Annotated in this window: 448 protein-coding genes, 14 tRNA genes, 1 other RNA gene and 2 pseudogenes (1 of these 465 cut by a window edge); 243 read left to right on the forward strand and 222 right to left on the reverse strand. The window is 59.1% G+C overall.

Features of this window, described 5'->3' with window-relative positions:
- The first annotated feature begins 302 nt into the window (after nt 1-302).
- Both ACXWTF_RS00005 and ACXWTF_RS00010 read left to right on the forward strand, forming a co-directional pair.
- Nucleotides 303-1,004 carry a Bax inhibitor-1/YccA family protein gene (locus tag ACXWTF_RS00005; RefSeq protein WP_461712999.1) on the forward strand — a complete coding sequence of 234 codons (702 nt, stop codon included), beginning with the start codon at nt 303-305 and terminating at the stop codon, nt 1,002-1,004.
- Nucleotides 988-1,404: a thiamine-phosphate pyrophosphorylase gene (locus ACXWTF_RS00010; protein WP_461713000.1), complete on the forward strand. Its 417-nt coding sequence runs from the start codon at nt 988-990 to the stop codon at nt 1,402-1,404. Before ACXWTF_RS00005 ends, ACXWTF_RS00010 begins: the two co-directional genes overlap by 17 nt.
- Here the strand turns inward: ACXWTF_RS00010 and ACXWTF_RS00015 are convergent.
- Genes ACXWTF_RS00015 through ACXWTF_RS00030 form a run of 4 tightly spaced genes read right to left on the reverse strand, consistent with a single transcriptional unit; the run spans nt 1,391 to nt 4,562 of the window.
- Nucleotides 1,391-2,074, reverse strand: a complete 684-nt coding sequence (locus ACXWTF_RS00015; RefSeq protein WP_461713001.1) for a methyltransferase domain-containing protein — start codon at nt 2,072-2,074, stop codon at nt 1,391-1,393. The two genes, ACXWTF_RS00010 and ACXWTF_RS00015, sit on opposite strands and share 14 nt — an antisense overlap.
- Nucleotides 2,071-2,868, reverse strand: coding sequence for a metal ABC transporter permease (locus tag ACXWTF_RS00020; protein ID WP_461713002.1), 798 nt, complete (start codon nt 2,866-2,868; stop codon nt 2,071-2,073). Before ACXWTF_RS00020 ends, ACXWTF_RS00015 begins: the two co-directional genes overlap by 4 nt.
- Before the next feature lie 12 nt (nt 2,869-2,880).
- The gene (locus ACXWTF_RS00025) at nt 2,881-3,642 is read right to left on the reverse strand and encodes a metal ABC transporter ATP-binding protein (protein ID WP_461713003.1); all 762 of its coding nucleotides are present in this window, start codon (nt 3,640-3,642) and stop codon (nt 2,881-2,883) included.
- Nucleotides 3,639-4,562, reverse strand: a complete 924-nt coding sequence (locus ACXWTF_RS00030; RefSeq protein ID WP_461713004.1) for a metal ABC transporter substrate-binding protein — start codon at nt 4,560-4,562, stop codon at nt 3,639-3,641. Before ACXWTF_RS00030 ends, ACXWTF_RS00025 begins: the two co-directional genes overlap by 4 nt.
- 113 nt (nt 4,563-4,675) lie before the next feature.
- On the opposite strand from ACXWTF_RS00030, the gene secG reads away from it, so the two are divergent.
- From secG to pyrE, 4 genes are read left to right on the forward strand one after another with little or no spacing between them, the layout of a single operon-like run.
- Nucleotides 4,676-5,017 (forward strand): preprotein translocase subunit SecG, encoded by a 342-nt coding sequence (gene secG / locus ACXWTF_RS00035; RefSeq protein WP_416768637.1) that lies wholly within the window; start codon nt 4,676-4,678, stop codon nt 5,015-5,017.
- A 6-nt stretch (nt 5,018-5,023) separates the two neighbouring features.
- Complete coding sequence (locus ACXWTF_RS00040; RefSeq protein ID WP_461713005.1) at nt 5,024-5,965, forward strand: polysaccharide deacetylase family protein; 942 nt, start codon at nt 5,024-5,026, stop codon at nt 5,963-5,965.
- Nucleotides 5,966-5,967: 2 nt separating this feature from the next.
- Entirely contained in the window at nt 5,968-6,525 is a 558-nt protein-coding gene (gene frr / locus ACXWTF_RS00045) for a ribosome recycling factor (protein WP_461713006.1), read from the forward strand.
- Nucleotides 6,526-6,529: 4 nt separating this feature from the next.
- Nucleotides 6,530-7,138 (forward strand): orotate phosphoribosyltransferase, encoded by a 609-nt coding sequence (gene pyrE / locus ACXWTF_RS00050; RefSeq protein ID WP_461713007.1) that lies wholly within the window; start codon nt 6,530-6,532, stop codon nt 7,136-7,138.
- 669 nt (nt 7,139-7,807) lie between these two features.
- On the opposite strand, the gene ACXWTF_RS00055 is transcribed toward pyrE, so the two are convergent.
- The 9 genes from ACXWTF_RS00055 to hypB all read right to left on the reverse strand — a co-directional run bounded on the left by ACXWTF_RS00055 (nt 7,808) and on the right by hypB (nt 16,652).
- A complete protein-coding gene (locus ACXWTF_RS00055) occupies nt 7,808-9,871 on the reverse strand; it encodes a ribonuclease J (protein ID WP_461713008.1) in 2,064 nt (687 codons plus the stop codon).
- Between the two features lie 36 nt (nt 9,872-9,907).
- Nucleotides 9,908-10,684 (reverse strand): 16S rRNA (adenine(1518)-N(6)/adenine(1519)-N(6))-dimethyltransferase RsmA, encoded by a 777-nt coding sequence (gene rsmA / locus ACXWTF_RS00060; protein ID WP_461713009.1) that lies wholly within the window; start codon nt 10,682-10,684, stop codon nt 9,908-9,910.
- Between the two features lie 53 nt (nt 10,685-10,737).
- Nucleotides 10,738-12,165: an NAD(P)/FAD-dependent oxidoreductase gene (locus ACXWTF_RS00065; RefSeq protein ID WP_461713010.1), complete on the reverse strand. Its 1,428-nt coding sequence runs from the start codon at nt 12,163-12,165 to the stop codon at nt 10,738-10,740.
- 56 nt (nt 12,166-12,221) lie between these two features.
- Nucleotides 12,222-12,971, reverse strand: coding sequence for a DUF695 domain-containing protein (locus ACXWTF_RS00070; RefSeq protein WP_461713011.1), 750 nt, complete (start codon nt 12,969-12,971; stop codon nt 12,222-12,224).
- Between the two features lie 3 nt (nt 12,972-12,974).
- Nucleotides 12,975-13,316 carry a hydrogenase maturation nickel metallochaperone HypA gene (gene hypA / locus ACXWTF_RS00075; protein WP_416768641.1) on the reverse strand — a complete coding sequence of 114 codons (342 nt, stop codon included), beginning with the start codon at nt 13,314-13,316 and terminating at the stop codon, nt 12,975-12,977.
- Between the two features lie 118 nt (nt 13,317-13,434).
- On the reverse strand, nt 13,435-14,433 hold the full coding sequence (gene hypE, locus ACXWTF_RS00080; RefSeq protein WP_461713012.1) for a hydrogenase expression/formation protein HypE: 999 nt from the start codon (nt 14,431-14,433) through the stop codon (nt 13,435-13,437).
- A complete protein-coding gene (gene hypD / locus ACXWTF_RS00085; RefSeq protein ID WP_461713013.1) occupies nt 14,430-15,557 on the reverse strand; it encodes a hydrogenase formation protein HypD in 1,128 nt (375 codons plus the stop codon). Before hypD ends, hypE begins: the two co-directional genes overlap by 4 nt.
- Nucleotides 15,554-15,847 carry a HypC/HybG/HupF family hydrogenase formation chaperone gene (locus ACXWTF_RS00090; RefSeq protein WP_461713014.1) on the reverse strand — a complete coding sequence of 98 codons (294 nt, stop codon included), beginning with the start codon at nt 15,845-15,847 and terminating at the stop codon, nt 15,554-15,556. Before ACXWTF_RS00090 ends, hypD begins: the two co-directional genes overlap by 4 nt.
- Before the next feature lies 1 nt (nt 15,848).
- Entirely contained in the window at nt 15,849-16,652 is an 804-nt protein-coding gene (hypB, locus tag ACXWTF_RS00095; protein ID WP_461713015.1) for a hydrogenase nickel incorporation protein HypB, read from the reverse strand.
- A 309-nt stretch (nt 16,653-16,961) separates the two neighbouring features.
- Here hypB and ACXWTF_RS00100 point away from each other — a divergent pair, with 309 nt between their 5' ends.
- Nucleotides 16,962-17,645, forward strand: coding sequence for a hypothetical protein (locus ACXWTF_RS00100; RefSeq protein WP_461713016.1), 684 nt, complete (start codon nt 16,962-16,964; stop codon nt 17,643-17,645).
- Nucleotides 17,642-18,184: a hydrogenase maturation protease gene (locus ACXWTF_RS00105; protein WP_461713017.1), complete on the forward strand. Its 543-nt coding sequence runs from the start codon at nt 17,642-17,644 to the stop codon at nt 18,182-18,184. The genes ACXWTF_RS00100 and ACXWTF_RS00105 overlap by 4 nt, the downstream gene beginning before the upstream one ends.
- Here the strand turns inward: ACXWTF_RS00105 and ACXWTF_RS00110 are convergent.
- From ACXWTF_RS00110 to ACXWTF_RS00195, 18 genes are all read right to left on the reverse strand, one after another.
- Nucleotides 18,181-18,738, reverse strand: coding sequence for a hydrogenase maturation protease (locus ACXWTF_RS00110; RefSeq protein WP_461713018.1), 558 nt, complete (start codon nt 18,736-18,738; stop codon nt 18,181-18,183). The genes ACXWTF_RS00105 and ACXWTF_RS00110 overlap by 4 nt on opposite strands.
- Nucleotides 18,735-21,041 (reverse strand): carbamoyltransferase HypF, encoded by a 2,307-nt coding sequence (gene hypF, locus ACXWTF_RS00115; RefSeq protein ID WP_461713019.1) that lies wholly within the window; start codon nt 21,039-21,041, stop codon nt 18,735-18,737. Before hypF ends, ACXWTF_RS00110 begins: the two co-directional genes overlap by 4 nt.
- Entirely contained in the window at nt 21,019-22,944 is a 1,926-nt protein-coding gene (locus ACXWTF_RS00120) for a hypothetical protein (protein WP_461713020.1), read from the reverse strand. Before ACXWTF_RS00120 ends, hypF begins: the two co-directional genes overlap by 23 nt.
- Nucleotides 22,945-23,064: 120 nt before the next feature.
- The gene (locus ACXWTF_RS00125) at nt 23,065-23,772 is read right to left on the reverse strand and encodes a cytochrome b/b6 domain-containing protein (RefSeq protein ID WP_461713021.1); all 708 of its coding nucleotides are present in this window, start codon (nt 23,770-23,772) and stop codon (nt 23,065-23,067) included.
- A 9-nt stretch (nt 23,773-23,781) separates the two neighbouring features.
- A complete protein-coding gene (locus ACXWTF_RS00130) occupies nt 23,782-25,560 on the reverse strand; it encodes a nickel-dependent hydrogenase large subunit (protein ID WP_461713022.1) in 1,779 nt (592 codons plus the stop codon).
- A complete protein-coding gene (locus tag ACXWTF_RS00135) occupies nt 25,560-26,792 on the reverse strand; it encodes a hydrogenase small subunit (RefSeq protein WP_461713023.1) in 1,233 nt (410 codons plus the stop codon). The genes ACXWTF_RS00130 and ACXWTF_RS00135 overlap by 1 nt, the downstream gene beginning before the upstream one ends.
- 172 nt (nt 26,793-26,964) lie before the next feature.
- The gene (gene cobA / locus ACXWTF_RS00140) at nt 26,965-28,272 is read right to left on the reverse strand and encodes a uroporphyrinogen-III C-methyltransferase (RefSeq protein ID WP_461713024.1); all 1,308 of its coding nucleotides are present in this window, start codon (nt 28,270-28,272) and stop codon (nt 26,965-26,967) included.
- Nucleotides 28,241-29,587 (reverse strand): aminotransferase class V-fold PLP-dependent enzyme, encoded by a 1,347-nt coding sequence (locus ACXWTF_RS00145; RefSeq protein WP_461713025.1) that lies wholly within the window; start codon nt 29,585-29,587, stop codon nt 28,241-28,243. The genes cobA and ACXWTF_RS00145 overlap by 32 nt, the downstream gene beginning before the upstream one ends.
- Nucleotides 29,556-31,139 carry a nitrite/sulfite reductase gene (locus tag ACXWTF_RS00150; RefSeq protein ID WP_461713026.1) on the reverse strand — a complete coding sequence of 528 codons (1,584 nt, stop codon included), beginning with the start codon at nt 31,137-31,139 and terminating at the stop codon, nt 29,556-29,558. The genes ACXWTF_RS00145 and ACXWTF_RS00150 overlap by 32 nt, the downstream gene beginning before the upstream one ends.
- A gap of 10 nt (nt 31,140-31,149) precedes the next feature.
- Nucleotides 31,150-32,556, reverse strand: coding sequence for a sulfate adenylyltransferase subunit CysN (cysN, locus tag ACXWTF_RS00155; RefSeq protein ID WP_461713027.1), 1,407 nt, complete (start codon nt 32,554-32,556; stop codon nt 31,150-31,152).
- Nucleotides 32,556-33,467 (reverse strand): sulfate adenylyltransferase subunit CysD, encoded by a 912-nt coding sequence (gene cysD / locus ACXWTF_RS00160; protein ID WP_461713028.1) that lies wholly within the window; start codon nt 33,465-33,467, stop codon nt 32,556-32,558. Before cysD ends, cysN begins: the two co-directional genes overlap by 1 nt.
- 3 nt (nt 33,468-33,470) lie before the next feature.
- Nucleotides 33,471-34,175, reverse strand: a complete 705-nt coding sequence (locus ACXWTF_RS00165; protein WP_461713029.1) for a phosphoadenylyl-sulfate reductase — start codon at nt 34,173-34,175, stop codon at nt 33,471-33,473.
- An 8-nt stretch (nt 34,176-34,183) separates the two neighbouring features.
- On the reverse strand, nt 34,184-34,414 hold the full coding sequence (locus tag ACXWTF_RS00170; protein ID WP_416768649.1) for a DUF2061 domain-containing protein: 231 nt from the start codon (nt 34,412-34,414) through the stop codon (nt 34,184-34,186).
- A gap of 58 nt (nt 34,415-34,472) precedes the next feature.
- Nucleotides 34,473-35,408, reverse strand: coding sequence for a cysteine synthase A (gene cysK, locus ACXWTF_RS00175; protein ID WP_461713030.1), 936 nt, complete (start codon nt 35,406-35,408; stop codon nt 34,473-34,475).
- Between the two features lie 49 nt (nt 35,409-35,457).
- Complete coding sequence (locus tag ACXWTF_RS00180; RefSeq protein ID WP_461713031.1) at nt 35,458-35,901, reverse strand: DUF4395 family protein; 444 nt, start codon at nt 35,899-35,901, stop codon at nt 35,458-35,460.
- 363 nt (nt 35,902-36,264) lie between these two features.
- On the reverse strand, nt 36,265-37,566 hold the full coding sequence (locus ACXWTF_RS00185; protein WP_461713032.1) for a nickel-dependent hydrogenase large subunit: 1,302 nt from the start codon (nt 37,564-37,566) through the stop codon (nt 36,265-36,267).
- Complete coding sequence (locus ACXWTF_RS00190; RefSeq protein ID WP_461713033.1) at nt 37,556-38,449, reverse strand: NADH-quinone oxidoreductase subunit B family protein; 894 nt, start codon at nt 38,447-38,449, stop codon at nt 37,556-37,558. Before ACXWTF_RS00190 ends, ACXWTF_RS00185 begins: the two co-directional genes overlap by 11 nt.
- Nucleotides 38,430-39,014 (reverse strand): TetR/AcrR family transcriptional regulator, encoded by a 585-nt coding sequence (locus ACXWTF_RS00195; protein WP_461713034.1) that lies wholly within the window; start codon nt 39,012-39,014, stop codon nt 38,430-38,432. The genes ACXWTF_RS00190 and ACXWTF_RS00195 overlap by 20 nt, the downstream gene beginning before the upstream one ends.
- A 123-nt stretch (nt 39,015-39,137) precedes the next feature.
- Between ACXWTF_RS00195 and hisF the strand changes: the two genes are divergently transcribed.
- The 8 genes from hisF to rlmN all read left to right on the forward strand — a co-directional run bounded on the left by hisF (nt 39,138) and on the right by rlmN (nt 44,528).
- Nucleotides 39,138-39,896 (forward strand): imidazole glycerol phosphate synthase subunit HisF, encoded by a 759-nt coding sequence (gene hisF, locus ACXWTF_RS00200; RefSeq protein WP_461713035.1) that lies wholly within the window; start codon nt 39,138-39,140, stop codon nt 39,894-39,896.
- A 361-nt stretch (nt 39,897-40,257) separates the two neighbouring features.
- Nucleotides 40,258-40,596 (forward strand): hypothetical protein, encoded by a 339-nt coding sequence (locus tag ACXWTF_RS00205; protein ID WP_461713036.1) that lies wholly within the window; start codon nt 40,258-40,260, stop codon nt 40,594-40,596.
- Nucleotides 40,593-41,114 carry a hypothetical protein gene (locus tag ACXWTF_RS00210; RefSeq protein WP_461713037.1) on the forward strand — a complete coding sequence of 174 codons (522 nt, stop codon included), beginning with the start codon at nt 40,593-40,595 and terminating at the stop codon, nt 41,112-41,114. The genes ACXWTF_RS00205 and ACXWTF_RS00210 overlap by 4 nt, the downstream gene beginning before the upstream one ends.
- 147 nt (nt 41,115-41,261) lie before the next feature.
- A complete protein-coding gene (locus ACXWTF_RS00215; protein WP_461713038.1) occupies nt 41,262-41,783 on the forward strand; it encodes a hypothetical protein in 522 nt (173 codons plus the stop codon).
- Nucleotides 41,776-42,036 (forward strand): hypothetical protein, encoded by a 261-nt coding sequence (locus ACXWTF_RS00220; RefSeq protein ID WP_461713039.1) that lies wholly within the window; start codon nt 41,776-41,778, stop codon nt 42,034-42,036. Before ACXWTF_RS00215 ends, ACXWTF_RS00220 begins: the two co-directional genes overlap by 8 nt.
- Nucleotides 42,037-42,048: 12 nt before the next feature.
- A complete protein-coding gene (locus ACXWTF_RS00225) occupies nt 42,049-42,669 on the forward strand; it encodes a hypothetical protein (protein WP_461713040.1) in 621 nt (206 codons plus the stop codon).
- A 237-nt stretch (nt 42,670-42,906) separates the two neighbouring features.
- Nucleotides 42,907-43,446, forward strand: a complete 540-nt coding sequence (locus ACXWTF_RS00230) for a phosphorylase family protein (RefSeq protein ID WP_461713041.1) — start codon at nt 42,907-42,909, stop codon at nt 43,444-43,446.
- Nucleotides 43,443-44,528, forward strand: coding sequence for a dual-specificity RNA methyltransferase RlmN (gene rlmN, locus ACXWTF_RS00235; RefSeq protein WP_461713042.1), 1,086 nt, complete (start codon nt 43,443-43,445; stop codon nt 44,526-44,528). Before ACXWTF_RS00230 ends, rlmN begins: the two co-directional genes overlap by 4 nt.
- A gap of 105 nt (nt 44,529-44,633) precedes the next feature.
- On the opposite strand, the gene ACXWTF_RS00240 is transcribed toward rlmN, so the two are convergent.
- Entirely contained in the window at nt 44,634-45,014 is a 381-nt protein-coding gene (locus ACXWTF_RS00240) for a hypothetical protein (RefSeq protein ID WP_461713043.1), read from the reverse strand.
- Nucleotides 45,015-45,370: 356 nt separating this feature from the next.
- Between ACXWTF_RS00240 and ACXWTF_RS00245 the strand changes: the two genes are divergently transcribed.
- Nucleotides 45,371-45,559, forward strand: a complete 189-nt coding sequence (locus ACXWTF_RS00245; protein WP_345988437.1) for a hypothetical protein — start codon at nt 45,371-45,373, stop codon at nt 45,557-45,559.
- Between the two features lie 292 nt (nt 45,560-45,851).
- The gene (gene olsF / locus ACXWTF_RS00250; protein ID WP_461713044.1) at nt 45,852-47,573 is read left to right on the forward strand and encodes a bifunctional ornithine lipid synthase OlsF; all 1,722 of its coding nucleotides are present in this window, start codon (nt 45,852-45,854) and stop codon (nt 47,571-47,573) included.
- Nucleotides 47,574-47,595: 22 nt separating this feature from the next.
- On the opposite strand, the gene ACXWTF_RS00255 is transcribed toward olsF, so the two are convergent.
- Nucleotides 47,596-48,504: an RluA family pseudouridine synthase gene (locus ACXWTF_RS00255; protein ID WP_461713045.1), complete on the reverse strand. Its 909-nt coding sequence runs from the start codon at nt 48,502-48,504 to the stop codon at nt 47,596-47,598.
- A gap of 126 nt (nt 48,505-48,630) precedes the next feature.
- Between ACXWTF_RS00255 and purB the strand changes: the two genes are divergently transcribed.
- The 3 genes from purB (at nt 48,631) to ACXWTF_RS00270 (ending at nt 52,848) form a co-directional block, all read left to right on the forward strand.
- Nucleotides 48,631-49,962: an adenylosuccinate lyase gene (purB, locus tag ACXWTF_RS00260; protein ID WP_461713046.1), complete on the forward strand. Its 1,332-nt coding sequence runs from the start codon at nt 48,631-48,633 to the stop codon at nt 49,960-49,962.
- Between the two features lie 148 nt (nt 49,963-50,110).
- A complete protein-coding gene (locus ACXWTF_RS00265) occupies nt 50,111-52,477 on the forward strand; it encodes a ribonucleoside-diphosphate reductase subunit alpha (RefSeq protein WP_461713047.1) in 2,367 nt (788 codons plus the stop codon).
- Nucleotides 52,474-52,848 carry a hypothetical protein gene (locus ACXWTF_RS00270; protein ID WP_461713048.1) on the forward strand — a complete coding sequence of 125 codons (375 nt, stop codon included), beginning with the start codon at nt 52,474-52,476 and terminating at the stop codon, nt 52,846-52,848. The genes ACXWTF_RS00265 and ACXWTF_RS00270 overlap by 4 nt, the downstream gene beginning before the upstream one ends.
- Here the strand turns inward: ACXWTF_RS00270 and ACXWTF_RS00275 are convergent, their stop codons facing one another.
- The 12 genes from ACXWTF_RS00275 to ruvC form a co-directional block, all read right to left on the reverse strand.
- Nucleotides 52,849-53,007 carry a hypothetical protein gene (locus ACXWTF_RS00275; RefSeq protein ID WP_461713049.1) on the reverse strand — a complete coding sequence of 53 codons (159 nt, stop codon included), beginning with the start codon at nt 53,005-53,007 and terminating at the stop codon, nt 52,849-52,851.
- A gap of 228 nt (nt 53,008-53,235) precedes the next feature.
- A complete protein-coding gene (locus ACXWTF_RS00280) occupies nt 53,236-53,688 on the reverse strand; it encodes a low molecular weight protein-tyrosine-phosphatase (protein WP_461713050.1) in 453 nt (150 codons plus the stop codon).
- A 2-nt stretch (nt 53,689-53,690) separates the two neighbouring features.
- Nucleotides 53,691-55,982, reverse strand: a complete 2,292-nt coding sequence (locus ACXWTF_RS00285) for an AMP-binding protein (RefSeq protein WP_461713051.1) — start codon at nt 55,980-55,982, stop codon at nt 53,691-53,693.
- Nucleotides 55,979-56,617 carry a protein-L-isoaspartate(D-aspartate) O-methyltransferase gene (locus tag ACXWTF_RS00290; RefSeq protein ID WP_461714559.1) on the reverse strand — a complete coding sequence of 213 codons (639 nt, stop codon included), beginning with the start codon at nt 56,615-56,617 and terminating at the stop codon, nt 55,979-55,981. The genes ACXWTF_RS00285 and ACXWTF_RS00290 overlap by 4 nt, the downstream gene beginning before the upstream one ends.
- Complete coding sequence (locus ACXWTF_RS00295; protein WP_461713052.1) at nt 56,617-57,354, reverse strand: carbon-nitrogen hydrolase family protein; 738 nt, start codon at nt 57,352-57,354, stop codon at nt 56,617-56,619. The genes ACXWTF_RS00290 and ACXWTF_RS00295 overlap by 1 nt, the downstream gene beginning before the upstream one ends.
- Nucleotides 57,341-58,360 carry a ribonucleotide-diphosphate reductase subunit beta gene (locus ACXWTF_RS00300; RefSeq protein WP_461713053.1) on the reverse strand — a complete coding sequence of 340 codons (1,020 nt, stop codon included), beginning with the start codon at nt 58,358-58,360 and terminating at the stop codon, nt 57,341-57,343. Before ACXWTF_RS00300 ends, ACXWTF_RS00295 begins: the two co-directional genes overlap by 14 nt.
- A 141-nt stretch (nt 58,361-58,501) precedes the next feature.
- Nucleotides 58,502-60,310 carry a translational GTPase TypA gene (gene typA / locus ACXWTF_RS00305; RefSeq protein ID WP_461713054.1) on the reverse strand — a complete coding sequence of 603 codons (1,809 nt, stop codon included), beginning with the start codon at nt 60,308-60,310 and terminating at the stop codon, nt 58,502-58,504.
- 83 nt (nt 60,311-60,393) lie between these two features.
- Nucleotides 60,394-61,485, reverse strand: coding sequence for a deoxyguanosinetriphosphate triphosphohydrolase family protein (locus ACXWTF_RS00310; RefSeq protein ID WP_461713055.1), 1,092 nt, complete (start codon nt 61,483-61,485; stop codon nt 60,394-60,396).
- Nucleotides 61,482-61,730, reverse strand: coding sequence for a hypothetical protein (locus ACXWTF_RS00315; protein WP_461713056.1), 249 nt, complete (start codon nt 61,728-61,730; stop codon nt 61,482-61,484). Before ACXWTF_RS00315 ends, ACXWTF_RS00310 begins: the two co-directional genes overlap by 4 nt.
- Complete coding sequence (locus ACXWTF_RS00320; protein ID WP_461713057.1) at nt 61,730-63,082, reverse strand: FAD-dependent thymidylate synthase; 1,353 nt, start codon at nt 63,080-63,082, stop codon at nt 61,730-61,732. Before ACXWTF_RS00320 ends, ACXWTF_RS00315 begins: the two co-directional genes overlap by 1 nt.
- A gap of 99 nt (nt 63,083-63,181) precedes the next feature.
- Nucleotides 63,182-63,307 (reverse strand): hypothetical protein, encoded by a 126-nt coding sequence (locus ACXWTF_RS00325; RefSeq protein ID WP_461713058.1) that lies wholly within the window; start codon nt 63,305-63,307, stop codon nt 63,182-63,184.
- Nucleotides 63,304-63,792 (reverse strand): crossover junction endodeoxyribonuclease RuvC, encoded by a 489-nt coding sequence (gene ruvC / locus ACXWTF_RS00330; protein WP_461713059.1) that lies wholly within the window; start codon nt 63,790-63,792, stop codon nt 63,304-63,306. Before ruvC ends, ACXWTF_RS00325 begins: the two co-directional genes overlap by 4 nt.
- Before the next feature lie 152 nt (nt 63,793-63,944).
- Here ruvC and dnaA point away from each other — a divergent pair, with 152 nt between their 5' ends.
- The 7 genes from dnaA to ACXWTF_RS00365 all read left to right on the forward strand — a co-directional run bounded on the left by dnaA (nt 63,945) and on the right by ACXWTF_RS00365 (nt 71,692).
- Nucleotides 63,945-65,279, forward strand: coding sequence for a chromosomal replication initiator protein DnaA (dnaA, locus tag ACXWTF_RS00335; RefSeq protein WP_461713060.1), 1,335 nt, complete (start codon nt 63,945-63,947; stop codon nt 65,277-65,279).
- A 194-nt stretch (nt 65,280-65,473) separates the two neighbouring features.
- Complete coding sequence (dnaN, locus tag ACXWTF_RS00340) at nt 65,474-66,544, forward strand: DNA polymerase III subunit beta (RefSeq protein ID WP_461713061.1); 1,071 nt, start codon at nt 65,474-65,476, stop codon at nt 66,542-66,544.
- 117 nt (nt 66,545-66,661) lie between these two features.
- A complete protein-coding gene (gyrB, locus tag ACXWTF_RS00345; protein WP_461713062.1) occupies nt 66,662-68,974 on the forward strand; it encodes a DNA topoisomerase (ATP-hydrolyzing) subunit B in 2,313 nt (770 codons plus the stop codon).
- Between the two features lie 3 nt (nt 68,975-68,977).
- Nucleotides 68,978-70,384, forward strand: a complete 1,407-nt coding sequence (locus ACXWTF_RS00350; RefSeq protein ID WP_461713063.1) for an EAL domain-containing protein — start codon at nt 68,978-68,980, stop codon at nt 70,382-70,384.
- Nucleotides 70,385-70,387: 3 nt separating this feature from the next.
- Nucleotides 70,388-70,771 (forward strand): preQ(1) synthase, encoded by a 384-nt coding sequence (gene queF / locus ACXWTF_RS00355; RefSeq protein ID WP_461713064.1) that lies wholly within the window; start codon nt 70,388-70,390, stop codon nt 70,769-70,771.
- A gap of 94 nt (nt 70,772-70,865) precedes the next feature.
- A complete protein-coding gene (locus ACXWTF_RS00360) occupies nt 70,866-71,207 on the forward strand; it encodes a hypothetical protein (protein ID WP_461713065.1) in 342 nt (113 codons plus the stop codon).
- On the forward strand, nt 71,207-71,692 hold the full coding sequence (locus ACXWTF_RS00365; RefSeq protein WP_461713066.1) for a SixA phosphatase family protein: 486 nt from the start codon (nt 71,207-71,209) through the stop codon (nt 71,690-71,692). Before ACXWTF_RS00360 ends, ACXWTF_RS00365 begins: the two co-directional genes overlap by 1 nt.
- Here the strand turns inward: ACXWTF_RS00365 and ACXWTF_RS00370 are convergent.
- Nucleotides 71,671-72,957: a CCA tRNA nucleotidyltransferase gene (locus ACXWTF_RS00370; protein ID WP_461713067.1), complete on the reverse strand. Its 1,287-nt coding sequence runs from the start codon at nt 72,955-72,957 to the stop codon at nt 71,671-71,673. The two genes, ACXWTF_RS00365 and ACXWTF_RS00370, sit on opposite strands and share 22 nt — an antisense overlap.
- A gap of 72 nt (nt 72,958-73,029) precedes the next feature.
- Here ACXWTF_RS00370 and ACXWTF_RS00375 point away from each other — a divergent pair, with 72 nt between their 5' ends.
- The 9 genes from ACXWTF_RS00375 (at nt 73,030) to ACXWTF_RS00415 (ending at nt 81,410) form a co-directional block, all read left to right on the forward strand.
- Nucleotides 73,030-73,740, forward strand: coding sequence for a YebC/PmpR family DNA-binding transcriptional regulator (locus tag ACXWTF_RS00375; protein WP_461713068.1), 711 nt, complete (start codon nt 73,030-73,032; stop codon nt 73,738-73,740).
- Between the two features lie 176 nt (nt 73,741-73,916).
- Nucleotides 73,917-75,407 carry a pyruvate kinase gene (pyk, locus tag ACXWTF_RS00380; RefSeq protein ID WP_461713069.1) on the forward strand — a complete coding sequence of 497 codons (1,491 nt, stop codon included), beginning with the start codon at nt 73,917-73,919 and terminating at the stop codon, nt 75,405-75,407.
- Nucleotides 75,408-75,422: 15 nt separating this feature from the next.
- Nucleotides 75,423-76,889, forward strand: a complete 1,467-nt coding sequence (gene zwf / locus ACXWTF_RS00385; RefSeq protein ID WP_461713070.1) for a glucose-6-phosphate dehydrogenase — start codon at nt 75,423-75,425, stop codon at nt 76,887-76,889.
- On the forward strand, nt 76,876-77,571 hold the full coding sequence (gene pgl / locus ACXWTF_RS00390) for a 6-phosphogluconolactonase (RefSeq protein ID WP_461713071.1): 696 nt from the start codon (nt 76,876-76,878) through the stop codon (nt 77,569-77,571). The genes zwf and pgl overlap by 14 nt, the downstream gene beginning before the upstream one ends.
- Before the next feature lie 9 nt (nt 77,572-77,580).
- On the forward strand, nt 77,581-79,413 hold the full coding sequence (edd, locus tag ACXWTF_RS00395) for a phosphogluconate dehydratase (protein ID WP_461713072.1): 1,833 nt from the start codon (nt 77,581-77,583) through the stop codon (nt 79,411-79,413).
- Entirely contained in the window at nt 79,410-80,045 is a 636-nt protein-coding gene (gene eda, locus ACXWTF_RS00400) for a bifunctional 4-hydroxy-2-oxoglutarate aldolase/2-dehydro-3-deoxy-phosphogluconate aldolase (RefSeq protein WP_461713073.1), read from the forward strand. Before edd ends, eda begins: the two co-directional genes overlap by 4 nt.
- Before the next feature lie 338 nt (nt 80,046-80,383).
- Nucleotides 80,384-80,650 (forward strand): hypothetical protein, encoded by a 267-nt coding sequence (locus ACXWTF_RS00405; RefSeq protein WP_461713074.1) that lies wholly within the window; start codon nt 80,384-80,386, stop codon nt 80,648-80,650.
- Nucleotides 80,651-80,692: 42 nt separating this feature from the next.
- Nucleotides 80,693-81,172 carry an MOSC domain-containing protein gene (locus ACXWTF_RS00410; protein ID WP_461713075.1) on the forward strand — a complete coding sequence of 160 codons (480 nt, stop codon included), beginning with the start codon at nt 80,693-80,695 and terminating at the stop codon, nt 81,170-81,172.
- Entirely contained in the window at nt 81,159-81,410 is a 252-nt protein-coding gene (locus ACXWTF_RS00415) for a hypothetical protein (RefSeq protein ID WP_461713076.1), read from the forward strand. The genes ACXWTF_RS00410 and ACXWTF_RS00415 overlap by 14 nt, the downstream gene beginning before the upstream one ends.
- A 32-nt stretch (nt 81,411-81,442) precedes the next feature.
- Here ACXWTF_RS00415 and ACXWTF_RS00420 read toward each other — a convergent pair whose 3' ends face one another.
- Nucleotides 81,443-82,639 carry an OmpP1/FadL family transporter gene (locus ACXWTF_RS00420; RefSeq protein ID WP_461713077.1) on the reverse strand — a complete coding sequence of 399 codons (1,197 nt, stop codon included), beginning with the start codon at nt 82,637-82,639 and terminating at the stop codon, nt 81,443-81,445.
- A gap of 305 nt (nt 82,640-82,944) precedes the next feature.
- Nucleotides 82,945-83,961 carry a flavin monoamine oxidase family protein gene (locus ACXWTF_RS00425; RefSeq protein ID WP_461713078.1) on the reverse strand — a complete coding sequence of 339 codons (1,017 nt, stop codon included), beginning with the start codon at nt 83,959-83,961 and terminating at the stop codon, nt 82,945-82,947.
- Nucleotides 83,962-84,287: 326 nt separating this feature from the next.
- Here ACXWTF_RS00425 and ACXWTF_RS00430 point away from each other — a divergent pair, with 326 nt between their 5' ends.
- The 3 genes from ACXWTF_RS00430 (at nt 84,288) to proB (ending at nt 87,362) form a co-directional block, all read left to right on the forward strand.
- Nucleotides 84,288-84,626 (forward strand): ferredoxin-thioredoxin reductase catalytic domain-containing protein, encoded by a 339-nt coding sequence (locus ACXWTF_RS00430; RefSeq protein ID WP_461713079.1) that lies wholly within the window; start codon nt 84,288-84,290, stop codon nt 84,624-84,626.
- Between the two features lie 87 nt (nt 84,627-84,713).
- Complete coding sequence (gene recQ, locus ACXWTF_RS00435) at nt 84,714-86,507, forward strand: DNA helicase RecQ (protein WP_461713080.1); 1,794 nt, start codon at nt 84,714-84,716, stop codon at nt 86,505-86,507.
- 93 nt (nt 86,508-86,600) lie between these two features.
- Nucleotides 86,601-87,362, forward strand: coding sequence for a glutamate 5-kinase (proB, locus tag ACXWTF_RS00440; RefSeq protein WP_461713081.1), 762 nt, complete (start codon nt 86,601-86,603; stop codon nt 87,360-87,362).
- Here proB and ACXWTF_RS00445 read toward each other — a convergent pair.
- From ACXWTF_RS00445 to selD, 4 genes are read right to left on the reverse strand one after another with little or no spacing between them, the layout of a single operon-like run.
- A complete protein-coding gene (locus tag ACXWTF_RS00445) occupies nt 87,349-88,059 on the reverse strand; it encodes a DUF429 domain-containing protein (RefSeq protein ID WP_461713082.1) in 711 nt (236 codons plus the stop codon). The two genes, proB and ACXWTF_RS00445, sit on opposite strands and share 14 nt — an antisense overlap.
- Nucleotides 88,050-88,697, reverse strand: a complete 648-nt coding sequence (locus ACXWTF_RS00450) for a uracil-DNA glycosylase (RefSeq protein ID WP_461713083.1) — start codon at nt 88,695-88,697, stop codon at nt 88,050-88,052. The genes ACXWTF_RS00445 and ACXWTF_RS00450 overlap by 10 nt, the downstream gene beginning before the upstream one ends.
- Nucleotides 88,669-89,820 carry a tRNA 2-selenouridine(34) synthase MnmH gene (gene mnmH / locus ACXWTF_RS00455; protein ID WP_461713084.1) on the reverse strand — a complete coding sequence of 384 codons (1,152 nt, stop codon included), beginning with the start codon at nt 89,818-89,820 and terminating at the stop codon, nt 88,669-88,671. The genes ACXWTF_RS00450 and mnmH overlap by 29 nt, the downstream gene beginning before the upstream one ends.
- The gene (gene selD, locus ACXWTF_RS00460; protein ID WP_461713085.1) at nt 89,810-90,841 is read right to left on the reverse strand and encodes a selenide, water dikinase SelD; all 1,032 of its coding nucleotides are present in this window, start codon (nt 90,839-90,841) and stop codon (nt 89,810-89,812) included. The genes mnmH and selD overlap by 11 nt, the downstream gene beginning before the upstream one ends.
- A gap of 93 nt (nt 90,842-90,934) precedes the next feature.
- On the opposite strand from selD, the gene ACXWTF_RS00465 reads away from it, so the two are divergent.
- Nucleotides 90,935-91,414, forward strand: coding sequence for an HAD family hydrolase (locus tag ACXWTF_RS00465; protein ID WP_461713086.1), 480 nt, complete (start codon nt 90,935-90,937; stop codon nt 91,412-91,414).
- A gap of 4 nt (nt 91,415-91,418) precedes the next feature.
- Here ACXWTF_RS00465 and ACXWTF_RS00470 read toward each other — a convergent pair whose 3' ends face one another.
- The 6 genes from ACXWTF_RS00470 to ACXWTF_RS00495 are packed head-to-tail and all read right to left on the reverse strand — an operon-like array spanning nt 91,419 to nt 98,793.
- On the reverse strand, nt 91,419-93,242 hold the full coding sequence (locus tag ACXWTF_RS00470; protein ID WP_461713087.1) for a mechanosensitive ion channel domain-containing protein: 1,824 nt from the start codon (nt 93,240-93,242) through the stop codon (nt 91,419-91,421).
- A 13-nt stretch (nt 93,243-93,255) separates the two neighbouring features.
- Complete coding sequence (locus ACXWTF_RS00475; protein ID WP_461713088.1) at nt 93,256-94,056, reverse strand: CorA family divalent cation transporter; 801 nt, start codon at nt 94,054-94,056, stop codon at nt 93,256-93,258.
- 45 nt (nt 94,057-94,101) lie between these two features.
- A complete protein-coding gene (locus ACXWTF_RS00480; protein WP_461713089.1) occupies nt 94,102-94,893 on the reverse strand; it encodes an inositol monophosphatase family protein in 792 nt (263 codons plus the stop codon).
- Complete coding sequence (gene pgm / locus ACXWTF_RS00485) at nt 94,894-96,579, reverse strand: phosphoglucomutase (alpha-D-glucose-1,6-bisphosphate-dependent) (protein WP_461713090.1); 1,686 nt, start codon at nt 96,577-96,579, stop codon at nt 94,894-94,896.
- Nucleotides 96,580-96,636: 57 nt separating this feature from the next.
- Entirely contained in the window at nt 96,637-98,523 is a 1,887-nt protein-coding gene (locus tag ACXWTF_RS00490) for a mechanosensitive ion channel family protein (protein WP_461713091.1), read from the reverse strand.
- A gap of 60 nt (nt 98,524-98,583) precedes the next feature.
- A complete protein-coding gene (locus tag ACXWTF_RS00495) occupies nt 98,584-98,793 on the reverse strand; it encodes a hypothetical protein (protein ID WP_345970209.1) in 210 nt (69 codons plus the stop codon).
- 252 nt (nt 98,794-99,045) lie between these two features.
- Between ACXWTF_RS00495 and ACXWTF_RS00500 the strand changes: the two genes are divergently transcribed.
- Both ACXWTF_RS00500 and ACXWTF_RS00505 read left to right on the forward strand, forming a co-directional pair.
- On the forward strand, nt 99,046-101,142 hold the full coding sequence (locus tag ACXWTF_RS00500; protein WP_461713092.1) for a TonB-dependent receptor: 2,097 nt from the start codon (nt 99,046-99,048) through the stop codon (nt 101,140-101,142).
- A 12-nt stretch (nt 101,143-101,154) separates the two neighbouring features.
- Entirely contained in the window at nt 101,155-102,525 is a 1,371-nt protein-coding gene (locus tag ACXWTF_RS00505) for a 4Fe-4S binding protein (protein ID WP_461713093.1), read from the forward strand.
- Between the two features lie 15 nt (nt 102,526-102,540).
- On the opposite strand, the gene ACXWTF_RS00510 is transcribed toward ACXWTF_RS00505, so the two are convergent.
- Nucleotides 102,541-103,233: a MerR family transcriptional regulator gene (locus ACXWTF_RS00510; RefSeq protein WP_461713094.1), complete on the reverse strand. Its 693-nt coding sequence runs from the start codon at nt 103,231-103,233 to the stop codon at nt 102,541-102,543.
- A 91-nt stretch (nt 103,234-103,324) separates the two neighbouring features.
- Here ACXWTF_RS00510 and ACXWTF_RS00515 point away from each other — a divergent pair, with 91 nt between their 5' ends.
- The 5 genes from ACXWTF_RS00515 to ACXWTF_RS00535 all read left to right on the forward strand — a co-directional run bounded on the left by ACXWTF_RS00515 (nt 103,325) and on the right by ACXWTF_RS00535 (nt 105,999).
- The gene (locus tag ACXWTF_RS00515; protein ID WP_461713095.1) at nt 103,325-103,837 is read left to right on the forward strand and encodes a YeeE/YedE thiosulfate transporter family protein; all 513 of its coding nucleotides are present in this window, start codon (nt 103,325-103,327) and stop codon (nt 103,835-103,837) included.
- On the forward strand, nt 103,834-104,424 hold the full coding sequence (locus ACXWTF_RS00520; RefSeq protein ID WP_461713096.1) for a YeeE/YedE thiosulfate transporter family protein: 591 nt from the start codon (nt 103,834-103,836) through the stop codon (nt 104,422-104,424). Before ACXWTF_RS00515 ends, ACXWTF_RS00520 begins: the two co-directional genes overlap by 4 nt.
- A gap of 57 nt (nt 104,425-104,481) precedes the next feature.
- The gene (locus ACXWTF_RS00525) at nt 104,482-105,012 is read left to right on the forward strand and encodes a carboxymuconolactone decarboxylase family protein (protein WP_461713097.1); all 531 of its coding nucleotides are present in this window, start codon (nt 104,482-104,484) and stop codon (nt 105,010-105,012) included.
- Nucleotides 105,009-105,455 (forward strand): DsrE family protein, encoded by a 447-nt coding sequence (locus tag ACXWTF_RS00530; RefSeq protein ID WP_461713098.1) that lies wholly within the window; start codon nt 105,009-105,011, stop codon nt 105,453-105,455. Before ACXWTF_RS00525 ends, ACXWTF_RS00530 begins: the two co-directional genes overlap by 4 nt.
- Nucleotides 105,456-105,588: 133 nt before the next feature.
- Nucleotides 105,589-105,999, forward strand: coding sequence for an Lcl C-terminal domain-containing protein (locus tag ACXWTF_RS00535; protein WP_461713099.1), 411 nt, complete (start codon nt 105,589-105,591; stop codon nt 105,997-105,999).
- Nucleotides 106,000-106,005: 6 nt separating this feature from the next.
- On the opposite strand, the gene ACXWTF_RS00540 is transcribed toward ACXWTF_RS00535, so the two are convergent.
- The 32 genes from ACXWTF_RS00540 to ACXWTF_RS00695 all read right to left on the reverse strand — a co-directional run bounded on the left by ACXWTF_RS00540 (nt 106,006) and on the right by ACXWTF_RS00695 (nt 140,824).
- Nucleotides 106,006-106,668 carry an EF-hand domain-containing protein gene (locus tag ACXWTF_RS00540; RefSeq protein WP_461713100.1) on the reverse strand — a complete coding sequence of 221 codons (663 nt, stop codon included), beginning with the start codon at nt 106,666-106,668 and terminating at the stop codon, nt 106,006-106,008.
- A 67-nt stretch (nt 106,669-106,735) separates the two neighbouring features.
- Complete coding sequence (locus ACXWTF_RS00545) at nt 106,736-107,524, reverse strand: pirin family protein (RefSeq protein ID WP_461713101.1); 789 nt, start codon at nt 107,522-107,524, stop codon at nt 106,736-106,738.
- Between the two features lie 45 nt (nt 107,525-107,569).
- On the reverse strand, nt 107,570-108,019 hold the full coding sequence (locus tag ACXWTF_RS00550) for a MarR family winged helix-turn-helix transcriptional regulator (RefSeq protein WP_461713102.1): 450 nt from the start codon (nt 108,017-108,019) through the stop codon (nt 107,570-107,572).
- Between the two features lie 104 nt (nt 108,020-108,123).
- Nucleotides 108,124-108,945, reverse strand: coding sequence for a DUF4405 domain-containing protein (locus tag ACXWTF_RS00555; protein WP_461713103.1), 822 nt, complete (start codon nt 108,943-108,945; stop codon nt 108,124-108,126).
- 57 nt (nt 108,946-109,002) lie between these two features.
- Nucleotides 109,003-109,149: a hypothetical protein gene (locus ACXWTF_RS00560; RefSeq protein WP_461713104.1), complete on the reverse strand. Its 147-nt coding sequence runs from the start codon at nt 109,147-109,149 to the stop codon at nt 109,003-109,005.
- 12 nt (nt 109,150-109,161) lie between these two features.
- A complete protein-coding gene (locus tag ACXWTF_RS00565; RefSeq protein WP_461713105.1) occupies nt 109,162-112,233 on the reverse strand; it encodes an efflux RND transporter permease subunit in 3,072 nt (1,023 codons plus the stop codon).
- A complete protein-coding gene (locus ACXWTF_RS00570; RefSeq protein WP_461713106.1) occupies nt 112,230-113,276 on the reverse strand; it encodes an efflux RND transporter periplasmic adaptor subunit in 1,047 nt (348 codons plus the stop codon). Before ACXWTF_RS00570 ends, ACXWTF_RS00565 begins: the two co-directional genes overlap by 4 nt.
- Nucleotides 113,273-114,460, reverse strand: coding sequence for a TolC family protein (locus ACXWTF_RS00575; RefSeq protein ID WP_461713107.1), 1,188 nt, complete (start codon nt 114,458-114,460; stop codon nt 113,273-113,275). Before ACXWTF_RS00575 ends, ACXWTF_RS00570 begins: the two co-directional genes overlap by 4 nt.
- Before the next feature lie 76 nt (nt 114,461-114,536).
- Nucleotides 114,537-114,842, reverse strand: a complete 306-nt coding sequence (locus ACXWTF_RS00580) for a hypothetical protein (RefSeq protein ID WP_461713108.1) — start codon at nt 114,840-114,842, stop codon at nt 114,537-114,539.
- A gap of 62 nt (nt 114,843-114,904) precedes the next feature.
- Entirely contained in the window at nt 114,905-116,170 is a 1,266-nt protein-coding gene (locus ACXWTF_RS00585) for a DUF2202 domain-containing protein (RefSeq protein WP_461713109.1), read from the reverse strand.
- A 72-nt stretch (nt 116,171-116,242) separates the two neighbouring features.
- Nucleotides 116,243-117,037, reverse strand: a complete 795-nt coding sequence (locus tag ACXWTF_RS00590; protein WP_461713110.1) for a class I SAM-dependent methyltransferase — start codon at nt 117,035-117,037, stop codon at nt 116,243-116,245.
- Nucleotides 117,018-117,854 (reverse strand): substrate-binding domain-containing protein, encoded by an 837-nt coding sequence (locus ACXWTF_RS00595; protein ID WP_461713111.1) that lies wholly within the window; start codon nt 117,852-117,854, stop codon nt 117,018-117,020. Before ACXWTF_RS00595 ends, ACXWTF_RS00590 begins: the two co-directional genes overlap by 20 nt.
- Nucleotides 117,854-119,824: a TonB-dependent receptor plug domain-containing protein gene (locus tag ACXWTF_RS00600; RefSeq protein WP_461713112.1), complete on the reverse strand. Its 1,971-nt coding sequence runs from the start codon at nt 119,822-119,824 to the stop codon at nt 117,854-117,856. The genes ACXWTF_RS00595 and ACXWTF_RS00600 overlap by 1 nt, the downstream gene beginning before the upstream one ends.
- A 95-nt stretch (nt 119,825-119,919) precedes the next feature.
- On the reverse strand, nt 119,920-121,860 hold the full coding sequence (locus ACXWTF_RS00605) for a TonB-dependent receptor (protein ID WP_461713113.1): 1,941 nt from the start codon (nt 121,858-121,860) through the stop codon (nt 119,920-119,922).
- Nucleotides 121,833-122,879 (reverse strand): LLM class flavin-dependent oxidoreductase, encoded by a 1,047-nt coding sequence (locus tag ACXWTF_RS00610; protein ID WP_461713114.1) that lies wholly within the window; start codon nt 122,877-122,879, stop codon nt 121,833-121,835. Before ACXWTF_RS00610 ends, ACXWTF_RS00605 begins: the two co-directional genes overlap by 28 nt.
- Nucleotides 122,880-122,889: 10 nt before the next feature.
- A complete protein-coding gene (locus ACXWTF_RS00615) occupies nt 122,890-123,531 on the reverse strand; it encodes a class I SAM-dependent methyltransferase (protein WP_461713115.1) in 642 nt (213 codons plus the stop codon).
- Between the two features lie 72 nt (nt 123,532-123,603).
- Entirely contained in the window at nt 123,604-124,593 is a 990-nt protein-coding gene (locus tag ACXWTF_RS00620) for an ABC transporter substrate-binding protein (RefSeq protein WP_461713116.1), read from the reverse strand.
- Nucleotides 124,590-125,378, reverse strand: coding sequence for an ABC transporter ATP-binding protein (locus tag ACXWTF_RS00625; RefSeq protein ID WP_461713117.1), 789 nt, complete (start codon nt 125,376-125,378; stop codon nt 124,590-124,592). Before ACXWTF_RS00625 ends, ACXWTF_RS00620 begins: the two co-directional genes overlap by 4 nt.
- A complete protein-coding gene (locus ACXWTF_RS00630) occupies nt 125,369-126,385 on the reverse strand; it encodes a FecCD family ABC transporter permease (protein ID WP_461713118.1) in 1,017 nt (338 codons plus the stop codon). The genes ACXWTF_RS00625 and ACXWTF_RS00630 overlap by 10 nt, the downstream gene beginning before the upstream one ends.
- A complete protein-coding gene (locus ACXWTF_RS00635; RefSeq protein ID WP_461713119.1) occupies nt 126,385-128,622 on the reverse strand; it encodes a TonB-dependent receptor in 2,238 nt (745 codons plus the stop codon). The genes ACXWTF_RS00630 and ACXWTF_RS00635 overlap by 1 nt, the downstream gene beginning before the upstream one ends.
- On the reverse strand, nt 128,619-129,623 hold the full coding sequence (locus tag ACXWTF_RS00640; protein ID WP_461713120.1) for an ABC transporter substrate-binding protein: 1,005 nt from the start codon (nt 129,621-129,623) through the stop codon (nt 128,619-128,621). Before ACXWTF_RS00640 ends, ACXWTF_RS00635 begins: the two co-directional genes overlap by 4 nt.
- 9 nt (nt 129,624-129,632) lie before the next feature.
- Nucleotides 129,633-130,406 carry an energy transducer TonB gene (locus ACXWTF_RS00645; protein WP_461713121.1) on the reverse strand — a complete coding sequence of 258 codons (774 nt, stop codon included), beginning with the start codon at nt 130,404-130,406 and terminating at the stop codon, nt 129,633-129,635.
- Nucleotides 130,407-130,442: 36 nt separating this feature from the next.
- Nucleotides 130,443-131,015 carry a globin domain-containing protein gene (locus ACXWTF_RS00650; protein WP_461713122.1) on the reverse strand — a complete coding sequence of 191 codons (573 nt, stop codon included), beginning with the start codon at nt 131,013-131,015 and terminating at the stop codon, nt 130,443-130,445.
- Between the two features lie 282 nt (nt 131,016-131,297).
- Nucleotides 131,298-132,488 carry a hypothetical protein gene (locus tag ACXWTF_RS00655; RefSeq protein WP_461713123.1) on the reverse strand — a complete coding sequence of 397 codons (1,191 nt, stop codon included), beginning with the start codon at nt 132,486-132,488 and terminating at the stop codon, nt 131,298-131,300.
- 10 nt (nt 132,489-132,498) lie between these two features.
- On the reverse strand, nt 132,499-133,833 hold the full coding sequence (locus ACXWTF_RS00660; RefSeq protein ID WP_461713124.1) for a cytochrome c: 1,335 nt from the start codon (nt 133,831-133,833) through the stop codon (nt 132,499-132,501).
- A 360-nt stretch (nt 133,834-134,193) separates the two neighbouring features.
- Nucleotides 134,194-134,970: a TOBE domain-containing protein gene (locus ACXWTF_RS00665; RefSeq protein WP_416768666.1), complete on the reverse strand. Its 777-nt coding sequence runs from the start codon at nt 134,968-134,970 to the stop codon at nt 134,194-134,196.
- 88 nt (nt 134,971-135,058) lie between these two features.
- The gene (locus ACXWTF_RS00670) at nt 135,059-136,105 is read right to left on the reverse strand and encodes a sensor histidine kinase (protein ID WP_461713125.1); all 1,047 of its coding nucleotides are present in this window, start codon (nt 136,103-136,105) and stop codon (nt 135,059-135,061) included.
- Nucleotides 136,092-136,727, reverse strand: a complete 636-nt coding sequence (locus ACXWTF_RS00675; RefSeq protein ID WP_461713126.1) for a response regulator transcription factor — start codon at nt 136,725-136,727, stop codon at nt 136,092-136,094. Before ACXWTF_RS00675 ends, ACXWTF_RS00670 begins: the two co-directional genes overlap by 14 nt.
- An 8-nt stretch (nt 136,728-136,735) precedes the next feature.
- Complete coding sequence (locus ACXWTF_RS00680) at nt 136,736-137,557, reverse strand: hypothetical protein (RefSeq protein ID WP_461713127.1); 822 nt, start codon at nt 137,555-137,557, stop codon at nt 136,736-136,738.
- Nucleotides 137,554-137,910: a hypothetical protein gene (locus ACXWTF_RS00685; protein ID WP_461713128.1), complete on the reverse strand. Its 357-nt coding sequence runs from the start codon at nt 137,908-137,910 to the stop codon at nt 137,554-137,556. The genes ACXWTF_RS00680 and ACXWTF_RS00685 overlap by 4 nt, the downstream gene beginning before the upstream one ends.
- Before the next feature lie 58 nt (nt 137,911-137,968).
- Nucleotides 137,969-138,862, reverse strand: coding sequence for a cation diffusion facilitator family transporter (locus ACXWTF_RS00690; protein ID WP_461713129.1), 894 nt, complete (start codon nt 138,860-138,862; stop codon nt 137,969-137,971).
- Nucleotides 138,863-138,868: 6 nt separating this feature from the next.
- Entirely contained in the window at nt 138,869-140,824 is a 1,956-nt protein-coding gene (locus ACXWTF_RS00695) for an LTA synthase family protein (protein WP_461713130.1), read from the reverse strand.
- 175 nt (nt 140,825-140,999) lie between these two features.
- Between ACXWTF_RS00695 and ACXWTF_RS00700 the strand changes: the two genes are divergently transcribed.
- Nucleotides 141,000-142,169 (forward strand): MFS transporter, encoded by a 1,170-nt coding sequence (locus ACXWTF_RS00700; protein ID WP_461713131.1) that lies wholly within the window; start codon nt 141,000-141,002, stop codon nt 142,167-142,169.
- Between the two features lie 42 nt (nt 142,170-142,211).
- Here ACXWTF_RS00700 and ACXWTF_RS00705 read toward each other — a convergent pair whose 3' ends face one another.
- Nucleotides 142,212-142,394: a YgaP family membrane protein gene (locus ACXWTF_RS00705; protein WP_416768669.1), complete on the reverse strand. Its 183-nt coding sequence runs from the start codon at nt 142,392-142,394 to the stop codon at nt 142,212-142,214.
- A gap of 143 nt (nt 142,395-142,537) precedes the next feature.
- On the opposite strand from ACXWTF_RS00705, the gene ACXWTF_RS00710 reads away from it, so the two are divergent.
- The 4 genes from ACXWTF_RS00710 to ACXWTF_RS00725 all read left to right on the forward strand — a co-directional run bounded on the left by ACXWTF_RS00710 (nt 142,538) and on the right by ACXWTF_RS00725 (nt 147,059).
- A complete protein-coding gene (locus ACXWTF_RS00710; protein WP_461713132.1) occupies nt 142,538-144,340 on the forward strand; it encodes a menaquinone biosynthesis decarboxylase in 1,803 nt (600 codons plus the stop codon).
- Nucleotides 144,337-145,071 (forward strand): phytanoyl-CoA dioxygenase family protein, encoded by a 735-nt coding sequence (locus ACXWTF_RS00715; protein ID WP_461713133.1) that lies wholly within the window; start codon nt 144,337-144,339, stop codon nt 145,069-145,071. Before ACXWTF_RS00710 ends, ACXWTF_RS00715 begins: the two co-directional genes overlap by 4 nt.
- 261 nt (nt 145,072-145,332) lie before the next feature.
- Complete coding sequence (locus ACXWTF_RS00720; RefSeq protein ID WP_461713134.1) at nt 145,333-146,601, forward strand: Lcl domain-containing protein; 1,269 nt, start codon at nt 145,333-145,335, stop codon at nt 146,599-146,601.
- A gap of 35 nt (nt 146,602-146,636) precedes the next feature.
- Nucleotides 146,637-147,059, forward strand: coding sequence for an Lcl C-terminal domain-containing protein (locus tag ACXWTF_RS00725; RefSeq protein WP_461713135.1), 423 nt, complete (start codon nt 146,637-146,639; stop codon nt 147,057-147,059).
- Nucleotides 147,060-147,253: 194 nt separating this feature from the next.
- Here ACXWTF_RS00725 and ACXWTF_RS00730 read toward each other — a convergent pair whose 3' ends face one another.
- The 8 genes from ACXWTF_RS00730 to ACXWTF_RS00765 all read right to left on the reverse strand — a co-directional run bounded on the left by ACXWTF_RS00730 (nt 147,254) and on the right by ACXWTF_RS00765 (nt 152,563).
- Entirely contained in the window at nt 147,254-147,892 is a 639-nt protein-coding gene (locus tag ACXWTF_RS00730) for a hypothetical protein (RefSeq protein ID WP_461713136.1), read from the reverse strand.
- A gap of 282 nt (nt 147,893-148,174) precedes the next feature.
- A complete protein-coding gene (locus ACXWTF_RS00735; protein ID WP_461713137.1) occupies nt 148,175-148,795 on the reverse strand; it encodes a hypothetical protein in 621 nt (206 codons plus the stop codon).
- Nucleotides 148,796-149,193: 398 nt separating this feature from the next.
- Complete coding sequence (locus ACXWTF_RS00740; protein WP_345988620.1) at nt 149,194-149,424, reverse strand: thioredoxin family protein; 231 nt, start codon at nt 149,422-149,424, stop codon at nt 149,194-149,196.
- Between the two features lie 12 nt (nt 149,425-149,436).
- The gene (locus tag ACXWTF_RS00745) at nt 149,437-150,420 is read right to left on the reverse strand and encodes a twin-arginine translocation signal domain-containing protein (RefSeq protein WP_461713138.1); all 984 of its coding nucleotides are present in this window, start codon (nt 150,418-150,420) and stop codon (nt 149,437-149,439) included.
- Between the two features lie 9 nt (nt 150,421-150,429).
- Nucleotides 150,430-151,374, reverse strand: coding sequence for a permease (locus ACXWTF_RS00750; protein WP_461713139.1), 945 nt, complete (start codon nt 151,372-151,374; stop codon nt 150,430-150,432).
- Entirely contained in the window at nt 151,375-151,782 is a 408-nt protein-coding gene (locus ACXWTF_RS00755; RefSeq protein WP_461713140.1) for an arsenate reductase ArsC, read from the reverse strand.
- Nucleotides 151,779-152,105 carry an ArsR/SmtB family transcription factor gene (locus ACXWTF_RS00760; RefSeq protein WP_461714560.1) on the reverse strand — a complete coding sequence of 109 codons (327 nt, stop codon included), beginning with the start codon at nt 152,103-152,105 and terminating at the stop codon, nt 151,779-151,781. Before ACXWTF_RS00760 ends, ACXWTF_RS00755 begins: the two co-directional genes overlap by 4 nt.
- A gap of 2 nt (nt 152,106-152,107) precedes the next feature.
- A complete protein-coding gene (locus tag ACXWTF_RS00765) occupies nt 152,108-152,563 on the reverse strand; it encodes an ArsI/CadI family heavy metal resistance metalloenzyme (RefSeq protein ID WP_461713141.1) in 456 nt (151 codons plus the stop codon).
- Nucleotides 152,564-152,741: 178 nt separating this feature from the next.
- Here ACXWTF_RS00765 and ACXWTF_RS00770 point away from each other — a divergent pair, with 178 nt between their 5' ends.
- From ACXWTF_RS00770 to ACXWTF_RS00785, 4 genes are all read left to right on the forward strand, one after another.
- On the forward strand, nt 152,742-153,470 hold the full coding sequence (locus ACXWTF_RS00770) for a DUF4395 domain-containing protein (RefSeq protein WP_461714561.1): 729 nt from the start codon (nt 152,742-152,744) through the stop codon (nt 153,468-153,470).
- Nucleotides 153,471-153,646: 176 nt separating this feature from the next.
- Nucleotides 153,647-154,099 carry a rhodanese-like domain-containing protein gene (locus tag ACXWTF_RS00775; RefSeq protein WP_461713142.1) on the forward strand — a complete coding sequence of 151 codons (453 nt, stop codon included), beginning with the start codon at nt 153,647-153,649 and terminating at the stop codon, nt 154,097-154,099.
- Nucleotides 154,096-154,803 (forward strand): cytochrome c biogenesis CcdA family protein, encoded by a 708-nt coding sequence (locus ACXWTF_RS00780; RefSeq protein ID WP_461713143.1) that lies wholly within the window; start codon nt 154,096-154,098, stop codon nt 154,801-154,803. The genes ACXWTF_RS00775 and ACXWTF_RS00780 overlap by 4 nt, the downstream gene beginning before the upstream one ends.
- Nucleotides 154,804-154,813: 10 nt before the next feature.
- Complete coding sequence (locus ACXWTF_RS00785; protein ID WP_461713144.1) at nt 154,814-155,212, forward strand: thioredoxin family protein; 399 nt, start codon at nt 154,814-154,816, stop codon at nt 155,210-155,212.
- Nucleotides 155,213-155,215: 3 nt separating this feature from the next.
- Here the strand turns inward: ACXWTF_RS00785 and ACXWTF_RS00790 are convergent, their stop codons facing one another.
- The gene (locus ACXWTF_RS00790) at nt 155,216-155,779 is read right to left on the reverse strand and encodes an NUDIX domain-containing protein (protein ID WP_461713145.1); all 564 of its coding nucleotides are present in this window, start codon (nt 155,777-155,779) and stop codon (nt 155,216-155,218) included.
- A 107-nt stretch (nt 155,780-155,886) separates the two neighbouring features.
- Between ACXWTF_RS00790 and ACXWTF_RS00795 the strand changes: the two genes are divergently transcribed.
- Nucleotides 155,887-156,678 carry a GTP cyclohydrolase I gene (locus ACXWTF_RS00795; RefSeq protein ID WP_461713146.1) on the forward strand — a complete coding sequence of 264 codons (792 nt, stop codon included), beginning with the start codon at nt 155,887-155,889 and terminating at the stop codon, nt 156,676-156,678.
- A gap of 10 nt (nt 156,679-156,688) precedes the next feature.
- Nucleotides 156,689-157,240: a 6-carboxytetrahydropterin synthase gene (locus tag ACXWTF_RS00800; protein ID WP_461713147.1), complete on the forward strand. Its 552-nt coding sequence runs from the start codon at nt 156,689-156,691 to the stop codon at nt 157,238-157,240.
- A 261-nt stretch (nt 157,241-157,501) separates the two neighbouring features.
- Here the strand turns inward: ACXWTF_RS00800 and ACXWTF_RS00805 are convergent, their stop codons facing one another.
- Entirely contained in the window at nt 157,502-157,900 is a 399-nt protein-coding gene (locus ACXWTF_RS00805; protein ID WP_461713148.1) for a NifB/NifX family molybdenum-iron cluster-binding protein, read from the reverse strand.
- Nucleotides 157,901-157,988: 88 nt separating this feature from the next.
- On the opposite strand from ACXWTF_RS00805, the gene ACXWTF_RS00810 reads away from it, so the two are divergent.
- Together ACXWTF_RS00810 and ACXWTF_RS00815 are read left to right on the forward strand one after the other, a co-directional pair.
- Complete coding sequence (locus tag ACXWTF_RS00810; protein ID WP_461713149.1) at nt 157,989-161,111, forward strand: efflux RND transporter permease subunit; 3,123 nt, start codon at nt 157,989-157,991, stop codon at nt 161,109-161,111.
- Nucleotides 161,112-161,123: 12 nt separating this feature from the next.
- Nucleotides 161,124-161,831: an efflux RND transporter periplasmic adaptor subunit gene (locus ACXWTF_RS00815; protein ID WP_461713150.1), complete on the forward strand. Its 708-nt coding sequence runs from the start codon at nt 161,124-161,126 to the stop codon at nt 161,829-161,831.
- A 10-nt stretch (nt 161,832-161,841) separates the two neighbouring features.
- Here the strand turns inward: ACXWTF_RS00815 and ACXWTF_RS00820 are convergent, their stop codons facing one another.
- Genes ACXWTF_RS00820 through ACXWTF_RS00835 form a run of 4 tightly spaced genes read right to left on the reverse strand, consistent with a single transcriptional unit; the run spans nt 161,842 to nt 167,018 of the window.
- Nucleotides 161,842-163,797, reverse strand: coding sequence for an EAL domain-containing protein (locus ACXWTF_RS00820; RefSeq protein ID WP_461713151.1), 1,956 nt, complete (start codon nt 163,795-163,797; stop codon nt 161,842-161,844).
- On the reverse strand, nt 163,763-164,323 hold the full coding sequence (locus ACXWTF_RS00825; RefSeq protein WP_461713152.1) for a hypothetical protein: 561 nt from the start codon (nt 164,321-164,323) through the stop codon (nt 163,763-163,765). Before ACXWTF_RS00825 ends, ACXWTF_RS00820 begins: the two co-directional genes overlap by 35 nt.
- Nucleotides 164,323-166,443 carry a TonB-dependent receptor gene (locus ACXWTF_RS00830; protein ID WP_461713153.1) on the reverse strand — a complete coding sequence of 707 codons (2,121 nt, stop codon included), beginning with the start codon at nt 166,441-166,443 and terminating at the stop codon, nt 164,323-164,325. Before ACXWTF_RS00830 ends, ACXWTF_RS00825 begins: the two co-directional genes overlap by 1 nt.
- A complete protein-coding gene (locus ACXWTF_RS00835) occupies nt 166,443-167,018 on the reverse strand; it encodes a GNAT family N-acyltransferase (protein ID WP_461713154.1) in 576 nt (191 codons plus the stop codon). Before ACXWTF_RS00835 ends, ACXWTF_RS00830 begins: the two co-directional genes overlap by 1 nt.
- Before the next feature lie 287 nt (nt 167,019-167,305).
- On the opposite strand from ACXWTF_RS00835, the gene ACXWTF_RS00840 reads away from it, so the two are divergent.
- Nucleotides 167,306-167,794 (forward strand): GNAT family N-acetyltransferase, encoded by a 489-nt coding sequence (locus ACXWTF_RS00840; RefSeq protein ID WP_461713155.1) that lies wholly within the window; start codon nt 167,306-167,308, stop codon nt 167,792-167,794.
- A gap of 75 nt (nt 167,795-167,869) precedes the next feature.
- On the forward strand, nt 167,870-168,322 hold the full coding sequence (locus ACXWTF_RS00845) for a hypothetical protein (RefSeq protein WP_461713156.1): 453 nt from the start codon (nt 167,870-167,872) through the stop codon (nt 168,320-168,322).
- A gap of 7 nt (nt 168,323-168,329) precedes the next feature.
- Here ACXWTF_RS00845 and ACXWTF_RS00850 read toward each other — a convergent pair whose 3' ends face one another.
- On the reverse strand, nt 168,330-168,455 hold the full coding sequence (locus ACXWTF_RS00850; RefSeq protein WP_461713157.1) for a hypothetical protein: 126 nt from the start codon (nt 168,453-168,455) through the stop codon (nt 168,330-168,332).
- 130 nt (nt 168,456-168,585) lie between these two features.
- Between ACXWTF_RS00850 and ACXWTF_RS00855 the strand changes: the two genes are divergently transcribed.
- Nucleotides 168,586-169,806: a diguanylate phosphodiesterase gene (locus ACXWTF_RS00855; protein ID WP_461713158.1), complete on the forward strand. Its 1,221-nt coding sequence runs from the start codon at nt 168,586-168,588 to the stop codon at nt 169,804-169,806.
- Nucleotides 169,807-169,885: 79 nt separating this feature from the next.
- On the opposite strand, the gene ACXWTF_RS00860 is transcribed toward ACXWTF_RS00855, so the two are convergent.
- The 3 genes from ACXWTF_RS00860 to dnaG all read right to left on the reverse strand — a co-directional run bounded on the left by ACXWTF_RS00860 (nt 169,886) and on the right by dnaG (nt 172,714).
- A tRNA-Ala gene (locus ACXWTF_RS00860) sits at nt 169,886-169,961 on the reverse strand.
- 66 nt (nt 169,962-170,027) lie between these two features.
- Nucleotides 170,028-171,017: an argininosuccinate synthase domain-containing protein gene (locus ACXWTF_RS00865; protein WP_461713159.1), complete on the reverse strand. Its 990-nt coding sequence runs from the start codon at nt 171,015-171,017 to the stop codon at nt 170,028-170,030.
- Between the two features lie 38 nt (nt 171,018-171,055).
- Nucleotides 171,056-172,714, reverse strand: a complete 1,659-nt coding sequence (dnaG, locus tag ACXWTF_RS00870; protein WP_461713160.1) for a DNA primase — start codon at nt 172,712-172,714, stop codon at nt 171,056-171,058.
- A gap of 208 nt (nt 172,715-172,922) precedes the next feature.
- On the opposite strand from dnaG, the gene ACXWTF_RS00875 reads away from it, so the two are divergent.
- The 7 genes from ACXWTF_RS00875 to ACXWTF_RS00905 all read left to right on the forward strand — a co-directional run bounded on the left by ACXWTF_RS00875 (nt 172,923) and on the right by ACXWTF_RS00905 (nt 177,714).
- On the forward strand, nt 172,923-173,570 hold the full coding sequence (locus ACXWTF_RS00875) for a ferritin family protein (RefSeq protein WP_461713161.1): 648 nt from the start codon (nt 172,923-172,925) through the stop codon (nt 173,568-173,570).
- Between the two features lie 11 nt (nt 173,571-173,581).
- Nucleotides 173,582-174,457, forward strand: a complete 876-nt coding sequence (locus ACXWTF_RS00880; RefSeq protein ID WP_461713162.1) for a sulfurtransferase — start codon at nt 173,582-173,584, stop codon at nt 174,455-174,457.
- Nucleotides 174,458-174,528: 71 nt separating this feature from the next.
- A complete protein-coding gene (gene rpsU / locus ACXWTF_RS00885; RefSeq protein ID WP_345970281.1) occupies nt 174,529-174,741 on the forward strand; it encodes a 30S ribosomal protein S21 in 213 nt (70 codons plus the stop codon).
- Between the two features lie 36 nt (nt 174,742-174,777).
- Complete coding sequence (locus ACXWTF_RS00890) at nt 174,778-175,161, forward strand: response regulator (RefSeq protein ID WP_461713163.1); 384 nt, start codon at nt 174,778-174,780, stop codon at nt 175,159-175,161.
- Between the two features lie 51 nt (nt 175,162-175,212).
- Nucleotides 175,213-176,376, forward strand: coding sequence for a formate-dependent phosphoribosylglycinamide formyltransferase (gene purT, locus ACXWTF_RS00895; RefSeq protein ID WP_461713164.1), 1,164 nt, complete (start codon nt 175,213-175,215; stop codon nt 176,374-176,376).
- Complete coding sequence (locus ACXWTF_RS00900; protein WP_461713165.1) at nt 176,376-177,305, forward strand: D-2-hydroxyacid dehydrogenase; 930 nt, start codon at nt 176,376-176,378, stop codon at nt 177,303-177,305. The genes purT and ACXWTF_RS00900 overlap by 1 nt, the downstream gene beginning before the upstream one ends.
- On the forward strand, nt 177,298-177,714 hold the full coding sequence (locus ACXWTF_RS00905) for a YqaA family protein (protein WP_461713166.1): 417 nt from the start codon (nt 177,298-177,300) through the stop codon (nt 177,712-177,714). The genes ACXWTF_RS00900 and ACXWTF_RS00905 overlap by 8 nt, the downstream gene beginning before the upstream one ends.
- Here the strand turns inward: ACXWTF_RS00905 and ACXWTF_RS00910 are convergent.
- A complete protein-coding gene (locus tag ACXWTF_RS00910; RefSeq protein ID WP_461713167.1) occupies nt 177,711-178,274 on the reverse strand; it encodes a CDP-alcohol phosphatidyltransferase family protein in 564 nt (187 codons plus the stop codon). The genes ACXWTF_RS00905 and ACXWTF_RS00910 overlap by 4 nt on opposite strands.
- Before the next feature lie 63 nt (nt 178,275-178,337).
- Here ACXWTF_RS00910 and ACXWTF_RS00915 point away from each other — a divergent pair, with 63 nt between their 5' ends.
- Complete coding sequence (locus ACXWTF_RS00915; protein ID WP_461713168.1) at nt 178,338-178,685, forward strand: hypothetical protein; 348 nt, start codon at nt 178,338-178,340, stop codon at nt 178,683-178,685.
- 1 nt (nt 178,686) lies between these two features.
- Here the strand turns inward: ACXWTF_RS00915 and ACXWTF_RS00920 are convergent, their stop codons facing one another.
- On the reverse strand, nt 178,687-179,040 hold the full coding sequence (locus tag ACXWTF_RS00920) for a thioredoxin family protein (protein ID WP_461713169.1): 354 nt from the start codon (nt 179,038-179,040) through the stop codon (nt 178,687-178,689).
- Between the two features lie 17 nt (nt 179,041-179,057).
- Nucleotides 179,058-179,972, reverse strand: a complete 915-nt coding sequence (locus tag ACXWTF_RS00925; protein WP_461713170.1) for an AEC family transporter — start codon at nt 179,970-179,972, stop codon at nt 179,058-179,060.
- 25 nt (nt 179,973-179,997) lie between these two features.
- Between ACXWTF_RS00925 and ACXWTF_RS00930 the strand changes: the two genes are divergently transcribed.
- The 6 genes from ACXWTF_RS00930 to ACXWTF_RS00955 all read left to right on the forward strand — a co-directional run bounded on the left by ACXWTF_RS00930 (nt 179,998) and on the right by ACXWTF_RS00955 (nt 184,614).
- Entirely contained in the window at nt 179,998-180,813 is an 816-nt protein-coding gene (locus tag ACXWTF_RS00930) for a DUF3108 domain-containing protein (protein WP_461713171.1), read from the forward strand.
- A gap of 79 nt (nt 180,814-180,892) precedes the next feature.
- A complete protein-coding gene (locus tag ACXWTF_RS00935; protein ID WP_461713172.1) occupies nt 180,893-182,479 on the forward strand; it encodes an FAD-dependent oxidoreductase in 1,587 nt (528 codons plus the stop codon).
- Nucleotides 182,461-182,604 carry a hypothetical protein gene (locus tag ACXWTF_RS00940; RefSeq protein WP_461713173.1) on the forward strand — a complete coding sequence of 48 codons (144 nt, stop codon included), beginning with the start codon at nt 182,461-182,463 and terminating at the stop codon, nt 182,602-182,604. The genes ACXWTF_RS00935 and ACXWTF_RS00940 overlap by 19 nt, the downstream gene beginning before the upstream one ends.
- Complete coding sequence (locus ACXWTF_RS00945; RefSeq protein WP_461713174.1) at nt 182,604-183,302, forward strand: succinate dehydrogenase/fumarate reductase iron-sulfur subunit; 699 nt, start codon at nt 182,604-182,606, stop codon at nt 183,300-183,302. The genes ACXWTF_RS00940 and ACXWTF_RS00945 overlap by 1 nt, the downstream gene beginning before the upstream one ends.
- 88 nt (nt 183,303-183,390) lie before the next feature.
- Nucleotides 183,391-183,891, forward strand: coding sequence for a YajQ family cyclic di-GMP-binding protein (locus tag ACXWTF_RS00950; protein WP_461713175.1), 501 nt, complete (start codon nt 183,391-183,393; stop codon nt 183,889-183,891).
- Between the two features lie 12 nt (nt 183,892-183,903).
- Nucleotides 183,904-184,614, forward strand: coding sequence for a DNA-binding protein (locus ACXWTF_RS00955; RefSeq protein ID WP_461713176.1), 711 nt, complete (start codon nt 183,904-183,906; stop codon nt 184,612-184,614).
- A 28-nt stretch (nt 184,615-184,642) separates the two neighbouring features.
- On the opposite strand, the gene ACXWTF_RS00960 is transcribed toward ACXWTF_RS00955, so the two are convergent.
- Both ACXWTF_RS00960 and ACXWTF_RS00965 read right to left on the reverse strand, forming a co-directional pair.
- Nucleotides 184,643-185,353: an SIMPL domain-containing protein gene (locus ACXWTF_RS00960; RefSeq protein ID WP_461713177.1), complete on the reverse strand. Its 711-nt coding sequence runs from the start codon at nt 185,351-185,353 to the stop codon at nt 184,643-184,645.
- 21 nt (nt 185,354-185,374) lie between these two features.
- A complete protein-coding gene (locus ACXWTF_RS00965) occupies nt 185,375-188,182 on the reverse strand; it encodes a helicase-related protein (RefSeq protein ID WP_461713178.1) in 2,808 nt (935 codons plus the stop codon).
- Nucleotides 188,183-188,254: 72 nt separating this feature from the next.
- Between ACXWTF_RS00965 and ACXWTF_RS00970 the strand changes: the two genes are divergently transcribed.
- The 7 genes from ACXWTF_RS00970 (at nt 188,255) to ACXWTF_RS01000 (ending at nt 192,699) form a co-directional block, all read left to right on the forward strand.
- Nucleotides 188,255-188,473 carry a hypothetical protein gene (locus ACXWTF_RS00970; protein ID WP_461713179.1) on the forward strand — a complete coding sequence of 73 codons (219 nt, stop codon included), beginning with the start codon at nt 188,255-188,257 and terminating at the stop codon, nt 188,471-188,473.
- 92 nt (nt 188,474-188,565) lie between these two features.
- On the forward strand, nt 188,566-188,889 hold the full coding sequence (locus ACXWTF_RS00975) for a hypothetical protein (RefSeq protein ID WP_461713180.1): 324 nt from the start codon (nt 188,566-188,568) through the stop codon (nt 188,887-188,889).
- Nucleotides 188,876-189,193 carry a DUF309 domain-containing protein gene (locus ACXWTF_RS00980; protein ID WP_461713181.1) on the forward strand — a complete coding sequence of 106 codons (318 nt, stop codon included), beginning with the start codon at nt 188,876-188,878 and terminating at the stop codon, nt 189,191-189,193. Before ACXWTF_RS00975 ends, ACXWTF_RS00980 begins: the two co-directional genes overlap by 14 nt.
- Nucleotides 189,186-189,803, forward strand: a complete 618-nt coding sequence (locus ACXWTF_RS00985) for an NAD(P)H-dependent oxidoreductase (protein WP_461713182.1) — start codon at nt 189,186-189,188, stop codon at nt 189,801-189,803. The genes ACXWTF_RS00980 and ACXWTF_RS00985 overlap by 8 nt, the downstream gene beginning before the upstream one ends.
- Before the next feature lie 65 nt (nt 189,804-189,868).
- The gene (locus tag ACXWTF_RS00990) at nt 189,869-191,260 is read left to right on the forward strand and encodes an NAD(P)H-hydrate dehydratase (protein WP_461713183.1); all 1,392 of its coding nucleotides are present in this window, start codon (nt 189,869-189,871) and stop codon (nt 191,258-191,260) included.
- Complete coding sequence (gene purN / locus ACXWTF_RS00995) at nt 191,257-191,850, forward strand: phosphoribosylglycinamide formyltransferase (protein ID WP_461713184.1); 594 nt, start codon at nt 191,257-191,259, stop codon at nt 191,848-191,850. The genes ACXWTF_RS00990 and purN overlap by 4 nt, the downstream gene beginning before the upstream one ends.
- Nucleotides 191,851-191,919: 69 nt before the next feature.
- On the forward strand, nt 191,920-192,699 hold the full coding sequence (locus tag ACXWTF_RS01000) for a thiazole synthase (RefSeq protein ID WP_345972787.1): 780 nt from the start codon (nt 191,920-191,922) through the stop codon (nt 192,697-192,699).
- A gap of 255 nt (nt 192,700-192,954) precedes the next feature.
- Here ACXWTF_RS01000 and ACXWTF_RS01005 read toward each other — a convergent pair whose 3' ends face one another.
- Nucleotides 192,955-194,148 (reverse strand): acetate/propionate family kinase, encoded by a 1,194-nt coding sequence (locus ACXWTF_RS01005; protein WP_461713185.1) that lies wholly within the window; start codon nt 194,146-194,148, stop codon nt 192,955-192,957.
- Complete coding sequence (pta, locus tag ACXWTF_RS01010) at nt 194,145-196,250, reverse strand: phosphate acetyltransferase (protein WP_461713186.1); 2,106 nt, start codon at nt 196,248-196,250, stop codon at nt 194,145-194,147. The genes ACXWTF_RS01005 and pta overlap by 4 nt, the downstream gene beginning before the upstream one ends.
- Before the next feature lie 80 nt (nt 196,251-196,330).
- On the opposite strand from pta, the gene ACXWTF_RS01015 reads away from it, so the two are divergent.
- The 4 genes from ACXWTF_RS01015 to ACXWTF_RS01030 are packed head-to-tail and all read left to right on the forward strand — an operon-like array spanning nt 196,331 to nt 202,365.
- On the forward strand, nt 196,331-199,915 hold the full coding sequence (locus tag ACXWTF_RS01015) for a DUF748 domain-containing protein (RefSeq protein ID WP_461713187.1): 3,585 nt from the start codon (nt 196,331-196,333) through the stop codon (nt 199,913-199,915).
- 19 nt (nt 199,916-199,934) lie between these two features.
- Nucleotides 199,935-201,107 carry a type IV pilus twitching motility protein PilT gene (locus ACXWTF_RS01020; RefSeq protein ID WP_461713188.1) on the forward strand — a complete coding sequence of 391 codons (1,173 nt, stop codon included), beginning with the start codon at nt 199,935-199,937 and terminating at the stop codon, nt 201,105-201,107.
- A 2-nt stretch (nt 201,108-201,109) separates the two neighbouring features.
- Complete coding sequence (locus ACXWTF_RS01025) at nt 201,110-201,601, forward strand: class I SAM-dependent methyltransferase (protein ID WP_461713189.1); 492 nt, start codon at nt 201,110-201,112, stop codon at nt 201,599-201,601.
- Complete coding sequence (locus ACXWTF_RS01030) at nt 201,601-202,365, forward strand: tRNA (5-methylaminomethyl-2-thiouridine)(34)-methyltransferase MnmD (RefSeq protein ID WP_461713190.1); 765 nt, start codon at nt 201,601-201,603, stop codon at nt 202,363-202,365. The genes ACXWTF_RS01025 and ACXWTF_RS01030 overlap by 1 nt, the downstream gene beginning before the upstream one ends.
- Nucleotides 202,366-202,413: 48 nt before the next feature.
- Here ACXWTF_RS01030 and ACXWTF_RS01035 read toward each other — a convergent pair.
- Nucleotides 202,414-202,500 (reverse strand) — tRNA-Leu (locus ACXWTF_RS01035).
- A 168-nt stretch (nt 202,501-202,668) separates the two neighbouring features.
- On the opposite strand from ACXWTF_RS01035, the gene ACXWTF_RS01040 reads away from it, so the two are divergent.
- Both ACXWTF_RS01040 and ACXWTF_RS01045 read left to right on the forward strand, forming a co-directional pair.
- Nucleotides 202,669-203,142 carry a thioredoxin domain-containing protein gene (locus ACXWTF_RS01040; protein ID WP_461713191.1) on the forward strand — a complete coding sequence of 158 codons (474 nt, stop codon included), beginning with the start codon at nt 202,669-202,671 and terminating at the stop codon, nt 203,140-203,142.
- Nucleotides 203,143-203,172: 30 nt separating this feature from the next.
- Nucleotides 203,173-205,227 (forward strand): MMPL family transporter, encoded by a 2,055-nt coding sequence (locus tag ACXWTF_RS01045; RefSeq protein ID WP_461713192.1) that lies wholly within the window; start codon nt 203,173-203,175, stop codon nt 205,225-205,227.
- 10 nt (nt 205,228-205,237) lie between these two features.
- On the opposite strand, the gene ACXWTF_RS01050 is transcribed toward ACXWTF_RS01045, so the two are convergent.
- The 6 genes from ACXWTF_RS01050 to ACXWTF_RS01075 form a co-directional block, all read right to left on the reverse strand.
- Nucleotides 205,238-205,498: a hypothetical protein gene (locus ACXWTF_RS01050; RefSeq protein WP_461713193.1), complete on the reverse strand. Its 261-nt coding sequence runs from the start codon at nt 205,496-205,498 to the stop codon at nt 205,238-205,240.
- Between the two features lie 120 nt (nt 205,499-205,618).
- A tRNA-Leu gene (locus ACXWTF_RS01055) sits at nt 205,619-205,704 on the reverse strand.
- 155 nt (nt 205,705-205,859) lie between these two features.
- A tRNA-Arg gene (locus ACXWTF_RS01060) sits at nt 205,860-205,936 on the reverse strand.
- Nucleotides 205,937-205,959: 23 nt separating this feature from the next.
- A tRNA-Arg gene (locus ACXWTF_RS01065) sits at nt 205,960-206,036 on the reverse strand.
- A 64-nt stretch (nt 206,037-206,100) separates the two neighbouring features.
- Nucleotides 206,101-206,177, reverse strand: a tRNA-His gene (locus ACXWTF_RS01070).
- Nucleotides 206,178-206,197: 20 nt separating this feature from the next.
- Nucleotides 206,198-206,275 (reverse strand) — tRNA-Pro (locus ACXWTF_RS01075).
- Between the two features lie 121 nt (nt 206,276-206,396).
- On the opposite strand from ACXWTF_RS01075, the gene ACXWTF_RS01080 reads away from it, so the two are divergent.
- Nucleotides 206,397-207,740 carry a sodium-dependent transporter gene (locus ACXWTF_RS01080; RefSeq protein ID WP_461713194.1) on the forward strand — a complete coding sequence of 448 codons (1,344 nt, stop codon included), beginning with the start codon at nt 206,397-206,399 and terminating at the stop codon, nt 207,738-207,740.
- Nucleotides 207,741-207,856: 116 nt separating this feature from the next.
- Here ACXWTF_RS01080 and ribE read toward each other — a convergent pair whose 3' ends face one another.
- The 3 genes from ribE to ACXWTF_RS01095 all read right to left on the reverse strand — a co-directional run bounded on the left by ribE (nt 207,857) and on the right by ACXWTF_RS01095 (nt 209,512).
- Nucleotides 207,857-208,468, reverse strand: coding sequence for a riboflavin synthase (gene ribE / locus ACXWTF_RS01085; protein ID WP_461713195.1), 612 nt, complete (start codon nt 208,466-208,468; stop codon nt 207,857-207,859).
- A 91-nt stretch (nt 208,469-208,559) separates the two neighbouring features.
- The gene (locus tag ACXWTF_RS01090; RefSeq protein WP_461713196.1) at nt 208,560-209,246 is read right to left on the reverse strand and encodes a tetratricopeptide repeat protein; all 687 of its coding nucleotides are present in this window, start codon (nt 209,244-209,246) and stop codon (nt 208,560-208,562) included.
- A gap of 68 nt (nt 209,247-209,314) precedes the next feature.
- Entirely contained in the window at nt 209,315-209,512 is a 198-nt protein-coding gene (locus ACXWTF_RS01095; protein ID WP_461713197.1) for a hypothetical protein, read from the reverse strand.
- A 146-nt stretch (nt 209,513-209,658) separates the two neighbouring features.
- Between ACXWTF_RS01095 and ACXWTF_RS01100 the strand changes: the two genes are divergently transcribed.
- The gene (locus ACXWTF_RS01100) at nt 209,659-210,108 is read left to right on the forward strand and encodes an outer membrane lipoprotein (RefSeq protein WP_461713198.1); all 450 of its coding nucleotides are present in this window, start codon (nt 209,659-209,661) and stop codon (nt 210,106-210,108) included.
- On the opposite strand, the gene ACXWTF_RS01105 is transcribed toward ACXWTF_RS01100, so the two are convergent.
- Genes ACXWTF_RS01105 through ACXWTF_RS01125 form a run of 5 tightly spaced genes read right to left on the reverse strand, consistent with a single transcriptional unit; the run spans nt 210,102 to nt 214,211 of the window.
- Complete coding sequence (locus tag ACXWTF_RS01105; protein ID WP_461713199.1) at nt 210,102-210,533, reverse strand: hypothetical protein; 432 nt, start codon at nt 210,531-210,533, stop codon at nt 210,102-210,104. The genes ACXWTF_RS01100 and ACXWTF_RS01105 overlap by 7 nt on opposite strands.
- Nucleotides 210,530-211,117, reverse strand: coding sequence for a hypothetical protein (locus tag ACXWTF_RS01110; RefSeq protein WP_461713200.1), 588 nt, complete (start codon nt 211,115-211,117; stop codon nt 210,530-210,532). The genes ACXWTF_RS01105 and ACXWTF_RS01110 overlap by 4 nt, the downstream gene beginning before the upstream one ends.
- 3 nt (nt 211,118-211,120) lie before the next feature.
- Entirely contained in the window at nt 211,121-211,876 is a 756-nt protein-coding gene (locus tag ACXWTF_RS01115; RefSeq protein WP_461713201.1) for a nicotinate-nucleotide--dimethylbenzimidazole phosphoribosyltransferase family protein, read from the reverse strand.
- A gap of 2 nt (nt 211,877-211,878) precedes the next feature.
- A complete protein-coding gene (locus tag ACXWTF_RS01120; protein ID WP_461713202.1) occupies nt 211,879-213,837 on the reverse strand; it encodes a TonB-dependent receptor in 1,959 nt (652 codons plus the stop codon).
- Entirely contained in the window at nt 213,834-214,211 is a 378-nt protein-coding gene (locus tag ACXWTF_RS01125) for a hypothetical protein (RefSeq protein ID WP_461713203.1), read from the reverse strand. The genes ACXWTF_RS01120 and ACXWTF_RS01125 overlap by 4 nt, the downstream gene beginning before the upstream one ends.
- A 90-nt stretch (nt 214,212-214,301) precedes the next feature.
- Here ACXWTF_RS01125 and ACXWTF_RS01130 point away from each other — a divergent pair, with 90 nt between their 5' ends.
- From ACXWTF_RS01130 to ACXWTF_RS01180, 11 genes are all read left to right on the forward strand, one after another.
- Nucleotides 214,302-215,633: a MotA/TolQ/ExbB proton channel family protein gene (locus ACXWTF_RS01130; protein ID WP_461713204.1), complete on the forward strand. Its 1,332-nt coding sequence runs from the start codon at nt 214,302-214,304 to the stop codon at nt 215,631-215,633.
- A gap of 2 nt (nt 215,634-215,635) precedes the next feature.
- Complete coding sequence (locus ACXWTF_RS01135; RefSeq protein WP_461713205.1) at nt 215,636-216,790, forward strand: OmpA family protein; 1,155 nt, start codon at nt 215,636-215,638, stop codon at nt 216,788-216,790.
- Entirely contained in the window at nt 216,783-216,929 is a 147-nt protein-coding gene (locus tag ACXWTF_RS01140) for a hypothetical protein (RefSeq protein ID WP_461713206.1), read from the forward strand. Before ACXWTF_RS01135 ends, ACXWTF_RS01140 begins: the two co-directional genes overlap by 8 nt.
- A gap of 25 nt (nt 216,930-216,954) precedes the next feature.
- Complete coding sequence (locus ACXWTF_RS01145) at nt 216,955-218,301, forward strand: NFACT RNA binding domain-containing protein (RefSeq protein WP_461713207.1); 1,347 nt, start codon at nt 216,955-216,957, stop codon at nt 218,299-218,301.
- 42 nt (nt 218,302-218,343) lie between these two features.
- Entirely contained in the window at nt 218,344-219,102 is a 759-nt protein-coding gene (locus ACXWTF_RS01150; protein WP_461713208.1) for a phosphatidate cytidylyltransferase, read from the forward strand.
- 1 nt (nt 219,103) lies between these two features.
- Complete coding sequence (dxr, locus tag ACXWTF_RS01155; RefSeq protein ID WP_461713209.1) at nt 219,104-220,177, forward strand: 1-deoxy-D-xylulose-5-phosphate reductoisomerase; 1,074 nt, start codon at nt 219,104-219,106, stop codon at nt 220,175-220,177.
- Entirely contained in the window at nt 220,174-220,713 is a 540-nt protein-coding gene (locus ACXWTF_RS01160; RefSeq protein ID WP_461713210.1) for an RBBP9/YdeN family alpha/beta hydrolase, read from the forward strand. The genes dxr and ACXWTF_RS01160 overlap by 4 nt, the downstream gene beginning before the upstream one ends.
- A gap of 121 nt (nt 220,714-220,834) precedes the next feature.
- The gene (tsaD, locus tag ACXWTF_RS01165; protein ID WP_461713211.1) at nt 220,835-221,812 is read left to right on the forward strand and encodes a tRNA (adenosine(37)-N6)-threonylcarbamoyltransferase complex transferase subunit TsaD; all 978 of its coding nucleotides are present in this window, start codon (nt 220,835-220,837) and stop codon (nt 221,810-221,812) included.
- 96 nt (nt 221,813-221,908) lie between these two features.
- A complete protein-coding gene (tpx, locus tag ACXWTF_RS01170; RefSeq protein WP_461713212.1) occupies nt 221,909-222,412 on the forward strand; it encodes a thiol peroxidase in 504 nt (167 codons plus the stop codon).
- A gap of 113 nt (nt 222,413-222,525) precedes the next feature.
- A complete protein-coding gene (locus tag ACXWTF_RS01175) occupies nt 222,526-223,287 on the forward strand; it encodes a TIGR04219 family outer membrane beta-barrel protein (protein ID WP_461713213.1) in 762 nt (253 codons plus the stop codon).
- A 38-nt stretch (nt 223,288-223,325) separates the two neighbouring features.
- On the forward strand, nt 223,326-224,012 hold the full coding sequence (locus ACXWTF_RS01180; RefSeq protein WP_461713214.1) for a TIGR04219 family outer membrane beta-barrel protein: 687 nt from the start codon (nt 223,326-223,328) through the stop codon (nt 224,010-224,012).
- Here the strand turns inward: ACXWTF_RS01180 and ACXWTF_RS01185 are convergent.
- Nucleotides 224,009-224,797, reverse strand: coding sequence for a UDP-N-acetylmuramate dehydrogenase (locus ACXWTF_RS01185; protein WP_461713215.1), 789 nt, complete (start codon nt 224,795-224,797; stop codon nt 224,009-224,011). The two genes, ACXWTF_RS01180 and ACXWTF_RS01185, sit on opposite strands and share 4 nt — an antisense overlap.
- A 1-nt stretch (nt 224,798) precedes the next feature.
- Nucleotides 224,799-225,662, reverse strand: coding sequence for a menaquinone biosynthesis family protein (locus ACXWTF_RS01190; RefSeq protein ID WP_461713216.1), 864 nt, complete (start codon nt 225,660-225,662; stop codon nt 224,799-224,801).
- 156 nt (nt 225,663-225,818) lie between these two features.
- On the opposite strand from ACXWTF_RS01190, the gene recA reads away from it, so the two are divergent.
- From recA to ACXWTF_RS01210, 4 genes are all read left to right on the forward strand, one after another.
- Nucleotides 225,819-226,856, forward strand: coding sequence for a recombinase RecA (recA, locus tag ACXWTF_RS01195; protein ID WP_461713217.1), 1,038 nt, complete (start codon nt 225,819-225,821; stop codon nt 226,854-226,856).
- Complete coding sequence (gene eno, locus ACXWTF_RS01200; protein ID WP_461713218.1) at nt 226,853-228,121, forward strand: phosphopyruvate hydratase; 1,269 nt, start codon at nt 226,853-226,855, stop codon at nt 228,119-228,121. The genes recA and eno overlap by 4 nt, the downstream gene beginning before the upstream one ends.
- Before the next feature lie 33 nt (nt 228,122-228,154).
- On the forward strand, nt 228,155-228,448 hold the full coding sequence (locus ACXWTF_RS01205) for a hypothetical protein (RefSeq protein ID WP_416768682.1): 294 nt from the start codon (nt 228,155-228,157) through the stop codon (nt 228,446-228,448).
- A 175-nt stretch (nt 228,449-228,623) separates the two neighbouring features.
- Nucleotides 228,624-228,926, forward strand: a complete 303-nt coding sequence (locus tag ACXWTF_RS01210) for an AMIN domain-containing protein (protein ID WP_461713219.1) — start codon at nt 228,624-228,626, stop codon at nt 228,924-228,926.
- Between the two features lie 36 nt (nt 228,927-228,962).
- On the opposite strand, the gene metH is transcribed toward ACXWTF_RS01210, so the two are convergent.
- Nucleotides 228,963-232,454, reverse strand: coding sequence for a methionine synthase (gene metH, locus ACXWTF_RS01215; RefSeq protein WP_461713220.1), 3,492 nt, complete (start codon nt 232,452-232,454; stop codon nt 228,963-228,965).
- Nucleotides 232,455-232,618: 164 nt separating this feature from the next.
- Between metH and ACXWTF_RS01220 the strand changes: the two genes are divergently transcribed.
- From ACXWTF_RS01220 to ACXWTF_RS01345, 26 genes are all read left to right on the forward strand, one after another.
- Nucleotides 232,619-235,207, forward strand: a complete 2,589-nt coding sequence (locus ACXWTF_RS01220) for an ABC transporter substrate-binding protein (protein WP_461713221.1) — start codon at nt 232,619-232,621, stop codon at nt 235,205-235,207.
- 290 nt (nt 235,208-235,497) lie between these two features.
- On the forward strand, nt 235,498-236,049 hold the full coding sequence (locus ACXWTF_RS01225; RefSeq protein ID WP_461713222.1) for a DUF507 family protein: 552 nt from the start codon (nt 235,498-235,500) through the stop codon (nt 236,047-236,049).
- Entirely contained in the window at nt 236,046-237,173 is a 1,128-nt protein-coding gene (gene carA, locus ACXWTF_RS01230) for a glutamine-hydrolyzing carbamoyl-phosphate synthase small subunit (protein ID WP_461713223.1), read from the forward strand. Before ACXWTF_RS01225 ends, carA begins: the two co-directional genes overlap by 4 nt.
- A gap of 56 nt (nt 237,174-237,229) precedes the next feature.
- The gene (locus ACXWTF_RS01235; RefSeq protein ID WP_461713224.1) at nt 237,230-237,958 is read left to right on the forward strand and encodes a sulfite exporter TauE/SafE family protein; all 729 of its coding nucleotides are present in this window, start codon (nt 237,230-237,232) and stop codon (nt 237,956-237,958) included.
- Between the two features lie 268 nt (nt 237,959-238,226).
- Nucleotides 238,227-239,705 carry a cytochrome-c oxidase, cbb3-type subunit I gene (gene ccoN / locus ACXWTF_RS01240; RefSeq protein WP_461713225.1) on the forward strand — a complete coding sequence of 493 codons (1,479 nt, stop codon included), beginning with the start codon at nt 238,227-238,229 and terminating at the stop codon, nt 239,703-239,705.
- Between the two features lie 18 nt (nt 239,706-239,723).
- Nucleotides 239,724-240,416, forward strand: a complete 693-nt coding sequence (ccoO, locus tag ACXWTF_RS01245; protein ID WP_461713226.1) for a cytochrome-c oxidase, cbb3-type subunit II — start codon at nt 239,724-239,726, stop codon at nt 240,414-240,416.
- A gap of 11 nt (nt 240,417-240,427) precedes the next feature.
- Nucleotides 240,428-240,643 carry a cytochrome c oxidase, cbb3-type, CcoQ subunit gene (locus ACXWTF_RS01250; protein WP_231019724.1) on the forward strand — a complete coding sequence of 72 codons (216 nt, stop codon included), beginning with the start codon at nt 240,428-240,430 and terminating at the stop codon, nt 240,641-240,643.
- Nucleotides 240,644-241,561, forward strand: a complete 918-nt coding sequence (locus tag ACXWTF_RS01255) for a c-type cytochrome (RefSeq protein ID WP_461713227.1) — start codon at nt 240,644-240,646, stop codon at nt 241,559-241,561.
- A 10-nt stretch (nt 241,562-241,571) separates the two neighbouring features.
- A complete protein-coding gene (locus ACXWTF_RS01260; RefSeq protein ID WP_461713228.1) occupies nt 241,572-241,784 on the forward strand; it encodes a DUF4006 family protein in 213 nt (70 codons plus the stop codon).
- Between the two features lie 124 nt (nt 241,785-241,908).
- Nucleotides 241,909-242,610 (forward strand): 3-dehydroquinate dehydratase, encoded by a 702-nt coding sequence (locus tag ACXWTF_RS01265; RefSeq protein ID WP_461713229.1) that lies wholly within the window; start codon nt 241,909-241,911, stop codon nt 242,608-242,610.
- Nucleotides 242,600-243,106, forward strand: a complete 507-nt coding sequence (locus tag ACXWTF_RS01270; RefSeq protein WP_461713230.1) for a FixH family protein — start codon at nt 242,600-242,602, stop codon at nt 243,104-243,106. Before ACXWTF_RS01265 ends, ACXWTF_RS01270 begins: the two co-directional genes overlap by 11 nt.
- A 66-nt stretch (nt 243,107-243,172) precedes the next feature.
- Entirely contained in the window at nt 243,173-245,509 is a 2,337-nt protein-coding gene (locus ACXWTF_RS01275; protein WP_461713231.1) for a PD-(D/E)XK nuclease family protein, read from the forward strand.
- A complete protein-coding gene (locus ACXWTF_RS01280) occupies nt 245,506-248,220 on the forward strand; it encodes a RecB-like helicase (RefSeq protein WP_461713232.1) in 2,715 nt (904 codons plus the stop codon). Before ACXWTF_RS01275 ends, ACXWTF_RS01280 begins: the two co-directional genes overlap by 4 nt.
- A gap of 83 nt (nt 248,221-248,303) precedes the next feature.
- Nucleotides 248,304-248,726 carry a 50S ribosomal protein L13 gene (gene rplM / locus ACXWTF_RS01285; protein ID WP_461713233.1) on the forward strand — a complete coding sequence of 141 codons (423 nt, stop codon included), beginning with the start codon at nt 248,304-248,306 and terminating at the stop codon, nt 248,724-248,726.
- A 12-nt stretch (nt 248,727-248,738) separates the two neighbouring features.
- Complete coding sequence (gene rpsI / locus ACXWTF_RS01290) at nt 248,739-249,128, forward strand: 30S ribosomal protein S9 (protein ID WP_231019738.1); 390 nt, start codon at nt 248,739-248,741, stop codon at nt 249,126-249,128.
- A 132-nt stretch (nt 249,129-249,260) separates the two neighbouring features.
- The gene (locus ACXWTF_RS01295) at nt 249,261-250,601 is read left to right on the forward strand and encodes an OprD family outer membrane porin (protein ID WP_461713234.1); all 1,341 of its coding nucleotides are present in this window, start codon (nt 249,261-249,263) and stop codon (nt 250,599-250,601) included.
- Nucleotides 250,602-250,624: 23 nt separating this feature from the next.
- The gene (locus ACXWTF_RS01300; protein WP_461713235.1) at nt 250,625-251,371 is read left to right on the forward strand and encodes a carbonic anhydrase; all 747 of its coding nucleotides are present in this window, start codon (nt 250,625-250,627) and stop codon (nt 251,369-251,371) included.
- Between the two features lie 67 nt (nt 251,372-251,438).
- A complete protein-coding gene (locus ACXWTF_RS01305; RefSeq protein ID WP_461713236.1) occupies nt 251,439-252,944 on the forward strand; it encodes a peptide-binding protein in 1,506 nt (501 codons plus the stop codon).
- 17 nt (nt 252,945-252,961) lie between these two features.
- Nucleotides 252,962-253,612, forward strand: coding sequence for an HAD family hydrolase (locus ACXWTF_RS01310; RefSeq protein WP_461713237.1), 651 nt, complete (start codon nt 252,962-252,964; stop codon nt 253,610-253,612).
- A 136-nt stretch (nt 253,613-253,748) separates the two neighbouring features.
- Complete coding sequence (locus tag ACXWTF_RS01315; RefSeq protein ID WP_345985722.1) at nt 253,749-254,306, forward strand: pyruvate flavodoxin oxidoreductase subunit gamma; 558 nt, start codon at nt 253,749-253,751, stop codon at nt 254,304-254,306.
- 9 nt (nt 254,307-254,315) lie between these two features.
- A complete protein-coding gene (locus ACXWTF_RS01320; RefSeq protein WP_231019748.1) occupies nt 254,316-254,708 on the forward strand; it encodes a 4Fe-4S dicluster-binding protein in 393 nt (130 codons plus the stop codon).
- The gene (locus tag ACXWTF_RS01325) at nt 254,708-255,928 is read left to right on the forward strand and encodes a 2-oxoacid:ferredoxin oxidoreductase subunit alpha (protein WP_461713238.1); all 1,221 of its coding nucleotides are present in this window, start codon (nt 254,708-254,710) and stop codon (nt 255,926-255,928) included. Before ACXWTF_RS01320 ends, ACXWTF_RS01325 begins: the two co-directional genes overlap by 1 nt.
- 11 nt (nt 255,929-255,939) lie before the next feature.
- A complete protein-coding gene (locus tag ACXWTF_RS01330) occupies nt 255,940-256,896 on the forward strand; it encodes a thiamine pyrophosphate-dependent enzyme (protein WP_461713239.1) in 957 nt (318 codons plus the stop codon).
- Nucleotides 256,897-256,998: 102 nt separating this feature from the next.
- Entirely contained in the window at nt 256,999-257,514 is a 516-nt protein-coding gene (luxS, locus tag ACXWTF_RS01335; protein ID WP_461713240.1) for an S-ribosylhomocysteine lyase, read from the forward strand.
- Nucleotides 257,514-257,819, forward strand: coding sequence for a hypothetical protein (locus tag ACXWTF_RS01340; protein WP_461713241.1), 306 nt, complete (start codon nt 257,514-257,516; stop codon nt 257,817-257,819). The genes luxS and ACXWTF_RS01340 overlap by 1 nt, the downstream gene beginning before the upstream one ends.
- A gap of 153 nt (nt 257,820-257,972) precedes the next feature.
- Entirely contained in the window at nt 257,973-259,049 is a 1,077-nt protein-coding gene (locus ACXWTF_RS01345) for a YeiH family protein (RefSeq protein WP_461713242.1), read from the forward strand.
- 306 nt (nt 259,050-259,355) lie between these two features.
- On the opposite strand, the gene pgp3 is transcribed toward ACXWTF_RS01345, so the two are convergent.
- Nucleotides 259,356-260,225: a peptidoglycan metallopeptidase Pgp3 gene (gene pgp3 / locus ACXWTF_RS01350; protein WP_461713243.1), complete on the reverse strand. Its 870-nt coding sequence runs from the start codon at nt 260,223-260,225 to the stop codon at nt 259,356-259,358.
- A gap of 264 nt (nt 260,226-260,489) precedes the next feature.
- On the opposite strand from pgp3, the gene ACXWTF_RS01355 reads away from it, so the two are divergent.
- On the forward strand, nt 260,490-260,927 hold the full coding sequence (locus ACXWTF_RS01355; RefSeq protein ID WP_461713244.1) for a DUF4395 domain-containing protein: 438 nt from the start codon (nt 260,490-260,492) through the stop codon (nt 260,925-260,927).
- Between the two features lie 6 nt (nt 260,928-260,933).
- Here the strand turns inward: ACXWTF_RS01355 and ACXWTF_RS01360 are convergent, their stop codons facing one another.
- The 3 genes from ACXWTF_RS01360 to ACXWTF_RS01370 form a co-directional block, all read right to left on the reverse strand.
- Entirely contained in the window at nt 260,934-261,485 is a 552-nt protein-coding gene (locus ACXWTF_RS01360) for a DUF882 domain-containing protein (protein ID WP_461713245.1), read from the reverse strand.
- 81 nt (nt 261,486-261,566) lie between these two features.
- A complete protein-coding gene (locus ACXWTF_RS01365) occupies nt 261,567-263,207 on the reverse strand; it encodes a L,D-transpeptidase family protein (protein WP_461713246.1) in 1,641 nt (546 codons plus the stop codon).
- A gap of 100 nt (nt 263,208-263,307) precedes the next feature.
- Nucleotides 263,308-264,858: a YifB family Mg chelatase-like AAA ATPase gene (locus ACXWTF_RS01370; protein ID WP_461713247.1), complete on the reverse strand. Its 1,551-nt coding sequence runs from the start codon at nt 264,856-264,858 to the stop codon at nt 263,308-263,310.
- 254 nt (nt 264,859-265,112) lie between these two features.
- On the opposite strand from ACXWTF_RS01370, the gene ACXWTF_RS01375 reads away from it, so the two are divergent.
- The 3 genes from ACXWTF_RS01375 (at nt 265,113) to ACXWTF_RS01385 (ending at nt 266,966) form a co-directional block, all read left to right on the forward strand.
- Nucleotides 265,113-265,253, forward strand: coding sequence for a hypothetical protein (locus ACXWTF_RS01375; protein WP_461713248.1), 141 nt, complete (start codon nt 265,113-265,115; stop codon nt 265,251-265,253).
- 36 nt (nt 265,254-265,289) lie between these two features.
- Nucleotides 265,290-266,267, forward strand: coding sequence for a hypothetical protein (locus ACXWTF_RS01380; protein WP_461713249.1), 978 nt, complete (start codon nt 265,290-265,292; stop codon nt 266,265-266,267).
- Between the two features lie 327 nt (nt 266,268-266,594).
- Nucleotides 266,595-266,966 (forward strand): hypothetical protein, encoded by a 372-nt coding sequence (locus tag ACXWTF_RS01385; protein WP_461713250.1) that lies wholly within the window; start codon nt 266,595-266,597, stop codon nt 266,964-266,966.
- Nucleotides 266,967-267,028: 62 nt separating this feature from the next.
- Here ACXWTF_RS01385 and def read toward each other — a convergent pair whose 3' ends face one another.
- The 3 genes from def to tig are packed head-to-tail and all read right to left on the reverse strand — an operon-like array spanning nt 267,029 to nt 269,460.
- Nucleotides 267,029-267,550: a peptide deformylase gene (gene def / locus ACXWTF_RS01390; protein WP_461713251.1), complete on the reverse strand. Its 522-nt coding sequence runs from the start codon at nt 267,548-267,550 to the stop codon at nt 267,029-267,031.
- A 5-nt stretch (nt 267,551-267,555) separates the two neighbouring features.
- Nucleotides 267,556-268,146, reverse strand: a complete 591-nt coding sequence (gene clpP, locus ACXWTF_RS01395; protein ID WP_461713252.1) for an ATP-dependent Clp endopeptidase proteolytic subunit ClpP — start codon at nt 268,144-268,146, stop codon at nt 267,556-267,558.
- 3 nt (nt 268,147-268,149) lie between these two features.
- A complete protein-coding gene (gene tig, locus ACXWTF_RS01400; protein ID WP_461713253.1) occupies nt 268,150-269,460 on the reverse strand; it encodes a trigger factor in 1,311 nt (436 codons plus the stop codon).
- A gap of 259 nt (nt 269,461-269,719) precedes the next feature.
- Between tig and ACXWTF_RS01405 the strand changes: the two genes are divergently transcribed.
- From ACXWTF_RS01405 to ACXWTF_RS01425, 5 genes are all read left to right on the forward strand, one after another.
- Nucleotides 269,720-270,931: a NifS family cysteine desulfurase gene (locus tag ACXWTF_RS01405; protein WP_461713254.1), complete on the forward strand. Its 1,212-nt coding sequence runs from the start codon at nt 269,720-269,722 to the stop codon at nt 270,929-270,931.
- Between the two features lie 25 nt (nt 270,932-270,956).
- Nucleotides 270,957-271,931, forward strand: coding sequence for an iron-sulfur cluster assembly scaffold protein (locus tag ACXWTF_RS01410; protein WP_461713255.1), 975 nt, complete (start codon nt 270,957-270,959; stop codon nt 271,929-271,931).
- 131 nt (nt 271,932-272,062) lie between these two features.
- On the forward strand, nt 272,063-272,632 hold the full coding sequence (locus ACXWTF_RS01415; RefSeq protein WP_461713256.1) for a DUF302 domain-containing protein: 570 nt from the start codon (nt 272,063-272,065) through the stop codon (nt 272,630-272,632).
- A gap of 69 nt (nt 272,633-272,701) precedes the next feature.
- The gene (locus tag ACXWTF_RS01420; RefSeq protein WP_461713257.1) at nt 272,702-273,148 is read left to right on the forward strand and encodes a hypothetical protein; all 447 of its coding nucleotides are present in this window, start codon (nt 272,702-272,704) and stop codon (nt 273,146-273,148) included.
- A 55-nt stretch (nt 273,149-273,203) separates the two neighbouring features.
- Nucleotides 273,204-273,911, forward strand: coding sequence for a GNAT family N-acetyltransferase (locus ACXWTF_RS01425; protein ID WP_461713258.1), 708 nt, complete (start codon nt 273,204-273,206; stop codon nt 273,909-273,911).
- Between the two features lie 28 nt (nt 273,912-273,939).
- On the opposite strand, the gene ACXWTF_RS01430 is transcribed toward ACXWTF_RS01425, so the two are convergent.
- From ACXWTF_RS01430 to ACXWTF_RS01450, 5 genes are all read right to left on the reverse strand, one after another.
- Nucleotides 273,940-275,412, reverse strand: coding sequence for a PhoH family protein (locus ACXWTF_RS01430; RefSeq protein WP_461713259.1), 1,473 nt, complete (start codon nt 275,410-275,412; stop codon nt 273,940-273,942).
- Nucleotides 275,413-275,509: 97 nt separating this feature from the next.
- Nucleotides 275,510-276,586: a chorismate synthase gene (aroC, locus tag ACXWTF_RS01435; protein WP_461713260.1), complete on the reverse strand. Its 1,077-nt coding sequence runs from the start codon at nt 276,584-276,586 to the stop codon at nt 275,510-275,512.
- Nucleotides 276,583-277,263 carry a ribonuclease III gene (gene rnc, locus ACXWTF_RS01440; RefSeq protein ID WP_461713261.1) on the reverse strand — a complete coding sequence of 227 codons (681 nt, stop codon included), beginning with the start codon at nt 277,261-277,263 and terminating at the stop codon, nt 276,583-276,585. The genes aroC and rnc overlap by 4 nt, the downstream gene beginning before the upstream one ends.
- Before the next feature lie 2 nt (nt 277,264-277,265).
- Complete coding sequence (gene rnhA / locus ACXWTF_RS01445) at nt 277,266-277,691, reverse strand: ribonuclease HI (RefSeq protein ID WP_461713262.1); 426 nt, start codon at nt 277,689-277,691, stop codon at nt 277,266-277,268.
- On the reverse strand, nt 277,688-278,752 hold the full coding sequence (locus tag ACXWTF_RS01450) for a tetratricopeptide repeat protein (protein ID WP_461713263.1): 1,065 nt from the start codon (nt 278,750-278,752) through the stop codon (nt 277,688-277,690). The genes rnhA and ACXWTF_RS01450 overlap by 4 nt, the downstream gene beginning before the upstream one ends.
- 179 nt (nt 278,753-278,931) lie before the next feature.
- Between ACXWTF_RS01450 and ACXWTF_RS01455 the strand changes: the two genes are divergently transcribed.
- Together ACXWTF_RS01455 and ccoG are read left to right on the forward strand one after the other, a co-directional pair.
- Nucleotides 278,932-279,588, forward strand: a complete 657-nt coding sequence (locus ACXWTF_RS01455) for a recombinase family protein (protein WP_461713264.1) — start codon at nt 278,932-278,934, stop codon at nt 279,586-279,588.
- A gap of 3 nt (nt 279,589-279,591) precedes the next feature.
- Entirely contained in the window at nt 279,592-281,064 is a 1,473-nt protein-coding gene (gene ccoG / locus ACXWTF_RS01460; RefSeq protein ID WP_461713265.1) for a cytochrome c oxidase accessory protein CcoG, read from the forward strand.
- 339 nt (nt 281,065-281,403) lie between these two features.
- Here ccoG and purM read toward each other — a convergent pair whose 3' ends face one another.
- Complete coding sequence (gene purM, locus ACXWTF_RS01465) at nt 281,404-282,399, reverse strand: phosphoribosylformylglycinamidine cyclo-ligase (protein WP_461713266.1); 996 nt, start codon at nt 282,397-282,399, stop codon at nt 281,404-281,406.
- A gap of 241 nt (nt 282,400-282,640) precedes the next feature.
- On the opposite strand from purM, the gene ACXWTF_RS01470 reads away from it, so the two are divergent.
- From ACXWTF_RS01470 to dapF, 3 genes are all read left to right on the forward strand, one after another.
- Nucleotides 282,641-283,186: a spermine/spermidine synthase domain-containing protein gene (locus tag ACXWTF_RS01470; RefSeq protein WP_461713267.1), complete on the forward strand. Its 546-nt coding sequence runs from the start codon at nt 282,641-282,643 to the stop codon at nt 283,184-283,186.
- Between the two features lie 165 nt (nt 283,187-283,351).
- Nucleotides 283,352-283,954, forward strand: coding sequence for a dephospho-CoA kinase (coaE, locus tag ACXWTF_RS01475; protein ID WP_461713268.1), 603 nt, complete (start codon nt 283,352-283,354; stop codon nt 283,952-283,954).
- Nucleotides 283,955-284,276: 322 nt separating this feature from the next.
- On the forward strand, nt 284,277-285,026 hold the full coding sequence (gene dapF / locus ACXWTF_RS01480; RefSeq protein WP_461713269.1) for a diaminopimelate epimerase: 750 nt from the start codon (nt 284,277-284,279) through the stop codon (nt 285,024-285,026).
- Nucleotides 285,027-285,240: 214 nt separating this feature from the next.
- On the opposite strand, the gene prfA is transcribed toward dapF, so the two are convergent.
- On the reverse strand, nt 285,241-286,308 hold the full coding sequence (prfA, locus tag ACXWTF_RS01485) for a peptide chain release factor 1 (protein ID WP_461713270.1): 1,068 nt from the start codon (nt 286,306-286,308) through the stop codon (nt 285,241-285,243).
- Nucleotides 286,309-286,535: 227 nt separating this feature from the next.
- Nucleotides 286,536-286,796: a 30S ribosomal protein S20 gene (gene rpsT / locus ACXWTF_RS01490; protein ID WP_461713271.1), complete on the reverse strand. Its 261-nt coding sequence runs from the start codon at nt 286,794-286,796 to the stop codon at nt 286,536-286,538.
- 112 nt (nt 286,797-286,908) lie between these two features.
- On the opposite strand from rpsT, the gene glmM reads away from it, so the two are divergent.
- The 5 genes from glmM (at nt 286,909) to ACXWTF_RS01515 (ending at nt 289,751) form a co-directional block, all read left to right on the forward strand.
- Nucleotides 286,909-288,249, forward strand: coding sequence for a phosphoglucosamine mutase (gene glmM / locus ACXWTF_RS01495; RefSeq protein ID WP_461713272.1), 1,341 nt, complete (start codon nt 286,909-286,911; stop codon nt 288,247-288,249).
- Complete coding sequence (lspA, locus tag ACXWTF_RS01500; protein ID WP_461713273.1) at nt 288,242-288,697, forward strand: signal peptidase II; 456 nt, start codon at nt 288,242-288,244, stop codon at nt 288,695-288,697. The genes glmM and lspA overlap by 8 nt, the downstream gene beginning before the upstream one ends.
- A gap of 71 nt (nt 288,698-288,768) precedes the next feature.
- An RNA gene (ffs, locus tag ACXWTF_RS01505) (signal recognition particle sRNA small type) lies at nt 288,769-288,866 on the forward strand.
- Nucleotides 288,867-289,008: 142 nt separating this feature from the next.
- A complete protein-coding gene (locus tag ACXWTF_RS01510) occupies nt 289,009-289,263 on the forward strand; it encodes a hypothetical protein (protein ID WP_461713274.1) in 255 nt (84 codons plus the stop codon).
- A gap of 38 nt (nt 289,264-289,301) precedes the next feature.
- Complete coding sequence (locus ACXWTF_RS01515; protein WP_461713275.1) at nt 289,302-289,751, forward strand: HvfX family Cu-binding RiPP maturation protein; 450 nt, start codon at nt 289,302-289,304, stop codon at nt 289,749-289,751.
- A 30-nt stretch (nt 289,752-289,781) separates the two neighbouring features.
- Here ACXWTF_RS01515 and ACXWTF_RS01520 read toward each other — a convergent pair whose 3' ends face one another.
- Nucleotides 289,782-290,009 carry a hypothetical protein gene (locus tag ACXWTF_RS01520; protein WP_461713276.1) on the reverse strand — a complete coding sequence of 76 codons (228 nt, stop codon included), beginning with the start codon at nt 290,007-290,009 and terminating at the stop codon, nt 289,782-289,784.
- A gap of 62 nt (nt 290,010-290,071) precedes the next feature.
- Complete coding sequence (locus tag ACXWTF_RS01525; protein WP_461713277.1) at nt 290,072-290,848, reverse strand: undecaprenyl-diphosphate phosphatase; 777 nt, start codon at nt 290,846-290,848, stop codon at nt 290,072-290,074.
- A 156-nt stretch (nt 290,849-291,004) separates the two neighbouring features.
- Here ACXWTF_RS01525 and ACXWTF_RS01530 point away from each other — a divergent pair, with 156 nt between their 5' ends.
- From ACXWTF_RS01530 to ACXWTF_RS01545, 4 genes are read left to right on the forward strand one after another with little or no spacing between them, the layout of a single operon-like run.
- Nucleotides 291,005-292,114 carry a pyridoxal-phosphate-dependent aminotransferase family protein gene (locus ACXWTF_RS01530; protein WP_461713278.1) on the forward strand — a complete coding sequence of 370 codons (1,110 nt, stop codon included), beginning with the start codon at nt 291,005-291,007 and terminating at the stop codon, nt 292,112-292,114.
- Entirely contained in the window at nt 292,111-292,953 is an 843-nt protein-coding gene (locus ACXWTF_RS01535) for an ATP phosphoribosyltransferase regulatory subunit (protein ID WP_461713279.1), read from the forward strand. Before ACXWTF_RS01530 ends, ACXWTF_RS01535 begins: the two co-directional genes overlap by 4 nt.
- Before the next feature lie 12 nt (nt 292,954-292,965).
- Nucleotides 292,966-294,216 (forward strand): adenylosuccinate synthase, encoded by a 1,251-nt coding sequence (locus ACXWTF_RS01540; protein WP_461713280.1) that lies wholly within the window; start codon nt 292,966-292,968, stop codon nt 294,214-294,216.
- Between the two features lie 49 nt (nt 294,217-294,265).
- On the forward strand, nt 294,266-296,668 hold the full coding sequence (locus ACXWTF_RS01545) for a putative bifunctional diguanylate cyclase/phosphodiesterase (RefSeq protein WP_461713281.1): 2,403 nt from the start codon (nt 294,266-294,268) through the stop codon (nt 296,666-296,668).
- Between the two features lie 5 nt (nt 296,669-296,673).
- Here ACXWTF_RS01545 and ACXWTF_RS01550 read toward each other — a convergent pair whose 3' ends face one another.
- Nucleotides 296,674-297,852, reverse strand: coding sequence for an NAD(P)/FAD-dependent oxidoreductase (locus tag ACXWTF_RS01550; RefSeq protein WP_461713282.1), 1,179 nt, complete (start codon nt 297,850-297,852; stop codon nt 296,674-296,676).
- 211 nt (nt 297,853-298,063) lie between these two features.
- On the opposite strand from ACXWTF_RS01550, the gene msrA reads away from it, so the two are divergent.
- From msrA to ACXWTF_RS01565, 3 genes are read left to right on the forward strand one after another with little or no spacing between them, the layout of a single operon-like run.
- Nucleotides 298,064-298,594, forward strand: coding sequence for a peptide-methionine (S)-S-oxide reductase MsrA (gene msrA / locus ACXWTF_RS01555; RefSeq protein WP_461713283.1), 531 nt, complete (start codon nt 298,064-298,066; stop codon nt 298,592-298,594).
- Nucleotides 298,587-299,048, forward strand: coding sequence for a DUF420 domain-containing protein (locus ACXWTF_RS01560; protein ID WP_461713284.1), 462 nt, complete (start codon nt 298,587-298,589; stop codon nt 299,046-299,048). The genes msrA and ACXWTF_RS01560 overlap by 8 nt, the downstream gene beginning before the upstream one ends.
- Nucleotides 299,049-299,050: 2 nt before the next feature.
- Nucleotides 299,051-299,224 (forward strand): hypothetical protein, encoded by a 174-nt coding sequence (locus ACXWTF_RS01565; RefSeq protein ID WP_461713285.1) that lies wholly within the window; start codon nt 299,051-299,053, stop codon nt 299,222-299,224.
- A gap of 93 nt (nt 299,225-299,317) precedes the next feature.
- Here ACXWTF_RS01565 and ACXWTF_RS01570 read toward each other — a convergent pair whose 3' ends face one another.
- The 3 genes from ACXWTF_RS01570 to ACXWTF_RS01580 form a co-directional block, all read right to left on the reverse strand.
- Nucleotides 299,318-299,539, reverse strand: coding sequence for a bromodomain-containing protein (locus ACXWTF_RS01570; RefSeq protein WP_461713286.1), 222 nt, complete (start codon nt 299,537-299,539; stop codon nt 299,318-299,320).
- On the reverse strand, nt 299,536-300,189 hold the full coding sequence (locus ACXWTF_RS01575; RefSeq protein ID WP_461713287.1) for a uroporphyrinogen-III synthase: 654 nt from the start codon (nt 300,187-300,189) through the stop codon (nt 299,536-299,538). Before ACXWTF_RS01575 ends, ACXWTF_RS01570 begins: the two co-directional genes overlap by 4 nt.
- A 104-nt stretch (nt 300,190-300,293) precedes the next feature.
- Nucleotides 300,294-300,716 (reverse strand): Fur family transcriptional regulator, encoded by a 423-nt coding sequence (locus tag ACXWTF_RS01580; RefSeq protein WP_461713288.1) that lies wholly within the window; start codon nt 300,714-300,716, stop codon nt 300,294-300,296.
- Nucleotides 300,717-300,908: 192 nt separating this feature from the next.
- Between ACXWTF_RS01580 and ACXWTF_RS01585 the strand changes: the two genes are divergently transcribed.
- Complete coding sequence (locus ACXWTF_RS01585; RefSeq protein ID WP_461713289.1) at nt 300,909-301,934, forward strand: cytochrome-c peroxidase; 1,026 nt, start codon at nt 300,909-300,911, stop codon at nt 301,932-301,934.
- Nucleotides 301,935-301,938: 4 nt separating this feature from the next.
- On the opposite strand, the gene ACXWTF_RS01590 is transcribed toward ACXWTF_RS01585, so the two are convergent.
- The 12 genes from ACXWTF_RS01590 to ACXWTF_RS01645 form a co-directional block, all read right to left on the reverse strand.
- Nucleotides 301,939-302,538, reverse strand: coding sequence for a hypothetical protein (locus ACXWTF_RS01590; protein ID WP_461713290.1), 600 nt, complete (start codon nt 302,536-302,538; stop codon nt 301,939-301,941).
- Between the two features lie 67 nt (nt 302,539-302,605).
- Entirely contained in the window at nt 302,606-303,010 is a 405-nt protein-coding gene (locus tag ACXWTF_RS01595; RefSeq protein ID WP_461713291.1) for a thioredoxin family protein, read from the reverse strand.
- 64 nt (nt 303,011-303,074) lie between these two features.
- Nucleotides 303,075-304,634, reverse strand: a complete 1,560-nt coding sequence (locus ACXWTF_RS01600; protein ID WP_461713292.1) for a BatD family protein — start codon at nt 304,632-304,634, stop codon at nt 303,075-303,077.
- Nucleotides 304,609-305,472, reverse strand: coding sequence for a tetratricopeptide repeat protein (locus ACXWTF_RS01605; RefSeq protein ID WP_461713293.1), 864 nt, complete (start codon nt 305,470-305,472; stop codon nt 304,609-304,611). Before ACXWTF_RS01605 ends, ACXWTF_RS01600 begins: the two co-directional genes overlap by 26 nt.
- Complete coding sequence (locus ACXWTF_RS01610) at nt 305,465-306,436, reverse strand: vWA domain-containing protein (protein WP_461713294.1); 972 nt, start codon at nt 306,434-306,436, stop codon at nt 305,465-305,467. Before ACXWTF_RS01610 ends, ACXWTF_RS01605 begins: the two co-directional genes overlap by 8 nt.
- Nucleotides 306,426-307,322 carry a vWA domain-containing protein gene (locus tag ACXWTF_RS01615; protein WP_461713295.1) on the reverse strand — a complete coding sequence of 299 codons (897 nt, stop codon included), beginning with the start codon at nt 307,320-307,322 and terminating at the stop codon, nt 306,426-306,428. The genes ACXWTF_RS01610 and ACXWTF_RS01615 overlap by 11 nt, the downstream gene beginning before the upstream one ends.
- Nucleotides 307,315-307,707 carry a hypothetical protein gene (locus ACXWTF_RS01620; protein ID WP_461713296.1) on the reverse strand — a complete coding sequence of 131 codons (393 nt, stop codon included), beginning with the start codon at nt 307,705-307,707 and terminating at the stop codon, nt 307,315-307,317. The genes ACXWTF_RS01615 and ACXWTF_RS01620 overlap by 8 nt, the downstream gene beginning before the upstream one ends.
- Before the next feature lie 3 nt (nt 307,708-307,710).
- Nucleotides 307,711-308,544 (reverse strand): DUF58 domain-containing protein, encoded by an 834-nt coding sequence (locus ACXWTF_RS01625; protein ID WP_461713297.1) that lies wholly within the window; start codon nt 308,542-308,544, stop codon nt 307,711-307,713.
- A gap of 9 nt (nt 308,545-308,553) precedes the next feature.
- Nucleotides 308,554-309,501, reverse strand: a complete 948-nt coding sequence (locus ACXWTF_RS01630; RefSeq protein ID WP_461713298.1) for an AAA family ATPase — start codon at nt 309,499-309,501, stop codon at nt 308,554-308,556.
- Nucleotides 309,502-309,629: 128 nt separating this feature from the next.
- A complete protein-coding gene (locus ACXWTF_RS01635) occupies nt 309,630-311,924 on the reverse strand; it encodes an efflux RND transporter permease subunit (RefSeq protein ID WP_461713299.1) in 2,295 nt (764 codons plus the stop codon).
- Between the two features lie 101 nt (nt 311,925-312,025).
- Nucleotides 312,026-313,279, reverse strand: coding sequence for a hypothetical protein (locus ACXWTF_RS01640; RefSeq protein ID WP_461713300.1), 1,254 nt, complete (start codon nt 313,277-313,279; stop codon nt 312,026-312,028).
- Nucleotides 313,276-314,028 (reverse strand): outer membrane lipoprotein-sorting protein, encoded by a 753-nt coding sequence (locus tag ACXWTF_RS01645; protein ID WP_461713301.1) that lies wholly within the window; start codon nt 314,026-314,028, stop codon nt 313,276-313,278. Before ACXWTF_RS01645 ends, ACXWTF_RS01640 begins: the two co-directional genes overlap by 4 nt.
- 93 nt (nt 314,029-314,121) lie before the next feature.
- Between ACXWTF_RS01645 and ACXWTF_RS01650 the strand changes: the two genes are divergently transcribed.
- The 3 genes from ACXWTF_RS01650 (at nt 314,122) to ACXWTF_RS01660 (ending at nt 316,520) form a co-directional block, all read left to right on the forward strand.
- Nucleotides 314,122-314,739: a TetR/AcrR family transcriptional regulator gene (locus ACXWTF_RS01650; protein WP_461713302.1), complete on the forward strand. Its 618-nt coding sequence runs from the start codon at nt 314,122-314,124 to the stop codon at nt 314,737-314,739.
- Between the two features lie 85 nt (nt 314,740-314,824).
- The gene (locus tag ACXWTF_RS01655; protein ID WP_461713303.1) at nt 314,825-315,169 is read left to right on the forward strand and encodes a hypothetical protein; all 345 of its coding nucleotides are present in this window, start codon (nt 314,825-314,827) and stop codon (nt 315,167-315,169) included.
- A 436-nt stretch (nt 315,170-315,605) separates the two neighbouring features.
- Complete coding sequence (locus ACXWTF_RS01660; RefSeq protein ID WP_461713304.1) at nt 315,606-316,520, forward strand: hypothetical protein; 915 nt, start codon at nt 315,606-315,608, stop codon at nt 316,518-316,520.
- Between the two features lie 132 nt (nt 316,521-316,652).
- Here the strand turns inward: ACXWTF_RS01660 and ACXWTF_RS01665 are convergent, their stop codons facing one another.
- Nucleotides 316,653-317,771 (reverse strand): ABC transporter permease, encoded by a 1,119-nt coding sequence (locus tag ACXWTF_RS01665; RefSeq protein WP_461713305.1) that lies wholly within the window; start codon nt 317,769-317,771, stop codon nt 316,653-316,655.
- Nucleotides 317,771-318,661, reverse strand: coding sequence for an ABC transporter ATP-binding protein (locus tag ACXWTF_RS01670; protein ID WP_461713306.1), 891 nt, complete (start codon nt 318,659-318,661; stop codon nt 317,771-317,773). Before ACXWTF_RS01670 ends, ACXWTF_RS01665 begins: the two co-directional genes overlap by 1 nt.
- A gap of 135 nt (nt 318,662-318,796) precedes the next feature.
- On the opposite strand from ACXWTF_RS01670, the gene ACXWTF_RS01675 reads away from it, so the two are divergent.
- The 15 genes from ACXWTF_RS01675 (at nt 318,797) to ACXWTF_RS01745 (ending at nt 334,147) form a co-directional block, all read left to right on the forward strand.
- Nucleotides 318,797-319,375, forward strand: coding sequence for a TetR/AcrR family transcriptional regulator (locus ACXWTF_RS01675; protein ID WP_461713307.1), 579 nt, complete (start codon nt 318,797-318,799; stop codon nt 319,373-319,375).
- The gene (locus ACXWTF_RS01680) at nt 319,375-320,607 is read left to right on the forward strand and encodes a TolC family protein (RefSeq protein WP_461713308.1); all 1,233 of its coding nucleotides are present in this window, start codon (nt 319,375-319,377) and stop codon (nt 320,605-320,607) included. The genes ACXWTF_RS01675 and ACXWTF_RS01680 overlap by 1 nt, the downstream gene beginning before the upstream one ends.
- Nucleotides 320,604-321,347, forward strand: coding sequence for an efflux RND transporter periplasmic adaptor subunit (locus ACXWTF_RS01685; RefSeq protein ID WP_461713309.1), 744 nt, complete (start codon nt 320,604-320,606; stop codon nt 321,345-321,347). Before ACXWTF_RS01680 ends, ACXWTF_RS01685 begins: the two co-directional genes overlap by 4 nt.
- Nucleotides 321,347-324,391 (forward strand): efflux RND transporter permease subunit, encoded by a 3,045-nt coding sequence (locus ACXWTF_RS01690; protein ID WP_461713310.1) that lies wholly within the window; start codon nt 321,347-321,349, stop codon nt 324,389-324,391. Before ACXWTF_RS01685 ends, ACXWTF_RS01690 begins: the two co-directional genes overlap by 1 nt.
- A gap of 168 nt (nt 324,392-324,559) precedes the next feature.
- Nucleotides 324,560-325,048, forward strand: a complete 489-nt coding sequence (locus ACXWTF_RS01695) for a DUF4405 domain-containing protein (protein WP_461713311.1) — start codon at nt 324,560-324,562, stop codon at nt 325,046-325,048.
- 86 nt (nt 325,049-325,134) lie between these two features.
- Nucleotides 325,135-326,346, forward strand: coding sequence for a TolC family protein (locus ACXWTF_RS01700; RefSeq protein WP_461713312.1), 1,212 nt, complete (start codon nt 325,135-325,137; stop codon nt 326,344-326,346).
- Entirely contained in the window at nt 326,346-327,557 is a 1,212-nt protein-coding gene (locus tag ACXWTF_RS01705) for an efflux RND transporter periplasmic adaptor subunit (protein ID WP_461713313.1), read from the forward strand. Before ACXWTF_RS01700 ends, ACXWTF_RS01705 begins: the two co-directional genes overlap by 1 nt.
- Entirely contained in the window at nt 327,554-328,234 is a 681-nt protein-coding gene (locus ACXWTF_RS01710) for an ABC transporter ATP-binding protein (protein ID WP_461713314.1), read from the forward strand. The genes ACXWTF_RS01705 and ACXWTF_RS01710 overlap by 4 nt, the downstream gene beginning before the upstream one ends.
- On the forward strand, nt 328,224-329,435 hold the full coding sequence (locus ACXWTF_RS01715; RefSeq protein WP_461713315.1) for an ABC transporter permease: 1,212 nt from the start codon (nt 328,224-328,226) through the stop codon (nt 329,433-329,435). Before ACXWTF_RS01710 ends, ACXWTF_RS01715 begins: the two co-directional genes overlap by 11 nt.
- Nucleotides 329,436-329,607: 172 nt before the next feature.
- Complete coding sequence (locus ACXWTF_RS01720; protein WP_461713316.1) at nt 329,608-330,591, forward strand: CsgG/HfaB family protein; 984 nt, start codon at nt 329,608-329,610, stop codon at nt 330,589-330,591.
- A gap of 3 nt (nt 330,592-330,594) precedes the next feature.
- Complete coding sequence (locus ACXWTF_RS01725) at nt 330,595-330,894, forward strand: hypothetical protein (RefSeq protein WP_461713317.1); 300 nt, start codon at nt 330,595-330,597, stop codon at nt 330,892-330,894.
- 14 nt (nt 330,895-330,908) lie between these two features.
- Entirely contained in the window at nt 330,909-331,280 is a 372-nt protein-coding gene (locus tag ACXWTF_RS01730; RefSeq protein WP_461713318.1) for a DUF4810 domain-containing protein, read from the forward strand.
- Entirely contained in the window at nt 331,277-331,960 is a 684-nt protein-coding gene (locus ACXWTF_RS01735) for a GNA1162 family protein (protein ID WP_461713319.1), read from the forward strand. Before ACXWTF_RS01730 ends, ACXWTF_RS01735 begins: the two co-directional genes overlap by 4 nt.
- Before the next feature lie 135 nt (nt 331,961-332,095).
- On the forward strand, nt 332,096-332,947 hold the full coding sequence (locus ACXWTF_RS01740; protein WP_461713320.1) for a patatin-like phospholipase family protein: 852 nt from the start codon (nt 332,096-332,098) through the stop codon (nt 332,945-332,947).
- A gap of 78 nt (nt 332,948-333,025) precedes the next feature.
- Complete coding sequence (locus tag ACXWTF_RS01745; RefSeq protein WP_461713321.1) at nt 333,026-334,147, forward strand: OmpA family protein; 1,122 nt, start codon at nt 333,026-333,028, stop codon at nt 334,145-334,147.
- Nucleotides 334,148-334,210: 63 nt separating this feature from the next.
- Here the strand turns inward: ACXWTF_RS01745 and ACXWTF_RS01750 are convergent, their stop codons facing one another.
- On the reverse strand, nt 334,211-334,894 hold the full coding sequence (locus ACXWTF_RS01750; protein WP_461713322.1) for a gamma-glutamyl-gamma-aminobutyrate hydrolase family protein: 684 nt from the start codon (nt 334,892-334,894) through the stop codon (nt 334,211-334,213).
- Nucleotides 334,873-335,880, reverse strand: coding sequence for an amidoligase family protein (locus tag ACXWTF_RS01755; protein ID WP_461713323.1), 1,008 nt, complete (start codon nt 335,878-335,880; stop codon nt 334,873-334,875). The genes ACXWTF_RS01750 and ACXWTF_RS01755 overlap by 22 nt, the downstream gene beginning before the upstream one ends.
- 115 nt (nt 335,881-335,995) lie before the next feature.
- On the opposite strand from ACXWTF_RS01755, the gene ACXWTF_RS01760 reads away from it, so the two are divergent.
- The 6 genes from ACXWTF_RS01760 to ACXWTF_RS01785 all read left to right on the forward strand — a co-directional run bounded on the left by ACXWTF_RS01760 (nt 335,996) and on the right by ACXWTF_RS01785 (nt 340,279).
- The gene (locus ACXWTF_RS01760) at nt 335,996-336,274 is read left to right on the forward strand and encodes a CDGSH iron-sulfur domain-containing protein (RefSeq protein ID WP_461713324.1); all 279 of its coding nucleotides are present in this window, start codon (nt 335,996-335,998) and stop codon (nt 336,272-336,274) included.
- Nucleotides 336,275-336,283: 9 nt separating this feature from the next.
- On the forward strand, nt 336,284-337,450 hold the full coding sequence (locus ACXWTF_RS01765) for a hypothetical protein (protein ID WP_461713325.1): 1,167 nt from the start codon (nt 336,284-336,286) through the stop codon (nt 337,448-337,450).
- On the forward strand, nt 337,440-338,069 hold the full coding sequence (locus tag ACXWTF_RS01770; protein WP_461713326.1) for a protein-L-isoaspartate O-methyltransferase family protein: 630 nt from the start codon (nt 337,440-337,442) through the stop codon (nt 338,067-338,069). Before ACXWTF_RS01765 ends, ACXWTF_RS01770 begins: the two co-directional genes overlap by 11 nt.
- A 103-nt stretch (nt 338,070-338,172) precedes the next feature.
- Nucleotides 338,173-338,745 carry a PAS domain-containing protein gene (locus ACXWTF_RS01775; protein ID WP_461713327.1) on the forward strand — a complete coding sequence of 191 codons (573 nt, stop codon included), beginning with the start codon at nt 338,173-338,175 and terminating at the stop codon, nt 338,743-338,745.
- Between the two features lie 38 nt (nt 338,746-338,783).
- Nucleotides 338,784-339,935: an MFS transporter gene (locus ACXWTF_RS01780; protein WP_461713328.1), complete on the forward strand. Its 1,152-nt coding sequence runs from the start codon at nt 338,784-338,786 to the stop codon at nt 339,933-339,935.
- A complete protein-coding gene (locus tag ACXWTF_RS01785; RefSeq protein WP_461713329.1) occupies nt 339,932-340,279 on the forward strand; it encodes a diacylglycerol kinase in 348 nt (115 codons plus the stop codon). Before ACXWTF_RS01780 ends, ACXWTF_RS01785 begins: the two co-directional genes overlap by 4 nt.
- Here the strand turns inward: ACXWTF_RS01785 and ACXWTF_RS01790 are convergent.
- Entirely contained in the window at nt 340,271-340,786 is a 516-nt protein-coding gene (locus ACXWTF_RS01790; RefSeq protein WP_461713330.1) for a ferritin-like domain-containing protein, read from the reverse strand. The two genes, ACXWTF_RS01785 and ACXWTF_RS01790, sit on opposite strands and share 9 nt — an antisense overlap.
- A 154-nt stretch (nt 340,787-340,940) precedes the next feature.
- Between ACXWTF_RS01790 and ACXWTF_RS01795 the strand changes: the two genes are divergently transcribed.
- Both ACXWTF_RS01795 and ppsA read left to right on the forward strand, forming a co-directional pair.
- Nucleotides 340,941-342,338 (forward strand): MBL fold metallo-hydrolase RNA specificity domain-containing protein, encoded by a 1,398-nt coding sequence (locus ACXWTF_RS01795; RefSeq protein WP_461713331.1) that lies wholly within the window; start codon nt 340,941-340,943, stop codon nt 342,336-342,338.
- 42 nt (nt 342,339-342,380) lie between these two features.
- Entirely contained in the window at nt 342,381-344,810 is a 2,430-nt protein-coding gene (ppsA, locus tag ACXWTF_RS01800) for a phosphoenolpyruvate synthase (protein WP_461713332.1), read from the forward strand.
- A 60-nt stretch (nt 344,811-344,870) separates the two neighbouring features.
- On the opposite strand, the gene ACXWTF_RS01805 is transcribed toward ppsA, so the two are convergent.
- Both ACXWTF_RS01805 and ACXWTF_RS01810 read right to left on the reverse strand, forming a co-directional pair.
- A complete protein-coding gene (locus ACXWTF_RS01805; protein WP_461713333.1) occupies nt 344,871-345,284 on the reverse strand; it encodes a TOBE domain-containing protein in 414 nt (137 codons plus the stop codon).
- Nucleotides 345,285-345,376: 92 nt separating this feature from the next.
- Nucleotides 345,377-346,645, reverse strand: coding sequence for an MgtC/SapB family protein (locus tag ACXWTF_RS01810; RefSeq protein ID WP_461713334.1), 1,269 nt, complete (start codon nt 346,643-346,645; stop codon nt 345,377-345,379).
- A 68-nt stretch (nt 346,646-346,713) separates the two neighbouring features.
- Here ACXWTF_RS01810 and ACXWTF_RS01815 point away from each other — a divergent pair, with 68 nt between their 5' ends.
- The gene (locus ACXWTF_RS01815; RefSeq protein WP_461713335.1) at nt 346,714-347,661 is read left to right on the forward strand and encodes an LOG family protein; all 948 of its coding nucleotides are present in this window, start codon (nt 346,714-346,716) and stop codon (nt 347,659-347,661) included.
- Nucleotides 347,662-347,672: 11 nt separating this feature from the next.
- Here ACXWTF_RS01815 and ACXWTF_RS01820 read toward each other — a convergent pair whose 3' ends face one another.
- The 12 genes from ACXWTF_RS01820 to ACXWTF_RS01875 form a co-directional block, all read right to left on the reverse strand.
- Complete coding sequence (locus tag ACXWTF_RS01820; RefSeq protein ID WP_461713336.1) at nt 347,673-348,173, reverse strand: nucleoside 2-deoxyribosyltransferase; 501 nt, start codon at nt 348,171-348,173, stop codon at nt 347,673-347,675.
- 276 nt (nt 348,174-348,449) lie between these two features.
- Nucleotides 348,450-348,968, reverse strand: a complete 519-nt coding sequence (locus ACXWTF_RS01825; RefSeq protein ID WP_461713337.1) for a permease — start codon at nt 348,966-348,968, stop codon at nt 348,450-348,452.
- On the reverse strand, nt 348,965-349,396 hold the full coding sequence (locus ACXWTF_RS01830) for a permease (protein WP_461713338.1): 432 nt from the start codon (nt 349,394-349,396) through the stop codon (nt 348,965-348,967). Before ACXWTF_RS01830 ends, ACXWTF_RS01825 begins: the two co-directional genes overlap by 4 nt.
- 167 nt (nt 349,397-349,563) lie before the next feature.
- Nucleotides 349,564-350,697 carry a cytochrome d ubiquinol oxidase subunit II gene (gene cydB, locus ACXWTF_RS01835; protein ID WP_461713339.1) on the reverse strand — a complete coding sequence of 378 codons (1,134 nt, stop codon included), beginning with the start codon at nt 350,695-350,697 and terminating at the stop codon, nt 349,564-349,566.
- Nucleotides 350,697-352,235 carry a cytochrome ubiquinol oxidase subunit I gene (locus ACXWTF_RS01840; RefSeq protein WP_461713340.1) on the reverse strand — a complete coding sequence of 513 codons (1,539 nt, stop codon included), beginning with the start codon at nt 352,233-352,235 and terminating at the stop codon, nt 350,697-350,699. Before ACXWTF_RS01840 ends, cydB begins: the two co-directional genes overlap by 1 nt.
- Nucleotides 352,236-352,489: 254 nt before the next feature.
- Nucleotides 352,490-352,699, reverse strand: coding sequence for a DUF4492 domain-containing protein (locus tag ACXWTF_RS01845; RefSeq protein WP_345988996.1), 210 nt, complete (start codon nt 352,697-352,699; stop codon nt 352,490-352,492).
- A 13-nt stretch (nt 352,700-352,712) separates the two neighbouring features.
- Nucleotides 352,713-353,078, reverse strand: coding sequence for a NifB/NifX family molybdenum-iron cluster-binding protein (locus ACXWTF_RS01850; protein WP_345988998.1), 366 nt, complete (start codon nt 353,076-353,078; stop codon nt 352,713-352,715).
- Nucleotides 353,075-353,473 (reverse strand): NifB/NifX family molybdenum-iron cluster-binding protein, encoded by a 399-nt coding sequence (locus ACXWTF_RS01855; protein ID WP_461713341.1) that lies wholly within the window; start codon nt 353,471-353,473, stop codon nt 353,075-353,077. Before ACXWTF_RS01855 ends, ACXWTF_RS01850 begins: the two co-directional genes overlap by 4 nt.
- Nucleotides 353,470-353,943 (reverse strand): rhodanese-like domain-containing protein, encoded by a 474-nt coding sequence (locus tag ACXWTF_RS01860; RefSeq protein WP_461713342.1) that lies wholly within the window; start codon nt 353,941-353,943, stop codon nt 353,470-353,472. The genes ACXWTF_RS01855 and ACXWTF_RS01860 overlap by 4 nt, the downstream gene beginning before the upstream one ends.
- Nucleotides 353,944-353,972: 29 nt before the next feature.
- Entirely contained in the window at nt 353,973-354,368 is a 396-nt protein-coding gene (locus ACXWTF_RS01865) for a rhodanese-like domain-containing protein (RefSeq protein ID WP_461713343.1), read from the reverse strand.
- Nucleotides 354,369-354,496: 128 nt separating this feature from the next.
- Entirely contained in the window at nt 354,497-355,309 is an 813-nt protein-coding gene (locus ACXWTF_RS01870) for a M90 family metallopeptidase (RefSeq protein WP_461713344.1), read from the reverse strand.
- 117 nt (nt 355,310-355,426) lie between these two features.
- On the reverse strand, nt 355,427-356,137 hold the full coding sequence (locus tag ACXWTF_RS01875) for a DUF434 domain-containing protein (protein ID WP_461713345.1): 711 nt from the start codon (nt 356,135-356,137) through the stop codon (nt 355,427-355,429).
- Nucleotides 356,138-356,432: 295 nt separating this feature from the next.
- Here ACXWTF_RS01875 and ACXWTF_RS01880 point away from each other — a divergent pair, with 295 nt between their 5' ends.
- Nucleotides 356,433-357,383 carry an MBL fold metallo-hydrolase gene (locus ACXWTF_RS01880; protein ID WP_461713346.1) on the forward strand — a complete coding sequence of 317 codons (951 nt, stop codon included), beginning with the start codon at nt 356,433-356,435 and terminating at the stop codon, nt 357,381-357,383.
- Here the strand turns inward: ACXWTF_RS01880 and ACXWTF_RS01885 are convergent, their stop codons facing one another.
- The 4 genes from ACXWTF_RS01885 to ACXWTF_RS01900 are packed head-to-tail and all read right to left on the reverse strand — an operon-like array spanning nt 357,384 to nt 361,727.
- Entirely contained in the window at nt 357,384-357,977 is a 594-nt protein-coding gene (locus ACXWTF_RS01885) for a flavin reductase family protein (RefSeq protein ID WP_461713347.1), read from the reverse strand. It lies immediately after the preceding gene.
- Complete coding sequence (locus tag ACXWTF_RS01890) at nt 357,961-360,003, reverse strand: transglutaminase family protein (RefSeq protein WP_461713348.1); 2,043 nt, start codon at nt 360,001-360,003, stop codon at nt 357,961-357,963. Before ACXWTF_RS01890 ends, ACXWTF_RS01885 begins: the two co-directional genes overlap by 17 nt.
- Nucleotides 359,972-360,814 carry a hypothetical protein gene (locus ACXWTF_RS01895; protein WP_461713349.1) on the reverse strand — a complete coding sequence of 281 codons (843 nt, stop codon included), beginning with the start codon at nt 360,812-360,814 and terminating at the stop codon, nt 359,972-359,974. The genes ACXWTF_RS01890 and ACXWTF_RS01895 overlap by 32 nt, the downstream gene beginning before the upstream one ends.
- Nucleotides 360,807-361,727, reverse strand: a complete 921-nt coding sequence (locus ACXWTF_RS01900; protein ID WP_461713350.1) for an AAA family ATPase — start codon at nt 361,725-361,727, stop codon at nt 360,807-360,809. The genes ACXWTF_RS01895 and ACXWTF_RS01900 overlap by 8 nt, the downstream gene beginning before the upstream one ends.
- Before the next feature lie 131 nt (nt 361,728-361,858).
- Here ACXWTF_RS01900 and ACXWTF_RS01905 point away from each other — a divergent pair, with 131 nt between their 5' ends.
- Both ACXWTF_RS01905 and ACXWTF_RS01910 read left to right on the forward strand, forming a co-directional pair.
- Nucleotides 361,859-362,371 (forward strand): YeeE/YedE thiosulfate transporter family protein, encoded by a 513-nt coding sequence (locus ACXWTF_RS01905; protein ID WP_461713351.1) that lies wholly within the window; start codon nt 361,859-361,861, stop codon nt 362,369-362,371.
- Nucleotides 362,364-362,966, forward strand: coding sequence for a YeeE/YedE thiosulfate transporter family protein (locus ACXWTF_RS01910; RefSeq protein ID WP_461713352.1), 603 nt, complete (start codon nt 362,364-362,366; stop codon nt 362,964-362,966). The genes ACXWTF_RS01905 and ACXWTF_RS01910 overlap by 8 nt, the downstream gene beginning before the upstream one ends.
- A gap of 13 nt (nt 362,967-362,979) precedes the next feature.
- Here ACXWTF_RS01910 and ACXWTF_RS01915 read toward each other — a convergent pair whose 3' ends face one another.
- The 8 genes from ACXWTF_RS01915 to ACXWTF_RS01950 all read right to left on the reverse strand — a co-directional run bounded on the left by ACXWTF_RS01915 (nt 362,980) and on the right by ACXWTF_RS01950 (nt 372,916).
- Nucleotides 362,980-364,149 (reverse strand): sensor histidine kinase, encoded by a 1,170-nt coding sequence (locus tag ACXWTF_RS01915; protein ID WP_461713353.1) that lies wholly within the window; start codon nt 364,147-364,149, stop codon nt 362,980-362,982.
- Nucleotides 364,142-364,795, reverse strand: coding sequence for a response regulator transcription factor (locus ACXWTF_RS01920; protein WP_461713354.1), 654 nt, complete (start codon nt 364,793-364,795; stop codon nt 364,142-364,144). Before ACXWTF_RS01920 ends, ACXWTF_RS01915 begins: the two co-directional genes overlap by 8 nt.
- 65 nt (nt 364,796-364,860) lie before the next feature.
- Nucleotides 364,861-365,067 (reverse strand): SHOCT domain-containing protein, encoded by a 207-nt coding sequence (locus tag ACXWTF_RS01925; RefSeq protein ID WP_461713355.1) that lies wholly within the window; start codon nt 365,065-365,067, stop codon nt 364,861-364,863.
- Between the two features lie 20 nt (nt 365,068-365,087).
- Nucleotides 365,088-367,115 (reverse strand): copper-translocating P-type ATPase, encoded by a 2,028-nt coding sequence (locus ACXWTF_RS01930; RefSeq protein ID WP_461713356.1) that lies wholly within the window; start codon nt 367,113-367,115, stop codon nt 365,088-365,090.
- 67 nt (nt 367,116-367,182) lie between these two features.
- Complete coding sequence (locus tag ACXWTF_RS01935) at nt 367,183-367,494, reverse strand: hypothetical protein (RefSeq protein ID WP_461713357.1); 312 nt, start codon at nt 367,492-367,494, stop codon at nt 367,183-367,185.
- Nucleotides 367,491-370,712 (reverse strand): efflux RND transporter permease subunit, encoded by a 3,222-nt coding sequence (locus ACXWTF_RS01940; protein WP_461713358.1) that lies wholly within the window; start codon nt 370,710-370,712, stop codon nt 367,491-367,493. The genes ACXWTF_RS01935 and ACXWTF_RS01940 overlap by 4 nt, the downstream gene beginning before the upstream one ends.
- A gap of 3 nt (nt 370,713-370,715) precedes the next feature.
- Entirely contained in the window at nt 370,716-371,720 is a 1,005-nt protein-coding gene (locus tag ACXWTF_RS01945; RefSeq protein WP_461713359.1) for an efflux RND transporter periplasmic adaptor subunit, read from the reverse strand.
- Nucleotides 371,717-372,916, reverse strand: a complete 1,200-nt coding sequence (locus tag ACXWTF_RS01950; RefSeq protein WP_461713360.1) for a TolC family protein — start codon at nt 372,914-372,916, stop codon at nt 371,717-371,719. The genes ACXWTF_RS01945 and ACXWTF_RS01950 overlap by 4 nt, the downstream gene beginning before the upstream one ends.
- 160 nt (nt 372,917-373,076) lie before the next feature.
- Here ACXWTF_RS01950 and ACXWTF_RS01955 point away from each other — a divergent pair, with 160 nt between their 5' ends.
- From ACXWTF_RS01955 to ACXWTF_RS01975, 5 genes are all read left to right on the forward strand, one after another.
- On the forward strand, nt 373,077-374,231 hold the full coding sequence (locus tag ACXWTF_RS01955; RefSeq protein WP_461713361.1) for an SO_0444 family Cu/Zn efflux transporter: 1,155 nt from the start codon (nt 373,077-373,079) through the stop codon (nt 374,229-374,231).
- A gap of 159 nt (nt 374,232-374,390) precedes the next feature.
- Nucleotides 374,391-375,362, forward strand: a complete 972-nt coding sequence (locus ACXWTF_RS01960; RefSeq protein WP_461713362.1) for a hypothetical protein — start codon at nt 374,391-374,393, stop codon at nt 375,360-375,362.
- The gene (locus tag ACXWTF_RS01965) at nt 375,359-377,053 is read left to right on the forward strand and encodes a lipoprotein N-acyltransferase Lnb domain-containing protein (RefSeq protein WP_461713363.1); all 1,695 of its coding nucleotides are present in this window, start codon (nt 375,359-375,361) and stop codon (nt 377,051-377,053) included. Before ACXWTF_RS01960 ends, ACXWTF_RS01965 begins: the two co-directional genes overlap by 4 nt.
- A 109-nt stretch (nt 377,054-377,162) precedes the next feature.
- A complete protein-coding gene (locus ACXWTF_RS01970) occupies nt 377,163-378,176 on the forward strand; it encodes a hypothetical protein (protein ID WP_461713364.1) in 1,014 nt (337 codons plus the stop codon).
- An 81-nt stretch (nt 378,177-378,257) separates the two neighbouring features.
- Complete coding sequence (locus ACXWTF_RS01975; protein WP_461713365.1) at nt 378,258-379,514, forward strand: arsenic transporter; 1,257 nt, start codon at nt 378,258-378,260, stop codon at nt 379,512-379,514.
- Between the two features lie 46 nt (nt 379,515-379,560).
- Here ACXWTF_RS01975 and ACXWTF_RS01980 read toward each other — a convergent pair whose 3' ends face one another.
- The 3 genes from ACXWTF_RS01980 to ACXWTF_RS01990 all read right to left on the reverse strand — a co-directional run bounded on the left by ACXWTF_RS01980 (nt 379,561) and on the right by ACXWTF_RS01990 (nt 383,076).
- Nucleotides 379,561-379,995, reverse strand: coding sequence for a hypothetical protein (locus ACXWTF_RS01980; protein WP_461713366.1), 435 nt, complete (start codon nt 379,993-379,995; stop codon nt 379,561-379,563).
- Nucleotides 379,996-380,470: 475 nt separating this feature from the next.
- Nucleotides 380,471-382,591, reverse strand: coding sequence for an RND transporter family protein (locus ACXWTF_RS01985; protein ID WP_461713367.1), 2,121 nt, complete (start codon nt 382,589-382,591; stop codon nt 380,471-380,473).
- The gene (locus tag ACXWTF_RS01990) at nt 382,588-383,076 is read right to left on the reverse strand and encodes a thioredoxin domain-containing protein (RefSeq protein ID WP_461713368.1); all 489 of its coding nucleotides are present in this window, start codon (nt 383,074-383,076) and stop codon (nt 382,588-382,590) included. The genes ACXWTF_RS01985 and ACXWTF_RS01990 overlap by 4 nt, the downstream gene beginning before the upstream one ends.
- A 130-nt stretch (nt 383,077-383,206) precedes the next feature.
- Here ACXWTF_RS01990 and ACXWTF_RS01995 point away from each other — a divergent pair, with 130 nt between their 5' ends.
- Nucleotides 383,207-384,202, forward strand: coding sequence for an NAD(P)-binding domain-containing protein (locus ACXWTF_RS01995; RefSeq protein WP_461713369.1), 996 nt, complete (start codon nt 383,207-383,209; stop codon nt 384,200-384,202).
- Between the two features lie 239 nt (nt 384,203-384,441).
- Here the strand turns inward: ACXWTF_RS01995 and amrB are convergent, their stop codons facing one another.
- The 7 genes and pseudogenes from amrB to ACXWTF_RS02030 all read right to left on the reverse strand — a co-directional run.
- Nucleotides 384,442-385,221, reverse strand: coding sequence for an AmmeMemoRadiSam system protein B (gene amrB, locus ACXWTF_RS02000; protein WP_461713370.1), 780 nt, complete (start codon nt 385,219-385,221; stop codon nt 384,442-384,444).
- The gene (amrA, locus tag ACXWTF_RS02005) at nt 385,221-385,799 is read right to left on the reverse strand and encodes an AmmeMemoRadiSam system protein A (RefSeq protein ID WP_461713371.1); all 579 of its coding nucleotides are present in this window, start codon (nt 385,797-385,799) and stop codon (nt 385,221-385,223) included. Before amrA ends, amrB begins: the two co-directional genes overlap by 1 nt.
- A 63-nt stretch (nt 385,800-385,862) precedes the next feature.
- Complete coding sequence (locus ACXWTF_RS02010; RefSeq protein WP_461713372.1) at nt 385,863-387,026, reverse strand: cation:proton antiporter; 1,164 nt, start codon at nt 387,024-387,026, stop codon at nt 385,863-385,865.
- A gap of 3 nt (nt 387,027-387,029) precedes the next feature.
- Nucleotides 387,030-387,878 carry a biotin synthase gene (locus ACXWTF_RS02015; protein WP_461713373.1) on the reverse strand — a complete coding sequence of 283 codons (849 nt, stop codon included), beginning with the start codon at nt 387,876-387,878 and terminating at the stop codon, nt 387,030-387,032.
- Entirely contained in the window at nt 387,875-388,396 is a 522-nt protein-coding gene (locus ACXWTF_RS02020) for a metallophosphoesterase family protein (protein ID WP_461713374.1), read from the reverse strand. The genes ACXWTF_RS02015 and ACXWTF_RS02020 overlap by 4 nt, the downstream gene beginning before the upstream one ends.
- Before the next feature lie 178 nt (nt 388,397-388,574).
- Nucleotides 388,575-390,200: pseudogene (topA, locus tag ACXWTF_RS02025) on the reverse strand (type I DNA topoisomerase); the annotation flags it as partial.
- A 15-nt stretch (nt 390,201-390,215) separates the two neighbouring features.
- Nucleotides 390,216-391,118 (reverse strand): annotated as a pseudogene (locus ACXWTF_RS02030) (DNA topoisomerase); the annotation flags it as partial.
- Nucleotides 391,119-391,302: 184 nt separating this feature from the next.
- Between ACXWTF_RS02030 and ACXWTF_RS02035 the strand changes: the two are divergent.
- Complete coding sequence (locus tag ACXWTF_RS02035; RefSeq protein ID WP_461713375.1) at nt 391,303-392,118, forward strand: hypothetical protein; 816 nt, start codon at nt 391,303-391,305, stop codon at nt 392,116-392,118.
- Here the strand turns inward: ACXWTF_RS02035 and ACXWTF_RS02040 are convergent.
- On the reverse strand, nt 392,115-393,194 hold the full coding sequence (locus tag ACXWTF_RS02040) for a DegT/DnrJ/EryC1/StrS family aminotransferase (protein WP_461713376.1): 1,080 nt from the start codon (nt 393,192-393,194) through the stop codon (nt 392,115-392,117). The two genes, ACXWTF_RS02035 and ACXWTF_RS02040, sit on opposite strands and share 4 nt — an antisense overlap.
- Nucleotides 393,191-393,604 carry a hypothetical protein gene (locus ACXWTF_RS02045; RefSeq protein ID WP_461713377.1) on the reverse strand — a complete coding sequence of 138 codons (414 nt, stop codon included), beginning with the start codon at nt 393,602-393,604 and terminating at the stop codon, nt 393,191-393,193. Before ACXWTF_RS02045 ends, ACXWTF_RS02040 begins: the two co-directional genes overlap by 4 nt.
- A 151-nt stretch (nt 393,605-393,755) precedes the next feature.
- Between ACXWTF_RS02045 and ACXWTF_RS02050 the strand changes: the two genes are divergently transcribed.
- From ACXWTF_RS02050 to ACXWTF_RS02090, 9 genes are all read left to right on the forward strand, one after another.
- Nucleotides 393,756-393,831 (forward strand) — tRNA-Val (locus tag ACXWTF_RS02050).
- A 139-nt stretch (nt 393,832-393,970) separates the two neighbouring features.
- On the forward strand, nt 393,971-395,779 hold the full coding sequence (gene thrS, locus ACXWTF_RS02055) for a threonine--tRNA ligase (protein WP_461713378.1): 1,809 nt from the start codon (nt 393,971-393,973) through the stop codon (nt 395,777-395,779).
- Nucleotides 395,776-396,309: a translation initiation factor IF-3 gene (gene infC, locus ACXWTF_RS02060; protein WP_345985891.1), complete on the forward strand. Its 534-nt coding sequence runs from the start codon at nt 395,776-395,778 to the stop codon at nt 396,307-396,309. Before thrS ends, infC begins: the two co-directional genes overlap by 4 nt.
- Before the next feature lie 132 nt (nt 396,310-396,441).
- Nucleotides 396,442-396,633: a 50S ribosomal protein L35 gene (rpmI, locus tag ACXWTF_RS02065; RefSeq protein WP_231020065.1), complete on the forward strand. Its 192-nt coding sequence runs from the start codon at nt 396,442-396,444 to the stop codon at nt 396,631-396,633.
- Nucleotides 396,634-396,731: 98 nt separating this feature from the next.
- Nucleotides 396,732-397,085, forward strand: a complete 354-nt coding sequence (rplT, locus tag ACXWTF_RS02070; protein ID WP_345970534.1) for a 50S ribosomal protein L20 — start codon at nt 396,732-396,734, stop codon at nt 397,083-397,085.
- Between the two features lie 85 nt (nt 397,086-397,170).
- Nucleotides 397,171-397,791: a uracil phosphoribosyltransferase gene (gene upp / locus ACXWTF_RS02075; RefSeq protein ID WP_461713379.1), complete on the forward strand. Its 621-nt coding sequence runs from the start codon at nt 397,171-397,173 to the stop codon at nt 397,789-397,791.
- A gap of 84 nt (nt 397,792-397,875) precedes the next feature.
- Nucleotides 397,876-399,924 carry a TonB-dependent receptor plug domain-containing protein gene (locus ACXWTF_RS02080; protein WP_461713380.1) on the forward strand — a complete coding sequence of 683 codons (2,049 nt, stop codon included), beginning with the start codon at nt 397,876-397,878 and terminating at the stop codon, nt 399,922-399,924.
- Nucleotides 399,921-400,475 carry a YfiR family protein gene (locus ACXWTF_RS02085; RefSeq protein WP_461713381.1) on the forward strand — a complete coding sequence of 185 codons (555 nt, stop codon included), beginning with the start codon at nt 399,921-399,923 and terminating at the stop codon, nt 400,473-400,475. The genes ACXWTF_RS02080 and ACXWTF_RS02085 overlap by 4 nt, the downstream gene beginning before the upstream one ends.
- Nucleotides 400,472-401,797 carry a GGDEF domain-containing protein gene (locus tag ACXWTF_RS02090; RefSeq protein ID WP_461713382.1) on the forward strand — a complete coding sequence of 442 codons (1,326 nt, stop codon included), beginning with the start codon at nt 400,472-400,474 and terminating at the stop codon, nt 401,795-401,797. Before ACXWTF_RS02085 ends, ACXWTF_RS02090 begins: the two co-directional genes overlap by 4 nt.
- Nucleotides 401,798-401,800: 3 nt before the next feature.
- Here ACXWTF_RS02090 and ACXWTF_RS02095 read toward each other — a convergent pair whose 3' ends face one another.
- Nucleotides 401,801-402,922 carry a hypothetical protein gene (locus ACXWTF_RS02095; RefSeq protein ID WP_461713383.1) on the reverse strand — a complete coding sequence of 374 codons (1,122 nt, stop codon included), beginning with the start codon at nt 402,920-402,922 and terminating at the stop codon, nt 401,801-401,803.
- 112 nt (nt 402,923-403,034) lie between these two features.
- Between ACXWTF_RS02095 and ACXWTF_RS02100 the strand changes: the two genes are divergently transcribed.
- Nucleotides 403,035-403,907, forward strand: a complete 873-nt coding sequence (locus tag ACXWTF_RS02100; protein WP_461713384.1) for a hypothetical protein — start codon at nt 403,035-403,037, stop codon at nt 403,905-403,907.
- A 147-nt stretch (nt 403,908-404,054) separates the two neighbouring features.
- Here ACXWTF_RS02100 and ACXWTF_RS02105 read toward each other — a convergent pair.
- Nucleotides 404,055-404,142, reverse strand: a tRNA-Ser gene (locus ACXWTF_RS02105).
- A gap of 145 nt (nt 404,143-404,287) precedes the next feature.
- On the opposite strand from ACXWTF_RS02105, the gene mnmG reads away from it, so the two are divergent.
- From mnmG to ACXWTF_RS02140, 7 genes are all read left to right on the forward strand, one after another.
- The gene (gene mnmG / locus ACXWTF_RS02110; RefSeq protein ID WP_461713385.1) at nt 404,288-406,168 is read left to right on the forward strand and encodes a tRNA uridine-5-carboxymethylaminomethyl(34) synthesis enzyme MnmG; all 1,881 of its coding nucleotides are present in this window, start codon (nt 404,288-404,290) and stop codon (nt 406,166-406,168) included.
- Nucleotides 406,165-407,034, forward strand: a complete 870-nt coding sequence (locus tag ACXWTF_RS02115; RefSeq protein WP_461713386.1) for a hypothetical protein — start codon at nt 406,165-406,167, stop codon at nt 407,032-407,034. The genes mnmG and ACXWTF_RS02115 overlap by 4 nt, the downstream gene beginning before the upstream one ends.
- 50 nt (nt 407,035-407,084) lie before the next feature.
- Entirely contained in the window at nt 407,085-407,612 is a 528-nt protein-coding gene (gene petA, locus ACXWTF_RS02120; RefSeq protein WP_416768919.1) for a ubiquinol-cytochrome c reductase iron-sulfur subunit, read from the forward strand.
- Between the two features lie 13 nt (nt 407,613-407,625).
- Nucleotides 407,626-408,840, forward strand: a complete 1,215-nt coding sequence (locus ACXWTF_RS02125; protein ID WP_461713387.1) for a cytochrome b — start codon at nt 407,626-407,628, stop codon at nt 408,838-408,840.
- A 10-nt stretch (nt 408,841-408,850) separates the two neighbouring features.
- Nucleotides 408,851-409,792 (forward strand): c-type cytochrome, encoded by a 942-nt coding sequence (locus ACXWTF_RS02130; protein WP_461713388.1) that lies wholly within the window; start codon nt 408,851-408,853, stop codon nt 409,790-409,792.
- Nucleotides 409,793-409,964: 172 nt separating this feature from the next.
- Nucleotides 409,965-410,930: a GTP 3',8-cyclase MoaA gene (gene moaA / locus ACXWTF_RS02135; RefSeq protein WP_461713389.1), complete on the forward strand. Its 966-nt coding sequence runs from the start codon at nt 409,965-409,967 to the stop codon at nt 410,928-410,930.
- Nucleotides 410,930-411,688 carry a 7-carboxy-7-deazaguanine synthase QueE gene (locus tag ACXWTF_RS02140; RefSeq protein WP_461713390.1) on the forward strand — a complete coding sequence of 253 codons (759 nt, stop codon included), beginning with the start codon at nt 410,930-410,932 and terminating at the stop codon, nt 411,686-411,688. Before moaA ends, ACXWTF_RS02140 begins: the two co-directional genes overlap by 1 nt.
- A 6-nt stretch (nt 411,689-411,694) precedes the next feature.
- On the opposite strand, the gene ACXWTF_RS02145 is transcribed toward ACXWTF_RS02140, so the two are convergent.
- A complete protein-coding gene (locus ACXWTF_RS02145) occupies nt 411,695-412,966 on the reverse strand; it encodes a TAXI family TRAP transporter solute-binding subunit (protein ID WP_461713391.1) in 1,272 nt (423 codons plus the stop codon).
- Nucleotides 412,967-413,000: 34 nt separating this feature from the next.
- Between ACXWTF_RS02145 and ACXWTF_RS02150 the strand changes: the two genes are divergently transcribed.
- Nucleotides 413,001-413,933, forward strand: a complete 933-nt coding sequence (locus ACXWTF_RS02150; RefSeq protein WP_461713392.1) for a hypothetical protein — start codon at nt 413,001-413,003, stop codon at nt 413,931-413,933.
- Between the two features lies 1 nt (nt 413,934).
- Here the strand turns inward: ACXWTF_RS02150 and ACXWTF_RS02155 are convergent, their stop codons facing one another.
- Complete coding sequence (locus tag ACXWTF_RS02155; protein WP_461713393.1) at nt 413,935-416,631, reverse strand: hypothetical protein; 2,697 nt, start codon at nt 416,629-416,631, stop codon at nt 413,935-413,937.
- An 89-nt stretch (nt 416,632-416,720) separates the two neighbouring features.
- Here ACXWTF_RS02155 and ACXWTF_RS02160 point away from each other — a divergent pair, with 89 nt between their 5' ends.
- Together ACXWTF_RS02160 and ACXWTF_RS02165 are read left to right on the forward strand one after the other, a co-directional pair.
- Nucleotides 416,721-417,494 (forward strand): TrmH family RNA methyltransferase, encoded by a 774-nt coding sequence (locus ACXWTF_RS02160; RefSeq protein WP_461713394.1) that lies wholly within the window; start codon nt 416,721-416,723, stop codon nt 417,492-417,494.
- Between the two features lies 1 nt (nt 417,495).
- On the forward strand, nt 417,496-418,647 hold the full coding sequence (locus ACXWTF_RS02165) for a phospholipase A (protein WP_461713395.1): 1,152 nt from the start codon (nt 417,496-417,498) through the stop codon (nt 418,645-418,647).
- A gap of 5 nt (nt 418,648-418,652) precedes the next feature.
- On the opposite strand, the gene ACXWTF_RS02170 is transcribed toward ACXWTF_RS02165, so the two are convergent.
- Nucleotides 418,653-418,973: a thioredoxin family protein gene (locus ACXWTF_RS02170; RefSeq protein ID WP_461713396.1), complete on the reverse strand. Its 321-nt coding sequence runs from the start codon at nt 418,971-418,973 to the stop codon at nt 418,653-418,655.
- 20 nt (nt 418,974-418,993) lie between these two features.
- Nucleotides 418,994-419,731 (reverse strand): YaaA family protein, encoded by a 738-nt coding sequence (locus ACXWTF_RS02175; RefSeq protein ID WP_461713397.1) that lies wholly within the window; start codon nt 419,729-419,731, stop codon nt 418,994-418,996.
- 97 nt (nt 419,732-419,828) lie between these two features.
- Between ACXWTF_RS02175 and ACXWTF_RS02180 the strand changes: the two genes are divergently transcribed.
- The 18 genes from ACXWTF_RS02180 to fusA all read left to right on the forward strand — a co-directional run bounded on the left by ACXWTF_RS02180 (nt 419,829) and on the right by fusA (nt 437,245).
- A tRNA-Thr gene (locus ACXWTF_RS02180) sits at nt 419,829-419,904 on the forward strand.
- A 55-nt stretch (nt 419,905-419,959) separates the two neighbouring features.
- Nucleotides 419,960-420,045: transfer RNA gene (locus ACXWTF_RS02185), tRNA-Tyr, on the forward strand.
- Nucleotides 420,046-420,047: 2 nt separating this feature from the next.
- Nucleotides 420,048-420,124: transfer RNA gene (locus ACXWTF_RS02190), tRNA-Gly, on the forward strand.
- Between the two features lie 86 nt (nt 420,125-420,210).
- Nucleotides 420,211-420,285, forward strand: a tRNA-Thr gene (locus ACXWTF_RS02195).
- Nucleotides 420,286-420,405: 120 nt separating this feature from the next.
- Nucleotides 420,406-421,605: an elongation factor Tu gene (tuf, locus tag ACXWTF_RS02200; protein WP_416768726.1), complete on the forward strand. Its 1,200-nt coding sequence runs from the start codon at nt 420,406-420,408 to the stop codon at nt 421,603-421,605.
- A 34-nt stretch (nt 421,606-421,639) separates the two neighbouring features.
- A complete protein-coding gene (gene rpmG / locus ACXWTF_RS02205) occupies nt 421,640-421,792 on the forward strand; it encodes a 50S ribosomal protein L33 (RefSeq protein ID WP_231020107.1) in 153 nt (50 codons plus the stop codon).
- A gap of 26 nt (nt 421,793-421,818) precedes the next feature.
- Nucleotides 421,819-421,894 (forward strand) — tRNA-Trp (locus tag ACXWTF_RS02210).
- Nucleotides 421,895-421,999: 105 nt separating this feature from the next.
- The gene (secE, locus tag ACXWTF_RS02215; protein ID WP_345970565.1) at nt 422,000-422,185 is read left to right on the forward strand and encodes a preprotein translocase subunit SecE; all 186 of its coding nucleotides are present in this window, start codon (nt 422,000-422,002) and stop codon (nt 422,183-422,185) included.
- Between the two features lie 10 nt (nt 422,186-422,195).
- On the forward strand, nt 422,196-422,726 hold the full coding sequence (gene nusG, locus ACXWTF_RS02220; RefSeq protein ID WP_461713398.1) for a transcription termination/antitermination protein NusG: 531 nt from the start codon (nt 422,196-422,198) through the stop codon (nt 422,724-422,726).
- 24 nt (nt 422,727-422,750) lie between these two features.
- Nucleotides 422,751-423,176, forward strand: a complete 426-nt coding sequence (gene rplK / locus ACXWTF_RS02225; RefSeq protein ID WP_345970568.1) for a 50S ribosomal protein L11 — start codon at nt 422,751-422,753, stop codon at nt 423,174-423,176.
- A gap of 70 nt (nt 423,177-423,246) precedes the next feature.
- A complete protein-coding gene (gene rplA / locus ACXWTF_RS02230) occupies nt 423,247-423,942 on the forward strand; it encodes a 50S ribosomal protein L1 (protein WP_461713399.1) in 696 nt (231 codons plus the stop codon).
- Between the two features lie 175 nt (nt 423,943-424,117).
- Nucleotides 424,118-424,600 carry a 50S ribosomal protein L10 gene (rplJ, locus tag ACXWTF_RS02235; protein WP_231020117.1) on the forward strand — a complete coding sequence of 161 codons (483 nt, stop codon included), beginning with the start codon at nt 424,118-424,120 and terminating at the stop codon, nt 424,598-424,600.
- A 32-nt stretch (nt 424,601-424,632) separates the two neighbouring features.
- On the forward strand, nt 424,633-425,007 hold the full coding sequence (rplL, locus tag ACXWTF_RS02240) for a 50S ribosomal protein L7/L12 (RefSeq protein WP_345970574.1): 375 nt from the start codon (nt 424,633-424,635) through the stop codon (nt 425,005-425,007).
- Between the two features lie 176 nt (nt 425,008-425,183).
- Entirely contained in the window at nt 425,184-429,356 is a 4,173-nt protein-coding gene (rpoB, locus tag ACXWTF_RS02245) for a DNA-directed RNA polymerase subunit beta (protein WP_461713400.1), read from the forward strand.
- Nucleotides 429,334-433,842 (forward strand): DNA-directed RNA polymerase subunit beta', encoded by a 4,509-nt coding sequence (gene rpoC, locus ACXWTF_RS02250; RefSeq protein ID WP_461713401.1) that lies wholly within the window; start codon nt 429,334-429,336, stop codon nt 433,840-433,842. Before rpoB ends, rpoC begins: the two co-directional genes overlap by 23 nt.
- 269 nt (nt 433,843-434,111) lie before the next feature.
- Nucleotides 434,112-434,486, forward strand: a complete 375-nt coding sequence (gene rpsL / locus ACXWTF_RS02255; protein ID WP_461713402.1) for a 30S ribosomal protein S12 — start codon at nt 434,112-434,114, stop codon at nt 434,484-434,486.
- A 115-nt stretch (nt 434,487-434,601) separates the two neighbouring features.
- Nucleotides 434,602-435,069 carry a 30S ribosomal protein S7 gene (gene rpsG, locus ACXWTF_RS02260; RefSeq protein ID WP_345985922.1) on the forward strand — a complete coding sequence of 156 codons (468 nt, stop codon included), beginning with the start codon at nt 434,602-434,604 and terminating at the stop codon, nt 435,067-435,069.
- A gap of 85 nt (nt 435,070-435,154) precedes the next feature.
- The gene (fusA, locus tag ACXWTF_RS02265) at nt 435,155-437,245 is read left to right on the forward strand and encodes an elongation factor G (RefSeq protein ID WP_461713403.1); all 2,091 of its coding nucleotides are present in this window, start codon (nt 435,155-435,157) and stop codon (nt 437,243-437,245) included.
- A gap of 19 nt (nt 437,246-437,264) precedes the next feature.
- Here the strand turns inward: fusA and ACXWTF_RS02270 are convergent, their stop codons facing one another.
- From ACXWTF_RS02270 to prfB, 4 genes are read right to left on the reverse strand one after another with little or no spacing between them, the layout of a single operon-like run.
- Nucleotides 437,265-438,014 carry a DUF3108 domain-containing protein gene (locus tag ACXWTF_RS02270; protein WP_461713404.1) on the reverse strand — a complete coding sequence of 250 codons (750 nt, stop codon included), beginning with the start codon at nt 438,012-438,014 and terminating at the stop codon, nt 437,265-437,267.
- Nucleotides 438,015-438,022: 8 nt separating this feature from the next.
- Nucleotides 438,023-438,766, reverse strand: coding sequence for an arginyltransferase (locus ACXWTF_RS02275; RefSeq protein WP_461713405.1), 744 nt, complete (start codon nt 438,764-438,766; stop codon nt 438,023-438,025).
- Nucleotides 438,763-439,371 (reverse strand): hypothetical protein, encoded by a 609-nt coding sequence (locus tag ACXWTF_RS02280; RefSeq protein ID WP_461713406.1) that lies wholly within the window; start codon nt 439,369-439,371, stop codon nt 438,763-438,765. The genes ACXWTF_RS02275 and ACXWTF_RS02280 overlap by 4 nt, the downstream gene beginning before the upstream one ends.
- Before the next feature lies 1 nt (nt 439,372).
- Nucleotides 439,373-440,470, reverse strand: a complete 1,098-nt coding sequence (gene prfB, locus ACXWTF_RS02285; RefSeq protein ID WP_461713407.1) for a peptide chain release factor 2 — start codon at nt 440,468-440,470, stop codon at nt 439,373-439,375.
- A gap of 61 nt (nt 440,471-440,531) precedes the next feature.
- Here prfB and panC point away from each other — a divergent pair, with 61 nt between their 5' ends.
- Nucleotides 440,532-441,353 carry a pantoate--beta-alanine ligase gene (gene panC / locus ACXWTF_RS02290; protein WP_461713408.1) on the forward strand — a complete coding sequence of 274 codons (822 nt, stop codon included), beginning with the start codon at nt 440,532-440,534 and terminating at the stop codon, nt 441,351-441,353.
- Between the two features lie 260 nt (nt 441,354-441,613).
- Here panC and ACXWTF_RS02295 read toward each other — a convergent pair whose 3' ends face one another.
- Nucleotides 441,614-443,437, reverse strand: coding sequence for a peptidoglycan D,D-transpeptidase FtsI family protein (locus tag ACXWTF_RS02295; protein ID WP_461713409.1), 1,824 nt, complete (start codon nt 443,435-443,437; stop codon nt 441,614-441,616).
- 61 nt (nt 443,438-443,498) lie between these two features.
- Here ACXWTF_RS02295 and ACXWTF_RS02300 point away from each other — a divergent pair, with 61 nt between their 5' ends.
- The 6 genes from ACXWTF_RS02300 to alaS all read left to right on the forward strand — a co-directional run.
- Nucleotides 443,499-444,338, forward strand: a complete 840-nt coding sequence (locus ACXWTF_RS02300) for a hypothetical protein (RefSeq protein WP_461713410.1) — start codon at nt 443,499-443,501, stop codon at nt 444,336-444,338.
- A gap of 111 nt (nt 444,339-444,449) precedes the next feature.
- A complete protein-coding gene (locus ACXWTF_RS02305) occupies nt 444,450-445,610 on the forward strand; it encodes an FtsW/RodA/SpoVE family cell cycle protein (protein WP_461713411.1) in 1,161 nt (386 codons plus the stop codon).
- Nucleotides 445,607-446,623: an undecaprenyldiphospho-muramoylpentapeptide beta-N-acetylglucosaminyltransferase gene (gene murG, locus ACXWTF_RS02310; protein WP_461713412.1), complete on the forward strand. Its 1,017-nt coding sequence runs from the start codon at nt 445,607-445,609 to the stop codon at nt 446,621-446,623. The genes ACXWTF_RS02305 and murG overlap by 4 nt, the downstream gene beginning before the upstream one ends.
- Nucleotides 446,623-447,240, forward strand: a complete 618-nt coding sequence (locus ACXWTF_RS02315) for a DedA family protein (protein ID WP_461713413.1) — start codon at nt 446,623-446,625, stop codon at nt 447,238-447,240. Before murG ends, ACXWTF_RS02315 begins: the two co-directional genes overlap by 1 nt.
- A 59-nt stretch (nt 447,241-447,299) precedes the next feature.
- Entirely contained in the window at nt 447,300-447,641 is a 342-nt protein-coding gene (locus ACXWTF_RS02320; protein WP_461713414.1) for a hypothetical protein, read from the forward strand.
- Nucleotides 447,642-447,717: 76 nt separating this feature from the next.
- Nucleotides 447,718-448,246 carry the start of an alanine--tRNA ligase gene (gene alaS, locus ACXWTF_RS02325; protein WP_461713415.1) on the forward strand. The gene runs 2,021 nt beyond the window's last position, so only the first 529 of its 2,550 coding nucleotides appear in the window; the start codon lies at nt 447,718-447,720; its stop codon lies off the right edge, out of view.

A 448,246-nucleotide genomic window follows, 5' to 3' on the forward strand; every position in this document is an offset into this window, starting at 1 on the left:
TCTTCAACTCGAAGACCCGGCTGATCGGCTTCTTTCGATGCCTCTCATCGTTTGTGGACGGGAATTATAGGGGATTCTCAAAGCAATGTCAAGAGGTTTTCGGAAGGAATTGCAAAAAATGTCGAATTTCTTTTTTTCGGCCCTTTTTCACCCCTTTTTTGTTACAAAATTATACACCGAAGCCCTCCCTGCCACTATAAACCGATATTTTCACGCCAAACGCCCTGATTTTATTTACTATCTGTTTGACATGAACCTTGTATAGTTCAGAAATCAAACTCCAATATATAGAGGTATAGACTATGGGACTTTATGATAGAGAATATGCACGCGGCAGGGCAGCGGACCACTACGCAGCCAACCGCAGTGATACACAGGTCGTTTCCTTTGTAAAAGAGACCTACAAACTGTTTGCGGCTTCTCTGATGGCTGCGGCAGTCGGCTCCTATGTCGGGATTCCGATCGCCGGGACCCTTCAGGCCATGCACTGGCCGCTCTTTTTCCTGGTCATCGGCCTGCTGATCGGCCTGCATTTTGCCAAGCACAAGCAGGGGCTCAACCTGATCCTGCTTTTTGCCTTCACGTTTGCAACCGGTATGATGATCGCACCGCTGCTTTCCGTTATCCTCAGTATGTCCGGCGGTGCGACGATCGTCGGTAACGCTTTTGCCATGACTTCCGTCATCTTCGGGGCCATGAGCTTTTACGCCATCCGTACGACGAAAGACTTCACCTCTTTCAGCAAGCCGCTCTTTATTGCCCTGCTGGTGATCATCGGCTTCTCCATCGTCAACATCTTCCTCGGAAGCCCGATGATGGCCGTCATCATCTCCGCCGCAGCGGTTTTCCTGTTCAGCATCTTCGTCGTTTACGACACGCAGGCGATCGTACGCGGAATGTATGAAACACCGATCGAGGGGGCTGTCGCCCTTTACCTCGACTTCTTCAATATCTTCGTCAACCTGCTCCAGCTCCTGGGCATCTTCGGTGGCAGCGAAGACTGACGCCCTTTCACCCGATCTCTTTCGGGTGATCGACGCCAACCTCAACCGTCTCAAAGAGGGCATCCGCGTTATCGAGGATATCGCCCGCTATCTCCAAAACGACAAAACAACCGCTTCCAGCCTCAAAGCCCTTCGCCACCGCAGCCGTATCGATGATCTGCAAAACCTGCTCTCTTCCCGGGACAGCGTCAATGATGTACTGCGTCCGACGATCAAGAGCGAACTGAACCGCTCCTCGATAGAGAGCATCCTCATCGCCAACTACAAACGGGCACAGGAGTCGTCACGGGTATTGGAGGAGATGTATAAGATCGTCGACCCTGCCCTCTCGGAAACGTTCAAGCAGATCCGCTACGAACTCTATACATTGGAAAAAGAGCACCTGCTCAGCTCTGAATAAAGAGCACCTCGAACTCCAGCCGGTCCAGAGGATAATTCTCCATCAGCTGTTTCGTCTCTTTATAGGTCAGCACGTTCCGGTTCCCGCTGACCCCGCTTCGCTTGATATAACGGAACATGTCACGGGTATTGTCAAAGGCAAGGGAGTAGCGGACCACTTCGCACGAGGCATTGAAAAAGCGTTTTGCCAGCCGCTCCACTTCGCCGGCGCTCCTCAGCAGCGGCGGCAGCCCTGCCGTTTTAAAAAGGGTCCCGAACGTTCCGGCCGTGAAGATCGCCAGGGAGACCGGCGCATTCAGTGAACGGATCAGCGCGAAGGTGTGTGCAAGGTCCGGCGACCACTGCAGGGCGGACGCGGAAAAGATACGGTCGAAATGCGTTGCCTTCAACGCGGTGTAGAGCTTGGGATCGTCGAAGTCTCCCTGCAGGCAGGTGATCCGTTCCCCCTGGGGGTGCAGGGCCAGCATCCCCGGCGCGAAATCGATGCCGACAAGCTGCTGATAGGGCCACCCTATCTGTTCCGCGACAGCACCGCGCCCGCAGCCGATATCGAGCAGATGCTGCGGTGCATCCTTCACCCCTCCGACCAGTCTTTGCGCCACTTTCTTCTGAATAACGTTATAGCTGCCGTAATGGTCGGCATAGCGGGAGAACTCGTTCTGAACGTTCATCGGCGGTTGATCACCAGGGAGATGACGAAGATCAGCAGGACACACATGACAATGGTAGCCCCGCTGGGGAGTGCAAAAGCATAAGAGAGCAGCATACCGGCCGCCACGGAAAAGAGTGCAAACAGTACGGAGAGCCCCACCGTCACGGAGAAGCCCTGGCGGAACCGCAGGGCGGCGACCGTCGGGATGACCATCAGGGCACCGATCAGCAGGGTCCCGACGATACGGATGGAGAGCGCGATGATGACGGCAACGATACTCACCAGCATAAAGTTCAGCAGGGTCACCGGAATGCCGCCCGTTTTGGCGACCTCCTCATCGAAAGCGATAAAGTAGAGCTCTTTATAGAAGTAGCCCAGCAGCGCCAGGGCCGGGATACCGACGACAAAGATCGTCCAGACCTCCTCCCTGGAGACGGAGAGGATGGAGCCGAAGAGGTAGCTGAACAGCGAGCTGTTGAATGCACCCGCGAGTGAAACGATGATGACGGCCAGCGCAAGCGAGCCCGAAAGGAAAATGGCCAGGACGGCATCGGAGTAGAGGTGAAAGAAGCTGCGCAGGTACTCGATGGTCCATGCACTGAGCAGTGCCGCAGCCACCGCCATCCAGACCGGGTTGGTCTCGGTCAGGATCCCGACGGCGACCCCAACCAGCGCCGAGTGTGCCAGGGTCTCTGTCAGCAGCGCGTAGCGGCGAAGGACGACAAAGGCCCCGCTGAAGGAGGCAAGCAGTGCGATCATGATCCCGGCGAGAAACGCATTGACCATAAACTGGTATTGGAACAGTTCCAGCATCCTCTCTCCTCGTCAGTGCCGGTGATGCGCACTGAGCAGGTGCGCATCGATGCCGTAAAGTTCACTCATGCCTTCGCAGCTGAGCAGTGTTTTCGGATCGTTGCAGGTTGAGAGCCGCTGGTTGACCGTAAAGACCCGCGCAATGTCGTCTGCAATGACACCGATGTCGTGGGTCACAAAAAGGATCGTCAGACGCTCTTCGCGGTTGAGCTGGCGCAACAGGGCGTAAAAGCGCTGCTGCGAAGGCTGGTCCACCCCGGTATTTGGTTCGTCGAGGATCAGCACTTTCGGCTCCGAGGCCAGTGCACGGGCGATCATGACCCGCTGACGCTGCCCGCCGGAGAGTTCGCCGACAAGTTTCTGCCGCAAACCCGTCACTTCCATCCGTTCCATGGCCCGCTCGACGATACGCCGGTCGTTCTCATGCCACCGTTTGTCCCACCCGAGCCCGGAAATGCGCCCCATACGGACGATCTCTTCGACGGTACCGGGGAAAAGGCGGTCCGTCTGCGTCACCTGCTGGGGGACGTACCCCACCTGCGCCCAGTGGCGGAACTGCTTTTGCGGCTCGCCAAAAAGGCGGATCGTTCCCTCGGAGGGTTTTTGAAGCCCCAGCAGCAGCCGTACCAGCGTCGTCTTGCCGCCGCCGTTGGGACCGATTACCGCGCAGTACTCCCCCTGCAGGACCTTCAGCGACACGTCCATAAGGATCGTCTGACCGCCGGCACTGTAGTGAAGATGTTCGACCTCGAAGACGGCCGGTTCAAAGGTCATCGGCACTCCAATGCGTCATACAGCTTCAGCAGATTGGCGTTCATGAGGCGGAAATAGTCTGCGCCGATCTCATCGGCGGTGATATTGGCCAGCGGCTGAAGCACATCCACCCGCACGCCCGTCTCTGTTGCCAAAGATGCCACCAGTTTATCGCTGACGAACGATTCGTAAAAAAGCGTTTTAATACCGTGCTCGCGTACTATATCGGTCAGTTGCGCCATCGTTTTCGCATCGGGCATCGTATCCGGAGAGAGGCCCATTACGGCGGCAATATGGAAGCCGTAGCGTTCGGCAAGGTAGCCGAAGGCGTTGTGGCTGACGACGATCGTATCGAGCCGGCAGTCACCCAACCGTTTGCGGTAAAGTGCGTCTAGGGTCTCGAGCCGTTTGATATAAGCCGCGCCGCGTTCCCGGAATGTCCCGGCATCCACAGCCGGAAACGCCGAAGTGAACAGTTGTTCTAATGCTGTCACAAGGGCGATCATATTGTCGATATCGAGCCAGTAGTGCGGGTCGGCGCCGTGATGATCGTCGTCGTGCTCCTCCCCGTGATCGTGGTGCGCGTGTCCCCCTGCATGCAAGCGGACGTGCCGGCTCATGTCCGTGGCGTTTCCGAACGATTCAAAGGGCTCCGTCCATGGTTCAAGGCCGGCCCCGCTGTAGAGAAACAGCCGGCTTTTCTGGACGCGGATCATATCCTGCGGCGTCGGTTCGAAGGTGTGTACGTCCCGTCCGAACGGAATCAGCATGGCCACCTCGGCATCCTTCCCCAGGAGGTGACGGGCAATGTCGTAAAGCGCAAACGTCGTCACAATAACATCCGCCTTACCGGTCTGTACCTTTTTCTCCGGCACGATGACCACGAGGGCCAGCACCAAAACCATCAACAGTGCCAGTAAAACAATGATTGCTTTTTTCAAAATCTCTCCACGGCTTTCTTCCCCGAATTATAGCGAAGCTTCCCGTGCCCATTATGGAATAGGGTTTTTTTCGCTATAATTCGCCACTTTAAAGCGAATGATTAAGGATAACAATGACTTCTTTCTTGCTGATCGTACAGGTCGTGCTGGTGATTCTGCTGACCATCGTCGTCTTGCTGCAGAAAAGTTCCAGCATCGGTCTGGGAGCCTACAGCGGTTCCAATGAATCCGTTTTCGGTGCCAAAGGGCCCGGCAGCTTCCTGGCGAAAACGACCTTCGTCTTCGGATTCCTTTTCGTAGCCAATACGATTGCCCTGGGTTACTTCTACGCGCAGGCCGCCAACAAGTCCGTCGTTGACGAGATCGTCACACCGGTCACGGCGGCCGCTCCGAGCGCAGCAGAAAGCGCCGTTGCACCTGCGGCACCTGCTGCCGAAGCCAACACTTCCAACTAACCCGCCATGCGCAGCCTCCTACTGACTGCGCTGCTGCCGCTGGTACTCTTTGCGGACGCGCACATCTTCGTCTTCCACCGTTTCGGCGATGCGCAGCATGCCGCGACCAACACCTCCGTTCAGACACTGCGCGCCGAATTCGACTATCTCAAAGCGCACGGCTACAAAGTCATCCCCCTCTCCCGCCTAGCCAAGGCCCTCAAAACGCACGAACCCATCGACGACAAATGGGTCGTGCTCACCATCGATGACAGCTACAAAAGCTTCTATGAGAACGGGCTGCCGGTTTTCAAAGAGTACGGCTACCCCTTTACACTCTTTGTCTATGTCGCGGCGGCGGACAAGCACTACGGTGACTTCATGAGCTGGGATCAGATCCGCGATACGGCGCAGTACGGCGAACTCGGGCTGCACGGCTACGGACACCGCCATGAGTGCCACCTCGTCCCCTACATGCTCAAAGACGACACCGACCGGGGGCTGCGCTCTTTTGCCAAGGAGCTCCGCCGCGTACCGCGCTACTACGCCTACCCCTACGGCGAATACAATCCCGAGGTCAAGGCGGGCATCGCCGACTACGGCTTTGAACTGATCCTCAACCAGAACAGCGGCGCGGTCAACGCGAACAGCGACCCGCACGACCTTGACCGGACCGCGCTGACCGGTGAAAACCTGATAGCGCAAAAACTGAAAATCGAACGCCTGGACACCGAGTGGATCGCCCCGCTGCGCTGGCCTGAAGATGGCAGATTAAAAGAAATACACGCTAAAATTGCACCGACATACCGTACAGCCGAATACTTTATCAGCGGCGGGGAGTGGGTACGCGTTCCCATCGAAAACGGTGAGATCCGCGTGAAAACCGATGTGAAGCTCGCTTTGCCGCGCAGCCGGGTCTTTCTCCGGGTCGGCCGGAAACAAGAGAGTATCATCTTAGTAAAGGAGTAAGAATGCTTGACGAAATTTATCAAGAGTGCGAAATGGACATGGAAGGTGCGATCGAGCACATGCAAAGCCAGTTCAAAACGATCCGGACAGGGAAAGTAACGACACAGGTGCTCGACGGCATCAAGGTCGACTACTACGGGGCGGCGACTCCCCTCTCCCAGGTCGCGACGGTCCTGGCCACGGATGCGACGACGATCACCGTCTCCCCGTGGGAAAAACCGCTGCTGGGCGACATTGAAACCGCCATCGCCAAAGCCAATATCGGCGTCAACCCGAACAACGACGGTGAACAGATCAAGCTCTTCTTCCCGCCGATGACCGTCGAACAGCGCCAGGAGAGCGTCAAAAAGCTCAAGAAAATGGGCGAAGACGCGAAAGTCGCCGTCCGTAACGACCGCCGAAAATCCAACGACGCGGTTAAAAAGCTTGAGAAAGATAAAGAGATCACCGAGGACGACTCCAAACGTGCCCAGGACAATATCCAGAAGATCACAGACAAGATGGTGGCAAAGATCGACGAGATCATCAAGCAAAAAGAACAAGCCATCCTGACGGTGTAAGCGTATGGACATCAAACAGATCTACCTCGATGCCGACGCGATGCTTGAGGGCCACTTCAAGCTCAGCTCCGGCAACCACTCCCAGTTCTACCTCCAGTCCGCCAAAGTACTCGAGGACCCGAAAACGGCCATGAAACTGGCCACAGCCCTGGCCGACCAGATCAAAGCCAGCGGTGTGAAGATCGATACCGTCTGCTCCCCGGCGATCGGCGGGCTTATTGCCGGCTTCGCCCTGGCCCAGGCCCTGGATGCCCGCTACATCTTCACCGAACGCGTCGGCGGCGAAATGACGCTGCGCCGCGGTTTTGACGTCAAAGAGGGGGAAACCATCCTCATCTGTGAAGACATCATTACCACGGGCGGCTCCGCGATGGAAGCCGCCGCTGCCGTCGAAGGGCTCGGGGCGAAGGTCGTGGCTTTCGCCGCCCTGGCCAACCGCGGTTTCTGCCGCCGCGAGCACAGCAGCATCGAGGCAAAGCCCAGCTGCAAACTCCCCGGCGACCTCCCCTTCTTCGCCCTGGCGGACTTCGATTTCGAGATGTACGCCCCCGAAGAGTGCCCGATGTGCAAGGCCGGCAGCGAAGCGATCAAACCCGGCTCCCGCGGGAACTGATTCTCCCTCTTTTCGCCCGGAAATTTCTTTTTCCGCGGCCTCTGAAAAAAGCTTGATTTAAGCCCTTTTCTGCTCCTATATAGAAAAATATATAATAAATAATTATTATACTTCACGCTGTGAATAACCTGTGTATTTTTTCATCGATCTACCGTGGGGTATTTTGAGAACAAGGGCCAACGATGTGTTCAAAAAAGCGACTGGAATACACCCTTTAACCGGATGATTCCGGCACGGAACTGCTTACTTATTATCACCGTATCGTTTCTGTCTTGATTTATGAAGGAGAGTGTTCGCGGAGAAATAGTTGCGTCACAACGGTTGTGACGAAGTTTTCATCGGCACATCGCGTCATACAAGCGGTGTTGTTACTGTTGATTAGAAGCCTTCGGCGGTCCTTCGGACATCGCCCGTGGTTTGTCCTCGCTATGCTGCGGAATTCTGCTGTGCTGCATCGTTCGGGCAAGCGTGACGTTAGTCACCCTTGCTTAAAAGGTTTATTTTTTTGATTTGAAGCCTTCGGCGGTGCTTCGCACAACGCCTGCGGTTTCGTTCGCCGAAACGACAAGCAGTTGGCTCCATCGATTGAAAGCCTTCGGCGGTCCTTCGGACATCGCCTATGGTTTCGCACCTAAAAACGCCAAGCAGTTGGCGTTTTCTTTACGGTGCTCACATCACAAAGATGGTCGGGGTGATGAGAGGGTACTTTTTCATTTTGCGATAGATATGCTTGCGGACGACCTGACGAAGATCGTTCTCCATCGCTTTGGGGTTTTCGATGATCCCCGGCTTGAGATTGGTCAGGAAGTGTTCCAGGACATCTTCCATCTCCTGGGCAAACGCTTTGTCCTGCTTGTCCGGCACCAGACCGAAACTGCTGACCTTCGGCTTGGAGATCAGGTGCGAATCCGCTTTGCTGACCTGGGCGACGATCATGACCATCCCCTCCGTTGCCATCTTCTGGCGGTCGATGACGATGTCGTCTTCGATCAGGTTGTTGCTCTGGTTGTCGATGTAGGTCTTGCCTGATTTGACGGTTTTGACCTTGCGCATATACTTCGGCGTCACTTCGACACACTCGCCGTCGCTCATCAGATGGATGTTGCGCTCGGGGACCCCGCAGGCGATTCCCGTCTCTCTGTGGCGCATAACGTGGTTGTATTCGCCGTGGATCGGCAGGAAGAATTTCGGCTGCACCAGACGCAGCATCAGCTTCTGCTCTTCCGCCCCGCCGTGACCGGAGACGTGCAGATCGCGATCGCGGGCAACGGTCGCGCCGGCACGCTCGAGGTGGTTAAGCATCTGCGAAATGGAGCCCTCGTTGCCCGGGATCGCCCGGGAAGAGAGGATGATCAGGTCGCCCGGCTTGATCTTGATGTGGCGATGCTCGCCGATGGCCGTTCTGAACAGTGCCGAGTTCGGCTCTCCCTGCGAACCCGTGGTGATGATGAGGACGTCCTTGTCGTTCATCCGGCTGACGTCATCCGCATCGACGAAGATGTTTTTGGGCAGCTTGATGTATTCGTACTGCATCGCCACTTCGAGGTTGCGCTCCATGGAACGGCCGATGACGCAGACCTTGCGCCCGTATTTGATCCCCGCCTGGATCGCCTGGAAGACGCGGTGTATGTTCGAGCTGAACGTCGAGAGGATAATGCGCCCTTTCGTTTTCGAGAAGACGCGGTCCAGCGCCGGGGCGACCGTCAGTTCGCTCGGCGTGATCTCTTTGTTGTACGAGTTCGTCGAATCCGACAGGAGTGCCAGGACGCCCTGACTGCCATAGTGCGCCAGACGGTGCAGGTCTGCCGGGAATCCGTCAACAGGCGTATGGTCGATCTTGAAGTCACCCGTATGGATGACCGTTCCCGCCTCTGTCGTCACCGCGATAGAAGAGGAGTCGATGATGGAGTGCGTCATGTGCATCCACTCGACCTGGAAATCGTTCCCGATCTGGTACACGACGCGCTTCTCGATCGGGCGGAAGTAGCGGCGGAACTCTTTGAGATGGTGTTCGTCGAACTTGTTGCCGATCATCGCCAGCGGAAGCGCCGTACCGTACAGCGGGAACTGCATCTCTTTGTAGAGGTAAGGGACCGCACCGATATGGTCTTCGTGGGCGTGGGTAATGATGACACCGACGATCTTATCCTTGATCTCGCGGACATAGGTAAAGTCCGGTACCAGGATATCGACGCCGTGCATCTCTTCGTCCGGGAAACTCATCCCGACGTCGATCAGGATCGCTTCGTTATCCGTCTCCATGACCATCATGTTTCCGCCGATCTCGCCGAGACCGCCCAGCGGGGTGATACGGACCTTCGCCTTCACCTCCGCATCAATCTTCGTATACGGACTGACACGGACGCGCTGCGACGCCTCGTTCTGGCGCGCATTCTCCAGCAGGCTCTGCTCCGTCGGTGCCGGGGCGTTGCGGCGGCGGTTGCGGTTGCCGCCGGAACGTCCGCCACCACTTTTCGCGCGACTTTCGCCACGGTTTTCCCCGCGGTTTTCGCCACGGTTCTCCCCGCGATTGCCGCCGCGGCTACCGCGGTTGCGGTTCTGGCTCTGGCCTTCGCCCTCTTTTTTCGCTTCACCCTCTTTGGGTTTTTGGCGGCTGCGGCTGCGGCTGCGGTTGGAAGAGCGGCGGCGCTGAGAGCCGTCGCGGTTCTGCGCCGGCTTGTTCTCGCTGTTTTTCTTCGCTTCTGCGACAGGGGCTTGTGTTTCTTCTGACATCCTAACTCCTTGCAGTACGCCCCTCGGGCGTCACTGTTAATGTAATTGTGTATAGAGTTGGTGATAGTCTGCTGTCGAGATCTGGTGAGGACGAACGGTAGAGGGGTAACCGCGAGAGGATAGTGCGGCCAGGACCTCTTCTTTTCCGTAGCGTGCGGAGAGATTCTTGAGCAACGTCTTGCGCGGCTGGGCAAATGCGGATTTGAGCATCTGTTCAAACGCGTCTGACGCCCGATTCGCCGTTTTTTTCATGAGCAGGACGGCGGAATCGACTTTGGGCGGCGGGGTGAACGCTTCGGGCGGGACATGGACGAGGATACTGACCTCTGCCACGCTCTGGGCTATCACACTGAGTGCACCAAAGTTCTTCTCTCCAGGTGAAGCGGAGAACTTCTCCGCCACTTCACGCTGAACCATAACAAGCAGAAATTCGCACTTCGGATCGGCGAGGGCTTTGAGGATAATGTTCGTCGCGATGTAGTATGGCAGGTTCGCCACCAACTCGTACGGAACATCAAGCAGCTCACTCTTCCAGTGCTCGAGGACGTCGCCGCAGTGCAGCGTCAGTCGACCGGTAGTGATCTCATCCGTGAAAACTTCATTCAGGTGCTTGCATAGATCGGTATCGACCTCAAAAGCATCGACGCTTTTGACATCAACTAAAAACTTAGTTAAATCACCTAAGCCAGGCCCGATCTCCGCGACGTTTCTGTCGCTTCCGGGCATCGCTTCGATGATCTTGCGCAAAACGCTCTGATCTTTCAGAAAATTCTGGCCGAACTGTTTTTTGGCCACAATCTTTGTGTTATTCATGGCACATTATACATCAATTTTCATTAACTTTGCATGCCCGAGGGGGGCAAAGGCTACATCAGCCCCCTCAGCATCAGGTACCAGTACATCGGTTTGAGCATGTATACGTCGAAATACCACCACATTACGCGCGGTTTTTCCGGCGCCAGGAACGGGATCGTCGGCGCAAAGCCCTCGTAGTTGAACTCGGCCATGATGATTTCGCCGTACTCGGTTTTGAGCGGGCAGACCGTGTAGCCGTCGAACTTCTCTTTCGGCGTTTTGCCCTGCATCACCGCAAGAAGGTTGTCCTGCAGCACCGGGCCGTGGTGGCGTGCCGATCCGCCGGTTTTCCCCATTGGGATCCCGCAGACGTCCCCGATACCGAAAACGTTCGGGAAACGGGGGTGCTGCAGGGTGTATTTATCCACCTCGAGCCAGCCGTCGCCTCCCGCCAGTGGGGAGTTGACCACGGCATCCGGCGGGCTCATCGGCGGCACGATATGGATAAAGTCGTACGGCATCTCGATCCGGTCGGATTTGCTCACGGTTTCATAGGTATCAAAGTCTTCGTCATATACCTCTTCATCATAGGCGTGGATATAGGTCGCGACCTTGCCCTCTACATCGATCGATTCGAGGTGGTGACTGAAGTAGTTGGTGATGCTGTCATAGCGCTTCTGCGCCTCACTAAGCGCCTCGTCGATCGGCTTCAGGAAGAAGAGGCTCGGGAACGATGTCGTAAAGGCGTATTCGGCGGAGAGCCCCTCTTTCTTCAGGTAATCGGCGCTGAGGTAGAGGATCTTCTGCGGGGCGCCGCCGCATTTGATCGGCGTGTTGGGCTGGGTATAGATGACCTTCGGTTTCCCGTTCTTCGCCGCCGCTTTGAGATCGTTGAACCACTCCCAGGTGATCTCCCCACCCTTCGCGGTCCCCGCTTCGGGGTTGTTCAGGTAGACGCTGGAGATACCGTGCGTGCCGATGTCGGCCTCGGTGAGCCCTTTGATGGCGTCGTAGTGGCAGACGATACCCGTCGCGACGACCAGGTAGTCGTAAGCGACCTCTTCGCCTGCACGGGTCGTCACCCGGTTGTTGTCCGGGTCAAAGCTGGCCACTTCATCTTTGATCCATGTCACGTCATCAGGGATGAAGTCGCTGTTGGGCTTGACGACATCCTCATGGGTATAGAGCCCCGCAGCCATGAAGATCTGTCCCGGCTGGTAGAGGTGGACCTCGTTGGGCGCGATAATCGTGATATCGGGATTCGAAATCGCGCGATGCAGCCGCGCCAGGGCCATGATGGCACCGGAGCCGCCGCCGACGATAACGATCTTCCCCTTCACATCGACCGCTTCCGCGGAGACCGCCGGTGCCGTCGAGGCGAGCACGGACGCCGCGACCGGGGAGATCCCCATCAGCTTGAGCGCATCACGCCGGCTCATTCCCGCCGGTGTCGGCAGTTCATGTTCATTCCGCTGTTCCAGCAACTCTTCGCGTTCCATAGTAGCTCCTTCTGTTTTGTCTATTGTATGACATTTTCGTCTATTTGACGACATAATTACTGTTTTACCAAACTGGTTTCCCATCCGTCATATTGCCCCTCGAAGGCTTCCGCCCAAGCAATAATCTGCAGTGTTACCGCATCAATATCGTAGTAAAACGGTGCATCCATGCGGTAAAACTGGACACCGAACGGCGGGCTGACCTGCTGCGGCGGAGCGTCAGCCTGCACTTTGAAGCCCTCGGCACTGATACGCTCGACAAAGCGTTCACGCCCCTCATGTTTCGCAAAAAAGGCCCGGTGTTCGATCGCCCGGCGGATGCGGAGATTGTCCCCGGCGGCTTTGAGCCGGTCGCAGGTGTGGTGATTCTGGATCAGCTGCCACTCCCGGTCCGTGGGAAAGAGCAGTTTGCGGTACACCTCCCACTCCGTATCGAGCCGGGAGCCGTATTCGTAGGTGTAGTCCGTAAAAGCCCCCATCGTGGCGGCAATGACGTCGGGCCATTCAAAATCGTATTTGAGGTAATAGATGCAGTGGACCTCGCCCCCCGAGACGATACGCCCGACATATTTGCCGACGCGGTAACGCAGCGCCTCCATCTCCAGCCGGTCCTCGATCTCTTTGACCGTGTCCGCTTCGCTATCGGCGACGAACCCTTCGGCCGTCGGCCCGTTCAAACGGAGCTTGAGAAAACCCACGTGCCCCAACGTCTCGTTGGGAAGCGTATCTGCTACTTCGGCATTGAATGCCACGGTCGCAGGGTTTCCATCCACCGGTTTCATATAGTTTTCCCAGATTTCCTGCATGGTCTACTCCATTTCCAAACTCATCAGATACATCTCTTCGCCGTCGACAACGTCGACCTCCAGGCTCTCGCACGCGGGGCAGCGGTACCAGACCTTCTCCAGCTCGCTTCGGCTCCCGCACTGTCGGCAGGTCAGGGTGACGGGCTGGATGTTCATCACGAAATCCGCCCCGTCGCAGACGGTCTGCTCCTTGAATGTGTTGAAGGCGATCTCGAGGAGGTGCGGTTCCACGCCGCTCATCACGCCGATCTTGACGACCACCTTGGTCACCCGTTCCGCTTCGTTCTCGGCGGCATGTTTCTCCACCTGTTCCAATAAAGCCTGTACAACGGAATATTCATGCATGGAAACCTCCATGCAAAATATTTATACTGTCCTCGGCTACGCCTACTCCATTTGTGCTCACTCCATTGCGCAGTTCCGCTTTGCTGCACCGCTTTGCTTCATCATGCATGGCACTCTCCTAACAGATCCTCGGCAGCAGTTCGCCCTTGGGCAGGTCGAGGAAACGGCGGCTGCCGAACGCGGAGTGCAGAACCACTTTGCCCGGGTACTGCGCCGTCGCCCGGCCGATCACCGCCGCGTCACGGCAGAACCCGAACCGCTGCAGTGCGCTCACGGCAAAGGCCGCGTGCATCGGCGCGACGGCGGCAACGAAGGCCCCCTCGTTGGCCAGGTCCGTCGCCTCGAACCCGAACATTTCGCAGATCCCCTGCACCTCATCGCTGACTTTGATCGCAGCCTCTTCGATCTCCAGGCAGACATTGCTGTTCTCCGCCCACTCGTTCAGCACGGCGGCCAGACCGCCCCGGGTCGCGTCACGCAGGGCGCTGACGGAGATGTTTTCCGCCAGCAGCGCCTCGACGGCGGGCCAGAGCGTTTCGCAGTCGCTGCCGAGATCGGCACTGACCTCCAGTCCTTCACGGGCCATCAGAACCGTCGCCCCGTGGCGCCCGATATCACGCGACGCGATGATGACGTCGCCTTCCTGAATCGCCTGTGAAGAGATCCCTTCACGCATGACCTCGCCGATTCCCGCCGTATTGATGAAGAGCTTGTCGACGCTCCCCCGCGGTACGACCTTGGTATCCCCGCAGACGATCTTCGCCCCGGACTTCGCCAGCTCCTCGGCCATACTTTCGACGATGCGTTCCAGCTCCTCGAAAGCGAAGCCCTCTTCGATCATAAAGGCCGAACTGAGGTAGAGCGGCTTCGCCCCCATCATAGCCAGGTCATTGACCGTGCCGGCGACCGCCAGCTTCCCGATGTCTCCCCCCTCGAAAAAGAGCGGGCTGACCGTAAAGCTGTCGGTCGTGAAGGCGATCTTCCCCTCGGTCTCCAGCACCGCCGCATCCTCGGCCTTGATCAGGATGTCGTTTTTGAAATGGCGGTAGAAAAGGTCGTGGATAAGCTTGTTCGTCTCCTCCCCGCCCCCGCCGTGGCTGAGTTGTACCTGTTTCATCCGAGCACCCCCGCATAGCGATAGTAGGCGTTGCACGCCCCCTCAGAGCTGACCATACAGCTGCCCAACGGGCTGTTCGGGGTACAGGCCGTCCCGAAGACTTTGCACTCCATCGGCTTGGCGAGCCCCTTGAGGATCGTACCGCAGATACAGAGCTTGTGGTCGTCGATGGGTTCCGTCGGCAGCACCTCCGCGAACACTTTTTCCGCATCGAGATAGGCAAATTCTTCCCGAAGTTCCAGGGCGCTGTCGGGGATGTCCCCGATCCCGCGCCAGCGGAAATGGCTGCGCGGCTGCAGGTATGTGTCGATGAGCTGCTGAGCCTTGACGTTGCCTTCCATCGTCACCGAACGGGAGTATTCGATCTCCAGTTCGGCGCGTCCCTCCGCCTGCTGCCGTACCGCCATCAAGATCCCCTGCATCACGTCGACGGGCTCGAAACCGCAGACGACGACGGGGGTGCCGTATTTCACCGGCAGCGGGGCGTAGATCTTCGCCCCGGTGATGACACTGACGTGCGAAGGCCCGATAAAGGCGTTGATCTTCGCCTGACCGTCACTCATGATCGCGTCGATCGCCGGCGGGACGAGCACATGGTTGATATGAAAATAGAGGTTCTCGACCTTCTGGGCGATCGCCGCATGCAGCAGCGCCGCCGTCATCGGCGTCGTCGTCTCGAACCCGATCGCAAAAAAGACCACCCGCTTGTCGGGGTTCTCTTTCGCTATTTTGAGGGCGTCCATCGGCGTATAGAGCGGGCGGATATCCCGCCCCGCGGCCCGTTCGGCGGCCAGGGAACTCTGTGAACCCGGCACGCGGATCATATCGCCCAGTGTCACCAGGATCGTATCCTCCATCCGCGCAAGGGCGATGGCGTGATCGATCCGCTCTTTGGGCATGATACAGACCGGGCAGCCGGGGCCGTGAATAAAGTCGATATTGTCCGGCAGCAGCTGGGGCAGCCCGTACTTCATGATCGTATGCGTATGCCCCCCGCACACCTCCATGATCCGCAGCGGTTCATGCAGCGCTTTCGCGCCCTCCCCGATCTGGGCGGCCAGCATCCGGATCGTCGCGGGGTCCCTGAAGCCGTCGTAAAGGTCCTTGAGTTTCAGCTCGCTCATGGTGCACCCCTGTTCTCGCAGTTGTCATCCTCCAAGACGACACGCGAGCGCTCCTCTTCGTCCAACTTCGCCAGGATCTCGTTATAGACCTTTAGCGATTCGAGCGCGTCCTCCTCGTCGATCTTGTTCATCACGAAACCGATATGGATAAGGACATAGTCGTCGACGTTGACGCTGCCCTCTTCCATCAGGTCCAGCCCCGCTTCGCGCTTGACACCCATCGTATCGACCACGGCGCTGTTTTTCTCACGGTCGACGGAAACAACCTTTGAAGGAATAGAGAGACACATATCAGCTCCTCATCCTGCGTTTGAATTCGATCCACTCGATAACACGCTGCACGGACGCTTCGTCTTTGGTGCTGACCTCCAGGATATCGACCCCCGGTTTGATCTTGCGCGCCTCCGCTTTTTCGTGTTCGATGTCGTAGTCGAAATAGGGGAGCAGGTCGGTTTTCGTGATCAGCACCAGGTCCGCCTGGCGGAACATGACGGGGTACTTTTCGATCTTGTCGCTCCCCTCGGGGACGGAGACAAGCACGATGTTCAGGTGCGAACCGACGTCATAGCTGGCCGGGCAGACGAGGTTGCCGACATTTTCGATGAAACAGATATCCAGGTCGTTCAGCGGCATATCGTGCAGCCCTTCGTGTACCATAAAGGCATCGAGGTGGCAGGCGCTTCCTGTCTGGATCTGGTAGGCGGGGATGCCCTTGGCTTTGATGCGCTCCGCGTCGCGGCTTGTCTCCAGGTCCCCCTCGATGACGCCGAAACGGAAGGGGGCGCGCTCCGCCATCTGCTCCAGCAGCGTCGTCTTCCCGCTGCCCGGACTGCTCATCAGATTGATCGCCAGTACCCCGTGACCGTCGAAGTGGGCACGGTTATGGCCCGCTTCGTGGTCGTTCTTGTCCAAGATCTTTGTAATGACATCGATCGTCTTCTTGTCATTGAGCTGCGGATTATGGTGCAGCGTCTCGTGCGCCGCCTGATGGGCATGCGAATGCCCGTGGTGGTCATGGTCATGATCGTGGTCGTGATCATGATGATGGTGTCCGTGTGAATGCTCCGTCACACTGCAGCCGCAATCTTTACACATGTCTTCTCCTTCTCAACCCGTATAAACCCGGGGTCTTTCTTAATATCTGGTATTCTCTCATAAAGAAACAAACGCCGCTTCTCATCAGAGGATGATAGCGACGCCATTGCCCAAAAAGACTGGGGATATCTGCAGGTTCCGCCGATCTATCACCTGACGGACCGGTGCAGTTATCCTACCGACTTCATTGCGTTATTCTTTCTGCAAATGAATAAGTATTCAGTTTTATATTAATTATAGTCTGGTTATGTAAAATTAAACTAAAAAAACGTCACTCTTATACACCTTTGGAACCGGGAAAGGAAAAGGATGTCTTCGCTGCAACACTGCCCCTACTGTCAAGGAAGCATCTACCGCCTCGGGGACGGCCGCTACAAGTGCGGGCGCTGCCGCAAAAAGGTGAGTCCGGGGCGCGTCGAAAAGATACGTACACTCATCGCCGGCTTCTCACGGGATGAAAATGCCAGCGTCTCCGCCGAAGCGCAGGGGCTCTCCTACGTCTCCGTGCACCGCTATTTCGGACAGTTCAGGCAGCTCTGCGCCCGTATCTGCGAAGATGAGTATGAGGCCAGGCGGCACCTCTCGTGCGAATACGAGGAGTATTTCTACCTTGAACGGGCCAAGCGCCGGCGCAAAAACGCCGTGTTCGATGCCCACAACTTCCTCACTTTCGATTACGAGGGGCATCTCTATACCATCGTCATGCCCTCCCTGCAGCAGTTCCGCAACCAGTTCATCGAGGACGACCTCGAATCCGTCTACGCGGAGGAGTTCGCCCGCTTCCGGCGCCAGAGCCGCCTCATCAAGATCTCATCACGGCATAACAACATCGTCCGCTTCTGGGAGTACTTCGAGGCGAACATCCTCCGCTACCGGGGGGTGTCGGGCGAAAGCTTCCCCCTCTATCTCAAAGAGATGGAGTTCAAGTTCAACCACCCCGTCTCCGAACGGGAGCAGCTGCTGATTGACTACTATTTCAAGGAACTCGAATGATTCAAGCGACCACGGCCGTCCTGGGGGTCGGCAACATTCTCGAAAATGACGACGGTATCGCCGTCTACGCCGCCGCCTACCTCGATGCCAACTACCGCTTTGAGCCCCCGGTTCGCATTATCAACGGCGGGGTCGAAGGGATCAACCTCCTCGATGTCTTTATCGAACATGAGCGCGTGCTGATCCTCGATGCGATCGACATCGAAGATGATGCGGGCAGTATCTACCATATCCCGGCATCCGAACTCACCGGTTACGGTCTGGGAAACGGGGGTGCGCACGAAGTGGGGGTGATCCAGTGCCTTGATATGCTGGAACTGATGGGCAGGCCGCAGCCCGAATCGAGCGTACTGGGGATCGTGCCCGAACGCGTGGAAGTGCGCATCGGGCTCTCCCCCTCCCTGACCGCCGCGTTTGAAGGCTATGTCGGGAACGCCTTGAAGATTTTGCAAAACGCGGGGATCGCGGCCCACCGGCGTGACCCGGGAAGCTCGCTTGCGGAGGTTATCGAGGCTTTCCAGGCCTCCGACGTCTCTTAAAAACCCCGGCCCAGGGCGACGCTTGGGGAGGCGAAGGTCTCCAGGATCGTCTCCATCGTCATGCCGCCTTCCGTGCGCTTCGTGCAGACGACGCCGGCGTGGGCCAAACGCGCCGTTATCGTGTCGATGTAGCGCTCCCAGGCGGCACGCAGCGGCGCGGAAAGCCCGACTTCGACGGAGATGATGTCCTCGGGCACGATGCTGACGACGGAGGTTTCGGCCATGTTGCCCGTCAGCGAACAGATCTGCAGCATCTCCGCTATTTCCACCTCGTTCGCCGTTTTTTTGATGAGCGACCCCTCCAAGAAGGTATCGCAGTCGCGCACGGTCACCGTACCGGCGGGCACATCCTCGTCCGAGGCCGTATTGACGATGAGCACCTCGTCATACTCCTGCAGCAGCGGCATCAGGCCGAATCCGAGCGTCCCGCCGTCGACGATATCGACACCCGGTTCAAAGGTGTAGTTCTCTTTGAGGTATTTGGCCGCATAGAGCCCGATCCCCTCATCTTTGAAAAATGCGTTTCCCGATCCGATCAGCGCGATGCGGTTCATCCCTTCCCTCCTTGGTGCAATGCATAGTAAAGCTGTCCCAGGGCGACGCCCCCGTCATTGATGGGCGTATCGCGCTGGACATAATAGCGGATTCCTCTATGCTCAAAGGCCGCGCAGGCCATGGCCGTCAACGTCCTGTTCTGAAAGACGCCGCCGCTGAGCACCACCGGCAGGCCCGGATGACGCTCCGCGATCGTCACAATGAGCTCCGTAAGCGCCGCGTGGAACCCGGCCGCCGCGCCATCGGGCGCCTCCAGCATCCGGCGCAGCAGCGGTTCCCAGTCGATCACCCCCGCTTCGACGGCGAAGGCGAACTCCCCGGGCTGCGCCGTTTCGGCCGCCGCCTCCAGCAGCAGCCCGCTCTCTCCTTCATAGCCCAGCGTCTGCGCCGTGTCCGTCAGCGAAGCCACCGCGTCAAAGAGCCGCCCGACGGAACTGCTCAAAGGCGCATTCAACCCGCGCTGCCACATGGTATGAAGCGTCCTGATCTCCGCGGGCGTGAAACTGTCGACCGTCGGATGGGCCATCGCAAGGACGTCATCGAGGCTATAACACTCGAATAACAGCGATAACGCGACCCGCCGCGGTTCCCTCACAGCCTGCTCCCCGCCGAGCAGCCGGAAGGGGCGGAGATGGTAGGCCCGCTCATAGGACTGCGGATCGGCCAGGAGCACCTCGCCGCCCCAGAGTGTCCCGTACCCCAGGGGACCTTCTCCGGCTTCGCCGTTCACCTGGTCGCTCCCGTAGCCGGTACCGTCGAAACAAAACGCCAGCACCTGTTCCTCCAGATTGTACTCGGCCATGCAGGCCAGCGCGTGGGCATAGTGGTGCTGCACCCGCAGAAGCACCGTGCCGGGGTGCGCAGCGTGGAACGCTTCCGCCCACTTGGTCGTTTCATACCCCGGATGCAGGTCGCAGACAACGATATCGGGTTCGAAAGCGTAAAAACGTTTGAAGGTTTCGAGGGTGCGCTCGAAATACTCAAAGGCGTCGACGGAAACGAGATCGCCGATGTGCGGCGAAAGCACGATGTTTTTGTCGAACCCCAGCGCGATGGTACTCTTCTGGTTGGCCCCGACGGCGAGGATCCTGCCCGGCGCTTCAAAAGGAAGCGGCAGACTCCTTGGAGCGTAGCCCCGCGCCATCCGCAGCATCAGCGTGCGGGAACCGGCCACGGTCACGACACTGTCGTCGCAGGCGTTGACGATCTCCCTGTCAACGTCCAGCACCGCGTCGACGACGCTGCCCAGCTTCTCCCGCAGCCGCGCCGCATCGGTGAGAATAGGCTCCTCGCTGATATTGGCGCTGGTCGCGACAACGGGACGCTGCAAGGAATCCATCAGGAGCAGGTGCAGCGGCGTATAGGGCAAGAAGACACCGATGCGGTTGATGCCCGGGGCGATCGGCTCCCCGAAAGCAAGGCCCTCCTTTTTCCGTACGACGACGATCGGGCGCGTGTTGGAGAGGATGAGCCGCTCCTCCGCTTCGTTCAGTTCCGCAGCCTCACGGATCATCTCCAGGGAGGGGAACATCACCGCCAGCGGTTTGCTCGGACGCCGTTTCCGCTCGCGCAGGCGCGCCACGGCGGCACCGTCCGTCGCATCGCACATCAGGTGAAAGCCCCCCAGCCCTTTGACCGCGACGATCCGGCCCTCAGCCAGCAGCGCCGCAGCCTTCTCAATGCTCTCGTTTTCCATCCCGATCGGCGCACCCGCGGGATCGGTCAGTACCAGGTGCGGACCGCACTCATAACAGCTGATCGGCTGGGCGTGATAACGCCTGTTAGCCGGGTCGTTATACTCCTGCGCGCACTGCGGACAAATGGAAAAAGGGGCCATCGAGGTCTGCGGGCGGTCATAGGGAAGTGCATCGATAATGCTGTAGCGCGGGCCGCAGTCGGTGCAGTTGATCAGCGGGTAGCGGTAGCGGCGGTTGGCGGGATCAAAGAGCTCGGCGGCGCAGGCATCGCACACGGCCATGTCCGGCGAGACCATCGTCTTCGCCGCCGTGCTCTCGGATCCCCGGATCGCAAAAGCCGTTTCCCCGAGAGGGGCCAGGGTCTCGCGGTGGAGCTCATCGATCCGCGCCAACGGCGGCGGGGAGGCCGTCAATGCCGCCTCGAACGCCTCCAGCGAATCCGGGGAACCTTCCGCCTCGATCTCAACGCCGTCACCGTCGTTGAGCACATGGCCCCCCACGCCTTCGCGGACGGCGAGCTGGTAGACGAAGGGGCGGAAACCGACCCCCTGGACGATACCGCGGATCCGGAACCGGAGGCGTTTAGAGGTAGACGCAGCCGACAACGGCATTCTCCCTGCCAATCGGATAGTTGACATTCATCAGCGGGGGCGAGGCCTTCAGATTGCGCTGCATACGGCTGAAAAGCGACTGCTGGGCAAAATGTGCGCCGCACAGAATGAAGTGCTCCGCTTTCGTTTTGCCTTTGATCTGCTGCATCAGGTCGTTGAAGTAATCGCCGAAGGATTCGAAGATGGAGTAAGCGATCATCTCCTTCTCCACCCCGGCCAGGCGGTAACTGACCAGGCTGGCCAGGAAGGCCGCGTGGTCGAAGCGGTTGTCCTTGACGTGCGTATCGACCTGCACCCCGCCCTTCCCGTAAAAGCCCAGCGCCGCCTTGCTGACCCCGGCGAAGTTCTCCTCCTCCAGTTCCAACACGGCGGCGGCCGCTTCAAAGAGGCTCGTCGTGCTGCGCTCTTGCAGCGCGTCGACCCGCGCATAGGCGCCGGGCAGCGCCTTTTGGAAGTTCTGCACCAGCCGGTCGGAACCTTCGCGCAGGGAGGCGATCTTCTCCAGCAATCCCCCGGGCGCGAAGGCGATGGGCGGTACCAGCCGGATCACTTTGCGCCCGTCGTAGTAAAGGAAGGAGGGTTCGTCGTCAAAATGCGCACCGACGCACTTCTGCCCGAAGAGGCCGTGTTCGGCGACGACCGACATGAACGACGCCTCGTCCTGCGCCGCGGGGCGCTGGTGCGTATGCCACTGCTCCTCCGACTCCCCTTCCAGCACGACGGCGTTCTCCACCGTCACACTGCCGAAATGCTCCGGCCGGTCGAACACGACACGCTCCCCTTCGGGCACCCCGACCAGGCCGTGTGCCATCCCGAGGGTCTGCGACGCCGGCATCATGCGCGACGGGAAACTCACCCGTTCGCCGGCGGCGACGAAACGCACATCCTTGTTGATAAAGAGGCGCTGGTCGCTCTGGGAGGAGAGCTCCAGGTCGTACTCCATCCGCAGGTCCGCTTCGCTCTTGGCCTCCGCCTCCTCGTAGAAGACATACGCCATCCCCAGGCGCTTCAGCTCCGTCGCCAGCAGGATCGTAAAGCCGTCGTCGGGGTATTTCACATCGGCGGTGCGGCCGATAACCGCCTGCAGTTCCGGACCCTTGACCGACACATGCAGCACGGGGCGTTCAATACCCAGCAGCGCATGGAACTCTTCCCCGATCAGGGAAAGGTGGTCGGTGATCTTCTCCGCGTCGATCATCAGAACGACGGCGTTGCGGAGTCCCTCCGGGCTCTTGTGAAAACGGCGGTAGCCCATCGTCGTTTTGACCAGCAGCGACTTGGCGTCGGCAACGGCCTTGGCCGCGACCTCGAACATCGTTCTGAAACTGCCGGCGTCATTGGCGTAGCGCTCGCGCCCGCCGCTCTCCAGCCGCACCGGCACGCCGCAGGCGTGGCAGCTGTTGAGGTGGTCCCTCTCCCGGCGGCCGTGCGTCTCCTGCTCCGTTTCACACGCCGCGCAGGGGCGTAGGTAGGAGAGGGCACTGTTGGCGCGTTCAAAGGGGTAGGCTTCGAAAAAGGCGTACTGCCCCCCGCACTGCGCGCAGTGGGTAAAGGGATAGTAGTAGCGGCGTGACGAAGGGTCGAAGAGCTCCTTTTGGCATGCGGGACAGAGTCCGAGGCCCAGTGGGGCTGCGTCGACCAGTTCCGGGAGCGCATCCGGCTCCCCCTCCGCCTCATAATGCCGGCTGCCGCTGAGGTGCCAGGAGGCGGGCAGCCTTTCGGCGATCGTGCCGATACACGCCTCCAGTTGCGGGTGGTCCGAAGCAAATGCACAGGAGAGCGTCCCTTTGGACTGGACAAGCTTGGCCGGTACGCCGAATTCGCGGGCGATCCCGGCGATACAGTTGCGCAGGTAGAATTGGGACGAGCTGCTCTGCAGTTCCATTACGAAGGCCATAGTCGGGTCCTTTGAACGGTTATCATGCGCCCTTGGCGGGATGAAACCTTGTTATCTTAGCATAGTTTGGGAGGTTGAAAACGTCCCGGGGTCCCCGGAACGCGAGGGAAAACCCGCGGTTCAGGATTCCTGTTCTTTGGCGAACTTGCTGCCGCCGAAGACAATGGCGATGTCACCCTCTTTCCAGAAGATCGTCCGCCATACCTGGTAGTAGATATGGAAAGCGACCCAGGTGACGATGAGCCACATCGTCTCGTGGTGCGAAACACGCACATCCATCAATGTCCCGCCCGTCACCGGGATGGTCCAGTCGGTGGCAAGGTGCAGCAGCGCCGGCCACCACGCCCCGATGGAGCTCTGCCCGGATTCAAGACCGTGGACATAGAGCTGCAGCCCGGTAAAGAGCATCCATACCAGCAGCAGGTGGAAGATCGTGAAATAGACGGTATTGAAACTGTCACTGTGCGTCGAATCGAACTTCTTGCGCCGGTTGAGCGTGACAAGGTTCAAAAGGACCTCCCCGAACTCAACGACGTTTCTGCCGGTGGGGATCAGCTTCTTGTACGGCTTCTCGAAACGGCTGAAAAAATAGAGATAGGCGACAATGATGGAGGTGACGTCAAAGATGATCGCCACGATAAAGTGCCCCCACCGGTTCCATGCCATCACATATTTGTCCACCGCACCGTCGGCGATCAGCGTCTGGTAATACGGCGCCCCGATATAGAGCCCGGTGATCACGGCAGCCACCATCGAAATCGCGTTGACCCAGTGGATGATGCGCATCGCGCCCGTCATCCGCTTAACCTGTTTACGTCCGGATTTCATGGGATCTCCTTAGATGCTGCACTGGCTGTCGAGCTTGTACACACCCAACGATTTGCCCTTGGTATCGACCACATGCACCGCACAGGCGATACAGGGGTCGAAACTGTGAATGGTCCGGATGATCTCGAGCGGCTGTTCCGGATCGGCCACTTTCGTACCGATCAGGCTCGCCTCATAGGCACCCATCCGTCCTTTATAGTCCCGCGGACCAGCATTCCAGGTGGAGGGAACGACGGCCTGGTAGTTGGCCACTTTCCCGTCCTCGACGCGGACCCAGTGTCCCAGGGAGCCGCGCGGCGCTTCGGCCAGGCCCATCCCCTTGGTCTTGACGCTCACCTGGTCGAAGTCGAACTCCGTCCAGGTGCGCAGGTCGCCGGCCGCCGCGTTGGCGGCGAGTTCGTCGACCCACTCCATCATGACATCCGCCATCAGTTCGGTCTCGATGGCCCGGCCCGCCGTACGGCCGACCGTACTGAACAGGACCGACACCGGCAGATTGCCGCGCTTGAGGAAATTGGTGACGTACTTCGTGATACGCTCATCCTTGCTCGCCACCCCGACGACCATCCGCGCCAGCGGACCGACTTCGACACGGGTGTCGTTATAGATCGGCGTTTTGATCCAGCTGTACTTCTCACCGGTCTTCAGGTAGGCGATGCCGTCGTCGCGCTTGTCGAGGCCCGTATATTTCGGGATCGTCTGCCCGTCGTACGGGTGCAGCGGTTCGCTCCCTTCGTACCAGGAGTGCGTCACGTCCTCGGCGATCTTCTCATGGTCAACCGCCTCGACCTTGCTCAGGTCGCCGCCGTAGACAATGCCGCTCGGGAAGAGGGTTTTCGCGTTGTAGAACCCGGTATCGTCGAGACGGAAGTCGCCGTAGCTCATGTAGTTGAGCAGCCCGCCGCCGGTCCCGCCGACGCCTTTGCCGCCGATGAGTTCCGTAAACGTCGCTTTGGAGTCCGTCGCCTCGTCGGCGTACATGGTTCCCGCCATGTAAACGTCAGGCAGGTAAGCCTGCTTCACGAACTTCGTTCCGTCGCTGAGCAGCTGCTTGAACAGTGCGATGCGCGCCGGGTTCTGGATATCCTGGACACAGGTGACTCCGCCGACGACGATGGACTGCGGGTGCGGGTTTTTCCCGCCGAAGATCGCCTGCATCTTCGCCAGGTCGCGCTGAATGTCCAGCGCCTGGAGGTAGTGTGCCACACCGATCAGATTCTGCTCCGGCGTCAGCTTGTAGTGCTTGTTGCCCCAGTACCCGTTACCGAAGATCCCCAGACGTCCCTGTTTGACGAACTTCGCGACACGCTCCTGGATCGCTTTGAACTCGCTCTCCCCATCTGTGTAAGGGGAAACGCCGGCGACACCGGCCCATTTACGCGCCTCTTCCGCCGTTTTGGCCGGATCGGCCGAGAGGGCGGAGACGACATCGACGAAGTCCAGCGCGTGCAGGTGGTAGAAGTGCACGAGGTGGTCATGCACGTAAAGCGCCCCCTGGATCAGGTTGCGCACGATCCGTGCGTTCTTCGGGATCGTAATGTCAAAAGCATCTTCGACGGCCTCGATGGAGCGCTGGTAATGCGTCCCGGTACAGACGCCGCAGATACGCATGGCCAGCAGACCGCAGTCCCGCGGGTCACGCCCCTGAAGGATCGTTTCGATCCCCCGGAACATCGTCGAGGAGCTGTACGCATCCACGATGGTGTTGTTCTCGTCGATCACCGCCTCGATACGCAGGTGTCCTTCGATCCGCGTAATCGGGTCGACTACAATATGTCTCTTGCTCATTATCCTTCTCCTCCCTCTTCTCTCTTACCGGCTACCGCACTGGCGACCGCATGGATACCGATACCGATACCCGCCGCCGTCAGGAGCCCGAGACCGAACTCGTCCACGGTCTTTTCGACACCGCCGGTCGGTGCCTTGATATTCGCATTGGCCATCGGGCGTTCATAGGCGTATTTGTCCCAGAAGTCCGGTTCGGAACAGCCGATACAGCCGCGGCCGACACCGATCGGCCAGTTGACCCCCTCGTTGTAGCGGACAATCGAACAGTTGTTGAAGGTCATCGGCCCTTTACAACCCATCTTGTAGAGACAGAAGTTGTTCTTCGCACCCTCATCGCCCCACTCTTCGACGTACTCGCCGGCATCGAAGTGCGCACGGCGTTCGCAGTTGTCATGGATACGGTACCCGAACGCGAATTTCGGACGCAGCAGGGAATCCAGCTCCGGCACCTGCCCGGTAAGGGCGTAGTGCAGGACGACACCGACCATATTTGCCGGGTTCGCCGGGCAGGCCGGGATATTGATCACCGGTTTGCCTTTGACGACATCCATTACCCCGACGGCGCCCGTCGGGTTCGGTGCCGCAGCGGGGATACCGCCGAAGGTGGCACAGGCGCCGACGGCGACGACGGCGGCGGCATTTTCCGCGACACGGTTGAGGTGATCGAGGAAGGTCTCACCGGAAGCACCGATGGTACACCAGTCTCTCCCCGCACCGACCGGGATGGAGCCCTCGACAAAGAGAAGGTAGTTCCCTTTGAAGTGCTCCATCGCGTCTTCAAGCTGTTTTTCCGCCTGGTGTCCCGACGGCGCCATCAGCGACTCGTGGAATTCGAGCGAAATGATGTCGAGCACGATCTCATCGATCTTAGGCCCGTCGCTGCGCAGCAGCGCTTCGGAGTTACCCGCACAGTCTTGCAGCTCGAGCCAGACGACCGGCAGACGGTTCATCAGTTCGGCGGCTTCCGCGACGAGCGGGGTGAACATCGGCGGGAGCATCAGCATCGCCGTCACCGCACTGACCCACTTCATGAAGTCACGGCGGTCCTGCCCCTCGTCGGTAAGCAGTGCATCGAAGTCGAGCCGGTTCACCGCCGGCTGTTCCCGGAGCGCGTCCAAACGCGCCCGACACGTATCGAACAGCTGCTGATAATAGAGATCCCCTCTGTTCGTATCTACCCTGGCACTTTTCGAGGTGAAGAGCTTCCGCACCCCATCAATTCGTTCCGCCATCATTTCCTCCTCATAAGTGAATGATCATTCACCATTCTATGTGTCAATAACTTAAACTTATCTAAAGTTGGGCTATAGCGCCCTTCCTGCCGAATTTCCTATATATTTTCCGGACTAGCTTCACGCGTCAAAAATCCCTTGAAAAGCCCTGCAGTAGAGCTTTCCCGCCGGATCAGGCGACGTTCGCTTCTTCCGGCCCCGCTCTCTGTAAAACCTCCGGATAGCCCGGCAGAAGCGCCTGCAGCGCCACGACACTGCCGAAAACAATGATGGCCGGACCTTCTGTCGCCTCGGCAGATTCGGCAAGGCCGCCGAGGGTCGTCACGCGTGTCTGCTGGTTCGGACGCGTCGCATTGGAGACGATCGCCGCCGGCAATGCCGGATCAAGACCGTGCGCCAAGGCGGCATCGCGTATGGCCCCCGCCAGCGACAGGCCCATCAGCACCACGGTAGTGTGGCCGGGGAGGCCGAGCAGACCGATCCACGACAACTCCGTCCTTCCCCCCTCCACATGGGCCGAGACCACCGAAAAGCCGGAGGCGTGCCCCCGGGCGGTCACGGGAATGCCCGCCCCCGCCGGCCCCGCGACTGCCGATGATATGCCCGGCACTACGCTGACACGGAACCCTTTTTCGGCCAGATAAAGGACCTCTTCCGCCCCGCGGCCGAAAATGTAGGGATCGCCGCCTTTCAACCGTGCAACGCTGTAGCCCCGCTCCGCATAGTACAGGAGCAGGCGGTTGATCTCCTCCTGCGAACGGCTGTGGCGCCCTTTGCGTTTCCCGACACAGCGCTTAATGCTCTTGTCCGGGATCAGCGCCAGGATCTCCTCGCTGACCAAATGGTCGTACAAAATGACATCCGCCTCCATCAGAATACGGTAGGCCTTGAGTGTCAACAGTTCCGCATCCCCGGGACCGCACCCGACCAGGAAGACTTCTGCGAGCAGGCGACCGGCCGCTTGGCGCGTCGCGGCGGCGTTGATCACCCCCGCGGCACGTTCACCGGCTTTCTCCCGTACGAGCTGTTCAAGCTGTGACGGCAGGATGCGCCGTATCTTGTCCCGGACGCACTGTGTCAGCGTCGGGCTCGCCCCGTCGCTCGAGACAGCGATCTTGAGCGGCCCGTAGTACAGCAGGGAGGCGAAGTAGAAGTCGCACAGCGGCGGGACATCGACGACATTGAGTAAAAAGCCCTGCGCCGCTTTCAGCTCGACCAGCAGCTCCGTCACCGCATCGTCGCCGGTCGCGTCGATCACCACGCTGACCCCTTCCAGGTCACTGCGCGTCAGCCTCTTCTGTACGACCGTGTGCAGTGTCAGCTTGTTGAACCCTGCATGGACCGCAGGGGCGATGACCGTTGCGCCGATGCCGTTGGCCTCGAGCACCTCCGCTTTGTGCAGCCCCACCTCCCCGGCACCGACCAGGAGCACCTGGCCCGCTTTGGGTTTAAGTAACACCGGCAGTGAAACCGTTCTCATGGTTTTCTCCTAAACTCCGAATCGTATTCCGGATCGCGTCAAGCAGGTAGTCGATGTCGCCGACCTCCTGTGAATAGTGAATGCTGATGCGCACCCAGCCCGGGCGCGTCTCCAGCTCCGCGTCATCGGCCAGCCCGAGCAGATCGTGCCCGTAAGGGCCCGCGCACGAACAGCCCGCCCGGGTCTGGACCCCCCACTTTTCCGAGAGCCCGGCGCACAGGGCATACGGATCGATCCCCTCTATATTAAAAGAGACGATCCCCAGGTTCTCTTTTTCAAGGTCCCCGTACACCGTACAGCCCGGGACGGCGGTCAGCCCGGCAAGCAGGTACTCCGTCAACTGTTTTTTGCGGTTCTTGATCCAGGCGAGCCCCAGTTCGTTGCGCAGCTGGTAAGCAAGTGCAGCCCGGATGAGCTGCAGGATCCCCGGCGTCCCCGCATCCTCGCGGCGCTCCTTCTCGTTGATGAAGCGGTGCTCGCTGCGGTTCACGTAGGTCACGGTACCCCCGCCGGCGAACGTCGGCGCGACCGCCTCGTCGATGAACGACTTCCGGATGACCAGCAGCCCGCACGATCCCGGTCCCCCGAGCAGCTTGTGCGGCGAGAGGAACATGGCATCGTAGAGTTTGCCGGGCACGTTCATGTACGGCGACGATGCCGCCGCGTCAAAACAGACCATCGCGCCGTATTTTCGCAGCAGACGCGAGATGCGCTGATAGGGGGTGATGATCCCCGTCACGTTCGACGCGATGCAGAACGCCCCGATCACCTCCCGGTGGTGGTTGGCTTGCAGCAGCATCTCCATGTACTCCAGGTCGATCTCCCCGTCGGCATTGAACCCGATGCGCACGGTGTCGCAGATCCCTTCGCGGTAGCTGATCTCGTTCGAGTGGTGCTCGTAGGGGCCGACGATGACCAGCGGCCGCTTCTGGGGCCGGACCCGCACGATGCAGCGCTTTCGCGTCGCGGGCGGGATGTAGACCCCCAGGATCTCCTGCAGGCGCTTGATCGCCGACGTCGCGCCGCAGCCGCAGGGCAGGACGGCAAAAGCGTCGTCCAGCCCCAGCAGCGTTTTGAGCTGCTCCCGGGCCCCGTTATAGTAGTGTTCCGTCACCGCCGCCATCGACGCCTCTTTCGAGTGGGTGTTCGCATAGGTCTCGAGGACTTCCCGCAGGCGTGATTCGATGGGCTCGAACGCCAGCCCCGACGCGGTGTAGTCAAAATAGTGTCTCTTGTGGCGGCCGATCGTCTGCTCTGCGACGAAGGTCTTGCGGTTCCCCCGTTTAAGCAACGGCCGAAATAGCGCTTGTGTCATAAGCCTGCTCCCGTAAAAATGCTCCGAATGTTTCATACCCGCTGTCCAGATACTGCAGCAGCAGGCACTCTATGATCCCGGCCGCCTCTTCGGGCGCCACCTTGATGCCGCTCTTTTCGCCGAACGCACTGCGCTCCCCCTCCAGGTGGCCGCCGAAGATCAGCTCGAAACCGCTGATCCGCCGCTCCCCGCGCTTGAGCACCGTCCCGACGAACCCGATGTCGACGATGTGCGGATGCGCACAGGCATTCGGACAGCCGTTGACGCTGATCGAGACGGGCTCGGTGAAGTCGGGGAACCGTGCATTCAGGTAGTCGACGATCTCCCGCGCCAGCTCCTTCGTTTCGCTGATGGCGAACTTGCAGAAGTTCAACCCCGTACACGCCAGCGTCCGCGCTTTGAAAGGGGTGGGGTTGGGCGACAGCCCGGCCTGCTCCAGCTCCCCGGCCATGGCACCGACCCGGCTCTCGGGGACGTCGAGCACGACGAGGTTCTGCGTCGTCGTGAACTTGGCCCTTTCGGCACGGTGGCGCTGCATCGCCTTGGCCAGCCGCAGCAGCCCGCCCCCGCCGATGCGCCCCGACGTCACGGCACAGCCGATGTAGCTTCTCCCCTCGACGCTGCTCGCATGGGCACCGAAATGGCCCCGCAGGGCATAGGGCGTGTAGGCCCGGGCCTGCGGCGGCAGCAGCTCGAAGCCCAGCAGTGCATGAAGCTGTGCGACGAAGGCGTCAAGCCCCCAGGCGTCGACAAGGTGCCCCAGGCGGGCCTTGGAACGGTTTTCGCGGTTCCCCCCGTCGCGGTACAGGGTCGCCACCGCTTCGGCGATGGGGACGACCTGTTCCGCCGTCGCATAACCGATATGCGAGGCGATGCGCCGGTTCTTCGCCAGCCCGCCCCCGACGCTGACGTCGAAGAGCACGCGGCCCGACGGGTGGTCGACCGCCGTAAAGCTCAGGTCCTGTATCTCGTGGGAGATACAGTGGTTGCGGCAGCCGCTGATGCCGATCTTGAATTTGCGCGGCAGGTTCGAAAAATCACGGTTGTCCCGGAACAGCGCGTTGACCGCCCTGACCAGCGGGCGCACGTCTGCAACCGCCCCGTGGTCGATGCCGTCCACCGGGCAGCTCACGACGTTGCGCGGGCAGTCGCCCGCGGCCATCTTCGTACTGAGGCCGACATGATCGAGCAGGGCGAATATCACCGGCAGATGCCGCACCTCGATCCAGTGGAACTGCAGATCCTGACGCGTCGTGATGTCGGCGGTGCTCCGCGCATAGGTGTTTGAGATGTACCCGAGCGTTTTGAGCTGATCGGTCGTCACCTCCCCCGCCTCGAGCTTGACCCGCAGCATAAAATAGAGCGTCGGATCCGCCTCGTCCTGGAGGTTCCTGTTCTGGGTATAGAGCCCGTACCATTTAAACCGGTCGATATCGTCGGGATGCGGGTCGCTGCCGCTTCGGGCATACTCCGCGATCGCGCCGATGACGTCCAGGCCGTCCTTCTCGCGCTTGATGCGCTCCACGCGCTGCGCTTTCGTTTCGGATGCCATGCATCACCTCCTATGCAATCGCTTTGGCTTCCCAGTGCGGGAAGTGTCTGCGTATCAGGGCGTTGAGTTCCGCCTCGAACGATGCGGCCGCCGTTTCCGGCAGCACCTGCTCCTCCACCGCCGCGACGATCATGCCGGCGGCCGACGTGTTGTTACTGACGCGGTCGATCAAAATAAAGCTGCCCGTAGAACGGTTCGCTTCGTACGGATCGAACGCGATCGGGGCCCCCAGGGCAAGCCGCACCCGGGCGATCCCGTTGAGCCCGAGGGCGGACGCTTCATGCTCCGTGAGGGTATTGACATCGTACTGGTGGTCGATCGCCTCCACCCGTGCCGCCACCGTTGTCGCCGCGCGCTTGAGCGTGTAGGTCCTGCCGATCTCGAGCGGCGTCTCGTCCATCCAGACCAGCTCCGCAATGAGCTTCCCGGCAAGCGCGATCTCGGCGTCGCCGCCGACGAGGATGTCGCCGCGGCTGATGTCGATCTCGTCTTCAAGGGTCAGCGTCACGGCGTTGTCCGCCTCCGCGACCGCCAGTTCGCCGTCATAGGTGACGATCGAACGTACCCGCGACCGTTTCCCCGACGGCACCACTTTCACTGCGTCGCCCTTGCGGATCGATCCGGAGGCCACGGTCCCGGCAAAGCCGCGGAAGTCGGCGTTCGGCCGGTTAACGTACTGCACCGGAAAACGGAAAGGTGCCCCGTCGACCTGCGTGTCCAGTTCGGCCGTCTCGAGCAGTTCGAGCAGCGTCGCGCCCTCGTACCACGGCATGCGTGCCGAACGTTCCACGACGTTGTCCCCCTCCAGCGCCGAGAGCGGGATCACCGACACCTCGGCGATGTCCAGGCCCGCCGCGAAGGCCATATACTCCTGCCGGATCGCTTCGAAGCGCCCCTCGGAGCAATCGACGAGGTCCATCTTGTTCACCGCGACGATCACCCGGGTGATCCCCAGCAGCCGTACAATGAATGAATGGCGCCGTGTCTGCGTCTGGATACCGTAACGGGCGTCGATCAGGATGATCGCCAGGTCGGCGGTCGACGCGCCCGTCGCCATGTTCCGCGTGTACTGCTCGTGCCCCGGGGTGTCGGCGATGATGAACTTGCGCTTGTCGGTGGCAAAGTAGCGGTAGGCGACGTCGATGGTGATCCCCTGCTCGCGTTCGCTTTGCAGACCGTCGACGAGCAGGGCCAGGTCGACCCGCTCGCCCGTCGTTCCGGACTTGCGGCTCTCCTTCGTGATCGCCGCGAGCTGGTCTTCGAAGATCATCTTCGTATCGTGCAGCAGCCGGCCGATGAGGGTACTTTTCCCGTCGTCCACGCTGCCGCAGGTGATGAACCGGAGCAGCTCCTTGTTTTCATGTTCATGCAGGTAGCGCTCGATGTCAGAGGCTATCAGTCTCTCTTGTGCTTCCATTAGAAATATCCTTCCATTTTCTTCTTCTCCATGGAACCGGACTGATCGCTGTCGATCACCCGCCCCTGGCGTTCGCTGGTCTTCGCCAGCAGCATCTCCTGAATGATCTCCGGCAGCGTCGTCGCCGTCGAAGCGACCGCGCCGGTCAGCGGGTAACAGCCGAGCGTCCGGAACCGCACGCTTTCCAGGCGGGGTGCTTCCCCCTCCTGCAGCGGCATCCGGTCGTCGTCGACCATGATTTTCACGCCGTCGCGCTCCACGACGGGGCGCTCCTTCGCAAAATAGAGCGGGACGATCGGGATCTGTTCCAGGTAGATGTACTGCCAGATATCCAGCTCCGTCCAGTTCGACAGCGGGAAGACCCGGATACTCTCGCCCCGGCGGATACTGCCGTTGTAGACATTCCACAGCTCGGGGCGCTGGTTCTTCGGGTCCCAGCGGTGGTTCGCATCGCGGAAAGAGTAGATCCGCTCCTTCGCGCGGCTCTTCTCCTCGTCGCGGCGCGCGCCGCCGAAGACGGCATCAAACCCGTATCTGTCGAGCGCCTGCTTCAGCCCTTCGGTCTTCATCACGTCCGTATGTACCGCGCTGCCGTGGGTGAAGGGGCCGATACCGCGGGCGACGCCCTCTTCATTGACGTGGACCAGCAGCTCCAGCCCCAGCGCGTCGATCCGGCTGTCACGGAACGCGATCATCTCCCTGAACTTCCAGGTCGTATCCACATGCAGCAGCGGGAAAGGCAGCTTGGCCGGGTAAAACGCCTTGAGCGCCAGGTGCAGCATCACCGAAGAGTCCTTCCCGATGCTGTAGAGCATGGCCGGGTTGTCGAACTCGGCCGCGACTTCGCGCATGATGTGGATCGCCTCCGCCTCCAGTTTCCTCAGATGGGTGCGACGTTGTCTGTCAATCATTGTTTACTCCTTTCGGTGCAGTCCGCACTCTTTGTGTTCGGGCGATTCCCACCACCAGCGCCCCGAGCGGATATCGTCGCCCGGGACGACGGCCCGGGTGCACGGCGCACAGCCTATACTCGGATACCCGTGGTCGTGCAGCCGGTTATAGGGCACGCCATTGGCCTGGAGATGCTCCCACACCTCCGCCTCGCTCCACTCGATGAGCGGGTTGAGTTTCAGCAGGCCGTTGGCCTCGTCATGCTCGACCAGGCGCATCGTCTCGCGGGTCGGCGACTGTTCCCGCCGCAGCCCCGTGATCCAGACCTCCATACCCTGAAGCGCGCGTCTCAGCGGCGCGATCTTCCGGGCCTGGCAGCAGCGCTTACGGTTTTCGATGCTGTCGTAAAAGCCGTTGATCCCCTGCGTTTTGTAGAGCGCCTCCACATCGGAAGGGTTGGGGAAATAGACGTCGATGTTCATCCCGTACTTTTGGTTCGTTCTGTCCATCACGTCGTAGGTCTCATACGGCAGCCGGCCCGTGTCGATCGTAAAAACCCCGATCTGCTCCCGGTGCGGCTGCAGCAGATGCGTCAGCACCTGGTCCTCCGCGCCGAAACTCGAGGCCAGCGCGATCCGTCCGCCGTACTGCTGCGCGAAATACGCCAGCACCTCATCGGCGCTGCTTCCGGCCAGACGGCGGTTCAATGTTTCAATGTGCTTGTGCATGCCATCTCCTAAATCTGATAATCATCGCCGGTCGGCCGGTGCAGACCGATGCCGACCCTCGTCCAGGCCCGCTCATGCAGGTAGTACAGGACCATTTTCGTGAAGACCTCGATCGAACCGATCGAGGCGGCCATTGCCAGGCTGCCCGTAATCAGGTACGAGATCACCATCGTGTCCAGGGTGCCGACCGCGCGCCAGGAGAGGGTCTTCACCGCACTCCGATAGGCTTTTTCTTGCATAATGTCACCACGCTTTTCGTGGGGCCGTCGTATATCGGCCCTTCTGTTGTTATCGCCGCTACTCGGCTTCCGCGATGTCGTACAGCGGCGTCGACAGGTACCGCTCACCGGTATCGCACAGCATCGTCACGATCATCTTCCCGCGGTTCTCCCGCCGGGCCGCCACCCTGCGGGCAGCAAGCACGTTCGCGCCCGACGAAATGCCGACAAGCAGCCCTTCGTCACGCGCCAGCTTCCGCGACGAGGCCATGGCCTCGTCGTTACCGACGGTCAACACCTCGCCGTAGGCCCAGGGGTCGAGCACCTTGGGCACGAAACCCGCCCCGATCCCCTGGATTTTGTGCGCTCCGGGCTGGCCTCCGGAGAGGACTGCCGAGTCCTCGGGCTCCACCGCGATGATCTCGATGTTCGGGTTGTACGCCTTCAGGATCGACCCCACCCCGGTGATCGTGCCCCCGGTGCCGACGGCGGCGACGAAGATATCGATCTTCCCGGCCGTATCCCGCCAGATCTCCTCCGCCGTCGTCACCATATGCGCGACCGGATTGGCCGGGTTCTCAAACTGCTGCAGCATCACCCCGTTCTCGATCGTGGCCGCAAGCGTGTTGGCCCGTGCCACCGCGCCGGCCATGCCGGCAGCGGGGTCGGTCAGTTCGAGTTCGGCTCCGAGCGCCAGGAGCAGTTTCCGGCGCTCGATACTCATGGAGCTCGGCATGGTGAGGATCAGCTTCAGTCCCAGCCCCGCCGCGATCGATGCGAGCGCGATCCCCGTATTGCCGCTGGTCGGTTCGATGATCACACTCTGTTTATTCAAAAGGCCGCTCTCCAACGCCCGTGTGATCATGTTCTTCCCGATCCTGTCCTTGACCGACCCGGAAGGGTTCATGAATTCACACTTGCCCAGCAGTGTCGTGTCCGTTTCGTCCGAAGCGTTGTTCAGCTTCACCAGCGGCGTATTGCCGATCAGTTCCGTTACATTCGTTGCGTAATGCATGCCGTCTCCTTGAAATACGGTTATTGCGCTACCTGCGCACCCGTTGTGGCTACAGCGCCACGACCTCGATCTCATGCCGTTTCAGCCAGCGGTAGAGCGCACACCCCATACAGCTGTCATCCACCGCTTCGGCCGCCGCCCAGATCGCGAACCCGCCGGCAAACAGCCCGGCAATGTTCGTATATCCCGCCAGGTCCGTCCCGAGTGCTCCCAGTGTCACACCGAACTTGATCTGGTCGGCGAAGCGTTTTTCCGCCGCGTCACCCCTGCGCTCCTCAAAACGTATGATGCGCGTTGCGGCACGCGCACTCAGCGCCAGCGGACTGATCCATGGCGTCGCATTCAGCAGCACGAAATAATCCAGTGCCAGCAGGAGAAGCCACACAGTGCTGCCCGTATGCAGATAGGCCGTCGCCGCCAGTGCGACGATGGCTGCCCGCAGCCGGGTCTGGTTGGTGTCGCTGCCGTATCCGGACATTGCATTCACTTTCATTCCAAGCTCCTTTCTGCAGCAGAAAGTAAAATTCCGCTGCCTGTTTTTTTTGGTCTTTCCCTTCCAAGCGGATGCAAGTGAAGTCATCCGAACCGGAAAGCCTTTTGGAATGAAAAAACTATAAATGAATATTCATTCAGTGTCAAGCGTTTTTATTTTTGAATACTTTCAGTTCGGAAGAGAGTAGCGGGCAAAGCCCTGAAAACAGGCTCTTTGAGGGCAAATATTTTTCTTTAATTTATACATTAGTATTCTACTATGGTTACTTATGTATTAGAATGGAAAATGCGTGAAAAAGGGAGTAGTATATTTAATTTTTATAATATACATAGGAGTAGTTTATCTTGGTTTGCCGCCCGGGGATCAGTGCGTCGTACACACCGAACAGACGTCAAAACTGCGGAAGATGAACGTGGCTTCGGCAATATCCGCGGCGCCGACCATCGCCTTCTGTGCCGGGGCGGGATCGGCCATCACGGAACTGCCGAGGTTCCACTGTGTCGGCGTGATGATCTTGTATTCGGCGATGACCCCCTTCTCCAGGCGGACACGGTGGATCAGCGGCCCGCGGGGCGCCTCGACGATCCCCTCCCCTGCGGCGCTGATCCGTTCAAGGGGCACCGGTGGCATATAGGAGGGGTCGGAGAGTTCCAGTTCCGACAGGAGGGTTTTGGCCCGCTGCAACAGCACGGCCGTCTCGTATGCCCTGGCCATCACCCGAGTGTAGACACTGTCCTTGTAGCGGCGGTGCATATTTTTGATCAGGGCAGTATCGGCCGAGATCATCCGCGCGAGCGGCCCGACTTCATAAAAATGTTTCCCGTAGCGGACGTTGCGGGCATAGCTCTTCTCATCCCGGCACACCGCCGGTTCCGTCGACACCTGGGAGGGATCGGCCTTCATCGGACGGGTGTGCTTCAGCCGCGCGGGCATCGTGAACCCGTGCTCCCCCAGCACGACAAACCGGTCGTATGCCATCCCCTTTTTGTGCATCCCCGCATCGATCAATCCCCGCTCAATACGCCCAAGATCACTCTGCAGCGGGTTGAACTCCCGGCAGGAGGCGAAAGTCAGCAGGGTATCAAGGTCGATTCCCGCCGTCTCTTTCTCAAAAAATGCGATCAGCTCGTCCAGCAGCCCGGCCGCCTGGATGCGCTCCAGGTGGGTCGGGTCGCAGGTAACACCGCCGGGGATCATGTAGGAGCTGTGGGGCCACTGCCCGGCGAAGAGTGCCAGGATCTTTGTCGCCTGGGCCGCGGCATAGGCCCCTTTGAGCGGGGTGGGGGCCAGGCCCTCTATGCCCAGCTTCCCCAGTTCGGGCATGATGACGAGGTAGAGCCATTTGAAATGGTTCTGGATCATCTCGAGGACCAGCGTCAGCTCCCGGATGTGCTGCGCCTTTTGCGTCAGCGCGACGGGGTAGCCCGCCTGGGCGTACGCCGCCTCGATCGCCCGTACGGTCGCCATCAGGTGCGCATGCCCGCAGATGCCGCAGACCCGCGGCGTAATCACCAGGGCATCCGTCGCCTTCCGCCCCTCGAGCATGCGCTCCATCCCCCTGAAATGCGGGAAAGCGATCTCCGCCCAGGTGATCTTCTCTCCCCGGGTATCAAAATAGAGGGTTGCCTCCCCCTCGATATGCTCAATCAGTGCCCTAGTCATCATCGATAAGCCGCTCCTCCAGCCGTTTGATCTTGAAACTTTTGGCGATGCCCGTCATCGTCAGGTAGGCCCGCTTGGAAACCCCGACCGGCACCTCTTCGGGAATCGACATGTTCGTCTTCGTTTCAAAGAGGTTGCGGCGCGGGAAGTCGGGCTCGGTACAGCCGAAACAGGGTGTACCGACGCGCATTTTCGAGCTGACGCCGTTCCAGAGGGTCCGGTTGCACGAGGCGTGGGTCAGCGGCCCGCGGCAGCCGTGTTCATAGAAGAGGCACCCCTCTTTCCGTCCAAGCTGCTCCACATCCACTTTCCACTCGAAATACTCGTTGCGCAGACACCCGTCGTGTGCCATGTGGCTGTAGAGTGCCGTCGGCCGCCCCAGGGCATCGACGGAAACGGGACGCCCCTCCACAATGCTCATCAGGGTATACCCGAGCCATTCGGGGTGTACGGGGCAGCCCGAGAGGTTGATCACCTTGCCGGCCTTCCCGAGCAGGGGGCCGTCGGGATGCTCCCCGGCATAGGCCAGCCCGCTGTTGCGCTCCGGCGCCGATGCTTTGAAAATGCCGCCGAAGCTGGCGCAGCTGCCTGCCGCAATGACGTGACCGGCCTCCTCCCCGTAATACGCCATCAGCCGCTCCAGCGTGACGCCGGCGCGTTCCATCATGGGGTCGAAGGCGCCTTCGAAAACCAGCACGTCGCATCCGCGTCTGCAGCGCGCGATCTCCTCGAGGCTCTGGGTGCAGGGGAGCAGCGGATGGTAGAGGAGCTCGAAACGCTCAAGCAGCTGCGGCAGGTAGGGAAGGTTTAAAAAGGAGTGGGTGTTGCCGTTGCAGGTGACGCCCTGAAGCCAGATCAGCTTCGGTTTAAACAGTCTTGAGCGCACGGTAGATATTCTCCGCGATGGAGGCCTCGTAGTGGCTCAGCGGCTCGGGAAGGATCTTCTCGCCGAAGAGAAAGACCATCCCTCCTAGATAGCCCATAAAGAGGCCGAAGGCGCTGAAGAAGTCCTGGTCTCGGAGTTCGCCCCCGGCGACGCCGTCATCGAAGAAGATCATCATCTCCGTAATAAAAGGCGACACGCAGACCATCCCTTCGCACGACTCCCCGAACACCTCCCGGTTGGAGAGGTATATCCGCAGAAAATACTCGATCATCTCCGGACGTTCGGTCGCCATCGTAAAATAGAAGGTCACGATCGCGCTGATCTTCTCCTTGGCGCTGCCCGGACCTTCGTTGATCTCGCGGATGTGCTTGCCGAGGTATTCGGAAATATAGAGGATCAGCTCCTTGGCAAGGATATCCTTCGAGCTGAAGTAGTTGTAAAAATTCCCCACGCTCATGCCGACCTTCGCCGCGATATCGGGAATGGTCGTCACATAGAAGCCCTTCTCCGCGAACAGCTTCAGTGCCGTTGAAATGATGTTCTCTTTACGTTCTGCTTTGCTCACTCGCGCCACGTCACCCTCTTTGAAAATATTAATTGCTCCTATAATGGTAGCACAAACAGCGAATAGCCATTCACATTAAGATGCAATACCCTATAATTTTATACCTTTTATGAAAGCGGACCCATGGATTATTTCGCCAAACGTATCATCCCCTGCCTCGACGTCAAGGACGGCCGCGTCGTCAAAGGGGTCAACTTCGTCGGACTCAAAGATGCGGGCGACCCGGTGGAAATCGCCAAACGCTACAACGAAGAGGGTGCGGACGAGCTCACCTTCCTCGACATTACCGCGTCGCACGAAGAGCGGGATACGATCGTCCATATCGTCGAGCAGGTCGCCAAGGAGGTCTTCATCCCCCTGACCGTCGGCGGGGGCATCCGAAAGCTTGACGACATCTACAAACTGCTCAACGTCGGCTGCGACAAGGTGAGCGTCAACTCCGCGGCGGTCAAACGCCCCGACCTCATCAACGAGGGGGCCAAACGGTTCGGCTCGCAGTGCATCGTCGTCGCCATCGACGTGAAAAAGACGGGGGACCGCTACCACGTCTACCTCAACGGCGGCCGGATCGATACGGGCGTCGACGCTGTTGAATGGGCCAAAGAAGCCGTCGACCGCGGCGCGGGGGAGATCCTGCTCACCTCCATGGATACCGACGGCACCAAAGCGGGCTTCGACATCCCCATCACCGAGCAGATCAGCTCCCTGGTCAACGTTCCCGTCATCGCCAGCGGCGGCGCGGGGACGATGGGCCATATCAAAGATGCCTTCGAACACGGTGCGGATGCGGCGCTGGCGGCCAGCATCTTCCACTTCAAAGAGATCGATATCATGGAGCTCAAGCACTATCTCCAGGATAACGGTATCCCGGTCCGGCTGTAAGCGCTTGTTCGCACGCGTTTGCACCTTCGGCATCATCGGCGCCTTCACGATGACCAACACGCCTTCTGATTAACGACCTCAATCAGTATTCCCGCAGCATCCGTCTGTCCTGTTTATGATGTTTGCATACCGGTCGCACCGACTGACGAATTGACGTCCCAAACGATCATATCGCCCCAGAACATCACCATTCACTTCCCGGCAAAAAACACTTCCTCTCCTCAGACCTCAATAGTATTTCATCACATACTTTCTCTAAATTATTTTTATCAGTTTTTTTCCACATTTTCTCCGTTTTAGTTTTTTATGTGTTTAGCCGTTGTATAGTGTCTTCAGGTGGATGCAATAGAAGGAAAAAATCATGAAGATGGATGCGCTTTTCGGAGCCAAAATTTCAACCGTGCAATCGCAAAGCGGCGTGATGCCCCATATCATCATTCCGCGCCGTGATCTGCCGCTTCATGAACGCGATGACCTTCTCTCCGCTCTGCCGATCCAGAAAGGGCATCTGGTGATTGCCGATTCCCAGTTGTCATTTTTGATCGCTCTGCTCTCGCACCCCCAGAAACGGGCGATCCAGACCAATCCGAACATCAAGTTCGTCGGTGAAGTCAGTATCGACATCAAGACGTTGACTTTATTAATGAAAGACGGAATGCGGATTCTGTCAAATCCCAATATAAAAAAGGATGGACAATGAGTGTAGGACAAGAACTACTGGACGTGCCACTCGATAAGATGGTCGCCAGCCTGGCAATGGGCGTGGCGGAGGCACAAAGAGCATTAGACGAGAATTCGCTGATAACGACTCTGGAGTTGGCTGACTCCGACAACAACATCAGTTACATCCCGCAGATCAACGTCGAAACTACTGACAGCGGTGTCAATGTCACAACCGTTGAGGCAAACGACATACCGTTGATCGCCTTTATCCGGCCGACGTGGTATCAATTCTCTGAAACGACTATTGAAGTCTCCATGGACATCAAGACCAAATCGGAAACATCAACCAAGGTCAAAGTCGGGGCCAAGGCCAAATTCGGATGGGGTCCTTTCTCCGCAAGCATCAATGTGGACGTCGAGCACAACCGCAAATTCGGCAAAGAGGTACACGGTACCAGCCGTATGGTTGTGAAAATGGTCCCCGTTCCGCCTCCACCGCTGTTGCTGCCTGAAATCAATCAGATCGACAGCCGAACACCGCCGCCGTCATCGTAAGCTGTCGGCGCGGCAATATACGGTACGGGCGAAGTGCGGCACCTACCGCACATTCACCCGGAACTTTTTAACATCAAACAGATGACTTCTTGCCACATGCTCTGACACTGGGCATGCGGCAAGAAGTCAGAATGCAAAGGAGCAAAGATGGGAAGCGTAACGGAAATCTCTGCAGAGCTGTCAGAGTTTGTTCAGAAAATGGGTGAATCGGTGGCGGAGGCAAAACGGCAAATCGACCAGGCATCGCTCGAAGCACTCGAAGCACTGGCTGCTACAGAAGTGACAATCCCGATCGTCACAAAGAGCTTCGATGGGGATCAGATTGTTTATCAAACAGACCGGGTCACGGTCTCTCCCCTGTCACTGGGGATGGTCCCGACCTTTTACGAGTTCCAAAAAACCGATATAGAGGTGGCGATGGACTTCGAAATCGCCGAGGACACCACGCAAAACAGCCGCGGTATCTTTTCCAAAATTGCCAAGATCGGCGTCAACACGAAACGGATACGTCAGGAGCGCAAAATCAAGACCGACATCAAAGGGTACAGCTCTCTCAAAATCGAGATGGTACCTGTTCCCCCGCCGAACCGGATCCCCGAACTGATCGTTGATGATACACTGCTCCCTCAACCGGAAACACCCCGCATAAGTGAAGACAACAATGGATAAACGTCGCTACTATAAAGCCCCTTCACTCTTTAAAGGGGTGGGCCGCGTTTTGAAAGAGTCATTTGAACAGCAGGCCCGCCTTAACGAAGCAGGCTTGATGATCAAAACCTTGACGATGCAAAGCCAACTGATGCCTACCGAAAGGCTTGAAGGAGCGAATTTTCCGCAGAAACAGGATCTTTTCCTCTCCGGAAATGGTAAACCCTCTTACATGCGGATCCGCATCACGGTTGATGCGGTCACTAAAGAGTAAAAAGGATAACAGATGCCTACAACCCCCGATCGTGCCCGTCTGATGAAAATCGAAGCTGCCAACAAGAAACTGACAGAGGAGAATAAAAAGCTCGCCAAGGATCTTGAAACGCATAAGGCTGCCACCACCCGTCTGTCGCAAACAGAGAAGAGCCTGCAATCGAAGGTGCAGACACTGCAGACACAAAACAGCGCACTTTCCGCAGAGCTCAAGCAGAGCCTTAAAGAGAACACAACGAAAACGCTGCTCAGAAAGAACCCGCTTGTACAGGAGATGATCAACCTGGAAAAGGGACGGCTGGAAACGGAAATCTCCAAAAAGAACGATGAAATCAGCGCACTCAACGTCAAACTTGATGCCCTGTTGAAAGTCACTAAAATCAAACCGCTTCAAAAAGGGGAGTTCAACCGCTTCCTCTCTACCTCTATCCAGGAGCTGCAGACGGAACTGGCGGCAGGATCAGGAGAGTATGAGTTTGTCGTCCGTGACCTGGAGATTGAAGCAAACGTCATGGTGGAACTCCGAGGAAACCAGCCGGTTTACGTTCTGCCGACCACTGAACAGCTCAATGAGGTCGACCCCCGAATGATGAACCGTCTCAAATACGCCCTTTCCGTCGTCCCCAAAGAGTAGCGGTTCTTCCGTGGCTTAAGGGGTACCGGGGCCGAAACCCCAATAGAACATTATGTCTTCAAACACCTATCTCCACTTTTAATCAAGAAACATACGCCACCCTACCCCTTTCTACACCCGGATCCACTTTAATCTATAATGGGCAAGGAGCACTGGTATAATTGCGTGTTTTTAACCCGGTAGATTCGTCTTACGTAGTTACAGCTGCATCATCCGGGTATACAAGGGGAGTGACCAGTGATCATCTGTGCCGGTAATAACGAGACCTTCGACTTCGCGACCCCGATGGGCGTCGGGCTGATCGAGACCACCATGAACATCACCCGCCTCTGCCTCTTCGACAAGCCGGAGTTCCTCCTGTTTGTCGGCACCGCCGGCAGCTACGGGGAGCAAAAGATCTTCGATATTGTCGAATCGAAAACGGCGTCGAATATCGAGCTCGCCTTTTTGCAGAACAAAGCCTATACCCCCATCGACAATGTCGTTTCGACCAATACCGAGGGCACCAAGGAGATCATCGTCAACTCCAGCAACTACATTACGACGGACGCCGAACTCGCCAGAGGCTTTCTGCGCTTAGGCGTCGGCATCGAGAACATGGAGTTCTTCGCCGTCCTGCGCGTGGCCCAGGAGTTCGGCATCCCCGCGGGCGGTGTCTTCTGCGTCACCAACTACTGCAACGCCGACGCCCACGCCGATTTTGTCGCGAACCATGACAGGGCCAAGGAGTTGCTGAGCGAGCATGTCCAGCGACGCATCAAGGAGTTGACGGCATGAACACACCGAAACCGACGATCATGGACCTCACCAAGGAGGAGCTTGCCCAGGCCGTCAAGCCCGCCTTCCGCGCCAAGCAGATCTACGGCTGGATCTATCACAGCTTCGTCGACAGCTTTGATGAGATGGCCAATATCCCCAAAAGCCTGCGCGAAGAGTTGAACGAGCGCTATATTCTCAACCCGCTCACGATCCTGCGCAAAGAGGAGGCGGCCGACGGCACCATCAAGTACCTCTTCGAACTCCCCGACGGCAAAACGGTCGAAACCGTCTGGCTGAAGATGAAAGAGACGCTGTACAACGAAGACGGCTCCGTCGCCCAGGAAGCCAAACATACCGTCTGCGTCTCCACCCAGGTCGGCTGCAAGGTCGGCTGCAGCTTCTGCCTGACGGCCAAGGGGGGCTTTACCCGCGACCTCACCCCCGGCGAGATCGTCGCCCAGGTGCTTTCCGTCAAAAAAGACAACGACCACGCCGCAAACCGCCGGGTCAACATCGTCTATATGGGGATGGGCGAGCCGCTGGACAACCTCGATAACCTCGCCAAGGCGATCCGGATCCTCAAGGACGAGGACGGTCTCTCCATCTCGGGCAAGCGCCAGACGGTCTCCACGAGCGGCATCAGCACCCGCATCGACAAGCTGGGGCAGATGGACCTCGGGGTGCACATCGCCATCAGCCTCCACGCCGTCGACGACGAGCTGCGCACGGAGCTCATCCCGATGAACAAGGCGTACAACATCGCCTCCATCATGGATGCCGTACGCCGGTTCCCTATCGATACCCGCAAGCGGGTCATGTTCGAATACCTTGTCATCAAGGGCAAAAACGACGACATCGCCTCGGCCAAAAAGCTCATCAAGCTGCTGCACGGCATCAAGGCGAAGGTCAACCTGATCTATTTCAACCCCTACCCCGGCAGCGACTACCAGCGGCCCGAGCGGGAGGACATGGTGAAGTTCCAGCAGTACCTGATCGACCACGGGCAGCTCTGCACCATCCGTGATTCGAAAGGGATCGACATCAGCGCCGCCTGCGGGCAGCTTAAAGAGAAAACAAACGAAGAGAAGGTGAAAGCATGACAGGTTTGGATATTGTACAGATCGTTTTTTTGATCGGCGTCGTCCTCGTCGGACTCGGCGGGATCGTCTGGGTCGTCAAGAACGAGAAAAAGTAACGCGGCTTCTTTAGTGGGCGAGCTCCTCGACGCTGCCCCCCTCCAGTGAAAAACGGCGTGAGACTTCGCGCTCACTCCCGTCCTCTTCAATCATCGTGACCGTCACCGTCCATACGCCCTGCGCCCGTCCGCGGAGGTAGCGGTAGTCGTAGACCGAACCGTTGCGGGCCGGCAGTGCGATGGTATGTTCCCGGTCATCCTGGGGAAAGGTGTCCGAGTGCCAATAGAAGACGACCTCGCGCTCCCAATCTTTACGGGGTGTTACAAATGTACACTGAATCTTTTCGACACCGTTATCGAGCACGTTGCAGTGGACCGAATCCTCCCGTGCCGAAAGTGTCAAAACCGACCCGATAACCGTCACAAGGCCTATACTGACGATTTTATGCATATTTAACACCCTCATTTGTTTTTTTTTGCTCAGCAATTATAGCCTATCTCGGAAAAAGAGAGGATGCATCTGTCAAAATGCCTAGCGAAAAAAAATTTAAAAAACCCTAGATTTTTTCCTCCCTTTTTGTTACTATTGCACTTACAATACATGAAGCAGTATAAGAAATCATGAAATTCATCGATTTTCATCTTTCTTGACAGACTGTATGATGACGGTTCCCCCCAACATGTTTTACCGTCTGTGGCTGTATTGTAGAATTCCCGCCGGAAAGTAGTACTATGAAAGCCATTGGATATCTCGTTCTTATCAACAATGCTTACCCAGATACTATTGCATTCAACAAAAGAGTAGCGATGGAAGCTGCCAACCGTTTTAATCCGAATGCCGTTAACTATATCGAGCGTACCTATACGGAACGCCGTTCAGCCTCTGAACTGGCGAAAATGCTCGCCTTCGACAACAACGAGTCACGTGAAGAGATCCTTGCCCGGGTCCGCCGCGAACTCAACGAGTACTGGGAAGGGAAAAGACTGAGCAGCTGATGCTCGTCCCCCTTGCACATCCCCCTTTTTTCCACGCCGAACCCTTTTAAATAAGCCCCTTTTCGAGTCCCTTTTTCACACGGTGTTCAAAGCTGTGAATAACTTGAAACAACATCACATTTTTACATTTGTTTTTCTTATAATATTTTCGCCTTTCTCTTTTGCGTGTAACAGCACTGTAGCGAAAATGTAATGGCCGTGTAATTTCGGAAACCTATACTGCTTTCCATAAAAATCCGGCAACTTCGCTGCAGCGCATCCGTGCAGCGTCCGTGCCGTTACGGAGCATCCCATGCTGAACATCGAAGGCACTCTTCATCAAGAATACCCGCGTTTCTTCCAGTACCCTACCGCGGTGCGGAAGCCGGCCCTCTCTTTTTTGAAGCTGCTGCTTCAGGAAGAGAAGATCAACCATTTTCTCAACGACCACCGCAAAACGAAAAACCTGGCGTTCATCGACGCGGCGCTGGAGCATCTGAATATTTCCTACAAAACGGATCACCACCAGATCCAGAACATTCCGGCCATCGGAAAGGTCATTATCGTGGCCAACCACCCCATGGGCGCCATGGATGCCTTTACGCTGATCAAAATGGTCAGCAGCATCCGCCACGACAAGAAGGTGAAGATCATCGCGAACAAAGTCCTTGCGGCCTTTGAGCAGATCAGTGACCTCCTGATCGCCGTCGACACCTTTAACGGCCGCCTGACCAAGGAGAGCATGAAGAAGGTCGACGAAGCACTTCGCAACGAAGAGGCCGTCATCTTTTTCCCCGCGGGGGAAGTCTCCCGCGCCTACCTCAACGGCATCGCAGACAGCAAGTGGAAGAGCGGCTTCATGAAATTTGCCAAGCGGACGCAGAGCCCCATCCTTCCCATCCATATCAAGGCGCGCAACTCCGCCCTCTTCTACGGTGCCTCCTGGCTCTACCGTCCGCTGGCGACGATGCTGCTCGCCAAGGAGATGTTCTCCGCCCGCAACAGCGTCGTTGAATTCACCGTCGGCGAGATGATCGGCATCGATACCATCAACGATATGCCGCTGAGCTACAAGCGTCACGCGAAGATGATGCGCAAACACCTCTACAGGGTCGCCAAGGGGCGTAAACCGCTCTACCCTACCCAGCAGTGCATTGCCCATCCCGAACCGCGCCACCTGATCAAAGAGGAGCTCAAGCGCGCCCAGCACATCGGTTCAACCTCGGACAACAAGCAGATCTACCTCGCCGACTACGAAGAGGCGCCGACCCTGCTCAACGAGGTCGGACGCCTGCGGGAATACAGCTTCCGAAAAGTCGGTGAAGGGAGCGGCCGCAAACGCGACCTCGACCGCTACGACGAATACTACCGTCACCTCATTCTGTGGGATGATGACGCCCTGGAACTCGTCGGGGCCTACCGTATTGCCGACTGTGAATGGATCCTCTCCTGGGGCAGCAAGGATGCCCTCTACCTCAACGAGCTCTGCAGCCTCGGCGAAGCGTTCGAGCCCTACCTGGAGAATGCCATCGAACTCGGGCGCAGTTTCATCCAGCCCAAATACTGGGGCAGCCGTGCCCTGGATTATCTCTGGCAGGGCATCGGCGCCTACCTGAAACACCACCCTCACATCCGGTATATGATCGGGCCGGTCAGCATCAGCGGCAGCTACCCTTCCGCCGCCAAAGAGGCCCTGGTCCACTTCTACGGGCACTATTTCGGCAGCAAGGAAGCCCTGGTGACCGCACGGACACCCTATCGCCTCTCTGCCCTCGCCCTGGAGGATGAAAATGCGCGCTTCTGCGGTGACGACTATGCCGAGGACTTCCGCCGCCTCAAAGAGTATCTACGGGCCTTCAACGTCACCGTACCGACGCTCTACAAGCAGTATGCGGAGCTCTGCGAAGCGGGGGGGACCACCTTTATGGATTTCGGGATCGACGCGGAATTCAACAACTGTATCGACAGCTATATCCTGGTCGACGTTGCAAAGATCAAAGAGAGCAAGCGCAAGCGCTATATCGATACCGAGTGAATGTTTCACGTGAAACATTCACTCACTGCATCGCGTCAAAAGCCTCGGCGATAAAATCCGTTTTGGACACGAGGTCGTAATTCACCCCTTCAAATGTAAATGCCAGACGGTTGGCATGTAACAATAATCGCTTCGCCCCACTCTTCTCGATACGCTCTTCCGCACTGATACCTTTATCCAGGAAACGGACGACATCCTTTTCATCCTGTCCGTAGATGGGGTCCCCGACGATCGGATGTTTCACGTGAAACAAATGGACCCGGATCTGGTGCTGTCTGCCTGTCAGCGGTTTCGCTTCGACAAGGGTCATATCCTGTTCGGGGAAATAGCGCAGAACGCTGATATCGGTCCGTGACGGCTTCCCCTCCACGTGTACCTTGACGATCATGCGCACCAGGGCCGAGTCGTCGGGCTGGCGGATCAACGGGGCATCGATGACGATATCCTCCTCCATCCTGCCGTGTACCAGCGCCAGGTAGCGTTTGTCCATCTCCCGGTTTTCAAACATCAGTTTGAGGGTACGTTCGCTCTCTTTATCCTTCGCCGACAATAACAGGCCGCTCGTCTCCTGGTCGATGCGGTGCGTGATGTTAGCGTGCGGACCGTACCGGTGCCGAATCTCATCGACCATACTGTAGGGAGTATGGCGGTTTTGCGGATGCACAAGCACACCGCTCGGTTTGTCAAACAGGGCAAACGATTTCGTTTGAAAGAGAGGATCGAGTCCGCGGGAGACCGGCTCGAACATAACACACTGAAACAAACCCTCGACGTCACCGCCGGGGTCCCGCATCAGCTCGCCGTCGATGAATATGCGCCCCTTGGCAATATAGCGCTGAGCATCCCGCTGGGTAAAGCCGAGTTCCCGGATTAAAAAGAGGAAAGCCTTCATACGTTTTGGGGCGACGAAATCTTTGAGAACGAATGGCAAAATTAAACCCTTTATTAGAGACGCTTGGCTATTATCTACTTTATATAAAAGCGGCATTTTAACACAGGAACGATGTGTCTTTTCCGTCGGTTCCGGCTGGTAAATCCGCACAGATGAGGAGCGAGAATGGTTGAACGCTATGCCAGAGAAGAGATGGCATCCAAATGGACGATGCAGGCAAAATATCAGGCCTGGCTCGATGTCGAGAAGGCGGTAGTCAAAGCCTGGAACAGACTGGGCCTTATTCCCGATGAGGATGCAAATAAAATTGTAGAGAACGCCGGTTTCAGTGTTGAGCGCATCGATGAGATCGAAAAGGTGACACGTCACGACCTGATCGCCTTTACCACCTCCGTTTCGGAAACGCTCGGGGATGAAAGCCGCTGGTTCCACTACGGCATGACCTCCTCCGATACGATTGACACGGCGGTCGCGCTGCAGATGAAAGACTCCCTTGCCCTGATCATCGACGATGTCAAAATGGTCATGGCGTCCATCAAGAAACGCGCCGAAGAGCACAAAATGACCCTGATGGTCGGACGCTCCCACGGTATCCACGGCGAACCGATCACCTTCGGACTCGTCCTGGCCGTCTGGTACGACGAGATGCACCGCCACCTCAAAAACCTGGAAGAGACAATGGAGGTCATCTCCGTCGGCCAGGTCTCCGGTGCGATGGGTAACTTTGCCCACGCCCCGCTGGAACTCGAAGAGTACACCTGTGAAGAGCTCGGCCTCCAGCCGGCCCCTGCTTCCAACCAGGTGATCCAGCGCGACCGTTACGCCCGCCTGGCAACCTCCCTCGCCCTGATGGCGAGCAGCATCGAGAAATTCGCTGTACAGGTCCGCCACTGGCAGCGCACGGAGGTCTACGAAGTGGAAGAGTTCTTCGCCAAGGGTCAGAAAGGCTCCTCGGCCATGCCGCACAAGCGTAACCCTATTCTCACCGAGAACATCACCGGTCTGGCACGCATGATCCGCGCCTACGCCATCCCGGCGATGGAGAACGTCTCACTGTGGCACGAGCGCGACATCTCCCACAGCTCGACTGAACGCTTCTGGCTGCCGGACTCTTTCATCACCTCCGACTTCATGCTGCACCGTATGAATAACGTCATCGCTAACATGGTCGTCTACCCGGAGAACATGATGAAGAACCTGAACCTCACGGGCGGCCTCGTCTTCTCCCAGCGCGTCCTGCTCGAACTCCCCAAACAGGGTGTGAGCCGTGAAGATGCCTACCGCATCGTCCAGCGCAACGCCATGAAAGTATGGGAAGGTCTGCAGCAGGGCAAACCGGCACTGAACGAGAAAGGCGAGAGCCTCTATCTGCAGTACCTGCTCGGTGACGAAGAGCTCCGAGCAAGTCTGAGCGAAGAGCAGATCCGCGAATGTTTTAACTACGATTACTATACGAAAAACGTGGATAAAATTTTTGCACGGGTCTTTAGCAAATAACAATCTAATTCGAATATAATTTCCTTATCTTCCTGGCTCTTTATTGCAAGAGGGTCGATAAGGAATCCATATAAAACAGTGTAGGAAGAGCCTTCCCCTCTTTTCTAGCATTTGCATACAAAACATGAACTTTCTGTAAAGGCAAATAATGATCACGATCCTCAAACGAAACGGACGCAGAGAACCGCTTGATATCACGAAAATCCAGAAGTACACTTCCGCAGCGGTCAACGGGCTCACAAACGTGAGCCAGAGCGAACTCGAAGTCGACGCACAGATCCAGTTCCGTGACGGCACCACGTCACGGGAGATTCAGGAGACCCTGATCAAAACCGCTGTCGACAAGATCGATATCGACGCACCAAACTGGACGTTTGTCGCCGCCCGCCTGTTTCTGTTTGACCTTTACCACCGCGTCAACGGTTTTACCGGTTACTGCAAACTGGAAAAGTATTTTGAAAAAGGGGAAAAAGAGGGGCGCATCCTGCTGGGACTGCGTGCCAAGTATGACCTCGACGACCTCGATGCCTACATCGATCCCGAGCGTGACCTGCAGTTCACCTACCTCGGTATCCGTACCCTCTACGACCGCTACCTGATCAAGGACCGCAAGGGCGACCCGATCGAGCTGCCGCAGCACATGTTCATGGCCGTCTCCATGTTCCTCGCACAGAACGAGGAGAATCCGCAGGAGTGGGCGAAGAAGTTCTATGACATGATCTCCAAGTTCGAGGTTATGATGGCGACCCCTACCCTCTCTAACGCGCGTACGACTCGCCACCAGCTCAGCTCCTGTTATATCGGCTCCACGCCCGATAACATCGAGGGGATCTTCGACAGCTACAAAGAGATGGCCCTGCTCTCCAAGTTCGGCGGCGGGATCGGCTGGGACTGGACGCAGGTCCGCTCCATGGGGTCGTATATCGACGGCCACAAGAACGCTGCCGGCGGTACCGTTCCGTTTCTAAAGATCACCAACGACATCGCCATCGCCGTCGACCAGCTCGGCACCCGCAAAGGGGCCATCGCCGTCTACCTCGAACCGTGGCACATGGACATCATCGACTTCCTCGACCTGAAGAAAAACTCCGGCGAGGAGCGCCGCCGCGCCCACGACCTCTTCCCGGCACTCTGGATCAACAACCTCTTTATGAAACGCGTACAGGAGGACGGCATCTGGACGACCTTCGATCCCCTCGAATGCAAAGCGCTCTCCGAACTCCACGGCGAGGCGTTTGAAAAACGTTATCTTGAACTCGAGCAGGACGAAAGCATCCTCAAAGAGCGCCACAAGGCCAAGGACCTCTGGAAACGTATCCTCACAAGCTATTTCGAAACCGGAAGCCCCTTCCTCTGTTTCAAGGACAATGCTAACAAGGCTAACCCGAACGATCACTACGGGGTCATCCGCAGCTCGAACCTCTGTACGGAGATCTTCCAGAACACCCAGCCGAACCACTACCTGATCAAACTCAAGTTTGAAAACGGTGAGTGCCTCACCTACGAGGAGGAGGAGCTCGTCAAGGTCGACAGCGGCATCGAGAAACCGGCCAAGAAAGTCACGGCCCTCGACAGCATCGGCGGACAGCAGATCTACATTGTCGAGAAAGAGAAGGTCGACGGTGCGACGGCTGTTTGTAACCTCGCCTCCGTCAATCTCTCCCGCGTCAACACCAAAGAGGATATCGACCGTATCGTCCCGATCGCCGTACGCGCCCTCGATAACGTTATCGACCTCAACTTCTACCCGCTGGAGAAGGTCAAACGCACAAATGCGCGCAGCCGATCCATCGGTCTGGGTGTGATGGGTGAAGCGCAGATGCTCGCCGAAGCGGGGATCAGCTGGGGCAGCCAGGAGCACTTCGACAAGATCGACGAAGTGATGGAAGCCGTGAGCTATAACGCCATCAAGGCGTCATCAAACCTTTCCGTTGAAAAGGGAAGCTATCCCGAGTTCGCAGGCTCCAAATGGAGCCGCGGTATCCTGCCGATGGACCACGCCAACGCCGAGGTCCTTAACCTCGTCGACCGCGGCGGGCTGTTTGCCTCCGCCTACGACTGGGAGAACCTCCGCGAAACGGTCAAGACGCAGGGAATGCGCAACGGTTACCTGATGGCAATCGCCCCGACCTCTTCCATCTCCATCCTCACCGGTACGACGCAGACGATCGAGCCGGTCTACAAACGCAAATGGTACGAAGAGAACCTCTCCGGCCTCATCCCGGTCTGTGCGCCGAACCTGAGCCCGGAGACATGGTCGTTCTATACGCCGGCGTATGACCTCGACCAGACGATTCTCGTCAAAGCGGCGGCGATCCGCCAGAAGTGGATCGACCAGGGGCAGAGCCTCAATATCTTTATCACCCTCGACAAAGCGAGCGGGAAGTACCTCAACGAGATCTACATGCTCGCATGGCGCCTGGGGATCAAATCGACCTACTACCTGCGCTCACAGTCTCCGGAAGCGACGAATGACGTCGAGGACCGCTCGATGGAATGCGTGGGCTGCCAATGAAGCCACTCTCGACGGCTTCGGCCGCTTTGCAGCTGCTGGAGCGCATTGTGAACGGCGAAGGGGCGATGCTGCGCTCCCTCGCCCTGAACGGCCCCACAACGGCCACCCTCACCCTCTCCGTCCAGGACAAACACCGCGGTTATGACTGGATCGATATCAGCTTTGAAATCAGCGGGATGAACGATGCGAGACTGGTAGACGACAAACAGCTTGGGTTTATCGATACGGATGAAGGTATCACGGTGGTGTTTGAAGATGGTTTGTGGGGATTGGCCGTTGGCCGTTATGGGGGTCTGGAAGCGCTCAAAAGCGCTCCCCTCTATGTTATCGGCACCTCTTGCAAATATGAAGAGGCGCCCTTCAGCGGGTGATCAGGAGATCACCTTCTCTTGACGACGGCGCCCTTCCCGGCTCCGTTTGACCTCACAGCCTTTCAGCCTGCTGGTCATTTCCTTGGCCTCACGTTCAGTGATAGCATGAGCTTTGAGTGCATCCTTGATGACGTTCGCGGTCAGATAGACATGCGTCATTTTCATCTCTCCTCTCTTTGCAGTACGTTGACATGTCAATGAGGGTTATCGAGTGTCCCTGTCTGGTTCACAACACGGCACATCTCCGGCGGTAAAACAAACAGTTTCATACCATTTGAGACGTCAAAACAGTGTCGAATTGTGGGAGCAATTTTTAGGCCGAACCTTAATCATATAACGGGTTAGGTAATAGAAAGATAATGAGAAACGATTAGTTATTGTGCGGATTCACTCCAAGCCTGTTTCAAGCCGCACCAAAAGGCCGCTGCAGCAGGTTTCGATCATCGCATAGACTTTTTCAAAGCCTTCAAATCCCGGAAAGAAATAGGGATCCGGCACATCTTCGCCGCCGTAACCGAAGTCACCCAGTTTGTAAACGTTATCCATGCCCATCCGCTTGAGATCGGCAACGTTCTTTGCATCAAGGCCGACGATAACGTCAAAAAATTCAGCGTCGTCGGGATGCACCTGGCGGGCGCGGTAAGCCGCGATATCCAGGCCATGGCCCTTCGCCACCCTGACCGAATGGTCGCAGGGCGGCTCGCCGATATGCCATGAACCCGTACCGGCGGAATCGACCCTGAGATCGACTCCCTTCACTGCGGCTTTTTCGCGGAGGATCGCTTCGGCCAGCGGCGAACGGCAGATGTTGCCGAGACAGACGAAGAGGACCGAACGCACCGTTAGCCGTTCGTATAGAGGTAACGTTTGATCTTCTTCGTCGGCGTTTTAACGAAGGGCTCGCGCTGCTCGATGACCCGTGCAATGCGGGAGAACTTCGAAACGCTCTCGTTTGTCTCTGTTTTAATGCGCTCGAGCAGCTTATCGATCTCGAGATGCTGCTCCGTTTCGGAGAGCTTCGTGATGTCCATGTGTTCGTCGAGCAGTTCGTAATTGAGGTGGATACGCGCCACGAGCTGCTTTTCTACCTCATAGACAAGGGCATCCTCTACCAGCTCGTCCTCCATGATCTTCGCCTCGAGCTGCTCGGGGTAGATGTTTTCGCCGCTAGGGCCGAGAATGACGTTTTTCGAACGTCCGCTGAGGAAAAGATAGCCGTCTGCATCGATGTAGCCCAGGTCCTCCGTATTGAACCAGCCGTCTTCGTGCAGCACCTCTGACGTCTTGACCGGGTCCTTGTAATAACCGAGCATCACGTTCGGTCCCTTGGCCCAGACCGTCCCGACCCCCTTCTCATCCGGGTCGGCGATGCGCAGTTCGACCGAAGAGATGGCAGGTCCGATGGCCCCGACTTTCGTTTTGAATGGCGCGCCGGCCGCCAGCAGCGGCGCCGTCTCCGTCAGGCCGTAGCCGATGGCATACGGGAAGCCCGCATCGTCCAGGAAGTGCTCTACCATCGGCGAAAGCGGTGCCCCGCCTATGCCGAAGATGCGCAGTTCGCCGCCGAAAGTCTGCAGAAGCTTTTTCCCGGCGATCTTGTGCAGCGCCCTCCGGATGAACGGTACGGTGTAGAGTGCCCGCATCAGAGCGTTCTTATGGAAGTTCGGCAAGATGCGGTTCTTGAAGATCTTCTCGATCACCAGCGGAACGGAGAGGATCACCGTCGGTTTGACCTTGGCCATCGCGTCGATGAGGATCTTCGGCGTCGGGACTTTGGAGAGGTAGTAGACGCTCGCACCGTTGGTGATGGGAAGCAGGAAGCCGACGGAACACTCGTAGGTATGCGCCAGCGGCAATATCGAGAGGAAACGGTCCTCCGCAACCACTTCGACCACGCACTGTGCCACCAGCGCCTCGAACGTCAGCGCGCGGTGCGTCAGCATGACCCCTTTACTGCTACCCGTTGTGCCCGATGTATAGATAATGGCCGCCAGATCGTCCTCAGAGGGCCTGAAAAGCGCGTCGGCGTGTTTAGAGCCCTTTACCCCCTCTTTAACCTTCTGAAGGATCGTAGGGCTCCGTTTGGCAAAGGTGGGATCATCGCTGAGGTCCTCGGTCAGCACCAGCATGGAGAGCGAAGAGAGAATCCCCTCGTCGAGCGCCTCACGCTTCTTGACGGAGACAAAGACCGCCTTGCTCTGCGAATGGGTGATGATGTGACGCACTTCGTTGTCGTGGAAATCAGGCAAGATCGGAACGATCACCGCCCCCATCGTCGTGACGGCGAAATAAACGACCCCCCAGTTCGGCATGTTTTCACTGCAGAGCGCGACACGGTCGCCGATACCGATGCCCGCGTCGGACAGGCGCGTCTTCAGCGCCGCTACCGCTTCCCCGAACTCGGCATAGCTCAGCGCCATGCTCTCATCGACGTTACGCAGGACGGGGCGCGGCCCGTATGCTGCTACGGAACGCTCCAGCAGCGCGCTGAGCGTCAGTTCCGGCAGTGTGATCTTGAAACGGGGGTCGCTGTTGTGGCGGAAACGCACGCGGATGACGTCCGCAAGCCCCTGGTGCCCTTTCCCCTCGTCCAGTTCGACGCTGCAGGCCTCAAGCGCCTCGCAGTCGAACCAGGGGCGTTTGAGCTTTTCGAAGCTTTTGAGGTCATAGAGCAGCTCGGGTGCCTTCGGACCGCCGGAGTCGCGTTCGATCTGAGACGTCGCGAAGAACTCGCCGGCGAAGACGCCGTCATCTTTCACGGCGGCGAGCGCTTTGACGAAGACCGCCGTGCGCAGCGGTTCTTCGAGGTGCAGGTACGAGCAGAGCACCGCGTCGTAGCGCTCCTGCGGCTCCCAGTGTTCCAGGTCCATGTGCGAGACTTCGACGCTTACCCCCCTGCTCTTCGCCATCTCCTGCAGTTTCTCCAGCCCGACTTCGGAGGCGTCGATGGCGTGGGCTTCAAAGCCCTGCTCTGCCGCGTAACAGGCATTCCTGCCCTCCCCTTCGCCGAGGAAAAGGATCTGCGCGCCCTGCGGAAGTGCATCCATCACCTCTTTGAGGTAGGCATTGGGCCGGGTGCCGTAAAGGTACCCGGCCCGTGAAAATTTCTCATTCCATACTTTGCCGATCTTCATTTCTGAACCCCGTCAAGCACCGGTACAAATGAACACACTTCAAGCTCCTCTTCAATAAGCTGATCGCCTATTTTAACATAGCGGACGATGACCTGACCCCCGTCACGCGTCATCGGGGCCACCAGCACGCCGCGGGGGGCCAGCTGGTCGATGATCGCCTGGGGGATATGCTCCGCGGAAGCGGAAAAGAGGATGCGGTCAAAGGGGGCGTAGGCACTCCAGCCCAGCTGCCCGTCATCGGTCCGGGTGTGGATGTTCGTGATCCCCTCCTCCCGGAAACGTTTTTTTGCCTCGCGCATCAGGGGCTCGATCCGTTCGATCGTAAAGACCCCGCGGAAAAGATGCGACAGCACCGCCGCCTGGTACCCGCTGCCGCAGCCTATTTCCAAAACCCTGTCGGCGTCGTTGCACTGTAGGTACTCGGTCATCTTGGCCACGGTGAGCGGGGAACTGATCCACTGCGCCGCCCCGATGGGCAGGGCGTCGAGCTTGAAGGCGTGCTGCTTGAAGCCGTTGGGAACGTACACTTCACGGTTCGTCGACGCAATGGCACTGAAAACAGTGTCGCTGATCCCGAAGCGCTCACGTATCGCCTCGGCCAGTTTTTTGTTTCGCATCACTGCAATGGCATTCATCATCGTATTCCCGTATCAAGATAGCGGCGCATCTTTTTCACTTCACCCGGCTCATAGGGCTGCACCAGCAGGGCGTCGGCGCCGTTGCGCACGCATTCGCCGAAGGGGGTGACAATACCGCTCTGGCCCGTCGTATCGTCGTTGGCGGTGTCGCTTTGCAGCACATAGCACTCGTTGGCGACGGCCAGCGCCTGTCCGAGGATGTCGTAGTGCGCCGCCCGCAGCCGTCCCCACTGCGCCGGGACGCAGATGATCTCCGCGCCGCGAAGCTGCTCCCACAGGGCCGTGAAACGCAGCTCGAAGCAGATCAGAATGCCGATGCGGACACCCTCCACCTCGAACGGCACGATCGCCGCGGCATCGCCGGCAGTGAACCACTGCTCCTCCTCCCCGATGGTAAAGAGTTTCGCCTTGGCCTGCTCATGCAGCAGTGCACCGTCGTGGTAGACCCGGGCAACGTTGAAGACCCCCGCCTCTTTCCGGACGATCATCGTCAGAATAAGCGTCCGTCCCCGGCTCGCATTTTCGAGCTGCGGTCCGGCAACCAGCGCAAAGTCCGCCGCCGCATCGAAGGTGTCATAGTCGAAATTGGTCAGACAGACTTCCGGTGCCAGGACGATGGCGTTTTCGGGCGTTTCGGCGATCAGGGAGAGTAGAACGGCAAGGTTTTCATCGTAGGGGCGTCCCTGCGTCCCGAAAGTCAGGGTGCAGAGCGGACGCGGCTTAGAAGTCGTCAAAGCTGAGGCTGCCTTTGGAGTAGTTGGTGACGTTGCCCTCGAAGAAGTTCGTTTTCTGGTCATTGAACTTGGAGAAGTCGTCCACCCACTTGATGGGGTGTGAAACGTTGTAAAGCTTCTCGAAACCGACCTTGGTCAGGCGCTCGTCGGCGAGATACTGGATGTACTGCTCGACAATGGCGTCGGTAAGGCCGAGGATCTGCCCCTGGGTGATGTATTTGCCCCACGCCGTCTCCAGTTCAACCGCCTGCTTGAACATCTCGTAAACCTCCTCTTTCAGGTCCGCCGTAAAGAGGTCCGGGCGCTCGCGCTTGAGGGTGTTGATCAGGTTCTGGAACAGCACCAGGTGGGTCACTTCGTCGCGCTGGATAAAGCGGATCATCTGCGCCGATCCCAGCATCTTTCCCGAACGCGCCAGGGTATAGATGTAGGTAAAGCCGCTGTAGAAGTAGATCCCCTCCAGGATCTGGTTCGCAAAACAGGCCAGGACAAAGTTGCGTTCGGACGGGTCCTGCGCCAGACGCTGGTAGATCGCGGCAATCGCATCGTTTTTCGACTTGAGCATCATGTCGCGGCGCCACAGTTCGTAGATCTCCGCGCTGTTTTTCGAAATGGAGTCGACCATGACCGCATAGCTCTGCGAATGGAGCGCCTCTTCGAAAGATTGGCGCACGAGGATCAGGTTGACTTCCGGGGCGGTGACGTAGGGGTTGACGTTGTCGATCAGGTTGTTCGTCTGCAGGGAGTCCATGAAGATCAGCTGCGAGAGCGCCTTGTCATAGGCCGTCTTCTCCGCATCGGTCAGATTCTTGTAATCGATGGCGTCACGGGTCATATCGACCTCTTTGGGGAACCAGGTGTTGTTGAGCATCATCTCCCAGAGATTGTACGCCCACTGGTACTTGATATTGTTGAGCTCGAAAATACCCGTGGGATTGCCCCCGAAAATACGGCGGTCATTGACGTGTTCGTGTGAATCCGGATTATAGATCTGTTTGCGCTGCATGCTGCTGATTCCTCGTCATTGTTAAGTGAATGATTATGGCGAAAGTGAGGTTTGAAATGCTTTAAAACGCTGGATATTTTCGGGAAAAAATCGGGGGTGCCCGGAAGCGTGACGCCCGGGCGGAAATGTTGGAAAAAACGGTTATTTTTTGCTGCGGTCGTTGCGCTTGCGCTCGTTTTCCGTCAGGTAGCGCTTACGGATACGGACATTCTCCGGCGTGACTTCAAGCAGTTCGTCGTCTTCGATCCACTCCAGCGCTTTTTCAAGGTTCATATCGCGCGGCGGAACGAGTTTGATCGCCTCATCCGCACCGCTAGAGCGGACGTTGGACTGCGCCTTGCCCTTGATCGGGTTGACGGTGAGGTCGTTGCTGCGCGCATGTTCGCCGATGATCATCCCTTCGTAGACCTTGTCCTGCGGTTCGATGAACAGGACACCGCGGTCTTGCAGGTTGAACAGCGAGTAGGCCATCGCCGCGCCGCCCTCCATGGAGATAAGCGCGCCGTACTGGCGGCTTTCAACCGTACCGGAGTACGGGCGGAACTCGAGGAAAGAGTGGTTCATGACCCCCTCCCCTTTCGTATCGGTGAGGAACATACCGCGGAAACCGATCAGGCCGCGTGCGGGGATCTCGAACTCGATACGCGTATACCCCTCGCCCATCGGCACCATCGACTTCATCTCCGCCTTGCGTTTGCCGAGGCGCTCGATGATCGTACCGGAGAAGTCATCCGGCGTGTCGATGACGAGGTGCTCGAACGGCTCGCACTTGACACCCTCGATCTCTTTGACGATGACCTCCGGACGGCCGATACCGAACTCGTACCCTTCGCGGCGCATGTTCTCCGCCAGGACGGTGATCTGCAGCTCGCCGCGGCCGGAAACTTTGAACTTCCCTTCGCCGATCGTCTCCAGGCGCATGGCGACGTTCGTCTGCATCTCCGCTTCGAGGCGGTCTTTGATCTTGTTGGAAGTGACATGTTTGCCCTCGGTCCCTGCCAGCGGCGAGTCGTTGACGGAGAAGACGACGGAGAGGGTCGGTTCTTCAATGTGCATCGGGTCCAGCGGCATCGGGTTCGCCGGGTCGACGACGGAGTCGCCGACATCGACGGTCTCGAAACCGGCAAAGGCGATGATATCGCCCGCTTCCGCCTGCTCGATCTCCATACGGTTGAGGCCGTGGAATCCGATCAGCTTGCTCAGACGCCCTTTGACCATCTCGCCGTCGGCTTTTGCGAGCATGACGCTGTCACCCTTTTTGATCGTACCGTTGAAGATACGCGCAATACCGATCTTACCGACGTAGTTGTCGTAGTCGAGGGTAAAGACCTGCGCCTGGGCCGGGTTGCCCGCGTCGCCGTCCGGCTCCGGGATCTCGTTGACGATCGCTTCGAAGAGACACTCGAAGTTGCCGTCCTCGTCGCCCATGTCCATCTTCGCGATGCCGTCGCGCGCTGCGGCGTAGACGATCGGGAACTCCAGCTGCTCTTCGCTGGCGTCCATCGCGACGAAGAGGTCGAAGACCTCGTCGACGACACGGTCAGGCTCTGCTGCCGGCTTGTCGATCTTGTTGATGACGACGATGGGCTTCTTGCCCAGGGCGATCATCTTCTTGACGACGAATTTCGTCTGCGGCATGACCCCTTCGTAGGCATCGACGAGCAGCAAGACACCGTCGACCATCTTCAGAACACGCTCAACCTCGCCGCCGAAGTCGGCGTGGCCCGGGGTGTCGATGATGTTGATCTTGTGGTCTTTGTAGCGGATCGCCGTGTTTTTGGAGAGGATCGTGATCCCGCGCTCTTTTTCGAGGGCATTGGAGTCCATCGCACGTTCGTCCACCTGCTCGTGGGACGTGAATGTGCCCGACTGGCCCAAAAGCCCGTCGACCAGCGTTGTTTTACCGTGGTCGACGTGCGCGATGACGGCAATGTTTCTGATTTTTTGCAAGGGGGTTCCTTCATGAGGCGACTGCGCCCGTTAAAATTTTTCGCGATTATACCCAAAAAGGAGTTAGAAAGGGGTGTGGTCGTTCAGATACGGCCGTAGAGTTCGTTGTAGAGCTTCATCGCGAAACGGTCGCTCATCGACGCGATATAGTCGGCAACGACCCGGTGTCGGGCACGGGAGTCGGTCTGCGCGAAAAAATACTCCGGCATCATTTTCGGCTCCGCCGTCAATGCCGCATAGAGCCCTTTGATCGCCTGTTTGCCCGCGAACATATGGCGCAGGATCTTTTTGTGCTGGTACAGATCGCGGTAGAGCAGCTTTTTGAGTTTCTTGATCTCCGTCTCCAGGACCGGTTCGAAGCCGATCGGCAGCGGTTCGGAAGAGGGGAGGCGCTCCGGTGACGCCGCCGCCACCCGCGGCTGCGAATAGGCCAGCATCGAATAGACGAGGTGGTTGATGAAGTGGGAACTGAAACGGTAGCGGAACATCTCGTCGTCGCGCTCGTCGATCCCCTCGTCGTAGACCTTCTGCAGGATTTCAGCGATCAGGGGGCTGCCGCGGAGGGTGTCAAAGGAGATCAGCCCCGAATGGACCCCGTCGTCGATGTCGTGGCTCATATAGGCGATCTCGTCGGCGCGGTCGACGATCATCGCCTCGACGGAAGGGTGCATCGTGAGGTCGAAGGCGGTGTCGACCCACCCGGGCAGAAAGGCCTTTTTGTAGGGGTAGGAGTGCTTCAATATCCCCTCGAGGGTCGCATAGGTAAGGTTGAGACCGTCGAAGGTCTTGTAGCGCTTCTCCAGCGCCGTGACGACCCGGAAGCTCTGAAAGTTGTGCTCGAACCCGTTGGCATGACCGTCGTTCTTGAGGCACTCATCGAGGGTATCCCCGCCGACATGGCCGAAAGGGGTATGGCCCAGGTCATGGGCGAGGGCGATCGCTTCGGCGAGCGGTTCGCGCAGGCCGAGCTCCGCCGCGATCGAACGGGCGATCTGGCTCACTTCAAGCGAGTGGGTGAGGCGGGTGCGGAAAAAATCCCCCTCCTGGTTCAGGAAAACCTGGGTCTTGTACTCGAGCTTGCGGAAACTGCCCGAATGGATGATGCGGTCGCGGTCACGGGCATAGGAGGAGCGGAAATCGTCGTCTATACCGTGAAAGCGCGCGTCAGGTCTCATTCGGTGATCTTGTATCCCCGCTCTTCGAGGCACTTGATGCACTCGGGTTCGACATCCCGCGGGAAGGCCGCCCTGGCTGCCGCTTCATCCTCGGCCGGTCCGTAGAAACGGCACTCCTGCATGTCACGGTTGACCTGCTCCTGCGAGTAGCCCGCCGGACACATCATCCCGCCGACGCGGACACTCTTCGTCGAACAGCCCGCCAGGCCGATCAGCAGCGCCAGCGCCGCAATGGCAATACGCATCATATCTCCCTCTTGTAATCTTCAAATTCAAGTTTCCAGACCTTGATCCCGCAGAAGTGGTCCCCCTCGGGGCAGGTCGGTCTGATTTTCATGGCAAAACGCGTCGCGCAGGGGGGCAGCAGCTCCTCGGCACCGGGTACGCCCATGGCCCGAAGCTGCCTGACCTGGTCGTAGACAATGTCGAAGATCTCCTCCTGGGCGTTGTAGCAGAGCCGCATCTGCGCCTTGTGGTGGAAAGAGGTGAACTCGTCCCGCTCCACCAGCTCGATCTCGTGGGCATTGGAGAGCGCGTAGGCCGCCTCCCCGAACCCGAGCACGTCGCGCTGCGCCTCGAAAAAATCGTAGCTCCGGGCAATGGCGCGTTCGTAGATGGCCAGCGCCTCGGGGTTTTTCGCGATGATCGGCGGGGTATAGTGCTGCCGCGCGTAGATCGACTCCAGGGCAGGGCGCACCGCCGGGGAGCGGCGGTGGCGCTGGTTCTGCGCGTCGGCTGAGAGCGAGAGGCGGGTATAGGTGGAAAAACCGCCCAGCACGCCGCTGTCGGGGAGCATCTGCGAGAAGCGCAGGACGTCCGCGTAGTTCTCGTTGACGTCAAAGGCCGCGTCGCCGACGACATCGTATACCTTGACGGCTTCACCCGCAACGCCGACTTTCACTTTGTGCGCGGCCATATCAAAGGCGGGGAAGACCGGGGATGCTGCCTTGGCATGTTCCACCAGCGGGGCCAGCGACGCATCCATCTTGACCAGCGCTTCCGCGATGATCGCGGCAAACTCCTCCGCCTCGCCGCGGCACTCGGGCATCGCTTTGGCCACGGCGATGTAGCGCAGCAGGGTGATGATGTTGACGGTATGGTAAAGATAGGCACTCATCCCGCCGGGCAGGACGTACCGGGCCATCTCCTGCGCCTTTTTGCGGCTGTCTTTCCTTCGGAACTTCGGCACGACCGCCTCAACGTCGGGGAGCAGCACTTCGATGAGCTGCTCGTAATCGTCAAAACAGTGCTGGTAGTACATTTCCCATGCGCTGCGTTCTCCCGCCGCGGGGTAGACGAAATTTTCGATCTTCATCTTGGCGTAGCGCTGGGAGACCTGTTCGGAGTTGTAGTAGGGGTGCGCGTGCAGCAGCCGCCAGATCAGGTGGCGGCTCATGCCCGAGATCAGCATCGTGACATGCGTGTGCATCAGCGTCGTGTGGTGCCCGCCCTTGAAGATCCCCTGCAGCAGGTCATCCTTTCGGGACCAGGAGGCGCTGGCGTCGGGGGTGACGATGCCGTTGGGGAAATAACAGGTCCGCGCGGCGGACACCGCTACGTTCGAGGGGGTATCGACTTCGAGGAATTCAACCTGCATCCTGACGCTCCGCAAATGACAAATTGGGGTATTGTACCATCGGTACTTGAAAGCAACGGCGGCGGGTGGAAAATGCCGCACCCCTTTCAGCTTGGCCGCTTATCTGCCGCGTTCCCCGAAAAAACTGACGGCAATGTAAATAATGCCGAAAATCACCGGCGCGACGATCAGCCAGGTGATGGGATCCTCGTACAACACGGCGTAATCCTTGATCCACTCCATCATCTTGTCTCCTTTTTCGCGAGTCTGACCCGCTGGGCATGGGTAATGGCCACCGCGATGGCATCCGTAATGTCGAGCGGTTTGATCTCCCGGGTGATGCCCAGCAGCCTTTTGACCATGAACGCGACCTGCTCTTTGGCCGCCTTGGCTTTGCCCGTCAGCGCTTTTTTCACCTGCAGCGGGGTATATTCGTCAAACTGTCCGAACTCTTGTAACAATTTTAACGTAATCGCGCCGCGGAACTGCGCCAACTTTATCACCGTCTGCGGATTGTGCGCATAAAAGATATCTTCCATCGCCACTTCGTCGATCTGGTGCGCCCTGAAAAGCTGTTCCAGCGCTTCAACCATCTGGGGGATCTGCAGCTGCAGCGCTTCGGGTTTCATTTTGATCAGGCCCGCCTCGATCAGACGCATCTTTGCACCGTCAAGTTCCAGCAGTGCGTAGCCGCAGTTGCGCGTCCCCGGGTCGATTCCAAGAATTACCACCTGTTTTTCCCCCTGTGAAAAAAGTTATTCACCTGTGAATGTTTTTTGAAATGCCCCGTGTTTACGCCGCTTCAAAGCATTGTGCCTCAAATTGTCTGCTATAATTCACATCGTTATTCACATTGTGGAAATTATAGCGAACGGGAGCTGCGATGACGATCGGCGATACGATTCTGGAGATGCTTAAAGAGGAGATCAGCGAGGTCGAATACAACCGCTACGTCAAGCAGATGAGCTTTCTTTCCAAAGCGTCGCGCAGCGACCTCGCCGTCTTCGAAGTGCCCAACCCCCTCGTCGCCAGCTGGATCAAGAACCGCTACGCCGCCAAGATCGCCCACCTCTTCGAGATCAAGACCGGGAGCACGCGGGAGGTCAATATCCGCGTCAAAAAGGCCAAAGGCGCCGCCGGAAAAAGCAGCACGGCCGCCACGGTTGCCCCGGCCGAGGGGCCCAAGCACTCCATGCTCAACCCCGCCTACACCTTTGAGAACTTCGTCGCCGGCAGTTCCAACCAGTTCGCCTACGCCGCGGCCAAAAGCGTCAGCGAACGGCCGGGGCAGGTCTACAACCCCCTCTTTATCTACGGGGGGGTAGGACTGGGCAAGACCCACCTGATGCAGGCCATCGGCAACGTCATGCTCCTGCAGGGCAAAACCGTCGTCTACACCTCGGTCGAACAGTTCGTCAACGACTTTACCCGCCACCTGCGCAACCAGACGATGGACCGCTTCAAAGAGAAGTACCGCCAGTGCGACCTGCTGCTGATCGACGACGTCCAGTTCCTCAGCAACAAGATCCAGACCCAGGAGGAGTTTTTTCACACCTTCGAAACCCTGCGCAGCGAAGGCAAACAGATCGTCCTCACCTCCGACAAACCCCCCAAGCGGATCGCCGGCCTGGAAGCGCGGCTGCAGAGCCGCTTCGAATGGGGCCTTGTGGCCGACATCCAGCCGCCGGAGCTGGAGACGAAGATCGCCATCATCAAGAAAAAGTGCGAGATCAACCGCGTCATTCTCGGCGACGACGTCGTCAACTACATCGCCACCGTCATCGACAACAACACCCGGGAGATCGAGGGGATCCTCTCCAAGCTGCACGCCTACTCCCAGCTGATGCACCAGGAGATCACCCTCGATTTCGCCAAGAACGCCCTGCGCGAACAGCTCCAGGAGAAGAGCGACAACATCTCCATCGACGGGATCATGAAAACCATCGCCAAAGAGCTCAACGTCAAACCGAGCGAGATCCGCTCCAAAAGCCGCAGCCGCAACATCGTCGCCGCCCGCCGCGTCGCCATCTACCTCGCCCGTGAACTCACCCCGATGTCGATGCCCCAGATCGCCCAGTATTTCGGGATGAAAGACCACAGTACCGTCAGCCATACGATGAAAAAGATCCACCAGCTTCTCGAAGAGGATGAGAACTTCAAGGTCAAGATCAACGAGCTGCACAATAAAATCACCGCCATGCCGCCGGAAACTATCTAAAAAAGCAGCCTGAATCTATATTTTCTTTGCAAATAAAAAAAGATATAATGTGCCAAGTGAACAAATGTGAAGAAGGTATTCCCCTTTATTCACATGGGAAAAGCCCCAAAAGTAGGGGTGTATTCTGCTTTTTCACAAAAAAACGGCAGACTACTATCTTCTACTAAAAATTTAAATATATAACAGGAGCTTCGATGCAGTTCGAGATCGCCAAATCCGTGTTGGAAAATATCCTGATCCACACACAGCCGTTTCTGGAGAAAAAAGATCTCTCCCAGATCACATCACACCTCTACTTCGAAGCGACTGCATCGAACACCCTGACCGTCAAAGCCACCGACTATGAGATCGGCCTCGTCATCGAAGCCGGCAACATCAACGTCATCGAACCCGGTATGGCCACTGCCAACGGCAAGAAACTCCTCGACATCGTCCGCATCCTCAGTGACGGCAATGTCAACCTCAATACCAAAGACGGCATGCTCGACATTACCCAGGGTCACTCCGATTTCCAGCTCCCAATGTACAATGCCCAGGAGTTCCCTCCCTTTGCCTCTATTGAGAACAAACCCGGTGTCGAGATCGATTCGGGTCTGCTGATCAACTCCCTGAAAAAGATCACCCCTGCCGCCGATACGAACAATCCGAAGTTTGAACTCAACGGTGCGCTCATCGATATCAAAACGGACCAGATCAACTTTGTCGCCACCGATACCCGCCGCCTGGCCATCATCGCCATTCCGCAGTCAAACGGCAGCGAACTCTCCCTGATCATCCCGAAAAAAGCGATTATCGAGATCCAGAAGCTCTTTACGAGCAATATCGACATCTACTACGATGCCACCCACCTGCTGATCAAATCAGACCAGTACACTTTCTTTACAAAACTGATCAACGGGAAGTTCCCCGACTACAACCGCATCATCCCTGCATCGACACGCTACAACCTCACCCTGCCCAAAAGCGATATCGTCAATGCCATCAAACAGATCACGACGATCTCGAATGATATGAAGCTGACACTTGAGAGCGGCCGTATCCTCTTCGAGAGCCTCAGTGACGAAAACAATAAGGCCACGACAGAGATCAACGTCGAGACCGGGATCGATTCCCCTTTTGTCTTTGCCGTCAACAGCCGCTATATCCTCGACTTCCTCGGCCAGATCGATCAGATGCAGTTCACCCTCGGACTCAACGAACCCAACATGCCTTTCATGCTCCAGGAGGAGGAGTTCAAAACGATCGTGATGCCGATCGTTATCTGATTCACCCCCCCTCTTTTTTACGCAGGCCACGCCTGCTCTTTTCCCTCTGAGCCCATAAAATAAATTTATTAGCCCTTTTTAGATAAAATTAAACCCATTTAGCGTACTGGAGCGATCATGGAACAAAATTACGGCGCAGGCAATATTAAAGTCCTCAAAGGACTCGAGGCCGTACGTAAACGTCCGGGGATGTATATCGGTGATACGGGCCATCGCGGTCTGCACCATCTCGTCTACGAAGTCATCGACAACTCCATCGATGAGGCGATGGCGGGCTACTGTGACACGATCAACGTCACGCTCACCAAAGCGGGCACGGCGATCATCAGCGATAACGGGCGCGGTATCCCGACCGATATGCACCCGACCGAGAATATCTCCGCCGCGACCGTCGTGCTTACCGTCCTGCACGCCGGGGGGAAATTCGACAAAGACACCTACAAAGTCTCCGGCGGTCTGCACGGGGTCGGGGTCTCCGTCGTCAACGCCCTCAGTAGCTCCCTGCACATGACGATCCACCGCGACGGCAAAATCCATGAGCAGGATTTCAAGCAGGGGATTCCCCAAGAAGCGCTTGCGGTCACCGGCAATACACGCAAACACGGGACGACGATCGAGTTTGCCCCGGATCCCTCCATCTTTACCGAAACGGTCATTTTCGAGTACGACTACCTCGCCAAGCGTTTCAAAGAGCTCGCCTACCTCAACCCGAAGATCAAGATCATCTTCAAAGACGAGCGCGACGGCAAAAACGAGACCTACCACTTCGAAGGCGGGATCACCCAGTTCGTGACCGACCTCAACAAAAAAGAGCAGGTGGCTGCGCCGTTCGAGTACAGCGCCAAGATCGAGGATATCGAGGTCGATATCGCGCTGATGTACAACGAAACCTACGACGAGAAGGTCTACAGCTTCGTCAACAACATCCGTACCCCCAACGGCGGGACGCACGAAGCCGGTTTCCGCGCGGCGCTGACCCGCGCCATCTCCGTCTACAACTCCCAAAACGGCAATGCCAAGGAGAAAGACGTCAAGATCAGCGGCGACGACGTCAAAGAGGGGCTAATCGCCATTGTCTCCGCCCGGGTGCCAGAACCGCAGTTCGAAGGGCAGACCAAGGGCAAGCTGGGTAACACCTACGTCCGTCCGCTCGTACAGAAGATCTCCTATGAGCAGCTGGCGAAGTATTTCGAAGAGAACCCCATCGAAGCCAAGGCGATCGTGCAGAAAGCGCTGCTTGCCGCCAAGGGACGCGAAGCGGCGAAAAAAGCGCGTGACCTGACCCGCCGCAAAGACTCCATGAGCGTCGGTACCCTGCCGGGGAAACTCGCCGACTGCCAGAGCAAAGACGCGACGATCAGCGAACTCTACCTGGTCGAGGGCGACTCCGCGGGCGGTTCGGCCAAGCAGGGGCGCGACCGCGTCTTTCAGGCGATCCTGCCGCTCAAGGGTAAGATCCTCAATGTCGAGAAAGCACGCCTGGACAAGATCCTCAAGTCCGACGAGATCACGAACATGATCACGGCCCTGGGCTGCGGGATCGGCGAAGAGTTCGACGAAGAGAAGCTGCGCTACCACAAGATCATTATCATGACCGATGCCGACGTCGACGGTTCGCACATCCAGACCCTGCTGCTCACCTTCTTCTTCCGCTACTTCCCGACCATCGTCGAGAACGGATACCTCTACCTGGCGCAGCCGCCGCTCTACCGCTACAAGAAGGGCAAGAAAGAGATCTACTTCAAAAACGACCGCGTCATGAACGATTTCCTGATCGAAAACGGCGTAGAGTCCCTTGAAATCGAGGGAATCGGGCACAACGACCTCGTCTCCTATTTCAAGATGGTCGACCACTACAACGGCAGCCTCGAATCGCTGGAGCGCCGCTACTCCCTGGTCAGCCTGATCCGCCACTTTATCGAGAACCCGGACATCATCGGGCTGGACTCGGAGAAGATGTACGCCGAGGTGGAACGGTTCCTCGCCGAACGCGGCAACAACATCCTCTCCAAACTGGTCAGCGAAGAGGAGATCCATCTCTTCGTCCAGACCGACGAGGGGATGGAAGAGCTCCGCATCAACGACGAGCTCTTCAGCGCACCGCACTTCAACGAGGCGCAGTTTGTTTTCGACAAGATGAAAGAGTGGGGCATCGACATCGGCGGCGACCCGCTCGAGATCCTCGAAGAGATCAAAGAGTATGCGCGCAAGGGTTCGTATATCCAGCGCTATAAAGGGCTGGGTGAAATGAACCCCGAACAGCTGTGGGAAACGACGATGACACCGGAAAACCGCGTGCTGCTTCGCGTTACCATCGAAGATGCGGAAGCGGCGAGCGAAGCCTTCAACCTCTTTATGGGGGATGAAGTCGAACCGCGCCGTAACTACATCGAGACCCACGCCAAGGACGTCAAACACCTTGACGTGTAAACAATGAGTCTACTCTATCCCGAAGCCAAGGAGCGCGAAAACCGCTTCAAACTTGCCCTGCGAATGGGGCTCCCTGTTTTTGCGTTGGCGGTCATCACCACAGCATCGGTGATGCTGCGCTATTTCAATACGATCCCCAACACCTTTATCATCGTCGCTTTCAGCATGCTGGGTATTATGGTCTACTACCTCTTCTACCTGATCTACCAGGGCTTTAACGAGCGGATCACGGACCCGATCACCCATGCTTTCACCCGGGAGTATTTCATCGCGCTGATGCAAAAAGAGCTGAAAAAGAGGAATTACACCTTTTTTCTGCTCAGTGTCGTCAACCTCGATGACATCAACCAGCGCTACGGTTTTGCGAACGGCGATAAAGTCCTCTACAGTGTGGCCAACAGGCTTGCCGCCTATCTGGACGAGCACAACATGCACCGTGTGCCGATCGCCCACTTCAAAGGGGGGGACTTCATCATCGCGCTGGAAGGGACGCAGGAGGATTTCAGTTCGATGATGGAGCTGCTCTGCGTGAAATTCCAGCACTACAGCCTTGAAGAGATCGAGGTCGATATCCTGGGATCCATGACGGATACGAACCATTCGCGCTCCATTGAAAAACTGGTCGACTGGCTCTATGAACTGCAGGGCGAGAATGCCAAGATGCTCAAAGCCGATGCGGAAGAGGTCGACCCCGATACGGTGGAGCACCTGGTACTCGAAGCGGTCAATGCGCGTGCATTCTCCTACGCCTACCAGGCCGTGTATGAAGAGGGAAAACCCCTGCTGTTCGAGCAGGCCGTCAAACTGGTTACGGGGGAGGGGAAACTCGTCCACCAGAAGCGCTTTATGCCGGTGATCAACCGCCTGGGGCTGCTGCGCCGTTTTGACGAGATCCAGACCGAGGCGGCGCTGGCGGAAGTCGCGTCGCTCGTACCGGGACAGATGATCGCCGTCACTGTCTCCCCCTCCTCACTGCGCAACCCGCTCTTCCTGGAGCATATTATGATGCTGCTTTCCAACAATGACACGCTCCGCGACCGACTGGTGTTCGTGATCAGTGAAAGCAACTTCTACCACCAGACGCAGCAGTTCAATACGCGGCTTCAGGCCTTCCGGCGGGCGGGGATCTCCATCGCACTGGACCGCCTGGGCGGCGTACACGCTTCGATGCGTTATCTGCAGGATCTTGACGTGGATTTTGTCCGTTACGAGAGTACGCTTGGCAAAGGGATCACGGAACCGCGGGTTCAGGCGCTGCTGGCGGGGCTGCAGCAGACGGTGAAAACGCTGGGGTACCGCAGCTGGATCCGGATGATCGAAGACGAAACCGCCTATGATGCCGCCAAGGCAGTGGGGATCGATTTAATCCAGGGGAACTACCTCAGCCCCATTGATACTATCAAGGAGTAAAACATGAAATACGGTGAAGAGATTATCGCCAACTTCGACGTGGAGAAGGATCTGGAGATCTGGCCCAACGAGCACAAACGCGACTACATTATCAAGATGACCCTGCCGGAGTTCAGCTGTCTCTGCCCGCGCAGCGGCTACCCGGACTATGCGACGATCTACCTGGAGTATACGCCCGATGAGTGGGTCGTCGAGCTCAAGGCGATCAAACTCTACATCAACTCCTTCCGGGAGCGCCACATCTCCCATGAGAACAGCGCGAACGAGATCTATGAGGTTCTCGAGCGTAAACTCAAACCCAAATGGATGAAAATCACGGCGGACTACAACCCCCGCGGGAATGTTCACACGGTCATCGAGATCGACAGCAGCCGAATAACAAAATAAATCATATAAAATATATTAATATTATCAGGCCGCTGCATTTAACGATTCTGTGCTAAAATTCTGCCCTAGATTCCATGAGGAGACGGGGAAGAAAATGCAAGAGACATTGGCGGATTATTTTCAGTCGCAGATGGAGCGGCAACTGGCCAAACGCAGCGGTGACGGTGCCGAGGCGATCATGATGGACATGCGGGACGACGGCATCGATTTTTACGCCGTGCTCAAACAGGACAACCCGCTCTGCTTCTTCTGCCGGGGCATCCGGTACTTCAAATCACCCGACGGCACCTTTACGATGCAGGCGGCGGACGGCACGGGGCTGCCGATCGATGAGGCCGAATACCGCAGCCGTCTTGATTATGCGCTCTCGTGCATCGGTGCCAGCTCCGAAACCGGCGTCGGCGTGCTCGTCAAGAAACATATCAAGACCCTCTGATGCGTACGTTGACACTGATGCGGCATGCGAAGTCCTCCTGGGACGATCCGGCCCTCGGTGATCACGAACGCCCCCTTAATGCCCGCGGCAGGAAAGCGGCCAAAACCATGGCGCAGCGCCTTCACGCCGAACCCTATACCCCCGATCTCGTCCTTGTCTCTTCCGCGCTGCGTACCCGGCAGACGGCGGAGGCATTGCAAAAGGCGTATGACGGGGCGTTAGCGGTCCAAACGGAACCGTTACTGTACGAGGCCACGTCCGAAACCTACGCCGAGGTGATCCGCAAGGTCGATGACGCCGTCGACGCACTGATGATCATCGGGCACAACCCGACCCTGGAGTGGATAGCCGAAACCCTGGGCGGAAAAGCCGTTCACATGCCGACCGCGGCCTATATCCGATTCGAGATCCCCTGCAGATGGTCGGCGTTTGAATTCGAACGTTATAAAACCCTCGCCTACGATTACCCCAAATCCGACAGATAATCCTTCAGCCACGCCTTCGCACTTTCCTCATCCGAGAACGCGCCCTCAAGCTGGGCGTTGTAGGCCGCATCCAGGATCGTTTTGAAAAGTGGGGAGGGGGATAGACCGGCGGCGATAAGCGCTTCTCCGTTCAGCAGGGCGGCCCTGGGCGCATTCAGCACGCCCAGTCTCTCCGCTTTGTGCCGCAGCCAGGCCACGGCGTCGCTCGTCTCGGCGGCGGGGTGGTGTCCACGATAGCAGGCTTCGGCCACGGCGGCGATCGTATCGATGCGGACGTCCCGTGCCAGGCGCATCACCTCCGCGTCCGATGCCGCTTCGGCGTAGAGCCGCTCGGGTTCGCCGTGATACTTTACATAATCAAGCACGTTCAAAACCAGCCGTTTGTCATCGGTGAGTGCGGTGAGAAAGGCGTTTGGATCTTCCATGCCGATGCAGAGCGGGGCGAACATCAGGGCCAGGGGATCGCTCTGCACGCGGCGGCGGATGTCCGCCATCGTATCGAGCGCCCGCAGTACGACATCCCAAAGATCGGTCCCTACCAGTGCCGCAAGTTCGGGAAAGAACGGGGTGATTAGAAGAAGATGCATCGTCCGCAGGCCGACGGAGGGGGTGTCGGATTTGAGCAGCAGCTTTTTGAACTCTTCGAAGATGCGCTCTTTGGGCAATTCGGCAAGTACCCCCTGCGCCATCATCGTGTGCGCCAGGTGCACCAGATGCGGGTCCGGGATGAGACGGAAACGGGCGGAGAACTGTACGGCGCGCAGCAGCCGCAGCGGGTCTTCAACGAAGGTGCTCTCATTGACGCAGCGCAGGGTCTGCGCCTCCAGGTCTTTTTCGCCGCCGTAGGGATCGAGGAGGAGTTTTTCGAGGGGATCGTAACCGATGGCGTTCACGGTGAAATCACGCCGTTTGGCCGCCGTTTTAAAATCAAACGTTTCAAACGTCGTGACCGCAAACCCCGTATGGCCGGGCCCGGTTTTCGTCTCGACCCGGGGGAGGGAGAGGTCGAGGTCATAACCGTTCAGCGTGAGCTTCAGGACACCGAAGGATTTGCCGACGCTGTTGACACTGCCGAAGGGCTTCAGCAGCGGAATAAGGGCCTCCAGGGAGGCCGCACCGAAACACTCGATGTCGATATCTTTGCTGGGCATCCCCAGCAGGGCATCACGTACATAGCCGCCGACCAGTACGGGCCGTACCCCCTGCGCGGCAAGGGCGTCGATAAGCGGGGCGAGGGTATCGGGAACGGCGGGTATCGGCTTCATACCGTTATTGTAGCGAAGGCTTTTGCTATAATTGCGGAAACAAAAGGGGAGACCCCCTGTAAAGAGGATACGATGGGTAGAGCGTTCGAATACCGCCGCGCGGCGAAAGAGAAGCGCTGGGGCAACATGTCCCGGATTTTTCCGAAACTGGCCAAAACGATCACGATGGCGGCCAAAGCGGGGGGACCGGACCCCGATATGAACCCGCAGCTGCGTCTGGCGATCCAGACGGCCAAAGCGCAGAACATGCCCAAGGACAACATCGAAGCGGCGATCAAACGTGCCAGCGGGAAAGACGCCGCCGATATCGCCGAGGTCAATTTTGAAGGCAAGGGGCCGCACGGCGCGCTGATCTTCGTCGAGTGCGCGACGGACAACAACAACCGTACCGTCGCCAATGTGCGCAGCTATTTCAACAAAAGCGGCGGCGAACTGCTCAAAACCGGCTCGCTCGAGTTTATGTTCGACCGCAAAGCGGTCTTCGAATTTGAAAAAACGGACGCGATGGACCTGGAGGAGATGGAGCTCGAGCTGATCGATGCCGGCCTTGAAGAGCTGGACGAAAACGAGGGCACCGTCTACGTCAACGGCGACTATACCAGTTTCGGTTCGCTCCAGGAAGCCCTGGAGGGGATGGGGATCGAAGTGAAGAAGGCCTCACTGCAGCGCCTTCCGAACAACCCGCAAAGCTTCACCGAGGAGCAGATGGAAGAGGTCGAGAAGCTCATCGACAAACTCGAAGAGGACGATGACGTCCAGGCCGTTTATACGAACATCGAATAACCTCCCGGCGGGGCCCCAGCTGCCTCCCCGCTGACCACCTACTGCCTTTTTTGTAATCATTCTGCTACTGCACCACGATATGATTTTGGTTATCATAGCTCCAAGAATGCCATCTCCGGCCTACAGACCGGGGACGTGTTTTGACGCAACGTCCGGAAGGACTCGGAAGGATTGCGATGAAAAAACATACCAAGATTCTGGCGACGGTCGGTCCGGCGTGCGAGGATGTCGATACCCTGGAACGGATGATCCTTGCGGGGGTCAATGTTTTCCGTCTCAACTTCAGCCACGGGACCCATGCCTACCACGAAGCCAATCTCAAACGCATTTACGAAGCGGCGGGCCGCTGCGGGCTGATCGTCGGGGTACTGCAGGATATCAGCGGACCGAAGGTGCGTATCGGCACTATCGACGGCATCGTGGAGCTCTCCCCCGGCGACAGGATCGAGTTTACGCCCGAAGAGGTTGAAGGTGTTTTTACCGAACCGGGCTGCCTCCGCCTCAGCCTCAACCACCCGGAACTGCTGGCCAAGGTCAAAGCGGGCGAGGCGATCTACCTGGCGGACGGCTCTCTGCGCACCATTGTCGTTTCGACGGGTGACAGCGTCGTCTGCGAAGTGCAGAACAGCGGGAAACTCAGCTCCCGCAAGGGGGTCAACTTCCCGCATACCCCCCTGGGGCTGGAGGTCCTGACGCCGAAGGACCGGGAAGATATCGCCTGGGGGGTCAGGAACGGGGTCGATTTCATGGCGATCTCCTTCGTGCAGACGGCGAAGGACATGGAGGACGTGCGGGACGAGGTGGAGCGCCACGGCGGCAAGACCCAGCTGATCGCAAAGATCGAGAAGTTCGACGCTGTCGAAAACATCGACGCGATCCTCGAAGCCAGCGACGGGCTGATGGTGGCGCGGGGCGACCTGGGCATCGAGGTCCCTTTCTACAGGGTACCGACGCTGCAGAAGATGCTGATCCGCAAAGCCAACGAAAAAAGCAAACCCGTCATCACCGCGACGCAGATGCTTCTCTCCATGACCCATGCCGAACGGGCAACGCGGGCGGAGATCAGCGACGTCGCCAACGCCGTGCTCGACGGCACCGACTGCGTGATGCTCTCCGAGGAGAGTGCCGTCGGCGCCTACCCGATCAAAGCGGTGGAAACGATGACGGAGACGATCCGCGAGACGGAGAAGATCTACCCCTACCACAAGTTCGCGCAGTTCGAATGCTTTGACGAGATGGACGTCATCGACGAATCGGCGGTCCTGCTGTCGCAGAAGATCGATGCCAAAGCCATTATCGCACTGACCGCCTCGGGACAGTCGGCGAAAAAACTGGCCCGCTACCGCCCCGAGAACCCTATTTTGGCCGTCATGCACAGCGACCGCGTTGCGCGGATACTCACCCTGGTATGGGGGGTGGTCCCGGCGTTCCTGACCCGGACGACGAGCGTGGACAAGATGCTCATCGAAGTGGTGCAGAGCGGCCTGGCGCGGCAGGTGCTGAGCCGCCATGCCATGTACATTGTGACCGCGGGCGACCCCATCGGCGTACCCGGTACGACGAACGCCATCCGCATTTTGCGGGAGAACGAGATGGAGTATTTCGCTTCGGCGGCGCTTAAAAAGCGCTCCAAAAAGATGCCGGAAGGTTCCGCAACCCTCTTTTAATAAAGGACGACAGTTATGAGTGAAACCGCCAATGTTTGTGATATTGTTATTTTCGGAGGGCATGGGGACCTCTCTTTGCGCAAGCTTATTCCCGCCCTTTACCACCTCTGCGGGGACGGCTACGTCGCACCGACGAGCCGTATTATCGCTACGAGCCGCCACGACGTGTCGCGGGAGGAGCATCTCGCCCTGGTCAAGGAGAAACTGAAGCTTTTCGTGAAAGAGGAGTGTTTCGAAGAGGCGCGCTGGGAAAGCTTTTCACAGCAGCTGGAGGTCGTCACCGTCGACCTCGGGGTGGAGGAGAGCTATGCCGCCCTCGCCACGATGCTCGGCGAATACCCCGACCGCGACCGCGTCAACTACCTCTCGACGGCCCCCACCTTCTTCGGGCCGATCTGCAAGGCCCTCAACCACTGGGAGCTGATCACGCCTGAGAGCCGCGTTGTGCTGGAGAAGCCGATCGGACGGGACCTGGCCTCGTCGCAGGAGATCAACGACGAGGTCGCGCTCTATTTCGAAGAGCAGGCGATCTTCCGGATCGACCACTACCTCGGCAAGGATACGGTCCAGAACATCCTTGCCCTGCGCTTTTCGAACATGCTGTTCATGCCGCTGTGGAACGGCCAGGATATCGACCATATCCAGATTACGGCGGCCGAGAGCGTCGGTCTGGAAGGGCGCCACAGCTACTACGAGGATTACGGCGCTTTCCGGGACATGATCCAGAACCACCTGATGCAGCTGCTCTGCCTCGTGGCGATGGAGCCGCCCTGTTCGCTTGAAGCCGACAGCATCCGCGACGAGAAGGTGAAGGTGCTGCGATCGCTCCGCCCCTTCGCCTCCGGAGACGTGAGCGAGAAAACGGTCCGGGGCCGTTACACGGCGGGGGTGATCAACGCCGAGAAGGTTCCCGGCTACCTCGAAGAGGGTGTTGCCCCCGAATCGACCACCGAGACCTTCGCCGCGGTGCGCGTCGACGTGGACAACTGGCGCTGGCAGGGGGTGCCCTTTTACCTGCGCACCGGCAAGCGGATGAGCAAGCGTTATACGGAGATCGTCGTGCAGTTCAAGGAGGTGCCGTACCAGATCTTCGCGAACAAGGGGCGCTGTATCTCCCCCAACCGGCTGGTGATCATGCTGCAGCCCGAAGAGAGCATCAAGCTCAAGATCATGACGAAGATCCCGGGCCTCTCCGAGCAGATGCACCTGCGGGAGATGGCGCTCGATCTGAACATCCCCGAAAACGCCCCGCGCACCCCCGAGGCGTACGAACGCCTGCTGCTCGACGTCATCCGCAACAACGCGACGCTCTTTATGCGGCGCGATGAGGTCGAAGCGGCGTGGAAATGGGCGGATCCGATTCTCGAAGAGTGGGAAGGGGGCGCAGTCGGCCTCAAGAGCTATGCCGCCGGGACCGACGGACCGACGGCGGCCATCGCGATGATCGAGCGTGACGGCAGGAGCTGGTATGAAGAGCACTGAGAACGTTTTTCACATCTACGATTCGCTCCCGACGCTGCACAAGACCCTCGCCTACAAGGTGGCACGGGACCTCGACGCGGCCATCGCCGCCAAGGGGAGCGCGTCGCTGCTGCTCTCGGGCGGGAATACGCCCCGTCCCTTCCTGGTACAGCTTGCCGCCGAAAGTGTCGACTGGAGCAAGGTGACGGTGGGGCTCGTGGACGAGCGCTGGGTCGACCCGGAATCGGGGGCCAGCAACGAGAACCTGGTCCGCAGTGAACTGCTTGCCAACGGGGCGGAGGCGGCGATCTTCGCCGGCATGTTCCGCCCGGACGAGACGGCCGCGGAGGCGGTTGCCGAGGTTTCGGCCGCTTACAAGGCGTTTTTCCCCTTTGACGTCGTGGTGCTCGGGATGGGAAGCGACGGCCATACCGCCTCGCTCTTTCCCGGCCGGCCCGAGCTGCAGCCGCTGCTGAGCGACCCCGTGCTCTGCGGGGCGGCCGAGGCCCCGGTGGATCCGAAAGAACGGATGTCGCTTTCGCTGCATGCCATCGCCTCCGCCGCGCACTGTTACCTGCACATCGAGGGCGGGGCGAAACTGGCCGTCTACGAAGCGGCCCTCGACGGCGATGATGTGGCTATAATGCCTGTTCGCGCCGTGCTGAACCACCCTGACATCGCACTGGAAGTCTTTTACGCATAGGAGGAGATCATGCATCCTGTTATTCTTGAAGTGACCGAGCGGATCCGTAAGCGATCCCTCCCGACCCGCGAGCGCTACCTGCAGCGGATCGACGCCGCACACCACGCACACCGGGCAAACCGTGAAGTCCTGGGGTGCAGCAACCTGGCTCACGCCATGGCGGCGGAGTCCGAGGATGAAAAGCGCAAGCTGGCGGGGACGGTGACACCCCACATCGGGATCGTCACCGCCTACAACGATATGCTCTCCGCGCACCAGCCTTTCGCAACCTACCCCCCGCTGATCAAGCGGGCCCTGATGGATGTCGGCGCGACGGCACAGGTGGCCGGCGGGGTCCCGGCGATGTGTGACGGGGTGACCCAGTCGCAGCCGGGAATGGAGCTTTCGCTCTTCAGCCGCGACACCATCGCGATGGCGACGGGCATCGCCCTGTCGCACAACGTCTTCGACGGTGCACTTTACCTCGGTGTCTGCGACAAGATCGTGCCGGGGCTGCTCATCGGGGCATTGACCTTCGGGCACCTGCCCGCCGTTTTCGTCCCCGCGGGACCGATGCCCTCGGGGATCAGCAACGCCGAAAAGGCGCTCGTGCGCCAGGAGTACGCCCAGGGAAAGGTCGGAAAAGACGCCCTGCTGCGCACCGAGGCCGCTTCGTACCACAGCAGCGGGACCTGTACCTTTTACGGCACGGCTAACTCCAACCAGATGCTGATGGAGATCATGGGGCTGCACATCCCCGGCAGCGCCTTTGTCAACACCAATACCCCGCTGCGTGAAGCGCTGACGGCGGCGGCGGCGCAGCGGGCGGCGGCATTGACCCAGCTTGGGGATAATTATCTGCCCGTGGGGCGGATGATCGACGAGCGCAGTTTCGTCAACGCCGTCATCGGCCTGATGGCGACGGGGGGGTCGACGAACCACACCCTCCACCTCATTGCCATGGCGAAGGCGGCGGGAATCGTGCTCACTTGGGACGATTTCGACGCGCTCTCCGCCGTGACGCCTCTGCTTTGCAAGATGTACCCCAACGGTCAGGCGGACGTCAACCATTTCCGCGATGCGGGCGGCATGGGGCTCGTCATCCGTGAACTCCTCGATGCGGGGCTGCTGCATGAGGAGGTGCAGACCGTGATGGGGCCGGGGCTGCGCCGCTACACGGAAGCGCCGCTGCTCGACGCGGGGGAGCTGGCCTTTGTGCCCGCACCGGAGGCGTCGCGCAACCCCGACGTCGTTTCGACGGTGGAGGAGCCCTTCTCCCATGAAGGGGGACTGGCACTGCTGGAGGGGAATCTCGGCCGCAGCGTCATCAAGATCTCCGCGCTCAAACCGGAATTGATGCATATTGAGGGGGAAGCGCGGGTCTTCGACTCCCAGGAGGCGCTGCAGAGCGCCTTTAAAGCGGGGGAGCTCGAACGCGACTTCATTGCCGTCGTCCGTTTCCAGGGGCCCGGGGCCAACGGCATGCCGGAGCTGCACGGCCTGATGCCGCCGCTGGGGGTGCTGCAGGACAAGGGGTATAAGGTCGCCATCGTCACCGACGGCCGGATGTCGGGGGCGTCGGGCAAGGTGCCCTCTGCCATCCATATGACCCCTGAAGCGGCCCACGGCGGTCTGCTGGCCAAAGTGCGCGACGGGGACCGTATGGTGCTCGATGTGCACGAGAAGAAGCTGGAGCTGCTGGTCGACGCGGCGGAACTGGCTGCGAGGGAGCCCGCGTCGCCGTCGCTTCTGCACAACCGCCACGGCATGGGGCGGGAGCTCTTCGCCCTGATGCGCCAAAACGTCGGCAGCGCGGAAGAGGGGGCGACGATCTTCGACGCCGTCGGAGAGGAGCGGGCATGACAGCAGCAGAACTTTTTACCATCTCGCCGGTCGTACCGGTGGTCGTACTCGAAAAAGTGGAAGATGCCGTCCCGCTGGCCGAAGCGCTGCTCGAAGGCGGTGTCGGTATTATGGAAGTCACCCTGCGCAGCGACGCGGCGCTGGCCTCCATCGAAGCGATTGCCAAAGCGGTGCCGCAGATGCATGTCGGTGCGGGGACCGTTATCGATGCCAGCGGACTGTTACGGGTCCGCGAGGCGGGCGGCCGGTTTTCGTTCAGTCCCGGCATCAGCCCGGCATTGCTGGAAACGAGCGCGGCGGAGGGGATCGCTTTTATCCCCGGCGTCGCGACGGCGAGCGAGGTGATGATGGCGATCAACGCCGGCATCACGGGCTGCAAACTCTTCCCCGCCACCGCCGTCGGGGGTATCGAACTGCTTAAGGGTTTCGCCGGGCCTTTCCCGCAGATGCGTTTCTGCCCCACGGGCGGCGTCAGCCTCTCCAATATGAACGACTTTCTCGCCCTGCCGAACGTCGCGTGCGTCGGCGGCAGCTGGATCGTCCCCAAAGCGGCCGTGGGGGCAGGGGAGTTCGGAAAGATCACGGCGCTGTGCAAAACGGCCCTTAGTGCAGTCTCCGAAGCGGGGTGTTGAAGCGGGGAATAAAAAAGTGCGGGTCGTGTCTCTGCTCCATTGTATTTCTTGCATCACCCGCAAAGCGACGGGAAAAAGTCAGTATTAGTAATATCTATACGTTATCCTTTCTTTGTTTATTAGATTAACAAATATTAACCTTCGAAAGCCATCCTGTTTTTCCTCCCCGGTGTATCTAACAGTAACAATATTGAAATTGTGAATAGGAGTGATGAAATTTAGCGCAGTTTTTATGGGGCTAAAACATGAATATTTGTAATAATTATGTGACAAGGCTGAAACGCTGCCGCGTCGGTGGCGCAGTAGACTTACGCATTTTATCATTAAGGAATTATCAGATGTTCATCACGTCAAAAGAGGTTGAAACCGTCATTGGAAAAGAGCTGTCGGACCGCCTGTGCGAATGGCTGCGCACGAGTTCGCCGATCAGCTGCATTGTCGAGCAGGATTCGGAAGACACCATACGGTTCAACGTAGACGAGGCTATGGATTTTTCCAAGATCAAGATGCACAGTGATGCGCTCAAGCGCGAGTTTTTTCCCCATATCGCCAAGCTGAAACAGTACATGGTCAGTACGCCGGCGCGCCCGGACCTCTCCGCGTAACCCTTTCCTTCCATCCGCCCCCGCTAGGGTATGATTTCATTTATGAATGAACGAAGCGGCAGGGTGGTCTCCCTGATTATCGGTCCCGAAGCAAAAACAGCGCTTGAAAGCGTCTCCTCCGTTACCGCCGTCGCGGGCAGGGGGCTTGTCGGCGACCGCTACTATTTCGGCCGCGGCAGCTTCAACGCGCCCCAGTTCGACCCGAGTGTGCGGGAGGTGACGCTGATCGCCGCCGAAGCGATCGCCGAGTGCAACCGGCGGCTCGGTACCACCCTTCTGCCTGCCGATTTTAGGCGTAACATCGTCACGGAGGGGATCGACCTCACCGCACTCAAAGGCAGACGGTTCCGTATCGGGGAGGTGACGCTGCGGTGGGTGCGGAGCGCACCGCCGTGCCGTTATCTTTCACGGCTGCTTGGCGAGGAGATGATGGCGGGTCTCAAGGGCATAGGCGGTATCCGTGCCGTGATTGAAATAGGCGGGACGATCAACGAAGGAGATATGGTTCATGTCCTACCGTGAAAAACTGCGTGCTTTCCCCGACGGGGCGCATGAAGTGCTCTATGGGGGGAAGCGCTGGCTTATGCGCAAAGAGACGCACCTGCAGGGCAGGCTCATCAAACTCTACGCCGAGGCGCTCGGGGGCAGCGACTTCGTAAGCCTGAACTACTATGAAACGGCCTCGGCCCCGTTGCTCAAACCCTGCGAGATGCCCGCGGAGAAGGTGATCGCCTTTATCGAGAACGCCACGTTGCCGTAAGCGCGCTGCCGGGAGGCTTTTTGCGGCGGGGATTAGAAGGCGTAGGTCACCTGTATGCTGACGCTCGACTGGCTGTGTTTCGAGCCGATTTCGTAAGGGCCTGAGATATTGGCGGAGGTGAACCGTTCCTCCGTTTCCGGCGCATAGGCGAAGGCGACATCGCACGCGAGCGTCTCATTGAAGTGATAGGTCCCCCCCACAGTGAAGTGCTGTTCCACCGTGGCCGGGAAGCCGAGCAGGTTGAACATGTTCAGTGCCGCGCCGCCGTTGCTCATCCAGTCAAGCTCTTTGATCGGGCTCTTCGCGTAGTTGTATCCTGCTCTGAGCTGCCCCAGTTCGGAGGTGAACTGATACCCGATCATAAAGACGTCCTGATCTTTCCAGCCGAAATCTTTGTACCCTTTGGCGTCGCTCCAGGCGATGCGCTTATAGTCGAACGCCGCGGTATGGCCGCCGACGGTGTAGGAGAGGCCCGCACCGTATTCGGCCGGCTGCTCCAGCTCGGAAGAGATGCCGGTAACGCCCGCGGAGGCGAACGGCGCCGTGGCATTCGTCAGCTGGTCTTTGTAATCCATGGTGATGGCGGATTTGTAGACGAGGCCCAGCTTGGCACCCTGCACGCCGGCTTCGCCGAGGTCGTATGACGCCCCCAGGGTGTAGCCCAGCGCGATATCCTGGGCGATCCCCGACCCGACGGTGCTCCCGTTGTTATAGTTGATATCCAACGCCCCGTACTGGACGATCGCCGTCACACCGACGCTCACTCCGTGGGAGGTATATGCCAGCGGGACCCCGAACTGCATCAGCTGCAGGTTCGTGACCATCTGCATCGTTGTCCCGGAGGTGTCTTCGCGGTAGTCGGTTCCCATACCCCCGGTCCCCCACATCCCGACGCCGAGGTAGACGTTGTCATTGATCTTGGCCGCGATCGATACTTCCGGAATGACATTAAAGTCGGCATCGCTCTGCCGGTAACCGGCCCCGCCGTCATATTTGACATCCGGCATGAAGATGGTGCCGCCAAAAGAGATCTCCGTAGCCGGGACTTCGGTAATCATCGCGGGGTTGGCCAGCGCCGATTCCGCCCCGTGGCCGAGCCCGATGCCGATACCGCCCATGCCGCGTGCTTTGGCCCCGAGACCGATCAGATGGTCGCCGTTGGTCGCCCATGTGGAAGTTGCCCCGAGGGCCGCGACGGCTGCCAGTGCCAAACGAAATGATGTTTTCATATGTTCTCCTGAAAAAGGTTATAAAAAATTCAAAAAAAGCGCAGGCCTGCCCGTGACACTTTTTTATTGCATAATAGTCTATTGGTGGAGTAAAATGAATGGGTAATTATGTGAATAATTTGCATATTTCTATAAAAAATGGAATTTCCGGGGAGAAAGTGGGTTTAATTGAAATGGGGTTTAAAAAATATAATTTTTGAAAAAAACAAGGTTTTTTACAGACATGTTTCTGCGTTGTTACATGGGTGAGACCAAATCGTTGGCGCAGGGGATGGATGCCGGCCGTTTCTCTGGACGGTCGCCGGTCAGGCCTCCAGCAGGGTTTTGGCCAGCCGCATCGCGGCGATGACGGCACCCTCGAGGTAGCCACCCTCCTCATGGGAGGTCTCCGTCCCGCAGAAGCGTACGCGTTCCGAGGCGGCCGCTTCCATCCCGTAACGGGGGTGGGCGTCGAGGGGCTCGCGGTCGGCAGGGATGGAGGTATAGGGGTCGCTGCGCCAGTTGTGATAGCGGAAAACCTCATACCCGCGTGCCTCGTCCCCGAAAAGACGGGCGAGCTGTTCGATGACACGTTCGGGCTGGGCATCGTCGGCGGAACGGGTATGGTAAAAGCCGAAAAGCGCCCCCTTGTTCTGGCTTGAAGCGTCATGGACTTCGGAGAGGGGGCCGCGGTGGCTGGTGGCAAATCCGCTGAGCCCCCGCGCACGCCAGAAGGGTTCGGCATAGGTGACGATACACTTGGAAGCGAAGCCCATCCAGGTCGGGATGGCGAGCATCTTTTCACGCACCGGCGCTGCCAGCGGGGGTTCGAAGGCAATGGTATCGGCACAGAGGCGCGGGGGGAGGGTGACGATGCAGTGTGCGGCGTGCAGTGATTCTTTTTCGGTGTGGACGGTGACGCCATCGTTGTCCGAGACGATCGTGTGTACGGGGCTCTCCAGCCTGATGTCGACGTTTGTGAGGCGCCCGGCCAGGGAGGAGGTCAGCTTGCCTGCACCCCCTTCGATCCTGTAGGAGGGGGCGTTTTGCCCGGTGCGGAAATACTGTACGCCCTCGGGGGCGTCATAGGCGAAGGCGCCCTGATCATAGTGGCGGAAGAGGGTAAGCCCCAGGGCATCGATGAGGTGCCGTATGTGGTGCTGGTGGGGCCAGACCCAGGTCGGCCCGAGGTCGAAACGCTCCCCCGCCTCCTCGACGGTGAGGATCCTGCCGCCGATGCGCGGCCGCGCTTCGAGCAGGGTGACGCGGTAGCGTCCCTGCAGCAGATAGGCCAGCAGCAGACCGTTCAGGCCCGCCCCTACGATAATGATTTCCGGTTTCATAGCGACAGTATATTCCCTTTCGGTTCAACCCAAACGTGTAAATGATTTCTGCTTCGAAAGCTTTATGTTGGCATCATTTTTGCGTCGCATGTGTGCACAAAGCGTTCCGTATCGCCCTTTCCGTTAAGCAAAATTTCGCCGCCGCGGAGGGCGTTCGGCGTGCCAAAAAAGGGTTTCGGCGCCGGCGGGGTATTTCAAACGGTGACACATCAACCTTACGGATTCCCGATTCGGGAAAAGGGTTTCTTGCCTTTAAGTCGCGTCCCTCTATACTTGTGGGAACCAAAAACGGGGGTTATACGCCCCGAAACAACAAGGAACCGATGATGCAGATGGTCGATATGAGTTCACCGGAGTTCCTCGCCGAACTCGAGAAAACGAAAAAATTTACCGATAAAGTCAACGCCCAGTTCGGATGGGTCTACAACCCTAATCATGACGTCAACGAGGGGGTCCTGATGGGGCTGGCCCGTCACAAGATGCTCTACGGGAAGCGCTTCTGTCCCTGTTTCATGGTTCTCGAAGACGAGAACGGCAAACACAAAAGCGCCGACGACCGCATCTGCCCCTGCAAACCCGCCATTGAGCATGAAGTCCCCGAAGAGGGCAAATGCCACTGCGGTATCTTCTGTAGTCCCGAATACGCCTCCACCCACGATATGTAAGGTCTCATCCGCGCTCTGCGGATGACACTGCTGCCGCTTTTTTCACGTTGCCGCCGCGATTTGGCTATGATGTGAAAAAGTTTTGCCATGCCCGATCACACTACCGATAAATATTCCGTCCTTAAAGACCGTTTCGGCCATAACGCTTTCCGCCCGCTGCAGGAGGAGGCCGTCGATGCCATCCTCGCCGGCCGCGACCTGTTGATGATCCTGCCGACCGGCGGCGGAAAATCGCTCTCTTACCAGCTGCCCGCCCTGCTGATGGAGGGGACGACCGTCGTCATCTCCCCGCTGCTCGCCCTCATGCATGACCAGGTCCAGAGCCTGAAAGCCCAGGGGATGCGCGCGGAGATGCTCTCCTCGATGCAGACGGCGGAGGAGAGCGGCGAGATCGTACGGCGGCTTTACGCCGGGGAGATCGACTTCCTCTACCTCTCCCCCGAACGCCTCAACACGGAGGGGATGCGCAACATCCTTTCCTCGATAAGGCTCAATTACTTCGTTATCGACGAGGCGCACTGTATCAGCGAGTGGGGGCACGAGTTCCGCGCCGATTACCGCGCCCTTTCCATGCTGCGGGACTACTTCCCCGGGATCGCCATCGCCGCATTTACCGCGACGGCGACGGCGCACGTGCGCGATGACATCCTGCGCCAGCTGCGCCTGAACGACCCCAAACTCCTGCAGGGGCAGATCTACCGCGACAATCTCCAGATCACCGTCCGGCACCGCATCAAGGACGGGTACGATCAGCTCCGCGATTTCCTCGACGACCACAAAGAGGAGAGCGGGATCGTCTACGCGTTTTCACGCAAGAGCGTCGAGGCCGTCGCGCACTTTCTCCGGCAGAAAGGGTATGCCGCCGCCGCGTACCACGCCGGGATGCCGACAGAGCAGCGCAACGCCGTCTTTCACGATTTTGTTCATGACCGGGTCCGGATCATCGTCGCGACGATCGCGTTTGGGATGGGCATTGACAAGAGCAATATCCGTTACGTTTTTCACATGAGCCTCCCCAAGACCGTTGAGAACTACTACCAGGAGATCGGCCGGGCGGGGCGTGACGGCGACCATGCCGACGTCGTCATGCTCTTCGGGGCCCAGGACCTGATCCAGCAGAAGCGGTTCGTCGAGATGAACGAGGACGAGCAGTACAAGGCGCACCTGATGCAGAAGCTCGGCGCCGTGCACCGCTACGCCTCGGCCGAGACCTGCCGCCACCAGCAGCTCGCCGAGTATTTCGGTGACCGCATCGCCCCCTGCGGAACGCACTGCGACAACTGCCTGGAGCCCGAGTACGACAGGCGCGATATCACGACCGAGGCGCAGATGCTCCTCTCCTGCGTTTACCGCACGGGGCAGCGGTTCGGCAAAAGCTACCTCGTCGACGTCCTGCGCGGCTCGCGGGAGCAGAAGGTGCTCGCCAACGGCCATGACGAGCTCTCCGTCTACGGGGTCGGCGAGGCCCTGAACAAAAAGCAGTGGCTCGTGCTGATCGACCGGATGCTCGAGATAGGCGCCGTGGACCTCAACGCGCACCACGGCCTCTTTTTGACCCGGGAGGGTCTGGCCGTGCTCAAAGGCGAGGTGCCGGTCCTCATCCGTGCCGACCGTCTCAACGTCCGGGCCAAGACCGTCAACAAGGCGGCGCCGGAAAGTTTCGACTACGATACGGAGCTGTTCGAGGCGCTGCGGGCGCTGCGGTTCGAGATCGCCCAGGAACACGGGGTGCCGCCCTATGTCGTCTTCGGGGACAAGACCCTCAAGGAGATGGCGGCTATGCGGCCGCAGACGAAGGCGCAGATGCTCGAAGTGGGCGGCGTCGGCGAGGTGAAATTCGAGCGCTACGGGGCGCAGTTTCTGCTGTTGCTGCAGAGCTGATTTTGCATTTTTTACGATTTTCTGCTACTTTAGAGCCTTTGAGCCATTCAAACAGTGTGCTAACATGAACAAAAACGCTATAGAAAGAGGACAATGAAACGTATCGTACTCAAAGTCGGGACCGCCGTACTGACTGAAAACAACAATATCGCGAAGGAGCGGATGCTCAACCTCGTCTCCTTTATCGCCGAGTTGAAAAAAACGTATGATGTCGTTCTGGTCAGTTCGGGCGCCGTGGCGGCGGGTTACTCCGCCCTCAAACTCGACAAGCGCAAGCAGATCGGCAAGAAGGCGCTGGCCGCGGCGGGCCAGCCCATTTTGATGACCAGCTATAAAAAGAAGTTCGATATCTACGACATCGACACGGCCCAGATCCTTCTGACCGAGGATGATTTCGACTCCCGCAAACGCACGCGGATGTTCCAGGAGATCATCGACGCCCACCTTCAAAACGACATCCTGCCCATTGTCAACGAGAACGACATCACCTCGACGCCCGACCAGCTTTTCGGAGATAATGACCAGCTCTCCGCCAACGTCGCCTTTGCGATCGGGGCGGAACAGCTGATCATTCTCAGCGATATCGAGGGGTATTACGACATGAACCCCAAAGAAAACGCGGATGCGCAGCTGCGCAAAAAGGTCACGCTGCTCACCCCCGGCGAGCTGCTCGACGACGCATCGCCCAACAGCTTTTTTGCGACGGGCGGTATCGTGACCAAACTGAAAGCCGCCGATTTCGTGATGCAGCGCGGCATCGACATGTTTTTGTGTAACGGCTTCGACCTCACCGCCGCGCGCAACTACCTGCTCGACGGCGAACAGACCTCGGGCACCCTTTTTACGACGGAGTAACTTTTTCTCCCCCCGGCGGCGGTGTCAGCAGCACCCCGCACTCTGCATCCCCGAACTGCAGCGATTCCCTCATGGTCGCGTCATAGAGCGTATAGGCGCAGACGAGGCTGTCGAGAAAATCCTCCTCGGCTTTGAGGGCTTTTCCGCGGAGCGTACCCAGAGATGTTTTAAGGCTGTTTGGCAGGGTTATAACTTCACACAGGACCGTTTGCAGCCTGGCCATCGCCTGCAGACGTTCGGCTCTGGGTGCGGATGCTTTGTAGCGCAGCACTTTTCCTGCATTGAAACGTACCAGAATCGTGGCGTGGGGATAGACCTCGAAAAGGGTGCCGTTTTCAAAAGCGATCCCCTCCGCCTGGAGCCCTTCATAGAGGGTAAACCCCGCATAACGTTTAAAACGTTTTTCAAACAGCTGCGTGTTGACGGCGTGCATCCCGAGTCCGTAGCGGGCAAAGGTTTTGAGGAACTGCCGCTCGTTGGGCCGGTGTCCGGTGGCGTTGGGGATGATCATCGGGGCGTCGACGCCGACGCGGCATCCCGGATAGGCACGGACGATGTCGAGGATCGCTTCGACCGTGTCGGCATAACGGTAGGCGACGAACCGGGCCTCTGCATCGATGACGGCCACGCCGCTGGGGTTGCCCTCCGCCCAGGCGAGGTCGATGCCGATATAAAAGGGTGCAGGCGTCAGCGGCATGCGAGCAGTGCGTCCATCCCGGCAACAAAAGCGGGTTTGCCGCCCCGGGCGGGGTGGCGGACCTTGATATGGGGGATCTGTAGCCGTTTCAGGGCCTCTTCCGCGCTGTTGCCGACGGCGACGACCGTGGTCACGGAGGGAAAAAGCTCCAGCAGACGGCGCAGGAAGGGGGCCGCGCTCTCGATCTCTTTGTTTGTCGGCTTGCGGTTGGAGTCGGGACTGCCCGCGGCATGGGGGTGAAAACAGAAGGCGTTCCAGCAGAGTGCGGCGGTACGGTGGCGCTGCAGCACTTCCCAGACGGTCCCCGCGCTCTGTTCCCGGGTGTAGGGGGGCCTGGCGACGCGGTAGCCGTGCCGCGCCGTAAAGAGGAGGCCGTCAAGTACGCCTTCGGCGACGAGGGCTTCGGAGCTGAAGGGGATACCCGTCAGACGGCAGCCGTTGTAGCCCGGGGCTTCGCCGACGAGCAGCAGGGCGGGTTCCAGGGCGCGCAGCTGCTGCAGATAGCACTGCAGGTTGTGCCGCTGAGTGTTGGTGCGTTTTGCGGCATAGAAGTTGGCGACGTTCGCGCCGACGGCGGTGTCCTGGAGGCGTTTGCCGAAGCGTGTGATGTCAGCGTCGATCTTCACGGCTGCGGACATAGTCGATCACCTCGCCGGCGTTGCCGCGGAAGAGGACGGGGATGGGGCTTTTGGCGATCTGGTAGTCATACATGGGGTCGTAGTAGTCGCGCAGCAGCATCCTGATCCACGGTTTGTGCTGCTCGGTCTCCCCGCTGCGGAGCTGTTCAGCGAAAGCGCCGGCAAAGAGCTGTTTGATCTGCCGGAAACGCTCATCGCCGAGGCGCCGTTTGATCCGGTCTATCCCCGCGTTGGCGTCGTCGAACCAGTGCCGTTCCGGCTGCTCGGCGAACATGATCCGGTACTCTTCCAGGGCGTGGGTGACGTATTCGTCGAAGGTGATATCTACCCGCTCGTCCATCGTGGCGGTCAGGAGGATGAGCCCCCCTTCGAGGAAGTTGTCATAGACCGGTTTGGGGATGTAGACCCGCCCGACGTTATGGCTCTCGTGTTCGATGACGAGGTTGCGGTGGTGCGCTGCCTCATGGCGGATCAGGGCATAGGCGAGGCGGTCTTCAAAGTTGATCTGGGAGGGCTGGGGCGTGATGTGCCGCCCGAAGGAGGAGCCGCGGTGGTTGGCGAGCGCTTCGAGGTCGACGGCGTTTGCCAGTTGGTGGATCAGCAGGGTTTTGCCCGTCCCGGTACGGCCGCTGATAATGAGGGTGTCGGCCTCTGCGCTGATGCGTTCGCTCTCCGCCATCAGAAAATTCCGGAAAGCCTTGTACCCCCCCTTGAGGCGGGGCAGGGAGACCCCCGCCTCTTCCAGCCACGCCTGGGCGATCTGGGAGCGCTGGCCGCCCCGGAAGCAGTAGAGCCAGGCGTCGGGGTGCGCCTTGACAAAGTCAGCCCAGGCTTCAATGCGTTCATGCTTGTGCGGTCCGACGAGCTGTTTGCCCAGGGCCACGGCCTCCGCATTGCCGGCTTCTTTGTAGCGGATGCCGATCAGATGGCGCTCCTCGTCGGTCATCAGCGGCAGGTTGACGGCGCCGGGGAAGGCGCCCTTTTCGAATTCGACGGGGGCCCGCACGTCGATGAGGGGGCGTCCCTCCAGGACGATACTGCGGAAGGCGTCGGTGAGGGGGAGGTTCTTGCGTTTGATCGCCTCGATCTCGTCGAGGAAGCCGATCGGGAGGTCAGACGACATCGATGACGTTTGTGCCGCGTTCGACGGTTTCGCCGATGCTTTCGAGGTGCAGTCCCTCTGCTTCGGCGAGGGCCAGGAAGTCGGCGACGGCCTCTTTGCGCACGGCGCAGAGCAGCCCGCCGGAGGTCTGGGCGTCGCAGAGGATATCCTGCTGCTCCGGGGTCATCGGGCCGATCTTGTGGCCGTAGCTCTGGAAGTTGCGGCGGGTACCGCCCGGGACGCACTCCATGGCGAGGTACGCCTTGACCTTCGGCAGCAGCGGTACATCGTCAAAGCGGACGATAGCACCGATGCCGCTCCCCTCACACATCTCGGCCAGGTGCCCCAGCAGCCCGAAGCCGGTGACGTCGGTGACGGCGGTGACCCCTTCCATATGGGCGATGGCGGCGCCGATGGCGTTGAGCGTCGTCATCGCCTCGACGGCCGGGTCGATGTCCCCTTCGGCGATCTTGCCCTGCTTCTGTGCGGTGGTGAGGATCCCGATGCCGATCGGCTTGGTCAGGAAGAGTTCGCAGCCCGCTTCGGCCCCGTTGTTACGCTTGAGGTGCTCGTTGTCGACGATCCCGGTGACAGCCAGCCCGAAGATGGGTTCGGGGGAGTCGATACTGTGCCCTCCGGCGAGGGGGATACCCGCCGCTTCGCAGACGGAACGCCCCCCTTCGATCACCTCGCGGGCGACTTCGTCAGGCAGTTTGGCGATGGGCCAGCCGAAGATGGAGATGGCCATCAGCGGTTTGCCGCCCATGGCGTAGATGTCGCTGATGGCGTTGGTCGCCGCGATGCGCCCGAAGGTGAAGGGGTCGTCGACGATGGGCATGAAGAAGTCCGTCGTGGAGAGGACGGATGTGCCGTTGCCCAGGTCAAAGGCCGCCGCGTCATCGTTGCTGGCGTTGCCCACCAGCAGGGCGGGGTAGCTGATGTTTTCGCGGGCGCTCTGGAGGATATTGTCAAGCTGCTTGGGAGAGATCTTGCAGCCGCAGCCGGCGCCGTGGCTGTATTGGGTCAGTCGGATGTCATCCATGCGTGGCCTTTTCGCTTTTTCCGAATCATAGTCCTCTTTCGATAAGAACGCACTTTAGAGGCCTCATGGTATGATGCTGCAAAAGGAACGCTTATGCCGAATGAAACCGTCATTGACATCCCCCACTACGCGACGCTGCAGCTGCGCCACGTCGTTCTCGATTATAACGGGACGCTCGCCCTGGACGGGGCGCTGACACCGGAGGCGGCCGCGCTGCTGGGGCCGCTCTGCGCGCGTTACGACGTGCATGTCATCACCTCCGACACCTTCGGGACCGTGGCCAAAGCGCTGGAGGCGTTTGACGCCACCGTCAAGGTGCTGCACAGCAGCGACCACACGGGGGAGAAAGCGGCGTATATCTGGGAGCTCGGCGCCCCGCACTGCGCGGCGGTCGGCAACGGCGGTAACGATGCGCAGATGCTCAAAGCGGCGGGGCTCGGCATCGCCCTCGTCGGGGACGAGGGGTGCGCCACGGCGACCCTGATGGCGAGCGATATCGTCTGCAAGCAGATCGGCGAGGCGCTGGGGCTGCTGCTCAACGACAAGCGCCTGATCGCGACCCTGCGCCGCTGACGCGCTACAGACCGTCCCTGGGCAGCTGTTTGACGTAGAGGTCGAGCTGCGGGAAGGGGATCTGGATGCCGTGTTTGTTCAGGGCGTTGTAGATCAGGATAAGGAAGTCCGAACGCAGCGCGCTGGGGCGGTTCTTGTTGGCCCACTCCACCCAGACGATCAGCTCGAAATCGACACTGCTGCTGTTCATATTGACCATCCAGACCTCGGGCTGTTTTTCGGGATCGTGCCGGATGTAGGTGAGGCTGCTCTCTTTCAGCTCTTCAAGCACCGCCTTTTTCACCGCATCGACCTCCGTGCCGTAGGCGACGCCGAAGGGGATGTGGATGCGCCGGGTCGCATCCTCGAGGGTCCAGTTGATGACGTTGTTCTGGATGAAAGAGGAGTTGGGGACGACGATGTCGATGTTGTCGAAGGTCTTGACCGTCGTGGAGCGGATGCGCATGTCGGTGACGCGTCCGCGCAGGACGTCGCTGATCTCGATGGTGTCCCCGATGCGGATCGTACGCTCGAACATCAGAATGATCCCCGCGATAAAGTTGGAGACGACCGTCTGCAGCCCGAAACCGACCCCGATGGAGAGGGCGCCGGCGATAAGGGAGATCGAGGTCATGTCGATGCCGAGGCTTCCCATGGCGATGATAACGGCAATGAAGACGATGAGGTAGTAGCCGATGTTCGACGCCAGGCGCATCGACATCTGGCTCATGTCCGGCCAGCGCCGTGCCAGTCGCGCGATCCAACGCTTGTAGAACGCGCCCAGGAAGAAGCCTGCGACCAGGATCGTCAGCGCCTTGATGAGGCTGAGGATGCTGATGGGGCGTTCGTTAAAGATGAAGAGCGGGGCGGTCAGGGTATCGCCGGCGCGCTGCAGCAGCGCTTTCGTTTCGTGGAGGGTGTCGCCGACGACAAGGGCCGTTACCCCGAAGTGCGCCTTGGCGAGCGCGCGCAGCTGCGCATTCTGGGCGCGGAAAAGGCTGCGTACCTCCCCGGAGAGCCGCGCGGCGTCTTCATCCATGGTATCGAGCAGGGTGAAAAAAGGTTCGTTCTTCGCTTCGATGAGCATGCACAGCGCCAGTTTGGCGGCCGATTCCAGCTTGGCCTGCAGCGCTTTGCTGTACTCCTTACCCGCTTTCTCCAGGGCCGCGGTCAGGCGTGCACTGTCTGCGTTCTCCTCCAGTTCGGCCCCTTCCAGGGCGATTTCGGCGGCGAGCTTGCGCTGCAGGCTTTTGTCGATTTCATGCCCGGCCGCTTCCACCGTTGATGGCAGGTCGGCATCCGTGCAGCGGATCTCTTTGAGCCGTTTTGAGAGGGTGTCGGCCACGGCTTTGCCGTAGCGTTCGAGGCGCTCCCGCCTCGTTTCGAGATTCTGCTGCTGGACCTTGTAGTAGGCGAACTGGAGCTGGTAGGCGCGCAGTTGAAACTTCGCCTCGGCGGTGAGCTGTTCGATCGTCTGCTTCAAGAAGGTGAGCTTGGACTGGATGTCGCGCAGTTTGCGATCCGTACTCTCTTGCTTGACGGAGGCCAGGGCCGCCGCCGACAGGGCCGCATACCCCTGCTCCAGCGTCGGGCCGGTTTGTGACAGGAGGGCTTCGGGCTTCTCTTCGGGTGCGGGGGTCTGGGTTGCTGCACGGCGCAGCCGCTCCAGTTCGGCCCGCTCCGCGTCGGCCTGGGTGGGGGTCAGGCTCCCTGCGGCCTGTGCCGCATCGATCTGGAGGCGCAGGGCCTTGTAGAGGGCAGGTTTGTCGCTGCTCTCATAGAGGGTGGCGTTGACGTCGGCGGCCTGAAGGGTGCCCAACAGCAGGAAAATCAGTAGCAGTATGCGCATTGTCGGGCTCCTGTCAATGGTGTTGCGTGACCCGCCGCCGGTGCCACAGCAGCAGTCCGACCGATGTCACCAGCAAGAGGGAGGCCATCAGGATAACGGCATTCACGGTACCGGAAGGGGTGTCCGCAAAAGGGAGCCCGCCCGTATTCATCCCGAAGAAGCCGACGACAAGATTGAGGGGCAGGAAGATCGCCGAGATAACGGTGAGCAGGTAGATCAGCCGGTTCATCTTCTCGTTGGTGCGGGCGTTGTGGAAGTTGTAGATGTAATCGAGCTTGGAGAGTTGGTGCAGCGCGGCACGCAAGAGGCGGTCGGTGTGCTCGTGCAGGTCGGCGTAGTGGTCGACGGGGAAGCGTTCCAGCGGTTCGTAATGCTCTGTCACCTCCGCAAGGACGACGGTGGTGCGCGCCAGTACCCGTTCGATCCGGAGGATATCGCGCTTCAGTCCCAGCCACTGGGTCATGAAATCGGCCTCGGCCCTGTCCGCGTAGAGCCGCTCTTCCATGTCCGCGACACGCTCCTGGTAGCTGCCGAATCCTTTGAGCAGGCGGTCGATCATCGGGTCGATGATGCGGTGGGGCCCTTCAAAACGGCTCTCCAGCGTTTCAAAGTTGTTATGCGCCCTGTCGAACCGGTAGCTGCCCGCCGGGGTCAGGATGAAACCGGTCGAGACGATCTGGACGCCGTTGCCGATCACCGGCAGGCGCACAATCAGCATATCGTAGTCGGGGTTTTCGTCGAACAAGGAGGGGTGGTGTTCGTTGCGGAGGTCTTCAAGGTGCAGCGGGTTGATCTTGACACTGATGCCGTCCATGGCCGGTTCCTGGGTTGGTATAGTGTCATTGTAGCGCAAAGGCGGCTACGTTGTGGGGGCTGTCTCCAGTTTCGCCACCAGCGCGTCGTGGATCTTCCCGTTGGTGGTGACGATAATGCGCTGATCAAGCGTATAGGGGCTGCCGTCACAGCCGCTGACCGTACCGCCGGCTTCGAGAACGATCAGGATCCCCGCCGCGACGTCCCAGGGTTTGAGGTTGATCTCGTAAAAGCCTGCGAAGGTGCCTTTGGCCGTGTAGCAGAGGTCCAGGGCCGCGGAGCCGAGGCGGCGGATGTCGCGGGTATAGGGGAGCATGCTGCGCATGGTGCGCAGCACCCATTCGTAGTCGCCGCCCTGCTCGATCTTGGTGTAGGGGAACCCCGTCGCGATCAGTGCCCGTGGCAGGCTGTCGGCTTCGGCATCGACGCGGATGGGTTCGCCGTTGAGCGTGGCACCCTTGCCCTTTTCGGCATAGAAGAGCTCGTCGAGGACGGGGTTGTAGACGCAGCCGGCGACGGGCTGCTGCGCTTCCCAGATCCCGATGGAGATGGCGCAGAAGGGGATGCCGTGCACGAAGTTCGTCGTGCCGTCGATGGGGTCGATGTAGATCGCTTTGTCCGGGAAGGTGTGATCATCACTGCTCTCCTCGCCGACGAGGGTGTGGTCTGGGAAGGCCTCGGCCAGCTTGGCTTTGAGCAGCTCCTCGACGGCGACGTCGTACGGGGTGACGAGGTCGATGTCGCTCTTGTAGCGCACCTCTTTGGGGGCGTGGTACCCCTCAAGAAAGAGGCTGCCCGCCTCCTGGGCGATGGCTTTCAGTCGGTCGTAGCGGGGCATCTATCTGGCGAAGAAGTCCGAGAGGATCGCCTGGGCCTCCTCCTGGATCCGTTTGAGATGGGTCTCAGAGATAAAGCTTTCGGCATAGATCTTGTAGATATCCTCCGTGCCCGAGGGGCGCATGGCGGCCCAGCCGTTCTCGGTGACGAGCTTCAGCCCGCCCAGGGCGGCATTGTTGCCGGGGGCGTTGCTGAAGCGCTGCACGATCGGTTCGCCGGCGAGGGTCTCGGCGGTGATGTCCTCGGGCTTGATCGCTTTGAGTTTCGCTTTCTGTGCCGGGTCCGCGACGGCGTCGATCCGGGCGTAGAAGGATTGGCCGAACTCCGCTTCGAAGCCTTCGTAGATGGCCCCGGGGTCCTTGCCGGTGACGGCGCGGATTTCGGCGGCCAGGAGGTTCATGATGATGCCGTCCTTGTCGGTGCTCCACGGGGTCGAATCCATCCGCAGGAAGCTCGCCCCCGCACTCTCTTCGCCGCCGAAGGCGAGGTCGCCTCCGTAAAGGCCGCCGACGAACCATTTGAAGCCCACGGGGACCTCATAGAGTTTCGCGCCGAGGCTGCCGGCAATACGGTCGATCATCGAGCTTGATACCGCGGTTTTTCCGATGCCCATGTCGGTGTCTTTCCACGCTTTGCCTTCGACAAAGGGGATGAAAGAGAGCACGCCCTTTTTCCGACGGTGGGTGAAGAGGTACCAGATGGCGACACTGAGGTAGTGGTTGGGGTTCATCAGCCCGCTGTGCGGCGTGACGATGCCGTGGCGGTCGGCATCGGCGTCGTTGCCGAAGGCGATGTCGTACTTGTCGCGCAGTTTGATCATGGAGGCCATGGCGTAGGGCGAGGAGCAGTCCATGCGGATCTTGCCGTCGTGGTCGAGGGTCATAAAGGCAAACTGGGGATCGACCTTCTCGTTGACAAGGAGCAGGTTCAGGTCGAGCAGCTTGTTGATCTTGCGGTAGACGGGCAGGGCCGTCCCGCCCATCGGGTCGACACCGATGCGCAGTTTCGCCGCTTTGATGGCGTCGATGTTGACGATCTGCGGGAGGGCTTCGACATAGGGGGTGATGAAGTCACAGGTCTCGACGTACTCGCTGGCCATCGCCGTCTCGAGGCTGAGGGCATGCACCTCTTCGAGGCGGTGTTCGAGGATCTCGTTGGCGCGTTTCTCGATCACGGAGGTGACGTCGGTGTCCGCGGGACCGCCGTTGGGGGTGTTGTACTTGAAGCCGCCGTCGGTCGGCGGGTTGTGCGACGGGGTGATGACGATGCCGTCGGCCTTGTCGGCGTGGCTCTTGTTGTATTCGAGGATGGTGAAGGAGAGCACCGGCGTCGGGGTGAAGACATCCTCCTCCCCGGCGATGCGTACCTGGATCTCGTTGGCGGCGCAGACGCGCAGGGCGGTCATCTGGGCCGGGTCGGAGAGGGCGTGGGTGTCGCGGCCGATAAAGAGCGGCCCGGTGATGCCTGCGCTTTTACGGTATTCGCAGACGGCCTGGGTGATGGCGAGGATGTGGTCTTCGTTGAAACTGGACTTGAGGGAGCTTCCCCGGTGACCGGACGTCCCGAAGGCGACCCGCTGCGTCGCTTCGGACGGGTCGGGTTTGAGCTCGTAGTATCGGGCGATCAGATCGGTCAGGTCGATCAACTGGGCATCGGTGGCCTGGGTGCCGGCGTCGGGGTGGGCCATGGGGGTCTCCTCATTACATGATTGCCCATATTATAGTCCCTTTTTTGTTGGCGAGGGTTATTTTTCCGGTTGATTTTTGAACATGGGCTCCACCGTATCACGAATGTTATCTTTGTCAAAGTAGAGCGACTGTGACGGGAAGGCGAATTCGAGGCCGTTCGCGTCGAGGATCTCCCAGATCTTGAAGATGATGTCCTGTTTGATACTGAGCCACTCCTCCCAGTTGACGGTATTGGTAAAGGTGTAGATGAGGATATCCATCGACGAGGCAGAGAGCTGGTCGAGGTAGACCATGAGGCTCGTCTTGATGCCGAATTTGTCCTCGACGGAGATGAGACGTTTTTCGCGCTTTTTGAGGCGGTTGTACATTTCGGTGTCATATTCGCCCGGCACGACGGTATCGGGGTGTTCGAGCAGCATCTGGCGAATGGCGTCGATGGCCCTGGCCAGGGCTTCCCTGTCCGAACCGTAGGTGACGCCGACGTGCATCTTGATGCGGCGGCCGACCTTGCGGCGGTTGTAGTTCTTGAGCGGGACGTTGGCGAGTTTTTCGTTCGGCACGGTGATGAGGGCGTTGTCGAAGGTGCGGATATCGGTGCTGATGAAGCCGATCTCGACGACGGTCCCTTCGACGTCCCCCGCCTGGATCCAGTCGCCCTGGGAGAAGGCGTTGTCCGAAAGGATCTTGAGCAGGCCGAAGAAGTTGCTCAGCGTATCTTTGGCCGCGAGGGCGACCGCCAGGCCCCCGATACCGAGCGAGGCGACGAGGCCGGTGATGTTGACGCCGATATGCACCAGGAAGAAGAGCAGGGCGGTGATGATGATAACGATCTTGATGATCGAGAGGATGAGGTTGACCAGTTCGCTGCGCATCTGCCGGTTTTTGAGTGCCGTGCGCTGGTGCAGGAAGTGGTAGAAGAGGTTGTCGACCAGGCGGATGACGATGTAGCTGAACGTCGCCAGGTAGACAAAGAAGAAGAGGGTGCTCTCCTCCTCGGAGCTGCTCGGGTGTTTGAGGATCTCCAGCCCCACCTGCAGGCCGTAGGCGAGGATCATGACAAAGAGCGGCCGTCGGATGCTCTCGATATTGTTGAGCATCATCTCGTCCGTGAGGTCTTGCTTGCGGGTGATGAGGTGCTGCATCAGCCGGTAAACGCGGTAGTAGAGCAGGGCGGCGACCATCCATGCGATCAGCAGGCTGGCGGCGAAGAGCGTAAGGCGGCCGACATCGGTGTTGACATAGCGCAGGCCCGTGTTGATCTCGGCGGCAACGGCGTTGTCATTGAGCAGCGTCAGCAGGCTGTCGAGCTTGATGCGCTGCAGCAGCGAGCGGTACTGGAGGCTCTGGGGGTGGAGCTGGAGGTAGTCCAGCAGCTCCTTGTAGAAAAGATAGTGTGTCTGCAGCGCCGCGGCATTGGTGCGCAGGGCATCGGCGATCTCCCCCTCCTCTGTGACGGCGTCGGCGGTGCGGATCTCCTCTTCAATACGGCTCTCCCGGAGCTGGTCGATCTCCTCCTGGACCCGTTTGCCGAGCGCCTCCGTATCGAGGGTGGTCCACTCCGCCGCGAGGGAGGCAAAAAAGACAAAGATGCGCTGCTGCAGCTTCAGTGTCTCGACGGCGAGGCGGTCGCGGGTTTCGGCCAGACTGTTCCCCTGTTCGCGGTTCACGCGGATCTTGGCCGAGAGTCGGTAGAGCTGTGCATCCGCATTGGAGGGGTGGAAAAAGGGGTTGACGGGGTTTTCAACGCTGTAGGGGGCTGCTTTCAGGGCGGTGATTAACGCAGCAAAGGCGTCGAGCTTTGCATCGACACCGGCAGCTTCGGAATCATTCGCGTCGTTGTTCGGCGCGTAAAGCTCGGCTTCGACGGCAACCACCTGCTGCCAGAACGGTTCGGCCGCGACGAGCTGCAGGCCAAGCAGTATCAGAACCAAAAAATGTTTCATACGCATCCCCCTTTTGAGTGGCGACAGTATAGCGTCCGGGGGTTAAACCGATCTCCGGGCCTAGTCGAGCCCCAGCTCCTTGAGCAGCGGGTCGAACTTGGAGGAGAGGCCGACGAGGGCGTCATAAAGCAGGCCGAAGCCCTTGTCTTCGGCGATCCACTCTTCGACGAGTTTGACGCCGTCGCTCTTTTCGGCGTCGCTGAGTTCCGGGGAGGCGGCGATATTGTCGCGGATCGCTTCGAGATGTTCGCGGTTTTTGTGACTGGGCATGATCGTCTCCTGTAGGGTGGTTTCAATAATCATAGCGTGAATCGCGTTAAATATCCGCTGTGACAGGGGGAAGTGTGGCGCCGATAATAAAAACGTACACCGTTTTAAAAAATGAAATGATATTTATTAGAATCCTTTATTATTGTTTACAAGGATCATTCCTATTGAATGCCGCGCAGCAGGGCTTTTCTCCACTTAACACTTAGGTAACACTCTTTTAATAATATTACATATCGTATTTAAGGAGTGTGTATGAAAAAAGGGATTTTGTTGAGCATCCCGGCGGCACTCACGATGCTGATGGGAGCGGAAGAGTACTCCCTGGATGCCGTGAGCGTGACCGCGACAAAATTTGAACGCGAGACCAAAGAGGTACCGCAGAGCGTTTCGGTCGTCGACAACGAGGAGATCGAGGACCGCAACGTACTCAACGTCAAAGATGCCATCGAGACGGTCCCTGGGGTGATCACGATGAGCAAGAACAACGGCTACGACAGCCGCCTGATCATCCGCGGTGCGGGCCTGAAGGCACGCTACGGCATCCGGGAGATCATGGTCATGCGCGACGGCGTCCCGATGACGGACCCCGACAGCTTTACCCGGATGGACTTCATCGATGTGGACGACATGGAGAGTGTCGAGGTCTTCAAAGGGCCGGGTTCGATCGCGGCAGCCAATGCCAGCGGGGGCGTCGTCTTTATCAAGTCCAAATCCGTTTTCGACACCGACAACAACCGTGTCAAGATCGGGTACGGGACCTTTGACACCTTCAATGCCAACGTCAAAGGCTCCTTTGCGATCGATGAGAGCAACTATGTCGGCGTCAGCGTCTCCCGGCGCCAGTCCAGTAACAGCTGGCGTGACTGGAACGACTTCGACACGACCCAGGCGAGCCTGAAATACGGCCACCTCTTCGAGGATGACGCCTCGCTGCAGATGGAGTTCGCCTACACCGAAGCGAACCTGCAGCTGCCCCAGTCCCTCAGCGCCGACGAGTTCGCCGCCTACAAAGAGACGGGAGAGACGACGAATACCAACGGCGCCTGGCAGCAGAGCGGCCGCTACTCCGATACCTACTTCTTCAACGTCCAGTATGAGAAGAGCTTCGGCGACCTCACCTTCAAACCGCAGGCCTATTTCACCAAATGGGGACACTACCACCCGGTCACGGGGATGATCAACGACGCGCCGGACAACTACGTCGTCGGGACGGACCTCGCGTTTGAGGCGAAGCATACGCTCTTCGACCGTGACGCTTCCCTCGTTTTCGGCCTGACGGCGCGCAGCGATATCCGCCGGGACAGCAAAAAGTACACCTACCGCGACTATATCGACGTTCCGGGACCGAGCACACGTATTATCAAGGTGACCTCGGATGAGAAGGGGGACCTGGCAGGGGTCGAGGACGGCACGAGCACACTCTACGGCTTCTACGTGCAGGAGAGCTTTGCGCCTGCGGAGAAACTGCTTGTCGATATCGGGCTGCGCTATGACCACCTCTCTTTCGACATCGACGGAACGGAGTACCTGGCCTACGACTATGCCGACGGTAACTATACGACGGGCGAAGGCGATTACAGCATCGCCGAGTCCTATGACCTCTTCTCGCCGAAGATCGGCGCGACCTACGCGCTGACGGAGACGATGAACCTCTACGGTCTCGTGGCGGCGGCAAACCAGGCGCCGACGGACAGCGAAGTGCGGGCCAACCTCTCCTACGGCAGCTCGCCGTCGCTCAAATCCTCCACCTCGATCAACTACGAGGTGGGGATGAAACAGCGAAGCCGCGACTGGAGCATGGACCTTTCGCTCTACTACAACGACGTGAGCGACGAGATCGTGGCGGTCAAAGGGGCGGATAATACGACCTACTATACCAATGCCGGTAAGACGACGCGCCTGGGGGCAGAGCTGAGCCTCAACTATTTTGTCACCGACACGACCGATCTCGGTGCGAGCGGCTCCTGGTACGATTACCGCTACGACGATTACGTCGACAGCGGGGTGGATTATTCGGGCAACAAGCAGCGCTACATCCCCGACTACCAGTATTCACTCTTTGCCGGTTACCATGACGGCAGCCTCTCCGCGCGCATCGAGGGGATCAGTTACGGTCCGTTCTACATGGACGACCTTAATACGGAGAAGTATGACGGCTTCACGCTGGTGACGAACCTGAGCCTGGCCTATACGGCCGGACACCACCGTTACCAGTTCAACGTCAACAACCTCTTCGACCAGCGCTACGCAACAGAGGTCAGCAAAACGACCGGTTACGGCGCACCGAAATACTACTATACGCCGGGGATGCCGCAGTTCGCGATGCTGACCTACACTTATTCGTTCTAAAAGGAGGAGCAGATGGTCGAACATATTACGCGGAGCAGGAACGACTTGCTGGGATGGCCGCTGGTGGCGGCACTGTTTAAAAACAAACGGGTCCTTTTCATCGTACGGACGGTGGCGGCGCTGCTTTTCGTCTCCGCGATCTGGTTCGGCCTGCGCTATCCGGCCCTGGCGGAGAACCCCTATACGTCAGCCGTTTTCTGGTCGCTCTTCTGGCCCTTTTTTATGATCGTCAGCATCGTGCTGATCGGGCCGGGCTTCTGCGGGGTCTGTCCCCACGGCGTGCTCGGCCGCTTCCTCTCGAAGTTCGGTACGAAAAAAGAGGCACCCGAGTGGATGAAGCACCGCGGTCTCGGGCTGGGGATCCTGATCGCGGCCTACTGGGTGCCGGTCTACCTTTTCCCGGGTACGCTCAAGACCCCCTGGGTCGCCGCGGCGCTCTTTGCCGGGCTGACCCTGCTGGCGCTCTTTGTCTTTTCCCGCTACAAGAACATGGCCTACTGTACCTACCTCTGCCCGATCGGCAGCGTGACCAAGAGTTACGGGAAACTGGGGATGGTGCGGCTGCAGACCTACCGCGACGCCTGCGATTCATGCCAAACCTTTGACTGTGCGAAAGCGTGCGAGACGGGATTGCAGCCCTACCTCTTCGATAAGAAGAACTCCATGCGCGACTGTACGCTCTGCATGGACTGCGCCCAGTCCTGCGAAGCGGTATCGCTGCAGCTGGTGAAGCCTTCCAAGGGGATGTTCGGCGAGGTGAATGACCGCCACAACATTCACACCTATGTGTATATCCTGCTGCTGGCGATCATTACGATCACGATGAACTTCCATCACGGCCTCGGGCACTCACCGGTGAAGACGCAGACGCCGTGGTACGGGGCGGGGCAGTGGCTCGCATCGTTCCTGCCTGCGGGCGTGGACTGGGTCGGTTTTGCGGCGCTGGGCATGGCGCTGGCCGCCACCGGCGTGCTCGTATTCGGCGGATTCGCCGTCGCCGCGGCGATGGTGGGCAAACCCTTCACGAGTTTCCTGCACCGTAACAGCTACGCCCTGGCCCCGATGATGATCATCGGCTCACTCTCACACGTGGGGTCGTTCTTCTTCATCCACTACGCCTCCGACCTCGCCAACGCCTGGTTCTGGCTGATCGGCAGCGCGGAGACAATGAAGCCGCTGGCATCCATGCGCGACGGCTGGGTCCACATCTTCTCGCTCTTCGGCTATGTGGGCGCCATCTGGAGCGCCGTCATCCTCTACAGCCGCCTGGGCATGTACGGGCTCTCCGCGGGCAAACGTCTGGCGGCCTTCGCCGTGTCGGGGGCGATGATCTGGTTCTATATCGGTCTGCAGGTATTGTCGATGGCGGTCCGGTCACACTGACCAGGTACGAAAACCTTATGAACGCTTATCGTCCGCGTTCAGCTCCGCTTTGAGGGCGGAGACGAAGACCTTGTAGGTGTTCCGGTCGAAGAGGTAGGGCTTGGCGGTAAAGAGGGTCTCGAAGAGGATCTTCCACAGCGTCGAGAAGTTATCGTCGGTCCGGGCGCTGCAGAGGCTCTGCTGCATCTGCCGCTCGAGGACGGCGAGGCCCCTGGCGTGTTCGGCGTAGGCTTTGAGGATATCAGGGGCGACCCCGACGCTCTCGAACGCAGCGACCAGGTTGACGATGGCCGCGTCTTTATGGGTAAAGTCCGCCTCCCCCGTCGGCAGGAGGATCCCCGTCTCTATCAGCCGCGCGACGACGCCGGCATCCAGCCCGAATGCCTCGACAAACGCTGATTGCGTATAGTGCTCCGCGTCGGCGGGCACACGGCTGAGCGTATTCATGAGCGGCTCGATCATCGAGAGCGAGCTTGAAAGCGAGTGGTTCGGGTTCCCCAGCGCCGCTTTGATCTGCTCGATACTGCTCCCCACCTCCTCTTTCATATACCGGATGTAGCGGAGCCGCTCCACATGTTCGTCGTTATAGCGGTGGACGTTGGGTTTGAGCTTCCGCGCTTCGGGCAGCAACCCCTCTTTGATGTAGTAGAGGATGGTCGATTTGGGCACTCCGGTCTTGGCGACGACTTCCGAGATCTTATACTCCACCGTGTTCCTTGTTCAAGAAAGTTTAAGCATTATAGCATAGAATTCAAAACGTAAAGTATAACTTGACGATTTACAAAATAAGGGGGTTATTATGCCTCGTACAATACCATGGTGGGCCGGCGGTATCCTGATGAGCCTGCTCTTCTTTTTTACCTTTTCCGAATGGGGAGCGGGGCGGCCGATCGGTGCCTCGACGGGCATGGCCTACCTCTCCGAGGTGCTGTTCGGCCTTGATGCCGACACCCATGAATATACGGCCCTGATCGAGACGTCGGGCGCCTGGGAGGGGGTGATGCTGATCGGCGTCTTTTTCGGCGGCCTCTTCATGTCGCTCTTCGTGACGAAGACCTTCCACATCAGCACCATCCCGACGCTGTGGAAAGCGCGCAAAAACAGCTCGGTCCCTTCACGGATGGTTTGGAGCTTCATCGCCGGGTTCCTGCTCGTTTACGGGGCGCGGCTCGCCGGCGGCTGCAATGCGGGGCATATCCTCTCGGGGGGGAGCCAGACCGCCGTTAGCGGAATGATCTTTACCGTCGTCGCCCTGGGCACCGGCATGATCACCGGCCGCTTCTTCTATAAACGCAAAAAGAGCTGCGCATGATGGAGCGTATTACCCATATGTTCGACGTCGTCGCGGCACAGGGGCACGGTTCCGTCTGGACGGTGCTCTTCATCGGCTTCTGTTTCGGGGCGATCATTCTCTACAGCCGGCTCGACAAGTTCGAGAAGATGGCGGGCTTTATGATCTTCGAGGATACCCTGGCACCGCGCATGGCGATGATGACGGTCGCGCTGTCGGGAGTCGGCTTTTATGCGCTGGTGCAGGGCGGTTTTGCGGAGTACCAGGTGAAACCGACCCTGCTGGGCGGGCTGCTGGTCGGTGCGGTGCTGTTCGGCATGGGGCTGGTGATCCTCGGCAAATGCCCCTCGGCCTTTTTCGTCTCCGTTTCCGAAGGGCGCATCGATGCGCTGGTGGGGGTGATCGGCGGGATGGTCGGCGGCGCGGTGTTCACCCTCACCTTCCCCTGGATCAAGCAGCTCATGGGGCCGGACCTCGGAGCGATCCGGCTCAGTGACGTGCTGGGCGGCTATGAACTGACCATAGTACTCGTACTGAGCCTGGTACTCTTCGTCGTCGCCCTGCTGATCCCGACCGTCGACTACCACGACCCGGCCGATGAGAAGTGAAAGCGTTAAGTACGACTTAACGCTTTTTCAACTAGAATTATCGCAAAGGAGAAGAAGATGGCATACATAGCACTACCCGAATTCGAGGAGATGTCCCCGGCAATCCAGGAGAAGGCGCGCCCGATCCTGGAGAAGACAGGCAGCCTCGGCGAGATTTTCAAACTGCTGGCACTGGACGAGAAGGTCTATTTCGCGACCGATATGATGGTGCAGAACTTCCTGCTGGAGCCGACGGAGCTCTCCTACGACATCAAAGAGGCGATCGCCCTGCTGATCTCCAAGGAGAACAGCTGCAAGATGTGCGTCGATGTGCACAAGAACATCGCGAAGATGCTGGGACTGAGCGAGGAGCGCATCACCGAGATCCTCGAGGGGATCGACAGCATCAGCACCGACGAGAAAGAGAAGGCGCTGCTGCGCTTCTGCGTCCGTGCGTCGAAGAAAGACAACTACAAGATGCAGCAGGAGGATATCGACACCCTCAAGGCACTGGGTTACAGCGACGTGCAGATCATCGAGGCCGTCGCGATCACCGGGTATTTCAACTACATCAATACCCTCTCCAACGTCTTCGGTCTGGGGCAGTGAAACGGTTTCTGGCCCTGCCGGCGCTGCTGGCGGTCCTGGCATCGGCCCAGGAGTACAAGGCCGTCTTCGACTGCAGCTCTTCGAACCCGCGCTATATTCTTTCACGGTTCAATCTTATTGAGAAGACCAAGCAGATGATCGAAGCCCAGGGCGATACGGTCCGTTTCGCCGTGACGATGCACGGCGGCTGCGCCAAGGTGGCGTCGGAGAGCGCCGATTACCTCGTCCCCGAGGAGGAGGTGCTCTATGTGACGAAGGCACAGGAGAGTCTTGAACGCCTCTCCAAAGTCAAAGCGGTGGAGCTGGTCGTCTGCGCCATTGCGCTGGAGGGCAACGGGATCGACCGTGAAGATGTCCTGCCCTATCTTCGCATCTCGGAAAACAGCTACATCGACACCATTGCGTACCAGAACCGGGGCTATGCCCTGATGCCCCTCAAGTAGGCGGTGTTTATTAAACGTTCGCACAATCCGTTTACGATGTGATGTGTAAAAGCGCTCCCGTGAGAGAGGACGGGGACGTCTTGCGGCGTCGGCAGGCGAAGTGCTGCCGCGCCGGTGATGAAAAGGAGGGTAAATGATTCGAGTGGTTTCTTTGCTGCTCGCAGTTTCGGTGTTGGCCTGGGCGGGCTGGAAGCGCAGCGGTGACACGGTCATCGATACGACGGCGAAACTGCAGTGGCAGGATAATGTGATGGCGGCCAAGAAAGATACGGTCTGGAAAGATGCACGCAGTTACTGCGCGAACCTGGAGCTGGAGGGGTTCAGCGACTGGCGCCTGCCGACGCGGGCGGAACTTGAAATGCTCCGCAAGGCGGCCGCTGCGAAGAAAGTGGGGCTCAAAAACACGGTCTCCAATGCCTACTGGACCTCGGAGATCTACCGTAAAATGCCCATCAATGCCTGGGCCGTCTACTGGGGCAACGGCCACATGTTCGATACGGACCGCTGCGACGAAGCGCATGTGCGCTGCGTCCGCCAGCGCTAAAGGTCTTTAGCGGTTCGGACCGCCCATGCCTCCCCCGCCGCACTTACCGCCGCCGCATTTCATCCCTTTGCCCATACCCTGACCGGCAGGACGCTGCTGCATCCGGTTCATCTGGTGGTTCTTATATTCGTTCGCGTCGATACTGCCGTCCCCGTTGGTGTCGATGTCACCGAAGGCGGGTGCATTGGCGGCATTGCGCATCATCTTGCCGCTTTCGGCCTGTTTGGCCATCCGCGCCTGCTGAGCGTTTTCGAACTCGGTCTGGGAGATCACACCGTCACCGTTCGCGTCAAAGTCGTTGAAGGAGGACATCATTCTGCCCTGCGCCTTGTTCTGCGCTTTGCCCATTCCCGTACCGGTGCCCTGGCCCATGCCGGCGGGGCGCTGCTGCATCCGGTTCATCTGGTGGTTTCGGAACTCGGTGGCATCGATATTGCCGTCAGCGTTGGCGTCGATGTCGCCGAAAGCGGGCGCATTGGCGGCGTTACGCATCATCTTGCCGCTTTCGGCCTGCTTCGTCATCCGTGCCTGCTGGGTGTTCTCGAACTCGGCCTGTGTGATCACGCCGTCGCCGTTCGCGTCAAAATCGTTGAAAGAGGACATCATGCCCTGTGCGGCGAACAGGGTTCCTCCGAGCAGCAGTGCCGCCGCGAGACTCATACGTTTCATCTTATTCTCCTTTGGGGTGCGTTACTCCAATAATAATACTGCATTGTGAGTAAACCGTGAGCCCCCGTCACAGCGGCACGTCGAAAAGGAGCACTTTCGCCTCGCGCACGGCAGTGAGATCATGGATATTGTCGTCCATGATCTGCAGTTCGTCCCGGGCGCCGAGGCGCAGTTCCTCCACGGTGACCTCCCCCTCGATGACAAAGAGCAGCCGGGCGTGACCCGGGGCGACTGCAGGCAGCGCCAGGGTCCGGCCCTCCTCGATGTCGCTGACGTGGATGGCGGCGTCCTGCTTGATCTGAATCGCGTTCTCCCGGCCGTCCCCGCTGACAAGCAGGGTCCAGCGGTTGGGGTGGTAGAAGGCATTGAAATCGCGCTGTTCGTACCGGGGTTTGCCGCCCTCCTCGTCGGGGTATATCCAGATCTGGAAGAGGGCGGTCTTTTCCGATTCGGAAGCGAACTCGGAGTGGTAGATGCCCGTACCCGCACTCATGTACTGGATCTCCCCGGCGCGGATGACGCCCGCGTTCCCCGCGGAGTCGCGGTGTTTCAGGGCGCCCTGCGTGACGATGGAGACGATCTCCATGTTGCGGTGGGGGTGGGTACCGAACCCCTGCCCGGCTTCGATGACGTCGTCGTTGATCACCCGCAGGGCCCCGAAGCCCATCCGTGCGGGGTTGTAGTACTCGGCAAACGAGAAACTGAAGCGGCTGTGCAGCCATCCGTGTTCGGCGACGCCCCGTTCCGAGGCGCGGTGGACAAACATTCTTGACATAACGGTCTCCTTTGAGTCGGTGTCGGCATCGAGCGTCAGCGGCGACAGAAACAGCAGCCCCATAAACGTGCGGCGTTGCATGGCATCCTCCAATCGCTATGCGTCGGGATGAAAAGGCAGGCGGTTTTACTGTGCCTTTTCCAGTTTGCGCAGCAGGCGCGACAGGGTGGTGAGCTCTTCGGTCTCCAGCGCGGAACCGTACCACGCCGTCAGGTTACGGACGTGCTCCGGGAAGAGGGAGGCGATCAGGCCGCTCCCCGCTTCGGTGATCTCCACCATGCGGATACGCCGGTCCGTTTCACAGGGGTAGACGCGGATCCACCCCTTGCTTTCAAGGTTTTTGATGACGACGGTAATGTTTCCCGGGGTACTGAGGATCAGTTCGGTGATCTGACCGACCCGCAGCGTCCCGAGGTGGTAGAGGGCCTCGAGGATGGCGAACTGCGCCATCGTGATGCCGTGCTCGGCGATGGTTGCCGTCTCTTTGGCACGGAGCTTGTTGAAAGCGCGCGACAGTTCGATATGCGTCCGCAGTACGGCGTCTTCGCGCGGCCCGTACGTTTTCGTGCGTTTCATGGCACCTCCTTTTCATCAGCGGTTACGAGTATTATATTACTAATTAGTAATAATGTCAACGGCCTGTGCCTTGTGCAGGACGCTCCCCCTGGAGGGAAGAGGGTTTACGGCAGGGCTTTGAGGGTTTCGAAGAGTTCGTAGGGGGTGGTGCCGAGCTGGCCGGCAGCATCGCGCATGGTGCTTTGCGGGGTGGCGTCGACGCCTTCGGCTTCGAGATAGGCAAGGGCCTTTGCAAGGTCGATATGCCCCGCGTCGGCGAGGGAGGCGATGCTTCTGCGTCCCATACCGCTAAGCGGCGCCACGCTCTGCTGCGCCCGGGTCTGCGGGAGCATGGCGTCATAGACCTTTTGCGCGGAGACGCCGTTGTCGACCGCGATCTGCTCCAGGGTCAGCTGCCCGTTTTTCACACGGTAGCCGGCGTCGCGCAGCCGCTTCATCGCCGTCGGTGTATCGATGCCGCCCTGCGGTGCGAGGGAGGCGACGGTGGCCTCTTCGGCGTGGCCGAACGGCGGGGCGCCCACCTGCCGCTCCCAGTAATCCTTGATGGCCGTATTGAGGTTGACGATGCTCTGCATCGGCGGCAGGTGCAGCATGGTGGCGCCGACGAAAAAGAGGTTGAGTACCAGCGCGGCGAGGAACTCTTTTTTCAGCGGCGTCAGCCGGTGAAGATGGTTCTTGAGGTAGCTGACCAGCGGTTTCCAGTTGTAGTAGATGTGCCAGATGCCTGCCGCGAGAAAGAGGAACATCGAGGTGATATGCAGGTCGGTGTACTGGGTCTTGCTGAGTCCCAGCAGGGTCCAGTCGGTCCAGAAGGCGATCTTGCCTTTGGGGGTCATGAAGAGCATGATGCCCGTATAGCTCATGACCAGGAACGAGAGCCCCAGGGTCAGCGAGACCGTTTTTTTGAGCGAGAACTTTTCTTCCATTTTCTCCCCTTTCGCGTGTAGATCAGTATCGGTGTGTTCCGCTGCCGAAGGTCACCCTCAGCCGGAGATCAGCCGTGTTTTCTCCTTCGGGATGTCCTGCACCGGTTTGGTGACGACCGGAGGATGCATATGGTCGTGGCCGAAAGGGATGATCTGGATGGCCGTAAAAAGGGCCGGGGCACCGATCAACAGTGCCGCTTTCACCCCTGTTCCTTTTCACACAGTATATTGTAACTCGTTCTTCGCTTCGATCCGCCGGTAGAGGATCGGCAGGATGATCAGGGTGAGCAGGGTCGAGCTGATCAGCCCGGTGATGACGACGATGGCGAGGGGCTTCTGGATCTCCGAGCCGGGGCCGGTGGCATAGAGCATCGGCACCAGGCCGAAGGCGGCGATGAGTGCCGTCATCAGGACCGGGCGCAGGCGCCGTCTGGCCCCCTCGATCACCGCGTTTTCAAGCGGCATCGTTTTGACCAGCTCGTTGAAGTAGCTGACCATGACGACCCCGTTGAGCACGGCGATCCCCAGCAGGGCGATGAAGCCGACCGAAGCCGGGACGGAGAGGTAGTGCCCGCTGACCATCAGCCCGGCGATCCCGCCGGTCAGCGCCAGGGGGATCATCGCAAAGACGGCCGCGGCCTGCCGCAGGGAGCGGAAGGTGAAGAAGAGGATCATAAAGATCACCGCCAGGGCGATCGGCACGACGACGGAGAGGCGCGCCATGGTGCGCTGCTGGTTCTTGAACTCCCCGCCGTACTCGAGGCGGTATCCCGCCGGGAGGGCGACCTCCTGCTCGACCTTCGCGGCGATCGATGCCACGAAGGTCGTGAGGTCGGTGCCGCTGACGTTGGTCTGGATGGAGACGAAGCGCTGGGCACCCTCATGCTTGATCTCGACGCTCCCCTCCGTGCGCTCGATGTGCGCGATGTTGGAGAAGGCGATGCGCTCGCCCGCCGGGGTCGTGAGGTAGATCGAGGAGAGCGGCAGGTCGTTTTGCGCGTAATCGCCGCGGATCAGGATGGCGAACTGCTTCATCCCCTCGTAGATCTTGCCCGCTTCGGCGCCCATTACGGCGATGGCGAGGATCTGCGCCGCTTCATCGAGGTTGAGGCCGTACTTGGTGAGCTGTTTTTTGTCGAAAACGACCTGCTGGTAGCTGACCCCCTCGTTCTGGCGCATGTAGACATCTTCACTTCCTTCGGTGGCCTTGAGGAGGTCCGCGATGTTCGTTCCCAGGGTGTTGAGGGTCTCGATGTCGTCGCCGAAGAGTTTGACGACAACGTCGCCGCGTGCACCCGTCAGCATCTCCGAGGTACGCATCTCGATGGGCTGGGTGAAGCCGTATTCGATCCCGGTGATCCCTTCAAGCACCGTGCGCATCTGTGCGCGGAGCCAGTCGGGGTCGGGGGTGCGCCACTCGGACTTGGGGTGCAGCACCAAGAAGGTGTCGGTGTCGTTGAGCCCCATGGGGTCGAGCCCGATCTCATCCGAGCCGCTGCGGGCGATGATGGATTTGATCTCGGGCACCGCGGCCATGAGCTGCTGCTGGATCTGGGTATTGAGCATGATCCCCGCCGGGATGTTGATGGCGGGGTCGGACTCGACGCCGATGACGATGTTCCCTTCGTCCATCGTCGGCATGAAGGTCTTGCCGACGCTGCCGAACATGTAGACGGAAAGCGGCACGAGCAGCACCAGCAGGGCGTAGATCGGTTTTTCGAACCGGAAAGCGCGGATGAGCGCCGGGATGTAGAGGTTCTCGAGCTTGCGCACGAGCCAGGTCGGCTCGTCATGGGCCTTCTTGATGCTCATCCCGGCAATGACGGGGATGAGGTAGAGGGCGAAGACGATGGAGGAGGCGAGGGAGAAGACGATGCTCAGCGCCACGGGAGCGAAGAGTTTCCCCTCCAGCCCCTGCAGCATCAGCAGCGGCGAGAAGATTGTGATGATGATGACGACGCCCGAGACGATCGGCAGGCTTACTTCCTTGGCCGCCAGGTAGATGAGGCGGCTGCGCGGTTCGTGGGCGTATTTGGGGTGCCCCAGCCACGCGACGATGTTCTCGACCATGACGACGGCGGAGTCGACGATCATCCCGATGGCGATGGCGATCCCGCCGAGGCTCATCAGGTTGGCGCTGATCCCGAAGAGGTGCATCAGGATGAAGGCGCTCAGAATCGCCATCGGCAGGATGAGCGCGACGGTGAGCGCGGAGATGATGTCGCCGAGCATCAGCAGCAGGATGACGATGATGAGCACGACGGCTTCCATCAGCGCCTTCTGGACGGTGTTAACGGCTTTGCCGACGAGGTCGCTGCGGTCATAGAAGACGTTCAGCTTTGTGCCTTCGGGGAGGTTCTTCTCCAGTTCGGCCAGGCGCGTTTTGACGGCGGCGACGGTACGGGAGGCGTCGGCACCTTTGAGGCCCAGGACCAGGCCCTCGACCGCTTCGCCCTTGCCGTCCTTGGTGACGTAGCCGTAGCGGGTGACGGCCCCGACGCTGACGTCGGCGACGTCGCCGACGTAGACGGTGCTCCCTTCGCGCTGGGCGAGGACGAGCTCGCGGATGCTCTCGATCCCGGTCTGTTTTCCCAATACCCGGACGATCATCGCCTCGTCGCCCTGTTCGACCCGCCCGGCGCCGTAGTTGGCGTTATTGCGTTCGATCACTTCGACAAGCTGGGAAACCGGGATGCCGTAGGCGGAGAGGCGGGCGAAATCGGGCTTGACGATGAAGCTCTTCACGAGGCCGCCCAGGGCGTTGACGTCGGCGACGCCGGGGACGCTGCGCAGGGCCGGACGGATCGTCCAGTCAAGCAGGGTGCGTTTCTCCATCAGGCTCAGGGTGTCCGATTCGATGGTGAACATCAGGATCTCGCCCAGCGGGGTCGTAATGGGGGCGATCCCCCCGCCGATGTTCTCGGGCAGCTCCTTCTTGACGGCCGTAAAACGCTGGTAAACGCGGTCACGGGCCCAGTAGAGGTCCGTGCCCTCTTCAAAGTCGATCGTGATGTCGGCCAGGGCGTACTTCGAGATGGAGCGGACCATGGTCTGGTGGGGGATGCCCTGCATCTCCAGCTCGACGGGAATAGTGATCTGCTGCTCCACTTCGCTCGGGGTCATGCCCGGGGCCTTGATGATGATCTTTACCTGGGTCGAGGAGACGTCGGGGAAGGCGTCGATGACGAGCTTCCCGTAGGAGAGCACCCCGTAGACGGCGACCGCGGCGGCCAGCAGCAGGATGATGATGCGCTGCGAGAGCGCGAAACGCAGCAACGCGTCCATCATTCACCCCCGGCGGCGGCGCTGCGCAGGGCCAGGACCGAGGAGGCGGCGACGCGGTCGTCCGCGCTCAAAGCACCGGTCACGTAGCAGAACCCATCACGGCGCGAAAGCACGGTGACGGCAAGCGGCTCGAAGCCGTCGCTGCGTTTGGCGAAGACGACGCTGCGTCCGTCAAGCTCGGTGACCGAAGCGGCCGGGACCTTCCAGGCCTTTGCGGCGCGCGACAGCGCAAGGTTCATGCTCGCCCCGCCCCGTTCGCCGCAGGCACCGCCCTCGTGGAGGTCGATGGCGCGGGTCTGCGAGACGGGGTCGATCTGCGGCGCCTTGGCGAAGACGGTGAAGCTCCGTGTCCCGGCGCTCAGCTTCTCTCCCAGGGCGAGGGTATCGGCGGTCTTCCAGGGCATGTCGATCTCGAAGTGGCACTCGGTCGTGTCGATGAGTTGGGCCAGGACGGCACCCTCGGCGACGTAAGCGCCCTTTTGCACCTTCATCGAAGCGATGCTGCCCGCTGCCGGGGCGGTGATGGTCAGGGCCGGGTCGGGCTTATGCTGCGCGGCGATCCGTTTGAGCTGCGAGGGTGTCAGGCCGTAGGCGAGGAGGACGTCGCGCTGGAAGGCGGCGGAGGCGTCGAGTTTCTGGCGGCGGTTGCGGCTCTCGGTCAGCTGCTTGGAAGCGACGACCCCTTTGCTTGCCAGCGGCTCAAGGCGTTTGACCTCTTTGTCGTAGTACTCCAGCTCCAGCAGGGTCGCAATGTACTCGGACTGCATGTCAAGGAGTTTCGGGCTTTTGAGGGTGAAGAGCGTCTGCCCCTTTTTCACATGGGCAAAGGGTTTGACGGCGACGCGGGTCACGAAGCCTTCGGTGTTCGCGCTGATCGTAAAGCGGGATGCAGGCGGATAGTTGTAGGTGCCGAGGTAGTTGCCGAGGGGGAGCTGTGTCTGGGCCTTGGGGGCACTCAGCGCGACCTGCAGCGTGCCGGGGTCGATCCGGTCGGCCGCGGCGAGCGGCAGCATGAGGGTAAAGAGCAGGGGCATAATATATTTCATTTTTTATCCTTGGTAGCGGGGGTAATGCCAAGATCGGCAAAGAGGCCGGCTTCGGCCTTGAGCGCATCGGCGCGGAGCTGGACGCCCTGCATCAGCAGGGCGAAGAGCATCTTCTGACTGTCGATGTACTCGAGGTAGCTCGCTTCGGAGCCCATAAAGCGCTCTTCGAGCAGCACGGTTGTTTCGTAGGCCTCGGGGATCATCTCGTCGTTGAGCCGCTTCAGGTTTTGCCGCCGGGTCTGTTGGGCGGAGGTGAATGCGGCGATCCGCGCGGCGAGTTCGCCACGCATCGCACGCAGTTCCGCACCGGCGGCGAGGGCGTCACGGTGGGCGGCCTCGCGGTCGTTGGCACGGCGGCTTCCCAGGCCGAGGGGGACGGTGACATAGAGGTTGGCGCGCTGGACGTCCATCTCGTCGTCATAGCCTGCAGCGAGTGTGACCTCCTGCAGCCAGCTGTTGCGATAAGAAGCGAGGGCTTTCGCGCTTCCGTGCCGGTTTTCGAGCTGCCGCAGCAGCGGGGCGTCGGCGAGGAGAGTCTCCGAAGGCAGGGTGATGGTGTCGGGGAGGTCGTGGCACAGCAGGCTTTCGGCCTCCGTCTGGGCCGTGGCTTGCAGGAGGCGGAAGGCTTCATCGTAGCGGCTGTTGAGGTCGTCGATCTGCAGGGTGAGGGTCTCGACGTTCAGCCGGCTGCGGAGCCAGGCACTGCGGTCGAACTCGCCGCCCTCCATCCCGGTGCGGATCAGCGTTTCCATCTGCATACCGCGGGTTTTGGCGTCCTCGAGCAGCCAGAGCTCCTCTTGGAGGGTGCAGGCGTCGATATAGTAGGTATAGACGCGGTTTTGCAGCCGGGCCGTTTCGAGCGCGGCGGTCATCGCGCTGTCGCTGCCGAGAAGCTTTTCGAGCCTTCCGGTCCCGGCGGTACGGAAGGGTTTTTCAACGCTGACGTGGTACTCCATGGCGTTCTTTGACACGGACTTGGCGTCGGCATAGCCCGCCTGCGCATTGAGAGAGGGGCCGTCGGTCAGCAGTTCGCTGCGCCGCTGCAGGCTGTTCGCTTCCGCGGCATACTGCCCGGCGCGGGCGGCGTCGGAGTGCGCGCTCGCATCGAGAAACGTCTGCAGCGAGACCGGGGCCGCCGAGAGCGACGCGGCGGCACAGAGGGCCAGAAGTCGTAAAGGGATCATTACTATTGCCTTTGATACGGGCAGGCACAGCGGTGTGTCCGCCCATGGGAATTTTTGAATAGGGTTGGAAAAAGGGTTACGCTAAAGGGGGCTTGGTAGGGACGGGTGAAATATAGGAGTGGAGCTGCTGCGGTACGGCGTGGCTGCGGAGGGCAACGGGTTGGTCGGAGGATGGCAGGGAGGCTGCCTCCGGGATGCTCATCAGGGTATGGATGTGCTCATGGATCTTGGTGGGAAGATCGAGCGCGCCGGCGTCGCTTTGCGCAAGGCAGAGTTCGTACTGGGTGTCCTTATCCACATCCGTCATGACGTAGTCGTGGACCACGAAGAAGGAGAAGGCCGACAGCAGAACCGAGAGCAGGAGTTGGCGCAGTGTTTTCATTTTGCAGGATTCTAGCCAAACAAGCCTGTCCGAAACTGAAGATTCGCGCTTAAGCAAAATCTTTAGGCCCCGCCTCCACCGCGGGTATCGGGATACTCCTCGGGCGTTTTGCAGAAGGCCTCGCCGAGCACGCAGCACCCTTCCGCTACGCCGAGTACTTTGAGGGCACTGTCAAAGGCCCAGTAGTGGTTGTAGCTGCCTTTGCGCAGGGAGGTAAAGGTTGCGACGAGGTCGTCGGCTTCCGCCGCCTCTGCGAGGGCGATGTTGGTATTAAGGTCATTGACGTCGGTAACCTCGACCATGCAGCCTGCTTCCAGGGCGTCCCGGTCGCTTTGTACACCCTTTGCGTAGAGTTCGTCATAGAGCGACTGCACCGCGGGCTCGGGGAAAATGCCTTCGTCGTAGGCCTGGAGCTCCACCGCGCTGTAGTGCGCCTCCTCGCCGTCGATGTCGGTGATGTTGATGTCGTAGGTCTGCAGGAGGCTTTCAATGGCGGCCTGGTGCTGGCTTTCGGACATCATCGCGATATTATAGAACTCTTTGTGCGGCCATGGCGCATGCAGCGCAAGGTAGAGCTCTTTGGCCATTTTCTCCTCGTTCCACATAAATGCCAGCGTTCCCCTGAGCGTAATGTTCAGCTCCGAAAGCTGCGGCGTGCCGTCGCCCTCACTGAGCTGGCGGTTCATCGCATCGGCTTCTGCCTGGGTCATGGTCTTGAGCCCAAGTTCGTTTTTGACGAGGGCGCGTTCACGCTTGGTGGCGTTGAACTCTCCGGAGCTGTACGCTTCGATCCGTGCGGCGATCTGTGCCTGCAGGCTCTGCATCACCTTCAGCGTCAGGGAGGAGGGGTCGCTGACGTTGTGCTCGACGCAGTACTTGTAGAGTTCGTCGCTGATGGCGGCAATGGCGCAGTCACCGGAGGGTGTTGCATTGTAGAGACGTGTTTCACTCAGGTTGAAATCGTTTTGCAGCATCGTCGCGATCTGTGCTTTGTGCGCCAGGGAGGTGACGAGGGTGAGGGCGAGTCCCTGCGGCGTCTGCAGTTTCAGTTCCGGTGCGGGGAGGTCGCCCGCATCGATGATGCCGTTACGGTTGATGTCGATGACACCCCCCAGACTGGTGACGGGGTAGACCGGGTCGTTGGCGAAGCGATAGCGGCCGCCTGAGAGCATCGTCGCCTGTTGTCCCGAGGCATCGGTGACAAGCGCGTAGAGCATCGGGCCGCGTTCGGCGGTAAGATCGGTCGCACTGTTGTCGCTACTGCTGCCGCAGCCGCCGAGCAAGAGGGCAGCCGCGCCGGCGCACAGGGCGAAAAAGAGGGGTTTCATAAGCAATCCTTGGAAGCTGAAATCGTCGTGCCAGTGTACGCGAAGAGTGTTAGGAGTGTGTTAGACGGCGCATCAGCGCACCGTCTCCCAGGCGACGAAGGCCCAGTTGAAGGGTCGGGGGTGCCGGTTGGTTCTGGCAACGACCTTGTCGTAGTAGTGGTACGCCTTTTCCTCCTCGTCGCCGCTGAGGCTGCCGAGGCTCCAGCGCAGGGAGGTGACGAAGGCGTCGGCACTGCCGCTTTTGATGCTGCCCTGTTCGGTCTCGATGTAGTCGACGCGCGGCAGCAGCCCTTTTTGGTAGAGGATCAGCGGGATATACCAGAAGTCGGGCTTCGGGGTGATCTGCCTGCCGATGAACTCGAGGATCTCCAGGTCGACGTAGCTGCCGCCGGCCTTGTAGGTGAGGTAGCAGGCCTTTGCGGCGTGGTGCGTCATCTTTGAGAGGGCCGTTTCGATGTCGCCAACTTCCAGGCTGCGCGACGCGACGGCGATGTCGGCCTCGGGCAGCGCACTCCAGTCGTCTTCCCAGCTCAGCCGGTGCGTTTCGATGTTGGTGATCCCTTCGCGTTCGGCGTAGAGGCGCAGCTGCTCGAGCATCTGTTCGGCGTAATCGATCGCGATGACCTTCTTGACCTTTTTGGCCAGGGCGAGGGCCAGGGTGCCCGGCCCGCAGCCGATATCGAGCACGACGTCGTCGGCGTCCAGCGCCATCTTGGAGAGGAAGGTGTCCACGTAGGGGCTGTTGACCATGCGCGGCGCCATGTCCGCGGCCTTGGCGTTCCATTCGTCGGCGCTTTTGCCTTTGAAGTCGGTGGCGAGCTTGTGGGCCTTGTACATGGTGGCAAAATCAATGGATTCGAGAAACATCATTATCTCCTTGGTTGGGGGTGAGGGGGTAAAAGACCGGGTAGCCCGGGTGGCCGTCGATGCGGAAATCACGCACAATGCCCTGGGCCTGCGGCGTCGTCAGAAAGGCGAGCAGGGCCTCGGCACGGGCGTGCCGGGCGGCGCCGAGGCGCGCTTCGCTGCCGATGGCCGCCAGGTAGGGGCGCCGCAGGACGGGGTCGTCGAAATAGAAGCCGCGGATCTGCGGGTGGTGCTGCTTGTGCATCAAAAAGGGGATGACGCCGTAAAGCGTGTACCCCTTCAGTGCCGCCGTCTCCTTGAGGAAACCGCGTTTGGCGGGGGTGAAACGGAGCTGCTTGGGCGGCATGCGCCACCCCTTTTTCACGCGCAGCGCGTTGAAGACTTCGAAGGTGCCGCCGCTCGCATGGATGAGGAAGGGGGCCTCCGAGGCAGCAAGTTTCGTCAGCGCCTGCTGCAGGTTCCCGGCGCCGGTGAGCCCGGCGGGGTCGCTGCGGTCGCCCAGGAGCATCTGCGCGTTGCGCGTCCAGGGGGTGAGCCGTTCGAAGAGGCCGTCGGCCGCGAGGTCGGTTATGGTGTCGCTGGCGTGCATCGTCACCAGGTCGACGGGGTGGCTGCGGCAGTAGGCGTCGAGCTCCGTTTTGGGGCCGCTGACGACGACCTCGACGGGGATACCGCGGGCGGCTTCGAAGGCGGCGGCGATCTGTTGCCACATGCCGCTCATGGTCATCCCACCGATGACGGCGACGCGCAGCGGCGGCACCGGTTCCGCGTGAAGCAGTGCCGCCGAAAGCAGCAGTATGACGAAGAGGCGGCGCATCAGAAGCTGTACGAGAGTCTGCCGTAGAACTCCCGCCCCGGTTCCGGATAGCCGTCGTCGTAATAATTCAGCTTGTCCGCCATGTTTTTGACACCGACTTCGACCGCGAGGGAGGCGATCGGCAGGTAGGTCACTTTCGCGTCGATCGTCTGGACGTCATCCAGTTTCGCGTAGCTGCTGTCGGCCAGCTGCCCGTAGGCGCCGCTCTGGCCGTGAAGGGTGAGGAGCCCGCTCAGGTTCGGGGTGAAGAAGACGCGGGTGAAGACATTGTATTCACGCGTCGGCACACCGATGGGCTTGTCCGAAGAGGCACTGCCGATTTCTAAGAAACTGGCGTTCGCCCCCGCTTCGTAAACGTCGGCGATGTAGGAGAGGGCCAGTTCGGCCCCGGAACGGTAGAAGGTGCCGATGTTCCGGTTCTGCGTGCGGTCGACGCCGTCAAAGGTGTCATAGTAGACGGCCTGGATGTAGTCTTCCGTTACCAGGTAGAAACCGGCCGCCTCCGCGATCCATGCATCGTTGAAGACGCCCTTGTAGGCGAGTTCGCTGTGGGTCGTCATCTCCGGCTTCAGGTCGCCGTTGGGCACCCCGTAGCCGAGCTTGTAGGAGTAGCGCTCTTTCATCGAGGGGAAATAGGTCTTCCGGGCGACGCTGAGGCGGAGGGTCTGCTTGGGGGCGAGCTCCGCAATGAACGCCGCCTCCGGGTTCCAGGCCGATTCGTCTTTCTTGTCATCGATCGTCGGGTCGCTGATGTAGTCGGAGGATTTGACGTCATAGCCGATGCCCGCGACAAGGGTGAAGCGCTCCGCGAAGCGGTAGCTGTCCTCCACGCCGAAGGAGAGGGTCGTATCCTCGAACTCCTCTCCCAGGGTGCTGACGTTGGTCACTTTGTCGATGTCGTACCCTTTGTGGTGGTCATGCTTGTAGTTTGACGAGAGGGTGAGCCGGTTGCCCGCCGCGTCGACGGTGTACTCCGCTCTCAGCCCGTAGGTGGACTCCTTGTAGTTGGATTTCCAGGCGAACTTTTTGTCCATCGTCGTCAGGTTGATGTCGTCGTAGGAGTAGAGCTTGCTTTCGTACTCCGTGTAGTAGGCCGTCGCTTTGAAGAGCCCGCCGAAGAGGGTGTGCTTCCCGACGGCATAGAGGCTCTGCATATCCCATTTCGGCCAGTCCCAGTACTTTTCGCGGCCGTAGACGGGGTCGGTGACAGAAGGCTGCTGCTTGGTCGCGTGCTGGTACATGTAGCCCAGGGCGACTTCGCCGTTTTCCAGCAGGTAGCCGTATTTGGCGCTGACCTGGCGGTCGTCCGAGGCGGAGTTCAGGCGGTCGCCCTCGGGCTGGACCGGGGTCGCGTCGTAGCTTTCGGGCAGACGGGTGTGGTTGCGCTGTTTGCCCGTCGCGGATAGCTGCAGGTAGTAGTGCGGTTCGCGGATGCCGATGTTCCCGCCGAACATGGTGCCCGCCTGGTCGCCGCTGCTGTCGAGCGTCCCCTGGGCGAAGACGGTACCCTCGAAGGGGCGGCTCGGCTTTTTGGAGACGATATTGACGACCCCGCCCATCGTGTTGGCACCGAAGGCCGTGGAGGAGAAGCCTTTGTAGACGTCGATCGCGCCGATGTTGGTGGTGAGGTAGCGGCTGTAATCCATATTGCCGTCGTAGGGGACGTAGATGGGGACGCCGTCGTAAAAAACGCCGATGCGGCGTGAATCGAAGCCGCGAATCTTGATGTCCGTCTCGGCACGGCCGCCCCGGGCGTAGAAGGCGACCCCGGTCATACGGGTGAGGGCTTCGGAGACCGTGGTGTCGCCGTAGGTGTCGATCTGTTCGGCATCCACCCGGTCGTTAAAGATCTCCGAGAGCAGCGGGTCGGCGGTCACGGAAACCTGGCCGAGCTCGAAGCTCTCCGCCTGCAGCGAGGCGGAGAGCACAACGGTAGAGAGAAGGGCAGATAGACGTAAAGGCTTATGCATTGTTACTCCTGAATTGAAATGGATTCGGCTGTCCGCGTGGGACCGCGGTCCGCAGAGGCGAAACCCGTTTTTCACCTCTGCGCACGGCGGCCGGATCAAAATGCGATCCGGTACGAGGCGCCGATGACGCGTCCGAGGCTCGGGAAGCCGTAGACGGACTCGTAGTCGTCGTTCGTGAGGTTGCGGGCATAGAGCGTCGCTTTGTGCCGTAGCTGCATCGCGCTGAAGTCGTAGCCGAGGGAGCAGTCGATGTTCGTATAGCCGCCCGCTTCGCCCGTGCCCGCCTTGTTGACGGCTTCGAAGTTGTCCACATAATAGACCCCGACCGTGCCTTTGAGCCCGGCGTGGGTGTAGGTGATGATGCCGTTGAAGGTCGAATCGGGGATACGGTTGTCCAGGGTATCGTCGTTGTTGCGGTTGTAGCTGTAGGAGAGCTGGTACGTCAGGGCGTCCAGTACCCCGGCCAGGGTCACTTCTGCACCGTATTCGTGCCAGTCCTTGCTGCCGTAGAGGTTGACGATGTCCGTCGGGTCGTCGGGGTTGGTCCACTGGGCGGCGACGTAGGGCGCGTCGCGCACATCGAGGAAATAGAGCGACAGCCGCGGTTTGAACCAGGGGGCGGGCGCGGCATCGAAGCCCGCTTCGGCCCCGAGCCGGCTGCTGGCGGAGAGCGACGCTCCGTCGACGGTCTCGACTTCCGGCGCGTTCTGGGTACTGGCGCGCGCCCGGGTATAGAGCGCGAAGCTCGGGGCGGCCTGCCAGCGTGCACCGAGCGCCACGGCGGCGACCGGTTCCATCGCCTCGTCCTCGACCAGGACCTTCTGGCTGCCGACCTGCTCGTACCCCTTGTCGATCCAGGTCTTGTCGACGCGCACGCCGCCGTCCAGGCTCAGACGGCCGCGGTGCCACTCGTCCTGGACGAAGGCGCCCGCCGTCCGCTCCTTTTTCTCCCAGCCGGTATAAAAGTACTCGCCGGTCGGGGTGTGCCACCAGATCCCCTCTATGCCGGCACGGAGGGTGTGCTCGCCGAGGCGGTGGGCATGGTCGAGGCGCAGGTCGCTGAAGTTCTCCTCCTGGACTTCCAGGGTGTAGGCGTCGGGGTTGCTCCAGGAGCGCTGCTGCAGCTCCATGCGCAGGTCGCTGCGCGCGTAGGAGAGGGAGGTGACGCCCTGCCCCCAGTCATAGGCGGCTTTGGCGGAGAACTCCCCGATCTTGATCGGGTCGTACTCCCACTTGGCGTCGCTGACGCCCGGGGTGGTGCTGCGCTGCAGCTCTTTCGAGCCGCGGGTCACGAACCCCTGCAGGTCGAGGCTCCAGGCGTCATAGAAGAGGCCCCCTTTGGCATAGAGTGTCGTTTTTTCGAACCCGGTCGTCTCATCGGGCTCCCCGTCGCTCTGGTCGTAGTCGACGAGGAGGTTGAGGTAGCCGTACTCCCCGATGCCACCGGCCATGGCGCTGACGTGTTCGCGCCCGAAGTTCTCTACCTGCACGGCGGCCAGCCCCTCAAGCGGCGCTCCTGGGTTGCGGGTTTCAATCACGAGGTAGCCGGCATCGTCGCCGCCGAGCAGGCCGCCGGTGCCGTTGGGCAGTGGTCCGAGGTTGAGGGTGGCGGAATCGCGGACGACGCGGATGCGCTCGATCGCTTCCACGGGCAGGATGGTGAGGATGCGGCTCGTGACCGCGGCGGGGATGTAGACCCCGTCGATGATGATGCCCAGCGCGCGGTTGCCCCGCACTTTGACAAAGGCGGGGGCTTTGCGCCCCTGGCGCTGGATAAAGACGGAGCTGGCGTACTGCAGGACGTCGTAGATGTCGGAGGGGTTGAGCGCTTCGATGGTGTCGCGGGTGATCACCTCCTCGAGGTCCGCCGCGCTGCGGGGCAGCGACGTGGGCCGGGCGGTCTCGATCCCTTCGGATGCGACGGTAATGGGTGTTTCGTGGACGGTAATGGCGTCGAGCGCCGCTTCGTTTCCGGCATGAAGCGCCGCCGCAGACGCGGTGAGGCCGATCAGCAGGTGCAGAGGGTTTCTGGACATAATGCTCCTTTGGCAATGTAGGGTTGGATTTCATGGTGGAACCGTTCGAGCATGGCGACGTTCGCTTCGACATGCACGGCGGCGGGTTTCAGGGCGATATGGAGGTGGGTCAGTGCGTCTGAGAGGGTGTTGATCTGCTCGATGCACATTTCCGGCGTCCCCAGGATCGCATTGTCGAAAAACGGTTTCCCGTCGAAAAAGGCGGTGCGCTCCTGCAGCAGCGCCTCGTAGTTTTCGGCGTCGAAACCGGGCTGGGGCTGTTCGCGCTGGGCGGCGCGCATGCATTTGACGAAGTGGTCGATGGCGGGAAGCGCCGCCCGCTGCGCCTCGGCGGCGCTGTCGGCGACGCCGAAGACACGCATGACCACCATCTGCGGATCGTGCCCGGCGATACTGCGGTAGAAGTTCTGCGCTTCGACGCAGTCGCGCAGCGACGCTCCCTGGGACATCATCAGCCCGTACCCGCGGGTCGCGGCGTAGTGGATCGTCTCCTCCGAAGCGAAGGTCGCCACGTAAAAGGGGAGCTGTTTCTGCAGCGGTCGCGGCGTCACCGTGCTGTTGCGGATCTGAATGTAGTTGCCCTCGAAATCAACACCTCTGCGGTGCAGGAGAAGGTCGACCGTTTCGATCGTCTCGAACATGACGGAACGCAGCTCCTCCTTGTCCCGCAGGAAGTGGCGGGTGTCCGGCGCGAATCCCCCCTTGGCAAAGCCCGCGTCGATGCGGCCGCCGCTGAGGTTGTCGAGCACCGCGATGCTCTCGGCCAGGCGGACGGGGTGGTGGAACGGGGCGAGGAAGCCGGCGGTGCCGAGGCGGATATGCTGCGTGCGCGCAGCCGCATAAGCGAGCATGACCGAGGGGTCGGGCAGGACGCTGAAGGCGTTGAAGTGGTGTTCGCCGAACCACGCCTCGTCAAAACCGAGCCGGTCGGCGGTCTCCACCAGGCGCAGCTGGTCGTGCAGGCTCTGGGCCGTATCGTTGCCGTAGTGTTCGGCGAGACAGAAGAGTCCTATCTGCATCATGGCTCCCTTATTTGGTGATGTGGGCCCAGAAGCCGCTCTCGTCGTTGATGATCTCGAAAGAGGTCGGGTGGAGCGCTTCGAGGATCTCCGGCAGCGCGTTGCGCATGCTCCGGGAGCGGTTTTTGAACCGCTCTTCCCAGTTCGGTTCGCGTTCGAGCATCGTGCTGACGATCTGTTCGCGCAGTTCCGCGTTGCCGAAACCGCCGCCCACGTAGGCACGGCCGCCCCGGCGCAGCACGCGGAGGATCTCGCCGTAGGCCCGTTTCTGGTCGTCCCAGAAGGGGGAGGAGCCGCGGCTGACGACGAGGTCGACGCTCTCGGAGGGGAGCGGGATAGCGTGGATGTCGCCCTGTACAAAGCGGCTGCGTGACGTGATGGCTTCTTCTTCGGCGTAACCGCGGGCCAGTTCGAGCATCTTTTCGCTCTGGTCGAAGAAGGTGACGTCGCATCCGCTCTGCTGCGCCATGGCCCGCCCCAGGGCGCCCGTGCCGCAGCCGGCGTCGAGACAGACACCGCGGGTCATCTGCGTCTGCTGAATGATCTGCGATGCGATGACCGGGTAGATGGGGGCGAACACCTCTCTGACGATGGCGTCGAACCCCAACGGGTCATGGGCACCCTTGTGCGTTTTTGGCTTCAGTCCGTTCATAGATATTCCTTTGTATCAATATAGATATAACGGTGTGGATGCCAAGGCATCCGCCGCCGCATCTTTTTCGTGTCAGCGGGCAGGGGCCGCTGTGCTATGGCTGGGAAAAAAGAGCGCTTCGAAACGCGCTTCTTCCTCCCCTTCAAGCCACGCCGGGTAGAAGTGGTGTATGAGCCACCGGATCCCCATCAGCCGCATGAACGACGGCGGACGGGTGATGTAGTTGAAGGGGAGCGAAGGCACGGTGAGTACCCTGCCCTCGCGGACGGCACGCAGCGCCTGCCAGCGGGGATCTTTCCCGACAGCGTCGGCGAAAACGGGTTCCATCGCGACGATGACGTCCGGGTCTGTGAGCATGACCGTCTCCAGGCTCACCTTTTCCATCCCGTAGTTGGAGCTCATCCGGCACTTCAGGGCATTCTTCGCCCCGGCGTAGGTGAAGGGCTCGAGGTGGAAAGAGCCGTCGCATTCGCTGGAGAGCCCGTCGGGGCCCTCGGCGAAGTAGTAGCGGAGCGGCCGGCGCTCGGCCAGTTTCGGCTGCAGTGCATCGATGAGAGCGAGGGTCTGCTCGGTGTAGGAGACGAGGGCGTCGGCGCGCTGCGTGTTGCCGGTCAGACGCCCCAGCAGTGCGAACTGGGTGAGCAGGTCGCGGATCGACGAATTACGTACAAGCAGGACGGGGATGCCGAGCGCGTCGAACTTGCCGACGATCTTCTCCACCCCCGGCATCCCGCCCCAGACGAGAATGACGTCGGGGCGCGTCTGGGCCAGCACTTCAAAGTTCGGGGTCTGCCCCTGCCCGAAGAACCCCCCGGCGACGGGGCGGTCGGCGGCGGCCCCGGCGTAGGGGCGCTGCGCAGCGCTCCACGGAAAGTTGAGGGCTGCGATGAGCGCGGGGTCGAAGGCGAGCACGCTCATCGTCAGCGGCGATGACGCCGCGTAGATACTCGTCACCGTCTCGGGGAGATCGACCGTCCGGCCGTAATCGTCCGTGAGGCTCCGCGCCTGCAGCGGCAGGGCAAGGAGGAAGAGGGCCAGCAGAAAAAGGATGCCCGTTCTCATGCGGAGACCCTCCGGAAATGCGGCAGGCACCAGTTCTTGTCGCGGTGCTCAACGATATCGGCCTCGACGCCGTAGACCCGGCGCAGCATCCCGGGGGTGATGACGGCGTCGGGCAGGCCTTCGTCGATCATGTGGCCGTCGTGCATGACGGCGACGCGGCTGGAGACGAGTAGGGCGTGGTCGGGGTAGTGCGTCGTCTTGAGGAAGGTCTTCCCCTGCCCCGCCAGGTGCGCGATCATCTCCAGCAGCCGCATCTGGTTACCGTAATCAAGCCCGGTGACCGGTTCGTCCATGATAAAGGTGGAGACCTCCTGGGCCAGGGCGCGGGCGAGAAGGACCATCTGCTTCTGCCCGCCGCTAAGCTGCCCGAAGGGACGGGAGGCCAGCGTCTCGATGCCGACGGTCCGCAGCGCCTCCATGGCGACGTCGCGGTCGTGCTTTCCGGGCTGGGCGAAGAAGCCGAGCTTCGCCGCCCGCCCCATGATGACCATCTCCGCGACCGTGTAGTTGAACGGGACGCTGTGGTACTGGGGGATGTAGGCGATATGCTGCGCGATCTCCCGGTGCGAATAGCGTGCGAGCGGCGCGCCTGCCAGCCGGATGTCGCCCTGGCCGCGCAGCAGGCCGAGCATGAGCCGGATCAGCGTGCTTTTGCCGCAGCCGTTGGGGCCCAGCAGGCTGACGACTTCGCCGGGGTAGAGGGCGAAGTGCATCTTTTTGAGCACCTGGTGCGTCGGGTAGGAGAAGGTGAGGTCTTTGACTTCGATGATCGGTTTCAGTTCCATGAGGCCCTCGCGTTTTTGAGTACGATGATAAAGACGGGGATGCCGATGAGCGAGGTGAGGATCCCGATGGGGATCTCCACGCTCAACGCCAGCCTCGACACCGAATCGGCCAGGAGCAGAAAGGCGGCTCCGGTAATGGCCGACAGCGGCATCAGCAGGGTATGGGAGGGCCCGAAGGCCATCCGGACGATGTGGGGGATGATGAGGCCGACCCAGCCGATGATCCCCGCCATGACGACGGAGAGCGCACTGGCCAGGGTGGCGAGCACGATGGCGATGAAGCGGATGCGCGCGACGTTTATTCCCAGCGCGCGCGCCTCCTCGTCGCCGAGGCTGAGCAGGTCGAAATAGCGCCCCAGCACGATAAGCCCGCCGATACCCAGCAGCATCGGCACGGCGGCGAGGGCGACCCCGTCCAGGTCCGCCATCGAGAGCGATCCCATCAGCCAGTAGACGATGGCGGGCAGGGTGCTGTAGGGGTCGGCGACGTATTTGACGACGGAGAGCAGCGCCGTGAAGAGCGAACCGCTGATGACTCCGCCGAGCACGAGCATGATCGAGGAGCGCCCGGCGCGGACCATGCCGCCGACCATCACCGCAAAACCGACGGCGACGAAACCGAAGACGAAGGCCAGCGCCTGCACGATCCACCACTGCTCGCTCACGAGCATCCCCAGCGCCGCGCCGAAGGAGGCCCCGGCGAGGACGCCCAGGATCCCCGGGGAGACGAGGGGGTTGACGAACATCGCCTGGAAAGCCGCGCCCGAGGTGGCGAGCGCCGCGCCGATAAGCATCGCCAGCAGGATGCGCGGCAGGCGGATCTGCACGATGATATTCTCCAGCAGCGCGTACTGCGGCAGGGCCTCGCCGCCGAAGAGCTTGTACTCCAGGAAGCCCGCGAGCGTCCGGGCGTCGACGGGGTACTGGCCCCACATCAGCGTCAGCGCGGCAACGAGCAGTAGCACAAGGAGTGCCGCCGAGAGGGAGAGGGCGTAGCGGCGCTGCATCAGAAGTTCACGGTCAGCGAACCGAAGAGCTGCATCGGTGCACCGGTCATGTAGGTCGATGAGGTCCCCGTCGTCGCCAGGACGTTGTCCGCGGAGATGATCGTCGCGACGTACTTCTCGTCGGTCAGGTTCGTCCCGCTCAGGCGGAAGACGGCGCTTTTACTGCCGAAAAAGCCGTTGATACGGTAGGAGACGTCGAGGTCGAAGAGGGTGTAGGCGTCGACGGTCTGGCTGTTCTGCAGGTCGCCGTAGCGTTTGGAGGTGTAGCGCACGCTCGGGGTGACCATCCAGCTGCCGACACTGTAGCTCAGCGCCGCCTTCGCCAGGACCTCCGGCGCGTCGGGGACCTGTTTGCCCTCCGTGTCGATCGTCGTCGTCGGCGAGCTTTTGAAGTCCTGCGTAAAGGCGTACTTGTTGTAGGAGAGCCCCGCGATGAACTCCAGCGATTCGCTGACAGGACCCGAAGCGGAGAATTCCGCGCCGTAGCCCATCGCGTCGCCGACGTTGGCGGGATAGTTCACGCCGTATTCGGGGTCGTAGACGTTGGCCTGCTTGTTCTTGACGTAGGAGACGAAGAGTACCGGGTTCAGCGCGATACCGCCGACCATCGTCTTGTAGCCCAGGTCGATGTTGTCGGAGGTCTCGAGTTCGAGTTTGTTCCACAGCTGCTGCAGGGTCACGTTCTTGGAGACGAAGCTGGCCCGGTTCTTGATGTAGGTCGGGAAGAGGTTGACGTCGAAGCCGTAGGTCCGGGCGTAGGAGAGGTAGAGTGTGTTGCGCTCATCGAAGCGGTAGCCGGCGTAGAGCGACGGGATCCACGTATAGAAGGTCTTCGCCTTGACGCTGGCCCACGGATCGAGCGTTCCTTCCGTGATCGCCGTGTCGTAGTTCTGGCTCGTGTTGAGATCGGTGCCGAAGGTGTAGCTCTCGAGCGAGCCGATCTCGAAGCTCTGGTACTGGAGCCCGACGTTGTAGTCGAAGCCGCCGAGGCTGCCGGAGAGCTCCGCGAAGGGGGCCTGGAGGGTGTGGTAGCCGGTTTTGGCCAGGGAGGCGTACCCGTCAAAGACGAGGTTGCCGCCGACGGACTTGTACTTCAGGCGGTCCGTCGGGGGGCCCGGAGGCTGCTGTTTGTGGTACCAGTAGCCCAGCGTCGTCTTGAGGGCCTTGGAGAAGCGGTGGGTGTAGTCGGCGACGCCCCCGTAGAGGTCATGGTCGATCCGCCACCGGATGACGCGGTTTTTCACGGGGTCCGCGTTGACGCTGGAGTTCCAGTACTCCCCTTTGTCCGTTTTGTAGTAGGGTTTTAATGTCACCGTGTCATCTGCGCCCGGGCGGAACTGCAGGGTCGCCAGGGCGGCCGTCGTATCGAAGCTCTGCTTGTTCCAGTCGTAGTAGTCGATGTCGTTGTCCGCCGTCGGCCGGGCCGCGGCGTAATCCTTGTCCCAGAAGCTCTCCAGGTCCCGGGTCTCCGTGTAGGAGAGGGCGTAGTAGTTGTGGTGGTCGTCTTTGTTATAGATGACGTAGGCTTCCGCACTGAACATCTCCGAGGGGGCATAGGCGATCCCCGCCATGGCGTTGAAGCGTTCGAGGTCCCCGTCGCCTTTGTACTTGTCGTATCCGAGGTGGGAGATCGATCCGAAGAGGCGGACGTCCCCCATTTTCCCGCTGTCGAAGCGACCGTAGGAGCGTGTAAAGCTGTCCGAACCGAACGACTGCGAAAGGATGGCATTTGTCTGCCGCCGCGGCGCGTTGACGTTCATGTCGACCTTGCCGATCAGGCTGGAGAAGCCGATGTTCTTTTCCGGCGGAAGGTACCCTTTGAGCAGGTCGATGGAGGCGACGTTCTCCATGTCGAGCATCTGTTTGCCCCCGCCGGGGTTGCCGGAGATCGGCATCCCGTCGATCATGTAGACGCCCCCCGGGCCGGACTGGGATTTGCCGCGGATGCGGATGGGGTCGTGGTAGGAGGGTTCATTGGAGCCCGCCGTGTCGGCGGGGGTGTAGTTGACGGAAGGGGAGTACTGGATGATCGTAAAGGGGTTCATGTTGGCCTGCGTGCCGAGGGTCGTGATGCTCTTTTTTTCGAAACGCTGGTCGGAACCGTTGACGTCGCCCAGGTAGAGGGTGTCGTCCAGGGCAGTGTCGGAGACGACGATGTGCTCGATATTGACGGGGCCGGCCCAGAGGGCGGAGGCGGCCATGACGGCGACGAGGGGGTAGGTGTAAGCGGGTTTCAAAGGGAATCTCCTAATAGCGTATTGATCTCGCGGGGACTCAGGTCGACGCCGAGAAAGAGTTTGTAGAAGGCGGCGACGCGCATTTTCAGGTCGACGTCGTACGCCTCGGGGTGGAAGAGGGAGGCGAGCCACTGGATGCCGATGACGCGCATGAAAGAGGGCGGACGGTCGACCCAGTTGAACGGCACGGTCGGCACGAGGTAGATCCGCCCTGTTTTGACGGCGCGGAGCTGCTGCCACATCGGGTCTTCCACGAGGTCGCCGTAGACCATGGCGTGCTGGACGATGATCACTTCCGGATCGTAGGCCAGCAGGGTCTCGAAGTTGATCTTTTCCAGTCCGCGCAGGTTGCTCTGGCGGCATTTATGAACGTTCTCGCCGCCGGCGAAGTTCATGGCGACGACGTGGAAGGAGGTGTCGCACTCGGTGGAGAGGCCGTCGAGCCCCTCGGCATAGTAGTAGCGCGTCGGTTCGGTGCCGGCCAGCGAGGTGTTGATCTCGGCAATGACCGTGCGGGTGTAATCGGCCAGTTGCCGGCCGCGTTCGCCCGCACCGACGGCGTCGCCGACGCGCTCCATGGCATCGGGCATCGACGCGATCTGCCGGAAGGGTACCGTCAGCGTCGGGACGCCCAGTTTCTTTATCTGGTCGGTGACGGTCTGCACGAGCATGTCGTCCTCCCAGATCAGCACGAGGTCGGGGCGGGCGGCGACGAGGGTCTCGAGGTTGATGCGGCTGCCGCTGCCGTGGAACGACCCGATGACGGGCAGTGCCAGGAAGCGGCGGTCAAGGTAGGCGGGATCGGCGCCGTTAAAGGGGTTCCTGGCCTTGAAGTTGAGGCCGATCATCTTGTCGGGGTCGAGGGCGTAGAGCAGGTAGTTCATCGGCGGCGAGGAGCCGAAGACCCTTTGGACGGTCGCCTGGTCTTCTTTCATATCGCTAAGCGCCTGGGGGACCGAGACGAGCACCGATATGAAAAGGGTAAGCAGAAGTCGTTTCATGGTGGGTTCCTAAGAGTGTGAAAGTGAAAAAGTGATCGGGATCGTCAGATGGGTCAGCGATTCAAGAGAGGGAAAATCGCCGCTGAGATCCCATAGCGTTTGCAACGCTTTACGGTCCAGAATCGTACTGCCGCTGCTGCGCAAGACTTCCGCAGCAGCAACCGTACCGTCGGAAGCAAGTTTGAACGAAAGCGTCACCACCCCCTCGAGCCGCAGCCTTCTTGCGGCGGCGGGGTAGGCGATGGCGGATTCGATCATGGCACGTATCTGTCCCAGCACCGTCGCGTCCGGCCCGGTTGGGTCAGCTTTTTTGTTGTTGGCAAGCGGTGTAGCGCTTGACGCATTGTCTGGTGTGTGAGGAGAAGTTTCCGCGTGCGAGGCCGGGGCGACGGGCGGGGACGGAAGAGAGGCAAACGCCTCAGATAAAGACGCGTCGTTTGGTGCCTTTATCTCAGGGGTTTCGGGTGCAGGAGCGGACGGGGTCACCGGGGCGGGCTTGACCGTTTTCGGTGCCGGCTTCACCGCTGTTTTGACCGGGGGTTTCGGGCGTACGGCCGGCACGGCGGGGAGGGGTTTCGCTTTCGGCGCGACCGTTACTGCCGGTTGTGCCGCGGCTTGCGGTGCATAGGCGGCCAGGGAGATCGCCACCGTCTGCCGTTCGGCCGCCGGCGCGGGCAGGACGGGGTGGGGTGCGTAGAGGAACGCACCCAGCAGGGCCCCGTGCATCAGCACGGAAGCGCCCATCGCCTGCAGGCGATGTCGGCGGTCGTTTTCATGTATCATATTTGATATAACGCTTGGCGAAAGAGCATGCATCGTCTACTCCGCCGCTTTGCGCCCCGCGAGGGGTTCATAGGGGTAACGTGTGATGGGGGTGACCGTCGTGCGGCGGTTGATCATGCGGATGGAGAGGGCTTCGATCCACTCCCAGAACTCCCCGGCATGTTCGGCGGGCATGGCGCGCTCCGCCATCGCCTTGCGGTACATCATCAGCCAGATGTCGCGGGCTTTTTCGTCTACGATGAGGTGCAGGTGGCGCATCCGCAGCGCCGGATGGCCGTGGGCATCACTGAAGGCCTTCGCTCCGCCCAGCGCCTCGACGAAGAAGTCGGCGGCTTTTTCGGTGGCGGCAGCGAAGGCGTTGTCGTCGGCGGGGAACATTTCGCCCAGCACCGTCTTGCGCAGTAGCCCGTGGTGGTACCGCACAAGGCCGCGGATGTTCGCTTCGCCCCAGGCACGGTAGAGCGCGTCGGAGGGGAAGGTCACTTCGGGGTAGACGAAGTCGATCTTCGCATCGACCGTACGCGGGGCGCCACCGGCCCCCTCAAACGGGCGGGTGCCGCACTGGTTAAACCCCTGGATTGCCGTGCCATCTTCGGTAAAGACGTTCATTTTCTCCTCCATTATGTTTTAGATGATATAACGATGTTGCAGCCATTGGTGCAGCTGACGTTCCATGCAAATCGGTACATTTTGCGTTATTTTTGGAATGATATAACGAAAATGTCTTCTTTTGTCTTAAACGGTATGATTTTTGTCGAACCCTCCGGCCGGACAGCCGCATCGTGTCGGTACGCTTTGAAAGTACAAGGAGGCAGGGCGTGTGGAGTGACCCTTGGGCAATGGACTGTCCTGCAGGAAGGTTGTCCGGGCGGATGCCCGGATGAGCCGATGTCAGGCAAGGCTGTTCTTGAATACGGTGAACATCCCCCAGCCGAAGTAGACCAGACACCATAGGATCAAAATGGCGAAGGTGGAGTTGGCCAGTCTGGTGACGAGGGCGTCTTTGCTGGCGTCGAAGACCCCTTCGCTCTTGCCGGCCCGCCACGCAAGCGTCGCGATGAACGCGACGCCGGTAAAGCCGAGGAAGACGAAGGTGAACAGGAACATGACAACCGAGGGCCAGTCGATGTTCATGGGGTAGTCGTAGACGGAGTAGCCCAGGTCGGCCATGATCTCGAAGCGGATCAGTTCACGCATGCCGGAGATCAGCAGGGCGACCACGACGAGCCAGAGTGTCGTCAGGTAGCTCCGCTTGACGAAGTGGATCATCACGAGCAGGAGCAGCACGGAGACGACGATAGCAAGGGAGAGCGGGTTGAGCAGCAGCCCCTCCATAAACATCCAGACAACAAAGAACACGGCGCTCACCAGCAGACCGATGGACGCGATTGTTGTGCCGAGGCTGCGGGCAAAGGCGATGTACTCCTTCGTGAAATCGTTGCGCGTGCTCAGGAAGTCGCTGTAGTTCTGAAGGAAAATGCCGACGACGGGGGCACTGAGCGAGACCATAAAGAGGAGCCGGACGGGATCCATATGGAAGCTGAGCCCGGAGGTGTCGACGACGCCGCCCGGGGCATACCACCCCATCCACTCGTTGGGCTGGATGGACTCGACGGAGAAGACGTGCATCAGCACGCCGGCAAAGACAATGAACGCAAAGCTGATCATGCCGATCATCCTGCCCCCGCCTTTTTTATTGGCGTAATAGAACCAGTAGAAGAGCATATAGCCGACGATCAGCGCGTAGATGAACGCGAAGACCCAGATGCCCGAGAGCGCGTTGGTCACGTACCAGTTGGGGTCGTAGATGACCTGGGTGAAGAGCAGCGGGGCGATGCCCAGCAGAATGGCCAGCGAGATGCTGATCTTTCCGGTCTGGATCATATGCCCCGTCAGGAGCTTCCAGTCGGCACTTTTTTTCTGTTTTCCGCTGCCCGCAAGCGAGAGCGTGATGCTGCCGATGGCGAGCAGGACAAAGGCGGCGTGCAGCGCCCACGTCAGGACATAGAGCGCCTGAAAGACGACGGGGTAGAACGGGACCCCTGCGGGGTCGCGGAGGGTATTTAACAGTGTAGCATCCATAGGCATCTCCTTAGTTGGTTTGGGTCGCTATCCAGGCGGCCATGGCGTCGAACTCGGCGTCGGGGAGGTCGATTCTGGGCATATAGGGGATGGCCCCCGTCGCCAGCGAGCCCTGCATGAAAGCTTTGATCGTCTCTTTGTCCTGGCCGGCGAATCTATCTATCAGCGGGCGGAACTTGGCGCCCGGCTCCAGCGCGTGGCAGTTGGAGCAGGCAAGTTTGGTCAGCAGTTGCCCCGCTTCGAGCCGGTTCTCCGGCGTGATCGTGCGGAGCCGGTCGGGGATCCATGGATTGACCTGCAGCAGCCCTTTGTCGGCGACGATCTCCACTTCGCTTTTGATCCCCTTGCCCGGAACGTCCCGGCTGATGATCTGGTTGCTGTAGATATAGCGTCCGGCGACGTAGGGTTTGCGCAGGCTCTCACGCAGCTTTTCGCCCGGCCAGAGGCCGACGACGGCGATGACAAAGAGCATGACGATCGCCAGGGAGCGGCGGATATACTGCGGTTTGACAATCGCCAGCAGGAAATAGAGCGCGAAGGCCACGATGAGGATGATGCGCGTCGTCAGGATGGAGGGGAGGTAGATCCCCAGCAGGATGTCCGCGCTCTCGGGCAGCGTCTTGATGTACCACATAAAGAAGAAGAGTACCAGGAAGCCGCCGAGGAGGCTGACGTAGCCCATTTTTCGGGTCAGCTCGTTTGCAACCTCCCTGTTCTTCATCGCGCTGGAGATGATCAGCCCGATGACTCCGGCCATCATGATCATGAAACCGATGCGCAGGAACATGTGCGGGAAGGTGTTGACCCCGAAGAAGGCGTCGCTGGCCGATCCCGTCTGGTAGAAGGCGTCGTTGCCCGGCCACATCATGAAGCTGATGATCCCGATGATGAGCATCAGGGTGCCGACGGAGGCCAGCGCGAAGGTGTAGGTCAGCTTCAGGTGCGTTTTGCGGTCGATCTTGTCGATGAAGTAGACCAGCGCGAAGACGCCGATGACCTCATAGATGAAAAAGACCCACTCCGTGGCCCAGACCCAGACGAAGTTGTGGATCAGCGCGCTGATCCCCCGCGGGCTGGCCGCCGTGGCCGTATACCAGATCCCCGGCCCCGTGATGGAACCGATGACGTATGAGAAGATCAGCAGGAACATGCCGTACTTCTTCATATAGTCGTAGAGGTCGGTGCGGTTCTCCTTGTACGCTTTGTGCGCCAGGAAGGCGAAGAGCAGCGCGGCACCGACGGAGGTGTGCGAAGCCAGAATGTGAATGGTCCCGGTGATCCCCATCAACCAGGCGGAGCCGATATCGGGAAAATAGAAAAGCGGAAACATGCCAATGAAATCCATCCGTTTCTCCTCAAACAGATAATCCCGGCAGGGGGAATGCCCCTCCGGGATGATTCCATAGGTAGCACTCGGGCGGATCCGCCGCCCAAAATGCGCCCATTGGAAAAAGCAACATTTGATTCGTCATAGGGATATGGCACAATAAAATGTTGCAACACAACACAAACATACCCGTCTGTCATCGCCAAATTGTCGACGGGTATGTTTCTTCATCCGGTTAAAACTGCTTCCTCATTTAAAATGATTCTGAAATATGGGAAACGGAAAATAATAATCAACTGATATTAATTTTGTGTTAAGGGCTGTTCAGAAATGAACGGTTATGAGAAAAGGGTGTGTGCGGGATGCTGTGCGGGCGCTTCAGGCCCCGATGATGATGTGGTTCTTCGCAACGGTGGCGTAGGCTTCCATCGCCGTTTCCAGGGCGTCGCTGGCGTCGAGGTCCGTCACGCCGATCAGTTTGGAGCCCCCTTCGAGCTGGAGGGTGATCTCCGCGTTTTCGCTGCTGCGCTGCAAAGAGGTGATCTTCCCCTTCAGGATATTGACATCGTCGGAGGCTTCCGGTGCGCCCCGGCTGATGATGACGTCGCTGGATTTTATGATGGCGTAGGCGTCACACCCCTCTTCCAGGCCCATGTTGCGCACCGACGTCGAGGTGATCACGGAAAAGAGGGTGTCACCGCCGGGAAGTTGCAGGCGCAGTTCGGAACGCAGACCGTGGGGCGTGATGCTCCCGACGCTGCAGGTGATCTGGTTGCGCGCGCTGGTGGTGAGGAAGGTGCGCGAGAGGATGCGGGCGAGCCGTTCGGGGTCGTCGCCCGCTTCGGCGAAGCGGTTGATGAATTCGCGGTGCAGCTCCGCGAAGCGCTTGTAGGTGGCAATGAGCTCGTAGGCGTGGGCGGTGAGGACCGTCCCCCCGCCGCCGCGTCCGCCGGTGGTCTTCTCGATGATGGGGCGGTCGGCGATGTCGTTCATGGCGTTGACCCGTTCCCAGGCGGCCTTGTAGCTCATTTTCATCGCCTTCGCCGCGGCATGGATGGAGCCGGTCTGGGCAATCTTTTCGAGCAGCTCGATACGCCCGTTGCCCAGGAAGTTCCTGCCGTCCTTGCGCAGCCAGAAGCGTCCGTCTATCTGCATGGAATGCCTTTGGAAGAGGTCACGGGGAGGGAAAACGGCGGCATGGGGTTCCTTGGCGAATGATTTGACGGGCTTATTATAACAGACGCTAACGCGCGGTTTGTTCCGGCGGCAGGGTGCAGCTGAAGGTCACGCGGTTTTCGCTCTGGGTGACGGTGATGGCGATCTTCTCCTCGTCGCAGAGTTTTTTGACGATGTGCAGGCCGATCCCGATGCCGCGTTCACTCTCCTTGTAGAAACGGTCAAAGAGGTTGCGGGGCGAACGGATGGGCGCCGCGGCGGTATTGGTAATGCTGAAGGTGTCCCCGGAGAGTGTCAGCGTTACCTCCCCCTCCTTGACATTGTATTTGCAGGCGTTGGAGAGGAGGTTGTCGACGATCCGCGTCAGGGCGTCGGGATTGGCGCTGAGCGTCGTCGGTGCAAGTTCAGCGTGAAAGGCGAGCGCGGGATAGAGGCTCTCGAAAAAGGCCAGCCGCTCCGCCACGAGGGTGTCGAGCCGGAAGGTGTCGCGCTGTTGCGGCAGGCCGCCCTGATACTCCTGGAGGTTGCGGTAGAGCATGCCGATCAGTTTGGCGCTTTTCTCGATGCGTTGCACGGCCTTGTCCTCACGGTTCAGCATCGAGGTGTTGATCAGGATCGCGCTGACGGGGGTGTTGAGATCGTGGATGATGTCCTTAATGAAACGGTCGGTCAGCTCCAGGGCACTGCGCAGCGGGCGGAGGGTGTAGCGCGCAAACCCGAAGGCCATGATGCCGACGACGGCAGAGAGCAGCAGCATAAACAGGAGGTAGCGGCCCAACAGCACGCCGGTCTGGGCCTTGAAATCCGGTTTGGGGTAGTAGATCTTGAGCAGGTAGCGCTGGTTGGCCGGTAGCGGGAAGAGGGCGTAGAGCGTCTGGCCGTCTTCGCGCAGTTCCAGCAGGGGTGCTTCCGTCTGTTTGGGCACGAAATCGAGGGAGAACTTTTCGCCCTCGAAGTTGAAGTTGTAGTTTTTCATCTCCAGGAAAAGCTGCTGCTTGAGGCTGCCGACATCTTCGCGGTAGTTGTGGTAGAGCAGAAACCCGATCAGGATCTCGATGGTGACGAAGTAGAGCGCCAGGCTTTTATAGAAGGATTCTCTTTCAGAGGCTTTCAAGACGGTACCCCACGCCGCGGACGTTCGTGATGTCGATGCCCAGCTGCTGTTTGAGGCGGCTGATGTGGAAACGTAGCGCCTGGTCGGTGGGCTGCTCGAGCAGTTCGAGCAGTTCGGCTTTGTCGATGGTCTGGCCGACGTTCGTGAGGAGCAGGCGGAAGATCGCCGTACGGATCTCCCCGAGGTCGACGCTGCGGTTGTTTTTGCTCACCCGCCCGTCGGCCGGGTTGAAGGTGATCTCCCCGTAGCGGAGCTGGCGTTCGAGCTGGTGGGTGCGCGCCTTGATGCGCAGCAGGAGCTCGTCGATGTCGAAGGGCTTTTTGAGGTAGTCCTCCGCGCCCGCGGCGAACCCCTTGGTCATCGAGTCGATGTCGCGCAGGGCGGAGATGAAAATGGCCGGGGTACGGTCCTCGGCGTCACGCAGGGCGCCCAGCAGGTCAAAACCGTTAAGCAGCGGGACGTTGATGTCGAAGAGGTAGAGGTCGAAGGGGGTGTCGAAGGCCGCGTCGGCGGCCGCTTCCCCGTCGGTCACCCAGGCGGTATCAAAGCCGTTGCGCGTGAGCAGATCCTGTAGGGATTCGCCCAGTACCGGATCGTCTTCGAGCAGCAGAATCCGCGCCATTCTCCCTCCTAGAAGCGGGCGAAGAGCATGACACCGGCCGCGTGGTCGCTGGCCGAATCGCTCAGGCCCAGGCTGTAGTTCACCTTTAACGAGAGTGTATCATAAAGCGGGAAGATCCCGAGCACGGAGAGGGAGCGCAGATCCGGGGTGCCCTGGATATACGACTCCGAATAGTCGTACGAAAAGCTCAGGCTGCTTGCGGGCGTGGAGTAGAAGGTGACGCCGGCGGAACCGAAAGCGATGTCCGGGTACTCGGTGGTCGCGCTGTCACCCGTCACAGTGTAGCCGTACTGTGCGAAGATGTCCAGCGCCGAAAAACGGTAGAGCCCCACGAGGGAACCGCCCCAGTCGTTCTCGCCCGTGCCAGTCCCCTCCTCGGCGGTGGCGAGCTTGAGATGCACTCCCGGCGTCAGAAAGAGGTTCTCCGTGAGACCGAAAGCGTAACCCGCGCCCAGGAAGGTGTCGGAGAGGCCGCCGTCTTTGCTGTCGGCAACGGTCGGATCCGCGGTGCCGTAGTGGTAGTAGCTGACGATGCCCGTCACGTAAAAGTCCCCCGCGTAGAGGGCCGCCATCGCATCCGTCGAGAGGGAGTCGACGGTCTCCGTTCCGCCGTATTTTCCGGTGGCATAGCCCATCCCGATTCCCGCAAGAAAGGAGACCGTGCTTCCTGTATCCGGGGCGCAGCCGTCTGCGCCCACCGTCATGTCGAAGGCCGTGCCGGGGCATTTATCCAGGGTGTCGGGGACGCCGTCAAGATCGCTGTCGCGCTCCGCGGGGGCCGCGCAGAGGGCCGAAGTGATCAGCGCCGTGCTCAGGAGTAACCGTTTCATCGGCCCAACTGACCCTGGCGGGGATGCATCTGCTGTTGCTGCATCTGTTGCATCTGCTGCTGTGTTTTGAGCTGCTGGCGCATCTGCTGCTGCATGACCGCCTCGCCGGCGTCGGGTTTTTGCGGTGCCGCGGCTGTGCCCGTTTCTGTCTGCATCCGGCTCTGCAGGGCTTCAAGGGCTTGGCGGCGCTGCTGCTGGTTGAGCTCGCGCATTTTGAGCTTGAAGGCGTTCATCTTCTCGAACCGTTCCGACTTGGGCGCGTTGATGACCGCATCGATCAGGGTGTCGATCTCTTCGGGTTCGGCGGCGAGCAGGGCCGAGCAGAGGGCCAGGATCGTTAAAAAATACCGCATGCATGCTCCTTTATGAATCTTGACGTAGTATCCCATAAAAGTGTGAGCGGCGCGTGAGTCAGCGGATCAGCCGCTTGTCGTCGTCGCGGCCGTATTCGCACTGGAAGGTCGTGTGGGTGATGCCGAAGCGCTCCTGCAGCCGTTTTTCAAGGGCTTCCACCGTCTGGGTCGCCCGGGAGAGGGGAAGGTTTTCGGCGAAATCGAGGTGGGCTTCGAGGTGGATGGCGTGGTCGCTCAGGCGCCAGAGGTGGATATGGTGGATCCCCGCGACGGCAGGCTCACCGCAGACGGTCTCGGCGACGGCAGCGACATCGACGGTTTCCGGGGCAAACTGCATCAGCACCCCTGTGCTCTCTTTGATGAGCCCCACGGAGGCGGCAATGAGGTAGAGGGCGATGATGATGGAAATGAGCGGGTCGACCCAGTGGATCTGCCACAGGGCGATGGCCACACCGCCCAGCACGACGGCGACGGAGGTGAGCACGTCGCCGAGCAGGTGAAGGTAGGCCGCACGGATGTTCATATTGCCCCGGGCGTCGGATTCGAGCAAGAAGATGCTGCCGCCGTTGACGACGATCCCCAGCAGCCCCATCCAGATCAGCCAGGAGGAGAGGACGGGTTCGGGGTAGATCAGCCGCATGACGGAAGCGTAGACGAGGTAGACGCCGATACCCGCGAGCACCGAGGCATTGAAAAGGGCAGCCACGATCTCGGCCCGCTTGTAGCCGAAGGTCTTGCTGCTGTCCGCCTCTTTGTGGGAGATACGGTGGGCGAACCAGCTGATCAGCAGGGCCATGACGTCGCTGAAGTTGTGCAGGGCGTCGCTGAGCAGGGCGAGGGAACCGGCCATGATGCCCCCGATCACCTGGGCGACGGTGATGAGGACGTTGAGGACAACGGCGACGAGCAGTTTCGTGCCGCTGATATCGTGGGAGTGGTGGTGGCCGCTCATCGGGCGTTACTTGGCGCTGCCGGGTTCGGCCTGGAAGCGTTTGTGCTGGTAGAGGTCATTGATGACGTGGATAAAGGCCATTGTATCCCGCTCCAGTTCCCGGTCGTGCGCTGCAGGGGTCAGGTGGTCCTCCGCGGAGAGGTCGAAGGTCACCGCCGGGGTGTCGGGCTGGACGACGGCGAGTTTGTTGCCGTTGCGTAGGGCGTACATGTCGTGGAACTGCATCAGCACCACCTCTTTTTCCGGGTCCTCGTAGATCGATTTGCCGAGGATGGGGTAGGTGAGGTTGAGTCCGACGGCATCGAGGGCCGTGGCCAGGACGTCGGGCTGGGTGGAGCGCTTGGCGACGCGCTGGGGTTTGATGCCGCCGCCGAGAAGCATCCCCATGATACGGTACTTGGGAACGGGGACAAGGTCGTCGCCGTAGGTACGGACATTGTGGTCGGCCAGGATCATGAAGACCGTATCGTTGTAATAGCCCTCGCGCTTGGCGTCGTCGATGAGTTTCCCGATGGCGTAATCGGCGAATTTGATGGCGTTTTCAACGCCGTTCTTCGGCTTGCCTGGGATCAGGTCGATGCGCCCGCCGGGGAACTCGAAGGGGGTGTGGTTGGTGGTGCTGAAGAGCACCGAGACGAAAGGCTGCCCTTGGGCATGCCACTTGGCGAACTCCTCGTTGGCCCGGACGACGAGGTCCTCGTCGCAGACGCCCCAGATGCCCGTGAATGCAGGGTTCTTGAACTCGGGCTGATCGATCAGGAGGTCAAAACCGTTGCCGTAGAACCAGCCGCGCATATTGTCGAAGTTGCTGGCCCCGCCGTAGATGAAGCTGCTGCGGTAGCCGTAGGGTTTGAGCAGAGAGGCGACGGTAAAGAAATCCTCCTGGGACTTGTTGCGCTTGACGACCCCTTTGCCCGGGACCGGGAGGAAACCGGAGACGCTGCCGGCGATCCCCCGGACGCTGCGGGTGCCGTTACTGTAGAGGTGGTCGAAGAAGATGGACTCGCCGGCGAGGCGGTCGATGTTGGGGGTGATCCCCTTTTCACCGCCGAGCGCCCCGACGAACTGCGCCCCCAGGCTCTCCTGGAGGAAGATGACGAGGTTTTTCGGTTTGGCGGCGGGGAAGTGGGTTTTCTGGGTTCTCAGGAAGGGGGTCTTCATGTCGCCGACAGGGATGCGCAGCTGGCGGGAGACCCGCTCATAGGCCTCTTTCAGCGGCATTTTGCCGTATTTGCTCATGACGACGCCGTGCTTCTTCTGCGAATAGAAGGCGTAGCCGATGCTGTAGAGGCTGTTCTTCGTAATCTCGTTCACGACGTGCGAATCGGTGTAGACCGCCAGGGAGATATTGGCCGCGCGGTGGCTGAAGGAGGAGCGGATACCGATGAAGAGCAGGGCCGCCAGCGGCAGCAGCAGCAGTACTCGGAAGGGCCACTTGATCTCGAAGACGACCGCAAAGGTGTTGCGGGTCAGGGTCCAGAAAAGGTATCCCGCCACGGACATCATGATGGCGGCGACGAGCAGTTTGAGCTTGTAGGTCGCCCAGATGTTGCCGAACACCTCTTTGGGATAGTCGAGGTAGTTCAGGAAGATATCGTTGGGGCGGACGTCGAATTCGGCGAAGAAGGGGAAGGTCGCGTTTTCGATAAAGAGGGTCACCAGGAGGAAAATGAGCAGGTAGACCCGGATAAAGGTGCGTACGGGGCCGCTGAAGAGACGGGGGACGGTAAAGAGCAGGAGGACCGGCAGGGCGAGGATGATACAGGCGACGATCGTATCCATCTGCAGCCCGAGCAGGAAGCTGAACCAGTGGCTGACCCCGGCATCGGCGATGCGGTCGTAATAGAGCGCGAACAGGAGGGCACGACCGCTAAAGAAGATGGCTATGAAAAGCAGGTAAAAAGCGAACAGCTGGCGCAATGACGCGACGATGGCCTGCTTTTGGGTGAGCGGTGGGTGCATACTTGTCCCTTTGGATGTTGTGAAATAATTATAGAATAATACCCGATTCAGATGAATGGTGGGGAGGGGGCCGACAGCTGCGCCGCCGCACCGTCCCCTCCGGTGAAAAATTCGCTGCGCTTATGGGCCGGTTGCCCATCCTGGCGTATAATGCGCTCCACGAAAAGGCTGCCTAATGTATGACTCCGTTGCCCGCAATGTCAGACTCTCTTTGCTGCTGCTGGCAACGATGGGCGTCATGTCCGGGATTGCCATCGTCGCGGCGCTGCCGCTGATCAGCCATCACTTTGAGGCCTTTCCCCATATCGCGTTTCTCTCCAAGCTGATGCTGACGATCCCCTCCCTCGTCATTGCCGCCGTCGCCCCCTTCGCCGGGATGATCGTCGACCGTTTCGGCCGCCTGCGCCCCCTCTACCTCGGTATCGTCCTTTTTATTATCGGCGGCAGTTCCGGCCTCTACCTGCAGGATTTTGAGGCGATCCTCGCCGGGCGCGCCCTGCTGGGCTTTTCCGTTGCCCTGCTGATGACCGCCTCCACGGCCCTGATCGGCGACTACTTCGATGAAAAGGGTCGCCACCGTTTCATGTCGATGCAGGGGATGGCCGTCGGGCTGGGCGGGATCGTCTTTATCATCTCCGGGGGCTACCTGGCCCAGCTGGGCTGGAACTTCCCCTTCGCCATCTACCTGTTGCCGCTGCTTTTCTTGCCGCTGCTCCTGCGGTCGCTCTACGAGCCCAAAAGGCTCCATATGCACAGCGAGGAGGCCGCGGCGGTATCACCGAAGCTGCTGCCGGTCTACCTCAGCGCCTTTTTCTCGATGCTGCTGTTTTACATGCTGCCGACCCAGATGCCCTACCTCGTCATTGACGAGCTGCACGGCACCCCCAGCAGCATCGGCCACTTCGTCGCCTTTGCCCTGCTCATCAACGCCCTGACGGCGCGCCAGTACGCGCGGATCCGCGCACGCTTTGATTACGCCCAGATCTTTGTCTTCATCTACCTCTTTTTCGGCACCGGCCTGCTGGTAATGTCGCAGGTGAGCTCCCCGCACCAGCTCTTCTTCGCCTCGGCCTTCATGGGGGTGGGATTCGGGCTCGTGATGGTCAATATCAATGCCTGGCTACTCTCGCTGGTGCCGCCGCACCGCCGCGGGCGGGCCGTCGGGATGCTGACGATGAGCTTCTTCCTGGGGCAGTTCTTCTCCCCCATCTTTTTCCAGCCCATTGTCGCCCATGCCGGGATTCAGGGGCTCTTTTTGATTATTGCGGGGGTGTCGTTCAGTACGGCGGCGGTGCTTTATGTCAAAACGTTTCTGAAAAGGGGTGCGGGTTCTGCGGAGGGGTGAAGGAGAGGGGAACGGTTCACCGTTCCCCGGTGACATCAGGGTTTAGATGATGTTGCACTGTCCGGTGATTTTGCACAGCGGACAGAAGTTCATGATACCGGCGATGAAGGGGATCACGCCGAGGTAGAACCAGGGGTTGCCGCTGTAGGCACCGTAGCCGATAAGGGCGGCGCCCAGGGCGATACGGAAGGGGCGGCAGAATTTGCGGATCTTGATAACGTTCATAGATTGCTCCGTTTTTTGCGGAATTATAGCGCAGGGGGTGGGATCGTAATATTAATTATTTAAATTAGTCATACTGCTTTTAAAGTGCATCCCCTGTTCTTATGTAGGTTTTTTAGAGTTGCTCTGGGATACAATACGGAATTATGAAGATTTTTGAGACCCTCGCCCCCTGGATCAGGACCATCGACGAACCCCTCGACGTCAACCTCGAGATCCCCCATATCGCTTATGCGGAGATCAAGAAGGACGCGCCGAAGATTCTCGTGTTCACCCACCCCGTTGACAAGGCACTCGGCAAAACCTACGACATGCCCGTCGTGATGAACATCTTTGCAAACGACGCCGTCGTCGAGACGATTTTCGGCGCAACGCCCGACGTTATTGCCGCCAAGGTGCAGAAAGCGCTGAAACTGAAGCCGCCCAAATCGCTCTCGGACAAACTGGAGACCTTCAAGTTCCTCTTTGACCTCCGCAACGTCTTTCCCAAGCGCCTGAAATCCGCCGGGGCCTGCCAGTCGCGGGAGATCGCGTCGCTTTCCGAGCTGCCGATCCTCAAGACCTGGTCCGACGATGGCGGCAAGTTCATCACGATGGGACAGGTCTACACGCAGAGCCTCGACGGCGAGATCCACAACGTCGGCATGTACCGCCTGCAGGTCTACGACGACAAACGGCTGGGGATGCACTGGCAGATCCACAAGGACTCAAACCACCTCTTCCACCAGTATAAAAAAGCGGGGCGGAAAATGCCCGTCTCCGTCGCCATCGGCGGCGACCCGCTCTACACCTGGTGCGGGACGGCCCCGCTGCCCCACGGCATCTTCGAGCTGATGCTCTACGGCTTCGTCCGCAACAAACCCGCCCGTCTCGTGAAGTGCCAGACCAATCCGATCCACGTTCCCGAAGACGCGGATATCGTCATCGAGGGGTGGGTCGACCCGGAGGTGACGGAGATCGAGGGGATGTTCGGTGACCATACCGGCTACTACACCCTCAAAGAGCCCTACCCGGTCCTCGAGGTGAGCCGTATCACCGCGAAAAACGACCCGGTGTTCTACGCGACCGTCGTCGGCAAGCCGCCGCTCGAGGACAAGTACATGGGGCTGCCGACGGAGCGGATCTTCCTGCCGCTCCTGCAGACGCAGGCCCCGGATCTCAAAGACTACAAGATGCCGGAGAACGGGGTGTTCCACAACCTCATTCTCTGCAAGATCGCGCCGCAGTACCCGGGCCACAGCCTGCAGATCATGCACGCGCTCTGGGGCGTGGGGCAGATGAGTTTCGTCAAGCACGCCCTCTTCGTCGACGAGCGCGCCCCGGAGCTGGGGGACTACGAAGCACTCACGCAGCATATCCTCGACCGCCTCACTCCGGAGGGCGTGACGATCACGACGGGGATCGTCGACGCCCTCGACCACTCGGCGAGCCGGCCCCTTATCGGCGGCAAGCTCGGCATCGACGCGACGGGGAATGCTGTGGAACGCACCATCGACCTGCTCGATGACGCCGCGCTGCTGAAGAAGGTGAAGACGATCGACAGCGACATTGTCGCGCTCAAGCAGTACATGACGCAGAGCGCGAACCCGGTGACGGTGATCCAGTACGAGAAGAAGCGCCCGGCGCGCGAACTCTTCGAGGCGCTCAAACCGCTCGCTTTGCATATCGCGATCGCCGTTTTCGTCGATACGCGGCAGAATGACGTGAACAACCCCTATATGCTTGTGTGGCGGGTGACGAACAACATCGACGCCCAGCGCGATGTCTGGCTGGAGGAGATGATCGGTGTCGACGGGACCAACAAGGACCCGATGGACGGTTTTACACGCGAGTGGCCTGGCGACGTCGTCTGCGACGCGGACGTCTTTGCCGACCTGCGCGCACGGGGCCTGATCGATCTTGACGACGAGACGATCGACCGATACCAGTTGGTGGGAGAGAGCAGATGAAACTGAGTGAGGAGCAGCTGGCGCAGTTTGAGCGCGACGGGTACATCCTGCTGCGCGGCTTTGTGGACAAGGCGCGCTGCGAGGCGATCCTGGCGGCAGCCAAAGAGGAGATCGAGGCGCGGACACCGCCCATTGAGACGGAAGGGGAGTACACGGGTTCGAATAACTCGACCCTGCGTCGCCTGCGGCAGGTCTATGACCGCCGCGAGATTTTCCGTGAGTGGATGACGGACAAGGAGATCCGCCCGATGCTGGCGCAGGTGCTCCATGACACCCCGGTGCTGACCCTGGCGCACCACAACTCCATTATGACGAAGATGCCCTCCAAGAGCACGGAGAGCCGTTGGCACCAGGACCGCCGCTACTGGCATTTTGAGAACGACAACCTGGTGAGCGTCTGGCTGGCGCTGGGCGAAGAGCGGATGGAGAACGGGGTACTGGAGTTTATCAACGGCAGCCACAAACTTGAATACCGGCCCGAACAGTTTGACACCGATACCAGCTTTATGACGGGGCTGCCGGAAAACGACGCCCTGATCGCGCAGAAGGTCCACTACGACCTGCACGAAGGCGACGTCATCCTGTTCCATTGCCGGACACTGCACCACGCCTACGACAACCAGACCGACGAACCCAAGATCGCCTTCGTCTATACGGTCAAGGGCGCTTCGACCAAGCCTATTCCCGGCACCCGCTCCGCAGAGTATCCCGAGGTCGTGCTCGAGGTATAATCCACCGGACGTATACTCTTTCGGCCTGCAAGAGCGCGTCTATTAGCGGGCAGCGGTACGTAGATGCGACGTCCCGCTCGGTAGTTTGCAGTCATCACATAAAAATGTCAATGTCGTGTGTTTGTTTCATGCTGCTTTTTGTGCTCTTTTTCGGCCGTGATACATTCGGCGTATAGATCTCCTCACAAAAAACTGTTTTTGTTTTTCAGCGTGTTCAAATTTGTGTATTGTACAATGATAGCTACTACATAAGGAGGGAACGTGTCTAAAAGACGGCTTTTGAATGGAGGTTTTGCCGCACTTGTCGGCATGGTACTGATCGGCTGCGGTGGCGGTGGTTCGGGAGGCGGCAGTGATGAGGGGACGCTGAGCTTTACATCAGCGGCGACGGCAGATGTCAGTGAAAATACAACGGCAGTGCTGACAGTGACGACAAATGACCCTGGTGCGGCTCTGGCGATTACCGGTGGAGCAGATTCGGCCCAATTCGTGCTCGGCGGCAGTACCCTTGCATTTAAAACGGCCCCAGACTATGAGGAGCCTTCCGATGCCGATACGGACAATACCTACGAAGTTACGGTCCGTGCAACCGACACGTCCGGAAACGGAGTGGAGCAGAATATCAGCGTCAACATTCTTGACGTGAACGAGGTGGCGCCCGATACAACACCACCGAACTTTACGTCGCCAGCTTCGGCCGACATCGCGGAAAACACAACAGCGGTCCTGACGGTCACGACGGACGACGCAAACGCAACGCTGGCGATTACGGGAGGTGCAGACGGTTCTCTTTTCGAGCTTAGTGGCAGCAATCTGGCGTTTAAATCAGCTCCCGACTTCGAAAACCCGGTCGATTCCGGTACGAACAACATCTATGAAGTCACCGTCAGCGCGTCGGACCCGGCATTGAACCATTCAGAACAGACTATTAGTGTCACCGTCATTGATGTCAGTGAACCCACCGTTTCACTCGTGATCCTTAAGACCGGTCAGACCGGCAGTTATGACACGAGCGGCAATGCAGTAACGGATGGCAGCGTCAAAGACGACGGCTATTATCAATCGGGTGCCGATCGCAATTACACCCGCGACGATGCGAAAGAGATTGTGACCGACAATGCCACAGGACTCATGTGGCAGGATAACAACGAAACGGCGTCTGTGATGAAAAAGTGGCTCAATGACGTCAACTACGCCGAATGTGCCCTGAACCAAAACCTGCCAAAATGTTTCGATACGACGGGTGATACGGCCGCGGCATACTGTGAAAATCTGACGCTGGGAGGCTACGCCGACTGGCGGCTGCCGACGGTGCAGGAACTGCTGAGCATCACCGATGCCGTACATGCCAACCCAGCCATCCACCCAACATTCCAGAATGTGGCTTCGACCATTTACTGGACATCGACGACGTATACGCACGCTCCCGAGCAAGCGTGGAGCGTTTATTTCTACCTGGGCGAAAGCAACAGTTTTTACGACAAGTATTTTGACGAGGCCTACATCCGATGCGTTCGGAAGGGATTGTAGGCCGTGAAGCATAGACAATGAAAGCGAGGAATTTAATGAAAACAGTCGGGATATTTTTGATTGCATTCAATATGCTTTATGCCGATTACATACGCGACGATGCGGCGGGCATTGTCACTGACAACAACAGCGGATTGATGTGGCAGGATGACACCAATGCAACGACCGCAAACTGGCAAAACGCCATCGACCGCTGCGAGGCGTTGACGCTTGGCGGTTTTGATGACTGGCGGATGCCGAATCAGAACGAACTGCGTTCCCTCGTTGACTTCAGTCGTGACGACCCGGCCATCGACCCGGCATTCAAATATGTGGTTTCGGACACGTATTGGTCATCTACTTCATCATTCTACTGGTCTGACTCTGCATGCACTGTTTTTTTTAAAGACGGTGCAGACGGCGGTAACGCCAAAGACTATAACCACTACTATGTCCGGTGTGTTCGGGGTGGGTACTGACTACCCTGTCGCCTTTTGGTCTGTGATATTAGGAATGCTGTAGTGCACTCTGCACGAAAACGTTTAGATCACTTGTTGCCGCCGGATGTCGTGTTGTGCCATGCCAACAACCTCGACAGGCCGAAGATGGCATCGATGGCGCTGTGACTGCTTCTGATTTTTGAGGGATACCGGCGCCAAAGGGCGCCGCGGCGTCACTTGACGCTGACGACGATCGGAGCAGAAGTCTTGTGGGCGCTTGAGATGTGGCACTCGCGTGTCGGGTAGACCGAAACGTTGGCGGCGACACGGTAGGTACCGCTGTTCATGGCGGTCACGTTATAGATCACTTCCGAACCGTTCGGATGGGCACGGAGGCACTCGACCGCCGGTGCATCGGTGACAAACCCGAGGCCGCTGAACGTAACCTGGACACCGTGCGCATCACTGCCTGAAAGCGGGAAGTCCTTCGCCTTGACGATGACGCGCAGGCTGATCGGTTCGCCGACAACGACTTTCTCTTTGTCCGGAACAAGTTCCACCGTATATTTTTCAAAAGGGCTGTCGGCGACCGGGGCCGGGGCGGCAAGCGTCGGCATCGGTGTCGGCTCGGGTTCGGCGACAGGGGCCGGTTTGGCTTTGGCGACGGCTTTCGGTTTTTCCGGAGTAGGCTTCGGTGCCATCGGAAGCGGTACCGGTTCGACTTCCGGTGCGTTGGGTTCATTGACGATGCCGAGGACTTCCGGCTCTCCTGCGTCATTCTGCGCCGCCGGTTCCGCATTTTTCAGACATCCGCTGAACAGCAGGCTGACGGCCAGAAGGACTCCGGCGTGCCGCACGTACTTTTGAATCATGTTCTTCCTTTTCTGTGATGAAATTGGGTCCGGTCCTCTCACCTCCCGGACCCTTAGGTAACCTTCGAATTCTTTCTACATACTTGGTTATATGTATATTTTAAAGGTTCCAAAAGGTCATCATTATAGCACAGCGGCAACATTTTCTGACAAAAAATTAAAAAAATACAGTTCTTTTGGGAAAAGGTGATAAAGAAGTAATACGAATAATCCTGTGGGGTCTTAAGATAACGAAGTGTTATGGATAGTGGCGGCGGGGAGTGGATCCGCCGCCGGGTGCTTTTATTTGACGTTAACGGTCAGTGCGTTCGACTGTTTCGTCACGCGTGAAGCTTCACAGTTGCGGGTCGGGTAGAAGGCGACGTCCGCAATGACATCATAGGTGCCGGCGTTGGCCGCCGTGACATTGTAGATGATGTCCGATCCGTTGGGGTGGACCCGCAGACACTCGGATGCCGGCGGGTTGGATGCAAATCCCAGGCCCTTGAATGTGACTTTGACGCCGTGGGCTTCATGGCCGGTCAACGGGAAGCCATTGGCCTTGACGTGCACGTAAAGGCTGACGCTTTTGCCGACGTTAAGGGTGGTTTCGTCCATAGCCACTTCGACATTGTACAGGTCGCAGGGTTTCTCCTCGGCCGGCGTTGCCGCGGCAGCTTCATCCGGGACCGGTGCTGCCGCTTTGGGGGCTGCTTTCGGTGCGGCCGGCTTCGGCGCGGCTTTGGGCGTGACAGCCGGGGCGGCCTGCACCGGGGCTTCGGCCGTCGTCGCTACGGGGGCTTCAGACGGCTGCTCCGCCGGGGCGGGCTGCGGAGCCGGCTCGGTGCTCTTCGTGGCGACACAGCCGCCGAATAACATGCTGACGGCCAATAGGCACCCTAACTGCTTCATGCGATGGTTCATACGTTTCCTCCTCCATGGTTCGGTATGGCCCGGGGTGTCGGCCCCGGGAAAGCAGAAACCTTTAATCAGTTCCATTTGTGATAACTATTTTATAACATTAAAAGTTTCCTAAGACATTGTATCACAATAAAAACAGATTATGACAATTATTTAAAAAATATTGCGAAAAGAGCGTTTTTCCGGTAACAACCAAGGACGTTTTCAGTGTCGATGCGGAGAGGGGGAGTTGTTCGGTGGGAAAAATGTGCCTGCAAGAGCGAAAACGGAAGCAGGCAGGCTTTGCGTCGGGTGTTACAGCCCTGTTTGCAGTCAAAACGGAGACGTTAGCCTGCGTGAGCGCCATTCAACGCCGGCGGTCCGGCAATGAAGCTATCCGGACGGGAGGTACCGGAAGCGGCTTAGGCGATCATCGCCAGGATCTCGTCGACGCTCGGCACACGGCCCGTCGACTTCACCTCGCCGTCGATGACCAGCCCCGGGGTGCTCATGACCCCGTAGGCCATGATCTTCTGCAGGTCGCTGACCTTCTCTACCTGCAGGAATCTGCCGCTCTTGGCGACCGCCTGCTTGACCTTTGCCTCGAGCTCGTTGCACTTGCTGCAGCCCGTGCCCAGAATTTCGATTTTCATGATGTTTCTCCTTTAATGGCTCTGTTTGATCGTATCGTAGAACGGCTCGACCGGGCCGGAAACGACGTAGGCGCCGACGGGGCCGGCCGCGGCGAGGAAGCGCGGGTCGAGGTGCGAATTCTCATGATCGTACATGTTCTCCCAGACGCCGTGCATGATGTAGCTGCGGGTATCGCCGTCGGCAAACGCGTTTTGCAGGATCTCGGTCGTCACCGCTTTGCGGTAATGGCTGTTCTGCGCCGTACCGGCCTGGCCGTGGGGATAGCGGTCGTCATACGCCGCATCGTGAACGTCGGGCCGGAAGGTTTGCTGCGCGGTGCCCAGCAGACGCGCGACTTTTTGATTGAAGGCTTCGCGGTTGGCGTCCTTGATCATAACGTGGTTTTCAACGGTGACGTAGCGGTTTTTCACTTCGTCGGACTGGTGTTGAAGAAAGGTCTTGATCTCATCGGAGGTCGTATAGAGCTTTTGGCGGTCCCCCGCGGCGACGGTTGTGTAGATCCCTTCGTAGTAATCAAGCTTGATCGGCGTCTTGGTCGGAGGCGTCGTCGGTTTGTAGGCAAAGAGCGATGGGACGATCTGCTCGGCAAACCACGTCTGCGCCTGGGAGGCGATCAGCGCATCGTAGGAGTCGAAGCGGATGAAGAGCGTATAGAAAAGCGGGAGTTTTGGGGAGGTGGGGTGGCCGTTGCCGTCGGCGTACCCGCGGTCGAGCACCCCTTTGAGGTGGGCGGGGTAGTTGCGCACCATGGTCGACTCCCCTGTCATCTGCTTGAACGAGAAGCTCAAAAAGCCTTGTTTCCCCTTCAGATAGGAAGAGAGTCCGTCGATGTTGTTGAGTACCCTCTTCTTCTCGGGCATCGGGACGCGAAACTCATAATAGAGCGTCACGGCCCCCTCGGGTTTTTTCTCTGCGGTTGCGGCGTGCGATGCGGCCGGGAGGATGGCCGCTCCGGCCATGACCGCACCCATGCCTAAAAAGTTTCGTCTTTCCATTGTGACTCCTTATAAGATGATATTGAACAGATAGCCGACACCGATGATCCCGACGCCGATAATGGCGAAGAAGGTGGCGATGAGCCTGGTGTGCAGGATCTGTTTGAGGATGATCGCTTCGGGCAGGCTCAGCGCCGTCACGGCCATCATGAACGACAGCGCGGTGCCCAGCAGCATCCCCTTTTCCGTCAGGACCTCCACCAGCGGCATGACGCCGGCGGCCGAGGCATACATCGGGATGCCCATCACCGCCGCAACGGGCACGGCGTACCAGGCGTCGCCGCCGGCGTAGTCGGCGATAAACTCCGCCGGGACGAAGCCGTGGAACCATGCGCCGACGCCGACGCCGGCCATGACCCAGAGGTAGATCTTTCTGAAGATCTCCAGGGTTGCTTTCCAGGCGTCGCCGGCACGCTGTGCCAGGTTCAGCGACGTCGCCGCCACATGGAGGTCGCCCTGCATTACCGGCACGTCCAGCAGGACGTACCGCTCCGCTTTGGTCCGGCCGATCAGCCAGCCGCCGATGATCGCCACGGCCAGCCCGAAGCCGATGTAGAGCGCGGTGATCTTCCAGCCGAAGAGCCCGAAGAGCATGGCGATGGCGATCTCGTTGTTCAGCGGGGCGGAGATGAGAAAGCTGAAGGTGACGCCGACGGGGATGCGCGCCTGCAGAAAGCCCAGGAAAAGGGGGATCGCCGAACAGGTACAAAAAGGGGTGATGATCCCGAAGAGTGCGGCCAGGATGTTGCCGGTGAACTCTTTCTTCCCGGCGAGGTAGGCCCGCACCATTTCGGTGTTCATCCAGGTGCGCAGGAACGATACGGCAAAGATGATGGTGATCAGCAGGAACCAGATCTTGACCGTATCGTAGAGGAAGAAGTGCAGCGCGTCGGCGAACCGCCCCTGGAGGTTAAGCGTCTCGTACACGAAGGCGCGGCTGAGCTCATGCCACATCTAGCAGAGCTCCGCTTTGACGACGGGCAGCAGCTCCCGTTCGATCAGGTCGAGGGTTTTGGCGTATTCCGCTTCGGCTTTGCCCGAGGGGTCTTCGAAGCCGACGTGGATCGTCTTGACCGCTTTGGGGAACATTGGGCAGCTCTCCTTGGCGTGATCGCAGACGGTGACGACGAGGTCGAAGGCGTTGTTCAGAACCGTTTCGATCACCTTGGAGTGGTACCCCTCTTTCCAATACCCTTTGGATTCGAGCAGGGCCCGGGCGTTGGGGTTGACCTTTCCGCTGGCCTTGACGCCGGAGCTGAACGCCTCGACGCAGTCGCCGAGCTTGGCGTTGATCAGCGCTTCGGCCATAATGGAGCGGCAGCTGTTACCGGTGCAGAGGATCAGTACTTTTTTCTTGCTCATAACTTACATCCTTGGTCAGTTTCGGAGAGTTTTTGCAGTTTCGGCAGTGTGATGCCGAGGTGACGGATCTCCTCCAGCGCTTCGCTGCGGAAACGGTCGAGGGGGCTTCTGATGGCGTAGTAGGCCCAGGTCCCTTTGCGCTCGACCTTCAGGAATCCCGCTTCTTTGAGGATCTTGAGGTGGCGCGAGAGGCGCGACTGGATCATCTCCAGGGAGCTTTGCAGGTCGCAGACGCAGAGCGGCCCGTGCTCGTCGAGGAAACGCAGGATCAGCACCCGGGTCTCGTCGTTGAGGGCCGCGACGCTTTTGAGGAAGACATCCATGCTCAGCAGCCCCCGGCCGTCGACCACTTGCCGTTTTCGGAGAACGTCGGCTGGCAGCAGCCCACCCCGCCGGTAAAGGCGTCGCCGCCGAACACCTCGATCTGCTCCATCGTATGGTAGTTCTCCCAGATGACATCCTGGGGGTCCTGGACCCAGTACTTGTTCGACGCGGCGTAGCAGCACTGCGCGCCGCTCTGTTTCTCGCCCGCAATGCCCGCGGCGACGAGACGGGCCTCGGTCTCGGCGACGGCTTCGTCACTGTCGAACTGCAGCCCCAGGTGGTTGAGGCCGCGTTTGCTCTTGCCTGTGGAGATCGCGAAGTTGACGGCGGGATCGTCGATGAGCCACTGCAGGTAATCCGCTTTTTCCTTCGTCGGTTTCGCGCCGAACAGGGCGGTGTAGAACGCCCGGCTTTTGTCGAGATCGTCGACGGAGATATGGATGTGGAGACGTTTCATGCTGTTTCCTTTCGCCGTTTGGATAGCAGCATTGTAGCCAATCAATTTACAAATATCAAGATATATTGATTTATTGTTCCGAATGTGCTATAGTTCCCGTCATTAAAGAGGCGTCCGGTCATGACGGAAGTGTTTGGCCGCGATGCGCGCCTCTGATTTCAAGGAGAAACGCGTGGATATGAAAAGCTTCTTCGCTTACGGTGAAAAGGTGCCCGGCTACGAGGTGGGCATGCTCAATGAGAGAGAGGCGCGCGCGGCGGCGGCAATTCTGTTTGTCGGGGCTTTCCTGGGACTGACGAACGGGGTGATGCTGGGCACGGCGGTCTTTTCCAAATATTTCGTGACCTTCTTCGCCGTTGATTTTACGCTGCGTATCATCCAGCCGCGCTATGCGCCGAGCCTGATGCTGGGGCGTTTTTTCGTCCGGAACCAGAAGCCCGAGTACGTCGGGGCCGCCCAAAAACGTTTCGCCTGGATCCTGGGCTTTCTGCTGGCCTGGCCGATGTTCTACTACCTGGTCATCGACTTCCAGCCCAACCCGCTCAAAGTGCTGGTGTGTCTCATCTGTATGGCGCTGCTCTTTTTTGAAGCGGCCTTCTCCATCTGCCTGGGGTGCAAGATCTTCGCCTGGATCAAACGCAAAGATCCGAAATACTGCCCGGGCGGCGTCTGCGAGATGAACTATAAAGAGCCCATCCAGACCTTTTCGCCGCTGCAGAAGTTCATCCTCATCACCACCGTACTGGTCATGGGGTACGGCACCTACGCCTATTTCACCAAGCTGCCCGACCGCACCATCTTTGTCAAAAAGATGAAAATGCTGATGATGAGCCAGGCGGAACTCGATGCGCTGCAGGCGGCGAAAGAGAAGGCGGAAGAAGAGGCTTTCTTCAATGATGATGATTAATGCTACCGATATCACTTTGCAATCGCGCCCGCATTAGTACGAACAGGTTTTCCAAACGCCTTTCCTGTGCCATCAGGAATCTGCCGCCGGGTTATCGGATCATACGCACTGTTCGCAAGCCGGAAAAGGCATCGTTGTTGCTGTAGCAAAGCTCTCATCCATAATGAAGGAAAAAAATGAGAAAGATCATACTGTTTTGTCTGTGCACCCTCGGACTCCTGGCCGATACGAATCCGGTAACTTATGATGATTATCTGAAAAGCTTTACCTATGAAGAGCGCAAGGCGATGAAGATCGACAGTGTCGAATTGGGTGTGATGCTAGAAGAGGGAACGGCCCAGCTGGTCGATATCCGTTTCAAGGAGGAGTACGAGGCATGGCATATGCCTGCGTCTATCAATATACCGCTCAATGAACTGCCGAAGCGGCTGAACGAGCTTGATAGGAGCAAAACCATCGTGACCGCCTGTCCCCACAAAGACCGGGCGATTATGGCGCGCACCTATCTGAGGCTCAAAGGCTTCGATGCCCGTTATCTCAAAGACGGTCTGGTAGGTCTGGCCGAGTATTGGCGCGGCGACAGCGCCCGTGAGTTCATCGAAGCGTACCGGAAGCTTCAGGTTAAATGATACTCGAGCAGAGCCTGGCCGAACTGGTCGGCCACTACGGCATTATCGCGCTTGCCGCCGCCTTCGGCATCGGGGTGTTGACCTCGCTGGCGCCCTGTTCAATCATTACATTGCCACTGCTCATCGGCAGCGTCCTCGGGCTCTCAGCGGAGATGACCCCAAGACAGAAACAGCGCTTCACGCTCTATTACTCCCTGCTCTTCGTCACCGGCCTTGTCATCAGTTTCTCCCTGCTGATGCTGACGGTGGCCAAGGCCGGGGCGCTGCTCAGCGTCGCGCCCTTCTGGGCCTACGCGCTCGCCGCCGCGGCAACCCTCCTGGTCGTCGCCTATGCCATGGGGTGGCTGGGGCAGATCGACAAGGCGTTTATTGCCGGCCGGCTGCTGAAGTTCAAGCTGGCGGGTGCGCTGCTCATCGGTATGATCTTCGGCCTGGTCAGCACGCCGTGCGCTTCGGCACCGCTGGCGGCCATCATCGCCGTGGCGGAACAGAGCGGCTGGGCCTACTCGTACGCCCTGGTGCTGCTCTTTGCGCTGGGACACGGTCTGCTTCTGCTGGCCGCGGGGATCTCCCTGGGGTTCGCCCAGCGGATGGCGTCGAGCCCGCTGCTGGCGCGGATCGCGAACGGGGTCAATGCCCTTTTCATCCTGCTGCTTGCGGCCATCGCGGTCTACCTGGCCTACCAGGCTTATCTTGTCTTTTAAAAGGGGTGATATGTTTCGAATGTTCTTGATCGGTTTTATGCTGCTGCTGGGCGGCTGCGGCCAGGAAAAAGCGTCCCATGAGTCGAGGCTGAACGTGACGCCGTATAACCTCGTCGCTCCGAAGATCGGCCGCGGCAAACCGGTGCTGCTTGAACTGGGCTCGACGTCGTGCCGAAGCTGTGAAGATATGGCGCGCACGCTGTACAGAATCAAAAAAGAGCATCCGCGCAGTGCCATCTACTTTATCGACATCCGGCGCGAACGGCAGGTGGCAGTGCAGTATGAAGTCCGCATGATGCCGACGCAGGTGATCCTTGACAGCAGCGGGAAGGTCGTCTACAGGCACATCGGGCCTTCGGAAACGAAAGAGCTGACCGAGACGCTCACGCGCTTCGGCGTCCTGCCGTAACTTCTACTTCGCGAAAAACCAGTAAAACGCGAACATCAGCCCCGGGGTTTTCGCCCTCTTTTCATCAAAAACAAAGGCGTTAGCCTCCGTGAGCGGGACCCACTCCAGTACGATCTCCTCGGTGTGGATGCCGCCGCCGTCGTGGGCACGCATCGTCTCGTCGATTTCGGCAAAATAGAGGTGCTGCTGGCCGCCGGAGATGCCGACGTTGGTAAAGAAGGAGGTGATCTTCTCGATCTTTTCCAGCGGGACGTCGTAGCCGCACTCCTCGTCGATCTCCTCCTTGGCGATCTGGAGCAGGGGGGCTTTTTTGTCGACGATCCCGGCGCAGAGCTCATATGTGAACAAGTGTTCAGGGTGGTTCATGTGCACCGGGGGGCGGAACTGTTTGACGAGGAGAAAGGCCTCACGTTCGGTATGGTAGAGGAGAACGGCGACGCTGTCGTGGCTCTTGACGGCCTCCCAGCTCAGCTCCCGGCCGTTTTGGGTGTAGAGGATGCGGACGGGGCGCACGAACGCCGGCGCTTCCAGGGGAATCGTCTCAAAGCGGGTAATCTTGAATGGCATGTTACAATCATATAAAGCAAAACTTAAAATGAAACCAGCGTCTAAATACGGGTGGACATGTTGGTATTTGGCTACTACAATGCCCCTATTATTTTAGAGGAGAAGCGATGGTCCCGACACAAGAGGAGCTTGACGCATTCGTCCGCGAACGGTTTTTCTGCCACTTCGGCCACGAGGATGAAACAAAACTCGCGCACGCCGTGGCGGAGTACCGCGCCGTGAAGGCGTTCCGCGTCAATGAAAATATCCATGAATCCGGTCAGCGTCTCTCGGAGGAGGGGCACTATGTCATGCGCCTCTATGCGATGTTTTACATGGGTCAGGTCCTCGATGCGTTGAAGATAGACCGCGAAGACCCCAACGTGATGGAAGACGCCGCCTGCGGCAACATCGGGACGGCGGGGCGCATCGCGAAGATGTACACCGGGGCCGTGCCGGAGGACGAGCGGGAGCTGATGAGCGGCCGCTGGAACCCCGAACCGCGCATGGCGACCTTCCCCAACAATGCGCAAACGCACGAGCCCGTCTTTGTCACGACCCAGCTCGATGCCGTCTGCAGTCACCACTTTATCCGGTTCGGGCAGGACCAGGCGGACAGGGGCTCCGTGGTCGTCGTCGGCTACATCCCGCGCGAGAAGCTCGGCGGCATCAGCAAGATCAACCGTTTCGTCAACTGGTGCGCGCGCCGCGGCTGGCTGCAGGAGGACCTGACCCGCTACATCGGCAAGAAGATCATGCAGGTCTTCGAGACGGACTCCGTCTATGTGGGGCTCTTCAACCTCAAACACGGCTGTACGGCCTTCCGGGGGGCGTGTGACATCAATGCCTCTACGTCCACAACCTACGTGACGGGCGCGTTCGAAAAAGACCGCAGCCTGATCCCGTTGAAGTTCCAGTGAGGCGGGCGGCATGACGTGGATTATCGACAAACAGTTCGACTTCTGTTACGGCCACCGGGTCTGGTCGCAGAGCCTGGAGACGGAGTACAGCCTCGATGACTGCCTGATGTGCCGCCACCTGCACGGCCACCAGGGACGGATCAAGATTTTTCTCGCCGCGGAGACGCTGCAAAACGGGATGGTGACCGATTTCAAACACCTCAACTGGTTCAAGCAGTGGCTCGACGCCACGCTGGACCACAAGTTCATCATCGACCGCAACGACCCGCTCTTCCCCGACATGATGTCGCACTACTGCACGGAGGGCACAATGGACGACAGCCGTTTTTTCCTGCATGACGAAGGGTACTGGACGCCGCGGCTGGAAGTCGTCGACGGCGAGATCGGTGCGATACGCGAAAAATACGAGGGGATGGTCATCGTCGATTTCGTCCCTACCAGCGAGCAGCTGACGGCGTGGATGCTGACAATAGTGCAGAAAAAGATGGCGCCGCTGGGCATCAGGGTGAACTCCGTCGAATTCTGGGAGACGCCGAAATCGCATTGTGAAATAAAAGCCTAGCGAAGGGTGCACCGCGAGGGTGCGACAAAGAAGGAAAAACACTGTATCCGGGAGTAAAAAGGAGTTTCAAAAACAGGAGGGTTCGTGAAAAAACCGGATACAGCTATAGGCATCATAGCGCTTTGGCCGCAATGTTGCCCCTGCTTTTTCCGTTGGATGAAAAAAATTAATCTTTTTTCAGGTTTCTACGCCACTGCACTGCACGGAGTGCCTTCAACTGCCGGAACTCTCCGGCATCGCACGGTGAGCGTGTAACGCCCCTCAGGCGAGCTGGGCGGAGACGCTGCGCAATACGGCTTCGGCCTTGGCAGGGTCGCCGTTGTACTTGCGGATATGTACGCCGTATTCGGCCATGGCCGCCGCGGTGTTTTTGCAGGCGCGGCTGACGACGATGAAGTCGCAGTCTTCGAGCGCTTCCCCCATGACGAGGTGCGCTTTGGCGTGGGCCTCGTCGTTGTCGTCGTGGGAGCAGTGGTGATGCTCGTCCTCATGATCGTGATCATGGTCGAGGTCGGTGCGGGGATTGGCCCGCAGCCCTTCAAGCTCGAAAGCACGGAACATGCCGGCGCCCTTGACGGTGTAGACGGCAAAAAAGGGCGTATGTCCGGCATTGCCGAAGAACTGGAGGGTCTCGTCTTTGACGGGGACGGCGACTTTCATAAGGGGCTCCTTACGCTGTAAAGTTAATTTCCGAAAATTATATCCCAAAATGCTTGACCAGCGGCAAACGGCGGCGATATAATCGCGTATGCTGAAAATCATTGAATACTTTATCCGCAACAAACGCCTCAACTACGTGCTGTTGCTCTTCGTGCTTTTTATGGGCGTCAATGCTTACGTCTCCATCCCCAAGGAGCTCTTCCCGCTGGTGACCCTGGACCGGGTGACGATCAGCGGCGGGTACGCGGGGAGCAGCGCGGACAACCTCGACAAGATGGCCGTGCGCGATATCGAGGATGCGCTGGGCAGCATCGACGGCATCGACAAGATTGAAACCGTCATCAAGCCCGGCAGTTTCGCGATCGTCCTGACGCTGCAGGAGGGGGCGAACGAAAACGACGCCCTCAACAAGGCCAAAGACGCCATCGCCAAGAGCCGGCAGTACCTCCCCTCGGACATGGTCGAACCGGTGGCGACGCTGGCGGTGCACAACCGCCCCCTCGTCTCCCTCTCGCTCTCCAGCGATACGCTGACGCACGGGGAGCTGGTCGAGGCGGCCAAGGCGATCAAGACCCGCTTCGCCCGCTACCCCAACATCAGCGAAGTGGTCATGTACGGGGACTCGGACGAGGAGGTCTCCGTCCGTCTCGATTCGCAGGCCATCGAAGCCCTCGGGCTCAGCCGCAGTGCCGTGACGTCGGCGATCGCCAACCTCTCGTACATCTACCCCATCGGGGATATCGAGCAGAAGGGGGACTTCGTCTTCCTCTCTACCGTTCACGGCAAGCCCGACGCCGCGGCGTGGGAAGCGACGATGCTCGGCGTCGGTGGAAAATACGTCCGCCTGGGCGACATCGCCCGCGTCGTGATCGAACACCCCCAGGATACGACGATCTCGACTTTCAACGGTCGTCCGAACATTACGCTCAATATTTCCAAGGGGGACAAGGGCAACGCCATCGCCCTTTCGCAGGAGCTCGTACGCTTTGCACAGAACATTCAAAGCGACTATCCGCAGATCCATTTCGACTTCTACCATGACACCTCCAAGCCGGTACAGAGCCGCCTGGAGACGGTGCTCTCGAACCTGATGTTCGGTCTGATGCTCGTTTTCCTCTCCATGGCGCTGCTCATCAATGTCCGTATCGCCTCCATCGTGGCCCTGGGGATCCCTTTCTCCTTTGCCATCGGCATCGTCTTCATCTATGTGCTGGGCTACTCCATCAATATCGTCTCCCTGCTCGGCGCGCTCATCGTCATCGGGATCGTCGTCGACGACGCTATTGTTGTGGCGGAGAATATCCAGCGCCATCTTAACGAGGGGATGGAGCGGCATGCCGCGGTGATGGCGGGGCTCAAAGAGATGATCCTGCCGGTCTCCCTGGCAACGGTGACGACCGTCGTCGCCTTTTTACCGCTCTTTATGCTCAGCGGGGAGATCTCCAAGTTCATCATTCTCATCCCCATCATGGTCATCATGATCCTGCTGGGTTCGTTGATCGAGAGTTTCCTTTTCCTGCCGCTGCATGCCGAAGAGGTGCTCAAGAAGCAGAAGAACATGGTAGACTGGACGCGGATCCAGAACGGTTACGAAACGATCCTTCACGGGCTGATCCGCTATAAAAAGAGCGTCCTCGCGCTCTTCCTGGTCACGGTACCGCTGCTGACGTTCCTGACGGTCAAGAGTATGAACTTTCAGTTCTTCCCGGAGCATGACGGCTCCTTTCTCTATGTGACCGGCAAGCTTGATATCAACACCCCGATCGAGGAGACGTCCGAAGTCGCCCAGGCGATCGAGCGGCGCATCCTGGCGGAGGAGGAGCGCTACGCGCTCAAATCGGTGTCGACGGTGACGGGTTCACGGGTCTCCATGGCCGGGGATGCGGAAACCGGGGAACACGTTTTCCTGGTGACGATGGAGCTTTACGACATGGTGCCGGACAACGTCTTCGACCGCTACCTCGCACCGCTGCTGAACTTCTCGTTCAACTACGACGACCCCGAAAAACAGCGTACAAAGCATACCTATGAACTGGTGGACGATCTCGAAGCGCTGGTGGCGCCGCTGCGGCAGCAGTATGCGTTCGAGGAGCTGGGCGTACGGGAACAGCGGGCCGGGGTCGTGCGCATCGACGTCCAGGTGAACTTCTCCGGGGCGGACGAAACGAAAACGATCGCGGCGATGCAGCAGGTGCAGTCGGCGCTGGAGAAGGTCAAGGGGGTCGTCTCCGTCAGCAACAACCTCGAACCGGGGATGCGGGAGATCCGGCTGCGCGTCAACGACTACGGCGAGCGGCTGGGGCTGAGCGAAGCGGAAGTGGCCCGCACCCTTGCCGCGTACTTCCTCGACAACCGCCGGGCGATGACCTTCAACGAGAGCGGGGTGATGGAGATCAAGACCCGTGCCCTCGAGAAGGACCGCCTCAGCACATTGGAGCGGTTCCAGTACCCGCTCTCCGACGGTACCTACGTCAACCTCGGTGATATCGTCACCTTTGAGAGCCGCCGCGATTTCAACCAGATTGAAAAGCGCGACGGCACGGTGGTGAAGACGGTATTCGCGAAGGTCAACAAGCGGGTCACGACTCCGTCGCAGGTCCTGAAGCAGATCGCCCCGGTCCTCGACGCCGTACGCGAAACGGGGGTCAAGGCGGAACTGTTCGGGGAGCAGGAGCGTAATGAGCAGCTGGCGTCGGATATGAAGCGTGCCGTTGCCGTCGCCCTCTTTTTGATGCTGATCACCCTGCTGTTCATCTTTTCGAAGATCAAGTACGCCCTGATCGTTATGTCGGTGATCCCCCTCTCCATCCTCGGGGCGCTGGTGGGGCACAAGCTGATGGGGATGAACCTCACCATGCCCGGGGTCATCGGGCTGCTGGGACTGGCGGGGGTCGTCATTAATGACGGGATCATCATGCTCGATTTCCTGCACGGCACCCATGATACCCGCGCCTTTTATGAACGGGCGAAGATGCGTCTGCGGCCGATTCTGATCACCTCCATCACGACCTTCCTGGGGCTGTTTACGCTGATCTTTTATGCGACCGGGCAGGCAGTGATCCTGCAGCCGATTGCCGTCTCCATCGGGTTCGGCCTACTGTGGGGTACGGTGCTGAACCTGCTCTATGTTCCGACGCTCTACGCCGTCATCAACGGGATCGGTCCCGTATCAATACCAGAGGACGAAGCGCACGGACGTGTTACTATTTAAGAGGAGAAAACGATGAAATATTTTTTGATGATGCTGCTGGCGGCGTTGCCGTTGGCGGCGGGGAGTTACAAGGCGAAGGTGGAGCCCTATGATGCGGCCACGGTGAGCGCAGAGGTCTCGGGGCGCATCGTCAAGCTCGACCAGCGTGACGAGCTCAAAACCCTCAACAAGGTTGTGATCGAGATCGATCACGCGCTTGATGACATCCAGCTGGCCAATGACCGCCGGAAGCTGAAGCTGCTGCAGGAGCAGACCGCCGTCAAGCAGGCGCAGTACGACAGCATCAAAGATCTTGCGAGCCAGAACCGCTTTACGAAAGACCAGTACAAGACCGAGCTGCTCGCACTGAAAATGCAGGCAGAAGACCTTAAAAACCTCATTGCCCAGCTGGAGGATACGATCGCCAAAAAGCGCATCGCGCTCCGCGGGCAGTACCTCAAAACCCTCTACGTTCGCCAGGGGGAGTATGTCGCCCCGGGTACGAAGCTGATGAAGGTCGAAGACCACGGCGGCGGGCGGCTGGTACTCTACATCGACGCGGCGGACCGGGCGATCCTGGACGATGCGAAGATCACGGTCGAGGGGAGCGGCAGCTGGAAGATCGAGAAGGCAGCTGAAAGTACGGACGAAACCTATGTCTCCTACTACCGCGTCGATCTCGTCAAGCGCGGCGACGTGCCGCTCGGGCGTGTCCTGACCGTCACGATCACCCGACCCTAGCGCCTGCCGTTCACGCGTTCGCGGCGGGGGAGGCCTCCAGCAGGTCCGGCTGGGGCGCACCCAGGTAGAAGCCCTGGGAGAATTGGATCCCCAGGCGCTGTACCGTCTCCAGTACTTTACGGTTGTGGACGTATTCGGCAATACAGGCGAGCTGCCGTTTCTGGGCGATGTTGACGATCGCCTCGACAATGAGGAGGCTGTTCTCGTCGCTGTCGAGGTTGCGGATCAGGCTGCCGTCGATCTTGATGTAGTCGATGTCAAGGTGCAGCAGGTGCTCAAAATTGGAGTAGCCGCTGCCGAAATCGTCGATGGCGAAACGGCAGCCGAGCTGCTTCATCGTATGGATGAACCGGGAGACCTCTTGGTAGTTCTCGATGCCCTCGGATTCGAGGATCTCGAAGGTGATCCGCTGTCCGACGCCGTGGGCGAGGATCTGCTCTTCGATGAACAGGACCGTTTTTTCATCCAGGATGTCGTCGACGGAGAGGTTGATGGAGAAAGAGTCGTCCCGGTCGGCGAAGTGGCGGCAGCATGATTCGATCATGATCTGGGTCAGCCGCAGATACAGACGTGCCTTTTTGGCGACGGGCAGAAAGTGGTTCGGCTGCAGGACGTTGCCGTTGGGCTCCACCAGCCGGATCAGGCATTCGTAGCTCTTGACCGCCAGGCTTTCGTTGTCGAAGATCGGCTGGTAGTACGCGACAATCCGCATTTCGTCGATGGCGGATTTGAGCCGCCGCAGCCACCGCATATTCTGCTCATAGACGTGCTCAAGGTTGAGGCTTTCGTCGTAGATGACGAAGGGCTTATGCCGGCTCCGCGCCGATTTGAGGGCAATGTCGGCCTTCTCCATCCCCTTGTCCATACTGAGGCTGACCCCCGCGGTGACCCGGATGCTGTGCTCGGCTTCTTCGTAGATGATCACCATGGTCTCGACTTCGGCGATCAGGGTGGCAATCAGTGCTTCGACATCGTGATGCCGCATCGTTTCGCTCTGCAGCAGGGCGAATTCGTCGGCAGAGAGCTTGTAGAGCGTCATACCGGGGAAGAGCCGTTCCAGGAGGCCAGCAAGTTTGATCAGGACGTGGTCGCCGACGATATGGCCGTAAAAATCGTTGATCTGCTTGAAATCGTCAATGTTGATGAGCAGGAGGGTCCCCGGTTTGGACGCATCGATGTCGGTCATCAGCCTGGTGCGGTTGGGCAGTCCGGTGAGGCTGTCGGTATAGAGCTGGCGGCGAAGCTGGGCCGTCTTTTTACTGACCTCTTTTTCGAGATTGTGCGCCGTGTTTTCCTGCTGCCTGGCGTAGGTGGTGATACGTTTGTTCATCTCCCGCAGCGCTTCGGAAATGCGCCGGATCTCGTCGTACTTTTCGGAAGGGGGGAGCGTGAGCGGTTCCCCGGGTTTGAAACGGTTCGCGGCGGCGGCAATGGCCCTGAGGGGCATGAAGCTGTGGTGCAGGAAGAGGGCGAAAAGGATGCTGAGGAAGGCGAGGCCTCCTACCACCGAGACAATAATAAGGTTATACCGGTGGGCCATCTGGTTGAAATGGGCACTTGAATAGACAAGATTCAGGTTGGCGAAGGGTTCGCCGCTGACGGGGTGCAGCAGGGGTTTTTGGACGTTGAAACACTCTTCGGCGGTGCGGCAGATCTGATCGTTGTGGCGTACATCGGCAAGGACGGTCTCCCCCCGGCTCAATTTGAGTGCGAGAATGTTGGGGTTGGAGGCAAGCTGCCGGACGAGTTCGTTGATGCTGCCGTCGAGGCTGAGGTAGAGGTTGACGGCGAGCAGCGGTGCGACCGTATTGGCAATCAGTTCGGCCTTCTCTTTTTCGACCGTGTAGAGGGCGTTATGGCTCGCCTCCCTGAAGAAGAGATAGACGAAAAGGAAGATGACGACAAAGGCCAGTACGACGGAGATGACGACCCTATTTTGGAGCGAGGCCGGTTTCTGCTGTTCCATCGATGAACCTTACAATCTGATAGAGTGACTCCGAAAATTCTATGCCATATTCCGACAGCGCTTCACGGTTAAGATAAACCCGTGTGGTACGCTCGATCCCTAGGCCAAAAAGCAGCCCCTGCTTCAGTGATGCCATATTGTAGGCAAAGGTGACGATCCCGTGCGCCTTTGCGAAGGCGGCCGCTGGGCGCATCTGCGTCTCGGAGTGGAGCATCAGCAGGGCGCTCGCCTTGGTCCCGGGGCCTAATTCCCGATATTGTAACATAGTCGCCTCAAAGGGGTAGCCCTCGATCGTACCGGGGTAGAGCCGCTGCAGCCGCTTGACGAGTTTCGAGGCCACGGCACGGTCTTCTGCCTCGTAGACGATGCCAAAGCGGATGCGGCCGTCGATCAGCAGGCTTTCGGGCTGCTTTTTCAGCAGCAGAAGCTTGGGAAAGATGATGGTTTCGGCGTTGAGCTGCAGGGTGTTGTAGTGCAGGGCGAACCCGGAGGTGCAGAGCAGGAGCAGCAGCGTCAACAAGCGCATCAAAACTCCTTCGTCAGGGTAAGGAAGAAGGTTCTGCCTTCTTGCGGATAGTCGTTGACGTAGGTGTAAGGTTCCGAGGGATAGACGACTTTGGCGTCGGCGAGGTTTTTCACGCTGCCCGTCAGGGAGAAGTGCGCAGAGGGGTTGTCGTAGCGCAGGGAGAGGTCCGCCGTCAGGTACGGGTCCGTGTCCTCCCTGGGGTCCCCGTCGACCCGGCTTTTCGCCCCGACATATTTGACGATCGTTGCGGCGCTGATCTCGGGGGTGAATTCATACAGATAGCTCCCTTTGGCGAGGTGGCGGGCGACATTGGCCAGCGCGTTGCCCTCGGCGGAGTGGCCGTTGACGTAGGAGTAGCCGACGTAGAGGCGGTCGCGGGAGGTGACATTGGTCCGCAGCTCCAGTTCCAGGCCGTAGAGTTCGGTGTCATGGGCGTTGCGGAAGATCCGTGCCCTGGTGGCCTCGTCGATCTGGTTCTTGTCGATCTGGTCTTTGTTGATGAGGTAGAAGAGGTCCGCCTGCAGATAATTGAGCCCGCCGAATTTGCGGATAGCGGCCAGTTCGAAGGTATCGACGGTCTCCGGTTTGAGGTCGGGGTTCCCGAGGCCGGAGGCGGTGTTCATGACGAAGAGCTCCTGCCAGGAAGGGTTGCGGTGCGAATGGCTGTAGATCGCCTTGTAAATATGCTCCCGGTCCTGTTGGAAGACGAGCGAGACCCGGGGGTCGAACTGGGTGTCGGTCAGGGAAGTCTTCTCGATGTTGATACCGTAGAGGATGCTGATCCGGGGGCCAAGTTCCATCTGGTCCTGAATGGAGGCCATGACGGTATCGCGTTTCGCGTCCGGGTCGATAAAGGGGAGGATGTCGCTGTAGTCGACCATGCCGACCCCTGTATCGCGATTGGTCGTTTCGGTGACGACGCGGTAGGTCTCTTCGCGGGTGAGGCGGTAGCCCAGTGTGATCTTGTGCGCGTCAAAGCCGCTGTAGGTGAGGTAGCTGCTTTGATAAAAGGCGCGCTGGCTCGCTTTATGGATCCCGGTAAACCCCTCCGGGTAGGTCGTCGTCAGCAGCGGGTTGCTGAGGCTCGGGGTCTCGAAGCCCGGGGGCAGCAGCAGGGCATCGCTTTCGAAGGCGTCGTATTTCGCCCCGAGACGGATATCGGCAGCGAAGGCACCGGCATCGGGCTGCCAGCCCACCTCCGCCAGATAGCTCGGAATAAAGGTACGGTCGTCCTTGCGCGGCAGCATCCCGTTGATCCCGTAGGCGCTTCCGTGCTTGAAGGAGGTGCCCCTGGCCTTGAGGTAGAACGCATCGTAGTCGAGTTTCAGTCCGAGTGCATAGCTCTCCGCCTGCAGGGGGGCTTTGCCCGTCTGTGCCAGCGGGGTGTTGTCGATGGTATAGAAGGGGGTTGTGAAATTCCACGCCCCCGTCGCGGCGGAGTCGGGGCCGCTGCTGATGCGTTTGTTGTCGTTGAGCACGTAGCCGTCGAGGTGGAAGTGGAGTTCCCCTTCGGTAAGCGAAGTCGCAAACCCGGCGGCAACGGAATCGTACGAACCGGCTTTGGCGAAGGCGCGGTTGACCTTGCCGGTGACGGCAAACTCCTCTTCATAGGTGATGACGTGGATCGTCCCGGCGTAGGCGTTGACGCCGTCGGTCATGCTCCCGGGACCGCGGATCACTTCGATACGCTTGATGGTCTCGACCGGCATGTAGAGGTAGCCGGCGAAGCCGTCGTAAAGGAGGTCGTTGGCGACCATGTCGTCGATCAGCAGTTTGACCTGCCCGAAGGCGAAGGGGTTCGACCCCCGGAAGATCGGCGTTTTGGCATCAAGGAGGTTGGTGCCGAAATCGACCCCCGGGAGGAGTTCCAGCGCCTCTTGCAGGTTCTGGACTCCCAAGCGTTCGAGCTCTTTGCCCTCAAGGGTCGTAATGATATAGGGCTGGTAGGGCTCATTTTCCTTTGTCAGGGTCGCCACTTCGGTCACGCGGTTGAGGTCGTGGACGATCTGGTCGGTCAGGGAGGCGATCCTGGGCAGGGTGTCGAAGGAGGAGGGCGTTTCGGTCGCCCCGGAAGCGGCAGCGAGGCAGAGGGTGAGGAGGAGAGAGAGCGGGGCGCGCATCAGTCGGCCTTGTGCAGCAGCTCGGGGTTTTCGGCTTCGAGTTCTTCGGTATACATGATGCAGGGGAAGCGCCGCCCGACATAGTCCTGCTCCTCACCGATGGGCTTGTAGGGATACTTGAACATATTCAGCAGTTTGAGAAACGGCCGCTCCAGGCCGCCGTAGGTGTACTCGATGCCGAGCGCCTTGCCTTTGAGGTATACGATCTCTTTGAGCCCCTGGAAGAGGCGCTTGGTCTCCTGAATGCCCCGCTTTTCCGCATTGACGAAGATGCGTGAAAGCTCGGCGACTTTGTGGGGTTCCAGGGCCGCCGGATCGATGTCGCATCGCATATGGTTCGCCGTCGGGTACCCGATAGGGGAGTTGTGAATGAGCCGGACGCAGGCCGAGACCTCCCCGTGATCGTCAAAGGCGGCAAAGTGCATAGCGTAGGCGTCGTATTCGTCCGTTTCGCGGCCGGGTTCGCAGTAATCGAGGCTGTCGACTCCCAGTTTCTCACAGACGATCTTGTAGCGGAAGGCAAACACTTTTTCCAGCTCCTCCTCGGTTCTTGCTTCGACAAAAGTGGTTGCCATTTTTTCTCCCGCGCTCCAAATGATGATATGAATAGTATCATAGCATAGTGCCTGTAAATAATAAAAACATAAAATAACAACAATTTTGTCTCTCAAAATAGTGATATTTCTGCTGATCCCTTTGGCGGACACCGCCTTTTTTTACGCGAAATTGGTTATGCTTGAAGGGGAAAAGGCCAGCAAAGCCCCGTCGGGGGATTAAACGTAGTCTGTGCTTACGTTCTCCCATGCCGGCGTTGCCGGACGCTGTGCGATTGAAAAATTTACCGTTGTAAAAGGCTGTAACAATGCGTATTGTCCCGGTCACTTCACCCGAACAGATCGCTGTGTGCGCTTCCCTGGCGGAAACGATCTGGCGTGAGTTCTATACACCGATCATCGGAGCTGCGCAGGTGACCTATATGCTGCACTCTTTCCAATCCGTCGAAGCCATCACCGAACAGCTGGCAAACGGCTACAGCTACAGCCTCCTGTATGACGGCGGGAGGGCAGTGGGGTACTGTGCCACCGTCCCCGAAGCCGATGCGCTCAAAGTGAGCAAGCTCTATGTGCTCAGTACCGTCCGGGGAAAAGGCGGTGGGCACCTGATGCTGGAACACTGTGCGGCGGAAGCGAAGGCGCGCGGCCTTACACAACTCGTGCTGACCGTCAACCGCCACAACCCCTCGGTCGCCTTCTACGAACGGGAGGGGTTTACGAACAGCGGCCCCCTGGTCCAGGAGATCGGCGGCGGTTTCGTCATGGATGATTACGTGATGACCCGTGCGCTTCTTTGAAGGGCGATGGTGCACCTCAGAACGTAACGCGTGTTTGGCTACAATTTGCCGAAAGATTGGCAGCAGGAGAGAGAGATGATCAAAAGAGCAGTGGCGGCGGGATTGGCAGTGGCAGCGGTGTTGGGCCTGGGCGCCTGCAGCAAAAAGGCCCCCGATTGCGATGCGGAGGAAGTGGTCGCGTATCTGAAACATGACGACGGGGTGCTCAAAGGCTTTATCGAGCGGCGCTACGAACTCACCAAGGTTGTTGACGGCGGGCTCGAAGGGAACCGGCGCGAATGCAGCGCCGTCCTGACGACGACGGTCACCCTCAAAGAGGACCTCGGGACGATTATGGAGGAGGCGCAGAAGGCGAGTAAAAGCGAAGGGGTGTCCGGCCAGCTGATGGTCGGAAGCTACCTGATGGGGCTGTCGCTCCTGGGGCTGCAGAAGAAGGGGGACACAAGCGTCGACGAGAGCGCGTTGACCTACACGACCGCCTACACGGAAAAAGGGGAGTCCGTCATCACTGTGACGCAGGTGCAGTAACCGTCTGTCAAGCCTTGCCGGGCAGCGGCGGCGGGGGCGGCAGAAACGATGCAGCATCGCCTGTTTTGACGAACCTGATCTGCGGCCGCTGCCGCTGCAATATGATTTTTTTTAGGGTCGGTTTTTTCAGCATCTTGAAGCCTTTGAAACTATTGTAGCAAAGATGAAGTTAGGCAGCAATACGTTCAGCGCTGCCTGGCCTCTTCCCGGGCGGTGTGGTAAAGTAGTATCAGAGTTTAGATCGCAAGAGGGGGAGAAAGATTATGTCCCAGCTGATAGAACTGATCTACTGCAGTGCCGCCGCGCACCCTTTTGGCCGGGAGGAGCTGGCGCAGCTGCTCGCTGCATCACGAAGCAACAATGAAAAAAACGGCGTCTCCGGCATGCTGCTCTATGCGGAAGGGAGCTTCTTCCAGGTTTTGGAGGGGGAGGCGCCGACGGTCGAAGCGCTCTTCGAGACGATCCGGCGCGACCCGCGCCACAAAGCGGTCACGCTCATCATACGCGAACCCATCGCCAAACGTGCCTTCGAGGCGTGGACGATGGGGTATGCAGACATCACCCCCGATGAGGTGAATAAGCTCCTCGGCGCCAGCGACTTCTTTAGCAGGGAGTCCTCCTTTACCGCACTGGGACAGGACCGCGCGGTGAAACTGCTCGAAGCATTCAAGCAGGGGAGCTGGCGGGCCAGGCTGAGCGACAGCGATGCGACGTCGGCGGAAGTCATCCTGCCGACGGAAGAGACCCCGGCGTCACAGTCAGCCACGCTGGAGGGGTTGCCGCCACACCCCGACTACACCTTTGCTTTCCAGCCCATCATTGATGTCCGAAACGGTACGATCTTCTCCTACGAAGCCCTGCTGCGCGGCGTGAACAACGAGACGGCCGAGAGCGTGCTTCATCAGGTCGAAACGGACAGTCTGCACCGTTTCGACGAGGAGAGCCGTATCCTCGCCATCGAAATGGCCGCCCGGCTAGGGTTATCGACCCGATTGAACCTCAATGTCCTGCCCAGGAGCATCGGTATTTCACCGACGGCGGTCGCGTCTGTGCGTGAAACGGCCCGGCGGTGCGGTCTGCGCATGGATCAGATCGTATTGGAGATATTGGAGTGGGAGATCATTGATGATTTCGAGGCCTTCAAGACGCAGCTCGACCCCTACCGTGGTGTCGGGATGCACTTCGCCATCGACGATTTCGGCTCCGGTTATGCCGGCCTCAACCTCCTGGCCGAGTTCCAGCCCGACCTGATCAAGCTCGATATGGAGCTGGTACGCGGCATCGAACACAACGGCCCGCGGCAGGCGATCGTACGGGGCATTATCCGGACCTGTTTCGACCTGGGGATCGATATGATCGCCGAGGGGGTCGAAACGGTCGGGGAGTACCGGTGGCTGCACGGCGAGGGGATCGTACTCTACCAGGGGAACCTGCTGGCCGAACCGGCGTTCGAGGTGCTTCCGACGCGGTTCACAATTCCCTGATGCAACGGGAAAAGTGCAAAGCGTTTTGAATTATTTTGGAGTATCGTAAAAAATGAAGAGTGGAAATATTCGGTTTGGATGGTGGACCCTACCGGGATCGAACCGGTGACCTCTTCGCTGCCAGCGAAGCGCTCTCCCAGCTGAGCTAAGGGCCCGGGAGATTTTTAAGAGGCAAAATTATACTTGCCGCTCACTTAAGGAAGTTTGAAACGACCCTCTGATCAGAGGATCGAGTACTTTGCCGCCTCGGCGCGGGCGGCAAGCGGGGTCGTCGTGACGGTTTCGCCGTTCACGTCGAGGGTATAACTCTCGTCCGGAGAGGTCTTGCAGTAGGTGAGGATGCTGCGGGCGGCGAAGGCGCGGTCGCTCTCGCTGGCGTTCTTGCTCAGCAGCACGTGCGGACCGGGGATGCCGACGGTCGTGATGTGCATGAACTTCGCGTTGTCGATCTCCTGCAGTTTCGCATTCTCCTCCTGGTCGCGGCCTATCACCATCTTGGCCCCTTCGGGCAGGCGGAAGTGGCGGCCCCATTTGAGCACGGGGATGTCCGGCACGTCGAACTGCTCGTCAAACTTGATGTAGTCGCGGATCTTGATGGCGAAGTTGGCGTCCGTCAGCAGGCAGCCGCCGCCCGGGCTCTCGTAATCTTCAAGGCCGAACTGTTCGGCGAGCTCCATCTGGCGTTCGCGGCTGCGGCCGAGGATCCCCTCGAGCTTGTCGCGGTCGACCCAACCCTCCTCTTCGGCGATGGTCGGCGCGAGCCGCTTGGCGCTCATCGGGCGCAAGAGAAGGCCGTCGACGTTGGCCTCGTTAAGGACCTTGATGAGGGCGTCTTTGTTCTGGCTCATCGGGCGCTGGCCGAGGACCTCGCCGCTGATGAGGAAGCTCGCGCCTTCGGCCTCCATGATGCGCTTGGCGACTTCGAACATCTTCGCATGGCAGTCGATGCAGGGGTTAAAGTGCTTGCCGTAGCCGTGCTTGGGGTCGAAGAGGACCGTCTGGAGGTACTCGCTCTGGATATCGATGATGCGCAGTTCCGCGCCGACCTGGTCACACATGTTCTGCATATGTTCGCGGCGGTCCTTGGTGGCGCCGAAACCGGTGTTGATGTTGCAGGCGATGACGTCGATCCCCTGGTCGATAATGAGCTTCATGGCAAGCGTGGAGTCGAGCCCGCCGGAGAAAAGCGCGATGGCTTTGCGTTTTGACATTGGTAATTCCTTGGTAAGGCACAGGAGCGGGAGAGCGCTTAGGCGTCGATTCCCACCAGTTCACCTTTTTTGAGTTTCGCAATTTTACCGAGAATCTGACGATTTAAGAAGTATTTTTTGTCGCTGGGGATGGAAGGGTCACGCATGACGGCCTGGCGGCGATGTTCGTAATATTTGCGCAGAAAGATCAGCAGTTCGCTCTTGAGGGTCTCGTCGTCGGGGAAAACGGGGACGGCTTCGTCCATGACGATGTGAATAAGTTCCGGGGTGCTGCTATCGCCCTGCAGGGCCGTGGCGAACTCCCGGGCGTGAAAACGCAGCATCTGCGGTGCGATGAAATCCAGCAGCGCATCGACGACGCCGGGGCGTTCCAGCACCGTTTTGATGAGGGAGAGCTCCCACAGGTCGCGGTGGGCGGCGGGCGCCGCGACGGGGGCGGTGGGTGCGGCCGTGCGCACCGGCTGGCTGCCGACACGCACCAGTCCGGGGGAGATGCCCATCCGCGCGGCGAGGTGGCGCTTGTACTCCTCCTGCATCAGCGGGGAGAGGGTTTTGAGGTAGGCGGTCGTCTCCGCAAGGGCCTGCTCCTTGGCGCGGGGAGTGACCAGGTCGTATTGCTCCAGTATCGTTTCCAGCACGAAGTCGATAAAGGGGCGGGTCTGCCGGAACATCGCGCCGAGCTCCTCGACGCGCCCCTCCTTGACCATGTCCGCCGGGTCGCGTCCCCCTTCGAAGAGGACGACGCCGCCGTCGAAGCCCGCGGCACTGAGCAGTTTCGAGGCTTTAAGCGCCGCGTTGCGCCCCGCCGCGTCGCCGTCGTAGGCCATGATGATGCGCGGCTCGCCTTTGCGCAGCAGCGGCAGGTGCTCGCTGGTGAGCGCCGTTCCCAGGGTCGCCACGGCCTGGGTGAAGCCCGCCTGGTGCAGCATGATGACGTCGAGGTACCCCTCGGTGACGATCATCTCCTTGCGCTTGTGGATGCTCTCGCGGGCGTGGTTGTAGGCGTAGAGCAGGCGGGACTTGTTGAAGAGTTTCGTCTGCGGTGAGTTGACATATTTGGCCTGGTGGCCGGTGATGGTGCGGCCGCCGAAGCCGACGATGGCGCCGTTGGGGGCGTGGATGGGAAAGGTGATGCGCTCGATGAAGCGGGCGTATTCGCGCCCCTCGCTCTCGCCTGCGACCCCCAGATCGACCGCTTCGGCCATGGAGAACTGGTTCTGCTTGATAAAAGCGAGTGTCAGGTGCGAAGCGGGGGCGTAGCCGATGCCGAAGTGTTCGATGCTCGACTCATAGATGCCGCGTTCGCGCAGGTACTGCATCGCCGTGGGTGTTTTGTCCAGCAGGCTGCGGTACCAGTCGTTGAGCTTCTCCATCAGCTGCGAGCGCTGCTGGCGCGGCTCGCCCTGGGTGTAGGCGAGGCTGTAGTTGTACTGCCCGGCGAGCTTCTCGATCGCTTCGGGGTAGGTGAGTTTTTCGTACTCCATGACGAACTTGATGGCGTCTCCGCTCGCCTGGCAGCCGAAACAGTGGTAGAACTGCTTGGAGGGGCTTACGGAGAAGCTCGGACTCTTTTCGTCGTGGAAGGGGCAGAGCCCCTTGTAGTTGGCGCCGGCCTTTTTCAGTTCGACATAGTTACCGATGACGTCGACGATGTCGATCCGGGATTTGAGCCCGTCGATGGAGTCCTGGGAAATCATAAGGGCATTTTAGCGCAATGTATCCCGCTGGGGGCTTCGAAATAAGAGAAGTATAAAGGATAATCTTTTTCCTTTAATAGTAAGTGGTGCAAAAGTCGACCCATCCTATAATGGTGTCTGTTTTGATCGTCTTGAGGCCGGCGCCGGGCCGTTTTGCCCGGAGTGTCATAAAGTGGCGGGTTGTCCGCCGGGAGCGAAGGAGCAGAAGATGAAACAGTATCAGACCTACAAATGCAGCGTCTGCGGAAATGAAGTGGAAGTGCAGCACGTCGGCGGCGGCACGTTGACCTGCTGCGGACAGGAGATGGCGTGCACCACCGACAACCTGACGGCGGTCAACCTGATGAAGGCGTTCGCCGGGGAATCGATGGCGCGCAATAAGTACGACCTCTTTGCGGATATTGCCCGCGATGAGGGGTGGCATGCGATCGAAAGCCACTTCCGCGAAGCGGCACTCAACGAGATGTGGCATGCCCGCGCGGAGTTCAAGGCCTACCACAAGCTTGTCGACGGCCAGGAGCTCGACACGACGATGAAGAACCTGGAGACGGGGATGGCCGGGGAACACTATGAGCATACGGAGATGTACCCGAACTTTGCCGCGATCGCCGAAGAGGAGGGCCACAAGGCACTGGCCCGTCTCTTTAACGCCATCGGCAAGGTCGAAGTGGAGCACGAACGCGAATATGGCGCGCTGAAGCAGGCGATGATCGACGACGGGTTCTTCCAGAGCGACGACGAGGAGATCTGGGTCTGCGAAGTGTGCGGCCATATCCACCGCGGCAAAAAGCCGCCCAAAGCCTGCCCGCTGTGCAAAGTGCCGCAGGAGTATTTCAAACGCGAACATCTTTACTAGGAAGGTCAATCTTGAAACGTATTTGGATAATGTTGACGGCGCTGGCGGCAACGCTGGCGGCGATGGAACCGGTGGTGACGGGCGAATGGCTTGTCAAGCATGGGGAGGAGAAAAACCTCGTGATCGTGGATGTTTCCGCCCCGGAAGCTTACGAGGAGGGGCACATCCCGGACGCACGCAACGCAAGTATCGAGCTTTGGCGCCAGGGCGTGGACCGGCACGCCGAAGTGCGCAGCGCCGCGGAGCTGCAGGCGCAGATGCGCCGCCTGGGCATCGGTGAGGATACGATGGTCGTCGTCTACTCCCACCACCTCGACAACAAGGACCTGCTGCGCGCGACCTATGTGCTCTGGGCGATGGCGTATGCCGGGTTCAAGAACAGCGCCCTGCTTGACGGCGGTCTTCCCGCCTACGCCGCTGCCGGTGGGAAGCTTTCCGCAACGGCGACGGCGGACGCAGCGGGCAGTTACACCGTCAAGACCGACGCCGGGATGATCGCGACGCTGGAGGAGGTGAGGGCTTCCCTGGGAAAAGTGGCGATGATCGACTCGCGCCCGGCGCGCTTCTACTTCGGCGCTGAAAAGCAGGGTGTACTAAAACGCGCCGGCCATATCAGCGGGGCGCACAGCTACTTCTGGCGCTATAACGTGACGCCGAAAAACCGCCTCAAACCGAAAGCGGAGCTCTCGGCGATGCTGGAGCAGGGATTGGGACTTGACAGGAATGCCCCCTTGATCGTCTACTGCACCGGCGGGCTGGAGGCGTCGATGAACTACTTTGTCGTGCACCGCGTGCTCGGGTTCGCGCAGGCGAAGCTCTACGACGCATCGATGAAAGAGTGGGGCAACCGCGACGACACGCCGATGCGCGTTTTCGTCTGGGAATAACCCCGCTTTGCATTCGGATGCGGATTGTGTTATACTTCGCGTCCAAATTTTAAAGAAAGTAGGTGATGTGAATGCCAGGTATCGTTCTTCGTCAAGACGACAACTTCGATGCTGCGTACCGTCGCTTCAAAAAGCAGACTGACCGTAACCTCGTTGTTACGGAAGCGCGTGCTCGCCGTTTCCACGAAACGGAAACCGAGAAGCGTAAAAAAGAGAAAATTGCAGCTCGCAAGAAAATGCTCAAACGTCTGTATATGATGCGCCGTTACGAGTCACGCCTCTAATCCCGAAAGCCTCCGGGCTTTTTGGATACTCCCACAATGAACCTCCTCCTTATCGACAAACAGGGCCTTGCCACTTACGCCAGAGAAGAGATCCTGCACGACCAGTACCACCATCATGTTGATTATGTCTTTACGTTCGAGGATTTTAAAGCCAAGTACGCCGTCGGAAGATACAACATTGTCATTGTGGATTTTGCCCTCGAAGCCGGTGTGGAAGCGTTGAAAATGATCGACAGTCTCGACCCGAAGCAGCGGGTCATCATCCTTAGCGCCATCGACGACTACAGCGAACACAAAGGGTGCGCCTACTGCGTGGAGCACCACAACCGCCGCCGCCTCAAAGAGCCCGTCAGTATCGCGGATCTTGCCAATCTCATCAAGAATTTCGACTACACGACCTGCGCCCATTACCACGACTGATTTTTAGCTCCCTTCGTTACAATTAGGCATCTGATTTTCAAGGATCTTCCGATGCTGTTTACCGCGCCGTTAAAAAGCAATTCCGTTCGTATCATGCTGCTGGGTTCGGGGGAACTCGGCAAAGAGGTCGCCATCGAGGCGCAGCGCCTGGGACTCGAGGTGATCGCCGTCGACCGTTACGAGGGGGCACCGGCCCATCTGGTCGCCCACCGCTCCCATGTTGTGAACATGCAGGACACCGAGGCGGTGCTGGAGCTGATCCGATCCGAGATGCCCGATTTCATTCTCCCGGAGATCGAGGCGATCAGCATCGATGCACTGTTCAAGGCCGAAGCGGAAGGGTTCCATGTCATCCCGAACGCCGAAGCGGTCAATAAAACGATGAACCGCAAGAACATCCGCAAGTTCGCCGCGGAGGAGCTGGGGCTCAAAACGGGGCCGTACGAGTTCGTCAAAACCCGCGAGGAGCTGGAGGCGGCGGCCGGGAGGCTCGGCTACCCTTGTGTCGTCAAGCCGGTTATGAGCTCCTCGGGCCACGGCCAGAGCGTGATGAAGAGCGAAGCGGACCTCGACCGCTCCTGGGAGATGGCCAAAGAGGCGCGCGGCGATGCGAGCGAGCTGATCGTCGAAGCCTTTATCGCTTTTGATTACGAGATCACGATGCTGACGGCGCGCAACGGTTTTGAGACGGTCTTCTGCGAGCCCATCGGCCATATCCAGCGCGACGGCGACTACGTCTTCAGCTGGCAGCCGATGCAGATGAGCGATGTGGCCAAGGAGCGGGCGCAGGCGATCGCCAAGGCGATCACGGACGGCCTCGGCGGCCGCGGTCTCTTCGGCGTCGAACTCTTCATCCAGGGTGACGAGGTCTACTTCAGCGAAGTGAGCCCCCGCCCGCACGACACGGGGATGGTCACCCTCATCACCCAGAGCCAGAGTGAGTTCGCCCTACACCTGCGCGCCGTCCTCGGCCTGCCGCTCGGCTTCACCTTCTACGGCGGCGGCGCGTCGGCGGCCTACAAGGCGACGGCGGAGTCCTTCGCCCCGGTCGTCGATGTGGACGATGCCCTTTTCGATGACAACAGCTACGTGCGGGTCTTCGGCAAGCCAGAGTCCCACCCGGGCCGCCGCCTCGCCGTCGCCCTGGTCTATGACGAGCCGGAGGCCGCGCTGGCCAAGGCCCGGACCATCATTGAAAAAGTAAGCGACCACTGATGAAAATCGTCCTGCTCGATACCCTCACCTTCGGGGAGACGGACCTCGGCGGTTTCGACGCTTTCGGCGAAGTCGAAGCCTTCGAGACGACGGCGCCGGAAGAGACGCTGTCACGCATCGCAAACGCCGACGTTATCGTCACAAACAAGGTCGTTATCACCGACGAAATGATGGCCGCGACCCCTTCGCTGAAACTGATCTGTGTGGCGGCAACGGGGACGAACAACGTCGATATCCCCGCCGCCGAGGCGCGCGGCATCGCCGTCAAAAACGTTGCGGGTTACTCCACCGACTCCGTCATCCAGCACACCTTCTCCATGCTCTTTTACCTGCTGGGCCACAGCCGCTACTACGACAGCTACGTCAAGAACGGCGACTGGTCGCGCAGCGAGGTTTTCACCCATGTCGGCCGCCCCTTCCATGAGATCAAAGGCAAGGTCTGGGGCATTATCGGCCTGGGCGAGATCGGCCGGGGCGTCGCCGCTGTTGCGAAGGTCTTCGGGGCGGAGGTGCGCTACTACTCCACCTCCGGGAAAAACGACAATCCCGACTACGAGAAAGTGACGCTCAGCCGCCTGTTGGAGGAGAGCGACATCGTTACCATCCACGCCCCGCTCAACGCTTCGACAAAGGGGCTTATCGGCCACTCCGAGCTGCTCATTATGAAAGACGGGGCCGTCTTGCTCAACCTCGGCCGCGGCGGGATCGTCGACGAGCGGGCCCTGGCGGCCATCATCGACGCCAAATCGCTCTACATCGGCCTCGACGTGCTTGAAAAAGAGCCGATGAGCGCGGGCCACCCGCTGATGGAAATCGAGCACAAAGAGCGCCTCTACATCACCCCGCACATCGCCTGGACCTCCGTCGAGGCGCGTGATGCCCTCATTGCCAAAGTGATCGAAAACATCCGTACTTTCGTCAATGCCTGATGCCTACGGCCCTCTGGGGCTGTTCCTTTCCGCTTTCCTTGCCGCGACCCTGCTGCCGTTCAGTTCCGAAGCCGCCCTTGTTGCCGCACTTTCAAGCGGGACGGAAAGCGGCGTGGCGCTGGCGGCGGCTTCCGCCGGGAATATCCTCGCGATCCTCGTCAACTACCTTCTGGGTTTCTGGCTTTACGAAAAGACCCATGCGAAACTGGAGCGGAGCAAAACGGGGCGCAAAGCGCTCGCTGCGGGGCACCGCTACGGCTATGCGGCCCTGCTGCTGAGCTGGCTGCCGATCATCGGGGACCCGCTGACCCTCGTTGCGGGCCTGGTGCGCCTGAACATTGTCTGGTTCATCCTTATTGCCGGCACGCTGCGGGTCGTGCGCTACTGGCTGATTGCCCAGGCGTTCTAGCGCCGGGAGTGAAGGTGCCACCAGGAGTGGATGTCCGTCTCCGGGACGTCGAGGGTCAGGGTGATGGCGATATTCTCTGTCGCTTCAAGCATGAGTACGGCGACGGCAACGTAGAAGGGCCACGAGAGGTCAAAGACAAGCAGGGCGAAGATCCCGAGGCTCATCACTACGGCGGAGACCTTGGTGATCCACGTATGGTAGCTGGCAAACCGTTTGAATTTCACGATACTGATCACGGCGGGGAGGATAAAGACGGCGACGGCCAGCAGGATAAAAGGGGCTTCGCGTTCGATGCGTTCGGGCCACTGCAGCCAGGCTCCGAGCACGACGGCCATATAGGTGGCGTAATCGCCGTAGCTGTCGAGCTTCGCCCCCAGCACGCTGGTTTGATGAAGCAGGCGTGCCAGGAAACCGTCAAGGGCATCGGAAAGCAGCATAAGCGAGAGGATCGTGAAGAAGGGAACGGCACTCTCCGCGAGCCCAGAGAGGACGAGAAACGGGGCGCAGGCCAGCCGGAAAAGACTGAGGATATTGGGGAGGGTCCATAACGTCGGTTTCATAGTTACCATTATAGTGAAACGGCCGGAAAATATGATACCATGTGAAAAAGCAAGGAGGCAGTGATGGCGGACGATCATAATAAAAATCAGGAGGAGATGCCGCATTTTATGCAGCGGCAGTACGGCAAGTCGGCATCGCAACTCGAAGCGTCCCACGAAGAGCTCTCCGACGTACGCAAGCAGATGATCCGCTTTGCCCTTGAGTTCCCCATCCGGGACATCCGTACCTATTCCGGGTACAAAGGGGACCTGCTGGTCGAGATCACGACGGGCAACGATGATATTCTCCCCGAACTCAAGGCCCATGCGGAGTCCCTGGGAATGGAAGTCGTCGTCAAAGAGCGCTACGATACCCGCATCCACGAGGTTTACTGCATCGTACCCGATGAAAATATCTACCGTCTGAAGTAGGCTACTTCCCGAACAGCCGCGCCAACAGTCCTTTCCCCTGCGCCTTTTCGATCATACGGATATAGCGCGCCGGGGCGGCGGCACCCAGTTCATAATCCTTTACCATTTTGTCCTTCGCCCCGATGCTGACGCAGAAAGGGACGCTGCGGATCTCGTACTTTGCGGCTAGTTTCGGGTTACGGGTGACATCGACCTTGGCGATCACCGCTTTGCCCTCGAAATGCTTCTCCAGGGCGGGCAGCTGCGAGAGCACCTGCTGGCAGGGGCCGCAGGTCGGGGAGTAGAAGTCGATAAAAAGCGGTTGCTCCATCTCCGCGACGAATTGTGAATAGGTGGCATCGGTCAGTTCAAGCATAGGGTCTCCTTTGAAGCTCAGATGGTGAGCCACGGCACGTAGCGCATGGCGGCGAAGATGATCCCCAGGAAGAGGACGGAGGTGATGAAGATGAGGGCCGTCAGTGCTTTTGGACGGCAGTCATACAGCGACGCCAGGTTGACGTTGGCGACGGCGAGGGGCATCAGCATCTCCATGAAGAGGATCCCTTTGACCATTTCCGGCAGGTCCGTCAGCGAGAGGATGGCGTAGGTGACGGCGGGGACGGCGAGGAACTTCAGTCCGTTCACCCAGCCGATGAGCACGCGGTTGAGCTCGGTGAGCTTCGTGTCATAGAGGTAGATCCCGAAAAGCACGAGCTGCATCACCATCGAGGCGTAGGCACCCATCGTCAGGGTCTCCTCGACCGTCCCGGAGGGGCGGTAGCCGCCGAGGTTCAGCGCGATGGCGACGAGGGCGGCCCAGAGCACGGGGAGTTTGACGATATTGAGCAGCGAATCACGTACGCTGAAGTTGCCGCGGGAGTAGTAGTAGACGCCGAAAGTGTAGACGAAAAAGACGTTGGCGAGGTTGATGATGGTCGTATAGGGGACACTCTCCTCGCCGAAAAGCGCGATGCCCAGCGGGATACCGAGGTTGCCGGTATTGCCGATCAGCGCGGCGACCGTCGCGATGGAACGCTCTTTCACGTCGGCAAAGAGCAGACGTGAGGCGAACATCGTCACGGCGACGAGGGAGAGGGTGATGCCGATGTAGAGCAGCGGCGTCTGCAGCAGCGTCGTGTCGATGGGGCGTTTGAGCAGCCCCCACAGGGTCAGGAAGATCTGCAGGAAATAGACCGAGAGCAGGGTGATGGTGCGCTCGTCGATCTGCTCTTTGAAACTGCGTTTGGCCAGATAGCCCACGCCGATAAAGAGGTAGATCCCCAGCACCGAGACGATGGCGGAATTCATGCCGTGATTGTACTATAATGTGCGTATGAAAAGTCTGCTGTTGTTGTTTGTTTTTATATCGGCGTTGATGGGTTCGGAGGCGGTGACGACCCGCTACAAGGTGATGCTTTCGCTCTTCGGGAAGGTCGGGGAGGCGAAGATCACTATCGCCGAGCGCGGGGATGAGTACCGCATGATCGTGGAGGATTACGCCACGGGGCTGGCGGCGAATATCTCGGGCAACGAACGGGACCGTTTTGTCAGCCGGGGCCATATCAAGGAGGGGATGTATATCTCCGATACCTTCGAGCTCTACCAGATCAATGACAGAACGATTGAATCCAACGTCTACGTTTTCGACCACGAGGCTGAAACGGTAACCCGTTTCCAGGACAAGAACGAGACGGTGACGGAGACGACCTTTGACGCGATGACCATGCGCCTGGTGGAGATGCAGACCCAGAAAATCAAGCAAAAAACCGAGGTCCTCGATTTTTACAGCCCCTACGACGCCCTCTCCGTCGTGCTGAGCATCCCTGCCCTGCTCAAGACGGAGTCACGGGTGGAGATCAAACCGGTCGGGCTGGCGAAGAAGGAACGCAAAATGTATATCGGTCGACCGCATACGTCAGTGGTGCCCGAACTGCTGGAGACGTTCCATACGCCGACGATCCGCAGTATTATCCAGCTGGACTCCTATGAACTGGAAGATGAGGACGAATACGGCGTGCTGATCGGTTACAACGCCCGGGGCGGGATCGATGAGGTCGTCACCAAGGAGACCTACTTCCTTATCGGCTTCGGACGGATCGAGAAGATCGGCGCGTCCTCCCGCAGCGTGGCGGAAATCTTTGACGAATAGGAAAGCGGTTTTCTTTAAAACGGACGCAACGCTTCCTAGGTTATGATGCGCGGTAAATTGCGGCCTTTAAAGGAGCGGAATGGTTGATGTATTAGTAGTCGGCGGCGGTGGTGCGGGCATGGCAGCGGCACTCTCCGCCAAAGAAGCGGGGGCATCGGTAGCGGTGCTTGGCAAGAGTTACCCCACAAGGTCGCAGACCTGTATGGCCCAGGGGGGTATCAATGCAGCGCTGGGCCATGCAGGCGAGGACAGTGTCGCGTCGCACATCGCCGATACGCTCAAGTCGGCCCAGGGGCTGGCCGACGAAGCGGCCGTAACGGCGCTCTGTACCGAGGGGATCGAGGCGCTGCGGTGGCTTGACGCGATCGGGGTCCCTTTCAGCCGCACTGCCGATGCGCAGATCGCCCAGCGGAAACTGGGGGGCGCCTATGCGGCACGCGCCTGTTACGCACAGGACTACAGCGGACTGAAAATCCTGCACACCCTTTACGACCAGTGCAACCGCGCGGGCATCCCCTTTTATAACGAACGTTTCCTGCTCGACATTATCGTGGAAGGGGGACGGGCCTGCGGCGTGAAGGTACTCGACATCCGCAGCGGCGAGGTCGAAGTGTATATGGCCGGCGCTGTGATCCTTGCGACCGGCGGCTACAGCAAGTTGTACGGCCGCCATTCGACCAACGCCGCCGGCAGCAGCGGCGATGGCCACGCGGCGGCGCTGCGGGCCGGGGCGCGGCTCAGCGACATGGAGTTCGTGCAGTTCCACCCGACGGGGCTGGAAGGCTCCTCCATCCTTATCTCCGAGAGCGCGCGCGGGGCGGGCGGTTACCTGCTGAACGGCAAGGGGGAGCGCTTTGTAGACGAACTGCTCCCCCGGGACAGGGTGGCGCGGGCGATCCACGCTCAGATCACGGCCGGCGAGAAGGTCACCCTTGATATTCGTCACCTCGGCGAAGCGTTTATCGACGAGGAGCTGCCCCAGGAGCGCAAGCTCGCACAGCGCTACGAGGGGGTTGATCCGGTCACCGACCCCATTCCCATCAAGCCGGTCGCCCACTATACGATGGGGGGCATCGAGGTCGGTGCGGATTCGCAGACGGCCGTGGCGGGACTCTTTGCTGCGGGCGAATGCGCCAATCACCGCGTCCACGGGGCGAACCGCCTCGGCGGGAACTCCCTGTTGGAACTGATCGTTTTCGGCCGTCAGGCGGGGACGAATGCAGCGACTGCGGCGAAGAGCGCCGGCATTGACGTCGCGCCGGCTGCAGCGGAAGCCCCGGAGCTGGAGGCGTGTTTCAACGACGCCCCCGAGGTCGACTTCTACGCCCGCCGCGACACGCTGGCGACGCTCTTTTACGAGCAGGTCGGGCTGGTGCGTGACGCCGACCGGCTGCGCTCGGCGCTCGACGCGGTCAAAGCGATGCAGGCGGAACTGCCGAAGATGGGCGTCGCGGACCGCAACGGCGCCTACAACACCAACCGGACGGATTTCCTGGAGTTCATGAACCTTCTCACCGTGGCCGAAGCGGTGGCGGAGGGGGCGCTGCGCCGGGAAGAGAGCCGGGGGGCGCACTACCGCAGCGATTTCCCGGAAGCGGACGCCGCCCTGGCCGTGCATTCGCTCAGCTGTATCAAAGAGGAGGGACTGTGTTTCGATTTCCAATGATCTGTTCGGATGACGTAGATAAGGATTTCCTCGACGAGGAGGAAACGGAGTGGGAAGACGCCTGCTGCGAGGATCCCTATTGGGACGATGATGAGGATGACAACGAAACGGAGTGGTGCGACTGATGAAAATTGCAGTAAAAAGAGGTGAGGAAACCGTCAACTATGATGTCGATTTCGACGGAACGCTGCTGGAGCTTCTCACCCATATCAAGACGCATGTCGATCCGAGCCTGACCTTCGCGTCGGGCTGCCGCTCCAGCGTCTGCGGCAGCTGCGCCGTGCGGGTCAACGGCACCGAAGCGCTTGCCTGCAGCTACAAGCCTGCCGACGGCGATCTGATCGAGCCGCTGCGTAACGCCGAAGTGCTCCGCGACCTTGTTGTCAACATGGACCGTCCCCTCTCCTTCAATGCCGGGGCGCAGGCATGGATCGACCCGGTCAGCGGCGCGATCCGCATGGGGCACGCTGAGGAGAAGGCGAACGAGCTGCAAAGCGACTGTATCCTCTGCGGCTCCTGCTACAGCGCCTGCCCCGTCTACGCTGTCAAACCGGACTTCGAGGGACCGTTTGCCCTGACGCGCAGCTGGCGCTATGTCAGCGACGCCCGGACGGAGGATGTCCGCGGCAAACTCGAGGCAGTCCAGCAAAACGGCATCTGGGACTGTACGCTGTGCAACGAGTGCGTCCCGGTTTGTCCCCAGGGGATCGCCCCCAAGCAGGATATCAACATGCTGCGTACCAAGAGCGGCATGGAGGGGTTCATGGATCCGAACATGATGGGCGGCTTCGGGGGCCTGGACTTCGGAGCGCCGAGTTTTTGACCTTCTCCTTCCCGGCCGCAGCCCCTGCGGCCAAACCCCTTAAGCTCATTTTGTTATAATCGGTTTGAATGACAAACAGAGGTGTTATATGGCAGCAAAAGAGCACAGTTTCGATATTTCCGCCAAGATCGACATGCAGGCGTTCAAAGACGCGATCGTCCAGGCCGAGCGTGAGGTGGCGACCCGCTATGATTTCAAAGGGCTCACGGCCGATATCGACTACAGCGAAAAAGCCAAAACATTGACGTTAGTAAGCGCGAGCGACAACAAACTCGAGGCGCTGGAGGACATTGTTATCGGCAAACTGCTCAAGCGGGGTCTCACGTCAAACGTCCTGGACAAACAGGGGAGCGAAGACAGCAGCGGCGGTAACCGTAAAGCGCTCTTTAAAGTGGTCGACTACATCGAGGCCAAAGAGGCGAAGAAGATCGCCGCCGAGATCAAGAACCTCAAGCTGAAGGTGACGGCGCAGATCGAGGGTGACCATATCCGGGTCAAGGGGAAGCAGCTCGACGATCTGCAGAAGGTGATCCGGGCGATCCGCGGGATGGAGTGGGACGCCCCGCTCGTCTTTGAAAATATGCGCTAAAAGGAGCAGGTAATGTCCAAGATGACGGTCGCCGAAGCGGCAGAACATTTCAAAGTCTCCAAAGAGGCGATCCATAACCGGATTCGCCGCGGGACCCTCAACAGCGTTATCGAGAACGGCGTGAAGTACGTCCTGCTCGCCGATGCCAAACCGGCTGTGGCGGCAGACAGCCGTTTCCACGATTACATTGAGAAAGAGAACGAGCGTCTCAAGACGAAGAACGAGCAGCTCGAGGCGGAAGTGAACCGTCTCCGCGACCAGCGCGAAGCGATGCTGATCGCCGAACGCGAAAAGGTCGAGCAGATCTACAAGGAGCGCGACGAACAGCTCAAGAATGTCCTGCAGGTTTTCGCCTCGAAGCTGTTGCCCGAACAGGCGGCCGCGGCCGTCGTCGACGAGGCGGTCTCCGCGGAGATCGTCGAATCAGCCCCAGAGGCGCTCAGTGAAGAGGAGTTCGAGGACGGCATTATCGAGGAGAGCAGTGATGAGGGTGTTGCGGAGGAGGCGGCAACGGACAGCGCCGATCCTTTCGCGGACGACGACTTTGATGATCTCGTTTCCCTCAAAGACTTCATGAAGCTCAAGGGGTACGGCAAAAAACACCGCAAACGGGTCAAGGAGCGTTTCGAATCCCGGGCGGATGAGGACAGCCGTATTCTCACGCGCGGCGGCAAACTGCACCTGCGCCCCTACCACTACGACTACAGCGACCTGCTGAAATAGACGCGCCCGTCCGGCGCTTCCCCCTCATTTAATCCGACAGATAGTAGCTGACCGTCGAAACGATCCTCACCTTTTTGATATAGGGCGTGGAGCTGTCGCGGTCGGTGATGGAGAACTGCCCCTGGCGGGCAGTTTTGATCTTGCCCAGGCGGCTGGCGGAGTCCTTGGCAAACTTCTCGGCCACGACGCGGGCGTTCCGCGTTGCCTCCTCAATCATAGAGGGTTTGAGGCTGTTGAGCCCGGTAAAGAGGAACTGGGTGCGGTGCTGGTAGTTCTGGCCGGAGAGCGCGATGCCGTCTTTGCCCAGGTCGGCGATCTCTTTCATGCTCTGCCGGACGGCATCGATCTTTTCCGTATAGACGGTGACGACCGTTGCGGCCGTGTAGCGGAACGCGATATTGGCCGTATTGCCGTAGTTCTGGGCCTGGCGGTCAACAATGGAAGGCGGCGAGACGGTGATCTCGTCCCCGCTGAAACCGTGCGCCTTTAAAAAGGCGGTGACGGCGGCGCTTTTGCGTTCGACGGTCGCATAGAGGGAGCCCAGATCGTTGCCGGCTTCGTCGAATTTGATGGGCCAGATCGCCTTGTCCGCGCTGACCTCGCGCTCGGCCAGTCCTTTGACGGTGACGACCCGCTCCATCCCCTTGACGGTCAGCGCGGCGGTGGAGAGCAGGTAGCCGAAAAGCCCGAGGCCGAGAAAGATAAAGAGGCCGAGGATGGCGGCGGTCGATTTTTGCATGATCTTCTCCTTGGGGAGCGGTTACGCCCGGAATTTTCCCTGTTTAGTGCTTTTACCGCTGCGTTTTTCGCGGTTGAGGCGGCGGAAGCAGCTCTGGCAGATGGCGTACTCGGAGTTGAGTGGCAGCGGTTTCGTACATTGGCGGCAGCGGGGGACAAACTCGCTCTTTTTCAGGGAGGTCTCGATGAAACGGTTGAAGGTGCCGCGCCATTCACGGGCCTTCTCCGTATCGACGAAGGCGTCGGTGAAGCGGTAGGCGAGCCAGAGGTAGAGGGAGATCTCCTTGACCCGGTCCTCGGCTTCGAGAAGCTCGTCGGTCGTGAGGGCGTACTCGCCGAGGTGCGCCGGCGGGATATAGGCGATCGGTTTGGCCTGGGCCAGCGAACGCACGTAGCGCTCGTAGGCCGCGACGATATAGGGCGATTTGAGCGTCAGCGGCGCGGCGGCGAGGTGGAATTTCGCCGTCAGGTCAAGCTCGTACCGGTCGACGATGGCGGCCGCTTCGAGCATGGACTCGAGGTTGGCGGCGCGGAAAGGACCGGTGAACTGCATGTTCTTGACAAAGAAGGTGAGAATCTCTGCGAGCGACTCCTCCTCCAAAATCCCCGCGACGAGTTTGATGTGCTCCAGGTTGGCCATGACATTGAAAGGGACCGTCACGGGGCGGGCGGGCTTGTGGAACTGCTTGTGGATCATAGAGAGGACATCGGGGCGGATGGCGCCGACATGCCCCTTCTCCTTGATGCCGTAGCGGCCGGCCCGCCCGCTGATCTGGTGGATCTCCGAGGCGGTCAGCGGGCGCTGGTTCTCGCCGTCGAACTTGTCGCCCCGGGAGAAGAGGATGGTCTGGATGGGGAGGTTGAGCCCCATGGCGATGGCGTCGGTGGCGACGAGGACCTCGGTCTCCCCTTCGCGGAAGCGGCGCGCCTCCTCCCGCCGCACTTCGGGGGAGAGGTTGCCGTAGACGACGCTGACGCGGAAGTGCTGGGCGAGCTGCTGTTTGAGCCGCAGCACCTCTTTGCGCGAAAAAGCGATGACGGCGGTGGCGGGCTGGATATGGGTGACGGGGGTGGCCTGGGTCATCAGCTCCAGCGGGTTTTTGCGTTCGCAGTGCACGATTTCCAGCGGTTCGCCGAGGTAGTCGGCCAGCTTCTGCACCGCGTCGACGGCATTCTCCGAGCCGGTCATGATGACGGTCTTGGCGGGGGCGCCGATAATGGCATTCGCCCAGGCCCACCCCCGGTCCCGGTCGCCGAGCATCTGGACCTCGTCGATGACGCAGACGTCGACATCCGTGTTGAAATCGAGCATCTCGATGGTCGAGCTGATGTGCGTCGCCTCTTCGTCGATAAGCTGCTCCTCCCCGGTAATGAGCGAGGCGCCGATACCGTGTTCGCGCAGGGATTCGTACCCCTCCAGTGCCAGCAGCCGCAGGGGGGCGAGATAGTAGCCGGTGTCGGCCTTCTCCAGCGCCTGCATCGCCCGCCAGGTCTTACCGCTGTTGGTCGGGCCGGTGTAAAAGATGAGCCTGCGGCGCAGTTCACGGGCGAGGGGGAAGAGGTTCTTGAAGTCGCGGATGGTGCGGGCCAGCAGCTCCTGGCGCTGGCGCTTCAGGAGGGCGTCGTGGATGTGGCGTTCCCAGTGAAAAAGGGTCTTGCGCCAGAGTTTGGAGTTGATGCCGAGGTGCTCGCCGAGGTGTTCGGCGAGCTCGCCCTCCAGCCACTGCAGGATCTCGTCGCGGGAGGGGTTGAGCAGTTTGGCCAGTTCGGCGCACTCGTCGGCTAGGGTCTGCAGCTGCGTCGTAAAGGCTTCCCGCTCGTTTTGCAGCGCGGTATCGAGCCCGCCGGTCACGTCAACCGGCTCGCCCCGCCAGACGGCGGCGAGGACGGGGTCGCGCAGCAAGGAGAGATGGGCTTCGTGTTCGACGGGGTGTTTGAACCCCTCCGGGATGAAGCCGTCGCGGATGCCTATAACGATCTCCTCGTCGGTCTGCAGCATCGTGCTGAGCGGGGTCTGCTGTTCCAAAACGGTGCGCAGGAGGCTGTCGGGCAGCGGCGGGAGGGTCAGGCGGCCGTCGGGCGGCGCGCTTTTGAGGGTCTGGACGATCTGCTCGGGGGTCAGGTAGGGGTGGGACGCGTCGAGGGAGGCGAGAAAGGCGGTCAGTTCGGCCTGCTTCTGCTGCGTCACCTCCGCCTTGGCCGCCGTGATCTCCGCGACCAGCTCCGCCTCGTCGCTGTCGTTCAGGTAGGTGAAGGAGAAGGCAGGGGTTTTCAGGGGGTGGATCTTGCGGAACTGCTCCCCGAAAAGGTCGTAATCGAGCAGGGCGTTGAACTCGAAGCGGTCATCAAGGTCGAAGCGCCCCTCGCACGCCTTTTCGATGCGGGCACGTTTCTGCTCGAAGCGCAGGTGTGCGAGCTTGGCTTCCATTTTTTCGGGCGTGATCTTTTTCGTGCGTACTTCGATGAAGCTGTTGTGCAGGGCGCGGGCCTCGGAGGGGGTGACGTTCATCGTCTCCAAGATCGTATCGATCTTTTCGCTGCGCTCGACGGAGGGCTCCTTGGTGCGGGGGGAGGGGTAGACCCGCCCCTCGGCGGTAAAGAAGGCCGTGATCGCCTGCCTCAGGTCGATGTCGGCGTCGCTCCAGAGGCGCCGCAGCGTCCGGACAAGCTCCTCGCGCTCCCAGCTGTCGGGGACGACCCCCAGCGTCTGGACGAGTTCGCCAAGGGTCCCCGTCTCGACCCGTTCGATCCCTTCATCGAATCCGTCCCCGTCGAAATAGCGGCGGATGGAGGCGTTAAGGCGGGTCAGCTTCTTTTTCTTTTTTGCCATAAGCCATTGTAGCGCCTTGCGGGTAAAATCCGTTATAGTTTCTGCCGTGATTCTACGCATAAGGAGACCCGGATGCACGAAGAGATCAAATTCGTTCTCGACCACGAAACGGTCGAAGCGCTTCAGACCTACAGCGCCCTGCTGAAAAAAGAGCCTTCCGATATCATCAAGGAGGCCCTGCAGGGGTATTTCGAAGCGGCCGAACAGCAGCTGCTCCATAAGGCATCGCAGGAGACGGACCCGATGACGGACCTCGATTACGACGAGTTCTGGGACGGGGTGGACCTCTAGAGGGGCACTCCTTTTATGAAAGAAAGCGGAGGGTGTCAGAATAACGTGCGGCACTAACGTTCCTTTCAACCCGCCCCTGCTAGAGTAACGCCATGAGTGAATTTCCCCTGGAATGGACGCAGGAAGAGTACCTGCGCGAAAAGAAGCGGCTCGAGGCCGAAGGTGTCAAGGTCCTGCTGATCGATACGATCCTCAACCCCATCGACCATGCCGAGACGGTGACGTACAATCCGCCGATGCTGGAGAAGGAACCGGAGGGTTCCGTCTTCGTCTTTTACTGCGATACAGGCAAGGCCTCCAAGGAGCGTCTCCCGGAGTTCCGCAAGCGCTTCCCCGGCAAACACTGCATCTCCCTGCGGGGCGGACGCGGCTACTGGCGCAAATACCTGCAGGTCAAAGACAGTGCTGACGCGTGAGCACGCCGATGCGTTTCTCGCCTGTCTGGACGAGGAGCGCTACTACGACGCCCACGAGGCCCTGGAAGATATCTGGTTCCCCCTGCGCATGCAGAAGACACCGGAGGTGCTGCTGCTCAAAGGGCTGATCAACGCGAGCGTCAGTTTCGAGCTGCACAAGCGCGGCCGGCCGCACAAATCGCCCGGACCGTGGGGCGTGTACATGAAGTACCGCACCTACCTGCCGCAGATCGGCGGGCAGAACCCGCTCTATTTTGAACTTGACGATGCCGTCCATGCCGTGCAAAGGAGACTCAGTGCCTGATTTCGCCGACGCCATGGCCTTCCGCCACGCCTGTAAACGTTTTACAGAGGAAAAAATCCCCGAAGCGACCTTTGACCGGATCCTTGAATTCGGCCGGATGTCCCCCTCGTCGTTCGGGATGGAGCCGTGGCGCTTCATGGTCGTGACGGATACGGCCCTGCGCGAAGCGCTGCGTCCGCTCTGCTGGAATCAGCCCCAGATCACCGAATGCAGCCATCTGCTCATCATCACCGCGGACAACGAATGCATCAAACCGGGCAGCGAATATGTCCGGGAGATGTTTGCGCGCCGGGGGCTTCCCGAAGAGGCGTACGAGCGATACCTCGACGTCTACGCAAACCACATGGGTCCGCAGTTTCACAGCCGTGAAGCGATCGAGGCCTGGACGCACAAGCAGTGCTACCTGGCGGCGGCGAACATGATGACGGGCGCGGCGTCGCTGCAGATCGACAGCTGCCCCATCGAAGGGTTCGAAAAGGAGAAGGTGGAGGCGCTGCTGGCCCTCGAGCCGGCACGCTCCGTCGCCCTCATCGTCGCCTTCGGCTACCGCCTCAACCCACAGCCAGGGCACTATCGGCTCGACCTCGACACGATCGTCGAACGGCGGTGACCCCACCTATCCTGCCGATCCGCTTTTAGCCGAATCGGCTATAATATGGCAAAAACGGAACCCCCATGCAGAACCTATTCGACGAAGTTGATGCCCTGGACAGACGCTGTTACAACAGCTACGGACTCAGCGAAGAGCTGCTGATGGAGCACGCCGCCGAAGCGATGGCGGTCGCCGTGCGGGAGCGTTTTGCCGCCGGCAGCCGCGTCGTCATCGTCTGCGGCCCCGGCAATAACGGAGCCGACGGCCTTGCCCTTGCCCGATTGCTGCACGGCACCTACGGGGTGGAAGTCGTCATGCCGCTGGAGGCAAAGTCGCCGATGGCCCACGTGCAGTTTGAACGCCTTGAGAAACTGGGCGTCCCCGTCGTCGATGCGATCACCCCCTGCGACGTTCTGGTCGACGCGCTCTTCGGCAGCGGCCTGGGGCGGCCGCTGGGAAGCGGGATCATCGGCATGATCAAGCTGATGAACGCCATGAGTGCATTCAAACTCGCCTGTGACATACCTACAGGGCTGCGGACGGGAGGGAGCTGTGATGCGGCGGTCTTCCGCGCCGATCTGACGGTGACGATGGGGGCGCTCAAACGGGGTATGTTCAGCGACGCGGCCAAAAACGCGGTGGGCGAGATCACCGTGGCCGAGCTGGGCGTTTCACGTGCGATGTATGAGCGGGAGAGCAACTGGAAACTGTTGGACCGCAGCGACCTTCGCCTGCCGCTGCGCGACGAACCGGACGTGCACAAGGGGAGTTTCGGGCATCTCGGCATCGTCTGCGGCGAAAAGAGCGGCGCGGCCGTCATCGCCGGCAAAGCGGCGCTGCGTTTCGGGGCAGGACTGGTGACCCTGCTCTCCAACGAAGAGGTCGCCATCCCCTATGAGCTGATGCAGTCGCACCTGCGCCCCGAAACGGTCAACGCCGTCGCCATCGGCATGGGGCTGGGGCAGGAGTTCGCCGAACAGGAGCTCAGAGAACGGATCGATGATGATATCCCCCTGGTCTGTGACGCGGATATCTTCGCGCACCCGATGCTGGGGGAACTCCTGAAGCGCAAACGCATCGTCCTCACCCCGCACCCCAAAGAGTTCACCACCCTGCTGAGCCGTACGGGGATTGCCAATACCGATGTCCGGGGCCTGCAGCTGGACCGTTTCGGCTTTGTCGAGGCCTTCTGCCGCGCCTACCCCGACGCGGTACTGCTGCTCAAAGGGGCCAATGTGATCATCGGGCAGGGGGAGCGCTTCTATGTCAATCCCCACGGTACCAACGTCCTGGCCAAAGGGGGCAGCGGTGACGTCCTGTCCGGCCTTGTCGGTGCCCTGCTGGCCCAGGGCTATACGCCGCTGGACGCTGCTATCCATGCCTCGCTGGCGCACACCGAGGCCGCCGCGCGTTATGAAAAACAGCCCTACGCGCTGACGCCGGACGATCTGATCGACGGGGTCTGCTGCCTATGAAGCCGCGCGTTGTCATTTTGTTCAGCGGGGAGGGGACCAACCTTCAAAAGCTGCTGGAGACCCTCCCCCCTTTGGGTATAGAGGTGGCCGCCGCGATTACGAACCGGCCGCAGGCCCCCGGCATCAAACGGGCGGAATCTTTCGGGGTCCCGGTGGAGGTGATCGACCATACGCTGTATGAGAGCCGCGAAGCGTTCGACACCGTGCTGGTCGAGCGGATCGAGAAATACGGCCCCCACCTGACGGTAACGGCGGGCTTTATGCGCATCCTGACCCCCGTATTCACCGACCGTATCCGTGCCGTCAACATTCACCCCTCGCTGCTGCCGAAGTACAAGGGGGCGCGGGCGATCGAGCAGGCCTATGAGAGCGGGGACAGCGTCTGCGGCGTCAGTGTGCACTGGGTAACGGGGGAACTCGACGGCGGTACCGTCATTGCCCAGTCCTCGTTTGAACGGACGGAGGAGATGGATGCAGACGCCTTCGAAGCGGCCATTCATACCCTGGAGTACGAACTGCTTCCCAGAACCGTTGCCGAGCTGCTGGAGCGCGGGGACGGATTAGAGGCTGCCGTTAGGGCTTTAGCGTAAGATACGTTATAGATTAGCTGTGTTATAACCCGGCAGCATTTGGGCGATTTGCCCATGAGGAGAGAGAATATGAGCGATACACTTAAAATCGGAAAATATGAGTTCAACAGCCGCCTGATCGTGGGCAGCGGGAAGTACAAAGATTTCGAAACGACGAAGGAGGCGACACTCGCCTCGGGGTCGGAGCTGATCACCGTTGCCGTCCGCCGTCTGAACATCACGGACCCGAACAAAGAGAACCTGCGCGATACCTTCAAAGGCACAGGCGTACAGTTCCTGCCCAACTCCGCGGGGTGTACGACGGCCGAGGAGGCGATCACGACCTTCCGTCTGACCCGTGAGGCGACGGGCATCGACCTGATCAAGCTCGAGGTCATCGGCGATACGCAAAAGACCCTTTACCCGGACGTGCTTGAAACGATCAAGGCGTGCGAGGTCCTGGCCAAGGACGGCTTTACGATCATGGCCTACACTTCCGATGACCCGATCATGGCCAAGCGCCTCGAAGATGCCGGCGCGCACGCCATTATGCCTTTGGCTGCACCTATCGGCTCAGGCCTGGGGATCCAGAACCGCTACAACGTCGTCTTTGTCCGCGAAGCGGTCAGCGTCCCGGTCATCGTCGATGCCGGCATCGGCTGCGCTTCGGACGCGGCGGCGGCGATGGAACTGGGGGCCGAAGGGGTCCTCACCAACACGGCGATCGCCCAGGCGAACGACCCGATGACGATGGCGGTGGCGATGAAGCATGCCGTTATGGCGGGCCGCATGAGCTACCTCGCCGGGCGTATCCCGAAGCGTCCTTACGCGACGGCGTCATCTCCGATCGACGGGATGATCCAGTTCTAAGGGGACTATGGTCCCTCTCTACATTGCGACATCTCTTTCTGTGTGTTTGTTCCCCTTCTTTTTTACGACGAGGCATTTAGTGCCTCGCATGTATTGCGCTTTAGCGCTTATGCTCATACAAAAAAGAAGCCGAACCGGGAAGAAAAAAGTACGAAAAAGCTGCCGCGCCGTTTTGTTTCAATAATGCCTTGTATATGTTACTACTGTGTTGGACGCTCCACGGGTAATACTCAACAGTAGTCTATTTCTACGTTTCTATCTTCCCTGCGTCAGGTAGGGCAGGCACTGCCGTGCGATGGAGTGCTCCTCGTCCGTGGGAATGACATGCAGCTGGCTTTGGCTGCTTTCGGCGTGGAATGCGCCGCCCTCATCCGTCAGATTCTCATTTTTTAGCTTATCGGTCTCGATCCCCAGTATATGCAGCCCTTTGCAGACGGCATGGCGGACGGCGGCACTGTGTTCGCCGATGCCGCCGGTAAAGACGACGGCGTCCACGCGGTCGAGCAGTACGGCGTAGGCGCCGATATATTTACGGATGCGGCGGACGAAGAGTTCGAAGGCGAGCAGGGCTTCGGGGTCTTCGTCGCGCATCCGGTTTTCGATATCGCGCATATCGTTGGTCCCGGCGATTCCTTTCAGACCGCATTCACGGTTGAGGAGGGTGTCGAGCTCCTCCGCACCCATACCCGTTTCGCGCGACAGGTAGGCGAGCAGGCCCGGGTCGATATCGCCGCTGCGCGTTCCCATCACAAGCCCTTCGAGCGGGGTGAAGCCCATCGAGGTGTCGATGCTGCGGCCGTTGCGGATGGCGCAGGCGCTGGCCCCGTTGCCCAGGTGCAGGGTGATGAGGTTGACGGCGTCGAGGGATTTGCCCATCCGGGCCGCGCATTCAGCCGCGACGTAGGCGTGGGAGGTGCCGTGAAAGCCGTAGCGGCGGACGGAGAGTTCGCTGTAGAAACGCTCCGGCAGGGCGTAGCGGAAAGCGGAGGGGGGCATGGTGTGGTGAAATGCCGTGTCAAAGACCGCGATCTGCGGGACATGGGGGGCAAGGCTCCGCATGGCCCGGATCCCTTTGGCGTTGGCCGGGTTGTGCAGAGGGGCCAGCGGACTGAGGGCTTCGATGGCCTCCAGCACGCCGTCGTCAATGCGCACGGGCCCGCTGAAGCGCTCGCCGCCGTGGACGACCCGGTGGCCTATGCCCTCAAGGGCGTCGAAACTGTCGATGAAGCCGTTGTCGATCAGCAGGTCGCGGACCACAGCAAGTGCGGCGTCATGATCGGCGACGGGCAGGTCGAGGCGGACGTGTTCCTGGCAGCCGTGCAATATGGCATGGGCATCGTCACGGCCGATATTCTCCACGAGGCCCGAGACGATCACCTGTTCCGAACGCATTTCAAAGAGTTTAAACTTCACCGACGAACTGCCGGCGTTGATGACGAGGATCTTCACGAGTGGTTCTCCTGTGCCTGGATGGCGGTAATGGCGACGGTGTTGACGATGTCGGCGACGCTGCAGCCGCGGCTGAGGTCGTTAACGGGACGGTTCAGCCCCTGCAGCACAGGACCGACGGCGACGGCTCCCGCGGAGCGCTGGACGGCCTTGTAGGTGTTGTTGCCGGTGTTGAGGTCGGGGAAGATGAAGACCGTAGCCTGTCCCGCCACCGAACTGCCGGGCAGCTTCTGCGCCCCGACGTCGGGGTCGATGGCTGCGTCGTACTGGATAGGGCCGTCCACGGCAAGGTCTGGGCGCTGTTCCCGTACCAGTTTTGTCGCTTCGCGTACCTTCTCGACGTCACTGCCCACCCCGGAGTCCCCGGTGGAGTAGGAGAGCATCGCCACGCGCGGAGCGATGCCGAAGCGTTGCGCCGTTGCCGCCGAGGCGATGGCGATCTCGGCCAGCTGGGCCGCATCGGGGTCGGGGTTGACGGCGCAGTCGGCATAGACGAGGACCCGGGTGTCGAAGCACATGAAAAAGCAGCTCGAGACGAGGGTCTGCCCCGGGGCCGTTTTGATCGTCTGAAGGGCGGGAAGAATGGTTTCGCGGGTCGTATGCGTCGCGCCGCTGACCATCCCGTCGCACAGGCCCTCCGCCACCATCATCGTCGCGAAGAGGGTCGTGTTGCCCAGGGCGTCATAGGCGGCTTCGAGGCTGACCCCCTTGTGGGCGCGGAGCCTGGTATAGGCTTTTGCCAGGTGACGTTTCTGCTGTTCGTCGTCCGGGTCGACAATCATCGCCCCGCGCAGGTCGAGTCCCAGGGCCGCGGCGCGTGCCGCGATCGTCTCCGCTTGGCCCAGCAGTGCGATGCCGACGGCCCGCCGCCGCAACAGGATGTCGGCGGCCCTGAGGATGCGGTCGTCGGAGGTTTCGGGCAGGATGATCGTTTTGCGATCGCCCGCCGCCCGGGCAAAGAGGCGGTGCTCGAACATCGCCGGGGTCACGATCCCGGCTGACGCGGCGGTGAGCTTGGCTTCGATCATCTCCGCGTCGACGTTCTGGTTGAAGACCCCCAGCGCCGTAGCGATCTTCTTGGGGGCCGTGGCATCGATGCGTGCGGGGAAAGCACGGACCATCTGGACGGCCTCGATCGTCTCTTTGGGCAGGTACAGCAGCGGGATCTGCATGGCATCCAGCCCTTTAAGCAGTTCAATCATGCTGTTTGCGGGGGGTGTCTCACCCGTCAGGAGGACGGCGCTGACGGCGGGGAAGTTCCCGGCATAGTTGGCGGCCGTGGCACCGAGAATGATGTCGGCACGGTCCGAGGGGGTGATGATGAGGTCGTTGGGGCGGATATACGTCAGGAAGTGTTCCAGGTGCATGGCGGCGACGCGTGGCTGGTCGATAAGGCGGTGCAGCTGTTCGTCGGTACCGATCAGCACCTCCGCGCCGATACCTTCGGCGAGCTGGAGAACGTTGGGACGGTCAAGGGTCGTCACTTCAGGCAGCAGGACGACCGGTTCGGGGATCTCCGGGCAGATGTTCTGGTCCCGGCGGTGGGTTTCGTAGAGCGCGGTGTCGCAGCGGTTGGCAAAGAGCATCATGAGCGAGACGCCCTGTTTTTTGATGGCATAACTCCAGAGCCTCAGCGCCTCTTGAAGCCCCGTTCCATCCATCCCGCGGGCGGGGACGACCCCGATGACGGGTGCCGCAAGGTTTTTGGCGATCTCGACATTGAGGTCGAAATCGATCAGCTGTGCGAGGGATTCGTTGACCACGCCCTGGCAGAGGACGAAGTCGTACGTTTCGAGCAGGGTGTCATGCCGCTCGATGATCGTCTCCATCAGTTGGTCGATCTTCCCCTCGGAGAGCAGGGTCTCCGCCTCGGAGACGGTCAGGCCGACGGCGCTCTCGTAGGGCTGTTCCAGCGCAAAATGGCTGAGAATGGTCCGGGTATCGGGATCTTCTCCTTCGGCATCGGTGATCAGCGGGCGGAAAAAGGCGACCCGGCCGTGTAGGCGGAGCAGCAGTTCGGTCATGCCCAGCGCCACAAGGATACTGCCGGCGTTGCGGGTTTTGGCGACAATGTAGAGTGAGCGTGCGGTTTCGGCATTCATAGCGGTAATTTACCATAAAACTGTTAGCCCTTCATTACCAGCTGGGGTATAATGTGAGCAGAAACGACAAGGAGACGGTTATGAAACGGTGGATCCGGCGCATTCTGCTCGGCGTGCTCTCGCTTTATCTTCTGGCGGCACTCTTCGCCGTTCCCTACCTGATCCGCACGAAAGTGCCGGAGCTGGTCGGGGAGATGACCGGGGGGACACTGGAGATCGACGGGGCCCAGTTCAACCCTTTCATCCTCGACCTGACGGTGGAAGGGATCCGTTTTGCAGACCCGCACGGCGAACCGCTGGCGAGTCTTCGGCGTCTGGACGTCAATGTCGATGTGCTTCACCTGTTGTGGGGGGAGGTCTCCGTCGAGTATTTCGGGCTGCGGGGACTGCGCCTCTCGATTGTGCAGGAGCCTGACGGGGGGTTCAACTTCGACTGGCTGACCCATCTGGGCAGCGCAGATACGGCGGAAATACAGACGCCTCCCGCGGAGACGAACGGGAGTGCCATGCCCTCCTTGCGCCTGGAGACGTTCGAGCTGGAAGACGGCGGGATCACCTTTACCGACCTCTCCCGCCCTGTGCCGCTGCAGCTGGATTTCTCGCCCATCGGCCTCGATCTGCACGATATCGATACCGGGGGCGGCGGCGACAATGAACTGCACCTCTTTGCCCATACCGAGGGGGGCGGACTGCTCGACGTCAAAAGCCGTGTGCATACGTTTGAACCCTTCGCCATCTCGGGTACGGTCGATTATGATGCCGGGCGGCTCTATGACGCCTGGCACTTCCTGCGCGAGATCAGCGCCCTGGAGGTGGCGGACGGCCGGATGGAGCTGCACTTTACCTATGACATCAATCTGGCGGAGTTGAACGCGACTGCCATCGACGACCTGCGCTTCGCTCTCAACCGCCTTCGCGTCAAACCCAAGGCGGAAAACGCGGATGTGCTGCGGGTGGCATCGCTCACGGTCGAAGGGGGACCGATTCGGCCGCTCGCGCAGTTCGGCCGGATTGACACGGCGGGCATCGAGGGTCTCTATGTCGATCTGAAACGCCACAAAGACGGCAGCCTCAACTGGGCACACTATTTCCCCAAGTCGGATGACGCGGACGTTTCCGCCGCACCGGCTACGGACACAACGGCGACAGCTTCCACCCCGTGGGATCTGCTGATCAGCCGGGTGACGCTGCGGCATATCAAGGGGCATTTTGAGGACAGCAGCGTCCGCCCGGCCGTGCAGCTTGCGCTGGATGATTTCAACCTGACGGCACACCGTGTCAGTGCGCTTCCGGCGACGCCGCTCGCCTATGACATGGCATTGCAGCTTAACAAAACGATGCGCTGCCGGGCGGAGGGGCGGCTTTCGCATACCCCGCTGGATGCCACCGCCCTGGCATCGTGCAGCGGGCTGGACGTGACCTGGTTCAACCCCTATATCGATGCCGCCGCCGATGCTGCGCTGGCCCGGCATGACGTGGTGCTGCGCAGTGCCGTACTGGGCGCGGCCGCGGACGTCACTGCCAGCGAAGCGAACGCATCGGTCGCCGTTACCGTCAACGACGCCAATGCGACGCTGCACTCCTTGCTGCTGACACCCAAAAGTTCGAAACGGAAACTGGCCGCTTTCGATGCCCTCTCCGTCACGGGGGTGACCGCATCGACGGCAACGAAACAGGCCGGGGTCGGCCGGATCGTACTTGAAAAGCCGCAGGTCAATCTGCGCCGGGAGCGTGACGGCAGCATCGATGCTGCACGGCTGGTCAAAGCGAAACCGGCGGTGCCGGCCAAACGCGGTGCCGCGAAAAAGGCGCAGCAGGCGGAGGCTCCCTGGAACGCCGCCATCGAGAAGATCCAGGTCCGAAACGGTGCCGCTTCCTTCCGCGATGCCGCCATCGCGCGCACGACAACGACGCGGGTGCAGCGTTTTGATCTGGACGTGAACGGCGTCACGACGGACTCCTCCCGCGCCATCGGAGTGCAGGGCAGTTTCCGCATCAACGGCGACGGGCGGGTACGTGCGAAAGGGTCGCTTGTGCCGGAACCGCTGAAGGCGACCACCGACTTCAGCGTGTCGGGGCTGCGCCTGAAACCCTTCAGTCCCTATGTGGAAGAGGGGATGTTCATCCGGCTCGACGACGGGCGTGTCGGCCTGAAGGGGCAGACGCGCTATCGCCCGTCGAAGCGTGCGGCAGACCTGCGGCTGCGCGGTGATTTCAGCCTGAACGACCTTCGGGTCAATGATACCCGCGACGGGACGCCGCTGGTCTCGTTGAAGACGCTGGGGGCGAAAAAACTCCTGTTCGAACTCGCTCCCGACCAGTTCTATGTCGACAATGTGACGATGGGCGGCTTCTTCAGTTCGATCCTGATCGATGCGAACAAAACACTGAACCTCGCAACGCTGATGCGTCCTTCGAAGAGAGCCGCGGCGCCGAAGCGGGCGGAAAAAGCGGCCGAAGCGCCCACGCAGCCCTTCCCCGTGCGCATCATGAAATTTACGCTCTACAACGGGGCGGTGCACTTCGCCGACGATTCGCTGCCACTCCCCTTTGACACACAGATCCATGACGTCAACGGCGAGGTGCTGGGGATCTCGACGCTGCCCGGGGATACGACCTATCTGCAGGTGGCGGGGGAGATCGACGAGTACGGCGCCGCGCGGGCGGAAGGGAGCCTCAATACGGGCGATCCGAAGGCCTTCACCGACATCGGGGTCAACTTCCGCAACATCGAGCTCAAATCCTACTCTCCCTACTCGGGTAAGTTCGTCGGCCGTGCGATCGACAGCGGGAAACTTTCGGTGACGCTGCGCTACCGGATCGTCAAGGGCGCGATGCAGGGGGACAACGGGATGGTCATCAACAAGATCATGCTCGGTGACAGCATCGAAAGCAATGAGTCGGTGAGTCTGCCGCTTGATTTCGCCATTGCCCTGCTTGAAGACCGTGACGGCGTTATCGATATCGACATGCCGGTCGAGGGGGACGTGAACAACCCGGAATTCAAATGGGGCAAGGTGGTCTGGAATGCTTTCGTCAATCTGCTGACCAAGGCGGTCACGGCGCCGTTTGATCTGATCGGTTCGATGCTGGGTATCGAAGGCGACAGCCTCAAAGAGGTCGTTTTCGCCGCGGGATCGCCGGCGGTCGACCCTGTGGCGCGTGAACGACTCGATATGCTGGCCAAGGTAATGATCAAACGTCCGAAACTCGCCTTGACGCTCCAGGGAACGTATGACCCGAAAGCGGATGCCCATGAACTGAAGAAACAGGCGTTGGTCCGTGACGTGTTGGCACAGCAGGGCGAAGATGCCGCGTCGACGGAAAACGTGCTGGTCCCGCGGCTGCTGGAACCGCTTTTCGAACAGCGGCTGGGCGAGGAAGCGCTTGATGCGCTCGAAGAGGAGGTCGATGCGCTGGACGAGGACCGTAAAACGCGGAAGCGGATCTACCGGGAGAAACTGGTGGCCAAGATGATCGCGAGCCAGCCGCTGCCTGAGGGGGCGCTGGAGGCACTGGCCCATGCCCGGGCGGCGGCGATCCGCAACTATATGATCGCCACACACGGTATGGAAGCGGGCCGGTTCACCGAGCGTGATCCGGAAGCCCTGAGCGGTGAAAAGGGCGAGGTGCCCTCACGCCTCGGCCTTGACGCGGCAAAATAGATTATGGTAGAGTCGAAACATGATAAATGGTAGCAGTGACCCGGTTCTGATCCTGGAACATTATTTGGACAAACTCGTCGAGAAAGAGGGGAGTGACCTCTTTGTCAAAAGCAGCGCGGTCGTAACGGCGCGGATCGAGGGGGAGTTGAGCCCGCTGACGGACGAGACGCTCAGCGCTTTTGCCGTCGAAGCGATCGCCCGCCACATTCTCGGGGCGCAGTATGAAACCTTCGAACAGCAGTTCGAGTACGACACGATGTACGTGCTCAATGCCGAAAGCCGTTTCAGGGTCAACCTTTTCTGGCACCTGGACGGGATCGCGATGGTTTTCCGCCTCGTCCCGTTGGAGATCAAGTCGATCGAGGCGCTGAACCTGCCCGAACAGCTGCACCGCCTCACAAAACTGCAGCGGGGGCTGGTCCTGGTGACGGGAACGACGGGGAGCGGCAAATCGACGACGCTCGCATCGCTCATCGAGGAGATCAACCGGGAGCGCCGCAAGCACGTCATCACGATCGAGGACCCCGTCGAGTTCGTCCACATCGATAAAAACTGCGTCATTGAGCAGCGCAACGTCGGGCTGCATACGAAGGGCTTCAACCAGGCGTTGCGGGCGGCGATGCGCGAGAACCCGGACATCATTATGGTCGGGGAGATGCGTGACTTAGAGACGGCCGAAAACGTCCTGCAGGCCGTCAATACCGGGCACCTCGTCTTTTCGACCCTGCATACGCTCGATGCCAAAGAGACGATCGACCGTCTCATCGCCATCTTCCCGCCTTTCGAGCAGGAGCGGGTGCGTCTCAACCTGGCCAGCAACCTCGAAGCGGTCATCTCCCAGCGCCTCATCCATGACAAGAACGGCAGCCTGGTCCCCGCCTGCGAAATGCTGTTCCGCTCGCCGATGGTCGAGCACCTGATCCGTACCAAGCGGGATTTCGAGATCAGCGACGTCATGGCCAACGAGCACTCGCACTTCGGTTCGACGACCTTCAACCAGGCCCTCTTCGAACTCTGCCTCAAAGATGTGATCTCCGAAGAGGTGGCCTACAGCCAGAGCGGCAGCCCGACGGACCTGCAGCTGATGTTCGCGCAGAGCAGCGAATACCAGAAAAAGATCGGCAACACGCTCGAGAACATCAAAGAGGAAGTGGGCCTCAAGCAGCCGCCGCCGCTGGTGGAACCGGAGTAGGCTTGGAGCAGTTTTTAGACCTTTTTACGCCGCAGCCCGGCTATAAGATCCTTGACATCACTGCCCATACGGATGCCCTTAGCGAGGCGCTGCTGCAGCGGCTGGGGCCGGTGAACGGCCGTCTGGCGCTGGCGCAGTACCCGGGGGAGCATCTGCCGATCCCGGAGGCGACGGGGGCGACGCTGCAGCGGCAGACAGTGCCCGATTTTTCCAAACCCTTCCGCGCCCTGCCGCGGGATAACGACATCGTTTTCATCCGCGACGTCCTGCACCGCCACAGCCAGCCCGAACGCATTTTACGTGCCATCTACACGACCCTGGCCAACGCCGCCGAAGTGATCATTGTCACGGAGGCCGGAGCAGCCGACCCCGAGGCGCAGCTTGCCCTGCTGGAGCAGGCCGATTTCCGCGCCGGCAATATCATTGAAGAGGTCGCCGAGGGGGTGACGGTCGTCATGGGCAAAAAGATGCATATGTGGGGCAACGGGCTCTGATGCCGCGTTTTGACGATGCGCTGCACCAAAGCGTGCGCAGCGAAGACGGTTCGAACACCGCCTATTCGGTCGAGTACGGGGAGCATTACCACTCCACCAAGGATGGAGCGCTGACGGAGTCGCTGCAAAAGCACGTCGTCCCAGCCTTCTCCTGTTTCGAAGCGGCACCGACGCTGCGCATCCTCGACATCTGTTTCGGGTTGGGGTTCAATACGCTCGCAACGCTCTATTATATGCGCGAACAGGGGATCGACAAAGGCATCGAGATCGTCTCCCCCGAGCTTGACGAGACGTTGGTGCGCTCACTGGGCAGTTTTGAATATCCGGAGATATTCCATTCCTTCCTGCCGATCATTGAATCAATCAGTCAAACGGGCGTCTACGAAGATGAACGGCTGAAGATCACGGTGCTGTTCGGCGATGCACGCCGAACGCTGCCGACCCTGGAGGAACCTTTTGACATTGTCTACCAGGACGCCTTCAGCCCGGAGCACAACCCGATCCTCTGGACCTCCGAGTATTTTGCCGAGCTGGCGCGCCTGACCCATGATAAAAGCGTCATTACGACCTACTCGACGGCCCTGCGGACCCGTCTGGCCCTTTATGAGAACGGGTTCAACGTCTACCTGAACAAAGGGGAGGGGTTCCGTAACGCGACGGTGGCGTGCAAAAGCGGACTGCCGCGCTTCGAGAAGGTGGACATGGCGCACAAGATGGCCTGTAATCCGGATGTCAAAAGTCTGCGGGACGCTGATCTGGTTTGAATGGTTGGTGTTTTAGAAAGCTTTTTTTGTTTGGGAAAAGTTTGATGATGGTGCGCTCGAGAGGACTTGAACCTCCACGGCCGTTAAGCCACTAGAACCTGAATCTAGCGTGTCTACCAATTCCACCACGAACGCACATTGGTAAAGAGAGCGTAATTATACGCTAAAATCCTTAAAGAAAACAAAAATAGAGCCGGCCTTGCCGAGGTATTGTCGCACTTTCTATGGCGCACTAAAACATCCTGTGTAAAAAATATTCAGAAGCGTTTTGGTTATGTCGTCTAATTGGTTTACAATCTGACTATGAAAAGTCTCATTTTTGCGTTATTGCTGATCGTCTCTATTGTCCACGCGGAGCAAAAGAAGACGCATCTGCAGCTCCCCTACGCGAAGGCGATGGCCCTGCTTGAAGGGATCAGGCAGGAGGCCATCATCCTGGGAGAGGGGGGTACGGATGTGTATGTCTTCGTCGATCCGCTCTGTCCCCATTCGCGCAAATTCATCCGGATGGTGTCGCAGAATGCGCAGATGCTTTCGAAATACAGGTACTACATCTACCTCTACAGCATTCCGCGCCTGCATTCGGAACGCACGGTCTCGGCCATCTTCACCTCAAAGCAGCCGGCGCAGACCCTGCTGAAAGTGATGGTCGGGGCGGAGCCCCACGCGGCGGATGTGACCGCGCCGACACAGAAGCGGGTCGATGCCATTGCGGCCGTCGCCCGTGAAATGGACGTTTACAAGCGTCCTTATCTTATGGTGGCACTGCGCCCCTAGCGAGGCAGTATGTATTATCAAACTCCCGATGTGACCCGGTATGTCGATGGCGTGACCCGCTTCAGGGGCTATATCATCGCCGCCTACCTGTTGCTCTTCTTCGCGGTCGTGGCCGTGTATCACCCCCGGGTCCTCTCCTCTGACGCGATGTTCTGGCTCAAAGACTCCGCCGAGATGCAGCGGAGCGAAGCGAACCTCTATACGCCCCATCTGCTCTCCAAACTGACGGTCCATGTCGATACCTTCGATGAAACGACGCGGGAGGCGCTGCACAGGCTCAATGACCGTCTTATGGCACTCGAGGGGGTGGATGAGGTCTACTCGCTCTTCAGCAAGGAGCAGAGTGCGATCGGCGGTGGTACGGAGATGGTGGGTGTGGTCAGTACCGGCGACCTGGACACCTACCGCCTGGAAAAGCTCGTCAAGGAGCGTTATAACGCCTATGGGAACGTCGTCGATGCCGATTTCAAAACGTTCCGTTTCTTTATCAGTGCACAAAGCGCCGTCGACATCGGCGGCCTGGAGATTCCGGGCAGCTACAGCTACACCGCGACGAATGAGAGCGTCGACTGGCCGGAGCTGATCCGTTACGGGGTTGTCCTGCTGCTGACCATCTTCATGGTTTTCCGGTTCCTTTTCAGGAACTATATCTCCGCGATCAGCGCGGTCGTCGTCATCACCCTCAGTACGCTCTTTACCTTTGCGCTGATCTACGGGCTGACGGGCATCAATGCCGTCCATATGACAATGCCCTTCATCACCATCAGTATCGTCCTTGTGGATTTCCTTTTCTTCTACTACCGCTGGCACGTTTCCCAGTACAAGATCGACAAGCGCAACGCCCTCATCAAGATGCTCAACCGCAGCTCCGCACCGGCGCTCTGGACTTCCGTCATTACGACCCTCGGGCTGGGAAGCCTGCTCTTTATCGATTCGGACATCATCCGGCTGCTCTGCCTGGGGGTGATCTTCTCCTCCATTGTCGGCTATCTCATCAACCTTACCTTTCTGCCGGCGCTGCTGAGCTACTTCGAGTTGGAGCATACCCACATCCCCTATGCGAAGATGGGCTACTTTTTCGCGTCGAGCGAGCTGCACTACAACCGGAAGTTTCTCCACCTCTTTCTCGGGGCGACTTTCGGGCTGATGGTGCTGGGGGGCTCGATGATCTACGGCGAAAGCAGCCGCTTTTTCAACCTTAACGTCGTCAACGACCAGATCCAGCTCAAGATCCCCTATGCCCGCATCGACCTCGGACTGATCCGTTCCATCAACCGTTTTACGGAAGCGATAGGGGAGAAGTTCGGGGACGGGCTGGGGGAGGTGGTCTCCCTCGCGACGATCGTGCAGAGCCTTAACGATGCCAACTCCCAGACGGGTGCGCTCGATGACGAGGCGCTGATGCAGGCGCTCTTCTACCTCGACCTCTACGGGATGCAGAAGAGCTATTACGATGCGGATGCGGTCAATATCCGGATCAACCTCTTTGATGTCGACAAACTGGAACTGATCGACTGGCTGGCGCGCTACAGCGCGCTCGATATCTACTTTGTGGACAAAGAGACGTTGCTCGACAGCGCGAAGTTCAACAAGACGCTGCTGCTCTCCACGTCGCTCTTTTCGGCCCTGCTCGTTATCGGGCTCATCACGGGGTGGATATTCCGTTCCGTTGCCATGGTCTTTGTCGGCTTCATCGTCAATGCCGTACCGATCGCCTGGTTCGGCCTGCTGGTGAGGCTGCTTGACGTACCGTTGAGCCTGGAGATGCTCATTGCCATGACGATTGCCGTGGGCCTGGCCTCGGACGCGACGATCCACTTCGCGTACAAGTATTTCCGTGCGCGCTATATCGGGCGGAGCCGGAAGCATGCCCTGGAGAAGATGTATTTTTATTCGGGGATCCCGGTCATTATCGGGTCGGCGGTGCTCATTGCCGTTTTCTCGGCGCTCTACCTGTCATCCCTGCAGTCGCTGCAGCTCATCGGCCTCTACAGTGCCGTGCTCGTGTTTATCTCGCTGCTGACGGACCTCTTTGTTCTGCCCGTCATGCTGCTCTTTATCGACCGGTTCGACCGGGGAATCTAGTGCCTGCCCTTTAGTGGCAGATGGCGTCGGTCACTGCGAAGGTTTCATCGGGGGTGTAACTGCAGTCGGCAAGGTTGCTTCGCACGGAGGGGGCTGTGCGCGGTTCGGTTGTCTTGCCGGCCGCGGCCTTGCTGTTGTCAGTCGGGGAAGCTGTTACCACTGCCGCTATTTTGATACGGGGCTCCTGGGGCGTATCGTTGGCCAGAGCGTATGCCGGAACGAAAAGCAGTCCGCCCAGCAGCAGTGAGGCGATGGAATGGGTCCGCGTCATTGCGTCTCCTTGAGTGTTCTGATGCAGTAATGTAGGATAATTTTTCTTGTTTGCGGATTTTGTTGCGGCGTTAAGGAAATGCTTAAGGATCGGAAAAAATAAGAAGGGAAGTAAAAAAAGTGGTGCGGACGAGAGGACTTGAACCTCCACACCTTTTGGGCACCAGATCCTAAGTCTGGCGTGTCTACCAATTCCACCACGTCCGCATAATCGTTCAGCGGTTTGAACGGATATGATTTTTTCATTGGAAACAGCGAAGCATATTTCCAAAAGCACCAAGGGTGCGCGAGCCTGCTGCTGAAGCAAACACAGCGTTAGCGTAGTCAAACGGGCTTTTGCTCGTTTGGCGTTATAAATCAAGTGGTACGCCCTGCAGGATTCGAACCTGCGACCGATGCCTTAGAAGGGCATTGCTCTATCCAGCTGAGCTAAGAGCGCATCTGTAAATGGGGAAGCCCCGGTGGTACGCCCGATAGGATTCGAACCTATAACCGTCGGATCCGAAGTCCGATACTCTATCCAGTTGAGCCACGGGCGCTTCCATAGTGAAAAAACAGGTGGTTTTATCAAAAAAAATATTTATCGGGAATGTTGTCAAAACATGGGGTGGGTAATGGGGTTCGAACCCACGACCCCCAGTGCCACAAACTGGTGCTCTAACCGACTGAGCTATACCCACCATGAAGAAGGTTGTAGAGGTGGTCGGGGTGAAAGGACTCGAACCTTCGGCCCCTTGGTCCCAAACCAAGTACTCTAACCATACTGAGCTACACCCCGACCTTGTCACCTCACACGGATAATCCGGATAAGTGAGGCGAAATTATAACTGATGTTAAGCCCTTTGTCAATACTTTTTTGTTTAAATAGAGCGGGTACACCATAAAGACAGGAAACCTAGATGAAAATAGCACGTTTTAGCCGTATAGGGTTTATCCTCGCCGCCGCCGGGAGCGCAGTCGGCCTGGGCAATATCTGGAAGTTCCCCTACATCACCGGGGAGTACGGCGGCGGCGCCTTCGTCATGGTCTATCTCTTTACCGTGATGCTCATCGGCTTCTCCATCATGATCGCCGAGCTGCTCATCGGCTATCTCAGCCGCCGCGACGCGCTGACGGCGTTCGAAGAGCTCGCACCGCGCCACAAGGGCGCGTGGAAGTGGGGCGGCTTCATGGCCTTTTCCGGCCTGCTCATCATGACTTTCTACTCCGTGGTAATAGGCTGGATCTTCAACTACATCTTCGTCTCGCTCGGCAATCTTCCCGCTTCGCCGGAGGAGGCCGCCGGGCTCTTTAAGACGATGCTTGGCTCGGATATCAAAACCCAGATCTTCTACCATACGCTTGCCTTCGCCATCATCACGGCCATCATCATCCGCGGGATCAAGGGCGGTATCGAGAAACTGAACCTGCTCCTGATGCCGATGCTCTTCCTCATCGTCGGGGGGATGTTCCTTTACGCGACGACCCAGGCGGGGTTTACGCAGGCGTGGGACTTCATGTTCAGCGTTGATTGGGGCAAGCTCAACTCCGAGGCCTTCGTCACCGCCGTCGGGCACGCCTTTTTCACCCTTTCGCTTGGGATGGGGGCGCTGCTCACCTACTCGGCCTCCCTGCCCAAGGAGAGCAACCTCGTCAAAAGCGCGCTGGTCGTCGTGGCCCTCGATACGGGTATCGCCCTGGTGGCGGGGCTGATGCTCTTTACCTTCCTTTACCAGTACGGCGCGGAACCCTCCGCCGGACCTGGCCTCGTCTTTATCTCGCTGCCGGCGGTCTTTTACGAGATGGGGACGCTGGGCAACGTCTTTGCCGTGCTCTTCTTTATCTCCCTCGCCTTTGCCGGGCTCACCTCCGCCGTCTCCCTCGTCGAACCGATGGTCCAGCTGGCGATAGACCGTTTCCGTTGGAGCCGTTTCAAGGCCGCGACGGCGATGGGGCTCTTCTTCTACCTGGTCGGTATCGTCGTTATCTATTCGAACAGCAGTGAATACGGCGCGCAGCTCACCTGGGGCGGGAGGAGCCTCTTTGACTGGATCGACTACGTCACCGCCTCGATCCTGCTCCCGCTCGGGGGGCTTATCATGGCGATCTTTATCGGGTACGTCATGGAGCCCAACCGTGTCGAAGCGGCAGTGAAGGAGGAGATGGGGATCGCCTACGGCATCTGGCACTTCAGCCTGCGCTATGTCGCGCCGGTGGCACTGGTCATCGTGATGCTGAATATGATGGGAGTGTTGAAGCTCTAAAAGATGTCAAAAGATCGTTTAGTGATCTTCAAAGCGCAGTGAGCTGCGCGGGCCTGCTGCCGAGGCAAACACAGCGTTAGCGCAGGTATCTGGGCTTGGCTCAGATGCCGTACCGATTAATAAAGCGCGGTAAAGCGCTCGGCGGTCTCCCAGTCGAGTTTCGCGTCCTTGTGCGCAAGGAAGTGGGCGATGTAGCGGGCGAACATGTCCGTTTCGATATTCACCTTCGTACCGTTTCGGTAGCTGCCGAAGAGGGTCTCGCGCATCGTGATGGGGATGATGGTGAGGCGGAAGCTGCTCTCGTAAACGTCGTTGACGGTCAGGCTGACGCCGTCGATGGCGATGGAGCCCTTGGGGACGATGTAGGGGATGAACTTCTTGTCGACGTCGATGACGACGTCGTAGCTGTTGCCGTTGTCGGTGATGCTCTTGACGGTTCCGACGGTATCGATGTGCCCCTGGACGATGTGCCCCTCCAGCCGGTCGCCGAACTGCATGGCCGGTTCGATATGCACGCGCCCTTTGAGGTTTTGGGTGGCGATGATCCCCTGCGTTTCGGGGGAGAGCTCAACGGTAAACCCATCGCTCTCCAGGGAGATGACGCTGAGGCAGGCACCGTTGATGGCAATGGAGTCGCCGAGTTTCGGACGGTAGGCGGCCTTGAGGCTCAGGCGCTCCCCGCTGAACCGTTTTACCGTCGCCATCTCCCGGATCAAGCCTGTAAACATCTCTACACCTTTATTGGTTTGCTAAACGCTCATTATATAGGAAAACAGGCGCGCTTTACCTGTTGTGAAGTATGCCGCAGGGCGGCAGGGGTTAGAAAACGATCTTACCCTCGTCTTGCAACCCTTTGATGATCTCTTTGGCTTTTTCATGCCCGTTGTAGGCGGCTTTGCGGCACCACTCGAGCGCCTTGTCGTGGTCCTCTTCGACGCCGAGCCCCTGATCATAGAGGAGGCCGAGATTGAACTGCGCCTGGGCCAGCCCCGCTTCGGCTGCGCGGGAGAAGCAGACGTAGGCGCGTCCGAAATCCTGGTGGACGCCGTGGCCCTCCTTGTAGAAGACGCCGAGGTTGTTGAAGGCTTCACGATGACCGCGCTTGGCGGCCTCTTCGTACCAGAATGCCGCTTCGGAGTAGTTCTGCACGCACCCCAGCCCCCGCTCGAGCATCATCGCCGTTTCGTACATCGCCTGCGGGACCTCATGGATGGCGGCATCGAGATAGTACTCATGGGCCTTGAACTGGTCGTGGGCAACGCCGCCGAGGCCGTTGGCGTAGAGAATGGCGAGGTTGAAGAGCGCATAGGGCTGTTTCTGTTCCGCTGCCTTTTCGTACCATTTCAGCGCTGCGGCATTGTCGACGGCTGTACCCTGCCCCTGCTGGTACATGTAGCCTAAAGAGGCCTGCGCATCCGCGTTTCCGGCTTCGGCGAGGTCGCTGTAGAGGGTGAAGGCGGTGGAAAAATCCTGCTGGTTGTAGGCGTTATGGGCTTCTTGAATCATTGACAAATCCCGGGAATTTTTCCGCGATTGTAGATTAAGGCGGTTTAAGGAGGGGTTAGTCCGGGGCGTTAACGCCGGACTTTACGGTTACCGCGGTTTTTCTCTTTGAGTCGGGTAATAACATCTTTGAGGCGCTCTTTTTCCGCCAGCAGCTCGTCGCGGACAAGGTGCTCCTCACCGCCGTCCACTTCCGGGTCATACTCTACCACTTCGGGCTCGTAATCTTTGTAGGGGTCGTTCTGGGGTGTTTTATTTTCCTTGCTCATAATGATTATTTTAAAAGGCCGAGGCTTAGATTCGGCCAAAACGGAAAGACTACAATTGTTTTTAACCGTAGGGCGTTTCATAAGAGGGCGCCGCCGTTCACATTAGGCTCACGTTTTTACACTATACTACAGAGAAAGGAGATACCATGCGAAGTTTTCTCATCGTAGTGACGGCTTTGATGCTCGTGCTCGGCGGCTGTACCACCCGACAGGGGGCCGATTACGACGGCCGGACCTACCGGCAGGTGAAGCACTACCTGGTAGGCGTGGTGGTCGAGGAGCGGCCGGTACGGATCTCCGACGACGGTTCGGGGGCTTTTGTCGGCGCACTGATCGGGGCCATATTCGGCTCCACCATCGGCCGCGGGCACGGCCGGGGGATTGCGACGCTGGGCGGCGGTCTGGCCGGCGCCTATGTCGGCGGCGCGGCGGGGCAGTCCAACGCCCAGGAGCTGACCGTGAGGCTCGACAGCGGGGAGCACATCGTCATCGTCGCCAAGGGCGAGCTCCGCTTCCTGCCCGGCGACCGCGTCAAGATCATCAAGCAGGGCAACACCGTCGAGCGGGTCGACCGCCTGCCCAACTACCCCTATTGATCGCGGCGGCACGCCGCCATGATCCGCTCCCACTCCGTATCGAACACCTTGTCGATATAGGCGCGGTGGTGGGGCACCGTACAGCCGGAGCAGTCCTGGTGGACGGCGTCGCCGTAGACACCCTCTTTCCCATCCTTTGAGGCAATCGCGCAGCTGCTGTAGAGTGTCTGCTCCCCGCGCCGTTCCATCCCCGCATCACTGAAGCGGAAGTTGGGACAGGCGCAGAGATAGCAGTTGAGCTTTTCCATATCGTGGCACTTTTTCTTTTCTGCGTAGAGCGGGCAGAAGTCCGGCTCCGCTTCCACCATATTCTCAAAATCGAAATAGTCGATGATCTCCGCTTTGCCGAAGCCGCGGGCAAGCAGTTTCTCCATGATCGCCCTGTGTTTCTCGGCATGGGCTTCGAACCACGCTGCATAGGTCATGCCCCTCTCCTTTCGGCGGGATGGAACGCCCGGTAAAGATAGTAGATGACGACGATTTCCGCGACCAGCAGCACATAGTGTACGAGGTAGACCTGTGCCTGGCTCTCATCGATGCCTGCGGCGTACTCCACCGTCTTGTAGAAGAGAAACGAGACGAGCATCCCGGCGAGGTAGCCCGCCTGCTTGTAGACATCGAGGTAGGTCAGCGCCTTCGCTTTTTCGATCAGGATCGTTTCGGCACGCACCAGGTAGGAGCCGAAGGCGAAAGTGAGCTGGTAGCCCGCATAGACGAAGAGGGCGCTGGTGTAGCTGTACGAAAAGAGCAGGAAGTAGATCACGAGCAGCAACATGACGACTTCGACGGCGAGGGAGATGCGCCAGAACCAGGTCCGGTTGAGGATACGGCTGTAGAAGCGGGCGATGACAAGCATGGCCAGGGCCAGGAGGATCCCGCCCAGGGAGTAGACGTAGGGCTGCAGAGGTGCATAGATGATAAAGATGCTCCCCACCGAGATGCCGGTGAAGAGGGCGTTATAAAACTTGTACCAGATGAAGGGCCTCAGGGCGAGGTTGCGGGCCTGCATCGGTTATGCCCCGCTCCCGGCCTGTGCCGTGATCTGTGCCACGCTCACCCCCTGCATGGTGCCGTAGGCGACGGCCGCCCCGGCATAGGGCTCCCCTTCGTCGTAAGAAGGGAGGTCCGCGTAGAGGGCCCGCGGGCGGAAGTCGAGCTGCCCCAGTAGCGACAGCGTTGCCGCCCGCTCCGTTTCTGCGATTCCGCCCGCCGTGCAGAGGGTGAGCTTGCGCGGGTCCATCGGCAGGCCGTCGCGGTGCACGACCCGGTTGGCGATCAGCAGCGCCGCCGCCATCCTGCTTCCGCCGCCGAGGACGACGGGGAAGCGGCGGCACGCCTCGAGCATGAAGCCCGCGGCGAACATCAGGAAACCGTCCGCCGTGCGGCCGAGCTGCTCGAAAAGTCCCATCCCGGAGAGCGGTTTGAGAAGAGCCGCAGTGTCTGCCATGACGGGTGAGCCCGTTTCGCCGAGGATGACGTAGTCACCCGCCGGTTTGTAGTAGCGCCCGAACTCGCGCCCTTTTTCGAATACTATTTTCGCATCGAAGGGGCCCTCCGGGTCGATGCCGAAGGTCACGGTTTCGTACCTTTCCGGCGCGGACGTGAGGCCGAGGTCGAGGATGTGGATGACGGCAAAAGGGGTGAGGGCTTCTACCGACAGGGTCAGCGGACCGGGGACAGGGGCGTCCGGGCCCGCCGCGGCCAGCAGGAGGTCGGCACGCCCCGCAGGCAGTGCACTCTTTTCGCGGTCCTGCAGGGTACGGATCATGCCTAGAACTTCAACGTGGCGCCGACGAGGACGGTGGTGGTGAAATTGACGGGGTAGATGGCGTCGTCTGCGACCCAGAGGCCGTTGGGATTGTTGAACATGTTGTTGATTTTAGCAAAAAGCGCATAAGAGGCCGTCTCGTAGTTGAGGACGACGTCCGTGCTGTTGAAGGCACGCTGTTTCTGCGCATAACTGTTGCCGAAGTCGTTCATCGCGTAGGCCTGCGAACGGTAGGTGTGCGAGAGGGTGAAGCTCAGCGCGTCCGTCGGCAGGATCGTCAGTGCCGCTTTCAGGGTGTGGGGGCTGACGCCCGGCAGGTCGTTGCCGCTGAAATCCTCGCCGTTCTGAACCTCTTTGTCGATGACCGCCTGCACGTAGTTGTAGTTGAGCGAGAGGGCGAAGCGTTCGGTGACCTTCCACTGTTCGAAGAGGTCGACGCCGACCTTGTGAGAGCGGTCGATATTGGTGTTGACCGAGGCGATATAAGCGGGGTCACTGTAGTAGTAGATCTCGTTTTCAAGCGCGGCGTAATAAGCGGAGAGCTTGAACTTGTTCGCCGCCGTGACCGCTGTATAGCCCGCCGTGACGGTGTCGGAGGTCATCGGGTTGATGAAGCCGTTGAAGGTGACGACACCGCTGTAGTCCCGGTTGAAGAAACGGTCGACGTCGGGGGCCTGGTAGGCGTGGGCGTAGCTGAGGAAGAGCGAGCGCTCCGGGCTGAGACGGAGGTTGTAGCCCGCTTCGATGCCGTGAAGCGTTTCGGAACGTTCAAGGGCGTTGCCCGCATCGCGGTAGTCGTAGCGGACGGTTTCATAACGGTAGCCCGCCTTGAAGGTGTGGGCGCCCGTACGGTACTGCGCCAGGGCATAGGCTGCCGAATTCTTCTTGGTCGTTTCGCTGGCGATCGCAAAGGCCGTCGCGCCGTTGTCGCGGCTGCCGTCGAAGAGGGTACCGCCGAGGGAGAGCTGCAGCCCGCCATAGGTGTAATCGAGGGCAAGCGTTGTTGTGCGGTAGTCGTAATTGGCGACGCTTCGGTAGGACCAGGCCGGGAGATCGTACACGGACTTTTTCTTCTCAACGGAGGTGTCGAGTGAGACGGAGAGGTCTGCTGTCGGAAAGAGGGTCAGGCCGGCGGTGAAAGCGTCGGTGTCGTACTGCTGGTAGGCCGGGTTCGGAAAGGCGCCCGGCTGGGCGGGGTCGTCGTTGAACTCGCTCTGCGTCAGTGCGCTGCCGTAGGCCGCCTCGATGCGGCTTGCCTGCGCACCGAGGCGGAACTCAAAAAGTTCGCCCGGCGTCAGGGCCAGGTCGAAGGTGCCGTTGGCCAGCTGCTGCTCGTCACGGTTCTGTGCCGTATCGATATGGCGCGTGCCGGCGGTGTGGTAGGCTTCGCCGGAGGCGGAAACCGTCAGGAGATCACTGCTGTGGCCGACCCGGAACGCCGCGTCGTAGGTGCCGTAGAGGCCGCCGTAGAAGCTGACTTCTTTGGTATTGTCGTTTCTGGTGACGATGTGGATCGCACCCGCGCTGGCGCCGTCGCCGCCGAGGACGATCCCGCTGCCCTTGACGATTTCGAGGCGTTCGATGTCGGCGGGGGCGATGGAGCTGAGCAGCTGCGGGACCATGTCGACGTTGTTGAGCCGGCGGTTGTTAAGGGTGACGACGATGTTTTGGTAGCCGTTCTCGATGCCGTAGCCGTGCAGATCGAGCCGCTGGGCCATCGGGTTGCCGTAGGAGGGGAGCGCGAAGAGGGAGGTCTTCAGGGTGATGAACTCGTAGAGTGACCGGGCATGGCTCTTTTCGATCTCTTCGGCGGTGTAAACCTCGACGCTGTCGGCGGCATTGAGCTCGGTGCTGTGCAGGGGGCTGGAGGTGACGGTCAGCGCTTCGAGGGTGATGCCTTCGGCGCAGAGGGCAGAGCCTGCGAGAGCGGCTGCAGCGAGGGAGAGTGCAATTTTTTTCATTGGGTTCCTTTGGGAATGGATAAGGGGGTTGGAATGCAGAGCGCTGCGGGCGGCGACAGGGTTGAACGGGTATAGCGGAAGGGGTTTCGGGCACGTCTGGGGCGGTTATGGCTGCGCAGGCGTCTGCAGGCGAGCCGGTGAAAATGGAGGTTGCAGTGGCAGGGGCGGTGCCGGCCGCCGGGAAGCTCCGTTGCAACGAGCTCCAGTGCCGTCTCGTCCTCTTCGAGGCACGCCTCGTCGTCGCATTCGTCACTGACCATGCCGTGGTGCGCCAGGGTGCTGTTCTCATGGCGCTGCAGGGTGCTGACGGCACTGTAGGCCTGGATGGCACTGAGCGTAAAGTAGCGTTTTCCGAACCCTCTTGGTACGCGCATCCGGCCTCCTTGAATGAATAGCGGAAGTATAGCACAGGGCGCGGTCCGGAGGGGCCCGGCGTACAGCTTTCTTAGATGATTTAGGATAGTATGACCGAAACGCATCGGGAGTGGGAAATGGTCATCGAAGAGGATCTCGCGGCGCTGTCCAAGCGCTTTCATCGTCACACGCTTTGCGGCATGCGGCTGCTCTGGCTGATGTCGCTGCCGCTGCTGCTCTGGCTCTTCGCTATGGCGGGGTTTGCGGGGCTTGTCAACTTCAAGGTCGAACTGCACAGCGTCATTATGATGGGCGCCATCTTCCTGATCTGGCTCTTTTTCGCCCCGCACAACGCCTACTACGCCGCGTGCAGACTCCGCCGCGGTTTCGGCGGTATCCAGCGGGCACTGGCCGCCTTCATCAACAAGAACCTCCTCGCCGTTGCCGGGGTCGAGAAGGCGGACGCGACCCTGGACGATTTCCTGGCCGAATCGGCGGGGACGATGCGCAACGAGAACTTCTCCTCCGTGGCCGCCGGGATCTTCCCGACCCTGGGGATCCTGGGGACCTTTATCAGTATCGCTATCTCGATGCCGGACTTCTCGGCCCAGACCTCCGAAGTGCTCGAACAGGAGATCTCGCGGCTGCTCGGCGGGGTGGGGACGGCCTTCTACGTCTCGATCTACGGCATCTTCCTCTCCATCTGGTGGATCTTTTTCGAAAAGAGCGGCATCAGCCGTTTTGAACGGGACGTGGCGGAGCTCCGCGAGGTGACGCGTCCCTTCTTCTGGGAGAAAAAGGAGATCGAGCAGACCTATTACCGCAAGAGCCTGGCCCATTTCGAGAAGCTTGATACGCTCTATGACACGATGGCGTCGCGCGATTTCGTTGCGGAGGTGAACCGTACCCTGGAGCAGCGCCTGCACATCTTCGGCCAGATCATCGAGCGGGAGCAGCAGGCGGCGGAAGCGCTCGGGAAGCTGATGGCGCAGAGCGGTTCGCTGTTCGAGCGTACGATGCAGGAGCAGACCGCATCGGCGGAGGCGCTGCAACGCGTCGGCCTGGGGGTTGAACGTTTCGCGGCGCAGATGCGCGAAGAGGGCGAACGGATGGAGCAGCGCCGGCAGACCCTGGCCCGGGAGTACCAGCACGGCGTGACCGTCGCGGAGACCCTGGGCGGGGAGATCGCGCGGCTCAGCGACGCCCTGGCCAACCTCAACGCGGGCAACGTCAAAGAGCTCTACAGCGGGGTGCTCTCCAATATCGAATCGATGAGGCAGGAGATCGACCGGGTCGGCCTGCAGTTTGACGAGCATATCCGCGGCTTCGACGCGCAGTTCCTGGAGAAACTGCAGCGCACCCTGAAGCTGATCGATTCGGAGACAGCCCAGATCGTCGAGCAGATCGCCCGGCTGAACCAAAGCGACGGGGAGACGCGCTGAACATGCTGCGGCGGCGGGACAGCGGGGAACGGGAGCAGAATTTCTGGATCTCCTATGCCGACCTGATGGCGGGGCTGCTCTTCGTCTTTATCCTGCTGGTGGGGGCGATTGTCGTCAAAACGGTATTGATGCGTTCGGACCTTTTTGCGATCCGCGCGGACCTGCAGGCGCAGAAGACGGCGCTCGGGCTGAGCGAAAAGGCGCTCTCGGAGAAGAAGAAGCGGCTGCGGGAGATCCAGGCGCAGCTGGCGGCCTCCCGGGAGGCGAACGCGCACCTCAGCATGGAACTCGCTCTGCTGCAGAGCGAAGCGGAGGGGCTGCGCATCTCCGTGGATGATCTGAATACGACCCTGCACGAGCGATCAACCGCCCTGGCTTTGACCCGGGAAGAGATGGAACAGCTGAAGGCCCTGCTGCTGGAGACGGAGACGCAGCGCGCTACCCTGCAGGGCGAGGCGGAGCGGCTCACGTCGGAACTGGAGACGGCCGAGAAACAGCACACCGAAGATATGAACCTGATCCAGCTGCGTGACGACGAGATGGCGCAGCTGGAGAAGGCGCTGCTGCTGAAATCCCGTGCCTACCAGAAGGTGGTGGAGGATCTGAACCTCACCCGTATCAAGATCAAGAACCTCACCGGCATCAAGGTCAAGGTCGTACAACACCTCAAAGAGGAGCTGGGCGATTCGATCAGCATCGATCCCAAGAGCGGCTCGCTGCGCTTCGCGTCGAATGTGCTCTTCAACCAGGGGGAGGCGACGCTCAAACCGGAGGCGAAGCAGGAGCTCAGCCGGGTGCTGGGGCAGTATATCGACGCCCTGCTCAGCGACAAGCAGATGCGCCGTTACATCGACAGGATCATCATCGAGGGGCATACGAACTCCGACGGCAGCTACCTGTTCAACCTGGAACTCTCCCAGCAGCGGGCCCTGGCGGTGATGACCTTCCTCTATACCCAGTACCCGAAGAACCGACAGCGCTTCAGGCAGTACCTCAGTGCCAGCGGCCGCAGTTTCACCGAGCCGGTGCTGGGGGCAAACGGCAAAGAGGACAAGCAGGCGTCGCGCCGTATCGAGATCAATTTCCGCATCAAGAACGAAGAGGCGGTACGGGAGCTGATGAACTACCTCAACGCGCAGGGAGACGGCGGTGCGTGACGAGGAGCTGCTGGTCCGACCCGAAAAGCTCGAAGCCCTGCGCAAGGAGCTGACGCTGCAGGCCGAACGCCGCGAACGGACACGAAAAATCCTTACGCCGAAGCGGAAAAAGCCGTGGTGGCGCCGTCTCTTCTTCTAACGACCCCTGCGCTATAATGCGCCCTATGAAACTCTCCCATCTGCGCCAGATCGCCGAGTACCTTCGGGCCTTCAAACATATCAATGCCATCCACCGGGTGAATGACACGACGATCAAGATCGTCCTGGGGGAGAAGAGCCTCTATGCGAACATGCAAAAGGGCCACAGCTACCTGGCGATGTGCCGTCACGACATCCGCCGCAGCAAGGTCTACCAGGCCCCCTTCGACGTCGTGCTGGCCAAGCGCTTCAACCGCGCCGTCATCACGGATATTTCGCTCTACAACGACGACAAGATCCTCCGTATCGAGGCGGCGCTCAGCGGGGCGTACAAACACTCCACCACCGTCCTACAGCTCGAATTCACCGGCAAAACGACCAACGCGATCATCCTGGACGAGGATGAGGTCGTCCTTGAAGCGCTGCGCCACATCGACGCTTCCACCTCTTACCGGGTCGTGCGCGTCGGCCAGCCCCTGCTGCCGCCGCCGCCCCTGGCGTTCACACCGAAGGATTATCCCCTCGATGACGTGGAAGCCTACCTTTACGAGGTGTGCGACCGGGAGCAGGCAGAGCGGCTGGCGGCGCTCAAGCAGCAGAAGGTCGGCCTGCTACACAAAAAGCTCCGGCGGCTCGAAAAACACCTGGAAGCCCTGGAAGATGAAGCGGCACTCGAGGCGGAGGCGGCGCGATTGCAGCACCTGGGTAACCTTGCCCTGGCCAATCTCTACAAGATCAAGCCCTATCAGACGAAACTGACGCTGGACGATTACGACGGCAGCGCCGTTGAAGTGGAGCTGCCAAAGGCCTTTGCCTCGGCCCACCAGGTGAGCGATCACTTCTTCAAGCTGGCGAAGAAGACGAAGCAGCGGGCGGCGCATATGCATATCGAGCGCGAGGGGCTGGAGGGGAAGGTCAGCCACTTCGAGCACTTTATCGCGACGGTCGAGGGGGCGGCGACGGTCGAGGAGATCGCCCGCCTCTTCCCGCCCAAACAGACGGGACGGACCAAAGAGAAGAGCGACGATGCCGTCGAGACTTTCTGGATCGAGGGGTACAAGGTGCAGCTGGGCAAGAACGAACGGGGCAACATTGCGTTGTTGCAACGCGCCCGCGCCCGGGATATCTGGCTGCATCTGCGCGACCGCCCTTCGACCCACGTCATCATTACGACGGACAAGCAGAAGGTCCCCGAGAGCGTTCTGGAGGCCGCGGCAAAGCTCTGCGTCGATTTCTCGGTGATGAGCCCCGGGGTCTTCGAGGTGGACTACACCCCGAGACGGGAGGTAAAGATCCAGGAGGGGGCGAACGTGCTCTACAACAAGTACGAGACGATCGCCGTCTCCAAGCAGGCCGCGGTTCCCGGGCCATAGGGGCGTACAGGCTACTTGTTGTATAATCCCTTTAAAAACGGGATGAAAATGGCAGCAACGGAGACGACAAAAAGGGTAGTAACGGGGGCCGCGCTGATCGGGGCCGTGATCCTGCTGGGCTGGATTGACAACTTCATCCTGATGTGGGCGGTCCTCGGCGGCGTCTACCTGCTCGCCTTCTACGAGGCGGCGAACCTTTTCGGACTGCACCATAACGCCTCTTTCGCTTTTGCAGCGATGCTCTGGCTCCTTGCCTTCGTCTACCCCTACCCGGATGACCTCTTCGTATTGATGGGCGTCGCCTTTGCCGCCTATGCCGCTTACAAGCCCCGTACCGACTGGCGCCTTTTCCTCCCCTTTGCCTACCCGACGGCGGGGATGCTCTTTTTCCTGACCCTCTACCAGGATTACGGTCTGGTGGCGATGGCGTGGCTGATCGTCGTTGTCGCCGCGGCCGATATCGGGGCCTACGTTGTCGGGAAAAGTATCGGGAAGACGAAGTTTTCCGAAACAAGCCCGAACAAGACCCTCGAAGGGGTCATCGGCGGGATCGTCATCGCCACCGTCGCCGGGGTCTTCGTAGGGCTGCGCGTCGTGAACATCGAGGTCGCGATTGCCGTGTCGCTGGCGACGGCGGTCAGTGCCGTGTTCGGCGACCTTTACGAGAGCTACCTCAAGCGCAAAGCCGGTGTCAAAGACAGCGGCAACGTCCTGCCGGGCCACGGCGGGGTACTCGACCGCATCGACGGCTACCTCTTCGGTGCCGTCGTGATGGTGATTCTGCTGCGGGGCCTCGTCTAGCGTGATTATTCTCGGTTCGACCGGTTCCATCGGTGTCAACGCGCTGGCGATTGCCGAGCGCTTTTCGCTCAACGTCGAGGCCCTCGTTGCGGGCAACAGCATCGACCGGCTTAACCGGCAGATCGAAAAACACCGTCCCAACTGGGTCGTCATCGCCAACGAGGCGGATATCCCCAGGGTTAACCACCCCAACGTCCTGAGCGGCGAAGCGGCGATCCTGCGGGTGATTGAAGAGGCGGATTCCGAATTCGTCGTCAACGCCCTGGTGGGCTTTCTGGGACTGCGCCCGACCCTCAAGGCGCTGGAGCGCGGCAAGAAGGTCGCCCTGGCGAACAAGGAGTCCCTTGTGGCGGCGGGCGCCTTTATCGACACCTCCCGCATCCACCCCATCGACAGCGAACACTTCGGGCTCTGGTACCTTCTTAACGACAGCCGCCCTGTTAAGAAGATGACCATCACCGCCAGCGGCGGGGCGTTTCGGGACTGGCCGCCGGAGAAACTCGCCACGGCGACGCTCGAGGATGCCCTCAAGCACCCCAACTGGTCCATGGGGCAGAAGATCACCATCGACAGCGCCTCGATGATGAACAAGCTCTTCGAACTCCTCGAAGCGCGCTGGCTCTTCGGGGAGCTCGATTATGACGCCATCATCGAGACCCGTTCGCTCATTCACGCCTTCGTCGATTTCGTCGACGGATCGACTACGGCGCACATTGCCGGGGCAAACATGCAGCTGCCGATCGCCTACGCCCTGATGGGCAAGGTCGAGGAGCAGATCCTGGAGCCCGTGGACCTGCTCAAAGTCGGCGGCCTGGAGTTCCGCGAGATCACGCAGGAGCGCTACCCGGTCTGGCAGATCAAGGAGGCGCTGCTGCGCGAACCGCAGCGCGGGGTCGTCGTCAATGCCGCCAACGAGGCGGCGATCGCCCAGTTCATCGCCGGGAAGATCGGTTTCCTCGACATCTCCCGCCGGGTCGTCGACGCTTTCGAGCGGTTCGACCGGGTGCCGGGGAGCGTCGAGGAGGTCTTCGCCATCGACGAAGAGGTACGCGCCTACGTGGGGGCGGTATCATGAGCAAGAAGGTCCTGCTGCTGCACGGCTGGGGCGGCAGCGACTATCCCCACTGGCAGAGCTGGCTGGCCGGGGAGCTGGCCAAAAATTACGGCACCGTGAGCTTCCCGCTGCTGGATCATCCCCACTTCCCCTCCAAGAACCGCTGGGTGCGCCAGGTGAAAGCGTTGCTGGCGGAGTTCAAACCAGACGTCGTCATCTGCCACTCCCTGGCCAACACGCTCTGGTTCCATCTCTGCCACGAGGGGGGGATCGCATCGGTAGAAAACCTCTTTCTCATCGCCCCGCCGCGGCTTGACTGTACGATCGAGACGATCAAGAGCTTCTTCCCGATCATGCCGCCGACGAATCTTTTTGCCGAAAACGTGCAGCTGGTGACGTCGACGACGGACCCCTATATGACGCCGGAGGAGGCGCAGGCGCTGCAGGCGGCGCTCGATGTACCGATGAAGGTGCTGGAAGAGGCCGGGCATATCAACGCCGACAGCGGTTACGGCGAATGGCCGTGGATTCTTGAACGAGTCAAGGAATGTTTATAATGTTGATTTGTCAGAAGCGCAAGGCGCTGTGAGCTTGCTGCTGAAGCAAACCCAGTGTTAACGCAGCCGCCGGGGCTTTGCTCCGGTGGCGTATCAAAAATAAAATGGAAAAGGCCTCTTTTTGATTTTATCAATAGAAAGCAGTTGCGACGACAGTTCTATCGCGATTACCGAGATAGCGACGAAGAAACTCGTCTACCATAAGAAGATCTCCCAGGAGCTGGAGCACGCCGTTTACGGCGGGGTCGTGCCGGAACTGGCTTCAAGGCTGCATGCCGAGGCGCTGCCGAAGATCCTGGAGGAGTGCAAAGGGTGGTTCGGCCAGCTCAAGGCCGTCGCCGTCACGAATGCCCCCGGTCTCTCCGTGACCCTGGTCGAGGGGGTGACGATGGCGAAGGCGCTCAGCCTGACGCTGAACATCCCGCTTATCGGCGTCAACCACCTCAAGGGGCATATCTATTCGCTCTTTATCGGGAAGGAGACGCAGTTCCCGCTGACGGTACTGCTTGTCTCCGGCGGGCATACCCAGGTGATCGAAGTGGAGAGCCTGGACCGGATGGAAACCGTTATGCGGACGATGGACGACAGCTTCGGGGAGAGCTTCGACAAGGTCGCGAAGATGATGGGGTTGGGGTATCCCGGCGGACCGGTCATCGAGAAGCTGGCGCTGGAAGGTGACCGGGAGCGCTACCCCTTCCCCATCCCGCTGCAGAAACGCGGGGAGATGGCGTTCAGCTACTCGGGGCTCAAAAACGCCGTCCGTCTGGCCGTCGAGGAGGGCAATGAATCGGACTACCCCGACATTGCCGCTTCCTTCGAGCATATTGCCACCGAGCATCTTTTCCGAAAGTTACGAAAATATTTCAAAACCCGCCCGCCCAAACGTTTTGCCATCGTCGGGGGCGCCAGCGCCAACCGCTACCTGCGCGGACGCATCGAGGAGCTCCTGGCCCCCTTTGGCGCCGAACTGCTACTGGCGGAACTGCAGTACTGCTCGGACAATGCGGCGATGATCGGCCGTATCGCCGTCGACCTTTACGAAAAAGGGGCATTCACCTCCATCGGCGACCTCCACAGCGCACCCAAATCTGATTTTTAAACTCAACTTAAGAGTTCCCAGGTTGGGGGCTATTAAGACAAAAGTTATCCGAATTATGTAAAACTCCTGCATCTCAAAAAAAACAGGAGCCCTAACATGGCAACTACAATGCTCAAAGGTAACACAGTCAACCTCGCAGGTAACGAAGTAAACGTTGGTGATAAAGCACCGGAAGTCACTGTTGTAAACTCTGACGGTCTGGCAGACAAAGTTGTCGGCGGTGCGTCCGGCAAAAAACAACTGATCGTTGTTGTCCCGTCCCTCGATACACCGGTTTGTGCAACAGAAACTCGTAACTTCAACAAGAAGGCATCTGAACTCGGTGATGTTGACCTCACTATCGTTTCTATGGACCTTCCGTTCGCAGGCGGCCGCTTCTGTTCTACAGAAGGTATCGAAAACCTGACAGTCGCTTCGGATTTCCGTAACAAAGATTTCGCGAACGCTTACGGTGTTCTGATCGCTGACGGCCCGCTGGCTGGCGTTACTTGCCGTGCTATCTTTGCAGTAGACGCTGACGGTACAGTCACTTACAAAGAGATCGTTCCGGAAATTACTGAAGAGCCGAACTACGACTCTGCACTCGCAGCAGTTAAATAATCGCTCTCCCCGCCCCCTCGGGGGCAACCCTCTCCCTTTTTTTTCTCCAATCTTTTTTCCTGTTACCCCAACCTGTGATATAGTTAAGATATTAATATCGGAGGTTAAAAAATATGAAATTATGGTTTAAAATCGTTGCTTTAATGGCACTTACTGCCGGGCCGCTCCTGTCGGACATGTTAAGAGTGGAAGCGGGCGGCGGCGCATGGATGCAGACGCCGAAGGGCACCATTTCCTATACGACGTCGACGGATTCGGGCAGCAGTACGAACCGCGAGGATCAGACCCAGCGCGGGTACGCCTGGCTCTATGTCAAACACCCCGTACCGGTGCTGCCCAACCTGCGGCTGGAGTATTGTAATGTTAGCACGGACGGTGACGTAACGGTCACGCACGGCTCGCTGATCCCTGTGACGACGTCAAGCACGAGCAGCTTCGATACCAACGAGTATGACGCTGTCCTCTACTACAACTTGCTGGACAACACCTTCTGGACGACCCTGGACCTGGGGCTGGATATCAAAGCGCTCGATTACCGGTTTGACGTCGCCCCGACGAACGACCTGATCGCCTACGGCGGTTACAGCAAGAGCGGTACCCTGGTGCTGCCGCTTCTCTATGCGAGGGCGCGGTTGGAAATCCCCGGGACGGGGCTCGGTGTCGAAGGGCTTGGCAGCTACATCTCCTACCAGAAGTCGCATGTGTACGACGCCCGCGTCAAAGCCGACTGGACGATGACGTTCGTGCCGGGCATCCAGCCGGGTATCGAGGCGGGATACCGGATCCAGAAGATCAAGATCGATGTGGATGATCAGGCGATCGACGGGGATATCGACTTCAGCGGCCTTTACGTTGGTGCATTCCTGCGTTTCTGATATACTCTGTTTTTGATAACTTTGTAATAATGGAGTCAATGATGTCTATGAAACTGAAAACGGCGGCGGCACTGGTCGCGGCACTTTTCTCCCTGAACGCGTCGGCGGATTTTCTGCGTGCCGAAGCCGGTATCGGTGCTTTCAATGCTGCCCCCGGCGGCTCTTTTGAAGACAAAAGCGGTACCCCCAGTTTTGATCTGAAAGATGATCTGGGAATCGATACGGAGAACGACCTCTACGTCTGGGCCTACGTCAAACACCCGGTCCCGGTCATCCCCAACGTCCGTCTGGAGTACCTGAACCTGACGCTCAACCCCGACGGGAGCAGTTCGTTCAATGTCAGCGAGCTTGACGGGATCCTCTATTACAACATCCTCGACGATACCTTCTTTGTCACCGTCGATATCGGCCTCGATATCAAATACGTCACCTCAGACAGCAAGGGCTTCGATGATTCAGAGACCCTGGCGCTCGCTTACGCCCGCGCACGTGTGGAGCCGCTCGATTCCCTCGGTCTGGAGACGCTGGTCAAGGTGACGAACTACCAGGACAACAAGGGGTACGATTTCCGTATCAAGGCGGACTATACGCTGACGTCCCTTCCGGTCATTCAGCCGGGTCTGGAGATCGGTTACCGCATCCACAAGGTGCAGTACGCGATCGGCCCTGTCATCAACAAGGGTGAATATACCGGTGTCTACGGCGGTCTGATGCTGCGCTTCTAAAGCCAGCGCCGGTCGATAACGATCACTTCCCGTTCCAGCAGGATGCCCTCACGCTCCTGCACACGCTGCTGTGCCAGTTCCAGCAGAGCAGCCGCTTCCTCAAACGTCCCCCTTCCCAGATTGACCAGAAAATTCGCATGCATGGTACTGAAGGCCATATCCCCGATGCGGTACCCCTTGAGCCCGACGGATTCGATCAGCCGTCCGGCATAATCCCCCGGCGGATTTTTAAAGGCGCTGCCGGCGCTGGGGTTGGAGGGCTGATTGGCCCGCATCTGTTTGAACCGTTCGATCTTCGACGGGTCAAACCCCGGTGTGATCTCGAACGTCGCTTCAAATACGACCTCGTCGATCCCCGTGGTGCGGTAGCCGTGGGGGACCTCTGCTTTGGCGTGCCAGCCTGACGCGGTGCGCAGGGCAATGAGGGGGTTGAAGATCTCGTACTCTTTCAGGCCCGCGTTCATCTTCAGCATGCCGCCGAGGGTGCCGGGCAGATGGGCGAGGAACTCGAAGCCCCCGATATCGTGTTTTTTGCAGAACGAGACGACCTTGCCGCCGGGGGTCGCGGCCCCGATGTGCAGGACACCCGCTTCGATGCGGATGAAATCGTAGGTTTTGGAGAGCTTCATCAGCGGGGGAAGGTCGGTACCGAAAATGACGTTGTTGGCGGCCCCGATCAGGTAGGCATCGCGGGGATAGTCGTCGCCGTCGATCATGTAGACCTCGGCGACGGGTCCGATGCCGATGGAGCTGAGGCGGGCCAGGTCGATCGATTTGTAGGGCATGTCAGCTGTGGCGGTAGTCCAGGTACTCGCGGGGGATCGTGTACTCCTCGGCGCGGATGGGCGCGTCGTAAAAGCCGTGTTCGAAACCGAGTTCGTAAAGCTTGTCGATCGCTTTATACTGCAGGTCGCTCAGCTCGACGGAGTCGTCGTTGGCGTAGAGCTCCAGGTAGCGGTCGAGCGTCGGGGCGTCGATGCGCACGAGGTTGTTTTCCAGCAGCAGTTCGCACAGCTCCGCCTTGCGTTCGCGGGCGACACGGACGGCGTCGGTGAGGGTCTGTTCATACGCGATGGCCGCGGTCAGCGGGAGGGAGCGCCTGATCGCCATGCCTCCCAGCGGCAGCGGCAGGTCGGGGCCGGCCAGTTCCTGCCAGACGTCCCACAGCTCGCGTTCGACCTCGAGGGTGTCGTCGAAGGTGAGGATGCTCTCGTGGATGAGCACGCCCGCGTCGACCGTTCCGTTCTTGACGGCGTCCTCGATCTCGAGGAAGTTCATGTAGACGATGCGCGCGTCGGGGTAGGCGATGCGGAAGAGCATGGCGTTGGTCGTATAGCGGCCGCTGAGCGCGACCTTGAAGCGGCGTTTGAGTTTTTCACCCTTGCGCTTGATCAGCTTGGGGCCGTACCCCTCGCCGAAACTGACGGCGGTGCGCAGCAGGGCGTATTCGTCACGGATATGGGGGTAGAGTGCGAAGCTGATGGCGGTGATGTCGTAGGTGCCCGCCAGGGCTTCGACGTTGAGGGTCTCGATATCGAGGGGGATATTGTCGAAGGCAACGTCAGGCTGGGTGACCCAACCGAATTTGACGGCATAGTACATAAAGATGTCGTCGGCATCCGGGGAGTGGGCGATCAGCATTTTTTTCATTAAAGACCCTCGTGTTTTATTACGCCCATTTTAGCCAATGCGCGCTAAAATGCCGGAACGAATCGGTCATGAAAATATGACTTGATGACATATTATTTTTGACAAATTTCATTTTGCAATAAAATGTTCCAAAACCACCAAAAGGGCTCTACGCACATGGACGCAAACAAGCAAAAATCACTCGAACTGGCGCTGAAGCAGATTGACAAGGCATTCGGCAAGGGGACGCTGATGCGTCTGGGCGACAAGGAGATCGAGCCGATCAGTTCCATCAGTACCGGCTCCATCGGTCTGGACCTGGCCCTGGGGATCAACGGGGTGCCTGAAGGGCGCGTCATCGAGATCTACGGACCGGAGAGCTCGGGGAAAACGACCCTGGCGCTGCAGATTACGTCCGAGGCTCAGAAAAAAGGGGGTGTGTGCGCTTTCATCGACGCCGAACACGCCCTGGATATCGGGTATGCGAAAAACCTCGGTGTCGACGTCGAGAACCTCCTCGTCTCCCAGCCCGACTACGGTGAACAGGCCCTCGATATCGTCGAAACCCTGGCCCGCTCGGGGGCGGTCGACCTGATCGTCGTCGACTCCGTCGCGGCGCTGACACCGAAGGTGGAGATCGAAGGGGAGATGAACGACCAGCAGGTCGGCGTCCAGGCACGCCTGATGTCCAAGGCGCTCCGGAAGATTACCGGCGTGTTACACAAGATGAACACGACGATCATCTTCATCAACCAGATCCGGATGAAGATCGGTACGATGGGGTACGGTTCGCCGGAGACGACGACGGGGGGGAACGCGCTGAAATTCTACGCCTCCGTCCGCATCGACGTCCGGAAAATCGCGACGCTGAAGCAGGGTGAGAGCCAGATCGGGAACCGGGTCAAAGCGAAGGTCATCAAGAACAAAGTGGCCCCGCCGTTCCGCCAGGCGGAGTTCGACATCATGTTCGGCGAGGGGATCTCCAAAGAGGGCGAGTTGGTGGATTATGGGGTAAAACTTGATATAATTGATAAGAGCGGAGCGTGGTTCAGCTACGAAGATGTCAAACTGGGTCAGGGGCGTGAAAACGTCAAGCAAAAGTTTAAAGACGAACCGGCGCTCGCTGTTGAAATCGAGAACAAGATACGTAATGCCATGGGTATGAGCAATATCATGCAGATGGATGAATCAGAAATGAATGAGGTTGATGAATGATTTATATCGATAATGTAACGGCAATGGAGGTGATGGATTCACGCGGGAATCCGACAGTCAAAGCAACAGTGGAGCTGAGCGACGGTACGGTAGCGAGCGCGATCGTCCCGAGCGGTGCCAGTACGGGGAAACGCGAAGCGCTGGAACTGCGTGACGGCAGCGACCGTTACATGGGCAAAGGGGTACTGACTGCGGTTGAGAACGTCAATACCCAGATTGCCGATGCCATTATCGGTCTGAGCCCGTTCAACCAGGCGATGGTTGATGCTGAGATGAAGGCACTGGACGGAACAGACAACTACTCCAACCTCGGTGCGAACGCGGTCCTGGGTGTTTCCATGGCCGTTGCACGCGCCGCGGCGGACAGCCTCGGTATGCCGCTGTACCGCTACCTCGGCGGTGCGAACGCGATGGTGATGCCGGTCCCGATGCTCAACATCATCAACGGCGGCTCCCACGCCGACAACTCCGTGGACTTCCAGGAGTATATGATCATGCCGGTCGGTTTCGAAGATTTTGCCGAGGCGCTGCGCGCATCGGCCGAGGTCTACCACAACCTCAAGAAGATCCTCAAAGATGCCAACCACAACACGGCGCTCGGCGACGAGGGTGGTTTTGCCCCCGACCTCTCCTCCAACGAAGAGCCGATCCAGGTCATCATGCAGGCGATCGAGAAAGCGGGTTACAAAGCAGGCGAAGAGATCGCGATCGCCCTGGACGTTGCGAGTTCCGAGCTGGTCGTCGACGGCGGTTACCGCCTCGAGTCCGAGAACCGCACCGTCACCTCCGAAGAGCTGGTCGCCTACTACGAAGACCTCTGCAGCAAGTACCCGATCGTCTCCATCGAAGACGGCCTGAGCGAAGATGACTGGGCGGGCTGGAAAGTCCTGACCGACAAACTCGGTGATAAAGTTCAGCTCGTTGGCGATGACCTCTTCGTTACCAATGCAAACATTCTCGCCCAGGGGATCGAGCAGGGCGTCGGCAACGCCATCCTGATCAAGCCGAACCAGATCGGTTCCGTCTCCGAGACGATGCTGACGGTTCGCCTGGCGCAGCGCAACGGCTACAAGTGCGTCATGAGCCACCGTTCCGGCGAAAGCGAAGATGCTTTCATTGCCGATTTCGCGGTCGCGCTCAACTGCGGGGAGATCAAAACCGGTTCCACGGCACGCGGCGAGCGTACGGCCAAGTACAACCGCCTGCTCGAGATCGAGAACGAGCTTGTTTACGGCGAATACCTCGGCGCCGTACTCTTCAGCTAACCCTGCGCCGCACTCCTGCGGCACTGCCTATCTATGCACTCCACAGACACCCCAACAGATGAGAAGGATGTCGCCTCATCCGCACCTGACATCATCGAACACTACCTCGGATTCAAAACCAAGCATTTTCTGATGGCGCTGGCGGGTGTCGTCATCGGCGCGTTTTACCTCAGTAACCTTCTTTTCGGAAACGCCTCGCTGGAGGTCCTGCTCCAGCTGGAGAACTACGAAGGGCATCTTGCCAGTGAAATTGCAAGATTGAAGCAAGAAAATGCCACACTGCAAAAAGAGTATTTCGAACTCAAAGAGCTCGAACCATCGGAGTAAACGCGTGAAATTATTTCTAATCCTGTTGACTATGACCGCAGTGACCCAACTGAGTGCAAGGGAGAACCCTTTTCTGCCGTCACCCTCATCGCCGGAACCGCTCCCGGCAAAAGTAAAAGAAATACCTGTTAAAGAGGCAGTTATTGAAGAAACGCCGAAGCAAGCAGCACATTCCGTGTCGTCACAGACCGTGAATTTCCAGCAGGCCCGTTTCCTTTTTTCGGAAGGCAAAGTCCGCATTGAAAGCAAAGACAAGCTGGCGAAACACTTTGTCATCCGCAAGCCGACACGGATTATTCTTGATTTCGAGGCGAATGCCGACTTCCCGACGCGCAAACGTAAGGTGAATGTTGCGCCCTTCAAGGAGATACGGATGGGGATGCACCCGGGCTATTACCGTGTCGTTATCGAGCTGCACAAACACGCCGACTACAGCGTCGAACCCTCCAAATACGGATATACACTGACGCTGCAGTAGCAGACGGCAGTATCCTACAGAAGCCCTGCGGCTCCCTTACACGTTGTAGTAGGTCGCTTCCTTGTGGTGGACGACGATGGCCGACGTTGACTGCTCCGGGTGGATCTGGAAAGTCTCACTCAGCTCAATCCCGAACTCCTCCGGTTTCAGCAGGTCGAAGAGCGGGCGGTTGAGTTCCAGGTCGGGGCAGGCGGGGTAGCCGAAGCTGTAGCGCGCGCCCTGGTAGCGGTTCATACGGACATCGGCGAGGGTTGGGCCCTCGTCGTCGGCAATGTTGAGATCGAGCCGGATCTGCTTATGGGCGATCTCGGCCAGGGCTTCGGCAAGCTCCACCCCCAGGCCGTGGACCTGGTAGTACTCATTGTACTTCCCCGCATCATAGAGCTCTTTTTCATAGGCACTGAGACGGCTGCCGGCACTGACGCAGGAGAGCGCCACCACGTCGTGGCGGTCGTGGCGGAAGAAGTCGCTGAGTGCCCGGTGGGGCTGCTTGCGCTGCCGCGGAAAGGTAAAGGCGCATTCGGCATTGCCGATGATATGCTCCAGCGGCTCCTGATTGGCGTCGGCTTCACGGTTCCACCCCTCTGTTTCCGGAAAAACGAGCAGGGTGTTGTCATCGGAGCGGGCAGGCCAGTAGCCGTAGAGGATGGTCGGATCAAAGAGCTCCTCATCCAAAAAGAGGGCTTTGAGCTTCTCATATGCCGGCCATACGAGTTCGTCGAGCTGTTTCTCGTAGGCATCCTTGTCCATCCCTTTGGAGCTGTACCCCCAGCGCTGTTTGAAAAGGATCTTGTGGTTGATCCACTCGAATGCCATCGCCTTCTGCGCCTCGGTCAGCTTCAGCTCCCGGCGGCCCCAGAAGGGCGGAATCGGTATGCGGACTTCCCGTGAGGGCATCTTCAGCTCATTAAACGGCGGGATGACGACCTCTTTCTTCTCGGCCTGCTCGGTGATCTCCGGGGCATTCGGGTGGAGGTCGGTGTCAAGGTTGCCCGCCTCGATGCGGCTCATGGCCGTGACACCGTCGAAGGCGTCTTTGCAGTAGAAGATCGGGCCGTCGTAGCTGGGGCGGCAGAAATCCTCGATGAAACTGCGTGTGAGCGCCGCCCCACCCAGCAGGATGGGGACGGTGATCCCCGCTGCTTTGAGTGCTTCGAGATTCTCTTTCATTACCTGGGTCGATTTGACGAGCAGGCCGCTCATGCCGATGGCACTGGCGTTACTCTCCTGCAGGGTCTTGACGAAGTTGTCCAGTTCGACCTTGATCCCGAGGTTGATCACCTTGTATCCGTTGTTGGTCAGGATGATGTCGACGAGGTTCTTTCCGACGTCATGGACATCCCCTTTGACGGTGCCCAACACCAGGGTTGTGTCGACGGCCTTGTCGACTTTGGGCAGGAAGGGGTTGAGGTGGTCGACGGCCGCTTTCATCGTCTCGGCGCTCTGCAAAACGAAGGGGAGCTGCATCTGCCCGGAGCCGAAGAGCTCCCCGACGACCTTCATGGCGTCGATCAGGATCTCGTTGACGATCTTTTCCGGGGCGATCTCGCTCCTTGCTGCCTCGACGAGGGGGATCATCCGCTCCTTGTCGCCGTCGAGCAGGAGCTTCGCGATCTTCTCCTCACTGCTGAGGGCATTGTAGGCCTCATCCTCCGCCGCGCTGTCGACGGCCTCTTTGTTGCCGAAGTGGTCGATGAAGTCGAACAGCGCCTGTCCCTCCGGTTTCTTGTCGAAGAGAAGGTTCTCACATGCTTCGAGGTCCTCGTCATTGATCTTGGCCATCGGGATGATGTGTTTGACGTTGATGATGACGGAGGTGAGCCCCGCACGGGTACAGTGGTGCAAGAAGACGGAGTTGAGGTAGGGACGGGCATCCTTGTCCAGGCCGAAGGAGATGTTCGAAAGCCCCAGGATCGCCCCGACTTCCGGGTGGCGGGTACGCAGTTCGCGGATCGCTTCGATCGTCTGGACGGCCGCATCGCGGTACTCCTCGTCCCCGCTGCCCACGGTGAAGGTGAGGACGTCGAAGACGAGGTCTTCGGGGTTAAGGCCGTGCTTCTCCGTCGCAAGGGAGTAGATGCGCTCGGCGACCTCGAGTTTGCGTTCGACCGTTTTGGCCATCCCCTGCTCGTCGATCGTCAGACAGACGAGGGCCGCCCCGTACTTCTTCGCCAGCGAACAGACGGCATCGAACTTCTCGATCCCGTCTTCGAGGTTGACGGAGTTGATGATCGGTTTGCCGCCGATCAGTTTGAGGGCCTCTTCGAGGGCAGGGGTCTGGGTGGAGTCGGGCATCAGCGGCAGGGGGATCTTCTGGGCATAGAGGCCCATGACCCTGTTCATATCCTTCGTTTCATCGCGGCCGGCGAAGCCGACGGAGACGTCGAGGACGTGTGCTCCTGCGCGGACCTGCTGCTGGCCGACGCTCAGCGTCCCTTCGTAATCCTCGTCTAGGAGGAGTTCGCGGAACGCTTTGGAGCCGGTGGCATTGGAGCGTTCGCCTACGAGAAGCGGCGCGGGCTCCTGCATCAGCGGCACGCTGTTGAAGAGCGAGGCGAGGGAGGTGGGTTGGGAACCGGTGGGTGCTTTGGGTGTGATGGCATGGACCCGGTCGGCGAGCGCTTTGATGTGCTGGGGCGTCGTCCCGCAGCAGCCGCCGAGGAAGCTCACGCCGTCGAATGCAAGGAACGATTCCTGCCGGTCGGCGAACTCGTCGGGCCCCATCGGGTAGTAGGTGTAGCCGCCGCGGTTCTGCGGGAGCCCCGCATTGGCGTGGATGGAGATGGGCTTGCCCCAGACGTCGCTGAGCGCCTTGACGTGCTTGGTGTACTGTTCCGGGCCGGTGCCGCAGTTGAAGCCCAGCGAGAGGATGTCGAAGGGCTCCATAATGACGGCCAGGGTCTGGGCGTCGGTCCCAATGAGCATCGTGCCCGCCAGTTCGATCGTCCCCGAGACCATGACGGGGAGGTCGGTGCCGCGCGACGCGTTGGCCGCCTCGCAGGCGTGCAGGGCCGCCTTGATCTGCAGCGGGTCCTGGCAGGTCTCGAGCAGGAACACGTCGCAGCCGCCGTCAATGAGGCCCTGGGCGCACTCGGTGTAGCCTTCAAGCATCTCGTCGTAGTGGATGTGGCCCAGGGAGGGGAGTTTCGTCCCCGGACCGATGGAGCCGAGCACATAACGGGGGTGTTCGGGGGTGCTGAACTGGTCGCACACTTCTTTGACACGCTCTGCCCCCGCCTTGGAGAGTTCATAGGCGCGGTGCCCGATGCCGTACTCGTCCAACACCCAGGAGAAGGCACCGAAGGTGTTGGTGGTGATCATGTCGGCGCCGGCGTTCAGATAGGCGTGGAAGATATCGCGCATGATCTCGGGCGCGGTGACGTTGAGGAGTTCGTTACACCCCTCGTTCCCTTCCCACGCCGCTTCGGGGATCTGGTCGTGGCGCTGCTGCAGCTGCGTACCCATGGCGCCGTCGATGATAAGCGGCCGCCGTTTGATGGTCTCTAGAATAGCGTTTTTTACGGACATGGTCTGCTTTTTTTCCGCTTATTTTATCGCAGGGGAGCATAAAAGAGGATGAGGTATTTGCGTCACCTTTTTCATGTAAAAGAGTCAATTTCCCTTAAAATCACAAATGAATATGCACTATTCTAAACATTACCCTGTTAAAATAGTTGGAAAAAAGGGAATGCATGCGCATCCGTGCGGTTTTACTGCTGATCATGGTCTTGTGGCTTCCGCTGCAGGCACATGAAGATCATGACAAGCGCATCGTTCTGCAGCTGCAGTGGCTCCCCCAGTTCCAGTTCGCCGGCTACTACGTCGCGAAGGAAAAAGGGTTTTATGCCGAGGCCGGCCTTGATGTCGACATCCGTCTCATGGAGCCGGATATGGACGTGGAGCAGGAGGTCCTGAGCGGCCGGGCACAGTACGGGACGGGGCGGACGTCGCTCCTGGTCAATTACGACAGCGGTGCGCCGCTGGTGGCGATGGCCGCTATTTTCCAAAGTTCCCCGATGATGCTGCTGGTGCGGGAGGATTCAGGCATCCGCTCCATCCAGGACCTGCGCGGCAAGCGGGTGATGATGACCAGCGATGTCCAGACGGCGGCATCGGTACAGGCGATGCTGCGCAACGCGGGGATGAAGGAAGAGGATCTTGTGCTTCTTCACCACACCTTCGACCCCTTGTCGCTGGAGCGGAATGAAACGGATGCCATGGCAGCCTACTCCTCCAATGAGCCTTATATCCTTGCGCAGCGCGGTATCAAGACCTTCGCGATCGATCCGAAGGTGGCGGGGTTCGATTTCTACAACGACATCCTTTTTACATCGGAGGGGGAGCTTCAGAAACACCCCGAGCGCGTCAAACATTTCTACGAGGCGAGCCTGAAGGGGTGGCGCTACGCCTTTGAGCATATCGACGAGACATCGAGGCTGCTGTACGAGAAGTACAACGTGCAGCACAAAAGCCTGGAAGCGCTGCGTTTTGAGGGGGAAACGCTCAAAACGTATGCCCTGAAAGAGGATGTGCCGCTGGGGGACCTGAGCCTTGAGCGTCTCCGGGCAATCTATCAGGCGTATATGCTGCTGGGCTACATCAAAGGCTACCGGGATATCGGCGCCTTTGTCTACCACCCGGAACGGATGCGGCTCAGCGCGGAGGAGAAGGCCTGGCTGCAGCAACACCCTGTGCTGCGGGTCGGTGTGGACCCGGCGTGGCCGCCGGTCGAGTTTATGTCGCGCAAGGGTGTCTACGGCGGGCTCTCGTACGGGTTTATACGGCGGGTCGCGGAAAAACTGGGGGTACGCATCGAAGCGGAGCCGAAGCGGAGCTGGCAGGAGGTGGACGAGGCGCTGAATGCGCGGGAGCTGGACGTCGCCGCCGCGATCATGGCCATGCCGGAGCGCTACGCCTATACGAACTTCACCCGTCCCTACCTGACCCTGCCGATGGTCATCGTCGGCGGCGAAACGTTCCAGTATGTCGGCGACCTGGCGGCGCTGAAGGGCAAGCGTGTCGCCGTCGTCAAGGATGACGCCGCCGATATCTTCTTAAAACACGACTTCCCGCAGATCAAGCGGATCCGGACGGACAACCTTCCCGACGCCCTGCGTATGGTTGCTTTCGGAAAGGCCGATGTCGCGGTGGATGCGCTGGCCGTCGTCAGTTACGTGATCGCGCAGGAGGAGCTGAACAACCTGCGGATCGTCGGACAGACGCCTTACCGGTTCGAGATCGCGATGGGCGTGCGCAGTGACTGGCCCGTATTGCAGACCCTGTTGCAGCGCGCCATCGACAGTATCGGGGAGGAGGAGCGTGAAGCGATCTACCGACAATGGGTGCCGACGGTCTACAAGCACCAGTTTGATTACGCCCTGTTGTGGAAGGTCTTGGGCGTTCTGGCCGTGATCGCGCTGCTGTTCGGCTACAAATATATCCGCCTCGACGAACTGGTGAAACGCCGTACCCGCGAACTGACGGAGCTCAATGCCACACTGCATGAACGGGTCGAGGAGGCGGTGGCCGAAAACCGGGATAAAGAGCGGATGATGATCCAGCAGGCGAAGATGGCGACCATAGGGGAGATGATCGAATCCATCGCCCACCAGTGGCGCCAGCCGCTCAACGTCATGGGCATCGGGATCGCCAACCTCGATTTCAAACGCCAGCTGGGCAAAGTCGATGATGCGGAACTCGACACTCTGATCAACATCGTGCACCGCCAGGTGGACTATATGTCCCAGACGATCGATGACTTCCGCAACTTTTTCAAAAAGGACAAGCAGCTTGAAACGGTGCGGCTGCACACCCTGGTCGATGAGGTCCTGGCGCTGGTGATCCCCGCGCTGGAGCAGAAAAAGATCAGCGTAGAGGTCGATGTGCCGGAGGGGATGGAGGCAGAGCTCTATCCCAACGAGCTCAAGCAGGTGATCCTCAACCTTGTCAGCAACGCCAAAGACGTACTGCTGCATCACGGGTACGGGGAGAAAAAGATCAGGGTCACGGCCAGAGAAGATGGCGATGCGATCCAGCTCTTCGTCGCAGACAACGGCGGCGGGGTGCCGGAGGAGATCATGGACAAGATCTTCGACCCCTATTTTACGACCAAATTTGAATCCCAGGGTACGGGCATCGGGCTTTACATGTCGAAAATCATTATGGAAAAAAATCTGAGGGGAACTATTTCGGTTGAAAACAGGCACGGCGGTGCAGAGTTCGCTGTCCGGCTGCCAAAAAAGAGAAAGGACGATCGGTCCGAGCTGCCTCGGCAGGGTTAGGCGATCATCCAGGCCGTTGATTTGGTGTGGAGAAGGCGCTGCATTTTGTCGCGTTCGGCATGACTGAGGTTGGACGAAATGGCATCGGTTTTGTGGCTGTAAATCATGGGTCTCCTTTCAAAGTGCATCTATAGATATGCATTTACCGTGCATGATACTGCCGCCGGGTTATCGCGCTGTTACGGGAACGTTGCAGTTTCTAACCTCATTGTAATTGAATACCCGCTAAAATAGCGAAAAAATCTGGGTGCACGTTCCTGTGAAACGGGGCGCCCGCAAGGGTATGGGCTATGAAAGTGACACTCGCGCAGATACCGCATCTCGCCAACCGCGTCGCCGTCGAACTGGCACGCAGCGGACTGGTGACGATGACGCAGGGGATGGACCCTATTGTCGCCGAAGCGAAAAAGATACTCGAAGAGAGCGTAAAGCAGGAGGCGGCCCTCGAAGCGCGCGTCAAGGAGATCGTCAACGACAACGAAGACGAGATCGATTTCTACCAGGCGGATGACCGCCAGCTCTTCTTCATGATCAAGAAGAAGCTTGCACCCGAATACGGGGTCATCCTCTCCTACGAAGAGCGCTTTTCGGATCTGGCGCACAAGATCCTCGATGCGATCTACGAAGAGGACCTGATGAACTACGACGTCAGTGAGAACCGCCTCAAAAACATTATCTATGACGCGATCACCTCCTTTATCGCAGACAACGACGAGATCGAGCGCGCGGTGAACGAGAAGATGAAATCGTTCCAGAAACAGCTCATTCCGGGCACGGATGAGTATGAACTGCGGTTTGAAAAACTCTACCGCGAAGAGCTGACACGGAGAGGGCTTGCATGAAAACAGCATGGATCTATCTTGAAAACGGCACCTATTTCGAAGCGATGAGCTTCGGCGCGGAAACGACGGCGGTCGGCGAGATCGTCTTCAATACCTCGATGAGCGGCTACCAGGAGATCGCGACGGACCCCTCCTACGCCGGACAGTTCGTCACCTTTACGATGCCCGAGATCGGCAACGTCGGCGCGAACGCCGAGGATATGGAGAGTACGGCAGCCCATGCGAAAGGGATCATCGTACGCCAGTATCAGCCGCGCTACTCCAACTTCCGTGCCGAGGAGTCCCTCGACGCCCTGCTGAAACGCTACGGCGTCATGGGCATCTGCGATATCGACACCCGTTACCTCACGAAGATGCTGCGTACCGAGGGGGCGATGATGATGGTCGCTTCCACCGAGATCAGCGACAAAGAAGAGCTCAAAAAAGTGCTGGAGAGCTCTCCGCGCATCGAAGAAGTGAACTACATCGAGCAGGTCAGCACCAAAGAGGCCTACAAGCATACGAACGGCACCTATGATGCGGTCAACTTCCGCTACAACGATGCCCCGGAAGTGCAGGCGCGCATAGTTGCAATGGACTTCGGCGTTAAGCGCAATATCCTCAACGAACTGACCCAGGCGGGGATCGCCGTTGAGGTTGTGCCCAATGCGACTTCTGCCGAAACGCTGATCGCGCGTTACGAGGCGAAAGAGATCGACGGTGTCTTTCTCTCCAACGGTCCGGGCGATCCGCTGGTATTGAAGCGGGAGCAGGAGACGATCAAGCAGCTGATCGCGGCAAAGGTACCGATGTTCGGGATCTGCCTCGGGCACCAGCTGCTCTCCATCTCCCACGGGTATGACACCTTCAAGCTCCGGTTCGGCCACCACGGCGGCAACCACCCGGTGAAGAACGTCAAAACGGGCATGGTCGAGATCACGGCACAGAACCACAACTACAACGTGCCCGAGAACATCACCGAGATCGCTGAAGTGACCCATGCGAACCTCTTTGACAACACGATCGAGGGGCTGCGCTACAACGACGCCCCGATCTTCTCGGTGCAGCACCACCCCGAAGCGAGCCCGGGGCCGAAAGACAGCGAATACGTCTTCGGCGAATTCCTCGCGCTCATGAAGCGCTGAGTTAATGCTGGCCTAACAGTCAGAGGCTATACTCTGTAAAAACAGCGGGAGCACCAATGACGGGAATCGAGTGGACGGCCATCATCACCTTCGCCCTGCTGGGCTCCATCGGCCACTGCATCGGGATGTGCGGGGGCTTCATCGTCACGTACACGACCGCAAAGATCAAACCCCGCTTCTCCAGAACCCGGAGTGCTTTTTACCACTTCCTTTATAATATCGGTCGCGTGACGACCTACACACTTTTCGGTGCACTCTTCGGTTATTTCGGTTCCTTCTGGGATGTCAGCCCCCTGGCACGTTCCATTATGTATGCCGTTGCCGGGGTCATGATGGTCTTGATGGGGCTCTCCTTCGCCGGGAAACTGAAGTTCCTCACCTCCATTGAAGTCCCGATCACGAATTACAGCTGGTTCAAGCGGGTCTTTACGGCGCAGCTGACCTCGGCCACGCCGATGAGTTTCTATATCCTCGGCGTTTTGAACGGTCTGTTCCCCTGTGGGCTTGTCTATACGATGCTTGTCACGGCGACGACGACGCAGTCGGCACTCTACGGCGCGGCGGTGATGGCGATCTTCGGGCTCTTTACGATCCCGACACTCTTCTCCTTTGCCTACGTCGTCGGCATCTTCTCCCAGACCAAGTTCCGGAGTGTTATGATCCAGCTCGCCGCCGTGACGGTCATCGCCTTCGGGGGCTGGACGCTGATGAAGGCCTATGTCCAGTTTGACAAGTGGTATAATGCCCCTCAGCAACAGCGCAATCTTGCCGGTTCGCCTTATTAACATGTCAAAAATGGGTTGAATATCGTTATATAAACTATAACTTGATACGATTTTACCCACGAAGATGAATTTAAACTTAAAAAATTCGTCAAACTGTCAATATCTCTCACATTTTAAAAAATTTAAGATTCATTAAATATTTCCACTGTTAATATGATGGGGTCAAATAGTCTCGGGAAGGGAGCGTCTGCAAAACCGTAAGCGTGCTTTTGGTTTTGCAGGTGCCCGTCCGGGACCTTTTACGCTTTGAAATCTAAGGAGGCTTGTAATGGAAAATCGTCCATTGGAGTACGACTATACAATTGCCAAATTGTGGATGTTTATGACAATTGTATTGGGTATTGTCGGAATGCTGATCGGTGTCGTCCTGGCATGGGAACTGGCATTTCCGAGTGTGAACCTGGTATTGGGGGAAGGGCTCGCTGAGTATACAAACTTCAGCCGTCTGCGCCCGCTGCATACTGATGCGGTTATCTTCGGGTTTACGGTTAGCGGTATTATGGCGACGTGGTTCTACGTCGGTCAGCGTGTACTGAAAGTGTCTATGGCGGAATCGAAGTTCCTGATGGTAACAGCGAAACTGCAGTTTGCACTCTATCTTCTGGCGGTTGTCGCAATCGTCGGTTCACTGCTGCTGGGGATCACGACATCTAAAGAGTATGCAGAGTTTGAATGGCCGATCGATATCCTGATCGTTGTCATCTGGGTCCTGTTCGGTATTCAGATCTTCGGTCTCATCGGTATCCGCCGTGAAAAATCACTGTACATCTCTGTCTGGTACTACATCGCAACATTCCTCGGTATCGCTATGCTTTACCTCTTCAACAATATGGAAGTTCCGACAGCGCTGGTCTCCGGTGCAGGTGCATGGTACCACTCTGTTTCTATGTACTCCGGTACGAATGACGCCCTGGTTCAGTGGTGGTACGGTCACAACGCCGTTGCCTTCGGTTTCACGGTGCCTATCGTTGCGATGATCTACTACTACCTCCCGAAAGAGTCCGGCCAGGCAGTTTACTCCTATAAACTCTCCCTGCTCGCATTCTGGGGTCTGATGTTCGTTTACCTCTGGGCCGGCGGTCACCACCTGCTCTTCTCGACGGTACCTGACTGGATGCAGACAATGGGTTCTGTCTTCTCTGTCGTTCTGATTCTGCCGTCTTGGGGTTCTGCGATCAACATGCTCCTGACAATGAAAGGTGAGTGGAACCAGGTTGCAACCAACCCGCTGATCAAGTTCATGGTCCTCGCGTCTACGTTCTATATGTTCTCTACGCTCGAAGGTCCGATCCAGGCGATCAAATCTGTTAACGCCCTGGCGCACTTTACTGACTGGATTGTCGGTCACGTTCACGACGGTGTTCTCGGTTGGGTTGCATTCATGATCATTGCAGCGCTCCTGCACATGGCTCCGCGTGTTTACAAGCGTGAGATCTACTCCAAGTCTCTGATGAACACGCAGTTCTGGATCCAGACACTGGGTGTCGTCCTGTACTTCACTTCCATGTGGATTGCCGGTATTACCCAGGGTATGATGTGGCGTGCACACGATGAGTTCGGTAACCTCGCTTACTCCTTCATCGATACTGTTACGGTTCTGCACCCGTACTACACGATCCGTGCTGTTGGTGGTACACTCTACCTCCTCGGTATGTTCATGTGGGCATGGAATATGTACAAAACTGCGACTGCCGGCCGCCGTGTCGAAGAGAGCGAACTGCAAAATGCTTCGCCGATGGCAGCGTAAGAAAGAAGGAGGGGAAAAATGTTTCACTGGTTAGAAAAGCATCCGTTCTTTTTCGCGGTAGCCGTTTTTGTCACGATTGCGTTTGCAGGTCTCATCGAGATCCTGCCGAACTTTGCGGAAGCTTCCCAGCCGACGATCGGTACGAAACCGTACTCGACGCTGGAACTGGCAGGCCGCCATGTTTATATCAAGAACAGCTGTAATGCATGTCACTCTCAGCTGATTCGTCCGTTCAAATCCGAGACAGACCGTTACGGTCACTACTCCCTCAGCGGTGAGTATGCGTACGACCGTCCGTTCCTGTGGGGTTCCAAGCGTACCGGTCCTGACCTGATGCGCGTCGGTAACTACCGTACGACTGACTGGCACGAGAACCATATGAAAGATCCTGAAGCGATCGTTCCGGGTTCCATCATGCCGGCATACCGCTGGATGTTCAAAAACCTGGCGGATATCGACACCGCTTACGCGGAGCAGGTCACGGTCAACAAGGTGTTCAACGTACCTTATAACAAGCCGATCCCGACCAAAGACGGCGGTACGGCAACGGTCAAACTGGCCGGTTCACTTGATGGTGCGAAAGCCGATGCGCTTGCCGAGGCTAAGTTGATTGCAGCAGACATGAAAGATCAGGATGTCAAAGATATGGTCGCCAACGGCCAGGTTCCTGAAATTGTTGCGCTGATTGCATATCTGAACAGTCTGAAGTAAGGACGTAGCGCGTGGATGTCAACACCTTTTCGGCGTATGCCTACTTCTTCTTTACGGTGTTCCTGGTGGTAGTGCTTTATAGCTACATCTACCATCTCTACAGCAGCGAGAAGAAAGGGCGTCGCAACTACGAGAAGTATGGTGATATGGCGCTCAATGACGATATTACCGATAATCCGGTAGAAAGCGTCTCGGAAAACGAAGAGACGAAAAAAGAGGAGGCATAAATGAATAAGCTGTATATTTTAGGTGCCCTGTTCATTGTGATCCTGCTGGGAATCACATGGCAGATGGCCGGGGGCATTCTCGGCGGCAAGGACTATATGGGTGCACTCGCACTTCTGGGTGCGGCGGCAACGGCGATTATCGCTGTTGTTGTGGTTACCAAGTACGTTCGCCAGATGCAAATGGACACCGCTTCCGGTGAACTTGCAGAAGAGAACTGGGACGGCATCGGCGAGTATAAAAACGAACTGCCGTTCGGCTGGGCGATCATCTTCGCCGGCCTGACAATCTGGGCGATCTGGTATTTTCTTGCCGGTTACCCGGTCAACGCCTATTCACAGATCGGTGAATACAACGAAGAAGTGGCAACACACGATGCGGAGTTCAATGCGAAGTACGCTGACATGGATGCTGACACAAAAGTCGAGATGGGGAACTCGGTCTTTATCGTTCAGTGTGCACCGTGTCACGGTCTCGCGGCAGACGGTATCGACGGCAAAGCGGCGAACCTGAACCAGCGTCTTGAAGCCAACACGGTCAAATACGTGATCGAAAACGGTTCCAACAACATGCTGCTCGGTACTGAAATGCCGATGCCGGATCGCAACGGCCTGTTCAACGCCAATACGGGTGCGCTGATCACGGATGCGGAGATCGACACGGTTTCCAAATACGTTGCCAACGGTATGAAAGGCGCCGGTGCTGATATCTTCGCCGGAACCTGTGCGGCATGTCACGGTGCGGACGGTATGGGGCAGCCTTATGTTGCGCCGAGCGTTGCAGCGTACACGCCGGAACTGGTTGTCAATGTTCTGAACCACGGTAAGAAGGGTGCGATCGGTGCAATGCCGGCCTTTACCAACCTGACCGACATTCAGAAAGAAGCGCTGGGTGCATACGTGACCAGCCTGAGTAAATAAGGAGCGATTGATGGAAAATACAAATAGAGGTGTTTTCGCGCTTGACGGCGTCACCGGTATGCTCATCGCAACGGTCCTGCTCCTGGGAATTCTCGTGTACCTAACAGTGCTGGCACTTGGTTCTCAGCAGGCTAACGCGGACAAGTTCTATAAAATCGAGAACGAGAAGTCGATCCAAATGATCAACAAAGACAGCGCGGCCAAACGCGTTATGGTTAACTAAGAGGAGGGGTAGATGAAATTTGATATGAACTTTATCATTACAGCGCTGCTGGTTGTCAGCGCTGCCGTTACCCTCTGGTCGGTACTGACACCGAACCATCTTTTTATCGGTTAAGGAAACTTAATTGATCTTTCCAAGAGGGCTGGCGGCCCTCATCTTCACGCTGTTTGCTTCCCTAAGTCTCCATGCGAAATTTTTATATAAAGACGATGTCGTTCACAATGAACTGTTTGCCGAGCAGATTGAATCCTACGGTGCGGAGCTGTATGAAAAAACCGGGGTATCACTCTACCTGGTCATGCTGCGCGACCTGGATACCAATCAGACGATTGCCGACCTGGAAAAATCGCTCACGGGCGAACTTCAGGAGCCCTTTGTCGTCCTGACCTTTGTCGAGCTGCAGAAGAAAGTCGATATCCTCGCCCGGCCGCTCTCTTTATATAAGGATTTTGACAAGCAGCAGGTGCTCAGTCCCAACGCCTCCTTTGCCGCGGCGCTGATCAGTGCCGTCATGTTCGGCCGCAGCGTGGCGGACTACAAGGAGATGCTGAGCCACTACGGGGGGACGATCCTGCCCGTACTGGCGGAAAAGGCCAAAGGGGATGACATCGTCAAGAAATACTCCGTGGCTATGTATAACGGTTACGCGGATATCGCGGACCAGATCGCGGCGACACACAAAGTCGAGCTGAAGGCATCGGCAGGAAATGCAGGTAAAGTTTTTCTTGATCTTTTGCGTTTGGTATTTTATGGCATCATTCTCTACGCACTTATAATATACATAAGAAACAAAATGAGTAAAAGGAAGAAGAGCGATGAGCAGTGACCCGGGAAAAAAGTGGCCGTGGATCGTTGTGGGCAGCATTCTGGGGGTCGTGGGGCTGAGCTACTGGACGGTGCAAAAAGCGCTGGACAATCCGGTACAGATGAGCGACCTCGACATGCAGGACTACCGCCATTTCGAACATGACGCCAACGCGATCATCCGCAGCAAGATCGCCTTTGACAAGAAATACGACCTCACCTACGTGACGGAGACCTTCAAGGCTGATGGCGCCACCGTAAAGTTTCGGGTTGTGACTACCGACGGGGCGCCTGTTGATGATGCGAATATCACGCTGCGCCTGACCCGTCCGGGTACCCATGAATTCGACACGCCCGTCGCTCTGGGAACGGTCGAGGGCGGCATCTACACCTTCGAGACGGTCATCCTGCCCAAAGAGGGGCGCTGGGACATCCTCGCCCAGGTCAATATCGGTGACGACAAGCGCTACCTGAACCTCAAAGCCGATACCCGCTACCCCAACGTCTTCGAATACTGACACCGGGTCATCTTTTCCCCTTTTTCAGAACGGTAGCGCTATACTCCTCTTTAAAAAGGGGAGCCCGTGACGACGGTATTGCCGACATCCCGCGCCATCAGGGAACAGCTGCTGGAGCTGCGCTCCCAAAACACGCTGTTGCAGCGCTACATGACCATGGGCGAACTGATGTCGCGGGCGGTCGTCGTCGACGGTTACGGGAACGTCGATCCGGATACGCGGACCCTGACGCTGCTTGAAGCCGCGGACTTCGACGCCTTCTCCGAACTCAAAATCGAGCGCAACTTTTTTACCTTCACCCGCAACGCCGCCTACCTTTTCCGCTTTTTCGAAGAGCTCTCCGGGGAGCTTGTCGATATCGACGCCCTTGACAGTGGCGATACCTACGGGGATTTCGCCGAACATATCGCGATCCTGAAACTCCTGCGGGAACGCTACCGTGCCCTCTGCTTGGAACGCAAGATCCTCGACCGCATCTTCGTGCCGGAGCTCTACCGGCTGAACCGTTCATGGGTGGAGGCCCAAGGTGCGATGGAAATTCTTGCCGAGGGGTACCTGACGAATTTCGAGCTGCAGCTCCTGCGGGAGATTGCGGCGCTGGTACCGCTGACGCTGCGGTTCGACGCGACGCCCTATAACGGGAAAATGCAGCAGAAGCTCGCCGGGCTCGGCGTGGAGACCGTGGAGGGGCAGCAGTACCTGATCGATCTCGCAACGCTCAAGGTTGTAGAGGCGGTGCCGCTGCGGCACGAGGCGCAGATCAAAGCGATGCCGCTCTCCGAGCGTATCCTGCAGTCGGCGTTTATCAAGCAGAAGGTGTACGAGATGATTGAGGCGGGGATCGTCCCGGAGCGGATCGCCGTCGTGCTTCCGGACGAAGGGTTCGTCCCGCTGCTGCGGGGCTTTGATGCCGAGGGGAACTTCAACTTCGCCATGGGAGAAGGGGTGCAGGAGAGCCTCTTCGTACGGCGCTGCGAGGCCCTGATGGGTTATGCCGAGCACCCCGGCGTCGAGAACACGATGCGGCTCGAGCGGCTTTTCGGGGAGGGGTACCGTGCCATGATCTCACGCTATACCGAAGGGTGCGACAGCGACCGCTTCACGGAGGTGACCGAGGCGCTGCTCGAAGGCGAAAGCGATGCAATCGCTGCCATCGTCCGCGAAGAGCGTTTCTATTTTGAGCGGCTGATCCCGCGCCTGGGGGAGAGCTCACTGCGTTCACTGCTGCACCTCTTCGTCAACCGGGTCAGGGGACGGAGTCTAGACGACGTACGCGGAGGAAAGGTGACCGTGATGGGCGTGCTGGAAACAAGGGGGTGCCGATTCGACGGGGTGATCATCGTCGATTTCAACGACGCCTACGTCCCCCACAGGAGCGACAAAGACCTCTTCATCAACTCCCTGGTCCGCGGCCGGGCGGGGCTGCCGACGACGGGGGAGCGCGAGGCGCTCCAAAAACAGTTCTATTACCAGCTCATTTCGCGTGCCAAACGGGTGGAGATCAGTTACGTCTCCAACGAGACGACCCTGCCGAGCCGCTTTCTCAAAGAGATGGGCATCGACACGGAGCGCCGCTACGCGGACGATGCCTGGGCGGAGATCCTCTTTACCCGTACGCCGAAGCGTTCGCTGCCGGTGGAGGCGATTGAAGCCGATTACGATTTCACTGCCCGGCCGCTCTCCGCTACGGCCCTGAAAACCTTTCTGGAGTGCCGCCGACGCTTCTACCACCGCTATGTCGCCGCCATCGCGCCCCATGAACTGCCGCGGGAGATGCCTGAGGAGCACGCAATCGGCAACGCCCTGCACAACGCCCTGCGCGACGTCTATGCGGAACAGGAGCAGTTTCGCGACGTGAAAATACTCAAGGCAGCCGTGGCCCAGGCGCTGGCGGCCCACAGCGGCGGCAGCCCGCTGGAGCGTTTCTTGGAACAGCTCTGGCTTAAAAAACTCGACCCGTTCTTTGAGCGGGAGATCAACCGTTTCGCCGAGGTGCGGGTCAAAGCGTGCGAGACGAAGCTGACGATGGAACACGCCGGACTGACGCTTGAGGGGCGGATCGACCGCATTGACCACGGGCCGGAGGGGTTGGAGGTGCTCGATTACAAAAGCGGGAAGTACCCCCTCTACACGGCCAAAACCGTCGAAAACGCGACGGATTTCCAGCTGGAGTTCTACGCCCTGCTGTCCGAGCAGCTGGGCGAGGTCGCCTACGCGGGCTATTATGATCTGAACAGCGGGGAGATCGTGCGCGACCCGCTGCACGGCCGCAAGCGCGAACTGCTGGACGGGCACCTGGCGGAACTGCGTGAAACAAAACGGTTCAGTTTCGACCTGACCGAGGAGCTTTCCGCCTGCCGTTTCTGCGACTATGCCCACCTCTGCCAAAGGGAGATGCAGTGAGCGGTTTTGTGCCTTTCCAGGCCCTGATGGCCAGTGCGGGCAGCGGGAAGACCTTCAGTCTCGTCGTGCGCTACCTCAGTCTCCTCTTTATGGGGGAGAGCCCCGACGAGATCGTCGCACTCACCTTTACGAACAAGGCGGCCAACGAGATGCAGGAGCGTCTTATCGAAGCGCTGACGCATCTGCACGAACGGGATGAACTGGGAGAGATCGCGGCACTCTGCGGGGCGGAGGAGACGGCGATCCTGCAGCGACGGCCCGAGGTGCTGAAGCGTCTCCTGGCCGCCGATACGAAGGTGATGACGATTGACAGTTTCTTCGCGAGGATTCTGCGGAAATTCGCTCTGCACGCGGGGATCATGCCGAACTTCGGCACCTTCGAGGCGCAGCATGAACTGAAGGTGATGGCGCGTTTTCTGAAGCTCTGCGAGATCGAGGGGAAGGAGAACACCCTTGTCGCGATGGCGCAGATCAGCGCGAAACGGGTCAGCGATATCTTCGGCCTCCTCGATGCCCTTTACGCCAAGGCGCCGCAGCTGCGTCATCTGCAGTTTGAAGCGGCGGCGATGGCTCCGCACGAGGCGCGGGCCATGGAGTTGCATGCGCAGCTGGTTGCACGGTTTGAGGGCAAGGCGCTGAGCGACCGGGGGCGCAAGGCGCTGGAGGCGGAGAGCGTTGAGGCGCTCATCGGCAAAACCTGGACGGTGAAGCCCTCCTTGGAGTACTGGGACTTCAAAAAGCACTATGATCCGCAGATGGACGTGCTGCTGCGGCAGCTGCAGGGGGCGCTTCAGGGGTACATGCAGGCCAAAGAACAGACCTTCTTCGCCCATCTTTTCGAACTGCTCGATCTTTACAAGAGTGCGAAGCTCACCGTGGCCAAAGAGGACAACGAGCTCAGTTTCGACGACATCACGGCCCTGGTCTACTACCTGCTGGGCGAGCGCATCGACAGGGAGTTCCTCTATTTCCGCCTGGACAGCCATATCTCCCATCTGCTGCTTGACGAATTCCAGGACACTTCCGTCCTGCAGTTTGAGATTCTGCAGCCGCTCGTGGAGGAGATGGTCTCGGGAAGCGGGGTGCGCGAACACCACTCTTTCTTCCTTGTCGGCGACGTCAAGCAGTCCATCTACCGTTTCCGCGGCGGTACCAAGGAGCTGTTCGGGGCAGTAACGGAGCGCTACGGGCTCACGGTCGACTCCCTGCGGACGAACTGGCGCAGCAGCGTGAACGTCGTCACCTTCGTCAACGACACCTTCCGCGGGCGCATCGACGGGTATGAAGACCAGCTCACCAAGCCGGGGGCGCGCCCGGGCTATGTGGAGATCGTCGAGGACGAAACACCGCTGGAGGGGATGAGTGCCATCGTCGAGCGGCTGCTGGCCCTCGGGGCCGCCCCCGGGGAGATCGCCGTACTGACGGCGACGAACAAGGACGGCGGTGCCGTACAGGAGACGCTCAACGCCCGGCAGATCGACGTCGTCACGGAGACGACCTCGCGGCTGATCGCGCAGCGGCGGGTACGCGCGGTGATCGAATACCTCAAATACTGCTATTTCGATGCGACGATCTATGCACGCAACTTCTGCGCCCTGGCCGATATCGCGGTGCAGCCGCTGCCGCGTCCCGCGCGCGCCTTTGACGCGCCGGCGGAGGCGGTTCGGGAGGTGATCGCCCGTTTCGGCCTCTTCGACGGGGACCTGAACATCGTCCGTTTCCTGGAAGTGCTGGAACGCTTCCGTGACCTGGAGGCCTTTTTGTTCGAGTATGAGCGCATCGATACGAAGGCCGTCACCCAGGAGCGCGAGGGGGTGCGGGTCCTGACGGTCCACAAGTCGAAGGGACTGGAGTACCCCTATGTCATCGTACTGGACCGCCTGGGGCGCAAAAAAGCGGACACGGCCCCGATACTCTACGCCTACGAGGGGGTGGAGCTTCGCACACTCTACCTGCGCCAGAGCAAACGGGCCGAGTTCGACCCGGGGTACGCCGCGGCGCTGGAACGCGAAGCCGCCCTGGCAGACGATGACGCTCTCAACGCCCTCTACGTCGCCTTTACCCGGGCGCGGGAGAACCTCTATGTCGTGCGCAAACCCAAAGAGTCGATGTTCGAGCGGCTTGGCCTTGTACCGATGACACTGGGTGCGGAGGGGGTGCTGGCCGCCGCGCCGGCACTGCCGGAGGCGCCGAGAGATATCCCCTATGAAGCGCTGGCCCTCGGGCGGCAGACGGAGGTCGTTACCGCCGAAAAGGCGGCCGTTGCGGAGGAGCCCTTCGCTGTCACCTTCGGCCTGGCGATGCATTATGCACTGGAGATGATAGCCGCCTTCGAACACGAGGCCCTGCCGGCGGCGATGACCGCCGTCACCAACCGCTACGGTGCGCTGCTCGATGCGGGGGTATTCGAGACGATCCGCGGGAGGCTGACGCGCCTGCTGGGCGATGCTACCTTCCGCAGCCTCGTTGACGGGAAGATCGCCCGGGAGCAGCCGCTGATGTACGAGGGGGAGCTGCGCTACCTCGACCTGCTGGTGCGCCATGAGGAGCGCTGGGTGGTTATTGATTACAAGAGTGCGCGCCGTTACGAGTCGGAGCACCGCGAACAGGTCGGGTTCTACGTCAAAGCGGTCCGGGCGATCACGGAGATGCCGGTGGAGGGGTACCTCTGTTATGTGCTGGAAGAGGGGGTGGAGATCGTTCGGGTATGACCCTTATACATAACTTAAATTAAGCAAATTATCAGGTTAAACGGGTATACTTTCGCACTTTTATATTCACTAAGGGTCGCAAGATGAAATTTACGAAAATTGCATCGCCTGAGCAGATCGAGCGCAACTGGGTGCTGATCGACGCTGAAGGCAAAACATTCGGCCGTCTGATCACGGAAGTCGCGACGCGCCTCCGCGGTAAGGACAAGCCATATTTCACACCGAACGTTGACTGCGGCGACTTCGTCGTCATTATCAACGCTTCCAAAGCGAAGTTCAACGGTGCGGGCAAAGTCGCAAACAAAGAGTATTTCACGCACAGCGGTTACTTCGGTAGCACAAAGAGCGTCAAGATGACCGAGCTTCTCGAGAAGAACCCGGAAAAACTCTTCAAGCTGGCTACACGCGGTATGCTTCCGAAAACGAAGCTCGGCCGTGCAATGCTGAAAAAACTCAAAGTCTATGCAGGCGAGGAACACCCTCACACTGCACAGATCGCTAAGTAAGGATACTGAATCATGGCAAAAACATACGCAACTGGACGCCGCAAGTCTTCCATCGCAAAAGTATGGCTGACGCCGGGTACGGGCAAGATTACCGTAAACGGTCTCTCCCTTGATGCCTGGCTGGGCGGTCTCGAAGCAAAAAAACTGCGTGTCAAGCAGCCGCTGGCAATGACAAAGCAGGACAGCTCCGTTGATATCGTCGCTACAACACTCGGCGGCGGTTTCGGCGGTCAGGCTGACGCGCTTCGCCACGGGATCTCCCGTGCCCTCGTCAAGTACGACGAGACATTCCGCGCGGTCCTCAAACCGGCGGGTATGATGACACGTGACTCCCGCGTCGTCGAACGTAAGAAACCGGGTAAACGCAAAGCACGCCGTTCACCGCAGTTCTCCAAGCGTTAACGCTTTTGTCTGCTCCCCCCGGGGCAGATCTTTATTTTTCTGTACTTTCCTTCACAAAACATTCAACTTTTTTTATTTTTATTTCTTGAACCGTTTCGTTAGAATCTCCACACTTTTTTTCAAGGTTTGGTATTGAAATATCTAATAAGTGGCATGATGGCCCTCTCGGCCTCACTGCTGGCAGCAGAGGACAGCATCGCGGCGTGGTTCGCCGACGGCAAGGCTTACGGAAACATCCGCTACTACTACATTGAGACGGACAAAGATAACGGTGCGGGCACGACCGCTTCGGCGCACGCCAATACGATCGGCGGCCAGCTCGGCTACGAGACGGTGGAGCTGCATGGTCTGAAGATGGGGGCGACCTTCATGACGACCAACCCTTTCGCGCTTCCCAATGCGGTCGATACGTCCATCATCGGCAAGGACAACGGTGTGCGCGGCGCGGCGGACCCGACCAAGGGCTTTTCCGTCCTGGGAGAGGCCTACCTGAAGTACAGCCGCGGACCGATGACCCTCTGGTACGGTCGTAAAAAGTACAATTCTCCCCTGATCCATACGAAAGAGGTGCGTGAACTGCCCTCAACGGTGCAGGGAGCAATGGCGTCGGCAACCCTGGGCGGTGCGATGCTCAGCGTCGGTTACCTCGACCGTTTCAAGCAGCGCACTTCCAACGACTTCGTGAATATCATCCAGCACGCCCTCGGTGCGGACACCGAGACGGTCACAGGGCACAGCGCCGGCTACGTGGCACCGGTCAGCATCGTCTACAGCGGGCATGGTGCCAAGCTCGAAGCGTATAACTACTGCAGCCCCGATTTTATGAATGCACTCTATGCCGGTGCCGGTTACACGCATGCGCTCGGCGAGAGCGGTGCCATGCTGGAAGTCGGCGTGCAATACATCAACCAGCAGAGCATCGGGAATGCCGACGACAATCTCGAAAGCAATACGTCGATTACCGGCGGGAAACAGCTTAACAGCAACGCGTTCGGCCTCAAGGCATCCGTCTCCCACCACGAAGGGAGCTTCTTTGCCGCCTACACGAAGGTGCTGCGCAGTAAAAGTGACCATGACTCGCTCGTGCTCCCCTGGGACGGTACGCCGCTCTTTACGAACATGATCACCTCCAACGACCTCTTCCAGTCGCTCTACGGGCAGGCATTCCAGGCCGACAGCGCCTATATCGGCGGGACCCAGGGGATCAAACTCGCCTATACGCAGGGATTTGACTTTACGGGTATTCCCGGAGTCAAAGCAACCGTGAGCTGGGCGCAGTTCAGCAATGACCGCCCCGGCTATGACAAGGACCAGCAGGATATCAACGCCGTGCTGGGCTACAAGCGCGGTGCTTTTTCACTGGCACTCAAGGGGATCTGGGTCAGCAACAATACCGGGGCATCAAAAGACGGCAGCGTCAGTCAGCTTGACAGCCTTACCCAATACCGTGTGATCGCGAACTACACTTTCTGACGTCATCATAAAAAGGAGAAGAAATGACATTCAAAACAGTAACACAATCACTGATGGCAGCGGCACTGCTCGCCACGGCCTCCGTTGCGGCGGAACATGAATCGAAAGCGCACCACGAAGCGCACTGGGACTACGCAGAGAACGGCCCGGCCCACTGGGAGGAGTTCAGCAAGACCTGCGGCGTCGGCCACCATCAGTCCCCGATCAACATCGTGCCGGGCAAGTCGGTTTCACTGAATCCGCAGTATGTCCTCCACCTGGAGGAGGATATCCACACGACGGCGGACATCATCGACAACGGCCACTCCATCAAGGTCACGCCGAAAGCCGGAGGGACGATCGAGCTGCACGGCGAGAAGTTCCGCCTGCTGCAGTTCCACTTCCACGGCAAGAGTGAACACACCGTCGACGGCAAGCGCTATGACATGGTCGCGCACATGGTGCACCAGAACCCGGAAACGAAGCAACTGGCCGTGGTCGCGGTCTTCTTCACCGAGGGCAAAAACAACCCGATGCTTGACAACATCATCGGCAACGTCGGCCGCGAGGCACGCATCGATCCGCAGGATCTGCTGCCATCCGATACCGCGCATTACTTCCACTACATCGGCTCCCTGACGACGCCGCCGTGTTCGGAAAACGTCCAGTGGTACCTCCTGAAGACGCCGGTCGAGGCCTCCAAAGACCAGATCGAAGCGTTCCGCAAATACTACGTCGACAACGAACGCCCGGTCCAGGAGCTCTTCGACCGCTCCATCGAGGCCAACTAAACCTTATGCACCCCCTGGCGGGGAGGCATCACCCCTTCTTCTAATCTCCGCTTCTGTACAATGGCGCATGCGTATTTTTTACCTGCTGATCTTACCGCTGTTCCTGGCTGCGTCGACCCTGCACCTCGCCACGTCGGCAAATCCCGCGCGCCTCAACCCGATCATTGCGACGGATACGGCCAGCAGCGAGGTCGCCGGGTTTATCTTCAACGGCCTGGTAAAATTCGACAAAGACGGCAAGGAGATCATCGGCGACCTCGCCGAATCCTACCGCTTCGAGGATAACCGGACGGTCGTCTTCAGACTGCGCCGCAATGTGAAGTGGCAGGACGGGGCACCTTTTACTTCCGAAGATGTGCTCTTTACCTACAAGATCATCAATGACCCCTCCGTCGTCTCGCCCTACACCTCGACTTTCCGTATGGTCGAATCGGTGACGGCACCGGATGACTACACGGTTAGGGTTGTCTACAAGCAGCCCTATTTCAAAGCGCTTGAGACCTGGATGATGGGAATCCTCCCCGCGCACCTGCTTAAAGACGACGACAACATTATGAGCAGCGCGTTCAACCTGAACCCCGTGGGTACCGGTCCTTTCCGGCTGGGGAAACTGGAGTTCTCCAAACAGATCGAGCTTGTCGCCAACGACGACTATTTCGAGCACCGCCCGAAGATCGACCGGATCTCCTTTCACGTCATCCCGGACCCGACGACGCGCTTTTTGATGCTCAAGGCGGGGCAGATCGATCTGGGGGCATTGGAGGCGATGCAGTACGAACGGCAGGTCGACGACGCCTTCTTCGAACGCTTCCGCCCCATCGAGATGATCTCGCACACCTATACCTACCTTGGGTTCAACCTACGGCTCGAGAAGTTCAAGGACCCCCGGGTGCGCCGGGCGCTCTCCCTGGCCATCGACCGCCAGGCGATGGTGGACATTCTCTTTATGGGGCACGGCCGGGTCTGCACGGGACCTTTCCTGCCCGGGGGGCCGGCGTACAATCCGGAGGTGCCCATCCCGGAACCGGACCTTGAAGCGGCTAAGGCACTGCTCAAAGCGGCCGGGTACGACGAGGCGCATCCGCTCACCTTCGAGATCGCGACCTCCAACTCCAACTCCATCCGCCCCTATTCGGCGGAGATCATCCAGCATCAGCTCTCCAAGATTGGGGTGAAAGTGACCCTGCGCATCATGGAGTGGCAGGCCTTTTTGAACATGGTCGTCTTCCCGCGGGAGTTTGAAACGGTCCTGCTGGGGTGGGCACTCTCCCTGACTCCAGACCCCTACCTGCTGTGGCACTCCGACAACGACAAGCCCGGGGCCTTCAACTTTATCGGCTACCGCAATAAAGCGGTGGATGCCCTGATCGAGCGGATGCAGACGACGGTGGACCGGACGGAGCTCTCGCGGATCTGGCAGGAGCTGTTCAAGCGGATCACGGATGACGACCCCTACCTCTTTCTCTACATCCCCGACGACATCACGGTGGTCAATCACAATATCCGTCCGATCGAGCCGGCGCTGGAGGGGATCTGGCATAATTTCATCGATTGGGAAATGGCGCCGGAGTGACGGCGGCGGAGGATGCAATGACGATTCTTTTTGACCTGGACGGGACGCTGATCGATTCGACCGAAGCGATCCTTGAGAGTTTTCACCGTACCTTCGATGTGCTGGGGGGTGAACACCCGACCGATGCCGCGATCAAGGCCCTGATCGGGCATACCCTGGATGACATGTACCTGCGTGTCGGGACCGCTCCCGAAGCGGTAGAGATGTATGTACGGACCTACAAAGAGCACTACCGCCGCATCTCGACGCTCAAAACGGTGCTGCTGCCGCAGGCACGCGAAGCGATTGAAGCGGCTTCCGCCGTCGCCCGGCTGGGGATCGTTACGACGAAGACCGGGCTCTACTCCCGGGAACTGATGGAGCATTTCGGGGTGATGGACGCCTTTGAGGTGCTGATCGGGCGGGAGGACGTGACCCACGCCAAACCCCACCCCGAACCGGTGCTGACCGCCCTGGAACGTATGGGGGCGGACCCGGAGCGCAGCTGGCTCATCGGGGACACCCGTCTGGATGCGGAAGCGGCACGCCGGGCCGGAATAGGCTGCATCGGCGTTTTAAGCGGGTATGATAACGAGGAGCAATTACGCTCATTAACCCCATTTATAGAAAAAGATGCCCTCGAAGCGGTCCGATCCATCGTAAACAAGGGGAGAAACGTAACGTTTTAACACCCTTTTTTTCTCCTCAAAATTGGAAAGCTGTATTTAAGAGCAACTGGTTTAGAATACCCGATATCTGAGAATAGTCATCATAAGTTAGTAGTATTGTGCATATACTGTTCTTAAATTTACCCGAGGAGAAACCATGCTCGAAATCAGATGGCACAGCCGTGCGGGACAAGGTGCTGTAACCGGCGCCAAAGGACTGGCGGATGTTGTTTCCACGACCGGAAAGCATGTACAGGCCTTCGCCTTTTATGGCTCAGCCAAGCGCGGAGCGGCAATGACTGCCTACAACCGTGTTGACGACCATGAAATTCTTAATCATGAAAAATATATGAATCCCGATTTCGTCTTCGTGATCGACCCGGCATTGGTCTATACGACGGACGTGACAATCAACGACAAGCCGGAAACGGTCTACATCATTACGACCCACATGAGCACGGACGAACTGGTGGCATCCCAGCCGAAGCTCGAGGGTAAAAAAGTCTACACCGTCGACTGTATCAAGATTGCGCAGGAGACGATCGGCCGTGCCATTCCGAACACGCCGATGCTCGGTGCTTTCATGAAGATTTCCGGCATGTATGACATCGAGTTTTTCAAAGACAGTATGAAGCGCATCCTTGCGAAACTGCCGCCGAAGATCGTCGATGCGAACATGGACGCTATCCAGCGTGCCTACGATGAAGTGAAATAAGGAGAGCAGATGAATAACGGATGGAACGACTTTGAAATCGGCGCAATGCTGCGCTCGTTCGACGGCGCGGTCAATGACGTCGCCACGACGCTTCAGGAAGATCGCCCGTACTCCAAATCGAACTCCTTTACCGCGAGTGTCGCGGACTGGCGTATCGAAAAGCCGATCTTTAACAAGGACTACTGTATCGACTGTCAGTTCTGTTGGATCTACTGCCCGGACATCTCCATCATTTCCCGGGACAAGAAGATGGTCGGCGTCGACTATGATCACTGCAAAGGCTGCGGTATCTGTGTCGAGGTATGCCCGACGAACCCGAAATCCCTGCTGATGTTTGCTGAGCAGGAAGATGAAGACAAAGCACTTGCCGGCTGGCCGGAAAAAGAGAAGAAGGAGAACTAATGGCAGATAAAATGGAACTGCGCGACGTTGAAGTCTGGGACGGTAATATGGCTGCCAGCCAGGCGCTGCGCCAGGTGCAGATCGACGTCGTGGCGGCGTACCCGATCACCCCTTCCACCCCGATTGTTGAAAACTACGGGAACTACCTCGCGAACGGCTATGTTGATGGTGAGTTCATCATGGTCGAATCCGAGCATGCGGCGATGTCCGGCTGTATCGGTGCGTCCGCCGCGGGCGGCCGTGTTGCTACGGCAACCTCTTCCCAGGGCTTTGCCCTGATGGTCGAAACCCTGTACCAGGCATCCGGTATGCGTCTGCCGATCGTCCTCAACGTTGTCAACCGTGCCCTTGCTGCACCGCTGAACGTTAACGGTGACCACTCCGATATGTACCTCGGTCGCGACAGCGGCTGGATCCAGCTTGACGCCTACAACCCGCAGCAGGCGTATGACCTCAACTTCATCGCTTTCCGTGTAGCTGAGGACCATGAAGTCCGCCTGCCGTGTATGGTCCACCAGGACGGCTTCCTGACGTCGCATACAGCCCAGGGTGTCAAAACCCTCGATGACGACACTGCCTATAACTTCGTCGGTGATTTCAAACCGATGAACGACATGCTCGACCTCGACCACCCGGTCACCCACGGTGTCCAGACGGAAGAGGATTGGCACTTTGAACACAAAGCGCGCCAGCACAACGACCTGATGTCCAAGGTACTCCCGAAGATCCAGGCGGCATTTGATGCCTTCGAAAAACTGACGGGCCGCAAATACAACATCGTCGAGACCTACAACATGGAAGATGCGGAAGTCGCCGTCGTCTGCATGGGTACGTCTGTCGAAACAGCCGTAGAAGTCTCCAACGAGCTGTGCGCCGACGGCAAGAAAGTCGGTGTGATCGGTATCCGCGTTCTGCGCCCATGGCCGCACGATCAGATCGCAGAAGTCCTCAAAGGCGTCAAAGCGATCGGTGCCCTCGACCGCTCTTCACCGAACGGTACCTTCGGGATGCTGTACAACGAACTGGCCGGTACGGTCATCAACAGCGGTGAAGCGAAAGTCCTGACGAACTACGTCTACGGTCTCGGCGGCCGTGACCTCACCAAAGTCCACCTGCGTGAAATCTACGCGGAACTGCTTGCCAACGCGGAAGCCGGAAAACCGACAACACCGCTGCAGCAGCTGATCGGGGTCCGCGGACCGAAGATCAGCTTCCACTAAGGAGAAGAGTAATGAGCGAAATTAAAAAGATTAAAAACCTCAAAGAATTTTCAACGTCGGCGGACCGTTTTGAAGGGGCAAACCTCCTTTGCCCGGGGTGTGCGCACTCCATCATCGTCCGTGAAGTCCTCAATGCGACCAACGACGACCTGATCCTCTCCGCATCCACAGGATGTCTGGAAGTCTGTACGGCGGTCTACCCGTATACGTCCTGGGATGCTTCCTGGATCCACATCGGTTTCGAAAACGGCTCCACCGCCGTTGCCGGTGCCGAAGCGATGTACAAAGCCCTCAAGCGCAAAGGCCGCCTGAAGCAGCCGGACCGCGAGCCGAAGTTCGTCTCCTTCGCCGGTGACGGTGCCTCTTACGACATCGGTTTCCAGTGGATCTCCGGCTGTTTCGAGCGCGGGCATAACATCATGCACGTCGTTCTGGACAACGAAGTCTACGCCAACACCGGTGGTCAGCGCTCCTCGTCTACGCCGATCGGCGGCAGCACGACGACTTCCCCTGCGGGCCGCGTCAGCTACGGTGAAAAGCAGCACAAGAAAGATATGCTCTCCATTATGGCGGCACACGGTGCACCTTACGTTGCGCAGGTCGCGCCGAACAAGTGGAAAGATATGGTCAAGAAGATCCAGCACGGCTTCTCCGTCGATGGTCCGGTCTTCATCAACGCCATGTCCGCCTGTACGACAGAGTGGAAGTTCCTCCCGGAAGATACGATCGCGGTTTCCGACTTGGCGACGGACTCCCTTGTCTTCCCGCTCTACGAGATCATCGACGGCCGCAAGCTGAACATCACCTACCGTCCGAAGAACGTCATTCCTGTCAAGGACTACCTCGGTGCACAGGGGCGCTTTAAGCACCTCTTCAAGCCGGAGAACAAGCACGTTCTCGACGAGTGGCAAGCACGCGTCGACCGCGACTGGGAGTACCTCCAGCGCCGCGAAGAGGCCGGTGTCTAAAAGACACGGCTTCGCCCCTCATTAACCCTATCCGTTAAAGCCCCCTTCAATACACAAACGCTACCATTTGAGAAATTTTCATCCGATCAAAAAGGATTAGATATGCCTCTGCTTGACAGTTTTACGGTTGATCATACCATCATGCCGGCCCCGGCGGTTCGCAAGGCCAAGGGGATGAAAACGCCCTGCGGTGACGCCATTACGGTCTTTGATCTTCGCTTCTGCAAACCCAACGAAGAGATCATGCCTGAACGCGGTATCCATACGCTTGAACACCTCTTTGCCGGCTTTATGCGTGACCACCTTAACGGCAACAATGTAGAGATCATCGACGTCTCCCCGATGGGGTGCCGGACCGGTTTTTACATGAGCGTGATCGGGACACCGGACGAGGCGCGTGTGGCCGATGCCTGGAAAGCGTCGATGAACGATGTGCTGGGTGTCGAGCAGCAAGAAGACATCCCCGAACTGAACCTTTACCAGTGCGGGACCTGCAAGATGCACTCGCTGGACGAAGCCAAGACGATCGCATCGAGTGTGCTTGAAAGAGGGATCGGTGTCATGGATAATGAGGCCCTGGCGCTCGACCTCTCCAAGGTCGAAAAGGCGGTCTGCTGATGAAGCTGCTGGTACCGATGGACAGCGAGGATACCCAGGAGGGTGTCCTTGTTCCGATCGCCGAGGTCAAGACCTGGGGACTGATCGACATCGAAGAGGGGCAGGTAGTCGAGGTCCGTTTTTTCGCGGACAAAGAAGCCGCCCTCGAGGAGTGGCCTGATGCCATCATCGTCACAGGAGATTATGAACCGGTGATGGAGTTCATCGAACAGCAGATGATGGTGCTCGTGGCGCATATGCAGCGCTCCATCGACGACATTGTCGAAGCCTTCCTCTTCAAAGAGCTGCACGAACTGGCGTTTTGACGCCGGTTTTCTTTCAAAAAAGCTGAATCAAGTATCAATATTCCCTTATTTTTCTTAACAAACTAAAAACTGTATAATTACACCCAATTATACATGGCTCTCTCGTGGCGGTGCAGGTTCGCACCTCCGGGATGGCCCGTCAAAAGGGTTTATATGGCTTTTTCCAAAGAGAAACGCAAAGGGACGATCAGCGGCATCATCTTTGTCGCGATTGTTGCCGCCGCTGCTACCTATATCGCGGCGCTGGCCCCGGTAGCGAAGCTGGGGATCTCTCCCCTGGTCGTCGGTATCGTGATCGGTATCTTCTATGCGAATACGCTGCATAACCACTTTCCCGAAGCGTGGGAGAGCGGGATCGTCTTTTCCGGTAAAAAGATCCTCCGTTTTGCCATCGTCTTTTACGGTTTCCGTATTACTTTCCAGCAGATCGCCGAGGTCGGAATCGAAGGGTTTATGGTCTCGCTGATCATGCTGGGTTCGACGTTCATCCTCGGGACATGGCTCGGGAGCAAGATCTTCGGTCTGGACCGTGACACGGCGATGCTGACGGCATCCGGTGCATCGGTCTGCGGTGCGGCCGCGGTCCTGGCGACGGAGCCGGTCCTCAAAGCCGAAGAGCATAAAGCGGCGATCGCCGTCTCCATGGTCGTCCTGTTCGGTACGATCGCTATGTTCCTCTACCCGGCACTTTACAGCGCCGGGGTTTTTGATATGACACCGCGCGAGTTCGGTATCTACGTCGGCGGAACGATCCACGAGGTTGCCCAGGTGGTTGCCGTCGGCGGTGCGTACGGTCCCGAAGCGAGCGATGCGGCCGTCATCGTCAAGATGACCCGTGTCATCATGATCGCCCCGATGCTGATCCTGCTGGGGATCTACCTCTCCTACGCGGCGAAGAAAAGCGGCGGCGAAGGCGGTGTCATCAAGCTGGTCATCCCATGGTTTGCCGTCTATTTCGTCGGGATGGCCGGTGTCAACTCCCTGATCCACGGTTACGTCCACGGCGATGCAAGCGAAGCGGTCGCGGCGCTGATCACTTCGACGATCGCCTATGTCAATGAGATCGACACCTTCCTGCTTACCATGGCCATGACGGCGCTTGGGATGGGAACACGTTTCGCGAAGTTCAAGGGCCTCGGCCTCAAGCCGATCTACGCCGCCGGTGCCATGTTCGTCTGGCTCGTTGTCGGCGGGTACTTCATCACCAAAGCGGTCGTCGCTACCTTTTAACTGCCTTTCTGCTTTTAGAAAGAACCGCTTTGTGTGAAGCGGTTCCTCCCCTCTTCGTTATAGCTCACTCTACTCTATGATTTGCATTGTCTTTTACGCACAACTATAGGTGAGCACCCTATTGAATACGAACAATAAAACAGCGGCAGACGAAAGAAAATAGATGATGGCCGATGTTGTGCTGTTGGACGGGGCCTTCCAGAAGGGTCAGCGCCCGGAAGAGTTGAGAGATGCCGGCAACGTGATACAGTAGTGTGCCCGCGACTTACAGGCATCTTTCGAGGGAAAGCTGATCTGGAGCAAGGGCTATTCGGCGTCCGAAGCACGTGACGTATCAAGCCGTGCTGTTTTGGTCTCCTGGAAGAGTCCATTGAGTGTTGAAAGCAGCTGCATCGGGTCGACCTGGATGCCTTGCAGCATGACGGCAAAATGCAGATGGGGACCGGTGACGCGGCCGGTGCTGCCGCTGAGACCGACCTGCTCGCCTTTTATGACCCTGTCACCGACCTTGACGTCGATGCGGCTGAGGTGGTAGTAGCAGCTGTAAAGGCCCTCACCGTGGTCGACGAGCACAGAGTTCCCGGCATAATAGCGCTCCTTGGCAAGCACGACGACGCCGTCGTTGACGGCATCGACAGGGGTGCCGGGCTTGGCCCGGAAATCGGTGCCGGAATGAAAGCTCTTGAGGCTGCCGTTGAAGAGCCGTGCCGTGCCGAAAACACTGGTGATGTTGCTCTCCATCGGGAGGGCGAAAGGGGTGGACCAGTAACGCTGTGGCGTAGCGCGTCTGTAGATCGCCATCGCTTCACGGTACTCCTTCGAGACACGCTTTTGCTGCTCGGGGTCCGGTTTGACCTTGGAGGGCTGCACATGAAGGGTTTCGGAGGGGTAGCCGCCGTCGACGATAGTGAAAGGGATCACCTCGTCCCCCGCCGGGCTCAGACGGTGCAACTGCTTTGTTCCCGGGGCGGTACGGTAGCCGACGGGGATAAGCGCAATACGTTGCTCCGGGTCGGCAGGATGTTGCAGCAGCGGGAGCTCTTTGCCCTGATAAAAGAGCCTCGCCTCGTCGTCGGCCCCGAGGTTGATCAGGGCGGTCTGGCCGTTGGCGATCTCTGTGGCAGCTGCAGGCAGCAGCGCGCATAACAGCAGCAGGGCCGAAAGACGTAACCGCATGGAGTCTCCTTTGTAGGGATAGCTTTTAACAGTATAGGCAGTTTCAGGTAAAGCACCCTTTTAACGACAAGGGTAACCGGGAGCTTCAGAGAGGTCTCTGGCCGGGGATTCGTCTGCATAAGGGCATGGCCTATAGGATGAAAATATTTATTCTATACTTGATTAATAAAGTATATTTACTTGTGTATTGCCTTTTTTCTTTGATATCATCGCTCCAAATATTGAAGAAGGTCCGCAACAAGATGGACCTGTCAAGGAGACATTATGGCTGCTGCATGCCCCGTGGCACTGATAAAAATTGATGAGAACCTGGTAAGACTTCAGGCATTGCTTGTGGTAATGGCGGCCGCTGCTTTTGTGTGGAGCGGCTCGTTCTGGCTGCTCGCGCTGCTGGTCTATGATTTCGCGGTACGCGTCCTGGGCGCACCGAAGGGGAGCCTCTTTTTCCTGACAAGCCGGGCGATCATTGACCGGCTGCCCGTCTCGGCGAAGCCGGTGGATGCGGGACCGAAAAAGTTTGCGGCGAAGATCGGATTGCTCTTTGTTATCACCGCTCTGCTGCTCGCGCTGGGCGGTTACCCCGCGGCCGCGGCGTGGCTGATGGCTGTCATGGGACTGTTTGCGTTGCTGGAGGCCGCCTGCGGCTTTTGTGTGGGGTGTAAATTCTATACGCTCTGTCTGCCGCTGTTTACGCGGCGCTAGGAGCGGTTACCAGTAGCGGACGCGGCCGCTGTCGACGTGGACGAAGTGGGATTCCGGGTAGTAGCCGACCCCGCCGGTTTTTTCGCTGACGGCGGCTTTACGGAGCATGGACAGTTCCGTGCGGGGCAGATTGATGTCAATGGCCTGGCCGAGCATGTGAAGGCTCTTTTTCGCGACGCCGGAGGTGTTGTTGTGCAGCATGGCGTTCGTCTTCGGCGAGCGGTAGCCCGAAATGATATGGAAGGCCTCTTTGCTGTCGAGTTTGGTGCGGATGGCATAGAGCAGGTCAAGGAGTTCGGTATCCATCGCCGTTTCCGTACCGGTACGGTGGTCACGCAGTATCTTGTTGATATCGGCGAGAGACTCCGGGATAAAACGGCCTTCGGCCCAGAAGGTGGTTTTGAGACTTTCGCCCGTATGAATATTGTAAAAAGAGAGGGTTTTCTCATACGCGTCGGCCGTGCTGCCGAACAGTGTGTTCGGAAGGGCGGCTGCCAGGGCTGCCGCCCCGCCCAGTTTCAAAAACGCTCTGCGATCCATTGCCTGTTCAAACGCCATCCGAATCCCCCTGTTTCTTATTATTTATGTATATTATTATACCAAAACGAAACTCGGTGGTGATATATTAGTCAATATGACTCAGTACTTTTTAAGATATTGACTCAGCTTTCGGTCATACCGGTAGATGTCGTTGTAGAAATAGACCACACCCTCTTCGTCAACGCGCACGGTCTGGTAGGTGATGTAGACGGGAACGGGAGTGGCGAGGCGGACCCAGCGGTTCTCGCCCGTCAGCAGTTGGGTCAGGAGCGTTTTATAGGTGATATCCGGGTCATTGAGGGAGAGAAGGTAGTGCGCCAGCTCCATGGGTTTTCTGACACGGATGCAGCCGGAGCTGTGGGTGCCGTTGCCGTTTTTGAAAAGTGACTGCGACGGCGTATCGTGGATATAGATGTCGTAGGGGTTTTGAAAGAGGAACTTGACATAGCCCAGCGGGTTCTTTGCGCCGGGGTCTTCACGGAAGGTATAGTGCTTGGTGTCGCTTTCGCGCCAGCGCATCCAGTCAATGCTCCGGGGGTCGATGGGATGGCTCTCATCGGTGTCGTCGGCGGCAAACAGTTTGATGTGTTTTGCGGCAAGGTAGTGGGGGTCGGCCTGAAGTTTCGGAATGAGGTCTTCGTTGAGGATCGTCTCCGGTACGCGCCAGTAGGGGTTGAGAACGATGTAGCGCATTATGGAGGCGAAGGTCGGGGTCTCGCGCTCGCGGCGTCCAACGATGGCCTGCATCTCGAGCAGAGGCTTGTCGTCCTGTATCACTTCCAGGGTGAAACCGGGAATGTTGACGATGATATAGGGTCCGCCGTTGTGGGGCGGAAGCCATTTCCACCGCTCCATGTTGAGGCGGATCTTCTTTATCAGCGTGGAGGGCGACTGCGCCATTTTCGCCGAAGTGACCGGCCCGACAATCCCGTCGTCCGTGATGCCGTGGCGCCGCTGGAAACGTTTGACGGCACTGCGCAGCCGCTCCGTCTCCTCCGCCTCGTCCTCGGAAGGGGGATCGACCAGGTCGCCGCTCATAGAGAGACGGCGGTAGACATTGGTGTCGTCGGCGTAGTCTGCGGCATGGGTACTCCAGCCTCCCGCGTCGGCTATCCGACGGTATTCGGCGAGGGCTGTGCGCAGCCGCTGGTAGCCGATATGGTTGGGTGCGGTGGAGAGCAGGACATCCAAGACAGCACCCTGGGCGACGCGCTCCGTCAGGAGGGCGGCCGGTTCAAGAAGCGTATTGTCGTATTCGTGGGTCGCATTCAGATCCGCACCGTAGGCATGGCCGTAATGCAGGTCGTGTCCGAGGGCGTAGAATGCGTCGGTGAGGATCAGGTCCAGTCGTGCAAGCTGCAGCGTTGTGTTTTCGTCGCGCTCCTGCATCATGGAGTCGATCTGGATCAGATGATAGGCGGGCGTATGGGGGTCGAGTCCTTCGTCCGCGATGCCGTCGATCGTCCGCCGAAGCATCTCCGCCCCGGGCAGGAGCTCACCATCACGGCTCCAGAAGGGCGCAAAGCCGCGTGTAACATAGAAACGTTTCACTGCGGCCGCTACGGCAGGCATCGTTGTGGCGGCGGTAACGTTCTCATCCGCAGCGCTCCGGATCAGTGCGGCGACGGGGCCGGCAGCGACCGGTACGGATACGGGTTGCGTGCTGTTGGCTTCCGCTGGGCTTTCAAGGGCAACAACCTGTGTACCGATGAGCAGCCACGCTGTCAGAACAGTGCTCACGATCTGATGAAAAGTAGGGTGGTTCACTTTTGCTGTCTTTCGATCGGGGATATACCCCTATTGTATCCAGATTTATCCAAAGGGGAACAGCGGTTGGGGCTCAGCTACGGCGGCGGTAACTGAGGGCCTCCAGAAGATGGACGGCGGCAATCTCGGGACTGCCTTCGATGTCGGCGATGGTCCGGGCGACCCGCTGGATCTTCTTGATGGCACGGAAGGAGAGTGCGAAGCGCTGCACGGCCTGGGAGAGTACGGCGTCGCTATCGGCATCCAGGCGGCAGTAGGTGTTGATACCGGCGTCGTCGAGACGACCGTTGAGGGCTTGCTGCCCGCGTGCGCGCTGCAGGGCATGGACACGCAGCACGGTGTCGTGCATGGCTTCCGAGGAGAGCGAAGGTCTGTCCTCTGCCCGGACCGGCTGCATCTGTACATAGAGGTCGATGCGGTCGAGGAAGGGGTCGGAGAGCCTGGAGCGGTAGCGCCGGATCTCAAGGTCGGTGCAGCGGCACTCCAGGGCGTCGTTCAGCAGGTTGCCGCAGGGACAGGGGTTCATGGCGGAAATGAAGAGGAAATCCGTGGGGTACTCCACTTTTGAATGAACCCGCGAGATGCGGATGCGTCTGTCCTCCAGGGGTTCGCGCAGGGCCTCGAGCACCTGCTTGGAGAAGTGGGGGAGCTCATCAAAGAAGAGGATGCCGTTGTGGGCCAGCCCCACTTCTCCGATCTGTGCCCTGTGGCTGCCGCCGCCGAAAATGGAGGCGGAGGTGCCGCTGTGGTGCGGCGCCCGGAAAGGGCGCAGCGGCGCGAAGTGGGGTTCTTTACCCTCGAGAACGTCGAGTTTGGCGATGTCAAGGAGCTCGCTGTCCGTCATGGGCGGCAAAATGTGGCGCAGCCGCTTGGCGATCATAGACTTGCCGGAGCCGGGGCTGCCTTCGAGGAGGAGGTTGTGCATGCCGCAGGCACTGATGAGCGCGGCGCGTTTTGCGACCTCCTGGCCGCGGATCTCCCCGAAGTCCACGGGGTACTGTTTCTGGTAATAGTAGCGGATCTCCCCGAGCGTCTGGTGGGGAAAGGGGATGGGTTTCGGTGCCGCCGGCTGGACCTCTGAGTGCTCCTCCTCTTTGAAAAAGCCGATAGCGTCTTTTAACGTTGCGGCACCGACAAAGGTGATCCCGGGGATGTTGGAGAGTTTGTCGAGGGCTTCCAGCGGTACCAGGGCGTTGCGCAGCAGGCCACGGTTGGCCAGGGAGAGGATGAGGGGATAGAGGAGGAGGTTCTCCTTGATGCTGCCGTCTAGCCCCAGCTCTCCGAAGGCGTACCACTCGGGAAAGTCACGTTCGGAACTGTCAAGGGCGATCAGGAGGGCCATGGCCAGGTCGAACTGGCTGCCGCGTTTCTCGATATCGCTGGGGCTGAGGTTTATGGTGATGCGTTTGGGAGGAAAGGTGAAGTTGTTTGCGAGCAGGGCACTTTTGACCCGTTCCCGTGCTTCGGAAATGGATGAAGAGGCCAGCCCCACGACGGTGAAGGAGGGAAGACCGCGTGTCAGCGTGGACTCGACAGTGACCGGAAGTGCATCGATGCCTTCGAGGGTGGCACATTTGAGCTGTTTCATGACATTACTCCCATAGGTCGGGTTAATCATAGCCATATACAATTTATAAAAACATTAAATGTTTATATATGTTCCAATATTCTGGAGACTTTTGGCTTGTGCGAAGGTTGTTACATTATTGGTCCTGAGGCTATTCATATGATGATGGATTATGATATTTATAATACATTAAGATGTATCTGTAAATAATTGAACCATATAAGGAATAAAATATTTGTTCCTGTGTTATTTGGATGGCTATGCTGTTGCACTGTATAGACAGATAGGGGGAACTGAAAATGAAAAACGCAATGCGATACCTGCTTATGCTTTTGGGCACACTTCTGCTTTTGAGCGGTTGTGGCGGCGGCGGTTCCGGCGGCGATGATACCGATCCGGCATCGGGAAGCGACTGGGACCAGATGGAGTGGGACAAAGGCCAGTGGCAATAGGTTTTTATAGAGTATATATGCGAAAAAGGAGTTGAGATGAAAACGAAAATGATCAGTGTGGCAGCCGCACTTATAATGGCAGCGGGTACGGTGGCTGCGGCAGATTTTGTAACCCTTCCGTACACCTTCGATGCCAATACGACGGCGAGAGCGGCGGAAGTCAATGCAAACTTCAGCGCAATTGCGGCCGGGGCTAATGCGAACAATGGGCTCTTCGTCGAACTGAACGCATCAAAACAGAACCGTGTGACCGGTGCATGCGGTGCGGGTATGGTCATGGAATCAATCAATGCCGACGGCAGCGTTGTCTGCAAGGCCGATATCGATACGGACAGCGATACAACGTATACAGCGGGCACGGGCCTGACGCTTGCGGGCACGACATTTTCCATCAATACCGCGCAGACACAGGCCAGGGTATATGGATATTGTAGTACAGGGTATTCGATCCGTGTCATCAACTCCAACGGCTCTGTTACGTGCGAAAAGGATGATGTCGGAACGGGGGATATTACGAGTGTAACAGCTGGCAGCGGCCTGAGCGGCGGGGGAATATCCGGAGATGTGACGCTTAAGCGTGCCGACGGGTATGTCTCTGTTCATAATTCGCAGCTTGTCGTTGATAATAAATACTCACTTTTGAATTACGGTATAACGTACGCATTCTTGGAAACGGGCTCTGCGAGTACAGCCATTGCTTATGCCAACGTAAACCTCCCTGATGGGGCGACTGTTACAAGTCTCGAGTGTACGCTGTACAATGATGACCCTGCCGTAACATCTGATCCCCATGTGACGCTTTACAGGGTAGTAGGGGCTGGAGCCTATACAATGGCGGATGTGACAGCAACCGGTGACAGCCCATCCTTACAGACGGTGACGGATACGACCATCGCATATCCGGTCGTTATCAACTCCTCTAGTAGTTATGTGATTACCTATGTCCCTAATAGTGGTGATACCTCGGGCTCACTCAAACGGTTTTACGCGTGTCGGGTGGGGTATGGCTTTTAACGAGACAGAACGATGATACGCCGTCAAATACTCGGGATCGTTTTGATGTTTGGTATGTCCGCTGCCTTTTACACTCTGTTGTCAGGAGAGAGAGAGGGCGGCACTTTTCAACAGCCGGACACAACCGGTATGGGGTTCTTCGCAGAATCTGTCGATTATGATGTTGTCGAAGTGTTAGAAAAATCCATACCGCTATTTACTTTGACTGCTGTTATGCGGGAGGAAAACGGGGAGGCGCGTGCTTTGATAGGGGTGATACCTACCCCTGCACGATGGTGCGTTGTCGGAGACAGCATCATTGACGGCTTCCGCATTCATGCGATTGAGATGGACAAAGTAACGCTTGTCAGCGATGCCAACGCCTATTACGAGATTATGCTTGGGGAGGGTGCCGAACCTGAACCGGCCGGGATGGAATACACGGCGGCTGATACGGCTGAAGCGATTCCCGAAGAGGCCGTGGACCTGGGAGGGGGGCGCTACATTATCTATGGCCCCGACGTGTCGGCGGATACCGGGGATATTCCGGAGGTGCTGCAGCCCGTTGAACCGGAACCCGACCAGATTGTCAAATACGGTCCTGTAGTTTCAGCGGATGTGGAAGACGAAGCGGAACTGCTCGCCGCAGCGCTGCCAGATCCGGACCAGAGGGTCGAATACGGTCCGGATGTCAGCGGGGATCTGCCTGACATTCAGTAACAGGTAAGGGTGTCTTGCTGACTCAGAAGCGGGAGTGACACCATCCGGAGAGGATCTTATCGCTAACTGCTTTTCTTCTCTTTCTGGAGACGCTTGTACTCTTTTTCGAACTTCTTGCGACGGGTATAGGTAAGTTTTTCGATAAAGAGCTTGCCGGCGAGGTGGTCCATCTCGTGCTGGACGGCGACGCTGAGCAGGCCGTCGGCTTCGAGGACCTGCTCGTTGCCGTGGCGGTCTTGGTAACTGACGGTGACGGTCTCGAAGCGTTCAACATCCTCGTAGAAGCCCGGCACGCTGAGGCACCCCTCCTGGTAGAAGGTGGTGCCGTCACTGAGCACGATCTGCGGGTTGATGATCTCGAGCAGTTCCGACTTGTCCTGTTCGCCCTGTTCGTCTGGGAGGTTGATGATGAGGACCTGCAGGGGGTTCGCCACCTGGATGGCCGCGAGGCCGATCCCGTTGGAAGCGATCATCGTGTCGTACATGTCGTCCAGGAAGGTGTGGAGGGCTTCGTCGAAGCACTCCACGGGCTTGGATACCTGTTTGAGACGTTTGTCCGGGTAGGTGACGATCGGAAGCTGCATGCGCCTTATTTCTTCGCGTTTTTGACGAGCACTTCGTCGATGATGCCGTAGGTTTTGGCCTCTTCGGCGCTCATGAAGAAGTCGCGGTCGGTATCTTTCTCGACCTTTTTCAGGCTCTGGCCGGTGTTCTTGGAGAGAATACCGTTGAGCTCCTTTTTCATGCGCAGGATCTCATTGGCCTGGATCTCGATATCGGTCGCCTGTCCCTGGGCACCGCCGAGGGGCTGGTGGATCATGATGCGCGCGTGCGGCAGGGCGAAACGCTTGCCCTGGGCACCGGAGCTGAGGAGGAAGGAGCCCATGGAGGCTGCCTGACCGATACAGATCGTCGCGACGTCGGGGCGGATGTAGTTCATCGTATCGAAGATCGCCATGCCGGAAGTGACGACTCCGCCCGGGGAGTTGATGTAGAAGTAGATGTCTTTATCCGGATCCTCCGCTTCGAGGAAGAGCATCTGTGCAACGATGGTCGAAGCGACGGCGTCATTGACCTCGCCGCTGAGCATGATGATGCGGTCTTTGAGGAGGCGGGAGTAGATGTCGTAAGAGCGTTCGCCCCGCGCACTTTTTTCAATGACGTACGGAATATAGCTCATGGGTTACTCTTCGGTCGTCGCCGTCTTGGCGTTGAGGAGGCCGCTGAGCACTTTGTCTTCGACCATCGCCATCTGGATCGCCGGCAGGTAGCCGCTGTCTCTGTAGTGGTCGTAGGTCGCCTGCGGGTCCTGACCTGTCTGCATCGCTTCGAAGTAGATCGTCTGCATGACTTCCTGCTCGTTGACGTTGATGCCTTCGGCCTTGGCCAGGGCATCGATGATGAACGTCGCTTTCACGGAGCGTGTCGCATCGTCGCGGAAGGTTTCGCGGAGCTCTTTGACCTTCTCCTGGTCATCACGCAGGGCTGCAAGCTCCTCTTCGCTCATTTCGCGCGCTTTGTTGTTCAGCGCCATATCCATCTCCTGCTCGACGACAAACTCCGGCAGGTCGAAGTTGTACGCGGCGACGAAAGCTTCGAGGAGCTCCGGCTTGAGCTTTTCATTGAAGAGCTTGCCGCGCTCTTCGTTCTCGATCTGCTTCTGGACCTGCTCTTTAACCATATCCATTGTCGGCTCTTCTTCGCCCGGCAGCAGCTGCTTGGCCAGTTTCGCATCCATGCGGACTTTCTCTTTGGTCTGGATCTTGTGCAGTTTCACTTTGAACTGTGCCGGTTTGCCGGCGAGTTTTTCGCTGCCGTAGCTTTCCGGGAAGGTGACGTCGATCATCTTTTCGTCACCCGCTTTCATGCCGATGACCTGCTCTTCGAAGCCCGGGATGAACTGGCCGCTTCCGATGGTGAGCGGGAACTCTTCGGCTTTGCCGCCCTCGAACGCTTCACCGTCGACGAACCCTTCGAAGTCGATGACGGCCGTGTCACCGTCTTCGACCGCGCGGTCCTCTTCGACGTCAACGAACGGCGCCTGTGCTTTGGCGATCTCCTGGATACGGTCCGTGACCGCTTTGGCAGTGATCTTCGGTGCTTTGTATTCGGGGACGTGGGCTGCATAGTCACCGAGGTCGAACTCGGGGCGCATGGCGACTTTGATCGTCATTTCGATCGTGCCGTCCTCTTTCTTGTCGAACTTGGAGAACTGCGGTTCGCCGATCAGGGCATCGGCTGCGATCTTGAGGGCATCCAGACCCGCATTGAGGGCTTCGCGGACAGCCTGGCTTTCTGCGTCCTGCTGGAGGCGCTCACCATACTGCTTTTTGACAGCGGAGACGGGGACTTTTCCTTTACGGAAACCCGGGATGTTTGCTTGCTTGCTCAGCTCTTTGGCCATGGTGTCGAAATGCTTCTCCAGGTCACTTCCGGTGACCGTCGCGCTGATTTCGGCATTGGCTGCGTTGATTTTGTTGGTGCTCATTTCCATGATGATCTCTTACCTTTTTCTTCTGGTTCTTCCGGCTCAGCCCGTGCGGCAATACGGAGAAAAATTTCGCAATTCTACCTTAATTACGTTAACACCACTCTTAGAATCCTGCGCTACCAACTTCTTAAGCTTTTTTAAGTATTAAAATTGATTAAGGGAGCTCTAACGACAGATGATCTAATATCTCGTCAACCAAAGAGAACAAAATTTGTCTTTTTTAAAATTGTTATCAAAATAACATGTGAATTGAGGAAGAGCGATGCAAGTATATATGGACAACAATGCGACGACCATGGTAGACCCGGCGGTCGTCGAAGCAATGCTTCCATTTTTCAGCGAGCAGTACGGGAACCCGAACTCGCTGCATAAATTCGGCACTGCGTCCCATCCGGCGATTGCGAAGGCGATCGATCAGGTCTACACTGCGATCAACGCATCGGACAATGACGATATCGTCTTTACGTCCTGCGCGACCGAATCGAACAACTGGGTACTGAAATCCGTCTGGGTCGACAAGATCCTGAATGGCGATAAGAACCATATTATTACGACTGAAGTGGAGCACCCCTCCGTGCTCTCCACCTGTAAGTTCCTGGAAGAGCAGGGCGTCAACGTGACCTACCTGCCGGTCAACGAGCAGGGCGTCGTCGATGCCCAGATGCTGCGCAGTTTCATTACGGAAAAGACGGCGCTCGTCTCCGTCATGTGGGCGAACAACGAGACGGGGATGATCTTTCCGGTCCAGGAGATCGGTGCGATCTGTAAAGAGAAGGGCGTGCTCTTCCATACCGACGGCGTTCAGGCGGTCGGCAAGATCCCCGTTGATGTGCAGGCGATGCATGTCGACTTTATGTCCATGTCCGCGCACAAGTTCCACGGCCCGAAAGGGATCGGGGCACTCTATATCAAAGACGGACAGGAACTCTCCCCGCTGCTTAACGGCGGCGAACACATGGGCGGCCGCCGTTCAGGTACCCTGAACGTCCCTTACATTATCGGGATGGGCAAAGCCCTGGAGATGGCGACGGTGAACATCGAAGAGAAGATGACCTCCATCCGCGCCAAGCGCGACCGTCTCGAAGATGCGCTGCTGAAGCTCATTCCGGACACCTTTACCGTCGGGGAGCGCGACCACCGTACCCCGAACACGATCCTCATCTCCATCCGCGGGGTCGAGGGTGAAGGGATGCTGTGGGACCTCAACAACGCGGCGATCGGCGCCTCCACCGGTTCGGCGTGTGCCTCCGAGGACCTCGAAGCCAACACGGTTATGCTCGCGATCGGCGCGGACCACGAACTGGCCCACACCGGTATCCGCCTGAGCCTGAGCCGCTACACGACGGACGAAGAGGTCGATTACGTGATCGATCATTTCAAAACGGCTGTCGAGCGTCTGCGCTCGATCTCCAGCTCATACGCCAAAGTCAAACCGACGCCCGGCGGTGAAGCCACTGCGTGCGAAATGCACTGAGAATTAGAGAGAGAAGGAAACCATTATGGCAAAGAATGATCTGTTTGGCGCATCCCTGTGGGATGAGTACTCCAACAAGGTAACGACACTGATGAACAACCCCCAGCACCAGGGGGAGATCACGGAAGAGGAAGCGACTGCGAACGGCAACAAGCTGATCGTCGCGGACTTCGGCGCGGAGAGCTGCGGTGACGCCGTACGCCTCTACTGGGAAGTGAACCCGGAGACCGACATTATCGAGAACTCCAAGTTCAAGAGCTTCGGCTGCGGGACGGCGATCGCCAGTTCCGACATGATGACGCAGCTCTGTCTGGGCAAGACGGTCGACGAAGCAGTCAAGATCACCAACATCGACGTTGAAATGGCGCTGCGCGATACGCCGGACGTGCCGGCCGTTCCGCCGCAGAAGATGCACTGTTCGGTCATGGCCTATGATGTTATCAAGAAAGCGGCCGGACTCTACAAGGGTGTTGACGCAGAGAGCTTCGAAGAGGAGATCATCGTCTGTGAATGTGCCCGCGTGAGCCTCTCAACCCTGAAAGAGGTCATCAAGCTCAATGACCTCCAGTCCGTCGAGCAGGTCACCGACTATACGAAAGCGGGCGGCTTCTGTAAAAGCTGTATCAAGCCGGGCGGCCACGAAGCACGTGAATACTACCTCGTCGACATCCTGGCCGACGTCCGCCGCGAGATGGACGAAGAAAAGATGAAAGCGGCGGCCGAAGCCGGTATCGGCGGCGACTTCGAAGCGATGACCCTGGTCCAGAAGATCAAGGCGATCGACGCGGTCGTCGACGACAACATCCGCCAGTTCCTCATTATGGACGGCGGGAATATGGAAGTCATCGACGTCAAGGACGGCGAAGAGTACATTGACGTCTATATCCGCTACCTGGGCGCCTGTTCCGGCTGTGCGAGCTCCAGCACGGGCACGCTCTATGCCATCGAAGCGGCGCTCAAAGAGAAGCTCTCCGACAAGATCCGCGTTCTGCCGATCTGATGCGAAGGGGGACTTCCCCTCCGCTACACCCTCCCGCTAACCGTTTCCCCGTTTTTTTATTGATGCCTGTTGCTTAAATGCCGACTTTTTCTGTACAATGCCGCCTTTCAAACGTTCACAAGGAGATAATAATGTTCAAAAACATACTGGCACTGATCGGTGCAGTGACACTGGTCGCGGTGATCGGCGCGTTCGCCCTGTTCGGCGGGAAAGTGCAGCAACTTGACGGCGGAGCGCTTCCGGCGTATATGAAGATGTTCGGCAACATCCTGGAAAACGGTGACGCGGCGCGGGCCATGATGAAAGAGTGGAAGATCAGCGATGAGGTCACGAACGACGACGCGGCGGAACTGATCAAGGCGCTGGCCGAAGAGTACAATATGCGCATTACCGGCGACGTCAAGATGTACACGAAAGATGACGCAACGGCTGACGAGATCAAGCATGCGCGTATCTTCTCACTGTGCAGCCTCCCGATTGCGAAAGTGTTCCTGAACTACTCACGCTGGTACGGCGGCTTTATGCCGTGCCGCATCATGCTCGTCGAGTACGGCAGCGGCGAACGCTTCCTCGTGGCAATGGACATGACGCTGGCGATCCACGGCGGTCACCCGCTCCCGGACGATATGCTGAAGATGGCCCTCTCCGTCAAAAAAGCGATGGAAGAGATCCCCGAACGTGTTGCGAAAGGCGACTTCTAATCCCTTTTTGTTCAGGCCGGCTCCGGTCTGAACGTTCTTTTTTTTACCCCGGATAGTCTACAATCCGGTATGCATTTTATTCTCTATATCCATATTCTTTCCGCGACGGCATGGATCGGCGGATCGCTGCTGCTCTTTGCACTGGGCGTTTTGCTGCGCGACAAAGCGGCCCAGCGGCAGACCTATGAACACCTGGGCCCCATCTACGGCTGGTTCGAGGTCTTCTGGCTGGTGTCGCTCTGGGTGACGGGGACGCTGCTCTACCTGCACCACGGGTTTCACGAGGTCTTCAAATACGCCTACGACTCGGAGCTGTCGCAGATGATGCACCATAAGGTCTATCTGGTCGTCGTTCTGACAATATTAACGTTTGTTCACCTTGTGGTCGCCTTCAAAACCCATATGATCAGCCGGACGAAGTGGCAGCAGTTTCTCTCGCGGGGAAGTTCGCTGGGGATCTTCTTCCTGAACCTGGTCATTCTCTGGTACGCGATCGGGGTAAGGAGCATGCTGTAGCCGATGGAAGCGCGGAGGGAAAAGCAGTCGGAGCAATGGATGAAAGCGGGACGTGATGGTTTACCGGATTGACCGAAAAGATCTCTGGGATCTGAGGTTTCTCGAGAAGATCTACCGGGATATGCACCACTATTATTACTGGAGCGACGATTTTTCCGAGGCGATGTACCTTGCGCTTGCCAATGCCGGTTTCATCAGCGTGTCGCTGGAGTATGGCGGCAGGCAGCTTCTGCTGGGGGAGATCCAGCGGGAGTACGCGCTGCTGCGTTTCGATGAGATGCATGTCAGCAAGAAGGTGGCGAAACTGCTGCGAAAAGGGAACTTCCGGCTGGCGTTCAACACTGCCTTCGACGACGTGATCCGCGGGATTCAGGCGTCACATGAGGCGTGCTGGATGGTCGGGAAATACGAGGCGCTCATGCGGCGCCTGAACGCGAACAGCAGCGAGGCTTTCAGGCTTTTCAGCGTGGAGCTGTTCGACGAGGAGACGGGCACCCTTGTGGCCGGTGAGATCGGGTACATTACGGCCAACAACGTCTATACCAGTCTCTCGGGGTTTCACAGCCCCGAGAAGCGCTACGCCAGCTGGGGGACGCTGCAGATGGTCCTGCTGGGCAGGCACCTGCAAAACGCCGGCCTGCGCTTTTGGAACCTGGGACACCCCCATATGAAGTACAAGAGCGCGCTGGGCGCTGTGGTCGTCCCGCGCCGCACTTTTTTGAAGCTCTGGTATCCGCACCGGTTCGGTTCGCTCGTCCCCTAGGTGACGGGGTGGCGATAGGGGCGCGCTGTTAGAGGTTCTTGTCGAACCAGTTGGCGACTTCGGAGCGGATGGTGTGGCGCAGCTGGATGCCGGCGAGGAAGTCGCTGTGCTGGGCTTTGTTGAGCATGGTCACCAGGGCGTTACGGCGCTTGGAGAGGAAGGGGTGGTCGATCTGGTGCGGGTCGCCCATCAGTACGAGGCGGGTCTCGTCGCCCATCCGGGTCCCGATCAGCTTCATGGTGGCGTTGGTCATGTTCTGCGCCTCGTCGATGATGACGAACTTGCGCGAGATCGTCGTCCCCCGCATATGGGCGATGTCCATCACCTCGATGTTGTACTTGGCCATGAAGAGCTCCGTCGCATTCTCGCGCTTGGTGGAGTTCGTGTTGCCGGTGAACTCCACCTGTGATTCGATGGAGTGCTTGTTCTGGTGCTCGATGGTGTAGTTGATGGCGGAGTAGAGCGGATACATGAAGTAGCCCAGTTTCTCGTGCTCATCGCCTTTGCGGAAGCCCAGTTCCGCCTGCGGATCGGAGGCGGTGACGGTGTTGCGGGCGTAGACGATCCCCTCGACGATCCCCTCTTTGACCATTTCCAGCCCTGCCTGCAGCGCCATCAGGGTCTTGCCCGACCCGGTGGAACCGGCGACGACGGTCAGGTGGTTCTGGGGATGGGTGAGGATGGTGTAGTAGAACTTCTGTTCCAGGTTGATGGGGCGGATCAGCGTCTCGTCGAAGTACTCCCCGAACCGTTTGTCGAAGTCGCACCACTCCAGGTGGCCGTTGTAGATAAGGGCGTAGCGCTGCAGCCCGGTTTCGTAGATCTCGTTATGCCCCTCACTGGTCGCTTCCTGGATAAAGCTGAACTGCTCGAAGTTTCGGAAATCAGCCTCCGTCCCCAGTTCGGGCTCGTCATGGTAGGTGACGGTGTGGGCGAACTCGATGGCGTCGGGGCGTTCGACGCTGGCATTTTTCAGGCTCTGTGCCTCGATCCCCTGCACTTCGGCTGCGATTTTGAACGAGATGTCGTTGGTGACGAGCTTGAGATGGTAGTCCGCGGCGATCTCGGCGATCTTGGCGTCGTTGAAGCCCTTGGGTTCGGAGTAGGATTTGGCGACCCGGTACTCTTCGCGGTAGATGATCAGCAGTTCGACGTTCGTTTCGCCGCCCGCTTCGGGGTTGAGGTCCGGCGCAAAAGGGAGGGTGAGCCGGTAGTAGCAGTCGCTGTTGTTGGGGGCCGTTTCGCGGGAGCGGCGCAGCGGTTCGGGGAGCTCGTCGAAGCGCAGGGTCTGCCCGACCTCGTAGTCGGCGAGCCGGAAGAACTCCCGGGCACGGAACCCGGCATCCGAGCGCATGTCGTCTTTTTTGTTGTTGAGCTCGGCAAGCACCGTATTGGTGATCGCAACGATGTTTCGATTGTTTTCGGAAATGCGGAGGATATTGGCCGGATCGTCGAGGATCACCGAGGTATCGAGGAGGTAGTATTTTTGCGTGGGACTCATGGAAAGAGCATCCTTCGGTCATATGAGTTAAATTGATTATAACCCTGCAAAGCTTAATGCGAAAGGAGGCGGCTGGATGAAGTTTGGGCAGCACACCCTAGGCGTGGTAGTAGCGTCTGATCCCTTCCATTGTCCGGCCCATATTGAGCAGCAGCATGTCGGCCGTGACGAGGGCGGCCATCGCCTCGCAGACAACCGAACCGCGGATGGCGACGCAGGGGTCGTGGCGCCCCTTGAGGGCGAAATCGACCTCTTCGCCTCCGGTCGTGGTCGTGTGCTGTTCGCGGAAAATCGAAGGGGTCGGCTTGAAGTAGACGTTGAGGCGGACTTCGTCGCCGTTACTGATCCCGCCGAGGATCCCGCCGCTGTGGTTGGATTCGAACCCGCTGTTGCGGAGCGGGTCGTTGTTCTCGGAGCCGTGCAGGCGCGCGCCGAGCAGCCCGTCGCCGATCTCGACGGCTTTGACGGCGTTGATGCCCATCATGGCGTCGGCCAGGACGGCGTCAAGCTTGTAGTAGAGCGGTTCGCCGAGGCCGACGGGGAGGTTGTCGATGCGGACCTGCGCGACCCCGCCGACGGAGTCGTGGTCGTTCTTGGCGAGCAGGATCGCGTCTTTTTGCGCCTGCTCCACGCTGGGATCGAGGGCGTAGATCTCGCTGCCGGCGACGTGGTCAAAGTCGAAGGTGCTCGCGGCGATCCCCGCGATCTCGCTGATGCCGCTTTTGACGGTGATACCGACCTCGCGCAGCATCAGTTTTGCAACGGCCCCCGCCGCGACGCGGGCCGCCGTTTCGCGCGCACTGGAGCGTCCGCCCCCGCGGTAGTCGCGGATGCCGTACTTGTGCCAGTAGGTGTAGTCGGCATGGCCGGGGCGGAAGACGTCCTTGATATTGGTGTAGTCTTTGGATTTCTGGTTGGTGTTGTAGATCACCATGGCAATCGGCGTGCCGGTGCTTTTGCCCTCGAAGACCCCGCTGAGGATCTCGACGGTGTCGTCCTCTTTGCGGGCGGTGGCGTAGGCGTTCTGGCCCGGCTTGCGGCGGTCGAGCTCGCGCTGGATGTAGGCCTCGTCGATCGTCAGTCCTGCGGGGACGCCGTCAACGACACAGCCGATCGCCTTGCCGTGGGATTCGCCGAAGGTGGTAAAACTGAAACGGATGCCGAAACGGTTCATGAAAGCTCCTCTTTGAGTCGGGCAATGGTCTGTTGGGCCGCCTCCTGCTGGGCGGTCTTTTTGCTTTTGCCGCTCGCCTTGGCGTACTCTTTGCCGTCGATGAGGATGGCGATGGTGAACTCTTTTTTATGGTCAGGCCCGCTGCTGCCTACCAGGCGGTACTCCGGGGTGATGCCGAAGTGCGCCTGGGTCAGCTCCTGCAGCGCGGTCTTGTGGTCTTTGAAAAGGGTGTCGAGGGAGATCTCTTTGTAGACGCTCTCGAGCAGGGTGGTGGCGATCGTCTTCACCGGGGCGAGGCCCGCTTCGAGGTAGATGGCGCCGATGACCGCTTCGAAGGCGTTGGAGAGCAGGGAGGGTTTAGTGCGCCCGCCGTTGTTCTCTTCGGCGTTGGAGAGGAAGATCGCCTCGCCCAGTTTGATATGCTCGGCCAGGCGGGCGAACCCCTCTTCATTGACGAGCGACGCCCGCATTTTGGAGAGCTTGCCCTCGTCGTGCTTGGGGAACTGCTCGAAGAGGTATTCGCCGACGATGAGGTCGAGGACGGCGTCGCCCAGGAACTCGAGGCGTTCGTTGTTGTAGGGCTGCTTGAAGCTCTTGTGTGTCAGGGCCTCGCGCAGCAGTTGTTTGTTGTCGAAGGTGTAGCCGAGCGTCTGCTCAATGCGCGCCATCTGATCCATGCTTATCCTCTTTTCATCTTCTCGGCGACGCCCCGGGCGAGGGTGTCGCAGCGTTCGTTCTCCGGATGGCCGTCGTGGCCCCGGACCCAGGTCGCTTTGATACGGTGGGGGGCACTGGCGGCGATATAGTCGCGCCAGAGGTCGGGGTTCTTCACCTTGGCGAAGTCGCGTTTGATCCAGTTCTGCAGCCACTCGTTGATCCCCTTGACGACGTAGGAGGAGTCCGAGACGATCTCCACTTCGCAGGGCTCTTTGAGGGCTTTAAGCCCTTCGATGACGCCGCGCAGCTCCATCCGGTTGTTGGTCGTATGGGGTTCGCCGCCGCTGAGCTCGCGCTCCTTGTCGCCGAAACGCAGGATGGTGCCGTAGCCGCCGGGGCCGGGGTTGCCCAGGGCCGAACCGTCACTGAACAGGGTGATATGCTTCATACTTCGTAAGCCCTTTCCGCACGTTCCGCCGGGGCGAAATCCGCTACGGCTTTGCCCAGCAGCGGTTCGGTGACGACGGAATCGATCGTATGGCAGTTCGGGCAGCGGTGGAACGGAAAAGGGAAGATCTGCTTGCAGTGGCCGCACAGGTATTCAAACTGCAGGGTCGCCCCGCTTTGGCCGCTTTGGCGAAGTTTGATCAAAACATCCAGTTCGAATTCGGAACTGTTCTGAGCAAGATTCACGCTTCCTCTGGCGCTATACAGCTGCCGCAAATAGCCATCACGTGAAATTATATCCAAATTCAGGTGCTCCTCGGGTAAATGCCACAGGATATCGGCGATCGCGCGGCCGGCGGAGAGGTCCAGGGTCGCCCAGGCCAGTTCCGGGTCGTGGCGGAACAGGAATTCAAAGGTCAGGTAGGTGAGGGTGTGGTGCTCGCGGTACGCCTCGGCGAGGCGGGAACACTTCGCCGCCGTATCGGTTGTGGTGTCTTGCAGCAGGCTGACGGTCTCCAGGTAGCGGCGGTCGCCGGCGATGTCGCTGCCCAGTTCGTCGAGGGGTTCGAGCACCTGCAGGGCTTTCTCATAGGCCCGGAGCCGCTCGTAGGTGAAGAGCAGCAGTTTCAGGGCCTGCGGCGTGCGGGGAAAGCGGCCCAGGATCTTGAGCAGGATCGTTTCGCACCGCTCCAGGAATCCGGCCTTGAAATAGGTCTGGGCGAGCAGCAGCAGCAGTTCGCGGCGGCGGTGGGGTTCGTGCTGCATCTCCAGGAGACTGCGGTAGATGGCGACGGCCTGTTCAAAGTCGCCGTTTTGCACATAGGTCTGGGCGACGAGCAGCCATGATTTTTGCGAAACGGCGCTGCTGCCGATCTCGCGGTGCAGTTCCGTCTGGGAGGGGGGCTTGTTAAACGAGCGCAGGAAGCGTTCGAGGTAGCGGTGATCCTCCTTGCTGCGCAGCCGTCCCCACCAGTAGCTCACAAAGGCGATAATGAAGATCAGCGCGACGAAAACGATGATGCCGAAAAGCGGGTCGCGGAATTCGATAAAGAGGCTGTTCACTTCGGCTCCTGTCGCACTGCCTTGGGGGTCCTTGGATTGCAGCCATTATAGCGCTTTTGAACTTTTCGGAGAAAGTGAGATAAAAATGTGACGAAAAAAACCGATAAAATATTGACATTACTTCGCCAAAAAGGGTAAAATGACGTTGAAACTGGAGAATGCGAAAGGTTTATACGTCAATGATATTCAGTTATATCCGTGCCGACAGCCACTTTCACGGTGTCTACGAACAGCTGAAAGTGATCAGTGCCTATGCCAAGAAACATGATCTGGTGATCGAAGACGAGATGGTCGATCAGCTCTCGCAGAACAGCCGTCTCAGCGAACGCGACGAGGCTGTGCGCTTTATGCGCCAGCCCGAGCACCTGGGGGGTACGTTGCTGGTCTATGACCTGTGGGTGCTCAGCAGTAATATAGAGGATGTCGTGCAGATGCTCAGCTGTCTGCTCAAAAACGGCATTGAACTCCACCTGATCAAACCTTCAATCGTTTTGAATGGTCGAAGTGATATTATCGTCGCAATGGGGCTGGTCGACCAGCTGCGCCAGACGATACAGTCGGTGGAGAAGAAGGTGATCGGCCGCCCGAAAGGGAGCCGCTCCTCTTCGAAGTTCGACCCCCACCTCGAGGTGATCATCGCATCGCTCCGGGAGGGAAAGAGTGTCAGCGAGATCGCCAGAGTTCTGAACGTCAGCCGGAGCTCCCTGAAAGATTACATCGAATCGCGGGAGCTCAAAGAGGTGGCGATGGGCAGCAGTTTTTTGGAAAACGTGGACAACGCCGAAGCAAGTATCATCGAAACGATCGAATGTCCGCCAGTCAATGAAAAGGAGTAAACAGTGAGTCAGGCAGAAGTCTCAGGCCAGGCCGGATCGGCCAAGGTCAGCAAAAAAGAGTATTTAAAAGGGTGGGTCTCCTACCGCGTGAAACGCTACTGGTTTTTCGTGGGGATGACCATCGTGTCACTGGTCCTGCCGTGGATCACGATCAACGGCAACCATATCTTCCTGTTGAGCTTCGACAAGCTCAAACTGCACCTGGCCTTTGTCCAGTTCGATATGCAGGAGATGTACCTCATGCCGTTCATTCTAATGATCCTTTTTATCGGAATCTTCGGGATGACGGTACTGGGCGGCCGCGTCTTCTGCGGCTGGGTCTGTCCGCAGACGATCTTCCGCGTCATCTACCGCGACCTGATCGAAACGAAGATCCTGAAACTGCGGAAGCGGATCAAGAACAAGCAAAAAGAGCCTGACTGGAGCAAACCGGAGAACAAGGCAAAGCGTGTGGTCGCCATCGCGATGTGGACGGCGCTTTCCCTGCTGGCAACGGCGAACTTCCTCTGGTACTTCGTTCCGCCGGAGGACTTCTTCCCGTATATGATGAACGCGGGTGACCACCTGATCCTCGTCGGGATCCTGCTGATCACGACCCTTTTCCTGGTCGTCGACGTCGTTTGGTTCAAAGAGAACTGGTGTGTCTACGTCTGTCCTTATTCCCGTATCCAGTCGGTCCTGTACGATGAAGACACGGTGATGGCGATCTACGATCCGCACCGCGGGGGTGAGATCTATGACGAGGAGAAACACAAGCAGTACACCAAGCAGAAGGACCTCCAGGCGGTGGAACCGGCGGCGGAGTGTACGACCTGCGAAAGCTGTGTGACCGTCTGTCCGACCCACATCGATATCCGCCAGGGACTGCAGCTCGAGTGTATCAACTGCCTGGAGTGCGTCGATGCCTGTACCGAGGTGATGGGTGCCCTGGGCAAACCGTCGCTGGTGCGCTGGTCGAGCGAGAAAGAGGTGCTGTTCCAGCAGGGTAAAACCAACTACCTGCGTCCGAAGATCATCGGGTATGCCGTTGTTCTGGTGATCATCATGGTGGTCCTCGGTATGATGGGGAGCAAGAAAGAGCATATGCTGCTCAACATCAATAAAGAGAACCGCCTCTACGCGATCGAAAAGACGCCGGAAGGCAAAACGATGGTCGAGAACGATTACATCTTCCTGCTGCAGAATACGCAGGACAAGGACCATAAGTTCTACTTCGATATCGAAGCGCCGAAGGGTATGGAAGGCAAGATCAAAATTCTCAAGCCGAGCAAACCGTTCACCGTCCGTCCGGGCGTGAAGAAGAAGAAAATCGTCCGCCTCTATACGACAGAGGAGCTGGTCAAGGATGAGCGTAAAGATACGGTCCTGCCGATCAAGATCCACGCTTACGCCATTGACGAGAAAGAGAAGATCGCCGTTGACCGCGAGTCTACGTTCATCTTCCCGCGCTACGACAAATACCAGGCGGCGGAATAACATTCCCTCCCGCCTTATCGCGCGGCGCCCGGCGCCGCGTTCTTTAACGGATCCGTTCCGTTTCCTCCCTTTGACGGCCGCCCGAACTGCTGAACCCCGGGCGGGTTCCGTTATCCCTTATCTGTTAATTTAAAGCATACGATTTTCTTCTATTTTTCGGTCATGATGATTACATGCTGCATGGGAATGTATCTCAAAAGCGAGACGGCTGTCAAAGCCTGTTGATGCGGCAGCGATGATGCAGAGGTGTCTCGTGTGTCAGAAGCGGGGCGGGCAGTGTGAAGCGTAAGCGGAAAAGGGGCACCCGGCGGGGTGCCGAGGGCAGAAGGGAGATGCCGTTTAGACGATAACGGCCTCTTTGTCGCCCGGTTCGATTTCGCCGATGAGGTAACCGTCGGTCGCGTCGAGCACGGCGTTGACGTCGTCGGGACGGACGACGAGGACCATACCGACACCCATGTTGAAGGCACGGAACATCTCGTCGCGCGCAACGTGCTCGCTCATCAGTTCAAAGATCGGCAGGACGCGGACGTCGTCGCCTTTGATGACGGCGCGCAGCCCCTCGGGCAGAACGCGCGGCAGGTTCTCGACGAGGCCGCCGCCGGTGATGTGCGCCATCGCCTGGATCTTCGGTTTGAGCTGCTTAAAGGTCTTGACGTAGATGCGTGTCGGCGCGAGCAGGGCGTCGATCAGCGGTGCACCGTTGAAGTCGTCGTCGAATGTCATCCCCATCTTTTCAAACAGGACCTTGCGTGCCAGGGAGAAGCCGTTGGAGTGCAGGCCGGAACTCGGCAGGGCGATCAGCTTGTCGCCCGCACGGACGTTGGCGGGGGTGTCGAGCTCGCTTTTCTCCGCGACGCCGACGGCAAAGCCGGCGAGGTCGTAGTCATCTTTGGAGTACATGCCCGGCATCTCCGCCGTTTCACCGCCGATCAGGGCACATTCGGCCTGGCGGCACCCTTCGGCGATCCCGCTGACGACGGCGGTGGCGACATCGACCTCGAGTTTGCCCGTGGCATAGTAGTCGAGGAAGAAGGTCGGTGTGCCGAAGTTGCAGATAAGGTCATTGACGCACATCGCAACGAGGTCGATGCCGACCGTGTCGTGCTTGCCGGAGTCGATGGCCAGTTTCAGCTTGGTGCCGACCCCGTCGGTCGCGGCGAGGAGCACGGGTTCTTTGTAGCCTGCAGGCATCTCGAAGGCGCCGGCAAAAGAGCCGATCCCGCCCAAAACACCGGGGATACGGGTCGACTTGACCAGGGGTTTGATGTTCTCGACGAAACTGTTCCCGGCGTCGATATCGACACCGGCGTCTTTGTAGCTGATTTGACTCATAGATCGCTCCAGATGATTGTTAATGGAAGTATAGCGAAGGTGGGGTTAGGATAGGGTTTGGCAGGGGGTTTCAGCGCAGATGCGTTATGCTTCGCCTACACGTTCGGCGCGCCCAAAGCTTGACCGGAAAGAAGTTGGGATTTTCTTCATTCCGGTTTAAATGTAAGATGCTAAAATCGCGCCACTTTCGGCACAAGGGCGGTCCAAATTAAAGCCCTTAACGCCCCAAGGAATTGAGAAAATGAGAGAGTTTGTCTACCCTGAAATGATGGTACACGTCCCGATGTGTACCCACAAGGCGCCCCAGAATGTTCTGGTGATCAGCGATGCGCCCGAACGCCTTCAGACGGAAGTGGCGCGCCACGAGGGCGCCGTTGTCGTCCATGCTCCGGCCAGCCTTGACGCGCTGCGCGAAGTCGCCGACGGCAGTGTCGACGTCGTCATCTGCGAAGCGGATGTCGATGCGGCGGTTGCCGGACACATCAACCGCGTCCTCAGCGAAGAGGGGGTCGTTTCCATGCGCCACGCTTCCCTCGAGGAGGTCCAGGCCAATACGGTGCTGCTCGGTGTGCTGAGCAACTATTTCAAGGTGATCATGCCTTACCGCCTCGCCAATGAAGAGACCCTGCTGCTGGCCAGCAAGGGCAATCACCCGACGGCGGACATCAACCTCCACCGCGCCGACATGCTCGACGGGCTGGAGTACTACAACACCGATATCCACCCGGCCGCGTTCGCGATGCCGAACTACATCCGCAAGACCTACCTCGGGATCATCCGCAACTAAATGGCCTTCATTATGAGGACGCCGAAGGAGCAAAGCCCCTCCGGCTACGCTGACGCTTTGTCCGCCTCGGCGGCGGGCCCGCACCCCAAGGGTACTTCCTTCGGGGCGCGCGCAGTTGAACCGCGCTATTCAGATTTATCATTAGCGCAGGGGGAACATTAGATCATGGCGTTTAAATATGCGATCGCACTGACCGGGGGGATCGCGACGGGCAAGAGTACCGTCGCCTCCCTGCTGGCCCTGCACGGCCTGCGGGTCATCGATGCCGATGCGATCGCGCACAGACTCCTGGACGAGCACAGCGGATGGGTCGCCGAGACTTTCGGCGCGCAGTACGTTCAGAACGGAAAGGTCCTGCGCAGCGAGCTGGGCAAAGTAATCTTTTCCGATCCCGATGCCAAAGCGACTCTTGAAGCTTTCCTGCACCCCAAGATCCGTCAGGCGATCGAGGAGGAGAGCGAGCGGCAGGATGCATTCAAGTTCCCCTACCTTATTGATATCCCGCTCTACTTTGAGACGCAGGCCTATCCCATCGCGGACGCAGTCGTCGTCTATACCCCCAAGGCGACGCAGCTGCAGCGGTTCATGAAACGCAACGGCTTCGATGAAGCCGAGGCGCTGCGCCGCATCGAGTCCCAGATGGACATCGAGGAGAAGAAAAAGCGCGCGACCTGGGTCATCGACAACAGCGGCAACCTCAAGCACCTCCAGGCTGAGTGCGAGGCCTTTGTCGACATGATCAAAGCAAAATATAAAGGGCACCTTTAGAAACTCTGCGCGGTTTCAGCGTCACAGAAAACAGTCATAATCAAGGCGGCGCTTTGAAGGCCTAGCCGGAGCTAGGTCGAAAAGTAGGTAACGCAGAGGATGGCTTTTTTCTGTGGCGCCCTGCGGGAGGTCTTTGGAAGCACGATCTTTCCTCCGTTTTCGTCTTGACTTGGCTTGAGCCAGGTCTGCGCCGAAGACAAAGAAAATCTCATGCTTCCAAAAACCTCTGAAATCCGTGCAGAGTTTCTAAAGGTGCCCTAAATAAGCTTTCAACCAATACCCACTACACTTCCATACTGATTATTTCCAAAAGGCATAAACGATGATGATCGCCAAATACAGCGCGAGCGGTAACGACTTTGTTCTCTTTCACAGCTTTATCGCAAGAGACCGCTCCGAACTGGCACGCACCCTCTGCGACCGCCAGAGCGGTGTCGGCGCCGACGGCCTGATCGTCCTTGTGCCGCACGCGGAGTACGATTTTGAGTGGCAGTTCTACAACAGCGACGGCTCGACGGCGGAGATGTGCGGCAACGGCAGCCGTGCCTGTGGACACTACGCCTACAGCAACGGCCTGGCACCGGCGAACATGACCTTCCTGACGGAAGCGGGTGTTATCGGCGCAGAAGTAGAGGGCGACATGGTGCAGAGTGACCTGACCCCACCGAAGATTCTGCGTGACGACATCGTTGCAGGCGGCAAGAAGTGGTGGCTGCTCGATACGGGTGTGCCCCACCTCGTCACCTTCGATGCCGATATGGATAACTTCGACCTTGCAGAGGCGCGTGCGCTGCGCTTTGAACACAACGCCAACGTCAACATCGCCTCTGTCGACAGCGACGGTTCCATCCGGGTGCGGACCTATGAGCGCGGCGTCGAGGATGAAACGCTTGCCTGCGGGACGGGGATGGCGGCCTGTTTCTACCGCGCCAACCGCGAAGGGCTCGTCGGCGACAAGGCGGAGGTCTACCCCAAAAGCGGGGAGACGCTCTACCTTGGGCTGGAAGAGGGGACGATTACCTTCAAAGGGCTCGTGAAGAAGACGTTTGAGACGGTTTTAGACGTTAAATAGTTTTTTTGTTCCCTTTCTTCTTTGCTCGCACAAAGAAGAAACCGAACCCGAAAGAAGAAAATGCGAAAGGCTGCCGCTTTCGGGACATTCCATTCCTTGGTGATCCTACTGACACGCTAATGACCGTTTCGGACTTGACAGAAGAAGCGGAACCAGACATCCTGCACTTAGCACTTAGCACTTAGCACTTAGCACTTAGCAGCAGCGCTGCCGCTTAGAGGCCTGCGGCCTCCATGCTTTTCGCCTGGGCGTCGGCGATGAGGGGGTCGATGATCTCGTCGAAGAGACCGCCGGTCATGATCTCGTTGAGGCGGTAGAGCGTCAGGTTGATGCGGTGGTCCGAGATGCGGTTCTGCGGGTAGTTGTAGGTGCGGATGCGGCCGCTGCGGTCGCCGGTCCCGACCTGTTCCTTGCGCGCGGCACCCTCTGCTTCCTGGGCACGCTGCTGCTCGATCTCGAAGAGGCGCGCCTGCAGGACCTTCATCGCTTTCTCTTTATTCTTGTGCTGTGATTTCTGGTCCTGGTTGGTGACGACGATGCCGGTGGGCAGGTGGGTGATACGCACCGCGGAGTCGGTCGTATTGACCGACTGGCCGCCGCAGCCGCTGGAGCGCATGACGTCGATCTTGAGATCGTTCGGGTCGATCTTGACGTCGACGTCGTCCGCTTCGGGCATGACGGCCACGGTGATGGCGGAGGTGTGGACGCGCCCCTGGGACTCCGTTGCCGGGACCCGCTGTACGCGGTGGGTCCCCCCTTCGAACTTCAGACGGCTGTAGACCTTCTCGCCCTTGATCAGGGCCGTGATCTCCTTGTAGCCGCCCATGTCGGAGGGGCTGGAGCTGATCAGTTCGATCTTCCACCCTTTGACTTCGGCGTAGCGGGTATAGGCGGTGAAGAGGTCGCCGACAAAGATGGCGGCTTCGTCCCCGCCGGTGCCCGCGCGCATCTCCAGGATGATATTGCGGTCGTCATTGGGGTCCGTCGGCAGCAGGAGGACCTTGATCTCCTCCTCCATCACGGGTACCTGTGGTTCGAGGGTTTTGAGCTCCTCTTTGGCCAGCTCTCCCAGTTCGTCATCGTACACAAGGGACTTGTTCTCTTCGATGTCCACGAGCAGCTGTTTGTAGGCCTTGGCCGTATCGACGATGTCTTGCAGGGAGGATTGCTCTTTGGAGAGCGCGGTCATCCGTTTGACGTCGTTGGCGATGTCGGGACTGCTGAGCAGTTCGCTGAGCTCGTTGTAGCGGTCGATAAAAGGGGTCAGTTTGTCAGAAAGCATTCATACTCCCAGTATGTGAAGAACATTCAGTATTCATGTAATGTCTAGGATGAAAATAGGGGGAGATTAAGCGCGGTTTATCTGCGCGCGCCCCGAAGGAAGTCTCCTTGGGGTGCGGGCCCGCCGCCGACAAGCCTTAAAAGGCAGTGCACGTGAGGCACTACATGCCGAATCGCAGGCGAACCCAGTGTTAACGTAGACAACGGGGCTTTTGCTCCGTTGGCGTACTACAGGCTGTTTACAGCTTTTTGCAGGCGGCTGACTTTGCGGGAAGCTGTCTCTTTTTTCAGGATCCCTTTCGTGACGAACTTGTGGATCTGCTGGTTAGCGACAGTCATAGCGGCAGATGCTGCTTCTTTGTTGCCTTCATCGATCGCTGTGCGGACAGCTTTGACGATGTTTTTCAGACGCGTGCGGTAGAATCTGTTACGTTCCGTACGTTTTTCAGTTTGGCGGATACGTTTCATTGATGACTTATGGTTTGCCATAGTCTTTATCCTTCTGGAAAAAATTTTAGGGTAGAATACTACCTTAAAAATAATTAAATTTAAGTTAAACTTTAGTGTATTTACCGCTTTCAGGGCGATGAGAAGGGTAGAAATGAAATTATTCGGGACCGATGGCGTACGTGGTGAGGCGGGAACCTTCCTCACGGCGGAGCTGGCGATGCGCACAGCGATGGCGGCGGGGATCTATTTTAAAAAGAGCTCCAAAACGAAGAAGATCCTGCTGGGCAAAGATACACGCCGCAGCGGCTATATGATCGAAAATGCCATTGTCAGCGGCCTGACCGCCGTCGGCTATGACGTCGTACAGATCGGGCCGATGCCCACACCGGCCATCGCCTTCCTGACCGAGAACATGCGTTGCGACGCGGGTATTATGATCTCGGCGAGCCACAACTCCTTCGAAGACAACGGCATCAAGCTCTTCGACGCCCACGGCAACAAATTCTCCGAAGAGGTCGAAGCGCAGATCGAAGCCATCTACCGGGACGACGTGCAGATCGCCAAGGCGCAGGTGACGGGGCGCGCCATCGGCTCGGCGAAGCGGATCGACGACGTCATCGGCCGCTACATCGTCCAGCTCAAGAACTCCTTCCCCAGCGCGCTCAGCCTGCAGGGGATGCGCATCGTCCTCGATACCGCCAACGGTGCGGGCTACAAGGTCGGTCCGACGGTCCTCGAGGAGCTGGGGGCGGAAGTGATCGTCCTGCACAACGGCCCGGACGGTTTCAATATCAACGAGGGGTGCGGCGCGCTGCACCCCAAAGATGTCCAGAAAGCGGTCAAGCAGTACCGTGCGGATATCGGTTTCGCCCTCGACGGCGACGCGGACCGCCTGGTCGTGGTGGATGAAAAGGGCGAAGTGGTCGACGGGGATCAGCTGCTCGGCTCGCTGGGGCTTTTCATGCACAAGTACGGTCTGCTCAAGGGTGAGGGGATCGTGGCGACGGTGATGAGCAACCAGGCCCTTGAAGACGCGATGACCGCGGCGGGGCTGAAACTTCACCGCTGCGGGGTCGGGGACAAGTACGTGCTGGAGACGATGCGCGAACACGGCATCAACTTCGGCGGCGAACAGAGCGGGCACGTCATTATGCACGATTTCGCCAAGACCGGGGACGGCCTGGTGACGGCACTGCAGGTCCTGGCGATGGTGCTGATGACCGATGCCAAGGCCTCCACGGCGCTGCGCCCCTTCGAACTCTATCCGCAGAGCCTTGTGAACCTCAATGTCAAAACGAAAAAGCCGCTGGAAAGCATCGAGGGACTTCCGGAGGTGTTGAAGGGGATCGAGGCCGCGGGAATGCGCCATCTTATCCGCTACAGCGGGACGGAGAACAAGCTGCGCCTGCTGCTCGAAGCGCGGGACCGCGAAGCGATGACCGCGGAGATGGAGCGTCTCAGCGACTTTTTCAGGCATGCCCTCAATGATTAGGGGCGTGCTCGCACTCTTCCTGGCCCTGGCCGGGATCTTCATTATTGATCAAAATATCAAGGCGCTCTTCCTGGACGGCTACCGTTTCTACAGTGACTGTATCGACCTGACCCTCGTTTATAACAAAGGGGTCGCCTTTTCGATGTTCGCGTTTCTGGAGGAGTGGCTCAAGTGGCTGCAGCTGCTGCTGATCGCCGGGGTGCTCGTCTATGTGCTGCGGCTGAAAAAATTCTGTTATATGCTCCCGGTCGGTATTTTGCTGGGGGCGGGACTCTCCAACGTCTATGACCGTTTCGTTCACCCGGGGGTCGTGGATTACGTCTACTGGCACTGCGGCTTTGACTTCGCCGTTTTCAATTTTGCCGACGTGATGATCGATGTGGCGGTGCTGTGGCTGCTGCTGCTCAATCTCAAGCCGCACTGGTGCCGGGGGACGGAAGCACACTGATATTGCATTTGGGCCTGCCCTGTGCTATAATTCCGCCAGCGCTGAAGGCACCGCGGTGTCCTCAACGCTCTCCTTTAGACCTGTGCAATGTGCAGGCGAGGCACTGGGTCAGGATGGGAACATAGCAGCCCACCTTTTCTGTGCATGTGCCGCAGGTATCTGGAGGAGAGTTCCTCATTACTTCTTTTTATCCAAACCACCGAAAAAACTGTTTATGAAACGTTATTGATGCTGTGCGATCATGTTTGTTGATGGTATTGAGCCCTTCCCGCTACAATGCTTTCAGACAGATCGAACACAAGGAGTGTATGATGAGAACGTATAAGTTGGCGGCCATGCTGCTCGGCGCGGCCCTGTTGACGGGGATCGGCGCGACGTCGGCCTTTGCAAAGTGCGATGGCGAAAAAATGGAAACACCGGCAACCAAGTGCAGCGGTGAGAAAAAAGCGAAGATGAATACCAAGTGCAACGGCGAGAAAAAAGCGAACATGAACGCCAAGTGCAACGGTGAGAAGAAAGAAGAGAAACCCAAAGGCAAATGCGGCCAGGGTAAATGCGGCGGGTGACCCCGCAGCAGTGAGTTTCGTACAGGAAAGGAGCCGCCATGCAATGCCAGCTTTCCAACCTATGTAAAATCGTCGAACCGGCCGTGGAAAAGCTCCAAAGCGTCTCGCTGCTTTTCGTGCGTCTCATTCTCGCGTACGGGTTTTACGAACCGGCGAAGATGAAGTGGAGCGACATCGGATCGGTCGCCGAGTGGTTCGGCTCCATGGGGCTCCCCCTGCCGACCCTGCAGGCCTATCTGGCGGCAACGACGGAAGCGTCGGGTGTCGTACTGCTGACACTGGGGCTGTTCACGCGGCTGATCACCATTCCGCTGATGGTCGTGATGCTGGTGGCCATCACCCTGGTGCACCTGCCCAACGGTTTCCAGTCGGGCAACAACGGGTTTGAAATCCCGCTGTACTACTTTATTATGCTTTTCGTCCTGCTGACGCACGGCGCCGGTACCCTCTCCTTCGACCGGCTGCTGTTCAAAAGCAAAGAGGCCTGATCCCTTCCGGGCCTCTGCACCTTTCCCTTATTAATCTTCCCGGTATTTCGAGATCCCGCACGGCTGGTTCGGCGAGGGCGGATGCGCTTCGAGGTATTCAAGGTCCTCGAGGGTCTGTTTGAGGACTTTCTGCTGCTGCAGCAGCGGCAGCATGGCGTTGTCTTTCTGGGTCAGGTTGAGCTTCATGTCCATCAGGATCGCCTGCACCTCTTTGTCAAGGTCGGCCAGGGCGTTTTTTACGTGTTCGATCGGTTTCATGGCGCGATTATAGCCAAAGGGCGTTGGACGAAAGCCTTTGGTTTTTGGCTAATGCAGCCGTTTCAGTGGACGAGTTCGACGCCGAAAAGCCCGTACAGAAGACCGCTGGCGATCAGGTAGACTCCGAAGGGTTTGAAACTGTAGCGCGAAACGACGGCGAGGAAGGTTTTGACGGCGATCCAGCCGACGATGAAAGCGACGACGAAGCCAATGCCCAGGGCGCCGAAGTGCTCAAACGAGAGTGCCGAGTACTCTTTGAGCAGCGTATAGCCCGAAGCAGCACCCATCGTCGGGATGGCGAGGAGGAACGAAAAGGCCATCGCCGTGTCCCGCGACAGCCCGCCGAGCATCCCGCCGAGGATCGTCATCCCCGAGCGCGAGACCCCGGGTACGAGGGCGAAGACCTGGAAGAGACCGACGGTGATGGCCTGTTTCATGCTGACCCCCTCGAGGTCTTTGACGGCGTGCGCCTTGGGCTTGTAGGCGAACTCGACCGCGAGGAAGGCGATCCCCGTGAGGATCATCAGGGCGACGGTGGAGTTGGCGGCGAACATCGCTTCGATCTGTTTGTGAAAGAGCAGGCCGACGGCGCCCGTCGGGATGAAGGCGGCGATGAGTTTGATCCAGAGCGCAGTGCTCTGCATGAGCCGTTCGCGGTAGATCAGCATCACCGAGAAGATCGGGGCGATCTGAATAATGATCTCGAAGGCGGTCAGGAAGGTGTCCTGCTTGAGACCGAGCATCTGTCCGGCGAGGTAGAGATGGGCGGTGGAGGAGACGGGGAGATACTCGGTGATCCCCTCGACGATGCCGAGGATGATGGCGTCAAAAACGGTCATAAAACAGGTCCCGGAAAAAGATGCGTCATTGTACCTTTTCGGCCCGAAATCCAACCTTGAGAGACCCTTAAATGAACATACAGTATAATACGCGGCTTGAAAAAGGCGGTGCAAACCCGCCTTGCTGCATATGCAAATCACTTAAGGAAAAAAAGCATGCTGCTCTTTACCCCCGGTCCTACCCCTGTTCCGGAATCCGTCCGCAAAGCGATGGCGGAGGAGACGATCCATCACCGCACACCGGAGTTCGAAGCGATCTTCGAACGGGCACGTAAAGCGCTCTTCGGCCTGATGAAGACCGATGAGGTCGTGATGCTGGCCTCGACGGGGACCGGTGCGATGGAAGCGGCCGTTACCAACCTTTGCCGTGATACCCTGCTGAACATCAACGCCGGTAAATTCGGCGAGCGTTTCGGCAAGATCGCCGAGGCGCACGGGCTGCAAAGCGTCCAGCTGACCTACGAATGGGACACGCCCTCAACCCCCGAGGATGTCCTTAACGCCCTGCAGGAGAATCCGCGTATCGACGCCATCGCCATTCAGATCAGCGAGAGTGCCGGCGGCCTGCGCCACCCGGTCGAAGCGATCGCCGCGGCCGTTAAAGGGGTACGCCCGGATGTCATGATCATTGCCGACGGCATTACCGCCGTCGGCGTCGAGGCGATCGACGTCACGCACATTGATGCCCTGCTGGCGGGGAGCCAGAAAGCGCTGATGCTGCCGCCGGGCCTGGCGGTCATCGGTCTGAGCAATGCCGCGGTCGAGAAGATCGGTGCGGGCAAAGGGTACTACTTCAACCTGGCGACGGAGATCAAGAAACAGCGGACCAATACGACGGCATGGACGGCGGCGACGACGCTCGTCATCGGCCTGGAGGCCGTGCTGGCGGAGATCGAGGCCAAGGGGCTCGAGACGCTGTACGACGAAACGGCCCGCCGCGGTGCCGCGACACGGGCCGCCTTCGAAGCGGTCGGCCTGCACATCTACCCCAAAGCGCCTGCGGCGTCCATGACGACCGTAGACGATGCGAACGCCAACGAGATCCGCGCCCTGCTGAAAAAAGAGTTCGACGTCAATGTGGCCGGCGGGCAGGACCACCTCAAGGGCAAGATCTTCCGTGTCAACCACATGGGGCTGATCAAGCCGTTCGAGGCCGCCTGGGTCGTCAACGCCGTCGAGGTCGCCCTCGACAAGCTCGGCCGCCGCAGCTACGACGGGACGGCAAGCCGCATCTTCAACGAAACCTATTTCGGGCTGACGGTATGATCTTCGCCCACGAGATCCCCGAAGGGAGCAAGCTCTATTTCGGCGACAGTGCCCGCCGCAAGCGTGAGATCGAGCAGATCGCCAGCAGTGTGCTCTACGCCGACGGGTTCGAAGAGATCGTCGTCCCGCTCTTCTCGCACCACCAGCACGAGAGTATCCCCGATACCAAAGAGCTGATCCGCCTGGGCGACCGTGATAACCACCGCATGAGCCTGCGTGCCGATACGACCATCGACGTCGTGCGTATCATCTCCAAACGCCTCGGGCGCAATACGGACCACCGCAAGTGGTTCTACATCCAGCCGGTCTACCGCTACCCGTCGCAGGAGCAATACCAGGTCGGTGCCGAGGTGATCGGCGAGGCGGACCTCTCCATCGCGCTGACGCGCTGCCTGGAGATCTTCGAGCGCCTGGAGACGCAGCCGCTGCTGCAGATCTCCAACATCAACATCCCGAAGATCCTGAGCCGCCTGCTCGACATTCCGATGGACGATTTCCGCCACATCCGGATCGAGAACCTGCTGGCACGGGGGATCGACTGGCTGACAAAGCTCGTCTACCTCGAGGACCCCTCCGAGATCGACGCGGTCCTGCCGCTGGTGCCGGAGGAGCTCCGCGTCGAGCTGCTGAAGATGAAAGAGCTCAGCCTGAGCGTGCCCTACGCCAATACGGTCGTCGCGCCGCTTTACTATGCGAAGATGCTCTATTACGACGAGCTCTACTTCCGCGTGATCGCGGACAATGACGTCTATGCCAGAGGCGGACGCTATAAAAACGAAGATGTGACCAGTGTCGGCTTCGCCATCGCTACCGATGTGCTGCTTGAAGCCGGCGTGTAAAGGAAAAGAGATATGAAAAAAGCAGATTTGATCGTCGGTATCCAGTGGGGCGATGAAGGCAAAGGGAAGATCGTTGACCTTCTCGCGCAGAAATATGACGCCGTCGCGCGTTACCAGGGCGGGCACAATGCCGGCCATACCATCTGGGTCGACGGGACCAAATATGCCCTCCACCTGATCCCCTCCGGTGTCCTGAACCCCGAAGCGATCAACATTATCGGCAACGGCGTCGTCGTTTCGCCGGCGGCACTGATCAAAGAGATGAAGCAGTTCGACAAGCTCGAAGGGCGTCTCTTTGTGAGCGAATCCGCGCATATGATCCTCGGTTTCCACGAGGAGATCGACCAGGCCAAAGAGCGCCTGCGCGGCAAGAAGGCGATCGGCACGACCGGCCGCGGCATCGGGCCTGCCTACAGCGAAAAGATCGCCCGCGCCGGTTTCCGCCTCGGCGAGCTGCGCGATATCGACGCCCTGGTCGCCCGCGTCCTCGAGTACTTCGAGCAAAACGGCGCCATCTACAGCGCCATGGGCATCGAGGCACCGGATGCTGCGGCACTGAAAGCGGAGCTTGAAGGCTTTGCCGCGGCACTGCTCCCGTACCTGGCCAACACGACACAGATGGTCTGGGAACTGCTGAAAAAAGATCAGAACGTGCTGCTCGAAGGGGCGCAGGGGACGATGCTCGACATCGACCACGGGACCTATCCCTATGTCACAAGCTCCTCGACGATCGCGGCGGGTGCCTGTATCGGCCTGGGAATCAGCCCGAAAGATATCGGCAAGGTGACGGGGATCGTCAAAGCCTACTGCACCCGCGTCGGTAACGGTCCTTTCCCGACGGAAGATTTCGGTACCGACGGCGACAAACTGCGCGAGCAGGGGCACGAATTCGGTACGACGACGGGCCGCCCGCGCCGCTGCGGCTGGTTTGACGCCATTGCGACGAAGTTCGCCAGTCGCATCAACGGCTGTGACGAGTTGGCCATCATGAAACTCGACGTGCTCGACGGTTTCGACGAAGTCAAGGTCTGCGTCGGCTATGAAGTCGACGGCGAGGTCATCGACTACATGCCGCTGGACCTCGAAGCGGCCACACCGGTCTACAAGAGCTTCCCGGGCTGGGAGCGGACCGAAGGCGTGCGCGAATGGGACGCGCTGCCGGAAACGGCCAAAGCCTACCTCAGCGAGATCGAAAAACTGACCGAGACGAAGATCGGTATGGTCTCCACCTCCCCCGACCGCAACGATACGATCATCCGTTAGAAGAGATAGCTCTAACGGAGTCGGTCACTTTTCGATATAATCTATCGTAATGAAGTTGACTATCTGGAACTCTCTAGCATCGAAACTGCTGTTCTCCCTGGCATTTTTCAGCCTGCTGCTCGTCTTCGGGCTGGCCTATGTCAATACGAAAATCGTCATCAGCGGCTATAAAAAACAGCTCCAGGAACTGGTGGAACAGAAGATCGACTTTATGCTTCCGCAGCTCTCAGATGCCCTCCACAATAACAAGCAACTTCTGGTCGAAGAGCAGCTCATCCGCCTGAGCTCCGCACAGGTGATCAACGGCGTGCGCCTGCTTCAGAACCACGGCCGTCCCCTGGTGGTCGGGAAGTTCGGCTCCCCCCACAGGCTCTTCACCCTGGCACTCCCCGTCACCAATATCAACGGCGAGACCGTCGCCTCGATGGACGTCGCCGTTTCCGACCGGAACTTCCGCGCGATGATGGAACAGTACTTCCAGTTCCTCGCCGCGATCATTGCCGGCTACGTGCTGCTGGTCCTGCTGCTGCTGCGGCTGCTCTACCGCTCCTTCTTCCCGCTGCGCGAACTGACCCGCAAGCTGGAGGCTTTCGACCCGAGCCACCCCGTGCCCATCGAGCTCGAGGATACCAGCGCGAACGAGATCGGCATGATCGCCGAAGCGGCGAACAAGATGAGCGACAACATCATCCATCACGCCGACTTTATGAACGAGTTGCACAAAGAGATCGAAGAGGGGCGCCAGCACCTCAAAGAGGCGCAGCAGATCGCAAGGATGGGGAGCTGGCGGATCGATACGCAGACCCACGACTGCAGCTTCAGTGACCAGATGTATGTCCTGCTGGGGCTTCCGATGGACGGTATGCCGCTGACCTGGGAAGCCCTGCTCAACGCCATCGACCCCTCCCAGCGCCAGGCCTTTATCCGCGCCCTTGATAACACCGCCCAGACCCATACACCCTTCCGCCTGATGCACAAGCTCGTCAATGCCCACGGGGAGGCGATGCACGTGCTGACCGAGGGGAAACTGAGCCTCCGGCGCGACGGAAAAGCGTTCATTTCGGGGATCACGATGGACGTCAGCGAGCAGGCGGAGAGTCAGCAGATGATCGAGAAGCTCGCCTTCTACGACCCGCTCACGAACCTGCCGAACCGGGTGCTCATGCAGGACCGCCTGCAAAAAGCGATCAAGGATGCCAACCGCCGGGGCGAGAAACTTGGGGTCCTCTTCCTCGACCTCGACGGCTTCAAAAACGTCAACGACACCCTGGGCCATACCCTGGGGGACCGGCTGCTTAAAGAGGTGGCAGAACGCCTGAAGCGTACCCTGCGCGATACCGATACCATCTCGCGGATCGGCGGGGACGAGTTTATCGTCCTGCTGCCGTACATCAATTCGGAAAAAGATATCACCATCGTCGCCAAGAAGATGATCGATGCCCTGCAGGAGCGCTGGGAGTTCGGCGACAAGGCGATCTTTACGACGACAAGTATCGGGGTGGCGATCTACCCGGACCACTCCGGAGACGCCGATACGCTGATCAAATTCGCCGACACCGCCATGTACAAGGCGAAAGAGGACGGGCGCAACCGCTACCGTTTCTACGACACGACGATGGGGGAGACGATCCGCAAAAAACTCCAGGTCGAGCACGAGATGCGCGAGGCCATCGAGACGATGGAGCAGTTCGAACTTTACTACCAGCCGAAGATCTCCCTGCGGACCGGTGCCATTATCGGGGCCGAGGCGCTGATCCGCTGGAACCACCCGAAGATCGGGACCGTTTACCCGGACGACTTTATCCCTGTTGCGGAGCATACGGGGATGATCATCAAGATCGGCGAGTGGGTCATGCACGAGGCGGCCCGGCGCATCGAGCAGTGGCGCGCCTCGGGGATCGCCCCGCTGAAACTGGCCGTCAACCTCTCCGGACGCCAGTTCGGGAGCCCGCTGCTGCTGCACCAGATCCGGACCGTCCTGCAGCGCTACGATATCAAACCGCAGTACCTGGAGTTCGAGGTGACCGAGAGCGTCTCCATGATCAGCCTGACCGAGAGTCTGAAGGTCCTGCACCAGCTCCGCGACCTCGGCGTCGGTGTCAATATCGACGACTTCGGTACGGGCTACTCCTCCCTGGCCTACCTCAAACAGTTCCCGGTCGATACCCTCAAGATCGACAAGGCCTTCATTATGAACATGCTCGACGACCAGGATGACCGGACCATCGTCGAATCGATCGTCTCACTGAGCAAGGCGATGGGGCTGAAGATCGTTGCGGAGGGGATTGAGAGTGCCGAGCACGTCCGCCTTCTCAAGAAGCTCGGGGTCGACTACGGGCAGGGGTATTACTTCAGCAAACCGGTACCGTTCGGCCAGCTTGACCGCATGTACCGCAACAACCTCGTGAAGATGAAAACGCTCCGCGAGCCGGAGCAGAAGCAGGCCGTCTAACCCTTTTAGAGTCCCGGCATGCGCGGGATCTTGCCCAGTTTGGTATTGCGGCAGTACCAGCCCCACCCCTTTTTCATCCAGTGTCCCAGGACCGGCATCGGCATCATGAAGGCTTTTTTGTCGTCGCGGAAGACGAAGCCCGCACCGGTACCCGTATCCATGACGCAGAGGATGTTGAGGTGCTCCTGGTACCCTTTGCGTTCCGCCTTCCCGGCATCGCGCGCGGCGATGTTGAAGGCGATGTTCTTGGCCATGACTTCGGCCACGTGCCCCTGTTTGGCCCGCCACTCCGGTCCCTCCAGCGCCGCGACGTCCCCGGCGGCGTAGACGTTGCTGACTTCGCCGTCGATGATGACTTCGCTGTAATCGTTGATGGCGACGAAACCGGCCTCGTTGGTCGGAAGGTCAGACGCCTTGATGACGCGGTGGCCGTCCCCGGCGGGGATGAACATCGTAAAGTCCGATTCCAGTTTGCTGTCGTCTTCGAAAACGACGCCGTCCTCTTCGAATCGCTTGATCTTCTTGCCGAAGTGCTTGTTCAGGTCGGCCCGCTCGAACATCATGTCCATCATGTTTAGGGCTTTCTCGCCCATGCGCGCGCCCGGCTTGGGCATCGGGGCGAAGAAGGTCAGTTCGAAACGGTCGCGGATCCCCTTTTTCTTGAGCAGTTCGTGGAGATTGAAAAAGAGCTCGAATCCGGGGCCGCCGCGCACGGCAGAGGTGTCTTTGGGGTTGCCCCCGAAGCCGAAGGCGACCTTGCCGCTCCCCTTGGCTACCAGGGCGTCGATCCGCTCCTTGATCCGCAGGGATTCGCGCGGGTCGCCGCAGATGGAGAGGGTGTTCTCGATCCCGGGATGTTTCATCTTGTGCGCCCCGACGGCGACGACGAGATAGTCGTAGTCGTCGATCACCTTTCCGGAGGTGAGGGTGACGCGGTTCGCCTTCGCCTCGATCGCTTCGACCCCGTCCACGACCAGGGTAAAGCCGTGGGCATCCCGCAGCTCCTCCAGCGAGACCTTGACATCGTCAAAGGAGACCTCGCCCGTCGGCACCCAGATGGAAGTAGGATAGATGTAAAAATAGTCCCGGTCACTGACGAGGGTCACGTCATACCCTTTTTTGCGCAGATGCGCTGCCGTATCGACTCCTGCAAACCCGCCGCCAAGCACCAAAACCTTTTTCATATCTACTCCTATAAGTTGCGTTGATAATAATCATAATATAATGACGATAAAACTAAACTAAAACGTTAATTTATTCGTCTTTTTTCATAGTGAAACGGCAATCCTGACTTTTTGTGAAGATTGTACCAAGCGCCGGAGAGGTGATTAACTACGGAGCGTGGGGCACGTTGAAGGAACACTTTGGCATCATTGGGCAAAAAAAAGGATGATGATGGCGAAGGAAGTAGCGCTCCTCGGGGGCGGGTGTTTTTGGTGCATCGAGGCGGTGTACCGCCGTGTCAAAGGGGTCAGCAGCGCCGTCAGCGGTTATGCGGGCGGCGAAACGGACAATCCCGATTACCGCGCGGTCTGCAGCGGGACGACGGGGCATGCGGAAGTGGTCGAGGTCACCTTCGACCCCGAGGTGATCTCTTATGGGGAGATCCTCGATATTTTCTGGGTCATTCACGATCCGACGACGCTGAACCGCCAGGGTGCGGATGTCGGGACGCAGTACCGCTCGGTGATCTACTACCAAAACGAAGAGCAGAAGGAAGAAGCGGAAGCGGCCATCGCCGAAGCGCAGGCCGGTTTTTCCGACCCGATCGTGACGGAACTCTCCCCTGCGCCGACCTTCTACCCGGCGGAAGCGTACCACCAGAACTATTTCGAGCTCAATCCTCAGCAGGGCTACTGCCAGGTCGTGATCGCCCCGAAGGTGCAGAAATTTATGCGGACGTTCCGGGAGAAGCTGAATGTTTGAGGCGGGTTTCCTGGGGACGCGGGCGCTTTGGTTTATGGACATCGTCACGCTCTGGTTCGCGGCACTGCCCTTTTTGATGGGCGGGGCGATCTTTCTGGCCATGCGTAAACGCGACATTGCCCATAAACGTGCGCAGACGCTGCTCTTCGTCGTGACGCTGGCGATGGTCGTGCTTTTCGAAGTCGGGGTGCGCTTTACCGGCGGTTTCGTCGCCTACGCGGAGGAGAGCGGGGTAGAGTTCTCGTCGCTGGCGGTGTTCCTGGCGGTGCACGTGCTGATCGCCGTCGCCGCCGTCGCCGGCTGGGCATGGCTGCTCATCGATGCCCTGCGAAGCTACGGCAGCAGTGCGACCGTGGCCGCCACGCACAAACGCAACGGGATGATCGTTTTTGCGGGGATGACCGTCACGTCGCTGATGGGGGTGGCGATCTACGGCATGCTCTTCATGACCTAGCGATGTGTTTCGTCGTTTTCATCGTCCTCGGCGCTTTTGCCGTGTCGCTGCTGACACACGGGCAGCTGCTCTACGGGGCGGCCGCCGGGGCCGTCTCCCTTTTTTTCCTCTTCTTCTCCGTTCGAAAGCTCATCAAAAACGGCCCCTGCCTCTTCGGAAAACGGAAGGATTGCTAATCTTTTCAGCGCTCAGCGTCAAGTATGTGGCGCCAAGAAAGGAGTAAGGGCGACGCGTTACCCTGCACTTAGCACTTAGCACTTAGCACGCTGCTATAACCGCCCCTGTTTGACAAGGGAGAGGACCATCGCAAGCGAATAACCGTCGTTCTCATAGCCGTCTTCAATGCAGGACTCGCACTTGTTGCCCAGTTCGCACTCGCTGTGGTTGAGCATCGCGTCGACGCTCTCCCACCCATGGGTTTTGATGCATTCGGCGATTGTTTTCATATCCATCGAGTTGCAGATGCAGATCATACGGTCGGTATCGATCACTCTTTCTCCTTTGCCAGTTGTTTTGCGAGGGCGACGCAGGCCGCGACGGTCGGCTCGGAAGCGAGGTGAACCTTCCGGCCGGGAAGACTCTTTTCCGTGGTACGGCCGATCGCGACGACGGTGTGTGTCTGTGTCAGGGTAAAGCGGCGCTGAAAGCATTGCAGGGCCGACGGCGAGGTGAAGATCAGCACGCTGTCGTCGGGGATCGTCACCTCCACGCTGTCGGCCCGGCAGAGGGTCTCATAGACCACGGCCTCTTCCACGGCGATCCCCTCTTCGCGCAGCCGGGAGGCGAAATCCGACGCGACGACCCGGGGGCGTGCATAGAGCCAGCGGAAACGGGGGAAACGCTCCCGGATCAGTGCGTACAGCATCTCGCCGTACCCCTTCACCGTCCCGGCCACCGTTCCGCCGAGCGCCTCTACGCGCTGCTGCGTTCCCCTCCCGACGCAGAGGACGGGCACGCTTTTCCACTCCGGGGCGATTTGCTCGAGGGCATCGACACCGTTTTTCGAGGTAAAGATGATGCCGTCGATCCGTGAGAGATCGACTTCGGGCTGCAGCCATGCCGTTTCCAGGATCGGCAGATGGGTGACGTCGGGGTCATCGGAGGGGGTGACGGATAAAAGATAGATGGGCCGTATTGTCATAGAGGGATTATAACCAACTCCCGGTGGATGACGGGAGAAGGAGACGCTTTGAATGAAGGTAGGGAAAGTATAGTAAAGAATAGTTACTGAACTGTTAATGCTTTTTACGATTTTGCATTTTTTTGGCACGCCGGGCAGCTGCCCCGCAGCACGATATCGCTGCTTTGGATATTGTAGCCGCTGACGGCTTCGGCGTGCGCCCTGATCTGTTCCGTATCGAAGGAAAAATCCTCGATCTTTCCGCATTCACTGCAGTGCAGGTGCAGGTGCGGCTCTTTTCGGATCTCGAAAACGCTCTTGCTCTCGGGGACTTTGACCTCTTCGAGGAGTCCGTTTTCCGTCATTATGGCAATATTCTTGTACACCGTCGCCAGCGAAACATTCGGATACGCTTCTTTTACCTCCTGGTAAAGCATATCAATGTTCAGGTGGCCGAAGGTGTTGAGGCTTTCGACGATCTTGAGCCGCTGCGGGGTCACCTTGAGGTGGTGGTTCCGCAGGTTCGTGGCTATGAGTTCTTTATTCATAGTAGCATTAAAGCACCAAAAAGGTAAAAGTCGAAATAATAGTCAGAGGAAGGCGGCGTTTATTATTTTCCATTAAGTAAAAGTAGTTTCTTTATTTAAGGAAAAAAATTATCGTTTAGGGATAGAATTCCCCCATCACATGAATGTGGAACCTCCGTCTATCTGTCGGAGGATTGAATAAAAGGAGAGAAAATGTTCAAAAAAATTGCGTTGACAGCGTGTGTCCTGGTTTCTGCGGCATCTGCGGAAGCATTGACGGATCAGGCCAAGGCGATGGGACTCGCCCCCATTCCGAAAAACACGTCCGAACTCTATAAGCTGATCGATAACCCGAAAAACCCGATGAATGCCCAGAAGGTCGAGCTCGGAAAGCAGCTCTTTTTCGATCCGCGTCTTTCAAAGAGCGAGATCATCAGCTGTAATACCTGCCACAACCTCGCGACAGGCGGTGTGGACGGCGTGCCGGCGGCGATCGGCCACAACTGGGCGCACAACCCCCACCACCTGAACTCTCCGTCGGTCTACAACGCCGTGTTCGCGGAGAAGCAGTTCTGGGACGGACGCAGCCCGGACCTCGAAGACCAGGCGCAGGGACCGATGCAGGCGGCGCCGGAAATGGCGGCCAAACCTGAACACGTCGCTGCCGTTGTCAACTCCATTCCCGCGTATGTCGCGGCATTCCGCCACGCTTACAACGACCAGAAGATGGTCCCGACCTTCAAGGATATCGCGGATGTCATCGCCTCCTTCGAACGTACGCTGGTCACGCCGTCCCGTTTTGATGAGTACCTGCGCGGCTGTGACAAAGCGCTCTCCAAAGAGGAGAAGGCCGGTCTGCAGACCTTTATTGACAAAGGGTGTGCGAGCTGTCACACCGGCGTAGCAGTCGGCGGCGGTATGCAGCCCTTCCCGCTGATGGGCAAGTTCAAGTATATGGGCGTCGGTGACTTTAAAGGCGATGCGAACGGGATGGTCAAAGTTCCGACCCTGCGCAACGTAGAAGAGACGGCGCCTTACTTCCACAACGGTACGGTCTGGAGCCTGAAAGAGGCGATCAAGATCATGGGCGAGACCCAGTTGGGCGTGAAACTGACCGATAAAGAGACGGAAAGCATCGAGACCTTCCTCAAAGCGCTGACGGGCGAGAAACCGGTCGTCGAGTACCCGGTCCTGCCGGCCCGTACGGCCAAAACACCCCTGCCGGATTCCGGCAAGTAACCCTCTAGCGGCCGGCCAGCGCCAGCCGCACCATCAACTCCCCCTTCTTCTCATAAACATCAAGCTGTGCCGCAAGTGCAAGACGCCGTCTGCGTATGATCCCCTCCATGGTATGAAAGACATGAAAATATTCCGGTGTAAACGCTGTCTGGATATAGCGCAGCCGTTTGGCCGCGACCAGGGTGACGAGGGCGCCGGCCGCGCTGTAATAGAGGCTTTTGTTGACCGTACGTTGCAGGCGGTAGTCGCGCATCAGCAGCAGGTTGGTGCGCAGGACCGACCGGGCTTCGGCGGGGTGTGAAAGGGAGCCGTCCAGCCGGCGGAGCTCCTCATCCAGCCTGGCCGCTTTTTCACTGCGGAGTCGCGCGGCCTCCGTCTGGGCCGTCGGGCAGTGTGCCGCGATGACCCGGAGCAGCTCCTCGTCGCTGTAGTGCTTCCGGTCGGGGGTATAGGTATAGTTTTGCGACGAGGTGTAGTCGTGGTCGAGGGCGAGCAGGAGTGAGACGGCGAAGGGGATGTAACGGTATTTGTCCTCTTTTTTCCTGTCGAAGACGATGCCGCTGTGGGAGATGAGCGGCTTGGGACCGGCATAGACGAGTTTCATCCTGTTTCCTTGGGGGCGGGTTGGCAACAGTGTAGCACCTCTGTGTTACGCAAAGCGCGCATGCTCGCTAACGGAACCCGGGGTTGTCGTCAATAACGCTCTGCAGGGTTTCCAGGAAACGGGCGGGAGGTTTCCCCCCGACGACCTGTTCGATAATCGCGTCTTTCTCGGCGTCGAGAAAGGTGAAAACGGGACTGGCGTTGACCCGGTACTTTTCGGGCAGGCTCTCGTCGTCGTTCCAGATATCGGCGGCAATGAAGTGTGCCGTGATGTACGCGGCGACCTCCGGATCCGTGAAGACATCCTTTTGCATAAAGCTGCGGACTTTGCAGCGGGGCTTGGTGAGGAAGAGCATCAGCGGTTTGTGGGCCTGCTGTGCGGCCCGTACCGCTTCATCGTACCGGGTGAACCAGGCGATGTCGGCATGCAGGATGCCGTAAAACAGGAAAAGGGCCGGCAGTATCAGGCGCATGGGGTCTCCTCCGAAAACACTCCATTATAGCAAAGCGCGTGCCGGGACGCTGTACAAAATTGCGTCAGATAAAGGTGATCTCTTCCCCGGGATGACCGCTGAAATAGTCCGTCAGAACTTTGCGGTCTACGGCATGGGCCGTGCCGCGGTAGAGGTTGGATTCCAGCAGGGCCAGGGCGTCGTCGATCGGTGCGGCGCTCCCCTTGAGCGGCAGGAGCAGTTCGAAGAGGGCACGGTCGTTTTTGGCGGCTCTGACTCGTTTGGCCATCGGCGGGAGCTCCCGCTTTTTCGGGAGACGGTCGCGGCCGCGCAGCAGCAGTAGCCACAGTGACAGGGTACCCGCGGCCACCCCGGCGGTGAAGATGCCCAGAGCCTGCAAGAGGCTCAAACGGGTGCCGCCCGGTTCGGCAGGCATTTCAGCGCTCTCCGCTGCGGGAGCAGCTGTCTCAATATGCGGGGCCGGTGCGGCAGCCGGGAGTGCGGCAGCCCCCTTCACTTTGATGAAAAAGGGCGGGGTCTGCAGGATCGCCGGCTGGTCGGTTTTGGCATCGAAATAGCGGAAAGTCTGCGGGGTGACGGTGAGGTCGCGGTCGGGAATAATGGCGATGGTCTGGTCGAAGGTGCCGAAGTAGTGGCCCTCTTTGAGCGTACCGGTCGTCTTCGGGTCATTGGCGTAGACGATGGCATGTTCGAAGTGCGGTTCGAATTTGGGGATATCCTCGACATTGCCGTTGCCTTCGATATGGATGTGGAGGTTGACCGGTTTGTTGGCCTCCACGGTCGTTTTGTCGACCTCGGCGTGCATGGTGAAACGGCCGTAGACCTCCAGCCCCTGCGGCAGGGCGGTGACATGCAGGGTCGCCGGTTCGGAGTAGACTTTGCGGTACTGCATCCGGGCCGTGCCGAAGAAGGGGTCGTTGAAGAAAGGGTCGCCCGCCATCCCGCCGCGGCCGCTACTGACCCTGGTACCGATCTGGGCGAAAATAGCGGGGATTTCGAGGTCGCCGCTCTGCTGCGGAAAGAGCAGGTAACGGTAGGACTGGGTGATGTACCCGTCGCTGTCGGCGGAGCGTTCGGCCTGGGTGTTGATGCGCTTGATCCAGAAGTGCTCGAGGGTCGGTTCGCTGATGCGTATATCGTCGATACGCTCTCCGGGCAGGTATTTGAACACGAGGTCGAGTTCGACCGGCTCGCCGATATAGGCTTTCTCCTTGGAGAGGTGCAGTAGCATCTGTACCGGTGCCCCCTGCGGTGCGGCCTGGGGAGAGATGACCTTGACATGCAGGGGGAGGGTGTGTTCGACCGTACCGTCAACGGTGATGTCGAGGGCGGGGATGGCGACGTCCTCCGTCGGGGTAAAGACGAGCCGCTGTTCGATGGCGCGCGTTGTTCGGCCGTTGATGATGGAGATGTTGCGGCTGGTGCCGCGGCTCAGGATGGGGTAGCCGGCGATCTCCGTCAGCGCCGGGAAGCGGATGTCGTCCCCGGTGGCGCTGAGCGTCAGGGTGACCGGGTCGCCGCGGGTGACGGCGGGGTTGTCGACGGTGGCGGTCACCGCCGCGAAAAGCGGCAGTCCGGACAGCAAAAGTGCCAGGATCTTACCAAGGGGTCGTTTCGTCATCATGGGGCTCTCCTTTGCCAGATAGCGGGATCATCAATGTTCTGATGCCGCGCTTGTCGAGCATCTGGTTGTATTTGCGTTCTTCCATATCGCTGATGGGGTCGGCCATGGCGGCCTGCTGTTCATGCGCATCGGGTGCCTGGGGGTTTTCGGGCTCTCTTTCGGACTGCGGGGAAGCCTCTTGCTGCTGTTCGTCCTGCTGACCGTTTTGCTGCTGTTTGTCGCGTTCACCGTCCGCCTGTTTCTCCTGCTCCTGCTGTGTCGGTTCACCGCTTTGCTGCTCCGCTTTTTGCTGCTGATCCTCCCCCTTTGAGCCGCCGTCCTGGCTCTTCTGGTCCTTTTTCTGTTGATCATCTTGCTGTTTTTGGTCATTTTGCTGCTGATCACTCTGCTCAGACTGATTCTGGTCGCTCTGATTGTTTTGGTTGTCTTCTTTTTGCTTTTCCTGCTCTTTCTGTTTTTTCAGCAGGTCGAGGTTGTACTGAGTTTCGTCATCATTGCCCAGCTTCAGCGCCTCCTCGTAGGCCTTGATCGCTTCGTCGGTCTTGCCGAGGTTCGCAAGGCTGTTGCCGAGGTTGTGCAGCGCTTTTTGTCTGAGCTCCGGGGCCTGGACCTGCGCGAAGACGTCGGCGGCCTCTTTGTACTGCTGCTGCTTATACAGGGCGTCGCCGTAGTTGAAACGGGCGGCGTCATTTTTGCCCTGCAGCGCGCCGTACCCTTCGGCGGCCGCGGCATAGTCGCCACCGCTGTAAGCCGATGCGGCGTTGGAGAGGGTATGGAAATCCAGTACTCCGGCATGGAGCAGCCCTGCGGCAAGGCCGGGCAGAAGGTATCTAAGCATGGCGTCTCCTTCGCTGCGGCAGGGAGTAAAGTGCGGCGATCAGCAGGGCGACCCCGCCGCCGAGAGGCCAGATAAAGAGCTCTTTGAGATCGCGGATGACGTCGCTGCTCTCCCTGCGCGGGGTAAAGCGGGCTTTCAGCGCATCGGCAAGGGCCTCGATGTCGTTGTGTTTGAGCGAGTAGGGCATATAGGCCCCGCCGCTCTGCAGGGCCAGAGCCTTGACGCTGTCGTTGCGCCGGACGACGACGATGTCGCCGTGCTTGTCCGTCATGGCCCCCTGCTCGGTCGGGATGACCCCGCCCTTCTCCGTTCCGATGTTGTAAAGAAAGACGACGATGTTGTGGGCCTTGGCGTAGGCGATCGCTTTGTCGAAGTCACTGCCGTCCCCGCCGTCGGTAAAGAGCAGCAATGCCTTTTTGTCGCTCCCCTCCAGCAGCGTATCGGTCTGCTGCAGGGCCTGGAGCAGGTCGGTGCCGCGCAGGCTGATGGAGTCGGTGTTCATGTTTGCCACCAGGTAGCGCAGGGTCGCAAAATCCTCGGTCAGCGGCGAGACCATGAACGCGCGGGCACTGAAACCGAGCACCCCGATGCGGGTGCCGTTGACATCGCCGAGCAGGGCATCGAATTTCCGCTTGGCCAGGGCAAGACGGCTGGGGTAGACGTCGTTGGCGAACATGGAGCGGGAGATGTCGAACCCGACGATGAGGTCGATCGTACTGCTCTGGACCTTGATCTCGCCGTTGTCGACGACCGGCCGGGCGAGGGCGACGATAAAGAGGGCCGCCGCGGCGAGCAGCAGGGTGCTGCGCAGCCACTGCGGCACGGTGGAGGTGCGCTGCAGCAGCAGCTTCAGCACCTCCGGGGCGAAGGTGTGACGGGCCGCTTTGCGCGGTGCGAAGAGCAGCAGCGCCAGCGGGACGAGGACGATCAGCAGGAAAAGCAGGTGGGGCTGTTCAAAGTGCATGGCTTCTCCTTCTTATGACGGCATAGAGCACGAGGAGCAGCAGTGCCGCACCGAGGGGATACTGGAAGTAGTAGCGCTTCTTGACGTACTTGTCCGCCTTGATCTCGCTCTTCTCCAAGGTGTCGATCTCGTTGTAGACCTGCCCCAGACGCTCGACGCTGCCCGCCTCGTAGAACTTTCCGCCCGTCTCCCGGGCAATCTTCTGAAGCACCGCAGGATCGTAGTCCCCCCGGCCGCCGACGCCGATGGCGTAGACCTTGATGCCGTGCTTGACGGCGCTCTGGATGGCGACGTCGAGGGGGACCTGGGAGGTGTTGTCCAGCCCGTCGGTGAGCAAAATGGCGATCTTCTCCTTGGCGTCGGAGGATTTGAAAAGCTTCGTACTCATGAAGAGCGCCTCGTAGAGGGCCGTGCGCTGCATGCCGGCAATGCCGACGTCGACCTTGGAGAGCAGCTGTTTCAGGCTCTGTTTGTCGTAGGTCAGCGGCATGGCGACATAGGCGAAGTCGGCGAAGAGGGTCAGGGCGAGCTTGTCGTGTTCGCGTTTGTCGATGAAGTCAAGCACGATCTTCTTGACGATGCCGAACTTGTCCATCTGCCGCATGGAGCCGCTGGCGTCGAGGACGAGGGAGAGTTCGTACCCTTGGTCGTCGCTGATGACAACCTCGTTCTGGCGGATCGGCGAGGCGAGGGCGAGGGCGAGCAGGGTGAAAATGAGGAGTTTGATCCCCCGCTGCGTCCAGCCGCTGCGGGCGGAGAGGCTGCGCAGCAGCGCCGTGTCGGGGAAGAGCATCTGCTGCGTCTTTGCCCGGCAGAAGGTCTCGCAGAGGAAGAAGAGGGCGATCAGTCCCAGCGCCCAGGGGTACTCCAGCGTCCATTCACCCACGGCGTGCCTCCTCGATGAAGTCGCGCAGCTTCGCTTCGAGCGCGGCGTCCAGGGCGGGCACGCTCTTTTGGTACTTGTAGGGTTCAAGCTCCGAGAGCAGCGCCCGGAAAGCCGGCATCGTCTCCGGCGTCGCCACGAAGTGCCCCAGCAGGCTGAAATCGTAGACGGCGCTTTTCGTGTCGCTGAAATCCAGCGCCTGCAGCCGCTTCAGCGCTTCGACGCGTTTGGGGTCGCCTCCTCTGCGGCGCCGTTTGAGCAGCCAGAAGAGCAGGAGGCCCAGCAGGAGGATACCGGCCGCGACGAGGGCAACGAGGAGCCAGAGAGAGTGGTCGGGGACGGCGACTATCGGCTTGATGTCTTTGAGCGGCAGGGTCTGTTCGGGCATCGCCTACCTCCGAAACAGTGCGGAGAGCTTCACGAAGGGCTCTTCGTCCGTGTAGAGTTTCGTCGAGACGATGCGGTGGGCGGAAAGGTGCTCGACGAGGGCCTTGTCCCGCGTCTTTAGCGCGTCACAGTAGCGTGCGGCGAGACCGGGGGAGAGTTCCAGGCTCGTACTCTCCATGCTCTGGGCGTCAAGCAGGCCGATTTCGCCGGCAAGGGCGGGGTTCTCCTCGAAGCGGTCACGGACGATGAGAGCGTAGACTTCGTGGCGGGCAAGCAGGGAGAGGTCTATGCCTTCACCGTAGAAGTCGCCGATCAGGAAAATGAGCGAACGCTGGCGGACACGGCCGTTGAGGTAGTCGACCAGGGCGGCGAAATCGACCCGCTTGCCCAGCGGATCACGTCCCAGCACCTCGGGAATCGTGACGTGCAGCGACCCCAGGGCGCGGGTCGGCGGCAGGAAGAACTCCGCTTTGTCGCTGAAGACGAGGGTGGAGACGCGGTCGTCGTTTTTCAGCGCCGAGTAGGAGATGAGGGAGAGGGCCTCGGCCATCACCTCCTGTTTGAAACGCTGCGAGCCGAAAAAGATGCTGCCGCTCTCGAGGAAGACGCAGACGATGTTGAGTTCGCGCTCCTCGTTGAAGACGTTGACGAAGGGGCGCTGTTCCCTGGCGGTCACCTTCCAGTTGAGGGTGCGCACGTCGTCGCCGATGGTGTACTCTTTGAGCTCGGCAAAGTCCAGCCCGTTGCCCGCGAAGATGCTGGGGTTCCCCCCGGCATTGCTGCCGAAGATGTTGCGGCGGGTGCGGATCAGGATCTCTTCGCTCTTGTGCGCCAGCACCAGTCAGCCTTAGGGGAGCTTGATCGTCTGCATGATCGTGCCGATGAGGTCGTCGGCGGTAACGCCGGCGGCTTCGGCACGGTAGTTCAGCACCATGCGGTGGCGCAGGACGCCCCGGACCGTGTCGGCGACGTCGAGGGGGGTGACGAAGTCGTTACCGCGCAGGTAGGCGCGGGCCTTGGCGGCCTTGTAGAGGTTGATGGAGGCGCGGGGGCTCGCGCCGTATTCGAGGTACTGCGCGATCTCGCCGACGCCGTACTTCTCCGGTTCGCGGGTGGCGAAGATGACCTTCATCATGTAGCGGGTGACGGCTTCGTCGATATGGACATTCTGCACTTCGTCGCGCATGGCGAGGATGTCGTCGGCACCGGCGACCTGCATGATCGTCCCGACGCTGCGGTTGGCGATGCGGTCGACGATCTGCATCTCCTCTTCGAAGCTGTTATAGTCGACGAGGACTTTGAGCATGAAGCGGTCGAGCTGCGCTTCGGGAAGGCGGTAGGTCCCCTCCTGCTCGACGGGGTTCTGGGTCGCGAGGACGAGGAAAGGGTCGCTCAGCTTGAAGGTCTCGTCGCCGATGGTGATCTGGTGCTCCTGCATCACCTCCAGCAGCGCCGACTGCACCTTCGCCGGGGCGCGGTTGATCTCGTCGGCGAGAAGCAGGTGGGTGAAGGCGGGGCCCATCTTGACCTTGAACGCGCCGTTGCGCTGGTCGTACATCTCGGTCCCGACGATGTCGCTGGGGAGCAGGTCAGGGGTGAACTGTACCCGTTTGAAATCCAGTCCTAGCGCCCTGGCCAGGGAGTTGATGGCCGTCGTCTTTGCCAGCCCCGGCACCCCCTCGACAAGAATGTGACCGTCGGTGATAAGGCCGATCAGCAGCGCGTCGATCAGCGCCTCCTGTCCGACCATGACCTTGGCGATCTCGGTCTTGATGGCGTGGATTTTCTCGTTCATTCTGCCCGTCCTCGAAACTTAGGATATGCAATCATATTCGTGGGCGGTAAATCGGGTGTAAATCCACATATAACAATTGGTAAATCGAGGCTGCGGTGTTGCGAGGCGTAGCAGGCCTGCGCCGCCTTTCAGGCGATAAGGCTCCGCTTGCCGCTGTCGGCGAGGCTCAGCCACGCGGGGAGCATCAGCAGGTCAATGAGGACGGCGATCACCAGCGCCGACGCCGTGACGATCCCGAAGTTGACGTTGGGCACGAAGTCGCTCAGTGCGAAGATCATAAAGGCGGCGCTGAGGATAAGGGTCGTGAAGACGATCGCCTTGCCCGCATAGTGGTAGACGTAGGCGAGGGCCGCTTCGAGGCTTTCACCCTCCCGCCGCGCTTCGCGGTACTTGACGAGGAAGTGGATGGTGTCGTCCACCGCGACGCCGATGATGATGGCCCCGGAGACCGCGACGCCCAGATCGATGGTGATCCCCAACCACCCCATGACCCCGACGACGAGGGCGATGGGCAGCACGTTGGGGATGATAAAGAGGGGGATCATGCGCAGGTTGCGGAAGATCAGCAGCATCATCAGCGAGACCGCCGCGATGGCCAGCAGGATCGAGTCGACCAGCGTATCGGTGACGTCGTGCTGCATATGCGCGAACATCGCCGCCTGGCCGTTGACCTGTGCGGGATAGGGCGTCTGTGCCCACCAGTTTTCGACCCACCGCATCATCTCCAGGTCCAGGGAGGTATCGACGATATCCACCGACGCCGTGACCCGCAGCCGCCGCTCGTCGACGTCCATGCGGTCGTTGATCTCCATCCCCTGGGGCAGGGAGAGGGAGTAGAGCAGCAGGTACTGCGCGATCAGGTTCCGTTCCGCAGGGATGGCCGGATCGGCGTTCATGACATCGTTGAACTTCTCGACGACATCAACGAGGGAAGTGGTGTGGCGCACCGCGGGGTACTCCGCTTTGAAGGCCTCGGTGAATCGGGCGACGGTCTGCATAAATTCGGGGGACTTGATGCCGTCCTTCTCCCCCGAATCGACGACGACCTCGTAGGCCATCGGCCCGGTGAGGTGGCGCTGCACGAAGGTTACCGTCTCCCGGAAGGGGACGTGCTCTTTGAAATAGCGCACCGTGTTCGAATCGACCTTCACCCAGGTGATTCCGATGCCGATCAGCGTAAAGAGCGTGAGGCTGCCAAGGAGGATGCCGCGGTCGTGGCGCATGACGAAGCGGGCGCTGCGCAGCGAAAAGGTGTCATGGCTTTCGGCCTCCTCCGTTGCGCTCTGGGCGACCTTCGGGTTCAGGATCGCCAGCATCGCCGGCACGAAGAGGATCGTCAGTACGAAGGCGAGCAGCGCGGCGGTCGCCGTCGCAATGCCCAGGGTCCGGACGGGGATGACCTCGCTGACGGCGAGCGAAGCGAACCCGACGGCGGTCGTCAGCGAGGTCAGCAGGGTCGGCAGGAGGTTCTTGCGCACGCTGAAGCGGATGGCGTCATGGTTGGCCATGCCCCGCCGCCGGCCGACGAGGTAGATCCAGAAGAGATGCATGGCGTCGGCGATCCCGATGGCGACGACAAAGACGGGGAGGTTGGCGGTGAAGTTGTTGATCCTGTAGCCCAGCAGCACCTGGACCGCCAGGACGATGAGGAAGGTGAAGATGACGACGGAGAGGCTCAGCAGCATCCCCGAGGGGCGGCGGAAAATGAACCAGAGCAGCACCATCGCGATCAGCAGCACAAAGGGGGTGAAGACCTTGACGTCATGCTCGCCCAGATGGATGAAGGCCATGTTGAGGATGGGACCGCCGCCGAGGTGGAAGGTGTAGCCGCTGGCCGCCTCCTTGGCCACGATCGCTTCCGCCGCTGCCTTGAGCCGTGCCGAGACCTCCGGGTCGTCCCCGGCCTTGGGGGTGAGGCGCGCCGCGATCATCGTCGTTTTCATGTCGGCACTGACGATCCGCCCGACGATCATCTCTTCGCCCGCCGCGATGCGCGCCTTTTCGGCCAGCTGTTCAGGGGAGAGCGCGGCGGGGTCGTCGATGAAGTCCTCGACGATGACGTCGTCGGGGTATTCCGGGTCACTGTGCACGTACTGGTAGTTGGTCAGGGAGTCGACCCGGGCGATGTCCGTCGTCTGCCAGAGCGCTTCGGTGATCCGCTCGACGACCCCCAGCGCCTTGGGGTTGAAGACGCCGTGCTCGTCGCGGAACATGACGAGCAGGGCATCGTCGTTGCCAAACACGGAGCGGAAGGTGTCGTACTGCCTGAGGATGGGAGACTCCTCGCCGAACCAGATGCGGTAGCTTCCCTCGAACTGCAGGTAGCGAAGCTGCGAAGCGAGGACCAGGGTGATAAGCGGGATCAGCAGCGCGGCCCACCAGCGGAACCGGATGATGCCGTCAACGAATCGGTCGATGTTCATAGAGCGTCCTTATGTCAGTTTACGAAAATGCCGAAAGCATTTTTGTGCTTTAGTGCCATAGCGGCAAGCGTAGATGGATGGGACTTTGTTCCAGACATCGTTCAAAAGTAATACCCGAACTTGGCGGTGATGCTCTGAAAGCGGCCGAGCATGTGAAAGGCCGTCATCGTCTTTTTCGAGGGTTCGATGTAGCGGTAGTCGATGTTGAGTTTGAAACTGTCGAAGAGCCGGGTCTCGACTTCGGCGTAGTAGCTCTGCTCGTCGTACTCCAGGTCCGCGATCACACCGCCGACGAGCGAAGCGCTGTTGACGTCGTTCAGGCTGAGGCGCAGGCCGAGGAAGAGGTCGTTCTGGAAGACTTCGAAGAGGTCGAGGTCCGTATACTTGCCCTTTTCCGTCGTCTCGTAGCGGTAGTACTCCGCGAGCAGCCCGAGGTCGGCTTCCCCGTACACCTGCACGACGGTGTGTTCCACCCCGGCGGCAACGTGGTAGTAGTCGGAGATGCGCTCATCGTCGATGACGTCGGCGTAGAGAGCCTCCAGCTTGCAGAGGGTGTCGCCGACAACGAGGGTATCGTAGGTCATCGCCTTGTTGACGCGGTAGGCGTGCTCCGTCAGCGGAACCGTGTAGGTATAGGTGACGAGGTCGATCGGCGTAATGATGGGATCGCCCGCCAGGAAGTAGCGCTGCGAATCGTAACCGCGCTGCACGATCACGGCATAATCGAGGGGGTATTCCGTCTCCGTCGAACCGCCCAGACGGAGGTAGTAGGTCGGGAGGGCGTTCGACTCGCTTGTCTGAAGCGTTGCGTCATAGCGGACCTCGGGGGGGAAGAAGTAGAAAGCGTAGGGGGGCTTCGTCATCTTCTGGTTCTCTTCTGCGAACTTGACGATCAACGAAAGGGAGCCGGTGTCGGTGTAGTGGGTCAGCGCCGCGTTCCAGACGCCGATCTTGTCCTCCTCGAAGAGGCCGTTTCGCAGGTCCACGGGGTTGAAGCCGTCGACGATGTTGCGCACCTCGAGTGCCCCCCAGAAACGGAGGCTGCGTCCCGCCATCAGCTGGTTGTCGCCCAGGTCCAACGTGCCGTAGAGCTCGTCGACCCGGAGGAAACTCCGGCCGGTCTGCTCCTCCTTCGCCTGCAGGTCATAATAATCCTGCTGGGCGTTGAGACGCGTTACCGCGCGGAAATCCCCATAGCCGTATTCGGCCTCAAAAGAGCCCAGAAGGGTGGCGCCGTTTTCGTGCTTGCCCGGCTGATGGTTGAGGAAAGCATCGGCCTGCAGGCTGACATTGCCGCGGATATCGACATCCGCCAAGAGCGGCAGTGTCAGGAGCAGGGGCAGGAACCGGTTCACCGTTTGAGGACCCGTTTGTGGAAATCTTTGTCCGTTAGACCCGTGCCGATCTTCTCGTTTTCCCAGACAAGGATCGTCTGCTTGTCGTTTTGGTGGTTGGTCATGACGATCCTGCCGATGCGCCATACCCCCTTCACGTTGCGGTAGTCGCTGAAGCGGGCCGTCTTCAGCAGCGCTTTTTTACGGTCATAGTAGTCCACCCGTACGATCACGTAGGTCTCCGGGTCGATCCAGCTCACCTGCCTGGTATAGCCGGAGTCTTTCTCCTTGGGAAAGCGGACGGTCTTGTAGTAGGATTTCCCCTCGAGCGCCTCCGTCTCCGCCTCGCCGCCGTAGGTGTACTTTTCGATATTGAAGGCGCTGAGGTCCTCGTAGCTGAATTCGCTGCCCATGAAGGAACCCGATTTGTTCCGGGAGGCGATCCGCTTGACGCGCTTGAGGGCGGGGAGGTAGAGCCACTGGTCGTCGTCGCGGTCAAAATGTTCATAGTTGAGGAATTTAGTCCCCTTGACGTCCGCCGGGGTGAGGAACTCCATCAGCGATTTGTCCCCCGCCTCGCCTTCGAGCACCTTCATCAGCATCGTGCGGTCGCGGGTCTGGCCGTTGGCGTTGATGAGGGTCATCTTCATTTCGCTGACGGCATCGTGGAAGCCGCTTAGTGCGGCATCGGTCTTTTTCGCCAGATCGTAGTCGCTGATCGCCCAGGTGTTCAGGGTAATAAGCAGGAGCAGCGGTAACCATTTTCGCATAGGGAGTTCCTCCGTTCATGGGTGATGTTGACAATGTTAACATAGTGATGTGACACTTGTCAACACCAAGGGGGATTTTGTTATACTTTTGGAATGAAGCAGGATGAAAAGCGGCCGTACCACCACGGCAATGTGAAAGAATCGGCGATTGAAACGGCCCTGGAGATGCTGGAGAGTGAGGGGCTAGAAGCCATCACCCTGCGGGAGCTCTCTGCGCGTATCGGGGCGTCACGGACGGCGATCTACCGCCATTTCGAGAACAAAGAGGCACTGATCCGCGAGGTCATCCTGAGCGGTTTCGAACGTTTTGACGCCTTTTTTATCGATATTTTTGCAAAGGCGGAAGTGGATGTGTTGGCCCGCTTCACGATGATGGGGCGTGCCTACCTCGCCTTTGCCGTGAACAACCCGCAGCTCTACCGCGTGCTTTTCGGCCCGACGGTCCGCCAGGAGCGCGAAGAGGTCTGCGACCTTGAGGATGCGGAGAAGGCGACGGGGTTTCATGCGCTGGTGCATCTGATCGAAGCGGGACAGCATGAAGGGGTGTTTAAAAAAGGTGATCCCTTCTTGCTGGCGGCGACGGTCTGGTCGACGGTACACGGACTGGCCTCCCTGATCATCGACGGGCACCTGGTGATCAGCGACAACATCGATGCGATCTTCGAGGCCGGGAACCGTACGCTACTCGAGGGGCTGAAAACGGAAAGGTAAAACGCATCGGCCGTCGTCCGTGCTACACTGTTGCTACGTTCAGGGTTTACAATGGAGTGATACCGAAAGCGGCAAAGGAGAAACCATGACGCTGATCGAACTTTTTACCGACCATGTGGTCAACTGCAAAAGCCTCAAAGAGTATGTCGAGATCCGCAAAAACATCCATGAACGTGGCGAGTTCAACGACCGGACCCTGATCCAGGCCGAAGAGGATCTTCAGCGGCTGCGCCGGGAGCACCCGGATGTCTACGCGGGGATGTACGAGATCCTCTATGAGATCATGCGCCGCGACGAGGGGCACTACTTCGAATACCCCATTAATTTTATCCGCCAGATCCTGCGCATTTACCAAGACGGCATTCCGGCCGAGAAAGTCCTCGCAGCGTACCGCAGCGAACTCGACCATCACTACCGCGACGCCTGCTGACGCACGTCGGCCTTTCACAAAAACAGCTTAAAAAATCATACAAGTCGGAGAAGCGGCGGGGTCCCCCGCCGTGCAGGTTAGTAGCGCACTGAAGTGTAGCGTGTCGTGCGGGCAGGAACGTTCTGTACTGCGGCACCGACGGCGGTCGTTCCCCATCCCAGACCCAGGCTCGGCAGACGGTAGTAGAACAGATTCATGATCACTCCTTTAAGTTGAACAAAACCATTGTAAAAAGCAAACGTAGCACCGGCGTAGCAAAATGAAAAAAATGCACATTTTTTTTTCGGGGAAGCACGTGAGGGCGTCTGAAGCCGTCCACACGGCGTGCAAAGGGGTAATAGCACCCCGGAAAGTATCACAAATGTATCACTTTATTCATGCAATCTTCATCTTGGGCCGTCATAGTGGTCAAACCATATCACCACAAGGAATCAAGATGAAAGCAACTTATCTTGCACTATCAACGTTGACCGCCGGCCTGATCTTCGCCGCCTGCGGCAGCGCAGGCAGCAGCAGCGACAAGGCGACGACAAGCATTACGGGGACTGTACCGGGTACCCTGATCGAAGCCTTCTGCGAGGACGGCAGTTACTACGCGGTCAACTCCAATGACAACGGCACGAGCGAACACCCCTTCGAGCTCGAAGTGCCCCAAAATACCAGCTGCCGCCTGGTAATGACGACCAACGAGAATACGCCGGACGCTTCCGTCGTCACGCTGCTGACCCTTAACGGCAGCACCCTTTTTGAAGTGAACGCCAGCGCCATCGACCTTGGCTATATCGACCTGCCGATGGAACGTGCCGGATATGATGACGATAACAACGGCATCTCCGACGATCTCTTCAACGTCGTTACGCCCGAAGGCACCGTCATCTCCGTCGAACTGACCGACGACCCGATGGACAGCGACCACGACGGTATCATCGACTACTATGACGACGATGACGACAACGACGGGATCAAGGATGATGAGGATACGGATGACGACGGCGACGATATCCCCGACACTGAGGATGAGGACAGCATCAACGACTTCGACCACGACGGTATCAACAACGATGCCGATGTCGATGACGACAATGACGAGAGCGTCGACGCCGAAGACAGTGACGATGACAACGACGGCATCGATGACGACGCGGACAGCGACGACGACAACGACGGCATCGATGACAGCGAGGATGCGGACCAGCTCAACGATACCGACCACGACGGCCTGACCGATGAGTATGACGACGATGATGACAACGACGGTATCAGTGATGATGAGGATACCGACGATGACGGTGACGGCATCGAGGATGATGACGACAACGAAACCGACGGCCAGGAAGTTACCCTCGCCTAACCCTTCGCCGGCACTCCTCCGCTGCCGGCTTTATCTATGCTTCTCTTCTGAAAATACCTTCTTTTTCTTCCTCAGATCATACATATGAACGCCATGAAAATGCCCGGCGGCGTAAAACGCACGGCGTGCTTTTTACAGCAGGGAGCGTCTGAACTTGAGAATGCTCAGGCCGATAAAGAGGACGGCGAACCCTCCGAGTGCCGCAAAAGAGGGCCAGAGGTCGGCGATGAGGGTGTGTTTGATAAGCAGGCCCCGGATGATCTCGACGAAGTAGGTAAAAGGGATGGCGTAGCAGAGCGGACGGATGTAGTCGGGGACCGCTTCGAGGGGGAAGATGAGGCCGCTGAGCATCACGGAAGGGATGATGATGAAGATCGCGAGGAACATCGCCTGCTGCTGCGTTTGCGAGACGAGCGAGATGAGCACCCCCAGCGCGATCATGACGGCGACATAGACGACGGCGAGCAGGGCGAGGTAGAGGTGTGACGTCGCCTCGGGCAGGTCGAAAAGCAGCCACCCCAGCCCCAGGATGAGGTAGAAGTCGATGAGGGCGATGATAACGTAGGGGATGATCTTGCCGAAGACAAAGGCGCTTTTGCTGATGGGGGTGACGAGGAGCTGCTCCAGGGTCTGCTTCTCCCGCTCGCGCACGACGGTGATCCCGGTAAGGATAAGCGCGATCTGCATGATAAGCACGCCGATAATGCCAGGCAGGAAGAACCACGTCTCTTTTTCGTCCGGGTTGAAGAGCACGACGGTATCCATAATGAAGGGTTCCGGCGCAATAACAGTCGGCGGGGCATTCTCGTCGAGGAAATACATATCGTTCGTCACCCCTTCGTCGGTGGCGGCGGAGGAGTTGTATTTCATCGCCGTCGTCAACGAGGGCATCGTCCCGTCGACGTAGAAGGTGATGTGGGGCTGGCGGTTCTCGCTGAGGTCGGCGGAGAAGTTGCCGTCGATAAAGAGACCCGCTTCGGCACGGCCCGAACGGATCTCCTCGATGATCGCGGCCTTATCCGTGACCGGGTAGAGTTTGAAGTAGCCGTCGCTCCAGAGCCCCGTTTTGATGAGGTTGCTGAAAAAGGAGCGGTCATTGTCCACGTAGGCCATCGCGACGTTTTTGGGCTCGAGTTTGAGGGCGAGGCCGAACAGCACGAGGAAGATGACGGGCATGACGACAATCAAGGCGATAAGCCTCGGGTCGCGCCGCAGCTGGGTCAGCTCCTTCTTGATCATCGCCCCGACCATCAGTGCCGCTCCTGGGTCAGGGCCATAAAGACGTCTTCGAGATTGGGTTCGGTTTCAAGAACTGCGGCATCCGGCGCAAACGGCGCGACGAGCGCATCGATGGCCTCGCGGCCCATTTCCGGCATCGTCATAAGGCGCAGTTCACCGCCGAACTGGTTGACGAGGCGGATCCCCGGATGCTTTTCGGCGGCGGCGGCGAGGGCGGGGTCGTAGTCGACCCGCACGGCAAAGACACGGACTTCCCCCAGTTCGGACTTGATGGACGCGGGTGCCCCTTCGGCGATCATCCGTCCGTGGTCCAGGATGGCGATGCGGTGGCAGCGCTGCGCCTCTTCCATATAGTGGGTCGTGACAAAGAGGGTCTTTCCCGCAGAGGCCAGCGTATAGAAGTCGTCCCAGAGCTGTTTGCGGGTCACGGGGTCGATACCGGCCGTGGGTTCATCAAGGAAGAGGACGTCGGGATCGTGGGCGAGGGAACAGGCGAGGGCCAGCCGCCGTTTCGTTCCGCCCGAAAGGGTCCCGGCGCGTTTGTCACGGTAGGGCGTCAGTGCAAAGCGCTCCAGCAGGGCGTCGAGCTTTTCTTGGTCTTTGACGCCGTACATGCTGGCGTAGAAACGGAGGTTTTCGATAACGCTGAGCTCTTCGTACTGCCCGAACGATTGCGCGACGTAGCCGAAGCAGCGCTTGGCCTTTTGCACGGGCTTCCCGTCGATACGGACGGTTCCGCCGTCGGGGGCGATCAGGCCGCAGAGCATCCGCATGGTTGTCGTTTTGCCCGCGGCGTTGGGGCCTAACAGGCCGTAGATCTCCCCCTTCGGGATACGGAAACCGACCTCCTCGACGGCCGGCGTACTGTTGAAACGTTTGGACAGATGTTCGGCCTCGATCACGGTCCTGCTCCTTCGGAGGTTTATCCGGTAGTATACATCACGTTCGGTACAGCGCAATATGAACTAAGTTCATTTTTAGAAATATAATTCTAGTATTCAATATGATTTCGATAAAAAGGAACGGAAAGGTCAACCATGATCAAAGCGAAACTGCAGGATGTTAAGCGCTCCCTGATCCTCGAAGCGGCGGCGGAATCCTTCGAGTCGGCGGGGTATGAAGCGCTCAAGGTCTCTGATCTGGCCAAGAGCGTCGGGGTCTCCGTGGGGACGATCTACGGGCTGTTCGACTCCAAAGAGGGGCTCTATATGGCCTATGTCAAAGCGCAGATCGGCGGTTATATCGAGGAGCTCCGGGCGCGCTGCATAGAGGTGACGGAGCCCGAAGCGCAGCTCGAAGCGGCGTTCTTGCTCAAGTTCAGCCATTTCGCCTCCAAGCGCAAGGCCGTCGAGGAGTGCGCGAAAAACAATCCGCTCTTTTTCAGCAATATCCGTCACAGCGAACCGGAGATCCTGGAGCAGGTATACAAGGTGATCGCCGGAATCGTCCGGCGGATCAACCCGACACTGAATGAGGAGGAGGCCCTGGCAATGTCCTACCACATCGCCGGGCTCAGCGACGGATACATTAACTACTGGCTGGTCCACGACGGTGATCTTCTCTCGAAGGTGCCGGGACTGCAGGCCCAGATGTTGACCATGATCAAAGGATGCTAATGCGACAGATTTTCTCTTTACTTTTTGCGGGGACGGCCCTGTTCGGCTTCGACTTGCCGACGCTGATCACCCAGGCGCAGCAGAACGAGCAGGTGCAGGCCTATGCCAAACGCGCAGAGGCGGCGGCGCACGAACACGACGCGGTGGTCGCGTCGTACCTGCCGCGCATTGACGTAGGGGCGAGTGCCTCGTACATTGACGAACGGGGCAGCATCGACGTGCCCGAAACCTACAAGGCCTACGCCGAGGCGAACTTCGTCATTCTCGACGGCTTCAAACGCAAGAACCTCCTCGATGAGAAGAACATGCTGACCGAGGCGGGGCGGTTCGACCTCGAAGGGTTCAAAAAGGCGGTCTCGCTGCAGGTGATCCAGCGCTATGCCGAACTGCAGAATGTCGCCTCCGACATTGAGGCCCTGCGGAAGAACCGCGAGCAGCTCGCGGAGCAGCTGGAACGGTTCAAACTCTTCAAGAGTGCGGGCATCGCGACGGAAGAGGATGTCGAGCGTCTGAACGCCGCCGTGGCGGATGCGGATTACCAGATCACGGCGCGGCAGTTCGAGAGTGATCGCCTGCGCAGCCAGCTGGAACTGCTCAGCGGCGCGCCGCTCGAAGGGGAGCTGACGCCGGGGGCGGTCGTCCTGCCGGAGGACGCCCAGGCAAAACGGCTCGACAGCCTCGAAGCGATGGCCTACCGGGTCCGTGCCCTGGGCTATGCGGCCGAGCAGGCCGACAGCGTCTACTACCCGACCATCGCTGTGAACGACACCTATACCTGGTACGACTACGAGAATTTCAATCCGAGCTTCCCGGTCAATTTCGTCGACAAGCAGAACCGTCTTACGGTGCAGCTCACCATGAACCTGATCGATTTCGGCGCCGCGCGGCAGCAGAAGCAGGCGATCCGGTTGCAGCAAGAGGCGCAGGCGCTCGAGCTGCGCTACGCCGAGAAATCGGCGGAGGCAGACCGGGCCCTGGCGCTCAAGGCGATCCAGCGCGCCGAAAGCCTGCTGGACGCGGCGAAAAAGTCGGAAACGGCCTCGGACCGCACCTTTGCCGTCGTCAAGAAGAAGTACGAGGCGCGGGTCGTCGACTACATCCGCTACCTCGACGCGCTGAGCAAGGCCACGGAGTCGAGAGCGCAGTACAACCGCGCACTGAGCGGGCTGAACAGCGCCAATGCCACCTATATCTATAACCTGGGGATGGACCCGAAGGAGTATGTCAAATGAAAAAGATTTTAGTGACGGCCGTCCTCTTGTTTACGGCACTGCATGCCGAAAGCATCTATGCGACGTTCGATGTCGAGGCGGAAAAGGCCGCTGAGCTCTCCCTGACCTCCAGCGGTACCATCGAAGGGATCAATATCGATGTCGGTTCCCGGGTCAAAAAGGGCGACATCCTGCTCTGGCTGGATAACGACGATATGAAAGAGGCCGTGGAGCTGGCCAAGGCACAGCTGGAGCTGGCCCACGTCGACGCCAAGTTCGCCCAGCGCAATTTTGAACGCTACGAGAAGGTCAAGAACGTCATCGATGCGGGCGAGTACGACCGCTACGCGTCGGCGTACGAGACGGCGAAGAGCCGCCTGCACGAAGCGGAAGTGAACGTGCGCTACAAGCAGGCCCTGCTGGAGAAGACGATCCTGCGGGCTCCTTTTGACGGGGTCGTCTCGGACAAGCCCGTCGAGGTGGGGGACGTCGTCAGCGGGGCCATGATCAAGGTGCTGCTGCGGCTGCAGAGCGCGAAGGCGAACACCCTCAAGCTCAAAGTCGACCAGAAGTACTGGACGAAACTGAAGCCCGGTCAGACCTTCCGCTACCGTGTCGACGGCGAGACGGCACCGCGCGAAGGGAAGGTGAGCATCGTCTACCCGACGGCCAACAACGCCAACCGCAAGATCATCGTCGAGGTCCCCGCCAGGGGGATCGTCCCGGGGCTCTTCGGCGAGGGTGAGATCGAGGCCGACTGATGTACAAATTCGCCATTAACCGACCCATCACGACGCTGATGTACGTGCTCACGCTCGTCGTCTTCGGACTGATGAGCTTCAAAGCCATGCCCGCGGCGCTCTTTCCCAACGTCGACTTCCCCATCGTGACCGTCAAAACGGTCTACCCGGGGGCGGAGCCGACCAGCGTCGAGTCCCAGATCACCGACAAGATCGAAGAGGCGGTCTCGGGGATCAACGGCATCGACACGATCACCTCCACCAGCAGCGACGGCGTCAGCGTCGTCATGGTCAAGTTCCTGCTCGAGCGCAGCATCGACGAGGCGGCGAACGACGTGCGCGACAAGGTCTCCGCCGTCAAGCTCCCGGTCCAGGCGGAGAAACCGCTGGTGAGCAAGCTCGACATCGGCGCGGCGCCGGTCATCAACGTCTTCCTGGCGGCCAAAGACGCGACGCCGACAGAGCTGATGCTTTTTGCCGACGAAAAGGCCAAACCCGCTATCCAGCGCCTCAGCGGCGTCGGGGCCATCAATATCATCGGCTACCGCGACCGCGAGATCCGCATCTACCCCGACCCCTACGCCCTGAACAAGTACGGCATCACCGTCAAAGAGCTCAATGACATCATCTCCAAGGAGAACGTCAAGATCGGCGGCGGGAAACTGGAGAAGGGGGCGAGCGAGCTCATTATCAAGACCGAAGCCGACGCAGTGAACATCGACGACCTTCTCGCGATCAAGATCAAAGACGAACTCCGCCTGGCAGACCTCGCCCGGGTCGAGGACGGCCTGGCGGATGCGAAGAGCTTCTCTTCCTATGACGGCAAGGCGGGCGTTATGCTGGAGGTCCAGAAGATCTCGGGCACCAATACCCTCGACGTGATCAAGCTGGTCAAAGAGGCCGTGCCGGGGCTGCAGCAGCTTGCGGGCGACAAGATCGAGGTGAAGACGCTCAACGACACCTCGCCCTTTATCATCCACTCCCTCGAAGACGTCGAGTTCGACCTCGTCTACGGGGCGCTGCTGGCGGCGCTGATCATCTTCGTCTTCCTGCGCAACGTCACGATCACCCTCGTCGCCTTCCTGGCGATCCCGACCTCCATTATCGGCACCTTCGCCCTGATGGACTATATGGGCTTCGACCTGAACAAGCTGACGCTGATCGGGCTGACGCTGGCGATCGGTATCCTCATCGACGACGCCATCGTCGTCATCGAGAACATCTATAAAAAGATGGAAGCGGGGATGGGCAAGTTCGATGCGGCCGTCGAGGGGACCAAGGAGATGGCCTTCGCCATCCTTGCGATCTCCTCGATGCTGCTGGCGGTCTTTATCCCCGTCTCCATGATGAGCGGGATCGTTGGGAAGTTCTTCAACTCCTTCGCGATGACCGTCGCCTTTGCCATCGTCATCTCCTACACGATCGCGATGACCTTTATCCCCTCGCTCAGCGCCCGGGTGCTGCACAAGGGCGAGAGCCGCTTCTATGACAAGACGGAGTTCATCTTCGTCTGGCTCGACCGCGCCTACGCGGCGACCCTGCGTTTCGCCCTGCGGTTCAAGGTGCTGAATATGGTCGCCGTTCTCATCATCTTTATCGGTTCGCTCTCGCTTTTCCCGAAGATCGGGATGGACTTTGTCCCCAAGGAGGATAAGGCGGAGTTCGAGGTGAAAATCGAGGCGAAGCCGGGGATCTCCCTGGAGGAGATGCTTGTGAAATCCCGCAAGGTCGAAGCGCTGGTCAACAGCGTCGACCAGGTGGAGTATACGACGCTCGGCATCGGCTATAACAGTGCCCAGGAGATCAACAAGGCGCTGCTCTACGTGAAATTGACGGACAAAACGACGCGGAGCGAGAACCAGGAGGAGATCATCCAGGCGCTGCGCGGCAAGCTGAGGGGGGTCGACCCGGATCTCTTCATCACCGCGGCGGCCATCCCGAACATTAAAGGCGCCGGGGTCTCCGTACCGTACCAGATCGTCCTCAAGGGCGACAGTTTCGACTCCCTCACCAAGGCGTCGGACGCGCTCACGGCCTACCTGGCGCAGAAGCAGGGCTTCGTCGACATCGATACGAACCTCGAGGCAGGCAAGCCGGAGCTGCAGATCTCTATCCTGCGCGAAAACGCCAACCGTCTCGGCGTCCGTGCCGAGGATATCGCCAAGGCACTGGCCACGGCCTTCTCCAGCGACCTGCCGATCTCCCAGTATGAGGAGAACGGCAAGCTCTATGACATCACCCTGCGGTTCGACGACGCCCACCGCGAGGACGTAGAGCAGATCAAGAAGATGGAGCTGCGGACCCCGGCGGGCGAGCTTGTCTCCCTCGACGGGCTTGTCACCTTTGAGAACGGCAGCGCGATGGCGGCGGTCAACCGTTTTGACCGCGAACGCCAGGTGACAGTCTTTGCCGACCTCTTCGGCCTCGACCTCGGCGGGGCCGTCGGCTACACGATGGCCAAGATCGACGAGCTGATGCCCGAAGGGGTCAACTACCGCTTTACCGGCTTCGCCGAAGAGATGGCCAAGACCGGCAAAGCCTTTGTTACGGCAATAGGGCTGACGATCATCATGATCTATATCATCCTGGCGATCCTTTATGAGTCGCTGATTCAGCCCGTCATCATTATGATGGCGCTCCCGCTCTCCATTACGGGGGTGCTGATCGCCCTCTTCCTGAGCGGGCAGCAGTTCAGCCTCTTCGTCATGATCGGCTTCTTCCTGCTGATGGGGATGGTCGGTAAGAACGCCGTCCTGCTCGTCGACTTCGCCAACGTCGCCGTCGCGAAGGGACGGGAGGTCAACGAGGCGCTGCTCGAAGCGGGCGAAAAGCGTCTGCGCCCGATCCTGATGACGACTTTCGCGATGGTCTTCGCGATGCTGCCGCTGGCATTCGGCAGCGGTTTCGGGAGCGAGACGAAGTCGCCGATGGCCATCGCCGTTATCGGGGGGCTGATCAGTTCGATGATCCTCACCCTGGTCGTCGTCCCCATCATCTACCGCCTCCTCTACCCGCTGGACCGCTGGCTGCGTTCGCACTACGAACGCCGTATCGGGGAGGCGTAACGCTTCCCTTTTCAGACGGCCACTCAATGGGCCGTTTACATTGGTTTACGCCGCGTTGGCTGCCGATATACAGCTTTTTCCTACAATCGTTTCCAAAGAGATATGAACGGTGTATAAAGTTTCTTGCCGTTCCCGAGCCACCGAACAACGATCTGAAAGGAGTTTGGGATGAAACCATTGATCAAAGAGAGTGCGACTTCGCTAACGGCGCTGGTATTCCTTGTCGTCGGCGTCAGCGGCGTGATGCTCTACTTTCACGTCTTCGATGTCCAGGTCAAGGCGCTGCACGAGACGCTGGGGCTGCTCTTCTCCGCCGCGGTGCTTCTGCACGTCTACTTTAACTGGAAGGGGATGAAGCGGTATTTCCCCAAAAAGCTTTTCATGGGGTACGCCGCCGTGATCACCGCCGTCTCGATCGCGTTTATCGCCTCTGCAGACAGCGGCCCCAACCCGAAGGTAACCCTGATCGAGCGCGCCCTGAATGCACCGCTGGCCGTGTCGCTGCCGCTGCTGGAGACGGACCGGGAACAGGCCGCAACGCTGCTGGGCGGCAGGGGAATCATGATCGGCAGTGCGGATTCCCTCGCCGAGATCGCCCGGGCCAACGGCGTCTCCCCCTACGAACTGGTGATGGTCATCACCGCGGAGCAGCAGTAACTGCGTCGCCGTTTAACGGGGGTTGTCCTTACAGGGCAGGCTTGTTCTATAATAGTAAGTGACACATGTGAAAGGATATCGGTAAAGTGAAAGATCGCACGCTCCCTCTCCACCGGCTCTGGTCCCTGCCGTTCCTGCTCGTCTCCCTTCTCGGCGCGGAAACGCTGCCGCTCTCGGAGCAGAAGCAGGAGCTGCTGAAGCTCAAGCGCGAACAGGTCAAAGAGGAGACCGGGACCGGCAAGACAAGCTGGGTCTCCCCGCTGGTGCTGTCGCTCTCCTATACGCGCTCCAGGGATGCCACGGGCAGCGAGGGCGGGCTGGCGAGCGCCGGGGTGTCGTGGGACCAGGATGTTTTCCGCAGCGGCGGGATCTACTATACCGTCGAACAGGCGGACGCCTCCGGCAAAGCAAACCTGCTGGCCGTGGACCTGGAGGAGGCCGCCTACCTCAAGCAGGCCTATACCCTCAAAGCGCAGGTCGAGCGCGACCGCCTGCAGCTGCAGCAGAGCGAGCTGACGCTGGCCAACCGCGACATCGACCTCCTCATCACCCGGGCGAAGTACAAGGTCGGCAGCGCGGACATCAGCGAACTCAACCGCGTCACCATCGACCGCGACAGTGCGCGCAGCGACGTGATCGTCGTCCGCAACGCCCTGCGCAGCGAAGCGTTCGAACTCCAGAAGCTGCTCGGGTCGCGCGGCGCCGACACGGTGGCGCTGCCGGCATTCCCCCTTGTCCCCCGCGACGTCTACCTGCAAAACAGCCTTGAACTGCTGCAGTACACGGCCCAGAGCCGTGCGGACACGGCGGCGTGGAAGGTGACGCGTTCGGCCTACCTGCCGACACTCTCGGTCAATGCGGGGTACGGCTACAACGACTACCGCGGCGAGAGCCTTGATTATCACGGCGACCGCTACAGCTACGGCGCCGTACTGAGCATGCCGCTCGATATCAACAGCAGAGGGACGGTCGAGGCGAGCCGCCTGCAATCCCTGCAGACGCAGACGGCGCAGATCGACCGCAAGCTGGAGCTGGAGCAGGAGTACGATATGCGTGCGGCGACCATCGGGGATTATGAAGAGAAGATCGGCGTGGCCGAAGAGATGATCGCCATGTACGACGACCTCTACACCTTCACGAAGAGCCAGGTCAAGGCGGGGTATACCTCCTCCTATGATCTCGAGTCTCTGGGCAATTCGGTGCAGATCCAGAAGCTCGAAAAGCAGATCCAGCACTATAACATCCAGATCGAGCGGATCGCGCTCTACTTTGACACCCGGATATACAAGGAGCAGTAATGGAAGCGATGGAAAAGGTCACGGCGTACAGAAGCCCCCGCTGGAAATGGATTATTCTGGGCTTAGTCGTGCTGATCGCAACGGCCGTCGGCGGCTACTTCTTCCTGCAACCGGCCGAGAACGGCCAGGCCTACCGTTTCGTGACCCAGAGCGCGGAGCGGGGGGAACTCAATATCACCGTTTCGGCGTCGGGGTACCTGCAGCCGCTGGAGAGCGTTGACGTCGGTACGGAGGTCTCGGGCACGATCGAGAAGGTGCTTGTCGATTACAACGACCTTGTGAAGAAGGGGCAATTGATGGCGCAGATCGACAAGACGAAGTACCAGAGCACCGTGGACAAGGCGAATGCGGCGCTGATGTCGGCCAAGGCGACGCTGGAGAACGCGAATGCGGAGCTCTACCGCAGCAAGGCGACGCTCACGCGCGACGAAACGCTGCGCGAAGAGACGAAAGGGGCGTTGCCGTCGCAAAGCGACTGGGATACGGACTACGCAAACTACCTGGCAGCTAAGGCGCAGGTCGATAACGCCAAGGCGCAGGTGGAACAGGCGAAGCACAGCCTCGTCTCTTCGCAGTACGACCTGGAGCGCACGGCGATCTATTCGCCCGTCGACGGTACCGTGCTCACCCGGGAGATCGACCCCGGCCAGACGGTCGCGGCCTCCTACCAGACGCCGACGCTCTTCACGATCGCCAAAGACCTGCGCAAAATGGAGCTGCAGGTAAGCGTTGACGAGGCGGATATCGCCAAGGTAAAGGCGGGGGACACGGCATCGTTTACCGTCGACGCCTATCCCGACACCGTCTTTTCGGGCACGATCCGCATGGTGCGGGTCAATTCGGAAATCGAGGACGGGGTCGTCACCTACATCGCCGTACTGGACGTCAACAACAGCGACCTGAAGCTGCGCCCGGGGATGAGCGCCGATGCGGACATCACTGTGCAGACTTTCCGCGATGCGCTGATCGTCCCCCGCGCCGCGCTGCTTTACCTTCCCGTTGCAACGTCCAAGGAGACGAAACTCTTCGCGTTTCATGATGATGACGAGAGCGCCTACGACGACAAACCCCATGTCTGGCGGCTGAACGGGCAGACCCCGGAGAAACTCTACGTCGAGGTGCTCGGTACGAACGGCACCCAGAGTGTCATCGCCGGGGAGGTGCTCACGGCCGGGGACCGTCTCATCGTCGCCCAGGAGAAACAGCCGTGATCAGCCTGGAACAGATCACCAAGACCTACGGCAGCGGCGAGGCGGCGACGCACGTCCTGCACCCGCTGGATCTGGAGATCGGTCAGGGCGAGTTCGTCGCCATCATGGGACCGAGCGGCAGCGGCAAGTCGACGCTGCTCAATATCCTCGGCGCCCTCGACGTGCCCAGCGGGGGGCGTTACCGCTTCGACGGGACGGACCTGGGGCGGCTGACGCACGAACAGCGGGCCCTGTTCCGCCGCTACGTTCTCGGGTTCGTCTTCCAGGGGTTCAACCTGCTCAAACGCACCTCGGCGCTCGAGAATGTGGAGATGCCGCTGATCTACCAGGGCGTTTCCGCCAGGGAGCGCCGGGAGCGTGCGGAAGAGGCTCTGGTGCAGGTCGGGCTCGCCGAACGTTTGCATCACGACCCCTCCCAGCTTTCGGGCGGGCAGCAGCAGCGCGTGGCCATTGCCCGCGCCATCGTGACGCAGCCGCAGGTCCTCATTGCCGACGAGCCGACGGGCAACCTCGACACCCAGCGCAGCTACGAGATCATGGAGCTCATCCGGGGCTTCAACGCCCAGGGGATCACCGTGATCATGGTGACGCACGAAGAGGAGATCGCCGCGTATGCGTCGCGCACGATCCTCCTGCGTGACGGCCGCATCGAGAAGGACACGGGCCATGCTGCTTAACGCCTTCCTGCAGGCCATCCGCGAAATCAGGCGCAACCTGATGCGCTCTTTGCTGACGGCGATCGGGATCGTCATCGGGATCGCCTCGGTGATCGCGATGGTCAACATCGGGCAGGGGGCGAGCGAGTCGATTACGGCGAGCGTGGGCAGCCTCGGCAGCAACACCCTGCACATCATGCCCGGCCAGGAGAAGGGCCCGCCGGGGATGTCGGGAACGAGCATCCCCTTCGAGATGAAGGACGTCCGCATCCTGCAAAAATCGATCTTTACGCTCGAAGCGGTCTCCCCGATGGCCAGCAGTACCGTGAACGTGCTCTACCGCGACCGCAGTTACCAGACGAGTGTGCGCGGCGTTGAAAACGGCTATTTCGATGTCCAGAACTGGAGCCTGGCGGAGGGGGAGCGCTTCGGCGAGAGCGAGCTGCGGGCGGGACAGAGCGTCTGCATCCTCGGGCAGACGGTGATCGACGAGCTTTTCCCCGGGGGGGAAGAGCCCATGGGGAAAAAGATCCGCCTCAAGAGCTTTTCATGCCGGGTGATCGGGACGCTCGAAGAGAAGGGGGCGAACACCTTCGGCATGGACCAGGATGACCTGATCCTCGTCCCCATCAAGATGTTCCAGCGCCGGATCGGCGGGAACCAGAACATCCCCTCCATCCTGGTGTCGGTCAAGGAGAACTACCCCCTCGACACCGTCAAGCAGCAGATCCGCCAGGTACTGCGCGAAAGCCGCAACATCAAACCGGGCAAAGAGGACAACTTTGCCGTCCGGAGCATGACGGCCCTGCTCGACACCCTGTCGCAGATCACCTCGATGCTGACGGTGATGCTGGGGGCGGTGGCCGCCATCTCCCTCGTCGTCGGCGGCATCGGGATCATGAACATTATGCTGGTCTCGGTGACCGAACGCACTCGCGAGATCGGTATCCGCATGGCCATCGGGGCCATGAGCCAGGATATCCTGATCCAGTTCCTGATCGAGGCGGTCGTCCTCTCGGGGCTCGGCGGCATCTTCGGCGTGCTCACGGGCATCGGGATAACCGTGGGGGTCGCCGAGGCGATGGACCTGACCCTCGTCATCAACCCGGCCGTGACGACGGTGGCCCTGCTCTTTTCGATGCTCATCGGGATCGTTTTCGGGATCATCCCGGCCCGCAAGGCGGCGAACATGAACCCCATCGACGCGCTGCGCTATGAGTGAAAAATCCGCGCCGGCGTTGCCGGCTGCCCTGTGTCTGGTCACTTTTTAACCGCTTTCCTCCCCTCTCTCCCCCTTTTCCCTGCCGATGTGAGCGCGCTTGGGCCGTTGCCCTAGTATTGCTTTAAGCATGGTGCGGCATAATTTAAAACATATACTGTTATCGGAGACTACAATGAAGTATAGGTATTTACTTGTTCCGGTCGCCGCCGCCCTCTGTATCACGGGGTGTGCGACCATGGAGAAGCAGGAAGTGCATGAAACGCCGACGGCGGCGCCCGCTGTCAGCAAAACGCTGCAGGCCGCCAAGGCGCTCAAAGAGGAGCCTTCGGGCCTGAAGCGCAAAGTGGCGATAGGCCGCTTTACCAACGAGACCCGCTACGGCCAGAGTTTCTTTATCGATGAGAACAGCGACCGGATCGGGAAGCAGGCGATGGATATCCTCTCCTCCAAGCTTTTCGAGACGGGCAAGTTCATCATGCTCGAGCGCGCGGACCTCGAGAAGATCCAGAAAGAGCTGGCGATGGGCGATTCGCCTGCGTTGAAAAACAGTGCCGACTACCTCATTCTCGGTTCCATCACGGAGTTCGGCCGTAACGAGGTGAGCGATGTGGGCTGGTTCAGCCGCGTCAAGAAGCAGGAGGCCTTCGCCAAGGTCCATATCCGCATCGTCGACGTCAGCACGGGGCAGATCATCTACTCCGAAGAGGGGAAAGGCACCGCCTACAGCGAAGCCGGTACGGTCATGGGCGTGGGGGACAAGAGCGCGTATGACTCCCAGCTCAACGACAAGGCGATCGATGCGGCGATCTCGGACCTCGCATCGAACGTCATCGAGAACATGATGGACAAACCGTGGCGCGGCTACCTGCTGGGCTACGAGCAGGGGATGCTGATCACCTCCGGCGGTAAAAGCCAGAACATCAAGGTGGGGGACACGTTCGACGTGATGGCCTCAGGCAAGAAGGTCAAGAACCCGCAGACCAACAGCATCATCACCCTCCCGGGCAAAAAACTGGCGACGATCGAGATCGTCTCGACGGCGGGCGACACCCCGGAGAACGAAGTCTCTTTTGCATCGATCACGAGCGGGGATCTGGGCACGCGCCTGAAAACGAAAAATTTCTCGGACCTGTATATCCAGGTCCACAAGGATTAAAGCATGAAAGCATTGACAGCACTGTTGATGGCCGCCGCCCTCTTTATGACCGGCTGCGGCTACAAGTCGGGTGTCGCTACGGGTGAGCGGGCGTCCTACCTTTACTTTACGGGTGACGTGGAGGGGGCAGCCGTCTCCGTCGATGATGGGCAGCCCTTCGCCGTCGAAGCGGGGCGCGACCACCAGTACCGCATCGCCCCGGGCAAACACAGCGTGAAGGTCTACAAGGGCGACACGCTTGTCGTTGAGCGTGAAATCTATGTCGGCGACGGCATCGCCAAAGAGATCGGGGTGCGCCCGTGAAGCGAGGCGCGATGATGAAAGCGGTGCTCCCACTGGCGGCGGTCGCCCTTTTGAGCGGGTGTGCCACGAAACCGCAGGCGCTCTATAACTACGGCACCTACAGCGAAAGCTACTACGCGTACAAGCAGGACACCAGCGCGGAGAACCTCCTGGCGATGCAGCAGGCGATCCTGACGGCCATCGAAAACGCCGATGAGAGCGTTTCCAAGCGTGTGGCACCGGGAATGTACGCGAACCTGGGCTACATCTACTTCAAGCAGGGGGACACCAAGCAGGCCGTCCACTATTTCGAGATGGAAAAGAGCCTCTACCCGGAGTCGGCGCACTTTATGGACCGCGTCATTGAGAAGGTGCGCAAAGCCGAAGCGAAGGGGGCGAACTCATGAAGTACGGAAAAATAGCTGCACTGGCGGCCTCGATTTTTGCCGCGATGATCATGACGGGGTGTGCCGCGCATAACGCGGGCATTACCAAAGGCGAAGCGTTCCCCCAGATGTATGAAGAGGAGCCGCGTTCCATCCTGGTGCTGCCGGCGATGAACGAAAGTACCGATGCCGAGGCGAAAGCCTACTACGCCACGACGATCGAGATGCCGATTGCGCAGACGGGCTACTATGTCTTCCCGATGGAAATGGTCAGCGACGTCCTCAAGCAGGAGGGTGTCTATGACACCGAATTGCTTTACAGCATGTCCGCGGACAAGTTCTACGACTACTTCGGCGCGGATGTCGTCATGTACACCCGCATCAAGGCGTGGGACGTCTCCTACATGGTCCTGGCTTCTTCCCTGACGGTGACGATTGAATCCGAAGCGTACTCGACCAAGACGAACGAGAAGCTGTGGGATTACGACGGGAGCGTCACCGTCGATCTCACCAGCAACAGTGGCGGCGGCGGACTGGCCGGACTGTTGGTCCAGGCGATCGGTACGGCGATCAATACCGCCGCGGCCGATTATGTCGAATACGCCCATGTCGCAAATGCCCGGCTCTTCTTCGCACTGCCGGCGGGGCCGTACCACCCGGCCCACCAGACGGACCAGGGTGTCGTGATCCGCAAGCGCTAGCCCTTTCCCCGCGGGCGCAAAAAGAGCGCAATGCGCTCTGGCCTCTTAGACAAACCCTTCATGCACGTTATAACGACTCCATCCTCTTGTTGAATGCCCTATAATTAGGAAAAGATCCGAACAGAAAGGGAAACGATGAAAAAAGTATCGTTGGTGCTGGGCAGCGGCGGAGCGCGGGGGTACGTGCATATCGGGGTCATCGAGGCACTGGAAGCGAAGGGGTATGAGATCATCTCCGTCAGCGGCTGCTCCATGGGGGCGCTGGTCGGCGGGCTCTACGCCTGCGGCAGGCTTGCCGAGTACAAGGAGTGGGTGCAGGGGCTCGAACCCCTCGACGTCGCTTCGCTCCTGGACCTCGCCTGGGACAAGCGGGGCATTATGAGCGGCACAAAGGTCTTCGAGCGCCTGGACGATCTCATCGGCGCACAGGCGATCGAGGAGCTTCCCATCCGGTTTACGGCTGTTGCCTCGGACCTCAACCGGGGCAAGGAGGTGTGGTTTCAAAGCGGCGACCTGCTGAGCGCCATCCGTGCTTCGATCGCGATCCCCTCCGTGTTCACCCCGGTGGAGCTCGACGGGATGCTCCTCGTCGACGGCGGGGTCCTTAACCCGCTTCCCGTGGCGCCGACGATGCGCGACCGCAGTGACCTGACCATCGCCGTCAACCTTTACGGTCCCGACGCGGAGCAGGAGGAACAGGCCGTCGCCGCGCGCTACGACTCCTTTGCCGAACGCCTGGCCTCCAAGGCCAAAAACGCCATCAAGGAGCGCCTCCGCCGCCAGGAGCAGGCGCACATCTTCTCCATTCTCGACCAGAGTTTCGATACGATGCAGCGCAGTCTGACCCAGTACCGTATCGGCGGCTACCCGCCCGATATTATGATCACCCTTCCCAAGAATATCTGCAGCACCTTCGACTTCCATAAGGCCGCCCCCCTGATCGAAGCGGGGCGCAGGGCGGTGGAGGAGCATCCGGCGTTCGGCTGACATTTTTTTAAAAAAACGTTATTTTTTGTACAGATCTATATGGTATACTTCCGGGACTTTCGCTTAGGAGTATAAGGAATGATGAAGCGTGCATGGATGACGAGTGCGCTGCTGGCGGCACAGATCGCGGCAGCATCACAATACAATATCGAGGTGTCACCGGTGGCGGGGATCGGGATTCCGGAAGGCAATATTCTGCTTGAAAACGAGATGATCATCGGGGGAGAGATCCAGATCAACAACCTCTTTTCCTTCCCGATCAAACCGGAACTCTCCGCCTACTATGCGACGGATACGGATTACTCCTATGAGCCGCCGGCACCGACACCGCCCCTTTTCCTCAGCCCTGCCGATATGTCCGCTTCGACGAATATCTGGCGTCTGGGTATGGGCGCCGTCTATGACTACACGGAGGAGGGCTCCTTCCGTCCTTTCGCCAAAATCGGTGCGGGATACGAGAATATGAGCGACCCGCTCTACGGCAACAAGAACGGTGCCTACGGCGATGTCGGTGCGGGGGTCAAGATCCCGTTCAGCGAGCAGGTGGCACTGAAACTTGAAGCGATCTATATGCTCAAACCCAACGGGGGGCGCTACGACAGTAACCTGCTGGTGCTCGCCGGTATCTCCTTTGGGCTCGGTGCCCATGAAACAGCGGCAGCGACAGCCGCATCGGGTTACCGTACCTATGACAGTGACGGCGACGGCGTCATCGATGATAATGACCAGTGCCCGAACACGCCCAGAGGCGCAGAAGTCGACGCCTTCGGTTGTGTCCCCGACAGCGACCGTGACGGCGTGGTTGATTCCCATGACGACTGCCCGGAAACACCGACAGGATTCAAAGTCGATCAGGTAGGGTGCGCCGCAAGCTTCCACTTCAGCGTCGAATTCGCCACGGACTCCGCCGTGGTGACGAGTGCCCATATGGACGAGATCGATGCCTTCGCGGGGTATATGAAAGCCAACCCGTACAAAGCCGAGATTGTCGGCCGCGCCGATGACCGCGGGACGAACGCGTACAACGACGTGCTGTCGAAGAAACGCGCCGAGGTTGTTGTCGGCCTGCTGGTGGACAAGGGGATCGCTTCGGATCGTCTGAGTGCCGTCGGAAAAGGGGAGACCGATCCTATTGCCACCAACGCCACGGCCGAAGGGCGTGCGCAGAACCGCTCCGTCCGCGCTGAACTGATCCGCTGACCTCCAAGCAGAGACGGTTGTTCCGTCTCTGCTGCCCGCTTTCGCTTTTACCCTGCTGTTTTTTTATCTGTTTTGCATCGTGCGGACCGCATGGACAAAGGCCGCGAAGATTTTCCGGCTGTGCCAGCTGTAGGGCATAAACTCCGGGTGCCACTGCACTCCCACCACAAAGGGAAGTTCCGTATGTTCGATCGCCTGGATGATCCGGTTGCCGTCTTTTGCGGCGATGCGGATACCCGTGCCGGGGCGGTCGACCGCCTGGTGGTGCAGGGCGTTCACACGCAGGGTGGTCTGACCGATGATGTCGTGCAGGTGGGTGCCGTGCTCCAGCGTTACCGTTTTGAGCGGCAGGGGCGTATGGGGATGGGCGACATCGAGCTCGAAGTCGTGAATATGCGGATGCAGGGTGCCGCCGAAGGCGAGGTTGAGCAGCTGCATGCCGCGGCAGATACCCATCACGGGGAGGCCCCGGCGGATCGCCTCCTCAAGAAGGTAGAGCTCCATGGCGTCGCGGGCAGGGTCGGTGTGCCCGATGGCCGGATGCTCCTGTGTGCCGTAGGTCTGCGGGTCGATATCGCTGCCGCCGGTGATCAGCAGGGCATCGAAGGATGCCTCGCGGTAGGTGCTATCGGGGTGCAGAAACCGGGCCCCCGCACCGTGGCCGTTCAGCAGGAACCGGGAGAAGTACCAGGCGAGGCGGCTGCCCCGCTTGCCTCCCGTGACGGCTATTGAGAGTTTCCGGCCCATTGGCGTATCCTTTTGATCCACTGTTTTTTCCGGAATCGGTAGAAGAAAGCGTTCATCATACGGTAGCGTGCATAGGCAAGCGACAGCAGCGTTTCCGGGTCGGCCGCCAGGCGTTCGACATGGACCCAGCTGTTCCAGGCGTCGGCGGTGTGCCACCCCGGTTCGTCGACGCGGGAGTTGGGGAGCCGGAAATGAAAGGCGGGACGGGGGGAGATCTTCTCCTTGGGCAGAGCCGCCCGGACGCGCCCCAGGTCGTTCCAGGCCAGCAGCGGCAGCAGGTCCAGGGCCCGGTTGCGCGTCGGGTTGGCCTGCAGGTAATCATCGATAAAGGCCGTCATCGAGGGGCGGTAGGCGGGATGCAGCACCTTGCGGATGTAATCGGAGGGAAAGGGGTCGATGTAAAAGGAGAGCCGCCGGGTAAAGACCGGACGGATCTCTTCGGCCAGGAGATCATACAGGACGAGGTAGGCGCGCAGATAGGCGAGCAGGGTCTCCACGGTCATTTCGGGGATCTCGGGATTAATGTGAAAGCCGAATACGTAGAGGGGATTGGCTGCGGTACCGAGCGCCCCCTCGCCGCGCAGGGCATCCTTGAGCGTTTCCACCAGCTCCAGGGCGTTGAGCGGTAGCGGAGGTGTCGTCAACTCATAGGGCACAAGCGAGGCGGAAAAAGAGCCGATGAAGTATTCGATCGCATCAATCTCGTCCTGCTCCATTGCTTCGTCGAAACCGGCATTGTGCAGCCACTCCTGGAGGCCGGAGCGGATCAGGAACTGAAAATCGAGGGTCAGGGTGAAGTCGCCCCACGGCGTCGGCCCGATGACGAAGTGCCACGGGTTGATCTCGGTGATCTCGCCTTCGGTAAGCTCTGCCACGATCCGGGCACACTGTTCAAGCTCCGGGCCTGAGTATTCCAGTTCGAATCCGATGCGACGCATTTCGCCGTTGCTGCAGCGCACCTTCGGCGGCAGAAGAAAGGGTGTCATACAATAATTATAACCACACTTCCGGCGTTTGTATCGGGCTTGACTTCGCCGGGCCATCGGGCTATCATGAAAAAAACGGTGCGCGGTTTCGCGCAGTACCATACGGAGGTGTACCATGTGCAAAGACGCGATAGTTTTTTTCAACAAACCGAAGGGGGTCGACCTGGAAGCGGGGAAGACCTATATGTACTGTATGTGTGGCCGTGCCAAAGAGGGGCTCTTCTGCGACGGAAGTCACAAGGGGATCGGCTGCATGCCCCTGAAGTTCACGGTGGAAAAGAGCAAGCCCTATCTGCTGTGCCGCTGCAAATCCTCCAAGAACCTCCCGTTTTGCGACGGGACACACAGCTTCTACGGTGACGATGAGGTCGGCGGCCCCGTCATGGGGGAGTAAAACGGCATCATGATTCTGGACCACAGCGAGCGCATTAAAAAGGCAGCAGCCCTTATGGAGGCCTTCGAAGCGCACCACCCGATAGGAAGCGGGGAGGGGCGTTACCTCTGGACGGACGCCTTCGCCGTCTGCAACTTCCTCTCACTGTACAAGCGCACCGGGAAGGAGGGGTACCTGGGAAAAGCCCGGGAGCTGATCGATGCGGTGCACCGCGAACTGGGGGCGTTCCGCAGTGATGATACGCGCAGCGGTGCGCTGAGCGGCCTGGCAGCGGCTGATGCCGCCAGTTATCCCACGGTGGCGGGACTGCGCATCGGCAAACTGCTGCCGGAGCGGGGCGAAGCGGAAGCGTACGATGAGGCGGCGGAGTGGGAGCGTGACGGGCAGTATTTCCACTACCTGACCAAATGGATGCACGCCCTGGACCGGATGGCGGCGGTGAGCGGGGAGGTGCGCTACAGCCGCTGGGCCGTGGAACTGGCCAAAAGCGCGCACCGTGCCTTTACCTATACGATGCCCGACGGTTCGAAGCGGATGTACTGGAAAATGAGCACCGACCTGCGCCGCCCGCTGGTCACGTCGATGGGACAGCATGATGCCCTCGAGGCGTATGTGACCTACCTGCAGCTCTCCGTGACGGCGAGGGCACTGGGCGACGATGCGGGGCTGGGCGGGGAACTCGAAGCCGCCGGGGCGATGGCCGAAGCGATGCCGCTCTCTACCGAGGACCCCCTGGGGCTGGGCGGGATGCTGCTCGATGCGACGCGCGTGACCCAGCTGATGGCGGGGCATGACCTGCCGCTGCGCGGTTTGCTGCGATCCCTGCTTGAAGCGGTGCGGGAAGGGTCGGAACGCTATTTGCACAGCAGTACGCTGCGTGCCCCGGCCGACGCGAGGCTTGCCTTCCGCGAGCTGGGGCTGGGCATAGGGCTGCACGGGGTCTCCCTGATGCAAACGCTTAACAGTACCGTCTTACATAACGGGATCCTGGCCGAACAGCTTGAAGGGCTGCAGACCTTCGTACCGATGGCCGAGGTGCTGGAGCTTTTCTGGCTGCGGGAGGCGCATCAGAGGGTTCCGATCTGGCAGGAACATGCGGGGATCAATACCGTTATGCTGGCGACTTCGCTGCTGCCGGACGCCTTTTTGACCGTAGGACGCTCCGATGATGCGTGATCCGGATGCGACGGAGCGGCTGATTGCGGGGATGATCGACTACGGAGCGCTGCGCACGCCCCGGATCATTGCGGCGTTCCGCGCTATCGACCGCGGCGCCTTCGTGCCGGAAGATTACCGGGAGGAGTGCTACGGCGACTACCCGCTTCCCATCGGGGAGGGGCAGACGATCTCCCAGCCGACGACGGTGGCCTTTATGCTGGAGCTGCTCGGGGCCGAACCGGGCGACAGGGTCCTCGACATCGGTTCGGGATCGGGCTGGACGACGGCGCTGCTGGGAAAAATCGTCGGACCAGAAGGGGACGTGACCGGCCTGGAGTACCGTGAAACGCTGGTGGCTGCAGGCCAGCGCAACATCGCGCCGTTCGGGTTCGGGCATGTCCGGATCGACGCGGCGGGGGAGACCCTGGGCATACCGGGGGAGCAGTTTGACCGGATCCTCGTCTCCGCTGCGGCACCGGAGCTTCCGAAAGCGCTCCTGCGTCAGCTGAAACCCGGGGGAACGCTTGTCATCCCCATCGGTGAAAGCCTCTGCCGGTTCACCAAAACCCGGGAGGGGAATGTCCGGGAAGAGGTCTACCCCGGCTTTCTTTTTGTCACATTAATGTATAAGAACTAACAGCGTTAAAATCTGTATATAATATTAACTATTAGTTTTTGTATAGTATTAATTTTACTTCTGTTACTATCCGAAAAATATATGATTATTTAAGGAGTCCCCGATGTCGGAGAAGTTTCAGCTCAAGCCCCTAGATATAGAAGTACCTGTTGACTCAAAAAAAGAGATCCTTTCCGAGACGGATGCGATGGGAAAGATCGTTTACGCCAATGAATATTTTGTAGAACTCTCCGGCTATCCGGAAGAGGAGCTGATGGGCAAGCCGCACAACATCGTACGCCACCCCGATATGCCCAAAACCGTCTTCAAACTGCTGTGGGACGCCCTGAAGGCAGGTAAAGAGTACAAGGCCATCGTCAAAAACCGCCGTAAAGACGGCAAATACTACTGGGTCTATTCGGAGTACAAACCGCTTTTCAACGAAGCAAAGCAGATCCGCGGCTACCGCTCGCACCGCTGGCCGGTTCCGAAAAAAGTCCTCGATGAGGTCGAAACCCTCTATGCGAAGCTTCTTGACCTTGAGCATACGAAGACGCAGCGGGATGCGGAGATGTTCCTTGAGCTGAAACTGCACAACGACGGATTCCATGACTACTCCGCCTATATCGACGACATCTTCCACAAAAAACTGAGCGGCATGTTCGGCTTCTTCGGGAAACTCTTCGGTAAAAAATAACCACATCTTCGCGCAGCGGGCTGCGCTATAATGCCTGCATGCACTCTATCGATCAAAACGTCGTGCGCCTCGGATGGGTGAGCTACTTCACCGACCTGGCCTCCGCGATGGTCAACCCCATTCTTCCTATTTTTGTTATCACCGTCCTGCATGAAGGGATGGACAAGCTGGGCGTCATCGTCGCCGTGGCGACCTTTGTCTCCTACGCGCTCCGGATGGTTTCGGGCTATATTGCGGACTACTACGGCGTGGTCAAACCGCTGGTGGTGGGCGGTTACCTCTTTTCGGCCCTTGCAAAGCCGCTGCTGGGGTTCAGCCACGGCTGGGGGAGCATCGCGGCGCTGCGTGCACTGGAACGGGTAGGAAAGGGGGTGCGTTCGGCCCCGAAAGACCTGATGATCGCCTCCTATGCCAAACAGAATGCCCACGGCAAGACCTTCGGGTTCCACAAAACGATGGATATCGCGGGGGAGTTCAGCGGAACCCTGCTGCTGTTCGGGTTGCTGTGGTATTTCGGCGACAGCGAAGGGGTGATCCGAACCCTCTTTTTCGCGACGCTGCTCCCCGGGGTCATCGGCCTGGTGATCGTCGCTTTTTTTGTGAAGGATATCCCCAAGCGCGAACAATGCAGCGAGCGCTTCCGGCTGAGTAGCGCGGACAAACAGACCCTGCTGCAGCTGCTTTTTTATTTTCTTTTCCTCTTTTTCATTTTCAGCGAAGCCTTTTTCACCGTACAGGCCAAAACCGTCGGGATCGCGACGGCAATGATCCCGCTGTTTTTCGCCGTATCGACGGGGGTGCAGACGCTGACCAGCTACCTTTTCGGTCTGGGCTCGGACCGTTTCGGCAGCGGGGCGGTGAACGCCTTCGGCTACGGCTGCGGTATCGCGGCGCAGGGGCTGCTGTGGCTGCAGACGCCCGCGGCGACCTGGGCGGCCTTCGCCTTTCTGGGCCTCTTCACGGTCGCTACGCTTAATGCCAACCGGGCCATGATCGCACAGCAGGCGGAAAACCGCGGTTCGGTCTACGGCATCTTCTACGCCGCGGTCGCACTCTTCGCCGCGGCGGGGGCGGCGTTCGGCGGGTGGCTCTGGGAGCAGTTCGGGATGCAGACGGCGCTGGACGTGGCGCTGGGCGGAACCCTCGCGGTTAGTGTATTATATGGGTTAAAAAAGGTGCTTCGAGGATGAACAAACCGAAATATTCGCTTCGCAAGAACTTCGGCTACGCCGTCGAGGGGTTTATGCACGTCTTCCGGCACGAGACGATTTTCAAGATCGAGGTCGCGCTCTTTGTCGTGCTCAGTATGGTCGCCTGGAGTATCGACGTGGTCAAGTGCGAAAGGCTCTGGCTGCAGTTCTCGCTTTTTCTGCCCATTGTCGCGGAGCTCTTCAACAGCGCCGTCGAGCGGGGGGTGGATCTGAGCACGCGCGAATACCACCGCCTGGCCAAGGCGGCCAAGGACAGCGCGGCCGCCGCCTGCCTTATCAGCGTCGTGATGACGGTGCTGATCTGGGCAATCGTCCTACTTTAGGGCCGCTTTGATCTGCTCGACGAACTCCTCGATGTCGTCGTAAAGGGCCTGGAGGTCCTCTTCGTGCTCGACCTCGTCGGCGAGGATCTGCGAGACGATGTCGTAGGTGACGATGTCCTTTTCCCGGGTGAGATCGACCAGGTCCGAGTAGACGCTGATGGCGCACTGCTCCCCTTTGATCGCCTGCTCCAGTACCGCCATGACGTCGGGGTTCTCCGGTGCTTCATACCCGCAGTTGCTGTTCGCCATCCACTCCGAGGGGCTCAATGCCGGAGTGCCGCCGAGCTGGATGATACGGTCGGCGACCATCGTAGCATGGCGCAGTTCGTCCGCCGCATGCTGGTCGAGTTCGGTGATCGCGGCGTCTTTCATGATCCCTTTGACGACCTTGGACTCGATGAAGTACTGGTAATAGGCCAGCCATTCGTCGCAGTACGCCTTGTTGAGCAGCTTCACCACCGCTTCCGCTTCGATGCCTTTGAGAATTGAAATACCGCGAATTGCCATGACAGTCTCCTTTAAGAAATTGTAATAGTTCCATCATAGGACGACAATTCTTAAGTGCAGGTCAACACATAAAAATGATTTTTTGGTTCAGGCATGTTTGATCGTCCCTCCGGTTTAGTGCTATGATAGTGGGAGTGAAGCAAAAGGAGAGGTGATGGCGACGGTGATTTCCTACGGGGCGGCAGAGGTGGTGACGGGATCATGCCACCTGCTTGAACTCGAAAACGGCAAGCAGATCCTTATCGACTGCGGGATGTTCCAGGGCCGGGAGGAGGAGCGCAACGCCGAGCCTTTCGGTTTCGACCCGGCGCAGGTCGACTTTTTGCTGCTGACCCATGCGCACCTTGATCACTGCGGACGGATGCCAAAGCTTGTCAAAGAGGGGTTCGCCAAGACGATCGTCGCGACGCGGGCGACCTTCGACCTGGCCGAAGTCATCCTGCTCGACAGCGCCAAGATTATGCAGGAAGACCACGAGACCCGCTTTAAAAAGGCCCTCCGCCGCGGGACCGAGGGGGAGGTGAGCCCGCCGCTTTACGGCGAGGATGACGTCAGGGACGCCCTGGCCCTCACCCGCATCCTGCCCGAGTACGGTGAGCCCTTCACGCTGTGCAAGGGAGTGGAGGTGACCTACAGGGATGCGGGACACATTCTCGGTTCCGCTTTTATCGAGATCGCCTATGAAGAGGCGGGGGTGACGCGGACCATCGTCTTCTCCGGCGACATCGGCAACGACAACGACATGGTGCTGCCGAACCTTGCCCCCTGCCGCCATGCGGACTACCTCTACACCGAATCGACCTACGGCGACCGCGACCACCAAAACGCCCTGCAGAGCACGGAGGAGTTCAAAAAGGTCGTGACCGACACCCTGCTCGACTGGGGCAACGTGCTCATTCCCTCTTTTGCCGTCGAGCGGACCCAGGAGATCCTTTTCCTGCTCAAAGAGATGCACGAAAGCGGCGAACTGCCGCACTGCAGGATCTTCGTCGACTCCCCGATGGCCATCAGGGCGACGGAGGTGTATGACCGCTACAGCGATCTGCTCAGCGCCAAGTGCCGCGAGGTGAAGGCGCGCGACGGCCGCGTCTTCGATTTCGAACTGCTCACCTATACCCTCGACGTCGGGGAGTCCAAGGCGATCAACCAGATCGACAGCCGCGCCATTATTATCGCCGGCAGCGGGATGTGCACCGGCGGCCGTATCCTTCACCACTTCAAGCACCGCCTCTGGAACCGGAAGAATGCGCTGATCTTCGTCGGCTACCAGGCCGCCGGGACCATGGGACGGCGGATCGTCGACGGGGAGAAGTGGGTCAAGATCTACCGTGAAGATATCCGGATCGAGGCCAAGGTCTACACGATCAACGGTTTTTCCGCCCATGCCGACCAGTCCGGGATCCTGGAGTGGATCAAAGGGATGAACAGCGTCAAGAACATCTTCCTTATCCACGGGGAAGCGGACAAGGAGCTACTGTTCAAGGAGGCCATCGCGCAGAAGTTGAACAAAGAGGCGCATATCGTGGAACAGAACGAGGTGATCTACCTGTAGGCGGCAGAGACAAAAAAGGCACACTGCACTGAGGAGAAAGTGATGGCATATGTAAAATGGTTTGAAACGCTCGGCATCGGGGATGTCCCATCGGTCGGGGGCAAGAATGCCTCCCTGGGGGAGATGTACCGGCAGCTCAGTGCTGCGGGGGTGCTCGTTCCCAACGGCTTCGCCGTCACGGCGGAGGCCTATGACGCCGTACTCGAAGCAAACGGTGCCCTGGAGAAACTTCATGCGCAGCTGGATGATTTCGACCCCGACGACGTCGCGCAGCTGCAGGCGCGGGGGAAGGCGTGCCGGGAGATCCTCTACGGCTGCTCCCTCCCTCCCGCGCTCGAAGCGGAGATCCTGGAGGGGTACGCGGCGCTCAGGCGCGAATACGGCGACGACGTCTCCCTGGCGGTCCGCTCCTCCGCGACGGCGGAGGACTCCCCGGAGGCCTCCTTCGCAGGGCAGAACGACACCTACCTCAATATCGCCTCCGCCGAGGCGCTCCTGGACGCCTACAAGCGCTGCCTCGCATCAAACTTTACCGACCGCTCCCTGCACTACAAGTTCGACAACGGTTTTGATTACTTCGACGTCAAACTCTGCGTCGTCGTGATGAAGATGGTGCGCAGCGACGTCGGTGCGAGCGGGGTGATGTTCAGCATCGATACGGAGACGGGGTTCCGCGACGTCGTCTACATCACCGCTGCCTACGGACTGGGCGAAAACGTTGTGCAGGGGACCATCGATCCCGACGGGTTTTACGTCCACAAGCCGACGTTTGATCAGGGGCACCGCGCGGTCTTGAAGCGGAGCCTCGGGAAAAAAGAGCTCAAGATGATCTTCTCCGAAGCGCTCAGCAGCGGCAGCATCGCCGTCGAGTACACGAAAAACGTCGAAACGCCGCCCGCTGAGCGGACACGCTTCTGTATCACCGATGAGGACGTGATGGTTCTGGCCGATTACGCCATCAAGATCGAGCGGCACTACTCCGAAAACGTCGGACACGACAAGCCGATGGACATGGAGTGGGCCAAGGACGGCATCGACGGCCGGCTCTACATGGTCCAGGCGCGCCCGGAGACGGTGGAATCCCAGAAGAAAGGGTCGATCCTTGAGATCTACCACCTGAGCGAAACGGGGGAGGTCCTCGTAAGCGGTCGCGCCGTCGGTACGAAGATCGGCAGCGGGACGGTACACCATATCCGCGATACGGCGCAGCTCGGCGACTTCAAACCCGGAGAGGTGCTGCTGGCCGATACGACGACACCGGACTGGGAGCCGGTGATGAAGATGGCCTCGGCCATCGTGACCAACCGCGGCGGGCGTACCTGCCACGCGGCCATCGTCAGCCGGGAGCTCGGCATCCCCGCCATCGTCGGGGCGGAGGATGCGACGGAAAAACTTGCGGACGGCCGGGAGGTGACGGTCAGCTGCGCCGAAGGGGAGACGGGAAGGGTCTACGACGGCACCCTGGCGTTTGAGATTGAGCGCACCGATCTCAGCCACCTTCCCAAAACACGCACGAAGATCATGATGAACCTGGGCAACCCCGATCTTGCTTTCTCGCTCGCACACCTTCCCGTCGACGGTATCGGCCTGGCGCGGATGGAGTTCATCATCAACGAGTCCATTAAGGTCCACCCGATGGCGCTGGTGCACCCCGAAAAGACGGACCTGGCTACGCGGGTGCAGATCGAGGCGTTCAGTACCGCCTACGAGGGGCCGGAGGATTTCTTTGTCAAGCGCCTCTCCGAGGGGGTGGCGACGATCGCGTCGGCGGTCTACCCCGAACCCTGCGTCGTACGCATGAGCGATTTCAAAACCAACGAATACGCCACCCTCGCGGGCGGTAAATTCTTTGAACCTCTGGACGAAGCGAACCCGATGATCGGTTTCCGGGGTGCGGCGCGCTACAGCCATCCCGCCTACGAGGAGGGGTTCGCGCTGGAGTGCGCCGCGATGAAGCGGGTCCGTGACGAGATGGGCTTTACGAACGTCATCCTGATGATTCCCTTCTGCCGGCGGGTCGAAGAGGGGCGGCGGGTCGTCGAGACGATGGCGAGGCACGGACTGAAGCGCGGCGAGAACGGGCTGCAGATCTACGTGATGTGCGAGATCCCCAACAACGTCATCTCCATCGACGGTTTCAGTGAGGTGTTCGACGGTTTCAGTATCGGGAGCAACGACCTCACCCAGCTCACCCTCGGCGTCGACCGCGACAGCGAGATCGTCGCTTTCGATTACGAGGAGCGGGACGAGGGGGTACTGAAGATGATCGAGATGGCCGTCGAGGGGGCCAAACGAAACGGCCGACACAGCGGCATCTGCGGGCAGGCCCCCTCAGACTACCCGGAGGTCGCGGAGTTCCTTGTGAAGCTCGGTATCGACTCCATCAGCCTTAACCCCGACAGTGTCCTGACGACCCTGCCGCGGATCATCGAACTTGAATCGGCGCTGAACGGGAAATCGACGGAGCCGTAACGGGCTGTTTTGAAGGGACGGAAGCGCTGAAGCAGCGCCCCGGAAGGGTGGCGGTGCGGGTTACTGTGCGAGGATGATGGAGCTGGCTTTGATCAGCGCATAGACGGTGTCGCCTTTGGCGACGCCGAGATCCTTCGCGGCCTCTTCGGTAATGATCGCGGTCAGTGTGGCAGTGCCCATGGCCAGTTTGAGTTCGCAGCTGACCGGGCCTTCGATGATGTCGCTGACCGTCGTCTCGAGCACGTTGCGTGTGCTGATCTTGCCCGGTTTTTCTTTGGCGATCATGACGAAGGATGCCTTGATGATGGCATAGACTTCCGAACCGGCCGCCAGCCCCATATCGGCAACGGCTTCTTTGGTGATGATCGCCTTAAGGGGTGTGCCGGCTACCTCCATAACGACTTCGCTGTTGACGGCGCCGCCGATGACCTCGGTCACGGTTCCTTTCATCTGGTTGCGTGCACTTGTTTTCATTTTTTTTCCTTGAATATGTTTTCAGAGGAGAGTCTATCACAAGTAAGTGCCTAAAAAATAGTATTTTATGTTAAATTATAAAAAATGTGATATCACATCAGGAACTGCTCGGACAGAAAGAGCCCGAGCCCCATGAACCCCAGGGTCAGGGCAAAAAACTGGGCTACGCGCCATCCCAGTTTCAGCCCGCCGATCCAGAAGACGATACCGAGTTTGACGAGGGAGTTGGTGACGGAGGCGATCACGATGCCGTTCATCGCCGTCGTCATCATAAGTTTTTGATCGCGGGTCAGCTCCGAGAGCGAGAGCGTGATGGCGTCGACGTCCGTGATCCCGGAGATGAACGAGACGATGTAGACCCCGATATCGCCGAAGCGGTTTTCGGTGAAGGCGATGGCCCCGTAGATGATGCCGAAGAGCAGCCCGAACTTCAGCGCTTCGCTCAGTTGCAGGGGGTTCTTTGTCATGGCCTGGTTCTCAAGACGGATATCGGCACTCTGTGAGCGGCTGTAGAGGAAGTAGGTAAAGAGCAGTCCCGCCGCCGTCGCCGCGAGATAGGCCGGTGCAAGGGCTTTGGCCAGGGCGGGGGAGATGACGGCCGCTTCGAAGAGGACGCGCAGGTACATGAAGGTACAGGCGATGGCGACCCCGGCGGCGTAGTTGTTGAGCAGTGTGATCTGGTTGGCGAACATTTTCGACAGTGAAACAGCCACCCCGGTCGAGGAGACGAGGCCGCCCGCCGCCCCGGTGATGAAGAGGCCGCGTTTGTGCCCCCACAGTTTCACGGCGGCGTACCCGACAAAGGAGATACCGGCGATGATGACGGCCATCAGCCAGGTCTTGTAGGGGTTGAACAGCTCATAAGGGCCGATCATCGTGTTGGGCAGCACCGGCAGGACGACGAAGCTCATGGCCAGCAGCAAGACGGCGGCACTGATGTCGGTGGAGGAGAGGTGGGCCTCGAACTCCCGCAGGCGGGGCTTGATCTCGAGCAGGACGACCATCACGACGGCGATGAAGATGGCGTAGTTCTCCAGCGCCGCATAGACCATGAGGCCCAGGAAGAAGGTGACGACGGCGGCCACCTGGGTGGTCATCCCCGTCTGGTGGAAGCGGGTGACTTTGAGGTAGTACGAGAGGCCGACGAGCAGCCCGACGACCGCCGTCGCGGCAAAGACGAAGCCCGGTACCGTCTCGCCGAGCCAGCCGGCGAGGTAGCCGATGAGGGCCAGCAGGGCGAAGGTGCGGCTCCCCGCAAAACTCTCTTTGCCTTTGGGCAGGTAGCTCATGGTACGCTGCATGCCGATCATGAACCCCAGCAGCAGCGCGATGACCATTGATTTGAGTACGGCGTATTCCATAGGATGATTGTACCATGTAGATGCGGATGCATGCTACAATGGGGCAACGGAGTTACAAGGGGGTGCCCATGAAGAAAAACCATGAGAAAAAAGCGTTCCGCAAGCTGCTGAAGCGGCACCAGAAACCGCTGCCCTGGGAACATCCCAAACCCGATGAGGATGACCCGAAAGCGCATAAGCGCGTCAAGGCGATCATGGCCCACGACAATTTCATCCAGGCGGACCGGGACCCGGCGTTTCTGCGCCGTGACGAGGTGCGGGGCGTACGGCTGGAGGTGGACTACCTCAAGCCCGAACTGCTGCTGCGCGAGCACGGTATCGAACACACCATCGTCGTTTTCGGCTCCACAAGGATTATGGAGGAGGCGGAGGCCAAGCGCCTGATCGACACTCTTGAAGCTGAACGGGATACGAAAGACGGTGAAGCACTCGAAACGGAGCTGCGCATTGCGCGGCGTCTGCTGGCCAAGAGCCACTATTACGAGACGGCCCGCGCCTTCGGGGCAATTGTCGGCCGCAGCGGCAAAGGGCCCGAAGATACGAAGATCACCCTGATGACGGGCGGGGGGCCGGGTATCATGGAAGCGGCCAACCGCGGTGCTTTCGACGTCGGGGCCAAATCGGCCGGGCTCAACATTACCCTCCCCCATGAGCAGTACCCCAACCCCTACATTACCCCCGAACTCTGTTTCCAGGTGCACTATTTCGCCATCCGCAAGCTTCACTTCCTGCGGCGGGCCAAAGCCCTGGTCATCTTTCCCGGGGGCTACGGGACCCTGGATGAATGTTTTGAAGTCCTGACCCTGGTACAGACACGCAAAATCGACCCGATGCCCGTCGTCTTCGTCGGCGAAAGCTACTGGCGGGGGATCATCAACTTTGAAATGCTCGTTGAAGAGGGAACGATTGACGAAGAGGACCGGGAGCTTTTCGGGTTTGTTGAAACGGCGGAGGAGGCGTGGGAGATGATCCTCAAATGGCATAAACGCAGCGGCCATCCGCTGATGGAAGCGTAGCGCCGGGAGGATCAGCCCCTGGCGTAGTGCTCGCGCAGGTAGGCCAGGCAGGCTTCGGGCGAATCGGCTATGACCGTGTGGGTGAACATCAGGTTGTGCGACAGGGCGAAGGACTCGATGCTTTTGCCCTCCCGGCACTGCACAGCGTCGGGGGAGAGCCGCTGATGTTCCCGCAGGCGTTCGGGCATATGGCGGCGGTCGGCCGCGTAGGCGAAGACCGGCTTGCCGAGGGCCTCGGCGAACCCGACCTCGTAGACGGTGCCCGAGTCGGGTTCGAAACCGCGGAAAGGGTTGAGGTTCGCCATGACGATGTCGGCGCGGCGGATGAGGTCGATATTCGCCTGTCGGATCGCTTCGGCGGTTTTGTGCGGATGGTCGAAGGTGTCGATGGCGTTGTCCAGGGGAAAGAGCCCCTCGAAGCCGTAATCGGCGCAGAGGGCCTTGAGGGCTTTGCCCGCGGCAAAAGGGTCGGGTTCGAAGACGTCGGGGCCGGCTAAATAGATCGTTTTCATTCTGCATCCTTTTGATGTTGTTTGGTGGCGCGGTTTATCTGCGCGTGGGCATCGCGCCGAGCGAAACCCAGTGTTAGCGTAGGTATCCGGACTTTGTTCGGATGCCGTAATAAATGAATGTGTTCCCCTTTTTCTTTGCGTGCACAAAGAAAAAGCCGAACCGGGAAAAAGAAAGTGCAAAAGGCTGCCGCTTTCGGGATATGCCATTCCCCGGTGATCCGGCGGACACGCTAATGATCGTTTCGGCCTTGACGGAAAAAAAGATGCTGATACTCTTTACGTTTCATGCTTTACCAGTATTTTATCGGCAATGATCCCCTGCAGCCAGGCGCCCAGCAGGATGTAGACGCTGAGCACGAGGGTGAAACCGATGCCGAAGTAGCTGATCATGACGGGGAGCCAGGGGAGTTTGATGGCCCGGGCGTAGAAGAAGGCGACGATGAGACCGTCGCGGGCCCCCTGGCTCCGCAGGTCGGCGAGCATGGGGTACCAGACGTAACCGGGGCCGTGGCTGAGGATCCCGCCGAAGAGGGCGATGAACCAGCCGCGGAGCCGTGCACCTTTGCCGAGATGTTTCGCGATGCTCTTGGGTTTGAGGAAGGTGTTGAGCAAAGCGGTGAGGAAAAAGACGACGAGCAGGATGGGAAGGATCTTCATCAGGATACCGAGACTCTCCTCCGCCGCCGCCAGGGTTTTGTCCGGCGCGAACAGGGCGGCCGTGCCGTAGACCAGGAGGGTGACGGCGAGCAGGATGCAGCCGTTGCATTTCAGTGCGGGGGCCGGTGCTTTTTTCACGAGAGCCCCTGCAGCGTCAAGGCCGTGGCGAAACCGATCAGCATCGCGAAAACGAAGCTGAGCAGGTTGCGGATGACGGTGAAGCGTTTGCCGAAGAGGGAGGCCTCCAGCGGCAGCTGGATGATCCCGAGGGTCACCCACGCCAGGATAAAGGCGGTCACGGCATAGAGGGAGATCCCCTCGCCGAGCAGTTCACCGCCGATAATGTAGCTGATGACGGGCTGGCCGATGGAGATCCCGCCGATGACGGTCCCGATCAGGGTGTCAAGCAAGGGGGCGCCGCTGAAGAGGGTGCGGAGCATCTCCGGGGAGACGAAAGCCTGGAAAAGCCCGACGAGGCCGATGACGGCGAGGAGCATCGGCGTCATGGTGGCAAGGGAGCGCAGGGCTTTGGTAAAGGCCTCTTTGGCGCGGGAGTTCTCTTTCATAACTACGATTGTAGCGAAACCCCTGCGGCAAAAGGGGTCACGACTGCTCTTTTTCGCGGCGGGCGATCTCGTCGACGTTGAGGCGGACGAAGCGGTAGCTGACATAGATGATCAGCGGCCACGAGGCGAACCAGATAAGCGAAGATGTGTAGTCCATAGGGGGCTCCTTAATAGTTGTGCGCGTCGGGCGCGTTGATCTCGTCTTCGGTGATCTTGACCCGGTCCATCTGCCGCCATGCGTAGGCGATGTAGGCGAGGACGAAGGGCACCATCAGCGAGACGTAGCTCATCACGGTCAGCGTATAGAGGCTTCCCGAGGCGTTCTCGATGGTGAGCGAATGCTGGATGTCGTGCGTCGAGGGGTAGAAGGCCGTGCCGTTAAACCCGACGGCGAGCAGGACCGCCATGACGGTCAGCACGATCCCGACCCCGTTGGTCCAGGCGCAGCAGCTCTTGCCGCGGAAGACCGTGTTGAAGACCGAGAGCAGGACCATGACGACCCCGGCGAGGAACATGACGCCGACAGCCGGCATCTCGATGAAGTTCCAGAAGTATTTGTTCGGCACCATCGAGACCGCTTTGGTGGCGGCATCGTAGGCAAAACCGTCCTTGAGGAAGATCCACGCAACGAAGCCGAGGAAAAAAGGCAGGAACCAGACGATGTTGCGCTTGATCATGGTGCGCGCCTTGGCTTCGATCGGTGCATGGTCGATGCTCGAGATGAAATACATCCCCGCCGCGATGCGCACGAGGAAGAGCAGGGCGAAGCCGAGCAGGTAGTTAGCGGGGTTGAGCAGTGCTTCGAGGCCTCTGGCGGCTCCCTGCCAGTGGACGAAGTTATTCTCATCGAGGGCGAAATCCGCGCCGCTGAAGAAGGTGCTGATGGCGATGCCGAGCAGCACGACGCCGAGGCTGCCGTTGATATACAAGAAGGCCTCGTAGGTCTTCTGCCCCAGGACGTTGTCGGGCTTCTTGCGGTACTCGTAGCTGACCGCCTGGATGATAAAACAGAAGAGGATGATCATCCAGACCCAGTACGCCCCGCCGAAACTCGTGGCGTAAAAGAGGGGGAAGGCGGCAAAGAGCGCCCCGCCGAAGAGCACCAGGGTCGTAAAGCCCAGCTCCCATTTGCGTCCCAGCGAGTTGACGAGCATCGTCTTCTCCGTTTCGTTGTCGCTGAGCTGATTCAGAAGGGTCTGGCCCCCCTGGATAAACATGATATAGACAAAGAGTCCGCCCAGCAGGCTGATGATGATCCACCAGTACTGCTGCAATTGTAAAAAGGTGAGTGCTTCAAACATCAGTGGTGTCCTCCGTCGGGTCCGATTTTAATCTGGCGGAGCATGATCTTGATCTCCGCGACAAGCAGCGCCGTAAAGAGCGCCGCGAACATCCAAAAGGTTGTCTGGACGCTGCTGATCGAGATGTCCGTCATCGCGATGCCGACGGGCAGCAGGTCCTGCACGGCCCAGGGCTGGCGGCCGACCTCGGCGACGATCCAGCCTGCCTCGGCGGCGATGTAGCCCAGCGGAATCGACCAGATGGCGAGCCAGAGCAGCTTGCGGAAACGGGTGATCTCATTGGCCATCGTCAGGTAGAGCAGGGCAAGGAACAGGAGAATGAACCAGCTCCCCAGCCCGACCATGATGTGGAAGCTGTAGAAGGTCAGGGCGATCGGCGGGACGATATCCTCGGGTTTTTCGAGGTAGCCGTAGCCGAAGTCGGCGATGTTCGCTTCGAGCACCGTGCGCGCTTCGGCCGCACCTGTTTCGTCGCCCGCTTTCACGGCTGTTTTATACTCCTTGAACGCTGCGACCGCTGTCTTGCCGCGGTCGATCCGCGCCTGCGCCGGTTCGATGCCGTGCTTCTCGTTACCGTAAACGAGGTCGTCCAGGCCCGGGACGAAAGCGTCGATGTCGTGGTAGCCCAGGAAGGAGAGGGCATACGGGATCTCGATGTCGCCGTAGAACTCGTGGCGGTCGTCACCGAGCTCTTTGTCGGGGTTGAGGATGCCGAAGGCGATGATGCCCGCGCGGGTCTCGCCTTTGTAGAGCCCCTCCATTGCGGCGAGTTTGACCGGCTGTTTCTGCGCGACGTTGTAGGCGCTCTCATCCCCGCTGAGCGCCAGGAAGAGCGAGACGAGCAGGCCGAAGGAGGCGCCGACGACCATACTGCGCTTGGCAATAAGCGTGTCGCGGTTTTTCAGCAGGTACCAGCCGGAGATCCCGACGACGAAGAGGCCGGCGATGACATAGCCGCTGCTGATGGTGTGCAGGAACTTCGACATGGCCACCGGGGAGAGGACGACGTCCCAGAAAGAGGCCATCTCGTTGCGGGCGGTGTCGGGGTTGAAGGCCATGCCGACGGGGTACTGCATCCAGCCGTTGGCGACGAGGATCCAGAGCGCGGAGAGGTTCGAACCGATCGCGACGAGCCAGGTGGAGAGGAGATGGAACCCTTTGCTTACCTTCTCCCAGCCGAAGAACATGACGGCGAAGAAGGTCGACTCCATGAAGAAGGCGAGAATCCCCTCCACGGCCAGCGGCGCGCCGAAGATGTCGCCGACGAACCAGGAGTAGTTGGCCCAGTTGGTCCCGAACTCGAACTCCATGATCAGCCCCGTCGCGACGCCGACGGCGAAGTTGATGGCAAAGAGCGTCATCCAGAACTTCGTTGCCCGCTTCCACTGCGGGTCGTTGGTGCGGACATAGAGCGTCTCCATGATCGCGACGATAAACGAGAGTCCCAGGGTGAGCGGGACGAACAGGAAGTGGTAGATCGCCGTCAGGGCAAACTGGGCCCGTGCCCAGTCAACGCTTGCGGCCGTTTCATACAGCATTATTTTTCCTTTGATTTTATTTCATAAACTAAAAGGGACCCTCTCCCTTTTGCCGCGGGATGAACCAAGTCCATCCCGCTTTGGCTCGCCGCTAAGGCGCTGAAGCACAAAGAAGCTGTCGGCTTCTTCGTGGAGCGCCATGGGCGCGTGGACCCATCGAAAATGGATTTTACGATGCATCAAAGCCCGATTTTCGGCATGCCTTGCCTCTTGATGGGGCGCAGGGGTGTCAAAATCGGGCGTGAATCGTGTGCTTACGGTGTGTTCATCAATTGCCGGCTCACGAACTCCTGCCGTGCTTCGTCACTGTCGAAGCGGTTCTGCAGGGTATCGCTGAAAAAGAGGACTTTGATCACACCGAAAAGAATGAGCAGTTTGACAGCCACGACGGTCCAGAGCGTCCGGCCGAGCCGCATGGCGCTGAAGCCGTCACGGTAAAAACGGTAAAGGGCTGCCAGTTTCATTTTTTTTCCTTGTTCAGTGGGTGGAACAGGTCCCTTTGCCGCCGAGGGCGCCGAGGGCGTTTTGCATGAGGCGCTCGACGGAGTCGCGTACCGTCGCCGATTCGCGGTCCACATAGACGGAGAGCCCTGCCTGTTCAAATCCTTTGGCCGGGGAGCCGCCGATACCCGAAACGACGAGAGCGTCGGGGTGCAGGGCCATGATATTGGCGACGGCGTTGCCGCAGCCCCCGGCATCGTGGCCCGGGTTGACGATTCCTTCGACATCCATTATACGATTATTTTCGACGGTGACGAGGGTGTAGAACTTCGCTTTGCCGAAGTGCGCCCCGCGGCGGGAAAGGAACCCCATGTCTTCATCGGTAGGGAATACGATTTTCATGCTGCTTTCTCCTCCAGGTAGTTTTTGACGGCTTCGTCGGCAGTTTCGCCGTGTTTTTCGCGGATTTTCTTGACGGTGATGCCGGCGCGGTCGACCGCCTCTTTCATGTGCGTTCCGATCATACGCACGAGCATCATCTCGACACCGGCGAGGTTGGAGAGGCTCTTGCCGTGCCCCTTTATATGTTCCTCGTCTTCGGCGTGGTGATGCCCGTGGTGGCCTCCGTGTTCTTCATGGTCATGATGGTGGAGATGATCGTCGTGGGCATGCCCGCTTTTCGGTGCTTCGACGATCCGCTCGAAGACGGTGTCGTCGAAGAGGGCGTAGTAGGGAGCCTGCCCCGTTCGTTTGACGATTTTGAGGTTTTCACCCTCTACGGGGATTGCGATTTTCATTTTTCATCCTTTAACGGTGCGTTTTTGGTCGTATCGGAAGCGGCGAGCGCGACGATGCCCCCTTTGAGCACCTGCACGTTCTTGATCCCGATCATCTTGAGGCCCATGGCCGCCATCGTCGCCCGCGTGCCGGAGTAGCAGACGAGGACGATCGGGCGGTCCGTTGGGAGGGTGTCGAGGTTCGGCTTTTCGAACAGATGTTCGACGGGGACATGTCTGCTTCCTGTGCCGCCCAGACCGACGACGGAGGCTTCCCCTTCGGTCCGGATGTCGAGCAGGAGCATCGGTTTGGCTTCACGCAGCATCTTCATGACGTCGTCGGCCTTGACGAAGAGCGTCGAGTTGGCGCATGCCTTGTGGGTCATGTGGGAGAAGAAGCCGTTGAATTCGGCGGCTTTCGCGGCGTCGTAGGCGAACGCGGACGCGCTCAGTGCGCTCAGTGCGATCAGGGAGATCACTGTTTTTCTCATGCGGTTTTTCCTTTGGTGTCGTGCCGGTCTCAGCGGCCGGTATGGGCGTAGTGCGCTTCGATCAGGGCAGTGACACTGGTGTCGAGCACGTAAACATTGGCATAGCCCATCATCTCGAGGTAGGCCATGACGCGGTTGCCGAACCACCCTTTGACGCAGGCGGTGATAATGGGGGTCGTTTTGTCTTCGGGCAGCAGGTCCAGGGAAGCGGCAAAGGCGGGGTAGGGTGCGTAATAGGCATTTTTGATCCCCGCTTCCTGGGCGTTTTCGCCCTCCACCTTCGCCGGCGGCCGGACGTCGAAGAGCACGGCGCCGGCATCCATCAGCAGTTCCCGCGCCTTGTGCAGGTCGATATGGCCGAGGTTTTCTTTGGCGACATCGTTGGCGATAATGGACGCCAGACGCTCATTGAAATTCTCATTCATTTTTACTCCTTATGCAAATAATCTGACAGCATTATAATACCTGACGATTAAACTAAAATAAAAATATAGTTTTATCGTCATTTGAGAGTGGTTTTCAATTTGTTGAGGGGAGCTTGCGGGGTGGGGTGTCAGCCGTAGTAGGCGGAAAAGAGGGTGTGGAGTTCGGGGTAGTGGTGTGCGAAAGCGTCGGGCTGCATAAAATAGCGTTCGGAAGCGACGGCAAAAAACTCGGCCATGTCCGTGGCCGCGTAGGTGCCGAGGAGCTGCTGCTTTTCGTTCAGATGGCCGTGATCAGCGGCGTTCCTGAGGTGACTGAACTCCCGGGTCAGATGATGCTCCCATTGGGGGGCGAGCTCCTTTGAGAGCAGCGGCAGGCCGTCGGTCAGCCCGTCTTCGAAGTCCAGGAGATGGGCGAATTCGTGAATGACGACGTTGTATTCGGAGGGGTGGTAAGCTTCGGCTTCCACATCGGGCCAGGCGAGGACGACGGTGTCGTGGGAGGATTGCCCGTCCAGCACCGAGCGCTGTTCGGAGACGATCCCGCCGTGCTCGTGAAACTCGTCGACGACGAAACCGTCGGCGTAGATGATGATGCCGCCCAGCGTCGGGTAGTCGTAGGATTCGGGCCGGTGCCGTACCATCAGGCAGGCGTAAAAGGCGATGACGGCCTTCATCTCCTCCGTCACCTCGAGCCCGACCCCGCTGAAGGGTTTCGTATAGACAAAACGCAAGACGGCGCGTTCGATACGCCGGCGCTCCGCTTCACCGAGCTGCGGATAGTGAACGGTCTGTTCCAGGTAAAGGCGCCACGGTTCGGGGAAGGGTGCGGTACGCAGGGTGTCAAGGAGCATTTTTTTACGGCGGCTGCGATAGGAGGCGATGAAAAACCAGATCAGAAAAATAAATATAAAGATGGATAAAAGCGCGAGAGGATACGTCATGGCATGCGCCCGTTCGTTGGAGCAAACGGCCAACACTCCAGGGAGGCCGTCTGATAGTGCAATCTTAACACAGCTTGCTTAGGAGGGTCTGAGGGGTGCAGGGCCTCCGGGGACGGCTTAAGCATCGGTAGCAGAACGCAGGTCGATAAGGCGTGCATCCGGGATCTGCCTTTGGATGATATGGCCGGCGAGGTCGAACCATGCCACCCCGCCGGCGAGGATCTCTGAATCGGCGGTGACGGCGACGCCGCCGCACCGTTTCACCTTGGCGTCGACCTCGTCGGCCGTGATCGCCTCCATCGGGACCGAAAGCCTGCGCGCAGTTTCATTGACGAGGGCGGCCACCCTTCCGCTGTTGGAAACGGGACGGTCGAAGAGCCAACGCGCCTCGGCGATCCCGGCCGCTTTGAGCGTAGTGGCGGCGAGGGAGATAGCCTCTTCGGTCTCGGCCCGCAGGGCATAGGCGCCGTGGATATTGGCGATGTCGCGGTAGCAGCCGTCCGTCCCGATCAGGATGATACCGCCGCCCAGCGCCGTTTCAAGGGTGATAAGCAGGTTGAAGCCGTCGATGCAGAGCGTTTTGCCCCGAAGCGCCTCGAAGGTCAGGGGAGTGCGACGCGGTGCGCCGTCGCCGGCGGTATGCACGATGGCGAGCCGTTCGCGCTCGACGAGCTGAAAATGGTTGCCGACCAGCGTCAGGGCGGCCTTGGTGCTGTAGCCGCGCTGCAGCAGCCAGGAGAGATCGCCGACGGCCTGCCGCAGCACGGCCAGCCGCTTCGGATCGAAAAAGAGGGTGTCTTCGGGGGCCAATCCACGATGTTTGCGCATTCAGGGGTACCTCTAGAAACTCTATGCGCATCTCAGAGAGCTTTGGAAGCGTGAGATTTTCTTTGTTTTCGGCACAGGCCTAGTCTAAGCTAAGTCAAGATGAAAACGGAGGAAAGACCATGCTCCCAAAGCCCTCCCATAGGGCACCGCAGAGAAAAGCCATACTCGGCGTTGCCACTTTTCGGCTTAGCTTAGGCTAGGCCGTCAAAGCGTCGCCTTGATTATGACATTCTCTGCGGTGCTGAGACCGCATAGGGTTTCTAGAGATGCCCCTATATTGTACTATACTATGCGTATGAAACTGACCTTCCTTGGAACGAGCGCGGGGAAACCGACGAAGGAGCGCAACGTGACGGCGTTGGCACTGCAGATGGAGCAGGAGCCCCAGTGGTACCTCTTCGACTGCGGGGAGGGGACCCAGCACCAGCTGCTGCGCACACGCCCCTCCGTCGGCAAACTGGCCGCGATCTTTATCAGCCATATGCACGGCGACCACATCTTCGGGCTGCCGGGGCTGCTGGCATCCAAGCGGATGGACCGGGCCTTCCGGCCGCTGAAGATCTACGGCCCAAAGGGAATTGCCGCGTTCATCAACTGCTTTACGGAGACCGACGCCGACTACCTCGGGTACGACCTGCAGATCATCGAGTACACGCCGGGGGAGAGCTTCGTCTTCGACCGCTTCCGCATCACTGTTTTGCCGTTGGTGCACTCCATCGAGAGCCACGCCTTCCTGATCAGGGAGAACGACACCGCCAACCGGCTCGACGAGGCGAAGCTGCGCAGTGACGGACTGGAACCTTCGCCGCTCTACGGCGAGCTGAAAAGGGGGGTGACCGTCACCCATGAGGGGCGGGTCTACGAACCGCAGGCGTACATGCTGGAGCCGGTGCGGGGACGCTCACTCGTCATTGCCGGGGATAATGCGGAGCCTTCCGTACTGGGCGAGGCGCTGGAGGGGCTCGACCTGCTCGTGCATGAATGCACCTACACGCAGGCGATTTACGACAGCCTCGTCGAAAAACAGCTGCATACGACGGCCCGCGATCTGGGCCGCGCCGTAGGGGCTGCCGGTGTCGGCGCCCTCATCGCGACGCACATCAGTCCCCGCTTCGGCAGGGGCGGCCCCCATGAATTAAGCGAAATAGAACTGGAGATCCGTTCAGCCTACGACGGCCCCTTATTCATTGCCGAAGATTTCGACGTGTTCCGGCTCGGACGGGACAGGAAGATCGAACGGGAGTGATCAGGGGATCGGCGGCGGTGTGCGCTCTTCGCCGATATGGGCGTAGCTCTTGCCGATCCGCGCGATGGGCTCGAAAGTGATCGTCATGCGCGCTTTGTCCGTGATGCAGGCGTCGTCGACGAATTGCGCCTTGATCTCGACGATAAGCGGGATCGTTTTGCTCTCGCCCAGGTCGACTTCGCTGTGAAAGTCGCAGAAAAAGGCGATGGGGGCGCCCTCGATCATCGGCGGGTACCCCGGTACGGGACGCGTATGGGGAATGGCGAACTGCTCGGCTTCGCTGACGTGGGCTTCGAGCTCCTTGGAGGAGAGGTGCAGGTGCTCGAGTTGCGCTTCTGAAGCGATGCAGACGGTGCACTTCTGCGTCTCGCGGAGGTTGCGCAGGGTGTCCTTGGGAGTCCCGTCGCTTTTGTGCCCGACGGAAAAGAGCATCGTCGGCGGGTTGGAGGAGAGGCCGGTGAAGTAGCTGAAGGGCGCGACGTTCACGATGCCGTTGCTCTCGGTGACGACCCAGGCGATGGGGCGGGGGATGATGGATTGCGACATCAGTTTGTAGATATCACCGGCATGTGCAGCGTCATAGTTTATGAGCATCGGAGCCTCCTTTGGCGGGTTTTTCGCGCAGAAAAGCGCGGATGGCTTTTTTGAATTGTACTGCATCTTCTCTGCTCCTGCCGTACTGCTGCCGGTGGTAGAGGCGGTCGACTTCGGTCAGGGCGCTGCCGGGGTGGACCACGAGGTAGCGTGCGAAGAACGTATGCAGGGTCTCCCCCTCCTCCCGTACGAAACCGCGGCGCTGCAGCCGCGTGAGCAGCGGGCGCAGCAGGCAGAGCAGCCTGTTGCCGCAGCGCGGACGGCGCAGCCAGAGAAAGAGCGCCGCGCTGGCCAGCACGAGCAGGGCGAAAGCGCCGGCGAGTTTGGCGGCAAAGAGCGGGTTCGTTTTGACCTTTTCAAGCAGCCGCATCTGTCGGAAGTGGCTGTACTGCAGGACCCAGGTCTCTACCTGGTACTTGATATAGAGCAGGTAGAGGTTCAGGCGGGTGAGGCGGTCGCTGTTGTCCTCGAGGGTACCGGTCTGGCGCAGCAGCTCTGCGCTCTCGTTGTCAATGAAAGCGGCGGCCGCCGTCGTTTCGACACGCTGCCAGCGGCCACCGGCATAGACCTCGGCCCAGGCATGGGCGTCGCGCTCCTTGACGGCGAGGTAGTTGTTGACGCTGTTCTTGCGGTCGGCTTTGTAGCCGGTGACGACGCGGGCAGGCAGGCCCGCGAGCCTTGAGAAGGTGACGAAGGCACCGGCGAAATGGACACAGTACCCCTTGCGTTTGTCGAAGAGGAAACTGTCGGCCGTATGGTTCAGGTCGAGGGGCTCCGGGCGCAGGCTGTAGGTGAGGTTCTGGTCGCGGAAAAATCGGAAGAGGGCGCCGAGGCGCTGTTCCGGGTCTGGGTTGGCTGCCGCGAGCGTATCGGCAGCCTTTGCGCTGCGGGGATGGGCGCTACGGTTGACGTCGCGGGCGTAGGCCAGCACCGTGCGTTCGGTGCTACTGCCGTAGCGGTAGACGAGGGCCGATCCCGCATCGTAGTGCTGGGGCTCCTCGATGGGCTTCTCCAGCGTCGTTTCGAAGTCGGCGTTGATCGTCGCTCCCTCCGGGGCTTCCAGCGGCAGGTCGAGGAGGTAGAGCCACTTCTTGTGGGTCGGGTAGAGCGACACCTTGTAGGCCGTGACCTGCTGCGCGGAACCGTACATTCCTCTCTGGGCGTTCTGTTTCGGGGCAAAGGCCCTTCTGACATAAGCGGGAAGGGGCTCCCAGTGATCTTTTTTGTCGCGGTAAAGTACGCTGCCGCGGAAATAGAGCTGCCCGTCGGCGGGGATGGCGTTCTGGAACCCCACCTCCATGACGATGCGTTCGGAGGGCACGAGCAGGGCGGCGCTGTCCATGCGCATCGTGCCGTCGTGGCCGGTGCGGGTGATGTTGTCGCCCCGAAAACCGTAGGAGGCGTGCTCGAAGGAGATACGGGGGAAGAAGAAAAAGAGCAGCACGACCCAGGGCAGCGAGAGGGCAAAGAGCATCCCCGTGATCCGGAGGCTGGAGAGGGGGTCGGCCCCGGTGCGGTGCGCGAGCATCAGCCACAGCAGGATAAAGACCTCGAAAACGACGTAGCCGAGCATCGCGATGGAGTCGAAAAAGAAGAGCGACAGGGCGAGCAGCAGCACGGGGGAGATGAGCAGGTAGAAGTTGATCGTGCGGGTGAGCCGCTGCAGGCTGACGGCGAGCAGCAGCAGGTAGAGGATCAGTTCGACGAAGAGTTTCAGCCTTGAGAGGCCCGCGAAGTTGAAGGCCCCGTAAATGGAGAAAAAGACCGCAAGCAGGCCGGTCAGGGCGACGAGCAGGAGGGTACCCGTGCTCCCCTTTTTTCCAGCGAGCAGGAGCATGAGCACGAGCAGCAGGAAAAGCAGCATCGGCGCTTTGACGAGCAGCAGCAGGGGCGTGATAACGGCAAGGTAGGCAAGGTCCAGCAAAAAGAGCTCGCGCGAGGCACTCCAGCTCTGCAGGCGGGCGGCGATGCGTCCCGGCTGTTTGGCCGCCGGATCAGTAGAGCGCCAGATAGGTAAGAATCGCATCGATCCCCTCCTTTTTGCTGTCGAGTTCCTTGCGGGGCATGACGATGGTAAAAGGAAGCCGTGCCGCTTCGCATTCGAGGGTCCAGAGGGTCAACTGCGACAGGCGGCTCTCATTGTCCCTGCCGCTGCGCAGGAATTCGAACCGGAGTGTTTCCGTCCGCTGCTCCCGATCGAAGTGCTTGACGGCAAGTTCACCCCTGGCGACGGAGGGCCAGTGGATGCGCGAAGGGCTCTCCGCCCCGCTGTAGCTGCGCAGTCCCTCGAAATCGGTCTCGTCACCGAAGGGGGAACGGCGCCGCAGCAGGAAGCTGCGCAGGGGTTCGCCTTTGGGTTCGGGGAAGACGATGTGTTCGCAGCTTTTGGCGATCTCGAGGACAAAACGGACCGTCGAGAGGGGGAAGAGGCTCTGCAGCGTACAGGGGCCGGCCTCAAAGCGGCCGCGCCGTTCCGGGGCGAGCGGCAGCGCGGCGGTCACGGTCGTATACGGGGGGATATCCGGCAGAGGGGTGACGCTTCCCGCCCCGTGGAGCTCCACGGCCCAGGCCCCCAGAGCGGAGGTGTTGCGGATCTTGAAGTGGCAGGTTCCGTTCCGGCGGGCGAAGAGCCGCTCGCAGCCGCTGGGTTCCGCTTCGAGGCAGCCGAGGTTGCGCAGCCCGAGCGGGCCGGCGGCAAAGGCGCTGGCAAAGACGAAAAAGAGGGTGATATAGACGAGGTTGAAGTTGTGCATATAAGCCTCGAGAAAGAGGCCGAAGAGCAGGACGACGACCAGGAGGCTGAAACGCGTTGCCCGCTGGCGGACGCGTTTACGCATCCGCCGAAACGTGCGAAAAGAGCTCATGGCGGAGGCGTGCGAGGGTCGTGACGCCCTCTTTGAAGGCGAGGCGGTGGAGACAGACTTCGCCGGCGACGGCCTGGACATCGTCTGGGACGGCATAGTCGCGTCCGTGCAGATGGGCCCATGCACGGGTCATGGCGGCCATGGCCAGGGCGCCGCGGGTCGAGAGGCCGTAGACGAAGCGGCCGCTGTCGCGGGTATAGGCGATGAGTGACTGGAGGTAGTCCAGCAGCATCGGGCTGAGGTGGACGTTCTGCACGGCGTCCATTGCCCCCTTGACCGCCGCAGCATCAATGAGGGGCACTGCCGCACCGGCGCGGCTGCCGCTGCCCAGCAGTACCGCGCGTTCGGCCTCTTTGTCGGGGTAGCCGATCCCGAAGGAACAGAGAAAACGGTCCAGCTGGGAGTGGGGCAGGGAGAAGGTGCCGACCTCTTCGTGGGGGTTCTGGGTCGCGATGACGAAGAAGGGCTCTTTGAGATCGTGGCTTTTGCCGTCGATGGTGACGTGGTGCTCCTCCATCGCCTCGAGCAGTGCCGACTGGGTCTTGGGCATGGAGCGGTTGATCTCGTCGGCGAGGAGGAACTGGGTGAAGATGGGCCCCTTTTTCAGGACGAACTTGCCGCTCTCCTGGTCGAAATAGCTCACCCCGAGAATGTCGGAGGGGAGCAGGTCCCCGGTGAACTGGATGCGCCCGAAATTGAGCCCCATCACGCCGGCGAAGGTTTTGGCGAGGGTCGTTTTCCCGACACCGGGGATATCCTCAAGCAGGACGTGCCCCCCGGCGAAGAAGGCCGCGAGTGTCAGGGTGACGGCATGGCGTTTGCCGAGCAGGTGGGCTTCGACGGCGTCAATAAGGGGCTGGAATTCCGGGGCGATGGTATCATTCATGGCCTTATCATAGCATAGGGTCTGCTGCGATGCTCAAAAAGTTTGAATGATTTTGAAAATAATATTGATTTATTGTTTGCATTTATTTGTATTATAATTATTAAAGCAAATAAATTTAATAAGGGCTTTTTATGATCAGACGTATTCCCTGGTGGGTCGGCGGTCTGCTGATGGCGCTGCTGCTGATGTTCACCTTCTCCATCTTCGGGGCGGACCGCCCCATCGGCGCTTCGACCTATGTCCCCTATTTTGCGGGGCTGCTCTTCAACCTCGACCCGGAGCAGTACGGCTATCTCAAGGAGATCGATAGTGCCGGCGCCTGGGAAGGCGTGATGCTGCTGGGCGCGCTGGTCGGGGGGTTCGTCACCTCGGTCTTTATCACTAAGAGCTTCCGTTTCAGCATCATTCCGACGGCATGGAAAAAGTACAAGAACGGTTCCGTCGTCTCCCGCCTCTCCTGGAGCTTCGCGAGCGGGTTTTTCATGATCATCGGCGCGCGCCTGGCCGGGGGGTGTACCAGCGGCCACTTCCTCAGCGGCATGAGCCAGACGGCGATCAGCGCGATGATCTTCGGCGGCATCGTGATGGCGACCCTGCTCATTACAGGCCGTCTCTTCTACAAGAAGGAGGCACAGGATGTTTGAGCGTATTATGGGGATGTTCGACACGGTCGCGAACGAGGGGCACGGTTCCGTTGTGCTCGTCTTCGTCATCGGGATCCTCTTCGGGGGGATCATCCAGTACAGTCGCGTCGACAAGTTCGAGAAGATCGCCGGGTTCGCGATGCTGCGCGACACGGTCGTACCGAAGATGCTCTTCCTGGCCGTCGGGGTAGCGAGCATCGGGCTTTACTTTATGATCGAAGCGGGGTGGGCACACTACCACATCAAACCGATCCTACTCGGCGGGCTTATTATCGGCGGGGTGATCTTCGGCGTCTCCATGGCGATCTTCGGAAAATGCCCTGGAACGGGCCCCGTCTCCATCGCCGAGGGGCGGATCGACGTGCTCGTCGGGGCGATCGGCGGGCTGCTCGGCGGGCTCGTATTCACCCTTCTGTATGAGCCGGTTTTCAAGCCTCTCATGGGGCCGGACCTCGGCAAAAGCATCCTTACCGGTGCTGCCGGGGACATGGGCAGCGTCATGATCCTCGTTTTCGGGATCGCGCTGGTTGCCGTGAGCATCCTGATCCCGCTGAAGCAGGAGTTCGACGAAGCGGACCTCGATCGGCTCGGCTGAGCTACGCTCCTCTTTATACCCCTGACGCTTCTTGCGGGAAGCAGAGGCGGAACTGCGTCCCCTTCCCCTCTTCAGAATCGAGCGTCAGCGTGATGCCGTAGGCGTCGCAGATCCGTTTGACGATGGAGAGCCCCACCCCGAAGCCCCCGCCTATTTCCGTGGCGCGGGTGAACTGTTCAAAGATCCTGTGCTGCTGTTCGGGCGCAATCCCCATCCCCTCATCCCTGACGACAAGACACCCCGCATCCATCTCCAGATGCACCGTCGCCCGTGGCGGAGAGTACTTGACGGCATTGCCGATGAGGTTGCCCAGCAGCAGCTGCGCTTCCGCCTCGGGGATGGCAAAGTACAGCGGGTGCGTCTGAAGGGAAAGGGTCTGCTGTTTGCTCTCCATCAGCGGCCGGTAGTAGGCCGCGCTTTTTTCCGCCACGCCGGCCAGGTCGATGGGGTGTGGCGTCTCAGGTTCGCGTGCGAAATTGAGGTAGGTCAGCGAGCGGTAGATGTCATAGAGCTGCCGGGTGCTTGCCGTGATGTTGCGCAGGGTCTTCTCGCTGCAGCGTCCGGCGTTCAGGAGCTGTTCGGCCGCCATGGAGAGGGCGGTCACGGGGGTGTTGAGCTCATGGGTGACGTCGCTGACGAACCGCTCGGTCTGGACGACGCGCTGGTGCAGGGGACGCATAAAGAGTTTGGAGAGGGTCCAGGCGACGGTCGCGGCGAGCAGGGCGATGGCGGCCATCATTGCCAGCACGACCTCGCGCAGCTCTGAGAGCACCCCGAAGAGCGCATCGGAACTGACGATGACATAGCGGATCTGCAGGTGCTCCTTGGGGGCGTCGGAGACAAGGACCATCCGTCCGCCGTATTCGCGGTAGTCGGGGCCGTCGGGAAGGAGCCCTGCGGGAAGTTCCCCCGAGACAAGCCGCCCGTCCGTCCCGATCAGGGCGATGCGGATATCCCTGCCCTGCAGTTCGGGAATCTGCAGCGGGCTGCCGTGCATATGGGCCATGATGATCGCCGTGCCGATGCGGTCGGCGATATGTTCCAGCCGGTAGTGCTCGTTGTTCTCGAAAGCGTGTTTCTGGGCCGTGTAGTACCAAAAACCCGCGAGCAGGATAAAGAGAAAGGACGAGACGATATAGAGCCCCAGGAAAGAGTAGAAGGAGCGTTTTTCGAGCTCATTCATAGCGGTAGCCTATGCCGCGGACGGTGCTGATGCGCTCGCTGCCGATCAGCTCGCGCAGGCGGCGGATGTGCGAACGCAGGGTCGCATCGCTGGGCAGCTGGTCGTACTCCCAGAGGTTCTGCATCAGCTCCTCCGCGGAGAGGGTACGCCCCGGGTGGGCGAGGAAATACTCCAGCATTGCCGCCTCTTTCGGTGCCAGGGATTGGCGCCCCTGTTCCGTTTCGATGCGTTTGGCATCGGGGTCGTACAGGCAGCCGTTGCCGAGTCGGATCTTCTCCCGCTGCTCGATGTTGAAGAGACGCTTGCTGTTCTCGATACGCAGGCGCAGCTCCTCGAGGGCAAAGGGTTTGCGGATGTAGTCGTGGGCGCCGGCGTCGAAACCGGCTTTGAGCCGGGCGGTGTCTTCGTAGGCGGTGACGAGGATAGCGGGGGTGGTGATACTCATTTCGCGCAGGCTCCGCAGCAGGGCGATGCCGTTTTGGCCGGGGACGTTGATGTCGAAGATGAAGAGGTCGTAGTGCTTTTCACCGACCAGGGCCGTCGCCTCGTCGGAAGTGTAGGCCCGGTCCGTCTCGTAATGCGCTGAGAGGTAGTCACCGACGATGTCGGAGAGTACGGGGTCGTCTTCGAGCAGCAGTATGCGCATGGCCCGCCTCCAATGGGAATCAACTATCTTAATCTTTTCACGGTTAGAAGCGGCTTTTTACCGTTTCAGTCGTTTTCGGTCAACTCCGCTTTGAGTTTTTCGTAGGTAGCGATGTCGATCTCCCCGCGGGCGAGGCGCTCTTCGAGGATCTCCAGGGCCCGGGAGCGGCGGCTGCGGCCGTTGCGTCCGGTTGCCACGAAAAGCACGGCGGCGATAATGATGAAAGGCAGCAGCCACCACAGCCACATCCAGCCCATGCCGAAGGTATGCATCTTCTCTCCTTTTTGAAAAACTACACCATAAGGTCACGGCGTTTCAGCCGCTGCGCATTGAGCGCGACGATGACGGTGCTGATGGACATCAAGACAGCACCGAACGCCGGACCGATAACGATGTCCCAGGGGGCGAGCACCCCGGCCGCGAGGGGGATGGCGACGAGGTTGTAGCCGCTCGCCCACCAGAGGTTCTCTTTCATCTTGCCGTAGGTGCGCCGCGAAAGCCGTACGGCGTCCACGACACTGCAGAGGTCGCTTTGGGTCAGGATGATGTCGGCGCTGTCGATGGCGATGTCCGTACCGGCGCCCACGGCGATGCCGATGTCGGCCCCGAGCAGGGAGGGGGCGTCGTTGACCCCGTCGCCGACCATCGCGACGCGTCTGCCCTGCTCCCGGAGTGTGTTGACAAAGGCGAGTTTCTCATCGGGCAGCAGCCCTGAGCGGTAACGGTCGATGCCCGTCTTCTCTGCGACGGCGGCGGCAACGGTTTCGTTGTCGCCGGTCAGCATCCAGGTCCGGATACCGAACGATTTAAGCGCCGCAACGGCATCCGCGGAGCTGTCGCGGATCCTGTCATCAAGGAGGATGACACCGAGGGGACGGCGGTCGACGACGACCCAGACCGTCGTCGAGGCCGTCTGCTCGAACTGGTGCAGCGGCGGAGGGATCTCAAAGCCTTCGCGCTCAATGAGCTGCGGGCCGCCGATCATGACCGCATGCCCGTCGACTTCCGCCGAGGCCCCGATGCCGGGAATCGCCTTGAAGGCCTCGGCCTGCATCGGGCGGATGCCCTGGGCATCGGCATAGGCGGTGACGGCGCGGGCGATGCTGTGCTCGGAGTCGCGTTCCAGCGCGGCCGCATAGGCGAGCATTGTATTGTCATCTTCTGTGGCGGCCATTCTGGTGACGGCGAGGCGCCCTTCGGTGACGGTGCCCGTTTTGTCGAAGCAGATGGTATCGATGCCGCGGAGGGCTTCGAAGGCCTGCCGGTTGCGGATCAGTATGCCCGATCTCGCCGCGAGTGACGTCGAGATGGCGACGACCAGCGGTACGGCGAGGCCCAGGGCGTGGGGGCAGGCGATGATAAGGACGGTGACGCTGCGCAAAACGGCATCGGCGGGGGAGACGAGCGCTGCCCAGACGGCAAAGGTGGCACTCCCCGCGGCGAGCGCGGCGTAGAAGAGCCATCCCGCGGCGCGGTTGGCCAGGTCCTGGGTATGCGAGCGGCTCTGCTGGGCCTCTTTGACAAGGGCGATCACCTGGGAGAGGTAGCTCTGTTCACCGGGTTTCGTAATCCGCACGCGCAGGGCACCGTCGAGGTTGAGGGCCCCCATGAAGAGCGTCGCTCCGGCGGTCTTGAAAACGGGTTTGGACTCTCCCGTGAGCAGGGATTCGTTGACAGTGCTCTCTCCCGCTTCGACCGTGCCGTCCGCGGCAATGTTCTCCCCGGGCCGTACGAGGATAAGGTCGCCCGGCTGCAGGGCGCTGACGTCGACGCTTTCCGAGGTGCCGTCCCGGTTCAGCCGCGTCGCCGTTTTGGGCATCAGCCGTACGAGGTCTTCAAGGGCATTGGAGGCGCCGAGGATGCTTTTGGCCTCGATGTAGTGACCGATGAGCATCACGTCGATCAGGGTGGCCAGTTCCCAGAAAAAGGCTTTGCCGCCGGGGAAGAAGAGGGTGGAGACGGAGTAGCCGTAGGCGACGGTGATCGCCATCGATATCAGGGTCATCATTCCCGGCTGACGTGTTTTGAGCTCGTCCAGTGTCATCGTCAGGAAGGGTTTGCCGCCGTAGAGGTAGATGAAGGTGGAAAGCAGGACGGTTACTACGTCGCGGTAAGGGAAATCGATGCGGAAACCGGCCCAGCTCTGCAGCATCGGCGAGAAGAGCAGGATGGGGACGGTGACGATCAGCGAAACGATGAAGCGCCGCCGCATCTCCTCCATATGGTGCATATGGCCCATCGCGCCGTGTCCGTGCCCCGCATGTTCGGAGTGGTTATGCGCCGCAGCATGTTCATGGTGCATCATATGATCGTGTTCCATGGCGTTCTCCTCAATGCTATCATAGAACGTTTCCGTGCACACAGTGTGCAAACGTTCCTTCCGCTGATTATTCCGGTGCGTTGTACTCCAGCGTCAGTTTGCCGGTGTCGGGGTCCCGCACACAGTCGTAGATCGCCTCGACCGTCTGTGCATTCATGACGCACCCCATGCGCGGGTCTTCCGTTGACATCTGCGAGAGGATGGCGCGCTGCTTCTTGGCAAGCTCAGAGCTGCCGCTGACCATATTGGCCCCGCATTTGCCGGCACCGCATTTCATGGCGCCTGCCGTCGGGGTATCGGAAGCTTTTTTCTGATCGCTGCAGCCTGCGAGGGCGAGAAGCGCTGCAAGCAGCGCGGCGGTATAAAACGTCTGTTTCATCTGTTTTCCTTTGGTGTGGTGTGGGTAGTGCCGCCCGGTTGTTGGTTCAAGCGGCGCCGCTCGTACATCTCGTAGAGAATCGGGATGATAAGGAGACTGAGCAGCGCCGAGGTGACGATCCCGCCGAGCATCGGGGCGGCGATGCGCTGCATTACCTCGCTGCCGACCCCGTGGGTATACATGATGGGGGCAAGGCCGGCGAGGATGGAAAAGACCGTCATCAGCTTGGGGCGGACGCGTTTGACGGCCCCCTCATTGATCGCGGTCTTTAGCGCGTCGGCGTCGAAACGTTCGCCCAGCGCCGCGCGGGAGGCCTCCACGCTGTCGGTGAGATAGACGATCATGACGATCGCCGTCTCCGCCGCGATTCCCAGCAGGGCGAGAAAACCGACGATGACGGCGATGCTCATGCTGAAGCCGAGCATCCAGATATAGACGATCCCGCCCAGCAGGGCGAAGGGCAGCGTCAGGAAGACGATCAGGGTCGCGGCGAAGCGCCGCAGGGAGAGGTAGATCAGCAGCAAAATCACCGCCTGCACCGCCGGGATGATCCAGCGCATCTGCTCCAAGGCCGAGGCGAGGTACTCCGCCTGGCCCGCCCACTCCATGTGGTAGCCCGGCGGCAGCGGGAAGTCCGCGAGGGCCTTCAGCGCGGCATTTTTGTAGGCGACGGCGCCCACGCCCGGGCGCGGGGTGATATAGACATAGGTGACCGGCGTCGCCATTTCGCTCTTGATGACCGAGGCGCTTTCGCGGTAGCGGACGTCGGCGAAGGTGGAGAGGGGGACGAATCCCAGCGGCGTCTTGACGGGAAGGGCGCGGATAGCGTCGAGATTCCGCCGTTCATCCTCCTCAAGCCGCAGGGCGACGGGGTAGCGTTCGATCCCTTTGTAGAGCGTCGTCACCTTCATCCCGCCGATGGCCGCGCGGGTGGTTTCGAGCAGGGCCGTCTTTGCGAGCCCGTAGCGCTGCAGCGCCGTTTCGTTGATATCGATGTCGATATAGTAGCCCGCGGCGGAGCGGTCGGCGAAGACCGACTGGGATTCGGGCAGCGGCATCAGTCTCTGTTCGATATCCCGTGCCAGCCGCTGCAGCGTCGCGGCGTCGCTGCCGTAGAGCTTGATGCCCACGGGGGTGCGGATGCCGCTTAAAAGCATATCGATCCGGCCGCGGATGGGGTAGGTCCAGGAGTTGACAAGCCCGGGGACCTGGAGGGCCGCTTCCATATCGTTTCGCAGCTGCTCGTAGGTCATTCCTTCCCGCCACTGGGAGGGGTCTTTGAAAGTGATGATCGTCTCGAGCATCCCCAGGGGAGCGGGGTCGGTGGCGGTGTCGGCGCGCCCCCCTTTGCCGAAGACCGTTTCCACCTCGGGGAAGCTCTTGAGGATCTTGTCCGTCTTCTGCGTCAGCGCCTTGCTCTGGTCGATGCTGATCCCGAACGGCGTCACCGGCATGTACATGAACGTCTGTTCATTGAGCATCGGCATGAACTCCCACTCAAGTTTCTCGTACAGCGGCGCGATGGCGACGAGCAGGGCGAGCGAGGCGGTCAGGACGACGTAGCGCAGCTTCAGTCCCCACGCCAGCAGGGGCTGGTAGAGCCAGAGGAAGAAGCGGTTGATGGGGTTGGCGGTCTCTTCGCGGATGGGGCCGCGGATAAAGAGGACCATCAGCACCGGCACCAGCGTGACGGCGAGAATGGCGCCCGCGGACATGGCGAAGGTCTTGGTGAAGGCCAGCGGGGTAAAGAGCAGCCCCTCCTCGCCCGAGAGCGCGAAAATGGGCAGGAAGGAGACGACGACGAGGGCGAGGGCGAAGAAGATGGGACGTCCCACCTGCTGCGCCGCTTCAATGATAACTTTGATACGTTCTTCCTCTGAAAGTACTGGCGCTTTGACGGAGCGCGGTGTAGCTGCGCGTGGGCGCGCCGCCGAGGCGGACTCAGCGTCAGCGTAGTCCGCGTGGCTTTGCTGCGCGGACGTTAATTTCTTGTGAACGTTCTCGATCATGACGATGCTCGCGTCCACGACGGTCCCCAGGGCGATGGCGATCCCGCCGAGGCTCATGATGTTGCTGCCGATGCCGGCGAGTTTCATCAGCCCGAAGGTCGCGCCGATCACGAGCGGCAGCACGAGCAGCACGATAAGCGAAGAGCGCAGGTGCATCAGGAAGAGGCCGATGATGATCACGACGATGATGCTCTCCAGGGCGAGGGTGTCCGTGAGGGTACCGATCGCTTTGTCGATCAGTCCGGAGCGGTCATAGGCGGTGACAACGTCGACCCCGTCGATGTGCAGGGCGGCCATTTTCGCCTTGATCCGCTGGATGACGCTGTAGACGTCCTCGCCGTAGCGCACCATCACGATCCCGCCGACGACCTCGCCCAGGCCGTTAAGGTCCGCCATCCCCCGGCGGGCGGCAGGCACGACTTCCACCCTCCCCAGCTGCGCGAGGGTGACGGGGATGCCCTTTTTGACGGTGACGACGAGGTCGCGGATGGCGTCCAGGTCTTCGAGGTAGCCCTTCGCCTGCACCATCCACTCGAAACCGTTCTGGATGACGATGCGCCCGCCGGTATCGTTGTTATTTTGCCGCAGTACCCGCGCAACGTCGCCGACGGAGAGACTGTAGCGGATAAGCGCGTCATTGTTCACGGTGAGCTGGAAGGTCGGTACGAAGCCGCCCACAGTGGCCACGTCGCTGACACCGTCAACGCCCATCAGGGCATATTTGAAGTAGTAGTCCTGCAGGGTGCGCAGCTCGGCGAGGCTCTTCGTTTGCGAGGTCAGGGCGTACTCATAAACCCAGCCCACCCCCGAGGCGTCCGGTCCCAGGGCGACTTCCATCCCCTCGGGCAGTTTGCTCTGGATGGCGGCAAGCTGCTCCAGGACCCGTGAGCGGGCCCAGTAGAGATCGGTCCCCTCCTTGAAGATGATGTAGACGAGCGCGTTTTCATAGGTGGAGAAGCCGCGTACGGTGCGGATATCGGCGATGGAGAGGAACTGCGACACCAGCGGGTAGGTCCCCTGGTCCTCGACGATCTCGGGACTCTGCCCCTTCCAGGTGACCTGCACGATGACCTGGGGCGGGGAGAGGTCCGGCAGGGCGTCGAGCGGGGTCGTCATCACTGCCCGGTAGGCGCCGAAAACGAGAAAGAGCGTCGCCATAAGGACGAGAAACCGGTTTTTGACGCTGAAGGCGATAAGGCGTTCAATCATCCCCTACTCCAGTCCGCTGATCTGGGCGTCGGCGTCGAGCATGAAGAGGGCGTCGCCGGCGACTTCATCCCCGGCGTTCAACCCCGAAACGACCTCGAAGCGGTCCTTGTCGAGGGGTTTGACCTCGATCTTGACGGGTTCGAAAACCCCCTTGAAATCCCCGGCGCGGAAGACGTACCATCCGCCGTGCTTGCGCAGCACGGCCGTGCGGGGCAGGGTGAGCAGCGGCAACGCCGCCGCCGCCGCAGTGACCGTGGCGTACATGCCCGGCAGCAGCTCGCCGCGGGGATTGTCGACGGCGAGGCGCAGGGTGACCGTGGCCGCCTTGGGGTCGATGTCGGGGTAGAGCGTGAGTTTTTTGGCGGGGTAGGCCCGCGCTACGCCGCTGACCCTGACCGTGAAATCGCTCAGGGAGGCGAGCCGGGGCAGCTCCTGCTGGTAGAGCGCGGCCTCGACCCAGACACGCTCAAGGTTGACGATGGTAAAGAGCTTCATGCCCGCTTTGAAGGCGGAGCCCTCAACGACGCTCTTTTCAAAAAGCCACCCCGATGCCGGGGCGTGAATCGTCGTGAGGGCGTCGGCTTTCATCCCTGAGCGGACCGCGTCGATCTCGGCGCGGCTGACACCGAGCAGCAACAGTTTTTTGCGGAGGCTGCCCAGCATCTCCGGGCTGGGACGCGTCGCGTTGAAACGCAGGGCGGTGAGGTAATCCTCCTTCGCCTGGAGCACTTCGGGCGAGTAGACCGCGGCCAGCGCCTCCCCCTTTTTGACCCGGCGGTAGCGCGTATCGGCGTAGAGTTTCTCGACATAGCCGCCGAAGCGCGGCGACACGTCGTACCTGCGGGAATCTTCGGCGCGGACATAGCCGTAGTTGGTCTGCGCCCGGGCGGCGCTTGTGCGCTGCACTTTGACCGTTTTGACGGCGAAGAGCTGTTCGACGCTCGGCCGCTCATCGGCACAAAGCAGTAGGGGCAGCAGTGCCGCAAGCACTAGGATCTGTTTTCTCATTTGATCTCTCCCGTCAATGCTTTGAGGCGCGCGCCGGCGCGGAGGTAGTCGGCTTTCGCGGCGATGCGCTGTTCGTCGAACCGGAGCTTGCGTTCGAGCAGGTCGAAATAGTTGAAAAGGTCGCTGCCGCTGCGCAGTTTCGCGTCACTCAGATCGACCATGTGCTCGACCTGGGGCAGGCTCTCCTCGGTGATGATGCGGTAGGTGCGGTACGCCTCGGTCAACGCCGCGTAGGCCGCTTCGATCTCGCTGCGCAGCTGCAGGCGGTAGTCGGCGGCCGCCTCCGCCGTGGCCAGCTCCGCCTTGCGCGCCGCTTCGGTGTCGTCGCGCTCCGCGCCGTAAAGGGGCAGTGCCGCGCCGACGGTGACGCTCATGTAGTCGGGATGGGCCTCGCGGTAGTAGTAGCCCACCATCACGAAGGGGTCGGCGTTGGTCGAGAGTGCTTTGACTTTCGTCTCCGCCGCCGCGGCCTTTTGGTCGGCCGCTTTGACGCGGTAGATCCGGTTGTTCTCCAGCCGCTGCAGGTAAGTTTCCAACGGCGGCGGGGGCGTGACCGCTTCATCGGCTTCTACGGTGTCAAAGGGGGCCTGCACGAGGTAGGCCAGTCGCGCCTTCTGCGCCGTGAGCATTGCCATGAGCTTTTCCCGGCGCACGGCGATGTCGGAGCGGAGCAGCTCGGCGGACATGATTCCCATATGGCGGTCGCGCTGGGTGGAGGCGTAGGCGGTGTTGAGGGCAATGTTCTGGTCCGTCAATTCCAAATAGCTTTGCAAGATGCCCAGCCGCGCGTTCAGCTCGGCAACGGTGTAGGCCCGCAGACGGATCCGCTTGGCCAGCTCCGCCTGCGCCGCCTCAAAGGAGGCGAAGAGCACGGCTTTCTGTGCCCGTACCTTCTCCCCCGCCGCGCCGCGCTTCCCGAACCAGGGGAATTTCTGTTTCAGCGTGACGGAGGTGAACTGCATCGGCTCGAGGGTGCGGTCCGTGGGGTTGTCGAACTGGATGTCGTTGATGCCGACAAGCAGCTCCGGGTTGGCGAAGAGGGCGCTTTTGTCCTCCATGGCGTCATACGCGCCGAGGCGCTGCTCGATCATCTTCAGCGAGTGGTGCTGTTCAAGCGCGCGGTCGATCAGGGTACCGATCCCTTCGGCCCGGAGCGCGGCGGCAGCGAGCAGCAGGGCTAAGAGCGGACGGAACATCGTTCTCCTTTGGACGGAATAGGGGATGATAGTGAGTCTGTGTGTAAGAAGTGTGCAGGGTAACCTTAGAACCCGGTCGTAAAAACGGTAAGATTGACGGATAAAAGCGTGTTATAAAACGTTTCGTCGGACAATAGCGTTTTTGGAAGAAGGAATAGCAATGGAGTATCTGGTCCTCTTTTGGGGTGCGCTTGTCGACCTGAGCAATGCGATGGCCCCCTACATCGTTTTCGGCCTCCTTTTCGCGGGCCTGCTGCACGAGCTCGTGCCCGACGCACTGGTCACCAAGCACCTGGGCAGCGACAACGTGGCTTCCGTCGTCAAGTCGACCCTCTTCGGCATCCCGCTGCCGGTCTGTTCCTGCGGGGTGATCCCGCTGGCGACGTCGATCAAGAAGAGCGGGGCGAGCCACGGCGCGACGCTCAGTTTTCTCATCTCGACGCCCATCACGGGGGTGGATTCCATTCTCGCGACCTACGGGATGTTCGGGTGGGCCTTTACCCTCTACCGCGTCTTCACCTCCATGCTCATGGCGATGATTGCCGGGATCCTGACGAACCTGTTCGGTTCGGAGCCGGAACCCGCACCCGCGCCGAAAGCCCCGGCCTTCTCGATGGCCGCCCCGCCGAAACAGGCCGCGCCGGCCGGTTTCAGCATGGCGGCTCCCCCAAAAGAGGAGGAGAGCTGCTGCAGCTCCGGCTGCGGCTGCGAAACGGAAACGAAAAAGCGCTTCTCGATGGGCGGTGCGCTGCGCTACGCCTTCGTGACCCTGCTCGGCGACATCGCCAAACCGCTCTTCTGGGGGCTCATTGTCGGGGCGCTCATCACCGTGGCGATCCCCGAGGACCTCGGCACGCTCCTGGCCGAGAACAGCTGGCTCTCCTACCTTATCGTCATCGCCGTCGCCGTACCGATGTACGTCTGTGCGACGGCCTCGCTGCCGATTGCCGCGGGGCTGATGCTCTCGGGCGTGAGCGCCGGGGCGGCCTTCGTCTTCCTCAGCGCGGGCCCCGCGACGAACACCGTCACCATCGGCGTCGTGAAAAAGATGCTGGGCACAAGGGCCCTCGCCATCTACCTGGGCACCATTACCGTGGCCAGCATCGTTTTCGGGCTCATGCTCGACTGGCTCTTTATCCGTGCAGAGATCGACCCGAAGGCGCTGGTGCACCTGCATGAAGAGGCGGGTATTATCGCCGTTGCGTCGTCACTGTTGCTGTGGGGATTGGTGCTCTACTTCCTCGCCAAACCGTGGTTCCGCAAAAAAGAGTCATCGTGCTGTACGGGCAGCGATTGCTGTACGACGGCAGAGTAACCCTATAATGGCCACAGCGGCCTGACACCCCGCAATCTGTTCCGGAATGACTATTATCTAAGCAGTTTTTTACTTGACGAATAAATGTTATAAAAGTACAATGTGACTTTTTGTGTAAGGGCACTAGCCACTGCTTTATCAACTTTTCCGGAAGAGACTATGAAGAAACGTCAGATTTTTATCCCCCTGCTCACCGTTTTTACCGTTGCCGTCCAGGCGAATGACACCGTATTGCGTATTTTGTGCGCCCCGCAGGACAGCGGTGCGACGATCTATGTCAACGGCAGTGTAAAGGGGGAGTGCTCGGAGAGTCCCCTCGATGTCTTCATCTCCGCCGGTCCGACGACGGTCGAGGCGAAAAGGATGCCCGATCCGGAGCATGAACAGATGTTCACAGAGCGTTTCACCGCCATAGCCGGGGTGGCCAAGCGGGTCAAAGTGGTGCTCTCCGCCCCGCAGCTGACACAGGCAGCCCTGCAGGCCCGGAAGAGGGCAGCCTTCGAAGCGACATTGAAGTCGGCCGAAAACGGCGACATGGCCGCCATGGCCAAAGTGGCCGAGCTCTACGATGCCGGTACCGGGGTACGCCGTGACGCGGGGCAGGCGAAGATGTGGCGTGACAAGATCGAAGCGGTCAGGGCTTCGCAGGATTTGAAAGCCGCCGAGAGCGGTAATCTCGATGCCATGCTCAAAGTCGTCGAGCGTTACAAGCAGGGCAAAGGTGTGGCACGCGACCAGGCCAAGGCGACGGCATGGATGGATCAATACGAAAAAGGCAAGGAAGCGGAGCGGCAGCGACTGGCGGCAGAGCAGCGCCGGCAGGCGGCCGCCCGCCGCCAGGCTGACAAAAAGGCGGCATTGGAGCGCGCTTCCTATACGAAATATTTTGATCAGGCCGTTGCCGATATGGCACGGGAGCGTGACCCGTTTGCCGGACTCTCATCCGCGACGTTATCTCCTCTGGCCCTTATTTTTGACCTCACCTCCCTGCCGACACGTTGGATGGAGCGGCGCGAGATCCAGAAAAAATACGCGGCACACCCTGCCGCCTGGGCCAAACCGGGCTCCATGCTGGCCCGGGCCTATCATACCGGCTCCGTAGCGTCTGTGGGAACCTTCGCGGCCCGATGAGATGGCTTTCGGCCCTGCTGCTTCTGCTGCTGGGCGGTTGTGCCTTTCGTGATCCGGCACCTGATGCGCCGCTGCACAGTCTCAGCCTCCGGCAATGGGAGACGCTCGCGACCACTTTGCAACAGGTTCCGGACCCCCTGCAGCGTGCCATCCGGGAAGAGGCCCTGCCGCGTCTGGCCATCTCTGCGCGTAGTACACAGACCGATGTCGGCAGTGAGTACAATGCGACGGAGACCCTGTCGGATCTGATCCAGCAGAGCCGTACACCCCTGCTGAGCGCCGACGAGGAATTCCGCCGGCGTCTTGCACTGCTCGAGGCCTCGCCTTCGCCGCAGCACGCCTTTGCCGATGCGCTGGCCGGCTTCCTGCTGGAGCCGGATTACCCCTGCCGCCACCCCGTTTACAGCGCCTATTTCCAGGCGCGGTACGGATTGCCCGTTCCACGTTGTACGGAACCGCTTCCTTTCCTGGTGGTCAGCCGGACAGAGGGCCTTGTTCCTTTCTGGCTTGCACCGGAGCGGCTCTATGCCATTCACCTGCTCTTTGCCGGCGAGGGGAGTGCAATGGCTTCGCGTTTCGGCCACGTCGCCCTGCGCCTGGTCATCTGTCCCGAAGGTGAAACGTCGCCCGAGGCATGCGAGAGCAATCTCTACGGACACCTGGTGCTGGGATACATGGCGCATATCGACGAGTTTGAACTCAATAGCGTCAAGGCCCTCAGCGGCGCCTACAGGGCGCACCTCTTCGCCTTTCCCTTTATGGATGTCTACCGCGGGTATGCCATCGACGAGTTCCGAGAACTCTATTCCCTGCCGTTGACGCTGAACAGGGCGCAGCTTCAGACCCTGTTGCGGCAGCTTGATGAGATTCACTGGCGCTTTGAGGGGGATTACAGCTTTTTCAGCCGCAACTGTGCCACGCTGATGCAGATGACCCTGCGTGCTCTGCTGCCCGGTTACACGGAGCAGCCGATCTCGGACGATGACTATCTGCGGCCCGACACTTTTTTCGAGGCGATGCGGGAGACGCCCCTGGTGGAGGGGGAGCGACTCGCTTCTTTGGCGCAGGCCGAAGAGGGCGGTTACTATTTTTCCAGTACCGAAGGGTACTATGAAGCGGCCCTCAAAGCGGTGCTTGCGGGCATGACAAGCCCCGCTTTCGATGACATTGACACCTACCTTGCACGGCCGCCTGAGGTACGGTTTGAGACCATTGCCGGCGACCGAAATTACCGCGAACGCCTCGGCCGGGAGCCGCACCTCCTCGAGGCGCAGATCCTTTTGGAGGAGCTGGCCCTGCTGCGCGGGGAACGACGGCTGCAGGCCCTGGGCAGCCGCTACCTCAATGATTACGGCGATCAGCTCCAGTCCGCTGAAACCCTGGAGCCGCTTTCCGGTGACGACCGTGCGTTTTTCCGGGCCTGTTTTTTACAGTCGGTCCGGCTGGTAACGGCAGCATTCCCGACACGCCGGGCCATCCCGGACCGGCAGAGCACCCTGCCGTCACTCCCCCGACCGGCCCTCTGCCGTGAAGAGGGCGCCCCGGCCAGACTGAATGCCATACTCACCGCGATCAACCGGCCGGGAAGTGACCAGTGGCAACAGCTCATATACACTACCCGCCTGCTGGATGAAACCACCGGCAACATCCTCAAACTTCAGGAGATTCCCTATGATACCCCCATCCGCTAAAGCCTCTATCGGCCGTTTTTGGCAACTGCTTTCCCTGCTCGCTCTACTCTTTTCGGTGCCGTCTGTTTCGCCGTTGCACGCAGCCACGGATGTAAGCAAGCAGCAGCGTATGCTTCAGATGCTCGATCAGCTTGACCAGCTCGATAAGATGGATTTCGATGACGCGATCAGCGAAGCGGAGTCGTGCATCATCGCACGCAACTTCAGATGCGCCAGGAAGCAGCTCGCCAAAGCCGAGAGCTATGCCCGCAGCGCCCAGGACAAAACGGTGCTCGAACACAGCCGGCGGAATCTCAAAGCCGAGATCCGCCAGGAGGAGCGTGAAGAGGAGGAGCGGATCGCGTTGGAAGAGGAGATGGAAGAGCTGCGCAAGGAGCAGAAGCGGGCCGAGCGCGAGTATGCCCGCCGGATGGCGATGGAAGAGGACGATTCGGCAGGCAGCTCCGGTATGGATTTCTATAACAGGATGATGGAGTCGGCAATGGAGAGCCGTCGTATGCTTGAAAAGGCTGACCGCGACACCTATGCCGCTGTACGCAAAACGAATGAAATGATGGCGATGAAGCAGCGCGAGGATGAGTTGGCGGCCCGCCAAAAGCGTATGGATGCCGCCCGCCAGGCGCAGCAGCGGGACTATGAAAGGCGTCAGCGGGAGCAACGGGCCGCGGAAAAACAGCGCCGGTACGATCAACAGCAGAAGGATCTGGAACGTAAACGGCAAAAGCTGGCGAATGCCGAAGAAGAGCGTAGTCGCCAAAAACAGGAGAGACGCCTGGCCAGTGCGGGCAGCGCTTCGGCTACAGGTGCTGGGGGCACAGGGACAAAACAGTATACATGTTACCTGGTCTACAGCGAGACGATGGCCGCGAGCCAGCCGCATCTGAAAAAAGTGGCCGTCATTGACTATGAACATTGTGTTTTTTCGCATCAGACGGGATCGGTAACATGCAAACCCGTAGACTATCCTGCCTACATCTATGCGGACAACCATTTCACACATAGCTGTAACAATCGCAGTGCATTTGACAGTATCGGGGGCGTCTTCGACTCCGTGAAAAATTCGCATAGACAGAGTGCAGGAAAACACAACTACTCCACCAATGAGAAATTGACACGGTATTGATAGGACGGTTGCATTTGCCGGCTTGATTAAATCAAGAAAGATTGATATAGTTTCGGCTGATTCACACCCAAGGATGCTCCCATGCTGACGGCGGCCCTGCTTTTTCTTATTACCCTCCTCTTCGTCATCTGGCAGCCCAAAGGGCTCCAGATCGGGACGACGGCCGTCATCGGCGCCGTCATCGCCGTCATTCTCGGCGTCGTCAGTGTCGATGACGTCTGGACGGTGACGGGAATCGTCTGGGACGCGACGCTCGCCTTTATCGGGATCATCCTCCTCTCCCTCGTGCTCGACGAGATAGGCTTTTTCGAGTGGGCGGCGCTCAAGATGGCAAAGCTTTCCGGGGGCAGCGGCAACAAAATGTTCGTCTACATCCTGCTGCTGGGTGCCCTGGTGGCGGCCTTCTTCGCCAACGACGGGGCGGCGCTCATTCTGACACCGATCTTGCTTGCGAAGATGAAGCACCTGAAAATGAACCCCGTCGCCGTGTTCGCTTTCCTGATGGCGGGGGGCTTTATCGGCGACAGCGCCTCCAACCCGCTGGTGATCTCCAACCTCACGAACATCGTGACCGCGGGCTACTTTGACCTTGGGTTTTGGGAATACGCACAGGCGATGTTCCTGCCGAACCTCCTCAGTATCGCGGCGTCGATCATCGTGCTCTGGCTCTATTTCCGCAAAGATATCCCGCTCAAGGTCGACGTCTCCGAACTCCCCGAACCCGCCACTGTCATCAAGAACATGACGATGTTCCGGCTCAGCTGGGGCTTTCTCGCCCTGCTGATGGCGGGGTACTTTATCGGCGACCGCTATGAGCTCCCCATCTCCCTCTTCGCCCTGGGCGGGGCGGTCGTTTTCCTCTTTATCGCCGACTACTACAAGGCGGTCAAACCCATCATGACCGTCAAGGCGGCACCGTGGCAGGTCGTCTGGTTCTCCATCGGCCTCTACGTCGTCGTCTACGGGCTGAAAAACGCGGGGCTGACCGACTACCTGGCCGATGCGGTGACGGCGATGGCGGCACAGGGAGAGGCGGTGGCGGTCATCGGGACCGGCTTCCTCTCCGCCGGCCTCAGCGCCGTGATGAACAACATGCCCACCATTATGATCATGGACATTGCCATCGCCGACGCGGGGCAGAACGCCCTGGCCTACGCGAACATCCTCGGGACAAACCTGGGGCCGAAGATGACGCCGATCGGCTCGCTGGCGACCCTTCTCTGGCTGCATGTGCTTGCCAATAAAGGCGTGAAAATAGGGTGGGGGGAGTATATGAAAGTCGGTCTTGTTATTACGCCGCCCGTGCTGCTGGCGGCGCTGGTCGGGTTGCTGGGGTAAAGTGCTCTATCAGGTCTTGATGAAACGCTCTTGTGGATCTTTTTAATTAGAGACTCTCATTGGTCTGTTTGATCTCATCTTTACATTGTGTCATAGAAACAGGCTTGAGTACATGTGTTGCAAAGCCAATGCCTAGATCATTGATCATATCAATGTAGCTTGTAATACATGTGATCTCATTTTTTTTGATTGTGACTACTAACTCATCAGATGGTGTCACTAATGTGTATCGACCTGCCGGGAGACTTTTTGAAATAAAACTGGCATTTCGGAGTGTTCCAATGACTTCAAGACTATGTTTGTCTTTAATATCATAGCTCACAACAATGCCGGTAAAGCGATCCGGTCGATAGATGTAAAGAAGGCCGTTATCATTTATCGGTTCTTTAAATGTTGTGAATGCTTCACCTTTGCCTGCACATCCTGAAAAAACAAATAAAACAGAAAAGCTTAGAAAAATATAGAACAGACCTCTAGACATTATCACCCTTGTATTTCGAGAATATTCTGTATCGAACAGAAATTAGTGATTAAATATTATATTAAAATACTTTAGAACAAATTTAGATAAGTAATAGAGGCATCTATGATGGGGAAATTCTCCTCTGCTTTGGCTTTGTGTATCTAAATCGTACAGTGTTTCTTGTGGATCTCTCTGTTTTTGGGGCAGGGGCCAATAGCCGTGCTGCTGTTTTGAAAGAGGGGTTTGTTCCCCTTCTTTTTACGACTCACCATTTAGTGCCTCGCATGTATTGCGCTTTAGCGCTTATGCTCGCACAAAGAAGAAACCGAACCCGAAAGAAGAAAGTGCGAAAGGCTGCCGCTTTCGGGAGATTCCAAGCGTCACAGGTCCGCTCGACACGCTAATTTTCATTTCGGCCTTGACGGAAGAAGCGGATTGCCGCATGCTTCTCTTAACTCTTAACTCTTAACTCTTAACTCTTAACTCTTAACTCTTAAATCGTGCAGTGGTCCTTGTGTATTTCCCTGCTTTTGGGGTAGGGGTCGATGGAGAGGAGGAAGACCGGGAGCAGGAGCAGGTCGGTGGCGAGCGACAGGGTGATGAGCTCGGCGCCGAATTTGCCGATGTCGCGCAGGTTCGGTACCGATGTCATCAACAGCGACGCGAAGAAGATGACGAGGACGAAGGCGCCGATGACGACGGGAACGGCGCCGTAGAAGAAGGTGATCTCCAGGGCGTGCTTGCGGCTGCGGCCGAAGAAGCGGGCGCGGAAATACTTGAAGGCGAAGTGCACCGTCGCATCCGAGCCGAGCCCGACGGAGATGGACATGGCAATGAGCATCTCGAGGTTGACGGGGGTGTCGAGCAGCTCCATGGCGAGGCCGAACCAAGCGATGGGGATGGCGTTGGTGATGAAGCCGATATAGATCATCCTCCCCGACCCGAAAATGATCCCCATGATCAGCCCGATGATGACGAGGGCCGTGAAGAGGGAGGCGGCGAGGACGACGATCTGCTGCTGTTTGGCGCTGCGCACGAGGGTCTGGACGTCGCTGAAGTGCAGGGGAAGGGCTTGATAGCCGCGCAGGTAGGTCAGCAGCGCCGCCGTATCGACCCCGGGCTCCATGAAGAGGGTCAGTTTGAGCGTCTGGCGCTCGTCATTGAAATAGCGCTGGTTGAGGTCGTACATGTCGATGAAGAAGAGTGCGCGCAGGATCGCCTGCTCGTCCATCGGTTGGCCGGGCGCTTCGGCCTGGTGGATAAGGCGCAGCAGCGATGCCACGCTGTCGACGCGCTTGACGCTGTCGAAACGGCCGGTCAGCTCGGAGGCGAAGGCATCGATCTTCGCGATGGTGCCGGTATCGATATCCTCAAAGGGGACGGTGAGCACGAGCGTCCGGCCGCTTTCGCCCGGGGAGAGCAGCAGGTCGGAGCGGGTCAGGAAAAGGCTGAGTCCCAGCAGGAGGATGCTGATGGTGGCCAGATTGAGCAGGCGCAGGAGGCGGGGGTTGTAAGCGAGCTCCCGGCTGACGAAGTAGTAGACGGGCCGCGTAAAGCGCACACGCGGGTGTGCCACCCGGAAATAGCTGAGCAGGGCGATGAGCAGGGTCGTGTTGAGCAGGAGGGCGATGAGCGACGCGCCGATGATGCTGATGCTGAGCATTCGGACGATCTCGTTCTCCGAAAAGAGCAGCGTGCCCAGCCCTACGGCAGTAATGACGGTGGTCCAGAGTGCCGGCGTTACGGTACGGTTGAGCGATTTGAGCAGGGCGCGGTGGGAGTCGTCTCGGTACTGGGTGACATGCCAGCGATAGTAGAAGTAGAGAAAGTCGACCAGGGCGATGGCAATGATGATGAGCCCCAGGGCGAGGGGCAGCTCATGCAGTCCCGTGATGGCGTAGATCAGTTCGAAGGTGAACAGCAGGGTGGCCGAGACGATGACGAGCGCGGCAAAGGCGGAGACATAGTTGTGGAAGATAAACCGGAAAAAGAGGATGATGGCCAGGAGGATCACTCCCAGGTAGAGTATCGTCTGCCGGTAGCTGAAGGTGCTGTCGGTCGCATCGAGCGTATAGGCGAAAGGGATGGAACGCTCTGCAACGGCCAGCCGTTCGTTCCCGTAGAGGTAGTAGTCGAAGGCGTCGAAGTTCTCCGTGACGTAGCGGCGGTAGGCGTCGGGCAGGGCCCGGATAAAAGCGTAGGCCTGCGCGGCGGTCAGTTCGGAGAGGGGAAGCGCCTTGATGAGTGACGAGCCTTCGGTCGCCTTGTCGTTGTAGATGTAGCGGCTGCTGAAGAGCGAATCGACGTGCCGTACCCCTTCCAGGCGTGTCAACTCTGTATGGAGGGCCGCCAGTTTTACCTTGGTATCGTCGTCGAAGCTGTCGACGTAGACCCTAAGGTGCTGCACGTTTTCCGGCACGATCCCCAGGGCCTTTGTCATGGCCAGCTCCTGTGAACCCCCCAGCCAGAACCGTTCATCGCTGAGGACGAAACTGAAACGCCCCAGGAGGAGTGTCAGGAGTGCAAGCAGCAAGAACAGTGCGATTACGGCGGCACGGTTCCGGGTGACGAAGGTGACGTAGCGGCTGACTTTGGGGGTCTCTTGGTATCTCATGGCTGCTTCTTTTTGTCGAGGATGAGGTAGGGGCGCTTGTCAACGCCGATCTGTTCGGCTGCCTTCATGATACGGGCGACTTTGACGTGGATCGCCGGCGGGGTGAGGCGGTTGAGTTTGGGCAGGGGTGCACGTTTAAGCATGTAGTCGAGCATTGCCTCTTTGGGGCGGGGGGCGTTGTAGATGGCGTTGATGACGGCCCCGGATTTGAACATGGGGTGGGCGTAGAGAAAAAAGTAGTAGTGATAGCGTTGCTGCATCTTATCGCTCTCCGTGATCATCCCGACGAAGTCCCTCGAATGGGGGCAGCGCGGATCGATAAAGGCGTAGACGTCCGTCGGCCCTTCTCCCAGTTCAATGGCGTCGCCCCTGATGGTGAGCAGAACCGGGAGTACTTCCTCCAGCGGTTTTTTGGCGGTTGCCCCGGCGGCATACGGGGCGGTGAACAGCAGGACCGAAAGGAGGCTGAACAACAGAAGTTTCATGTTAAGTGACGATTATAGTATACCTTCTTCCCATTTACTCGTATTAATAGAACAAATAGGTGGCAGCGGCACGGTTTCGTTAACCTAAAGTGCTACAATTATAGGCAATTAAACGGCTGCAGGAGAGAGCATGGACCAAATTTACAACCTGGCGATCATCGGGGCAGGCCCGGCGGGGATTGCCGCCGCGGTGGAGAGCTACCTCCTGGGGATGCGCGACATCATCATCCTGGAGAAGGGGCAGAGCCACAACGAGACGATCCGCAAGTACTACAAAGACAACAAGCGTGTCGATAAGGACTGGCAGGGGCAGAAGGTCGAGCTCGACGGCAACATCTACTTCATCGACGGTACCAAAGAGAGCACCCTTGACTTCTTCGATGAGGTGTTGGCGAAGCACTCGGTCAAACTGCAGACGCAGACGGAGGTGCAGAAGATCGTCAGAGGCGACGACGGCATCTTTGACGTCATGGTTCCCGGCGGCAGTATCCGCGCCCGTTATGTCGTCGTTACCATCGGCCGCATGGGCAAACCGAACAAACCCGACTACAAGATCCCGCCTTCGATCCGCAAACAGGTCAATTACACCCTCGACGACGTGACGGAGAACGAGAAGATCCTCGTCGTCGGCGGCGGGGATTCGGCGGTCGAGTACGCCGTCGACCTGGCCGGGAAAAACGATGTAGCCATCTGCTACCGCCGCGCGACATTCCGCCGGGCCAATCCGACGAACCAGACCGACATCGCCAACGCCATCGCCCACGGCGAGGTGCGCCCTATTCTCAACACGAACATCGAAGGGCTTGAAGACGATGGGGGCAAGGTGAAAGTGATTTTCGAAGAGCGCGACTCTGAGAGCTTCGACCGCGTCATCTACGCCATCGGCGGGACGACGCCGAGCGCTTTTCTCACCGGATCGGGCATCGGCATCGAAGAGGGGTGCCCGGTGCACGATGAAAACTACGAGTCCAATGTATCGGGCATTTTCGTCGCCGGGGACATTACCCAGGAGCGCGGAGGCTCCATCGCCCTGGGGCTCAATCACGGATTCTATATCGCGCGGCACATCCTCGACAACGACAAGACGCTGCGGCGTGATGACGACGTTATCAAGCGGTTGGACTAGAGATGTTTGTTCCCCTTCTTTTTTGCTTGTCCAAAAAAGAAGCCGAACCGGGAAGAAAAAAGGACAAATAGCTGCCGCTCGCGGGACATCCCATTCCCCGGTGATCCGACTGACACGCTAATGACCTTTTCGGACAGAGAAAGATTAAAAAGCGCGGTTTAGCTGCGCGTGGGCACGCCGCCGAGGCGAACACAGCGTTAGCGTAGAAAGCCGGACTTGTTCGGATTTCGTATTAATGATTAATAAAACACTGCAGATGTATACCCCACGACGTTGCTCGTATCCTTGGTCGCCCAGCTGCTGGTACGGTAGTCGAGGAGTTTGACCTTCAGGTCGTCGTTCTGCGCGGCGATGAGAACCCCCTCGACCCCGATGGCCCCGCACGCTTCGCATCCCGAGTGCATCATGGAGGGTTCGCGTTTGTCGATGGCATTCAGGCAGATATTGTCGAGCTTGTTCGCCTCCTCCTCCGTATAGAAGTGGCTCAGGTCCGTGCTGATGACGACGACGTTCTCCTCGTCTTTGAGCAGATCGGTAATGATGCCGCCGAGGGTGTTCGGGTCGAAGGCGCCGTAGACCATCTCCACGACCTCAAGCTGGGGGGCGTAGTGCCTGATGAAGGGCATCTGCACTTCGGTCGAGTGCTCCATGTGCATCGCGGGCTCGAATGCCAGCCCGTATTTCTCCTTTAGCTGCTCCGCATATTCCCTGTCGATGGTCAGTGCCCCAAGCGGCGTGGAGAACTCGTCAAAGAGGGAGACGCTCATCCCGTGAAAGGCGACTCGGTGCGAAGGGCCGATGACGATGGCACGTCTGGCACTGCTGTGGCGCAGCTGCTCAAAGGCCAGGTGTGCGGTGAAGCCCGAATACATATACCCCGCGTGTGGGACGATCAGCGCCCGCGGCGTTTCGGGAACGTCGACGTTCCCCATCTCCTCGAACGCTTTGAAAAAACGTTCGATCTCCGAAGCCTGGGCCGGGTAGAAGGTCCCGGCATGTGCGGTTGTGCGTGCGCTCATCATGCACCTCCCATCTCTAACGGGGCATCCTCGAAATGCTCCGCCTGGTAGGTGAAGATCTCGGGATGGTGGTTGAGGACGTCCGTCCCCAGGCCGGCCTTGAGGCCGAGGTGGGCGAAGAAGGTGTCGAAGTCGGGCAGCTCCTCCCACACCTGCGGCAGGAAGGTTGCACTGCGTCCCCCCAGCTGCAGGATGACCCCGTCGACGTTCGGGCGGATCTTGCGCCGCAGGTCTGCGGTATCGTCGTAAGGGAGATTCTCCGGAACACTCAGGAGCGATACCTCCACACTGCAGCGGCGGTATTCACGGTCGGTCAGTGCCGAAAAGCGGGGGTCGCTGAAGGCCGCCGCTTTGGCATTGGCGATCACATCTTCGTAGAGTGAGGTGTGCGGCACGATGGAACCGATGCAGCCGCGCAGTGCCGTTCCCCCGATCTTGAGGGTAACAAAAGTGGCACGGGGCTCATCCAGTTCCGGGAATTGTGCAACCAGTTCGGCTTTGTCGAACGGAAAAGGTTCACCGAACACCGATGCGATCGCTGCGCGTGCAAGCTGCAGCAGGAGGGTCTGAAGCGTCATAGCCGTCTCCTTTATGCCATATCAGATGATTATAGCACAAAAAGTGTTACCAGGGGTGACAGGTTATCCGTGGAGCTCTTCCGCCGGCATCCGGACGATATGAAGCAGTTTGATAGCGATCATGACGACGATGACTTCGAAGAGCGAGGCGAGGATCAGCGCGTAGTAGTGGAGCTTGTCGATGCTGTTGTTGGTGTAGGCGAGGGTCGTGATGGCGATAAGGAGCGTCAGCGGCATGGCGTGGCTGAGGCCGATGCGCAGGGCGTCGCGCCACCCCATCGCGGGGGCGAAGATCTGTGCTGCAATAAGGCGGATCGCGATCATCAAGAAGGTGACCATCAGCGCCTTGGAGATCAGCCCCTCCATCATCAGGGCACTGAGGTCGAACGTTGTGCCGATATAGATGAAAAAGAGCGGAACGAGGAAGCCGAAACCGAAACTGCCGAGTTTCTCCGGAAGCTCATGCTTATGTTCGAAAAAGGTGGGGATGAACATCCCGGCGATGAAAGCGGCAAAGGCGAGTTCGAGGTCGAGGTAGAGCATGATGGCGACGAGCAGGAAGAGGATGCCGATGGAGAGGCGGACGTCCTGTTCGCGGTTGTCCACATGGGGCATCAGCATGGTTGCCACCTCGGGGAACCACCAGAAAAAGAGCTGCAGCAGCTTGAATACGAGCATGATAATGACGATAAAGAGCACCAGCGAACCGATGGTCTTGAACAGCCCGATACCGTCGCCGTATTCGAGGGCGGCGGAGGAGACGGTGAGGATGGCGATGGAGACGACCTCGCCGATCCCCCCGGCCAGCATGGCGAGGCCGAGCCATTCGGCTTTGCCGTACTCCTTGTTGAGCGCGGCGACGAGGCCGACGGAGATCAGCGGCAGCAGTACCATGAAGATGCGGCCGAGCTCAAAGTACCACACGGCGATGCCGGAGAGGGCGTAGAGGGCCATGAGGTAGAGGGTGATGCGGCGCAGCACGGTGCGGTCCATACGCCAGAAGGTGCGCAGGTTGATCTCCATCCCGGCGAGGAACATGAGAAAGAGGAAGCCGACCTCTGCGATGAATTCGAAGAAGTGGCTGCCGTGCAGCAGTCCGGCGAAACCGAAAAAGGCGCCGAGGATGATCTCGATCGGCGTCGTGGGGATCTTGAAAAGCTTGGCGAGAAAGGGGGAGAACATGATGATCAGCGCCAGGGTGATGATGAGCGTGATATCATGATCCATAGGTTACTCCCCGACTTTGTCCGCGACGGCGAGGCCGAGACTGCGCAGCATCTCGAGGTCGGTATTGCGGTCGCGTCCTTCGGTCGTGAGGTAGTTGCCGACGACGATGGAGTTGGCGCCGGCGGCGAAGATCTCGTGCTGCCGCTCCCCGAACATCAGTTCCCGTCCGCCCGCGACCATGATGCGCTCGGCGTCAGGCAGCATCTGCCGCGTCAGGGTGATCAGCTCCAGGGCCTCATCCGCCGTGAGGGGGTTGGGGCGCAGCGGCAGGGCCGGGTTGTGGTGGTAGAAGTTGATGGGCACGGAGACCGGGTTCAGCTGCTGCAGGGAGGTGAGCATACTGATGCGGTCCTCCTGGCTCTCGCCCAGGCCGAAGATCCCGCCGCTGATCAGCTTGAGGCCGACGGCATTGACGTTCTCGCAGGTCTCGAACCGCTCGTCCCAGGGGTGGGTGGTGCAGATCTGCGGGTAGAACTCCCGGGAGGTCTCCAGGTTGTGGTTGTAGGCTTTGATCCCGGAGCGTTTGAGGGTTTCGAGCTGGGCAACGGAGGCGGTACCGTTGCAGGCGATCAGGCGCAGCCCCGGAACCTCCGCGTTGACAGCCTCGGCGACTTCGCAGACGAAATCGAGGGTACGGTCGTCCAGCCCTTTGTGCGCCGTGACCAGGCAGAAACCCAGCGCGCCGGAGGCTTTGGCTGCTCGGGCCTCTTCGATGATATCGGGGACGGGCTTTTGTTTGTAGCGGGCGATATCGGCCTTATAGCGGACGCTTTGGGAGCAGAACTTGCAGTCTTCGCTGCAGGTACCGCTGTTGATGTTGCTGATGGCGCAGAGGAAAACCTTTTCGGTCATTCCGATTCCCTTTCGAAACTGAAGTGCCGGGCATGGAAGGTCTCCTCTTCCAGCGGCCGGCTGTACTGTGTGACGTTGAACGCGTCATCCGTGATCTCTAGCATAGCACATTCCGAAACCGGTTTGGAACGCGCGCAGGCTTCGCCGGGGTTGAGGTAGAGCGTCCCGTTTTTAAAATCGCACTCGAAGGTGTGGGTATGGCCGAAAAGCACGATGCTCGCATCGGCACTCATGTAAAAGGGGAGGTGCATCAGCTTGAACTTGGTCTTGGCCAGTTTGAAGTAGTGGGGCTCCTGAACCAGGCTGTAGCGGTTATGGACCGCGGCGAGGTGGGGGTCGTTGTTGCCGTAGACGGCGACGTAGCGTTTGCCGCTGTTTTTGAGCTGCTGGAGCATCTCCTCTTTGACGATATCGCCGCAGTGGATCAGGAACTCCGCACCCTCGGCCAGCAGGTGGTCGATCACCTGCTGTGAGTAGCCGACCTTTTTATGGGTATCGGAGAGCAGCCCGATTTTCATAATGCTTTCCTACACCAAAGGAGCAAAGCCCCTTTAGTTACGCTAACGCTGTGTTTGTCCTCGCTGCGCTGCGAAATTCCGCTGTGCTCCATGCTTCGGCAGCAGGCGCCCTGAAGGAAGTGCCCCCGGGGTGCCCACGCAGCTTTGCTGCTCCCATAATCTCTGTTGTACAACATGATTATTCGGTTTCCTCGATCGGGGTGCGGTGTTTGCACTTGACGCACTCATAGACCTCTTTGCCGCGGTAGGTGCGGCGGGCGAGGACGCCGTCGCATCCCTCCTGGTCGCATTTCTTGTCGGTGGGCTCGAACTTCGAGATGAACTTGCATTTGGGATAGTTTTCGCATCCCCAGAAGGCGCCGCGGCGCGACTGGCGGAAGAGGAGCTTGCCCCCGCAGTCCGGACAGGGGACCGCCGCCTCTTTCGGGGCTTCGAGCGGGCGGGTGTTCTTGCATTTCGGGTAGGCGCTGCAGGCGAGGAACTTGCCGTTGCGGCCGCTTTTGATGACCATCGGGCTGCCGCATTTGTCACACACCTCGTCGGTCGTTTCCGGTTCGGCGGCGGGTTTTGCCTCGCCCCCCTCTTCGGTGACCTGCTCGGTGTATTTACATTTGGGGAAGCCGCTGCAGGCGATGAACTTGCCGTAGCGGCCCGAGCGCATCAGCAGCTCCGAACCGCATTCGGGGCAGTTGCGCCCTATCGGCTCGGCCATCTTGAGGCTTTTGATCTCTGTTTTCCCTTTGGCGATCTCTTCCATAAAGGGGAAGTAGAAGTCGATGAGGACCTTCTGCCAGTCGTGGTGCTCGTCGGCGATCTTGTCGAGGACCTCCTCCATGTTGGCGGTGAAGTTCGCGTCGACGATCTCCGGGAAGTGCTTCTCCAGAAGTTCGGTCACGGTAAAGGCGACTTCGGTCGGGACGATCTGGCGTTTTTCAATGTTGATGTAGCTGCGCGCCTGCAGCGTGGAGATCGTCGGTGCGTACGTTGACGGACGGCCGATCCCTTCGGCTTCGAGTTTCTTAATCAGGCTCGCTTCGGAGTAGCGTGACGGCGGCTCGGTGAAGTGCTGGGTCGGTGCGATCGATTCGAGGGCGATGCTCTGCCCCTCTTCGAGGGTCGGGAGCAGTTTGTCCTTGTCGTCGGTACCGAGGACTTTGTAAAAACCGTCAAAGAGGAGTTTGCGTCCCGTCGCACGGTACTCGGCACTTTCGCTCTTGAAGGTGATGGACTGCTGCTCGAACACGGCGTCGGTCATCTGGCAGGCGAGGAAGCGTGTGTAAATGAGGCGGTAGAGCTTCAGTTCGTCGGGTTTGAGGTACTGCGCGGCGACCTGCGGCGTGAAGTCGAGCATCGTCGGGCGGATCGCTTCGTGGGCCTCCTGGGCCCCCTTTGCCTTTTTGCCGTAGGCTTTGGGGGATTTCGGAAGGTACTTTTCGCCGTAGGTCTTGACGATGGTGTCGCGGGCCGCTTCGACGGCCTCTTTGGCCATATTGAGGGAGTCCGTACGCATGTAGGTAATGACCCCGGAGGTGCCGCTGGGTGTTTTGACCCCTTCGTAGAGGGTCTGGGCCAGCATCATCGTCTTTTTCGGGGAGAAGCCGAGCTTGCTCGACGCCGTCTGCTGCAGGGTCGAGGTCATGAACGGCGGCGGCGTGGAGGTCTTGCGCTGCTTGGTCTCGATCGCATTGACGCTGAAGGCTTCACCGCGGATACGCTCGGTCATCGCCTCGGCCATTGCCTGGTTCTTGATGGCGAGCTTGTCGAGTTTTTCACCCTCGTAGCTGTAGAGGTTGGCGTCGATGCCCGGGGCAAAGANCCCCGTACGCATGTAGGTAATGACCCCGGAGGTGCCGCTGGGTGTTTTGACCCCTTCGTAGAGGGTCTGGGCCAGCATCATCGTCTTTTTCGGGGAGAAGCCGAGCTTGCTCGACGCCGTCTGCTGCAGGGTCGAGGTCATGAACGGCGGCGGCGTGGAGGTCTTGCGCTGCTTGGTCTCGATCGCATTGACGCTGAAGGCTTCACCGCGGATACGCTCGGTCATCGCCTCGGCCATTGCCTGGTTCTTGATGGCGAGCTTGTCGAGTTTTTCACCCTCGTAGCTGTAGAGGTTGGCGTCGATGCCCGGGGCAAAGACGGTATCGATGGTCCAGTACTCTTCGGGTGTGAAGGCCTTGATCTCCCGCTCGCGGTCGACGATGATCTTCAGTGTCGAGGACTGGACGCGGCCGCCGGAAAGCCCTTTTTGGATCTTGGAGCTCAACAGCGGGGAGAGTTTGTAACCGACGATGCGGTCGAGCAGGCGGCGGGTCTGCTGGGCGTTGACGCGGTCCATGTCGATCTCCCGGGCCGTCTCCAACGCGTGCGCGATGGCCGTTTTGGTGATCTCGTGGAAGACGATGCGCGGCAGGGCGGCGGGGTCCTTTTTGATCGCATGGGCAATGTGCCATCCGATCGCTTCTCCTTCGCGGTCCTCATCGGTCGCGATATAGATTTCATCCGCTTTCTTTGCCAGTTCCTGGATCTGTTTGACGGTGGGCGCATTCTCCTTGGAAACGCTGTATTCAGGGGTGAGCGTACGTGCTTCTTCGTCGACTTTGATGCCGAAACGGCTTTTGGGGAGGTCGCGGATATGCCCCTTGGAAGCGATGACTTCGTACCCTTTTCCGAGGAAGTTCTTGATGGTTCTTGCCTTGGCCGGGGACTCTACGATAATCAGTTTCAATGAGTTTCCTATATATATAGTATTGGCGATTTGAGTTCGCAAGTGTAGCGAAAAAAGTTTTAACGCTGCGAAGCCGGATTGCGGGATTAAGGCAGAGGCAAGTTTGCCGATTGTTCCTGAGGAGGTGCAGGCCTTTGAAGGCGGCGGTTTTGTATAATGGTCGGATATTATGACAGGGGGAAGTATGGAGCTGACAGAGAATCGCCTCGTTGACGAGGCCCGGCGGGAGCCGGTAAAGAACGCGTTTCGTCTCGGGTGGGAATTCGTGGAGCGCAACCGCACACTGGCTTTGACGACCCTGGCCGCGTTTATATTGCTCTCCTTGCTGGAGCTGATCCCGCTGCTGGGAGTGGTCGCCGCCGTGGCGCTGGGCGTGTTCGCCCAGTCGGTACAGATCTATGTCGGGCGCACCTTGGTCAACGCCGACAGTATCAACAGTTTTATCACTACGGCGGAGCAGACGACTTTTACCGCCTTTATGACCCGCTACCAGGCCCCGGCGTTCGGGGCGTGGCTGGCCTGGTTCGTGATGGGCATGGGGTTCTTCCTGCTCTGGATGGTACTGGTACTCGCCGTGGGCATCGACCCCGGTACGCTCGAAGATCCCGCCTACGACGAGGCGCAGATGATCGCCTTTGCGGAGGCGATGGGCATCAGCGTGCTGCCGATGCTGATCGTCGGGATGCTGATCGCCTATGTCTACCCCATCGCCCAGGGACGGGTGATACTCTCCGACACTTTCGGTGAAGCGTTCAAGGCGGTGTTTTCGGTCTTCACGCCGGCGGTGTGGCAGGCGGCGGCCCGGGGGGAGTACTTCCGCTTCGTCTTCTACCTGGGACTTGTTTTCATGGGAATAGCCGCGCTCGTCATGGTGCTGGTACTGATCCCGCTGCTGGGGCCGGTCGTGGTGGTCTTCTTGACGGCCGCGCTCTTCTACCCCGCGATGATGATTCTCGGCATCGCCAACGTGCTGGCGCTGCGGATCGCCGTGGGGGACTAGAAACGGCATCCCCGGTAGGCGTAGCGTTCCGTCGCTTCGCGCACGGCCGCCGCGACCTGCCTGACCTCTTCGGCGGTCAGCCTGTGGTGGCAGGGCAGCTGCAGCAGGGCCTTGTAGAAATCCTCCGTCACCGGTAAACGGACCCCCTCCTCTTTGAACGCCGTCGTCTTGTAAAGCGGTTTGCAGCAGACGACAGCCTCCACTCCCGCACCTTCCATCCCGGCGAAAATATCCTCTTTCGGGCAGTAGAGCTGCGGGGTCAGCAGGATGGGGAAGCTGGCCGGCGCGTCATCGGGGCTGAGCTTCATACAATCGAAAAGGGTGGAACTGCGCAGCGCTTCGCCCAGCAGGGCGCTGTTTTCGCGTCGGCGGTCGCAGGCGGCCTCCAGGTGCTGCAGCTGTTCCAGGGCCACGGCGGCGGCGAGGATGTCTAGGGAAGATTCGGTGCCCCGGACGGGCAGATCGTAGTTCCAGAGGCTGCCCGGTTTCCGGCCCCCCTCGCGGCAGCGGCGTGCATGGGCCGCGGCCGCCCCGTCGTCGGTGAGCAGAAAGCCCGTGGGGCTGACGCCGTCGGGCATCAGGGGCGCGAGGGACCAGACGGCGCTCCCGGAGCTGTGTACCGGGAGGAGAGAGCCCGTGGCATCCTCGATCAGTGCAATCGTTGCCGGGATCTCCGGAACCGCCGCACGGATGCCTGCAAAGTGCGTGAAAAGGAGGGTGTTTGTCTCCGAATCGATGGCCGCTTTGAGGGAGGCGGGGATCAGGACGCCGCCGAGACCGATGTCGGCATAGTGCGGATGCACCCCGCTACGGGCCAGCGCGCCGGAGCGGTGCGGCGGGGCCATGGGGTCGGTAACGACCGTTCCTCCCCCGTCCGCAATGAGGGCGGCTTCTAGGGCGGAGGCGGGGGAGTCGAACGCCACGGCATGGGCGCAGCCGTGGTAGTCCGCGACGGCGCGCTCCAGGCGGGAGGGGGCTTTGGGGTCGAGTGCGAAGGTTCGCGCTGCAAGAAGGTCACGCTCCCTTTCCCCCGCCGAGAAGGGGATCGGTGCGGAGGTACCGCCGGGGGTACTCATTGTTTCGGCGACTCCATGGCATCATCGAGATCGGCATAGCGGGTCTCGTCTTTGGGCTCGGGTTCCGCTTCGATGACGAAGTGGCTGTGCTGCACTCCCCTTTGCGGCGTCACGGTCCGGGAGGAGCGTTTGCGAAGGAGATAGCGTTCGGTACGGTAGCCGCCGAAGAGGAGCGTCCCGAGCAGGGCCAGGACAAAGCTGCCGATCGCCCAGGTCTTGATATAGGCGCGCCACTCCCCCTGCCAGACCGTCTCGATCAGCAGCAGGATATCAAGTTCTCCCGTGACGAGAATCAGGAGTGCGAGAAAAAAAGCATAGGGGGCGATCAACAGCAGGACAAAAAGCAAAAAAGGATTGACATTGACGGGATGCCCCGCCATACGTGAACGCTCCAACTCCATGGCCGTCATTGCTGCTCCTTGCGTGTGTAAGTCTATAATCATAGCATAGCTGCTGTTGTTTAACGGTTTTTGTGCAGAGGGATGGGGGATGCGGAAAACGTACATCTCTTAAGCAATTTCTAAAGTATATGGAGCTATAATTTCGGCCTCTTAACTGAATGGTCCCATAGCTCAGTTGGTAGAGCACCACCTTGACATGGTGGTGGTCACAGGTTCAAGTCCTGTTGGGGCCACCATTCTTCCAAACAACATTAAATCCTTTCTTTTATATGATCCTTTAACGAAGTTCCATAGGAAAATGCGCTAGAATCACGCCAATATTTTCGGACGTCTTCGGGTGTCCCGTGACAAAATGAATGTTAGGAACAGAGATTGATGGATGCTATTGCACTCAAACATAACGACGATATCATTGATTTGCAAACCGCCGAGGCCCTCGGAATCAGCGGGGAAGCGATCGCACTGGATAATTCGGACGACGCCCTGGAAGTGTTGCGCCACTCCACGGCACACCTGATGGCCCAGGCGATCAATTCGCTCTACACCAATGCCAAATTTTTCGTTGGTCCCGTCGTCAAAGAGGGATTCTACTACGACTTCAAAGTCGACGAAGAGATCGGCGAAGCGGACCTGAAGGCGATCGAGAAAGAGATGCTCAGACTGGCGAAGAAGAAGTATGACATCGAACGCTACGAGATCTCCATGGAAGAGGCGAAACACAAATTCGGCAACGACGAGCTGAAACTCGATGTCCTGAAGCGGATCCCGGAGACAAAAGTTTCCATCTACAAGCAGGGCGATTTCGAGGACCTCTGCCGCGGTCCGCACCTGCCGAGCGTGCGCCATATCCGTCACTTCAAACTGACGAAGATCGCCGGGGCCTACCGTGGCGGCGACAGCAAGAACGAGATGCTGACCCGTATCTACGGGATCGCCTTCGCGGACAAAGAGAGCCTCAAAGCCTACCTGGACCGCATGGCGGAGGCGGAGAAACGCGACCACCGCAAGATCGGCAACGAGATGAAGCTCTTCACTTTCCGCGAAGAGGTCGGCGCGGGCTTCCCGATCTGGCTGCCGGCCGGCGGGCGCCTGCGTTCCCGCCTGGAGGGGCTGCTCTTTAAAGCGCATCGCAAGCGCGGCTACGAGCCGGTCCGCGGGCCGGAGATGCTGCGTTCGGACCTCTGGAAGACCTCCGGGCATTACCAGAACTACGGCGAGAACATGTATTTCACCAACATCGACGAGATCGAGTTCGGTGTCAAGCCGATGAACTGCGTCGGCCACATCAAAGCCTATGAACACGATTTGCACTCCTACCGCGACTTGCCGCTGAAGTACTTCGAGTACGGTGTTGTCCACCGCCACGAGATGACGGGGGCGCTGCATGGGCTCTTCCGGGTTCGGGAGTTCACACAGGATGATGCGCACATCTTCTGTACGGCGGAACAGATCGAGGAGCAGATCATCGAAGTCATCGATTTCGTTGACAAGATCATGCAGACCTTCGGTTTCGAGTATAAGATGATGGTCTCTACCAAGCCGGAGAAGGCCGTCGGCGACGACGCGGTGTGGGAGATCTCAACCAATGCGCTGAAAACGGCGATGGAGAAACACGACCTCGCCTATGAGATCGACGAGGGGGGCGGGGCCTTCTACGGGCCGAAGATCGACATCAAGATCACCGATGCCATCGGACGCGAGTGGCAGTGCGGTACGGTCCAGCTCGACTTCAACCTGCCGGAGCGTTTTGCACTCGAATACACGGGCGAAGGCAACGCCAAGGTACAGCCGGTGATGATCCACCGTGCCATTTTAGGTTCATTTGAGCGATTTATTGGTATATTGACAGAGCATTACGCTGGGGAATTCCCGATGTTCGTCGCACCGACGCAGGTGGCGATCATCCCGATTGCCGAGACACACAACGCTTACGCGAAGGAACTTTCCGACGCGCTGATGGATATCGGCGCCGATTCGGAGATCTTCGATAAGAACGAGAGTCTGAACAAACGGATCCGTACAGCGGAAAAAGGACGGGTGCCTATGATCATCGTTATCGGTGATGAAGAGGTAGGCAATAAAAAGGTGGCGGTACGCGACCGCCGCGAACGGACGCAGTATGAGCTCTCAGAAACGGAGTTTATCGGGCTGATCCAAAAGAAAATTAATGAGGTACATTTTTGAGTAAAAAACAAGACCGCGTCATCATGAACGATGACATCCGAGCTCACGAGGTACGCTGTGTAGTAGACGGCGGAGAGGCACTGGGCATCGTCCCGACAGAAGTCGCGATGGACAAAGCGAATGAGCTCGGACTCGATCTTGTTCTGATCTCCCCGACGGCGAAACCGCCGGTTGCGAAGATCATGGATTACGGTAAATTCAAGTACCAAGAAGAGAAGAAGAAAAAAGAGGCCAAGAAGAAGCAGGTCAAGATCGAGGTCAAGGAGATCAAACTCTCCGTCAAGATCGCCGAGAACGACGTCGGCTACAAGGTCAAACACGCCCGCGAGTTCCTCGAAGAGGGCAAACACGTCAAATTCCGCGTCTTCCTGCGCGGCCGCGAAATGGCCCACCCCGAAGCGGCGAAGGATGTCCTGCTCAAGGTGTGGCCGATGGTCGAAGACATCGGCGTCATGGACAAAGAACCCCGCCTGGAAGGACGCTACTACAACATGCTCGTCCTGCCGAAAAAAGACGACAAGAAGAAATAATCCTTCCTCTTCCGCCGGCATCTGCCGGCATCTTTCAAACACGCTATTCCAATTTAACGCTTTTTACGCTATAATCGCGTCCTCATTTTATACCTGCAGGTGTAAATGTCGAGATTACAGAAAGGATGCACGATGCCAAAGATGAAATCGGTCAAGGGCGCTGTCAAGCGTTTCAAGGTCAAGAAAAGCGGCAAAGTCAAACGCGGTACAGCGTTTCGCAGCCACATCCTGACAAAACAGGATGCCGGTACACGCCGTAAGCAGAACACGCCGAAGTATCTGACAAATACAGATGCCAAAGCCGTCAAAGAGATGATCGCGTAAGCGGTCCAACAGATCACTCTCCAGTCCAGACTGGGCAAGTCCGCACAGCGGCACCCGGAACATTGAAAGAGATGAACGGGTAAAGAAAGGAAAAGAATATGCCAAGAGTAAAAACGGGTGTCGTCAGACGCCGTCGTCACAAAAAAGTACTGAAACTTGCACGCGGTTTCTACAGCGGCCGCCGCAAACACTTCCGCAAAGCGAAAGAGCAGCTCGAGCGCAGCCTCGTTTATGCTTACCGTGACCGCAAGCAGAAGAAACGTGACTTCCGTAAACTGTGGATCGTTCGTATCAACGCGGCATGCCGCCTCAACGATATGAACTACTCTACGTTCATGAACGGTCTGAAAAAAGCAGGCATCGAGCTTGACCGTAAAATTCTTGCCGATATGGCGATGAACGACGCAGCGGCTTTCTCCGCCGTCGTCGCACAGGCCAAAGCGGCACTGTAATCTTCCGGGGCTGCGGCCCCGTCCCTCTTTTTCCCTTTTAGACAATCTTCTGTACAATTGATGACCCTTCTTCCGAGGAGCATCCATGACCCATGCACTTCATTCCCCCCTCACAACCCATCTGATCAACCGGCTGCGTGACGCGATGACGGACGCCGAGCAGTTTCGCCGCCTGGTGAAGCAGCTGACACTGCTGCTGGCCGATGCGGCGTTCAAGAGCGATGACCTGAAACCGGTGCCGCTGGGCACCTGGCAGGGGGAGGACGACTATGCGCTGGTCGATGAGTCGGAGATCGTGCTGGTGACCATCCTGCGTGCGGGGCTACCGATGCTCGATGCCGCCATGGAACTCTTCCCGAAGGCGGCCTCCGGTTTCCTGGCGATGAAACGGGATGAAACGACGCACGAAGCGAAGCTCTATTACGACCGTGTCCCCGACTGCCGGGGCAAGCATGTCGTCGTTGTCGACCCGATGGTGGCCACGGGCGGGTCGCTGATCGATGCGGTGACGCTGCTGCGGAAAAAAGCACCCGCGAAGCTCACATCGCTGCATATCATCGCCTCCCCAGAAGGGGTGGCGAAGGTGACCGAAAGCCATCCGGATCTTGCGATGTTCATCGCACAGATCGACCGTGGTCTCAGTTCGGAAAAATTCATCCTCCCCGGCCTCGGCGATGCCGGTGACCGTGCATTTAATACACTCTAGCTATATATAATCGCATATTTTAACAATCTCCTTATATTTTCTTCACTAGTATAGGCGTATGCGATATCGGATTCAGGTTGATCGGTGAAATTAGGATTAGTATGGGGATGCGTCTTCCCGCTGACGCTGCTGGCATCAGCAACGGGAAGCGATGACCTGGCGGCGCTGCTGGATGAAGCCAACCGCGATATAGCATCCGCCGGCCTGAATCTCGACTATACGACCTCGGTGGTCTCCGTGCTTGAACATGACCAGCTCTTCCGGCTCGGGGTCAATACCCTCTTTGAAGCCCTCTCGATCATGCCCGGTATTGAGACAAGTATCAGCCAGTTCGGGGTTAAAAAAGTGATCGTCCGGGGGTTGGACAATCCCAACACCTTCACCTTCGACAAAACCCGCCTTGAACTCGATGGCGTTCCCATAGAAACTGCGTTCCTCTCCAACACGGCGACCTTCCTGGAGCTCCCGGTGGCGATCATCGAGCGGATCGAAGTGCTGCGAGGACCGGCGTCCGCCTATCTGGGTAACGGGGCGTTCAACGGGGTGATCAGCGTGACAACCCGCCACAGCCAATCTGACGGCAGTGCACTCTTCTTCGGCGGGGGGAGTTATGCTTACCGAATTGGGGGCGGACGCTCTTTCACGGCATTCGGGCCTGAGACGTCTTTGCAGGCGGACGTGTACCTGCAGCGTTCGGACAAATTTCTCAAGGCCGGCGATGCATTCGTACCGAAGAATATCTACGATCCCGTGAGCAGGAACACCATTCCGTTCCTGCGGGCCCCCGAAAGCAATGAGCGCCTGAACGACTACAGCATCGGGATGACCCTTCAGCATGGGGGGTGGAGCCTGAAAAGCCGTCTGAAGAGCCGGGAGAGCGGGAACTATTACGGCTGGAATGAACGCCTGGAACTTGATACGGACCCCCGGAACGTCGAGCGGTACTTTTTCATGGAGGCGGGATATGAAGCATCGCTGAGCAGTGAAACATCCCTCACCACGACACTCGATTACAGCTATTACGATCTCGATATCAAGGTACAGGATTACTACCGGGAGCCGGACCTTGGGGTGTGGATCCCCTACCGTTTCAATGTCCGTGAAAGCGAGGATAAATTCCGGGCCGAGAGCCGCCTGAAGAGTACGGCAATCGAGGGGCATGCCATTGAAACCGGCGTCCTCTGGCAGCGTATCCGTGAACGCAGCAATGCGATCACGGATACGATCACGCCCTACGGAGACCGTCCGGTGGTGGAGGAGGGGCTGCGGCGCGATAACCTTGCGCTCTACCTGCGGGATAACTGGGATGTCAGCAGAAAGGTCGGTCTGCTGCTCGCCGCACGGGGGGATTACTATACCAAAGAGAAACGTTTCTACCCGAGCGCCCAGCTCGGGGCCCTCTACACGCCGAACGACCAGTGGCAGTTCAAGCTCAACTACGGCCATGCTTTCCGTGTCCCCTCTTGGGTCGAACAGTATTCGGTCGAATACGGCCCCGGTGACGGCACCCGTGCCGGCAACAGTGGGTTAAACGCAGAAACGACAGACACGTTCGAGGCGATCGCCATTTTTAAAAAAGACGCCGCGCAGCGTTTCCAGCTTAACGGCTATTATGCGCTGCAGCGCGATGTCCTTGACATCGATGACAGTCTTGCGGAAGGGGGCTACAAGAACTGGCCGGAACGGACCTCGGCAGGCTTTGAAATGGCCTATGACGCCATGCTCCTGGCCCAGGACCACCTGCACCTGAGCCTCTCGTATACCCATACGACCTACCAGACGGCCGACAGCGGGATCGAGCAACTGATGCCGACGGCGGCGCTTTGGATGACCAAGGGGTACTACGTCCACTACATGTCGCCGCTCTTCTCGCTCTCGCTCCTGCTCAAATATATCGGGGAACACCCCTATAACCGCGAGTTCGAGGCGCGCGCCGGGTCGGTGAACCTTGACCCTTATCTGACCCTGGATACGACGCTGGCCTATGTCAGCCCGGCACACTGGAGTCTGCAGTTCAGCATGAAAAACCTGACCGGTGCCGACGTGCGCTACCCCAGCTACTACTCCCGCCACCCCGAAGGGCTTCCCCGGGAGGGCAGAAATTTTCTTGTCGAAGCAGAGTACCGGTTTTGAAACGGTTTTGCCTCCTGGTGCTACTGCTGCCGCTGGCCCTGGCGGCGTACCAGTATGAACCGGTATTGCTCGAGACCCAGGCCAAGCTGGCCCCGCGCTTCTTGATGATGAGCGAGGGGGTGGCAGATACCGATGAGGGGGTTCTGTCGATCTGCGTCGTGTATGACGAGGGGGAAGAGGAGGTGGCCGACGCCTTCGCCGGCATGGTCCGCGCCGCCTACCCGGATGGCTGGAAGGGGAAGCAGATCCGGATTATCAAAAGCCGGTACGGGGAGCTGGAACAGCGTTGCGGGCGTTGCGAACTCCTCTTCCTGCTCAGTGCGGAAGCACCGGATATCCGACGCGCCGTCTCCTTTGCGACGGCACAGCATAAATTGACGGTATCGTATGAGAACCGCTACCTTGAAGAGGGGGTGCTGATCTCGCTGCACGTCGGCCGGAGCGTCCGTCCCTACCTGAACCTGACACAGGCAAAAGCTGCGGGCATCCACTTCAGCAGCGGGCTCAAACGCATCTCCAAGTTCCTGGAACTGCCGAAGGAGGCGGAATGAAAGCATCCGTCAGCGTTCGTACCCGTATCCTCGGCACCGTGATCATCTTTGCCTTTGCGCTCTTCTTGCTGGTGCAGTACCAGTATGAAGTCAAGCTCAAAGCCATCCTCAATACCACCGAACGGAGCAAGTATGAGACCGTCGCCAATACGGTGCTCCCCGTCCTGGCGGTCAATACCGCCTTTGACCTGGCAGAGGAGAACCGGCAGTACATGACGGAGCTGGTGCAGCAGAACCCCGACCTGGTGCGCATCATTTTGAAGTCCGAGCGTATGGCGACGATCGATACAAAGGTAGCGGAACCGCCGGAAGGGCCGATGATCCGCCTGCATAAGATACTTCCGGATCCGCAAGGCGGGAGGGCGCTGGGCGAGGTGACCTTCGTCTTTACCAGCCGGGTGCTCCAGATGACCGAGCATGAACACCGGACGTTCATCATCAGTTTTATCCTCGTTGCAGGACTGTTGCTGCTGTTGCTGATCGTCATTCTGCACTATGCCATGCGGCCGATTTACATCCTGTTGAACTGGATCCGGGACTTTGACCCCAAAACCGATGACATGAGTACGATGCCCGCGGCGTGCTGCGAAGAGGTGCAGATGATCGAGGATTCTATGCAGCAGATGTTTGAACGTATCCGCCACTACACCGCCGAGCTCGACGCACTCAACCGTAACCTGGATGAAAAGGTACGCGAACGCACCGACGAGCTGAGCTGGACCAATGCGCAGCTGCAAGAGGAGATCCGTATCCGGGAGGCGGCGGAACAGGCCCTGAAATCGGCCAACGAGCGCCTGACGGCCCTGAGCCGCCTGGATGTCCTGACAGGGATCGCCAACCGGCGTTCGTTCCAGGAGCATCTGACGGAGCACTGGTCGATCTGTGTGCGTGAAGGGATTCCGCTGTCACTTGTGATCTGCGACATCGACCATTTCAAGCGGGTCAACGATACCTACGGCCACCCCGCCGGCGACGTAGTGATCCGTGCGATTGCCGGGATCCTCGGCAGCGAGATCAAGCGCGCGACGGACCTGGTGGCACGTTACGGCGGGGAAGAGTTCGCCATCATTCTTTTCAATACGGGGTACGAGGATGCCTTTGACCTGGTGAAACGTCTGCAGCAGAAGGTATGGAAGATGGGCTCCCTGCCCCCGCCGGCGGAGTCGGTGAGCGGGGTGACGCTCAGTTTCGGCTTCTGCTCGCTTATCCCGGGACCCCACGACAGTATCGCCAGGTGCATCTCCGCAGCGGACGAGGCGCTTTACCGGGCGAAAAAGGCGGGACGGAACCGCATTGTCTACGGTACCTGCGACAAGGAGTAGGAGCTACTCCTCCGCGTGGTGTTTTGAGAGTTTACGGATGACCGTGTCGACCTGGGCCGTGGTCATGGCATGGTGGGGTTTGATGACGTTGCTGATATAGGCGATCTCCGTCACGGTGACGCCGTAGGGGTCTTTTTTGACGGAGTGGGGCCGGCCGTTGCGCTCGGTGATCAGCTCCAGGTTCTTACGGCTGTGGGAGAGAAAAAAGTTGAGGATATAGCCGCCGGTATGCTCTTTTTCGACCGCAATATAGGCCCGGGCGTCATTGGGATTGGCTACCGTGGGGAAGCGCTCTTTGAAGGCGTCCGGTTCCATGTAGCCGATGTACATCTTGACGAAGAGATCGTGGTAGCGCTGCACGGTTTTGGAGAAGAGGAACTGGGTATTGATCACCCCGTTCTTGACCCTCGTTTTGTTCAGTACCCACCCCAGGGTGTTGTAGTAGCGGAACGGGTGGACTTTGAGCTCTTCCGTCCCGACGATCTGTGGGCCGCTGATGCGTTTGAAGGGCTTGCGGCGGGGCCGTTTCTCCTGTTTGAGCCACTCGAACACGCTGGCGGCGCTGTAGGGTTTGGTGACCCAGGCCGTCGCATAATCGGGCAGGGTGCTGACCCCCGTCACCCCTTCGTTGAGGATCAGGAGGGCCTTGATGTCATAGTGGGGGAAGAGGGTCTGCAGCAGTGCGCGTTTTTTCCGCATACGCTTGCGCAGGTTCGTGACCGAGCCCACCAGGGTCATCTCGACGAAGTAGAGCTCCTTCTCCGTAAAGAACATGGCGTCGAATTCGCCGATCTCGTTACGCTTGATGCGGTAGACGATCTGCCCCTTCCAGTTGACGGAGAGGGCGTTGGGCTGGGCTTTGGTGCGCTTCTTGTGGGGGCCCTTGACGATGAACTTTTTGATGAACTTGTGCTGTTTGGCGTAGCGCAGCAGCATCTCGTAGGCGTAGTTCTCGAAGACTTCGCCCTCGAAGGAGCGGTAGGCGCTCATAAAGGCGTCGCTGTCGGGTCCAAGCCCCTTTTTCACCAGAGAGAGCAGATGCTTGACGTGGTAGTCGTAGTAGAGCAGGTTATCGCCCAGTTCGCTGTCATCGAGGTTGGCGATGGCTTTGCTGATTTTGGGCAATATGACTCCTTTTTTTGGGGCACCTTCGGTTTTTGGGCACATTATAGAGAAAGTCGGCTGTGAGTTCCCGAAAGCCGAGCCAAGGTTTAATTTCAAAGAGTATAATGGAGGCATGAAGAAACAACACGCCTTGACGGTTGCATCGACGCTGCTGTTCGCTCTGCTGAGCGGATGCGGGCAGGTGGATGATTCGCAGACCCAGGACAACAATACGATCGATCTGCCGACGACGCCGGCCAACAACTGCCCGGCTGGTACCTACTCCGAAAATGATTTCGGATGCTACGACAGCAGCGCCCTTTTCCCGAGCGCGACGGGGGAGACGGTGGTCGAGGATGTCTGGAGTGTCTATTCCCAAAGCAATACGAATCGGACGGACGGCATTGTCTTCTATGACCGCTACCAGTTCGGATACCAGTTTTCCGCACTGGGGTATGCTTTTCAGCAAAACGCAGCGGATGATTATACCTACTACGGAGAATGGGGCGTGGCGGCGACCGGCAGCCCGTTGAACATCGGCAACTATAACGGTATTCTCCACCAGTACACTGCGACGGGGCAGGGGTTCCAGGGGCAGCCGAACTGTTACGAGGTGACCGATGACGGGCAGACCCTCAAACTTTGCCATGAAACGCTGCAGAACGCGGGTGCTACGATGGGGAGTACGGGCTTCTATTACGGGCCCGACATCAAATTCGGGAACCTGCTGAATTACAACTTTATTGTCGAGGGGATGTGGACGATGTCGGGGTATGACGCAAACCCGGCAGCGCCTGAGGATATCTATTTCAGCCCCAACGGGACGATCGCGACAGGAAGCGGCGGCGAGTGGGGTGTCAGCGCGGACGGCAAAGTGATCGAGATCGCCGGGACACGCTACCTCGTTTTCCAGTACCTCGACGATGCCGACGTGAACTGTATCGCGACCCTCGAGCTCTCCAACGGTAGCGCAACCTCCACACTGTGGAAGATGTGTAAACAGTAGCAGACTTTCCCTCACCGGCTTCCGGCCGGTTCTCTCTATATCTATGCTTTCCGCACCGGCAGAACATCGTCATAAAAGATGGATATACAAATGGTATCAGATGAAGGTGATGACTTTGATTGAGTGTTGTTGATAAAAAGGAATGGATGGCAGACAGGAAGGGATTCGAACCCTCGAAGCTGTTACACTTACACGCGTTCCAGGCGTGCGCCTTCAACCGCTCGGCCACCTGTCTACATTTTGAAGACCCGCATTATACCCGATCAATCCTCAATTTAGTTTTAAACGTAATGGCTAAGATGAGGTATCGCTTCCGAAGTCGCTATAATTCGTTTTATTAACGGTTTGAAAAAGAGCTGGTTTCGGAGAGAAGAGACGTGTTGGAATACGATATTATCGTCGTCGGCGGCGGGCATGCAGGCATTGAGGCTTCCCTGGCGGCGGCGCGCATGGGCAAGAAGACACTGCTGGTCTCCATGCTGGCCGAACAGGTGGGGGCGACGTCATGTAACCCGGCCGTCGGCGGATTGGCGAAGGGGCACCTGGTGCGAGAACTCGACGCCCTCGGCGGCGAAATGGGGCTGCTTACCGACGAGGCGGGGATCCAGTACCGCATCCTTAACGCCGCCAAAGGCCCCGCCGTGCGCGGCAGCCGGGCGCAGATCGATATGGATAAATACCGTATCGCCGCGCGCAACGTCATTTTGAACACCCCGAACCTCGACCTGCTGCAAGAGACCGTCGAAGGGCTGCTTTATGAAGAGCAGACGGTGACGGGGGTGCGGACGAACCTGCTCAACGAGTACCGCGCCAAACGGGTCATTCTCACGACGGGGACCTTCCTCAAGGGGGTCGTGCATATCGGCGAGGTAAAACAGACCGCTGGCCGTTTCGGGGAGTTCTCGGCGGAGAACCTCTCCGATTCGCTGCGTCTTCTCGGCCTCAAGGTCGGCCGCCTCAAAACGGGGACCTGCCCCCGTGTCGACTCCAAGACGATCGACTTCTCCGTGATGGAAGAGCAGGCCGGCGACGCACTGCCGAGCCCGTTCAGTTTCCGGACCGACCGCGAAAAGTTCGCCGAAGAGAAGCAGCAGCTCCCCTGCTACATCGCCTATACGAACGAGGATACGCACGGCATCATCGAGGGCAACTTCCACCGTGCCCCGCTCTTTACCGGCCAGATCGAGGGTATTGGCCCCCGCTACTGCCCCAGCATCGAGGACAAGATCAACCGTTTCCGGGACAAAGAGCGTCACCACCTTTTCATCGAGCCGCAGACGGAGGAGAACACCGAGTGCTACATCAACGGCATGAGCACGTCGCTGCCGCCCGACGTGCAGCAGGCGATGGTCCACTCCGTGCGCGGCATGGAGAACGCGAAGATCGTCCGCTACGGCTATGCCATCGAGTACGACTACGTCGACCCGACGGAACTGAAACACTCCCTGGAGACGAAAAAGGTCAGCCACCTTTTCCTCGCCGGGCAGATCAACGGCACGACGGGGTACGAGGAGGCTGCCGCCCAGGGGCTGATGGCCGGGATCAATGCCGCGCTCTCCCTTGAAGGCCGTGAGCCGCTGGTACTGGGCCGCGACGAAGCCTACATCGGCGTCCTGATCGACGACCTTGTGACCAAGGGGACGAAGGAGCCCTACCGCATGTTTACCTCCCGCGCCGAATACCGCCTGTTGCTGCGCGAAGAGACGGCCGACATCCGCCTGGGCAAATACGGCCACGATGCGGGACTCATCGACGATGCGACCTTTGAGAAGTTCGAGGCGAAACGCAAGCAGATCGAAGCGGGGGTGGCCCTGATCAACGCGACGGAATACACGCCGAACAAGGAGTTCCTCGCATTTCTGGAAAGCATCGGCGAAGAGCGTGTGACGGACAAGATCTCTGCGCAGCAGCTGATCGCCCGCAAGAGCTTCACCCGGGAGAAGATGCTCACCCTCTTGCCGGAGCTCTCCAAGTACGATCCGTATATCCAGGAGCAGATCATGGTCGAGGCGAAATACGCCCGCTATGTCGAAAAGCAGCTTGACGAGATCGAGAAGATGAAGAAGAACATCAACATCAAGATCCCCGAAGGGTTTGACTTCGCCTCCGTCAAGGGGCTCTCGAACGAGATCGTCGAGAAACTCAGAACCTTCAACCCGCCGACGCTCCAGGCGGCCTCGCAGATCAGCGGGGTGACGCCGGCGGCGATCGAGATCCTTCACATCTATATTAAGATGGCACAGAAAAAGGCGGCAGGATGAGACTCTTTTACTATGTGCATACCGGGCACCGTATCGGCCTGGACCGTTTCCGCCGCGCCGCGACGATCATCCGCGCCCTGGGCGACGTCGACATCACCCTGCTGACCTCCGATTTCCGCATTGCGTCAATGGCCAGAGAACACGGTATCAAGCGTGCCGTAGGCGTTGACGTCGTGCGCAACATCCCCCAGATCGCCAACAACGGAGACAAGATCATCTTCGACTCCGCCGAGATCAACCCGGTGATGCTCGATGACATGACCCGCTACTTCTCGACCTTTATCCGTATCAGCGACGATCCGAACGACCAGAAACATCCCGATGAACTGCTCGTCTCCCCCTACCTCGAAGGGGAGGGGATCTTTAAAGGGGTCACGGTGGACGATACCTGGTTCGAATCCAAGCCCAAAACGATCAAACGGGCCTTCTTCTTCGGTGATGATGACTACGAGGAGGACCTGGCGGCGAACGCTTCTGCCTTTGATGGGCTGGAGCTGGAGCTGCTGGAAGGGTTCTACTGGTTCTACGGGTACGGCGGGAAGCTGGGGGAACACTTCAGCGCGCGGCACGACGAAGAGTCCTACGATGCCGTGGTCGCCGGCAGCGAATGCCTGGTGACCTCTTCGCCGCAGGCGGTACTGGAACATCTGGCCGCCGGCGGCAAGCCGATCTACCTGCTGCGTGCCGACTACCCGACCGATTTCATCCCGCTCTTCGAATCTCTCACCATTCCCGTTATTCACGGTTTTAATAAGTCTGCATTATCGGCAGCATTAAACGAAGTGCAATCACATACCTATCACGCTTGTCCCAAAAATAGCGAAGAATTGGCAACCTTTCTTAAACAAAATCTAGATTTATATTGACTTAATCCTATTTTATATAAGATAGAGCGAAATATTTTATAAGAGAGGACATAACTATGGAGCAAAGCCGTAGGGGTTTTATGGGTAAAGTCTTCGGAGCGGTTGCCGGTGTCGGCGCCGTCGGAGCACTTTACGCCATGAAAAAATCGTGGGACCCGCTTCCGAGCGTCAAAGCCGCGGGTTTTACGACAGTCGATCTGAGTGCTGCCGAACCGAATAAACTGATGGTCGAAAAGTGGCGCGGGAAGCCGATTTTCATTCTGAAGAAAACACCGGAGATGGTCGCGAAACAGAGTGCCGAGCAGACGGCGCGTGACATTGTCGTCAACGGAGAGAACTTCCTGATCTGTATCGGCCTGTGTACGCACCTGGGGTGTATCCCGGCTTACCGCGAAGCGAAGCAGGACTTCAAATGTGCCTGTCACGGGGGTGAGTTCGATGCAAGCGGCATCGATACCCTTGCACCGCCGCCGAGCCCGATGGTGATCCCGCCTTTCAATGTCAAAGGCAACACGGTCGTACTGGGTGAAGAGGGCGAAACGTATCGTCAAATGAAAGATGCCGGCGTGCTGGCGTAAGTGAGGAGGGGAAATGGCACACTTTACTAAAGCAACCAGCGTACATGACTGGTTGAACCAGCGCCTGGCGATCGATACGCTGCAGCGCGTACTCTCAAAAGAGTACTGGATTCCGAAAAATATCAACTTTCTTTGGGCAATGGGGATGGTCCTGGCGTTTACGTTCGGCATCCTGCTCGTATCAGGGATTTTCCTGCTGATGTACTATCAGCCACACGTCGACACGGCCTTCGACAGCGTCAACTTCACGATCATGCGCGAAGTGGAGTTCGGCTGGCTCTGGCGTCACGTCCATGCCGTTGCGGCTTCCGTCGTCTTCTTGATCATCTATATCCACATGCTGACGGGGATCTACTACGGTTCGTACAAGAAGGGCCGCGAGATGATCTGGATCTCCGGTATGCTCCTGTTCGTCGCGTTTTCCGCCGAAGCGTTCAGCGGTTACATGCTGCCGTGGGGCCAGATGAGCTACTGGGCGGGGATGGTTATTACCAACCTCTTCAGCCTCGGTTCACTGGAGTTCAACGGACTCGTTGAGTGGATCCGCGGTGACTACGTCCCGGGTCAGGCTTTCCTGGACCGCTTCTTTATGCTGCACGTCCTGCTGATCCCGCTGGCGATCCTGGGGGTCATCGGCCTGCACTTCGGTGCGCTGCGTATCCCGCACGTCAACAACCAGGACGGCGAGGAGTTCGACTTCGAGGAAGAAGCGGCCAAGTACAAAGCCGGTAACAAGAAAGAGTCCAAGGTCATCGCGTTCGCGAACGACTTCCTGTCCAAGGATATGTTCGTTGTGAGCATCTACCTGATCTTCTTCTTCTACCTGGTCTTCTGGCACTTCGGTTTCGCGATGGACCCGATCAACTTCGACCCGGCCGACGGGCTGAAGACACCGCCGCACATCTATCCGGAGTGGTACTTCCTCTGGTCGTACGAGATCCTGCGTCCGTTCCCGAAAGACCCGGGCCTCGTCGCCTTCGGCTTTGCACAGGTGATCTTCTTCCTGCTGCCGTGGCTTGACCGCAGTCCGAATGCCGTGCCGGCCAGCCGCCGCGGGCTCTTCTTCTTCTGGTTCTGGGCAATGGTCGCTGACCTGATCGTCCTGACCGCGATGGGCAAGCTGCCGCCGCAGGGCGTCTACAGCACGATCGGCCTGGTTGCCGCATGGGTCTTTATCGTCCTGTGGGTGGTTCTGCCGTTCATCACAAGAAACGAAAAACGGGCATAAGGAGAAGTTGATGAAAGAATTTAAAATTTTAGCTGTTGTCATCTTCTTTACCCTGGTGACCTATTGGCTGGTCGAGCCTTTCGCGCATTCGCAGATGCATGCGCATGTTGAAAGCGAAGGCTTCTCCTATGACGATCTCCCGCCGCTCGAGAAAACGGGCGACGCCACCCGCGGCCAGGAGCTGGTCATGGGTGCGGGCGGCTGTATCGGCTGTCACAGCATCGAATCCGCGGGCTTCCCGGCGGCGATGGACGCGGTCTCCAACAGTGCCGCTTACGGCGTCAACCCGCCGGACCTGAGCAACGCGGGCGGCATTTATGACGCCAAGTTCCTTGCGGCGCTGATCAAGAACCCGACGCAGGCGCTGATGGTCGAGCACAAATTCACGCCTGAAAGCGGTAAGATGCACCCCATGGTCGCCTTCTACGGTGCCGGCGGGGACATCGACCAGGAGGTCGCCGATATGGTCGCCTACCTGCAGTCGATTGCGCCGAAGCCGGACCAGATCACGCCGAAGCAGGCGTTCGAGACGGCCTGCGGCCGCTGCCACGCCGTCAAGTACGAGAACTGGACGCAGATCGGCGAGAAGCCGGCCTTCAAAAAGAAGCGTGACGAGCTGGTCTTCCTGACCCAGCTTGAGGATTACAATGCGAACCTGATGAACTATATGGGTAAACTCCCGCCGGATCTCTCCATGTATATCCGTTCACGCGGTGAGCACTACCTCTCGACCTTTATCGAGAATCCGCAGAATCTGCTCCACGGCACGGCGATGCCGCGGGTCGGCGTCAGCAATCACGGGGCCGAGAAAGTCCTCGAGTACCTTGTTGAAGCGGGTGATCCGAAACATGCCGAGCGCGACAGCGTCGGTATCAAGGTGATGATCTTCCTGCTCGTCTTCGCGGCGGCATCCTATCTCTGGAAAAAAGAGATCTGGAAAGATCTGCACTAAACCTTTTTGGGCGCGGCGCCCCTGCCGCACCCTTTTACTTAACCTATCTCAACCCTTTCCAATCAACTTCCCGCTATAATTTCACTTTTCTAATGGATAGGATACCTTTCCACACATCAAAATATGAGGCACATTCCGAGCGATTCGGACGTCCCTTGAAAAAGAGTAGGCATTGCTGGTAGACAAATTTGACAGGACCGTTGATTATCTCCGCGTTTCGGTAACGGAGCGCTGCAATTTCCGCTGTCAGTACTGTATGCCGGAAAAACCCTTCTCATGGGTCCCCAAAGAGAAACTGCTCAGTTTCGAGGAGCTCTTTGCCTTTATCAAGGTCGCTATCGACGAGGGTGTGAAGAAGATCCGCATCACCGGGGGCGAACCGCTCCTGCGCGAAGACCTCGACGTCTTCATCAAGATGATCCACGACTACAAACCCGATGTCGACCTGGCGATGACGACCAACGCCTACCTGCTCAAAGGTGCGGCGCAGAAGCTCTATGATGCCGGGCTGCGCCGCCTGAACGTCTCTGTCGACTCCCTCATACCGGAGGTGGCGGAGAAGATCGCTCAGAAAGATGTTCTGGGGCCGGTCCTCGCGGGCATCGACGAGGCGCTGAAAGTCGGCCTCAAGGTCAAAGTGAACATGGTCCCGATGAAGGGGGTCAACGACGGCGAGATCCTCGACATCCTCGATTATTGCAAAGATCGCGGGATGGTCGTGCGCTTTATCGAGTACATGGAAAATGTCCATGCCCATGATGAAGTCAAGGGGCTCGACAGCGAGGAGCTGCTCAGCATTATCGGCAGCCGCTACGCTTACGAGGACGAGGGCTTCGACGGCCACTCCCCCTCGCACTACTACAAACTCGGCGATGGTTACGAGTTCGGCATCATCGAACCGCACAAGGATGATTTCTGTAAAAAGTGCAACCGCATCCGTCTCACGGCCGAGGGGCAGCTGATCCCCTGCCTCTACTTCGACGAGGCGATGAGCATCAAGGAGGCCGTCAAGCGGGGCGATATCAAAACGGCGGCCCTGATCCTCAAAGAGGTTGTCAAGAACAAACCGGAGAAGAACCGCTGGAGCGATCCCGACGGCGAGCACTCCAAGCGCGCCTTTTACGAAACGGGGGGCTGATGCTCTACCTGGTCGAACACTTCTACTCCATCCAGGGCGAGGGGCGTTATACGGGCGTGCCGTCGCTCTTTTTCCGTTTCGGCGGCTGCAATATGCGCTGCGAGGGGTTCGCCTGCAGCGAGACGGCCGCAAACGGGGTGACCGTCACGGGCTGTGACACCGTCTACGCCGTCAACAAGCAGCATTTCGGTGAGCAGTGGCTCTGCATCGAGCATATGGATGAGCTCATCACGATCATGAACGGCTACACCCTCCCGCCGCATGTCGATATCGTCATGACCGGCGGGGAGCCGCTGATCTACGCGGAGAACGAGGTGTTTACGGCATTTGTCCGCTATCTTGTCGACCGCGGCCACCGCGTCACCTTCGAGACCAACGGCGCGATGCCCGTCGATTTCGAGCGTTTCCCTGTCTACCGCGACTGTGTTTTCGCCCTCTCCGTCAAGCTCTCCAACAGCGGCGAACCCCTGGAAAAGCGGGTCCGACCCAACGCCTTCGTTCCCATCGCGGCGCAGGCGAAAGAGGCCTATTTCAAATTCACGATCGACCGGGACTCCATCGGCGAGAACATGGAGCACGAGATCGACGAAATCGTCGCCCACGCCCCACAGCTGCAGGTCTACTGCATGCCCATGGGGGGCAGCCGCGCCGAGATCGAAGCCAACACCGAGGCCGTCATCGATTTCTGCAAGGCCCGCGGCTACACCTACAGCGACCGCCTTCACATCCGCATCTGGGACGCGAACAAAGGGGTATAACGCCTGCTAGCGCTGCGTTCGGAGTTTGCCCAGGATCAGCTCGAAGTGCTGGATCAGGTCGTAATACTCCCGGCGGTAGGAGAGCGGGACGTCGACTTTCTGGATCTTCTGCAATGCCTGTTCAAGCTTGTTGACCGCCTCCCGCCGCTGCGTTTCGTCGTAGGTCCCCATCTCATCTTCAATGGCATTGAGTGTTCTGTACCAGCGGTAGATCTTGGAGCGGCTGCGCCAGCTCACGAGGGGCAGGAAGAGTTTTACCAGCGGGATCATCAGGGCGATGACCGGAATGAAGAGCAGCATCAGGCGTTTGATGATCGAGGCGATCCAGAAGGGGAAGAGGCTCTCCAGCCAGCTTTCGCCGTCGCGCAGATAGACCTCTGCATCGGCATTGATGGGGAATTCCAGCCGCGAGGTGCCGGGGAACTCACCCTCTTTGCGGAAGACGCCCGCACCGCCGTGCACCTTTTGGGCGGCACGCAGCACCAGCCGGATGAGATCGGGGTGGAGATCCTCTCGGCTGACCAGCGTCGCCGTTGCGGCAATGAGGTGCTTGGTCGAGGCGGGGAGGTTGTGTTCGAGGTCCATGACCCCCTCATAAAGCGTAACAGTGTTGAGAAAGGGGTAGCGGACGGTATAGGCGTGGGACCGGGTGAAGTCGAGCAGTTTGATCTGCGGATCAAGCAGCAGCGTCTTCGTGAGCGGGGCGAAGGCGCCGATGATGCTGATGAGCGCATCGGCGTCACCGTCGAAAAGCGCCTGGGCCCCCGCATCGCTTTCGAGGGTCAGGAAGGTGCTGTTCTCTGGGGTGACGCCGTTCGCCCCGAGCAGGGTGATCGCCAGCGCTTTCGTCCCGCTCCCCTCGGCACCGACGGCGATACGTTTCCCCTTCAGTTCGCTCAGGTTATGGAGTTCCCCCGCGGCAGCGGAGCAGTAGACCCAGATCGGTTCGTTGTAGAGGCTCGCAAGCGAGGTGAAGGGCTCGTTTTTGAACGCATCCGTACTGCCGCTCTGCACGAAAGCGATATCGGCCTTGCGCGCTTTGAGCAGTCCCAGTGCCTCCACCGAACCATGCGTGGGGATGATCTCGACCGTCACGTGCTGTTTGGCGAGCAGGGCCTTGTAGCGCAGCGCGCTCTGATAGTAGATGCCGTTTTTCTCACCGGTGGCTATGGTGACGCGGTCGGGGGCCAGCGGGGGGAGGAAACGGCTGCCGATATAGAGCAGTCCCAGGAAGAGGGCGAGGAGGAGCAGAACGATCTTGCAGGCATGACACTTCATGACGCTATAATAACGAAAAAAGCGAAGCGGAACGATGACGCGTATTGCAATGGCCCTGCTTTTGATCTGTTCTCTCCTGTCGGCGGTGGATACGGCCGAAGAGGCGGCCAAAAAGGCGTACCTGGCCAACATCAATGCGCTGATGGTCTTTACGACGAAGGACGGGCTCAACTCCGGGACCTATGAATTCACCCGGGCCAATACGAGCATGTACATCATCCACCTGCCGCTGCGCTACCAGTTCGACCCATTCGCCCCGGATCTGAACGCCTTTGTGATCGGCGGGGTGGGTTACAGCGAATCCAGGCTGACCAACGACGTCAATACATCGACGCCGCTCTCCGGCGACATCGCGCTGAGTGCGACGAACATGCTGCGGACCTATACCGGCGGGATCGGCGGAGGACTGCGCTACCGGCCGGGGCTTGGGTTCGAGTTGCTCGGCGGGCTCGAAGCGATCTATTCCAGGGTCGGCATCGCCGCGCGGGACAACAACGGAGCGGGGGAGACCGTCGGCGACCTTTTCGAGGAGAGCTACAACGCCAATATCTCCTACCGCGTGTTTCTCGCGCTGGAGTACCGGCAAACCTGGCACCGCTACAAACCGTACGCGACACTCTCCTATGACCTTTATGAGACGAAAAGCGCCATCAGTACCAAACAGCTGAGCAAGTTCACGACACAGACAAGTGTCACCTCCTTTGCCATCGGCGGTGAAACGGCGCCGCTGGCCGACTATCACGGGATGTACCTGACGCTGGAGGGCTATCTGCGCGGCAGTTACCTGGGTGGTGACATCACCAGCGTGACCCACTTTGACGGGTATGGTACGCTCGGGGGCGTCGCCTACTGGTATGTCACGGAGGCGATGAACTATATCGAGCGCTTCTTTCTCGAAGTGAGCACGATCCAGGCCGACGGGCTGCGGGGGTATAACATCGGACTGGGCTTCACGCTGGATTACTAGGTCAGTAGGCGATACCCAGTCCGAAGCGGACAGTGTGGCGGTCGGACGCCAGCGGGGAGTCGCTGTAGTAGTAGTCCACGGTGATGGGCAGCGGGAGCTTGTTGAACCAGAAGGTGTCGAGCGTCAGCCCCGCCGAGGCTTCGGAGGTGTAGAGATGCGGGGCCGAGGGGTTGAAGGATTCGAGGTCGTAGTAGGCGTACCCGGCCCGCAGGGCTTCGCGGCGGAGCGAGACGGGGAAGGTGAAGAAGTAGGCGGAGAGGTTGAACACCTTGCGCAGCTCCGCATCGGCTTTGAGCGCGCTTTTGGCATAGGTCGTGTCGCGCAGGGTCGGCATGAGGACCGTCGAGGGGTCGTTCTCTGTGAGCTTGTCGGCGATGCCCGTTGCGAGTTTGACCCCCCGGGCGTCCAAACCGGTGTCGGCGTCGCTTTGCGAGTACTGCCCGCCCAGGGCAAGATAGAACCCGCAGCCCAGGTCGCGTTCCAGGGCCGCCTCCCCGCCCCAGGCAGTATCCCCCCGGTCGAAGGCGGCATAGGGGGTCAAAGCGTACAAGGCGTTTCGGTACATACTGACGCCGTACTGTTCGCTGCGTGCCAGGGGAAGGGAAAGGGAGATCGGAGTCCGGGTATCAGCTTCGTAGTCCTGGTAGTAGGCGGCCCGCAGCGCACCGTACGCGTAGCCGCGCCGCCAGAAGGGAAGCTCCGCTTCCGCCGAAAGACCGAAATAGCGGGGAGTAGGTTCGGTGGCGTTGCGCTCGGGGGTATCGATGACCCCGTAGGCGGTCACGGCGAACTGCAGGAGGTACTCGCTGTTGGCGTATCGCATCCCGCCGAGGGTGTATTCGTCGATGTTGCGGGTAACAAAAGCGGAAAGCGCATTGCGGGCCAGCGGGTCGGCAAAGTTAAGGGAGAGGGTATAGAGCAGCCCGGCATCGCTGTCGCTGCCCAGAGCGACGTCCGTGCCGCTGTAGTGGAGTTCGAGCGGTGAATGGTAGGGATGCTCCAGGCCGATAGCCCCCGCGGTCGAATTCGTCTCGGGAGCGCTCTCCCCTGCATTTTCGAAGAAGAGGGCGACCTCGTAGGGCGCCTCGTCGATCGTCTCGAGGGGTATCTTCTGATAGGTGTAGGCATCGTGTTTCATGATGGCCGCCAGGGCATGGGTGTCGTCGATCAGGCGTGCCTCGAAGATCGTGTCGGCGGGGTGCGCCCGCGTGATTTTGCCGCTATCATAGCGGAACAGTCCGGAGCCGTGCGGCGTATTGGCAATGAAGTAGACGCGGCCAAGGCTGTCAACGCCGCTGACGTTGCCGTAGTACCCCCGGAGGGTGAAGAGCGGGGTTTTGTTCCTGTAGAGCGTCCGCTCCTTGCCATCGCCCTGTACAAAATAGTAGAGGTTGTCCTCTTTGTCGATAAAGACGGAGGAGTTGGTGCGGGCATAAAAGCTGTCGCCGACATAGAGCTGCGGCTGGTCAAAGGAGGCGGGGACGTCGAAGTAGACGGGGGTGCCGTCGCGCAGGTACCCCTCGATGACACGGCCGGCCGTGCCGTCAACGAGGTGGGCGCCTTCCGTATAGAGTCCGGCCTCGATACGCAGCGGGGAGGTGTAGGCGCTGCTTTGGGTCGCGTAGCGGCCGCCCGGCGTCCTGACGACCTTCCCGGCGCGGTAGCTGCCGCTTTCCCGGTGCAGCGTACCGGTTTGCTTGTCGTAAACGACCAGTTCGGGGAAGCTCCTCCCGGTCGCGTTGACGGTAAAGTAGACGGCAGTGTCATCACTGTTCATGGGGGTGTAGAACTGGGTGCGGGCGAGGGGGGTGCCGTTGACATCCCTCATCTGCGCAGCTTCCGCCTCCATCCGTCCCGCCCAGGCGGCCAGGGTCGTTTCAAAGTCCTCACCCAGGGAGCGCCTCGTCGTGTTATTGGTAAAAAAGGGCCAGAACCAGTCGTGCGAATGCAGGCGCCAGTAGGCGTTGACGTCACTCATACCGTACGTATGGGCCAGGTCGTACTGGTAAAAGCCGCCGAGGGTGTAGAAGTGCGAACCGTAGAGAAAGTCGTAATGGGCATTGTAGACCCGCTCGGGGGTGAGGAGGCCTGCTTTCGCCTGCTGCAGGGTCGCGGCCTTGAAACGGCCGCTGTAGAGGCGCCCCCCGTTACCGTGCCACGACTCGTTCAGGACGGCGTTCCCTTCGAGCAGAAAGCTGCTTTCGGTAATGTTGGGCAGGGTAAACCAGGGCAGCAGGACGAAACCGTTGCCGAAAACGGTGTGCAGCGTACCGGAGACGGGGTTGTCCTTGACGTTCATCTGGTAGTTGTGCGCACTTTCGTGGTACAGAAGAGTGTTCAGCCAGGAGGTCGTGCTGAAGTAGTCGATCATCAGCGCCCCGCCGCCGTAGTTGATCTGGCGGTTGAGGGGGTAGGGGGTGGAAAAGCCGTTGGCGATCTGATTGTGGCTGGAGAGCAGGCCGACGTAGAGCGTCTCGTCCATGGTGTAGCCGTACAGTTTGTCGTACTGCGGCAGCAGGAGGCTTTCGACGGCAGCCGCTTCCCGGGCGATGGGGAGGTTGGCTTCCGTATAGATCAGTTCGCAGTCGCCGACTTCGGCCGTGAAATAGGGGACATCGCAGGGGACGGTACTGCTTTGCAGCAGTGCTGCTTGCAGGCCAAACGTGCTCAGGAACAGAAGGGATGTCAATCGCACCATACGGAAATACCTCGGGGGAGTTGTCACATTATAGTGCCTGTACGGTTACAAAGCAACCGGGTTCAGTCCCGATGGGTATAATAGCGGCTATGAATGATTCCGCAACCTACCAAAAAAAGAAGCGTTTTTTCGAAGGCATGATCACCCTCTACGGCCGCAACGCCGTGGAGGAGGTCCTGGATGATAATACGGTGGAGATCCATGCGCTCCACCTGGCCGAGTCGAACAAGAAGGAGGGGGTGATCGACCGGATCATGGCCAAGGCCGAGGCGCGGGGTGTACCGGTCAAGTACCACGCCAAAGCGGCGCTGTCGCGCATTTCGCGGAATGCGAAACAGGACCAGGGGGTTGCCCTGGACATCATCGCACCGACCTATCGCAGCGCGGAGACGCTGCTGGAAACACCGGCGGCCGGGGGGCGGCTGCTGGCGCTCGACGGTATCCACAACCCGCAGAACCTCGGGATGATCATCCGCTCGGCGGCGGCGGGGAACGTCGACGGCATCCTGCTGCCCAAACAGGGCAGCGCCAAACTCTCGCCCCTGGTGATGAAGGCGAGCGCGGGGACGCTTTTTAAACTGCCGATCTACTACTGCGATACGCTCCCCGAGATCCTGGAGGCGCTGCAGGCGCAGGGGTGGAATATCTTCGGTCTCTCCTCCCACGCCGATACCACGCTGCACACCCTGGCCGTTCCGGCACGGGCGGTCTTCGTACTGGGCAATGAGAGCGAGGGGATGAGCGACGCCGTGGCGGCGCGCTGCAATGCACAGGTCGCCATCCCGATGCAGCGGGGGGTCGAGTCGCTCAACGTCGCCGTGACGGCGGCACTGCTGGCCTTTCTGCCGGCCGGGGAGCGCTAGGATGAAGCGGGTAGGGCTGCTCCTGCTCCTGCTCTGTCTTGGGGCGATGGCGGAGAGCCGGTTCGAGACGGGGATGGCGCATTACCGTCAGGGGGATTACCCCGCAGCGTTCGAGCTCTTCAGGGCCGCTTACGAGGCGACGGAGGATGAGGACGCGGCCTATATGCTCGCCAGAATGTACGAGAAGGGGGAGGGGGTCGACGCCGACCAGGCCAGGGCGGACAAGTGGTACCGCCGTTCGGCGCGGCGCTACTTCGAGGCGGCGGCGGACTCCTCGCTGCACCGGGAGAACAAGCGGCTGCTCACAACCTACCGCGAACTCGACCCCGTCGAGGACAACGAGACCGCGGAGACGATCCGCAAAAAAATCGTTTCCGATTTCGGCCTCAAAACCTATCATGAAAACTACCTGCTCCCCTTCGGGTACCGTGAAGGCGTGTATGACAGCTATGTGCCCTCGGATCATTACAAGAACATCGAATCGGAGCTGCAGCTGAGTTTCCGCCTCGATTTCCTTCCAGATCTCTTCGGCCTGAACGAGACCTATTCGGCGGCCTACACCCAGCGCTCTTTCTGGCAGGTCTATGCAGGCTCCTCGCCCTTCCGGGAGACGAACTACCAGCCCGAAGTCTTCGTCACCTTCCCGACGGCGTCGCACAAGGTACCGATCAAGTCGGTTGCCCTCGGTTTTGCCCATCAGTCCAACGGGCAGGGCAACATCACCGAGCAGGATTTCGGCGATATCAACGTCAGCGACCCGGCGGCCATCGCCCCTTACCTGCGCAACCGTTCGCGTTCATGGAACTACGCCTGGACGGAGGCGGTTTTCCAGACGGGAAGCCTCTTTACGGAGCTGAAGCTCTGGTACCGGTTCAAGGAGAAGGACGAGGATGACAACCCGGACCTGACCGACTATCTCGGGTACGGGTCGCTGCGGTTTATTCTGCCCTACGGCAAAAGCATGACGAGCCTGCTGCTGCGGCAGAACTTTGCGACGGGAAAGGGGGCGCAGCAGCTGATCTGGACCTACCCGCTCTCGCACCGCGAGAACGTCTTCTGGTGTCTGAAGGCCTTCACCGGCTACGGCGAGAGCCTGATCGACTACAACAACTACGTGACGAAGTTCTCGATCGGGTTCAGCTTTTCGCGCTAGCGCACTCAGGAGAACATGATCTCGTAGGGGCGGCGGATCGCTTCGACGACCTCCCCGACGCTCATATGGCGGCTTTTGCGCAGGAACTCCCGGCCGTCGAGGAAGACAAGCAGGGTCGGGATGGCGAAGACGCTGAAGTGCGAGGCGATCTCCGGGGATTCGGAGATGTCGACAGTGACGATCTCGATAGCGTCGAAGTTGGTGGTGACGGCCTCGACGAGCTTGGGCTTGAGGGCGTGGCAGACGTTGCAGGTCGGCGCGCTGAAGTAGAGCATGACCGCCGGCTTCTCGCGCAGGGTGTTTTCGATCTCTGTGAGTGTTTGCATAACGGAATTCTACCCCACAATCACGCAATAATGTCGAAGACCGCTTCGCGCTTGCCTCTTTTCTCGAGGATCTCCCGGCAGGCGAGGCCGGGGATATGCGACGCGAGCAGGGCGTCGATTGTTTCATAGCGGTGCTGCGCGAGGTGGCGCAGCACGGTGCCGCGGTAGGCTTTCGCCCAGTGGCTCACCACCTTCCCCTCTTTCATGAACTTCATCGTCGTGACGGGTTTTGCCGGTTTGAAGAACTTGTCATAGTAGCCGGCGCGCAGGTCCAGGATCTCGTCGTCGCCGATCAGATCGTCCAGCGCAGCGTTGTACGCATCCTTATAATAGCGTTCGGGCGCAATGCCGTCGACGCTGTTGCCCTGTTTCACTTTATAGGTGGGAATACGGTCGCCGCCGCGCAGCGGGCCGAAGAGGTTGGAGAAGATGATGAGGCGCTCCTGCAGGTAAGCCTTGGCCTCCGCATCGAGGGAGGGGTAGTCGAGGTAGTCGTAGGCGACCCCGTCGTAGCGTTCGACGGCTGGCAGTGTCGGGGCGCTGTAGAGGTCGGCGATATAGGCCCGGGCGTCCTCGGCTTTTTTCAGACCGAAAAGGGCGAGCACAGCATCCTGGTCCTGGCCGTTAACCAGGCGGTTGTAGGCATCGAGGATGGGGCCGCGGTCCGCCAGACCGAAGAGGAGATGTTCCTCGCTGAGGTTGGCGGAACTGCCGCCGGCGCGTTTTCCTTCGGAGGGGGAGAAGAGGGTGTAAATCATGCTGAAATCTCTTTTTTGCATATTGTACAAAATTTTTTCATTTTAGTCTTGACATTGCGTGTGGAATCGACTATAATTCTGGCTCAATTTCAAATACGCCGGCATAGCTCAGCTGGTAGAGCAACTGATTTGTAATCAGTAGGCCCGGGATTCGACTTCTCGTGCCGGCACCATTTCGAAATTGAATTTTCATTTAGAAACAGTGTTAGACCAGATTTAACAGGCCGTGGTGAGATACTCAAGTGGCCAACGAGGGCAGACTGTAAATCTGCTGGTTTTTACCTTCGGAGGTTCGAATCCTCCTCTCACCACCATTGCGGGAATAGCTCAGTTGGCTAGAGCGTCAGCCTTCCAAGCTGAGGGTCGCGAGTTCGAGTCTCGTTTCCCGCTCCACTGGGAGCTGTAGTATAAGTTGTTTACTACTTCACAACTACATAAATAGTTTTTAGTTTCCCATTATTACTTTATTGCTGTTACATGCCCAGTTAGCTCAGAGGTAGAGCACTTCCTTGGTAAGGAAGAGGTCGGCAGTTCAATTCTGCTACTGGGCTCCACGGAACGTTTGGGTACGTTTCACTGTAATGCCAAAGTAATAATTGGAGCCTAAAAAGCTATTTTGTACGCTTTATCTGGTATAATTCCGTTTCCATTAATTCTTAAAGTCGGAGGACACAATGGCAAAAGAAAAATTTGAACGTACGAAACCGCACGTTAACATCGGTACCATCGGTCACGTTGACCACGGTAAAACTACACTGACTGCTGCGATCACAGCGGTACTCGCTACTAAAGGTGAAGCGGAGCTGATGGACTACGATCAGATCGACAACGCACCGGAAGAGCGCGAACGCGGTATTACGATCGCAACGTCTCACGTTGAATACGAAACAGACAACCGCCACTATGCGCACGTTGACTGTCCGGGCCACGCCGACTACGTTAAGAACATGATTACGGGTGCGGCACAGATGGACGGTGCGATCCTCGTTGTTTCTGCAGCTGACGGCCCGATGCCGCAAACACGTGAGCACATCCTCCTCTCTCGCCAGGTCGGTGTCCCTTACATCGTTGTCTTCATGAACAAAGAAGATATGGTTGACGATGAAGAACTCCTCGAGCTCGTCGAGATGGAAATCCGCGAACTGCTCGACCAGTACGAGTTCCCGGGTGATGACACTCCGATCGTTGCAGGTTCTGCACTCAAAGCACTGGAAGAAGCAAAAGCTGGTGAAGTTGGCGAGTGGGGCGAAAAGATCCTCAAGCTGATGGACGAAGTTGACGCGTACATTCCGGAGCCGGAGCGCGAAACAGACAAAGACTTCCTGATGCCGGTTGAGGACGTATTCTCTATCTCCGGTCGTGGTACAGTTGTTACTGGTCGTGTTGAACGCGGTCAGGTCTGTGTCGGTGAGGAAATCGAGATCGTCGGTATCAAAGACACTCAGAAAACTACGGTTACTGGTGTTGAAATGTTCCGTAAAGAGATGGATTGTGGTGTTGCGGGTGACAACTGTGGTGTCCTCCTCCGCGGTATCGCTAAAGAAGCGGTTGAGCGTGGCCAGGTTCTCTGTAAGCCGGGTTCAATCACTCCGCACACGAAGTTCGAAGCAGAAGTCTATATCCTCTCCAAAGAGGAAGGTGGACGCCATACTCCGTTCTTCAACGGTTACCGCCCGCAGTTCTACGTCCGTACAACTGACGTAACAGGTGCGATCACTCTGCCGGAAGGTACAGAGATGGTTATGCCGGGTGACAACGTTGCGATCGTCGCAGAACTCATCGCTCCGATCGCGATGGAAGAAGGTACACGCTTCGCGATTCGCGAAGGTGGCCGTACTGTCGGCGCCGGCGTCGTTTCCAAAATCCTTGCGTAATCGGGTTTCCGATTCGCAACACTAGGAAATAACAATGCGTGAAAATATCCACCTCGCTTGTGAGAAGTGCACACGTCGCAACTACCACACAAGCAAAAACAAAAAGACGCACACTGAGAAATTCTCTGTGCGCAAATACTGCAAGTTCTGCCGCGAACATACGGTTCACAAAGAAGCAAAACTGTAAGTTGTTCTCCCGCTCGGGAGAATCATAGGCGAATAGCTCCAATGGTAGAGCGCCGGATTCCAAATCCGATGGTTGGGGGTTCGAGTCCCTCTTCGCCTGCCACATTCCTGATCAATGCAGCCCTGGGGCTTCAGTTATCGCGAATGTCAATGCGCACCTCGAAAAATCTCCGCGTCGGGTTCTTCGAGGTGCGCAAGAGGAATAGAAATGAAATCAACACTTAGCAGTTATGTCAGAAACGCCCGCATCGAGCTCTCCAAAGTCATTTTCCCGACTAAGGCGCAGGTGAAACAGGCGTTCATCGCCGTGGTGGTGGTTGTTGCTTTCGTTTCGATCTTTTTGGCACTTGTAGACCTGATCATGTCTTCATCACTGTCAGCGATTTTGGGCTAAGGGAGAACATATGGCACATCAATGGTATTCTATCCAGACCTACGCAGGCAGCGAACGCAGCGTCAAAAACGCGATCCTCAACCTGATCGACGAGCACAACCTCGGCGATAAGATCAATGAGGTCGTCGTCCCGACGGAAGACGTCATCGAGGTCAAAGACGGAAAGAAAAAGATCAGTGAACGTTCCCTCTATTCCGGTTACGTTTTTATCAATGTCGATCTTGACACGCCGACGCAGCACCTGATCCAGTCGCTGCCGCGCGTCTCCGGTTTCATCGGTGAGGCCAACCACCCGACGCCGCTGAGCGACAACGACATCAACACGATCCTCGACCGCGTCGAGAACCGCGCGGCGCCGAAACCGAAGGTCTACTTCGAGAACGGCGAGATGGTCCGCATCATCGACGGCCCGTTCGCGAACTTTACGGGTACGGTCGACGAATACGACCTCGAACACGGTACGCTCAAACTCAACGTTTCGATCTTTGGGCGCAGCACCCCGGTGGACATTTCGTACACCCAGGTCGAAAAAATTATTTAATCTTACAAAGGAAAAGGAAGCACAATGGCAAAGAAAGTCATGGGTTATATCAAGTTGCAAATTCAAGCCGGCGCTGCCAACCCGGCACCTCCGGTCGGTCCTGCGCTGGGTCAGCGCGGCGTCAACATCATGGAATTCTGTAAAGCATTCAATGAGAAGACAAAAGACAAAGCGGGCTTCAAAGTTCCGACCATTATTACGGTCTACAACGACAGAAGCTTCTCTTTCGTCACTAAGCAGCCGCCGGCATCCGCCCTGCTGATGAAAGCAGCCGGTATCAAGAAGGGTTCTGACAACCCGCTGAAAAACAAAGTCGCCAAGATCACAAAGGCGCAGCTGATGGAAGTCGTCAAGATGAAAATCGCTGACCTGAACACGGACGACGAAGAGATGGCCGCGAACATCCTCGCCGGTTCTGCCCGTTCTATGGGCCTCGAAATTACAGAGTAACTGTAAACCGAAATATCTTCGACCGCAAAGATAGAAAAAAACTGCGGCAGAATAAATTCAGGAGAATAATATGGCTAGCAAGCGTTATAAGCAGCTGAATGAAAAAATCGACGCGACAAAACAGTACAGCGTCGTTGAAGCGGCAGCAGTCGTCAAAGATCTGCAGTCTGCCAAGTTTGACGAAACGGTCGAAATCGCGATGAACCTGGGTGTTGACCCGCGCCACGCTGACCAGATGGTCCGCGGTGCCGTTGTGCTTCCTCACGGTACAGGTAAAAAAGTTCGCGTTGCCGTTTTCGCCAAAGGTGCGAAAATCGACGAGGCAAAAGAAGCCGGTGCCGATATCGTCGGTACGGATGAGCTTGTCGAAATGATCCAGGCGGGCAACATCGACTTCGACGTCGTTGTCGCTGCACCGGACTGTATGGGCGTCGTCGGTAAGATCGGCCGTATCCTCGGGCCAAAAGGTCTCATGCCGAACCCGAAAACCGGAACGGTTACACCGGACGTTGCGACGGCGGTCAAAAACGTTAAAGGCGGCCAGGTCGCTTTCCGTGTTGACAAAAAAGGTAACATCCACGCCGGTATCGGCAAAGCAAGCTTCGACGCTGACAAGATCGCCGAGAACGTCAAGGCGTTCGTTGCTGCGATCAACAAGCAGAAGCCGGCATCTGCCAAAGGCCGTTACATCAAGAACGCTGCGCTCTCTCTGACGATGAGCCCGGCGCTCAAATTTGATCTCGCCGAACTGGCGGACATCAAGTAATTCTTTCCCCTTTGGGGGACGGAAGTCTTGCGTTTGACATTACGGATGCCAGACGCAAGATTTTCACTACACGAAGATCTGAAATCTTTGGACTGAAGAGAGTTGGGGGCAGCCTGTGCTGCTTAATCGGCCTTTCCCCGCCCCGCTTGAAGTTAAAGTCTGGAAAGGAGAACGAATGACAAGAGCTGAAAAAACGGAAGTCGTCAACTACCTTACCGGAGAATTCGGAAGTGTTGCGGCCGTCGTTATCTGTGACTATAACGGTCTTGGTGTTGCTGACCTCGAAGAACTGCGCGGTATGGCACGTCAAAGCGATGCGAAAGTTCAGGTTGTGAAGAACACCCTGGCGAACATCGCTCTGGCAAACGCAGAGATGACAGGCGTCGAGCTGAAAGATATGAACATCTTCATCTGGTCCGACGACGTTATCGGTGCAGCGAAAGTTGCGGCGGATTTCGCCAAGAAGAACGAGAAACTGAGCATCAAAGCCGGTTACCTCGACAAAGAGCCTGCGGACAAAGCGAAGATCGAAGCCTTCGCAAAACTCCCGGGTCGCAACGAACTGCTTGGCATGCTGGCTGCTACCTGGATGGCACCGCTCACCAACTTTACGATCGGTCTCGATGCGCTTAGAAAGAAGCGCGAAGAAGAGGCTTAATTACTATTACTAACTACCATTAGGAGATAAAAATGGCTGTAACTAAAGAAGACGTACTCGAGTACATCTCTAACCTTTCCGTTCTCGAACTTTCTGAGCTTGTTAAAGAGTTCGAAGAGAAATTCGGTGTATCCGCTCAGCCGGTCGCTGTTGCTGGTGTTGCCGGTGGCGACGCTGGTGCCGCTGCTGAAGAGAAAACTGAATTCGACGTTATCCTCAAAGACGCTGGTGCGAAGAAGATCAACGTTATTAAAGTTGTCCGCGGCCTCACTGGTCTCGGCCTCAAAGAAGCGAAAGAAGCGGTTGAAACTGCCGGTTCTGTCATCAAAGAAGGCGTCGACAAAGAGACTGCCGAAGCTGCAAAGAAAGAACTCGAAGAAGCTGGCGCTTCTGTCGAACTCAAGTAAGTTTCACTATCATATCGGGAGGCCTTGCCTTCCGAGCTTTTTTTCGGGCGCTTTTGCCATCCGTTTTCGCACGGCTGGCAAAAGTGCCCTTACGTCGTTTATGGCAGGGACGCCTGCTTAGACACTGCACTTACTGAACCGCTTTCAGTAATTTAACTTCATTCGAGGTAGCCTATATGTTAAACACACTCTACTCCGGAAACCGCTTACGTGTTGACTTCGCTAAAACCCCGCAACAGATCGATGTTCCGAACCTCCTTCAACTGCAGCTGAGCTCTTACGAAAACTTCCTGATGATGGATCAGAAGGACCGTGCCGAGAGCGGCCTGGAACGTGTCTTCCAGTCTGTTTTCCCGATCCATGATGCCCAGAACCGCATTACTCTTGAGTACATGGGTTCCGAGATCGGTACGCCGAAATACACCGTACGCGAATGTATGGAGCGTGGTCTGACCTACTCCGTATCCCTGCGCATGAAGACCCGCCTGGTCCTCTGGGAACGCGACGAGAACACCAAAGAGAAAAAAGGTGTCAGCGAGATCAAAGAGCAGTCGATCTTTATCCGTGACATCCCGCTGATGACGGACCGTACCTCTTTCGTCATCAACGGTGTCGAGCGCGTTGTCGTCAACCAGCTCCACCGCTCCCCGGGTGTTATCTTCAAGGAAGAGGAAGCCACCACGGCCGGCAACAAGCTGATCTATACCGGTCAGATCATCCCGGACCGCGGTTCATGGCTCTATTTCGAGTATGACCCGAAAGACATCCTTTATATGCGCATCAACAAGCGCCGTAAAGTGCCGGTCACGATCATGTTCCGTGCCCTGGGGTACAGCAAGCAGGATATCCTGAAGCTCTTCTACCCGCTCCAGACGATCGAGATCGTGGACAACGCGTTCCTGATGCCGTTCGAGCCGGAACAGTTCGACGGACGCCTCGAGTTTGACCTCCGCGACGAAGCGGGCGAAGTTATCGTCGCGGCGGGCAAACGCCTCTCGGCGAAAAAAGCGCAGAAGATGATCGAAAGCGGCATTACCCGCGTGCAGTATCCGCTCGATGTGCTCTGCGAGCGTCACCTGGCCGAGCCGATCATCAACCCTGAAACGGGCGAGGTCCTTTTCGATACGATGACCTCCATCGACGAGATGAAGCTCAAGAAGATCGCGGAAGCGGGCATCGGCTCTTTCATTATCGCGAACGACCTGGCTTCCGGCGTCGACAGCTCCATCATCAACGCGTTCCTGGCGGACGCGGATTCGCTGAAGCTTCTGAAGCAGACCGAAGAGCTCGAAGACGAGAATGACCTCGCGGCCATCCGTATCTACAAAGTGATGCGCCCGGGCGAACCGGTGACGAAAGAGGCGGCGAAAGCCTTCGTCAACCAGCTCTTCTTCGACCCGGAACGTTACGACCTGACCCGCGTCGGCCGTATGAAGATGAACCACAAACTCGGCCAGGAGATCCCGGAGTACGTCACCGTACTTACCAACGAGGATATCATCAACACGGTCAAGTACGTCATCAAGGTCAAGAACGGCAAGGGCCACATCGATGACCGTGACCACCTCGGTAACCGTCGTATCCGCTCCATCGGTGAGCTCCTCGGTAACGAGCTGCACAACGGTCTGATCAAGATGCAGAAGGCGATCAAGGACAAGCTCTCCACCATGAGCGGTCCGATGGCCGAACTGATGCCGCACGACCTGATCAACTCCAAGATGATCACCTCGACGATCATGGAGTTCTTCTCCGGCGGTCAGCTGAGCCAGTTCATGGACCAGACGAACCCGCTCTCCGAAGTGACGCATAAACGCCGCCTCTCCGCACTGGGTGAGGGCGGTCTCGTCAAAGAGCGCGCGGGCTTCGAAGTCCGTGACGTCCACCCGACGCACTACGGCCGTATCTGTCCGATCGAGACCCCGGAGGGTCAGAATATCGGTCTGATCAACACCCTGGCAACCTACGCGAAGGTCAACGAGCACGGCTTTATCGAAGCGCCGTACAACGTTGTCAAAGACGGAGTTGTGCAGTACGGTGACGAGAACGTCGTCTACCTGACGGCAACGCAGGAAGAGGGGATGACCATTGCCGCGGCATCGAACAAAGTCGATGCCGAGGGCAAGTTCGCCGAAGAGCTCATCGAACTGCGCAAAGACGGTGAGATCATTCTCGGGTCCCCTGCCGATGCGGATTACATGGACCTGTCGTCGCACATGGTCGTCGGTGTCGCCGCGTCGCTGATTCCGTTCCTTGAACACGATGACGCGAACCGCGCCCTCATGGGATCGAACATGCAGCGCCAGGCGGTGCCGCTCCTCAAACCTTCTGCACCGATGGTCGGTACGGGGGTTGAGAAGCTCGTTGCCCGCGATGCGTGGGAGAGTGTCAAAGCCAAGCGTGCGGGTGTCGTCGAGAAGATCGATGCGCGCCACATCTACGTCATCAGCAAGGATGACGAGGGTGCGGTCATCGACTATTATCCGCTCCAGAAGAACCTGCGCACCAACCAGAACACGACCTTCGGCCAGAAGCCGATCGTTAAAGTTGGTGAGAAGGTCAAAGCGGGCCAGGTGATCGCCGACGGCCCGAACATGGACCAGGGCGAACTCGCCCTCGGCCAGAATGCGCTCGTCGCCTTCATGCCGTGGAACGGTTACAACTTCGAGGATGCGATTGTCATCTCCGAGAAACTGATCCGCGAAGATGCGTACACTTCCGTTCACATCTACGAGAAAGAGGCGGAAGCACGCGAACTGAAGCACGGTGTCGAAGAGATCACCCGTGACATCCCGAACGTCCGCGACGAAGACCTCGCGCACCTGGATGACAGCGGTATCGTCAAGATCGGTACCTATGTCAACGGCGGGATGATCCTCGTCGGTAAGGTCTCTCCGAAGGGTGAAGTGAAGCCGACACCGGAAGAGCGCCTCCTGCGGGCTATCTTCGGTGAAAAAGCGGGCCATGTCGTCAACAAGTCACTCTACTGTCCGCCGAGCATGGAAGGGGTCGTTGTCGACGTCAAGGTCTTCACGAAGAAGGGCTATGACAAAGATCCGCGTACCCTCGAGATGGAGAAGGCGGAGCGCGACGAGCTCGAGCGCGAGCACTACGACCGCCTCCTCATGATCGACAAAGAGGAGATGATGCGTGTCGTCTCCCTGCTGACCAAATCGCCGCTGGAAAGCGATGTGACGGCGAACGGCACGGCGTACAGCGCCGGCGACCTGATCAAGGCTGAAGACCTTGAGAACGTCAACCGCTTCGCGATGAACAACATTGTCAAGGCGTACAGCGAAGAGGTTCAGGCGAAGTACAACAAGACGAAGAACCACTTCCAGAAAGAGAAGAAGAAGTTCCGCGACGAGCACGAAGAGAAGCTGACGATCCTTGAGAAAGACGACATTCTCCCCAACGGCGTCGTCAAGTACGTCAAGGTCTACATCGCGACGAAGCGCAAGCTGAAAGTCGGGGACAAGATGGCCGGTCGTCACGGGAACAAGGGTATCGTCTCCACGATCGTCCCGGAAGTCGACATGCCGTACATGGCCAACGGCCGCTCCGTCGACGTCTGTCTGAACCCGCTGGGGGTTCCGTCGCGTATGAACATCGGTCAGATCCTCGAGATGCACCTGGGGATGGCCGGGCGTGAGCTCGGCTACCAGCTCCAGGAGCAGTTCGAGCAGGAGCAGGCAAACCTGATCGCTGCCCTGCGCGGTAAACTCTCCGAGATCGCCAGCGCGGCACGCCTGATGAAACTCGAAGATGCCGTCGCCAAGATGAGCGACGACGAAGTCCTGAAATTCGGCCGTGACTGGGCGAAGGGCGGGGTCCGCTTCGCGACACCTATTTTTGAAGGGGTCAACGCCGAAGAGTTCGAGAACCTCTTTGCGATGGCGAAGATGGACAGCGACGGCAAGACCGTCCTGTTCGACGGTAAGACCGGTGAGCAGCTCAAAGAGCGCGTCAACGTCGGTTACATGTACGTCATCAAGCTGCACCACCTGGTTGACGAGAAGGTCCACGCCCGTTCGACGGGGCCGTACTCCCTCGTTACCCAGCAGCCGGTCGGCGGTAAGGCTCTCTTCGGTGGTCAGCGCTTCGGGGAGATGGAAGTATGGGCACTCGAGGCCTACGGTGCTTCCGCGGTCCTCAAAGAGATGCTGACGATCAAGTCCGATGACGTCGACGGCCGTGTCGCGGCGTACAAAGCATTGACAAAAGGTGAAAGCGTGCCGGAATCCGGTATTCCGGAAACGCTGTTCGTACTGACAAAAGAGCTGCAATCCCTTGCGCTTGATGTAGAGATTTTTGACGAGGTGGAAGACGATGAGCAAATTAGTGCCGATTGAAGTAACGGAAGAGAATCGCCCGAAGGACATTAAACAGCTGCAGTTCCGCCTGGCGAGCCCGGAGAAGATCCTCTCCTGGAGCCACGGCGAAGTCAAAAAGCCGGAGACGATCAACTACCGTACCCTGAAACCGGAGCGCGACGGCCTCTTCTGTGCCAAGATCTTCGGACCGGTCCGCGATTACGAGTGTCTGTGCGGCAAGTACAAGAAGATGCGCTACAAGGGTGTCGTCTGTGAGAAGTGTGGCGTTGAAGTCACAACGTCAAAAGTCCGCCGTACCCGCATGGGTCACATCGACCTGGTCACGCCGGTAGCGCACATCTGGTACGTCAGCTCCCTGCCGAGCCGTATCGGTACGCTTCTGGGTGTCAAGATGAAAGACCTCGAACGCGTACTCTATTACGAGGCGTATATCGTCAAAAGCGGCGGTGAAGCGTTCTACGATGCCGAGCAGAGTGCCCCGGTTCTCAAGTACGACGTCCTCAACGAAGAGCAGTACCGTACCCTTAACCAGCGCTACAGCGAGAGCGGTTTCGTCGCCCAGATGGGCGGCGAGGTGATCCGCGACCTGCTCGATGACATCGACCTGGTCGAGCTCTTCTCCGTCCTCAAAGAGGAGATGGAGGGGACCCGTTCCGAAGCGAAGCGCAAGACGATCGTCAAACGCCTGAAGGTCATCGAATCCTTCCTGAACTCCGGGAACAACCCGGCGTGGATGATGCTTTCGGTTCTGCCGGTCCTGCCGCCGGACCTGCGTCCGCTGGTCAGCCTGGACGGGGGCAAGTTCGCCGTCTCCGACGTCAACGACCTGTACCGCCGTGTTATCAACCGTAACCAGCGCCTCAAGCGCCTGATCGAGCTCGAAGCACCGGAGATTATCGTCCGCAACGAGAAGCGTATGCTTCAGGAATCCGTTGACGCGCTGTTCGACAACGGCCGCCGCGCCAATGCCGTCAAGGGGGCGAACAAGCGTCCGCTGAAATCGCTCTCCGAGGTTATCAAAGGTAAACAGGGTCGTTTCCGTCAGAACCTTCTCGGTAAGCGTGTCGACTTCTCCGGCCGTTCCGTTATCGTCGTCGGTCCGGACCTCAAGATGGACCAGTGCGGTCTGCCGAAGAAGATGGCTCTCGAGCTCTTCAAGCCGCACCTGATCGCGAAGCTTGAGGACAAAGGCTACGCGACGACCGTCAAAGCGGCCAAGAAGATGATCGAAGACCAGACGAACGAAGTCTGGGAGTGTTTGAGTGAGATCGTCGAAGGTTACCCGATCATGCTCAACCGTGCGCCGACGCTGCACAAACTGTCTATCCAGGCCTTCCACCCGCGCCTGATCGACGGTAAGGCGATCCAGCTGCACCCGCTCGTCTGTGCGGCCTTCAACGCCGACTTCGACGGTGACCAGATGGCGGTCCACGTCCCGCTCTCCGCCGAGGCGATTGCGGAAGCGAAAGTTCTGATGCTTTCATCCATGAACATTCTGCTCCCGGCGTCCGGTAAAGCGATCGCGACCCCGTCGCAGGATATGGTCCTCGGGATCTACTACATCTCCCTGGAGAAGAACGGCGTCGTCGGCTCGAACAAACTGTTTGCCAACGTCGACGAGATCCGTATCGCCCTGGAACAGGGTGCGCTTGATCTGCACGCCCGTATCCGTACCCGTGTCGACGGCCGCATGATCACGACGACGGTCGGCCGCCTCCTGATCAAGGAGATCCTGCCGGACTTCGTCCCGGTCGATCTGTGGAACCGCGTCATGAAGAAAAAGGCGATCAACGCCCTGGTTGACTACGTGCAGAAGCACGGCGGTATCGCCGTCACAGCCGGTTTCCTTGACCGTCTGAAAAACCTCGGTTTCAAACACGCGACCGAAGCGGGTGTCTCCATCTCCGTCGACGACGTTATCGTCCCGGAAGAGAAGCCGGAACTGATCGCTTCATCCAAGGCGAAGGTCAAAGAGATCCAGAAGCAGTACGAAGCGGGTCTTCTGACCGAGCAGGAGCGCTATAACAAGATCATCGACGTCTGGACTGACGTCAACAACACCCTTGCGGGCGACATGATGCATCTTATCGAGAACGACAAAGACGGCTTCAACTCCATCTACATGATGGCTGACTCCGGTGCGCGGGGTTCTGCGGCACAGATCCGTCAGCTCGCCGGTATGCGGGGTCTGATGGCGAAGCCGGACGGCTCGATCATCGAAACGCCGATTATCTCGAACTTTAAAGAGGGTCTGAACGTCCTTGAATACTTTATTTCGACCCACGGTGCCCGTAAGGGTCTGGCGGATACCGCGCTGAAAACCGCGAATGCCGGTTACCTGACGCGTAAGCTCGTCGACGTGGCGCAGAACGTCAAGATTATCGAAGAGGACTGTGGTTCCCACGAAGGGATCGAGATCACGGATATCTCCATCGGTAACGAGATGATCGAACCGCTCGAAGACCGTATCTACGGCCGTGTCCTCGCCGAAGACGCGATCGATCCGATCACCAACGAGATCCTCTACCCCGAGGGTGAGCTGATCGACGAGATCAAGGCAAGCAAGATCGTCGAAGCGGGCATCAAGTCGGTGCATATCCGTACGCCGGCGACCTGTAAGTCCGAGGGCGGCGTCTGTGCGCTCTGTTACGGTAAAAACCTCGGAACGGGCGAACTGGTCCGCAAAGGAGAAGCCGTCGGTATCATCGCGGCACAGTCGATCGGTGAACCGGGTACCCAGCTGACCCTGCGTACCTTCCACGTCGGTGGTACGGCGTCCAGTACCCGTGAAGAGCGTCAGGTCACGGCGACGAAGAAAGGTTTCATCCGTTACTACAACCTGAAAACCTATAAGAACCAGGAAGGCAAGAACATCGTTGCCAACCGCCGTAACGCGGGTGTGCTCCTGGTCGAGCCGAAGATCAAGGCGCCGTTCGACGGTACGATCGACATTCAGTCGATCCACGACGAAGTCCTGATCAGTGTCAGCAACGGGGAACAGACCCAGCGCTATACCCTGCGTAAGACCGAGGTTGCCCGCCCGAACGAACTGGCCGGTGTCAGCGGTAAGATCGAAGGGAAGTTCTACTTCCCGTACGAGAGCGGCGCGACGGTCGCGGCGCACGAGTCGATCGTCGAGACGATCCGCGACGGCTGGAACGTTCCGAACCGCATTCCGTATGCGTCCGAGCTGCTCGTCGACGACGGTGCACCGGTGACGCAGCGTGTCGAGGCGGGGGCCAAAGGACAGGTCAAGTTCTTCCTCCTCAAAGGGGATTACCTTGAGCGCTACGATGCGATCAGCAAAGGGTACGAAGTCACCGAGAAGGGGCTCTTCGCCGTGGTCGTCGACGCCGACGACCGTGAAGCGAACCGCCACTACATCGCCCGCGGCTCCATCGTCGACATCGACGATGATGCGTCAGCGGATGCGGCGACGGTTATTGCTCATGCCGCGACGACGGAATCGCTCGTCATCGCCGAGTGGGACCCGTACTCCAATCCGATCATCTCCGAAGCGGCCGGTACGGTCAAGTTCGAAGATGTCATTCCGGGCGTCACGGCCTCCGAACAGTTCGACGAACTGACGGGCAAAACGCGTCTGATGATCAACGAATACATCGCGCCGGAGTACAAGCCTGCCATCGTACTCGCTACGGAAGCCGGCGAGCTTATCCGTTATTCGCTCGAGCCGAAAACGGCGGTCTTCGCCCAGGACGGTGCGGACGTCAACGTTGCCGACATCCTGGCGAAGACGCCGAAAGCGCTCCAGAAGTCACGGGACATTACCGGGGGTCTTCCGCGGGTTTCCGAGCTCTTCGAAGCGCGTAAACCGAAAGATGTCGCCCTCATTGCCGAGGTCGACGGTGTGGTCAGCTTCGGTAAGCCGCTGCGCGGCAAGGAGCGTATCATCATCACCGGTGAAAACGGCATCATCAAAGAGTACTTTGTTGACAAGAACCAGAATGCCCTGGTCCACCCGGGCGAATTCGTTCACGCCGGCGAACGTCTCTCCGACGGGATGGTCTCGAGCCACGAGATCCTGCGTATCCTCGGTGTCAAGGCGCTCTACAACTACCTGGTCAGCGAAGTCCAGCAGGTCTACCGCCGCCAGGGGGTTAACATTGCGGATAAACACATCGAGGTCATCTTTACCCAGATGATTCGCCAGGTGAAGATCGTCAAGTCCGGCGATACGAAGTTCATCCAGGGCGACCTGGTCTCGAAGAACCGCTTCAAGGAAGAGAACGAGAAGATCCTGCGCCTGGGCGGCGAGCCGGCGATTGCCGAGCCGTTCCTGGTCGGTATCACCCGTGCCTCCGTCAGCGCGGACTCGATCATCTCCGCGGCCTCCTTCCAGGATACGACGAAGGTCCTCACCGAAGCGGCGGTCTCTGCGAAGATCGACGATCTGACCGATATGAAAGAGAACGTCATTATCGGCCGTACGATCCCGGCCGGTACCGGTATGTACAAAGAGTACTCCGTCGATTTCGACGCGTAACTTCTTCCCCCCGCGGGGGCGTTTCCCGCAGCCACTCCCTTCTATCTCTTAAGATAAGCTAAAATTCAACTTAACTTTAGTATTATTTCGCGTTCAATACTCTCTCGTGAGAAGTATCTACTGGAACGCTATTGCGCAATGCTATGTTTTCAAAGTGGTAGAAAGAGCACCAAGGGTGCGAGAGCCTGCTGCTGAAGCAAACACAGCATTAGCGTAGGAAGCCGGATTTTATCCGGGTTCCGTATTTTTCAAATTATGAAAGGATTCAAATGCCTACAATCAACCAGTTGATTCGTAAAGAGCGCAAGGCTGTGACAAAGAAGTCAAAGTCTCCTGCACTCGTAAACTGCCCGCAGCGCCGTGGCGTCTGTACGCGCGTTTACACGACAACACCGAAGAAACCGAACTCGGCGCTTCGTAAAGTCGCAAAAGTCCGCCTGACATCAGGGTTCGAGGTGATCTCTTACATCGGTGGTGAAGGTCACAACCTGCAAGAGCACTCTATCGTTCTCGTTCGCGGCGGCCGTGTCAAAGACCTTCCGGGTGTTAAGTATCACATCGTTCGCGGTGCGCTCGATACTGCCGGTGTTGCCAACCGTACGGTTGCACGTTCTAAATACGGTACGAAACGTCCGAAAAAATAAGAACGTCCAGTTCAGTCAAGCATTGAGTATCGGGGGATTGCCCTGAGAAGATGTGAATACAAAGCGAAAGCTTTGAGTAAATTTTGAAAAAAATTGAAGCAGATAAGGAAATACAATGCGTAGAAGAAGAGCGCCCGTCCGTGAGATTATGCCTGACCCGGTTCACGGCAGCAAAGTCCTGACGAAGTTCATCAACAAAATCATGCTCGACGGTAAGAAGAGCACCGCTGAGAAGATCATGTACAGCGCCCTGGATATCATCAGTGCCCGCGGTGAAAAACCGGGTATCGAAGTATTCAACGAAGCGATCGACAACATCAAGCCGGTCCTGGAAGTCAAAAGCCGCCGCGTCGGTGGGGCAACCTATCAGGTTCCAGTAGAAGTACGCCCTGTCCGCCAACTCTCCCTGGCGATCCGCTGGCTTGTCGATGCTGCCCGTAAACGCAACGAGCGTACGATGGCAGAACGTCTGGCAAATGAACTGATGGATGCAGCAACCGACAAAGGTTCTGCGTTCAAGAAGAAAGAAGATACCTACAAAATGGCAGAAGCGAACAAAGCGTTCGCACACTACCGCTGGTAATCGTCATGCAACCCTTCCGTGCTACTATCGCGTCTCGCTTTAGGGGCACGGTCCCCTCTAACTACTATATCTAAGGCTTATTACAATGGCAAGATCTCATAAACTCGAAGATGTAAGAAATATCGGTATCGCCGCGCACATCGATGCGGGTAAAACGACGACGACCGAGCGTATCCTCTTCTATACCGGTGTTGAGCACAAGATCGGTGAGGTACACGACGGTGCGGCAACCATGGACTGGATGGAGCAGGAGCAGGAGCGCGGTATTACGATTACGTCTGCTGCGACGACCTGTACCTGGGACGGCAAACAGATCAACATCATCGACACCCCGGGCCACGTCGACTTCACCATCGAAGTTGAACGTTCCATGCGTGTTCTCGACGGTGCTGTCTCCGTCTTCTGTGCCGTCGGTGGTGTTCAGCCGCAGTCCGAGACTGTATGGCGTCAGCGTAACCGCTACGGTGTACCGTCTATCGTATTCGTTAACAAGATGGACCGTATCGGTGCGGACTTCTACGAAGTCGAAAACCAGATCCGCGACCGTCTCAAAGGTAACCCGGTTCCCATTCAGCTGCCGATCGGTGCGGAAGACAACTTCGAAGGTATCGTCGACCTCGTCAAGATGAAAGAGATCGTCTGGGACGCTGACGCTGCAATGGGTTCTGCTTACCACGAGCAGGATATCCGTCCTGAACTCCAGGACAAAGCAGACGAGTACCGCGAAAAGATGATCGAAGAGATCTCTTCTGTCGACGGTAACGAAGAGCTGATGGAGAAATTCCTCGAGGGTGAAGAGATCTCCAACGACGAGATCATCGCGGCGATCAAACGCGCGACGATCGCAATGCACATCGTTCCGATGACAGCGGGTACGGCGTTCAAGAACAAGGGTGTTCAGACCCTGCTTGACGCGGTTGTCGCTTACCTGCCGGCACCGACTGAAGTCGCGGCGATCAAAGGTACGATGATGGACGACGAAGAGAAAGAGGTCGCTGTCGAGTCTACGGACAACGGTCCGTTCGCGGCCCTCGCGTTCAAAATCATGACCGACCCGTTCGTCGGTCAGCTGACCTTCATCCGTGTCTACCGCGGTATCCTGGAAAGCGGTTCTTACGCGATCAATACGACCAAAGACAAGAAAGAGCGTGTCGGCCGTATCATGAAGATGCACGCGATCAAGCGCGAAGAGGTCAAAGAGATCTACGCGGGCGAGATCGGTGCGGTTGTCGGTCTGAAAGATACGACGACGGGTGACACCCTGGCGTCCGAGAAAGACAAGGTCGTTCTCGAGCGTATGGACTTCCCGGAGCCGGTTATCTCCGTTGCGGTTGAGCCGAAAACGAAAGCCGACCAGGAAAAAATGGGTATCGCACTGGGTAAACTGGCAGCGGAAGACCCCTCTTTCCGTGTCCACACCGACGAAGAGTCCGGCCAGACGATCATCTCCGGTATGGGTGAACTTCACCTGGAGATTCTTGTCGACCGTATGAAGCGCGAGTTCAAAGTCGAAGCCGAAGTCGGTGCACCGCAGGTTGCCTACCGCGAATCGATCAAGAACGAAGTCGAGCAGGAGTACAAGTACGCCAAGCAGTCAGGCGGTCGCGGTCAGTTCGGTCACGTCTACCTGCGTATCAAGCCGGGCGAGCCGGGTTCAGGTTACGTCTTCCACAACGAGATCAAAGGTGGTGTCATTCCGAAAGAATTCATCCCTGCGGTCCAGAAGGGTTGTGAAGAAGCGATGCAGAACGGTATCCTCGCGGGCTACCCGATCGAAGACGTCGAAGTCGCCGTTTACGACGGTTCCTACCACGACGTCGACTCCTCTGAAATGGCGTTTAAACTCGCCGCTTCCATGGGCTTCAAAGAGGGTGCACGCAAGGCAAACCCTGCGATCCTCGAGCCGATGATGAAAGTCGAAGTCGAAGTACCGGAAGAGTACATGGGTGACGTTATCGGCGATATGAACCGCCGCCGCGGTCAGGTGAACAACATGGGCGACCGTGGTGGTAACAAGATCGTTGACGCCTTCGTACCGCTCTCCGAGATGTTCGGTTACTCTACGGACCTGCGTTCTTCTACACAGGGCCGTGCGACCTACTCTATGGAGTTCGACCACTACGAAGAAGTTCCGCGCAACGTCGCAGAAGAGATCATCAAGAAGCGCAACGGCTAAGCCGCTGCCTTCATGGGGCCTACGGCTCCTGTTTTAACCACTCCCTCTCAACATTCAGATCCCCAAACAGCAATACATCTTTTAACACCGCGTTTTTAACATAATAGGCTTCGTCCGTTTCTATCTCCATCTCGCCGCGTGCACTGCGGAAAATATCCTGATCGAGCTGAACGCTGTAGCGGAAGGGTTCCGGGGTGCTGGCGACATGGACTTCGCCGCTGTCCGCCCCTGCAGCACGCTGTACAATCGTTTGGCCCGGTACGAGGGTCTCGAGCTGTTTGCGTGCATTGAAATAGAGGGTGAGGAGGTCGTTGTCGGCACGGTAGGGCAGACGGAAAAAGTAGCGCCGCTCGGCAGGGCGGGTTTTTGTCTCGTAGCGCATCGTATCCGCGTTGAAGCGTCGGAGGGTGACGCGCATCTTTTCATGCTGGTAGCGGGTAATGCCGTTGCGGCCGAAGCGGTAGAGCTGTTCACGGCGGTAGTCGTCCATCGTACGCAGGACCCGGTAGCGTTCGGGGATGAGCCGGCCGTCATCGCCGATGCGGCCTTCGCTCAGAAAAGATTCACGGTGGTGGTGCGCCAGCAGCGCGGCCACCCCTTCGAGGGTCGCATTGGCTTCGATGCGGTAGCGGTCCCGGTCCGTTTCCAGTTTCAAGGTGGCAGTCCCCACCCGACCGATCACCCAGAAGGAGATGGCATAGCGTGCCTGGAGCGTTGCGGCGTTCAGGCTCAGTGCGGCAGCAGCGGTGAGGAGGAGAAGCAGATGCATCGCAGTACCTAGCATGGGAGGTCGGTCCAGATGTCGCTCTCCTCGTCGGCGGGGCGTCCCTGCAGCTGCAGCAGCGGGGTATAGCCGCGTTTGTACATCAGGCTCTGGCACCCTTCGACATAATACCCCAGGTAGATCCAGGGCAGGCCGCGCTCCTGGGCCAGCTGGATCTGCCGGAGCAGGGAGTATTTGCCGAGGGAGCGGTCGGCATAATGGGGGTCATAGTAGAAGTAGATCGAAGAGATGCCGCTGGGCAGAATATCGATCAGGTCGACGCCGATGAGGCGTTCCCGGTCGAAGTAGAGCACCTCGTAGCCGAAGTCGTTGTAGCCGTGGACAAAGGAGCTGTAGTAGTTGCGCGGCGTGACGGGCTGCTCCTCCCAGCCGCGGCGGTGGTGCATGTAGTGGTGGTAGGCGGTGAAGAGCTCAAGATGCTTCCGGCTCATCCCGGGGCGGCGGATCATCGTGGTGAGGTCTTCGTTCTTGCGCAGGACCCGTTTTTCCGAGCGGCTGAAGCGGTAGGCCCCGACATCGATTTTGACGCTTTCACAGGCGTTGCAGTCGCTGCAGATGGGGCGGAAGAACATTTCGCCGAAGCGCCGCCATCCCCGGCGGATCAGGTGATCGCAGTAGCCAGGGGAGCAGTGGGAGATGATCTTGTAGTGGGTGGTCTGCCCCTGACCGGGGAGGTAGGCGCACTTCTCTTCGAGGGCACACTCTTTGAGCAGCCGGTTTGCGCCCCGGGTTTTCATCTCTTCTGCTCGATCAGCTTCGTGGTGGTGTGCTCCAGGGTCTCGATGAGGCGGTTCTCCTGTTCGGGGGAGAGTTTGCCGGAGGTGATGGAGTCGAGCATCTTCTCGGCCATCTTCATCTTCATCTCCTGCTCCTGGACCCGGAGCTTGTAGAGGAGCTCATCCTCGTGGATCTTGAGGCGCTCCTTGCGGTTCTTGCCGGTGTAGTAGAAGAGGAACCAGAAGAGCAGCAGCAGGGCCGCCCCGATGAGCCAGTAGAGGTAGGTCGTCGCTTCATGCTCTTTTTCGATGGCGATCTTTTTGGTCTGGGCCTCCTCCATCGCCACCTCTTTGGTGATGCCGGCCTTGGCGACGTCGGTTTCGGAAATGAGCTTCTGGACTTCGATATCGCGGGCTTTGTTGATCAGGGCGATCTCTTTGTCGGCATCGGCTTTGATCTTGGCCGTTTCGATCTTTTCGGAGCGTTCGCGCACCTGCTGCGGGGTCGCATAGGGGCCCTTGGGGTTCTGCCCCATCAGGTAGGGCTGCTGGCGGTTGCTGCTGCTTTCACCGCAGCCCGACAGGAGGAGCAACATCGCTAACGCTGCGAGGATCAGCCCGCGCATCCTAGCCCCTGCTCTGCGCGATCAGCACCCCTTCGAGCATCTTGTCGATGTCGCCGTCGAGGATACCCGTGACGTTGGAGTAGGCTTCATTGGAGCGGGTGTCTTTGACCTGCTGGTAGGGCTGCATGACATAGGAGCGGATCTGGTGCCCCCAGCCGATCTCGCTCTTCTCGACCCCCGCCTCCTCGGCACGTTTGAGTTCGAGTTCATACTCGTAGAGGCGGGATTTGAGCATCTTCATCGCCGTCGCCTTGTTCTTGTGCTGGCTCCGGTCGTTCTGGCACTGCACGACGATGTTCGTCGGGATGTGCGTAATTCGGATGGCGGATTCGGTCTTGTTGACGTGCTGGCCGCCCGCACCCGAGGCGCGGTAGGTATCAATACGGATATCCTTGTCCTCGATGACGATGTCGATGTCATCCTCGATCTCCGGGGAGACCATCACCGAGGTAAAGGAGGTGTGGCGTTTGGCATTGGAGTCGAAGGGGCTGATGCGCACGAGGCGGTGGATGCCGTTCTCGACCTTGAGATAGCCGTAGGCGTTCTCACCCTTGATGATAATGGAGGCGTCTTTGATGCCCGCCTCTTCACCGCTCTGGTAGTCGAGGGTCTCGACGCTGAAGCCGCGGCGCTCCGCCCAGCGGGTGTACATCCGCAGCAAAATGGAAGCCCAGTCCTGGGACTCGGTGCCGCCGGCGCCCGGGTGGATGGAGACGATGGCGTTGTTGCCGTCGTTGGCACCGCTGAGCAGTACTTCTATTTCCATGGTGCGGACGTTCTCTTCCAGATCGGCCGCCTCGTCGAAGAGGGTCTGGATCGTCTCCTCGTCTCCCTCCTCCTTGGCCATCTCGTAGAGATCGGCGGCGTCGTCGAGGGCCCCGGCCGCCGTTTCGTACTTCGCGAGTTTGCGCTCGAGCTGGGTCTTCTCTTTCTGCACGACGGCGGCATTGGCGGCGTCGTTCCAGAAATCCTGGGAGTTTTCCAGCTCCGCGATCTCCCCAAGGCGGGTATTGATGGCATCGGGCTGGACGACGCCCGTAATGTTCTGCATCTTCGTTTTAAGGGTTTTGAGCAGTTCGCCGTATTCGTAATGGTCCAAAAATTTCTCCGTAATAATGCTGTGAGTATAATGTCGATTATATTCAATCGAGGCTTAAAACATGGAGATTATCAAGAGCCCCAATGCCCTGAAAGCCGCGCTTAAAGCGGTGCAGGGGAGTGTCGGCTTCGTTCCGACGATGGGGGCACTTCATATGGGGCACAAGACCCTGATCGAAGCGGCGCGCAACGCCAACGATATCGTCGTCGTATCCATCTTCGTCAACCCGACGCAGTTCCTTGCAGGGGAGGACCTGGAGAGCTACCCGCGCCGCAAAGAGGCCGATGAGAAGATCTGCAGCCTGGCCGGGGTGGATTTCCTCTTCTACCCCGATGTTTCGGACATGTACGGTGAGGACGAGGTGAGCCTGATCGCCCCGGACGTGCGCGGCTATATCCTGGAAGGCACCTCCCGCCCGGGCCATTTCAGCGGGGTGCTGACGGTGGTGAACAAACTGCTCAATATCGTCGCACCCGACCGCGCCTATTTCGGGAAGAAGGACGCCCAGCAGCTGATGCTGATCCAGACCATGGTCAAGAACCTTTTCATGGACGTCGAGATCGTACCGTGCAACACGGTGCGCGACAGTGATGGGCTGGCGCTCAGTTCGCGCAACGCCTACCTCTCCGCCGACGAGCGGGGAGAAGCGCTGAAAATCTCCCGTGCGCTCACGAAGGCGTCGCACCTGGTCGGCAAAGGGGTACTGGAAAGTGACCGCCTCTACGCGGAAATGCTGGCCGTTCTGGAGCCGCTGGAGGTCGAACACGTCGCCATTGTTGACCGGGCGTTTATGCCGATCGATACGGTGGAGGTCGGCAACACGATTATCCTTGTGGAGGCGGTTGTCGGGACGACGCGGCTTTTGGATAACGTCTGGATTTGAGTTAGGTTGTTCGTTCCCTTTCTTCTTTACGACTCGGCATTTAGTGCCTCGCATGTATTGCGCTTTAGCGCTGATGCTCGCACAAAGAAGAAACCGAACCCGAAAGAAGAAAGGGCAACAAGCTGCGCCCTGGAAGAAATGCTCTCGGAGTGCGCTTTCGGGACATTCCATGCGTCACAGGTCCACTTGACACGCTAATTTTCGTTTCTGCCTTGAGAGAAGAAGCGGAAGCTGACACACTGACTGCTCACTGCTTTTGTTTAGTGCTTGGGGCTGACCGCCACTTCTTCCGCTGCCGTCACCGGGTCCGGCACGAGGTACCCCTCCCGTACCATCATATCGATCACTTTTTTATTGACCGCGACGGCAGTCAGCGACGCGAAGTGGTACTTTTTCGGCCGGATGACGGTGACACCGATCGTGTAGCGGTGCCCCTGGGTATCGTTGGCGAAGCCGAGGAAGGAGGTGTTGTACTGGTTGACGTAGCGCCCCCGCTCGGCGATGTGGGCGGTGCCCGTCTTGCCGCCGATCTCGAGCCCGGGGGTAATGGTACCGACCCCGGTCCCCTCGCGGACGGTTTTGATCAGGATCTTCTTCATCCGCTCTGCCGTGGAAGGGGTGAGGACCTGGACCGGGTCGTCCTGCTCCAGGGCGATCGTTTCGCCCGTAGCGGGGTCGATGAGCTGTTTGACGGTGGTCGGCACGACCGCTTTGCCGCCGTTGTTAAAGACGTTGTAGGCCTTGATGAGCTGCATCAGGTTAACGCGCAGGCCGTAGCCGTAGGAGGTGGTGGCCTTGTAGATCTCGGCGTTGAGCTGCCGTACGCTGGGGAGCACCCCGCGTTTTTCATAGGGGAACTCCATCCCCGTCGGCAGCGTCAGGCCGAAGTTCCGCAGCCCCTCGACGAACTCGTCGCCTTCGAGCTTCTGAGCCAGCTGGGCGATGCCGATGTTCGAGGAGTGGACGATCACGTTCTCCGCGCTGATCCAGTGGAACTTGTGTTCGTCGGTGATCACCTTGCGGCCCATCTTGAAGCGCCCCCCGTGGCCGTTGACGATGTCAAAGGGGTTAACCTTTCCGTGTTCGAGCAGAATGGAGAAGACGAGGGGTTTGAGGACGGAACCGGGTTCGAAACTGTACTCAAGGGCCCCCGTATTGAGGGCGCTGTAGTCGCTCTTTTTGATCTGCGTCGGCAGGAAACGGTTGGAGCTGGCCAGGGAGAGGACCTTTCCGTCGCCGCTTTGCATGATGACGACCATGATCTCTTCGGCGTTGAGATAGGCCTTCATGGCGTCTGCGATGCGCTCGACCCTGATCTGCAGGGTGACGGGAATGGTGAGCTGGAGGTCATAGCCGTCCAGGGGCGGGGTAAAGAGGCTCTCCTTGGTGAGGCGCTTGTAGTTGTTGGCATCGCGGGGGGCGTAGGTGTAGCCGTTGCGGCGCGCCTGCAGGGAGTCGTCGAACTGCTTCTCCAGCCCCTTGATGCCGCGGTTGCGGGTATAGCCGTCCTCTTCGAACTTGCGGGGGTAGCCGATCAGGGGGGTGAGCAGATCACCGTAGGGGTAGACGCGGGCCTCCCCGCTTTCGACAACGTTGAGGCCGTGGAGGATCGTATCGCCCGAAGGGGTTTCGTACTCGACGAAGACCCCGAGCCTGCGCAGCTCAAAGGCGAGGCTTTTGAGGTATTGTGCCCGCTTGGGGGAGATGTCGTAGCTGAGCACCACGTTGCCGCGGCGTTTGCCGAGTTTCTGGCGGATTTTCTTGACGGGGATACCGCTGTAGACGGAAAAAAGCTGCACGAAGAGCTCTTTTTTGTCGGGATCGATGTTGCGGGTGTTGACGGTCGCTTTGTAGAGCTTGCGGGTTGTGGCGATATGGAAACCGTCGGCGCTGACAAGGCTGCCGCGCATCGCTTTGGTCGTGCCGGAGGTGTAGAGGCGGGGGGTGTGGCGCTCGCCCAAAGCCTTGCCCGCCATCACGAGGGCAAAGACGGCAAACGCGAAGGAGATCATCAAAAAGAGAATGACGATTTTTTTCTTTTTGTTCAGTTCAACGTTGGCCATCGTGCTGCTTCCGCCCTGCATGTTTCAGTAGTCGGACTATAGCGTTTTGTGCTTGAAAGGGGGGTTAGTGTATAGTGTGCGCATGATAATCCGCGCCCTGATGCTGCTGACGCTCTTTTTTTCGGAAATACTCTTGGCCGAGGTGCTGGCCGAAGGGCGGGTTTACACGGGACCGCAGAAGCTCAGTACCCCGAAATTGGGGGCATCGCTGATGCTGCCGGCACAGTGGCAGGCGCAGCTTGCCGGCGAGCGCGGCCCGCTTGTGCTGCAGTCGCCGGACGGCAGCGGGCGGATCCTCGTCGAATCCAATACAAGCGTCCTGGGCGATCCCCGGCAGATGCTCCCGCAGCGCATGCGGTATTACGGGCTGGAACTCTTTTCCCCGTCGCAGATTGCCGCGCTGAGACCCTCACTGCTGTACCGCCTCTACCGGGTCGAGGGGCCTGAAGCCTTCACGCGGGCCCAGATCCATGTGGTACTGGGGGCCCAGGGGCGGGCGGTCATCCTCTACGGCTTTTTTACGCCGGAGGGGTATGAAGGGATGCGCCAGACGATGATCGCCCTTGGCAACAGTATTGGCTTTACGCCGCTGAGGGCCCTGCCGGCACATACGGAGGGGCTCTACCAGCGCATCACCGGGGGGCACTTTGTTTTCTATCAGCGCAGCGGTGCTTTCACCGAAAAGCGTGAAGTGTGGCTCTGCCGTCATGGTGCCGCGCTGCTGAAGGGGGCGTATACCGTGGCGAACGAAACGTCGCGTCGTACCCTGATGCGCCGGGGGGAGTGGCACTTGGAGGGGGAGCAGCTGCGGCTGACCCTCGGCGACGGCAGTACCGAGCGGTACCGTGTGCGCCTGGAGCACAATACGCTCTATTTCGACGGTGCCCAGACCTTCCGGCTCCCCAACCACACCTGCGACTAGGCGGACTGCCCACGCTCCGGAGTGTACGGGCGTGGCGGTAAGCACGGAGGATGTAGAGGTGCCCATAAGCCTTCGGCGGTTAAAATACATCCCAAAAAAGCCGGAGTGTGCATGCCCGATAGAACCCTGTTCGTCACCGCTTCGACGCTGATCGCGATCAGCGTCGTGATGATCTACTCCCTCTCGGAATACACGGTGGTTCTGTTCGACTACACCCCCATGCACTTCGCCCTGCGCCAGATGGCGTTCGGGCTCTTCTCCATTCTTCTGATGTGGGCCATCGCCCAGCTTGACCCGGACGTCTGGCTCGGCCGGCTCGGGTTTCTGCTCTTCCTGGGGGCGCTCGTGCTGATGATGGGGATGCCCTTCATGCCTTCGTCGCTGGTGACGGAAGTCGGCGGGGCAAAACGGTGGATCCGGTTCGCCGGGGTCTCCCTGGCCCCCGTCGAGCTCTTCAAAATAGGCTTCGTCTACTTCCTTGCCTGGAGTTTCTCGCGCAAGATCCGCCACCACAGCGAGCTCGGGATCAAAGGGGAGTTCCGGCAGTTCATCCCCTATGCCGCCTTCTTTATCCTCGTGATGGTCCTGATCGCGGTGATGCAGAAGGACCTGGGGCAGGTGATGGTCCTGGCGATGTCGCTGCTTTTTATGCTGATGCTCGCGGGCAGCAGTTTCCGCTTTTTCCTCGTGCTGATGGCCCTCGCGGTCGGTGCCTTCGTCGTCTTCATCTTTACCGCCCAGCACCGGGTCGCACGTATCATCTCCTGGTGGTCGCTGGCGCAGGACTCCATCCTCTCCTTGATGCCCGAGTTCATCGCCGCGCATCTGCGGGTGCAGTCCCACGACGAACCCTACCAGATCAGCCACTCCCTCAACGCGATCCACAACGGCGGGGTTGTCGGCACGGGTCTCGGGAACGGGACCTTCAAGCTGGGGTTCCTGAGCGAGGTGCATACGGACTTCATTTTGGCGGGGATCGCCGAGGAGTTCGGCTTTATCGGCGTTGCCGTTGTGACGGGGCTTTTTGTCTGGATGCTCAAGCGTATCTTTACGATCGCCAACCGTACCGGGAGTGCGCGATATTCGCTCTTCAGCGTCGGCGTAGGGCTGCTGCTGGCGTTTGCGTTCTTGCTTAATGCCTTCGGTATCAGCGGCATCACCCCTATCAAGGGGATCTCGGTACCCTTCCTCAGCTACGGCGGCTCGGCGATGATCGCCTCGGCTGTCGGGGTGGGAATGGTCCTGATGATCTCGAAAAAGGCACAGTATTGAAATTCGTATTGACAGGCGGCGGGACCGGCGGGCACCTTGCCATCGCCAAGGCCCTGCTGGACGCGATCACCGCGGCGGGCGACGAGGCGATCTTCATCGGTTCGACCACGGGACAGGACCGGATGTGGTTCGGGGAAGGCTCCGCGTTTGAGCAGACCTATTTTCTGGAGACGACGGGGGTCGTCAACCGACGCGGGATCGCGAAACTGGCGGCACTGTGGCGGGTGGCCCGGGCGGCACTGGCGGCACGGCGGGTCATGAAGCGCTACCGTCCCGACGCCGTCATCAGTGTGGGGGGCTTCTCGGCGGCCCCGGCCTCTTTTGCCGCCCTCTCCTTGAAGCTCCCCTTCTTTATCCATGAACAAAACGCCGTGACCGGTCGCCTCAACCGCATGCTGCGGCGCTACGCCCGCTATTTTTTCAGCTCCTACGATTCCGAGAGCCCCGTCAAGAGCTATCCCGTGAACCGTGCGCTTTTTAAGACGGCACGGGTACGCGACAGGGTAGAGACGGTGATCTTCCTGGGGGGCTCGCAGGGTGCGAAGGCGATCAACGATTTTGCCCTTGCCGTTGCCCCGGCACTGGCCCGGCGCGGGATCGCCATCATCCACCAGTGCGGCGAGCGCGACTATGAACGGGTCCAAGAGGCATACGCGGCCATGGGAATAGGGGCGGAGCTTTACGGGTTTACGAAGGAGCTCCCCTCCCTGCTTGCGCGCAGCGACCTCGCCGTCAGCCGGGCCGGGGCGAGTACGCTCTGGGAGCTGGCGGCGAACGGGCTGCCGGCGCTCTACGTTCCCTATCCCTATGCGGCGGGGGATCACCAGTATTACAACGCGAAGTACCTGGCCGAGCAGGGGCTCTCCCGGGTCGTCCGCGAGGAGGCGCTTCGCCCCGAACTGCTTGAACAGATGCTCGACGAGGGTGTTGAAGCGGCGAGCAGAGGACTGCGGGCGCTGGAGAGCGACGATGCGGCCGCAGCGATCATCGCTGCCGTCCGGGGGGCATGCTGATGCTGGCGGAACTGACGCAGTGGCTCGTCGAGACGGTCCTGGGGCTGGGGTATATCGGGATCTTCGCCCTGATGGCGGTGGAGAGCTCCTTTGTCCCCTTCCCGAGCGAGGTCGTGCTGGTGCCGGCGGGCTACCTGATCGCCCAGGGGGAGATGCACCCCCTCGTGGTCATGCTCATGGCACTGCTGGGGTCGCTCTCCGGGGCGCTCATCAACTACTACCTGGCGCTCGCCCTCGGCCTTCCCCTGCTGCGCCGCTACGGGCGTTACGTCTTTATCTCCGAAACTAGCCTGGAAAGGCTCGATGCCTTTTTCAGGGCGCACGGCCCTATTTCCACCTTTTCGGGACGCCTGCTGCCGGGAATAAGGCAGCTGATCTCCATCCCCGCCGGCCTGGCGCGAATGCCCCTGGCACCTTTTGTGGCATATACGGCGCTCGGGGCGGGGCTGTGGAGCCTGATCCTGGTGCTGGTAGGCTACCTGATCGGCGAGAACGAGGCGTTGCTGAAGAGCTACCTGCGCGAGATAACCCTGGCGGTTTTCGCCGGGGTGGTCCTGCTGGTCGTCTTCTATATCTACCGCCGGAGACGACGGTGCGAAACCCCCGATGAGGTTTGAGTAACTCTTTAGGAAAACTTATGTATCATGGAGGCGCCATTGCGGTGCCAGGAGACCCCATGAAAGAGATGATCGAGTCGATCAACCGGCAGTTTGATGCCCTCATTGCCAAAATCGACCCGCTGTCGGCCGAGATGCTGCGTGATCGTGACTATGCCGTGCAGCTCGCCGACTGCGTCACCCGTTCGTATGTGATGCTCAACGACGGCATGAACAGCGAGCATGAGGTCTGCTGCGCCTGCGCCCTTGAACGGGATTACCTGCGTGAGGCGATGGAACGCCTGGAGCTGATCGGACAGACGGGGGAGGTTGACACGGAGACGGAACGTTTCTATTTCGAGTTTGTCGCAAGCCTCTGGACCATCCGCCGCCATATCGCCGCCGCGCTTTCCCGCCTTTAGAGCTACCCTTAATCCCCGCTTCGCTATAATCGCGCATATTTTACGCGGTAATTTGCCGCATTAAAGTGATGAGAGTATGGATGTACGCGAAGCCTATCTGAAATTTTTTGAATCCAAGGGCCACACGCCGGTAGCGAGCGCACCGCTGGTGCCCGATGACGCCACGCTGCTGTTCAACAATGCGGGGATGGTCCCGTTCAAGACGATCTTTACCGGCGAGGTCCCGGTACCGGAGAACCCCCGCGCCACCTCGTGCCAGACCTGTGTCCGTGCCGGAGGGAAGCACAACGACCTGGAAAACGTCGGCCACACGGCCCGCCACCACACCTTCTTCGAGATGCTGGGCAACTTCAGTTTCGGGGATTACTTCAAAGAGGAGGCGATCGCCTACGCATGGGAGTTCGTGACCGAGGTACTCGCCCTGCCGGTCGAGAAGCTCTGGGTAACGGTGCACGAGAGCGACGACGAAGCCGAGGCGATCTGGAAGAAATACATTGCCGCGGACCGCATCATGCGCCTGGGGGACAAAGACAACTTCTGGCAGATGGGCGATACCGGCCCCTGCGGTCCCTCTTCCGAGATCTTCATCGACCAGGGTGCCGAGC

It is taken from the genome of Thiomicrolovo sp. ZZH C-3 (assembly GCF_054862725.1).

Coding starts and splice junctions, on each gene's coding strand:
- ACXWTF_RS00005 (WP_461712999.1), top strand. CDS start 303: ATGGGACTTTATGATAGAGAATATGCACGCGGCAGGGCAGCGGACCAC.
- ACXWTF_RS00015 (WP_461713001.1), bottom strand. CDS start 2,074: ATGAACGTTCAGAACGAGTTCTCCCGCTATGCCGACCATTACGGCAGC.
- ACXWTF_RS00020 (WP_461713002.1), bottom strand. CDS start 2,868: ATGCTGGAACTGTTCCAATACCAGTTTATGGTCAATGCGTTTCTCGCC.
- ACXWTF_RS00025 (WP_461713003.1), bottom strand. CDS start 3,642: ATGACCTTTGAACCGGCCGTCTTCGAGGTCGAACATCTTCACTACAGT.
- secG (WP_416768637.1), top strand. CDS start 4,676: ATGACTTCTTTCTTGCTGATCGTACAGGTCGTGCTGGTGATTCTGCTG.
- ACXWTF_RS00040 (WP_461713005.1), top strand. CDS start 5,024: ATGCGCAGCCTCCTACTGACTGCGCTGCTGCCGCTGGTACTCTTTGCG.
- frr (WP_461713006.1), top strand. CDS start 5,968: ATGCTTGACGAAATTTATCAAGAGTGCGAAATGGACATGGAAGGTGCG.
- pyrE (WP_461713007.1), top strand. CDS start 6,530: ATGGACATCAAACAGATCTACCTCGATGCCGACGCGATGCTTGAGGGC.
- ACXWTF_RS00055 (WP_461713008.1), bottom strand. CDS start 9,871: ATGTCAGAAGAAACACAAGCCCCTGTCGCAGAAGCGAAGAAAAACAGC.
- rsmA (WP_461713009.1), bottom strand. CDS start 10,684: ATGAATAACACAAAGATTGTGGCCAAAAAACAGTTCGGCCAGAATTTT.
- ACXWTF_RS00065 (WP_461713010.1), bottom strand. CDS start 12,165: ATGGAACGCGAAGAGTTGCTGGAACAGCGGAATGAACATGAACTGCCG.
- ACXWTF_RS00070 (WP_461713011.1), bottom strand. CDS start 12,971: ATGCAGGAAATCTGGGAAAACTATATGAAACCGGTGGATGGAAACCCT.
- hypA (WP_416768641.1), bottom strand. CDS start 13,316: ATGCATGAATATTCCGTTGTACAGGCTTTATTGGAACAGGTGGAGAAA.
- hypE (WP_461713012.1), bottom strand. CDS start 14,433: ATGAAACAGGTACAACTCAGCCACGGCGGGGGCGGGGAGGAGACGAAC.
- hypD (WP_461713013.1), bottom strand. CDS start 15,557: ATGAGCGAGCTGAAACTCAAGGACCTTTACGACGGCTTCAGGGACCCC.
- ACXWTF_RS00090 (WP_461713014.1), bottom strand. CDS start 15,847: ATGTGTCTCTCTATTCCTTCAAAGGTTGTTTCCGTCGACCGTGAGAAA.
- hypB (WP_461713015.1), bottom strand. CDS start 16,652: ATGTGTAAAGATTGCGGCTGCAGTGTGACGGAGCATTCACACGGACAC.
- ACXWTF_RS00100 (WP_461713016.1), top strand. CDS start 16,962: ATGTCTTCGCTGCAACACTGCCCCTACTGTCAAGGAAGCATCTACCGC.
- ACXWTF_RS00105 (WP_461713017.1), top strand. CDS start 17,642: ATGATTCAAGCGACCACGGCCGTCCTGGGGGTCGGCAACATTCTCGAA.
- ACXWTF_RS00110 (WP_461713018.1), bottom strand. CDS start 18,738: ATGAACCGCATCGCGCTGATCGGATCGGGAAACGCATTTTTCAAAGAT.
- ACXWTF_RS00120 (WP_461713020.1), bottom strand. CDS start 22,944: ATGGCCTTCGTAATGGAACTGCAGAGCAGCTCGTCCCAATTCTACCTG.
- ACXWTF_RS00125 (WP_461713021.1), bottom strand. CDS start 23,772: ATGAAATCCGGACGTAAACAGGTTAAGCGGATGACGGGCGCGATGCGC.
- ACXWTF_RS00130 (WP_461713022.1), bottom strand. CDS start 25,560: ATGAGCAAGAGACATATTGTAGTCGACCCGATTACGCGGATCGAAGGA.
- ACXWTF_RS00135 (WP_461713023.1), bottom strand. CDS start 26,792: ATGGCGGAACGAATTGATGGGGTGCGGAAGCTCTTCACCTCGAAAAGT.
- cobA (WP_461713024.1), bottom strand. CDS start 28,272: ATGAGAACGGTTTCACTGCCGGTGTTACTTAAACCCAAAGCGGGCCAG.
- ACXWTF_RS00145 (WP_461713025.1), bottom strand. CDS start 29,587: ATGACACAAGCGCTATTTCGGCCGTTGCTTAAACGGGGGAACCGCAAG.
- ACXWTF_RS00150 (WP_461713026.1), bottom strand. CDS start 31,139: ATGGCATCCGAAACGAAAGCGCAGCGCGTGGAGCGCATCAAGCGCGAG.
- cysN (WP_461713027.1), bottom strand. CDS start 32,556: ATGGAAGCACAAGAGAGACTGATAGCCTCTGACATCGAGCGCTACCTG.
- cysD (WP_461713028.1), bottom strand. CDS start 33,467: ATGATTGACAGACAACGTCGCACCCATCTGAGGAAACTGGAGGCGGAG.
- ACXWTF_RS00165 (WP_461713029.1), bottom strand. CDS start 34,175: ATGCACAAGCACATTGAAACATTGAACCGCCGTCTGGCCGGAAGCAGC.
- ACXWTF_RS00170 (WP_416768649.1), bottom strand. CDS start 34,414: ATGCAAGAAAAAGCCTATCGGAGTGCGGTGAAGACCCTCTCCTGGCGC.
- cysK (WP_461713030.1), bottom strand. CDS start 35,408: ATGCATTACGCAACGAATGTAACGGAACTGATCGGCAATACGCCGCTG.
- ACXWTF_RS00180 (WP_461713031.1), bottom strand. CDS start 35,901: ATGAAAGTGAATGCAATGTCCGGATACGGCAGCGACACCAACCAGACC.
- ACXWTF_RS00185 (WP_461713032.1), bottom strand. CDS start 37,566: ATGATGACTAGGGCACTGATTGAGCATATCGAGGGGGAGGCAACCCTC.
- hisF (WP_461713035.1), top strand. CDS start 39,138: ATGGATTATTTCGCCAAACGTATCATCCCCTGCCTCGACGTCAAGGAC.
- ACXWTF_RS00205 (WP_461713036.1), top strand. CDS start 40,258: ATGAAGATGGATGCGCTTTTCGGAGCCAAAATTTCAACCGTGCAATCG.
- ACXWTF_RS00210 (WP_461713037.1), top strand. CDS start 40,593: ATGAGTGTAGGACAAGAACTACTGGACGTGCCACTCGATAAGATGGTC.
- ACXWTF_RS00215 (WP_461713038.1), top strand. CDS start 41,262: ATGGGAAGCGTAACGGAAATCTCTGCAGAGCTGTCAGAGTTTGTTCAG.
- ACXWTF_RS00220 (WP_461713039.1), top strand. CDS start 41,776: ATGGATAAACGTCGCTACTATAAAGCCCCTTCACTCTTTAAAGGGGTG.
- ACXWTF_RS00225 (WP_461713040.1), top strand. CDS start 42,049: ATGCCTACAACCCCCGATCGTGCCCGTCTGATGAAAATCGAAGCTGCC.
- rlmN (WP_461713042.1), top strand. CDS start 43,443: ATGAACACACCGAAACCGACGATCATGGACCTCACCAAGGAGGAGCTT.
- ACXWTF_RS00240 (WP_461713043.1), bottom strand. CDS start 45,014: ATGCATAAAATCGTCAGTATAGGCCTTGTGACGGTTATCGGGTCGGTT.
- ACXWTF_RS00245 (WP_345988437.1), top strand. CDS start 45,371: ATGGAAGCTGCCAACCGTTTTAATCCGAATGCCGTTAACTATATCGAG.
- olsF (WP_461713044.1), top strand. CDS start 45,852: ATGCTGAACATCGAAGGCACTCTTCATCAAGAATACCCGCGTTTCTTC.
- purB (WP_461713046.1), top strand. CDS start 48,631: ATGGTTGAACGCTATGCCAGAGAAGAGATGGCATCCAAATGGACGATG.
- ACXWTF_RS00265 (WP_461713047.1), top strand. CDS start 50,111: ATGATCACGATCCTCAAACGAAACGGACGCAGAGAACCGCTTGATATC.
- ACXWTF_RS00270 (WP_461713048.1), top strand. CDS start 52,474: ATGAAGCCACTCTCGACGGCTTCGGCCGCTTTGCAGCTGCTGGAGCGC.
- ACXWTF_RS00275 (WP_461713049.1), bottom strand. CDS start 53,007: ATGACGCATGTCTATCTGACCGCGAACGTCATCAAGGATGCACTCAAA.
- ACXWTF_RS00285 (WP_461713051.1), bottom strand. CDS start 55,982: ATGAAGATCGGCAAAGTATGGAATGAGAAATTTTCACGGGCCGGGTAC.
- ACXWTF_RS00290 (WP_461714559.1), bottom strand. CDS start 56,617: ATGAATGCCATTGCAGTGATGCGAAACAAAAAACTGGCCGAGGCGATA.
- ACXWTF_RS00300 (WP_461713053.1), bottom strand. CDS start 58,360: ATGCAGCGCAAACAGATCTATAATCCGGATTCACACGAACACGTCAAT.
- ACXWTF_RS00310 (WP_461713055.1), bottom strand. CDS start 61,485: ATGAGACCTGACGCGCGCTTTCACGGTATAGACGACGATTTCCGCTCC.
- ACXWTF_RS00315 (WP_461713056.1), bottom strand. CDS start 61,730: ATGCGTATTGCCATTGCGGCGCTGGCGCTGCTGATCGGCCTGGCGGGC.
- ACXWTF_RS00320 (WP_461713057.1), bottom strand. CDS start 63,082: ATGCAGGTTGAATTCCTCGAAGTCGATACCCCCTCGAACGTAGCGGTG.
- ACXWTF_RS00325 (WP_461713058.1), bottom strand. CDS start 63,307: ATGATGGAGTGGATCAAGGATTACGCCGTGTTGTACGAGGATCCCATC.
- dnaA (WP_461713060.1), top strand. CDS start 63,945: ATGACGATCGGCGATACGATTCTGGAGATGCTTAAAGAGGAGATCAGC.
- dnaN (WP_461713061.1), top strand. CDS start 65,474: ATGCAGTTCGAGATCGCCAAATCCGTGTTGGAAAATATCCTGATCCAC.
- gyrB (WP_461713062.1), top strand. CDS start 66,662: ATGGAACAAAATTACGGCGCAGGCAATATTAAAGTCCTCAAAGGACTC.
- ACXWTF_RS00350 (WP_461713063.1), top strand. CDS start 68,978: ATGAGTCTACTCTATCCCGAAGCCAAGGAGCGCGAAAACCGCTTCAAA.
- queF (WP_461713064.1), top strand. CDS start 70,388: ATGAAATACGGTGAAGAGATTATCGCCAACTTCGACGTGGAGAAGGAT.
- ACXWTF_RS00360 (WP_461713065.1), top strand. CDS start 70,866: ATGCAAGAGACATTGGCGGATTATTTTCAGTCGCAGATGGAGCGGCAA.
- ACXWTF_RS00365 (WP_461713066.1), top strand. CDS start 71,207: ATGCGTACGTTGACACTGATGCGGCATGCGAAGTCCTCCTGGGACGAT.
- ACXWTF_RS00370 (WP_461713067.1), bottom strand. CDS start 72,957: ATGAAGCCGATACCCGCCGTTCCCGATACCCTCGCCCCGCTTATCGAC.
- ACXWTF_RS00375 (WP_461713068.1), top strand. CDS start 73,030: ATGGGTAGAGCGTTCGAATACCGCCGCGCGGCGAAAGAGAAGCGCTGG.
- pyk (WP_461713069.1), top strand. CDS start 73,917: ATGAAAAAACATACCAAGATTCTGGCGACGGTCGGTCCGGCGTGCGAG.
- zwf (WP_461713070.1), top strand. CDS start 75,423: ATGAGTGAAACCGCCAATGTTTGTGATATTGTTATTTTCGGAGGGCAT.
- pgl (WP_461713071.1), top strand. CDS start 76,876: ATGAAGAGCACTGAGAACGTTTTTCACATCTACGATTCGCTCCCGACG.
- edd (WP_461713072.1), top strand. CDS start 77,581: ATGCATCCTGTTATTCTTGAAGTGACCGAGCGGATCCGTAAGCGATCC.
- eda (WP_461713073.1), top strand. CDS start 79,410: ATGACAGCAGCAGAACTTTTTACCATCTCGCCGGTCGTACCGGTGGTC.
- ACXWTF_RS00405 (WP_461713074.1), top strand. CDS start 80,384: ATGTTCATCACGTCAAAAGAGGTTGAAACCGTCATTGGAAAAGAGCTG.
- ACXWTF_RS00410 (WP_461713075.1), top strand. CDS start 80,693: ATGAATGAACGAAGCGGCAGGGTGGTCTCCCTGATTATCGGTCCCGAA.
- ACXWTF_RS00415 (WP_461713076.1), top strand. CDS start 81,159: ATGTCCTACCGTGAAAAACTGCGTGCTTTCCCCGACGGGGCGCATGAA.
- ACXWTF_RS00420 (WP_461713077.1), bottom strand. CDS start 82,639: ATGAAAACATCATTTCGTTTGGCACTGGCAGCCGTCGCGGCCCTCGGG.
- ACXWTF_RS00425 (WP_461713078.1), bottom strand. CDS start 83,961: ATGAAACCGGAAATCATTATCGTAGGGGCGGGCCTGAACGGTCTGCTG.
- ACXWTF_RS00430 (WP_461713079.1), top strand. CDS start 84,288: ATGCAGATGGTCGATATGAGTTCACCGGAGTTCCTCGCCGAACTCGAG.
- recQ (WP_461713080.1), top strand. CDS start 84,714: ATGCCCGATCACACTACCGATAAATATTCCGTCCTTAAAGACCGTTTC.
- proB (WP_461713081.1), top strand. CDS start 86,601: ATGAAACGTATCGTACTCAAAGTCGGGACCGCCGTACTGACTGAAAAC.
- ACXWTF_RS00445 (WP_461713082.1), bottom strand. CDS start 88,059: ATGCCGCTGACGCCTGCACCCTTTTATATCGGCATCGACCTCGCCTGG.
- ACXWTF_RS00450 (WP_461713083.1), bottom strand. CDS start 88,697: ATGTCCGCAGCCGTGAAGATCGACGCTGACATCACACGCTTCGGCAAA.
- mnmH (WP_461713084.1), bottom strand. CDS start 89,820: ATGTCGTCTGACCTCCCGATCGGCTTCCTCGACGAGATCGAGGCGATC.
- selD (WP_461713085.1), bottom strand. CDS start 90,841: ATGGATGACATCCGACTGACCCAATACAGCCACGGCGCCGGCTGCGGC.
- ACXWTF_RS00465 (WP_461713086.1), top strand. CDS start 90,935: ATGCCGAATGAAACCGTCATTGACATCCCCCACTACGCGACGCTGCAG.
- ACXWTF_RS00470 (WP_461713087.1), bottom strand. CDS start 93,242: ATGCGCATACTGCTACTGATTTTCCTGCTGTTGGGCACCCTTCAGGCC.
- ACXWTF_RS00475 (WP_461713088.1), bottom strand. CDS start 94,056: ATGGACGGCATCAGTGTCAAGATCAACCCGCTGCACCTTGAAGACCTC.
- ACXWTF_RS00480 (WP_461713089.1), bottom strand. CDS start 94,893: ATGCCCCGCTACGACCGACTGAAAGCCATCGCCCAGGAGGCGGGCAGC.
- pgm (WP_461713090.1), bottom strand. CDS start 96,579: ATGGCCCACCCCGACGCCGGCACCCAGGCCACCGATGCCCAGTTGATC.
- ACXWTF_RS00490 (WP_461713091.1), bottom strand. CDS start 98,523: ATGAAACATTTTTTGGTTCTGATACTGCTTGGCCTGCAGCTCGTCGCG.
- ACXWTF_RS00495 (WP_345970209.1), bottom strand. CDS start 98,793: ATGCCCAGTCACAAAAACCGCGAACATCTCGAAGCGATCCGCGACAAT.
- ACXWTF_RS00500 (WP_461713092.1), top strand. CDS start 99,046: ATGAAAAAAGGGATTTTGTTGAGCATCCCGGCGGCACTCACGATGCTG.
- ACXWTF_RS00505 (WP_461713093.1), top strand. CDS start 101,155: ATGGTCGAACATATTACGCGGAGCAGGAACGACTTGCTGGGATGGCCG.
- ACXWTF_RS00515 (WP_461713095.1), top strand. CDS start 103,325: ATGCCTCGTACAATACCATGGTGGGCCGGCGGTATCCTGATGAGCCTG.
- ACXWTF_RS00520 (WP_461713096.1), top strand. CDS start 103,834: ATGATGGAGCGTATTACCCATATGTTCGACGTCGTCGCGGCACAGGGG.
- ACXWTF_RS00525 (WP_461713097.1), top strand. CDS start 104,482: ATGGCATACATAGCACTACCCGAATTCGAGGAGATGTCCCCGGCAATC.
- ACXWTF_RS00535 (WP_461713099.1), top strand. CDS start 105,589: ATGATTCGAGTGGTTTCTTTGCTGCTCGCAGTTTCGGTGTTGGCCTGG.
- ACXWTF_RS00540 (WP_461713100.1), bottom strand. CDS start 106,668: ATGAAACGTATGAGTCTCGCGGCGGCACTGCTGCTCGGAGGAACCCTG.
- ACXWTF_RS00545 (WP_461713101.1), bottom strand. CDS start 107,524: ATGCAACGCCGCACGTTTATGGGGCTGCTGTTTCTGTCGCCGCTGACG.
- ACXWTF_RS00550 (WP_461713102.1), bottom strand. CDS start 108,019: ATGAAACGCACGAAAACGTACGGGCCGCGCGAAGACGCCGTACTGCGG.
- ACXWTF_RS00555 (WP_461713103.1), bottom strand. CDS start 108,945: ATGGAAGAAAAGTTCTCGCTCAAAAAAACGGTCTCGCTGACCCTGGGG.
- ACXWTF_RS00565 (WP_461713105.1), bottom strand. CDS start 112,233: ATGATGGACGCGTTGCTGCGTTTCGCGCTCTCGCAGCGCATCATCATC.
- ACXWTF_RS00570 (WP_461713106.1), bottom strand. CDS start 113,276: ATGAAATATATTATGCCCCTGCTCTTTACCCTCATGCTGCCGCTCGCC.
- ACXWTF_RS00575 (WP_461713107.1), bottom strand. CDS start 114,460: ATGATCCCTTTACGACTTCTGGCCCTCTGTGCCGCCGCGTCGCTCTCG.
- ACXWTF_RS00580 (WP_461713108.1), bottom strand. CDS start 114,842: ATGAAAACACTGCGCCAACTCCTGCTCTCGGTTCTGCTGTCGGCCTTC.
- ACXWTF_RS00585 (WP_461713109.1), bottom strand. CDS start 116,170: ATGAAACCCCTCTTTTTCGCCCTGTGCGCCGGCGCGGCTGCCCTCTTG.
- ACXWTF_RS00590 (WP_461713110.1), bottom strand. CDS start 117,037: ATGTTTCTCGAATCCATTGATTTTGCCACCATGTACAAGGCCCACAAG.
- ACXWTF_RS00595 (WP_461713111.1), bottom strand. CDS start 117,854: ATGCGCCGCCTCTTCGTCATACTGCTGCTTTCGGCGGCACTGCTTCAC.
- ACXWTF_RS00600 (WP_461713112.1), bottom strand. CDS start 119,824: ATGCATAAGCCTTTACGTCTATCTGCCCTTCTCTCTACCGTTGTGCTC.
- ACXWTF_RS00605 (WP_461713113.1), bottom strand. CDS start 121,860: ATGTCCAGAAACCCTCTGCACCTGCTGATCGGCCTCACCGCGTCTGCG.
- ACXWTF_RS00610 (WP_461713114.1), bottom strand. CDS start 122,879: ATGCAGATAGGACTCTTCTGTCTCGCCGAACACTACGGCAACGATACG.
- ACXWTF_RS00615 (WP_461713115.1), bottom strand. CDS start 123,531: ATGAACGGACTGAAGCCAAAAACGCACAAGGGTGCCCATGACCCGTTG.
- ACXWTF_RS00620 (WP_461713116.1), bottom strand. CDS start 124,593: ATGAGAACGGGCATCCTTTTTCTGCTGGCCCTCTTCCTCCTTGCCCTG.
- ACXWTF_RS00625 (WP_461713117.1), bottom strand. CDS start 125,378: ATGGAACTGAAACCGATCATCGAAGTCAAAGACCTCACCTTCTCCTAC.
- ACXWTF_RS00630 (WP_461713118.1), bottom strand. CDS start 126,385: ATGCAGCGCCGCTACGCCCTCTCCCTCTCGGCGGCACTCCTTGTGCTA.
- ACXWTF_RS00640 (WP_461713120.1), bottom strand. CDS start 129,623: ATGAAACGACTTCTGCTTACCCTTTTCATATCGGTGCTCGTCTCGGTC.
- ACXWTF_RS00645 (WP_461713121.1), bottom strand. CDS start 130,406: ATGATACATGAAAACGACCGCCGACATCGCCTGCAGGCGATGGGCGCT.
- ACXWTF_RS00650 (WP_461713122.1), bottom strand. CDS start 131,015: ATGAACGTCTTTACCGAAGATGGCACGGCAATCCAGGGGTTTAACCAG.
- ACXWTF_RS00655 (WP_461713123.1), bottom strand. CDS start 132,488: ATGGATGCTACACTGTTAAATACCCTCCGCGACCCCGCAGGGGTCCCG.
- ACXWTF_RS00660 (WP_461713124.1), bottom strand. CDS start 133,833: ATGGATTTCATTGGCATGTTTCCGCTTTTCTATTTTCCCGATATCGGC.
- ACXWTF_RS00665 (WP_416768666.1), bottom strand. CDS start 134,970: ATGCAGATAGACGGACGCTTCTGGCTGCGCAAGGACGGCAGGAACTTC.
- ACXWTF_RS00675 (WP_461713126.1), bottom strand. CDS start 136,727: ATGGCGCGGATTCTGCTGCTCGAAGACGATCCGGTACTGGGCGAATCC.
- ACXWTF_RS00680 (WP_461713127.1), bottom strand. CDS start 137,557: ATGAAACGGTTACTCCTGAGCACGGCGCTGATCACTTCGGCCCTCTGC.
- ACXWTF_RS00685 (WP_461713128.1), bottom strand. CDS start 137,910: ATGCGGTATTTTTTAACGATCCTGGCCCTCTGCTCGGCCCTGCTCGCC.
- ACXWTF_RS00690 (WP_461713129.1), bottom strand. CDS start 138,862: ATGAGCGGCCACCACCACTCCCACGATATCAGCGGCACGAAACTGCTC.
- ACXWTF_RS00695 (WP_461713130.1), bottom strand. CDS start 140,824: ATGCACCCACCGCTCACCCAAAAGCAGGCCATCGTCGCGTCATTGCGC.
- ACXWTF_RS00700 (WP_461713131.1), top strand. CDS start 141,000: ATGTATGACTCCGTTGCCCGCAATGTCAGACTCTCTTTGCTGCTGCTG.
- ACXWTF_RS00705 (WP_416768669.1), bottom strand. CDS start 142,394: ATGAACGTTATCAAGATCCGCAAATTCTGCCGCCCCTTCCGTATCGCC.
- ACXWTF_RS00710 (WP_461713132.1), top strand. CDS start 142,538: ATGAAGATTTTTGAGACCCTCGCCCCCTGGATCAGGACCATCGACGAA.
- ACXWTF_RS00715 (WP_461713133.1), top strand. CDS start 144,337: ATGAAACTGAGTGAGGAGCAGCTGGCGCAGTTTGAGCGCGACGGGTAC.
- ACXWTF_RS00725 (WP_461713135.1), top strand. CDS start 146,637: ATGAAAACAGTCGGGATATTTTTGATTGCATTCAATATGCTTTATGCC.
- ACXWTF_RS00730 (WP_461713136.1), bottom strand. CDS start 147,892: ATGATTCAAAAGTACGTGCGGCACGCCGGAGTCCTTCTGGCCGTCAGC.
- ACXWTF_RS00735 (WP_461713137.1), bottom strand. CDS start 148,795: ATGAACCATCGCATGAAGCAGTTAGGGTGCCTATTGGCCGTCAGCATG.
- ACXWTF_RS00740 (WP_345988620.1), bottom strand. CDS start 149,424: ATGAAAATCGAAATTCTGGGCACGGGCTGCAGCAAGTGCAACGAGCTC.
- ACXWTF_RS00745 (WP_461713138.1), bottom strand. CDS start 150,420: ATGGAAAGACGAAACTTTTTAGGCATGGGTGCGGTCATGGCCGGAGCG.
- ACXWTF_RS00750 (WP_461713139.1), bottom strand. CDS start 151,374: ATGTGGCATGAGCTCAGCCGCGCCTTCGTGTACGAGACGCTTAACCTC.
- ACXWTF_RS00755 (WP_461713140.1), bottom strand. CDS start 151,782: ATGAGCAAGAAAAAAGTACTGATCCTCTGCACCGGTAACAGCTGCCGC.
- ACXWTF_RS00760 (WP_461714560.1), bottom strand. CDS start 152,105: ATGGATGTCTTCCTCAAAAGCGTCGCGGCCCTCAACGACGAGACCCGG.
- ACXWTF_RS00765 (WP_461713141.1), bottom strand. CDS start 152,563: ATGAAACGTCTCCACATCCATATCTCCGTCGACGATCTCGACAAAAGC.
- ACXWTF_RS00770 (WP_461714561.1), top strand. CDS start 152,742: ATGAAAAGCTTCTTCGCTTACGGTGAAAAGGTGCCCGGCTACGAGGTG.
- ACXWTF_RS00775 (WP_461713142.1), top strand. CDS start 153,647: ATGAGAAAGATCATACTGTTTTGTCTGTGCACCCTCGGACTCCTGGCC.
- ACXWTF_RS00780 (WP_461713143.1), top strand. CDS start 154,096: ATGATACTCGAGCAGAGCCTGGCCGAACTGGTCGGCCACTACGGCATT.
- ACXWTF_RS00785 (WP_461713144.1), top strand. CDS start 154,814: ATGTTTCGAATGTTCTTGATCGGTTTTATGCTGCTGCTGGGCGGCTGC.
- ACXWTF_RS00790 (WP_461713145.1), bottom strand. CDS start 155,779: ATGCCATTCAAGATTACCCGCTTTGAGACGATTCCCCTGGAAGCGCCG.
- ACXWTF_RS00795 (WP_461713146.1), top strand. CDS start 155,887: ATGGTCCCGACACAAGAGGAGCTTGACGCATTCGTCCGCGAACGGTTT.
- ACXWTF_RS00800 (WP_461713147.1), top strand. CDS start 156,689: ATGACGTGGATTATCGACAAACAGTTCGACTTCTGTTACGGCCACCGG.
- ACXWTF_RS00805 (WP_461713148.1), bottom strand. CDS start 157,900: ATGAAAGTCGCCGTCCCCGTCAAAGACGAGACCCTCCAGTTCTTCGGC.
- ACXWTF_RS00810 (WP_461713149.1), top strand. CDS start 157,989: ATGCTGAAAATCATTGAATACTTTATCCGCAACAAACGCCTCAACTAC.
- ACXWTF_RS00815 (WP_461713150.1), top strand. CDS start 161,124: ATGAAATATTTTTTGATGATGCTGCTGGCGGCGTTGCCGTTGGCGGCG.
- ACXWTF_RS00820 (WP_461713151.1), bottom strand. CDS start 163,797: ATGGAACAGCAGAAACCGGCCTCGCTCCAAAATAGGGTCGTCATCTCC.
- ACXWTF_RS00825 (WP_461713152.1), bottom strand. CDS start 164,323: ATGCGCTTGTTGACGCTGCTGCTCCTGCTCTGCACCTCCGGGTTCGCC.
- ACXWTF_RS00830 (WP_461713153.1), bottom strand. CDS start 166,443: ATGCGCGCCCCGCTCTCTCTCCTCCTCACCCTCTGCCTCGCTGCCGCT.
- ACXWTF_RS00835 (WP_461713154.1), bottom strand. CDS start 167,018: ATGGCAACCACTTTTGTCGAAGCAAGAACCGAGGAGGAGCTGGAAAAA.
- ACXWTF_RS00840 (WP_461713155.1), top strand. CDS start 167,306: ATGCGTATTGTCCCGGTCACTTCACCCGAACAGATCGCTGTGTGCGCT.
- ACXWTF_RS00845 (WP_461713156.1), top strand. CDS start 167,870: ATGATCAAAAGAGCAGTGGCGGCGGGATTGGCAGTGGCAGCGGTGTTG.
- ACXWTF_RS00850 (WP_461713157.1), bottom strand. CDS start 168,455: ATGCTGAAAAAACCGACCCTAAAAAAAATCATATTGCAGCGGCAGCGG.
- ACXWTF_RS00855 (WP_461713158.1), top strand. CDS start 168,586: ATGTCCCAGCTGATAGAACTGATCTACTGCAGTGCCGCCGCGCACCCT.
- ACXWTF_RS00865 (WP_461713159.1), bottom strand. CDS start 171,017: ATGTCAAAACGCAAAGCCATCGCGCTTTTCTCCGGCGGGCTCGACTCC.
- dnaG (WP_461713160.1), bottom strand. CDS start 172,714: ATGATTTCCCAGGACTCCATCGACGGGCTCAAATCCCGGATCGACATC.
- ACXWTF_RS00875 (WP_461713161.1), top strand. CDS start 172,923: ATGAAACAGTATCAGACCTACAAATGCAGCGTCTGCGGAAATGAAGTG.
- rpsU (WP_345970281.1), top strand. CDS start 174,529: ATGCCAGGTATCGTTCTTCGTCAAGACGACAACTTCGATGCTGCGTAC.
- ACXWTF_RS00890 (WP_461713163.1), top strand. CDS start 174,778: ATGAACCTCCTCCTTATCGACAAACAGGGCCTTGCCACTTACGCCAGA.
- purT (WP_461713164.1), top strand. CDS start 175,213: ATGCTGTTTACCGCGCCGTTAAAAAGCAATTCCGTTCGTATCATGCTG.
- ACXWTF_RS00900 (WP_461713165.1), top strand. CDS start 176,376: ATGAAAATCGTCCTGCTCGATACCCTCACCTTCGGGGAGACGGACCTC.
- ACXWTF_RS00905 (WP_461713166.1), top strand. CDS start 177,298: ATGCCTGATGCCTACGGCCCTCTGGGGCTGTTCCTTTCCGCTTTCCTT.
- ACXWTF_RS00910 (WP_461713167.1), bottom strand. CDS start 178,274: ATGAAACCGACGTTATGGACCCTCCCCAATATCCTCAGTCTTTTCCGG.
- ACXWTF_RS00915 (WP_461713168.1), top strand. CDS start 178,338: ATGGCGGACGATCATAATAAAAATCAGGAGGAGATGCCGCATTTTATG.
- ACXWTF_RS00920 (WP_461713169.1), bottom strand. CDS start 179,040: ATGCTTGAACTGACCGATGCCACCTATTCACAATTCGTCGCGGAGATG.
- ACXWTF_RS00925 (WP_461713170.1), bottom strand. CDS start 179,972: ATGAATTCCGCCATCGTCTCGGTGCTGGGGATCTACCTCTTTATCGGC.
- ACXWTF_RS00930 (WP_461713171.1), top strand. CDS start 179,998: ATGAAAAGTCTGCTGTTGTTGTTTGTTTTTATATCGGCGTTGATGGGT.
- ACXWTF_RS00935 (WP_461713172.1), top strand. CDS start 180,893: ATGGTTGATGTATTAGTAGTCGGCGGCGGTGGTGCGGGCATGGCAGCG.
- ACXWTF_RS00945 (WP_461713174.1), top strand. CDS start 182,604: ATGAAAATTGCAGTAAAAAGAGGTGAGGAAACCGTCAACTATGATGTC.
- ACXWTF_RS00950 (WP_461713175.1), top strand. CDS start 183,391: ATGGCAGCAAAAGAGCACAGTTTCGATATTTCCGCCAAGATCGACATG.
- ACXWTF_RS00955 (WP_461713176.1), top strand. CDS start 183,904: ATGTCCAAGATGACGGTCGCCGAAGCGGCAGAACATTTCAAAGTCTCC.
- ACXWTF_RS00960 (WP_461713177.1), bottom strand. CDS start 185,353: ATGCAAAAATCGACCGCCGCCATCCTCGGCCTCTTTATCTTTCTCGGC.
- ACXWTF_RS00965 (WP_461713178.1), bottom strand. CDS start 188,182: ATGGCAAAAAAGAAAAAGAAGCTGACCCGCCTTAACGCCTCCATCCGC.
- ACXWTF_RS00970 (WP_461713179.1), top strand. CDS start 188,255: ATGCACGAAGAGATCAAATTCGTTCTCGACCACGAAACGGTCGAAGCG.
- ACXWTF_RS00975 (WP_461713180.1), top strand. CDS start 188,566: ATGAGTGAATTTCCCCTGGAATGGACGCAGGAAGAGTACCTGCGCGAA.
- ACXWTF_RS00990 (WP_461713183.1), top strand. CDS start 189,869: ATGCAGAACCTATTCGACGAAGTTGATGCCCTGGACAGACGCTGTTAC.
- purN (WP_461713184.1), top strand. CDS start 191,257: ATGAAGCCGCGCGTTGTCATTTTGTTCAGCGGGGAGGGGACCAACCTT.
- ACXWTF_RS01000 (WP_345972787.1), top strand. CDS start 191,920: ATGAGCGATACACTTAAAATCGGAAAATATGAGTTCAACAGCCGCCTG.
- pta (WP_461713186.1), bottom strand. CDS start 196,250: ATGAATGCCGAAACCGCACGCTCACTCTACATTGTCGCCAAAACCCGC.
- ACXWTF_RS01015 (WP_461713187.1), top strand. CDS start 196,331: ATGAAACGGTGGATCCGGCGCATTCTGCTCGGCGTGCTCTCGCTTTAT.
- ACXWTF_RS01020 (WP_461713188.1), top strand. CDS start 199,935: ATGATAAATGGTAGCAGTGACCCGGTTCTGATCCTGGAACATTATTTG.
- ACXWTF_RS01030 (WP_461713190.1), top strand. CDS start 201,601: ATGCCGCGTTTTGACGATGCGCTGCACCAAAGCGTGCGCAGCGAAGAC.
- ACXWTF_RS01040 (WP_461713191.1), top strand. CDS start 202,669: ATGAAAAGTCTCATTTTTGCGTTATTGCTGATCGTCTCTATTGTCCAC.
- ACXWTF_RS01050 (WP_461713193.1), bottom strand. CDS start 205,498: ATGACGCGGACCCATTCCATCGCCTCACTGCTGCTGGGCGGACTGCTT.
- ACXWTF_RS01080 (WP_461713194.1), top strand. CDS start 206,397: ATGAAAATAGCACGTTTTAGCCGTATAGGGTTTATCCTCGCCGCCGCC.
- ribE (WP_461713195.1), bottom strand. CDS start 208,468: ATGTTTACAGGCTTGATCCGGGAGATGGCGACGGTAAAACGGTTCAGC.
- ACXWTF_RS01090 (WP_461713196.1), bottom strand. CDS start 209,246: ATGATTCAAGAAGCCCATAACGCCTACAACCAGCAGGATTTTTCCACC.
- ACXWTF_RS01095 (WP_461713197.1), bottom strand. CDS start 209,512: ATGAGCAAGGAAAATAAAACACCCCAGAACGACCCCTACAAAGATTAC.
- ACXWTF_RS01100 (WP_461713198.1), top strand. CDS start 209,659: ATGCGAAGTTTTCTCATCGTAGTGACGGCTTTGATGCTCGTGCTCGGC.
- ACXWTF_RS01105 (WP_461713199.1), bottom strand. CDS start 210,533: ATGACCTATGCAGCGTGGTTCGAAGCCCATGCCGAGAAACACAGGGCG.
- ACXWTF_RS01110 (WP_461713200.1), bottom strand. CDS start 211,117: ATGCAGGCCCGCAACCTCGCCCTGAGGCCCTTCATCTGGTACAAGTTT.
- ACXWTF_RS01115 (WP_461713201.1), bottom strand. CDS start 211,876: ATGATCCGTACCCTGCAGGACCGCGAAAAGAGTGCACTGCCTGCGGGG.
- ACXWTF_RS01120 (WP_461713202.1), bottom strand. CDS start 213,837: ATGAAAAAAATTGCACTCTCCCTCGCTGCAGCCGCTCTCGCAGGCTCT.
- ACXWTF_RS01125 (WP_461713203.1), bottom strand. CDS start 214,211: ATGCGCGTACCAAGAGGGTTCGGAAAACGCTACTTTACGCTCAGTGCC.
- ACXWTF_RS01130 (WP_461713204.1), top strand. CDS start 214,302: ATGACCGAAACGCATCGGGAGTGGGAAATGGTCATCGAAGAGGATCTC.
- ACXWTF_RS01135 (WP_461713205.1), top strand. CDS start 215,636: ATGCTGCGGCGGCGGGACAGCGGGGAACGGGAGCAGAATTTCTGGATC.
- ACXWTF_RS01145 (WP_461713207.1), top strand. CDS start 216,955: ATGAAACTCTCCCATCTGCGCCAGATCGCCGAGTACCTTCGGGCCTTC.
- ACXWTF_RS01150 (WP_461713208.1), top strand. CDS start 218,344: ATGAAAATGGCAGCAACGGAGACGACAAAAAGGGTAGTAACGGGGGCC.
- ACXWTF_RS01160 (WP_461713210.1), top strand. CDS start 220,174: ATGAGCAAGAAGGTCCTGCTGCTGCACGGCTGGGGCGGCAGCGACTAT.
- tpx (WP_461713212.1), top strand. CDS start 221,909: ATGGCAACTACAATGCTCAAAGGTAACACAGTCAACCTCGCAGGTAAC.
- ACXWTF_RS01175 (WP_461713213.1), top strand. CDS start 222,526: ATGAAATTATGGTTTAAAATCGTTGCTTTAATGGCACTTACTGCCGGG.
- ACXWTF_RS01180 (WP_461713214.1), top strand. CDS start 223,326: ATGATGTCTATGAAACTGAAAACGGCGGCGGCACTGGTCGCGGCACTT.
- ACXWTF_RS01185 (WP_461713215.1), bottom strand. CDS start 224,797: ATGCCCTACAAATCGATCGACCTGGCCCGCCTCAGCTCCATCGGCATC.
- ACXWTF_RS01190 (WP_461713216.1), bottom strand. CDS start 225,662: ATGAAAAAAATGCTGATCGCCCACTCCCCGGATGCCGACGACATCTTT.
- recA (WP_461713217.1), top strand. CDS start 225,819: ATGGACGCAAACAAGCAAAAATCACTCGAACTGGCGCTGAAGCAGATT.
- eno (WP_461713218.1), top strand. CDS start 226,853: ATGATTTATATCGATAATGTAACGGCAATGGAGGTGATGGATTCACGC.
- ACXWTF_RS01205 (WP_416768682.1), top strand. CDS start 228,155: ATGCACTCCACAGACACCCCAACAGATGAGAAGGATGTCGCCTCATCC.
- metH (WP_461713220.1), bottom strand. CDS start 232,454: ATGTCCGTAAAAAACGCTATTCTAGAGACCATCAAACGGCGGCCGCTT.
- ACXWTF_RS01220 (WP_461713221.1), top strand. CDS start 232,619: ATGCGCATCCGTGCGGTTTTACTGCTGATCATGGTCTTGTGGCTTCCG.
- ACXWTF_RS01225 (WP_461713222.1), top strand. CDS start 235,498: ATGAAAGTGACACTCGCGCAGATACCGCATCTCGCCAACCGCGTCGCC.
- carA (WP_461713223.1), top strand. CDS start 236,046: ATGAAAACAGCATGGATCTATCTTGAAAACGGCACCTATTTCGAAGCG.
- ACXWTF_RS01235 (WP_461713224.1), top strand. CDS start 237,230: ATGACGGGAATCGAGTGGACGGCCATCATCACCTTCGCCCTGCTGGGC.
- ccoN (WP_461713225.1), top strand. CDS start 238,227: ATGGAAAATCGTCCATTGGAGTACGACTATACAATTGCCAAATTGTGG.
- ccoO (WP_461713226.1), top strand. CDS start 239,724: ATGTTTCACTGGTTAGAAAAGCATCCGTTCTTTTTCGCGGTAGCCGTT.
- ACXWTF_RS01255 (WP_461713227.1), top strand. CDS start 240,644: ATGAATAAGCTGTATATTTTAGGTGCCCTGTTCATTGTGATCCTGCTG.
- ACXWTF_RS01260 (WP_461713228.1), top strand. CDS start 241,572: ATGGAAAATACAAATAGAGGTGTTTTCGCGCTTGACGGCGTCACCGGT.
- ACXWTF_RS01270 (WP_461713230.1), top strand. CDS start 242,600: ATGAGCAGTGACCCGGGAAAAAAGTGGCCGTGGATCGTTGTGGGCAGC.
- rplM (WP_461713233.1), top strand. CDS start 248,304: ATGAAATTTACGAAAATTGCATCGCCTGAGCAGATCGAGCGCAACTGG.
- rpsI (WP_231019738.1), top strand. CDS start 248,739: ATGGCAAAAACATACGCAACTGGACGCCGCAAGTCTTCCATCGCAAAA.
- ACXWTF_RS01300 (WP_461713235.1), top strand. CDS start 250,625: ATGACATTCAAAACAGTAACACAATCACTGATGGCAGCGGCACTGCTC.
- ACXWTF_RS01305 (WP_461713236.1), top strand. CDS start 251,439: ATGCGTATTTTTTACCTGCTGATCTTACCGCTGTTCCTGGCTGCGTCG.
- ACXWTF_RS01310 (WP_461713237.1), top strand. CDS start 252,962: ATGACGATTCTTTTTGACCTGGACGGGACGCTGATCGATTCGACCGAA.
- ACXWTF_RS01315 (WP_345985722.1), top strand. CDS start 253,749: ATGCTCGAAATCAGATGGCACAGCCGTGCGGGACAAGGTGCTGTAACC.
- ACXWTF_RS01320 (WP_231019748.1), top strand. CDS start 254,316: ATGAATAACGGATGGAACGACTTTGAAATCGGCGCAATGCTGCGCTCG.
- ACXWTF_RS01325 (WP_461713238.1), top strand. CDS start 254,708: ATGGCAGATAAAATGGAACTGCGCGACGTTGAAGTCTGGGACGGTAAT.
- ACXWTF_RS01330 (WP_461713239.1), top strand. CDS start 255,940: ATGAGCGAAATTAAAAAGATTAAAAACCTCAAAGAATTTTCAACGTCG.
- luxS (WP_461713240.1), top strand. CDS start 256,999: ATGCCTCTGCTTGACAGTTTTACGGTTGATCATACCATCATGCCGGCC.
- ACXWTF_RS01340 (WP_461713241.1), top strand. CDS start 257,514: ATGAAGCTGCTGGTACCGATGGACAGCGAGGATACCCAGGAGGGTGTC.
- ACXWTF_RS01345 (WP_461713242.1), top strand. CDS start 257,973: ATGGCTTTTTCCAAAGAGAAACGCAAAGGGACGATCAGCGGCATCATC.
- pgp3 (WP_461713243.1), bottom strand. CDS start 260,225: ATGCGGTTACGTCTTTCGGCCCTGCTGCTGTTATGCGCGCTGCTGCCT.
- ACXWTF_RS01355 (WP_461713244.1), top strand. CDS start 260,490: ATGGCTGCTGCATGCCCCGTGGCACTGATAAAAATTGATGAGAACCTG.
- ACXWTF_RS01360 (WP_461713245.1), bottom strand. CDS start 261,485: ATGGCGTTTGAACAGGCAATGGATCGCAGAGCGTTTTTGAAACTGGGC.
- ACXWTF_RS01370 (WP_461713247.1), bottom strand. CDS start 264,858: ATGGCTATGATTAACCCGACCTATGGGAGTAATGTCATGAAACAGCTC.
- ACXWTF_RS01375 (WP_461713248.1), top strand. CDS start 265,113: ATGCGATACCTGCTTATGCTTTTGGGCACACTTCTGCTTTTGAGCGGT.
- ACXWTF_RS01380 (WP_461713249.1), top strand. CDS start 265,290: ATGAAAACGAAAATGATCAGTGTGGCAGCCGCACTTATAATGGCAGCG.
- ACXWTF_RS01385 (WP_461713250.1), top strand. CDS start 266,595: ATGGACAAAGTAACGCTTGTCAGCGATGCCAACGCCTATTACGAGATT.
- def (WP_461713251.1), bottom strand. CDS start 267,550: ATGCAGCTTCCGATCGTCACCTACCCGGACAAACGTCTCAAACAGGTA.
- clpP (WP_461713252.1), bottom strand. CDS start 268,146: ATGAGCTATATTCCGTACGTCATTGAAAAAAGTGCGCGGGGCGAACGC.
- tig (WP_461713253.1), bottom strand. CDS start 269,460: ATGGAAATGAGCACCAACAAAATCAACGCAGCCAATGCCGAAATCAGC.
- ACXWTF_RS01405 (WP_461713254.1), top strand. CDS start 269,720: ATGCAAGTATATATGGACAACAATGCGACGACCATGGTAGACCCGGCG.
- ACXWTF_RS01410 (WP_461713255.1), top strand. CDS start 270,957: ATGGCAAAGAATGATCTGTTTGGCGCATCCCTGTGGGATGAGTACTCC.
- ACXWTF_RS01415 (WP_461713256.1), top strand. CDS start 272,063: ATGTTCAAAAACATACTGGCACTGATCGGTGCAGTGACACTGGTCGCG.
- ACXWTF_RS01420 (WP_461713257.1), top strand. CDS start 272,702: ATGCATTTTATTCTCTATATCCATATTCTTTCCGCGACGGCATGGATC.
- ACXWTF_RS01425 (WP_461713258.1), top strand. CDS start 273,204: ATGGTTTACCGGATTGACCGAAAAGATCTCTGGGATCTGAGGTTTCTC.
- ACXWTF_RS01430 (WP_461713259.1), bottom strand. CDS start 275,412: ATGAGTCCCACGCAAAAATACTACCTCCTCGATACCTCGGTGATCCTC.
- aroC (WP_461713260.1), bottom strand. CDS start 276,586: ATGAACCGTTTCGGCATCCGTTTCAGTTTTACCACCTTCGGCGAATCC.
- rnc (WP_461713261.1), bottom strand. CDS start 277,263: ATGGATCAGATGGCGCGCATTGAGCAGACGCTCGGCTACACCTTCGAC.
- rnhA (WP_461713262.1), bottom strand. CDS start 277,691: ATGAAGCATATCACCCTGTTCAGTGACGGTTCGGCCCTGGGCAACCCC.
- ACXWTF_RS01455 (WP_461713264.1), top strand. CDS start 278,932: ATGATATTCAGTTATATCCGTGCCGACAGCCACTTTCACGGTGTCTAC.
- purM (WP_461713266.1), bottom strand. CDS start 282,399: ATGAGTCAAATCAGCTACAAAGACGCCGGTGTCGATATCGACGCCGGG.
- ACXWTF_RS01470 (WP_461713267.1), top strand. CDS start 282,641: ATGAGAGAGTTTGTCTACCCTGAAATGATGGTACACGTCCCGATGTGT.
- coaE (WP_461713268.1), top strand. CDS start 283,352: ATGGCGTTTAAATATGCGATCGCACTGACCGGGGGGATCGCGACGGGC.
- dapF (WP_461713269.1), top strand. CDS start 284,277: ATGATGATCGCCAAATACAGCGCGAGCGGTAACGACTTTGTTCTCTTT.
- prfA (WP_461713270.1), bottom strand. CDS start 286,308: ATGCTTTCTGACAAACTGACCCCTTTTATCGACCGCTACAACGAGCTC.
- rpsT (WP_461713271.1), bottom strand. CDS start 286,796: ATGGCAAACCATAAGTCATCAATGAAACGTATCCGCCAAACTGAAAAA.
- glmM (WP_461713272.1), top strand. CDS start 286,909: ATGAAATTATTCGGGACCGATGGCGTACGTGGTGAGGCGGGAACCTTC.
- lspA (WP_461713273.1), top strand. CDS start 288,242: ATGATTAGGGGCGTGCTCGCACTCTTCCTGGCCCTGGCCGGGATCTTC.
- ACXWTF_RS01510 (WP_461713274.1), top strand. CDS start 289,009: ATGAGAACGTATAAGTTGGCGGCCATGCTGCTCGGCGCGGCCCTGTTG.
- ACXWTF_RS01515 (WP_461713275.1), top strand. CDS start 289,302: ATGCAATGCCAGCTTTCCAACCTATGTAAAATCGTCGAACCGGCCGTG.
- ACXWTF_RS01520 (WP_461713276.1), bottom strand. CDS start 290,009: ATGAAACCGATCGAACACGTAAAAAACGCCCTGGCCGACCTTGACAAA.
- ACXWTF_RS01525 (WP_461713277.1), bottom strand. CDS start 290,848: ATGACCGTTTTTGACGCCATCATCCTCGGCATCGTCGAGGGGATCACC.
- ACXWTF_RS01530 (WP_461713278.1), top strand. CDS start 291,005: ATGCTGCTCTTTACCCCCGGTCCTACCCCTGTTCCGGAATCCGTCCGC.
- ACXWTF_RS01535 (WP_461713279.1), top strand. CDS start 292,111: ATGATCTTCGCCCACGAGATCCCCGAAGGGAGCAAGCTCTATTTCGGC.
- ACXWTF_RS01540 (WP_461713280.1), top strand. CDS start 292,966: ATGAAAAAAGCAGATTTGATCGTCGGTATCCAGTGGGGCGATGAAGGC.
- ACXWTF_RS01545 (WP_461713281.1), top strand. CDS start 294,266: ATGAAGTTGACTATCTGGAACTCTCTAGCATCGAAACTGCTGTTCTCC.
- ACXWTF_RS01550 (WP_461713282.1), bottom strand. CDS start 297,852: ATGAAAAAGGTTTTGGTGCTTGGCGGCGGGTTTGCAGGAGTCGATACG.
- msrA (WP_461713283.1), top strand. CDS start 298,064: ATGGCGAAGGAAGTAGCGCTCCTCGGGGGCGGGTGTTTTTGGTGCATC.
- ACXWTF_RS01560 (WP_461713284.1), top strand. CDS start 298,587: ATGTTTGAGGCGGGTTTCCTGGGGACGCGGGCGCTTTGGTTTATGGAC.
- ACXWTF_RS01565 (WP_461713285.1), top strand. CDS start 299,051: ATGTGTTTCGTCGTTTTCATCGTCCTCGGCGCTTTTGCCGTGTCGCTG.
- ACXWTF_RS01575 (WP_461713287.1), bottom strand. CDS start 300,189: ATGACAATACGGCCCATCTATCTTTTATCCGTCACCCCCTCCGATGAC.
- ACXWTF_RS01580 (WP_461713288.1), bottom strand. CDS start 300,716: ATGAATAAAGAACTCATAGCCACGAACCTGCGGAACCACCACCTCAAG.
- ACXWTF_RS01585 (WP_461713289.1), top strand. CDS start 300,909: ATGTTCAAAAAAATTGCGTTGACAGCGTGTGTCCTGGTTTCTGCGGCA.
- ACXWTF_RS01590 (WP_461713290.1), bottom strand. CDS start 302,538: ATGAAACTCGTCTATGCCGGTCCCAAGCCGCTCATCTCCCACAGCGGC.
- ACXWTF_RS01595 (WP_461713291.1), bottom strand. CDS start 303,010: ATGCGCCTGATACTGCCGGCCCTTTTCCTGTTTTACGGCATCCTGCAT.
- ACXWTF_RS01600 (WP_461713292.1), bottom strand. CDS start 304,634: ATGATGACGAAACGACCCCTTGGTAAGATCCTGGCACTTTTGCTGTCC.
- ACXWTF_RS01605 (WP_461713293.1), bottom strand. CDS start 305,472: ATGCTTAGATACCTTCTGCCCGGCCTTGCCGCAGGGCTGCTCCATGCC.
- ACXWTF_RS01610 (WP_461713294.1), bottom strand. CDS start 306,436: ATGCACTTTGAACAGCCCCACCTGCTTTTCCTGCTGATCGTCCTCGTC.
- ACXWTF_RS01620 (WP_461713296.1), bottom strand. CDS start 307,707: ATGCCCGAACAGACCCTGCCGCTCAAAGACATCAAGCCGATAGTCGCC.
- ACXWTF_RS01630 (WP_461713298.1), bottom strand. CDS start 309,501: ATGAACGAGAAAATCCACGCCATCAAGACCGAGATCGCCAAGGTCATG.
- ACXWTF_RS01635 (WP_461713299.1), bottom strand. CDS start 311,924: ATGAACATCGACCGATTCGTTGACGGCATCATCCGGTTCCGCTGGTGG.
- ACXWTF_RS01645 (WP_461713301.1), bottom strand. CDS start 314,028: ATGCGAAAATGGTTACCGCTGCTCCTGCTTATTACCCTGAACACCTGG.
- ACXWTF_RS01650 (WP_461713302.1), top strand. CDS start 314,122: ATGAAGCAGGATGAAAAGCGGCCGTACCACCACGGCAATGTGAAAGAA.
- ACXWTF_RS01655 (WP_461713303.1), top strand. CDS start 314,825: ATGACGCTGATCGAACTTTTTACCGACCATGTGGTCAACTGCAAAAGC.
- ACXWTF_RS01660 (WP_461713304.1), top strand. CDS start 315,606: ATGAAAGCAACTTATCTTGCACTATCAACGTTGACCGCCGGCCTGATC.
- ACXWTF_RS01665 (WP_461713305.1), bottom strand. CDS start 317,771: ATGGTCGGGGCGATGATCAAGAAGGAGCTGACCCAGCTGCGGCGCGAC.
- ACXWTF_RS01675 (WP_461713307.1), top strand. CDS start 318,797: ATGATCAAAGCGAAACTGCAGGATGTTAAGCGCTCCCTGATCCTCGAA.
- ACXWTF_RS01680 (WP_461713308.1), top strand. CDS start 319,375: ATGCGACAGATTTTCTCTTTACTTTTTGCGGGGACGGCCCTGTTCGGC.
- ACXWTF_RS01685 (WP_461713309.1), top strand. CDS start 320,604: ATGAAAAAGATTTTAGTGACGGCCGTCCTCTTGTTTACGGCACTGCAT.
- ACXWTF_RS01690 (WP_461713310.1), top strand. CDS start 321,347: ATGTACAAATTCGCCATTAACCGACCCATCACGACGCTGATGTACGTG.
- ACXWTF_RS01695 (WP_461713311.1), top strand. CDS start 324,560: ATGAAACCATTGATCAAAGAGAGTGCGACTTCGCTAACGGCGCTGGTA.
- ACXWTF_RS01705 (WP_461713313.1), top strand. CDS start 326,346: ATGGAAGCGATGGAAAAGGTCACGGCGTACAGAAGCCCCCGCTGGAAA.
- ACXWTF_RS01715 (WP_461713315.1), top strand. CDS start 328,224: ATGCTGCTTAACGCCTTCCTGCAGGCCATCCGCGAAATCAGGCGCAAC.
- ACXWTF_RS01720 (WP_461713316.1), top strand. CDS start 329,608: ATGAAGTATAGGTATTTACTTGTTCCGGTCGCCGCCGCCCTCTGTATC.
- ACXWTF_RS01725 (WP_461713317.1), top strand. CDS start 330,595: ATGAAAGCATTGACAGCACTGTTGATGGCCGCCGCCCTCTTTATGACC.
- ACXWTF_RS01730 (WP_461713318.1), top strand. CDS start 330,909: ATGAAAGCGGTGCTCCCACTGGCGGCGGTCGCCCTTTTGAGCGGGTGT.
- ACXWTF_RS01735 (WP_461713319.1), top strand. CDS start 331,277: ATGAAGTACGGAAAAATAGCTGCACTGGCGGCCTCGATTTTTGCCGCG.
- ACXWTF_RS01740 (WP_461713320.1), top strand. CDS start 332,096: ATGAAAAAAGTATCGTTGGTGCTGGGCAGCGGCGGAGCGCGGGGGTAC.
- ACXWTF_RS01745 (WP_461713321.1), top strand. CDS start 333,026: ATGATGAAGCGTGCATGGATGACGAGTGCGCTGCTGGCGGCACAGATC.
- ACXWTF_RS01750 (WP_461713322.1), bottom strand. CDS start 334,894: ATGGGCCGGAAACTCTCAATAGCCGTCACGGGAGGCAAGCGGGGCAGC.
- ACXWTF_RS01755 (WP_461713323.1), bottom strand. CDS start 335,880: ATGACACCCTTTCTTCTGCCGCCGAAGGTGCGCTGCAGCAACGGCGAA.
- ACXWTF_RS01760 (WP_461713324.1), top strand. CDS start 335,996: ATGTGCAAAGACGCGATAGTTTTTTTCAACAAACCGAAGGGGGTCGAC.
- ACXWTF_RS01765 (WP_461713325.1), top strand. CDS start 336,284: ATGATTCTGGACCACAGCGAGCGCATTAAAAAGGCAGCAGCCCTTATG.
- ACXWTF_RS01770 (WP_461713326.1), top strand. CDS start 337,440: ATGATGCGTGATCCGGATGCGACGGAGCGGCTGATTGCGGGGATGATC.
- ACXWTF_RS01775 (WP_461713327.1), top strand. CDS start 338,173: ATGTCGGAGAAGTTTCAGCTCAAGCCCCTAGATATAGAAGTACCTGTT.
- ACXWTF_RS01780 (WP_461713328.1), top strand. CDS start 338,784: ATGCACTCTATCGATCAAAACGTCGTGCGCCTCGGATGGGTGAGCTAC.
- ACXWTF_RS01785 (WP_461713329.1), top strand. CDS start 339,932: ATGAACAAACCGAAATATTCGCTTCGCAAGAACTTCGGCTACGCCGTC.
- ACXWTF_RS01790 (WP_461713330.1), bottom strand. CDS start 340,786: ATGGCAATTCGCGGTATTTCAATTCTCAAAGGCATCGAAGCGGAAGCG.
- ACXWTF_RS01795 (WP_461713331.1), top strand. CDS start 340,941: ATGGCGACGGTGATTTCCTACGGGGCGGCAGAGGTGGTGACGGGATCA.
- ppsA (WP_461713332.1), top strand. CDS start 342,381: ATGGCATATGTAAAATGGTTTGAAACGCTCGGCATCGGGGATGTCCCA.
- ACXWTF_RS01805 (WP_461713333.1), bottom strand. CDS start 345,284: ATGAAAACAAGTGCACGCAACCAGATGAAAGGAACCGTGACCGAGGTC.
- ACXWTF_RS01810 (WP_461713334.1), bottom strand. CDS start 346,645: ATGGAATACGCCGTACTCAAATCAATGGTCATCGCGCTGCTGCTGGGG.
- ACXWTF_RS01815 (WP_461713335.1), top strand. CDS start 346,714: ATGAAGAAAAACCATGAGAAAAAAGCGTTCCGCAAGCTGCTGAAGCGG.
- ACXWTF_RS01820 (WP_461713336.1), bottom strand. CDS start 348,173: ATGAAAACGATCTATTTAGCCGGCCCCGACGTCTTCGAACCCGACCCT.
- ACXWTF_RS01830 (WP_461713338.1), bottom strand. CDS start 349,396: ATGAAAGAGAACTCCCGCGCCAAAGAGGCCTTTACCAAAGCCCTGCGC.
- cydB (WP_461713339.1), bottom strand. CDS start 350,697: ATGTTTGAAGCACTCACCTTTTTACAATTGCAGCAGTACTGGTGGATC.
- ACXWTF_RS01840 (WP_461713340.1), bottom strand. CDS start 352,235: ATGCTGTATGAAACGGCCGCAAGCGTTGACTGGGCACGGGCCCAGTTT.
- ACXWTF_RS01845 (WP_345988996.1), bottom strand. CDS start 352,699: ATGAAACTGGCAGCCCTTTACCGTTTTTACCGTGACGGCTTCAGCGCC.
- ACXWTF_RS01850 (WP_345988998.1), bottom strand. CDS start 353,078: ATGAAAATCGTATTCCCTACCGATGAAGACATGGGGTTCCTTTCCCGC.
- ACXWTF_RS01855 (WP_461713341.1), bottom strand. CDS start 353,473: ATGAAAATCGCAATCCCCGTAGAGGGTGAAAACCTCAAAATCGTCAAA.
- ACXWTF_RS01860 (WP_461713342.1), bottom strand. CDS start 353,943: ATGAGAAAAACAGTGATCTCCCTGATCGCACTGAGCGCACTGAGCGCG.
- ACXWTF_RS01865 (WP_461713343.1), bottom strand. CDS start 354,368: ATGAATGAGAATTTCAATGAGCGTCTGGCGTCCATTATCGCCAACGAT.
- ACXWTF_RS01870 (WP_461713344.1), bottom strand. CDS start 355,309: ATGACGTATCCTCTCGCGCTTTTATCCATCTTTATATTTATTTTTCTG.
- ACXWTF_RS01875 (WP_461713345.1), bottom strand. CDS start 356,137: ATGCGCAAACATCGTGGATTGGCCCCCGAAGACACCCTCTTTTTCGAT.
- ACXWTF_RS01880 (WP_461713346.1), top strand. CDS start 356,433: ATGAAACTGACCTTCCTTGGAACGAGCGCGGGGAAACCGACGAAGGAG.
- ACXWTF_RS01885 (WP_461713347.1), bottom strand. CDS start 357,977: ATGCTCATAAACTATGACGCTGCACATGCCGGTGATATCTACAAACTG.
- ACXWTF_RS01890 (WP_461713348.1), bottom strand. CDS start 360,003: ATGCGATTCTTACCTATCTGGCGCTCTACTGATCCGGCGGCCAAACAG.
- ACXWTF_RS01895 (WP_461713349.1), bottom strand. CDS start 360,814: ATGCGTAAACGCGTCCGCCAGCGGGCAACGCGTTTCAGCCTCCTGGTC.
- ACXWTF_RS01900 (WP_461713350.1), bottom strand. CDS start 361,727: ATGAATGATACCATCGCCCCGGAATTCCAGCCCCTTATTGACGCCGTC.
- ACXWTF_RS01905 (WP_461713351.1), top strand. CDS start 361,859: ATGATCAGACGTATTCCCTGGTGGGTCGGCGGTCTGCTGATGGCGCTG.
- ACXWTF_RS01910 (WP_461713352.1), top strand. CDS start 362,364: ATGTTTGAGCGTATTATGGGGATGTTCGACACGGTCGCGAACGAGGGG.
- ACXWTF_RS01915 (WP_461713353.1), bottom strand. CDS start 364,149: ATGAATGAGCTCGAAAAACGCTCCTTCTACTCTTTCCTGGGGCTCTAT.
- ACXWTF_RS01920 (WP_461713354.1), bottom strand. CDS start 364,795: ATGCGCATACTGCTGCTCGAAGACGACCCCGTACTCTCCGACATCGTC.
- ACXWTF_RS01925 (WP_461713355.1), bottom strand. CDS start 365,067: ATGCATACCTTCGGCATGGGCTGGATGTGGCTGTGGTGGCTGCTGCCT.
- ACXWTF_RS01930 (WP_461713356.1), bottom strand. CDS start 367,115: ATGGAACACGATCATATGATGCACCATGAACATGCTGCGGCGCATAAC.
- ACXWTF_RS01935 (WP_461713357.1), bottom strand. CDS start 367,494: ATGAAACAGACGTTTTATACCGCCGCGCTGCTTGCAGCGCTTCTCGCC.
- ACXWTF_RS01940 (WP_461713358.1), bottom strand. CDS start 370,712: ATGATTGAACGCCTTATCGCCTTCAGCGTCAAAAACCGGTTTCTCGTC.
- ACXWTF_RS01945 (WP_461713359.1), bottom strand. CDS start 371,720: ATGAGAAAACAGATCCTAGTGCTTGCGGCACTGCTGCCCCTACTGCTT.
- ACXWTF_RS01950 (WP_461713360.1), bottom strand. CDS start 372,916: ATGTTCCGTCCGCTCTTAGCCCTGCTGCTCGCTGCCGCCGCGCTCCGG.
- ACXWTF_RS01955 (WP_461713361.1), top strand. CDS start 373,077: ATGGAGTATCTGGTCCTCTTTTGGGGTGCGCTTGTCGACCTGAGCAAT.
- ACXWTF_RS01960 (WP_461713362.1), top strand. CDS start 374,391: ATGAAGAAACGTCAGATTTTTATCCCCCTGCTCACCGTTTTTACCGTT.
- ACXWTF_RS01965 (WP_461713363.1), top strand. CDS start 375,359: ATGAGATGGCTTTCGGCCCTGCTGCTTCTGCTGCTGGGCGGTTGTGCC.
- ACXWTF_RS01970 (WP_461713364.1), top strand. CDS start 377,163: ATGCTTCAGATGCTCGATCAGCTTGACCAGCTCGATAAGATGGATTTC.
- ACXWTF_RS01975 (WP_461713365.1), top strand. CDS start 378,258: ATGCTGACGGCGGCCCTGCTTTTTCTTATTACCCTCCTCTTCGTCATC.
- ACXWTF_RS01980 (WP_461713366.1), bottom strand. CDS start 379,995: ATGTCTAGAGGTCTGTTCTATATTTTTCTAAGCTTTTCTGTTTTATTT.
- ACXWTF_RS01985 (WP_461713367.1), bottom strand. CDS start 382,591: ATGAGATACCAAGAGACCCCCAAAGTCAGCCGCTACGTCACCTTCGTC.
- ACXWTF_RS01990 (WP_461713368.1), bottom strand. CDS start 383,076: ATGAAACTTCTGTTGTTCAGCCTCCTTTCGGTCCTGCTGTTCACCGCC.
- ACXWTF_RS01995 (WP_461713369.1), top strand. CDS start 383,207: ATGGACCAAATTTACAACCTGGCGATCATCGGGGCAGGCCCGGCGGGG.
- amrB (WP_461713370.1), bottom strand. CDS start 385,221: ATGAGCGCACGCACAACCGCACATGCCGGGACCTTCTACCCGGCCCAG.
- amrA (WP_461713371.1), bottom strand. CDS start 385,799: ATGACGCTTCAGACCCTCCTGCTGCAGCTTGCACGCGCAGCGATCGCA.
- ACXWTF_RS02010 (WP_461713372.1), bottom strand. CDS start 387,026: ATGGATCATGATATCACGCTCATCATCACCCTGGCGCTGATCATCATG.
- ACXWTF_RS02015 (WP_461713373.1), bottom strand. CDS start 387,878: ATGACCGAAAAGGTTTTCCTCTGCGCCATCAGCAACATCAACAGCGGT.
- ACXWTF_RS02020 (WP_461713374.1), bottom strand. CDS start 388,396: ATGAAAATCGGGCTGCTCTCCGATACCCATAAAAAGGTCGGCTACTCA.
- ACXWTF_RS02035 (WP_461713375.1), top strand. CDS start 391,303: ATGGAGCTGACAGAGAATCGCCTCGTTGACGAGGCCCGGCGGGAGCCG.
- ACXWTF_RS02040 (WP_461713376.1), bottom strand. CDS start 393,194: ATGAGTACCCCCGGCGGTACCTCCGCACCGATCCCCTTCTCGGCGGGG.
- ACXWTF_RS02045 (WP_461713377.1), bottom strand. CDS start 393,604: ATGACGGCCATGGAGTTGGAGCGTTCACGTATGGCGGGGCATCCCGTC.
- thrS (WP_461713378.1), top strand. CDS start 393,971: ATGGATGCTATTGCACTCAAACATAACGACGATATCATTGATTTGCAA.
- rpmI (WP_231020065.1), top strand. CDS start 396,442: ATGCCAAAGATGAAATCGGTCAAGGGCGCTGTCAAGCGTTTCAAGGTC.
- rplT (WP_345970534.1), top strand. CDS start 396,732: ATGCCAAGAGTAAAAACGGGTGTCGTCAGACGCCGTCGTCACAAAAAA.
- upp (WP_461713379.1), top strand. CDS start 397,171: ATGACCCATGCACTTCATTCCCCCCTCACAACCCATCTGATCAACCGG.
- ACXWTF_RS02090 (WP_461713382.1), top strand. CDS start 400,472: ATGAAAGCATCCGTCAGCGTTCGTACCCGTATCCTCGGCACCGTGATC.
- ACXWTF_RS02100 (WP_461713384.1), top strand. CDS start 403,035: ATGAAGAAACAACACGCCTTGACGGTTGCATCGACGCTGCTGTTCGCT.
- ACXWTF_RS02115 (WP_461713386.1), top strand. CDS start 406,165: ATGAGACTCTTTTACTATGTGCATACCGGGCACCGTATCGGCCTGGAC.
- ACXWTF_RS02125 (WP_461713387.1), top strand. CDS start 407,626: ATGGCACACTTTACTAAAGCAACCAGCGTACATGACTGGTTGAACCAG.
- ACXWTF_RS02130 (WP_461713388.1), top strand. CDS start 408,851: ATGAAAGAATTTAAAATTTTAGCTGTTGTCATCTTCTTTACCCTGGTG.
- ACXWTF_RS02140 (WP_461713390.1), top strand. CDS start 410,930: ATGCTCTACCTGGTCGAACACTTCTACTCCATCCAGGGCGAGGGGCGT.
- ACXWTF_RS02145 (WP_461713391.1), bottom strand. CDS start 412,966: ATGAAGTGTCATGCCTGCAAGATCGTTCTGCTCCTCCTCGCCCTCTTC.
- ACXWTF_RS02150 (WP_461713392.1), top strand. CDS start 413,001: ATGACGCGTATTGCAATGGCCCTGCTTTTGATCTGTTCTCTCCTGTCG.
- ACXWTF_RS02155 (WP_461713393.1), bottom strand. CDS start 416,631: ATGGTGCGATTGACATCCCTTCTGTTCCTGAGCACGTTTGGCCTGCAA.
- ACXWTF_RS02160 (WP_461713394.1), top strand. CDS start 416,721: ATGAATGATTCCGCAACCTACCAAAAAAAGAAGCGTTTTTTCGAAGGC.
- ACXWTF_RS02165 (WP_461713395.1), top strand. CDS start 417,496: ATGAAGCGGGTAGGGCTGCTCCTGCTCCTGCTCTGTCTTGGGGCGATG.
- ACXWTF_RS02170 (WP_461713396.1), bottom strand. CDS start 418,973: ATGCAAACACTCACAGAGATCGAAAACACCCTGCGCGAGAAGCCGGCG.
- ACXWTF_RS02175 (WP_461713397.1), bottom strand. CDS start 419,731: ATGATTTACACCCTCTTCTCCCCCTCCGAAGGAAAACGCGCCGGCGGC.
- tuf (WP_416768726.1), top strand. CDS start 420,406: ATGGCAAAAGAAAAATTTGAACGTACGAAACCGCACGTTAACATCGGT.
- rpmG (WP_231020107.1), top strand. CDS start 421,640: ATGCGTGAAAATATCCACCTCGCTTGTGAGAAGTGCACACGTCGCAAC.
- secE (WP_345970565.1), top strand. CDS start 422,000: ATGAAATCAACACTTAGCAGTTATGTCAGAAACGCCCGCATCGAGCTC.
- nusG (WP_461713398.1), top strand. CDS start 422,196: ATGGCACATCAATGGTATTCTATCCAGACCTACGCAGGCAGCGAACGC.
- rplK (WP_345970568.1), top strand. CDS start 422,751: ATGGCAAAGAAAGTCATGGGTTATATCAAGTTGCAAATTCAAGCCGGC.
- rplA (WP_461713399.1), top strand. CDS start 423,247: ATGGCTAGCAAGCGTTATAAGCAGCTGAATGAAAAAATCGACGCGACA.
- rplJ (WP_231020117.1), top strand. CDS start 424,118: ATGACAAGAGCTGAAAAAACGGAAGTCGTCAACTACCTTACCGGAGAA.
- rplL (WP_345970574.1), top strand. CDS start 424,633: ATGGCTGTAACTAAAGAAGACGTACTCGAGTACATCTCTAACCTTTCC.
- rpoB (WP_461713400.1), top strand. CDS start 425,184: ATGTTAAACACACTCTACTCCGGAAACCGCTTACGTGTTGACTTCGCT.
- rpoC (WP_461713401.1), top strand. CDS start 429,334: ATGAGCAAATTAGTGCCGATTGAAGTAACGGAAGAGAATCGCCCGAAG.
- rpsL (WP_461713402.1), top strand. CDS start 434,112: ATGCCTACAATCAACCAGTTGATTCGTAAAGAGCGCAAGGCTGTGACA.
- rpsG (WP_345985922.1), top strand. CDS start 434,602: ATGCGTAGAAGAAGAGCGCCCGTCCGTGAGATTATGCCTGACCCGGTT.
- fusA (WP_461713403.1), top strand. CDS start 435,155: ATGGCAAGATCTCATAAACTCGAAGATGTAAGAAATATCGGTATCGCC.
- ACXWTF_RS02270 (WP_461713404.1), bottom strand. CDS start 438,014: ATGCATCTGCTTCTCCTCCTCACCGCTGCTGCCGCACTGAGCCTGAAC.
- ACXWTF_RS02275 (WP_461713405.1), bottom strand. CDS start 438,766: ATGAAAACCCGGGGCGCAAACCGGCTGCTCAAAGAGTGTGCCCTCGAA.
- ACXWTF_RS02280 (WP_461713406.1), bottom strand. CDS start 439,371: ATGCGCGGGCTGATCCTCGCAGCGTTAGCGATGTTGCTCCTCCTGTCG.
- panC (WP_461713408.1), top strand. CDS start 440,532: ATGGAGATTATCAAGAGCCCCAATGCCCTGAAAGCCGCGCTTAAAGCG.
- ACXWTF_RS02295 (WP_461713409.1), bottom strand. CDS start 443,437: ATGCAGGGCGGAAGCAGCACGATGGCCAACGTTGAACTGAACAAAAAG.
- ACXWTF_RS02300 (WP_461713410.1), top strand. CDS start 443,499: ATGATAATCCGCGCCCTGATGCTGCTGACGCTCTTTTTTTCGGAAATA.
- ACXWTF_RS02305 (WP_461713411.1), top strand. CDS start 444,450: ATGCCCGATAGAACCCTGTTCGTCACCGCTTCGACGCTGATCGCGATC.
- ACXWTF_RS02315 (WP_461713413.1), top strand. CDS start 446,623: ATGCTGGCGGAACTGACGCAGTGGCTCGTCGAGACGGTCCTGGGGCTG.
- ACXWTF_RS02320 (WP_461713414.1), top strand. CDS start 447,300: ATGAAAGAGATGATCGAGTCGATCAACCGGCAGTTTGATGCCCTCATT.